Source organism: Pandoraea faecigallinarum (assembly GCF_001029105.3).
Lineage (GTDB): Bacteria > Pseudomonadota > Gammaproteobacteria > Burkholderiales > Burkholderiaceae > Pandoraea > Pandoraea faecigallinarum.
Genome location: NZ_CP011807.3, coordinates 115,344 through 576,716 on the forward strand (window position 1 = coordinate 115,344; position 461,373 = coordinate 576,716).

Below are 461,373 nucleotides of genomic sequence, written 5' to 3' on the forward strand. Positions count from 1 at the left end.
TGGCGTGCGCCGCGCGTCGATGGGAAGCGAGCGCAATGGTGTCCTGCTCGTCGCGTCCGATGTCGAACGATGTTGCGATTCCCTCGCCCAGCTCGCCCATATGCACGCCGGTCATCGGATCGGTGAGCCCGCCCATGAGCATGTCGGTCGCAACCAGGTCACCGGGACGCGAGCCGAAACGATTCGCGGGCAGGAGGTAGGGCGCCAGACTCATGGTTTCGGCGCCGCCGCCAATGGCGGTCTCGGCTTCTCCCGCATCGACGAACTGGGCCGCGAGTAGCACCGCTTCGAGTCCGGAGCCGCACAGCCGGTTGACGGTGAGCGCGGCCGCTTGCGGCGCGATGCCACCGCCGATCGCCACGCAGCGGGCGAGGTACATATCGCTTGCCGACGCCTGATGGACGTTCCCGAAGACGATCTGCTGGACGCCGTCGCCCGTGACGCCGGTGCGATCGAGCAGCGCCTGTACGACGGTACTTCCAAGATAGGCGGGCGGCTTCTCGCGCAGCGTTCCGCCAAATTCGCCGATGGCCGTGCGAACGGCGTCGACGATGACGACGTCGGTATGCATGGCGAAGTCCTCCGACCTTTGCACGCCGTTGGGCCGAAGGACCGACACCGCGTTGTGCGCCGCAGTCGGCCTGCGCGGCCAGATGCCTTAGCTTAGGTCGCCATGTCGCGTCGCGCACCTGACAATGTTGACAGGTGTCACACCGTGCAAAGCCTGCCACGCGCTCACGTTAGCGCCGTCATTTCCCGAACGTCACGTCCCGGTCGAGCGGATACACCGGCCGGTTCACGCGCGAGAAGGGAAACAGCGCGTAGTTCGAGCTTGTCACGCCGTCGCTGTCGCATTCCACCAGCCCGGCCGAGATCGGCTCGAAGACCGGGCGGCAGTACATGCGGGACTTGAGCAGCAGGAAACGCTCGCTGCGCGGATCGAGCCCCACACAGGTGAATACACCGTGGTCCCACGGCTCGTGGGTGCGCTCGGTCACGACGATGCGTGCCGGACCGATGTCGAACAGGACCGTACGTCCCATGTAACAACGCTGTCCCGTGTACGTCGGCCCCGTCACCACGTATTCGCCATCGCTGACCTTGCGCACGATGCCCGTGAGCACCGGCGGCGTCTTGACGATGCCCAACTGCGTGAGCGCCCGCTTGTTGCCGAGCGCCAGTGTGACCTCGGCGCCCTCGCCCGCGGCAATCAGCGTCGCCACGGCCTGCGGGTCGCACAGCGGGCCGACGCCGATGCCGGTGAGGCCGCCGGCAAGCGCAGCCTCCAGCACGTCCATCGTGTCGCACGTGCCACCCGACATGCAGTTGTCACTGTGATCGAGCAGCAGCACCGGCTTGTCGGCGCCCTCACTCAACCGCTTCGCTTCGGCAATCGACTCGGCGAGCGGCGCGCTGCGATAGACGAAGCCGTCGCGCTCGTCCCATGCCTGCGCGGCGATGCGATCGGCCACCGCCTGCGCCCGAGCGACACCGTCCGGAGTGTCGTCGGCCGTCACCACTACGCTGATGCACGGCGCGGGAATGTCCGCGAGCGAGAAGCCCGAGAATACGGAAACCGCCGGGATGCCCTCCTCGGCTTCGGCGCGTCGCGCGGCGTCCAGCGCCCGCTTCATCGCGCCGCCATGGCTCGTGCTGCGCAGCGAATGCACCATCAGCGGCGGTTGCTGCCACACCACCGTCGGGTGACGTTTGCCGGCCAGCATTTCGAACAACAGACGCCCGGCATGCTCGCCCGTCTCGTACATGTCGACGTGCGGATATGTCTTGAACCCGACGACGATGTCGGCGTTGCGCACGATCTTCTGCGTGACGTTCGCATGCAGGTCGAGCGCCACGGCGATGGGGGTGTCCGGTGCAGCGGCACGCACGCGTTCGAGCAGATCGCCCTCGCCGTCGTCGCTGTTTTGCGCAACCATCGCGCCGTGCAGGTCGAGCAAAATCGCATCGACGCCGCTCGCCGCCGCCACGATGCGATCGCACAGCGCGTCATACGCGCTCGCCGCCACCGGACCGCTCGGATTCGCACTGGCGGAGACCGGTGTCACCATTTGTGCGCCGGCGGCCTGCGCCAGGTCAATGAACGCGGACATCGCCGTGCGCATGCCCTTGTTGTCGCGGTACGCGTCGGCGTCGTAGGTCGGACCCTGGTTGCCGAAGGCTTCGAGTGGCGTGGGCACCGGCGAGAACGTGTTCGTCTCGTGATTCATTCGCGCGATCATCACTTTCATGCGGCACCTCCCGCGCGTTGCAGCATGGCCTGCAACAGCACATTGCATCCGGCTTCGAGATGCGCCGGCTCGGCGTCTTCGATTTCGTTGTGGCTGATGCCGTCCTTGCACGGCACGAAGATCATTGCCGTGGGCGCAACGCGTGCCAGATATACCGCGTCGTGACCTGCCCCGCTGATCGCGTCCATCGACGAATAGCCTAGCGTTTGCGCACCGGTGCGGATCGCGTCGACGAGTTCGGGAGCGAACGGCTGCGGCGGGAAGTACACGACCTGCTCGATGGCGACGTCGATGCCCTTCGTGCTCAGTGCGCCGCACTCGGCACGCAGCTTGGCGTTCAGGGCGTCGAGCGTGGTGTCGTCGGCGGCCCGCAGGTCGACGGACAGCTTCACGCGTCCCGGAATGACGTTGCGCGAGTTGGGATAGTTGTCGACCCAGCCGACGGTGCCGCGCGCATGCGGCGCGTGCTCGCAGGCGATACGGTTCACGGACTGAATCAATTGTGCGGCGGCGAGCAGCGCGTCGCGGCGCAATTCCATCGGCGTGGGGCCGGCGTGGGCCTCCATGCCGGTGATTGTCACGTCGTACCAACGCTGGCCGAGGGCGCCCTGCACTACGCCGATGGTCTTCCCGTGGGCTTCGAGCACCGGCCCTTGTTCGATATGGGCCTCGAAGTAGGCGCCCACCGCGCCCGGGGCGCCGAGCGCCGGCTCCGGACCTGCATAGCCGATGCTGTCCAGCGCTTCGGCTACGCTTACCCCGTCGTGGTCCCTCTGCGCGAGCGCATGATCGAGCGTGAAGGCGCCCGCGTACACGCCCGAGCCCATCATCACCGGGACGAAACGCGAGCCCTCTTCGTTCGTCCACACGGCGACTTCGAGCGGCGCTTCCGTCACGATCCGGTTGTCGTTGAGCGTGCGCAGCACTTCGAGCCCGGCGAGTACGCCGTAATTGCCGTCGAACTTGCCGCCGGTCGGTTGCGTGTCGATGTGGCTGCCGGTCATGACCGGCGGCAGCGCGTCGTTGCGCCCGGCCCGGCGCGCGAAGATGTTACCGATGGCGTCGATACGCACCGTGCAGCCGATCTCCTTCGCCCACGCGACGAACAGGTCGCGGCCCTGGCGGTCGAGGTCCGTCAGGGCAAGACGGCAGACGCCGCCCTTGTCCGTCGCACCGATTCGCGCGAGTTGCATGAGACTGTCCCACAGACGCGCACCGTCGATGCGCACTGCGGCGGCCCGTTGATCGAGACGTTCCATGTTCTACCCATCCTTGAGAGTTGCGGGCATCGGCGAATTCGGCAACTACGCCACGCCGACCCCGAGATAACGGTCCTTGACGACGTCGTCGGCGAGAAACGCAGCGTTGTCCGCGCCGTACACGATCACGCCCTGCTCGACGATGTAATGCCGGTCGGCCAACTGCGTGCACACTTCCAGATTCTGTTCGACGAGCAGGATCGCCACGCCCGCCTGCTTGATGAGTCTCAACTGCGCCACGATCTCCTCGACGATCACCGGCGCGAGGCCTTCGACCGGTTCGTCGAGCATGAGCAGACGCGGATGGTTCAGCAGCGCGCGTCCGATGGCGAGCATCTGCTGTTCGCCGCCGGACAATTGCGCGCCACCGTTCTTGCGACGCTCCTGCAAGCGCGGAAAGATGCGATAGATGTCGTTCAGTTGCCATGGCGAATCGCGTCGCGCGCCCAGCTTCAGGTTCTCTTCCACGGTGAGCAGCTTGAAGATGCCGCGATGCTCGGGCACGAAGCACACGCCTCGCGCAGCGATGCGATGTGCGGCCATGCCGGTGATCGGCTTGCCCATGAACGCAATGCTGCCCGCCTTGGGTATCACCACCCCGGCGATGGTCTTGAGCGTGGTCGACTTTCCCGCGCCGTTACGGCCGAGCAGCGTGACGAGTTCGCCGTCGCCGATGGTGAGCGACACGCCCTGGAGAATATGGCTTTTGCCGTAATAGCTGTGAATACCTGCAACATCGAGAATCATGCACGGCCTCCGGTGATCATGTTGCCGAGGTATGCGGCGCGCACGCGTTCGTCGGCACGGATCGCGTCTGGCTTGCCTTCGACGAGTACCCGGCCTTGCTGCATGACGGTGATCGTGTCGGAGATGTCCATCACGATATTCATGTTGTGCTCGATGAGCACGACGGTATGGTCCTCGCGCAGGCCGCGAATGAGCTGTTTCATGTCGTCGAGATCGTCGATGCCCATGCCGGACGTCGGTTCGTCCAGAAAAATCGCCTTGGGCCGCGCGGCGAGCGCCATGCCGACTTCGAGGCGTCGCTGCTGGCCGTGCGAGAGCGATCCCGCCGCCGTGTTCGCGTGACGTGTCAGCGCCAGACGTGCGAGGACATCGTCGACGATGGAGGCACAGGCGCGCGGGCCGTCCGCCTTGCGCCAGCACGACAGTGCGCGGCGCGGCGTGACGCCGAGCGCGGCGAGCCGCAGGTTCTCGCGCACGGACAGGTTCTGGAACAGCGCCGTGACCTGAAACGAGCGCGCGATGCCGCGTTGCACACGACGATAGTCCGCCTCGGTGGTGACGTCGTGGCCGTCGAACACGATGCGTCCGCCGGAGACCGGCACGGTGCCGGTGAGCATGTGAAACAGCGTGGTCTTGCCCGCGCCGTTCGGGCCGATGACGGAGTGCACCGTGCGCGGCGCCACTCGCAGATCGACGCCATGCAGCGCAGTGAACTTGCCGTAACGTTTGACGATGCCCGAAGCTTCGATGAGTGCGTCGCTCATGTCGGGTCTCCCTGTGTGTCCAGTTTGCCGCGAGGCGTGTTGCGTTTTCCGGTCATGCGGTACCACAGCGTCTCGCCCACGCCCCACAGACCGCGATGCATGAACAGACTCACGGCGATGAGCAGCAGTCCGAGCAGCAGCAGCCAGCGCGGCCAGAGCGTGGAGAGCCAGTCGGCGGCAAGTACGTAAAACGCCGCGCCCAGCACCGAAGCGAACAGATTTCCCGTACCGCCGATCACCGTCATCACGAGGATCATTTCGCTGGTGTGGTACTCGATGTTGGACAGCGGCGCGATCCCCGTCATCAATGCATGCAGCGCGCCAGCCAGCGCCGTGACTGCCCCGGAAATCGCGAACGCCACGAGCTTGAAGGTCTTCACGTGATAGCCGATCGCCGCCGCCCGCGTTTCGTTGTCGCGTATCGCGAGCAGGGTGCGGCCGAAGACCGAATCGGCCACACGCAGCAGCAACGCAAAGACGACGAGGAACACGATGGCGACGAAGGTGTAGTACTGCCAGGGTGTCTCCAGCGCAACGACGGTCTTGCCGCCCAGCGTCAGCGATTTGCGCGGAATGTCGAGCAGTCCGTTGTCGCCGCCGGTCCAGTCGGTCGCGGTGTATGCGAAGAAGTAGAACATCTGTGCGCACGCGAGCGTGAGCATCACGAAGTAAGTGCCCTTCTGACGGATCGCGAACCTGCCGACGATGGCGGCGATCGCCGCGCCCAGCACGATCGAGGCGACGATGGCCACGGGCATGGGCAGCGACCAGCGCGTGAGCATGATGCCCAGCGTGTAACTGCCCAAACCGAAGAAGATGCCCTGTCCGAACGACAGCAGGCCGGTATAGCCCAGCAACAGGTTGCAGCCGAGTACGGCGAGCGCGTAGACCAGCACTTCGGTGGCGAGCGTGCCCGACGAAAGCGTCACCGGCAGGATCAGTGTGACGGCCGCGGCGAGCAGCCAAAAGCGATAACGTACCAGCATCATCCCCTCCCCAGCAGGCCGTGCGGACGCATGAGCAGCACCGCCGCCATCGCCACATAAATCATCAACCGTGCGCCTTCCGGCCAGATCGTACTCATCAGACTCTGCACGATGCCGATCACGAGACCGCCCACGAGCGCTCCGGCAAAGCTGCCCATGCCGCCGATGACGACCACCACGAACGCAATGCCGAGCGCTTCGATGCCCATGAACGGCTCGACGCCGCGCACGGGCGCTGCCAGCACGCCAGCCAGTGCGGCCGTGCCCGCGCCCAGCGCGAATGCGAAACTGAACACGCGAAACACGTTGATACCGAGGAGCGAGACCATCTCCGACGATTCGCTGCCCGCGCGAACGGCACTGCCCAGACGCGTGCCTTCGAGCAGCCACCAGAGCACCGCGGCGAAGATCGCGGTAAAGCCGATGAGGAACAGGCGGTACTTTGGATAGATGAAACTGCCCCACATCACCACGCCGTCGAGCACTTCGGGCACCGCGACGTTATCGCCCAGCGGTCCCCAGACGATGATGACGATCTCCTGCACCACGAGAGCGAGGCCGACGGTAACGAGGATGTGGAATTCGTGCGCTTTTTCGTAGATGTGCGAGAGCAGCACTTTCTCGGCGATCCACGCGAGCGCGCCCACGACCAGGGGGCACACGACGAGCGCAAGCCAGAACGACAGGCCCCATTGCAGCGCCTGATAGCAGAAGTACGCGCCCAGTAGATAGAAGGCGCCGTGCGCGAAGTTGACGAAGCGCAGCAGGCCGAAGATGATCGATAAGCCGACGGCGAGCAGGAAGTACAACATCCCGATCCCGACGCCGTTGATGATTTGCAGCAAATAGACGTTCATGCGCGTCCCGGAGAGCTTTGGTGCAGACGTGGAACACCTTGCACCGCCCTGCTCTCGCAGCGCGGCACAGACGGCACGTGCGGGGACCATGACGTGTGTCCCCGCGAGCGGCAGACTTCAGGCGGCCCTCAGGCCATCATGCGGGGAGGACGAACGTGCGTCGTGTCGCATGACGGCCAATGACGGCATCAGGCCATCTTGCACTCGGTCTTGTCGAGCGGCAGGAACGATTTCCCGGCGCTCACGATATCGGCGTAGTCGTCGGCATTCTTCATCTTCGACTTCGCCTTGCCCTTGAGCAGGTAGTAGTTTTTGAGTACCTGATGGTCGCCCTTGCGAATCTCTTCCGGACCGGTGAGACCGTCGTACTTCATGCCTTCCATCGCGGCGACGACCGCCTTCGGATCGGCGCTGCCCGCCTTGACCATGCCGTCGAGCATGAGCTTGGTGCAGATATACGAGCCGGCGAGGCTGTAGTTCGGGTTCTGCCTGAAACGGTCCTGCGTGCGCTTGACCAGATCGAGATTCAGCGGCGAGGCCACGGCATGCCAGTACTGCGCGCCGAAGTACACGCCGTCGCACAGATCGGCGCCGAGCGTCTCGAATTGTTCCAGACCCGACGCCCATGCCATGAGGATCGTGCAGTTCTTCTTCATGCCGAAGCTCACCGCCTGACGCAGGGTGTCGGACGATTGCGAGCCGAAGTTCAGAATCAGCAGCACGTCCGGCTTTGCCGCGGCCGCATTGGTCAGATAGCCCGAGAATTCCTTTTCCGTCAGCGAGTGATAGCTGTTGCCAACGTGCTCGATGCCCTTCTCCTTGAAGATGTTCTTCGCGGCGGTGAGCAGTCCTTCGCCGAAGACGTATTGCGGCGTGATCGTATACCAGCGCCTGGCCTTGGGCATCGATTCGATGAGCGGGCGCACCGTCTGTTCGATGGCCCCGAACGTCGGCACCGACCAGCGGAACGTGGCAGGGTTGCAATCCTTGCCCGTGATTTCATCGGCGCCGGCCGTGGTGATGAAAATACCGCCGGCCTTCTCCGCCTCCTTGCCCAAGGCCAGCGCTTCGGACGACAGAATGCCGCCGGCGAAGAAGCGCGCGCCCTTTTGCTGCGCGATTTCCTGCACGCGGCGGATAGCGGTTGCAGGTCTACCCTCGGTGTCGAGCGTGGTGTAGGCGAGCGGGCGGCCGAGCACCTTGCCATATTGCTCGACGATGAGCTTCATGCCGAGATCCGCGAACTTCCCGTTCGCGGCGAACGGCCCCGACATCGGCACCGGACAGGCCAGCTGGATTGCCCCCGTGCCTTGCGCGAACACGTCGCGAGCGGTGAATAGGGAGCCAGGCACAGACGCCGCGGCGGCGAGCTTCAACAGTTCACGACGATTCAATTTGGTCTCCATGCGGGGGAGCAATCGTTCATGGGGTGCAAACGTGCAACGCGTTACCCAATTGCGCACCGATGGTCAGTGACCTGAAGAAGCGACCAGAGGCAGTGAGCTTGCAGCAACGACTTGCAACGTCCGGGGCCTTATCCCTATCCGCCATATTTATTATGATAAATAGGATGGATTTGATCGTAGGTATAATGCTTTTTCGTGTCAATCGGAAAAAATTCCCGGCGGGCACGCGCCGGGATGATCGGGTGGGCGAGCAATGACGAGCAATTTCGGGCGATTCGTGCGTGAACAGACTCCTGAGGCACCACATGGCATTGGATGCACAAACGGGGCGAGAGCCGTTGGAAATCAAACAACAAAAACGCGGCGATCTGGTCGCCGAAGCCATCAAACGCCTGATTACCGAAGGCAATCTATTGCCGGGCGATCGCCTGCCGCGCGAAGTCGAATTGCAGCAGATGTTCGGCGTGTCGAAGAGCACCATTCGCGAGGCGCTCAAGTCGCTCGAAGTGCAGGGGCTCATCAAGGTAAGCACGGGGCCGTCCGGCGGCGGCATGGTCGTGGAGGTGCCGCTCGAGCGCACGTTCCAGCTCATGCAGAACTATCTCTTCTTCAAGGAAGTCAGCATCGACGACATCTATACGGTGCGTCAGTTGCTGGAGCCCGAACTTGCCGCCGGTGCCGTGCCGCATCTGACCGAAGCGGACTTCGCGGCGCTGGAGAACAACATGACATGTTGCAGCCCGGCGTCGCACGATCGCCGCGAGTTGCTGCGCCAGCGTCAGGCCGACGTCGACTTTCACGACATCCTCGCAGCCGCCAATCCCAATAGCTTTCTGCGTTTCACTTGCGAACTCGTCAACGAAATGATTCGCCAGCTGATCGTGTTCGGTAACGAGACACCGCGTCGCGAGCATGAGAAATTCGGCACGGCCAACGTCAACATCCATCGGCAGATCACGGACGCGGCACGCGCTGGCGACGCCGGGCGCGTGCGCGAGTTGATGCACTTTCACATGCAGGAGGCGCGCACCTATATCAAGCGGATGAACGGCAAGCTGCGCGGCCGTCTGATTCTCGATTCGGACATCGCCGACATGCAGCAGCGTGTGCGCTCGCAGCTGGGAGCGAATGCGGCACCGGTCTCGCGCCGCAAGGCGAGCGCTGCCGAGGAGGGCGCGACGCCGAAGCGCGTGGCGCGAAAGGTGTCAGGTGAAGACGGCGTGAAATCCCCGCGCAAACGGCGCACGACGGCGAAATGACGTGTTACGGCAGCACGCAGGCCGGTTGCTGTTGCGTGCAGCAGTGAATGCCACCGCCGCGTTTCGCGATGGCGCACAGCGGCAGCTGCACGATGCGCCGTGCGGGAAACGCCTGTTGCACGACGGCGCGCGCGTGCGCATCGGCCGTGGCGTCGCCGAACGACGCCATCACCACCGCGCCATTCGGCAGATAGAAATTCACATATTCGGGCGCAAAGTCGGGGTCGTCGGCAAGGACGGCGGGCAGGGCGTCGAAGTCGGGCGCACGCAACAGGCCGATGTCGAAGTGACGTCCTTTGGCGTCGCGCGCAAGAAGCAGGGCGCGCAGGTTCTCACGGGCTTCGCGCGCCCACTCGTGATCGCCATCGGCGCCCGTCGCGAGTAACGCCCCGGGCCGCACGAAACTCGCGATGCCGTCGACGTGTCCGTCGGTGATGGCGTCCAGCGTCGATCCCGGCAACCACACGATCTGCGTCACCCCCAGCCAGTGGCGGAAGACCGCTTCCGCTTCACGACGCGTGAGCCCCGGATTGCGATTCTCGTTGAGGATCGACGTTTCCGTCGCGATCAGCGTGCCTTCGCCGTCGACGAGCAGCGAGCCGCCTTCGGCCACGAGAGCGGCGTGCGAGCAGCCGATGGGGGTGTCGACGGCGATCGCGCGCGCGACACGGGCCGCGACGTGGACGTCGGCGTCGATGGCCTGAAGCGCGGGCTTTCCCCATCCGTTGAAATTCCAGCACAGCGCGTGCGGCGTGAGGGCATCGTCAAGCAGGAAAGTCGGTCCGGTGTCGCGCATCCAGTGATCGTTCACGGGAATGGGATGCAGTGTGGCATTGGCGGGCAGGGCGCGATGCGCTTCGTCCAGATGCTCCGGATCGACGGCTACACGCAGCGGTTCGAACAGCGCAATGGCATGGGCGATGCGCGCCAGGTCGTCGAGTACCTGCCGCCGTTTCGTGCCATCGATCACTGTGTTGCCCGGCCACGCCATCCAGCACGCCGCGTGAGGATGCCACTCCGGCGGCATGTGCCAGTGGCCGATGGCGTTCGTGGCGGACGTACTCGTCGCGAGAGGCTTTCGTGAAAGTGCCGTCATGGGTCGCGCTGCCGTGAGAAAAATGCCGCCAGTGTAGGCGGCGTACGGCAGTCACGGACGGTCTTGGCGCCCTGACGGTTCTGCTAGGTGGACGCTCAGCCGCTTGAGCGCACGCACCTGACGCAGCGCTACCCTGAGGTCGCACGTCGAAATTAGGCCGATGCCTCCTTCGTCGTCCGTGAGCGGTTGTCCGTCGCGCTCGTAGACCACCAGCGCGCCGACGCCGATGGGCGTGTTGTACAACTCATGCCACGAGAACATGACGGTATAGCCGTCCGCGCCCTGCGCCAGCACGTACGCGCGCGTGAAGTCGCGCGCATGCGGCAGGCGCAACTGCGCGACGTCGAGCAGTGCGCTCAGGCGCACACCCTTGTACTCGCTCGCGCTGCGCACCTTGCGTCCGGACAGGCAGACCACGTCGAGCAGGCCTGTGAGCTGCGTCGGCAAACGCATGAGCGCGCAGAGATCGAAGGAATGATGGCGTTTGACGGCGCCCGTGACCACGACCTCATGCGACGTGAGCGGCGCAGGTGAAGGCGGGGTGGGGCTGACAGGTTTGAGCGGCGTGGGAGGAGCGGCCGGCGCACGCAAGGAGTCGATGGGCATGTCGGGTTCGGTGTATCGGCCTGGGGGAGCCGGTCGCTCGACTATAGCGGGCGGGCTTCCGGCGGACATACGGCGTGTCTGATAGCCGCTATTCACCACGGTGGCTCACGCGACGACTGGCGCGGCTTGCCGGTATCGACGGATGACCGGCAAGCCTTCGTGCGCGACGCCACGGACCGGCGTCGCGGATCGACGTCAGCTCCCGTAACGTGCCGTTTGCGCGTTGCGGGCCGCCGCCTCGGCGAGCGTGGCGCGCGCTTCCTGAACGTCCGCGAGCGTTTCGCCACCTTGCAGGGCGTCGAGGGCGTTGCGCAGAACGGCCATGCACTCGGCATCGGCCGGGGCGCCGGGTGCGTTGCCGCTCCCGAGCCGCAGCAGGCTGTGGGCCGCGCGAAGCGTGAGCATCGGCGACGCCTGCGCACGTGCGACCTGCAACGCGTGTTCGAGCCAGGGACGCACGGCGTCGTCGGGATGGTGTCCGGCCCGGAGGAAGTCGCCCTTCTGACGCAGGAATTCGGCTTGCCAGTGGCCGTCGTTGCGCCGCGCCGACAAATGCGCGCCACGCTCGGCGGCGTGCAGACCGAGCGCGATGTCGCCGGTGCCCGCGCAGGCTTCGACGAGCAGACCGAAGAACATCCCCTCGACCCCGCCCATGATTTCGCGCAGTCGCCCGACACTGTCCGTAATGCGTTCGAGACCGTTCACGTCGCCGCGTGAGGCGAGTGCCCAGCCCCGGATCGTCTGTCCGGCCAAAGCCCAGAGCGCCACACCGGTTTCCGAGGCCACTTCCGTCGCTTCGCTCGCCAGCGCTTCGGCGGGCGCGACTTCGCGGCGCAGGCGTCGCAGCATCGCGGCGAACACGAGCGCGAACGCAAAGGAGTACCGGCGGCCTTGCCGACGTCCCATTGCGAGGGCTTCCTCGCTCGCGGCGAGCGAGGCGTCGTGACGTCCCGTGAACCAGTACGCCCAGGACAGGAACGACAGGCCGGTGATGCGGGCATCTTCGCCGAGGCCGGTGTCCGCATGCTCGGAACGGTAGTGTGCAAGACCGGTCTCCAGCGCGGCGACCGCCCCGCCGAAGTCACCGTGGCAGCACAGGCTGTTGCCGAGCGCGTAGTATGCATGCGCGAGCAGCGGCGGCGAGCCGGCTTGTTCGGCAATGAGAATGAGCTTGCGCGCCAGATCGATGCTGCGCTCGAAATCGCTCCACGAACTGGAGCCGAGCCACAGTCCCCAGTAGACCGGGAACAGGGTGATGTCGTCGCCCATGGGCTGGGCGAGCGCCAGGGCCGTCTCGAAGTTGTGACGCGCAGGCTCCGAGCCGTAACCGTGCAGCGACACGAGCGGCACGCCCATCGCCATGCGCAGTTGCAGTTCGCGCGGCGCGGTCTGGGCGCTGGTGCCGGTTTGCCGCAGCACGTCGAGCGCACTCTGGTAATGGGCGCAGGCTTCGCGAAATGCCTGACGTCCCGTCGCATATTCGCCTGCGAGACGATAGTGCTCGATGGCTGCGTCCGGTTCGTCGGCCTGACGAAAGTGCCACGCGAGAACTTCGGGCTCGGTCTTGAACGATTCGTGATCGCGCATCGCCAGCGCGATACGGCGATGTGCATCCTGGCGGCGCTCCTGCGGCTGTGCATCGTAAGCGGCCTTGTGCAGCAGCGCGTGGCGGAAGACGTAGCGTCCCAGGTCCTGACGTTGCACGAGCGCGCAGGCGACGAGCGTGTCGAGCGCGCGCTCGACGAGCGCCATCGACCGGCCGCTGGCCGCCGCGAGCAACTCGGCATGAAATTCGTGGCCGAGGCACGACGCGAAGTGCACTACCGGTTTGGCGGTACCGGCTGCATCGATGCGCGCCATCATCAATTCCTGGAGGCTGGCGGGCATCGGCATGGAGGCAACGGCGTTGCGTGCGCCCTGTTGTGTTGCCGTGGCGCGCGCCAGCTCCTGGAGGAACAGCGGCACGCCCTCGGCCAGATGCACGATGCGCTCGCGCGTCGCCGCCGGAAGCGCCACGCGTGGCGTTGCCGCGCGCACGATGGACGCGGCGGCGCCCGCGTCGAGCGGCGCGAGATCGATGCGTCGCAAACCGACGGTGTGTCGCCACGGCATCTCGAATTCCGGGCGTGCCCCCACGATCAGGAGACGGCCGCCCGGCGCATTCTCCGCCATCACGGCCAGCAATTCCTGCGTGGAGGGGTCGGCCCAATGCGCGTCGTCCAGCGTAATGACGCCACCGTCCGGCAACAGCGACGCGAGCAGCGCCGGGGCTTCATCGAGAACCGCCTGCTTCCAGGCGTGCGGCACGTTGCCGTCGGCGTGCATGTCGAACAGCGCATGCAGACGTCGATGGGCGAGCAGCGCCGGTTGCGGAAGCTGGAACGCCTCGAGCGTCGATTGCGTGCGCAGCCAGCGCGCGATCGGATGAAATGGGGTGCCGGCGCCGTCCTGTGTGCATGCAAGGTCAATGGAGCGCAAGCCGCCCGCCTCGACGAAATGACGCATCAGCGCCGTCTTGCCAATTCCCGCTTCGCCGATCACAAGGGCAAGCACGCCATGGCCGGTGCTCGCGTCGCGCATCGCCGAGTGGGCGGCAGCGAGTTCGGCCAGGGCGGCGTCGCGGCCGAAGAGCATCGCGGCGCGGCGGCGCGAGCGTCGCTCGGGCGTCGGGTCGGGGTTGACGCGAAAGACCGGGATCTCGCGATTGCCGTGACGCTCGCGCACGCTGCCGTGTGGCGTCGTGGCAATGGCAACGCCGATGAGGCGCTGTGTCGCATCGCAGATGACGACCTCGCCGGGCAGCGCCATATCGGCCAACTGCGTGGCGGACCGTGAGACACGGCCGCCCGTGTCGGGGCTGTCGTCGGCAGCCGAGCTGATGACGAGCCCGGTGTGAACGCCCACACCGATCCCCACGCGCACGGTGCTGGTCTGCGCGCAGCGCATGGCCGCTTCCACGGCGTGACGCCCGGCGCCTTCGAGCGCGGTGGGGTAGCCGAAGTAACCGAGCAAGCCGCCGGTCGGCGTGCGCAGGGTGTAGCCCCACGATTGCCGCAGAATCGTTTCGCACTGCACGAGAGGCGGGCGCATCATCGCGACGAGCTGGTCGGGATCGTCGACACCGGTCGGTGCCAGTTCGATCGCCACGACGGTGAGCTGGCGGCGCTCCGGGCCGGTCGCGCGCTGTTCCATGCGTGCGGGCGGCGTCTCCAGCAACTGCGTGAGTGCTTCGCCGGGCAACTCGCCCAGTTCGTCGTGAAGGATCTCGCTCAGGCGACGGTATTCGGTCTCGGCTTCGTCGCGGCGTCCGGCGCGCAACAGCAGCGCGAGCAGACAGTGCCAGCCGGTTTCGTCGAACGGGGCAAGGGTGGCGAGCTGGCGCGCATGCGCGAGCGCCTGATCGAGGTCGCCCAGGCGCGCGTATCCATCCGCAAGCAAGCGCTCGCCGAAGACACGGCGGCGCTGATACTCGTCGCGTTGCAGTTCGATCCATTGTTCGAGGTCCGGCGTGTCGCGCACGGACAGGCCGTGCAGGAACGGGCCCTGATAAAGCGCGACGGCGTCGGCCAGATGTTGCAGATGCGCGGCCAGATCCAGACCTGTGACGGCATCGAGCGTGCGGCTGGCCTGCTCGATCATGCTGGCAAAGACGTGCGCGTCGATCCACAAACCGGTTTCGGGACGCAGGCGCACGACCTGACGGTCGGATTCGAAGAGTTCGTCGCCGAGGGTGTCGCGCAGGTGGAACAGCATGCGCTTGAGCTTGTCGCGACCACCCTGGCCGTCTTCATCGGGCCAGAACAGGTCGGCCAGTGCGCCGCGCGTGTGATAGCCCGGTTGCAGGGCGAGATAGGCGAGCAAGCCGCGCGCTTTCGTGTACTTCACGGCGCAGGCCTTTTTGCCTTGTTCGACCCGCATCGGTCCGAGCAGGTAGAGCGATCTGTTGGCTTGCATTGTCCCAGGACGGCAAATAAGCAAAACCGGCGAGCCCGAGAGGGCGTTCGCCGGTGCTGCGAATTTCATGATGTCATCGCGTCAGACCGACGCATCCGGAGCGCCCGCGCGACAGTCGAGGCTGTCGCCGGGCCGGACCTGGGCCAAGCTGACGAGACGCCAAGGCCGTTCCGGGGGGGCTCCGGCCGAATGCTTCAGGTATGACAGACCGAAGTATAAACAGGAGTCTGAAATTCGTCGGAAATACCTTCAAAAATCATTCGCGATTACCCGCGGGAAAATGCGGATCCGGCATCAGGCCGGTGCTTGCCAGAGCGTGACATCGGCGGCGTCGACACGCTTTGGCAACAATCCTGCCTGCGTGAAGACGTCGGCAATGCGCTGCTGCTCGGCGATGGCTTCGCGCACGACCGGTTGCACGTCGTAGCTGCGGCGCCTGTTCGCCGCTTCGACGGTCGCGGTGTCCAGCCCCCACACCGGCGAGAGTTGCGCTGCGGCTTCACGCGGGGTGGCACGTACCCACTGACCGGTCTCGCGCAGCACACGGTAAACCTCGCGCAGCACGGCGTCGTGGTCACGCGCGAACGCGGGAGTGGCAAGGTAGTAGCGTTGATAGCCCGCGAGCCCGCGCGCGGTAGTCAGCGTGCGAACTTTGTCCTGACGCTCCACGCTGGCCACGAACGGATCCCATGTGACCCATGCGTCGACGTTGCCGCTCGCGAACGCAGCGCGCCCGTCAGCGGGCGTGAGGTAGGCGGGCTGCACGTCGGTGATTCGCAATCCGACGCTTTGCAACGCCGCGATGAGCAAGTAATGAACGCCCGCTCCCTTCGTGACGGCGATGCGTTTGCCTTTCAGGTCCGCAAGCGTCCTGAGCGGCGAATGCTCAGGGACGAGAATCGCTTCGGCGTCGGGGGAAGGGGTCTCGCGCGCGACGTAGGCGATGCGGGCGCCCGCCGCCTGGGCGAACACGGGCACGGTATCCGCGACGTCCGCCGAGAAGTCGATGCTGCCCACGTTCAGCGCTTCGAGCAGCGGCAGTCCGCTCGTGAATTCATGCCATGCAAGCGAGACGTTGAGCGGGGCGAGCGCTTGCGCCAGCGTGCCGCGTGTCTTGGCGAGCACCGTCAATGTCGACGACTTCTGGTAGCCGATGCGCAGTGTCAGCGGCGTGTTGGCCGCGCGGGCGTTGCCGCTGTGTGTCAGCCCCCCCGCCACGCCGAGCGCGTTGACCAGACCGCCCGCGAGCATTGCGGTGCCGGCGCCGCGCAGGAAGCGACGGCGCGCCGGGTGCTGCGCGACGAAGTCGTCGGCGTTGGTGTGGGCGGCTGACGGGGCGTGGGCGGAGTCGGGTGGGCGGCGGATCATGGTGAAGTCGTGACGTGGCAGAAGGGGTAGAAAGAAGCGTTCGAGGTGTCGGCGCGTTGCGCCGTCTCGACTTTTATCGCGATGCCCTGCGCTCACGCCAATAAGCAATCCGACTTTGAATAGCGATGGCGACGTCATATCGATATTCGCCGAGCGCCCGCTTCGGTCGACCTGGCCTATAGGGATCGATCGGGCCGATATGCAAGCTATGCGCGCCATCCAAGACACGCCCCGTCCATGCGCCGGAACCCGCCCGCCCGACGCGTCAACGAAGATTCATCTTGTCTGATGAAACCAGCGAAGGCCGTAAAAAGCGGCCAATTCGACGAAAAGCCGCGCGACCGTTGCGTCGTCTTTCCTAGGGAAAACCCGCGGATTCGGGTGCGGAATGCGGCGAAAAGCGAGTCACTGTCGATGAAATAATCCAAGTGCTTTCATTGTCTTACTGCGCACCTGCACCGTCTTGGTGCTGGGATGTTACGGCGTATTACCGAAGGACTTGGCGCTTCAGCGAGATACCGCTGTGAGTGCGTCTTGAAATGAAAATCATTCTTATTTATATTTGCGCCCCAGATCGCGTCCCGCGCATTTCCGGTCCATCGCTCACTCGCACACCACTCCACTCGCTCACACGGTTCACGCCGCACCCAAACCATCATGATGCAACGCAAGCCGCTGGCCCTGGCGATGATGGCGCTCTTCGCAGCGCCGCTCGCCGTCACGTACGCTACGCCCGCCATGGCGCAAACTCCCGCGCCCAATGCCGACACCGCCACGAGCGCCACGCCCGCCACGACCGCGGCGCCCGCCGCCGCGTTGCCGCAGACCGAAGTGTCGGGGGCGTCGATTCGCGAGGAGTATCAGCGCGACGTGTCCACCGTCGGCGGCAAGATACCCACGGCGATCCGCGACATCCCGCAATCGGTGACGGTCATCGACAAGGCGGTCATGCAGGCACAGGGCGCGACGTCGTTCGCCGACGCGCTGCGCAATTCGCCCGCCATTACGCTTGGTGGCGCGGAAGGCGGCCAGATCGGCAACAACATCAACCTGCGCGGGTTTTCCGCGCGTACCGACATCTATCTCGACGGTTTCCGCGATCGCGGTCAGTATTACCGCGACACCTTCAATCTCGACGCCATCGAAGTGCTCGAAGGGCCGTCGTCGATGTTGTTCGGCCGGGGATCGACCGGTGGTGTCATCAATCAGGTGAGCAAGCAGGCGAACCTCAAGCCGCTCAACGAAGTGTCGGGCACGATCGGCACTAACGACCGGTACCGCGCCTCGTTCGACCTCAATCGTCCGCTCTCGGATACCGCCGCGTTTCGCATCAATGGTTTCGGCCAGGACATTCACACGACGCGCGACGTGATGTTCAACCAGGACTGGGGCGTTGCGCCGACGCTCAAGCTGGGCATCGGCACGCCCACGCAAATCACGCTCTCCGCGCTGATCGAACACAATCGCGACATGCCCGACTACGGCACCGTCGGATATAACGGCAGCCCGCTGCCGATCTCGAAGCGCCAGTTCTATGGGCTGACGACCGACCGTACGGTGCAGGACATCATGAGCTTCACGGCCAAAATCGAACACAAGGTCGACGACAGCCTGAAGATTACGAACCAGACGAACTACAGCCGCTACGTTACCGACGCCATCGAGACCTCATCGCATGCGGTCGGCATCTCCAACGGGAAAGGCGGCTTCACGACCCTGCCGGTGGCGCCCACGGCGGGCATTCCGTCGTACTCGCTCGACCAGCTCTTCGTGCAGTTGCAAAGCCATGACCGGCAGATCACCGACACAGCGCTGTTCAACCAGACCGACGTAGTGAAGACGTTCGAGACCGGGCCGTTCAGGCACACGCTCATCGCCGGTGCCGAGTTCGGGCGCGACACCTATGAGAACCAAACGTATCTGCGCACGGGCGCCGGGCAGTCGTCGGGCTTCCTCGGCTGGATTCCGGCCAGCAGTACGGCGTATTACGCAAGTCTGCCGAACGTCACGACGTCCACCGGGAACTTCGCTCAGGGCTCGGCCGAGACGGTGGCCTTCTATGCAAACGACACGCTCGAACTCACCAGACAATGGAAGATCGTGGGCGGTTTGCGCTGGGATCGCTACAAGGCGCAACTCTCGAACAGCCTTAGCTCGCCGGGTTATGCCACGCAGACGGTCAACTACACGAGCGTTCGCACGGGACTGATCTACCAGCCGAGCGAGGCGCAGTCCTACTACTTCTCGTATGGCACGTCCTTCAACCCGTCGCTCGAAGCGCTGACCGTCACCAACAATACGCAGGCATTGCCGCCAGAGACGAACGAGTCGTTCGAAGTCGGCAGCAAGTGGAATCTGTTCGACGACAACCTGTCAATCAACGCCGCGCTGTTCCAGGTCACGAAGAACAACGCGCGCACGCAGACCGGCACGACGGGCGAATTCACCAACGCGGGCAAGGTTCGTATTCGCGGTGCGGAAGTGAGTGCGACCGGACACATCACGTCGAACTGGCAGGTGATGGGCGGCTACATGTTCCTGAACTCGCAGGTCGTTCAGGCGAACGACGGCACGCAAGGCAACGTGCTCGCTAACACGCCGCGCCACTCGCTCACCCTGTGGTCGACGTACACGTTGGGCCACTGGGAAGTCGGCGGCGGCATGAACTACATGTCGATGCGCTACGCGGCGAACACGAATCTGATTCGCGTGGGCGGCTACACGCGCTGGGACGCCACCGTGGCCTACCATCGACCCAGGTATGATATTCGCCTGAACCTGCTCAATGTTTTCAACAAGACGTATTGGGACGGGCTGGTCCAGTCCGATGGCGGGCGCGCCACTCCGGGTATCGGTCGCACGGCGCTGCTCACCGGTACGTACCGGTTTTGAGCGACTCATGCATCTCTTGGAAGGACGCCGCGCATGCTGCTTCGAATCCCGAATGTCCTGAGCGCCGACCAGGTGCGCTGGGTCCGCGCAAAGCTCGACAACGCGGGCGATGCCTGGGTCGACGGACTCGCCACGGCGGGTTATCAGGGCGCACCCGTCAAACAGAACCAGCAGATCGACGAACACTCGTCGGTCGCGCGCGAATTGGGCGATGTGGTTCTCGGCGCACTTGAGCGTCATCCGCGTTTCATCAGTGCGGCGTTGCCGAACAAGGTCTATGCGCCGATGTTCAACCGCTACGGCGAAGGGATGCACTTCGGCGATCACGTGGACGGCGCGATCCGGCTCCAGCCGGGCAGCGGCATGCGCATCCGCACCGACATCTCCGCGACACTGTTTCTCGCATCACCGCACGAGTACGACGGTGGCGAACTGGTCATCGAAGACCAGTACGGTGCGCATCTGGTCAAGCTGGCCGCGGGCGACATGGTGCTGTATCCGGCCACAAGTCTGCATCGCGTGAATCCGATCACGCGCGGCGTGCGCGTCGGCTGTTTCTTCTGGGTGCAGAGTCTCGTGCGTGACGACACACAGCGAACGTTGCTGTTCGACATGGACAACGCGATTCAGCGCCTGAATTCGACGAACGCCGACGAGACCGCGCGCCGTACGCTCGTGGGCTGTTACCACAACTTGTTGCGGGTCTGGAGCGAGACCTGATGCAAAAAACGCCCGTCCCCGCTAACTGCACGAAGGGACGGGCGTTCCACAACATGCCAGGCAGTCGTGCCTGGCGGCGCTGGCCTCGCGCTTATTGTGCCTGGCCGGCAGGGGCCGGAGACGGTGCCGGTGCGGGGGCGCCGTTGTGCGTCTGGCCGCGACGCTGCATCGCCTTTTCGTGCCACGCCTTCATCTTGGTCCAGCGTGCCTTGATGGCATTGCTCACGATCGTCTTCTGGTCGTTGTTCAGGCCGTTGTATACGTTCAACCAGGCGTCTTCGGTCTGGCTGCGAAGCTGGCGGTTCTGATCGAACACCTTCTCGCGGGCGGCACGCAGGCCGGCCAGATCGAGGACTTGCTGGTCCTTCGTCTGCGCGATCATCTGACGGAACTGCTCGCCGTTTTTGCGCATGGCCTCGCGATTGCGCTTCGAGGTTGCGACGGCCTGCTGCCAGGCTTGCTCCTGCTGCGCGTTGAGCTTGAGCTGATCGTGCAGCTTGCTGATGTTACCCAGGCCCCAGGGGCCGTGGTCGCCGCGCATGTGGTGCATGGCGGCGTGCGGTCCGGTGGCCGGCGCAGCGGTGTCGGCGGCATGGGCGACGCCGAACATCGCGGTGGCGGCAACGATGGCCGACGCGGCGGCGATCTTCAGTTTGCGCATGGTATTGACTCCTATCGATACTGCCGGAATTGGCAGCTTCAGAGTAAGTCATCCGTCGGCCCAACAAGTTGCAAAGTGCAACGGCTGTATTACCCAGCGTTACGAGCGCCCGCATTCGCAACATTCCGAAACGACTCGGCCCGCCTTTGAACGACCTTGCGAAGGCATCGTCGAAAGGCGGGCCGGCATGACGTCGACGTGACAAGGTGCGTGACGGTCAGTTCCCGTTTAGAGGGCTTCGTCGATCAGTCCCAGGCGCCGCGGCCGCCCGACACGCTGTACCGGCCGGCGCCGAAGAGCATCACGCACAGGCCCATGAACAGATAGAAGCCTTGAAGCTCCAGCGCCCAGCCGCCGGTCTTCGACAGATCGCCCAACTGGCTGAGGTGAACCAGCCCGAACGCGACGATCATGTTGCCCACGACCAGCAGCCCGCCCAGACGCGTGAGCACCCCGAGGATCAGCAGGACCGGGGCGAGCACTTCGCCAAGATAGGCGCCATAGGCAAGAAACGACGGCAGACCGTGCGACGTGACCATGCCCTCGATGAAGCCGACACCGTTGATGACTTTGTTGACGCCGTGAAACAGCAGCAGGATACCGAGGGTAAGACGCAGGATCAGTTTGCCGAGATCGTCTCTGGTGCTCTGCATGATGAAGGCTCCTTCTTGACTCGCTTGTTCGCGTAAGGGGGCTGACAGTAACGGAGTGGCACGCTTCCGGATCCGGATAGCAGCAGACGGGAGGGCGTGCCGGCCAAATGGGCACCACTGTATCAAATCGTTACGGCGCTGTCTGCGGGTGTCCCAACGATTCCATGGGCACAGCGCCGCATGAGGGCGACGCCCGGATTACAAGCCGTTACTTTTCGGACTGCCGCGTGTCACGAAGCGCGCCGGCGCGCTGCGCGAGCGCATAAGCGTTCGGCGTTCGGTACCGCGTTGTGACCCCCAGTCGCCGCCCTCCACCCGGATGGCGCCGTTGTTTTGCGGCTATCATCGGCGTCACGATAACGACAGTGGCGATGGAGGATGGTCAGGATGGAACTGGTGCAAGCGCAGAAGATGCTCGAAGAACTCGTCTCGCCGTGGGTGCGGCAACTGAATTTGCAGATCGAGGCGGTGGGGCCGGAGCAAAGCGAGTTGCGGATGCCGTTCGATGCGGCGTTCAGGCACAGCGGTGGTGTGATTTGCGGGCAGACGTTCATGGCCGTGGCCGATACCGCAATGGTGGTGGCGCTGTCCGCGGCGCTGGGCGGTTTCCAGCCCATGACGACGGTCACGCTCAATACGCAGTTCATGCGGCCAGTGACTGACGGCGATCTGCGCGTGATCGCGCGGATCTTGCGTCGAGGCAAGAATCTGGTGTTCGGCGAGATCGAGATCTTCGACGCATCGGGCAGGATGGCCGTGCACGCAACGACAACTTACGCGCTGCTGTGACGGCGCAACAGCACACCGGGGGGCCACGTGTTCGATCAGATCGTCTTTGCCGGCGGCGGGAATCGCTGCTGGTGGCAAGCGGGATTCTGGGAGCGCGTCACGCGTGAGATGCCGCTGCGTCCCCGCGTCATTGCCGGGATTTCCGCAGGCGCGGCCACGGCGTGCATGTTGCACATGCGGGCGCCCGACTGGGTGATGGATTACTACCGGCGGGCGCTCGCGCACAATCGCAAGAACGCCTATTGGGGCAACCTGCTGCGGCGTGAGCGTGTGTTTCCGCACTACGCCATCTATCGTCAGGCGCTGCTCGACATCTACGACGGTCAGCTCGACAAGCTCGCCGCGGGACCGGAGATTCGCGTGGGCGTGTCGCACATCCCGCGCTGGCTCGGACCGCGCACGGCGACAGCAGCCGGTCTGGTCGCGTACAACATCGACAAACACTGGCGGCGAACGCTGCATCCGACGCTCGCGCGCAGTCTCGGCTTTCGCCCCGAATTCCTGCGGGCGCAGGACTGCCGCACGACCGACGAACTGGCCGACCTGATGCTGCAATCGTCATGCACGCCCCCGTTCACGCCGATTCTGCGGCGCAATGGCCGTGCCGTGCTCGATGGCGGCATGGTCGATAACGTGCCCGTTGACGCGCTCGACGCCACACCGGGGCAGGTGCTGGTACTGGTCACGCGCCGCTACCCGCGTCCGCAGATCTTCACGCGGCATCACGCAGGGCAGGACCGGCTGTATGTGCAGCCATCGGCGCCGGTGCCGATTTCAAGTTGGGATTACACGCGGCCCGAAGCGATGGGGCCGGCGTATGCGCTGGGCGCCAAGGACGGCGAGACGTTTCTGCGACACCTGGATTCGATGCGGTAGGCGCCTCGCCGGCCCTGCGCCGGCGCCACGGTCGCGGCATGCGCGATGCGTGACGGCGCCTGAAGATTCGTTGGCTGCGGCCTAGCGTCCGAAGCCGAGCAGGGCGGCCGGGTTCGCAACGTGCGAGCGGTCGCCGTTCAGGAAGTTGACGATGTTCTCGAACGCCACGCGGAAGTACAGTTCATAACTCTCGCGCTCAACGTAACCGATGTGCGGCGTGCAAACGCAATTCTCGAGACGCAGCAACGGATTGCCTTGCAGGATCGGCTCGCTTTCAAATACGTCGATGGCCGCCATGCCGGGACGCCCCCGATTGAGCGCCGTGATGAGCGCATTCTCTTCCAGCAGTTCAGCGCGGCTCGTGTTCACGAACAGTGCGGTCGGCTTCATTTGCAGCAGGTCTTCGAGTTTGACGAGATGCCGTGTCTCGTCGTTCAGACGCAGGTGAAGCGACAGCACGTCGCTTTGCGTGAACAGTTCCTCCTTGCTGTTGGCGACGCGCAGGCCGTCGGCCGCGGCGGCTTCGCGCGAACCCTCCCGTCCCCACACCATCACTTCCATGCCGAACGCCTTGCCGTAGCCGGCGATCAGACGACCGATCTTGCCGTAGCCCCACAGGCCGAGCGTCTGACCGCGCAGCACCTGCCCCAGCCCGAAGTTCGGCGGCATGCTCGACGACTTCAGGCCGGATTGCTGCCAGGCGCCGTGCTTGAGGCTGGAGACGTACTGCGGAATGCGGCGTTGGGCGGCCATGATCAGCGCCCAGGTGAGTTCGGCCGGTGCGACGGGAGAGCCGACGCCTTCGAGCACGGCCACGCCGCGCGCGGTGCAGGCGTCGATGTCGATGTGATTGCCGGCACGACCGGTCTGGCTGATGACACGCAGACGCGGCAGTTTGTCGATGAGCTGGGCGGTGATGGCGGTGCGCTCACGCACCAGAACCAGCACTTCGGCTTCGCCGACGCGCGCGGCAAGCTGTCCGACGCCTTTTACCGTGTTGTTGAAGACCTTGACGTCATGACCGGCGAGAAGTGAGAAGCAATCGAGCTTGCGAACGGCGTCCTGATAGTCGTCGAGAATGGCAATTTTCATGGCAAAACGTAATCGAATCGGCGCAGAACCGGTGTTCTGCGCCGACGGAATCATTGTCGGAGGCCGCCGCGGCGGGCGGGCGTACTGGTCGTTGACATGGACGGCACCCCAAGGCACGCACCGGAGCAATCCCGCGGGCAGACCCTTCGCCGACCTTGTTGCGACGCAGCACCGGCGCAATTTGCGCGGTGGTATGCTGACGCCTCGTTTTGCATAGTATGGCAGGTGTCCTGGCAACCATGGCGAAACCGCCTCAACACGATGGCAAAAAATCGAACCCACCCCACAAAAGCAAGTCGGATCTGGTGAGCGAGACGCTTGATGCGCACGTATCGGTGCGCGTGTTGCCTTCTGCCTTTCCGCGTGTGCCGCCGTGCGCGTTCGATGAGCCGTATGGCATGCACCACGCTCCGTATTTCCCGCGGCCCGGGACGGCGTGCGCATTCGTGACGTCGACGACATGCGCCGTCGGTATCCACCGGGGCAGTGACGCTCGTCCGGTATCCCCAACCGGATGGACGATCCGGCAACGCAAGGCGTCCGGCAAGACGCCTTGCACGACGTCTCGCATGATGTCCCGCATGACGCCCGCACGGTGCCCGCATCACAGGACGGCCGGTGTTCGCACTCACCGGCGACGCAACGTCCGCTTCGATTTATCGACTCTGCATGGAGACAACCCCCATGACCCAAGCTAGTCTGAGCGCCACCGCGCTCAATGCCTCTTCCTCGTCCAATGTTGCCACGCGTGAGCTGCCCGGCTGGGTGCGACACCGCAAGCTGATCGACTGGGTCTCGCATATCGCGTCGATCACCCAGCCGGAGCGTGTCGTCTGGTGCGATGGTTCGCAGCAGGAGTACGACCGTCTGTGCGAGCAGATGGTCGCCGCCGGAACGATGAAGCGGCTCAACCCCGCCAAGCGCCCGAACTCGTTCCTCGCGCTGTCCGATCCGTCGGACGTCGCGCGCGTGGAAGACCGCACGTTCATTTGCAGCGAAAAGCGTGAAGACGCCGGCCCGACCAATCACTGGATCGATCCGGCCGAGATGCGTACGACGCTCGACGGGCTGTTCCAGGGCTGCATGCGCGGGCGCACGATGTATGTGGTGCCATTCTCGATGGGGCCGCTGGGTTCACCGATCGCTCACATCGGTGTGGAGCTGTCCGATACGCCGTACGTGGCGGTGAACATGCGCATCATGACGCGCATGGGCCGCGCCGTATACGACGTGCTGGGCGACGACGGCGAGTTCGTTCCCTGCGTGCACACCGTCGGCAAGCCGCTCGCGGCAGGCGAGAAGGACGTCGCGTGGCCGTGCAACAGCACGAAGTACATCGTTCACTTTCCGGAAACGCGTGAGATCTGGAGCTACGGCTCGGGCTACGGAGGCAATGCTCTGCTGGGCAAGAAGTGCTTCGCGCTGCGCATTGCATCGACGATGGGTCGCGACGAAGGCTGGCTCGCCGAGCACATGCTGATCCTCGGCGTGACCTCGCCGCAGGGCAAGAAGTATCACGTGGCCGCGGCGTTCCCGTCCGCGTGCGGCAAGACCAATTTCGCGATGCTGATTCCGCCGAAGGGCTTCGAAGGCTGGAAGGTCGAGACCATCGGCGACGACATTGCGTGGATCAAACCGGGCAAGGACGGCCGTCTGTATGCCATCAACCCGGAAGCCGGCTTCTTCGGCGTGGCGCCGGGGACGAGCCAGAAGACGAACCCGAACGCGCTGGCGACGCTCGGCGAGAACGTGATCTTCACGAACGTCGCGCTCACGGACGACGGCGACGTGTGGTGGGAAGGGCTGACCGACACGCCGCCCGCGCATCTGATCGACTGGCAGGGCAAGGACTGGACGCCGGAGAGCGCGAAGGAAACGGGCCGCAAGGCAGCGCATCCGAACTCGCGTTTCACGGCGCCTGCATCGCAGTGCCCGTCTATCGACGCCGACTGGGAAAATCCCGCCGGGGTGGCGATCGATGCGTTCATCTTCGGTGGCCGTCGCTCGACTACGGTGCCGCTGGTCACGGAAGCCCGCGACTGGACGGAAGGGGTGTACATGGCCGCGACGATGGGCTCCGAGACGACCGCCGCGGCCGCCGGTCAGCAGGGTGTGGTGCGTCGCGATCCGTTCGCGATGCTGCCGTTCTGCGGCTACAACATGGCCGACTACTTCCAGCACTGGCTCGATACCGGGGCGCGTCTGGGCAAGACCGGCGCCACGCTGCCGAAGATCTACTGTGTGAACTGGTTCCGCAAGGGGGCCGACGGCAAGTTCGTGTGGCCGGGCTTCGGCGAGAACATGCGCGTGCTGGCGTGGATGCTCGGCCGCATCGACGGCATGGCACAAGGCGTGGAAAACGCGTTCGGCATCACGCCGCGCTACGAAGATCTGAACTGGAACGGGTTGTCGTTCACACCGGCGCAGTTCGAAGACGTGACGTCGATGGACGCCGCCGCATGGCGCGAAGAGCTGAAGCTTCACGCCGAACTGTTCGACACACTCAAGCATCGTCTGCCGCAGGCGCTGCTCGATACGAAGGCCGATATCGAGCGTCGCCTGAAGTCGTGATGGCGACGTGATCCGGACGTGATTTGTCCGAAGTGCACGGGGTGACGCGCTGGATCGCGCGTCGGCCCGGATGTACGGCACGATCCCGCCGGGCGCAAACCCGGCGGGATTTTTTTCGTCTTGTGAACCTTCCGAAAGGCATGCGGGGCAAGGCGTTTGCCGGTTTTCGAAAGTCGTCCGGTGCTAGCATTTCTCACGCCGTTCGAGTGTTCGTTTCGAACCTCGATTGTGGTTTCTGCACGGAAGGAGATGCCTGATGCACATGATGTTGATCGAAGGAATCGACGAGCAATTGATGCGGTCGATCGAGTCGCGCGCGGCGCAAGGCGGGCGAACGCCGGAAGAGGAGGTGCTGCAAATACTGGACAGGGTCGCGCGCGTTCCGCGGTTTCGCACCTTGGGAGAAGCACTCCGGGCGATGCCGAATGTCGGTCTGGATAGCGACTTCGAACGAATCAATTAAGTTGATTGAATCCCAATGTATCTGCTCGATACCAATGTGATCAGCGAGAGCCGCAAGGGCGGCGGTGGCGATGAGGGCGTTCAGCGCTTCATGAGAATGACGGATCGGCATCATGCGCAACGCTTCTTGTCCGTCATCACGATGGGCGAGTTGCAGCGAGGCGTGAGATTGCTTCGGCACCGGAACGATGCTCGACAAGCGTCGCTGGTCGAGTCCTGGCTGGAGCAACTCCATATCGAATATGCCGAGGACATCCTGCCAATCGATTTGGCGATCTGCAACGTTTGGGCGCGCATGCGCGTACCCGACCCGCATCATCCCATCGATAAGCTGATCGCCGCCACGGCGCTGGTGCACAAGCTCGTCGTGGTCACGCGCAACGTGAAAGATTTCACCAACGTGGGGGTCGAAGTTTACAACCCCTTCCTGCAGTAGGGCCATGGGCGGTTACAGCGAAAAGCGGACCGCCTTCGTCCTACAGCCGGTTCTCCACCGCGAACTTGATCAGCTCCGCTTGCCCTTCGATGCCGAGTTTGCGTTTGATATTGAGTCGATGGGTTTCCACGGTTCGGACGGAGAGGTCCATTTCGGTCGCGATCTGCTTGTTCGCCAGACCGTGCGCGATACGGGTGAGAATTTCACGCTCGCGCGGCGTGAGCGAATCGATCGGGGCATGCAAAGTCGACGCCTGCACCACGCGTGCCGCGATGGCCGCGCTGTAATAGGCCTCCCCGCGAGCAACGCGTTCGATGGCCGTCACGATTTCGTGGGCGGGAGCGTCCTTGAGCACGTAACCGCGCGCGCCGGCCCGCACTGCCTGACGCACGTATTCCGCGTTGTCGTGCATCGAGAGAATGAGCACGGCGATGTGTGGAAACTGATCGCGAAACTGTGCCGTGAGTTCGATGCCGTTTGTGCCGCGCATGCTGATGTCCATCAAGGCGAGATCGGGCGACGAGGTCTTGGCCCGCGCGAGTGCCTCCTGTGCGTTGCCCGCTTCGCCCACGACCTGAAGGTTGGGTGAGGCGTCGAACCGGGCGCGCAGGCCGTCGCGCACGAGCGGATGATCGTCGATCAGCAGGAGTCGGATGGAAGGTGTGTGCATCATTTGCGGGAGGTTGCGCGAAGCGCCGCTTTCACGGCAGCAGGCGTGAGTGGCACCCACGCGCTGATGGTGGTCAGGCCCGGCCACGACTGAATGCCGAGTGCACCGCCGGCCGCATCGAGACGCTCGCGCATGTTGCGCAAGCCGATGCCGTGGCGCGGGTCGTGGTGCACGTCGGTCACGTCGAAACCGCGTCCGTCGTCGGCAATCGACAGATGAATGCCGTCGGGTTTGAAGATGAGCAGAATCGAAACGCGCGACGCCTGTGCATGGCGTTCGATGTTCGTCAATGCCTCCTGCGCGATGCGATAGAGCATTGTCTTGATGTTGTCGTCGAGGGCAGGCGCCTCGCCTTCGACGTTCATCTCGACAGGCAGCCCCGCGTGTGAACCGAATTCGCGCGCGAGCTGGTCGATGGCCGCCGCGAGACCCAGATCGTCGAGCATGGCCGGGCGCAGCGCCTGGGAGATTCGCCGGACTTCGCCGAGCGTGCCGTTCAGGCGGTCGATGGCGACCCCGAGCGTTGTGCTGGCGGCGGCGGGCGACCCCGGCAGGCGCATCGACGCGGATTCGAGCAGGAGTTTGACGGACACCAGCAACTGGCTGATGCCATCGTGCAATTCGCGCGAGATGCGCGAGCGCTCCAGTTCCTGCGACTCCACGACCTGGCGGGCGAGCTGGCGCAGTTTTGCGTCCGCAGTCTTGAGTTCGGTGATGTTCACGACCAGACCGCACAGACCGACGATGGCAAGGCATGACGAAGCGATAAGCGTGATCCAGATCAGCGTGCGATCGATGTTTGACTGGGCGCGTTCGTCCGACGCACGCAAGGTGGCCTGCACGTCGTCGAGATAAATGCCGGTGCCGATCATCCAGTTCCAGCGTGGCAGCGCGATCACGTAGCCCAGCTTCGGCGTCATCTGCTGGCGCGACGGTTTTTCCCAGGCGTACTGGACGTAGCCGCCGCCACCGCGGGCGGCCGCGATCAGACGCTGGATGGTGGGCGCGCCGGATTCGTCCTTGAGCGACCACAGGTTGTGGCCGACGAGTTCGGGCTGGCGGGGATGCATGAGGCTGCGGCCGTCGAGGTCGTAGACGAAGAAGTAGCCGTCCTTGCCGAACTCCATGCGTGCCAGGGTGGCGAGCGCAGCTTCGCGGGCGGCGGGCGTGTCTGGGCCGTTGTAAAGCGGTTCGATGGCGTTGCGCGCGAGACCGACGTAATGCAGCAGCTCGGCCCGCTTGTTGGCCAGCGATGTGGTTTCCACGGCTTCGTGCTGCGCGCGCGAGAGCTCGTTACCCTGGTGCCGCACGGCGAGCGCGATGGCAATCATCGCCAACGCGACCGGCAGTAGCGACAGGACGAAAAATTTCTGTCGGAGATTCATGGCGTTCGAACACCCCGCAATGCCGCGTTTCGCTAGTTTCTGGCCCTCGCACTACGTAATAGCACGTAGTGAACCTGCGTAGTTCCGCGCTTGTGGCATGGCGGGCAAACGCCAATACTACACGCCGAATCGTGGCTGGGGCTGCCGAGTGTAACGCCTTGGCCGTGTGCCGGTGTCGTCACCACGTCCGCGAAGTGCGCATGCCCGCATGCCGCTCCCGGAGATGACCTCACCGGTGCGCGCCGCCGTCGTTCCCCGAAAGTGGGAACGCGCATAGCGAGCCGGGACAGTAGGCTGCGATTCGGGACGGACCCAAAACGAAGCCGGCGCACATGCATCGCGAGCATGCAACGGACGTGCAAGGACACACGACGGGTCCACGACGCTCACACGGCGTCACACCAAGAGGCGGGACAGCGCCGCAACGGCACCGTCCCGGGTTGCTGCCTTAAGCAGGCAGTTCCGAGGAGAGACAATGAATCGCATCTGGCAACAACTGCCCTGGGCAGCGGTGGCCGTCGTCGGCGCGTGCGCGCTCGGCACGGTGGCTCTATCGCGCGGCGAAACCGTCAGCGCACTCTGGATCGTGATCGCAGCCATCTGCGTTTATCTGATCGCGTATCGCTTCTACAGCAAGTTCATCGCCACGCGCGTGGCGCAACTCGACGGCACCCGCATGACGCCGGCATGGCGCCATAACGACGGTCTGGATTACGTCCCGACCAATCGCTACGTGCTGTTCGGCCACCACTTTGCCGCGATTGCCGGTGCCGGACCGCTGGTCGGTCCGGTGCTCGCCGCGCAAATGGGCTATCTGCCGGGCATGCTGTGGATTCTCGCGGGCGTGGTTTTCGCGGGCGCGGTGCAGGATTTCATGGTGCTGTTCATCTCCACGCGGCGCGATGGCCGTTCGCTGGGCGATCTCGTGAAGGCCGAACTCGGCATGATTCCCGGTGTGATCGCACTGTTCGGCGCGTTCCTCATCATGATCATCATTCTCGCCGTGCTGGCGCTGATCGTGGTCAAGGCGCTCACCGGCTCGCCGTGGGGCACGTTCACTGTCGGGTTGACGATTCCGATCGCACTTTTCATGGGCGTGTACACGCGCTTCATACGTCCGGGTCGTATCGGCGAAGTGTCGATCATCGGCTTTGTCATGCTCATGGCCGCCATCTATTTCGGCCAAAGCGTGCACGACAGCGCTGCCCTCGCGCCACTGTTCACGTTCGACGGCAAGCAACTCACCTGGATGCTGATCGGATACGGTTTCGTCGCCTCGGTGTTGCCCGTTTGGCTGCTACTCGCACCGCGCGACTACCTGTCGACGTTCCTGAAGATCGGCACGATCCTCGCGCTCGCCATCGGCATTCTGGTCGTTGCCCCCGAACTGAAGATGCCCGCGCTGACACAATTCGTCGACGGCAGCGGTCCGGTCTGGTCGGGCAAGCTGTTCCCGTTCCTCTTCATTACGATCGCTTGCGGCGCCGTCTCCGGCTTCCACGCCCTGATCTCGTCGGGCACCACGCCGAAGTTGCTGGACAACGAGGTCAACGCGCGCTTCATCGGTTATGGCGGCATGCTGATGGAATCGTTCGTGGCCATCATGGCGCTGGTGGCCGCATCGGTGATCGATCCGGGCGTCTACTTCGCGATGAACAGCCCGGCCGCCGTGATCGGCACGACGCCGGAAGCCGTGGCGCAGGTCGTCTCGGGCTGGGGTTTCACGATCACGCCGGACGTGCTCACTGCCACGGCGCGCGCCGTCGGCGAAAATACGATCATTTCGCGCGCCGGTGGCGCCCCGACGCTTGCTGTCGGCATGGCGCACATCCTGCACCAGGTCGTGGGTGGCGAGGCGATGATGGCGTTCTGGTATCACTTCGCCATTCTGTTCGAAGCCCTGTTCATCCTGACCGCTGTCGATGCAGGCACGCGTGCCGGGCGCTTCATGCTGCAGGACCTGTTGGGCACGTTCGTGCCGTCGCTCAAGCGTACGGAGTCGCTGCCGGCCAACCTGATCGCTACCGCATTGTGCGTGGCTGCGTGGGGCTACTTCCTGTATCAGGGCGTGGTCGATCCGCTGGGCGGCATCAACACCCTGTGGCCGCTGTTCGGTATCTCCAACCAGATGCTCGCCGCCATCGCGCTGATTCTGGCGACCTGCGTGCTCTTCAAACTCAAGCGCGAACGCTTCGCCTGGGTGACGATTCTGCCCACGCTGTGGTTGCTTGCCTGCACGCTCACGGCGGGTTGGCAGAAGATGTTCGATCCGGATCCGAAGGTCGGCTTCCTCGCCCACGCAGCGAAGTATCAGACGGCATTGGCGGACGGCAAGTTGCTCGCCCCGGCCAAGACGGTGGCGCAGATGCAGCAGATCGTGTTCAACGACTACGTGGATGCCACGCTCGCCGGTGTGTTCATGTTCGTGGTGGTCGCGGTCGCGGTGTTCGGTTTGCGTACGATCCTCGTGGCACGCCGCAATCACAAACCGACGGCCAAGGAAACACCGTTCGAGCCGATGCCCGCCGGTCAGCGCGTCTGAGACGCCGCGCGCCGCACACGAACACAGGAGTCGCCATGCTTGATGAAGTCGGCAAGGTCGGACGGTATCTGGGGCAGGCCATGCGTCTGATGGTCGGTCTGCCCGATTACGACACGTATGTGGCGCACATGCAGGCCACACACCCGGATCGGCCGGTCATGAGCTACGAGGCGTTCTTCCGCGAGAGACAGGAAGCCCGTTACGGCGGCAAGAGCGGTGGCCGTTGCTGTTGAAGGACATTCGGCGATGTTACCGTTTATCCCTCGATGACGTCGCGAATGAAAAACACCCGGTGGAGATCCCACCGGGTGTCTTGTTTTCGCGACGTCGTTCGCCTTTGACCTTTGCCGGCCGGGTGCGCACGGCGTATGGCAGCCGACGCGACGCCGTCGTCACATCACCTTCGCACAGCGTTCGTGGGCCGCACTGCGACGGTAGCCGTCGAAGACCTGCGCGACCACGCGTACCAGCAAGCGACCCGCCGGCAGGACGCGCAGCCCGTGGGCGTCGATGGCAACGAGGCCGTCGGCGGCCAGATCGGCCAGTTCACCCAACTCGTTCGCGAAGTACGACACGAAGTCAACGCTGTGTGTCTGTTCGATGGTGCCGAAATCGAGCGCCATGTGACACATCAGACGCGAAATGACGTCACGCCGGATGTGGTCGTCCGCATCGAGCCGCACGCCCCGCGCGATGGCCAGTCCCCCGGCATCAATGGCGTCGTAATACGTTTTCAACGTCTTGGCGTTCTGCGCGTAGCTGTCGCCGATATGGCCGATGGCCGACATGCCCACACCGATGAGATCGCAATCGGCACGCGTGCTATATCCCTGGAAGTTGCGATGCAGGGTGCCCGCCGCCTGCGCGAGCGCGAGTTCGTCGTCGGGGCGGGCGAAGTGATCCATGCCGATGTAGACGTAACCGGCCGCGGTCAGGCGGGTAACGATGGTTTGCAGCAGCGCGAGCTTTTCCGGTCCGTCCGGCAGCGTATCCGGCAGGCAGCGCTGCATCTTGAACTGGCCGGGCAGATGCGCGTAGCTGAACACCGACAGTCGCTCGGGAGCCATCTCGATTACCGCGTCGAGCGTATTCGAAAACGACTCGGTCGTTTGATGCGGCAGGCCATAGATCAGATCGAAATTCACCGACTTGAAGCCGCAACCGCGCGCCGCGTCCAGTGTCGCTTCGACGAGCGCGCGTGGTTGCACGCGATGAATCGCTTCCTGAACGCGCGGGTCGAAGTCCTGCACGCCGATGGACAGACGATTAAAGCCGAGGGCACGCAGCGCGCGGATCGATGCCGGCCCCGCGCTGCGAGGATCGATCTCGATGGCGTACTCGGCGCTGTCGTCGTGCCCCATGACGAAGTGGCGCCCGATCGCATCGATGAGCGAGGCGATCTGTTCGAGCGACAGGAACGTCGGGGTGCCGCCACCCCAATGCATCTGGGCGAGCGCGCGCCCGGCGCCGAGCAGCGACGCCTGCCGCGCGATCTCGGCGTGCAGGCGTTCCACGTAGGCATCCGCATGCGCGCGATTGTTCGTGACGATCTTGGTGCACGCGCAGTAGAAGCACACCGTGTCGCAGAAGGGCACATGCGAATACAGGGAGACCGGCTTGCCGGTGCGCTTGGACTGGGCCGCGGCGCGCGCGTAATCGCTGGCGCTGAAATCGTCTCGGAACTGGAGCGCCGTGGGATATGACGTGTAACGCGGGCCGTTGACGTCGTAACGGCCGAGAAGGCGTGCGTCGAAGTGAAGTGGCGTGGTGTGCGCTGTGTGGGCCGTGGCGGTCTTGTGGTCGCCGGGCGCGTTGGCGCAAGGCGTCGACAAAATGGGAGTGGGGTTCATGACGAGGCCTGTAACAGTCGGTGGAGTCGGTGCAGCCGGTGACATTCGACTGTAGTGCCGCCGCGAGCGGCGTGTCGTGACCTGCGTCAAACACCCGGCGCGCGGCATGCATGCCGCGTGCGAACGGTGTCATGTGTTGTGCCATTGCGCAAAACTCGGCATCGGCGGCGCATTTGTGCGTTGACGTGCGCATGGGGCACGGCCGTCGTGCGTCAAAATCATTGCCGCGGCAGGCAAATTTTTGTCGCGTACGGTAAGCTAGCGCCTAATTGAAGTCCCCCGCCGTGTCGACAGCCCTGGCGGCACGCGCGAGGCTCGCCCCGGAACCGCCGGGGCGGCGGTCCGACCGGTGCCCGCGGGTATCCGCAGTGCCGGTACTTAGCCGGTCCGCCCATACTCGTTTTTGCCGGAACGACGCGGCATATCACGATCGGAAACAACATGGACCGTCTGCAATCGATGCGCGTTTTCGTCAAAGTGGCCGACAACGGGAGTTTCGCCCGTACGGCTGCCCAGATGGATCTGTCCGCCGCTGTCGTCACCCGGCACGTCGCAGAACTCGAATCGCACCTCGGCGTTCGCTTGCTCAATCGCACCACCCGCAGCCTGTCGCTCACCGGTGCCGGGCAGGTGTATCTCGAACGTTGCCGGCAGATCATCGACGAAGTCGACGAAGCCGATGCGCTGATTTCGAGCGCCTCTCGCGATCCCAAAGGCACATTGAAGGTCGTAGCGCCTGTCTCGTTCGGGGTGCGCAACCTCGCACCGCTCCTCAAGAAGTATCAGGAACTGCACCCGAAGGTGGTCGTGGATCTCACGCTGACCGACCGCGCGGTCGATCTGGTGGAAGAAGGTTACGACTGCGGCATTCTGCTCACACGCATGATCAACAGCGAAAGCCTGATCTCGCGCGTTCTGGCTGAAACGCGCGTGATGCTCTGCGCATCGCCGGCCTACATCGCCGAGCACGGCGAGCCGGTAACCCCGCAGGAGTTGGGCGAGCATGGGGTGCTGGGCCTGCCCAGCGAATTCTGGAGCGACGACCGCGTGTTCGCCGGGCCGGACGGCGAAGTTCGCGTGCGGGTGCAGAACAAGCTCATTTGCAACAACACGGCGCTGCTGCGTCAGTCGGTGCTGCTGGGACACGGCATTGCGTTTCTGCCGTCGTACCTCGTCGGCAACGATGTGCGCGACGGCGATCTCGTCGCGTTGATGCGCAACTATTCGCAAACGCCCATCGACGTCTCGCTCGTCTACCCGAGCCGTAAGTACCTCTCGGCGAAAACGCGCGGTTTCATCGATCTGACGGTCGAATACTTTCGCCAGAACGAGAGCATTTCGGCCGCCGAGCGCTGGGTGCCGCCGAAACTGTCCACTTCCGCCACACCTTCGACGCCGAATACCGAAATGCCCGTGTGACGCGGTTTGCATCCCAGGACGCAAAACGGCCACTCCCGCAAGGGAACCGGCCCCCAAGAGTTGGATTCATGTCCAAAACTATTGGGGGGCAGTTCAAAGGGAAGTGGCCGTTTTTTTATTGCCCCGGCGACACGGGGCAATGGCGACAAGGTGTGACAACCCCGGTAGAGCGGGTCAGAACGGTGCGTCGTCCTCGTCGAAGGCGGCATCGTCCGACTTGCCGGCCGTGGCCGACTTGGTCGCCGGCCTGGCCTTCGCGGCCGTCTTCTTGGCAGCGGCCTTCCTGGCCGGTGCCTTGGCCGCTGCGGTCTTCGTCGCCGTCTTGCGCGCCGGGGCGGCCTTCTCTTCGCCCTCGTCCGTTTCCGTGCCTGGCTTGGCTGCCGTCTTCTTCGGGGCCTTCGCTTCGAACTCGAAGCCGATCTTGCCGTCCTTCTGCTTGGCCAGATAGGCCTTGAACGTGCGGCCGGTGCGCGACGACTTGAAGTTCGTCAGCAGATCCGTCTTGCCCTCGGTGAGCAACTTGTGAATCTGTTCGCGCGAGATTTCCTGCTGGAGGATCACCTTGCCCGACGTGAAATCGCAGGTCTTCGGATTGGCCACGGCGTTCTCGCAGACGTAACGCATACCGTGCTCGAACACGCGTGCGTTGCACTTCGGGCAATGGCCGACCGGTTCCTGACCCGAGAAGTCCGGAGCTTCGCCGTCCTCGTCGCCGTTGTCCTGACCGAAGTCGAATTCGAGCTTGTAGCCCATTTCGTCATCGGGCGAGAGTTTGATGATGGCCGAGAACGGACGCCCCATCTTGCTGCGAAAGCCTGACAGCGGACCGATCGTCTTGTTCTTCAGAAGTTCTTCGACTTCCGGAATTTCGAACTGGCGTCCGCCCGGAATCTTCGAGATCGAGAAGTTGCACTTCGTACAGGCGAAACGACGGTAGTTCTCCTTGACCACGCCACCGCAATGCGGGCACGGCGTGCTAAGCGTTGCGTAATCGCCGGGAATGGTGTCCGAGTCGTATTCCTTCGCGCGCTTGACGATGGTCTGCGTCATCTGCGCGATTTCGTGCATGAACTCGTCGCGCTTGAGACCGCCACGCTCGATCTGCGAGAGCTTGGCTTCCCATTCGCCCGTGAGTTCGGGCAACGTGAGTTCGTCCACGCCGAGACCGCGCAGCAGCGTCATCAACTGGAAGGCCTTGGCCGTGGGATGCAACTCGCGGCCTTCGCGCACGAGGTACTTTTCTGTGAGCAGACCTTCGATGATCGCCGCGCGCGTGGCCGGGGTGCCGAGCCCCTTGCCCGCCATCGCTTCGCGTAGTTCGCCGTCTTCGACGAGCTTGCCCGCGCCTTCCATGGCGGAGAGCAGCGTGGCTTCGCTGTAGCGTGCGGGCGGCTTGGTTTGCAGGCCGATGGCGGCGACCTTGTCCACACCGACCTTCTCGTCCCTGGCGACCGGCACCAGGTTCGGCTGGTCTTCCTTGCTGTCTTTGGCGTCCTTGCCGTCGTCGGCGCCTTCCTTGCCGTAAATGGCAAGCCAGCCGGCCTGCACGAGCACCTTGCCTTCCGTCTTGAAGTGATGACCGACCACTTCCGTGATACGGGTCGTCACCTGATATTCGGCCGCGGGGAAGAACACCGCGAGGAAACGCTTGACCACGAGGTCGTACAGCTTCTGTTCCGGCTCGGACAGGTTCTTCGGCGCTTGCAGCGTCGGGATGATGGCGAAGTGATCGCTGATCTTGCTGTTGTCGAAGATCCGCTTGTTCGGCTTGACCCAGTCCTTGTTCAGGATCTGGCTGGCGAACTGGTGATAGTTGTTGCTCTCTTTGAGCACGGCCATCGTCTCCTTGACGGTGGCCAGATAGTCTTCCGGCAGGGCACGGGCGTCGGTACGCGGGTACGTCAGCACCTTGTGCTTTTCGTACAGGGCCTGCGCCAGACCGAGCGTGTTCTTCGCAGAGAAACCGAAACGGCTGTTGGCTTCGCGTTGCAGGCTCGTCAGATCGAACAGCAGCGGCGAGAGCTGGCTCGACGGCTTCGATTCTTCCGTGACGGTCCCGTGCTTGCCGCGCACGGCGGCCACGACCGACTCGGCGGCCGCCACGCTCCACAGACGCGAATCGCGCTGCTCGGGATCGAATTCGTTGCGCTTGAAGTTCGGGTCGAACCAACGGCCTTCATAGAAGCCGGCGGCTGCGACGAACTCCGCCTTGACTTCCCAGTAGTCGCGCGAGACGAACTTGCGGATCTTCTCTTCGCGCTCGACCACGATCGACAGCGTCGGTGTCTGCACGCGACCCACCGTCGTAAGGAAGAAGCCGCCGCCCTTGCTGTTGAAGGCGGTCATGGCACGCGTGCCGTTGATGCCGACGAGCCAGTCGGCTTCGGCGCGGCTGCGTGCGGCATCGGCCAGCGGCAGCATGTCGTCGTCCGTGCGCAGACGCTTGAAGCCGTCGCGGATCGATTGCGGCGTCATCGACTGAAGCCACAGGCGCTTGATCGGCTGCTTCGCCTTTGCGTGCTGGGCGATCAGGCGGAAAATCAGTTCCCCCTCGCGTCCCGCGTCACAGGCGTTGATCAGGACATCCACGTCCTTGCGCTTGATGAGCCGGGTGAGCACCTTCAGGCGCGACTCGCTCTTGGCAATCGGCTTGAGGTCGAAGTGGGGGGGAATCACGGGAAGGTTGGCGAAGCTCCACTTGCCGCGTTTGACTTCATAGTCTTCCGGCGCGCCGATTTCGACGAGGTGGCCAACCGCCGACGAGACGACGTAATCGTCGTTCTCGAAGTACTCGTCATGCTTGGTAAAGCCGCCCAGCGCCCGCGCGATGTCATTCGCGACAGACGGTTTCTCGGCAATGATCAGAGCTTTTGACATGACGTTAAGTAATATTGAGGGGGTGTCGCCAGGCGACATTCGTTGGCTTTATAACATATAGCCAACCCGGCGTTGCCGTCGGATCGGGCACAAGGCGTGCCTGAAAGCGGCACATCATAAGCGCGTCGCAAGCCGGCGGCAAGGGTGGGGACGGCGGGGCGCGCCCGCGCCCGTCCGGCGCCGTTCGGGCATTGCGCGGCGGGACTTCCGGGGATCAGCCGGCGAGCAGATGTTCGCGCAGCGCCGGGGCGACAACCGTGGCGTTACTCAGCACGCCCGCGTCGAGCATACGTTCCAAAATGCCGATCGCCGGCAGCACCGGACCGAAGAAACGGGCTTGTCCGGCGGACTGGGAGGTGTCCTGCACCAGCAGGGTCGGGAAATTCTCGATGTCGTGGTCGTCGAGCCAGTCGGCGTGCGTCTCGATATCCACCCAGACGAAACATAGCTCGGGATGCTTCGCCGCCAACTGCTCGAACGTCTGCGCGTATTCGCGGCACGTGCCGCACCACGCCGCGCACAGGCAGGCCACAAGGCGTGTGTTGCCATCGGCCAGCGCAGCAGCAAGCGCGGAACGGTCGGCGACGGGATCGAAAACGGGCATGGTGTCGTGATGTCGGTATCGGGATGTGGGGGCGGGCAGGGCACTCGCCGCTAGCGGGCCGGCCGGGGGCAGATCTGCACGAACCGGCCGCCCGGCAGGCGGGCCACGCGGCCATGGAGTTCGAGCACACCGAGTTGCGACAGGACGGTGGCAATGCCCAGACCGGAGCGCTCGCAGAGGGTGTCCGCGTTGACCGGATCATACCCCAGCGCCTCCAGGATCGCTGCCGTGCCCGCCGGCGGTGCGGCGGCGGAGTCGCCAACGGGTGGTTCGGGTGGTTCGGGCGTCATGCCGGCGTGGACCGCCGCGACGGTCCCCGCGTTCCCATTGCCAGCGGCGCGAAGGCGTTGTTCCCCATTGCGGGGCGCGGTCGAATTAGGCGGCCGATGCCGCACGGCGGTACGCCGCGGCCTGCCCTCTTTGGCGGCAAGGCTCGACGCGTCGGCCGGACACGCCATGCCCATCGCTTCGAGGATGTCTTCAGGGCACGCTGCCAGGGTTGCGCCGTCCCGTATCAGCACATGGCAGCCTTGACTCTGCGGGGCGTGGATCGAACCGGGCACGGCCAGCACGTCGCGCCCAAGTTCCCCCGCCAGACGCGCAGTGATGAGCGATCCCGAATGCGTCGTCGCTTCGATGACGGCAGTGCATCGTGCGAGCGCGGCGATGAGCCGGTTGCGTTGCGGAAAATGTTCCGGCCGGGGCGGGGTGCCGATGGGAAACGCCGAGAGCAGCAGGCCCCGCTCGGCAATTCGCTCTGCGAGGGCGCGATGGCGAAACGGGTAGACGATGTCCGCACCGGTGCCGATGATCGCGCACGTGCTGCCGACCGTGTCCAGTGCGCCTTCGTGCGCGGCTGCGTCAATACCGGCGGCAAGTCCCGATACGACCAGGACGCCCGCGTCGCCCAGTACCCGGGCGAAGTGACGTGCGTTGTCGCGTCCCTGCGGGGTCGCGCGTCGGCTGCCGACGAGCGCTGCCGCCATCCCTCCGGGCGCACCGGTGGCGTCGGCGCGGTTCGCCAGGCACACGTCGCCCCGGCAGTAGAGTATGGGCGGGGCATCGCCCAGGGCGAGAAGTGCACGCGGGTAGACCGCCTCGGACAGGGTGACGACGGTGCATCCCGGGTGCGACGCCCATGCCAGCGTGCCGGCGATCAGTTCGGCGAGATCGGCGCACGTGCGGGCGAGCAGACGCGAGGCGACGTCGTGCGGCACGATCTCCGTCAATACGGCGCGTGGCGTCTGGAAAACGACGCCGGGCGGCCCGAGTGCCGCCAGCAGACGCCGTGCCGCGGCGGGCGGCACGCCGGGCGTATGGCACAACCGCAGCCAGTCTGCGATTTCGTCCGGGGAAGCCCCGGCCTGCCTGTTTGGGACAGGGGGCGCCGGCGGGAGCGCTATGCTAAAATTTTTCATCATCCGGTAAGCATTGACCGGGGGGCCAGAGCAGGCAGCGCGCGCGGCGACTCGTCGCGGCGCTCATCAGCCATCGCACGATTGTGCGTTGGCAGGCGCCCACGGGGCAATGCGGCGAATTCCCGTTTTCATCATGGCATTGCTACCCATTCTTCAGTACCCCGATCCGCGTCTGCACAAGGTGGCCAAACCGGTTGCCGAAGTCGACGACCGGATCCGTCAACTCGTCAGGGACATGGCCGAGACCATGTACGACGCCCCCGGCATCGGCCTCGCAGCCACGCAGGTCGACGTTCACGAACAGGTCATCGTGATGGACCTCTCGGAGACGCGCGACGAATTGCGCGTGTTCATCAATCCGAAGATCGTCTGGCGCAGCGACGAGCAGAAGGTCTACGAAGAGGGTTGTCTCTCCGTGCCCGGCATTTACGACGAAGTCGAGCGTGCCGACCGCGTGCGCGTGGAAGCGCTGAATGAAAACGGCGAGAAGTTCACGATCGACGCCGACGACCTGCTCGCCGTGTGCATCCAGCATGAAATGGATCACCTCAAGGGCCGCGTGTTCGTGGAGTACCTCTCGCCGCTCAAGCGCAACCGCATCAAGGCGAAGATGAAGAAGCAGGCCGTACGCGCCTGATTCCCCGCGGCGACGCCCATGGTTGGGCGCGCACGGTAAAGTCCTCTATACTTGCAGCGCTCGCGGGCCATGGGTCCGCCTTCTGCCGCTGCGACGGGGCGTCCCGAACGTCTGCCGCCGGGCCAAATTCCCGACTGTCCGCCGAGATGTCCATCGTCACCACTTCGCCGCCCTCCTTGCCCCCCTCGCCCCCCGCGCCCGCTTCGTATTCGGCACGCTCCCGCACGGTCTTCTGGCTGAGTGCCGCACTGCTGTTCGCCTTCCTGCTCGCCGGCCTGTTCGACCGCGATCCCTGGAAAGCCGATGAGCCGTATTCCGTCGGTATGGTGCTCAACTTCTTCCGGGGCCACGATCTGATCGTGCCGCGCGTGGCCGCCGATCCCTTCGTCGAGAAGCCGCCCGTCATGTACTGGACGGGGGCGATGTTGGCGAGAGCGACCTCCGGTGTGCTGCCGGTGTTCCAGGGCGCGCAGCTCGCCGTGCTGGCGTGGCTCGTGCTCGCCGTGTTCTGCGTCGGGCGTCTCGCGCAACGGTTATACGGTTCGGACAACTTCCACTGGCTCGCGCCGATGCTCATGGTCGGCAGCTTCGGCGCCATCGAGAACATCCATAAATTGACGGCGGATGTCCCCCAACTCGCGGGGGCGGCGCTGGCGTTGGCTGCGTTGGCACGTCTGGCCAGATCCGAAAGTTGCGCGCGCCGGTGGGGCCTGTTGTTCGGCACGGGCGCGGGTATCGCATTCCTTAGCAAGGGGCTGCTCGTGCCCGGCGTGCTCGGGCTCACGGCGCTGGCCGTGCTCGTGCTGCCGGCTTATCGCACGCGCCGTTATGCCGCGGCGCTCGGCTGGGCGGTGCTGGCGTCGCTGCCGTGGCTGATCGTCTGGCCGGTGCTGTTCTGGCGTGCGTCCGAGCCGCTGTTCATCGAATGGTTCTGGGACAACAACTTCGGCCGGTTCTTCGGTTTCGTGCATCTGGGCGGCGAGCGCAAGTCTTATTGGAACGACGTGACGAGTCTGCTCGGGCTGACGTTCCCGGCGGGCTGGCTCGCGCTGGGCGCATGGATCGCGCAATGTCGGCAAACCGGCTTGCGGCGCTTCGCCGCCGAACGCCCCGAGCTCGCCATGCTGTGGCTTTACGTCGTGCTGTTCGTGTTGACGCTGGTGGTCTCGTCGGCGATCCGCGACATCTATATGTTGTCGCTCTTCCCGGCCATCGCGGTGCTCGGCGCGGGCGTTCGCCTGCCTTCATGGCTCGAGAAGACATGGTCGGGCGTGGCGCTCGTGCTCATGAGCGTGCTGGGCGTGTTCCTGTGGGTTCGCTGGGGGCTGCAACTGACCGGCAATGGCCATGTTGCGGCCGGGCCGATCGGCAAGTGGCTGCCGCTCGATTACGTGCTGCCGTTTTCGCCGGGGCTCGTGTTGGCAGCGGTCGTTGTTGCGGGCTTGTGGGTGAGCGCCATCGTGCATCGCCGCGCCCTTGGCGCGCTCGTCTTCGGTTTTGCCGGACTGACGTTCGTATGGGGAACGCTCTCGACGTTGCTGCTCCCGTGGGTCAACGAAGCGCGAAGCTATCGCACGCCGTTCGCCTCGCTCAAAGCGGCGCTCGCGAAGGTGCCGCATACCGGTACATCCGAAGCGAGCACTTGCGTCGGATCGTTCAACGTCGGCGAATCGGAGCGCGGCATGCTTGACTATTTCATCGATGTTCGCCCGGTACAGTTGCCGGGGCTGGCCGACGCCTCGCGTTGCGGCGTGCTGCTCGTGCTCGACAAGGCCAGCTCACGGATCACCGTGCCCGAGGGCTGGCAGATGATCTGGCAGGGCGGTCGCGCAGGCGACACGAACGAGCGTTTCCGTGCGTTCGTCCCGTCTGCCGTCAAATAAATGAAGGCACGCCAGAGCGTGCCAGGCAGCGTTCAGCAGGAGGAAGTTCGTCATGACGCTTCGCATCGTTTTCGCCGGTACGCCGGAATTCGCCCAAACCGCGCTCGCCGCCATCGATGCCGCCGGCTTTTCTGTGGAGTTGGTGCTCACTCAGCCGGATCGTCCTGCCGGACGGGGCATGAAGTTGCAGGCCAGTCCGGTCAAGCGCTACGCCCAGGCACATGGCATGCCGATCGCGCAGCCACCCTCGCTGCGACGCCACGGCAAGTATCCGGAGGAAGCCACGGCGGCTATCGAGCAACTGCGCGCGCTTGCGCCGGACGTCATGGTCGTGGCGGCATACGGCCTGATCCTGCCGCAGGAAGTGCTCGATTTGCCGCGTTACGGCTGTCTTAACATCCATGGCTCGTTGCTGCCGCGTTGGCGGGGGGCCGCACCGATTCACCGCGCCATCGAGTCGGGCGACGCCGAGACCGGCATCACCATCATGCAGATGGACGCAGGGCTCGACACGGGCGCGATGATCCTGCGCGAGGTCGAACCCATTGGCCCGGAGGACACCACGTCGACGCTGCACGACCGCATGGCGGCGCTGGGCGGCAAGCTTATCGTCGACGCGCTGCGTCAACTGGCGCGCGACGGCCACCTGCCGTCCGTGGCGCAACCCGACGCCGGTGTGACCTATGCCGAGAAGATCGCCAAGCACGAAGCGGTACTCGACTGGCGCCGACCGGCGCAAGCGCTCGCACGGCAGGTCCGGGCGTTCGACCCGTTTCCCGGTGCACTGGGCACCGTGCACGCCACGCCCGTGAAACTGTGGCGTGCGAGCGCGGTCTCCGGACAAACGGGTGCGTCGCCGGGCACGGTGCTCGAAGTGAGCGCCGACGCCATCGTGATCGCCTGCGGCGAAGGGGCACTGCGCGTGACCGAGTGTCAAAAGCCGGGCGGCAGGCGTTTGCCGGTGCGCGAGTTTCTCGCGGGCTTCACCGTCGCGGCGGGCGACGTTTTTGCGTCCGGCGTTCCGGACGCCAAGCCGGACTGAGAGGTGGTGTTGGGAAACGTCGTTCCGATCAATAAAACAGAACGAAAATGTCGTAAAACGTCTTCGAAGTCGCAGGGAATCCCGGGGAACGTCGGAAAAATGTTCGAATCGGCGGCCGCAGACGTTGAATTTTCCCCATGCGGCGCCATCTAACGCCCGAGGACACGCAAAGTGCGTGATTCCCTCAAGTCATCAAGAATTTGCAGAGGAGAACACCATGTTCAATTGGATGAAGACCACCCTGCTGATGGCGGCCATCACCGCGTTGTTCATGGTGGTGGGCGGCATGATCGGCGGCAGGCAGGGCATGATGCTCGCGCTGGCGTTCGCGCTCGCGATGAATTTCTTTTCGTACTGGTTCTCGGACAAGATGGTGCTGCGCATGTACAACGCGCAGCAGGTCGACGAGACCAGCGCGCCGCAGTTCTACAACATGGTGCGCGACCTGTCGCAGCGTGCCGGACTGCCGATGCCGAAGGTGTATCTCATCAACGAGGACGCCCCGAACGCATTCGCCACCGGCCGCAACCCGGATAACGCCGCCGTGGCGGCGACGACCGGCATTCTGCGCGTGCTCTCCGAGCGCGAACTGCGCGGTGTGATGGCGCACGAACTGGCGCACGTGAAACACCGCGACATTCTGATTTCGACGATTTCCGCCACGATGGCCGGTGCGATTTCCGCGCTCGCCAATTTCGCCATGTTCTTCGGCGGACGCGACGAGAACGGCCGTCCCGCCAACCCGATCGCCAGCATTGCGGTGGCGATTCTCGCGCCGCTGGCCGCTTCGTTGATCCAGATGGCGATCTCGCGTGCCCGCGAGTTCGAGGCGGACCGCGGCGGTGCGCAGATCTCAGGCGATCCGCAGGCTCTCGCCTCGGCGCTCGACAAGATTCATCGCTATGCGCAGGGCATTCCGTTCGACACGGCCGAGCAGCATCCGGCCACCGCGCAGATGATGATCATGAACCCGCTGCGCGCAGGCGGATTGCAGAACCTCTTCAGCACGCACCCGGCGACCGAGGAGCGCATCGCCCGGCTCATGGAAATGGCGCGCACGGGGCGTTTCGAATAATCCGTCGCCACGAATCGGCCTCGTCGGTCTGCTATTCTGTTGCCCGACACCGTCCGATAGCCCTCCCATGCCCGCCGTCGAGCGGGCATGTTTGTTTGTAGAAGCCCATGCCGCAACCGAGTCTGCCCACCGAATCCCTGGCCTATGCGCTTCAGCGCGCTGCGCAGGCCCTCGAATCCGTCCAGAAGGGCACCGCATTGCCGCAGGCACTCGCGCAGGCCACCATCCAGTGCCCGCCGGCCGCCCGGGCCGCTTCGCAAGATCTCGCATACCGCGCGGTGCGGCGTCTGGGCAGCAGCCGGGCGTTGCTCGATCTGCTCGTCAAGTCGGCCCTGCAAGCCCGCGTGCGCGACATCCTGCTGTGCGCGCTGGCGTTGCTGCGAGACCCTCCCGAAGGCGCGGCATATACCGAATTTACCGTCGTCGATCAGGCTGTCGAAGCGATTGCCGCGCAACGGCGCACGGCGGCCGCAAAGGGGCTCGCCAACGCCGTGCTGCGCCGGTTTCTGCGCGAGCGCAACGCCTTGACGGCGCAAATCGCCGAACATCCCGAAGCGCGGTGGAATTACCCGCTGTGGTGGATCGACACCGTGCGAGAGGCGTACCCCGACCGATGGGAGATGCTGCTGGCCGCCGGCGACAGCCGGGGACCGATGACGTTGCGCGTGAACACGCGCCGCATCAGTGTGGCGCAGATGCAGGCGAATCTGGCCCAGGCCGGCATGCAAGCCGAAGTGATCGGCCCGGTGGCGCTGCGCCTCGCGCAGGCGGTGCCGGTGGAGCGGTTGCCCGGCTTCGCAAACGGTTGGGTCTCGGTGCAGGATGCCGGTGCGCAACTCGCCGCGCCGCTGGTGCTGGGCGAACAGCCGCACGCAGGTCTGCGCGTGCTGGATGCCTGCGCGGCGCCCGGCGGCAAGACGGGGCACCTGCTCGAAATGGCGGACGTGCACGTCACGGCGCTGGAGTCCGACCGCACGCGCGTGCCGCGCATCTACGAAAATCTGGAACGTCTCGGGCTGCAAGCCGACGTGCGCATCGGCGACGCCGGCAATCCGTCGAAGTGGTCGGGCGGCGGTTGGGACGGCGTGCCGTTCGACCGGATTCTGGCGGACGTACCGTGCTCGGCGGCGGGCATCGTGCGCCGTCACCCCGACATTCGGTGGCTGCGCCGGGCATCCGACATCGCGGCGCTGGTGGACGAGCAGCGCCGCATTCTGCTTGCGCTGTGGGACACGCTGGCCGTGGGCGGCGAACTGATCTATGCGACGTGTTCCATCTTCCCCGCGGAAAACGAACGGCAAGCGCAATGGTTTGAACGTGTTCGCTCAGATGCGGTACGATTGGACGCTCCCGGGCAATTGCTAATGACCCCTGGCGGCGCCCATGACGGCTTCTACTACGCTCGCTTCCAGAAACGGTGACCTTCTCCCAACGGCTACTGGCCTGCCTGCTGCCGCTGCTGTGCGTTCTTGCGCTCGGCTACGCGGCGAGCGCGCGCGCCGACAACGAAATTCAGGTGCGCGAAGTCCGGCTCGAACCGTCCGAGGGCGGCTGGTCGCTCGACGCGCGCTTCGCCTTCGAGCTCAATAGCAGTCTCGAAGACGCCGTCAATCGTGGCGTCTCCCTCTATTTCACGACCGACTTCGAACTCACGCGCTCGCGCTGGTACTGGTTCGACGAGAAGGTCGTCAACACGTCTCAGAGCGTGCGGTTGTGGTTTCAGCCGCTCACGCGTCAATACCGCGTCTCCAGCAATAACGGCAACAGCAACAGCGGTGGCCTGCAACTCGGCTTCGGCTCGTTGCGCGAGGCACTCGCGCTCGTGCGCAACGTCAGTGGCTGGCGGGTGATCGAGAAGGGCGTGGTCAAGCCGGGCACGCAGTATCAGGCGTCAGTGCGCATGCGTCTCGATAACGCGCTCATGCCCAAGCCGTTTCAGATCGACGCCGTGAACAACCGCGACTGGAACCTGAGCTCCGACTGGGCGCGCTTCCTGTTCTCGCCGTCTCCGCCGCCTGCGGCGGCGAGTCTGCCGACGGCTCCGGTCAATGCTGCGGCGACGCCCGGCCCGGGGACTTCCGCCTCGGGCGCCGGGTCGCCGACGACGCCGGCGCCGACCGGCACGTCGTCGGGCATCGGATCGACGGGGCTCACCGTGGCGGCCCCGGCAGCGCCGGAGGCATCGGATGGCGGCAATGGCAGGAATGGCGCGCCGGTCGCCGCGGCTCGACTGACGGGCAAGCTGCCGCTCGCCTTCAACGCGGCGGTGCCGCCCGGAGCTGCCCGTGTCAAATAACGGCGGCGGCCTGCTCAAGCACATCGTCATTCGCACGCTGATCGTCACGATGGCGCTGGTCGCCATCGGCCTGTTCGGCCTGCTGGCGCTCGCCTCGGCCAATACCGAATTTTTCGACCGCTACTATTCGCTGCTCTACACGGCGAACATTGCCGTTGCGATCATCTTCGTCTTCATCGTCGGCGCGCTCGTGTGGATCATCCTGGTCCGGTTGCGCCAGCGGCGCTTCGGCACGCGACTGCTGGCGAAGCTCGCCATCTTCTTTGCGCTGGTCGGCGTGCTGCCGGGCGGCATCATTTACCTCGTGTCATTGCAATTCGTCTCGCGCAGCATCGAATCGTGGTTCGACGTGCGCGTGGAAACCGCGTTGGACTCCGGCCTGGAACTCGGTCGCGCGATTCTGAACAACGGCCTGTCCGATCTGAGCGCCAAGGCGCAACTGGTGGCCGATAACCTCGCGTCGAGCGGCGACAAGGGCGGCACGCTCACGCTGCTTCGCATGCGCGATCAGTTCGGTTTGCAGGACGCGACCATCGTCGACGGCAACGGCCGTGTGCTGGCGTCCGCGTCGGGCAACTTCAATGCGCTGGTGCCCGATCTGCCCACGCCATTGATGTTGCGCCAGGCACGTGTGCAGTCGCGCGGCTACACCGCAATCGAGGGCGGCAGCGAAGGCTACGACAAGCACGAAGGACACGACCAGTTGCGGTGGCGGGTCGTGATACGGATTCCGTCGAGCTATACCTCGTCGTTGCAGGACGACGAGCGCTTCCTGCAAGTCACGCAGTTCGTGCCGGCCAACCTGGCGCAGAACGCCGAGGCTGTGCAGAACGCCTATCGCGAATATCAGGAAAAGGCGCTCGGGCGCACCGGCCTGCGCAAGATGTATATCGGCACGCTGACGCTGTCGCTGTTCCTCGCGACCTTCGTGGCGATGATGCTCGCGCTGGCGCTCGGCAGCCAGCTCGCGCGGCCGCTGTTCCTGCTCGCACGCGGCACGCAGGAAGTGGCGGCGGGCGACTTGTCGCCGAAGGGCGAAGTTCGCACCAACGACGAACTCGGCTTCCTTACGCAGGCATTCAATGCGATGACGCGTCAGTTGTCCGACGCGCGCGCCACCGTCGAGCGCAACCGGCTGGCACTGGAGAGTTCGAAGGCCCACCTGGAAAGTATTCTGTCGAGTCTCACGGCCGGGGTCTTCGTGTTCGACCGCGACTTCAGGCTCACGACCGCCAACGCGGGCGCAGAGCGCATCTTCAAGCAGAGTTTTCAGGGGGAGCTCAACCGTTCGCCCGCCCATATTCCGGCACTGGTAGAGTTCGGGGAAACGTTGCGGCGCGCGTTTGCGGATCGCGATGCCAATGCCGACCTCGGCCCGGGCGGACACTGGCAACAGCAGATCGGTCTGACGCTGCCTGGCGAAACCGATGGCGTGACGTTGCTGGTGCGCGGCTCGCATCTACCCGAACCCATGGTCGCGGTGGATGGTGTGCCGACACGCGCGGGCGGCGGTTATGTGGTGGTGTTCGACGACATCAGCGACGTGATCTCCGCGCAGCGTTCGGTGGCGTGGGCCGAAGTGGCGCGGCGTCTCGCGCACGAGATCAAGAATCCGCTCACGCCGATTCAGCTCTCGGCGGAGCGCTTGCAGATGAAGCTGTCCGACAAGCTGCCGCCGGCCGACGCCGAAGTGCTGCGAAAGGGCGCGACGACCATCGTCAATCAGGTCGCGGCGATGAAACGCATGGTCGACGACTTCCGCGATTACGCGCGTCTGCCGCCGGCGATCATGCACCCGTTGCAACTCAACGATCTGATTGGCGAGGTGCTGACGTTATACGGGGTGGATGAAGGGCGTGGCGCGATTCGGCCGTATCTCGATGCCGAACTGCCGGAGATTCGTGGAGACTCGACGCAATTGCGGCAGGTTATCCATAATCTGCTCCAGAATGCTCAAGATGCCGTCGGCGGAACCGAAAACCCTCTTATCACGGTGGAAACGAAGACAGTAGAATACGCAGGAACGGATGTGCATCCTGGTGAACCGAAGCGCACGGCAGTGCGTCTGACGATCACGGATAACGGGCCGGGTTTCCCGGCGCGCATTCTGACCCGCGCCTTCGAACCGTACGTGACGACCAAGTCGAAGGGCACCGGACTCGGATTGGCGATGGTCAAGAAGATCATCGACGAGCATCAGGCGCGCATTGATATTCGTAATCGGTCCTTACCCGAGGGCGAAGGCAGTGCAGGTGCACAGATTTCGATCTTGTTTACTCAATTGGCTGACGACCAGGAACTGCCGCGCAACAAGCCGGCAGAACACACGAAGGTAGCGTAAATGGCAACCATTTTGGTGGTGGATGACGAAATGGGGATCCGGGAGCTGCTCTCGGAGATTCTGAGCGACGAAGGACACGTCGTGGAGGTGGCGGAGAACGCGCAGGAAGCGCGTGCGTTCCGTGCCGCCCACACGCCCGACCTCGTGCTGCTCGATATCTGGATGCCCGATACCGACGGCGTGACTTTGCTCAAGGAATGGGCGGCGCAGCAACTGCTGACCATGCCCGTGATCATGATGTCGGGACACGCCACGATCGATACGGCAGTGGAAGCCACGAAGATCGGTGCGCTCAATTTCCTGGAAAAGCCCATCGCACTGCAAAAGTTGTTGCAGGCGGTGGAGCAGGGACTGGCACGTGGCAAGCGCGAAGTCTCCGGCGGTGCGACCGGTGCCTTCGACGGCGACGACGAATCGCTCGACACCGGTGTGTTCGGTGAGAGCGAAACGCGCCATGCGGGCAACGGGCTGAACGGCGTGGCGTCGCATCATGCGCCGCTCGGCGGGAGCGATGCCGAAGGCGCGAGCGGCGTGGCTGGCTCGGGCATGTCGGCGGACATCTCCTTCGACGTGCCGCTGCGCGAGGCGCGCGACGCTTTCGAGCGCGCCTACTTCGCCTACCATCTGGCCAAAGAACACGGCAGCATGACCCGCGTGGCGGAAAAAACGGGACTGGAGCGTACGCATCTGTATCGCAAGCTCAAGCAACTGGGCGTGGAACTGTCCAAGAGCAAGACCTGACGGCGTGGCAGGGTGAGGTGGCGTGCGGCGTCGTCATGCCGCACGAATATCGTGGCCAATGCAGATTTTTTCGATGAAGGGCTTGCGCAAAGCGCATTCAGTCTCTATAATCGCTTCTCTCTTGGCCCGGTAGCTCAGTTGGTAGAGCAGCGGATTGAAAATCCGCGTGTCGTTGGTTCGATTCCGACCCAGGCCACCAAATTCGAAGGGCTTGCGCATATCGCAAGCCCTTTTTGCGTTTTGAACGAAAACGCTGCCCGATGATGGGTATAACGGCCCGGCGATAGCGACGCGGGGCAACGCGGTTCAAAATCGCGTGACATATCCCGCACGCGGGCTGCCCCGGAGGGTCCGACATGGCCCGATCGCTTGGTATCCGACGGCAGCCGCAAGCGCGTGCCCCGGCCCTTGTTGTCTCGATGATGCGATGTCCTGACGGCAATGGCGATACTGCTAGCGCACGATCATGACGACAAGCACCGATTCCGCTCTGGTTCTGTTCTCCGGTGGACAGGATTCCACCACCTGTCTTGCATGGGCACTCTCGCGTTACGCGCGCGTCGAGACGCTGGGTTTCGATTACGGCCAGCGCCACAGCGTGGAGCTGGAGTGCCGTACCGACGTGCTGGCCAAGCTGCGCGAACGTTTTGCGCAGTGGGCGCCGCGTCTGGGCGACGATCACATGATCGATCTGTCGATTCTTGGGCAGATCAGCGAGACGTCGCTCACGCGCGAGACCACGATTGCGATGGCGGCCAACAATCTGCCGAACACCTTCGTGCCGGGCCGGAATCTGCTGTTTCTGACGATTGGTGCGACCATTGCGTATCGACGCGGTCTGCGCGTGCTGGTCGGCGGCATGTGCGAGACGGACTTTTCGGGCTACCCCGATTGCCGCGACGACACGATGAAGGCGCTTCAGGTCGCGCTCAATCTGGGCATGGACCAGCGTTTCATCGTCGAGACGCCGCTCATGTGGATCGACAAGGCCGACACTTGGCAGATGGCGCAGGATCTGGGCGGCGACCTGCTCGTCGAGACGGTGCGCGAAGACACGCACACCTGCTATCTGGGCGAGCGCAGCGTGTTGCACGCGTGGGGTTACGGATGCGGCGAATGCCCCGCGTGTCAGTTGCGTCAGCGCGGCTACGAGCAGTGGCGGGCGCGCAGCGACGGCAGTGCTGCCTGACGCGTGCGCCGGGTATCCGGTCGAAATCGCCTATCGAAAGCACGGATCGAACGCATACATCGAACGCATCAACGAGAGAGTCAAGTCGAGAACATCATGACGTACGCGGTAAAGGAAATCTTCTACACATTGCAGGGCGAGGGCGCGAACGCCGGACGCCCGGCCGTGTTCTGCCGGTTTGCAGGCTGCAATCTGTGGACGGGCCGCGAAGAAGACCGTGCCGAGGCGGTATGCCAGTTCTGCGACACGGATTTCGTGGGCACCGACGGCGAGAACGGCGGCAAGTACCGCACGCCGGCCGACCTGGTCGCGCAGATCGTGGCCCTGTGGCCGCAAGGCGATCGCGCGCACCGCTTCGTCGTATGCACGGGCGGCGAGCCGCTGCTTCAGCTCGACGCGCCGCTCATCGATGCGCTGCATGCCGAGGGTTTCCGCATTGCGGTCGAAACCAATGGCACGCAGGCGATCCCCGACGGTATCGACTGGGTGTGCGTGAGTCCGAAGGCGGATGCCGAGATGGTCGTCACGCGTGGCGACGAACTGAAAGTCGTGGTGCCGCAGGATCGTCAGCGTCTGGCCGATTACGAAGCCCTCGACTTCACGCACTTCTATCTCCAGCCGATGGATGGCCCGCTGCGTGACACCAACACGCGGCTGGCGATCGAGTACTGCAAGTCGCATCCGCGCTGGTCGCTGTCGATGCAGACGCACAAATATCTGAATATTCCCTGAGCCGTTGCCGTGATTACGATTACCCGGAAACTCGAATTCGATGCGGGCCACCGCATTCCCGACCACCGCAGCCAGTGCCGCAACCTGCACGGGCATCGCTACGTGCTCGAAATCACTCTCGCGGGCGAGGTGAGTCGCGAGAGCGGCGCGTCCGACAACGGCATGGTCATGGACTTCGCCGACGTGAAGGCGCTCGCCAACGAGCATCTCGTCTCCGTGTGGGATCACGCGTTCCTCGTCTATGAAGGCGATACGGCCGTGCGTAATTTCCTCGAGACGATGCCCGGCCACAAGACCGTGGTGTTCGATCGTGTGCCCACGGTCGAGAATCTGGCGGCCGCGGCATTCGACAAGCTTAGCCACGTGTTCGACGCGCACTATGGCCGCGACCTGCGTCTCGTGCGTTTGCGCCTGTACGAAACGCCGAACTGCTGGTCGGAAGTCACCGCCTGAGCCCGAAGGCTTCGATGGTGCCTTCGCGAAACCGTGTTTCCGTTTTGGGATGACGCCCGACGCGAGCCGGATCCGATAGTTCGCCCGCAAACGCGACGGCGCCCGGTGCCCGGATGACCGAAATTGCAACCCGCCGGATCATGAGTCCGGCGGGTTTTTATTTTTCGGAGAAGCCATGACACAAATTTCAGCGTCCGCGGTAGTGGCACACGACACGCCGACGGGCGTCCGGCTGCGTTCCATTCGCCGCATCGGTTCGCAACAGAATCTGCTTTCGCTGGACCATGTTGCCAACCGGTGCGCGGCGCCTGCCGTCGACCCCGGAGCCCCGCGACGTCCGCGCGCCGGCTTTGACGAATTTCGCGAAGATGCGACGGGCGCCCGGTCGCAATCCCGGGGCGGTGCCGGTGCGAGAACGATGGCCGTGGCGCCAAGTGCGCCGCTCGCGCTCATGCCGTCCGGCGATGCCCAGACATTCGCCGCTCACCCCTGGGACGACCCGCCGCCGCCATATGCCCCGCGAGGCCGGGAGCCGGAGGTCTTGCCGCCATGCGCCCCGCCGCCGTACGGCGCATCGGACGCCCTCCAGGTCAGCGCTTCGCCGTGGGTATCCGCGTCTGCGCTGCCGCCACCGCCACCCTACGCTCCGCCATCCATAGACGCGTATTTGCGCGCCGGCTTCCCTCACTCCGATGTCTGACGCGATGTGCTACGAAGCCTCGCGGCAAACGTAGCGTTCGGGACCGGCGGATTCGACATCGCCCGGTCCCGATGCGAGAACCGCACCTCCCGGTCCGGCGCCCCTCTCTAAAGGACCTCATCGGGGTCGAAGGCCGCGCAAAGGCACCCGACGTGGAATGTCGCGCTATGATGCGGCTGGCATACCTCAATCCGATACGAAACCCGAAATAACGAAAGGGGACTCCGATATGAAGACGTTGCTGCGCGGCCTGCTGACCGCCTTCCTGTTCACCGTTTTTGCCGTGCCGGCGACATCGGCATTCGCCGAAGACAAGGTCGTGTATCACATCAACGATGCCGAGCATCAGGCGCTTGCCGGCCTGCGTAACATCCGCAACCAGCTCGATACGGTGCCCGAGTCGAAAATCGTCGTCGTCGCGCATTCGCAGGGCGTCGATTTCCTGATGGAAAGCTATAAGGACGCGGCCACCGTGGGCCCGCTGATCTCTGCCCTGCATGCGCGAGGCGTTAAATTCGAAGTGTGCGAAATCACGCTCAAGCAGCGCAATCTGAAGAAGGACCAGTTCGTGCTCGATGCCGATTTCACACCGTCGGGCGTGGTCGAACTCACGCGCTTGCAGCAAAAGGGCTACGCCTACATCAAGCCGTAAGTGTGTGCTGCGTCGCAACGCGAAGCCCCGGCCTGCGCCGGGGCTTCGCGTTTGTGCCGGGGGAGCGTTGCAGGACACGACCGTCGTCGTCCGGGCACGCTTCCGGCAACGGCTTTTCGTTTGGCGCACAATAGGCACACGCCCGCTCCCGGAGGTGCCCCATGAGCCATGTCGTCCCGACGTCTTCCGCCTCGCGCCGGTGGCTCGCCAGCGCCGTGCTCGCGCTCACCGGTGTCGCGTGCGCGCCGATTCCCTACGCCGTGGCAGCCGCGCAGGCGCCCGCCCAGGCGCTGACCGACGAGGCCGTGCACTACTACGAGACGGGCCAGCAGACGCAGGCACGCGAAGCGTTCCGGCGTGCTGCCGAGCAGGGTAACCGTCTTGCGCAATTCGATTACGCGATGATGTTGCTCAACGGCGAGGGCGCCGACGCCGATCCCAGCGGCGCCGTGCATTGGCTCGAGCGTGCCGCGAACGCCGGCATGACGCAGGCGCAATACGTCTACGCCAGGATGTTCGACGATGGCTATGTCGTCGGCAAATCGATTCCTCAGGCCAACCTCTGGTACGAGAAGGCGGCGCGCCAGGGGCACGTGCAGGCGCAGGCTGCCATCGCCAACGAGTACTTCATCGGACGAGGTGTCCCCAAGGACTACAAGACTGCGTTCACCTGGTACGAGAAAGCCGCGCGGGGCGGCGACCTGCCGTCGCAATACATCGTGGCCAGCTATTACGAGCGCGGCTATGGCGTCGTGACGCCTGACCCCGAACGCGCGCGACTGTGGTACGCAAAGGCCGCGGCCCAGGGCGACGTGGCGGCGCAAGGCAAGCTCGACGCCATGAACCGCGAACGCGCACAGCAGGGCGCGCTGGCGCCCGGCGCCAACACGGCCAAATAGCGCATCGCCCTTGGCAAATCTTGATCGCTCTTAATTCCGCTGCGAAGAATCCCATCATGAATCGCTGATCGACGGTCGGTATTCTCAACCTCAACGAATTCATTGTTGAGGAGCGCGAACGACCCTTGCCGGAATCCGATGTCCGACCGGCCGCGCACGCTCGCGAAGAGATGATGGAATCAGACACCCGACCCGCAGAGATCGACAGCCATCCGCCCGGTGCCGTATTACGCCTGTTGACCGGACCGATGCGCGGTTGCGAATTCTCCCTCTCGCCAGGGGTGACGCTGTTCGTCGTCGGTCCGAGCGATCCCGCCATCGACCGGGGCTGGCAAACGGAAATGCCGCCCAATGCCATCTATGTGCCGATGGACGGCGAGGGCGGCGACAACTTCGAAGTGCTCGTGGACGAGGCGGGGCGCGAGGGACTTTTCATCCGCATTCTGGGCGAAGCGTCCGGAGCCGAAGTGGCCATCGACGCGTCGCAGATCGTCCGGATGGGCGACGTGCGTGTCGGCGTGAAGCGTGTGGACGAGGCATGGTCCGACGACGTGCAGCGCAGTCTGTGCGCCGACGCGCGACTCGACGACGTCGCACGCCCTGCCTCCCTGCAACGACGCTGGACGCGAACGGTCGTGTCGTGCGCCGCCGTGATGCTCCTCGCGGCGGGCCTCTATGTCTACTGGCAGGCCGAGCCGCAACGACAGGCGCAAAGCGTCGCCGACTATCTCGAATCGCTCGGCGGGCGCGCCACGGTGCTGCCGGGAAGCGATGGACGTATCTATGTCCTCACCGGAGACCGGGACGAACGCAATGCGCTCGCGCGCGCACTGGGTGCCGACGTGGTCAGGCGTGAGCGGCTGGTGCTCATGGCGCTCGATGAGGAAAACGCGCGTATCACGCAGTGGATCGACGCGTCGCGCGTCGATGTCCTGTATTTCAAGCTCTCCCTCGAAGACCCTGCCGCGCCGGAGCTATGGATCAACCGAAGGAAGAACAGCCTTTCCGAAGCGGAGCTGGTGCGCTTTCGCGAAGCGTTGCTGGAAAAGATCCCGTACGCCAGACGCGTGAGCATCACGCTGCACGACGAAGGCGAAGCGAGCGGCGAGGCCGAAGACGCGCTCAGGCGGCAGATGGTGCCGTTCCTGCGCACCGACACGCCCGAAGGCGTGACGTTTCACATCAGCACCGAACTCGACGACGTTCAGTTGCGTCGTCTCTATGGATTCATGCAAACATTCGAAAAGCGCTGGGGCAAACGCCTGGTGCGTTTCAACATCGATCTGCGTGACGACTGGACCGCACAGCAATCGTACGCGTACGGTGCGGCCGCGTATGTGAAAGACGGGCCGCATCAGTGGCGCTTCCTCGATCGACAGTAAGTTAGGAGACCATATTAAATGGCCGACATCATTCCGCGCGTGAACGCCCCCGGCGATCTGACGCTTCTCGAGAAGATATCCAACGACTTCAACGGGCCGGTGGATGACCTGAAGACACGAATGGAAAAGGCGCTGGACGCCGTCAAGAATGATCCAACGGATTCGTCGTCGATGGCGACCTTCCAGGCCGCCATGGCGGCGTACACCTCGCTGCGCGCGGGACAGTCGGGCACCATCAAGTCGCTCAAAGACGCCGTACAGGGCGTCATCTCCAAGTTCTGACGACGTAGTCGTCATCGTCTGCCACGACACGTTAAACGTTACCGAGCGAGGCCGCCATGTCATTTGATCCTTCGTTGTCATCGATCTCGGCGTTGCACAAGTCCGCGGAACCGGTCCTTGCGGCCGATCCGGGCGCCGGGCAATCGCTGGAGTCGCGCGTCATGACTGCGCTGTCGAACATGTCCGCGGGGTTCGAGGCGCAACGCGCCGACATCGCGAATGCCGCGGCGAATTTCGACGTCACCGATGCGGCCAGCGCGGTGGAGTTGCAGACCCGTCTCGCGGACTACGGAATTGGTGTGCAATACGTGGCCACCGTGGCACGCAAGATGGTCGGCGCCGTGGAGGCGTTGCTGCGGTGATGTCGCGCTACGTCGTCCCTCTCGTCGCCGTACTGCTGCTGACCGGCTGTCGCAAGGCCGAGACGTTGCTGAGCGCGCTCGACCAGCAGCAGGCCAACGAAGTGGCGGCGGTCCTGCTGCGTCATAACATCGCGGCGGAGAAGATCGACGGCGGGAAGGCGGGCTACACGATTACCGTCGATGCGGCGGATTTTCCGCAGGCCGTCGACTGGCTCAAGACATACGATCTCCCGCCGCGCCCGCGCATGGAAATCGCGCAGATGTTTCCACCCGATTCGCTCGTCGCCTCCCCCCGGGCCGAGCGCGCGCGGCTGTATTCCGCCATCGAGCAGCGTCTGGAGCAGTCCGTGCGTCTGATGCAGGGCGTGCTCGCGGCGCGCGTGCATGTGAGCTACGACGTCGACGGGCAGAACGGCGAACCGTCGAAGGGCAGTCCGCACATCTCCGCGGTGGTCGTCTATCAGAAGGGCGTGGACGGCAGCGAGTTGATCAACGACATCCGGCGATTTCTGAAGAACAGTGTCGACGATTTGCGCTACGAGAACATCTCCGTCGTGCTCTCGCAGCAACCGGCCCTGCTCGGCGCGAAGACGCCGATACCGCTGGCCAAACCGAACGATGGCGAGCGCCCGCTCTGGCCGTTCGCGCCGGTCGCGGGACTCGTCCTTCTGGTGGCGGTCATCGGGGTGGGACTGAGGTTGGGTAGGCGCGCGCGCGCCGGATGGGGCGGGCGCACCGGCACGCCGGACACGAAGGAGGGTTGACGATGTCGCCGGCACTGCTTCCCGGACTGCACGAGTCGCAAAGCGCCATCGCCGTGGGCTGGCGCACGATGATGTTCGACCCGGCGTCGTACATCCATGCGGCGCGTTTCGTGTACCCGGCGCAGTTCACGTCGCCGCGTCAGCGTGCGCTCATCAACGAGATGCTCATCGAAGGATTCCGGCTCGACAGCCATTGGCCGGTCGATCAGGTCGGCATCGCCGAGCGGCCATGGGTGCTGAACTGGCGGTTGCTGCCGCAAGTGGCTTATCTGATGGGATGCCAGGCCCGCAAGGCCAGTCTGTGCCGTCGCGCCGCGTTGCTCCGGCTACCCGAATGGGCGTATGCCTACACTAAGCTGCCGGTGCTCGACGCGATGCCGTCGGGCGCCGAAGCGCCACCATCGCACGAGGACCTGCTCGCAGAAGGATTCGTACGCCTCATGGCACTGGGGGCATCGCTGCGCGAACCGCTTCGTCAGCGTCTTCCTCTGCTGTTTCCACCCATCGATTCGTACGCCGCGGACGTGCCCGACGCGCTCGACGTCCGCCTGTTCGTGACGGCACTGCAATATGCCAAGAAGCATCCCCATTCCCCCCCAGACACCCATCATTGACGGGGTGATCGTGCCGCGAGAGCAGTTGGTTCGCGGTGTGATGCGCACACGTGTCGATGACGACATTCGTCATTGGGCGAAGCGCCGGGTCGTCGCGTCGCAACACGCGATCGACACGCAGCGTCGACAGGCGATGTGCAAGGGGTACCGGGACGGCATGGCGGCCGCGCTCGAAGATGTCGTGGCGCACTGGATGCGCACGGAGCACCTATGCGAGCAGTGGCGAAGCGAAATGATCGGGCAGGTGCGCGAGCTGCTGGGTTCCGCGTCGAGGCATCCGCAGGCGCTGCTCGCGGCGCTCGACGACGCAATGACCGCGCTCGCGGGCGGGCAGAGCGACGCGCCGCTGGTGATCGTGCTGCCGCTGCGGCTCAAACCGCGTCGCGACGAGATCCGTGCGCGCGTGCAAGCCGTGAGCGACGCGCCGTTGACGCTCGAATTTCGCGCGACCGACGAGCGCATCCTGGTGATGCGCGGCAGCGCCGTCGTCGAATACGACCCGCACGATTACGCGAAGCGGGCCGAGGCCGCGCTCGACCTCGACCCGCGCGTGCCGGAGCAAGACCTGCATGCGCTGCTCGCCGCGTGCCTGACGGCGCTCGCCGGACGGGTGGACGAACTGAGCGGGGCGCGCCAGGCCCAGTCGCCGGACACGCAGGTATCGCAAGTGATGCCATTCACCATGGAGAGAGAAGATGACGACCGCTATTGACGCCACGCCGATGGTTCTGCCCGTCGCGCACGGCGACGGGATTCGCCCGATTCGCACGATGACGCTTGCACAGCGGGTGCAGGCGATGCAGCCGAGCGAGACGCCGGCATCCGGCATCGGGCCGCTCGCGCATCCGCCCGGGCCGCTGCCGCCGTCCACGTCGCTGGCTGCGGCGCCTTCGCCACTGTCGGGCGCGGGCCGAAGAGGGGGCGATGACGCGCCGATGGAATGGGATGCGTTTTTCAACAAGATCCTTACGCTGGAGTGGTTCGACGGCTGGCTCGATCGCGTTGAGGAGACGGTCGATAACGGCGAGCGATGAGTGATGCGTGACGAGCGGTGGCCGATGTTCGAGCGTCGGCGCCGCCACGGCACAACCGGGAACGAAGAAGCAAGGAAGCGCAAGGAAGGGCAACGAAGGCGTGACGACGATCGACCTCGGCAGGGCCGATGCCGGTTGCGCCGAGGGTGGGCGCCACAGGGTGGCCAAGCGTAGGACGCGAACGAAAACTGAAGAAACTGACCAGCCGTCGGGTACCGGCGGAAAGCGAGGTGGGCGATGAGAAGTATGAAAATCATGGAAGACGCGCAGATGCTGGGCGCGAGCCAGTCGATCGCGTTGGCATGCGACGGCGTCTGGTTCGTTCGCTCTGCGGCGTGCGCACGCAGTTTGCTGCTCGAACTGCAACCGGCCGGCAACGCCGGCGCAACGCGGCTGGAACTGCCGCCGGGATATTGCGGCCTGTTGATGGTCAGCAAGGGCAGTCTGCTGGTCAGGGGCGGCACGCTGCACTATCACCGCATTCATTGCGATGTGCTGGTCAAGCTGCTGGCGTTCATGGACGAAGCCAACGCGACGGGTACCGACACGCACGACAACTACCGCCGCACCGCAGTACCCGCATTGCATCGCGTGCCGGTCGTCGAACCGTGGGCGGACCGCCGGCAGTGCGAGCTGTGGTTTCTCGATCAGATCGCGACGCCGGGCGAAGGCTTTCGGACGATGCTCGACATGCTGCGCCGCTGCGAATCCTACGAGCTGATTCGCTTCCTGCTCACGCGCGCACCTACCGGCGGCACGTTGCGCCACATGTGCGCGAAGTACGGCGTGTCATATTCGCACTTCCGGCGGTTATGCCGGGGCGCACTCGGAGAATCCGCGAAAATCGCCCTGCGCGACTGGCGCATGGCGCGCTCGATGCTCGAAGTCGCGCAGGGCAACGACAGCTTTACGGAGATCGCCCTGCGCAACGGGTACGCCTCGTCGTCGCATTTCTCGACCGAGATCAAGGAATTGATCGGCATGTCGCCGACCAGTGCCGCAGGTGCGTTGCGAACGCTGGCTCGATGAGGAGGACGCATTACTTCGCCTGCGCATTGATGGTCGGGGCCGCGTCGAACGTCGCTGTCGCGTCATGGGCGGTGGCCTTGTCCTCGGCGGGTTCGCTCGAAGGTCGCTCGGCGGACACCGCGTCCGTGAGCACGGGGACGGAAGTGTCCGCCCCGCAAGCCACCTCGCCGGGGGCCGCGCAGCCGGGAACGCAGGGCGCCGCGCAGATACCGGTGCAGATGCCGGTGCAGATGCCGGCCAGGGCGCCTGCGGCCGCGGCAGGCGCCGCAACACCGTCGGGCGAAGCGGGGCGCGGTGGCTACGTGGCGCGCAACGACAATCTGCGGGAGTTCTTCGCGGCACTGTCGCCCTATCTCGGCCGGCCGGTGATCGTGAGCAGTCTCGCAGCGAAAAAGCAGGTCTCGGGAGACTTCGATATGTCGAACGCCCGCGCGCTGCTCGAATCGATGGCCTCGCGGCTGGGACTGATCTGGTATCACGACGGACAATCGATCTTCGTGTACGACGCCTCGGAGGTCCGCAACGCGACCATCTCGATGCGCGACGCCTCACTGGGCGACCTGGAGTCGTATCTGCGCAAAGCCGGACTGTATGACCGGCGCTACCCGATTCGCGGCGAGCGGGGCAGCAAGGTGTTCTACGTGTCCGGGCCGCCGGTGTTCGTCGATCTGGTGCTCGCGGCGTCGCGCTCCATCGATCGCGTCATGGTCAGCGACATTCCGGCGGCAGGTCCCGATCGGATTGGCGTGGTGCGCATGGACAATGCGTTCGTGTCCGATCGTACGTATCAGATGCGCGACGAAAAGATCGTCATCCCCGGCATGGCGTCGGTGATTACGCAACTGGTGCAGTCCTCGCGCGCGGGTGTCGGCAGCATCACGCCGCCTTCGACGCAACTCCCGCTCTCGGGAGCAGACGCGCGCAGCGGCAGCGGTCCCGGCCCGCTGCCACCGCCCATTCCCGGTTCGGGCGCGCCCGCGGCGCTCAATCCTTCGGTACCGCCGGGGGTGCCTGGCGCACTCGGCGGGTCCGGCGAGCGCGCCCCGGGGCACGGGCAGATCATCGTGCAGCCGTATACGGCGGGCAACAGCCTGCTCGTGCGCGGCACGGCAGAGCAGGTCGAGCGCGTCGAGCGGCTGGTGTCGCGACTCGATGCGCCGCGTCGTCATATCGAGTTGTCGCTGTGGATCATCGACGTGCGCAAGGAAGCGCTCGATTCGCTGGGGGTGGACTGGTCGGGCGGCATCGGGATCGGCTCGAAGTTCGGCGTACTGCTCAATGCGACCGCGCCCGTCAGCACGCTCGACGGGGTGCGCTTTCTCGCAAACATTCGTGCGATGGCCTCGACCGGACAGGCAAGCGTGGTGTCGCGGCCGGTGATCCTTACGCAGGAAAACATTCCGGCGCTCTTCGACGGCAGCCAGACGTTCTACGTGCCGCTCGAAGGCGAGCGCACCACCGATCTGCGCAGCGTGACGTACGGCACGATGATCAGCGTGTGGCCCCGTTTTGCCGGCCGGGGCGAGATCGAGATGACGCTCAACATCGAAGACGGCACGACCGCGCCGGGCAAGGACGGTGACGGCGACAGCAAGTACACGGTATTGCCCACGGTCTCGCGCACGCGCATCAGCACCATCGCGCGCGTGCCGCAGGGCAAGAGCCTGCTCATTGGCGGATACACGCGAGATAGCGGAGACACGGTCGAGAAGAAAGTGCCGCTGCTTGGCGACATTCCCTGGCTGGGGCGCATCTTTCGCTACAACAGCACCTCGCAGAACAACAACGTTCGCGTGTTTCTCATCCAGCCGCGCGAAATCGACGGCCCCATGGTGCGTGACGCCAGCGACATCGCCGCGGACACTGTGGCGACGCTGCCTTATCCGGTGCAGGACGTGCCGGACGATCTGCGCCGCACGACCGGGCTTCAGACACACGGGGGCGTGCCTGCTGGCGACGCGGGTCGATCGGGCGGACAGGCACCGCCGCCCTCGGCGATCCCGGCGTCTCCGGTGTTTCCGGCGCCCCCGGCAATCTCGACGATGCCAGCGGCCTCCGTCATGCCGGCGTCACCGTCGCATGCGCCTGTCGAGACGCATTCCCCACCGCCGCCGGCGGGCGCGGACGCCGCGGTGCGAGCGTCCGGCGATTTCCCTCTTTCCAACACGGGAGTGGACCGTGCCAGATCTTAATGTCAATCGGCCATCGCCGTCGTCATATTCGGACGCCTCCGCCAAAACGTACTCCGGCCGGGGGCGCGCGGCGAAAACGGCGGACGACGACGGTCCCCACCGTCTGCTCGGCGGCGGGCCTGTCGCGGATATCCGGCGCGCGTCGGAATCGAGCGACGAAATGTCGTCCGCCATGGCCCAGTTCCGCCTGCGGGCGAACCGTCAGGAAGAGAACCGGGGCATGGCGCAGAGCTACGACTATCTGCTCGAAGAGGACGCGCCGAACAAGATCCGCGCCATTCTGGGCGCGGCGTGGGTGTCGCCCGAGGAACTGATGCGTCTGCTGCACAAGGCATTCGACGATGTGAGCGACCGGTGGCTCGCCCTGCAGGCGCTCCACGCGCAGCGTCACACGCTCGGCGCGGCGCAGCAACTGGCCATCGAGACGGCGCTCACGCAGGCGGAGGCCGCACCGCCGGACGAGATCCGCGCTCGCAAGGCGGGCGTGCATTGCGCGGTCAAGGCGCGGTTGTACGGGCACGCCATGACGCTGCCGTTCGCGCCGAAACTGTTGCGGGCCGCGTATCGGAGTTTTCTCACCACCGAGGCGCCGGACATCGAAATCTACCAGACGTGGATCGCCGGTTTCGGTGCCGAGCGCCGCGAACAGGTGCTTGACTTCATGGAAGGGGCCATCGTCGACGACATGCGCGCGGGCGACCCCAGCAGCACGCCGGGACAGTTCACGTCGTCGCTCGGACGCCTCACGACGCTGCGTGGCCTGCGTACCTGCGAGCACAGCTTCGTGCGGCTCGTGAGCGAAAGCGCGTTGGCCGCCCCGTTCAATTCGAGTGAAAAGGACTGGCTGCATTTCCTGCTCGTCATTCTGACGGACCCGGCAGCGCTCGACGAATCGCTGCGATACACCATGGGCGTGAGCGCAATCGTGCGCGAGATGCGCGACCACAGCCGCTTTCTCAACCTGTTGCTGTTCGCGTGCCAGCGGTTGCCCGGCGAGCCGTTGCTGACGCCGGGCGCGCGCGACATCATTCTCACCGGGTTGCGCGAGCTGGGCGGCGCGGCCTACGCGCGCGAAAGCAGCGCCGGCGCGGCCGATCCGGTCTCGCGACATCGCCGGAGCGTGTAATGCCCGTCGCGTTGCTCAACGACCTGCGCGGCCGTCCCGAGATCGTCATTCTGATCCTGATGTCCTGCGTGATCGCCATGCTGGTGATCCCGCTGCCGACGTATCTGGTCGACTTTCTCATCGGCATCAACATCGCGATTTCCGTGCTGCTGTTTCTGGGGGCGTTCCACATCGAAAGGATTCTGAACTTTTCGTCGTTCCCGTCGATGTTGCTGATCACCACACTGTTCCGGCTGGCATTGTCGATCAGCACGACGCGCCTCATCCTCATCGATGCCGATGCAGGCAAGATCATCGATTCGTTCGGGCAGTTCGTCATCGGCGACAGTCTGGCGGTCGGCTTCGTGGTGTTCGCCATCGTCACGATCGTGCAATTCATCGTGATCGCCAAGGGGTCGGAGCGCGTCGCCGAAGTCGCGGCGCGCTTTTCGCTCGACGGCATGCCGGGCAAGCAGATGAGCATCGACGCCGACGTGAAGGCAGGCACGCTCGATAACGACGGCGCGCGCGAGCGACGCAGCGTGCTGGAGCGCGAGAGTCAGCTGTACGGGTCGTTCGACGGCGCGATGAAGTTCGTCAAGGGCGACGCCATCGCCGGCATCGTCATCATCTTCGTCAACCTGATCGGCGGCATCATTGTCGGCATGACGCAGCGGGGCATGGAACTCGGCGGCGCCCTCACGACGTACACGACACTCACCATCGGCGATGGCCTCGTCGCCCAGATTCCGGCGCTGCTGATCTCGGTCGCGGCAGGCTTCGTCGTCACGCGCGTGAACGGCGAGGCGGACAACATGGGACGCACGATCATCAGCCAGTTGATGGGCAACCGCTTCGTGCTCGGTGCGACGGCACTGCTCACGCTGATTATCGGCACATTGCCGGGTTTCCCGTTCGTCACGTTCGCGTTGCTGTCCTGCTTGCTGGCGCTCGCCTGCTACTTCGCCAGACCGACGCCTTCGGCCCAGGGCAGGACCGGCAAGGCCGGCGCGGCAGCCGACGCGGCGGGAAAAGCCTCCAAAAGCGCGGGCGGTGCGCAGGCCGCGAGTTCGCTCGCGTCGATCGACGATCTCGACAACGTTGCGCCGGCGACCGCGCCGCTGGCCGTCGTGATTCCCTCGCCGCAGGTGCCGGCGTTCGAGGCCGCGACGTTCGCGCAGCGCGTGCGCAGCCAGTTCTTCACGGACTTCGGCGTCCATCTGCCCGAACTTCTGTTGCGAGGCTCGCCGACGATCCACGAGTCTCGGGCCGCCGTGTACATCAACGAAGTTCGCGCCGACGAGTTCGTGATCTTCTACGACCGTGTGCGTGTCGACGCGTATACCGCCGAAATCGCCGCGCTCGGCTTCGAGCCCGTCTTCTCCGGCCCGGAGCGCGGCCGGTGCGCGTGGGTCACCCCCGACCAGGGGGAAACACTCGCCGCGATGCATCACCTCACGCATCCGCCGGCCGACGAGCTGTACCAGAGCCTTGCCGTGCTGCTGACGCGCCACGTCAATGAGTTTTTCGGGATTCAGGAGACGAAGAAGCTGCTCGATCTGGTGGAGCAGCATTACCCCGATCTGGTCAAGGAAGTGCTGCGCCACGTGGCGTTGCAGCGCGTGGCGGAAATCCTCCAGCGTCTGGTCATGGAGCGGATTTCCGTGCGCAACATGAAACTCGTCATGGAAGTGCTCGCCATGTGGGCACCGCGCGAGAAGGACGTGCTCAACCTCGTCGAACATGTGCGCGGTGCGCTCGGGCGTTACATCTGCAACAAGTTTCTGCGCAACGGCGAGTTGCGTGTCGTCATGCTATCCGCCGAAATTGAGGAGAGCGTGCGTCGCTCGATTCGGCAGACGGCTGGCGGCGCGTTCGTGAACATGGACCCCAAGGACGCCGAGTCGCTGTTGGACCGTGTCGCGCTGGCGCTCGACGGCTCGGGGCGTCCGCACAAGGATATCGTGCTGCTCGCCTCGGTGGACGTGCGCCGATTCGTGAAGAAGCTGGCCGAGACCCGGTTCCGGGATCTGGAGGTGCTGTCGTTCGGCGAGCTGGTCGACGGTGTGTCCGTCAACGTCATTAGCACGATCTGAGCGAAGCGAGGGACCGGGATGCGAAGAAGCGGCGAAACGGACATGCCATTCAAGGAGTGCGGACCATGGCGTCGTTGACATCGCGGCCGTTGTTTGTGCGGCGCCTTTCGCTCGTTTCGCGCATCACCGGGCATACGGCGGAGGCGCACATGCCGGGCGTGACGATCGGTGAGATCTGCGACATACGCCGCGCATGGCGCGATGCGCACGTCGTCGGGCAGGCGCAGGTCATCGCCGTGTACGACGACCGGGCGATCCTCAGCCTGTTTGCCGCGACGCAGGGATTGTCCTGCGATTCCGCGCTCATGCCCACGGGCCGCCAGGCGACGTGCCGCGTGCACGACGCATGGCGCGGCGCGGTGCTCGATGCCGCGGGCAGCGTAGTGGACCGCATCGACGGCAAGCCGCTGGCGCCGCTGCGCCCTTCGGCCCCGGAGCGGCCGCTGCTCGCCCCGGCGCTGCCGTATGAAGACCGCATCGGCGTCGATGTCGGTCTGCACACCGGCCTGCGCGCCATTGATTCCCTGATGCCCTGCGGCATCGGTCAGCGCGTGGGTATTTTTGCCCCCGCGGGGTGCGGCAAGACGTCGTTTCTGAATGCGCTGATGGCCGGGGTCGAGGTGGAGACGACCGTCATTGCCCTGATCGGCGAGCGTGGACGCGAAGTGGTGGAAATCGTTGACGAGCTGCGTGCGTCGCCCGGTGCGCAACGCTGCGTCGTGATTTTCGCGACGTCCGATGCACCGGCCGTCACGCGCCGCAATGCGGCATTGCTCGCGACCACGGTGGCCGAGCACTTCCGCGATCGGGGGCACCGTGTGGCGCTCTTCGTCGACTCTCTTACGCGCTATGTGCGAGCGTGCCGCGATCTGGCGCTGGCTACCGGCGAGTTGCCGATGCGCGCGGGTGTGCCGGCCTCCGTCTACACCAGTCTGCCGCAACTGCTGGAGCGCGCCGGTGCGTCCAAAAGGGGGAGCATCACGGCGTTCTACACGGTGTTGATGGAAGACGAAGAGATGCCCGATCCGATGGTCGAGGAAATTCGCTCGATTCTCGATGGACACATTCATCTGAGCGCGCAACTCGCGCACCGCAACCACTATCCCGCCATCGATGTCCTGCGCAGCGTGAGCCGGGTGGCAACGCGCGTCGCCGACAGCGAGCATCTGCGCGCCGCGGGTGCGTTGCGCACATGGCTGGCGCGCCTCGAATCGTTGCAGACGCTCGTGGATCTGGGCGAATACCGGCCTGGTGCGAACGCGCTGGACGACAAGGCGATGGAAGCGAAGCCGCAGATCGAGGCGTTCTTGCAGCAGGGCAAGGGCGAATGGTCGTCGCCCGAACAAACGCTGGAGAGGTTGCATGACATCGTGGGTTGAGGCGCGTCGTCTGTGCCGGGGCGCGTTGCAGATGAAGCAGTTGCAGGAGCGGGAGCTACAGAGCCTCTCGACGCAGGACACGCGTCTTGCCGAGCAGTACGCCGCGCTGGCCGCGCAGCGTGACGCAATCCTCGCGTTGATCGCTTCTTCGAAGCCTTCACAACTCGGATCGGATATCACGGGATTGCGCGGCGGCATGCGCGCCACGTCGATGTTGCGCCAACAGGCGCGCGACATCGACGTGACGCTCACGACGCTTGCGGAATCGAGAGAGCAACTCGCGACGGATCGCGAATTGACGGAACACGAGTGGCGCCGCTGGTGGAGGAAGGAGACGAAGTACAGCCGTCTGGCGAAGACGCTGCGCAGCGACGCACGCAAACGTCAGGCACACGTTGAGCGCGGAGAACTTGAGGAGCGTCAGTCATGGGGACCCTGAGTGGAGCAATCACGGCCGGAGCATCGGAGAACCCGGCGGGCACGGATTTGCAGGCATCCGGCGAAAAAACGATCCGGGAGCGTGTCGACGAGGAAATGCGCAAACGCCGGACCGAGCGGCGCGAGCGCGAGACCCCGCTCGACATCGCGCTCGCGTGGCTGACGCAGATGCCTGCGGATCGCGGGCCGCCGGTTTCGCTCGACAACCGGCGTGCGCTGTCGGGACCGGAGCGCGATAGCGAGACGTCGGAGCGCAAGCGGGCCGCGGAGGATGGCGAGCGTGCCGGGCGCCGTCTTCGCGAGGCGGCGGACGACGCAACAGCACGGCGCACCGCAAAGGCGCATGCGCCGGCCGAGCCGCAGCAGCCACGGGACCCGGCCACGACGACGGCGCTTTCCGCCAGGCCGGCAGACGCCGGCGCCGCAGGCACGTCGTCTGCCGGTGTGCCGTTGGCGTCGGCCCCGTCGGGCGAGCACAACGCACCGCGCGACGGGGCGCGCGCGACCGGCCCGGCAACCGCCGCCCCGGTCGCCGACGTCGCCGGCGTCACCGACGTCGTGAAGGCCCCCGATGCGAACCGGGGCCGCGATTCGCACCGGCGCGCGCGGGGCGATGGCGCGTCCGCAGGCACGATGGAAGCCCCGGCGCTGGCACTGGTGAACGGGCATGCCGGGGCATGGCAGCGTGCGGCGCAGGGCGCGCCCGCGCGGGTGCCGCGCGGCGCCTATGCGCAGGCCCGCCCGCCGGCCCACCCTCAGGTCGCCGGCAAAGGCGCCGGTGTTCGCGCCGTGCCCCTCGGCGACGGCCTGCGCTACGCGTTCGGCACGTGGGGCAACGGGCACTTCGTCACCGTGAACGTGGTGCAGACCGACGGCGGCCGGCGCTTCGTGCTGGGTGCGTCCGACCCGATCGTTCAGCGACGCCTGTCGGCCGCGCTGCCGGGCACGGCGGAGGGTCTCGCACCGCGCGGGGCCGGTGGCATCGGCCTGCATGCCGTGAAGGCGATTGCGCAAATGGACGACACCTCGGATGAGGTGTCCTGATGCTGACACTTCGCCGTATCGATGAGCGGATGACGCGCCTGAACGCGGCGGCCCGTGCATGGCGTGCGCGCGGCTGGCAGGCGTCGCTCGAACATATGCCGCGCATGGGGTCGTGGATGCAGGTGCAGGACTGCGCGCATACCTGGCAGGGGTGGGTCGAGCCGGGCATGTGGCTCGAAGGCGTTGCGCACGAACTTGCCTCACTCGCATGCAGCGCCGAGTCGGAACAGCTGGCGGCGCGTCTGTTCGCCGTGAGCGCCAACCCGCTGCACCTGCCGATGCCCGAATTGCGATACGACGGACTCGACGTCGGCGCGCCCGTCGAAGGCGCCGCGTTACCCGAGGCGATGCTGCTCAAGGTACACGCCGCGGAATGCCCCGTATGGCTCGCGCGGGTGCCGGACGTGAAGTGCAACGTGCCGCTGGACCTGCGCGGCGTACCGTTCCGGATCGATGTGGAACTTGGGCGCAGCCGTGCGCGGCTGGCGACGTTGCGCGGGGTGCGGCGCGGCGACGTTCTGATCGTGCGCGACGTGCAACGCCGGCTGAGTTGCGCGGGCAAGGTCATCGGCACTTATCAACGGGAAGAAGGGAACGCGATGCTGGAAACCTATCTGCATGACGACATCGACGACAGCGACGACATCGACGACATGACGCCGGACGACGAACCGGCGTACGACGCGGACGAACGTGGCGAGGGCATGGCCGGCATGGCCGGTATGGCACCGCACGAAGGTCGCGACCGGCAGCCTTCGTCTGCGGCGACGTTGCCCTTCGAGCAACTGCCGGTGGAACTCGTCTTCGTGCTGCAACGCGAGCGCATGACGCTTGCCGAATTGCAGCGGCTCGGCGACACGCGGGTGATGGCGTTGCACGCCGGTGCGGAGCAACGCGTGGAAGTGCGCGTGAACGACACCTTGCTCGCGCGGGGCGAACTCGTGCAGCTCGACGGCCGGCTCGGTGTCGAAGTGTCCGAATGGCTAATGGAGTCGAAGGGCGAGCGGGGACCGAGAGGGCCGGATCATGTGGACTGACATGCCGGTCATCGGTGTCCTGAGCTTCTTCACGTTGTTGCCTTTTCTGGTCGCCTCGGGGACCTGTTTCGTCAAATTTTCCATCGTGTTCGTGATGGTGCGCAACGCGCTCGGCCTGCAACAGGTGCCAAGCAACATGACGCTCAACGGCGCCGCGTTGCTGCTTTCGGTCTTCGTGATGCTGCCGGTCGCCACCGCGGTGCTCGACGCCTATCACGCCAACGCCGTGAATTTCGCCGACCCGAATTCGGTGCGACGCTTTCTCGACGACGGGCTTTCGCCCTACCGCGACTATCTGGTGAAGTACGCCGACCCTCAGCTCACGCAGTTCTTCGCACGTCAGGAGATGAGCCGCGACGGCGCGGACGTGCCCGTCGACGCCACGGCGCCGTCGATCTTCGCCCTGTTGCCGGCCTACGCGCTGACCGAGATCAAGAATGCGTTCACGATCGGCTTCTACCTCTACCTGCCGTTCGTCGTCGTGGATCTGGTCGTCTCCAGCGTGCTGCTCTCGCTGGGCATGATGATGATGAGTCCGGTGACGATCTCGGTGCCGATCAAGTTGATTCTTTTCGTGGCGATGGACGGGTGGTCGCTGCTGTCGCAGGGACTGGTTCGCCAGTATCTGCCGTGAGGACCTCGCGTGCTGGATAACCTGATCTTCGCGGGTAATCGCGCGCTTTACCTCGTGCTGATTCTCTCGGCCGGGCCTGTCGCGGTCGCGACGCTCGTGGGCGTGGCCATCGGTTTGCTTCAGACCGTGACGCAGGTGCAGGAGCAGACGCTGCCGTTCGGCCTGAAGTTGCTTGCCGTGTCGTTGAGCCTGTTCCTGCTGGCCGACTGGTACGGGGAGACGCTGGTGGCGTTCGGCGCGTCGATGATGCAACTCGCCATGGCGGGCAAAGCCTGAGATGGATCTGTCGCTGGTCTTCGCGCATCACGAAGGCATCATGGCGAGCGCAATCGCCTACGCCCGCGTCGCGCCATCGGTGTTCCTCCTGCCGATTCTCAACGGCAACGTGCTCGCCGGCGTGGTGCGTACGGTCGTCTCCATGTGGATCGCGGCCGGTGTCTGGCCGTACCCCTACGGCGCGCCGCTCGCGCTCGACGCGCCCATCGCGGTCGTGTTGCTGCGCGAGGCCGCCATCGGATTGCTGATCGCCATTGCCGTCGCCTTTCCCTTCTGGGTGTTTCACGCGTTGGGCGCTTACATCGACAACCAGCGCGGCGCCACGCTCAGCAGCGTGATCGACCCGGCGAACGGCGTCGATACCTCCGAATTGGCGGGCTTCTTTCAGTGGTTCGGTGCGGTGATTTATCTGCATCTGGGCGGCATGACGCTGTTGCTCGAACTGCTTGCCAGAAGCTATCGCGTCTGCGGGCCATTCGGGGCATGCACGCTGTCGGTCGCGCGCGTACACGCGTTTCTCGATGCCCTCGTCGGGCATGCCATTGTGCTTTCGGCGCCGGTCGTCGGCGCGCTGTTCCTGTCCGAAATCCTGCTCGGGCTGCTCTCGCGCTTCGCGCCACAGGTCAACGCGTTCGCGCTTTCGCTCACCATCAAGAGCGTGATCGGATTCACGATCTTGCTGATCTATTTCGCCGCGACGCTGCCCGAGGCGATCGTGCCGCTTTTCACGCGACCGGAGGATGTCGTGCGCTGGCTTTCGCCGTCCGCGGCCGGAACGGCGGGGACTTCAGGGAACTCGGGCGCATAGGGGACACAGGGGAACATAGGGGACATAGGGGCGAGAGCCATGGGCGAGAAGACGGAGAAGCCGACACAAAAACGGTTGCGCGATGCCGCGAAGAAGGGGCAGTCGTTCAAGAGCAAGGAACTGACGATGGTGACGCTCGTTTTCGTCGGCCTGCTCTTCGTGCTCTCGTCCGATCCCTTGCTCTGGCTGATGCAGGAATACCGGCAGGTACTGGCCGACGCAAAGTTCGCCAATCCGCAGGCGTTTGCGGTGAGGCTGTTCCGGCATGGACTCGAAGCGTTCATGCCGGTGTTGCTCGTGTGTATCGCCGCAGCGGTACTGCCCTCGTTGCTTCAGACGGGATTTCTCTGGGCAAGTCAGGCGCTCAAGCTCAATCTCGGGGCGATCAGTCCGTTGCACGGCGCCAAGCGCATCTTCAGCCTGAGAACGCTCAAGGACGCGCTCAAGTCGATTCTCTACCTGCTGAGTTTCGGTGCGATCGCCGCCGCGCTGTGGAGCCACGGCAAGGGCCTGCTGTTCGCACAGATCTACATGAGCCCCGCGGGCGTGGCCGCCGCCTGGGTCGCACTGGTGACGAAACTGGTATGGATCGCGCTGGTGTGCGTGGTCCCGATCGCCATTCTCGATGCGATGGTCGAGTTCTGGCTGTTCATGCGCGAGCAACGCATGGAGCGCCACGAAGTCAAACGCGAGCAGAAGGACGCCGACGGCAACCCGGAGATCAAGCAGCGCCGTCGTGCCATGCATACCGAACTGCTTTCCGAAGCCGTGAAGGCAGATATTCGCGAGTCGCGGCTCATCATCGCCAACCCGACCCACATCGCCGTCGGCATCTACTTTCGTCCCGACATTGTCGCAATGCCGTTCATCTCGGTCATGGAGACCAATGCGCGGGCCCTCGCGGTGCGGCGGTATGCCGAGTCGCAGGGCGTGCCGGTCGTCGGGGACGTGGCGCTTGCGCGCCGGCTGTACGCGACACATCGCCGCTACACCTTCGTTTCCATCGAATCCATCGACGCCATCATGCGCCTGCTCGTCTGGCTGGAGGACGTCGAAAGAGCGGGCATGCACGAGATCGACGACGCAAATGAGGGTGTGCCGGGCGACGCCGAAAGCCATGACATCGACAGGGCGAAGGACGAGGAAATGCCTGATTTGGCGCACGACGTGACGTCCGAGTCCGAAGGCGGCGCCGAAACCCCGCCGCATGAACCCCGGCGTGTGGCGCCACCCCGTCAGGAATCGCAGGGGGAGGCGCGTACAAAACCCGGTATTGGTGAGCACATTCGATAGAACGCTTTTTGGAAGTCTCCCAAAGGACGCGTTGCTTAAATGTTAATTATCGGGATGCCGGCAACGACGACGAGCGACACGGCGCAGGTCCCGCTTTCACGAGACCCCGGGAGGAACGATGGAATGTCAGGACATGCGCCATCTCTGGCGGTTGTGCAACGGCGGCACGCTCGCGTATTCGATGCAGACCGGCGGTGGCGAGCCGGCACCGTCGTGTCTGCGTGTCATGGCGCGCGAGATATACGCCGAGCTTGCGGCGACCTCGGCCAATGAAGGGATCGCACTGCCGCCCGAGCGCGCGTTGTTCCCCGAGACGTCGCTGCGCGGCTTGGCGGCCGTGGTGTCGACGGGGACACCGGAGCAGGCCGCCCGTGCCAACGCCCGGGTGCGTCTGAGCGACGCCGCGCGCGTGGCGGTCGCCGCGCATGCGCGCGCGCGGGCGGCGTTCGAGCGCAGTCAGGTGCGGGCGATGCAGGCCGACGTCGTGCTCGCCGAGATTGAGGTGGTGCTCGACATCCTCTCTCCGAACGATCCGCAATACGTCAGAGCGAGCCGCAAGCGTCGTGCCGCGCTTGTCGAGGCGCACGCGGCGGCTGCACAGGCCGACCATGGGTATCGGTCGATGCGCGACAGGAGTATCGAGCCATGGATCCGGTATCTGGCGCGATTGCCCGACGCGTCGCAGCTACCGGCGACGTCGCCGGGCGGGTACCGGCCCGGCTATGTGCTCCCCGGCGAGCGCCGTGCCTTCTGGGGACGTCCGGCAAACGGCTGCCGCCGCTCGGCGGTGTCCCGGCTCGCATTCATTCCAGTCACCCGGCTGGCAAACAGAAGATTGACCCGTTTTCGGGTATCGGAAGGAGGTAATTCGATGACACAAGCGGCAACGCCATCAGACACGGACGGGGGGCGCGTGACAAACGCGATCTGGAATGCCGTCATCGCGGGCGCCAGTCTCAAGGACATTCATGGCATTCCGAGCGAAACCATGGACGGCCTTTACGCGCACGCCTACGAGTTCTACACCAACGGTCAGTTGACGCAGGCCGAAGCGTTCTTCCGCTTCCTGTGCATCTACGATTTCTACAACCCCGAATACATCGTCGGACTCGCGGCGGTGTACCAGCTCAAGGAGGAATACCAGAAGGCCGTCGATCTGTACGCGATGGCGTTCGCGGTCGGCAAGAACGACTATCGCCCGGTCTTTTACGCAGGCCAATGTCAGATGATGATGCGCAATCTGTCGTTGGCCCGCGAGTGCTTCGCACTGGTGTGCGAGAGCAGCTGCGATGCGGACCTGCGTACGAAAGCCCGCGCGTATCTCGATGCGATCGGCGCGGAAACGGGCACGGAAGACAGCGCGCGCAAGACGCCGGCACCGGCGGGTTCCTCCGGTGCGCCCGATGACAAGGAGGCAGCATGATCAGCACGACAACGTTACAACCGAATGCCTTGCCGGCCCTCACCATGTTCGACGGCGAAGACACGGCGTCCGGTGCCGAGGCGGGCGGCAAGACGGCACAAAGCCTGAAGTTCGATATCGGGTCGACGATCAGGGCGATCGTCGAGAACATGGCGCGTAACGACGATGGGCCGTCCGGCGCACGGGGCGACGCCCCCGAGCTGAAGCCGCCGTCGGGTGATTCGCCGATGAGCCTGACGTATCTGCTCAGCCGTCTCACCGGGTTGTTCAGCGAGTCGTCGCTGGCCGACCTTCAGACACGTCTCGCACAGTCGCAGGCCGAAGCGGCCGCCCGGCAGGCGCTCGCCGAGCAGAGCCGGAAGGCGTTCGACGAAGCGCTCGCCGCGGCCAACGACGCGCTTGCCGCATATGAAGCCGCCAACCGGGAACTGGAAAGCGCGAAGCAGGCAATGGACCGCGCCAGTGAAAAACTGGCGGCTGCCAAAGCCGCGCTCGACGCGAGCACGCCGGGAACGCCGGCGTATGAAGCGGCCCGCAAGGCCTACGCCGACGCACGGTCCGCCTTCGATGCCGCAAAGGACAAATTCGACAGCGCGAAGGCCATCGCGCTCAACGCCAACGACGCCGCGAAGGAAGCGGTGAAGAAAGCCGACGATCTGCTTGGCAGGTTTCTGAGCGAGCAACCGTTCAGCCAGACCAGCGCCGCATCCAACAAGGATCAACTGGACAACTCGTCGGAGCTGATTTTCCTGATGGCGCAACTCGCGAAGCTGCTCGGCGATAGCGCGAACGACGCGATCCAGGAAGACATGAAGTTCTTCGAGAAGATCCGCCGGGCGCGCGAGAACGATCTGATCAAAAAGAACGAGGAGTATCAGGAGCAGGTCAGGAAGGCCGAGAAGATGAGCAAGATTTTCGGCATCTTCGGCAAGATACTCGGGGCGGTGCTGGCGGTCGTCGGCGTCGTGGGCGCGGTATTCACCGGAGGTGCGAGTACCACACTGACGGTGATCGGTGTCGGGTTGCTGGCCGATTCCGTCATGGGGGCGGCCACGGGATTCTCCCTCGTCGGCGAAGCGATCAAGCCCGTGATGACGCAGGTCGTCCAACCGCTGGCCGAGAAGATCGGCAGTTTCGTCGGCTCGATGCTCGAAGAACTCGGCGTGGCCAAAGAGACGGCGGAACTGGTCGGCAACATCGTCGGGGTCGTGGCCGCGGCGGTCGTTCTGGTCGCGACCGTCGCCGTCACGGTGGTCGCGGGTGGCGCGGCGGCGGCGAGCAACCTGGGCAAGATGCTCGGCACGATGGTTGGCGACGTCGTGAAGAAAATCGTTCCCGACCTGCTGCGCGAAGCCGGTAAGGCAGGCGGGAGGATGCTCACGCAGAGCCTCACCTCCGCCGCCTCGCGAATGGGCATCAAGGAAGGCAACGCCCAGATGTTCGCCAACACGCTGCGCCAGATCGTGACGGCCGGCGAAATCGTGAATACCACGGTGCAGGCCACGGGCAGCACCGTCAACGGCGTCTACGCCAGCCAGGCGTCGGACACGCTGGCCGACATGATGGTGTCCCAGGATTCGCTGGACAAGATCAACGACTCGGTCCGTCAGTCCGCGGACAAGTTCGCGGCGACGCAGAAAGTCGTCACGGACCTTGTGACCCAGATGTCCGATGCAGGCAGGGTCAAGCAGGAAGCGCAACGCTTCGTGATGAACAACGTGCGCGCTTGAGTTTAAGGAACCCCCCATGAACATTCTCGACGTTAGCCAAACCCCTGTCGTACTGACGCCCGACGCGCCGGGTCGACCGAAGGATGCGCCGCCGCCCGGCATCCTCTACAACACTTTCACGCCCCCGCTCGACGACGACGGAGAGGACGACCCGCTGCGGCCGATGCTCCAAAGCCCGCCGCCGGACGCCAGCAAGAAAGATGCGCTCGACTGGCTAAAGGCGCAGCAGCCGCAGGAAAAGGACGGCAACATGCCGGGCAAGCGCGACGACGACCCGGGCTATGGCAGTCCGCTGTCCGACGACGCCGTGCTCATCGGCAAATTCTTCGACTACTTTCAGAAGGCGTTCCAGAACGGCCTCGAGATACGCAACAAGATGGCGCAGGTGAATTTCCAGTCGGTGGTCGCGGCGGGAGAGGCGACCAAAGAGGCAGGCAAGGCCTACATGTGGGGCGGGATTTCCTCGGGACTCGCGCAAGGCATGTTGGGGGGCATGGGGGCATTCAAGAGCCTGTCCGGGATTTCGAAGGAGCGTAATGCGCTGAAGATGCGGGCGCCGAAGCCGGAGGCCCCCGTGGCGGCACCGCAAGGCGCGCAGGTGAGCGGCGCGCCGCCAACGGCAAATGCGCCGGACGGCCGGTTGTCCGGCGCGCAAGTGCCGGGTGTCGACCCGGACGGAACGCTCGATGCGGCGCCGCCGCGCCCGAACGCGCCCGACGATGCCCCTGACGTGACGCCGCCGCCGGTGGCGGCCGACCCGTCGCCCGCGCCGGTACCGGACGGTCCGAGCGCCGAGGCATTGAACCTGAGTGCGCGAGGCGACGGCGCGCAGGGCGCGGCGTTCTCGATGATGGCGGCCCCCGCCGCGGGCATGCTCAACGGCGCCTCCCAGTATTCCGCCGCGCTCGAAAATCAGCAGCAGAAGCTGGCCGACAGCGGCGCGCAACTGAGCCGGGACGGCACCACCAACGCGCAGGATCAGGCGAACAAGGACCTCGGTCTCGTCACCGAAATGCTCAAGGCGATCGACGCCGTCTCGCAAGCCAAGGCGGGTGCGGCTTCGGCCATTGCGGGCAATTTGCGCGGATAAGCGCCCGTATTTCCGAGAGGAGGGATAGATGATGGAAAGCGTGAACGAACGCAGCGCGCCCTGGCTCATGTTTCGGGACGTAGGCGCCTCGGACGTGAAGGCCGAAGGCGTCAAGGAAAACCGTGTGCCGGGCCGGCAACCGGGCGACGATCTGTCGCCGGCCTCGGTGTTGCTCGCCGGTGCCGTGCAGGGCGCAGACAAGCTGCGCGGAGCGCTGCGAAGCATCGACGACAGGATGCTCGACGTCCAATCGGGCAAGGCGTCTGTCGATGCGCTTGACGAAACGCTGGACGATGCACGTCTTGCGGCACTCGATCTCGGCGCGCGTCTGAAGGGCCTCGCGAGCAGCGACGTGCCGATACCGGGCGCGCTTCGCGAGCAAATCGCCGAGTTCCTGCGGGAGTCTCCCGAGCGCAAGCCCGGTGCGTTACCTGACGACCCCGGCATCCGCCAGATGGATGACGCGCCGAAGGTAGATGCCGGCAATCCCGACGCAGCGCCGCAGACCGATACCGGCAAGGAGGGCGATGACAAGGTGCCCACCGACGGAGAGATATGGGACAAGCTCATCGCGGTCATCGGTCACATGAAGGAGTTTTTCCTCAAGATATTTTCGGAAGCCGCCAAGAAGTATCTAGAGTTCAGCAAGGCGCTCGCCGACATCATGTCGAAGTTATCGGGCTGGATCGAGAACCAGAATGACGGCAAGGAAGTCGATCTGGATGTCGGCAAACTGAAGGAAGCGCTTCAGCCACTGTTAAACAAATACAAGCTGCCGGGCAAGGAAGGTGTGTTGTGGCCGACACAAACGCCGGGCGACGGCCCCATCGAAGGGGGCGCCAAGGAAGACGCCGAAAAATGGGCGAAGGAACTCGGCCTTCCCGAGGGCAGCGTGAAGGAGCAACCCGAGGGAAGCGGCAAGTTCGTCGTGGTCGTCGACCTCAGCACCATCGAGACGATGATCAACACGCTGCCTCAGGGCGACGGTAACGGGAAGAAGCGGATGACCACACAGGAACTGGAAATCTGGCGCACCGGTTTCACGGGGCAGGAGAGTGTCGTCAAGACGCAGGTGCAGGGGTTGTCCCAGCGTTACGCCACGGCGAACGCGACCAACGAGAATTTGGTGAAGTTGCTCAGTGGCGCCATTCTCGCGATGAGCGAATCGAACAAAGGATTTTTCCGGTAATGCGCACGGAAGGCATTCTTTACCTCGCTGCGCGCTCGCGCGCGGCGCCCCGTCTGACGCCGGACATGTTGCCCTGCGCGCGTTTTCGCCCCGGACCGCTGCGCAATCTGCCGTCGCAGGCGTATCTGTCCGCGCTGCTGTCGACGGGCGATGCGCGGGCACTCGGGGTGGCGTTGCTCATGGTGTTGCGCGACGCCTTCGATCCGTCCGCACTCCAGGACATCGCGCTGCGACGCCAGTGCAATGCGGTGCGCGATGCCATCTTGCCGCGCGACGCCATGCGCCAGCGGGCGATTCTGGAGCGCTTCGCCACCGGACAGGCGAAGCCGCTGGGCGATGCGCTGGGGTTGCTCATCACGTTATTGGCCGATCATCCGCAACGCGAGGCGCTGCGCCGATTCGCCTCGCAGCTATTCCTGCGCGACTTCCCGCCAGCGCACGAAATACGTCGAAACCCGTTGGTCGCCGCGATGCTCGCGGGACTCGGCCTGTTCTCGCGAACGCAGCCTCCCGCATCGTCCGTTCTGCAATAACGCCCACATCCGGACTTCGTGCCCCGCCAGATCAGGCGGGGTTTTTTTTGAGGCGCTCAAATGGAGAACAACACTTCCAGACGCGGATCGTGACGATACAGCCGCTGCCACGGATACCAGTCGGAGCGCATGCGCCGCCAGGCGTCGCGTGCCGCGCAGATGCCGTGCGTATGCAGAATCAGCGGCAGCAGACCGGCGCGCACCTGACGGCAGTCGATCTCCGCGAGCAATTGTTCGGCCGCACGCCGGGCGGGCATGCCGCCGCGCGCGAGTTCCACGTAATGACGGTTGACCCGCAACAGACCGGCATCGTCACCCGTCTCGCGTACGGCGCGCACGAGGGCTTCGGCTTGCTCATGACGACATTGATACGACAGCATGATCGCCAACGCGCTGGTGAGTACGGGATGATGCTGGCCGAGCCGTTGCAGGTTCTCGCGTGCCACGGCGATGGCCTCGTCGGTACGGCGGTCGTGGAAGATCGCCCACGTCTTGAGAATGGCCGCCGCGATGAAGCTCGGATCGTGTTCCAGCGCAATATCGAGCGCCATCTCGGCCGCCTTGGCTTCGCCTTTGAGAATGCAGTGCCAGGCGTGGTGATAGCGCACGTAGGGGTTGGACGGCGCCGACCAGAGCGCCCGGTCGAAGAGGATGTTCGCCACGCTGGATTCGAACTTCATGCTGTGCAGAATCGCCAGCAGACTCACGGCATGCGGGTCGCGCGGTGCGAGTGCAAGGGCGGCCTCGACGGCGGCGCGTGCGCCGTGCAACGCCGCTTTCTGATCGAACAGGCCGAGGTGCGCGAGTGCCAGATAGCATTCGGCCTGACCGCAATATGGCGCGGTACGCGATGCCCCTTCGCCCGCGCATTGGTGAAACAGTTGCAACGACTGCCGCAGACTCGACGGCGTGTGCTGCTGAAGTTTGAAGCGTGCGTGCAGGAACGTGGTGGCGGAGTCGAAAGAGTCGAACGAATGCGAGAGATGCACGGACGCCGTGAGTCCCGGCACATGCTTTGTGACGATGTCGGTGATGCGGATCTCGATCGGCAGCGTGTTGTCGGTATCGCTCAGGACAAAGTCCTCGCTGAAGATCAACTGGTGACCTTCCGAGCTGACCAGTTCGATGCGCAGCCGGTCGGGTTCGATGGCGTGGCCCGTCACGTAGAAGTCGGGCGCGAAACGTTCGACGAAGGTGGCAATGTCGTGGCATTCGAGCACGGTGCGGGTGATCGACGCCGGCAGCACGCGCAGCCCGTAAGCGGTGTATTCGAAGAATCGCGTCACCAGCCGGTCGTGCAGCATGAGCGTTTGCGCTGCACTCGGCAGGCGAAACGGCATGATCGCGAGCGTACATAACGCCGCCGCGCGCGCGGCCCCCGACACGATGGCCACCGAGCGGCGAATCCGGTAGCCGGTGCCGTACACCGTCTCCACGATGCGGTCGGACTTCTTTTCCCGCAGCACGCGCCGTATCGCATAGATGCACCGCGTGAGGGATTCTTCGCTCACATCCTGATGCGGCCACACAAGCGAGAGCAGCTTGTCCTTGCTGACGTTCTCACCCGCCGCTTCGAGCAACGTGCGCAATACCGCCACTTCCTTCGGCGGCAGACTGATCTGCCGGTCTCCCTGCTTGAGTACCCCGTTCGCGTCCAACGAAAAATCGTCGAACAGATAGATTTTTCCGTTCTGCGGCGAGCTGATCTGATTCACGTGCCGAGTCTCCTGCCAGCAAGCCCTGCTCGACGCGAGCGACGACGACTGCCGGCTTGCCCCGTCGCAAGCGGAAGACGTGTGAGACATACGTGCGCTGAATCATCGCCGCGGGGGCACCGGCGAAATCATGTTCCTCAAAGCGAGGAGACTATGCGAGGAACTAACGTTTCCGGGGGGATGAACATAAACAATTGGGCCGATTCCCTGTGAATTTGGGCCGGTGCCTCCCATCGCTATCCCGTACGTGGGCGAAAGATGAAATGCACTCGCGGGCCAAGACCGGGATGATGGCCGCAAGCAAGACATGTTCCTGAACGCCCACAACCTATAAGAAATCATGGACGGAGCCCCCGAATGTGGCAGGTCGATTTCGTCGTCAGCGCTTCGCAGACACGCGGCTTCGCGCCCGTTGGCCGGCGCGGCGCACGCGGCGCCGGCGCAGACATCGCTAGCACGGATTTGCGCGGCGATGCGCGAGCGTTGGGAAATCGACGCAACGCTGCGTCGCGAAATGGTCTTCTTCGAAGCGCGCGACCTGGACACATGCGTAATCCGTCAGACGGTGGGCACCCATATCGAGCGCCGCATGGCCGATGCCGGCGAGGACGCCGCCGCTCGCGCCCTGGCGATGAATCTCTCGCTTTGCCGGCAGGGATTCGCGTTCGGTGTGCGGCGCGGCGTGCTGGTGCTGCATCGCTACGTCGCGCCGTGGGAGTCCTTCGAGGCGTGCATGACGGCGGTGAGGGATTTTCTCGTCGTCTCGGAGCGCATCAAGCGGGCGGTGATACCGTCATGAGCCACGCCATCCTCGACCTGCTCGGCGCGGCGCTTCCCCGGACGGTGGGCGCGTTCGTGCAGGCGCGCTGCGCACCGGGGTCCGTCCCGTTCTGGCTGCTCGAATACTCGGATGGCCATCTGACGTTCATCGTCTCGAGCGCCGGTGCGATGCTGGCCGACGTGCATTTCGGCGAACGAACGCCGGTGTGCGAATTCTGGATGTGCAGTCCGGCACTGTTCGAATCGCGACGGGTGTTGCTGATGTACGGAAGCGCCGTGCGGGGCACGCGCGGCGACATCGTGGCCTGTGTGGAAATGTTCCTGCATCACGCAGGCAGTGGCGTATTGCCGAAAATCTAATGGGGGAGAAAATCCTATGGCAGAAGTGACTCAGTTGGGGCCTGGCGTACAGAACACGCGCGCGATGGCTGCATCGACGCCGGTCGATATTTCGCAAAACGAACGCGATGCGCGCATCGGCAACGACGACAGCCTGTTTCAGGGCAACTGCGACAGCGACGACCTGAGCGCCACGCGAACCCGGCGCGACGCCGTCATCCCGCCGCTGTCGCAACGCGATACGCGCACGGCCGTGGCCGCGTTGTGGAACGTCTTTCAGGAAAGCCGCACGGCGTTGGGGCTGCCCGACAAGGGGAGGAAGTACAACGATCTGAAACGGGACGTCGAGCGCTTTCTGGAGCGGCCCGGCCGCACCGTGACGGGCCGCGACGACCTGATGCAGGCGAAAAACCTGTTCGGCAAGCTGGCGCGGGGATTGAAGCATCACGAAAGGAAGGACGGTGAGAACGTCAAGAATTTCCGGCGTGCCGTGGACACGGCACTCGGTCTGGAGTGGCAGTTCAAGGCCAGCGCCGACGAATGTATCAAGCGCAAACTCGATCGCGCGCTCTCGGACCGGCTGGCGGACATGAAGCCGGGGGCGACGACCGCGTTCAGGGTCAAAGGCGGCGCGGGCGTCGACGTGGTCCCCGGCGTGGGGGTGAACGCCAGTGTGACGCACGATTCGAATTTGTCGATCACGCCGACCGAATGGCTGGTCGATGCCACGGGAAAGAAACTCACCCTGTCTGCCGGGGCGGATGTCATCGACTTCATCGAGACGGAGTTGTCGCTCAGTGCATCGTCTTCGCGCGCCGAGATCTACGGTTCGCTTTCGGACTACGTGGCCAGCGAGAGTCACAAATACAGGACGTGGATTCGGCACGGGCCTGTCGCGCTCATTGCCAGGATCCGGCATCTGTTCATGATCTCGTCGTCTTACGAGTCCGGTCGTGCCCGCGCCGATTTCAGCCGCGATTGCCTCGAAGATCACCTGGTCGAACTCTGCGGCATGAGCATCGATATTCAGCGGCACGGGCCGACGACGCGACCGGTCGAGCGGCACGACACGCTGGCCGGCGAAGTGAAGGGCAAGGCCGCCGCAGACTTCGGCGTGACGGCCGGCGTCAGCGCTGCCGGGCGCAGGATGGTCACGGTCAAGCGCGCGCGTCACGACATTCTGACGATCGCCGATATGCGTCCGGCGTGGGCGCGGCAGTTGCTCGCCGACAAGCCGCTCGTGTGCAGCCCGCTCACCCTTCTGGAGGCGATACGCTCGCACCTCAAGACGTCGAGCGCCGAAATCACGGCCGAACTGATGGCGAAGAAGCGGGGTAACGCGCTCAGGGATATGGAAGAACGCGCCCAGTTTCTGCTCGAACAGTTCGCGCTGCTCAAACTCGACGGCGATCTGCATCCCGAGATCGAAGCGGTCCTGATGGACCTCTTTCGCGATCGCGAACGCATTCTTCGTCCTCAATCGCTCGCCACGCACGAACTGAGTTGCCGTCAGACCAAATGGGAGGCGGAACTTGCCGCGGTCGCCGGGGTGCCGCTGGTGTTTCCGAACGGCGTCAATGCCACGGTGACCTACGAACACGTGACGGAAGACGAAGATCCGTACTACCGTGGCCATTTTCTTAACGTGGAGGTCGCCGGCATTGTCGCGGTGGCCGGTGCGGTGGCGGGTGCGCTCGACGCCGTGGGCGTCTCGGCCGGCGGCCAATGGGGTGTCGCTGAGATTCGGACGGCGCTCGCGGCGCTCGGTTTCGACTACAGCGCGGGGGTGATGACGTCGATGCGCTTCAAACTCAAGGAAGACGGCGTGGCGCTGATGCACTCGGTCCGTGGTATCACGACGAGTACGCTGGGATTTGATCGCAAGTTGCCCACGCCGGTGTCGGTGCTCGCCGGGCTGGCGTGGAACAGCAACACGGCGGACAAGCTGACCATCGGCAGCGAGTGTCTCGATTTGCTGGCACCCATGATGCGCATGCGCTACGCCAATCCTCAGTTTGGCGGTGAAGACTGGTGGAGGGAGTTTTCGACGCTGCACAAGGCGGAACTCGACGAGATGTATTTCCGCATCGCCGACGCCGTGCCGCACAGCACGCTGGAAGCCGACCTCGAACGCGTGGTGCGCGAGGTGCCCGCCACCCGGCCGCTATTGAATGCACTCCGGAATGCGGCGGCGCAGTTCTCGGACGAGACGACGCCCCGTAATCGCGCGGCGACGAACGACGCGATGGCGGCGTTCATGCTGGCGTACGTCGAAGGCGGCTACGGGGACGAGGTCGGCGCCAAATGGCAACCGACGGTGGGCGCAAAGCGCAGCGCGCAGCCGGCGCCTTCCGGCCCCCCCGCAGCCCCCGCAGCCCCCGCTCCTCCCGTCGAGGAAGCGTTGGCGGCCTGATCCATCCGGAGCGAAACGCGAAGGCGCGCAACGTGACCGCGCCTTCGCGTTTGCCTCACTTGTTCCCTGTGCCATCGTCCGGCTCGGGCTTTGGCGGCTTGGGAGGAATCAGAATCGGCGGAATACCGATCGTGGATTTTGCGTTGGATGTTCTCACGGCATTGGGCAGCGGATTCAGGTGTTGGGGCGCTCGGCGCGCGTGGCGGTGTTGGCGGCATCGCGCGCGGGCGCGCCCATGTGGGCGTGCGCCGGCGACGAGGCCGGGCCGGCAGCCGGTCGGTTTGCCGCTACGCGCGCGTTGATCGCCATGATTTTCGCTCTGGCCAGATCGATCGCCGCATCGGTCACATGGGCCGGTTCGAAGCGGAACGACGCCAGATACGCGATGCTCGCCGGCGTCGGGCTTCCGGGGGACGCGCCACGTTCGGCATGCGGGCCCCGGTTGGATTCGGGATCCCTGCGCACTGTCCGGATCAAGCGGGACAATTGCACGCTCGCGAGCGTGGCACGAACGTGGGCGACGAACTTATCCCATGGTTTGAGTCTGCGCGGCGAGGGGCTGTCGTCCGCGCGAACGAATTGCTGAACCCTCGCGCCGTCCACCGGCACGAGCGTGATGCTCTGGCCGCCGTACGAGACGCGCTCGTTGGGCTTCGCCTGCGCGATATTGGTGTGTTCTGAATAATTCATGTGATGGGTCGGAGGCGCCGCCACCGTATTCGTAAAAATTGCCTTGGACATTGAAATCCCTGCTGCACCGTAACGCGGTCCTAGTTTGCGGACGGCAACGCCTGCGCGACGTCGAGCAATTCGCCGAAGGCGTCGGCGAGCGTGGCGCGATCCTGCCCCGCGAGAGGCATCTTCATCCAGCAGTTGAGCGTTCCGTTGTCGTTGAGTGAGAACACCGGCTGACGGAAGTTCGCGCGCAGACGGTTGGCCGACAGCGCGGCCATCAGCGAGTCGGTCGACGGCGTTTCGTTGAACTCGGCCAGCATGAACCATGAGGCGTGGTCGATCGCGCCGAAGTGCACTGACATGCGCTCCTCGACGTCCAGACTCACGACCTCCTGATCCGGCGCCGGGTCGAACGCGAAAAATCCGATGTGGTGCAGCAACTCACCGACAACGTTGTGAAAAGTGTGCAGATCTTGCATCGTGGAAGGTCCTCGATAGAGAAGGGGAGGCGATCTCGCTGTCGTGAGCGTCGAGCGGACCGGACGCCGGCGAGGGCTCGGGCGCATCGAGCGCATCGGGGTTTTCGGCCGAGCGAGCGACCGGACGGCGATTGCGCGCGCGTGCGAGGCGAGCAAGCTCCTGATGTTGACGAAAGGTCGGGTCGAATTTCGTCGACCCGATACGAATGTCGCGCAGCACTTTCTCGAGCGTCGTGCTGCCACGCTCAAGCAAGGCGGTGGCTGCGAGCCACATGCCGAGCCGCGCGATGCGGTGTGTCGATTGCACGACGGTCGGATGCGGTGGCGGGCACAGCATTTCTGTTTGGTAAAAATCCTGACGTCGCAAAGACTGCACAGGCGACGTGGCTTTCAGGCGTTCCGCGGCATGATGCAGATGCGAGAGAGCGTCGGCACGAACGATGGTCTCGCCGTCGTCCGCCCATGCCTGAAGTGCCGGAAAGGTCACGACAGTGGCCCCCTGAGTGATCGAGACGATGCAGGTGCGCAGATGTGTGCCGCGATAGCCGCACTCGCTCTGTGTCAGTACGTAAGCGGTAAAGCCGATGTCGCCGAAGCGACGGCCCTGTGACGACAGCAATGGATATGCCGCGTTTCGGGCAAGCAGCTCGTCGTCCGACGCCAGTGTGACGAGTACGGCCGGCGGCGCGCTCAACCAGCGTCGCAAATAGCGTTCGATGTCGGGCGCGCGCGGCGGCTCGCGGCGCACGGCCAGCGTGCGGTTCGCGTGCGAGAGCGTTTGCGAATCGCGTGGCGACTTCTCGTCCGGCATCGCGATGGTCCCGACGTCGCATTCCTGAGCGGCATCGTGGGTTTGCATGGCACGGGTGACTCGCTTGTAGCGCCGGGATGCCAGCGTCGTGGCGCGTCCGAAGGCAGGCGTCACATTGACTGGGGACGACATGGCAAATCTCCTATATGCGATTGCGTCGTGTGTTGGGGAATGGGCGAGCGGGTGACGTCATGGCGAACGCGTCCCGCCCGAAAAACGGCTAGCGGTGCATCAGCAACGGCTTTCGCAGGTCGTCTGCGAACGCGCCGATGACGTCGAGCTGGTGATTGGTGCCAACGAGTTGCGGGGCGCCGCTTAACCGGATGTCAGTGACGATTTCCTCCACGCTGAGATGTTCGTGGTTGCCGTGCGACATGGCGAGCGCCGTAACCAGTACCCCTGCGATGCCTTCCGGGTCGTCGAAGACGATGACCGGGCATCCGGCAGGCGGCATGCCCGCACCGCTCGCGCCGTTTGTGTTGCCGGTGCTCCCCACGCCGCCCACGCCGCCCACGCCGCCCGGATCGTCCGGCAGGGGCATCTGCCGCAACGCGTTCTCGATGAACTGCAACGTCTGCGTCACGTACAGCCGGTCGGACGAGATGTCCGGCGCCTGCCGGTAAGGCGCATGCAGCACCGAGAAAGTGACCTCGGTCTGCGCCGAGCGAAGCGACGTGCAGTACATGCTGAAGTCGGTCACGAAGGTCGCGGCCGTACTGGTCGTGACGTGACGCCGGCGCAGACGGATGGCGCCATCGTGCCGCTCGGCGCCGTGCGGCTCGCACTGAGGCGTGACGTGCACGACCACCGCAGGGCGTAGCCGCATCAGCAGCGCGAGGAAGGCTTCGATGGCACCGTCTTGCGGTGTCTGGCAGAGCACCGCGAGCGGTTGCCGGTCGACGAGAATGACGCTTGCAGGAAGCAGCGCGCCGTCGTGCCCGCGCAAGGCCGTCTGGCGTGCGACCCAGAGCTTGGACTCGCGGCTCGTCGGCAATTCGCGGTGGTAGTGATCGCGGTACGACGCATTGCGCTCCGTGATCAGCTTGTAATGTCCGACGACGTTCTGCGCGGAACCCATGCGTTGTTTGAGTTCGCACAGCGCGTCTTGCGGCCGGCTGCGCTCGAAGAGGTCGATGACGCACGCCTCCGGGTTGCCGCGCCAGTCGAGTTGACGCCGGATGCCTTGCAGGACCCGGTGCCTGACGTCTGCCGACGCGTTACGCAGCAACCAGACGATGACGAAGGGCTGGTCGAGCCGCATGGAGCGAACCCCCGGGCGCGACGATTCCGGCCCTCGGGCCGGTGAGGCCGGATGCGACGCGAGCGCCATGTCACGCGCGCGGCGCCACAAATGCGGGTGCCGGAAGGCACTCCATCCGATGAGCAGAACGAGATAGCCGTCGCGGGTGACACCGACTGTCGCGCGGGCCGGATCGACGGCGTGCTGGCAGATCAGACGATGGAGCTGTTCGGCTTCCTGATTGGTCATGGTGGCGGCGTTGATCTGGGTATGGATCGATGCCATGCGTTGAAATGCCTCCCGAATCCGGAACGTTCGAGAGGCAATGGTCAGGTCCGGGGCAGGAAGCCGCTTGCAGGTTTGGCTCATCGTATACGCCGGGTGCCCCACGGGACGCTGCCGCCGGCGCCGGGCAATGGGCGAAGGCCCTTCGGCGCCCCGGCGCTCCCGGCGCTCCCGGCGCGCCGATGCGACGCTGCCAACGCGCATAGGCGTACAGGCGTACAGGCGCACAGGCGTACAGGCGTACGAACCGAAGGCGCGAGCGGCCACGCGCCATACGCGCGGCCGTCGACGCGGGACCTAACGGTCCCGATTGGTCAGCAGGGTACGAATCAACGCAGACGTGCCGGGGCCGGCACGCGTCAGATCATCGATGAACGCCGGATGCGCGCGGGTGCGGGGCGCCGCTTGCGGGGCGCCCGACGCGAATGTGCGGGGCGGTTTCGGCGGCGGCACGGTTCGCGGTTTCGGTATCGGCGCTGGCTGCACCACGGCGTCGGGCATTGGGTCCGGTCCGCCTTGCGCGTGTCCGAAATCGCCATGGATGCCCGAGTCCGTGTCGGAGTCGGGCGTTGGCGCGACGTTCGCGGCCTCAGCGCCCGCGCTGCCGGGCCGCAACCTTACCAGTTCGGCGATCTCCATGGGTGGCCGCGTTGTCATCGGTACGGGCGGCTGCGAAGCCGGCGACGACAATCCCAATTTCGTTCGCGCCTTTGCGATGACGCTCCTGTACGGCGAACCCGATGAACGCTCCGCCGCAGGCCGGCCGGCGACGTCTGCCAATGTGTTCGACGTCCGCATTCGCTTGATGAGCGTGTCGACGGCCTGCGTGCCCATTCGGAGATCCTTGAATTTGAGCGTCGAGAGAAGCGACGGTCTGGCCCCGGAAGACAAGCCGTTGGCCTTCATGAACTTGTCGGCGCGGTGGCATTGCCGCAGGTGCAAGAGGAATTCCTTTCCCTTGAAGACGACGAGCTGACCGCGATCGTTGATGCCGATACGGCCCTTCTCGATGTAGGCGCCGCTCTCCGGCGTGTGCAACCTGTCGAGTGTCGCGAACGAATTTTGCGCCACTGATTGCAATGAAATACTCATGGTCATAGCGATGATTCTCCTTCCATTGACTCCGTCGGACCCGATGCGCCTCGTCCTTCGGCATCGAGGTCAACCGCTGGAGCAACGCCGTCCGGGTGAGCGCAGGTGCTCATCGCGAAGCGTCTTCCCCGGTGTCGTGCATCACGCCTGCCGGACTACGTCTCGCGCGCGAGGCCACAAACTCGGCGTATGCACACGGGTTTCGATCAAGCCTCGTTTGTATCGGATCGAGACTAGGCAGAATCCTATGTTTCGCTCATGGAAATCGAGGAGTACCTCGTCTGAATGCAAAAACGGCAGGGCGATGGCCCTGCCGTTATGCTGGCGTTGCGTGCGCAAAGCGGTGTGTTCGGCGGCTAACTCTGCATCAGCCGCTTCTCGCGCGCCACGCTCATCAGAATGCCGACGCCGAGGCCGAGCGTCACCAGTGCGGTGCCCCCGTAGCTCATGAACGGTAGCGGCACGCCGACCACCGGCAAAATACCGCTCACCATGCCCATGTTCACGAAGGCGTAAGTGAAGAAGATCATCGTGACGGCGCCCGCAAGCAACCGGCCGAACAGCGTCGCACCGCTTGCGGCGATCATCAGCCCGCGTGCGACGAGCAGCAGATACAGCACGATCAGCACGCCCTCGCCGATCAGACCGAATTCTTCCGCGAACACGGCGAAGATGAAGTCGGTGTGCTTTTCCGGAATGAATTCGAGGTGAGCCTGCGTGCCCTTGAGCCACCCCTTGCCGGTCGTGCCGCCCGAGCCGATGGCGATGACCGACTGGATCGTGTGGAAGCCCTTGCCGAGCGGGTCGGACGTGGGGTCGAGCAGCGTGCATACACGGTGCTTCTGGTAGTCGTGCAGGATGTGCCATTCGACATCCGGCTGACAGATCTTGTCTTCGAGTGCGAGGATCGTGCCGATGCCGACCACCCCGGCGATCAGTACCGGAAGAATCAGCTTCCACGACAAGCCGGCCAGATAGATGACGTAGAGACCGGCAGCGGCCACGAGCAGGCCTGTGCCCAGATCGGGCTGCTTCGCGATCAGACCGACGGGTACGCCGAGCAGGGCGAGGGCGGCCAGATAGTCGAACCAGCGAATGTTGCCTTCGCGCTTCTGGAAGTACCACGCGAGCATGAGCGGCATGGCGATCTTCATGATTTCGGACGGCTGGATCACCATGCCGACGTTAAGCCACCGCTTCGCCCCCTTCTTCGTCAGGCCGAACATCGCCACCGCAATGAGCAGCGCGACGCCCGCCGTATAGAGCGGGACCGCGAACTTCATCAGGGTCTGTGTCGGCAACATGGCCAGCACCCACATCAGGACGAACGTGAGCACGATGTTGCGAATCTGGTCTTCCACGCGTCCCGGCACGTCGATGCTGGCGCTGTAGAGCGTGACCAGCCCCACGCACAGCAGCAGGAACACGATCAGCGCGAGCGGCTTGTCGAAGGCGGCGAACAGGCGCTTGACCTGTTCTTTCCACGTATGTTTGTCGAGCGCCATCATGGCGTTTCTCCTTGCGCGCCCTTCGCCTTGTGCGTGCTCTGCTCCTGAGCACGGATGGCGGCGCGATGGCGGGCTTCGTCGGCGACGGTCGGGCTGATGATGGCCGGTTTGTTCGGGGGCGGCGCCGGCTTCTGTGTTTCCGGCGCGGTGGCAGCGGACGCCTTGCCGTTCGGCGAACGTGCAGCGCCCGTCACAGCCGTGGCCGCCGATGCCCCGGGAGCCACGCGGGAGACCGCCATCGTGGCCGTGGTGGCCGTCGCCAGGCGGTCCAGTTCGGCGGCGCTGGCAGGCGGCGCATCCGGCGCAGCAGAGACCGCCGCCGCGCTCGCCCCCGAAGCCGCAGCCTGCAATGCCGCCGCTTCGGCGGCGCGCTCCTTCGGCTCGGTGATGAGGTAATAATCGAGCAGGCTGCGCGCGACCGGGCCGGCCTGCGCGCCCCCCCAACCGGCGTTCTCGACGATCAGCGCAAGCGCGATCTTCGGATCGTCGGCCGGCGCGAAGGCGATGAACAGCGCGTGGTCGCGCTTGAACTCGGGAATCGCGTTGTGGTTGTACTTTTCGTTCTTGCCGAGCGAGTACACCTGCGCCGTGCCGGTCTTGCCGCCTGCTTCATACGGGGCCCCGGCGAACGCCTGACGCCCCGTCCCTTCCTTGATGACGCCGACCATCGCGCGTTTCACGAAGTCGATGTCCGCCTGCTTGTACGGCAGACGCGCGCTCTCGTGCGGCACGGTGAGCTGGCGCGAGTGCGAGACCGGGTCTTCGACAGCCTTCACCAGGTGTGGCTTCATCACCACGCCGTTGTTGGCCAGCGTGGCCGTTGCGTGCGCGAGTTGCAGGATCGTGAACGAGTTGTAGCCCTGACCGATCCCCAGGCTGATCGTCTCGCCGTCGTACCACTTCTGCTGCGCCGGCTTCTTGTAGGCTTTGCGCTTCCATTCGGTCGACGGCAGAATGCCGCGCGCCTCGCCTTCGATGTCGATGCCCGTCAACTGACCGAAACCGAGCGGCGCCATGAAATCGTGGATGGCGTTCACGCCGAGGTCGTGCGCGAGCATGTAGTAATACGTGTCGTTCGAAACCACGATCGAGCGGTACATGTCGATCCAGCCCTGACCGTTACGCACGTCGTTGCGGAAGGTATGGTTGCCCAGCGTAAACGAGCCCGTATCCTGGAAACCCCAGTTCGTCGTGCGCTTGCCGAGTTCGAGGGCGGCGAGCGCCATGAACGGCTTGTACGTCGAGCCGATCGGGTAAGTGCCGCGCAGAGGGCGATTGAGCAGCGGCCGGTCGGGCGAGTTGTTCAGGGCGTCCCAGTTCTGCTGGTCGATGCCTTCGACGAACAGGTTCGGGTCGAAACTCGGCGCGGACACGAAGGCCAGGACGTCGCCCGTTTTCGGTTCGATGGCGACGACCGCGCCACGGCGTCCCGCAAAGGCTTGCTCGGCCACCTGCTGGAGCTTGATGTCGATGGACAACACCAAATTGTCGCCCGGCGTCGCCGGCGTGCGCGAGATCGTGCGCACCGGACGCCCCCCGGCCGTCACTTCGATTTCCTCGAAACCGGTGATGCCGTGGAGCTGCGTCTCGTAACTCTGCTCCACGCCGATCTTGCCAATGTAGTCGGTGCCTTTGTAGTTGTTCACATCGCGGCGGATGTCGTACTTCGCGCTGTCGCTGTCGTTTTCTTCGCTCATCGCGTCGATTCGCTGACGGTCGCGTTGCGAAATCCGGCCAATGTAGCCGATCACATGCGCCGCCGTCTCGCCGAGCGGGTATTGCCGGAACAGACGCGCGTGCACGTCCACGCCAGGGAAGCGGAATCGTTGCGCGGTGAAGCGGGCGACTTCCTCGTCGGTCAGCCGGGTGCGGATCGGCAGGCTCTCGAAGCTCTTGCTGTCGTCCATCAGCTTCTTGAAGCGGGCGCGGTCGCGCGGCGTGATTTCGATCACGTCTGACAGGTCGGTGACAAGGTCTTCGAGCGGACGACCGATCTTCGACGGCGTGATTTCCAGCGTGTAAGCGGAATAATTGCGTGCCAGCACCACGCCGTTGCGGTCCATGATGACGCCACGGTTGGGCACGATCGGCGCCAGCGACACGCGGTTCTCGTCGGCTTGCAGGGCGTACTGGTTATGACGGAAGACTTGCAGATAGACGAAACGCACCGCGAGCAGGCTGAAGCAGATCAGCACGAAAAGCGCGGCCGCCGTTACCCGCAGGTGGAACGTCTGTAGTTGTTGCTGGGGATTCTTGAACTCGGTCATGCTTGGCGGGGCTCGTGGGTGCGAACTGGCGGGCAGGGCCCGTCAGATCGGACGCGTATCGTCGCGGTCGACGGCGCGTTTCTGGGGCGCCAGCAGCAGGATACTGATCACCGGCCAGAGCAACGCTTCCACGAAGCTCGCGGCGAGCGGCCACCAGCCCGGAAAGGCGGCGCCGGTCGCCAGACGAATGATGAACGGCACCACGTGCGCGAGCAGCAGCAATGGCAGCACCGTGAGCGCCTGACCGAGCAGCGTGAAGAACAATACGCGGCGATGGATCATGATCGCACCATACGACAACAGCGTATAGGCGAGGGCGTGCTCGCCCAGCAGTCCGGCGTTGTGCACGTCCATGAGCAACCCGACGAGAAACGCTACGCCCATGCCGACCTTGCGTGGCTGGTGGATGTTCCAGAACATGAGCACCAGTGCGACGAAGTCGGGCATGGCGGGCGCATGGCCCCACGGCATCAGGTTCACCAGAAACGCCACCACGAGGCTGAGCGCGATGAAGTACGGATTGACCGGCAGCAGAATGTATTGCGGTCGTGACATGTGAATTCCTCAATGACCCTTGCGGGCGCCCGGCGCGAGTTTCGGATCCGCGCGCGTGCCGCCTTTCGGTGCGGGCTTGCCGCCGCTGGCCGCCGGATCGGAGGCGCGTGCGAGATCGGCGGCGGCGTCCGGATGCAGCGCCAGCGGTGTGGTGTATTGCAGCACCAGCACCTGACGCTGGCTGCGCAGGTTGGCCACCGGCTGACACAGAATGCGCGCGAACGCGGTGTCCGACACCCGGTCGACCTTGGTAATGCGTGCGACCGGCAGGCCGGCGGGGTAGACGCCGTCCAGACCGCTGGTGGCGATCTCGTCGCCGACCTTGACGTCTGCGGACAGCGGGATGAAGCGCAGGTCGAGCACGTCGCCTCGCAGTCCGCCGTAGATGACGCTGTGCACGCCGCTGCGGATCACTTGTACCGGCACGGCCTGTTCCTTGTCGGTGAGCAGCGTCACTTCGCTTTGCAGCAGGAACACGCGCGAAACCTGCCCGAGCAACCCTTGCTCGGTGACGACGGGGGCGCCGAGTTTGACACCGTGTTTCGTGCCGCGATCGATGACCACGCGCTGCGTGAACGGATCGCGCGTATCGTATTCGATTTCCGCGGGAATGCTCGGCACCGGCATGCGCTCGCGCAGGGCGAGCAACTGGCGCAGATGTTCGTTCTCGGCGACGAGCTGGTTGTTGCGCTGAGCCTGGACGGACAGTTCGAGATTACGCTCGCGCAGCGTGCCGTTTTCGGTCGTGAGTTGCGATTCGGTCGAGAAGAATCTCGCCACGCCGAGAATGGCGTCGCGAGGCAACAGCATCATGCGCTGCACGGGATAGAGGGCGGTGCCGACGACGGCTCGCACCCGCTCCAGCGTGTTGTAGTGCGAGTCGACCACGAGCAGGCCGATGGCGAGCGCGACGAAACAGATCAGCCGGGCCAACGCCGACGGTCCCTGTTTGAACAGTGGCGGCGGACTGTACTGCATGGTGGGCCCTTCAGGGAAGCACGCGCAGCGAGATGCTGCGGTGCGCGAGTCGTGTCAGTCGGGCGCGACGAAGCGGCGTCATGCCTGTCTCCGTGCGCGAGATCGTGCTGCGCGGCCCGCCGTGCCGGGCGAGGTGTGCAAGGGATTGCCCCACCGCGCCGGACGACGAACCACGCACGTTGGCTTACTCGTAGGAGAAGATGCTGCCGAGCTTGTCCATGCGCTCGAGCGCCATGCCCGAGCCACGCACCACGCAGGTGAGCGGGTCTTCGGCGACGAGCACGGGCAGGCCGGTTTCTTCGGCGAGCAGACGGTCCAGATCGCGCAACAGTGCGCCACCGCCCGTGAGCATCATGCCGCGCTCGGCGATGTCGGCGCCCAGTTCCGGCGGCGTCTGTTCCAGCGCGATCTTCACCGACGATACGATCTGGTTGAGCGGATCGGTCAGGGCTTCGAGGATTTCATTGCTGGAAATGGTGAAGGCGCGCGGAATCCCTTCCGAGAGGTTGCGGCCCTTGACTTCCATTTCCTTGACTTCCGAGCCCGGGAACGCCGAGCCGATTTCCTTCTTGATGGCTTCGGCGGTCTGTTCGCCGATCAGCATGCCGTAGTTGCGGCGGATGTAGTTGACGATGGCCTCGTCGAACTTGTCGCCGCCCACGCGCACCGAACCTTTATAGACGATGCCGCCCAGCGAGATCACGCCGACTTCGGTCGTGCCGCCGCCGATGTCGACGACCATCGAGCCGGTGGCTTCCGAGACCGGCAGGCCTGCACCGATGGCCGCGGCCATCGGCTCTTCGATCAGGTACACCTGCGAGGCGCCGGCACCGTGGGCCGCTTCCTTGATGGCGCGGCGCTCGACCTGGGTCGAACCGCACGGCACGCAGATGATGATGCGCGGCGACGGCGAGAACAGACGCGACTCGTGCGCCATCTTGATGAACTGCTTGATCATCTGCTCGGTCACGGTGAAGTCGGCGATCACGCCGTCTTTCATCGGACGAATGGCTTCGATGTTGCCCGGCACCTTGCCGAGCATCTGTTTGGCTTCCTTACCGACGGCCTGAATCGTTTTCTTGCCGCTCGGGCCACCTTCCTGACGGATGGCGACGACCGAAGGTTCGTCGAGAACGACGCCCTTGCCGCGCATATAGATCAGGGTGTTGGCCGTGCCCAGGTCGATGGCCAGGTCGTTGGAGAAGTAGCTGCGAAGAAAACCGAACATGCAAAATCCTGTGTTTGCGTGAGGCCGCCCAATGAACTTGACTGGGACGGCTGCCTGTCGTCTGGGTTCCGGCTGTTCGCAAAAAAAACGCCAGGCGCCACGCGGCGGCTCGCGAATCGTGCGGACAAACCGAGGAATGCTGTACCGGGCAGGAGGCGGGGCTGCCGTAAAAAATCCGTCGCGTCAGGGTCTACCGATGGACTGCGCGATCGTCTGTCGCGCCCCTCGGACTGGCCGTGGCCCACCTGCGCGACAGCGGCGGAGGGTGCAAAAACACGCTCCGACGCAAATTTAATGCGCAATGATACCTTATAATTTCGCAGGTTTTGCAGGAAAAACGAGCACGTTGACGCCACATTCGACCCCCGCGGCAGTTTCGCCCGGACCCTTGCGGCACGGTGTGTCAGGCCTCCTGCGCAGCGCGGTGCACGGAGTAAAACGGCGCCCGGGCCCCTCCCGGATCGCAGCTTCTCCGCATTCTGTCCCTAATTTTGGCGTCAGACATGCATTCGGCTGCTCTCCAATGCGCATTTTTTCGGGATTTCTTCATGGCTTTGAATCACTCAGACGTCAAACGCATCGCCCATCTCGCGCGTCTCGAGCTGGCCGATGACGAGGCGGCTCACATGGAAAAGGAGCTCAACGGCTTCTTCGCGCTCGTCGAACAGATGCAGTCGGTCGACACGACGGGCGTTGCCCCGCTCGCGCACCCCATCGAACAAATTCAGGAGGTCGCGCAGCGTCTGCGCACCGACGCCGTGACCGAGCTGGTCGACCGCGATGCGAATCAGCGTCCGGCGCCCGCCGTGCAGGATGGCCTCTATCTGGTGCCGAAGGTCATCGAGTGAGTCCGGCCGTCGTCGCGGGCGGCGCCCCGGGCGCCATCTGCCGCGACGCCATGTGATGGCGAGATCGCGCGCCGCGCGCATCCCGCACCTTACGCTACCGCTTTCATGCGCCACCCAGCACAGCAGCCATCATGGAACAAGATCTGATTCATTTGCAGGATTTGCGTGCCGCGCTCGACGCCAGGCGCGTCTCGAGCGTCGAGCTCACGCAGCACTATCTGACGCGCATCGCCGCGGCGGCCGATCTGAACGCCTTCGTGCACGTCGACGCCGAAGCCAGCCTCACGCAAGCGCGCGCCGCGGATGCGCGCATCGCCGCCGGTGACGGCGCGAACCAGCCCCTGCTGGGAATCCCCGTCGCGCACAAGGACGTTTTCGTTACGCGCAACTGGCACAGCACGGCAGGCTCGCGCATGCTCAAGGGCTACCAGAGCCCGTTCGACGCCGCTGTCGTCGAGCGTCTGTCAGACGCCGGCATGGTCACGTTGGGCAAGACCAACATGGACGAGTTCGCCATGGGCTCGTCCAACGAAAACTCGTACTACGGCCCGGTCAAGAACCCGTGGGACAAGCTGGCCGTGCCGGGCGGCTCGTCCGGCGGCTCGGCCGCTGCCGTGGCCGCGCGCCTGGCGCCGGTCGCCACCGGAACCGATACCGGCGGCTCGATCCGCCAACCAGCTGCATTCTGCGGCGTGACCGGCATCAAGCCGACGTATGGCCGCGTGTCGCGTTACGGCATGATCGCTTTCGCCTCGTCGCTCGATCAAGGCGGTCCGTTCGGTCATAGCGCCGCAGATTGCGCTTGGCTGCTCAACGGCATGGCCGGGTTCGACCCTCGCGATTCGACCAGCCTGGAGCGTGCCGACGAAGACTTCGCACGCGGTCTGGGCAAGCCGCTCGACGGGGCGACGGCCGACAAGCCGCTGGCGGGTCTGCGCATCGGGCTGCCTGCCGAATACTTCGGAGAAGGACTCGACGCCGACGTGCGCGAATCCATCGACAACGCGCTTGCCGAGTTCGAGAAGCTCGGCGCCGTGCGCGTGCCGGTGTCGCTGCCGAAGACGGAACTGTCGATCCCTGTGTACTACGTGCTGGCGCCGGCGGAAGCGTCGTCGAACCTGTCGCGCTTCGACGGCGTGCGCTTCGGCCATCGTGCCGCCGAGTACCGCGACCTGCTCGACATGTACAAGAAGTCGCGTGCCGAAGGCTTCGGCACCGAGGTCAAGCGTCGCATCCTGGTGGGCACCTACGTGCTCTCGCACGGCTATTACGACGCCTACTATCTGCAAGCCCAGAAGATCCGCCGTCTGATCGCGCAGGATTTCCAGAACGCGTTCGCGCAGTGCGACGTCATCATGGGGCCGGTTGCCCCGTCGGTGGCCTGGAACCTCGGCGAGAAGAGCGCCGATCCGGTGCAGATGTATCTGGCCGACGTCTACACGCTGTCGGTGAGCCTCGCGGGCCTGCCGGGCATGAGCCTGCCGGTCGGCCCGGGACGCAATGCGCGTCCGGTCGGCCTGCAAATGATCGGCAACTATTTCGACGAAGCCCGCCTGCTGCAAGTGGCCGACGCGTTCCAGCGCGCGACCGACTGGCACAAGCGTGCGCCCACGGGTGTCTGACGATGAGCCGCCAGCGCATGCAGCACCACGCCATGACGTCTCCCGCAACGGCCGGTTCGGGCATCGGTTCGGCCATCGCCCCCGATGCCGCCCGTGCCGCCGCACCCGCCGCCCGCCGGCTGATTTCCCGCGCGCTGGTGCTCACCGGCATGGTGCTCACGCTCGCGTCGTGCTCGCTGCCGTTCTCGCGCCCGACGCCGATCGCTTACCGTGAAATCAATCTGTCGGGTTACTGCTCGCAGACCGACGAAGACGGCTTTCGCGAACAGGCGATGCTCAAGGTCCAGGGCAATCAGGTGCAGGCGCTGGACTGGCGTCTGTGGGTGGGCAACCGCGGCAGCTGCCACTTCAATCTGGCGGATTTTCACCAGACGCAATGGCGCCCGAGCATCGAACTGCGCGCCAATCGGGGCAGTTGCAAGCTGCTTATCTGGCAGGACCCGGGCAACGTGACCATCGGACACGCGAACTGCGAGGCGTATTGCACGCCGGGCATCTACGAGACCGCGTGGCCCGTGAGTTTCGATCCGCAGTCGGGCATTTGCGCACGCGATACGCGCCGGTAAGCATCGACGAACAGGAACGGGCCGGGTGTCCACCGGGGCGAGGAGTCCCACGGACGGCTGGCCGCAAAGGCAAGGCGACATGCCCTGCCGACAAGTTGAGACAAGGGTGAACCTTATGCAATGGGAAGTCGTTATTGGTCTGGAGACGCACGCACAGCTCTCCACCGCTTCCAAGATTTTCTCGGGCGCATCGACGCAGTTCGGCGCCGCCCCCAACACGCAGGCGTGCCCCGTGGATCTGGCCCTGCCGGGCGTGCTGCCCGTGCTCAATCGCGGCGCTGTCGAGCGCGCGATCGAGTTCGGTCTGGCCATCGGGGCGACGATTGCACCGCGCAGCATCTTCGCGCGCAAGAATTACTTCTATCCGGACCTGCCCAAGGGTTATCAGATCAGTCAGTACGAGATCCCGGTGGTGCAGGGCGGCTCGCTGAAGATTCAGGTCGAAGCCGACGCGCGCACCGGCCGTGACGCGTACGAGAAGGTCGTCACGCTCACGCGGGCGCACCTCGAAGAAGACGCGGGCAAGTCGTTGCACGAAGACTTTGCCGGCATGACCGGCATCGACCTGAACCGCGCCGGCACGCCGCTGCTGGAAATCGTGACGGAGCCCGAGATGCGCAGCGCGGCCGAAGCCGTGGCGTACGCGAAGGCCCTGCACGGTCTGGTCGTATGGCTCGGTATCTGCGACGGCAACATGCAGGAAGGCTCCTTCCGGTGCGACGCCAATGTGTCCGTGCGTCCGGCCGGTCAGAAGGAATTCGGCACGCGCGCCGAAATCAAGAACCTGAACTCGTTCCGCTTCCTCGAAGAGGCGATTCAGTACGAAGTGCGCCGTCAGATCGAACTGATCGAAGACGGCGGCACGGTGGTGCAGGAAACGCGGCTGTACGATCCGGACAAGAAGGAAACGCGCTCGATGCGCAGCAAGGAAGACGCGCACGACTACCGCTACTTCCCGGACCCCGACCTGATGCCGCTGGTGATCGACAGCGAATGGATCGAGCGCGTGCGCGCCGCACTGCCGGAACTGCCGGCAGGCATGCAGGCACGCTTCGTCGAGTCGTACGGCCTGTCGGACTACGACGCGGCCGTACTCACGCAGTCGAAGGCGCAGGCCGCCTACTTCGAGGCCGTGGTCGCGAAGGCGGGCCTGGCGAACGCCAAGCCTGGCGCCAACTGGATCATGGGTGAACTGTCGTCGCTGCTCAACCGCGAAGACATCACCATCGACCGGAGCCCGGTGTCGAGCGCACAGCTCGCCGGCTTGCTTGCCCGCATTGCCGACAACACGATCTCGAACAAGATCGCCAAGGAAGTCTTCCAGCTGATGTGGGAAGAACGTGCCACCGACGACGGTGCCGCCGACCGTATCATCGAAGCGAAGGGGCTGAAGCAGATCACCGACACGGGCGCGATCGAGAAGATCATCGACGAAGTGCTGGCCGCCAACGCCAAGTCCGTCGAGGAGTTCCGCGCAGGCAAGGAGAAAGCGTTCAACGCGCTGGTCGGTCAGGCGATGAAGGCCACCAAGGGCAAGGCCAACCCGGCGCAGGTCAACGAGTTGCTCAAGAAGAAGCTCGGTGCCTGATGAGGGCCGACGGCCGCTGACCCGGCCCGACGAACGCTGACGGCATGGCGCCGGCGGCGCTGCCGTGGCGCGGGACGGTTCGAAGGAAAGGCGCGGTTGCCGTCATTCGGCGCCGCGCCTTTTGTCATGGCCGGGGGCGGTCGGCGCCGCGAATGCCTTATCGCACAACGCGCTGCGCTTATTGCCGCGCGTTTTTTTGGGCCCTGCGCAAATTGCGCCATACTCCCGACTAACTACCACGGCAGGAGTTGGCGATGTTCGAGAAATACCGCGTACCGCTTGGCAAGAAGCTGGATCTGTCCGCCTTCGATCCCGCCGACAAACCGTTTTCCGGCGATAACAAGGAAGACGACAGGATACGTCTGGCCGAACTGGCGCTCAAACTCGACGAGTTGCAGACGATTCTGCATGCCAACAGCCGGCATCGCGTGTTGCTCGTGCTCCAGGGCATGGACACCAGCGGCAAGGACGGCACGATTCGCGCGGTGTTCCAGAATGTCGACCCACTGGGTATTCGCGTGGCCAACTTCAAATCGCCCACGCCGATCGAACTGTCGCACGACTTTCTCTGGCGTGTGCACATGGCCGTGCCCGCCGCCGGCGAGCTGACGATCTTCAACCGCAGCCATTACGAAGACGTGCTCATCACGCGCGTGCACGACTGGATCGATGCCGACGAGTGCGAGCGCCGTTACACGCATATCAATAACTTCGAGCAACTGCTCGTCGAGAACAACACGCACATCGTCAAGTGCTTCCTGCACATTTCGTCGGAGGAGCAGCGCAAGCGTCTGCAAGAGCGCATCGACGATCCCAACAAGCATTGGAAATTTGAGCTGGGCGACCTCAAGGAACGCAGCTTCTGGCCGCAATACACAAAGGCCTACGAAGCGGCGTTATCGGCGACGTCGACGCAACACGCGCCGTGGTATATCGTGCCTTCCGACTCGAAACGCCACCGTAATCTGATGGTGGCAGAGTTGCTGGTGCACGCGCTGACCGAGCTGAACCTGTCCTATCCGCCTGCCCGCCGCGAGTTGACGGGCATGAAAGTGGAATGACGCGGCGCAGCACCCGGGGCGGCCGGCATCGCGTAAGACAACAGCAATGACGTGAGCGGCCGTGGATATCCGCGGCCGGTTTATCAGTGGAAACAGACGCAGCCGGGGCAAGCGGGGGCTTGGCCGGCGAATCGGCGTCGCATGGGGAAAACGGGGAAGAAGATGAGTGACGAGAACGCCCGCCGGCCGTTGCCGGGGGACGCGGCCGACCATGGGCAGGAGGGGGTGGCCGGGCGAGGCAAACCGGGTTCGCGCCGATGGGCGGCAGGCCTGCTCGCCATCGTGATGGTTGCCGGCGGCGCCGCGTGGCTGCACTCGCGCGGCGCGCAGAGGCCGGTCAAGGCCGCTGCTGCCCCGTCGGTCACGGTCGCCACGGTAGCAGTACGCGACGTGCCGGTCCGGCTGATCGCCAACGGCACGGTCACTGCGCGTCGGACCATCGACGTTCGCCCGCAGATCTCCAGCACGATCCGTCAGGTACATATCAAGGAAGGCGACTTCGTCAAAGCCGGACAGTTGCTGTTCTCGCTCGACGCCCGCATGGACGAGGCGAACCTCAAGAAGGTACAGGCGCAACTCGCGAAGGACGAGGCGGATCTCGCCAACGCCCGCCGCTCGCTCGCCCGTACGCGGCAACTGATCGCCGAGCACTTTGTCTCGCAAAGCGCGCTCGACACGGCGCAAAGCAGCGTGGACAGCCTCACCGCGCAGGTCGCCGCCGACCGCGCCGCGATTGCCGCCAGTCAGGTCGCGGTCGACTACAACCAGATACGGGCGGGCATCGACGGCCGCACCGGCGCGATCAACGTGCATCCGGGCAGCCTCGTGACGCCGGGCGGTGCGGCGCTCGTGAGCATCACGCAGCTCGATCCCATCGATATCAGCTTCACGCTGCCCGAGGGCGCGCTGGCCGAGTTGCAGGCGGCCCGCGCCGGCGGCCCCTTGCCGGTCACGGCCACGCTCGGCACCACCGGCGTGAATGTCACGGGGCAGCTCAGCTTCGTCGATAACGCCGTGGATTCGCAAACGGGCACCATCCGCCTCAAGGCGGCCTACGACAATCGCGACGCGAAGCTCTGGCCCGGCATGTATCTGAACGTCGCGGTGATCGGCCGTGTGCTCAGGCAGGCGAGCGTGGTGCCGCCGCAAGCCGTTCAGACCGGCCCGGACGGCAAGTTCGTCTACGTGATCGGCGAGGACGGCAAAGTCAGCGTCAGGCCGGTGAAGGTCGGCTACGTCGAGGCGAAGCTCGCCGTGATCGACGGTGTGCCCGGCGGCACGAAGGTCGTGCAGGAAGGCGCTGAGAACCTGCGTCCGGGTAATACGGTGACGGTCGTCGCGTCGCGCGAGGGTGCCGCGCCAGCGGCAGGGGCTGCGGCAGGGAAGGCGCCATGAATCTCTCGGAGCTCTGTATTCGCCGGCCGGTCATGACGATCCTGCTGTGCGTGGCGGCCGTCGTAGCGGGGTTGATCGCGTATGGCCAGATACCGATTTCGGCCCTGCCCAGCTACAACTCGCCTGTGATTCAGGTCACCGCCACGCTCCCCGGGGCCAGTCCGGAGACGATGGCCGCCTCGGTGGCCGCGCCGATGGAGAAGCAGTTCTCGACGATTGCCGGGGTGGCGGTCATCAGTTCGACCAACACCCAGGGCACGACCTCGATGGTCATCGAGTTCGACAGCGACCGCGATATCGACGCGGCGGCCGTCGACGTGCAGGCGGCGTTGTTCCGTGCGCAGCGCAAGCTGCCGGTCGAGATGACCACGCCGCCGTCGTACCGCAAGGTCAACCCGGCCGACGCGCCGATTCTGTTCCTCGCGATGAACTCGCCGTCGATGTCGCTCGCCGAACTCGACGATTACGCGGAGAACCTCGTTTCGCCCACGTTATCCACGCTGCCTGGTGTTGCGCAGGTGCTGATTTTCGGCCAGAAGCGCTTCGCGGTGCGTGTGAAGGCACGCCCCGACGCCCTGGCTGCGCGCAAGCTCACCCTCGACGACGTGGCGCGCGCGCTCGCCTCGGCCAACGCCAACAGTCCCGTGGGCACGCTCGACGGCAGCCGTCAGACGCTGACCATCGAGGCCAATCGTCAGATGACGAAGGCCGACCAGTTCGCGAATCTCATCATCGCCAGCGTCAACGGCAACCCCGTGTATCTGCGCGACGTGGCCGACGTGCAGGACAGCGTCGAGTCGGTCAAGACAGGCAGCTGGGTGAACGGCGAGCGCTCGATCGTGCTGGCCGTGTTGCGCCAGCCGAACGCGAACACAGTGGCGACCGTCGATCAGGTGAAGGCAGCGTTGCCGCGACTGGCGGAGCAGATGCCGCAGTCCATTCAGGTCAAACTGCTCAACGACCGTTCGGTGTCGATCCGCGAGTCCATCGACGACGTGCAGTTCACGCTCGCGCTCACGGTGATCCTCGTCACGCTGGTGATCTTCCTGTTCCTGCGCCGGCTGGCCGCCACGCTCATTCCCGTGATGTCGCTGCCGGTCTCGCTCATCGGCACCGTCGCGTTGATGAAGGGCATGGGGTACTCCATCGACAATATCTCGCTGCTGGGGATCACGCTGGCCGTGGGGCTGGTCGTTGACGACGCGATCGTGATGCTCGAGAACATCGTGCGTCACATCGAGAACGGTGTGCCGCCGCTGCGCGCAGCCCTCGTCGGCTCGCGCGAGATGGGCTTCACGATTCTCTCAATCTCGATTTCGCTGGTCGCCGTGTTCATCCCGATCTTCTTCATGCCGGGAGTGATCGGGTTGATGTTCCATGAGTTCGCGGTGGTGGTGTCGCTGGCGATTCTGGTCTCCGCGGCCGTGTCGCTGACGCTCATTCCGATGCTGTGCAGCCGCTATCTCAAACACGAGCAGGACGAAGGACTCGGATTGCGCGCCACGCAGTGGTTCGAAGACGGTTTCGTGTGGGTGCAGGACGCCTACGTACGCAGCGTCGACTGGTGTCTCGCACATCGGAAATGGGTGATAGGAGTGGCTGGCGCGACATTCATTGCGACGGGTGTGCTCTTCGTCACGATACCGAAGGGTTTCTTCCCGAGCGAGGACATCGGGCAGGTGCAGGTGACGGCCGAAGGGGCGCAGGACATCTCATTTACGGCAATGTCGGCGCTGCTGCGCCAGGCGGGTGACATCATCCGCGCGAATCCGGCGGTCGAGACGGTGATCGTGTCGGCCAACGACAGCAATCAGGGCCGCATGTTCGTCAACCTCAAGCCGCATGGGGCGCGCCCGCATATGAGCGAGGTGCTCGAAACGTTGCGGCGCGAGGTCAGGCAGGTGCCGGGTCTGAACGTCTACTTCAACCCGGTGCAAAACCTGCAACTGGGCGGCAAGCAGAGCAAGAGCCGATACCAGTATGTCATGCAGAGCGTGAAGCCCGGCGAGATGCAGATGTGGTCCGACCGGCTGATGAATCTGATGCGCGCCGATCCGGTTTTCCGCGACGTGACGACCGACGCGCAGATGAAGGGCCTGCAAGCGCAGCTGAGCATCGACCGCGACAAGGCGAACACGCTGGGCGTGGCGATTGGCGATATTCGCAGCGCACTCTATAGCGCGTTCGGGGAGCGCCAGGTCTCGACGATCTACACGCCGAGCGATAGCTATCAGGTGATTCTGCAGGCGGACGACGACGACCGCCGTGACGAAAGCGCGTTCGACAAGATCTACGTGCGCGGCAAGGGCGGCGCGCTGGTGCCGCTCTCGGCGGTGGCGAGCGTCGAGCGAAAGATGGGGCCGGTGTCGGTGAACCATCAAGGGCAGTTGCAGGCCGTGACGCTATCGTTCAACCTCGCGCCGGGCGCCGCACTGGGCGACGCGTCGCAGAAGATCGTGGGCTTCCAGCAGCAACTCGGCTTCCCGCCGAGCATCATCACGAGCTGGGGCGGCGACGCGGCGGCGTTCCAGAAGTCGCAGTCGAGTCAGGTCGTGCTGCTCGTGGGAGCGTTGCTCGTGATCTATGTGCTGCTGGGCGTGCTGTACGAGAGCTACATCCATCCGCTTACGATTCTGGCGGGTCTGCCGTCGGCGGCCGTCGGCGCGCTGATTACCCTGCGGCTGTTCGGGATGGATCTGTCGCTGATCGCGGTGATCGGCATTCTGATGCTGATCGGTATCGTGAAGAAGAACGCCATCATGATGATCGACTTCGCACTCGACGCGCAACGCAACGGCGGCATGACGCCCGCGCAGGCGATTCGTCAGGCATGCGCGCTGCGCTTCCGTCCGATCATGATGACAACGCTCGCCGCGCTCATGGGGGCCTTGCCGATCGCGCTGGGACTCGGCGCGGGCGCCGAGTTGCGTCAACCGCTCGGGCTGGCCGTGGTCGGCGGCCTGCTGTTCTCGCAGGTCATCACGTTGTACATCACGCCGGTCATCTACCTCTATCTCGATCGCTTCGCCGGTAACGGTCCGCTGGTGCTGCCCGGCGACAATGCGGCTAACGAGCAAAAAGCCATGCAATGTGGCTTGTGAATCGGCTGATTTCTGAGCTTTACGCGGTCCGTTGAAGGCCCTGGGTTTGCGTTTAGTCGCATTCCTATTTTCGAGTTGATGTAGCGGTCGGCGTCCTGCCGACCGCTTTCCAGACCCCATCTTGATTTGCCCTGCATTTCGCGACTGTTTTCGCGACTGTCGAGCCGTGTCCCGAGGTATCGGAAATGGCGCACCAATGGGCGATTTCTTGCTTGCATCGAATGTCAATTTGCGAAAGACGCGTGCTGCACGCGACAACGCGACGGCGCGCGATCGGGCATAAATCGCCCCTGTCGTCACGTGCAGGTCTCCCGGATCGTGACGCCGTTTCTTTCTATTCCCTCAAAAAATCGGACCCAAAGATGAATGTACGTACAGACGCGAGTGCCGTCGCGCAAATCGACAACAAGAAGACCCAATGCCTGAACAAGCGCCGGCAGCGGGGCGTGACGCTGGTGGAGCTGTCGGTCGCCGTGGCGGTGATGGGGTTGATCATGGCCGGGGCCATGGTCGGTGTGCCACGCCTGATGAACAGTGTGAAGCTGTCGCAGGAAATGAAGGACTGGCAGATGTCGGCGCTGGCGGTGCAGAACGCCGTGGCTTCCGGTGCGTTGCCGGTGACCACCACGAAGGACCAGATTCTGAATCTGGCGATTGCCGAGCCGTTCAATCGCTCCGCACCTGACCAGTTGCTGAATCGATTCGGCGGAGCGATCACCATCGAAGCGGTCGACGGCAAGAATTTTCCGTCGAGCGGCGTGAAGGTCAAGTCGCTCGGCTATCCGAGCGCCCAGTGCCAGGAGTTCGCCAACAAGATGCAAGGCCTCTTCGCCACGCTGACGATCAACGGCACGACGATCAAGGACAGGACCAAAGCGCTGGATATGGCCGAAATCCCCAAGGCATGCACCCAGACGGCCGGGGCCAATGGTCAGACGGACGCAGCGTCGCAGGCCGATCTGGAATTCACCCTCGCCGGATGAGAGGCATTTACGGGGAACTGACTTGAAGGCGGACAAAACATGACTCATTCAGGTATGCGTGTTGCGTTGGTCGCTTGGCTCTTCGTGGGGGCGATACCTGCGGCTCATGCGCTCGACACGGCATCTCGATCCGACGTGACGTGGATGTTCGCGAGCCACAAGCCCCTGATGCAGTCGGTCGGCAGCCGTGCCGGCGCGGGGCTCGTGCCCGACACGGAGCCGGCCGGCGGCGCACACCGGCAGGCGCCGGACGGCGCGCAACGATACGTGCAGGAGGTAACTGCGCCCGCGCCCGCCGCGCCTGCGCCATCCCCGCTGCCGCAAGCGGCGTACGAGCTTGCCATGCAACCGTCGGACGGCCGCGTCTCGCAGGCTGTCCGGCGTTACGCCGAACGTCACGGCTGGCAACTGGCATGGGAGATCGACCGCGATTTTCCCATCGAGTATCCGGCCACGTTTCGCGGCGATTTCCTCGGCGTCGTCGAGCAGATCGTGCGTTCGCTCCAGAACACCGACGCGCCGATACGCGTGAAGGTCTACGAGGCCAATCGGGTGTTGCGCGTCGTTCACGCCACACAATAATTCGCGCCGTGCCCCGCGCACGGCGAACCACATCGGAAGCGGTAACCCATGAGAAAGCGACTCGGCGTGTTGTGCGCCATCACGTTACTGACAGCGTGCGGCACGCCGGGCATGCTGTCGAAAACCGACGAGAACGTCACTCGCGCGCATGAGCAGGCGCGTGCTGCCGTCGACACTCACACGGCACCCCCGATCCGCGCCATCGAGCATGTCGATGGCGCGTGGCTTTCGCGAAAGTCGGTCGCCGTCAACGCGACCGCGGCGTTGCCGGATTTCTTCAAACGCGAAGTGCGCTTTTCGACCGGTGCTTCGCTTCCCATGTCCGTTCTGCTCGCGCAGGTGGCGCGCAGTAACGGGCTGACGATACGCGTGGCGTCCGACGTCGCCTGCGACGCCGGTGCCAGCGGTGCAAGCGGTGCGCCGGGCGGACGCGGCGGCGGTCCCACCAAGCTGTTTCAGGTCAACTGCACCGACAGCGGCGAGCCTGCCGTGCCGCTGCAATATCGTGGCCCTCTCGCCGGACTGCTCGATACCATCGCCCATCGCTCGGGGACCCATTGGACGTATCGCGACGGCGTCGTGCAGTTCGCGCGCTACGTCACCCGCACCTTCCAGATCAAGATGATGCCGGGCAGTTCGAGCTACACCGCATCGGTCGGCAAGGCCTCCAAGATGAAAGCGGAGCGCGGTCCGTCGGGCGGCGGCAGTAATGCGGGGTCGGGCGGCGTCGATCTGAGTTTCAATGCGGACGCCAACGTTACCGTCGAGTCGGAACTCGACTATTGGACGGACCTCGTGAAGACCGTCAACGACATGCTGTCGCCCGGTGGGCGCGCCACGCCGTCCGTCGTGACCAGTTCGCTGGTCGTGACCGACACGGCGGACGTGATCTCGCGTGTGGCGCAGTACATCGATGCCGAAAACGCGGTGCTCGGCCGTCAGGTCAAGCTGCGTGTGCAGGTGTACTCCGTCAGCCTCGAAGAGAACTCGGCGGCGGGCATCGACTGGTCGCTCGTGTATCGCTCCGCGAGCGGCTTCGCGGCGAGTCTTGGCGGCCCCGCTGCGAGCGGTCTGCTGATGGCGCGCCAAGGGGGGCTGAACGTCAGCAAGATTCCCAATGGCCGGTTGGCGGGGTCCACCGCATTCCTTCGGGCGCTCAGTCAGCAGGGCCGCGTGAGCACGGTGATCGATACGACCGTGGTCACGCTGAACAATCAGCCGGCGCCAGTGGCCGTCACCGAGAATCAGGGCTTTGTCGCGCAAACCAAGATGACGCCCGGCAACTATGGCGGACAGGCGGTCGTGACCGCGGAGCAATCGGTGCTCACCACCGGCTTCGTGATGAACCTGTTGCCCACGCTCATGGATAACCGTAGCGTGATGCTGCAAGTGCAGATCGACATGTCCGATCTGAAAAAGCTGGAGAAGATCAATCTGCGCACGGGCAAGGAGTCCGCCAGCGGCAGCGATGCGGGCAACGGCGGCGGCACGCAGGTGCAGGCCCGCGTTGGCGGCGGCAAGGCCGGCGATGGCGCGAGCGTGACGATCGGGGGCAAGGACGACGAACGCGGGCGGGGCGACGATGGACTCGGCGTCGGCACGTTCATGCAGTTGCCGCTCACGGCGTCGGTGCAGACGATGCAGCGCGCCTCGCTCAAATCGGGCGACACGCTGGTGCTGAGCGGCTTTCGCCGCAAGGACGATTCCACGGATCGCGATGGCATCTATCACTACGAAGGTGGCACGAAGGAAGCGCGTGCGCGGGTCAACGAGGTCGTGATTCTGATCTCGCCGGAACTGACCGAGGGCGTGTGAGATGGCGCGCGTACTCTCCCGTCATCTCGTTGTCGGCGTGCAGTGGGAAACGCTGATCGGTCTCGAGAAGGAGATGACCGAAATTCGCAGCCTCGCGCGCAGCCGCGACGCGTCTCACTTCGCCGTGACCGACGACGGCGCCGGCACGCGCACCGTCGGACTGGTGTCGTTGCCGGACGGACCGCAGGCGGATGCCGCCGCCCAGGTGTATGCGTTGGGGGCCGTGCTCGGGGCGCTGGTGGACGGGCCGAACGTCGCGTTCGTCCACCCCGATCCCGACGATCCTGCAAAGGCCGTGTTCGTGACGCTGCGCGATCGCCGCCCGGAACTCGATCTCGTGATTCCGACGTCCGAGCTCAGGCAGCGTCTCACGCAGTGGTCCACGGACGTCGAGGGGCCGGTGAAGGTAGCGGGTGTGATGTGCGTGAACCTGCCACATGCGGACGTGGTGCTCACGTTGGACGATGTCGCCGCCGCGGCCGTTCGCGATGCGCCGGCCGAGGCGCGCTGCAAGCCCGTGCGCAAAGCGCTGCCTGCGCGTCAGATGAAAATCGTCGCTGCGCTGATGGCGGTGCTGGCGGTCCTGGGCGGTGGGGCGTACTGGGGATGGACGTGGTACGAGCAGGCCCAGCGCGAAAAACTCGCTGCCGCCAATCGCGTCGATCCCGTGGATGCCTACAAGGCGGCGCTCACGCGCGCGCTCGCCGCGCAGCCGTTCTCGACCGGTGCGTCCTACGCGCGGCATTTGCAGCGCACGATCGAGCGGCTGCCGGCGAACGCCGGGGGATGGCGGCCCGCCACCATTGATTGCAAGGCACGGGATTGCGCCATCGATTGGCAACGGCAGGAGGGCGGTACCTTCGATCTGCTCCTCTCGCACAGGCCCAACGCACAGATCGTCGATCTCGATCACGCCAGAGAGGTTGTCACGGTGCCCGGCGAGGACACCCCTTCGGCGCACAGGGGCGCGGCATCGCACGAAGCGCGGGACGCACCGGAGGGCGGAGACGACGAGAGCGACGCGCGTGTGACTCCGGTGCCCCGCAATCAGTTTCTGCGCACGGCAGGGGCGCGTCTGCAAGCGCTGGGCGATTACGGCATGGACATCGCGCTGACGATGCCGGTCCCGCTGGTGCCCGTGCCCCCCGGCGTCGCCGCACGTCGCGACGTGCCGCCGCCGATCTCCAGGGGCGAATGGAAGATGGCCGGACACCTGGCGTTCTTCGACTCCGTGGCCGGGCTGATGATGCGCGCGGGCAACATGTCGCTCGGCGAGTTGAAGATCGTGATCGACGATGGCAAGCCTGTCTTCTCCGCACAAGGAACCTACTATGTCCACTAAGTTTTTTCGCGGCGCCGCGTTGACGATGGCGGCGATGGCGGCGATGGCGACAGTCCTGCCGGCGGGCGCACACGCCGAGGAGACCATCGACGCCTTTGCCCGTGCCCATCTCAAAGCGTCTCAGCAGGCGCAGGACGCCAGACAGGCACAGGCCCGCACGAACGGCGCGAGCGCGGGCAATCCGCAGGCGCATGCGCCCGAGAAGCCGGCACGCGCCGACGTTCCGCCCGAACTGCTGTTCATCTATGGCGTGGAGAACGCTGTCGTCGCCTATCTGCGCGTGGATGGCCGCTTCGGCCGCAATGTGGTCAAAGGCGACAAGGTCGGCGAGTGGCAGGTCGTGAACATCGGCGACGATTACGTCGACCTGCGGCACGGGGCGCGTGCACAGCGGTTGCTGTTGCCCAACGCGTTCGGTGACGGGCCGTCGCCCGCCATGCAAACCAGTCACCGCGCACCGGGGCGCCTGCATGGCGACGATTCTTGAACGAATGCGCGCCGCGCTGGCGCGCTTCGGACCCCGCGCCAGAACGCGTGCCGTGGCGCACCCCATAGCGGACCTGCGCGAATCCGACATTCAGACGCTCGGTTGGCGCCAGGACCTCGGCATCACGCTCGCCGGCGCGGAGCACGGCTCGCTGGTGCTCGTGGCGATGAAGCCCCGCCTCTATCTCGTGCTGCTCGAACACAACACGTTCGTTCGCATGCAAGGCTCGGACCTGCTCGAACGCTTCGATCGCGCCGTGCGCACGAAGCATCGTCTCGATCTGGAGGGCATTTACGTCGGCACCACGGAAGAAATTCTGCTGACGCAGTCGCGTTTGCAACAGCAGGGCGACGATAGCGCTCAGACCGGCGAGCAGCGCACCGGCGCGTATCGCAATTTCGATCTCGTCATCGAACGCGCGGTCGACGCGGGAGCTTCGGACATCCATTTCGAATTTCGCGAAGGGCGTCAGGTGACCGTGCGGATGCGCATTCACGGCAAGCTGCGTGTGGCGGCGGAAAACGACCGCCTCGCACGCGACTATCACGCGATGCTCGACGCGGTGTCGGCCGCTTACAACTCGCGCGCCGACCCGGGCAGCCGCAGCCACAACCACTTCGACGAGGCGCAGCACCAGAGTTGCTCGATTCCGCTCACCATCCGTCAGCGCAAGTACCAGCTTCGGTTCCAGAGCGTGAAGGAGAATCGCGGTGTCGATGTGGTGCTGCGTCTGCTCGTCAACGAGGCGACCGATGGCGACGTGCTCACACTGTCGCAACTGGGATATTCCGCCGATCAGATCGAGATTCTCGAAGATGCCGTGCACCGCAGCCCGGGGCTCACCATCATTGCCGGCGAGACAGGCTCGGGCAAGTCGACGACATTGCGTACATTGATGACCTACGAGCGCGACTCCGGAAAGAAGTTCTTCTCCATCGAAGACCCGGTCGAGTACATCCAGCCGCACGTGACGCAGATTCCGATTCAGCGCCGCGCGGAAGACACCCCGGAGGACTCGCCGTTCGGTGCGGCCGCGAAGGTGCTGTTGCGGGGCGATCCGGACAAGCTGATGCCGGGCGAGATTCGCGACGTCGAGACCGGCTCGTTCGCCAAGTCCATGACCGAGACGGGGCATCAGGTGCTGTCGACGGTGCATGCGTCGAGCGCGTTCGGCATCGTCACGCGGCTCGTCAGCGACGAGATCGGCATGCCGCTCGGCGCGGTGACGTCGCCGAATTTCCTCACGGCCATCGTCTATCAGAAGCTGATTCCGGTGCTGTGCGCGTATTGCAAGCGCCCGGCATCGGAAGCGCTCGACGCCGCCACGCTGGCGGTGATCGGCGCGCTCGGGATCGATACGTCGAAGGTGTGTGTCGAAGGGCCGGGCTGCGAGCGTTGCGATGGGCGCGGCACCGGTGGGCAGACCGTCGTGGCCGAGGTGTGCGAATTGAACGACGAGCTGCTCGGTCTGCTGCGCGACGGGCATTACTGGGACGCGGAGCGTCACTGGCGCGGATGCCACGACGGCGACCTCACCAGCGCGCGCATGACCGGCAAGTCCGCGATGGAGCACGCCATATACAAGATGTCGCAGGGGATGGTCGATCCGCGCGATGTCGAAGCCGCTTTCTGCAAACTCAAGAAATTTCAGTTTCGTCAGCCCGCGCCGCCCGGTGCGCCGTCACCGAGGCGTCTTGCCAGTGTTTGACGCGACCTCGCCGTTCGTCTGATGTCCAGCCTCTTGCGCCATGATCGAAGCCGCCAACCGTCTGCTCGCCAAACTCACCCCCGCTCGCGATCCCTACCCCGGATTGACGAAAGCCAAGCGGCAATTCCGCAAAACCCGCGCCAAGTTCTACAGCGATTTCGCCGACGCCATCGAGGACGGCGCGAACCCGTTCGAACTGTTCTCCCGTCGTTACGCGCGCGCGAAGGAGCGTCGCAATCCGATGGCGCCGCTATACGCTGTGTGGCGCGACCGGGCAAGCTCGAAGAATCTGCAAAAGTCCTGGGCCGGCACGATTCCCGAGGAGGACCTCGTGGTGATCGCTGCCGGCGAAAAAGGGGACCTGCCCGGCACGCTGCGCTTTCTCGCGCGCGTGGTAACGCTGCAACAGCAAACCCGCGCCGCTATCGCGGGCGCCGTGGCGCTGCCGATTTTCATGTCGGTGCTGCTCGCGGCCATTCAATTGGGCGTGGCCTACGGCATGATGCCGATCATGACGGAGATCATGCCGCCGGAGAAATTCCCGCTCGTCGGCGTGGGACTCTACATGATGTCGGGCTTCGTCGCGAAATGGTGGCCGTTTCTGTATGGGGTGCCCATCGTGCTCGTGGTGCTGATGTCGCTGTCGTTCAGCCGATGGACGGGGCCGGTGCGGCGGCGCTTCGACAGCTTCGGTCCGTACGCCGTGTATCGCGACGTTCGCGCCGGTGAGTTTCTGGTTGCGCTGGCGGCCCTCACGAGCGCCAGGACGTCGGTGTTCGACGCGGTCTCGCTGCTGCTCGCGCGTGCGTCGCCGTGGCTGCGGTGGCATCTGCTGCGCATGCGTGCGTCGCTCAAGAGCGAGCGCAGCATGATAAAGGCGATGGACACAGGCATCTTCAACGAAGAGGTGTTCGACCGGCTCGTCGAGTATTCGGGGCGCACCAACTTCGATGCCGGCATTCGCAAGATCGGGCTGATGACCATCGAAGAGGTGGCGGAGCGCATCAAGGCGCGCTCGGCGACACTGCGCTCGGTGCTGCTCGCACTGGTCGGCCTGACGATCATCTTCACCGTCGGCGGCATGCTGCAAATCGGCCACGCGGCGGGCGAGTACGCCCAGTCGACGTTCTGATGGCCGGTCTGCTCGATTTCCTTTGGCGCGAATTCCGGCTATTGCCGCGCGAAGCCGTGGTGCCGGCGATGGCGCTGCTCGGGCTGCTCGTGGGGAGCTTTCTGAACGTCGTCGTGTACCGTCTGCCGCGCATGCTGGAGACGCAATGGGCGAACGAAGTCGCGGCATGGTCGGGACAGGTCCCGCCGGTCAGGCCCGTCTTCAATCTTGCGTGGCCGCCGTCGCGCTGCCCCCATTGCGAGACGCCCATTGCGGTGCATCACAATCTGCCGCTCGTCGGCTATCTCTGGCTGGGCGGCCGGTGTGCGGCTTGTGGCGCGGGCATCTCCGCACGTTATCCGCTCGTCGAACTGTCGGTCGGCGTATTGTTCGCCGTCGTTGCCTGGACGTTCGTGCCGACGAAGCAATACGCCGCCATGCTCGCATGGTGCGGGTTCGGGGCGGCCGTCGTCGCATTGGCCCTCATCGATCTGGATACGCAGTTGTTGCCGGATTCGCTCACGCTGCCGTTGCTGTGGGCCGGTTTGCTGTGCGGCACGGCAGGCGTGACCTTGCCTCTTGACGAAGCCGTACTCGGGGCGGCGCTGGGGTATGTCGTGATGTGGGGGATCGGTGCGATCTACCGCGCGCTGACGCATCACGACGGCCTTGGCGGCGGCGATGCGAAACTCGTCGCCGCTTGCGGGGCGTGGCTGGGGTGGACCGGTGTGCCGTTGATGCTGGCGTTCGGTGCCGTTGCCGCGACGCTTGCCTTCGCTGTCTTCGGGCTGGTGCGCGGCCGCGCGCTGCGCGAGCCGCTGCCGTTCGGACCGTGGCTGGTGCTGGGCGCGGCCGCGAGTGCGCTATGGGGCGAGCGGTTCCTGAACCTGTGGCTGCAAACGTCCCCCTGACGGACCGCTACCGGGACAACGGAAGCGGCTCGCGCAGCGATGCCACCAGCGATTCGTCGAGGGTTGCCGCGGGTTCGCCGGGCGCCGCCGGCGTTGCCGGCACGATGGCGCGTTGTGCGGCCGCGCTGGCCAGCATGAGATCGGCGGCCTTCTCACCGATCATCATCGACGGTGCGTTCGTGTTGCCGCCGATGAGCGTCGGCATGATCGACGCGTCCACCACGCGCAGGCCATCGACCCCACGCACGCGCAGTTGCGTATCGACCACCGACTGCGCGTCGCTCCCCATCCGGCATGTGCCGACCGGGTGATAGATCGTGTCGGCACGCGCGCGGATCAGCGCGGTGAGCGCTTCGTCGGATTCCACCCCCCGGCTGTGCAACTCCTCGCCGCCGAATCTCGCAAGCGAGGGCGCCGCCAGAATGCGCCGGATCACGCGTGCGCCCCGCAGCAGCGTATCGACATCTTCCTGCGCACTCAGGAACGCGGGGTCGATCAATGGCGCATCGCGCATGTCGGCCGACGCGAGCGTGACGCGCCCGCGGCTCTTCGGCCGTAGCACGCAGGCATGCAGCGACAGCCCGCGGCGCAAGTGCACACGCCGATTGTGGTTGTCGCAAATGCCTACGAGAAAGTGCATCTGTAGATCGGGGCGCGCGAGTGCCGGATCGCTCTTCAGAAACCCGCCCGCTTCGGCGACATTGCTGGCGAACAGGCCGCGCCGCTCGCGCAGGTATTGCATCCCCTCTTTGAGCAAGTGCCACAAGCCCGCCGGTGTGTAGCCGACGAGGTCCCGATGCGCCACGTACTTGTTGATAATGAAGTCGACGTGATCCTGCAAGTTCTCGCCGACGCCCGGGGCGTCGACGCGCACTTCCAGTCCATGCGCACGAAGCTGCGCGGCAGGACCGATGCCGGAGCACATCAGCAACTGCGGCGAGTTGAAGGCGCCGGCGCTCAGCACGACTTCGGCATGCGCGCGCAGCGTCTGAACACTGCCCTGGCGTTGCAGCCTGACGCCTGTCGCCCGCCTGACTTCGAAGACGATGCGTTGCACTAGGGCGCCGGTGATGACGTGCAGATTCTTGCGTGAGGCGCCATGCAGATAGGCACGTGCGGCGTTCCATCGTTGCCCGTCTTTTTGCGTCACCTGATAGATGCCTGCGCCTTCGTATTGCTCACCGTTGAAGTCGTCGGTAACGGGAAAGCCGGCTTCGCGCGCGGCATCGACATAGTGTCGCGAAAACGGATTGACCGTGCGAAGATCGGCGACGTTGAGCGGGCCGCCGCTCCCGTGCCACGCGTTCGCCCCGCGCTCGTTATTCTCGTTGCGACGGAAGTAGGGCAGCACGTCCTCCCATCCCCATCCCTCGCAGCCCGCCCGCGCCCAGTCGTTGTAGTCGTCGGGGTGTCCGCGCGTGTAAATCATCGCGTTGATCGAACTGGAGCCGCCAAGGCCGCGTCCTCGCGGCTGATAGCCCCGGCGTCCCGCGAGTCCCGCCTGCGGTGTTGTGCGATAGCCGTAGTTGCGCCGCGACGCGAACGGCACGAGCGCAGCGAGACCGAGGGGCAGGCGTACGAGAAAACTGTCGTCGGGCGGGCCGGCTTCCACCAGTGCAATGGTGCTGCCCGGCAAACCGTCCGCCAGCCGCGCCGCCAGCGCGCAACCGGCCGAGCCGCCGCCGACGATGACGTAGTCGTAGTCCATGCTGTCATCCTCCCTTGGATGGCACTGCTTCAACTGTGGTGTTGAATGCAATCGCTGCTTTCGACCTCTTCTACTGCGCGATGCCGCTGATCCTTTTTTTGCGGCGACGATGTCGTCGTTCGTCACTTTGCGGCGGCACTCATTGTAGGCAGACATTGCATGCGCCCGGGGGGGAAGTGAAGCATTCCTCTAATTTGAGCGACCTCGGGGACGCGGGCGCTATGATGAAATGATCGACTTCAAGTGACCGTCCCATGCATCGCATTCGGGGCGGCGTGAAAGGGAGACACGGATGACAGACCCCTGGCAGACGCACGACGTCACGAATCAGGTGCCGCCGCTCACGGACTACAACCTCTATGCCACCGACGCCGCGCTGCAAGCGGCCGTCGCCGCGTTCGACGCCGGCTGGCATGCGAAGGAACTGCATCGTCAGGGCGCGCGTCTCGGTGAGGCGGACGTGCAGCAATGGGCGCAGGACGCCAATCGCCACACGCCGGAACTGGAATCCTTCGATTCGCGAGGCAATCGTGTCGATCGCCTCGAATTTCATCCGGCGTGGCATTCGCTCATGGGGCTTTTGCGCGGCGCACAACTGCAATCGCTGCCGTGGGCACACCCCCGCGGCGGCGCGATGGCGGCACGCACGGCTTCGTATTTCCTGCACGCGCAGAACGAAGCCGGTTCGCTGTGTCCCACGACGATGACGTTCGCGAGCATTCCCGTGCTGGCCAAAGAGGCTGCGCTGTTTGCGACGCTCCGTGACAAATTGCTGGCGTACCAGCACGATCCGCGCGACGTGCCGCTTGCCCAGAAGCACGCCATCCTCATCGGCATGGGCATGACGGAAAAGCAGGGCGGCTCGGACGTGCGAACGAATACCACCACCGCGACCGGCCGGGGCGACGGCACGTTCTCGCTCGTCGGACACAAGTGGTTCTTCTCCGCGCCGCAGTGCGACGCGCATCTCGTGCTCGCGCGCGACAGCGATACCGACGCGCCGCCGGGTTCGCTGTCGTGTTTCTTCGTGCCGCGTTACGCGCCGGACGGCCGCAGGAACGCCGTGCGGATCCAACGTCTCAAAGACAAGCTGGGGAACCGCTCGAACGCAAGCAGCGAAGTCGAATTTCAGGGCGCATACGGCACGCGCGTGGGCGCGCCGGGGCGCGGCGTTCCCACGATCATCGAGATGGCGACGTACACGCGGCTCGATTGCGTGATCGGCAGCGCGGCGATGCTGCGCACGGGAGTCGTGCAGGCGATTCATCACGCGCGGCATCGCGCGGCGTTCGGCGCAAAGCTCATCGATCAGGATCTGATGACGACGGTGCTCGCGGACCTCGCGCTGGAATCCGAGGCGGCGACGTGGTTGGCGATGCGCCTCGCGCAGGCGTTCGATGCGAGCGCTGCCGGCGACGATTCGCCGGTCCAGCGCGCCTGGCGACGCATCGTGTTGCCGGCGGCCAAATTCTGGGTGTGCAAACGCGCGCTCGAATTCGCCGGTGAATGCATGGAAGTGTGGGGCGGCAACGGCTACGTGGAGACAGGGCCGCTCGCGCGGCTGTATCGGGAGGCGCCCGTCAATTCGATCTGGGAAGGGTCGGGCAACGTGATGTGTCTCGACGTGCTGCGCGCGATGAGCCGCGAACCCGATGTGGTGCAAAGCTGGTTCGAATGGCTTGCCTCGCGTGCCGGGTCGCACGCGACGTTGCGTGCGGCGCTGGCGCAGCTGCACGGCTGGCTGGCCGCCGACCCGGCGACACATGGGGTACGCGCGCGCGCCATTGCGCAACAGATCGTGCTGCTCGCGCAGGCGGCGCTGTTGCTCGAGCATGCGCCGTCCGAATTCGCGCACGGTTTCATCGAAAGCCGGTTTGCGAATGCCGGTGGACGTGTGTACGGCGTGATGCCGGACACACTTGCCGCCGGCGTGCAGCGCGCATGGCTGGACCGGGCATTTCCCGCATGACGCAAACGCTGCGAAGGTTGCGAGGGCCCCGAAAGGCTCGACGCTCGCGTTGAGCCCATCGCCGCTTCACATCACGGCAACACATCGATAACGGTCGCCGGCGGATTTGCGCGTAGCCAATGCGCACGGTCCGCACCGGCAGCCACAGGGAGGAAACGCATGGGACACAAGGACGAACCGGGCGGTGCGGCAAGCGGGCTCCGTCCGGCGGCGGCGTTGCACGCCTCGGCTGACGACGACATCGCGCGGGCGCTATTGCTGCCGCGCTTCGATGCAATGCGTCGCGCGCACGATGCTTCGCGGCAAGTCGATTGGCCCACGCGCAAGCGTCACCTGATGGCGTTGCAGACAATGCTGCACAGGTATCGCGCGCCGTTCGCCTCGGCCATCGATGCGGATTTCAACGGGCGCTCGGCGCAGGAGACCGACATGCTCGAACTGTTTCCGTCGCTGGGCAATCTGAAGCACGCGTTGTCGCATACCCGTCGCTGGATGCGCGGCTCGCAAGGGTGGGCGAATCTGTGGCTGCTGCCTGCGCGGCGCGCCGTGGTGCCGCAGCCGCTGGGTGTCGTCGGCGTGATCGTGCCGTGGAATTACCCGCTGTTTCTCGCCGTCGGCCCGCTCACGGACGCACTGGCGGCGGGCAACCGCGTGATGATCAAGGTCTCGGAAGTCACGCCACGCTTCGCCGAAGTCTTCGCGTCGGCGATCGCCGAAACGTTCCCGCCGGAATGGGTGACGGTCGTGACCGGCGACGCCCAGGTCGCCCGCGCGTTTTCGACGTTGCCGTTCGATCATCTGCTGTTCACCGGTGCGACGTCCATCGGGCATCACGTGATGCGCGCCGCGAGCGAACATCTCACGCCGGTCACGCTGGAGCTGGGCGGCAAGTCGCCCGCCATCATCGGCCCGGGCGCGCGTTGGGAACATGCGGTGGAGCGCATCATGCTCGGCAAGCTGCTCAACGCCGGGCAGACGTGCGTGGCGCCCGACTACGTGCTGGTGCCACGCGAGAGGCTCGATACCTTCGTGGCCACGGCGCGGCGGGTGGCCGCGCGGATGTACCCCGACGCCGTGAACAACCCGCAGTACACGAGCATTGTGTCGGCGCGTCACTTCGAACGTCTGACAGGGCTGGTGGATGAGGCGGCGGCGCAGGGCGCGGCATTGCATGCGCTTTTCGATGCACCGGCGCAGGCCGCTCGCCGGCGCCTGCCGCCGATGGTGTTCACGGGCGTGCACGACGGCATGCGACTCATGCGCGAGGAGATCTTTGGCCCACTGCTGCCGGTCGTACCGTATGACGATCTGGACGCCGCCATCGCCTATGTGAACGATCGGCCGCGTCCGCTCGCCCTGTACGTCTTCGATACCGATAGCGCGCGCATCGAACGAGTAGTGAGCGGCACCATTTCCGGGGGCGTGACAGTCAACGACACGCTGCTGCACGTCGCGGAACATTCGCTGCCATTCGGCGGCGTAGGGCCTTCCGGCATGGGGGGGTATCACGGCGAAGCGGGCTTTCGGACGTTCTCAAAGGAGAAGCCGATCTTCCGTCAGGCGCGCTGGAACGGCGCGGGATTGCTCAATCCGCCGTACGGCAAGGTGTTTGCCGCGATGATCCGGCAGTTGATTCGCTGAGGTCGCCCCTCGCGAGGCGTTGGACCGACTTTAAGGTGTTTTCCCAAAACAAGACCCCCGCCGGGGCGACCCGGGCGGGGGTTTGGCTTGTGCCGATGCCGGTTCGCACCGGCATCGACCGTCTCACACTTTGCCGAATCAGGCGACCGCGCGCAGACCGGCGTCGGCCAGCAGCGCGTCGGCGCGGTCGGTGGCTTCCCACGAGAATTCCGGCTCTTCGCGGCCGAAGTGGCCATAAGCGGCGGTTTTCTCGTAGATCGGACGCAGCAGATCGAGCATCTGGATGATGCCCTTCGGGCGCAGGTCGAAGTGCTTCTCGACCAGCTCGGCGATGCGCTGATCGCTGATCTTGCCCGTGCCGAACGTGTTGACCATGACCGACGTCGGACGTGCGACACCAATGGCGTACGAGACCTGAATCACGCATTTCGAAGCCAGACCGGCGGCCACGATGTTCTTTGCGACATAACGGCCGGCGTAGGCTGCCGAGCGGTCGACCTTCGACGGGTCCTTGCCCGAGAAGGCGCCGCCGCCGTGCGGCGCCGCGCCGCCGTACGTGTCGACGATGATCTTGCGGCCCGTGAGCCCGGCGTCGCCCTGCGGGCCGCCGATCACGAAACGGCCGGTCGGGTTCACCAGGAACTTCACTTCGCCCTTGATCAGCTCGGCCGGCAGCACCGGCTTGATGACTTCCTCGATGACGGCTTCACGCAGTGCTTCCAGACCGATGTCCGGGTGGTGCTGCGTGGAGAGCACGACGGTGTCGATGCTGTGCGGGCGGCCGTTTTCGTACTTGATCGTGACTTGCGACTTGGCGTCCGGACGCAGCCAGGGCAGACGACCGTCGCGGCGTACCTGCGACTGGCGCTCGACCAGACGGTGCGACAGATAGATCGGCAGTGGCATGAGTTCCGGCGTTTCATCGCAGGCATAGCCGAACATCAGGCCCTGGTCACCGGCGCCCTGGTCGAGGTTGTCGTCGTGGGCACGGTCGACGCCCTGGGCGATGTCGGGCGACTGGCGGTCGTAGGCGACCAGCACGGCGCAGCCCTTGTAATCGATACCGTAGTCGGTGTTGTCGTAACCGATACGGCGAATCGTTTCGCGTGCGACCTGCTGGTAGTCGACCGTGGCGGTCGTGGTGATTTCACCTGCGAGCACGACGAGACCGGTGTTGCAAAGCGTTTCCGCAGCGACACGCGCGTACTTGTCTTGCGTCAGGATGGCATCGAGAACGGCATCCGAGATCTGGTCGGCGACCTTGTCCGGGTGGCCTTCGGAAACGGATTCGGAGGTAAAGAGATAGTCGTTCGCCACTTCTGGCTCCTCTAACGTATTTGGCGACTCACGTTGCCGTCATCGGAGTGGAAGCGGCGACGCTTTAGCGGAAAATTGGTCGAATGCGCTGCCTGGAGAGGGTGGCACATCCGAATCGCCCCGCAAGTTGTCAGTTAACTCGGCGATGTCGCTTATTATACGCCCCTGAAGAAATCCTGCTTGCGACATGTCAACCACTCCCAAGAAATCCCTCGGGTATTACCTCAGCGTGGGTCTGCTGCGTGGACTCAACCTGCTGCCCTATAGCTGGGTCGCGCGCTTTGGCGCGGGTATCGGGCATGTGCTGTATTTGATTCCCAGCTCCCGCAAGCGCGTCGTCCATACCAATTTGCGCCTGTGTTTCCCTCATTGGGACGAGGCGACCCGCGAGCGTGTGGCCAAGGCCTCCTTCGTCCATGCGATCCGCAGCTATGCCGAGCGCAGCGTGCAGTGGTTCGGCAGTGCCAGGAAGCTGGAGCGGCTCGTCGAAGTCGATTCGGCGGTGGACCTGCGGGCGCCGGACATGCCGCCGACGATCCTGCTCGGGTTCCATTTCGTGGGAATCGAGGCGGCGTCCGTGTTCGTCAATTACGCCCTGCGCCGGCCCTGCGCCTCACTCTACACGCCGATGTCGAACCCGGCGTTCGACGCCATGGCCCGCGAGCAGCGCGGCCGCTTCGACGCCGAGATGATCCCGCGCGGCGACAGCGCCCGCGACGTGCTGCGCATGTTGCGCAAGAAAAAGCCGGTCATGCTGGCCGCCGATATGGACTACGGTGCGCGCAACTCCACCTTCGTGCCGTTTTTTGGGATGGAAGCCTGTACCCTGACGTCGGTTTCGCGGCTGGCGGAAGTGGGAAGGGCGCAGGTTCTGCCGTTCATTGGCGAAGTGCTGCCGAATTTCAAGGGTTACCGTCTCAAGGTGTTCCCCGTTTGGGAAAATTACCCGAGCGGCGATCCGGATGCCGATGCGCGCCGCATGAACGCCTTCCTCGAAGAGCAGATTCTCAAGATGCCGGAGCAGTATTACTGGGTGCACAAGCGCTTCAAGACCCGCCCCGAGGGGCAGCCGGGCGTCTATTGACTGGCGCCGGATGGGCGTCGACCTTCTCCACTACAATAGCGGTATGAAGCTCAAATTCACCAAGATGCAGGGCGCCGGGAACGACTTCATCGTGATCGACGGCATCTCGCAGACCATCGACTTCACGCCCGAACAGTGGCGCGCGCTTGCCGACCGCCATTTCGGCGTCGGCGCGGATCAGCTTCTGCTCGTCGAGCGCTCGGCGCTGCCGGGCGTGGATTTTCGCTATCGCATCTTCAACGCCGATGGCGGTGAAGTCGAGCATTGCGGCAACGGGGCGCGCTGCTTCGTCAAATTCGTGCGCGACACGGGCCTGACGGACAAGCAGACGGTGCGTGTCGAGGTGCAGCAGGGCGTGATCACGCTCACGATGCGCGAAGACGGTCAGGTCAGCGTGGATATGGGGGCGCCGGTTCTGACCCCGTCCGACGTGCCGTTCGACGCCAGCGGGCTCGAAGGCCGCCGCGAGGGCGACGATACGCTCTGGCCGCTCGACGTGGGCGGCGGGACGACGTGGGTTTCCGTGGTCTCGATGGGCAATCCGCATGCCGTGCAGGTGGTCGACGACGTCGACACCGCGCCGGTCGGCACCCACGGGCCGCTGGTCGAGCGCCACCCCCGCTTCCCGCGCCGCGTGAATGCCGGTTTCCTGCAGGTGGTGACGCCGCACGAGGCCCGTTTGCGCGTGTACGAGCGCGGCGCCGGCGAAACGCTGGCCTGCGGCACCGGCGCCTGTGCGGCGGCGGTGGCGGGTATCCGGCGCGGCTTGCTCAAGTCCCCCGTCGCCATCGAAACGCACGGCGGCACGCTCACCATCGACTGGGACGGCACGAGCGGGCCGGTCGTCATGACGGGACCGGCTGCCACGGTCTTCGAAGGCACCATCGAGATTTGAGGCGGCAAGACCGGCGTAGTAGGTGCGGCCCACGCGGTAAAGTCACTGGTTTCAGACGGATTCTGATTTAGCGACCCTGGCAGCCGCAGGCTCGCCTTGTGTGCGAAGGCACGCGGCGGCAGGCGGCAGTTGACGAACAGCAGACGGACATTCATGAACGACCGAGATATTGCGGAATACCTGATCGCGCATCCCGACTTCTTCGAGCGCCATGCCGAATTGCTCGCCGGCGTGCGGCTCACCAGCCCGCACGGCCAGCGCGCCGTGTCGTTGCAGGAGCGCCAGATCGAGATGCAGCGCGAGAAGACCAAGCAGATCGAGCGACGCCTCGCCGAACTGATGCGCTACGGCCACGAAAACGACGACATCTCGGGCAAATTGCACCGCTGGACGCTTGGCCTGCTCGGCGAGCGCGACCCGCACGCCCTGCCCGAGGCCATTGCGCGCGGCCTGCGCGACGTCTTCAGCGTGCCGTTCGCCGCGGTGCGTCTGTGGAACGTGGCGGCACCTTATCAGCCGGCCGAATTCGCGCGCAGCGTGAGCGAGGAAGTGAAGATCTTCGCGTCGAGCCTCGCCACGCCGTATTGCGGCGCCAACACCGGTTTCGAAGCGGTGACCTGGCTTGGAGCGCCGAGCGATCCCGCCTCCGTCGCGCTACTCGCCCTGCGCGATCCGCAAGTGATCGACGGTCCCGTTTTCGGCCTGCTCGTCATGGGCTCGGACGATGCCCGCCGTTTCCACGAAGGGATGGCGACCGACTTCCTGACGCAGATCGGCGAATTGGCCGGCGCTGCGCTCGGCAAGCTGCGCGCCGACGACTGACATGTCGTCCGGACCTGCGATGCGCGACGACACGTCCGGCCAGCCGCCGCTCGCGCCGGGCATCCAGGCCTACCTCGCGTCGCTGGCCAGCGAGCGAAAGCTCGCGGCACTCACGCTGGAAAACTACACGCGAGACCTGCGCCAGTTGCAGCGTCTTGCGAACGGCCGTGCCCTCGAATCGCTGCAACACGGCGACATTCGCCGCTTCGTCATGAAGATGCACGGCGAGGGGCTCGTTGGGCGCTCGATTGCCCGCAAGCTGTCCGCCTGGCGCGGCTACTTCGCCTGGCTGGCGCAGCGTACGTCGCTCGCCGCCAACCCTGTCGACGGCGTGCGCGCGCCGAAGCAGCCCAAACCGTTGCCCAAGGCACTCTCGCCGGATCAGGCGTCGGCGCTCGTCGAATTCGCCTCGGGCACATCGGCCGAAGCCGTGCGCAATCGCGCGATGTTCGAACTGCTCTACTCGTCGGGTCTGCGGTTGTCGGAGTTGACGGGGCTGGACCATCGCTACGTCGAAGCGGACGGTTACCGCTCCGCGAGCTGGCTGGATCTGGCCGAGCGCGAAGTCGTGGTGACGGGCAAGGGGAGCAAGCGGCGTCGCGTGCCGGTGGGCGAGAAGGCGGCGCAGGCGCTCGTCGAATGGCTGGCGATGCGCGCGCCGCTGGCCACTGCCGAGCCGCATGCACTGTTCCTCTCGGCGCGCGGCAAACGCATCGGCGCGCGCGCGGTGCAGCAGGGGCTGGAGCGTCATGCGGTCGCCGCCGGGCTGCCTACGCACGTCCATCCCCACATGCTGCGGCACTCCTTCGCCACGCATGTGCTGCAATCGTCCGGCGATTTGCGGGCGGTGCAGGAGATGCTCGGTCATAGCAATATCTCGACGACGCAGATCTACACCAAGCTCGACTTCCAGCATCTCGCCAAGGTCTACGATCAGGCGCACCCGCGCTCGCGCAAGAAGACCTGAGCAAGGGCGAACGGCGGACCGCGCGAGTCGGTGTAGAATCGCGTCCTTCCCGTCAAGTCCCGCACCTCGTGCATCGCACGCATCGCGTTTGTCGCGCTTTATTGTGCCCATCGCACTTATTGCGCCCGTCGATGCCGCCCGTGTGCCGCGGCGCAGGTGCCTTGCGCATTGCGCACGCCGCAGCGCGACTTGCCGTTATCCCGAATGCAACCGTTGGTCCGTCCCGCATGAATACCTTGACCCTCAAGCCCGGCAAAGAAAAGTCCTTGCTGCGCCGTCACCCCTGGATCTACGCCACCGCCGTGGCGCGTGTGGACGGCAACCCGGCATCCGGCGCAACGGTCGTGGTGCGTGCCGCCGACGGCCGCTTCCTCGCGCGCGCAGCGTTCAGCCCGGTCTCGGCCATTCGTGCCCGCGTGTGGACGTTCAACGAAAACGAGCCGGTCGATCATGCGTTCTTCAAGCGCCGTGTGTCGGCGGCGCTCGCCTATCGCGAGGAAATGGTGAGCGACACGGGCGCGACGCGTCTGATCTTCGGCGAGGCCGACGGTCTGCCGGGCCTGATCGTGGACCGCTACCAGTCGGCACCGGGCGCTGCGGTGACCGATCAGCTCGTCTGCCAGTTCATGGCGGCGGGTGTGGACGCGTGGAAGGACGCCATTACGAAGGCGCTCGTCGGCGCGACCGGCTGCCCGAACGTCTACGAACGCTCGGACGCCGCCGTGCGCGAGCGCGAAGGCCTGCCGAGTCTCACTGGCGTGCTGGCGGGCGCGGCGCCGCCCGAAGCGCCCGAGGCGCTCACGACGCATGAAAACGGCGTGAAGTATTACGTCGATGTACGCAACGGCCACAAGACCGGCTTCTACGTCGATCAGCGCGACAACCGTCTGCTCGTCCAGCAACAGGCCAGAGGCCGCGACGTGCTGAACTGTTTTTGCTACACCGGGGGCTTCTCGTTGGCGGCGCTCGCGGGCGGGGCGCAAAGCGTGCTGTCGATCGATTCGTCGGGCGAGGCGCTGGCGATCGGGGCGCGCAACGTCGAGCTGAACGGTTTCGACGCCGCCCGTGCCGAATGGCGCGATGCCGACGTCTTCAAGACGCTGCGCACACTGCGCGAAGAGGGCCGCACGTTCGACATGATCGTGCTCGATCCGCCGAAGTTCGCGCCGTCCGCGCATCATGTCGAGCGCGCCGCGCGAGCCTACAAGGACATCAACATGGCGGGCTTCAGGCTGCTGCGCCCGGGCGGCCAGCTACTAACCTACTCGTGCTCGGGGGCCATCGACGCGGATCTGTTCCAGAAGATCGTGGCCGGCGCCGCCGTCGATGCCGGGGTCGACGCCCGTATCCTGCGCCGCCTGTCGGCGGGCATGGATCATCCGATGCTCACGCAATTCCCCGAGGGCGAATACCTCAAGGGGTTGTGGTTGCAGCGTATGTAAGTGTTTGCTTCTGCGGAGGAGGGTGAAAATCAACCCAGCGTCAGACCGGCGACCCCCAGCGCGATCAGCACGGCACCGCCCACCCGGCGGTGTATCTCGCCTTCTCCGAGCACGCGCACGCCCAGCAGCGCGGCGACCATCATCGACATCTCGCGTGCCGGGGCAACGTGCGACACCGGTGCGTATCTGAGCGCTGTCAGGATCAGGAAGTAGGAGATCGGCGAGATCGTCGAAATCAACGAGATCTTGCGCCAGTTGGCCTGCCACAGCACCTTGATGCGGGCCGGCCGTGAGAAGGCGGCAGGCGCCGAGAGTACGACCCGAAGCACATTCTCCAGGTAGTAATACACGAGCGGCGCGAGCATGAGTGTGCGAATGGCATAGGCATCCGCGAGCGTATATGCCGCGATGAACCCGCCGGTGAGTACGCCCCAGCCGGCCCCCGCGTGCATGCTGCCGCGCCGAAACAGACGTTCGCCGCCCGCAATCACCAGTACACCGCCGACGACCAGGCCGATGCCGGCGATCGCCAGCCAGCCGGGCCGCTCGCCGAGCAGCACGATCGCACCCAGCGACGACAGCAACGGACCGGTACCGCGCGCGAGCGGATAGACGACCGACAGGTCGCCCACGCGGTAGCCTCGCTGCAAGACCAGCGTGTAGCCGTAATGCAGCAGGGCACTGACGGCGATCACGGCCCAGCCGGGCAGAGACGGCCAGGCGGCCCGCGTGCCGGTCAGAACGTACAGGGCGAGCGGCGTGTAAACAACGACCGTGACCAGCGCGTAAAGGAAGACGAGCTGCGGGCCGCCGCCTTCTCGCGTGTCGATCCGTTTGGCAACGAAGTTCCAGGTGGCGTGCAGGAAAGCGGCGGTGACGACAAGGGCGAGGGCGGTGAGCGACATGACGAAGGGTTTTTTGTGTCAATTGTATGACGCATTGCCCGTGGCTTGCGGCCGCCTGGCAGGCAAATTCGCACAAATTCGCACAAATGAACCCGAATGGCTTGCTAACATCCCCGGTCGTACGCCAAAACCATGTCTTTATCCTCACTTTTGCAACTCGGTTGCAGGGCTTGCGGGGCTGTGCTTAAATCGATTCATGAGCCTTACTCAACTACAACCCTATCTGGAAGCTGCCCGCGCGAGCTTGCAGGAGCAATCGGGCCGTGTGACGTCGGGGCGTGTACGTGTGCTGGCACTGCTGCTCAAAGCCGGCCGGCCGCTCACTCATCAGGAAGTGCTGGCCGATCTGGCTACCGACGCCGATCCGCTCGACCGCGTGACGGCGTATCGCGTTCTCGACTGGCTGGTCGCGCAAGGCTGGGCGATCAAGCAGGCCGGCGACGACCGCATTTTCCGCTTCGTCATGGCCGAGCACGTCGACCCCGAACGCGCCAACGCGCCGCGTCCGCACACGCAGCATGGTCATTTCCGCTGCGTACGCTGCCACCGAACCTTCTGTCTTGACGATTGGCCGCAGCATCCCCAATTGAGTGAGCGCGAACTCAAGCGCCTGCCCAAGGGCTTCGTCGGCGAACAGGTCGAGCTTCTGATTCACGGCACCTGCGCCCAGTGCGCCGGTGCGACCAACTGACGCGACACCCTCGCGCAGTTCCACCACAGGACATTGCATCCATGACTCCCGTCACCATCCTGACCGGCTTTCTCGGCAGCGGTAAGACCACGCTGCTCAAGCGCATCCTGACCGAATCGCACGGCATGAAGATTGCCGTCATCGAAAATGAATTCGGCGAAGAGAACATCGACAACGACATCCTCGTGCAGGACAACGCCGAGCAGATCGTCCAGATGAGCAACGGCTGCATCTGCTGCACGATACGCGGCGATCTGGTGCAGGCGCTCTCCGATCTGAACACGCAGCGCGACGAAGGCAAGATTCAGTTCGACCGGGTGGTCATCGAGACGACCGGCCTGGCGAATCCGGGTCCGGTGGCGCAAACGTTCTTCATCGACGATGAAGTCGCCGACACTTACCGGCTGGACGCCATCATCACGCTGGTCGACGCCAAGCACGGCCAGCAACAACTCGATCAGCACGAGGTGGTGCAGCGTCAGGTCGGTTTCGCCGACCGTCTTTTCATCACCAAGGCCGATCTCGTCACGCCGCACGCGCTGGACGATCTGAAGCACCGCCTCGCGCACATGAATCCGCGCGCGCCCCAGCTGGTGGTCGACTTCGGTCGGGCGGACCTGAAGCAGATCTTCGACATTCACGGCTTCAACCTGAACGACAAGCTCGACATCGATCCGGACTTCCTCGCCGCCGACGAGCATTCGCACGGCCACGGTCATGACCACGGCCACGATCATTCGCATTGCGATCACGACCATGGCAAGTGCGATCACGAAGGTCACGGCCACGGGCATCACCATCACCATCACCATCACGCCCACCACGACGACGCCATCAAGTCGTTCGTCTTCCGCAGCGACAAGGCGTTCGATCCGGCCAGGCTGGAGGATTTCCTCGGGAGCATCCTACAGGTGTACGGCGAACGCTTATTGCGTTATAAAGGCGTATTAAACATGCGCGGCATCGACCGCCGGGTCGTGTTCCAGGGCGTTCACCAGATGATGGGGAGCGATGTGGGCGCGAAGTGGCAACCCGGGGAGACACCGAACACCAAGATGGTGTTCATTGGCGCGGAACTACCGAAAGACATCATCCTGCAAGGGCTGGAACGCTGTCTGGTCTGAGCGGAATTGCCGAATCCGGTGACGGGGGAAGCCCTTAATCGGGACTGTCGAACGATTCGGTTACAATACCTGCCCACTGGGGCTGCCGCCAGCGAATCGACGCGGCGCTCCGGGGGGTAGGCAGGGAGCACTGTCATGGCCACCGCCTCTCGCAAGACTGCCACCGCACGCCCCACGCGCCGGTCCGAACCGGTGCAGGAAGCGGGCGCCAAGCGTGCTCCAGCGGGCAAATCGAAGACGGGCGACGAGGCCGCCGCCAAGAAGGGGCCGCCCAAATCGTCCGGCAGGAAAGTAACCCAAGAAGCCGCCCGCGGCATTGCCGGTAAGCAAGACGTGCCACCCGCTACAGGGGCATCGCCGGATCATCCGAAAGAGACGCCACAGAAACCCATGAGCAAGCAACGACTTTTGACCGAAGCCGAAATTCTGAAGATGTCCGACAAGGACTATATGAATCAGGCTCAACTCGACTTCTTCAAGAATCGTCTCGAAGAGCTGCAAGCCGAAATTCTGCGTAACGCCGGCCAGACGACCGAAAATCTGCGGGAAACCATCCTCGTTCCGGACCCGGCCGACCGCGCCACGATCGAAGAGGAGCACGCACTGGAGTTGCGCACCCGCGATCGCGAACGCAAGCTGCTCAAGAAGGTGCAGCAGTCGCTCGCCCGCATCGAGTCTGGCGAGTACGGCTGGTGCGAGGAAACCGGTGAGCCGATCGGCGTGCCGCGTCTTCTTGCCCGCCCGACGGCAACGCTCTCCCTGGAAGCGCAGGAGCGCCGCGAGTTGCGCCAGAAGCTGTTCGGCGACTGATCGCACACATCGGCGCATGAGCCGACCCGTTCCCGCGCTGTGGCGGTGGACGGGAACCTCGCCGCAAAGCAGGCATGTCTTCACGACATGCCTTTTTTGTTGCTTTCTTGACGCCAACCGGCCGGCCAGGCGTCTGCGCCGTGGCGTTGCATCGCGGACTGTCGTCTGCGCACAACGGCACGCCGGACTCGCTACCGGCACCGCTTTTATGGCAGAATTGCAACTCAGTTGCAATTCTGCCTTTCCATGCCTTCCATCGATTCCGCCTCTTGCTTACGGCGTGCGCGTTTGCGTACGTCGCTCGGGCGTGGGCGCAGCGCCTGGATCGTCTGGCTGATCGCTGCATGGCTTTGCGTGCAGATGTGGGGATTGCAGCACGAGATCGTGCACGCCCGCGAGTTGTCCGGCGCATGGCATATCGGCGCACCGCACGGCACGCACCGCGGCGCGAAGGCCGCGAACGTTCCCGACGATGTCGTCAAGGACGCCGCCGACGACCCCGGCAACGCCGCTGCAAAGCCGGTACGGGCGTTGCAGGCGGGCTTCGGCACGCAACATCACCACTGCCATCTCTTCGAAGGCGCGACGCTTGCCGCCGGGATGGCCGTGGCCATGCTTCAGTGGGCGGGGGATGCCGACAAGGCCGACGCGCCGTTGCGCGTCGACGGGCGCAGTCATGCGAGCGCCGTGCTCCTGCCGTTCGACTCCCGCGCCCCGCCGGTTGCGGTCTGAACCTTCGACGTCTCCGACGTTTTCAACGAATCTCCGCCTGCATCCGCGCTGACGCGCGCAGCCTTCCGGTCTGCGGCGCGAGCCGGTTGCTGCGCGCGCTCGTGCCGATTTTCGGGAGTCCCGCGGCACCGTACGACGCGCCAGGCGCTCGCTGACTCAGACCGATCAGAAACAAGACCGATATGGCAACTTCTTCTTCCAGTGCCGCGCGCCGACGTGCGGCGCGTGCGCTCGCCCTCGATTCCGTGCTACCCGATTCCGCGATGACCCGCCGTGGCGCGCGGCCCATGCCCGCTCCGTTGCCGTTGGCCGCAGCGCTTACATTCGGCGCTTTCGCGGTAACCACCCTCTCGGCGCATGCGGCCGAGGTTTCGCCGGCGCCGGGCGCTGCGTCGGCCGTCGCTCCGGCTGCGGTGCCCGAAGCGGCGTTGCCCGCCACGTTCGTGACCGGCAACCCGCTCGGACGCGCTGCCGCGGAACTTGCCGCCCCCATCACCGAACTGGACGGCAAGGCCCTGGCGCTGCGCCGTGCCACCACGCTGGGCGAAACGCTCGATGGCCTGCCGGGCGTGTCGGCCACATCGTATGGTCCGAACGTCAGCCGTCCGATCATTCGCGGCCTCGACGGCGACCGCATCCGCGTATTGCAAAACGGCACGGCGTCGCTCGATGCCTCGTCGCTCTCCTACGACCACGCCGTGGCGCAAGACCCGCTGAGCATCGAGCGGGTCGAAATCGTGCGCGGCCCGGCGGCGCTGCTCTACGGCGGCAATGCCGTGGGCGGCGTGGTCAACACCATCGACAACCGCATTCCGCGCGAGGCGCTCAACGGTATCTCCGGTGCCACGGACTTCAGCTACGGCGGCGCGAACCGCGAGCGCGCCGGGGCGGCGCAGCTCGAATTCGGCAACGGCCAGTTCGCGTTCCATGTGGACGGTTTCGCACGCAAGAGCGCCGATCTGCGCATTCCCGGCTTCGCCCGCTCGGCACAGCAGCGCGCCCGCGACGATGAAGATGTGGCGCAGCCGTCGGGCAAGTTGCCCAACAGCGACGGACAGACGAGCGGCGCGGCAGCCGGCGCATCGTGGACGTGGGCCGACGGCTACGCCGGCCTCTCGTATTCCGGTTACGACAGTGATTACGGGACTGTCGCTGAAGAAAACACGCGCATTCGTCTGCGCCAGCAGCGTCTCGCGCTGGCCAGCGAGGTGCGCAACCTCAGCGGCCCGTTCACGGCGTTCAAGTTCGACTTCGGCTACACCGATTACGAACACAAGGAAGTCGAGAACGGCGAGACGGGCACGACCTTCAAGAACCACGGTTACGAAGGTCGCATCGAAGCGCGCCACGCGAAGATCGGACCGCTCGAAGGCGCGGTGGGCGTGCAGTTCTCGCAGAACACGTTCTCGGCGCTCGGCGAGGAAGCGTTCGTGCCGAAGAGCGACACGACCAACGTGGCGCTCTTCGCGCTCGAAGAATGGGCCGTCAATCAGGCGGTCAAGCTCTCGTTCGGTGCACGCATCGAGCACTCCAGCGTGAAGCCCAGCGCCGGGGGCAACGATCGCTTCGACAATCTGCCGTCACGTAACTTCACGCCGGGCAGTGTGTCCGCGGGCGCGGTGTTCGCGCTGACACCGGCATGGTCGGTGGCGCTGAACACGGCGTACACCGAACGCGCGCCGACCTTTTACGAGCTGTACGCGAACGGGCCGCATCTGGCGACCGGGGTGTTCGAGATCGGGGACCCGCAGGCAAAGCTCGAAAAGGCGTTCTCGACGGACCTCTCGCTGCGTTACGAAAACGGCCCGAACAAGGGCAGCGTGGGTGTGTTCTACAGCCGCTTTACCAACTTCATCGCGTTGAACAACACCGGACTGACAGTCGACGGCGCAGAGAACCCGCTACCCGTCTATCAGTACGCCGGAGTGCCCGCCGACCTCTACGGTTTCGAAGCCGAAGGCCGGGCACGCGTATGGCAAGGCTACGGCAATCTCGACGTCGAACTGCGTGGCGACTACACCATCGGCCGCAATCGCGACACCGGCGAGCCGCTGCCGCGTATCGCACCGTTGCGTCTGACGGCGGCGCTGGTCTACGGCCTGGGGCGCTGGGGGGGCCGTCTGGAAGTGGTCCACGCGAGCAACCAGGGACGTGTGCCCGCAAACGATCTGACCACGAGCGGCTACACCACGCTGGGCGCAGCGCTCACGTACCAGTTCAAGGCGGGCGGCGCACAGTGGCTGGCGTATCTGAAAGGCGAGAACCTGACCAATCAGGAAGTGCGCCTGGCCAGTTCGGTGCTGCGCGACATTGCACCGCAGGGCGGCCGTGCGGTGCGCGTAGGCTTGCGCACAACGTTCTAAGCGGAATCTCACCGCAAAAACGAAGGAATTTCCGAGAAATTCGTTCGTGTGCGCCAAATCGCGCGGTGCAACGCCGCGCGAATGTCACGATCCATGCCGCTTTCGGTGGCATCGGCTGGGGTCGACGGCTCGTCTCGCATGATGCCGTCGACGCCTCTTGATATTCTTTCGATTGCCCTAAACTACAGTCACGTCTCGCCCGGCAGGGCGCGTCGTCACCGTCGTCGGACGTGATGTGCGCGGCCTTCGGGCCAATCGTTACGGGGCGCAGGTCGCCCCCCGAAAAGGAACAGGCATGGAGCAATATCACGGCACCACCATCGTCTCCGTTCGGCGCGGCGATCAGGTCGCGCTGGGCGGTGACGGACAGGTCACGCTCGGCAACATCGTGATGAAGGGAACGGCGCGCAAGGTCCGCACCATTTATGACGGCAAGGTCATGGTCGGGTTTGCGGGTGCTACGGCAGACGCCTTCTCGCTGCTCGATCGCTTCGAGGCGAAGCTTCAGAAGCATCAGGGGCATCTCACGCGCTCGGCCGTCGAACTCGCCAAGGATTGGCGCACGGATCGCATGTTGCGTCGTCTGGAAGCGATGATGATCGTCGCCGACGCCGAGACCACGCTGGTTATTACCGGTAACGGCGACGTGCTCGATCCGGAGGGCGGCGTGGCGGCCATCGGCTCGGGCGGATCGTACGCACAGGCGGCGGCGCGCGCGCTGGTCGAGAACACCGACCTCACGCCGGCCGAGATCGTCAAGAAGGCACTGACGATCGCGGGCGAAATGTGCATCTACACGAACGACAATCACATCATCGAATCGCTGCCGCCGAAGGCAGCGAAGTAACGTCGGACGACGCGCGCGCCGCAGCAGGTGGACTCCTGCGGCGCGACTTGCCGGCCGGTGGCAGATCGACGGACGACCGGACGATTGCCGCCTGGCCGGGCGTCACCTGCTTTGCGAACCCCTAATCTGGCGAACGTCATGACCCATATGACCCCCTCCGAGATCGTTTCCGAACTCGACAAACACATCATCGGCCAGCACAAGGCCAAGAAGGCTGTCGCGGTGGCGTTGCGCAACCGCTGGCGCCGTCAGCAGGTGGCCGAGCCCCTGCGTCAGGAAATCACGCCGAAGAACATTCTGATGATCGGCCCGACCGGTGTCGGCAAGACCGAAATCGCGCGCCGTCTGGCCAAACTGGCCGACGCGCCGTTCATCAAGGTCGAGGCGACCAAGTTCACGGAAGTCGGCTATGTGGGCCGCGACGTGGACAGCATCGTGCGCGATCTCGCGGAAATCGCGATCAAGCAAACGCGCGAAGCCGAAATGAAGAAAGTGCGCACCAAGGCCGAGGACCGCGCCGAGGATCGCATTCTCGATCTGCTGCTGCCGACCGGGCGCGAATCGTCGCGCGACATCCGTTTCGGTTCGGCCGCGCACGAAGCGGAGCCCAGCAGCGAAGACAACGCAACGCGTCAGACCTTCCGCAAGCGTCTGCGCGAAGGTGCGCTCGACGACAAGGAAATCGAACTCGAAGTCGAGATCCCGGCACAGGGCATGGAAATCATGGGTCCGCCGGGAATGGAAGAGATGACCGAGCAGATCAAGGGCATGTTCGCGAATCTGGGCAACCAGAAAAAGAAGCGACAGAAGCTCAAGATCAAGGATGCGCTCAAGATTCTCACGGACGAAGAAGCGTCGAAGATGCTCAACGACGAAGAAGTCAAGCAACTGGCCTTGCGTAACGTCGAGCAGAACGGCATTGTGTTCCTGGACGAAATCGACAAGATCGCCACGCGCAGCGAAGTGGGCGGCGGCGACGTGTCACGACAGGGCGTGCAGCGCGATCTGCTGCCGCTGGTCGAAGGCACGACCGTGAGCACGAAGTTCGGCATGATCAAGACGGACCACATTCTGTTCATTGCGAGCGGGGCGTTCCATCTGGCCAAGCCGAGCGATCTGATTCCGGAACTGCAAGGCCGCTTCCCGATTCGCGTCGAACTCGAATCGCTGTCGGTCGGCGACTTCGAAGCCATTCTCACGCAGACGGACGCAAGCCTCGTGAAGCAGTATCAGGCATTGCTGGCAACCGAAGAGGTGACGCTCGAATTTGCCCCGGACGGCATCAAGCGTCTCGCGGAAATCGCGTTCTCGGTCAACGAGAAGACGGAAAACATCGGCGCACGCCGTCTGTACACGGTCATCGAAAAGTTGCTCGAAGACATTTCGTACAGCGCAGGCAAGCAGTCCAACGAAGTGGTCACGATCAATACGGAATACGTGAACCGCTTCCTGGAAGACGTGGCGCAGAACGAAGATCTGTCGCGCTACGTGCTGTGATGGTGTGACGCTTCGCAAAAGAACGAAAAGGCCCCTCGGGGCCTTTTCTTCATTTTGCGGCGGGGTTTAGCGGCTGGGGGTAACCGCTGCCGCTGGACGACTGTCGCGGCGTCGCCGCGCTCACTGCTTGACCGGACGCTTGAGCAACTTGCGTTGCAGCGTGCGGCGATGCATGTTCAACGCGCGGGCCGTGGCGGAGATGTTGCCGTTGTGTTCGGCGAGCACGCGTTGAATATGCTCCCACTCCAGTCGCGCGACCGACAGCGGCGACGGGTTTTCGATGGCTTCGTCCGCCTGCGTTTCGCTGGCGTCGCTGCGCAGCGAGGCGAGGATGGTATCCGCATTGGCCGGTTTGGCCAGATAGTTGTCGGCACCGTCCTTGACGGCCTGCACGGCGGTGGCAATGCTCGCGTATCCGGTGAGCACCAGCATGCGCGCTTTCGGTTGCAAGGCGCGCAGCGGCGCAATGAGCGGCAGCCCCGAGTCGTGCCCCAGGTGCAGGTCGACCGAAATCAGGTCGAACTGCCGCGTGCGCGCGGCGAGCAATGCCGCGGCGCTATCGGCGGCGATCTGTACGTCGTAGCCGCGACGCGTCAGTGCGCGTGCGAGCGTTTCGGCGAACACGACGTCATCGTCGATGAGAAGAAAGTGGGAGGCGTTCATGTCTGACTCCGCGAACCGAAGAAGAAGGTTGCCAGCGGCAGGCGCAATTCGGCGCGCGTGCCTTGCGGCGTGTTGGGGGTAAGGGCAATGTCGCCGCCAAGGCGTTGAGCGCTGGCGAAAGCGAGGTACAGCCCCATGCCGTGGCCACCGTGCGTGCTCATGACGGGAGAGTTGCCGAGCCGGGTACGAAGCTCGGCTGTCATGCCGGGGCCTTCGTCGCAAACGGTGAAGCACACGTCGTCGGCGGCTACGGCCACGTCGAGCGTGACCGACGACGGGCTGAAGTACGCCGCGTTATCGAGCAGGATCGTCAGGATCTGCCCCACCTGAACCGTGTCTTCGATGCGCGCCGTCAACCCGGGCGGCACGTTCAACTGAAACTGCACCTGCGGATGACGCAGCCGCCATTGCGTGGCGAATGCGGGCAACCATTCGGCCAGCGGCTGACGCACGGGAGCAGCCGCGCGCATTTGCACATGACCGATGGCGCTCTTGCATAGCGCGATCTGCTGCTCCAGCGTCTGGAGGTCCGGCTCGAACGGTTTCAACGCGCTGTTGCCGGCACTCTCGCTGCGCAGTTCGCCGACGACCACGGCCATCGTGGAGAGCGGGGTACCCAGTTCATGCGCGACGCTCGCCGCTTGCGCGCCGAGCGCGGCCATCCGTTCGTCGCGCAACAGTCGCTGCTCGGCCCGGGCAAGTTGCGCGTCGCGGGCGCGAAGGGCGCGCGACATGCGCGAGACGAACCACGCAATCACCAGCACACTGACCACGAAATTCACCCACATCCCCGCAAGATGCAGACGCAGCAGATTGCCCGGGTCGGCAAGATCGAGCGGCACGTACTGGAAATTCAGCGCGCCGTAGGCGACGAGCGAGAGCAGCGCCAGTTGCGACGCGTTGCGCCAGGGCAGCACGGCCGCGGCAATCGCCAGCCCCGGCAGGAAGAGAGACACGAAAGGATTGGTCGCGCCGCCCGAGAAGAACAACAACGCGGTGAGTGCGGCCAGATCGACGAGCAACTGGCTCATCAGATCGAGATCGGTGCGGCGCTTGGCGCGCTCGACGCCAGCGACGCCGCCTCGTGCCCTTACCCACGTGAGCACATTGAACAGCACTTCGAGCGCGACGATGGTGAGCATGGGCTCCAGCGGCAAGCGCACGCCCAGCCAGAGTTGGGCCACGCCAATGGTCGCCAGCTGGCCGACGATGGCCAGACAGCGCAACCAGAAGAGCTGGACGACGTTGGTCCGCTCAATGGGAAAATGAGTCATACGACAAGTGTACCAAGTCCGCGTCCCGGGCCATCGGGCACAGCAAGCCGCTGCGACACTCTGCCGCATCGCTCCAAGCCCCCGTCTCGCATTACCCGCGCGCGCATTCGGCGACGCGCGACTACAATGGGTGTTCCCGCTTTGCGCAGCGCTGCGTCGCGCAATGTCGCACGACGCTCGCTCGCATGGAGACAGCCGGCGCGGCGCGACCACAGTCAGCCCGTCGACAATAAATAGGAGTTTGCATGAAGCACAAGCTTTTGGTGGCGGTCGCATTGAGTCTCGGCATGACATCGGCCTCTGTCTTCGCCCAAAACGCGCAAGTGGATGTGTCGAATGCCTGGGCGCGCAGTACTGTGCCCGGTCAAACCTCCTCGGCGGTGTACATGACGCTGCAAGCGCATCAGCCGAGCACGCTGCTCAGCGTGAGCACGCCCGCGGCGGCCAATGCCGAAGTCCACGAAATGAAGCTCGAAGGCACGCTCATGAAAATGCGCGCGCTGCCCAACGGCTTGCCGCTCGATGCGAACAAGCCGGTGGAGCTAAAGCCGGGCAGCTACCACATCATGCTCACGGATCTGAAGGCGCCGCTCAAGAAGGGCGAGACGGTGCCGCTCACCCTGAAGTTCGAAACCGCCGATCACAAGACGACCGAGCAACAGGTGCAGGCCACCGTGCGCGACCTGACGGCCGCCGCACCGGCAGATAGTGGTATGGCGGGCATGGCGCACGGCGCGCACAAGTGACGTCGGGGGCGCGGCGCTCGCCCGGCTGAGCGCGTGACTGTCAGCTGGCGCGTTCGCTGGCCGGGCTGACCGCCGGAGCTGCCTGGGCTCCGGTGTCGCTCACATCGGCGGCGCTGTCCTCGGGAGTCGCGCCGACGGCGAGCAACGCGGCGCGCAGGCAGGCCGGACACAGGCAGGCTTCGGCATCCAGCCGTGCCTGAGCGGGCAGTTGCGGCCAGTCGAAACACCAGCATTGCCCGGCGCGCGCGCCGCAGGCCACCTCGGTCCCGCATCGCGGGCAGCGCCCCGGCCCGGGCGCATCGCTGATCGCCGGTTTTCGCGGCATTAGCTCACCTCACTTCACCTGATTCACGTCCCCCACGGATTTCCGTCTCGTGAGAGACGCCTCCCGTTCCCGTCCCGAGTTGCACAACTGCAACATTACCCCGGCAGCCTTCCGCTGTGCACGTTTGGGGGATGGGAGAGGACACCCCGCACGTCAAGGCTTCTTGGCTGTACAATTCGCCCTGTTTCCTGGTCCACCTGCTTCACCTTCCGAACCTTCCCGCCATGTCCGATCAGCAACTGAACTCCATCGACGACATCGCACCCGCTCTCAAAGCCGAAATTCTGGCCGAGGCGATGCCGTACATCCGCAAGTATCACGGCAAGACCGTGGTGATCAAATACGGCGGCAACGCCATGACCGAAGAGCGATTGAAGCGTGGCTTCGCGCGCGATGTCATCTTGCTCAAGCTCGTCGGCATCAACCCGGTGGTCGTACACGGCGGCGGCCCGCAGATCGATCAGGCACTCAAGAAGATCGGCAAGCAGGGCACGTTCATCCAGGGCATGCGCGTGACGGACGAAGAGACGATGGAAGTGGTCGAGTGGGTGCTCGGCGGCGAAGTCCAGCAGGACATCGTCATGCTGATCAACCAGTACGGCGGTCAGGCGGTCGGCCTCACCGGCAAGGACGGCGGCCTCATCAACGCCCGCAAGATGATGATGCCGGATCGCGAGAACGCCGGTCAGTTCCTCGACATCGGTTTCGTCGGTGAAGTGGACTCGATCAACCCGGCCGTGGTGCGCGCCCTTCAGGACGACGCCTTCATTCCGGTGATCTCGCCGATCGGTGTGGGCGAAGACGGTCAGGCGTACAACATCAACGCCGACCTCGTGGCTGGCAAACTGGCGACGGTACTCGGCGCCGAGAAGCTGGTGATGATGACGAACATCCCGGGCGTGATGGACAAGGACGGCAATCTGCTGACCGATCTGTCGGCGCGCGAGATCGACGACCTTTTCGCCGACGGCACGATCTCGGGCGGCATGCTGCCCAAGATTTCGTCGGCGCTCGACGCCGCGAAGAGCGGCGTGAAGTCGGTGCACATCGTCGACGGCCGTATCGAACATTCGGTGCTGCTGGAGATTCTGACCGAGCAGCCGTTCGGCACGATGATCCGCTCGCACTGAGCACACTGTGCGCATTGTGCGCACGTCGCTCACATTCGCGCCGCAATAGCGGCCAGATTCGTAGCGGCCGGGCTCGGCAAGGCCGTCGTGAGTGAGAACGGACCCTTCGTGGACCCTTCGCGGACCCTTCGGGGTCCGTTTTGCATTGGGGGCGACGAATGCCGACAAACCGGCAACCGGCGCCGCTCACCCCGGCGCCGTGAGCAGGCGCAACTCGTCAAGCAGTTTTGCGGCGGGACTGGGCAGAATTCCCTGACGCCGCCGGAAGGCCGTGAGCGTGCGCGTCGCCCGCACGGTGGCAATCGGCAGCGTATCCATCACGCGCGCGGCGGCCTCCACGTCGTACATCGGCTCGGGCATCCACGTCAGAAAGCCGCATCGCGCGACCATGCTCTTGAGTACCGGCACCGAACGCGTTTCCACGACAATGTTCGGCAGCCCCAGCCCGTGCGCCGCGAACACGCCCTGCATGTGCGCATACGGCGCCGTGCCGCGCGGTGGAATCGCCCAACGTTCGTCGAGCGTGTCGGCCAGCGTAATCGTCTTGCGCCGGCGCAGCGGATGGTCGCACCGGGCCACCACATAGCTGTCGTCTTCCCAGTGGCAGTCGTTGATGGCGACGATGTCGTCCGTGTCCGGTGCAACGGTCGAGAGCGCCAGATCGATCTCGTGACGCATTAACCCTTGCGCGAGCCGGTCCCACACGCCTTCGATGATCTCCACCCGAAGATTCGGCCAGCGCGTGAGCACGCGCTCGACGGCGAGCGGCAGCACGTGACTGGCGATGGCCCCCACGGCGCCGACCTTGATCGTGCCCTTCGCAAGACCGCGCAGCGCGTCGATTTCCTCGCGCGCGTGATCGGCTTCACGCTCCAGCAGCATCGCGTGCGGCAGCAGCGCCTGACCGAAGGCCGTCAATTCCATGCCCTTGCTGTGACGCTCGAACAACGGCGCGCCCAGATCCGACTCCAGACGCTTGATCGTGCGGCTCAGTGCGGGCTGCGTGAGATGGAGTTCGGCGGCGGCACGCCCCAGGCTGCCGGTGGCGACGATGGTCGTGAAGGCGCGCAGTTGCTGGAGATTGAGACTCATGGCGGACGACGGAACGGAAGATGAGCGGGACCGCACTCACTGATGATGCCGAGGCCGGAGCGCGTCGAAAAGTCATGCAAAAGCGTAATGACTTCGGTACGTAAAAGCAATTCCGGTGCATATATCGGCTGCCTATACTTGTCCCCATCGCGCACTCATCCCTTGGCGCACCGCCCGCCCCAGCCGTCCGCTGGGCCACGGCAGGCGCAACGCAGTCGCGCTTCGCCCGCCGGCGGCAAGAGATAAATGCGGACACCGCAGACCATTGCAACGACAACGCCCCCATGAAAGACAGCCGAGAACTGCGTGCCGGACGAAGCGCCGGCACTTCCCAAGCCCTCACCGTGCGTGAGGTGGTCATCGATCTGATGCGGCGCCACGGCATGACGAAGGTGTTCGCGAATCCCGGCTCCACGGAGTTGCCCCTGTTTCGCGATTTCCCTGAGGACTTTGCGTATGTGCTGGGGTTGCAGGAGGCCGTCGTCGTCGGCATGGCGGACGGCTACGCGCAGGCCACCGGCAATGCGGCGTTCGTCAATCTGCATTCGGCTGCCGGTGTCGGCAACGCCATGGGCAACCTCTTCACGGCATACAAGAATCAGACACCGCTTATCGTGACGGCCGGTCAGCAGGCGCGCTCCATCCTCCCGTTCGATCCGTTCCTCGCGTCCGTGCGCGCCACCGAGCTGCCGCAGCCCTACGTCAAGTTCAGTCTCGAACCCGCACGCGCGGAGGACGTGCCCCTCGCCCTGGCCCGCGCGTATCACATCGCCATGCAGGAGCCGAAAGGGCCTGTCTTCGTGTCGATTCCGGTGGACGACTGGGATCGTCCCGCCGAGCCGGTGCCGCCACGTCAGGTGAGCACACGCGTGCAGGCTGATCCCGCGGCGCTCGCCTCACTGGCGGCCGCGCTCGACGCGTGCGAGCGTCCCGCGTTCGTCGTCGGGTCCTCGATCGACCGGGCAGGCGCTTTCGACGCGGTGATCGCACTGGCCGAGCGCCACAACGCGCGTGTCTTCACCGCACCGATGTGCGCCCGCTGTGCGTTCCCGGAAGACCATCGCCTGTTCGCAGGCTTTCTGCCGCCGATGCGCGAGAAGATCGTCGGCCTGCTTGGCGGACACGATCTGATCCTCGTGCTCGGCGCGCCCGCTTTCACGTATCACGTGGAAGGCGCCGGGCCGCACGTGCCCGAAGGCGCATCGCTGTTTCAACTGGTCGAGGACCCGGGTGTCGCGGCATGGACTCCGGGCGGCGCCTCGGTCGTCGGTAATGTGCGCCTCGGTGTCGAGGCATTGCTCGCGCGCGAGGTGCCGAACGAGCGCGATGCGCCGCCGTCGCGCACCGCGCCGCCGGTGGCGGCACCCAACGCGCCGGGCGAGCCGATGACGACGGCGTTCGCCCTGCAAACGCTGGCCGAGGTGCGCGACGCGCACGACATCGTCGTGGAAGAGGCGCCGAGCGCGCGCCCGGTCATGCAGCAATACCTGCCGTTCACGCAAGCCGGCACGTTCTACACGATGAACAGCGGCGGACTGGGCTATTCGATGCCCGCGGCCGTCGGTGTTGCGATGGCCAATCCGGGGCGCCGCGTTATCGGCCTGATCGGCGACGGTTCCGCGATGTATTCGATTCAGGCGTTGTGGAGCGCCGCGCAGGCCCGTTTGCCGATAACGTTCGTAATCCTGAACAACCGCCGTTACGCCGCCTTGCAGGATTTCGCGCCGTCGTTCGGGTTCGGGCCTAAAGATCCGGTGCAGGGCACCGATCTGCCCGATCTGGATTTCGTGCGCATGGCCCAGGGGATGGGCGTGAAAGCGCAGCGTATCGAGCAGGGCAGCGCGTTGCGCGACGCTTTGTCGCAAGCCATTGCCAGCGGCGAGACGCGTCTCGTCGAACTCGTGGTGGCATGATGCCCGGCGCACCTCGCGCGTGCATGCCGTTGCGAGCCGCACCATCGAACAAGGAGACGTAAACCGATGTCAGTCCAACAAGATCCCCGGGCCCTCACCATGCTCATCGCGGGTAAGCGTGTCGGCGCAACCGGCGGCGGCACTTTCGAACGACGCAATCCGCTTGACGGCGAAGTGGCCTCCCGCGCACCCGCTGCGAGCGCCGACGATGCGCGCGCTGCCGTGCGCGCGGCATGGAACGCCTTCCCGGCATGGTCGAATACCGGACCGGGCGAGCGTCGTGCGCTGTTGATGACCGCCGCCGACCGGCTGGAAGCCAGGGGCGGGCAGTTTCAGGCCGCGATGGCTGCGGAGACGGGCGCGTCCGGCCAGTGGGCCGGCTTCAACGTTCATCTGGCCGCGCAGGGCCTGCGCGAAGCCGCCGCGATGACGACGCAGATCGCCGGTGAAGTCATTCCCTCGGACGTGCCCGGCAGCCTTGCGATGGGAGTGCGTCAGGCCGCCGGCGTCGTGCTCGGCATTGCGCCGTGGAACGCCCCGGTCATTCTCGGCGTGCGGGCGCTGGCGTTGCCGCTGGCATGCGGCAACACGGTCGTTTTCAAAGGCTCGGAGTTGTGTCCCGCCACGCACGGCCTGATCGCCGACGCACTGGAGGAAGCCGGCCTGCCGCCAGGCGTCGTGAACTTCATCACTAACGCCCCTGAGGACGCCGGGGCCATCGTCGCAGCGCTGATTGCCGAACCGGCGGTGCGCCGCGTGAACTTCACCGGCTCCACGCGCGTTGGCCAGATCATCGCTGGCCTGTGCGCGGAGCATCTCAAACCGGCCGTGCTGGAATTGGGCGGCAAAGCGCCCTGCCTCGTGCTGGACGACGCCGATCTCGACGACGCCGTGAACGGCGTGGCGTTCGGCGCCTTCGCCAACTCGGGCCAGATCTGCATGTCCACCGAGCGCATCGTCGTGGCCGAATCGATTGCCGATGCATTCGTCGAGAAGCTCGCCGCCAAGGCACGCGCGCTGCCCCTGGGCGATCCGCGCAACGGGCCCGTCGTGCTCGGTTCGGTCATCGACATGTCGACGGTCGAGCGCTGCAATGCCCTGATCGACGACGCGCTCGCCAAAGGCGCGACGCTGCTGTGCGGCGGCCGTGCCGAGACCACGCTGATGCCTGCGACGCTGCTCGATCACGTCACGCCCGCGATGAAGATCTACACGGAGGAGTCGTTCGGTCCGGTCAAGGGCATCGTGCGCGTGAGGGACGACGAGGCCGCCATCGCGTGCGCCAACGACAACGCTTACGGCCTGTCGTGCGCGGTGTTCAGCCGCGACCTTGCACGGGCAATGGGCGTGGCCAGACGCATCGAGTCGGGCATCTGCCACATCAACGGCCCCACCGTGCACGACGAGGCACAGATGCCGTTCGGCGGCGTGAAGTCGAGCGGTTGGGGGCGTTTCGGCGGCAAGGCCGGCGTTCACGAATTCACCGATCTGCGCTGGGTGACGGTGCAGACCAGTGTGCGGCATTACCCGTTCTGAGTTCCTAATCCACCCAACCGCCGCAGCCGGATCCGAATGGACGCCGGAATAGACGGCCGGAGGAGACAATCGTGTCACAACAGTTCGAAACCGCCCCTGCGGGGGCGCGTGCTGCAACGTCGGGCGTACCCGGCACCTCATCCAACGCGACCGGCGCGCCGGCGGCGGGCGCACCGAACTTCGGTCGCGTCGTTGCCGCCAGTTGCTTCGGCACCGCCATCGAGTGGTACGACTTTTTCGTCTACGGCTTTCTCGCGCCCATCGTGTTCGACCGGCTGTTCTTCCCGCAACTCGACGCGATGACCGGCATGATCGCCGTGTTCGCGACGTTCGCCGTGGGCTTCGTCGCGCGTCCCGTCGGCGGCATCGTCTTCGGTCACTTCGGCGACCGCATCGGCCGCAAGTCGATTCTGTTGTTCACCCTGATCCTCATGGGCGTGGCGACCACACTCATCGGCCTGTTACCGACGTACGCCATGGTCGGCATGTGGGCGCCGACCATGCTCGTGACGCTGCGCTTCATTCAGGGTTTCGCCCTCGGCGGCGAGTCCGTCGGTGGCCTGCTGATGACGGTCGAAGGCGCGCCTGCGCACCTGCGCGGCCTGTTCGGCGGGTTGATTCAGGCGGCGGGTCCGACTTCCATCGTCGGCGCGTCGCTCGCCATCGCGCTGATTACGCGCCTGCCGGAAGACGACCTGTTGACGTGGGGCTGGCGTCTGCCGTTTCTCGTGAGCCTGCTGCTCGTGGCGCTGGGGACTTACGTGCGCCTGAAGGTGGAGGAGTCGCCGAGCTTCAAGGCGGCGGAGCAGCATCGCGACATCGCCAAGGTACCGGTGGCCGAAGTGCTTACGCATTACTGGCGCCCGACGCTCGTCACCTTCTTCATCTGCCTGGCCGAGACGAGCTTCTTCTATCTGGTGGCGATCTTCTCGCTCTCGTACGGCACGAAGACGCTCGGCCTGCCGCGCAACGTGATGGCCGACGGCGTGCTGTACGCCAACCTTCTGGCCATGCTCACGATTCCGGCGTTCGGTATGCTCTCCGACAAGCTGGGACGCCGGCCGATGTTCCTCATGGGGCTTGCGGCCACGGCGCTGTTCATCTATCCGTTCTTCCTCATGATGGGCAGCCGGGAGACGGCGTTCGTCGTGCTCGCCATCGTGATCGGCGCGGGCGTGATTCATCCGATGATGTTCGGTCCGGAAGGCAGCTTCTTCTCGGAGTTGTTCGACACGCGGGTGCGCTTCTCGGGCGTGTCGCTGGGCAAGCAGATCGGCACCGTGATGGGCGGGGGGCTCGCGCCGATGATCGCCGCGAGCCTGCTGGCATGGAGTCACGGCCGGATCTGGCCGGTGATCGTCTACTTCCTCGTGCTCGCGGCGATGGCGCTGATCTCGACGGTGCTGGTGCGCGAGACGCGCCATCGGGCGATGTAACGGGCACGCCGGACGTCGATGCAAACGAACAGCCCCGCTCGCGATGCGATGCGGGGCTGTTGGCTTGGGGTGCCGCTGCCGGTGCCGCCGGCGTTCATGCGGCCACGACGTCGGTCAGAGATCGAGCACCAGCATGGGCGACTTGCTGCGCGAGCAGCAGGGCAGGATCTGGTCGTTGGCGGCACGCTCGTCGTCGGTGAGGTAGACGTCGCGGTGATCCGGCGTGCCGTCCACGACGCGTGTGAGACAGGTGCCGCACACGCCCTGTTCGCACGACATCTGCACTTCGACCCCCTGTGCCGCCAATGCCGCAACGATGGTCTCGCCTGCCTTCACGTCGATCACGCGTCCGCTCGAATGCAGCTTCACCTGAAACGGCCTGTCGCCGTCGCCTTCGGCATTCGCCTGCGCGGGCGCGGCGAAGTACTCGCGATGCACATTGCCTTCGGGCCATTGCGCGGCGTTCGCACGTGCAAGCACGGCTTCGATGAACCCGGCCGGACCGCAGACGTACAGATGCCTGCCGCCGGACGGCTGCGCGAGGATGGCGTCCAGATCGGCACGCGGGCCTTCGCTGTCGTAGTACAGACGTGTCTTCGCGGCGATGTCCTCGCGGGCGAAGCGATCACGGAATGCGGTGCGCGCCGGTTCGCGCGTGCAGTAATGCACTTCGAACGACGCGCCGCCCGCCGCCAGCGCCTCGGCCATGCAAAGGATCGGGGTGACGCCGATGCCGCCCGCGAGCAGGATGCTGTGCGTCGCCTGCGCCGCGAGCGGGAAGTGATTGCGCGGTGCGCTGATCTCGATCTCGGCGCCGAGCGCGAGCGCATGCATGCCTGCGGAGCCGCCACGCGATTGCGGGTCGCGCAGCACGCCCAGGCAGTAGCGATGCGTCTCGCCCGGGGCGTTGCACAGCGAATATTGCCGGACGAGACCGTCGGCCACGTGCACGTCGATGTGGGCGCCGGCGGTGAAGGCGGGCAGCGCGCTGCCGTCGACACTCACCAGTTCGAATTCGCAGATGTCGGTGGCGACATTGCGCTTGCTCGCCAGCCGGACTTTCATGCCGCGTTCTCCACACCGCCCGTTACCGCGCCCGCGCGCTCCGCGTCGATCAGACGGTCGAGCACCTTGCGCGACTGCACCCCGCCCGCGTCGATATTGAGTTTCAGGATCTTCTTGTCCGGGTATGCCGAAAGGTTGCGTTGCTGCGCTTCGAGCACCTCCTGGTCCTCGGCGAAAATGCCGCCCTGGCCGCGCTTGATCGCGGCGGTCAGCTCGGCATCCTGCGGCTTGAAGTTGCGTGCCATGCCCCAGAAGTACCAGATCGATTCGTCGGTTTCCGGCGTGATGAAGTCGACCACGATGCTGCCGGCCTTCTTGTCCGCGGGGGCGTCGTAACCACCATGCCCCGCGTGTGCGACGCCCACTTCGATCATCACATGGCTCGGCGGCGTGAAACGGCAGATCTGCCAACGATCGCACGGCACCTGATCGTCCAGACCGTTCGCGCGCAGCGCGCTCGCCCAGAACGGCGGTGCCTTGATGTTCTCCATGTGGCGTGCCGTGATGACCATGTCGCCTTCGACGATTGTCTTCGGCGGCGCCTCTTCGATCTCCTCCTGACCGATGCTGGTGGCGTGCACGTAGGTCTCGTGCGTGAGGTCCATGAGGTTATCGATCATCAGGCGATAGTCGCATTTGATGTGATACAGCCCGCCGCCGTACGCCCACTTGTCGCTGACCGCCCATTCCAGATGCGGGATCTCGTCGGGGTTCGCGAGGGCGGCGTCGCCCGGCCAGACCCAGACGAAGCCGTAGCGCTCGACGCACGGGAACGCGCGCGTCTTCGGGAAGCCGCCCACACGCTGGCCGACCATCTTCGTGCACTTGCCGCCGCCGTCCACGGTCAGGCCGTGGTAACCGCACACGAGGTGGCCGTCCTTCACGAAGCCGAGCGAGAGTGCGGCGCCGCGATGCGGGCAGAAGTCTTCGAGCGCGGCGGCGTTGCCGTTGCCGTCGCGGAAGAACACCATCGCTTCGTTGCAAATCTTGCGGCCCAACGGCTTCTCGGCGAACTCGTCCGGCGTGCAGGCGACGTACCAGGTATTTTTGAGGAACATGATCGTTTGTCTCCTTGGCGCACCTCGACAGGGGTATGGCGCGCTCTTGTTTCGGTGAAAATGGGGTTTCGTGAATGCCGGACGCGCACCTCAGAGCAGTTGCGCGCCCATGCTGTGTTCCTGCGTGACGATGTGCTCGCGGCACATGAATTCGGCGCGATCCGGCTGCCGTGCCGCAATCGCCTCGACAATCGCGTGATGCTGCCGATGCGCGTAGGCGATGATGTCCGCGTACTGGCGCCGGTCCTCGTGGCCGAATGCGACCGTGCGCGGGGCGACGAAAGGCACCAGATTGCAGCGCGCGATGAAGCCTTCGAGCAGCGGATTGCGCGCGCCGGTGACGAGCAGATCGTGAAAACGCGCATTGAGCGAGGCGTAACCGATCTGCACTTCGGGTGTCATGGTGTGATCGACGAGCAGGGCGTCGCCCTCGGCCAGCAATTCGCGCAGTTGTGCGAGCAGCTCGGCACTCGCTCCCTTTTCGGCGAGAAGCCGGGCGGCATACCCTTCGAGCGCGCCGCGCAGGTGCAGCGCTTCGACGCTCTCCTCACGCGTGTGCGCCCGTACCGCATAGCCGCGCTGTCCGGCGCGCACCACGAGTCCTTCCTCCGCGAGTACCGGCAACGCCTGACGCACGGGCATGCGGGACACGCCCAGCTGTTCCGCCAGCTTGGCTTCGGCCAGCCGCTCGCCGGGCGCGAGTTCGCCCTTCAGGATCATTTCGCGCAGTTGGACCGTGGTCGGGGTGGGATGCAGCATGCGTCTCCTTTCGTTTCCTTTCATGCGCGTCGCGCAAGCGGGGCTTGGCGACATCGGCTTTTTTTATTATGGGATCCCATAATTCGTAAACGCATTGGTAAATACCCTTGTTTATGCCGATATGGGATCCCGGATAGACTCGGCGCTGCATAAATGCGGGCTGGTTCATTCGACGGCCCGGGCATGACAAGACAAGAGAAGGAGACTTTCAGCGTGGCAAAGATCATTGGCGGGATCGGCACATCGCATGTGCCGACCATCGGTGTGGCGTACGACAAGGGCAAGCAACAGGATCCCGCGTGGGCGCCGCTGTTCCAGGGCTACGAGCCCGTTGCGAAGTGGCTCGCCGAGAAGCAGGCCGACGTGCTGGTGTTCTTCTACAACGACCATGCGACCACGTTCTTCTTCGACATGTATCCGACGTTCGCTCTCGGTGTGGGCGAGTCGTTCCCGATTGCCGACGAAGGGGCGGGACTGCGTCCGCTGCCGCCGATTCGCGGCGACGTCGCCTTGCAGGCGCACATCGCCGAGTCGCTGGTGAACGACGAGTTCGACATCACCGTCTTCCAGGACAAACCGATCGATCACGGGTGTGCGTCGCCGCTGCCGCTGCTCTGGCCGCACAAGCCGGACTGGCCGGGCACGGTGGTGCCGATTGCCATCAACGTGCTGCAATATCCGCTGCCGACCGGGCGCCGTTGCTATCGCCTCGGACAAGCGGTGCGTCGTGCGATCGAGTCGTATCCGGAAGATCTGCGCGTCGTCGTGGTGGGCACGGGGGGGCTGTCGCACCAGATTCACGGCGAGCGTGCGGGCTACAACGACGAAGCCTGGGATCGCGAGTTCCTGGAATTGCTTGAGCACGCGCCGGAGAAGCTGGCCGAACTCAGGCACGTGGATTATGTGGCGCGCGGCGGTGCCGAGAGCGTCGAACAAATCATGTGGCTGTCGATGCGCGGTGCAATGGGGCCGCGCATCAAGCGTCTGCATCTGAACTACTACCTCGCGACGACGACCGCCATGACCGTCGCGCTTTACGAGGAGGACGCCGCATGAATCCGCAACTCGACGGCATCGAAGCGATCACCGGCACTTACGCGTTCGATCTGCGCGTGAGCAACCGTACCCTCAAGCTCAACCGCTTTTTCTGGCACATGATCCGCGCCGAGAATCGCGAGACGTTTCTGAACGACCCCGTCGCCGCGATGACGGCCGCGGGGCTCACCGTCGACGAGCAGGCGATGGTGCAGGCGCAGGACTGGCTTGGCCTCGTGCGCCACGGCGTGAACTTCTTCGTGCTGGAGAAGTTTGCACGTGTCGTGCGCAAGACCAACCTCGAAGTCTATGCCCTGATGCGCGGCGAGACGCTCGACGAGTTCATGGCCACGCGCCGCGTGCCGACCATGCGCTGACATGGCAATCGACACCGCCGTCAGCCTGACCAACGCGCCGGCAGCGCCCCGGCTCGCATGCCACGAGCGTGGCACGTGGAGCCGCTCGCCGCAGAGCAACGACGCAACACTGCTGGTGCGCAAGCTCCGCGGGTTGCGCGCGATGGTGGCCGTGCTGGAGTGCGACTCGGTCGCACGCGCGGCGCGCATGCTGCATCTTTCGCAATCCGCTGTCGCGCGCTCGATTTCGGACATCGAAGCCGAGCTGGGCTTTCCGCTGTTCCACCGCAGTGCCCGCGGGCTGATACCGAACGCTGCGGGGCAGCGACTTGGCGTGCGCGCCACGCGGGCGCTGGCCGAACTGGCGAACGGCTATCGCGAAGCGTTCGCCGCGACGGCGTCGCAGGCCGATGGCGGGGCGCGTGCCGCCAGCCGCTTTGCCGCCGTCGTCGCGCCGCAGCAACTCACCAGCTTCATCGCCGTGGCGGAGCTGGGCAGCGGACCGCTTGCGGCCAGTCGCCTGCAATGCTCGCAGCCAACGATTCAACGCAATCTCGATCAGCTCGAAGACCTGATCGGCATCAAGCTGTTCCGGCGCACACCGCGCGGCACGCGTCTGACGGACGAAGCGCTCGCGTTGCTCGGCCCCGTCAAGCGTGCGCTGGCCGAACTGGCGATTGCCGAGGACGAACTCGCGCCGTTCGGCGGGCGCCAGCAAGGCACGGTCATCGTCGCTGCGCTGCCGCTCTCGAGCGGTTTCCTGTTGCCCAAGGCCATCGACAGCCTGCTTCACAAATCGCCTTATCTCACCGTCACGGTGGTCGACGGCACGTACGAAGCGCTGGTGCGTCAGTTGCGTCAGGCGGACGTGGACATGATCGTCGGTGCGCTGCGCGCAAACGACGTGCCGCCAGACATTCGTCAGGAAGCGCTCTTCGAAGATCATCTATCGGTCGTCGTGCGCGCGGACCATCCGTGCCTGAGGTCGGGCAGGACTCCCACGCTTGCCGAACTCGCCGAATACGGCTGGGTAAGCCCGCTGCCCTGCACGCCCGCGCGTGGCGTGTTCGAGCGCGTGTTTCACGCCGAGGGACTCGCGCTGCCGCGCACGCAGGTGCACGCGAGCAGCTCGCCGGTGGTGCGCGGGCTCCTGTCGTCGAGCGATCGGCTGGCGTTGCTCTCGCCGGTGCAGATCACCTCCGAGTTGCGCACGGGCGAGCTGGCGGTCGTGCCGGTGACCTTGCAACACGCGCGCCGGTCCATCGGCGTGGCCACGCGTCGTGACGGTTTGCTCTCGCCCGCCGCGGAGCAGTTGCTCGACGAGCTGCGCGTGCTCGCACCCACCATGCAGCATCCGACGTGAAGGACGTGAAGGACATAAAGGACATAAAGGACGTAAAAGGCCCGGAGAATGCGCGAACGACGTTCGCCATACCCGCGTCGAGCGCGGCGAAAATCGCCGAATTCGCCAAGACTTGCATGTCTCGCCTCAATCGCTCCCGCACGCTTTTTGCCGCACGCACCGCCGCCTGACGACTGCCCGCCGCGCCTTATGCGGCGGGCGTTCCATCCGCGGAACGCCCGGCGTAGCGCTGCGCGAAATTCCCTGCGGAAAAACCTTCCCGAAACCTAGGGGAAATCTCGGGGATATACGAAAAACGCAACGCTCGACGCGAGAAGGTCGTTCGACGTTCGCATTTCGTCTGCCTAAGCTGTTCCGGACACATAGAAAAGGCGCGCCGTCCATCGGCGCGGCCTCATCGGAAAACAGCTCGGTGCCACGACACCGACGAGGAGACGACACCATGATGAAGCGCCATCTCTGGCTCGCAGTAGCGCTTGCGAGCGTTTGCCAATTCACCGCCGTTTCGGCCGCCCGCGCCGAGGAAATCAAGATCGGCGTGCTGGGCCTGTTCTCCGGATCGGCCTCGTGGTGGGGCACGGAATACCGTCGCGGTATCAACCTGTGGCTCGAACAGAACAAGAACAAGGTCGGCGACGACACGCTCGTGATCCTGGAGCGCGACGAAGGCGGCGTGAACCCGCAGCGCACGCGTCAGCTCGCGCAGGAACTCGTGGTGCGCGATCAGGTGCAGTACCTGTTCGGCGGCTCGTTCACGCCGAACGTGCTGGCCATGGCCGACGTCGTGAATCAGACCAAGACGCCGCTCGTCATCGGCAACTCGGGCACGTCGAGCGTGACGCTCAAGTCGCCGTACTTCGTGCGTACCGGCTTCACGCAGTGGACCGTGAGCGTGCCGCTCGTCGAGTACGCCGCGAAGAAGGGCGTGAAGAATGCGGCGATCGTGGTGGCCGACTTCGCCACCGGTTACGACGCCATCGACGCCTACAGCGAGACGTTCAAGAAGGCGGGCGGAAAGGTCGCCGTCGAAGTGAAGGTGCCGCTGGGCACGACGGACTTCTCCAGTTACCTGCAACGCGTGCGCGATGCCAAGCCGGACGCCGTCTTCATGTTCATGCCGGTCGGTCCGATGTCGGCAGGTTTCGTGAAGGCATTCAAGGAGCGCGAACTCGACAAGGCCGGTATCCAGCTCTTCGCCACGACCGAGACGATGGAGTCGGACCTGCCCGCCATCGGCGACAGCGCGCTGGGCACCATCACCGCGCTGCATTACTCGCCGTTCCTCACGACCCCGGAGAACACCGCGTTCGTGAAGGCCTACAAAGCGAAGTACGGCCCGGGTGCGTTGCCGTCGATTGCATCGGTGTCGGCCTACGACTCGATGACGCTCATCGCGCAGATGATCAAGGCGACCAAGGGCAAGAAAGACGCGGAGAAAGCCATTGCTGCCGTGAAGGGCTACTCGTGGGTGAGCGCGCGCGGTCCGGTGTCGATCGATCCGAAGACGCGTGAGATCGTGCAGAACGTGTACATCCGTCGCGTGGAAACCATCGACGGCAAGCTGGGTAACAAGCCGATCGACACGTACAAGTCGGTGGTCGAGCCGTGGCACGTCGGCCACCCGCAAGTGGCCGCGAAGTAACGCAGGCGACGACCCCCCAAAGTTCGCTCTGATCGTTAGGTTCCGGTACTTCGTCATGACGCAATCGCTTGCCACTTTCCTGTCGTTGTCGATCGACGGTGTGGCCTACGGGATGCTGCTGTTTCTCATCTCCGTGGGCCTCACGGTCACGCTCGGCGTAATGCGCGTGGTCAATCTCGCACACTCCGCCTTCGCCATGATCGGCGGTTATTTCACCTTGTGGGCCATGCAGCGCGCCGGGCTCGATTTCTTCGTCGCGCTGCTCGTCGGCGTGATCGGCACGATGGTGCTCGGCGCCGTGCTGGAGCGCACGCTGTATCGCTGGGTCTACACGGCCAACGGTCTGGGGCAGTTGCTCATGACGATCGGCCTCGCATTCATCATCTGCGCGATCGCCAAGCACCTTGCCGGCACGGAATTGCAAACGATTCCGGTGCCGCAGGGCCTGCGCGGCACGTGGGACTTCGGGGCGTTCTCGGTGTCCGTGTATCGCATCTTCGCGCTGGTGTGCAGTGCGGTCGTCGCCTTCGGTATCTGGCTCGGCCTGGAGCGCACGCCGTTCGGGGCGAAGCTGCGCGCCGCCGTCGACAACCCGCGCATGGCGCGTTGCGTCGGCATCAATGTGCCGGTGGTGTTCTCGATCACATTCGCCATCGGTTGCGGGCTGTCCGGCCTGGGCGGGGCGCTGTCGAGCCAGATTCTGCCGCTGGAGCCGTACTACGGCCTGAAGTATCTGGTGCTCGTGCTGATCGTCGTGGCCGCCGGAGGGCTCGGCAGCCTGCGCGGTTCGCTGTACGCCGGGCTGCTGCTCGGGCTCATCGACACGCTCGGCCGCTACTACGTGCCTGCGCTCGGCGCGTTCATGATCTATCTGGCCGTGCTGGCCATTCTGCTGATCCGCCCGCAAGGGCTGGTCGGCCGTGCCTGAGCGGAGGGTCACGATGTCTCACACGAATCCTTCGCCGTCGGCAAGCGGTATGAAGCAAGTGGCTCCGGCACTGCGCCGCAAGCGCCTGGGCATGCTCGACGCGCTGCTGCTGCTCGGCGCCGTCGCTACGTATTTCTTCGCCGATCTGTATCTGGCGCTCGCCACGAGCGTGCTGATCATGATCGTCTTCGCGCTCTCGCTCGATCTCGTGCAGGGCTACTGCGGCATCGAGACACTGGGGCATGCGGCGTTCTTCGGCAGCGGCGCATATGCGGCAGGCCTCTTCGCACTGCATGTCTCTCCGAACCCGCTGCTGGGCCTCGTGGCCGGTGCGCTGGTCGCGGGTGTCGTGGGACTGATCACGGGTGTGGTCGTGCTGCGCGTGAGCGGCCTCACGCAGATCATGCTCACGCTCGCTTGCGCCACGCTGCTCTATGAAGCGGGCAACATCGCCAAGTCGATCACGATGGGCGACGACGGCCTGACCGGCTACACGATCGCGCCGGTACTCGGCATGTTCGAGTTCGATATCTACGGCCATACGGCGTATCTCTACGCGTTCGCCGTGTTGCTCGCTGTCTACCTGTTCACGCAGTTCCTCGTGAATTCGCCTTTCGGTCTGACGGTGCAGGGCATTCGCGAGAACGCCATGCGCATGTCGCTGCTCGGCGTTCGCGTGGGGCTGCGCCGTCTGATGCTGTACACCATTGCCGCCGCACTGGCCGGCGTGGCGGGCGCGCTCTCGGCGCAGGTCAACAACATCGTTGCCCTCGACACGCTGTCGTTCACGCTGTCCGCAAACGTACTCGTGATGCTCGCGCTCGGCGGCACCGGGCGCCTTTACGGCGCGGTGCTCGGCGCGGTTGTCTTCATGGTGCTGTCCGATCGCATCGCGGCTATCGATCCGACGAACTGGCTCGCGGCGCTCGGCGTGCTGCTGATCGTCGTGGTGCGCTTCGCGCCGGACGGCCTGATCGGTGTGGTGGATCGCTTCACGGCGCGCACGCGCCGTCCGGCCCCGGCAGTGACGACAACGCAGGCAGGCGCCCCGCAGGCAACGAGCACGGACAAGGAGGTGACGCCGTGAGCGCTGCACTCGAAATTCAGGGACTGTCCAAGCGCTTCGGCCAACTGGATGTCACGCGCAACGTGAGTCTCTCGCTGCCGGCCGGCGCGCGTCATGCGCTGATCGGGCCGAACGGCGCAGGCAAGAGCACGCTGATGAACCTGCTCACGGGCGTGCTCAAGCCGAACGCGGGCGTGGTGCGCGTGGGGGGCACCGATGTAACGTCGATGCCGTCGCACAAGCGCGTGAAGCTCGGGCTGGCGCGTACGTTCCAGTTGAACACGCTGTTCGACACCCTCACGGTCGCGGAAAACGTGGCGCTTGCGCTCACGTCGCGGCGGGGCCTCGACGCACGCATCGGCAAGCCGCTGGCAAGTCGCCCTGCGGTGGTGGAAGAGGCGGCGGAGCGTTTGCGCGAACTCGGCATGCTCGAACTCGCCGGCAAGCGCATCAACGAACTCGCGTACGGTCAGCGTCGTCAGGTGGAGATCGCGCTGGGCCTCGCGCTCGATCCGAAAGTGCTGCTGCTCGACGAACCCGTCGCGGGTGTGCCGTCCGGGCAGGGGCGCAAGCTGTTCGAACTGCTCGAACGTTTGCCCGAGGACGTGGCGGTGATGGTTATCGAACACGACATGGATCTTGTCTTCCGCTTCGCGCGCCGTATCACGGTGCTGGTCGAGGGCGCGGTGCTCATGGAAGGCGAGAAGGACGAAGTGCGCAGCGATCCGCGCGTGCGCGATATCTATCTGGGGCGTCGCCATCATGACTGACATCCTGCTCGAGGCCGGTGGACTCAGTGCCGGGTATGGCGAAACCGTTGTGCTCGAAGATCTGAGTTTGCATGTTGCCGCAGGCGAAGCCGTCGCCATTCTCGGACGTAACGGCGTGGGCAAGAGTACGTTGCTGCTCAGCTTGCTGGGGTTGACCACGCGCCATGGCGGTGTGCTGCGCTATCGCGGCGACGACATCACGTCGTGGCCCGCGTTCCGGCGCGCCCGTGCCGGGCTGGCGCTCGTGCCGCAGGAGCGCGAGATATTCAAGTCGCTCTCGGTCGAAGAAAACCTGCAAGTCTCGGCAATGAACGAGGGCGCCGACGCCGCGGCCGGCAACACATGGACGCTGGCGCGCGTGTACGACCTGTTCCCGCGCCTGAAGGAGCGTCGTCGCAACCTCGGCAATCAACTCTCGGGCGGCGAGCAGCAGATGCTCGCCATCGGCCGCGCCTTGATCGGCAACCCCCGCGTCGTGCTGTTCGACGAGCCGTTCGAAGGACTCGCGCCGGTGATCGTCGATCAACTGGTCGACGCCTTCTGGAAACTGCGCGCCGATGGCGGCATGGGCGTGGTGCTCGTCGAGCAGCACGCGGAACTGGGCCTGGAGCTCACGGACCGGGCGCTGGTGCTCGACCGGGGCCGCCAGGTCTGGGCGGGACGCAGCGCCGATCTGGCGGCGTCGCCGGAATTGCTCGGCACGCTCGTCGGTCTGGAGAGCGCCTGAGCGGGGCATCGCGCAGCTAGCGCAACACGTATCAGAGTCAAACACATGAGCACAACACAGCACACCAACACTGCGGGCCTTGCGGGCCTCGTCGTCAGCGCCCACTCGGCAGACTTCGTCTGGCGCGCGGCGGGCACGATCGCGACCCACGTGGCGCAGGGATATCGCATGAAGATCGTCTGCCTGTCGTTCGGCGAGCGCGGCGAGTCGGCCAAGCTCTGGCGCAAGGGCGCAGAGATGACGGAGGCGAAGGTCAAGGCCGCACGCCGCGAAGAAGCGCAGCGCGCCGCGGACATTCTCGGCGCGGAGATCGAGTTTCTCGACATCGGCGATTACCCGATGCGCGTGTCGGACGAAACGCTGTTCAGGCTCGTCGACATCTACCGGGAATTGCAGCCGTCGTTCGTCCTCAGCCATTCGGAGAAGGACCCGTACAACTTCGATCACCCGCTCGCGATGCACGTCACGCAGGAGGCGCGCGTGATTGCGCAGGCCGAGGGTCACAAGCCGGGCGAGAAGATCATCGGCGCACCGGCGGTGCTGGCGTTCGAGCCGCATCAGACCGAACAGTGCGAGTGGATTCCGAACACCTTCGTGGACATTACCCCGGTGTGGGACAAGAAGCGCGCCGCCATCGAATGCATGGCCGGTCAGGAACACCTCTGGGATTACTACACGCGCGTGGCGCTGCAACGCGGCGTGCAAGCCAAACGCAACATCGGTATCACGGCCGCGCGCGACATCAAGTATGCGGAGGGGCTGATGCGCCTCACGCCGGTGGTTGCCGAGCAACTCTCGTAAACGATGGAGCAACTGTCATGATTCGCGGTGTCGTCGTTCGTCAAATTCCCCGTGTCGATGCCGCTACGCTCGACATTCTGCGCAGCGCCGGCAGCGCGACCGTCCACGAGGCGCAAAGCCGCCTCGGTCTGATGGCGACCTATCTGCGTCCGATCTACGCGGGGGCGTGTGTGGCGGGTAGCGCGGTGACCGTGCTCGCACCGCCGTCCGATAACTGGATGCTGCACGTCGCGGTGGAGCAGGCGCAGCCGGGCGACGTTGTCGTGGTCGGCGTGACCTCGCCGTGCGACGACGGCTACTTCGGCGATTTGCTCGCGACGTCGATGAAGGCGCGCGGCGTAGCCGGCCTCGTCATCGATGCCGGCTGCCGCGACATCGGCACACTGACCGAAATGCAATTCCCGGTGTGGTCGAAGGCCATCTCGTCGCAGGGCACCGTCAAGGAAACACTCGGCTCGGTCAACGTGCCGGTGGTCTGCGCCAACCAGATCGTGAACCCGGGCGACGTGATCGTCGCGGACGACGACGGTGTGGTCGTGGTGCCGTACGCCACGGCGCAAGCCGTTGCCAGGGCGGCAGCGGCGCGCGGCGCGGACGAAGCGTACAAGCGCGGTGTGCTCGCCGGCGGCACGCTGGGGCTCGACTATTACAAGATGCGCGAGCGTCTGGCCGAGAAAGGCCTGCGCTACGTCGATTCGCTCGACGAACTGCAAGGGAAATGACGAGCGCGACATGACGCATTCCCAAACGCGAATTCGCGCCGCCGTCATGCGGGGAGGCACCTCCAAGGGGCTGTACTTCCTCGCAGAGGACCTGCCGGCGAACGCCGCCACGCGCGACGCCGTGCTGCTCGCGGCGATGGGCTCGCCCGACGCTCGCCAGATCGACGGCATGGGCGGCGCGAACCCGCTCACGAGCAAGGTCGCCATCGTCTCGCGCGCGACGCGCCCGGACGCCGATGTCGACTATCTCTTCGCACAGGTGGTGGTCGACGAAGCACGCGTCGATTACGGACAAAACTGCGGCAATCTGCTGGCAGGCGTGGGGCCATTCGCCATCGAACGCGGGCTGGTAGCCGCGACGGGCGATGTGACCGACGTCGGCATTCATATGGTCAACACCGGACAAGTGGCGGTCGCCACGGTGCAGACCCCAGGGGGCCTGGTGAAGTACGACGGCGACGTGGCCATCGACGGCGTGCCGGGCACCGCTGCGCCGATTCCGCTGATGTTCCGCGATACCGCAGGGTCGTCGTGCGGCGCCCTGTTTCCGACCGGACAGCGTCAGGACGTCGTGTCGGGCGTCACGGTGACGTGCATCGACAACGGCATGCCGCTCGTCATCATGCGCGCAGCCGATCTCGGATGCACCGGCACGGAATCCTGCGACGCACTCGAATCCGGGGCCCAGTTCGGCGCAATGCGAGAGACCATCGAAGCGATTCGTCTGGCCGTGGGTCCGCGCATGAATCTGGGAGACGTGCGCTCGCGCACCGTGCCGAAGATGTGTCTCGTCGCGCCACCGCAGGCCGGCGGCGCGCTCGCCACGCGCTGCTTCATTCCGCATCGCTGCCATTCGTCCATCGGGGTGCTGGCAGCCGTGAGTGTGGCGACGGCGGCGGCACTGCCGGGCACCGTCTGTCATGAGATGGCAGTGGTGCCGCACGGCGATGCGCCGTTGCTTGCCATCGAACATCCGACCGGCGAGTTCACCGTGCGGCTCGCGCTCGGTGTCGACGGGCAGGGAGCGACGGAGGTCGCCGGCGCGGGTCTGCTGCGCACCGCGCGCTGGCTGTTCGACGGCGATGTCTGCATTCCCCGGCGTGTCTGGGCGCAGGGAGAAATGGCATGAGCACCGAACGTTCTCCTTTGCTCCTGCTCCCGGGCCTGCTCTGCGATCAGGTCGCATGGGCGCCGACCGCTGCACTGCTCTCCGAGTTCGATTGCCGGGTTCCCGCATGGGGTTCGCTCGACACCATCGAGGCGATGGCCGATCACGTGCTCGCCACGACTCCGGAGCGGCGTTTCGCGCTCGCGGGCCATTCGATGGGCGGGCGCGTGGCGCTCGAAGTGCTGCGCCGCGCACCGCATCGCGTGAGTCATCTCGCGTTGCTCGATACGGGCTACCAGGCATTGCCGGACGGCGAGGCGGCCGACAAGGAGCGCGGCGGCCGCGCCGCGTTGCTCGCGCGTTCGCGGGCGCACGGCATGCGTGCCATGGGGCAGGTCTGGGCGACCGGTATGGTGCATCCGGACCGGATCGGCACGCCGTGCTTCGACGCGATTCTCGACATGATCGAGCGCAGCAACCCCGATCAGTTCGCGGCGCAGATTCATGCGCTGCTGGGCCGTCCCGATGCCACTGCGCTGTTGAGCGACGTGCGTTGTCCGACCCTCGTGTTGTGTGGCCGTCAGGACACATGGAGTCCGCTTTCCCGCCACGAAGTCATGGCTGCACGGATTTCCGGCGCGGTACTGAGCGTCATTGAAGACAGCGGTCACATGAGTCCGATGGAACGTCCCGAAGCCGTGGCCGCCGCCATGCGCGCGTGGCTGGCGCGACCGGCCGTCGATGTGCCCGCACCGGAGGTGTCGTCATGACGCCGGGGGCTGCGCAGGAGGGCGCTCAGGGGAACGGCGAGGAGATCGTCGATCGGCAGAGTCTCGACGCCTTGCGCGCGAAGCAGGCCTGCCATGACCTCGTGATGCGATTCGTGCTGTGCAACGACCGTCGCGATCCGCAGGGGCTCGCGGCGCTATTTGCCGATAACGGCGTGCTGGTGCGTCCGAACGGCGAGACGCTCGTCGGTCGGGCGGCGATTGCGGCAGCGTATGCGGCTCGTCCGGCGGACCGGCTCACGAAGCATCTCGTGGGCAATGTGCTGATCGACGTGACGTCGGCCACGAGTGCGATCGGCAGCAGCGCGGTACTGCTCTGGAGCGCTTCGGCGCAGGACACCCCGGGGCCGTTCGGGCGTCCGGCACAAGGCCGTCAGGTCATGGGCGAATTCGAAGACACGTTCGTGCGCACGGTGCACGGCTGGCGTATTGCGCGGCGCGAGGCGCGTTTCACTTTCGTACGCGAGGCGTGAGGCAAAAACAGCACCTCACGTCATGCAAAAAAAAACGGGGACCGATGCCGGAAGGCAGTCCAGGAGGCGGCATCGGTCACCCGCCATGAGCAAGAAAGGCAGTACCGGAGGCGGCCGTAGTGCCGTCCCAAAAAAGGCTGGGCCGATGGCGACGCCAGGGGTTCGGAGATTGGGTTTGAAGTAGCTGTGTATTCAAAAACAAGGGGACAGAAGTGAAAGTGAAATACGCATTGGCCGCTGGCCTGCTGCTGGGTGCAGGCCTGGCGCACGCGCAAAGCAACGTGCAGGTGTACGGGATCATCGATACCGGCATCGCCTATTACAACAACGCTGCCAATGGCGGCAGCTTCATCGGCGAACCGACCCTCACGGGCAAGGTACCGTCGCGCTTCGGCTTCAAGGGGGTCGAAGATCTGGGCGGCGGACTCAAGGCCGTTTTCACGTTGGAAAACGGCTTCCAGCCGGGCACCGGCGGCCTGAACTACGGCGGGCGTCTGTTCGGCCGTCAGGCGAACGTCGGTCTGTCGGGTTCGTGGGGCACGTTGCTCATCGGTCGCCAGAACAACATGACGTTCTACGTGACGGGCAACGCCGACGTGATCGGACCGTCGATCTTCTCGCTCGCGAGTATCGACCCCTACATCGCCAACGCGCGCAGCGACAGCGCCATCGGCTACATGGGCAAGTTCTCCGGTGTGACCCTCGGTGCGACGTACAGCTTCGGCCGTGACGCATCCGCTGCCGGCGGCCCGTCGGCCACGAACTGCGCGGGCAACGTCGCAGGCAACTATCAGGCGTGCAAGCAGTTCACCGGCCTGATCGGCTACGACTACGAGAACTTCGGCATTTCGGCGTCGTACGACCAGATGCGCGGCAACACCGGGGCTGCCGCACCGTTGACCAGCTCGAATTACACCGATTCGCACTCGGTCGTCAACGCGTACTACAAGTGGTCGACGGGACGTGTGGGCGGCGGCTGGATTCATCGCAACGTGAGCGCCGACGCCGCATCGCTGCGCTCGGACATGTACTTCATCGGCTTCACGTATCTGCCGACGATCACCTGGGCGTTCGACGCACAGGCCATCCGTTATCAGTTGAAGAGCCGTGCCAACGCCACGATGCTCATCGGCCGCGCCACGTATTCGCTCTCGAAGCGCACGTCGGTGTACGGCATGGCAGGCTGGGTGGCGAACAGCCAGAACGGCGCCGTGGCGATTGCCGCAGGCGGCTCGGTCGTCACCGGCGGCAATCAGTTCGGCACGATGCTGGGCATTCAGCACACGTTCTGATCTGGCTCCGCCAGCAAGCGTGGCACCGTGTAGCGAGCACGTGCGAAGCGTCCGGGGGGGCGAGTCGCACGTGACGCGGTGCCGCGTCACTCCCTGTTGCGCGGCCCACGTCGTGGTGGCGTGCCGCGCTGCACGCGCGAGTGATCCGGCAGACGTCGTGCGGCGTGGCCGTGTGCAGCCGAACATTCCCCGAGCTGCACCATTGCGCACGACCTTCCTGCCCGGCCCGGGCTACGATGCCAACTCAGGCACTGGCTAGCGAGAAGCGACCCCCGGGCCGTGATTTTTTCGAGATGTCCGTTGTATGAAGCCATCGATGACACCCTGCGCACCGCTCGCCGAGGGACTGGCCGCGAGCGCCCGCCGCATCGCCGTACCGTCCATCCTGCTGGGTACGTTCCTCGGCAACCTCGACGCGTCCATCGCCAACGTTGCACTGCCCACCATCGCGCGAGATCTCGTCGCCGATCCGGCCGCGACCGTATGGGTCGTCAACGCTTATCAACTGATTTTCGCGATGGCCGTGCTGCCCCTCGCCGCGCTGGGCGAGAAGCTTGGCTATCGACGGGTATTCCTCTTTGGCGTTGCAGGTTTCACGCTGGCGTCGTTCGGCTGCGCGCTGGCGCCGACGCTGTCGTGGCTCGTGGCGGCGCGCGTCGTACAGGGTCTGTGCGGCGCCTGCATGTCGACCATCGTTCCGGCATTGCTGCGCATGGTCTTTCCGCCGCATATGGGCGGGCGCGCCATTTCGTTGCTTGCCCTGACCGTCGCCTTGTCGACGGCCGCAGGCCCGAGCGTGGCCGCCGCCATCCTGTCGCTGGGCGACTGGCGCTGGCTGTTCGCCATCAACCTGCCGATCGGGCTCGCGGCGTTTGCGGCGTCGGCGCGATTTCTGCCGGGCACTCCCGGCGCCGAGCGGCGTATCGACGTGCCCGGCGCGTTGCTCAATGCCGTCACGCTCGCGCTCATCATCATCGGATTGGGGCATGTGGGGGAGGCCGGGCATCACGGTGTGGCCGCGTTGCAGATCGGGCTGGGACTGATCGCCGCGGTCGTGCTGGTGCGCCATCAGCGCAGCCGCGAGACACCGTTGCTGCCGCTCGATCTGATGCGCGTGCCGGTGCTGGCGTTGTCGTCGCTCACGTCGGTGGCTTGTTACATGGCGCAGACGCTCGCGTATGTCGGCATGCCCTTTCTGTTGCAGCACGCTTTTGCGCGCGGCGAGGCGGCGACGGGTTTGCTGATGACGCCATGGCCGCTGGTGATCGTGTTCGTCGCACCCCTCGCCGGACGTCTGTCCGATCGCTTCGACAGTGCGCGCATGAGCGCACTCGGGCTCGGCGTGTTCGCCGTAGGACTGGCGCTGCTCGCATGGTTGCCGGCGAACGTGAGCGACTGGGGCATCGCCTGGCGCATGGTGGTCTGCGGTGTAGGCTTCGGCTTTTTCCAGACACCGAACAATCGCATCATCATGATGGGCGCGCCGCGCGAGCGCAGCGGCGCGGCAAGCGGCCTGATGACGATGGCGCGCACCGTCGGCATGACGCTCGGCGCGGCAGTCGTGGCACTGCTGTTCGATGTCCATGGCGACGACGGTGCGCGCGCGGCAATGATCGCGGCGACAGCACTGGCCGCGCTCGGCGGCGGGGTGAGTCTGCTGCGGGTGAGGGCAAAGGCGCGGGCCGGGTGAGCGGCGCGCGATTTGTCAAAGCGGGCATCGCGCGATAGCATCTTGCCTTGCTGTGACCGCGCCGCGTCCTCGGATCCGACGGACGACTTTTCGGGCGATGTCGGTCATGTTCACGTATCTCCTCGCAAGAATCTGCTATCTCCGTGCCTTCTTCTCACGTTCTGAGCCGGCGACGCCGGGCGCGCCGCGCCCGTAGCGAGCACGGCACGCGCGGTCCGGTCTGGCTGTTCGATCTGGACAACACGCTGCACCGCGCGTCTCACGCGATCTTCCCGCGCATCAACCACGCGATGACCGCCTATATCGTCGAGAGGCTGGGACTGGCGCAGGACGAGGCGAATCTGCTGCGCTCGACTTATACGGAGCGCTACGGCGCCGTGCTGCTCGGGCTGATCCGGCATCACGCCATCGATCCCCACGAATTTCTCGCGCAGGTCCACGTATTGCCGCCGCTGGCCGAGGTACTGCGCGCCGAGCGCGGCATCGCCCGGCTGGTTGCCGGGCTGCCGGGGCGCAAGATCCTGCTCACGAACGCGCCCGCGAATTACGCAATGCCCATCGTCGAGGCGCTGGGCATCCGTCGCCATTTCGAGCGCTGCGTGAGCATCGAGGACATGGCGGACCGCCGTGGATGGCGGGCCAAACCCGACGCGACGATGTTGCGCCGCCTGCTCGTGCGCGAAGGGCTGGCGCCGGCGCGAACGTGGCTCGTCGAAGACACGCGCTCGCATCTGAAGCACTTGCGCCACTTCGGCATCAAAACGGTCTGGATCACGGGGCACTTGCCGATCAGAAACAGTCTTGGCAAGGTTATGCCGCGAAGTGGCCGCCCACACTACGTGGATATCAAAGTACAATCTCTGCGCGAGTTACGGGCGAGCCTGGCGACCGGGGAAGGCGCAAAACGCGTGGCCCGGGCCACCCGATCCCGACAATTGAATCCCAACTGATAACGACCAGACAATGCAGCAGGAAAATTCTTCGAACGGCGCCGGGTACGGCACCGCCGATGCGCTGGAGGCCGCGCCAGCGCCGGTGAAGACCACCCGCCCCAAGCCGGGCGAGCGCCGCGTGCAGGTATTGCAGACCCTTGCCGCCATGCTTGAGACGCCCAAGGGCGAGAAGATCACCACGGCCGCGCTCGCCGCGCGTCTCGATGTCTCCGAAGCGGCGCTCTATCGTCACTTCGCGAGCAAGGCCCAGATGTTCGAAGGCCTGATCGAATTCATCGAACAGACCATCTTCGGTCTGATCAACCAGATCTCCGCACAGGATCAGGACGGCGTGTCGCAAGCGCGCGCCATTGTGCTGATGCTGCTCGGTTTCGCCGAGAAGAACCCCGGCATGACGCGCGTGCTGACCGGCGAAGCGCTGGTCGGCGAACACGAACGTTTGCAAGAGCGCATGAACCAGTTGCTCGACCGCATCGAGGCGTCGCTGCGCCAGGTGCTGCGTCTGGCCGCCGCGCAGGGCACGCTGCCCGAGACGTTCGACGCCAACTCGCGCGCGAACCTGCTCGTGTCTTACGTTCTGGGCCGCTGGCACCGTTTTGCCAAGAGCGGCTTCAAGCGCTCGCCGGCCGAAGGCGCCGAGCCGCAAGTCGCGGCCCTGCTGCGCTGAGGCAGTGGTCTGCGCCCCGTGCGCGGATTACGTTATACTTTCGCAACCCGCGATAGGGCCGACCCATCTGACGTTGGCCTTGTCGCGATGATTGGCGCGCCGATTTGGTGACTCGCTTGCGGGCGCGCGAATGACTCTGCCGGAGATGCTCCGGCGTGGGACATTCACTAAAAATGCGGCTAAAGAGGTCGTTCGCGCACCCCGCCGTTTTTCCGTCGACCCCTTTTCCCGCACAGAACGCTTCAGGACATCGTCCGTCGATGGTTGTCGATGACGACGTTGGCCCCGGCATGTTTCGGACAGGGATTTATGGAATCTTCAATCGGAATCGTCACGCCGCAGCGGATGCATTTCGCTGAGCCGCTGGCACTGCAAAACGGCAGCACCCTCGCCGGTTACGATCTCATGGTCGAGACCTATGGCGAGTTGAATGCTGACCGGAGCAACGCCGTGCTCGTATGTCACGCGCTCAATGCCTCGCATCACGTGGCGGGCATCGCCGCCGACAACCCAAAGGACATCGGCTGGTGGGACAACATGGTCGGGCCAGGCAAGCCGCTCGACACCCATCGCTTCTTCGTCATCGGTGTGAACAATCTCGGCTCGTGCTTCGGCTCGACGGGGCCGATGAGTCTCGACGAGACGACCGGCACGCCGTACGGCGCGCGCTTTCCTGTCGTGACGGTCGAAGACTGGGTCAATGCACAGGCGCGCGTGGCGGACGCTTTCGGCATTCGCAAATTCGCCGCCGTGATGGGCGGCAGCCTCGGCGGCATGCAGGCGCTCGCGTGGAGCATCATGTACCCGGAGCGCGTGGGACACTGTCTGGTGATCGCGTCCACACCGAAGCTCTCTGCCCAGAACATTGCATTCAACGAAGTGGCGCGCTCGGCGATCCTCTCCGACCCGGACTTCCACGGCGGCGACTACTACGCGCACGGTGTCGTGCCGCGTCGCGGCCTGCGCGTGGCGCGCATGATCGGCCATATCACGTATCTGTCCGATGAGGACATGGCGACCAAGTTCGGCCGCGCGTTGCGTCGCGCCGAGGCACTGGCCGACGGCGTGAAGTCCGGCACCGGCAACGGAAACGCTCAGGACGACGGCTATCGGTTCAGCTTCGACGTGGAGTTCGAAGTCGAGTCGTATCTGCGCTATCAGGGCGACAAGTTCGCCGAGTACTTCGACGCGAACACCTACCTGCTGATCACGCGTGCGCTCGATTACTTCGATCCGGCACGCACCGTCGGCGGCGATCTGGCGAAGGCGTTGTCGCACACGTCGGCCAAGTACCTGATCGTGTCGTTCACGACCGACTGGCGGTTCGCACCAACGCGCTCGCGGGAGATCGTCAAGGCGTTGCTCGATACGCGTCGCACCGTGAGTTACGCCGAGATCGACGCGCCTCACGGCCACGACGCCTTTCTGCTAACCGATGCGCGCTATCACAATCTGGTGCGCGCTTACTACGAACGTATCGCCCAGGAGGTCGGGGTATGAGCCAGTTCACCCACCCATCCGGCAGCCCGTCCACCAGCGCGCAGGCGGCACAACTGGCGGCGTCGCGCCATCGCATTTCGGCGTCGCTCGCGGATCGCCCGGATTTCCGTGTCATTGCGCGATGGATCGAACCGTCGTCGCAGGTGCTGGATCTGGGGTGTAGCGACGGCTCCTTGCTGCGTCTGCTCACCGACGAGCTTGACGTGAGCGGTTACGGCATCGAGATCGACGATGCCGGTGTGCTCGCCTCCGCGCAGCGCGGCATCAATGTCATTCAGCAGAATATGGAAGACGGGCTGAAGCTCTTCGAAGACCAGAGCTTCGACACCGTCATCCTGTCGCAAACGTTGCAGACGATCCATCGTACGGCGGACATTTTGCGCGAGACGGTGCGCGTCGGGCGTGAAGCCATCGTCTCGTTCCCAAATTTCGGTTACTGGCCGCATCGCCTGTCGGTGTTGCAGGGGCGCATGCCGGTGTCGAAGAGCCTGCCGTTCCAGTGGCACAACACGCCGAACGTGCGCGTGCTGACGATCAAGGATTTCGAGGCGCTGGCGCCGGACGTCGGCGTGAAGATTCTGGATCGCGCGGTGTTGCATAACGGACGACTCGTGTCGGTGGGCGCGAACTGGCGTGGTAGTCTTGCGGTCTATCGCGTCAAGCGTTCCTGAACCGACGGCAGCTTGCGGGGCAGCGTAGCGCCGGGTCCCCCTTGGAAGACGCTATCGGGGGCCGGGTGCCGCGCACTGCGGGCGGCTGGCCCCAACTGTCTTTTCCATGACCGATTTGCTGCGGCCCGACGACGGGCGCGTCTTTCACCCCACGCGGATGCTCATCTGCGTGATTCTCGGTTTCACCTCGGGTCTGCCGCTATTCATCCTGCTCAATCTCGTGCAGGCATGGTTGCGCAGCGAGCACGTCGATCTCAAGTCGATCGGCCTGTTCGCCCTGATCCAGTTTCCCTATACATGGAAGTTCCTGTGGGCGCCGCTCATGGATCGCTTCGCCCCCAACTTGCTGGGCTGGAAGCCGGGGCGCCGTCGCGGCTGGATGTTCGTGACCCAGTTGCTGGTCGCCGGCGCGGTGGCCGTCATGGGGACGTACTCGCCGCAGCGCGACCTGATGACGATTGCCGCGCTGGCAGCGGCGCTCGCGTTCTTCAGTGCGAGTCTCGATATTTGTCTGGATGCCTATCGGCGTGAATTGCTGTCCGACCGCGAGCAGGGCCTGGGCACGGCGATGCACGTGAACGCCTACAAGGTGGCGGGACTGGTGCCGGGCTCGCTCGCACTCATCCTGGCCGATCACCTGCCATGGTCGCAAGTGTTCTTCGCGACCGCGGCGTTCATGCTGCCCGGTATCGTGATGACGCTGGTGGTGAAGGAGCCGGAGATTCGCGGCACGCCGCCGAAGACGCTGCGCGAGGCGGTGGTCGAGCCATTCCACGAGTTCGTGACGCGCGGGGGCTGGTCGCAGGCGATGCTGGTGCTGGCGTTCATCTTTCTGTACAAGCTGGGCGATTCGATGGCGACATCGCTCGCCACGTCGTTCTATCTGGATCTCGGATTTACGAAGACGCAGATCGGCGTGGTGGCAAAGGCGACGAGCCTGTGGGCGAGCGTGGCGGGCGGGATCATCGGCGGCATCTGGCTGATAAAGCTGGGCATCAACCGCGGATTGTGGGTGTTCGGCGTACTGCAACTGGTGTCGGTGCTGGGCTTCGCCTGGCTGGCGGAAGCCGGGCCGGTGGTCGCGGGCCTCGGCGCGGTAATCGCGTTCGAGGCGTTCACGGCGGGGCTGGGTACGGCGGCGTTCACGGCGTACATTGCGCGCACTACGGACCCGCGCTACACGGCGACCCAGTTCGCGTTGTTCACGAGTCTGGCGTCGGTGCCGCGCACGTTCGCGAATGCGGGCACGGGCTACATCGTGGACGGCGTCGGCTGGCTGATGTTCTTTCTGATTTGTACGGCGCTTGCGGTGCCCGGCATGCTGCTTCTGCCCAAAGTCGCGCCGTGGGGTGCAGACGACGGCGGCGGCGACGGCGTGCCTGCGGCGGGCGGCGCACGCTGACCCGTTCGTGCTTGCGGCCTGGCCGGCCTGCGCCGCGGCCAGGCTGATTCCGCAAACGGAAACGCCGATCCTTTCGAGACCGGCGCTTCCGTTTTTCGCGAACCGCAGTCTTTACAGCGTGTGGTCGTAGTCCACCGTCAGCGGCGCGTGATCGCTGAACTTGATGTCGCGGAATACCGAGGTTGTCTTTGCCTTGCCCGCGATGCCCGGCGTGGCGATCTGGTAGTCGATGCGCCACCCGACGTTCTTCGCATACGCCTGACCGCGATTGCTCCACCATGTGTACTGTTCCGGGCGCTGATCCAGCGTGCGGAAAACGTCCACATAGCCGTGGTCGTCGAACAGTTGCGTGAGCCACGCGCGCTCTTCCGGCAGGAAGCCCGAGTTCTTCAGGTTGCCCTTCCAGTTCTTGATGTCGATTTCCTTGTGCGCGATGTTCACGTCGCCGCACAGTACGACCTCGCGCCCTGCGGCCTTGAGCGCCAGCAGATGCGGCATGAAGTCCGCCATGAAGCGGAACTTCGCCGCCTGACGTTCCTCGCCGCTCGACCCCGACGGGATGTACACCGAGATCACCGACAGGTTGCCGTAACGCACTTCGACGTAGCGACCTTCGGCGTCGAATTCGGCATTGTTCCAGCCGATGACGATGTCGTCCGGCTCGCGGCGCACATATACGCCCGCGCCGCTGTAGCCCTTCTTCTGCGCGTAGTGGAAATAGCCCTGATAGTCGTGCGGCTTGAGGAAGTCCGGCGTCATGTCGGGCAACTGGGCCTTGATCTCCTGTACGCACAGGATGTCGGCGTCCTGATTGCCGAACCACTCGAAGAAGCCCTTCTTGGCGGCCGATCGCACGCCGTTCAGATTCGCGGTAATGATGCGCATGAGTTCGATGTGTCGCGCCGGTTCGAAGTGTCATTCGAAGCGTCATTCGAAGCGTCGCGACGGCAGAGGGGAAAATTGTCAGCGGCAAGGATACCGCAATCGCCGGTGAGTGTCGGGCGACGGATCAGGTTCTGCGCGCCCCGCCCGCAATGGCTGCCTTCGCCTCGCCATCGCCGCCGGGGCCGAGGATGTCGCGCGCGAGCGCGAGCCAGCGTCGCGCTGCGTGCGACAAATAGGAGTCGCGCCGCCAGGCCATTGCCAGATCCCACGGAATCTCCGGGTCGCGCACGTCCGTGATGACGAAACGCTTCGGATCGAGCCGCGCGCAGAACGGCTCGGGCAGCAGCGCGATGCCCACGCCGTTGTCCACCATCGACGCAATGAAGTCCCACTGGCTCGAGCGTCCGGCGATCTTGGGCGTGAAACCCGCGCGCCGACAGGCGGCAATCACGAACTCCGACAACGCAAACCCTTCCCCGTAGAAGACGAAAGGCTCGTCGCGCAATTCGCCAAGACCGACGGACGCGCGGCCCTCCCAGCGGGAGTCCCGCGGGGCGATCAGACGCAGCTGGTAATGGCACACCGGCAGCACGTCGAGCACCGTCGGGTCGACCGGCAGCAACACCGCGCCCAGCTCGATCTCGCCGGCGAGCAACGCCTGCTGAATGGCGCGCGAGCCGGTCTCGAACAGCTTCATCTCGATGTCCGGATAGTGCTGGTGGAACGCGCCGATCACCGGGATGAACAGATCGCCGCCCAACGGCGGAATGCCGATCGACAATTCGCCGCGCGAGACAGTCTCCAGATCCGCCAGCTCCTGCTGCAAGCGGGCGTGCGCCGCAAGCACGTCCTGCCCGCGCTCGAAGACAACGCGTCCGGCATCGGTCAACTGAAGCCGCCGGCCCATGCCGCGTTCCTCGCGCAACATCAGCGGTGTGCCCAGCTCGTCTTCCAGCGCCTTGACCATCTTGCTGACGGTCGGCTGCGTGACGAACAGCGCTTCGGCCGCCGCCGTGAAGCTCTGCTGCCGCACCACTTCCACAAATCCTCGCAACGCACGCAGTTCCATAGGGGGTCTCTCGATTGCACCTTGATGGTGCGGTTTCGCGGAAAGCCCCGTCGGACAGGGCTTCCCCATGCACTATAAGGGTTAATACTTAAAACATTCCTGTTTGGAATCGATTTAATACGATTAATTCATTATATTTATGTTGCGGCGCTTCCTATACTTCACTTCGTATTCGTGAAAACCCTTACAGAGTTCGCCATGACCCAGATGATCGCCAGCCGTGTCTATCGCCGCAGCAAGGCCATTCTCGGCGTGCTTTGGCAGATTGCGCTCCTCACCGGGATTTATCTGGCAGCCGATGCTGCGTCGCGTCATTTTCATCTGCCCCTGCCGGGCGGCGTTCTCGGCCTGCTCGTCGTCGTGGCGCTGCTCATGAGCGGCGTGCTGAAGACGGAGAAAATCAAGCGCGGCGCCGACTGGTTCCTGGCGGAGATGATTCTCTTCTTCGTGCCGCTGGTTGCCGCGGTCATGCAATACAGCGACCTGCTGCGCAAGGAAGGCTTGCAACTGCTCGCCGTGATCGGCGTGGGTACCGCGCTCGTCATGATCTCGACGGCGCTGGCTGTCGACTTCGCCTGCCGCACGGAGCGTCGTCTCAAGCGCGCGCTGGTTCGCATTCCGGCCCGTCGCGCGCATGGGCACGATGCCCGCTGATGTCCCTGATGCCTTGTTCGATCGGCATCTCCTTTCACCCGAATAGCGCCCGCGGGGTCCAGTCATGAATCATACGGCGCTCCTGCTGCTCGTTCTCACCGTCTTCTTCTACTACGTGTCCAAGCGCCTGTACGCGCGCTTCGGCAAGGTGTGGCTCGGTCCGGCGATTCTCGCGCCGGTCCTGGTCATCGGCGTGATGATCGGCGGCGACATTTCCTATACGACGTACATCGCCGACTCGCGCTGGCTCGTGTGGCTGCTCGGTCCGACGACGATCGCCTTCGCGGTGCCGATTTACGAGCATCGCGACATCATCCGGCGCCACGCTTTCGCACTGACGTTCGGTGTGCTGGTGGCGATGGTCGTGGCCGTAGGCAGTTCGTACGTGCTCGCCCGCCTGTTCGAACTGCCGCCGGAGATGGCACGCAGCCTGCTCGCGCGTTCCATCTCGACGCCGTTCGCGCTGGCCGTCTCCGACCAGCTTGGCGGCTCGCGCGACCTGGTGGGACTCTTCGTCATCATTACGGGCCTGATCGGCATGCTGCTCGGCGAGGCGTTGCTGTCGTGGCTGCCGCTGCGCACCCGCATGGCGCGCGGCGCACCGTTCGGCGCGGGCGCCCATGGTTTCGGCACGGCCAAGGCGCGCCAGATCGGAGGCGAGGAGGGCGTGGTGGCCAGCCTTGTCATGATGATCAACGGCGTGCTCATGGTGCTCGCCGCCCCGTTGATCGCGCATCTGCCGATCTGACATCCGGCGCTCGCCGCTGCCGCGTCATCGCCGGCGGGGATCGGCGTCCACAGCGCGTCCCCATTTTCATGCGCACTCAAACAGCAAAAAAATAACCGTTCGGGCGTGGCCCCGACGCAACGTCGCGCATCAGTTTTGTTACAATGCCGGGGTCTTGAGGAGCGTTGCGACAGCCGAAGGGCTGCCAGGCTCAAGATCCTTCCTATTGGCCCCGCCGGCCGCCGGACTTACCCCCGGATCGTTGGCGAGTGGGCCCGAGAACGGCGCTCACGTCCCAACTATCTAGACTTTAGAGAAAGGAGGCGTGATGAACGCCGTAGTCGATTCGAAATTCTCCGATTTCCACGTTGCCGATATCAAGCTGGCCGACTGGGGCCGCAAAGAGCTGACCATCGCCGAGCGCGAAATGCCGGGTCTGATGGCCACGCGCGCCGAGTTCAGCGCCAGCCAGCCGCTCAAGGGCGCTCGCATCGCCGGTTCGCTGCACATGACCATTCAGACGGGCGTGCTCATCGAAACGCTGGTCGCGCTGGGCGCCGAAGTGCGCTGGGCCTCGTGCAACATTTTCTCGACGCAGGACCACGCCGCCGCCGCGATTGCCGCCGCGGGCATTCCGGTGTTCGCCTTCAAGGGCGAGTCGCTCGACGAGTACTGGGAATACAGCCACCGCATCTTCGAATGGCCGAACGGCCAGTTCGCCAACATGATTCTCGACGATGGCGGCGATGCCACGCTGCTGCTGATTCTCGGCAGCAAGGCCGAGAAGGACATCTCGGTCGTGGGCAACCCGACCAACGAAGAAGAAGTCGCGCTGTACGCTTCGATCAAGCGCCACCTCGAAGTCGACCCGCAGTGGTACAGCAAGCGCCTGTCGCAAATCAAGGGTGTGACCGAAGAGACCACCACCGGCGTGCACCGTCTGTATCAGATGGAAAAGGACGGCACGCTGCCGTTCCCGGCCATCAACGTGAACGATTCGGTGACCAAGTCGAAGTTCGACAACCTGTACGGCTGCCGCGAATCGCTGGTCGACGGTATCAAGCGCGCGACCGATGTGATGATCGCCGGCAAGATCGCGCTCGTGGCCGGTTACGGTGACGTGGGCAAGGGCTGCGCGCAAAGCCTGCGCGGTCTCGGTGCGACGGTGTGGGTCACGGAAATCGATCCGATCTGCGCACTGCAAGCCGCCATGGAAGGTTACCGTGTCGTGACGATGGAATACGCGGCCGACAAGGCCGACATCTTCGTGACGGCCACCGGCAACTTCCACGTGATCGATCACGACCACATGGCCGCGATGAAGCATCAGGCCATCGTGTGCAACATCGGTCACTTCGACTCGGAAATCAATGTGGCGTCCACCCGCAAGTACCAGTGGGAAAACATCAAGCCGCAGGTCGATCACATCATCTTCCCGGACGGCAAGCGCATCATCCTGCTGGCGGAAGGCCGTCTCGTGAACCTGGGCTGCGCCACGGGCCACCCGTCGTTCGTGATGAGCAACTCGTTCACCAACCAGACGCTCGCACAGATCGAACTGTTCGTGCACGGCGCCAAGTACAAGAACAGCGTGTACGTGCTGCCGAAGCACCTGGACGAGAAGGTGGCGCGTCTGCATCTGGGCCGTATCGGTGCCGAACTGACCGTGCTGACCGACGATCAGGCGAAGTACATCAGCGTGGACAAGAACGGTCCGTTCAAGCCGGCGCACTACCGTTATTGATGGTTTGATTCGACGCCTGCCGCCCGAACGCCAAGCGGTTGTCAGCGGGTTGCCGGTACGTCGCACGCTGGGGCGCGACGTACCGGTGCAAGGCACTCCGGGAGAGGGCGTCGGGACGGCGCGGCGGCATCGGTCGCCGTCGCGCACGCTTTACCGTGCTTGTATTTCCCACCGCCGGTGCCGGTACGACTATCGGCGCCGGCACGTTCTCCGGAGCTTGCCATGCGTCTGCTGCTGATTTGGCTCATCAATGCCATCGCGCTTCTCGTTTTGCCGTACATCGTGTCGGGCGTTCAGCTCAAGGGCATCGGCACGGCACTGATCGTCGCAGTCGTGCTTGGCCTGATCAACGCGTTCCTGCGTCCGCTGCTCGTCGTGCTGACGTTGCCTGTGACGGTGGTGACGCTGGGGCTGTTCATTTTCGTCATCAACGCGTTGTTGTTCTGGCTGGCCTCGCATGTCGTCAAGGGCTTCGAAGTCTCCGGCTTCTGGGCGGCGCTGTTCGGCTCGCTGCTGTACAGCCTGATCTCGTGGATTCTGTCGGCGCTGGTGTTCGGCGAACGCGCCACCAACGTTTAAGCGTCGACGCCGTCGCGCCGGCGGCTCTTTGCAGGAAACCCGCAAGTCATGTCGCAAGTTCTTCGCGCCGATCAGGCCCTCGTCTCCCGGGGGCTGGCCGCATCGCGCACCGTCGCTCAACGTCTGATCGATGCAGGGCGCGTGTATTACGCCGGCACCGAAACGGCACTCAAAAAAGCCAGCCAGCCGGTGGCGGGCGATGAGGATCTGGAGGTGCGGGCGGCGGCCGACGGCCTGCCGGGCGAAGACCGTTATGTCTCGCGCGGCGGGCTGAAGCTGGCCGGTGCACTCGCGCAGACGGGACTCGACGTGACCGGGCGTGCGGCGCTCGACGTCGGCCTGTCGACCGGTGGCTTCGCGGACTGTCTCTTGCAGGCTGGCGCGGCGCGGGTCGTCGGGGTGGACGTGGGGCATGGGCAGTTGCACCAGCGGCTGATGGGCGAGCCGCGGCTCATATCCCTCGAAGGCATCAACGCGCGGCATCTGTCGCGGCAGATGCTTGACGAACGTCTGGCCGAAGTGGCGCGGGACGGTTCGCCATGTGCCGTGCCGGCGGCCGGTTTCGATCTGATCGTCGGCGATGTGTCGTTCATCTCGCTCACGCTGATCCTGCCGGCCCTCGCTCCGCTGCTGGGGGCGAGCGGCGATCTGCTGATGCTCGTGAAGCCGCAATTCGAAGTGGGACGGGAGCACATCGCACGCGGTGGCCTCGTGAAAGATACGGCGCAGTATGCGCAGGTAGAGACAAAGATCCGCACCGCCTGCGAGACGCTTGGACTGACGGTCGCCGCATGGCTCGACAGTCCGATCGCCGGCGGTGACGGCAACCGGGAGTTCTTCGTGCACGCCAGGCGCGCGGCATGAGCGGCTCTCTCGATAACAAGACGATCATGACGCAACCTTCCTTCAGTTTCGAATTCTTCCCGCCCAAGACGGCCGACGGCGCGGAGAAGCTGCGCGCGACGCGTCAGCAGCTGTTCCCGCTCGGGCCGAAGTTCGTTTCGGTGACGTTCGGTGCCGGCGGCTCCACGCAGCGGGGCACGCTCGACACGGTCATCGAAATCCAGCGCGAAGGCGTGGACGCCGCGCCGCACCTCTCATGCGTGGGCTCGACCCGCGAGAACATCCGCGACATTCTCGGGACATACCGTGACCACGGCATCCGTCACATCGTGGCGCTGCGTGGCGATCTGCCCTCGGGCATGGGCGAAATCGGCGAGTTCCGCTATGCGTCGGAACTGGTCGAATTCATTCGCGCGGAGACGGGCGACTGGTTCCACATCGAAGTGGCGGCCTACCCCGAATATCACCCGCAGGCGAAGTCGCCGCGCCTCGATCTGGAGCATTTCGCCAACAAGGTGAAGGCGGGCGCCAATGCGGCCATCACCCAGTACTTCTTCAACGCGGACGCCTATTTCCGTTTCGTCGACGACGTTTCCCGTCTGGGCGTGAACGTGCCGATCGTGCCGGGCATCATGCCGATCACGAATTACTCGCAGATGATGCGTTTCTCGGAGATGTGCGGCGCCGAAGTGCCGCGCTGGATCGCCAAGCGTCTCGAAGGGTTCGGCGACGACCGCGAGTCGATCCGTGCCTTCGGGCTCGATGTGGTCTCGGCGCTGTGCGAACGCTTGCTCAGGGAAGGCGCGCCGGGGCTGCATTTCTATACGCTCAACGCGGCTTCGGCGACCAAGGCGATGTGGCAACGCCTCGGGCTGTAACCGCCGCCGCGACGATCACGGGCGGCAGGTCGGCAGAGTGGCGCGCAATCGTTCGCTATCCGGCGGAAGGTTGGAAGTCAATCTCGATCACAATTAAGCAATTTCCTAATCAAAAACACCACAAATAGGCGGTTTGCTAGGGATTTGGCGTGTTGTTCCTCGGGTGAAGCTTCAGTAATATCCCTCGTGGGCTCGGCGGCGGATCGCCGCCGGGCGTCTACTCAAAACCCGAGGAGCCTATGAAACAGACCCACACCCTGCGTTTGCTTTTGGCTGCAACCGTGCTTGCCGGCGCGGCAGTGATCCCGCCCGCGGCAGCCGTCGAGCTCCCGAACAACACCCTCGTGTACTGCTCCGAGGGCAGCCCTGCCGGTTTCGATCCGGGGCAACTCACCACCGGCACCGACTTCGATCCCGCCGACGCCATCTATAACCGTCTCATCGCATTTGTGCCGGGCGAGACCGGCGTCATGCCGTCGCTGGCCGAGAAGTGGGAGATCTCGCCGGACAACAAGATCTATACCTTCCACCTGCGCAAGGGTGTGAAGTTCCACACGACCGAATACTTCAAGCCCACCCGTGATTTCAACGCCGAAGACGTGAAGTTTACGTTCGAGCGCATGGGCGATCGCGAAATGCCGTTCCGCAAGGCTTACCCGGCGGAATTCCCGTACTACGTGGACATGGGCCTGCAAGCCGACATCGAGCGAATCGAAATCGTCGATCCGTACACCGTACGCTTCGTGCTGAAGAAGGTCGACGCGCCGTTCATCCAGAACCTCGCCATGTCGTTCGCGTCGATTCTCTCGAAGGAATACGCGGACAAGCTGCTCGCGGCGAACAACCCGCGCGACATCGCGCTCAAGCCGGTCGGCACCGGGCCGTTCGTCTTCCGCAGCTACACGAAAGACGCCACGCTGCGCCTGGACGGTAATAAGGAGTACTGGAATACGAGCCTGCCGCCGAAGGTGGGCAAGCTGGTGTTCGCCATCACCACGGACGCCAATGTGCGTATTCAGAAGCTCAAGCGAAACGAATGTCAGGTCATGACGTATCCGCGTCCGGCGGATGTCGACGCGCTCAAGGCCGACATTCAGGCGCAGGGCAAGACATCGAAGCTGAAGATGCCGGACCAGGTCGGCTTCAACCTCGGCTACGTGGCGTACAACGTCAAGAAAGCGCCGCTCGATCGCACGGAAGTGCGTCAGGCGCTCGACATGGCAATCAACAAGAAGGCGATCCTTCAGTCGGTGTACGGCTCGGCAGGTCAACTGTCGAACGGTGCGCCGATGCCGCCGACGCAATGGTCCTACGACAAGAACATCAAGTCGGCGGGCTACGATCCCGAGAAGGCCAAGGCGCTGCTCGACAAGGCGGGCGTGAAGGGTGTCGAAATCACGCTGTGGGCCATGCCGGTGCAACGTCCGTACAACCCGAACGGCAAGCTCATGGCGGAAATGATTCAGGCCGACTGGGCGAAGATCGGCGTGAAGGCGAATATCGTTACCTACGAATGGGGCGAGTACATCAAGCGCGCGAAAGCGGGCGAGCATGACGCCATGCTCATCGGCTGGACCGGCGACAATGGCGATCCGGACAACTGGCTCGGCGTGCTGCTCGGCTGCGATTCGATGAACGGCAACAACTTCTCGAAGTGGTGCGACAAGCCGTTCGACGACCTGATCAAGCAGGCGCGTCAGACCACGGACGTGAAGGAGCGCACCAGGCTCTACACGAAGGCGCAGGAGATCTTCGCGCAGCAACTGCCGTTCTCGCCGATTGCGCACTCCACGCAATATAAGCCGATGGCAACGAACGTGAAGGGTTTCAAGCTCAGCCCGTTCAGCCGTAACAGCTTCGCCGGCGTGTCGCTGGATTAAGCCGGGCAAGCGGGACAAGCGGTACCACACCGGATCGATGCGTACCGAACCGGTGGCAACAAGAGGAAAGCGACTGGCCCGGCCGCCGCGCCCGGGCCAGTTCGCAGCAATGGGTCGGCACGCTGTTCACGACCGGCCGGATCGACTAACGCGGCAAAGCGCTGCGCGTCCCTGCCGGGGGCGTGCGGCGCGCGAAGCCCCCACGGAACCTTCCTATGCTGAGATTCGTCCTGAGACGACTGGGCATGGTGATCCCGACGTTCATCGGCATCACTATCCTCGCATTCGCGCTCATTCACCTTATTCCCGGCGATCCGATCGAAGTGCTGGTGGGCGAGCGAAATCTCGATCCCGTCATGCACGCCGAAGCGATGAAGCGGCTGGGACTCGATCAGCCGCTCACCACGCAGTATTTCGTCTACCTCAAGCACGCGGCGCAGGGTGACCTCGGGCGCTCCATCGTGACCAACGAAGGCGTGCTCCATGAGTTTTTCGCCCGCTTTCCCGCCACGCTCGAACTTGCCCTTTGCGCGATGATCTTCGCGCTGATCGTCGGCTTGCCGGCAGGGGTGGCGGCGGCGTTGCGGCGCGGACGGGCGCTCGACCACACCACCATGGGCGCCGCGCTCACCGGCTACTCCATGCCGATTTTCTGGTGGGGGCTGCTGCTCATCATGCTGTTCTCCGTCGACCTGCAATGGACGCCCGTGTCAGGGCGCATCGGCGTGGAGTACGACGTGCCGAACGTCACGGGTTTCATGCTTGTCGACACGCTGCTCTCGGGTGACGAAGGGGCATTCGCGTCGGCTGTGAGCCACCTGATTCTGCCGACCATCGTGCTTGGCACGGTGCCGCTCGCGGTGATTGCGCGCATGACGCGCTCGGCCATGCTCGAAGTGCTGCGCGAGGACTACATTCGCACGGCGCGCGCAAAAGGCCTGTCGCCGTGGCGCGTGATCGTCGTGCATGCTCTGCGCAACGCGATGATCCCCGTCATCACGGTCATCGGGCTGCAAGTCGGCACGCTGCTCGCTGGCGCCGTGCTGACCGAAAACGTATTCTCCTGGCCTGGCATCGGCAAATGGCTGATCGATGCCATTTTGCGACGCGACTATCCGGTGGTGCAGGGCGGCATTCTGCTCATTGCGACGGGCGTGATTCTGGTCAACCTGCTGGTCGACGTGCTCTATGGCGTCGTCAATCCGCGCATCCGGCACTGAGGAGGTCAATGATGAGTCACATGCCTGCCACGCTGCCACCTCCCGCCGCTGTGACGGCGACGCCTGGTGGGCGTCTGATCCGGGAGTTCCTGCGCAGCTTCACCGCCAACCGCGGCGCCACCGCGGCGGCCATCGTCCTGCTGCTGATGTTCGCGACGGCGATTTTCGCGCCGCTGATCGCGCCGCACAGTCCCATCGAGCAATATCGCGATTTCGTGAAGATTCCGCCCGCGTGGTTCGACGGCGGCAATGCCAGGTTCCTGCTCGGTACCGACGAGGCCGGGCGCGACATTCTCTCGCGGCTGATCTACGGGGCGCGTTTGTCGTTCTGGATCGGCCTGTCGTCGGTGGTGCTTTCGCTGATTCCGGGCATTCTGCTCGGACTGCTCGCCGCATTTTTCCCCCGTTGGCTCGACACGCCGATCATGCGCCTGATGGACATGATGATGGCGCTGCCGTCGCTGTTGCTGGCAGTGGCCGTGGTGGCCGTGATCGGCCCGGGTCTGGCGAACACGACCATCGCCATCGCGATCGTGACCTTGCCCGCGTATGTGCGCCTCACGCGTGCGGCCGCCATCGGCGAGTTGCAGCGCGAGTACGTCGTTGCCTCGCGCATGGCAGGGGCCGGTACGCTGCGACTGATGTTCTCGACGGTGCTGCCGAACTGTGCGGCGCCGCTCATCGTGCAGGCCACGTTGAGTTTCTCGGTGGCCATTCTCGACGCGGCGGCGCTGGGGTTTCTCGGCCTCGGCGTGCAGCCGCCGCTCGCGGAGTGGGGCTCGATGCTCGCGTCCGCGCGCGACTACATGGAAAGTGCCTGGTGGATCGTGACGCTGCCGGGACTTGCGATCGTCATCTCGGTTCTTGCCATCAATCTGGTCGGCGATGGCCTGCGCGATGCTCTGGACCCCAAACTGAAACGAATCGCATGAGTCTGCTCTCCATTCGAAATCTATCGGTCGATTTCGACGGCGCACGCGCTGTCGACGCCATCGACCTCGACGTCGGCCAGGGCGAGATTCTCGGCGTGGTCGGCGAATCCGGCTCCGGCAAGAGCGTGACGATGCTCGCGCTCATGGGGCTCATCGATGCACCCGGTCGCGTGACGGCCGATGAAGTCCGCTTCGACGGCCGGGACCTCCTGAACGCCTCGAAGCGCGAGCGCCGCAACATCGTCGGTCGCGACGTCTCGATGATATTTCAGGACGCCCTCACCAGCCTGAACCCGAGTTACACCATCGGCTATCAGATCGGCGAGGTGTTGCGACGCCACATGGGCTTGCGTGGACGTGCGCTGCGCGATCGCATCGTCGAGTTGCTGGAGCAGGTCGAGATTCCCGATGCCGCGAACCGTCTGGGCGCCTATCCGCATCAGCTCTCGGGCGGGATGAATCAGCGCGTGATGATCGCGATGGCGATTGCCTGCCGCCCCAAGCTGCTGATTGCGGATGAGCCGACCACGGCGCTCGACGTCACCATTCAGGCACAGATCATGGCGCTGCTGCTGCAACTGCAAAAGGACTACGGCATGTCGCTCGTGCTGATTTCCCACGATCTCGCGGTCGTGGCCGAAGTCGCGCACAAGGTCGCCGTGATGTACGCGGGGCAGGTGATCGAAGTCCAGCAGGTGCCGGCGCTGTTCGACGCGCCGCATCATCCCTACACCGAAGCTCTGCTTTCCGCGATTCCGGAACATAACCGCGGCGTACGCCGACTGCGTACTCTGCCGGGCGTGGTGCCTGGGCGTGACGACCGTCCGGCGGGCTGTCTGCTTTCGCCGCGCTGTCCTTATGCCGACGACCATTGCCGGGCGGTGCAGCCCGCGCTGACCCCCTATGCCGGGCCGGGCGCCGTGGGTTCGCCCCGGGTACGGTGTTTCAAGCCGCTGCCGCATGACGCGGCGGCGGCCGTGTCGCCGGGCGGACAGTCGATGGGAGGTGCGCAATGAGTGAAATGGTTTTCGCGACGCCTCCGGCGACCCCGCAGGCGAGCGCTTCCGAGGGGCGTGTGGTCTTGTCCGCCCAGGCGCTGACGCGTTTTTATACGGTCAATCGGGGGTTGCTGCGGGGGCAGGCGAGTGTCAAGGCGCTAAACGGCGTGTCGTTCGAGCTGAAGGCTGGGCGAACGCTGGCGGTGGTGGGCGAGTCGGGGTGCGGCAAATCGACGCTGGCGCGGGTGCTGACGTTGATCGAGGCGCCGACGTCCGGCAGACTCTTCGTCGACGCGACCGAGACCACGGCGGCGTCGGCGGGCGAGCTGGCGCCGCTGCGTACGCGTATCCAGATGGTGTTCCAGAACCCGTACGCGTCGCTCAACCCGCGCAAGACCGTGGGACAGGCGCTGGACGAGCCGCTGGCCATCAACACGCCGCTCGGCCGGGCCGAGCGGGGCGAGAAGATCGCTGACATGATGCGCACGGTCGGGCTGCGTCCCGAACATGTGGCGCGGTATCCGCACATGTTCTCCGGCGGGCAGCGCCAGCGGGTGGCGATTGCCCGGGCGATGATCCTGTCGCCGGCCATCGTCGTGGCGGACGAGCCGGTTTCGGCCCTGGATGTCTCAATTCAGGCACAGATCCTGAATCTTTTCATGGATTTGCAGGACCGGTACGCGACGAGTTACGTATTCGTGTCGCATAATCTCGCGGTGGTCGAGCATGTGGCCGACGACGTCATGGTGATGTATCTCGGCCGCGCGGTCGAACACGGTCCCAAGGCCGCCGTGTTCGGCAAGCCGCTGCACCCGTACACCAGGGCGTTGATGTCGGCGACGCCGGCGATCAAGGCGTCCGAGCGGCGCGTGAAGATTGCGCTGATCGGCGAGTTGCCTTCGCCGCTGCGTCCGCCGCCCGGGTGTGCGTTTGCGCCGCGCTGCCCGTATGCCGTCGACCGTTGCCGTGGGGAAGTGCCGCAATTGCGCGAGATCGAGGGACGTCTGGTGGCGTGCCATCGGGTCGAAGACATAGAGGGATAACGAGATTGGGTGGACCACCACGCGCGACGCATGTTCGCCGGGGCGTTGCTTTGACCGGCTGGCTGCTGGGCTGCTTGCTGATGACGCTTGCCATCACGCTGGACGCGGCGACGACTGCCGCCCCGCGCGCGGTGGCGCCGCGAACATTCCCGCTGGTGGTACCGGAGCCGGGCGAACCGCCGCCTGGCGCCAATCTCCCGTTCTACGAAGCCCGCAAGGGCGACATGACCATCTACGTGATGGGTACCCTGCACGTCGGCAAGCCCGACGACTATCCGTTCCGTAAAGTCGTGGTCGATGCGTTGCGCGTGTCGAAGGTGGTGGCATTCGAGTTGTCGCCCGACGATCTGACCATGTCGCAGGACGACGTGCAGAAGTACGGCATGTGCACTCGCGCGTGTCTGCCGAGGCTGATTCCCGCGCCGCTGTGGCGCAAGTTGCGCGACCGTCTCAAGGGCAATCCGGCGATGCTCTCGGAGATCCGCCATATGCGGCCGTGGCTGGCGGCGCTGCTCGTCGAGACACTGGACTCGATGGGCGCCGACCTGCAAACGGAGTACGGTACGGAAAATCAGTTGGAGAACATCTATCGCGGGCGCATCGTCGGTCTCGAATCGCTCGCCGAGCAGATGGACGCGTTCACCGGCCTGACGGGCGCGCAGCAAAACGAATTGCTCGCGCAGGAACTGGTGCTCACGCCGAAGAAGGCAACGGCGCAGGTCGAAGAATTGCACCGCTTGTGGCGTGCGGGCGATGCCGATCTGGTGTTCGACTGGTCGCAGGCCAAGGCGGCACAGGTGCGTCGTAACGTGGCACTGGCAGACGCCATCGACGAGCGCATTCTTTATTCGCGCAACCGCCGTTTCCTGGCGCGCATGCTGTTCCTGGCAGACCCGGGCAAACCGGTCTTCGTTGCCGTCGGCACTCTGCACCTCGGTGGCCCGCACGGGATACTGCAACTGCTGCGGGAACACGGGTTTTCGGTCACGCAGCGCTGACGTGGTGCGATCGCGGCATGGCGGGGCGCCGGCGGCCCCGCATGACCTCATGCCAACATGCCGCGCGCTTCGATGAAGCCGATGATTTCCTGCAGGCCTTTGCCTTCCTTCATGTTCCCCATCACGAACGGACGCATGCCGCGCATTTTCTGCGTGTCGGAGCGCATGATGTCGAGCGATGCGCCGACATAAGGCGCGAGATCGGTCTTGTTGATCACGAGCAGGTCCGACTTGGTGATGCCCGGGCCGCCCTTGCGCGGGATTTTCTCTCCGCCGGCGACATCGATCACGTAAATCGTCAGATCGGACAGCTCGGGACTGAACGTGGCCGCCAGGTTGTCGCCGCCCGACTCGATGAAGACCACGTCCGCATCCGGGAATCGATCCAGCATACGTTCCACGGCTTCGAGGTTGATCGACGCGTCTTCGCGAATCGCCGTGTGCGGACAGCCGCCCGTCTCGACCCCGAGAATGCGTTCCGGCGCCAGTGCGCCGGCCACCGTGAGCAGGCGCTGGTCTTCCTTCGTGTAGATGTCGTTGGTAATGACGACGAGGTCGTAACGCTCGCGCATGGCCTTGCAGAGCATCTCGGTCAGCGTGGTCTTGCCGGAGCCGACCGGGCCTCCGATACCGACACGCAGCGGGGGAGTCTTCTTGGTACGTCGGGCGTTGGCAGATGTCGTCATGGTGAATGTCGTGGTGACGGTGAACTGGCGATAAGAAGAAGCGAACAGACGCGAAGCCAGACGCCTCAAGAACGGAACAGCCGTGAGTACTGAGTCTCGTGACGCGACGCCAGGATGGCGAGCGCCGGGGAAAAGGTGTTGATCTGCGTGTCCGGCAAAGAGGCCGCGCGATGGGCGGCGTCGACCACGCGAGGCCGCAGCGCGACGATCACGCGTTGCGCCGCCAGCTGTCCTAACGGCACCGCCTTGAGCGCACCGGCGACCTGATTCTCCAGCCAGCTGAATGCGTAGGCGACGAGTGTATCGACCAGCGGCGCGCCATGTGCGAGCGCTGCGAACGCGAAGGCCGTCGGCAAGGCAATGGGCCTGATCGCCGAGAGATGCTCGCGCTGCCCTGCGTCGCCCCATTCGAGCGACATCGCCAGTTGCGTGAGCGACCATCCCATCTGTTCGGTTTCGGCGCGAAGCTCCGCGGCCTCGCGTGTTGCGAGCAACCAGTCGTTGACTTGCCTGAGCGACGCCATGTCCCGCGCCTGCCAGTGACGCCACTGGCGTGCCAGCAACGCCATCTCGCCTGTCGTGAACACGCCGTCGAGTTGGCTGGCGATCCATTGCCCGGCGCTGGGGGCGTCGTGAATCATCCCGTGCTCGACAGCGGCTTCGAGCCCCTGCGAATAACTGAACGCGCCGATGGGCAGTGCGGGCGACGCAAGGTGCAACAGCGCCGCGAGCGACTGCAACGAGGCCGCAGCAACCGGCTCAGTGAGAGGGCTGGCCAGACTTGCCGTCATCGGGCGGACTCACGAAAGTGGATTCGGCGTCGGGAGCAGGGTCGTGCGCGCAGCCGGGTGCATGCACGTGAGCGCCCTCATCACCGTGCGGACGGCCGTGTCCGTGATCGTGACCGCAGCCCGGGCCGTGCACGTGAGCGCTACCGTGAGCGTGGCCGTGGCCGCATCCCGGGCCGTGCACGTGCCCGGGCTCATGATCGTGATCGTGCGCATGCCCGTGATGCTCATGAAACACCTGCTGCGCGAGGGCGAAGTCTTCGGCGAACGTCGCATCGTGGCCGTGCTTATGGCCGCCGCCATAGGCGCCGGCTTCCGGCTCGAAGGGCATCAGCGCCTCGGCGACATCGACATCCAGACGCAACAACATGTCGCGCAGCACCGGGTCGTATTCGAGCTTCAGATAACCGTCGCCCACTTCCACCGGCGTATGACGATTACCAAGGTGGTACGCCGCGCGCATGAGCGCGAGCGCGGTGCCCGCGGTGACGAGCAGCACCGTCTGCGCCGCCGCCTCGACGCGGATGAAACCCCCGTCGTCCGCGACCAGCACGTCACCACCGCGCAGCACCGTGCCGCGTGGCAGAAACAGGGCGACGTCCTCGCCGGTTTCCAGCGTCGCGCGAAGCCGGCTCTTGCTGCGGGCGTCGAACGGCAGCACGAGCGCCGGGGCGCGGCGGGCGAGCGAGGCGGCGATGCGTCCCGCTTCGAAGCGCTTCTCGACGCGGCGCAGGGCGGCTGCCGAGGTTGCGGTCGATGAGGCGCCCGGCCGGATATCCGCCTGAGCGGGCGAGTCGGAGTCTTGTGACATGGTCAGAAAAGAAAATAGCGTTGCGCCATCGGCAGCACGGTCGCCGGCTCGCACGTCAGCAGTTGACCGTCTGCGATGACCTGATAGGTCTCGGGATCGACGCTGATCTGCGGCAGCCAGTCGTTGTGGATCATGTTGGCTTTGGTCACCTGCCGGATATTGCGCACCGGCACGATGCGCTTGGACAGCCCGAAACGGCCGGCCACGTCGCCATCGTACGCCGCTTGCGATACGAACGTCAGCGAGGTGCGTGCCAGCGCCCCGGCACGCGCGCCGAACATCTCGCGGTAGTGCACCGGTTGCGGCGTCGGGATCGACGCGTTCGGGTCGCCCATCAGTGCCGACGTAATCATGCCGCCCTTGAGAATCAGGGAGGGCTTCACACCAAAGAATGCAGGCTCCCACAGCACCAGATCCGCCCACTTGCCCACTTCGACCGAGCCGACCTCATGCGCCATGCCATGCGTGATCGCCGGGTTGATCGTGTACTTCGCCACGTAACGCCTGACGCGGAAATTGTCCGACTGCGACGAATCGATACCGAGCGCGCCGCGCTGCACCTTCATCTTGTGCGCTGTCTGCCACGTGCGCATGATCACCTCGCCCACGCGCCCCATCGCCTGTGAATCCGACGAAATCATCGAAAGCGCACCGAGGTCGTGCAGAATGTCCTCGGCGGCAATCGTCTCGCGGCGTATGCGCGATTCGGCGAACGCGATGTCTTCCGCGATGGCCGGATCGAGGTGATGGCAGACCATCAGCATGTCGAGGTGTTCGTCGAGCGTGTTGATGGTGTAGGGGCGTGTCGGATTGGTGGACGACGGCAGTACATTCGGCTCGCCGCACACTTTGAGGATGTCCGGCGCGTGACCGCCGCCGGCGCCCTCTGTGTGATACGTGTGAATCGTGCGGCCCTTGATCGCGGCAACCGTCGCTTCGACGAAGCCGCCTTCGTTGAGCGTGTCCGTGTGAATCGCGACCTGTGTGTCGGTGGCATCGGCGACGGACAGGCAGGCGTCGATTGCCGCCGGTGTCGAGCCCCAGTCCTCATGCAGCTTCAACCCGATGGCGCCAGCGTCGATCTGCTCCATCAACGGTGCGGGCTGGCTGACGTTGCCTTTGCCGAGGAACCCGAGATTGATGGGCCAGCCGTCGGCAGCCTGGAGCATGCGCTCCATGTGCCACGGCCCCGGCGTGCAGGTCGTCGCATTGGTGCCGGTGGCCGGACCCGTACCACCGCCGAGCAATGTCGTGACGCCGGACGACAGCGCCTCCTCGATTTGCTGCGGGCAGATGAAATGGATGTGCGAATCGATGCCGCCTGCCGTGACGATCATGCCCTCACCGGCGATGACCTCCGTCGCACCGCCCAGCGGAATCGTCACGCCGGGCTGGATGTCCGGATTGCCCGCCTTGCCGATACCCCAGATGCGGCCGTCTTTCAATCCGATGTCCGCTTTGACGATGCCCCAGTGATCGATGATGACGGCGTTCGTGATGACGGTGTCGACCACGTCGGCGCGCGTGCGTTGCGACTGCCCCATGCCGTCGCGAATCACCTTGCCGCCGCCGAACTTCACTTCCTCGCCATAGATCGTGTAATCGCGTTCGATCTCGACGATGAGTTCCGTATCGGCCAGACGCAGCCGGTCGCCCGTGGTCGGGCCGAACATTTCCGCATACGCGCGGCGAGATATTTTCATAGCGCCCCCATGACGCGACCGGCGAAACCATAGACGCGGCGCTCGCCCGCGAGCGCCACCAGCTCGACCGTGCGTTGCTGCCCCGGTTCGAAGCGAACGGCAGTCCCGGCCGCAATGTTCAGGCGGAAGCCGCGCGTGGCTTCGCGGTCGAATTGCAGTGCATCGTTGACTTCATGGAAGTGGAAATGCGAGCCGACCTGAATCGGACGGTCGCCGGTATTCGCGACTGTCACACTGAGGGTTTCGCGCCCCTCGTTGAGCGTGAGGTCGCCATCGGCGGGCAACAGTTCTCCGGGAATCATGGCCGTCTCCGGGATGTGAGGGTGTCGGGAACCGGGGCGCGACGGGATCAGGCCGCCGCAGCGAGCAACGTCGCACCGTAAGCCAGCACACCGGCGCCAAGCAGGCGCGGCATCCAGACGGTGCGGTGGCGCAGCGCCACGCCCGCCGCGATGCCGAGGCAATGCAGCATGCCGGTCGCGACCAGGAAGCCGAGCATGTAGTGCATGGCGCTCGCCTCGCCGGGCAACTCTGCGCCGTGCGCGAACCCGTGGAATACGGCAAATGCCCCGACGGTCACGGCACCGGCCCAGGCGGGCAACCGCGCGCGCGTGGCGAGCATCAGGCCGAGCACCAGAAGCGAGACGGCGATCATGGGCTCCACGCCCGGCAGCGCGACCCAATGCGTCATGCCGAGCAGACCGCCAGCGGCGAGCATCGCCACGAAGGCGAGCGGCGCGGCCCACACGCGCTTCGAAGTCAGCGAACTCCACAGCCCCACGACGATCATCGCGCACAGATGGTCCGCGCCGCTTAGCGGGTGCAGCAAACCCGCGGCGAAGCTGCTGGCTGCGTCGTGCCCCGGATGTCCCGGGTGCGCGAGCGCCGCGCCCGACAACGCAAGCAAGGCGAGACCGGTCGCCACGCGCACCGCGCGCCGGTGCGCCACGCACGCCGTGACGGAAGCGGAAGGGGACGTGGAAACAGGAACGGCAGTCGTGTCGCGCAAATCGTGAAAGTGTTCGGGGCGGGGCATGGGGGGCATCCTCAATCGGTTACTGGGTGATGACGGTTTCGTTGTCGTCGAATCGCACGGGGCGGCGAGATCGGGAGAGATCGGGCCACGGCATGACATTCAGGGAATCGGGTGATGCACCGTGACGAGCTTGGTGCCGTCCGGGAAGGTGGCTTCGACCTGAATGTCCGGGATCATTTCGGGCACGCCATCCATCACGTCGTCACGCGTGAGCAGCGTCGTGCCGTAGTGCATCAGCTCGGCAACGGTACGCCCGTCGCGCGCCGCCTCCATGAGCGCGGCGCTGATGAAGGCCACGGCTTCCGGATAGTTCAGTTTCAGTCCGCGCGCGCGACGCCGTTCGGCGAGCAGGGCGGCGGTGAAGATGAGCAACTTGTCTTTTTCGCGCGGAGTGAGCTTCATCGTGACGGTCGAGTTTTCTATGCCAAAGGTTCATGGGCAGCAAGTCGCTACCGTAGATCATAAGCACGGTGCCAACGCCACGCCACTGCGATTTATACAAGTGGCGTGCTGCGCACCAAAAAGCATGCGTAAATGCCGGAATGCCGGTTTTCGCCGGATGATCATGGCATTTCGACAGGCGAAACATTGCGGCCGGGCGTCGCCATCGGGCGCCTTTCACTGACAGATGAAGCGCTGCAATTCCGGTGTTGACGGTTGCGTGAAAAGCCGTTCCGGCTCACCGGATTCCCAGATCCTCCCCTCGTGCATGAAGACCACGCGATCCGACACATGGCGTGCAAAACGCATCTCGTGCGTGACGAGAATGAGCGTCATGCCCTCGGCGGCGAGATCTTCGAGTACCTTGAGGACTTCCGCCACCAGTTCGGGGTCGAGCGCGGATGTAATCTCGTCGCATAGCAGCACCGCCGGGTGCATCGCCAGCGAGCGGGCAATCGCCACACGCTGCTGCTGGCCGCCGGAGAGTTGCGACGGGTAGCTGTCGAACTTGTCGGCCAGACCGACCTTGGCGAGCATTGTGCGGGCGACGTCGCGCGCGTCGGCCCTGGATGCCTTTTTCACGACCTTCTGCGCGAGCATCACGTTCTCGCCGGCCGTCAGGTGCGGAAACAGGTTGTATTGCTGGAACACCATGCCGACCTTCAGCCGCAGGGCGCGCAGATCGGTGTCGCGTGCGCCGACGAGCACGCCATCCACGTCCACGCTACCGGCATCGAAACGCTCGAGACCGTTCAGAGTGCGAAGCAGCGTACTTTTTCCCGACCCGCTCTTGCCGATGATCGACACGACCTGACCTCGCTCGACTTCCATGTCGATGCCTCGCAGTACGGGGTTGTCGCCGAAGCGCTTTTGCATGCCCCTGACCTTAATTAGCGACATGGAGTTTCCTTTCGAGATGGCGCGCCCACAGCGAAAGCGGATAGCAGGCGGCGAAGTAGAGCAGGGCGACGAGACCGTAGACGGTGAAGGGCTGGAACGTCGCGTTGGTCAGCATGGTGCCGGTCTTGGTGAGTTCGTCGAAGCCGATGATCGACGCGAGCGCCGTGCTCTTGACGACCTGCACCGAGAATCCGACCGTCGGCGCGATTGCGATGCGCAGCGCCTGCGGCAAGATCACGTGGCGCAGTTGTTCGACGTAGCCCATGGCGAGGCTCGACGAGGCCTCCCATTGACCATGCGGAATGGCGTCGACGCAGCCGCGCCAGATCTCCGTCAGGTAGGCGCTCGTATAGAGCGTGAGACACACGGCGGCGGCGACCCATGGCGACACTTCGAGGCCGAGCAACGGCAGTCCAAAAAACACCAGGAACAACTGCATGAGCAGCGGCGTGCCCTGAAAGATCTCGATGTACAGCGCGACGGCGCGCGCCGCCCATCGCACCCGCCCGACCCGGATCACCAGCAGCACGAGCGCGACGAGCCCACCGCACACGAAGGCGATGAGCGAGAGGACGAGCGTCCAGCGACCGGCGAGCACCAGGCCGCGCAGCATGTCCCACAGTGAGAACTCCGTCACCGCGCACCTCCCCGGACCTTTGCCACGCCTCGAAACAGACGCTGGGCACAACGCATCAGCACGCGGCGCAGCGCAATGGCGAGTAACAGATACAGCGCGGTGACGATCAAATAGCTTTCAAAGGCGCGGAACGTGCGGGACTGCACGAAGTTGGCGGCATACGAGAGATCCGGCACGGAAATTTGCGAGACGACGGCCGAACCGAGCATCACGATCACGATCTGGCTGGCAAGTGCGGGAAACACCTTGGCGAACGCCTGCGGCAGGACCACGTGGCGCAGGATTTGCGCGCGCGTCATGGCGAGCGACAGCCCGGCTTCCGATAAACCGCGCGGCACCGCGCGCATACCGGCGCGCACGATTTCCGTTGCATACGCGCCGAGGTTCAGACTCATGGCGATGAGGGCGGCGCTCGTCTCGCCGATATGAATGCCGAGACTGGGCAGGCCGAAGAAGATGAAAAACAGCTGGACGATGAACGGCGTGTTGCGGATCCACTCGACGTAGAGTCCGGCAAACAGCCGGAACCCGTTTGAACCCGCTTCGCGCGCAATGGCGCACAGCGCACCGATGACGACGCCGATGACCGTGGACGCGGCCGTGAGCGCGATCGTCAGCGCGGCGCCGCGCACGAACAGCATGAAGTATTGCCGCAGATCGGCAAAGTCGAGGGCGTAATGCATGAGGTGGACAGTGATGCGTTTGGCGTTTCAGACGCAGGGAGAGAAACGGAGGCCGGATGTCACAGATCGGCCGGCAGCGGCATGCCCAGCCACTTCTGGGAGACCTTGCCGAGCGAGCCGTCGTGTTTCGCCGCGGCAAGGATCGCGTTGACCTTGGCAAGCAACCGTGGCTCGTTTTTGTTCAGGCCGACGAAGCACGGCGAGTTCTTGATGAGGAACTTCGGCTCGGGCAGCTTGGGCGGATGCCTGGCGAGAATCGCGGCCGCCACGACGTTGCCGGTCGCAACGAGTTGCACCTGACCCGAGAGGAAGGCCGAGATCGTGCCGTTGTTGTCCTCGAAGCGTTTGATCGTGGCGTCTGCCGGGGCGATCTTCGAGAGTTCGAGGTCTTCGACCGCGCCGCGCGTCACGCCGACGGTCTTGCCCGACAGGTCGGCGGGCTTTGACACGGCGATGTCTTTCGGGCCGAACACACCGTTGTAAAACGGCGCGTAGGCATCGGAGAAGTCGATGACCTTTTCGCGTTCGGCGTTTTTGCCCAGGCTGGAGATCACCAGATCGGCCTTGTTCGTCGTGAGATAGGGCACGCGATTGGCGCTGGTCACGGGGACGAGTTCGAGCTTCACGCCCATGCCCCTGGCCAGCAGTACGGCCGTGTCGATGTCGTATCCGGCGGGTTTCATGTCCGGGCCGATGGAGCCGAACGGCGGAAAGTCCTGCGGCACGGCGACACGCAATGTGCCGCGCTTGACGATGTCGTCGAGGCCGTCGGCATGGGCGATGCGCGGCGTCGCCATGGCGAGCGCGGCGATTACGCTCGCAGCGAGCATCAAGCCGGCAAAAACGCGACGGGCGCGCGCGCGCGCGCCGAGCGTGGCGGCAACGGCTTGGCGTGAGACGGCGGTGCGGGGAAACGGCAGCATGGCGGCAACCTCGAAAGCGGGGTGGGGAACGAAGCGATTTCGATGTCCGGTATCTGGTCAGACCGGTCGATACTGTGAGGTAGCACGAACCGTGCCCGGCACCGTCGTTGTGCGCTTTCCCCCGGTACGACGCGCCTGGCGCCGGATATCGACGTGTCAAGCGCGCCGTGCGAGCCGTCGCATTGCCCTGAAGTGGTGCGAAATTCGCCGAAGGCGGGTGACGTCGGCGAACGCATCCCCAAAGTTGTGCAACGAAGCAGCGCGCGCCGCTGCGTGCCGAGAACGACGCCGGCCCCCGTGGTTCATTTTCCGATGACACATGTTTTGGCCGAAATACGGAGGAGGCGCAGGGCCGGTCGTGGTATTTGTTGGCATCGCTCATGCTCGCGGCAGGATCTTCCCTATGGGGCTCACTCACTCCACGGCTACCCGCTACCAGCTTGTCGCCCCCGCGCCCCGAAGTCATCAGATCGACGTCGTGGATGCGGCTGAGATCGACGTCACTAACGATCAGGCCGCCCTGGCAGCCCATGAGGCGATTGCCAACACGCCAGAGTTGAGGCAATTCTGCGATCTGGTCTTTGACGGCGTCGATACAGCGGCGTGCCGGAAAGCGCTGGCCACCCTGGTCCTTTGCAAGCGTGCCGACGCGCAGCATCAGGGTACCGGCTCGATTCCGGGCAACCGCGAGGGCGCACTGGTGCTGCTGGCCGAACGTCTCTCGCCCGCCGGGAAAGAAGCGCTGCAGCGGCTCCTTGGCGGAACCGCTGGAAACAACGGCTTTGCAAAATACCTCTCTGAACCAGACGGGCTGTGTCTGGCCGGCCATGCGTGCTGGAGGCAAGGCAAGGACAATGTCCTCGCAGGGGCCCGCGCGAAGGCCGCAGAAGACTACGAGACGGCCGGTGATGTCTACAAGCTGGCCGGCCGGGCCAGTTGGGCTGCAGACGCCTACCGTCAGGCCGCAGAGATCCACATGCAGGCAGCACGGTATGAACTGGCGGCGGAAATCTACAAGATGGCTGCGGGCGTCTACACGCACGCGAAGCGGTTGCCGCAAGCCGCAGAAGCCTACGGCATGGCCTCCCGGGCTCACTGGTGCGCGGGCCAGCCCGAGTTGGCCGCCGAAACCGGCCTGATGTCCGGCGAGGTCTGCATGATGGGCGCCGAAACCCTCGCAGCGGACGATCGAAACGAAGCCTGTCTGATGGCGACATTCGCCTTCAGCATGGCCGCGCAAATCTACGCGGAGAATCATCTGCCCGAGAAGAGCGTGGAAGCCGGCACGAAAGCCATACAAGCCATCCTGGGGATCGATCCGCAGGAAGGCGGGGCAGACGCGTATACGAGCATCGCCCACGCCTATAAGGCGGTCGCAAAGGCCTATGCGAGGGCCGGCCTGAACGAGAAGGCCGCGGAAGTTGAATTGTGTGCCGCAAAAAACTACTGGAACGCTGCAGACGCCCATAGGCAGGCGGGACAGTACGAGAAGGCTGCGAAAGCCCAGAGGCAGGCCGCGGGCGCTTACAAGGCGGCTGGAATGTCGTACAAACAGGCGGACCGGCATAACGAGGCCGTAGAATCCTTCCTTATGGCCGCACAAGCCCACCTTCGCGCCGCGGAAACTTATGGGAGGAATGCACAAATAGCAAAAAGCTACCTGGCGGCCGCGGCGCTTTACGCGGAAGCAGGGAATGGTGAGCGGGCCGCAGCAACCTACATGTTGGCCGCGGCGGCCAGTGAGCAGGCAGGCTGGTTCAGTACAGCTGCAAAAGCCTTCAGCAGTGCCGCAAAGTTCTATAGGTGCCTGAATCGGCACGACCGCGCCGAAGACGCCTACCGGATGGCGGCAAAAAACTACATGGCGGTTGCGAAAGCCAGCACGGATGCGGGGTGGCGCTTGCAGGCTGCAGACGCCCGCCTGCAGGCGGCGAAAGCTTACGCGCAGGCGAGTCTGCCCAAGGAGGCCGCAGCAGCCTGCCGCGAGGCCGAAACCGCCTACATCAAGGCGGGCCGGCCCGAGCGGGCCGCACAAGCCTCCGCGCAGGCCAGCCGGTTCGACATCAGAGCCTCCGGACCGCAGTTGAGCCGGGCAGAGGTGATCAAAGCCATCAATGAAGCCATAGCATCGCGTCAAGAAGGCCTTAAGAAGGGCATGCGGTCAGGCGAGATTACCCTTCGCATGGAAGAGTGCCGGGATATCTTCTCGTTTGTCGATTTCGACGCGGGCGCGGACGTGGAGTGGTGTCTGGTGAGCAGAGGCGGCGAGAAAAACATCTATGACTTCGTCACCGCGTCGACCGCGATTTCAATGCAAAATGTCCATCCAATCCTGCGACGCGAGCTGCGAGAAGGGGACGTGCTTCAGGGGCATGACGTTCTGGCCCCTCTGTTGACGGCGTCACCCGTTGAACCCGAAGGTTTGGAGGCTGCGATGGACGAGCCAATCGCAGCGCCGGAAGACACTGCAAATTCGTCGACCAACGTGCCGTCTCAGAAATGACTTTGCCTGGTGAGCGGATCACGTCGACCAGATCCGCAGCGGCTCGGCCGGCGCGCCGTGAACGAGCGGGCGCAGCTTGAGCCAGTGCGCGATGAGCAGTTGCCGCGCGGCCTCCATGTCGTGACTCAGCACGCGGAGCACGAGCACGTTGCCCGGCAGGCACGTCACGCCCGCGCGGATCCGGTCGTCGAACGGCAGGCCTTCGGCCAGCGACTCGGCCAACGCGCGCGTGCATGCCGGAGCCACCGCCCAAAGCGCCGCGAAGACGGAAAACCCGGCCAGTCCTGTCGCGCCGGCGCGTTGGGCGTCGTCGGCGCCGAGCACCGCCTGCTCGGCCCATAGCAGCCGTTCCTGTGCGTCGCGCAGTTCGAAGTTCGAGCGCCAGCGCCCCTGCGTCCATTGCTCGCCCGACGCCTGGCGGCCGAGCAATGTGGCATCCCAGCCGATGGCGGTCGCGTTTTCGCCGAGTCGCACGGTAATGCGCTGGCGCGCGTCCGCATGCTCGAACACGATGTTCTCCAATGGCAGCCAGTCGAGTTTCGCACCGTCGCGAACCGCGAGGGTGATGTCCTGTGTGCCGAAGCGGCCTTGCGACTTGTACCACTTGGTCGCGCCGGGCGTCGTGAGCACCGCATGGGCGTTTGCGCCGACCTCGACATCGATGGTCAACGCGTCGCCGCCCGCTATGCCGCCGGGCGGATGTACCACCACCGCATGGCAGATGCCGGGCCCTTCCGGATGCAGCGACTTCTGCACGACGAGCGGCCCCGTGTGGCGTCGCGTGGCAAGCACGGTGCGCGTGTCATGGCGAACGAAGCCGAGCGTCAGTCCGGCATGCCAGCCGGTGTCTGCCGATGCAGACGTCGCAGCAGACGCAGGGGACGACGACGGGGACGACGACGGGGACGACGCGTCATCGGATGTGTCGATGGCAGATGGGGCGTGCGAAGCGTTCATGCAATCCGGTATTGGTCAGGAAGGGACAGACGCCAGCTTACACCGCCACCATGTGCCGCACGCCATCGGCCTCCATGTCCTTGCCGAGTCCGCTTGCGACAATCGCGCCACGACTCATCACGCGATAGTGATCGGCAAGTTCGAGAGCGAAGTCGTAATACTGTTCGACGAGCAGCACGGTCATGCCGCGCTCGTCGACGAGGCGTCGCAACGTCCGTCCGATATCCTTGATGCTCGACGGCTGAATACCTTCGGTCGGTTCGTCGAGAATCAGAAGTTGCGGCTCGCTCATGAGGGCGCGTCCGATGGCGAGCTGCTGCTGCTGGCCGCCGGACAGATCGCCGCCGCGCCGCTGCTTCATGTCGCGCAGCACCGGAAACAATTCGTAGATGTCGTCGGGCACGCCGCGTTTCGCGTCGCGCGCCGGTCGGCTCGCGGCACCGATCAGCAGGTTCTCTTCGACACTCAGACGCGGAAAGATCTCGCGCCCCTGCGGCACGTACGCCAGCCCGTCCGACACGCGGGCATACGACGGCGCGCCCGTGATCGTCCTGCCGCGCCATGCGATGCTGCCCGACTTCACCGGCACCACGCCCATGAGGCATTTGAGCAACGTTGTCTTGCCGACGCCGTTGCGACCGAGCAGCACGGTAAGTTGCGCATCGGGCACCGTGAATTCCACATTGCGCAGGATGTGGCTGCCGCTGTAGTACTGATTGAGTGCGTGAATTTCCAGCATGCTCAGCGTCCCAGATACGATTCGATCACGCGCTCGTCGCGCTGCACCACGTCGAGGGTGCCCTCGGCGAGCACGCGGCCTTCGGCCATGACGGTCACCACGCCCGAGTCCGCGGCAAGCGCGGCGACGAACGCCATGTCGTGCTCGACCACCATCATCGAGCAATGCCCGCGCAGACGATTGAGCAACTCGGCCAGTTGCGCCGTCTCCTCGTCGGTCATGCCGGCGGCGGGCTCGTCGAGCAACAGCAGTTGCGGCTGCTGCATGAGCAGCATGCCGATCTCGAGCCGCTGTTTTTGCCCGTGCGACAACTGCCCCGCGCACACATGCGCCTGATGCTCCAGATGCGTGAGCGCAAGCACTTCCTCGATGCGGCGACGCATTGTCGGCGTGAGCATCGCCCAGAGCGCACGGAACCAGCGCTTGTCGCCTGCACATGCGAGTTCGAGGTTTTCCCACACGCTGTGATGCTCGAAGACGGTCGGCTTCTGAAACTTGCGGCCCACGCCCGCCTGCGCGATGGCCGGTTCGTCCAGCCTCGAGAGGTCGAGTGTCTGTCCGAGGAAGGCGCGGCCCGAATCGGCCCGCGTCTTGCCGGTGATGACGTCCATCATCGTCGTTTTGCCAGCGCCGTTCGGACCGATGATGCAACGCAGTTCGTTGGTCCTGATCGACAGCGACAGATCGTTGAGTGCGCGAAAACCGTCGAACGAGACCGAAATGTTCTCCAGATAGAGGATGAGGCCGTGCGAGGTATCGATCTCGCCCGGCACCACGAGGTGCGACATGCCGGTGGTGTCGCCGCTGACGGTGACGGATGCTTCCGGAGCATCGGCCTGTTGCCAACGGATGTCGTAATCGGGTCTCATGCGCGATCTCCGGAAACCGGGTGGGGTACGTCGCTCACCGCCTCGGAGCAGGCGTGCCGTGCACGCTTGCGTGAGAGCTGCGCGACAAGGCCGATGACGCCCTGCGGCAGTAGCAGCGGCACCAGCACGAACATCGCGCCGAGGAAGAACAGCCAGTATTCGGCGAAGTACGCCGTGAAGAAGCTCTTGGCGCCATTGACGATGAACGCCCCGGCAATCGGGCCGACGAGCGAGCCGCGTCCGCCGATGGCAACCCAGATCGCCATTTCGATGGAATTGACCGGGGCCATCTCGCTCGGGTTGATGATGCCGACCTGCGGCACGTACAACGCGCCCGCGATACCGCACAGCATCGCGGACAACGTCCACACGAACAACTTGTAGCTCAGCGGGCGATAGCCGAGGAACATGGCGCGCGACTCGCCGTCGCGAATGGCGGTGACCACACGGCCGAACTTCGAGACGACCAGTGCGCGACACAGCAGGAACGCCCCGACGAGCACGGCGAACGTCACCAGAAACAGCACGGTGCGCGTGTTCGCCGAGGTGATCGAGTAGCCGAGAATGCGCTTGAAGTCCGTAAAGCCGTTGTTGCCGCCGAATCCAGTTTCGTTGCGATAGAACAGCAGCATGGCGGCGAACGTGAGCGCCTGCGTGATGATCGACAGGTACACGCCCTTCACGCGCGAGCGGAAGGCCAGATACCCGAAGAGCCATGCCACGGCACCGGGCAGCGCCACGACAAGGAACATCGCCCATGCGAAATGCTCCGTGCCGCTCCAGTACCACGGCAATGCCTTCCAGTCGAGGAACACCATGAAGTCCGGCAGGTCGCTGTGATACACGCCGTCGCGCCCGATGCCGCGCATGAGATACATTCCCATCGCGTAGCCGCCCAGCGCAAAGAACAGGCCGTGGCCGAGGCTCAGAATGCCGCAATAGCCCCACACCAGATCGAGCGCCAGTGCCGCAATGGCATAGCACATGATCTTGCCCACGAGGGTCATGGCGTACGCCGAGAGATGCAGCGGATGACTGGCGGGCAGCGCCAGCGCGCATACCGGCACGATGACCATCACGGCCACCACGAATGCCAGCAGGAACGGGGCGACGTGCTTCGGCAGCAGGCGCGCGCGCGCCGGGACATCCAGCGTCATCGCGGGCACGACGCCGTCCGGGAGAAAGTTCGGCGTCTGCATTCAGGCCTCCGCGCTGCGCCCTTTGAGCGCGAACATGCCCTGCGGGCGTTTCTGGATGAACAGCACAATGAGAATCAGCACGGCGATCTTGGCGAGCACGGCCCCCCATACCGGTTCGAGCAACTTGTTGGCGATGCCCAGACCGAACGCGCCGACGATCGTGCCCGCAAGCTGACCCACGCCGCCGAGCACCACGGCCATGAACGAATCGATGATGTAGCTCTGCCCAAGGTCCGGGCCGACGTTCCCGATCTGCGAGAGCGCGCAACCGCCCAGACCGGCGATGCCGGCACCGAAGGCAAAGGCGTAGCTGTCGACGCGTCCCGTCTTCACGCCCACGCACGCCGCCATCGAACGGTTCTGCGTCACGGCGCGAATGAACAGGCCCAGCCGTGTGAGATTGAGGACCGACCATGTGAGCGCGACGACCACGAGCGCGAACAGCAGGATCACGATGCGGTTGTACGGCAGCATCAGATTCGGCAGCACGGCGATGCCGCCGCTCATCCACGACGGGTTGATGACCTCGACGTTCTGTGCACCGAACAGCGTGCGCACCGCCTGGATCAGGAGCAGGCTGATACCGAAGGTCGTGAGCAGCGTCTCCAGCGGACGTCCGTACAAATGCTTGATGACGGTACGCTCCAGCACGAAGCCGACGGCGGCAGCCACGAGGAACGCGGCCGGCACCGCGGCGGCGAGATAGCAGTCGAACGCGCCGGGCGCAAAGCGCTGGAACAGCGTCTGCACGGCATAGGTGGCGTACGCGCCGATCATCAGAAACTCGCCGTGCGCCATGTTGATGACGCCGATCAGCCCGTAGGTAATCGCAAGCCCGAGCGCAGCGAGCAGCAACACGCTGCCGAGCGACAGACCGGCGAACAGCGTGCCGAAGAACTCGCTGCGCCGTTGCGCGGATGCCAGCTGTGTCAGCGCGATGTCGGCGGCGCTGCGCACCGTGGCGTCCGGCTCGGCGTAAGTGCCGTCTGCCTGTTTGGCGACGATGGGCAGCAGCAGATCCCGCATTTGCGGATCGCCGGCGGCCGCGATCAGGTCGATGGCCTCGCGGCGCTTCGTCGGATCGGCGTCATGCAGGGCCGATTGCGCCCAGAGTTGATCGAGGCGCTTGCGCAGCGCCGGGTCCGTCTCCTTCCGGCGCGCCTGTTCGATCAGCGTCTTGAAGGCAGGCGACGGATTTTGCAGCATCGTGTCGATGGCTTGCGCGCGTGCGTCGTGCTCCGGCGAGAGCAGCGCGCCTGCCGCGGCGGCCGTGGCGACCTTCGCGCGCAGCACATTGTTGAGCGTGAGCGAGCCGGCGTCGTCGGCTTTCACCTGCGCGCCGGTGATCGGGTCGACGTACCTGTCGTCCTTCTGGAGGGCGAGGCGCTCGCCTACGATCACCACGGTGTCGTCGGCGAGCGCCTTGAGCAACGCAGCGGCTTGCGGCGAACCGTCGGCGGCGAGGTGATCGATGGCTTGCGCCTTGGCGTCGAAGTCATCGCCCGCGAGGGCGGCCAGATCGGCCTGGGCGATACCCGCCGGGGCGGCCATTGCCGGGGAGGAGTTCGTCAGCGCAGCGCCCAGTGAGAGCAGGACAAGGGCGGCAGCGGTCCAGCGTCTTATCGTTATCATGCGAAACCTCTGCATGCGCCGAAGCCTGTCGGTGCGGCTCCGGCGCAAGGAATGGAAGGAAAATCAAACCTTGTCGGGCTTGCCTTCGTTGCCTGCGATGAACGGACTCCACGGCTGGGCACGCACAGGGGCCTTGGTCTTCCACACGACATTGAACTGACCGTCAGGACGGATTTCGCCGATCATGACCGGCTTGTGCAGGTGGTGGTTGCCGTCCATGACCATGTCGAAGCCGTCGGGCGACTTGAAGGACTGGCCGATCATTGCCGTGCGGACCTTGTCGACGTCTGTGCTCGCTGCCTTCTCGACCGCCTGCTTCCACATGTGCATGCCGACGTACGTCGCTTCCATCGGGTCGTTCGTCACGCGCTTGTCGCCGCCGGGCAGTCCCTTGGCCTTCACGTAGGCGAACCATTCCTTCTTGAATGCATCGTTGGTCGGGTTCTTGACCGACATGAAGTAATTCCAGGCCGCAAGGTGCCCCACGAGCGGCCGGGTGTCGATGCCGCGCAACTCTTCTTCGCCCACGGAGAACGCCACGACCGGTACGTCCGTCGCCTTCAGCCCCTGGTTGCCGAGTTCCTTGTAGAACGGCACGTTCGAGTCGCCGTTGATGGTCGAGATGACCGTGGTCTTGCCGCCTTGCGCGAACTGTTTGATGTTGGCAACGATGGTCTGATAGTCGCTGTGACCGAACGGCGTGTAGACCTCCTGAATATCCTTGTCGGCCACGCCCTTCGAATGCAGGAAAGCGCGCAGAATCTTGTTGGTCGTGCGCGGATAAACGTAGTCCGTACCCAGCAGGAAGAAGCGCTTGGCGCTGCCGCCTTCCTTGCCCATCAGATATTCCACGGCGGGAATCGCCTGCTGATTCGGCGCGGCGCCCGTGTAGAAGACGTTCTTCGACATCTCTTCGCCTTCGTACTGCACCGGGTAATAGAGCAGACCGTTGAGTTCCTCGAAGACGGGCAGCACCGATTTACGCGACACCGAGGTCCAGCAGCCGAACACGGCGGCGACCTTGTCCTTGGTAAGCAACTGACGCGCCTTCTCGGCGAACAGCGGCCAGTTCGACGCAGGATCGACGACCACGGCTTCGAGCGGGCGGCCCATCACGCCGCCCTTGGCGTTGATGTCGGCGATGGTCATGAGCGCGACGTCCTTGAGCGACGTCTCCGAGATGGCCATCGTGCCCGAGAGCGAATGCAGGATACCGACCTTGATGGGCTGCTTGCTCTGCGCGAACAAATTGGGCGCCATGCCGGTAAGCGATGCGGCGCCCGAGAGGGCCGCCATCTGGAGTAGCGTGCGTCGTTTCATGGTACGTCTTCCCCTTTCCTGGTTAGACCGGTAGATCCGGTGTCGGAAGACTTACGCAAGGGACGTGCCAGGAGGGCCAAGGCATGGCGCGCGAGGAGGACGGTGGCGGCGCGCCGCGCGGAAACCGCCTGCGAGAAGGACGTAAGAAGAACACGGCACGCATGCGGGGAGCACGATGGTGCGACGGTGCGCTGTGTTGGTGCGCACCGAATTGGCGCGACCGGCATGGCGTGGATCGTCGTTGTGCATCGGGCGTGCCGCGCCCACGCGTACCCACCGGCGTGTTGCGTCCAACTGCATGCGGGTGCGTTCGCCGCCGGTGGCATTTTTTGATGCATGATTGGCATTCGTGCCAAACCGGCCGGCGGCAAGATGAGGGCTCCCGAAGATGGGCTCCCGAAGACTACCGACTTGTTGGATACCCGCATATGACCGATACCGTTGCCGGGCGCCGTGCGCCGCCCACCGACCCTGTGCCGCAGCAACGCCGGCGGCTTGGCCGGCGCTATGCCGCCGTGCTCGCCGCCTGTCAGGCGCTTTACACGGCGGCGTTGTCCGTCGACCTGACACTGACCGGCCTGGTCGGCTACATGCTCGCGTCCGACAAGGGATACGCCACGCTGCCGTTTTCACTGATTACGGTGGCTTCGGCCATCACGACGATCGTTGCGTCGATGCTGATCCAGCGCTTCGGCCAGCGGTTCGGCTTCGCGCTGGGGGCTTTGTTCGGCACCGTCGGCGGGCTGGTGTCGGTCATGGCGATCTACGAGCGCCACTTCGCGATGTTCTGTGCGGGCACGGCGTGCGTGGGCGTGTTCCAGGCATTTGCGCGTTACTACCGTCTGGCCGCGGCGGACGTCGTGCCCGTCGAGGACAAGCCGCGCGCCATCTCGGTCGTACTCACGGGCGGCGTGCTGGCTGCCGTGATCGGACCGGCGCTGGCGGCGGGCAGCAAGGACTGGCTCGCGCCGGTGACGTTCGCCGGATCGTATCTCGTCGTCACGATCCTCTCGGGGGTGTCGCTTGTTCTGCTCGCGGGGTTTCTGCGCGACTTGCCGGTCCATGCGGCGCCCGGCAGTGCGGGGGATGCGGCGGCGCTACCCGCACGTTCACTGGGCGAGATCATGCGACAGCCGATTTACGTGGCGGCCCTGGCGAACAATCTGATCGGCTTCATGGTGATGATGTTCGTCATGACGGCGACGCCGATTGCCGCCGTGGCATGCGGTCATAGCATCGACGACGGTGCGCACATCATCGAGTGGCACCTGGTAGGCATGTATGCGCCGTCGTTCTTCTCGGGGCATCTCGTGAAGCGTTGGGGCGTGGTGCCGGTGCTGCTGCTCGGCATTGCGATGTCGGCGCTGTGCGGTGTGCTGGCACTGATGTCAACGAGCCTGGCGTACTTCTACGCGGCGCTGGCGTTCCTGGGCGTGGGCTGGAACTTCATGTTCGTGGGGGGCACGACGTTGCTCACGATGTCCTACCGTCCGGCCGAGCGCGCGCGTGCGCAGGCGGCCAACGAGTTCATCACGTTTGCGGGAACGGCGCTCGCGAGTCTGTTTGCCGGCCAACTGCTCGCACGCTTCGGCTGGTCGACGATCAATCAGGCGACGTTCCCCTTGCTGCTGATCGCCGCGCTTGCCACGGTTTGGTATGCGCTCGATGCAAAGCGGCGCCCCGCACAAGTGGCTGCATAGATCACGTATCGATACCACCATGAGTCAACCTCGTCTCATCGCATTTCTCATCGTGCCGCCATTCGTGCTGCTGGATCTGGCGGGGCCGCTCGACGCGTTTCACGCCGTCATTCGCAACTTCACGGAACAGGGGCTGGGCGCGCCCTACGAGACCGTGGTGGTCTCCGAGCATGGCGGGCCGGTGGAGACGGGCTCGGGCATCACGTTGCACACGGAGCCGATGCACACGCTGGACGATCGGCTCGTCGATACGCTGGTCGCGGTGGGTGGCGCGCTCGCCCATCGGCCGGCGGTGCCGGGGCCGGTCGGCGACTGGTTGCGTGGCTATGCGCCGAAGGTCAGACGCGTGTGTTCGGTGTGCGTGGGGGCATTCATTCTCGGCTCGGCGGGGTTGTTGAACGGCCGTCGCGCAACGACACACTGGCTCGACACGGCCATGTTGCAGGCCTGCTTTCCGGAGGCGATGGTCGAGTCCGACCCGATCTACGTGCGTCAGGACCCGGTGTGGACGTCGGCCGGAATCACGGCGGGCATCGATCTGGGACTGGCGCTGATCGAGGACGATTGCGGCGTCGACGTGGCGCTACAGGCGGCGCGCCGGCTCGTGGTGTTTCTCAAGCGCGCGGGCGGTCAGTCGCAATTCAGTCCGCCGTTGCGGGAACAGGTCGCGGCGGGCGCGGCGTTCGGCGATCTGCATGCGTGGATGGCGCAGCGTCTGGACGGGGACTTGTCGGTGACGCGGCTGGCGGAGCAGGCGAACATGAGTCCCCGGACGTTTGCCCGCAGCTACCTCGCCCGCACTGGCTCGACACCGGCCAAGGCGGTGGAGCGGATGCGTCTTGAGGCGGCGAGATTCGCGTTGCTCGACTCGGACGCGCCCCTCAAGCGCATTGCCGCCCGCGTCGGCTTCGGCGACGAACAAAACCTGCGCCGCGCGTTTCAGCGTCAGTATGGCGTGACGCCGATGGCGTACCGGGAACGGTTCGGCGTTCGGGTGCCGGCATAGCGTGCGCTAGACATGGCTTGCCAGATAAGCGTCCTCGTCCAACGCGCCGCGGCGTGCCCGGGTGATAAACGGAATCAGCGTTTCCGGGTCGTGCGACAGTGCAGCCGCCACGCGCGTTTCGCCACGCGGCAGTTGCAGCAGCTTGTTTTCCAGATAGACCTTCAGCCCGCGCTGCGTGGCGGGGCTGGCCACGTCGCGAATCTTCAGCCCATGAGTCACCAGATCGATCAGCAGGCCCACGTTGCGCTGTTCGGATGAGAGCGGGCGAGGGCCCGATGCCGTCAGGCAGAAGACCGGCGAGACATCGAGGTCAATGGTGGACAGGTCGTGATCGATGCGCCAGGGCGTCTCGGCCCAACCGCTGCGCCTGCCGATCGACGGACTCCGGGCCGTGAGCCGTATCTGCCATTCCACGCGGGGCTCGACGACGGCCCGAAGGCTGAAGAATGCGCGAAAAAGATGACTGGACATGAGACGCTGAAACGTGCTGCGCAGCTCTTCGGTGACGCCGAGGCGATTGTCCAGCGCCGAGCCGACGAACTCGACGGAAGCCGATTGAGGATAGTCCGCCAGGTCGAGCACGCTGGCGAATCGTTTGACGTCCTTTACGGTAACCCGGTCAGTGACCCGTTCTCCGTCCACGAAGCTGTTTGCCGTGACGCCGAATTCCTCGCGCGCATACCGGTCGAGCAACGCGTCCTCGTCGTACATCCAGTGCGTTGCCTCGGTACGGCGCTGCAGCACGGCTTCCGGGGAAAGCTCGCCGTTGGGCCCGAATGCGCGATATGAAATGCGTTCTGCCCAGTCCCGGCCAGCCTGATGCCCGATCCGGTCGGTCAGGTAGACGATCGGGCCGCGATGCCCGGTGGCGGAGGCGTCGGCGAGCCCCGTCAGGGCATGCAGGAATTCGTGCAACGCCGCCTGTTCGAGCGTGAAGCATTGCTTTCCGGCGGGCGATTCGTATTGGTAGCGTGACGTGAGTTGCGGCGCCGGTGGCAATATCAGCGCGTCCATTCCCGGGGCGAAGCGCGGCGGCTCGCCGTCGACAATGCGAATGTCCCAGGGCCCACGCTCGGCCTCCATTGCGCGCTCGACCAGCGTCTGGAGAATATGCGAGCGGCTGCGCAGATCTTCGAGCGCATCGACGACCGCGTTGCTCTCGACGCAAGTCGGGTTCAGTATCGATCGCACCGACACGGCCGCGCTCCCGTCAGCCGGCATTGCGCAGCTCAATGCCTGCCCGACGCCCTGCAGCACGTTCGTCAACGAACCACGGCGTCTGTCGGGCAGAAACCGCTTCATGTCGACGACGGTTTCCCGACGTCGCAACAGCGCACTTCGCGCGGCCGTCATGCCGGACGACGTCAGGAGATCGTCGGCCGCTTGCATTGCCGGCGGGCTGGCAATGCCGGAGCGCTGGATCAACTCGAACTGCTCGTCGGAGAACATCTCCATGGAACGTGTGCGGTCGATGCGACGGGGCAGGGGCATATCCCGGTAGGGCTCCGGCACGGCGGCGTCATCGGTGAGCACGTCGTAGGGGTCGAGCCGAACATGGTCATGTTGCACGGCATTGAGCGCCTGCATCTCGAACGCTTCGAACTCAGGCCCGATCTGCGAGAGCGTGGCCGATGCCGCACGCTCGAAAGGCGGCATGCGCAGTCGTTCCACCGTCAACCGGATCGACGTTTGCAGTGAGCGCTCGGCGACACCGGCCAGCCAGAAAAACAAGGCGTCCACTCCAAAACGAATCGCGCCATTGACGACTCTCGTGCGGTTGCCGGTGCGCAGGCCTTCCTCGATCTCGTAAGCCGGCATGACGAAGGGCACCATGTCGAGCACCGCCCGCGCGTCCCCGCGGGCTGCGGCATGGACGACATGCGCAATGGGGCGGCTGATAAGTATCGCCTCCAGCATCTCCTGCATGACGTCCAGCGTTTCCGGCGTGGGCGCACTCTGTGCCGCGTTCGAGGCGCTCAGTTGCTCCCATGTGTCACGCAGCGCCGCGGCCAGCTCGTGCGTTGCAGTGTCGTTGGGAGGGACCCGGTACAGGCGCATCAATTCCTCTGCCTTGATGAGCGCTGCGGCATTGGAACCGTCTCCTGCGGCATCGGGCGAAACGAACGCGCGCGACGTGTCTCGCAAACCGTCGCGCCAGATTCGAATGGCCAGATTCCCGTGCCCGATGAATGCCGAGCGTCGACCTTCCGTCTGGAGCGGGGCTGCGTTTTCCGGTGCGTCGACCGCTTCTCGCGATGCCGCCGGTCGCCAGGGTACGTAGGCCATCAATCGCCGGGCAAAGGCGATTTCGTCGGGGACATTGTTCGCGCGCACCGGGCGAGCCGGTGCCGGAGACATTTTCGCCGGACCGCTGGCCCGATCGAGATGCGAGGCCGCGACACGCAGCGGATCGACAGGAAAGCGCGGGGCGGCAAGCCAGGCCCGGCGAAGCGCGACAAACGCCTGCAGCACCTGCGCCGGCGTGTCCATCGGACCCGGCGTCAGTCCATGATAGGCGCCCAGTCTGAGTACGGTGGTCGCGGCCGATTGCAGGGGCGTACCGAACCGGAACGCACTGCTTTCCGCCAACTCGGCAAAATATGCGCGCAATACCATTTCGACGTCGAGCTGTGACAAGGCGGCGCTCGACGCCGTTGCGCGTCGCCCCAGCGGCATGAGCGGTCTTCCAGGACACGCCATGCCGTTATCGACGGCGGGCAGCGCAAGGGCCGGAATGTCGTGAACGCGTGAGTGTAATGCGGCGGCGACGGTGTCGAGCGACATGCCGGCAGCGCCGCGCACTGCCATGCCGTCGAACCAGATGCCGTAGGCGCCGCCGTCCGGCGCGTGTGGCGGTATCAGGCGGGCGCCGAGCTGCAGATGCGCCAGTTCGTCGCCAAGCAGGCGTTCGTAGCAGGCCGCGATGTTATCGAAATCCGCGTCGTCGGTCTGGGCGTACCGATGCGGCGCGCTCAGCCGATGGATGGCAGCCGCCTCCTCGAACGAACTGACGGACAGCCGGCCGCGCCACTCATAGCCGGGGCCGACGACCGCATCGAGCGAGCGGCCTCGCCGATATTGCACGACACGCAGAATATGGAGCGGAGAAGCCTCCTGTTCGATGAGACGCGTCACGTTCACAGGCGCAGCGGCACCTTCCTTGTCCAGATCGAACTTCGAGAGTATGTCGTGCAGCGTGGGCGGTTGCAGCAGCGCAATGCGCGCCCAATGCTCGGCGGCGGAGCAACTGTCGGCCACCGGCAAGCGCCCGTCGGCGACGTGCGATACAAGGCGTTGCGCGAGCCGGCATACGCCTTCGCCGCGATCGAGCGCGCCGGACGCGATCAGACCGCGCATCAAACGCAGCCGGGCCTGTTCGCGGCAGACGCTGGTATTCGACAGGGCGGCGAAGGCCGCGGCCATGTTGTCGATCGAAGGGGGGCGAGAGGCAGGATAGTGCGTGGCGTTCGGCTGCACGGGCAAGGCGCGCAGCGCCGTGGCGCGCGTGGCCGCGTCATATCGGTTCCACGGGGCAACGACTTGGGTGCACGCTGCCGGCCGGGGGCAAATTCGAGCGCCGGGCGTGGCCGCCGCCTCAAACGCGAGCACGGTCTGAACGCCAAGCAACGTGAGCAGAAACAGGGCGCGCTTGTCGCGGGCGCCGGTCTCGTTGCCGCTGCGGCGTGTCGACCTCCGTCGCGGGCACGCGTCTGCTGCCGGCAGGGAGGCGGTGCGCTGGCAATTGCGCAACCGGGCGACGTCGCGAGCTATCGCGGCCCTGCGGCACCGCGCCTGCCGCGCCGGCTCGGCGGAAAACTTCGGTGTGGCCGTGGGCCGCCGGGTCTCACAGCGGTAGCGATATGGCACGAAGGTCCTCCCGGTTGGCGCTACGGTTCGGCGCCATGGCGCCGCGTTACGGGGGGACGTAGCCGCGGTTGCAGCGATGGTCAGTGCGGTAGATGCAGCCACGAATGTAGCGGTTGGCGGCGCGGCATTCAAACGCGTACAAGTCGCGGTGCCATTTGTGATGCCGTTCGCGATGCCGTTCGCGACGCCACTCGCGGCGACGTCACGCCGCGAGCTTCCCCGACGCTGCCTTGTCCAGAAACCGGAACAGACGGGCATCGTCGGAATAGGCGACATTGAACCGGAACCAGCGGCAGGGTTCGTTGTGGGCGAGGAAGAATTCGCCGGGCGCGAGCATGATGCTCTCCAGTAACGCGGCTTCCGCGAGTTCCCGGGCGGACTGCGCCGCGCCGGGCAGGCTGCCGCACACGAACATGCCTCCTTCCGGCTGCGCGAGCAGCGCCACGCCGTGCGAGCGCAACTGCGTAACGAGCCGTGCACGCGAGCGTGTCAAACGGTCGGACAGGCGCTCGATGTGTTTGCGATGGCGCCCTTCGGTCAGAATTGCGTGCACGATACGCTCGTTGATCTCCGACGACGTGAGTCCCGCCACCATCTTGCTGCGCGCAATCTCGTGCGCCATGTCGCGCGAACACGCCAGATAGCCCACGCGCACCGACGGCGAGATCGTCTTCGAAAAACTCGATACGTAGATCACTCGCGACAGGCCGTCCATCGCGGCCAGCGACGGCGTGCCGGCCGGCGCAAGCTCGCGGTAGATGTCGTCTTCCACGACCCAGAACCCATGCCGCTCGGCACATTGCAAAATCCGGTGCGCCGACGCTGGTGTGAGCGAGGTGCCTAGCGGATTCTGCAACGCCGGGTTCACGAACAGTGCACGCACGCGGTGCGTCTGCGCGGCCTGCTCCAGTGCCGCAAGGTCCAGTCCGGCCTCGGTGCGGGGAATGCCGACCACATTCAGGCCAGCAAGACGCAATACCGCCAGCAGGTTGCAATACGCCGGCGCTTCGACGAGCACCGTGTCGCCCGGCTTGAGCAACGTTCGCACGATCAGATCGAGCGCCTGCGTCGCGCCCTGCGTGAGCACGATGCGCTCCGGCGGCGCCTCGATGGACAACTCGCCCAGACGCCGCGTGAGCCACTGACGCAACGGTCCATACCCGTGGGGATGACCGTAGTGCGCGAAGTGCGCCCCCGGTCCCTTCGATAGCGAACGCAATGCGCCATGCAGGCCGTCTTCGTCGAGCCAGCTGTCGGGCAGCCAGCCACAGCCGCTTTTCACCGCGATGGAGTCGTCCGCGAAGATCTCCGAGAGCAGCCATGCATTCGTGACTTCGCTCGCTGCCGGCCCCACTTCGGGCGTGCCGCCGCGCTGGGGCGCGCCGGCGTCGCGCCCGGGTGCCGCACCGGCCACGAAGAAGCCCGCGCCGCGCCGCGCGACCAGCGTGCCGCGTGCAACGAGCCTGTCGTAAGCCTCCACTACCGTGAACGTGCTGATGCCGTGCGCTTTCGCTAGAGAACGGATCGACGGCATGCGTGTGCCCGCGTGCAGTGTTCGACCCGCAAGGGCGCGCTCCACCTCACGCACGATCTGATCGACGAGCGCTTCGGGCTGGGCCCGGTTCAGGGAAAAAACGAATGGCTGGACCATGGTGTAGGGGGACGGTGCTGGTAACCCCGGGCGACCCGGCAAACCTCACGGTCGGTGCGCAGTGTACGGGTAGGTCCCGAGGAGCCGCCATAGGACTCCACACAGGCTACCGCCCCACGCGATGCGGGATTGCCGGGTGGCCGCCGCATCGGCTGTTGCCAATACAGTCGATGCGATTGACCGATACAGAATAACCATTTTCCGGGTCACTGTACATGTCTGTACCGGTCAGGCTCTCGTAGGATCGTTCCATCCACCCATGGGGCGACGTCCGCCTTCGGGACACCTTGATCGAGCCAAGCCTGCGGAGACGCGCGATGAACATGATGCAAGAACTGAATCTCGACATGACGGCGTTCTGGATGCCGTTTACCAACAACCGCCAGTTCAAGCGTTCGCCCCGCCTGCTGACGCGGGCCGAGGGCATGTACTACACGTCGTCGGACAATCGCCGGATTCTCGACGGCACCGCCGGTCTTTGGTGCGTGAACGCCGGTCACTGCCGCACGGAGATCGTCGAGGCGATCCGGCAGCAAGCTGGTGAAATGGACTTTGCGCCGACGTTCCAGATGGGGCACCCCAAGGCGTTCGAGGCGGCAGCCAAGATCGCCGGAATCACCCCGGAAGGGCTCGATCGCATCTTCTTCACGAACTCGGGGTCGGAATCGGTCGACACTGCGCTGAAAATCGCGCTCGCCTACCATCGCGCGCGCGGCGAAGGTCAGCGCACGCGCCTCATCGGCCGCGAGCGCGGGTATCACGGCGTGGGCTTCGGCGGCATCTCCGTGGGCGGCATCTCACCGAACCGCAAGGCCTATTCGGGCCAATTGCTGCCCGCTGTCGATCACCTGCCGCACACGTTCAACCTCAAGGAAGCCGCGTTCACCAAAGGACAGCCGGCGTGGGGCGCACATCTGGCCGACGAACTCGAACGTCTGGTCACGCTGCACGACGCATCGACCATCGCCGCCGTGATCGTCGAGCCGCTTGCCGGCTCCACCGGCGTGCTCGTGCCGCCGCAAGGCTATCTGCAAAGGCTGCGCGAAATTTGCGACAGGCACGGCATTCTGCTGATCTTCGACGAAGTGATTACGGGCCTCGGCCGTCTGGGCAAGCCGTTTGCGGCGCAGTACTTCAACGTGACGCCGGACATCATCACGATGGCCAAGGGCGTCAACAACGCGGCCGTGCCGATGGGGGCCGTCGCCGTGAAGACAGGCGTGCACGACACCATCGTCGATGCCGGCAACACGGGCGCCATCGAGTTCTTCCACGGTTATACGTACTCCGGTCACCCGCTGGCGGCCGCGGCGGCATGCGCCGCGCTGGACGTCTACAGGAACGACGGTCTGTTCGAGCGCGCCGCGAAGCTCGCGCCGCACTTCGAGAAGACAATCCACGGCCTGCGCGATCTGCCGAACGTCCTCGACATTCGCAATTTGGGAATGGTCGGCGGCATCGAGCTCGCCACGCGCGACGGCAAACCGGGCGCGCGTGCGCACGAGATCTTCGTGAAGTGTTTCGAGAAAGGCGCGCTGGTACGCTACACGGGCGACATACTGGCGTTCTCGCCGCCGCTCATCATCAACGAGGCGCAGATCGACGAACTGTTCGGCATCGTGGCCGAAGCGATTCGCGAGACGGCATAAGCGCCTGCCGTCGCAGCGAAATTTCAGCGCACCGGCGCGATTTCGATGCCTTCGTTGAGCAGAAAGCCGCGAATACGCTCGGCGAATGCCAGGGCGTGTTCGCCGTCACCGTGCAGGCACACGGTTTGTGCCCGAATGGGCACGAATGTGCCGTCGATGGCGCGCACGCGTTGTTCCTTGACCATCATCAGCGTCTGCGCGAGGGCATCCTCTTCTCGCTCGATCAGCGCGCCGGGTGTGCCGCGCCTGACCAGCGAGCCATCCGGGTTGTAGCCCCGGTCGGCAAAGACCTCTTCCACGGCCGTCATGCCCGCCGCGCGCGCCGCCTTCACCATTTCGCCCCCGGCCAGACCGAAGATCGCCAGATCGGTGTCGAAGGCGCGAATCGCCTCGACCAGCGTTTCGGCCAGCGCCGGATCGCGCGCCGCCTGGTTGTACAGTGCCCCGTGCGGCTTGACGTGCGTGAGCCAACCGCCCTGCGCGCGCACCACCGCAGCAAGTGCGCCGATCTGATACAGCATGCCCGCACGGATTTCGTCGAGCGGGAGCTGCATTTCGGTGCGTCCGAAATTCTCGCGGTCGGGGAAACTCGGGTGCGCGCCGATGGCCACGCCGTTCTCGAGCGCCCAGCGCACGACCTGCTGCATCGTACCCGCGTCACCCGCATGCCAGCCGCAGGCCACGTTGGCGGAACTCACGAGCGCGAGCAGCGCTTCGTCGTAATCGCAACCTTCCCCGAGGTCCACGTTCAGATCGATCTTTGTCATGCATTCTCCTGCTGCGGGGGGGGGGGCGCCGGGGCGCACCGGCGTCTCGCCCTTTTTGCTCTCTCAACCCTGCCGCCCCCGGAAGTTCCGGTCTTTCACGCGCGCAGGCGTGAGATGGCGGTCAGCTTCGGCGCGCGCAATATGCCGCGATCGTGCCAGGCGAGCGCGCGCTCGACCTGTTCAAGATAACGCAGTTGTTCGCGCAGCGCTTCGCGCGCTTCGGCCGCCGTGCATTCCGAGAAATAGAGCGTGCTTCCCAGCCGTGCCTGCCCGAGCCGCCAAAGATCCGCCGTGATCACCGTGCCGATCTTCGGGTAGCCGCCGGTCGTTTGCGCGTCGGCAAGCAGAATGATCGGCTGCCCCGAGGGTGGAATCTGGATCACGCCCGGCACCACGCCGTGGGAGAGCAAATCGTGCAAGCGGTTCTTCTTGCGTGCGAGCGGCTCCGGCCCGGACAGCCGATAACCCATGCGATTGCTGTTGGGCGTGACCTGCCATGGGTCCTCCCAGAAGCGCTTGTGCGTTGCCGCCGTGAAGTCGTCGTACTCGGGGCCGGGCAGCACGCGCACGCGATGCGCCAGTGGATCGGACAGCCACAGCGGCGGGCGCACGCCCAGTGGCTGCACGTTGCGCGCGGCGCTCCCGGGGTGGCCGATCGGAATGCGGTCGCCGTCATGCAGCGCGCGTCCCTCGAAGCCGCCGAAGCCCGCTGTGAGGTCGGTGCTGCGCGATCCCAGCGTTTCGGGCACGTCGATCCCGCCCGCCACCGCCAGATACGTGCGCATGCCAAAGCGCGCCGGACGCAGTGTCAGTGTCTGGCCGCGGGCAACGGGAAAGCGCCACCACGACCACACGGCCTTGCCGTCCAGATCGGCGTGGCAGTCGGCGCCGGTTAGCGAGACGAGCGTGGCCGACGTGAAGCGCAGCACGCATGAGCCCATCGTGATTTCGAGGGTGGCGGCGCTCAGGTCGTTGCCCACCAGGCGGTTGGCAACGACACAGGCGAGCGGGTCGAGGGCGCCGCCGCTGGCGACACCGAACTCACGCTGACGGGTTCGGCCCAGATCCTGAACGGTCGTGAGCAGGCCGGCACGCTGGATATCGATCACAGGTCGAGACTCGCGATGGTGAAACGCACGCGGTCGCCCGGCGCCAACAAAGCGGGCGGGCTCGCGGCGGGGTCGAACAGAACGCTCGCGGCGTGGCCGATGATCTGCCAGCCGCCGGGCGAATCAAGCGGGTAGATACCGGTCTGCTTACCGCCGATGCCCACCGAGCCGGCCGGTACGGCGAGCCGCGGCTCCGCGCGGCGGGGCGTGGCGATCGATTCGTCCAGACCGCCCAGGTAGGCGAAGCCCGGCTGGAAACCCAGAAAGTAGACGATGTACTCCGGCGCGGCATGACGTTGCACGACGGTCTTCGGTTGCAGACGGGCATGCCTGGCGACCTCCGCCAGATCCGGACCGTGCTCGCCGCCGTAATGCACCGGGATCTCGATGTCGCGTCCGACTTCGCCGGCGGCGGGTGGCGTCTGCCAGGCGTCGCGCAAGCGCTCGGCCAGCATCTCGATATCGGTGGCGAGCGGGTCGAACAGCAGCGTGAGGTTGTTCATGCCGGGCACGACTTCGCGCACGTCGGGCCAGTTGCGGGCGAGAGCCGCCAGGTGCCAGACACGGCGCTGTGTGGCGAGCGTGGCGGACGTGGCGCTGGCGCCGCCTTCGCACACGAGCGCACTTTCGCCGAGCGGCAGAATCTTGAGCGTAGTCATGAACGGGAGGGAAGGGCCGACGCCGCCGAAGCGGGGCGCACGAACGTGGCGGATTCCGTCACGACGGCGTCGAGCGCCAGATCGTGTGCTTCGGCGCGAAGTTGTGCGATTTCCAGCGCGTCGTAGGCGATGCCGAGAGTTCGCGGCGCGGGGGACATCGCATGCAGCGTGCGGTCGTAGAAGCCTCCGCCGTAGCCGAGCCGCAAACCGTCGCGGGTAAAGCCGACGCATGGCACGAGCAGCAGGTCGGGCGCCAGCACATCGGTGTCGCGCGGCACGGGAATACGATAGCGGCCTTCCACCATGGGAGTGCCCGGTGTCCAGCGGTGGAAGACGAGCGGTGCGTCCGGTGCGGTGACCACGGGCAGGGCGGCGGACCGGGTGGCGCCTGCCGGGGCTTGCGCGAGCCATGCGGCAACGACGTCACGCGCATCGAACTCGCCCTGGATGGGCCAGTAGAACCCGATGCACCGCGGGGCGCGCCGGACAAGCTCGCCGGACAGTCGCGCAGCGAGCGCGGCGTCGCGCGCGGCGCGGTCTTCCAGCGTGCGTCGAGCGTCGAGCAGTGCCTTGCGCAACCGGGCCTTCGCGGCCGGTGCTTCCACCTCTGCCCTCGCCCCTTGATTTGCCCCGTTTCCCGACGTCTGAGCCGCCGTTTCGGCGGGGTCCCGTGCTATGCTTGGATTCACTTTTTACCCGACGCTCCCGAAGATGTCCGAACGTTTGACCCGAGTATATCGCGCCGCCGCGCTTGCCCTGACCGCTGCCGCGCTGGTGGCATGCAGCACGACCCAGGCGACCGGCCGTCCCAAGGCGCATACGGCGGTGAGCCGCTCGGCAACGTCTGCCGATGCGCTCTCCCAGCGCTCGCCGGACGACATCTTCGTCCAGCTGCGCGACGCTGCGCGCAGCAACGACACGCCGCGCGTGATGGCGCTCGCCGCGATGCTCACCGACTACGACGTGCCGTCGTACGTTCAGTATTTCCAGATCAAGTCGCGCATGTTCGATCGCTCGGGCAAGGCGCTCATCGATACGCCAGACGACGAAATTCGCGCCTTCCTGCGCGCGTACGACGGTCAGGCCATCGCCGATCGCATGCGCAACGACTGGCTGCTCGTGCTCGGCAAGCGGCACGACTGGCGGACCTTCGACGCGGAATACCCGAAATTCGTGCTCGATGACGATACGCAGGTCAAGTGCTATTCGCTGATGTCGCGGGCGTCGCGCGGCGAGAGCGTCACGCAGGCGGCCACCGATTTGCTGACCACGCCCAGGTATTACGGCGAGGGTTGCGTCGACATGATCAATACGCTGGCCGCGAGCGGCCAGTTGCCGCGCAAGGAAGTCTGGCACCAGATACGTCTGGCTTACGAGGAGAACTACACCTCGCTGGGCAAGCAGATCGCCGATGCGCTGGGCGCCGCGCGTCCGGACGACAGCCTGCTCGATATGGCGGCATCGCGGCCGGCGCAGATTCTCGCGCGCGGGGTGGATGGCTCCGAGGCATCGCGTCAGCTGGCATTGCTCGCGACCGTTCGCATGGCCCGCTCGGACGCCATGCTCGCCGCCAGCAGCTTCGGCGGCATTGCCGGCGGCCTGTCGCAGGAGGAGCGCGCCATCGGCTGGGGCGCGATCGGCATGCGCGGCGCGCTCGCGCAGAACCCGATGGCGATCAACTGGTACCGTCAGGCGGGCAACGCCAGGCTCTCGAACACGGCGCAGGAATGGAAGATCCGTGCGGCCTTGCGCGCAGGTGACTGGAACCTCGTGCGCATGGGCATCGAGGCGATGCCGGCGGCGCTGCGCGACGATGGCGTCTGGACTTACTGGTACGGTCGCGCGCTGCGTGAAGCCGGCCAGGCCGACGCCGCGCGTGCGCAGTTCCAGAAGATCGCCTCGCAGCCGAATTTCTATGGCCAGTTGGCGAACGAGGAACTCGGCAACAAGACGATGCTGCCGCCGCGCACCATCGTCACGCAGGCCGAGATCGACGCCAACCGCTCCAACCCCGGCTTTCTGCGTGCGGCCAAGTTCTACGATCTGGGCCTGCGTTTCGAAGGCAATCGCGAGTGGAACTGGGAATTGCGCGGCATGACGGACCGTCAGCTGATCGCCGCAGCGCAATACGCCAATGGCATCGAGCTGTTCGACCGAGCCGTGAACACGGCGGATCGCACGAAAGTCGAGCACGATTTCACGCTGCGCTATCTCATGCCGTTTCGCGACAAGGTCGATCGCTTCTCCAGGAGTGTCGATCTGGACGAAGCGTGGGCGTATGGCCTGATTCGCCAGGAGTCGCGTTTCATCATCAATGCCCGCTCGTCCGCGGGCGCCGGTGGTCTGATGCAGGTCATGCCCGCCACGGCCAAGATGGTCGCCAGGCAGATCGGCATGGATTACAGCCCGGGCATGATGCACGACATCGATACCAATATCCGTCTGGGTACCAGCTATCTGTCGGGAATCTACAATCAGTTCGACGGATCGGCCGTGCTGGCGTCTGCCGGTTACAACGCAGGCCCGGGGCGTCCGCGCACGTGGCGCTCCACGCTCGAACGTCCGGTCGAGGGCGCGATCTTCGCGGAGACGATCCCGTTCAACGAGACGCGTCAGTATGTCGAGAACGTATTGTCGAATACGACGTATTACTCGGCCATCATCACGGGCCGTCCGCAATCGCTCAAGGAGCGGCTCGGCGTAATCCTGCCCCAGTGACCGGGCAGCGGCCGGCGCCGCGTACCCACAGTCATACCGCGGAGGTGACGCATGCGCTATAACGTTTGTGTCGTCGGGGGCACCGGCTTCATCGGTAGCCATCTGGTAGCGAGACTGGTGACGATGGGACACGTCGTGCGCCTGCCGACGCGACGTGCCGAAGCCGCCAAGGCCCTCGCCGTGCTGCCCGGCGTGGAACTCGTGGAATGCGACGTGCACGACCCCCGCGCGCTGGAGCGTGTCATCGCCGGCAGCGACGCCGTCATCAATCTCGTCGGTATTCTGCACGGCGAGCGCGGCACGCCTTACGGCCGGGCATTTGCGCGGGCGCACGTCGAGCTGCCCCGCAAGATCGCGCAGGCCTGCTCGGATCGCGGCATTGCGCGCCTGCTTCACATGAGCGCGCTGGGCGCCGATTCGAACGGCCCGAGCATGTACCAGCGTTCGAAAGGCGACGGCGAGGTGGCGATTCGCGAGACGGGCATTGCCGCCACGATCTTCCGTCCCTCGGTGGTGTTCGGCCCCGGCGACCATTTTCTGAATACGTTCGCCAGGCTGCAACGCCGTTTGCCCATCGTGCCGCTCGCGGGCGCGAAGGCGCGGTTTCAGCCGGTCTATGTGATGGACGTTGCGCAGGCGTTCGCCAACGCGCTCGACAACGACGTTACCGTGGGCAAGACGTACGAGCTTGGCGGCCCGGACGTCTACACGCTGGAGGAACTGGTGCGCTTTGCCGGTGCGGCGTGCGGGTGCGGGCGTCCGATCCTGCCGTTGCCGGACAGCACGGCGCGGCTCCAGGCGGCGATCTTCGAAAAACTCCCGGGCGAGCCGATCCTCACACGCGATAATCTCGACTCGATGACGGTCGACAACGTCATGACAGGCCCGTTGGCGCCGGAACTGGGGGTGGTGCCGAACGGGCTGGAGATCGCCGTCGATTATCTCAACGGCGGCCACTGGGAAAAGCGCATGTCGGACTATCGGCGTTTCGCCGGCCGCTAACGTTCCGCCACGTTCCGCCACGCTTCGCCCGCCCCCCATCCTTATCGTTTCGCGCCATGCAACTTATCATCGCCAACAAAAAATACTCTTCGTGGTCGATGCGCCCGTGGGTGCTGCTCAAGCACTTCGGCATCGACTTCGAAGAGAAGAACGTATGGCTCGCGCAGCCCGACTCGCGCGAGCAGATTCTGCGGTATTCGCCCACGGGGAAAGTGCCGTGTCTGATCGATAACGGCATCACCGTGTGGGACTCGCTCGCGATCTGCGAATATCTGGCCGACGCCTATCCGCATCTGCCGCTGTGGCCGGCATCGCTCGGCGCCCGCGCCCACGCCCGCAGCATCTGCGCCGAGATGCACAGCGGCTTCACGGCGCTGCGCACGAACATGTGGATGAACGTCGCCGCCCATTGGCCGGGCGCGGGCGCGACGCCCGAGGTCCTGGCCGACGTGCAGCGCGTCGAAGCCATTTGGGAAGACTGTCTCGCGCGTTACGAGGGGCCGTTCCTGTTCGGCGATTTCTCGATTGCCGACGCGTTCTACGCGCCTGTCGTGATGCGTTTCGCGACGTTTGAGCCAGCGTTGTCGGTGCATGCGAAAGCCTATGCCGAGCGCATTCGTGAAGTGCCGACGGTGCAGTCGTGGGTGGCCGGTGGACGCGCCGAGACGCAAAGCATCCCTTTCTACGACGTGCGCCCATGAAGATTTACGCTGTGGGCGGGGCCATCCGTGACGAGATGCTGGGCCTGCCCGTCAAGGATCGCGACTATGTCGTGGTCGGCGCGACGCCCGCGGAAATGGTCGCGCAAGGCTTTCGTCCCGTTGGCCGCGACTTCCCCGTGTTCCTCCACCCGAAGACCCAGGCCGAGTACGCCCTCGCCCGGACCGAGCGCAAGACGGCGCGCGGCTATCACGGCTTTGCGTTCTACTTCGCACCGGAAGTCACACTTGAAGAGGATCTGATCCGGCGCGACTTCACGATCAACGCGATGGCGCGCGAAGTCTTGCCGGACGGCAGCCTGTCCGAGGTGCTCGTCGATCCTTATGGCGGCAAGCGCGATCTGGAGGCACGGCTGTTCCGGCATGTCGGCGAGGCGTTTGCCGAAGATCCGGTGCGGATTCTGCGATGCGCCCGATTCGCGGCGCGTTTCACCGACTTCTCCGTGGCCGGGGAAACGCTCGCGCTCATGCAGCGGATGACGGCGAGTGGCGAAGTGGACGCGCTCGTGGCAGAGCGCGTCTGGCAGGAAATCTCGCGCGGATTGATGGAGCGCCGGCCGTCGCGCATGTTCGATGTCTTGCGTGCGGCCGGCGCGCTGGAGCGCATTGCGCCGGAGGTGGCGCAACTGTGGGGCGTGCCGCAACGTGCCGACTACCATCCGGAAGTGGACACCGGCGTGCACGTGATGATGGTGCTCGACTACGCCGCGGCGCGGGGCTTTTCACTGCCGGTGCGCTTCGCCGCGCTCACGCACGATCTCGGCAAGGGAACGACACCGGAAGACGTGCTGCCGCGCCACATCGGCCACGAAGGGCGCAGCGTCGGATTGCTCGGGCCGTTATGCGCGCGCCTGCGCGTGCCGGTCGATTGCCGTGAACTGGCGGAGGTCGTCGCGCGCGAGCACGGCAATATCCATGCGAGCCGGAAGTTCGGCGCGGGAGCGCTCGTGCGGTTGCTGCAGAGGTGCGACGCATTACGCAAACCTGAGCGCTTCGTCGAGGTGCTGCAAGCCTGTGAAGCGGATGCACGCGGGCGCGGCGGCGACTTCGCCACCGCGCCGTATCCTCAACGCGAGCGTCTGATGGCGGCGCTCGCGGCGGCGCGCAGCATCGACGCGGGTGCGGTTGCGCGCCGGTACGCCGGTCAGCCCGAGAAGATTCGCGAGGCGGTGCAAGCCGCGCGAATCGATGCCGTCGAAGCTGCCGGTCTGCGTGGCGAGGACGGCTGAATGTCTTATTCGAACGCCTTGTCGTTCGGATTGGCGTAAAGCTGCTTGAGTTGATCGCTCATCGGGAAGTTGAAGCTGATGTTCTTCGGCGGCACCGGCGTTTCGAACCACTTCTTGTACATCGCATTGATCTCGCCGCTCTTCATCACGCCGGCCAGGGTGTCGTCCACCAGCTTTTTGAATTCGGCGTCGCCGTGTTTCATCATGAAGCCATAGGCTTCGAACGATTGCGGCGAGCCGGTCACGACCCAGTCGTCGGGATTGCGGCCCATGGTGCGTGCGCCGGCAAGCAGCACGTCGTCCATCATGAACGCCTGCACACGGCCGCCTTGCAGCATCGTGAACGACTCGCCGTAATCCTTGCCCGAGATCACGTTCATGTTCATCTTCTTCTCGTTGTTCATCTTGTTCAGGATGCGCTCCGAGGTCGTGCCCGCATTCGTGACCACCGACTTGCCCGCCAGATCCGGGAAGTCCTTCACGCCGGAATTCCTGTTCGTGAGCAGACGCGTGCCGGCCACGAAGAACGTGTTCGAAAAGTTGACCTGCGCCTGACGCGCCTTGAGGTTCGTCGTCACGCCGCACTCGATGTCGACCGTGCCGTTCTGCACGAGGGCGATGCGGTTCTGCGAGGTGACGGGAATGAACCGCACTTGCAGATCGGGCTTCTTCAGCCGGGTCTTCACGGCGTCGACCACCTTGTTGCACAGGTCCTGCGAATAGCCGATGACCTTCTGATTGTTGTCGTAATACGAGAACGGGATCGACGACTCCCGATGGCCGATCGAGATCACGCCGCTGCTTTCGATCTTTTGCAACGTCTCCGATGCGCCCTGGGCCACGGCCGCTCCTGCCGTCAAAGTCATCGCTACGCCCAGTATCCCTCGCATCACCCCGGTCAATCGCGTCTTGATCATGTCCTGCTCCTGAAATGGTCGTCGCATGTGATTCACGTCTGAATCATTTGTTTCATGGTAATTTTTTTGCAACAAATGATCAAATCATTGTTAACCCTGAACCTCGGGACGGACCGGAACAGATGGGGTGGGCCTGCAGACGTGAGACGTGCGATGGCAACGGGAGGAAGCGGGCGCCGCCTTGCGCGAGCCGTTGGAAAGGACGGTGCCGGCGAGCGATGGTCGCGGACGAAGGCAGCTGTCGGGGGCAGCGGATATGCGGTGCAACAGGTGTTGCGAGGCGGCGGGCGAAGTCACGCCGGGATGCCAACGGCGGTGGGTGCCGCCGGCGGGATAAGCGCGGGCGTTACAGCAATCGAATCAACAGATTGAAGACGAGCGAGAGCAGGACGGTCGAGGCGAACGGGAAGACCATTTCCTTGCCACGCCAACGCAGGCGTACGTCGCCGGGCAGGCGGCCGATGCCGAGCTTGGCGAGCCACGGCGCGGCCGCCGAGAGAACGCAGATCGCGAAGAAGATCGTGAACATCCAGCGAAACATCGGCGGCTCCCCGGTCGGTGGTGTGCTCAGAGGGCGTGGCTGCGCTCGCCGGTGGCGAAGCCGTTCAGACCGGCCCATTCGTCCATGCCCCGCCCGAAGGCGATGACCTTGAACAGTTCGCCCATTTCGGCTTCCGACAGCAGCTTCTGCGCGGCGGAGGCGGCGGGCAGGAACGTCTTCGGATCGGTGGGATCGAGGGCGCTCATCAATTCGACGATGCCCGCATTCATCAGGAAACGCGCCTGCGACGTGAAGCCGAGCAGATCGAGGCCGGCTTCGACGCCGGCGTCGGCAATGCCGGAAAATTCCACGTGCGCGGTGATGTCCTGCAAGCCCGGGTAATAGAACGGATCGTCGTGAGCGTGATGGCGGTAGTGGCACATGAGCGTGCCGCCCGAGCGTTGCGCGTGGTAGTACTCGCGCGCCGGGAAACCATAGTCGATCAGCAGCAGCACACCGCGCGCAAGCAGTGGCGCCACGCTGCGCACGAATGCCGCGGCCGCCTCGTGGGTCTCGGTGAGGTATTCCTGCGTTGGCGGCAGATCGGCCAGCCTGTCGAGCGCTTCCGGCAGCGGGCCGGCAGGGCGGCGTTCCTCCCAGGCGAAACCGTCCGGCGTGAGCACCACGCCGCGCTCGAACCAGTGCGGTTCACGATTTTCGTCGGGACGTCTCGCCCACAGGCGTACGGGCATGGCATCGAGGACTTCGTTGCCGAGCATCACGCCATGGAAGGCGTCGGGTAACCGGTCGAGCCACGTCACGCGACCGAGAAGATGCGGCGCGGCCTTCTCGATGGTCGCACGCTGGCGCGCACGCAACTCGCCCGAGAGCTCCATGATCGCGTACTGCTCGCACGGCACACCGTCGGCGTCGAGCGCGAGCAGAAGGTCGGCGGCAAGGCGTCCGGAACCGGCGCCGAACTCCAGCACGCGTGCGTCGCCCGTCTGCTCGAAGATCTCGGCGAGTTGGCGGGCCAGCGTCCGCGCGAAGAATGGCGTGAGTTCGGGGGCCGTGACGAAGTCACTGCCATCGGCGGCCAGCCGTCCGAACTTGGCCGCGCCGGCGGCGTAATAGCCCAGGCCGGGGGCGTACAACGCCAGTTCCATAAAGCGGTCGAACGGTAGCCAGCCGTCGCTTGCAGCGATGGCGTCGGCGAGATGAACCGTGAGGCGGCGCGAGTGTTCGAGCGCGTCCGTCTCCGGAACGGGTAAACTATGGGGTTTCGGTGCGGCCTGATTCATGCGGGCATTGTAACGGAGACGGTGCGGGCTGGCTGCTATCGTTGGGATAAGCGCGTCCGTGGGCATATTCGGTGATTTTTGCACCGGGTTTTGCCGGTTTTCGATGATTTTCGCGAGTATTTCGCCATTTCCCGCAATGCTCGCCGTCCGCATGCGGACGCGGGAGGCGGCGGCGGCCGGATGCGTTGCGCTGTCCGTGTGGCTCCGGGCCGCCCGAAGTTCGTCTCTCTATCTGCCCAGTGACAGGCATTCGACAGGAATTCGCCGCATGACCGTTGCATCGACGCCACGCCCCGCATCTGCCGCCAGCGGCCTCGCCGGCACGCCCGACGTGCCGCGCGTCGCGCTCGTGACAGGCGGCGCGCGCCGCATCGGCCGGGCCATTGCGTTGCAGCTGGCGGGCACGGGTTGGGACGTCGCGGTGCACTACGAGCGTTCGCACGACGAGGCGCTCGACACTGTCGCTGCCATCGAGGCGATGGGCCGCCGCGCGGTGGCGTTGCAGGCGTCGCTGGCCGACGAGGCCGCCACGGCCGGCCTGATCGGCCGTTGTCGCGAGACGCTGGGCGTGCCGCGCTGTCTGGTGAACAATGCTTCGCGCTTCGAGTATGACAGTGCCGACGACTTCGGCTATCAGGCGCTGGAGCGTCACATGCGGGTGAATGCGGGCGCGCCGCTCGTGCTCGCGCGCGAGATGCATGCGGCACTTGGCGAGACGGGGCGCGGCGTGGTCGTCAATCTTCTCGATCAGAAGCTGGCGAATCCGAACCCCGATTACCTGTCTTACACGTTGTCCAAGGCGGCGCTCGACGTGGCGACGACCCTGCTGGCGCAGGCTTTCGCGCCGCGTTTGCGTGTCGTCGGCGTGGCGCCGGGCGTCACGCTGCTGTCCGCCGACCAGACGCCGGAGGGTTTCGCCGCCGCCCATGCGTCGACCCCGCTGGGCGCATCGTCGACGCCGGAGGACATCGCTCAGGCGGTGGCTTATCTGGCCGACGCGCCCGCCGTCACCGGCACGGTGCTGTATGTCGATGGCGGCCAGCATCTCGCGAGTTCGTCGCGCGACGTGAAATTCCTGACCGAGCCGGCCGATGCCGACCGGTCTCGTTGATTGTCATTACGAGTCTTCAAAATGCATAGCGCTCTTTCCCACCCTCGCCTGATGGACTGCCGTCGCATGTTCCTGCGCGACTACGAGGTGTTCATCAATATCGGCGTGCACGATCATGAAAAGCGTGGCGAGCAGCGCGTGCTGATCAACGTGCAGTTGTTCGTGCCGCTGGCCGACAGCACGCCCACGGAAGACAAGCTCGACGAAGTCGTCGACTACGACTTCATGCGCGAGACCATCGCCAGGCGGGTGGGGCAGGGCCATATTCACTTGCAGGAAACCCTGTGCGACGACGTCGCGCGTGCGTTGCTGGCGCATCCGCGCGTGCGTGCCGTGGGGGTGTCGACCGAGAAGCCCGACGTTTATCCCGATTGCCACTCGGTGGGCATCGAAGTGTTTCAGATGAAGGATGCCTGACATGAGTGCCGTCATGCCCGAGACCGGCGCGCCGTTGGCGGCGACCGGCAATGCCGCCGCCGATAGCGTGAAGAAAGCGCAGAAGCTGGCGTTCGAAAACAACAAGCTCGAAAAGCGTCTGTTCCGTCTGACGGGGCAGGCCATCGGCGACTACAACATGATCGAGCAGGGCGATCGCGTGATGGTGTGCATGTCCGGCGGCAAGGACAGCTACGCCATGCTCGACATCCTGCTCAAACTGCGCGAGCGCGCACCGATCGATTTCTCCATCGTCGCGGTGAACCTCGACCAGAAGCAGCCGGGCTTTCCCGAGCATGTCCTGCCGGACTACTTCCGCGCCATCGGTGTGGATTTCCACATCGAGAATCAGGACACGTACTCCATCGTCAAGCGCGTGGTGCCCGAGGGCAAAACCACGTGTTCGCTGTGTTCGCGCCTGCGTCGCGGCATTCTGTACCGCGTGGCGGGCGAACTCGGTGCGACGAAGATCGCGCTGGGGCACCATCGCGACGACATCATCGAGACGTTGTTCCTGAACCTCTTCTATGGTGGCAAGCTCAAGGGCATGCCGCCGAAGCTGCAATCGGACGACGGCAAGAACGTGGTGATTCGCCCACTCGCCTATGTGCGCGAGCCGGATCTGGAGCGTTACGCCGAGTACAAGCAGTTCCCCATCATTCCGTGCACACTGTGCGGCAGTCAGCCGAACCTCAAGCGCGCAGAGATGAAGTCGCTCATCCGCCTGTGGGAGAAGCAGCATCCGGGGCGCATCAAGTCGATTTTCAGCGCGCTGTCGAATGTGGTGCCGTCGCACCTCATGGACACGAATCTGCACGACTTCAAAAATCTGCGCGCGACCGGACAACCCGACCCGCTCGGTGACATTGCGTTCGACGAGGCGCCCTGCGGCGATGAGAACGATGCGGGCATCATCCGTATCACTCAATTCGACGACTGAGCGCCATCGGAACCGTTTGTCAGCCGTCTTCCCGATGCGTCCCGGCCATTGACCGGCGGGACGCGGGAACCTGAATCCAGCCATCCTATTTTCGAATCGTTTGACGCCATGAATATTGTGATTCTCGCCGCCGGCATGGGTAAGCGCATGCGCTCGAAGTTGCCCAAAGTGTTGCAACCGCTGGCCGGCCGCCCGCTGCTCTCGCACGTGATCGCGACGGCGCGCAAACTGGCGCCGGGCAAGCTTATCGTGGTGATCGGGCACGGCGGCGACGCCGTGCGCGAAGCCGTTGCCGCAGAGGGCGTACTCTTCGCCGAACAGACCCAGCAACTGGGGACGGGGCACGCCGTGCAGCAAGCCGTCTCATTGCTCGACGAATCGGCACCGACGCTCGTACTCTACGGGGATGTGCCGCTCACTCGCGCCGAGACGTTGCAGGGCCTGGTCGACGCGGCCGGCAGCGACAAGCTGGGCGTGCTCACGGTCGATCTGGACGACCCGAGCGGCTATGGCCGTATCGTGCGCGACGCCTCGGGTAACGTGCAGCGCATCGTCGAGCAAAAGGATGCCAACGAAGCCGAACTGGCGATTCGCGAAATCAACACCGGCATTCTGGTCGCGCCGACGTGTGCGCTCAAGGGCTGGCTCGGCGGCCTGAAGAACCAGAATGCGCAGGGCGAGTACTATCTGACCGACGTGATCGCGTGCGCCGTCGCCGACGGGGTGAGCGTCGTGACTACGCAGCCGGCCTTCGCATGGGAGCCGAGCGGGGTGAACGACAAGGCGCAGCTCGCCGGACTGGAGCGCGACTATCAGCGCAATGCGGCGGGGGCGCTGCTCGCGGCCGGCGTCACGCTGATCGATCCGGCGCGATTCGACGTCCGTGGCGAGATCGAATGCGGCACCGATGTGTCCATCGATGTGAACTGCGTATTCGAAGGCAAGGTGACGATCGGCAATGGCGCGTCCATCGGTGCTAACTGTGTCATCCGCAACAGCACGATCGGTGCCGGCACGCGTATCGAGGCGTTCAGCCATCTGGACGGTGCGACGGTCGGAGCGGACGCGCATATCGGACCGTATGCGCGGCTGCGCCCTGGCGCCGATCTGGCAGACGACGTGCATATCGGCAACTTCGTGGAAGTGAAGAACGCGTCGATGGCGAAGGGCGCCAAGGCCAACCATCTGGCGTATGTCGGCGATTCGACCGTGGGCGCGCGCGTGAACATCGGCGCGGGCACGATCACGTGCAACTACGACGGCGCGAACAAGCACCGCACGATCATCGAGGACGACGTCTTCATCGGTTCGGACACGCAACTCGTCGCCCCCGTTACGGTGCGCCGGGGCACGACCATCGCCGCGGGCACGACCGTGTGGAAGGACACGCCGGAAGATTCGCTGGTGCTAAACGGCAAGACGCAGGAAGCGAAGGCGGGTTATGTCCGTCCGCGCAAGCAGAAGCAGTAAAATCGGCAGTTATGTGCCGGTGAACCGCGGGAACACGTATACGCGGGCGCCGGCGGATTGAAGCGGATCTCATCCGATCGAACGAGCCGGAATTTCCGGCATTCAAGGAAGCGAATATGTGCGGCATTGTCGGCGCGGTAGCGCGACGTAATGTAGTACCGGTGTTGGTCGAAGGGCTGCGCCGTCTGGAGTATCGCGGCTACGACTCATGCGGCGTGGCCGTATTGAAGGACGGCGTACCGCAGCGTGCGCGCAGTGTGTCGCGCGTGGCCGACCTCGACGAGCAGCTCACACAGACGCAATTGGCCGGCGAGACGGGCATTGCTCACACGCGCTGGGCGACGCACGGCGCACCGGTCACGAATAACGCGCACCCGATCTTCTCGCGCGATGAAGTGGCGCTGGTGCATAACGGCATCATCGAAAACCACGAGAGCCTGCGCGACGAATTGCGCGGCCTGGGTTACGAGTTCGTGTCGCAGACCGACACCGAAGTCATCGCGCATCTGATTCATCACATGCTGTCCAATGGTGCGGCCGGCGACCTGTATAAGGCGGTGCGTCTGGCGACGCGCCGTTTGCACGGGGCATATGCCATCGCCGTCTTTCGCAAGCAGGAGCCGCACCGTGTCGTGGGTGCGCGTGCGGGCTCGCCGCTGGTGGTCGGCGTGGGCGAAGGCGAAAACTTCCTCGCTTCCGACGCGCTGGCGCTCGCGGGTACGACCGATCAGTTCATCTATCTGGAAGAGGGCGATGTCGTCGAGCTCTCGCTCGATGGCGTGAAGATCGTCGATCGCAACGATAACGCCGTCGAGCGCGAAGTGCGCACGGTGCAGGCCTATACGGGCGCAGTGGAGTTGGGGCCGTATCGCCACTACATGCAGAAGGAAATCTTCGAGCAGCCGCGCGCCATCGGCGACACGATGGAAGGCGTGGAAGGCATCTCGCCGACGCTTTTCGGCGAGAACGCCGAGGCGACACTCGGCAGCGTGGACTCGATTCTGATTCTGGCTTGCGGCACGAGCTACTACTCGGGCATGACGGCGAAGTACTGGCTGGAGTCGCTGGCGCAGATCCCGACGCAGGTCGAAGTGGCGAGCGAATATCGCTATCGCGACAGCGTGCCGAACCCGAAAACGCTGGTGGTGACGATCTCCCAGTCGGGCGAGACGGCCGATACGATGGCGGCGCTGCAACACGCACAGTCGCTGGGCATGACGAACACGCTGGCGATCTGCAATGTGGGCACGAGTGCGATGGTGCGCCAGACGGCGCTGCACTACCTTACGCGCGCGGGCACGGAAATCGGTGTGGCGTCGACGAAGGCATTCACGACCCAGCTCACGGCCTTGTTCCTGCTCACGTTGACGATTGCGAAGTTGCGCGGTCGCCTCTCGACGGCGCAGGAAGCGGAATATCTGACGCAACTGCGTCATCTGCCGGCGGCGCTCAACAGTGTGCTGACGCTGGAGCCGCAGATCATCGCGTGGGCGGAAGAGTTTGCGCGGCGCGAAAATGCGTTGTTCCTCGGGCGCGGCCTGCACTATCCGATCGCTCTGGAAGGTGCGCTCAAGCTCAAGGAAATCTCGTACATCCACGCTGAGGCTTACCCGGCGGGCGAACTGAAGCATGGCCCGCTGGCATTGGTGACGGAACAGATGCCGGTGGTGACGGTCGCGCCGCGCGATGCGCTGGTGGAAAAGCTGAAGTCGAACATGCAGGAAGTGCGGGCGCGCGGCGGCCAGTTGTATGTCTTCGCCGACTCGGACACCGAGATCGCGAACGCCGAAGGCTTGCACGTGATCCGCATGCCGGAGCACTACGGCCAGCTTTCTCCGATCCTGCATGTCGTGCCGCTGCAACTGCTCGCGTACCACACGGCGTGCGCACGCGGTACCGACGTCGACAAGCCGCGCAACCTCGCCAAATCGGTAACGGTGGAGTAAGCGCCGGCCTTACGCTTGTGGCGTGGCCGACCACACGGCGAGTTCGTAGCCGTCCGGGTCGAGAAAGTGGAACCGGCGACCGCCGGGAAACGAAAATACCGGGCGGCTGATCCTGGCGCCGGCCGCTTCGATGCGTCGTTGCGTTTCCGAAAGGTCGTCGGCGTACAGAATGACCAGTGGCCCGCCGGGACGGACGGCTTCGCCTGTCGTGAAGCCTCCCGTCAGACGGCCATCCGTGAATTCCGTATACGTCGGGCCGTAGTCGGTAAACGTCCAGTCGAACACGCTGCCGTAAAAGGCCTTGCTGCGCGCGATGTCGCTGACGTTGAACTCGATATTGTCGATCTGGCGATCGGTGCCTCGGTGGCTCATTCGTGGTCTCCGTGGGATGGCTGCGCGTCCGGCAGCGCGTAGCAAAAATGGTAGGCGTGCTTGCCGTCGGTAATGTCGATGACCAGGCTGCCTGTCAAACCGGCGAGCGCCTCGGTGCCGGAATCGGGCACGACGGTAATCGATTGCGTGGGGACACCGCGCGTCATCGTGCAACTGTGCTGCAACACGAATGTGCCGCTACGCCCGTGAAGCGTGCCGCGTACCGTCTCCATCGCAACGTACCCGGCGGAGCCCGGCGTATCGCTGCGAAACGACAGCATTTCGCCCTTGCCGGTGGCGCTCAAATCGCCGTGATACGTCTTGTCGAGGGAGAGACGTCCGAGCGCCGTATCTTCCGCGACCGTGCTTAGCGGTTGCGGCGCGAGTTGAACGTCGAACGGCCCCTTCGCCGAGACGTTCACATTTGCCATGTTCGTCACGTCTGCACTCCTTACCTGAGTACTGTGTTTTTGTACAGTGTACCCGAACGCGAACAAGATGCAAGGCCGGCGGTGCAGGTTTCGGCTAGCCCGGCCCAGCGCCCCAACAAAAAAGGGAGTCCCGCCAGGGACTCCCCAAAAAAGCCGGGAGCACTCAAATCAACTACAAAAACATCTCGCGAAGACGTTGGCTCAGAACTTGTGGCGCAGGCCCGAGATCACGGCCGTCTGCGACTTCGTGCTCGACGCACCGCCAGCACCGTTGATCGATGCCGCCGTCGCGTCGCCCGCTGCCTTCTGATAGATGCCGACCAGATACACGTCGGTACGCTTCGAGAGCAGGTAGTCCACCGCGGCGTTGACCTGGTGGTACTTCGGGCTCAGGTTGGCGAGCGTGGCGCTACGCGTGCTGGCGTCCGTGTACGTGTACGACAGGCCGAGCAGCAGCGCCGGCGTAAGGTTGTACGTGCCGTTCAGTTCATAGTTCGACACACGTGCGCCCGTGCCGCCGACATAACGCAACTGCGTGTTGCTGTACACGAAGCCGACGTTGGCCGGACCGAACTTGTAGCTGCCGCCGGTGGCGAATACGCGCTGCTTGTCCACGCCCACCGTTGCCGTGCCGACCTTCGCCGAATAGAAATCGCCACTGTAGTCGCCGACCACCGCACCGCTGGTGTTGCCGCCGTTCGGCGTACCGACTTCCAGGTAACCGATGCCGAACCTGAACGGACCGTTCGCGTAGCTCGCGCCCAGACTCCATGCACGATTGTTAGCGAAACCGTTGCCCGGCGTGCTGCTGCTCGGCTGGTTCGAGAAGCCATACAGGCCCCCGAACGAGAAGCCGGCGTAGTTCGCGCTCGTGTATTTGATCGAGTTGTTGATGCGGAACGAGTTATACAGGTTGTCGACGTCGCCGACGTGGGCGCCGAGCTTCGTGGCAAACTGTTTGGCAGACGTGAGGCCGCTCACGAAGTCCACCACGGAGTCATATTGGCGGCCGATGGTCAGGCTACCGAACGTCTTGTTCGACAGACCGACGAATGCCTGACGGCCGAACTCGCGGCTGCCCTGACCCAGTGCGCCGTTCGTGATGTTGAAGCCGTTCTCCAGCGTGAAAATGGCCGACGTGCCGCCGCCCAGATCTTCCGAACCCTTCAGGCCCCAGCGGTTGCCCGATTGCAGGCCGTCGGCCGTCGTGAAGTTCTTGCTGCCGCCGACATTGCTCACATAGGCCAGACCGCCGTCGAGAATGCCGTACAGCGAGACGTTGCTCTGTGCGTGTGCAGCACCGGCAGCGGTGGCTGCGATAACGCCACACAGTGCGGCGGCCAATTGCGTCTTTTTCATCGGTCGATTCCTCTATCGATAACTTGGTAATCAATTCGAACCCTTCGCCCGCGAACGGACGCCCCGTGGGTTCGGGCCGAACTATATCGAACGGAACCGCGATTCCATAGGTGTATTAACGAAAACGCACGCGAGATGTCTTGCCGTTGCAACGTATCGGATGCCCGGCGGACGAATGTCAGAAATTTCATTGTCATGACACATGCTGGCCGTATAAACGGAATGGGCGCAAAGTGAAGTGGTCGCACGGACACTTCGGCGTGCGAATCTTGTCAACGCGTCGACTTCACCGCATCCATGCATGCGACGGTGTCGTCGTACGCGGCGCACGCGGACTGCGCCATGCGTCGCGTGCGCTCCGCAACCAGCACGGCATACCGCCTGCGCACCTTGTCGGCGTAGCGTCGGCGCAGCGTCGCGCGCGCGTCGCCCGTCCCCGCGTTGTAGGCGCCGACAGCCTCCCATCCATAGCCATACTGGCGCACGAACCCCGCGAGTATCCACGCGCCCGCGGTGATCGACGCGCAGGCGTCGTCGCGCAGACGTCGCTCCGTGACGCCGTACCGTGAGAGCTTCGGCAAATGGATGCTGTTGATCTGCATGAGTCCGATGTCGTACGTGCCGTTGCGATTCGTGTTGCGCGCCGTCATGTCGAGATTCGATTCGACTTGCGCTATGGCATAGAGCAGCAACGGGTCGAGGCGATAGCGCTCGGCAGCCACATCCCAGCAATCGGCATAGGCGCGCGGGGCGTGCAGCGCCGAGGCGGCCGATAGGGCAACGAACATGACGACCGCGACTTTGCGCACGCGGAGGTGTGTCGGGTTCATCGGGCAATGTCCGGTATCGGCAAGGGGGCGTTTCCCGCGTATGTGCACTCTGGGAAATTATCGCCGTGCCCGCGCAACGCCGACTTTCAAAATGCGCTCCGGCGCGCGCGATGTGCAGGATCCGGCGAGGCGCGCCGAACCGATCCGCCGCCATCCGTGAAGGGACTTCGTCGCATGGAATGACGAAATGACATGAATAACGACTGTTTCGTCACGAAAAATATATTTATCGACGAAATGACGCTACATTTCATCGTCGCGTCTCCCTAGAATTGAAGCACTGGCGCGCCGGCGGCATGAACCGCGCGGCGCATCGACCGGCGTTCGTGAAATGGGGGACAACATGAAGAAGATCGCCTTGCTGGGTGCGGGACACATCGGTCAGACCATCGCACGCTTGTTGCACGACAGCGGCGATTACCAGGTGACGGTATTCGACCGGAATGCGAAGTCCCATGCCGTCGTGCGCGACCATGCGCATGCCTTCGTCGAACTGTCGCATCACGACACCGGGTCGCTCCAGCGCGCCGTCGCTGGTTTCGACGCCGTGGTCAACGCGTTGCCGTACACCATGGCGACAAGTGCCGCGACCGCGGCCGTGGCGGCCGGGTGCCACTATTTCGATCTGACGGAGGACGTGGCCGCCACGCACGCAATCGCGCAACTCGCGCAGGGCGCTTCGACGGTGCTCATGCCGCAATGCGGATTGGCGCCCGGGTTCATTGCCATCGCCGCGCACCATCTCGCTGCGGCGTTCGATCAGGTCGATTCGGTGAAGATGCGTGTCGGTGCGCTACCGGCGTTCCCGACCAACTCACTGAAGTACAACCTCACCTGGAGCGTCGACGGTCTCATCAACGAGTACTGCCAGCCCTGCGAAGCCATACGCGACGGCGTCCGGCTTAGCGTGCAGCCGCTGGAAGACCTGGAGCATTTCTCGCTCGACGGCGTGGAATACGAGGCATTCAACACGTCGGGAGGACTGGGAACGCTGTGTGAAACGTTGGCCGGGCACGTGCGCGACCTCGACTACAAGTCGGTGCGTTATCCGGGCCACGGCGCCTTGATGAAAGTGCTGCTCAACGAGTTGCGGCTGAAGGACGATCAGGAAACGATCAAGACGATTCTCAAACGGGCGATTCCCAGCACGTTGCAGGACGTGGTGCTGATCTTTGTGGTCGTGAACGGATTGCGCGCTGGCGTGCTTACGCAAGAAGTCTTCGCGCGCAAGATCTTTGCGGAGCGCAACAACGGGCATAGCGCCAGTGCCATTCAGATCACGACGGCATCGGCCGTCTGTGCCGCCGTCGACATGTTCTTTGCGAAACAACTGCCGCAGCGGGGCTTCGTGCGGCAAGAGCAGATCGCGCTGCCGGACTTTCTGGCCAATCGCTTCGGCCAGGTCTACGCGCACTCCACCCACATCGAATCGCTTTCCTGAGCGCGGCACGGCGCCCCAAAAGAATGGCGGCCTGCCAAGCGGCGCCCCCGCGCCGCCGGGCCGTCGTCAAGGAAAACATGTCGACAGTGCCTGGCGAAGGCGTAGCCGCCACGGGGAGACAGCACCGTACGTTTTGACATCGCATATCGCGCGCGAGGCGGGATGAGCGCCGGATCGGCGGTGTAGCTCGCGCCCTTGACGAATTGGGGGGGATAAATTTCCTGAAATTGATATTTTTAGGAAAAATTTACCTAGTGCGCTGTCCCAAAAATAACTTTATGTAACATATCCTTGCCTTATGATCGAGTTATGGTGGACTGGAGGTGATCATGGGGCGCAAAGGAATCGAGATTGTGATGTCGGAACTGGAGCGAGAACAATTGTTATCGATGAGCCGCTCTCGTTCGCTGCCTCATTCCCTGGTCCGTCGGGCAAAGATCGTCTTGATGGCCGCTGACGGTCATACGAACCAGGAAATCGCAATGCGGTGCGAAGTGACGTCACCGGCGATCACGCACTGGAAGAAACGGTTTGTCGCGCATGGCCTTGCCGGTCTGCATGATGAAGCCCGCCCGGGCCGACCGCGCGCACATGACGACGAAGCAGTGGCCGAGTTGTTGGCGAAGGTTCTGCATGAGAAGCCGGCTGGCGCAACGCACTGGAGTGTGCGCTGCGCTGCCGCGCAAACGGGTATTTCGAAGAGTTCGGTGGCCCGGTATCTGTCGTTGTTTGGCGTGCAGCCTCATCGTTCGAAGAGCTTCAAGCTTTCTACTGATCCGTACTTTGTCGAGAAGGTGCGCGATATTGTGGGTCTGTACCTGAGTCCGCCGACCAATGCCCTCGTGCTGTGTGTCGACGAAAAGAGCCAATGTCAGGCGCTCGAGCGTACGCAGCCGATGTTGCCGATGGGGCTGGGCTATCTCGAAGGAGTGACGCATGACTACGTTCGGCATGGCACCACGACCTTGTTCGCGGCGCTCAATGCAGCAACGGGCGAAGTCATCGCGCAATGCAAGCCGCGCCACCGGCACCAAGAATTCCTCGCGTTCCTCAAACATATCGACCAAGCGGTTCCGGCTGATCTCGATGTGCATTTGATCGTCGACAACTATGCGACACACAAGCATCCAAAGATCAAAGCGTGGTTGGCCAAGCATACGCGCTACCACATGCACTTCACGCCGACCTACTCGAGTTGGCTCAATCAGGTTGAACGCTGGTTTGGTCTGATTACGCAGCAGGCGATACGCCGAGGCTCGTTCAGAAACGTACGCCAACTCATTACCGACATCGAGCGCTATATCGATCAGTACAACCAGCACAAGCGGCCGTTCGTATGGACCGCGACAGCCGATTCCATACTTCAGAAAGTGGCCCGCTTATGCAAAGTTATTTCTGGGACAGCACACTAGAAACACGATTTTGACGGGTGAATCCGCAAGCCTTTTCTCAGTTCTGGCGCGTACGATCGACGCACTCTTTTTTGGCGGGGGCCGATCATGCGCGAGAACGACACACTTCATTACTTCGATTACGCGGCGACGACACCGGCGGACGCCGCCGTCATTGCGGCCATGGCCGACTGTCTCGGCGCAGACGGTGTGTTCGGCAATCCGGCATCCAGTTCGCACGCTGCCGGGGCGAGTGCGCGCCGCCTCGTGGAGCGCTCACGCGCGCAGGTTGCCGCCCTGATCGGTGCGGATGCGGCGGAAATCGTGTGGACGTCCGGCGCGACCGAATCCAACAACCTTGCCCTCAAGGGTTATGCCGAACTCGGGCAGGCGCGTGCGCATCTCGTCACCAGCGTTCTGGAACACAAAGCAATTCTCGACACAATGGCGTATCTGGAAAAGCGCGGTGCGCCCGTCACTTATGTGAAGCCGTCGGCCACGGGGGAGATAACGGCCGACGCAGTGGCGGCAGCCTTGCGTCCCGATACCGGACTGGTGTCGGTCATGCTGGTAAATAACGAGTTGGGTACGCTGACGGACGTGGCCGCCATCGCCGAAGCCGTGCATGCGGCCGGGGCACTGCTGCATGTCGACGCCGCACAGGCACTGGGCAAGACGCCCGTCGATGTGAAGGCCATGGGCATCGACATGCTGTCGATGTCGGCGCACAAGGTCTATGGTCCGAAGGGCATCGGTGCGTTGTACGTCAGCAAGGACGCGATGGCGCGCATTGCTCCGCAGATGCATGGCGGCGGTCATGAACGAGGTCTGCGTTCGGGGACGCTGGCGACGCATCAGATCGTGGGCATGGGCACGGCTTGCGAACTGGCAAGGCAACATATGACGGCCGATAACGAACGCATCGCCCGATTGAGCCGTCGCCTGCTGGACGGCGTGCTGGGGCTCGATGGCGTGGTACACAACGCAGCCCATGCATCGCGCATCGCGCATACGTTGAGCCTGACCATCAAGCATCCGGGTTTCTTCACGTTCATGCTCGACGGCAATCTGGCCGTGTCGTCGACCTCTGCCTGCAATTCGGCTTCCGGACAACCGTCGCATGTACTGAGCGCCATCGGGCTCGACAGCGAGGCGGCAAGCCGCACGGTGCGTCTGAGTCTCGGACGTTTTACTTCGGAGGCGTCCGTCGACTTTGCGATTGCCTGCTTCGAGCGCGTGGTGCGGCAGTGTCGCGCGTTGGCGGCGTAACGGTCGTTTTGCATCGGGGCGAAGCGAGACGCGACAAGAAGCGCGACAAGAAGAGCGACAAGAAGCGCGACGAGAGGGCGGAGCGGGAAGGGAAGCGGGAGACGGCAAGACGGGCCGTGATTCTGGCTGTCGCAAGTTGACGAATATTCAACGCGCCGGATTGCCGGTGGGTGGTTTTCGTCGACTTGTATTATGCTTTGAACCACTTGCGATATCGCCAACTCCCTATTCTCTCCCTCCCCCCACCCACCTTCTTGTCGGAGGTATGTATGAGCAAAGAGAAAGAACGTTCGGGAACCGGTTCGACGACCGGCGCCGGTGCGCCGGCGGCAAGTGACCGGAACACGCTATCGGTCGGCGCGGACGGCCCGCTTCTGCTGCACGATGTTCACTTCCTCGAACAGATGGCGCACTTCAACCGGGAGAAGGTCCCCGAGCGTCAGCCGCATGCCAAGGGTGCGGGCGCCTTCGGCATTTTCGAAACCACCGAAGACGTGAGCCGGTACACGAAGGCCTCGCTGTTCAGGAAGGGCGCAAAGGTCGACCTGCTCGCACGTTTTTCCACCGTCGCGGGCGAAGCCGGTAGTCCCGACACATGGCGCGACGTGCGCGGCTTCTCACTCAAGTTCTACACCGACGAAGGCAACTACGATCTCGTCGGCAACAACACCCCGATCTTCTTCGTGCGCGACCCAATGAAGTTTCCGCACTTCATCCGCAGTCAGAAACGGCTGCCAGATTCGGGCTTGCGCGACAATCATATGCAATGGGACTTCTGGACGAACAATCCGGAGTCGGCGCATCAGGTGACCTACCTGATGGGCGATCGAGGACTGCCGCGTACCTGGCGGCATATGAATGGCTATGGTTCGCACACCTACATGTGGGTGAACGCGCAGGGCGAGAAATTCTGGGTCAAGTATCACTTCCATACGCAGCAGGGCATGGAGTTTTTCTCCAATGCCGAAGCGGCCAGGATGTCCGGGCAGGACGCCGACTTCCACCGCCGGGACCTGTTCGACGCCATCGTGCGCGGCGATTACCCGAGCTGGATCCTGTCGGTGCAGGTCATGCCGTATGCCGACGCGAAGGCGTATCGCTTCAATCCGTTTGATCTGACCAAGACGTGGTCGCAGAAGGACTATCCGCTGATCAAGGTCGGCAAGATGACGCTCAATCGCAATCCGGAGAACTTCTTTGCGCAGATCGAGCAGGCGGCATTCTCGCCGGGCAACACCGTGCCCGGTATCGGTCTGTCGCCGGACAAGATGCTGCTCGGCCGCGCTTTCGCTTACAACGACGCGCAGCGCAATCGCATCGGCACGAACTTCCATCAGTTGCCCGTGAACCGTCCGAAGGTACCGGTGAACACGTATATGTTCGATGGCCACATGGCGTTCGAGCACACCGGCAACGCGCCGGTGTACGTGCCCAACAGCGGTGGTCGTCCGTATGCCGATCAGACCGGTCCGGCGGAAGACGGCTGGGAATCGGACGGCGACATGGTCCGCAGTGCCTACACGCTGCACAAGGACGACGACGACTTTTCGCAACCGGGCGACCTCGTTCGCAACGTGTTCGACGACGCGTCGCGTGCACGTCTGGTCGAAACCGTCTCGGGCGCTTTGCTTGGCGGCGTGCGCAGCCCCGTGCTGGAACGCGCGTTCGATTACTGGAAGCAGATCGATCCGGATATCGGTGCGCGTATCGAGAAGGCGGTGAAGGACGCCAAGCAGTAGCGCAACGGTCCGGCGCGACAGGCGGCTGCGCCGTTATCGGCGCGCTAATCCCAGTGGCGTAATGGCGGCGGGCGACGATGCACGGCATAGTCCCCGCCGTTTTCGTTGGTGAACGGCTTGGCGTCGAGCGTGGCGATGCCCTCGAGAATTCTCTTCGCGGTGGGCGTGCTTCTCAACCGTTCATTTGCGTTTGAGTCCCACCGCGAAATCCCGCTGCTCAAGGCAATACTCGATGTCGTTTCCCGTCCAGCAAAGGATGGTGGCGGGCTTGATCGAGTTGACCAGACTCTGCGCGGTGTCCGAGTAGCTGCCGCTGACGAACAGACACCCGATCAGCGAGGAGGGGCGGCGCATCAGATGCGCGAGCAACGTCGCGATGGGTTCCTTGCTCGCCGTGCGCTTGGTGCGGGTCGATGGTCTCGAATAGTCCTTGCATTCGACGATGGCTGCGATACCGCCGGAATAGATCATGCCGTCGATCTGCTCGATGATCTTCCTGTCGTCGTGACGCACCCGGAACGGCCACCTCACCTTCGCGCCGCTAAGCTCGAAACCCTTGAGCACGAGATACTCCAGCGCCTTGCCTGCATCCCAGCCCGGTGTCGAACATTGCTTGACGTCGCGCCACAATCCTTCGACGTCCGTCCATCCGTAGCGCCTCACCCGTTCGATGTATTCCCTGTCTGCGACCATGCAGTCCTCCGTGAATCCGAGGTCGATTCTAGGGGCGCCGTCGAGGGAAAAACGACAACCGGCCGATTTATCGGAATCTGCCGATGGGGTTGGGATTTTCGTCCGAACGCGCAGGAAAAAACGTCACGCGCCTTCGTCTCTCTTCGCGTTTACGCAGATCGTCGACGTCGTTGCTACCGTCCGAGGCGCGCCAGTTCGGCCAGCGCGCGTTGAAACGCCGAGGCGTTCTTCATACCCTGATCTTCATGATTGGTATTGAACAGCACATGCGTGTCGTCGACGCGTGCGGCAATCCGTTCGACGCGCGCTGAGATGTCGATCAGCTCGCTCGCACTGTACTCGTAGACGAAGCGCCCCGACGAAGCCGACGAAGCCGACGAAGCCGACGAAGCCGACGAAGCCGACAAAGCGGCAGAAGCGGCAGAAGCGGCAATGCCGCGACGGTTCCACACCGCACCGTTGCGACCGTGCAGCCGGACGACACAAAGATCGTCGCGCGTCGTGGCCCAGACCGCGGGCACCGTGTTGTCGAAGCCCGACGGGCTGTCGACGATGGTGTGCGCGGCCCCTGTCTCGCGCAACATCGCAAGAGTGGCGGCTTCGCGTGAGGGGGTGTCGAACCAGCTACGGTGACGAAACTCGACGGCGTGCCGCTCGCCCGCGACTCGACGGGCCGTCTCGAACACGAGGGCGCGCCCGGCGCGGTCGTTTTGCACGCGTGGCGAAAACTGAAAATGGATGGCCGTCAGCTGGCCGCTCTGACGCAGCGGTTCGATCGCTTCGAGGTAGCGGCGCCAGAGTTCGTCGCGCAATTCGGCAGGGATGTCGCCCGGTGCGATTTGGGTCGCTCGTCTTGACAGCGGATCGTTCGGCGAGCCCATGGCCCGGGCGATGTCCGGAGGGAGCGCATCGAGCGGTGTCGTGTGGCCGGTGAACGCGCGAAACGCCTTGATGTGAAAACGAAACGATGGGGGCGTGCGTTGCGTCCATCGCCAGGCGACCGTGGCATCCGGCAGCCGATAGTAGCTGCTGTCGACCTCGACCACCTCGAACTTCGACGCGTAGTGACGCAGGCGTGCCTCCGGGGTGGCGACACCTGGCGGATAAAAGCGCCCGCACGCGATGAGCGTTGGGTCGGTCCAGGACGATGTGCCAGTGCGGATCGTCATCGGGGTGAGGGGGCAGGCAAGGGGATGCGTCTTAAATTCGCGAGAAGCTCGATGGGCGCCGAACCCATCGTTATAATGTATGAATATACAGTACTCGTAGAGCGTACCCGCCGCAAATTCGCATGTCAGAACAGCCGTCCGCCCCCGCCCGCGATCCATGGGCCGAACTCAACGACCGCCAGCGCGAAGCGGTCGACTATGGCGTGGGCGACGACGGCGCGCCAGGCGGCCCGCTGCTCGTGATCGCCGGGGCGGGGTCGGGCAAGACGAGCACGCTCGCGCACCGGGTCGCCAACCTGATCGTGCGCGGGGCCGATCCCAACCGTATCCTGCTGCTGACGTTCTCACGGCGCGCCGCCGGGGAAATGGAACGACGTGTGGGGGCGGTGTTGCAAAAAGTGTTGGGGCTCGCGTCGGCGCAACCGCCATCGCTCCCCTGGGCGGGCACGTTTCACGCGATTGGCGCCCGCCTGTTGCGTGAGTTCGCACCGCGCATCGGTCTGTCGGAGGCATTCACCATCCACGACCGCAGCGATGCCGAAGATCTGCTCGGGCTGGTGCGCCACGATCTCGGTTTCTCGGCCACGCAATCGCGTTTTCCCCTGAAGGGCACGTGTCTGTCGATCTACTCGCGCGTGGTGAACAGTCAGGCGCCGCTTGCCGAAGTGCTCGCCAGACACTTCCCGTGGTGTGCGCAATGGGAAGCGCAGCTCAAGCAACTCTTCGGCGGATATGTCGACGCCAAACAGTCGCAGCATGTCCTCGACTACGACGATCTGCTGCTGTATTGGGCGGAGACGATGGGGGCGCCGGAACTCGCGCGCGAACTCGACGCCCGCTTCGATCATGTCCTCGTCGACGAGTATCAGGACACGAACCGCCTTCAGGCACAGATTCTGCTGTCGATGAAGCCCAACGGGCGAGGCCTGACGGTCGTGGGCGACGACGCGCAATCGATCTACGCCTTTCGTGCGGCCACGATCCGCAACATTCTCGACTTTCCGGGGCAGTTCGCCGAGCCGGCGCACGTGGTCACGCTGGAGCGCAACTATCGTTCGACGCAGCCGATTCTCGATGCGTCCAATGCCGTGATTGCCGAGTCGAACGAGCGCTACGCCAAGGCGTTGTGGACGGACCGGCAGTCGGCTCGGCTACCGCAACTCGTGAACGTGAGCGACGAGTCGGGGCAGGCGCGCTGGGTCGCCGACCAGGTGCTCGCGCAACGCGAGACCGGTACGCGGCTCACGCAGCAAGCGGTCTTGTTCCGCACCGGCAGCCATAGCGCCGCGCTCGAATTGGAACTGACGCGCCGCAACATTCCGTTCGTGAAATTCGGCGGATTGAAGTTTCTCGAAGCGGCGCACGTGAAGGACATGCTGTCGATCTTGCGGTGGGCGCACAACCCGGCGAGCCGCCTGTCCGGGTTTCGTGTCGCGCAGTTGATTCCCGGCATCGGCCCGGTGAGTGCCACGCGACTGCTCGACGCGATGTCCGCGTCCACAACGCCGGCGCGGGAACTGGCGGCGTTCAAGCCACCGGCCGCGGCGGCCACCGAATGGCAGGCGTTCGTCGAAGTGTTCATGGTGCTGCACGACACGCGCCTCGCGTGGCCGGCGGACGTCGATCTCGCGCTGCGCTGGTATTCGCCACGACTCACCCAACGGTTCGACGACGCTGCCGTGCGCCAGGCCGATCTCGAACAACTCGCGCGCATTGCCAACACGTACGGTTCTCGCGAACAGTTCCTGACCGAGTTGACACTCGATCCTCCCGACGCCACCAGCGCCCAGTCCGGCCCGCCATTGCTCGACGAGGATTATCTGATCCTGTCGACGATCCACAGCGCGAAGGGGCAGGAGTGGCATTCGGTGTATGTGCTCAACGTGGTGGACGGCTGCATTCCGTCGGATATGAGCACGGGGGACGACGAAGATATCGAGGAGGAACGGCGGTTGCTCTACGTTGCCATGACGCGTGCAAAGGAGTCGTTGCAACTGGTCGTGCCGCAGCGGTTCTACGTCCATCAGCAAACGGGCATGGGCGATCGCCACGTGTACGGCACCCGTAGCCGCTTCGTCCCGGACAGGATGCTGCCGCTGTACGATATCTTCCCCAAGCCGCGAGAGGACGACGCGCCGCGCGGGCCGGTGGGAGATGTCACGGTGCATATCGATGTGGCCCGGAGGCTTCGCAATGCGTGGTCCTGAGATCGTGCTGCGCGACGCGCGTGCATCGGACGTCGACGCGCTGACACAACTTCTGATGCAGACCTATCACACGACGTGGGAGCCCATGCTGCGCCCGGAAGTCGCAGCGACGTTCGCAACGGGCGAGCGCACATGCGCGTACGTGCGGGCGCACTGGCATGAAGTGACGGTCGCCGTGCTGCATAACGTGGACCCGAACGCAGATGGCGATGTCGCCGGTATGGTGCACGTGATCGGCGATTTCGTCGACGCCTTGCATGTAGCGCCATCGCGCCAGCGACTCGGCATCGGGGCGCGCTTGCTCGCGCATGCCGAAGCGCAGATGCGCGCACGCGGTCACCGTCTCGCGCGCCTTGAAACCGATACGTTCAACGTGCAAAGCCGCGCTTTCTACGTCCGCAATGGCTACACCGAAGTTGCGACGTACCCCGACGAAGCGTGGGACAGCGGCCTCACCACGGTGCTGCTCACCAAACCGCTCTGAGACCGTCCGGTCATCGGGGTCTTTCGTCACGTTTGCGTTGTCAGGGGCGGAAATTTTCCAAAGTTGCCGTCTTTCGTGCATCGGGTATAGTCGCCGCATCGGCGGCGAGGCATGGCATATGTGGCGTCGCGACGACAGCCAAAGCGAACCGGGAGAGACGCGAATGCAGGGGTTGGTGGATCGGATGACGTTGTTGCCTACGGGCGTACTGCTCGTCGGCATGGCGATCGGAACGGCGGCGTTCGCCGTTTTCGTCGCCTGGCTGGCGCGCATCTGGCTGTTCGACCGGCTGGCGGACCCCAGCGAGGTGCGCGGCACCGTTGCCGACGTGGTCCACGGCAGCCTGCTCGCGTTCATCGTCTTCGTGCTGGCGCATGTGCTCACGGACGTGCGCGCCAACCTCGGTCATGCCGACGATCAGGCGCTGCATGAGGCGTCGGTGGTTCGACGGCTCGACCGCGAACTGAAAGCCGTCGGCGATGCCGATGCGCAGTCCGCACGCGTGCTGCTGCGCAACTATGTGAGTTCGGCCGTCACGGACGAGTGGAAGACGCTGAGCACCGCCGATCCCGATCTGTCGCCGAATACCGAAGCGGCGCTCACGGCGTTCGTCAGTGCGACGCGGCACGTGGTGGCGCGTCACGAAGACAGCGCCAGTTCGATCCGCACGCTGCTCGACCGGCTGGAGGAATCGCGGCAAGGACGCTTCGAGAATGCCACGAAGACGGTGCCCGCGGTGTTCTGGTGGGTCATCTCGCTGTTCATGCTGGCCGCCATGGCGATGAATGGCCGATACCCGGGCACGTGGAAAAGCAGCTTCATCATCGCCATTCACATGGGAGCGATCGGTATGGTGATCGCGCTGATCATCAATCTGGACGAACCCTTTCGGGGCGTATCGGGCATCTCGCCCGCGCCACTGGCGAAGTCGGTAGGCCTTGTTGTCCCGCACTGACGCGTGTGAACGACCGCCTCACCGGGTCCGCTGATTTTCCGACACTCATCCCTTCTCAGGACGCTCCCAATGACTACGTTTTCCCGGATGAGCCGCGCGAGCGTCGTCACCACGCACGCCTGCCGCCTTGCGACGACCGATGAACATGCGTCGCGCGAATCTCGTGTGCCGGAGCCGGCCGGACACGGTCGCCGGCCGGTGTCGCGACCCGCGCCGCGCAATTGGCGCCGCTGGTGGGCACTGTTCGCGATATTGCCGTTCGTGACGTGCGTTGGGGGATGTGGATTGCTCGCTGCGCCGTGCCGCGTGACATCGGCAGGCCTGAAGATCATTCCGGGGGTCGGGGGCGCGCTGGCGGTGCCGACGGACGCCTGCGCCGCGGCCATCGACTGACCGCACAAAAAAAGAAAGCCCGCGCGTTGCGGGCTTAATCCATATCAGGAGGAGACATGGAGGAGACGAGTTCAGTATAGGACGGCGTGTTGCGTTGCACCATATGTATATTTACGTAAGTGCCCGCATGTTGCGTTCCTGCAACGAAGGATTAAGTGTTTTTAAATCAAAGGCTTAAATGTCTTCGGCGCGTTCGTTATCACTGACGACCCCATCCATGTCCTGAATCATCCCTCTAATCATTGTGCGCGTGCACCCTTTTTCGACGACATCAGGTGAAGCACGAACGGCACCGAGTCACGCAGTGACGAATTGACCGTCGCGTCGTGGTCCAGCCCGGGGTAGACGCGCACCAGTGTCTTTGTCCCCGCCTTGGTAACGTCTTGTGCGAACGCCTTCTGCATGACGAGCGGCACGTCGATGTCCTCCGACCCCATGCCGATGAACACCGGGTGTTTGATGTGCAGCGTTGGATAGCGCAGCCATGGCATCTGGCTGTCGAGCAGTTTCTGAATGTCGGGCTGAACGCTGTTACCCGCATTGAGTCCGGCGGCAGTGGAGTGATCGGTCAACGTATCGATGCAGAGCGTGCGCGCCTCGTTGAGCACGGGCAGTGCCTGGGGGGAGAAATACTTTGCCGGATTCAGCGACGGATCGCGGTCGGCCGCCGACAGGAAGAGGTACATGACGTACGGAATCTTCGGGTCCGGCGCACCCGGATCGGGCTGACTCGCGAACAGCGTGCCGGCCGACGTACGGGCGTTGAAATACGGCGTTCCGGTCAGTACGGTCGCGACGACCTTGACGTCCGGCGCGTATTGGGGCTGGTAGCCTGCCGCGGCAAAAGCCGCGTGCGCTCCTTGCGACTGACCGACGAGAACGACGCGGTTCTGCAATGGGAATACGCTGCGTGCGGCCAGCAGGCTGTCGAGCACGCTATACGCCTGTGCACGGGCGTTCAGATAGTGATGTAACCCTGGCGAGCCGAGGCCCGCGTAGTCGGGGGCGACCACGGCGAAACCGAGCGAGAGCCAGGTGTCGAGATACTGGATGTCGCGCGGGCTGCGCACATTGAGCGATGGCGCGCATGCACTGGCGATGCCGACCGTGCCATGTGCCCATACGACGACCGGCCAGCCGCCGGGCGGGGTTGGCCCCCTGGGCAGGAACACGGCACCCGTGTCTTCACGCGCTTCGATGCCGCCCACACCGTCGATGGAACTGTACCGGATGCGGAATTGCTCGCCCGCTTCCGCGAGCCCGTAGTCGGCCTTCAAAGGCTGGCGCTCGACGATGGCGCCGTGGGGAATGGTGACAGGAGCGGTTTCGGGCGTGATCGCGTGGGCGGCGCGGCCAATGACCAGACTGGCGAACAGGGCGGCGCTGACGTAACGCCACAGGCGGTTGAACATGTTGGACTGTCCTCGTATTGGGTGATGCTTTTGAAGCTCGGGCGAGCAGCGCTTGCGCGCTGCCCCGGTTGCCTGCTGCTGTGGCCGGGCCAATACGGGTGACGTTACAGCGTCGCCCTGTGAAGGTCTCAAGCGTACCGAATCGATGCGTCCTCCGGCGTTGCTACCGTGGCTCGATCCGACTCATGCGACCCTCAACCGTGCGATGCCTGATTACCCTGCGCCTGCGAGGCGGCGGCCTGTTCGGCTTCGCGCCACGCCCGGCGCGAGCGACGCATGCGACGCAGGGCGAGCGACGACATCGTGATCCAGCCGAACGGGCGAGGGTCGACCAGCATGCTCACGGCCCGCGCGTAATCGAGCACCAGACCGGGGGTCCACGCCATCGTCTTGGCACGCTTGCGCAGTTGCGCCGCGACCCAAAGCTCGGGGGTCAGCCACAAACGCACGAACGTCCACCAGCCGGCGTCCGCGCCGTTTTGCAGTTGTCCCACACGCCCTTCGATCGCGGCCTCCAGCGCTTTGGCCACACTGCTTGAGCAATTGCGGTGCGTGAGGTTATACGTGGTGTCCTGCCGATACGTCTGCCAAAAAGCGGCCAATTGCTCGGGACTGTAGTTGCGAATGCGCACTTTGACCGTGGACGGACACCACGCCTTCGATTCCGTCGCGTAGTCCGGCTGGAACGTGCCGGGCACGTCGTTCTCGCGTGTGGCGCGCAGGAGTTGTCCGAATTGGTCGGGCGACCGGTCGATTTCCTTGGCGGGGTACAGGCTGACGTAGATGCCTTCGTGGCTTTCGAGCGCGGCATGGCCGGTAGAGATCACGCCGTTCTTATCGACGGCGGCGATGTAGCGATCGATGACCGGGTGGCGCCGTGCAGGCGCCTTGGCCGAGCCAGACGGTGTCCAGACGTGCACCGTGAGGGCCGGTTCCGCGTCGGTGGGCGGGCCGTCCCAGCGAGGCGCGCGGGGACGCTCGCGCCACAGCCGTCGCTTGTCTTCGGGGCTTCCCAGAATCTGTTCGACGCGGAAATCGCCACGCATGCGACGCGCGCGCATGGCCAACACCAGCACGTTCCATCCGGTGAAGAGGAGCCCGAGCCCGATGGCATAAGGCAGCGTGCCCTTGTAATGCGTGGGATACGGCTGATAGAAGAAGATGGCGACGCCGATCTCCAGCATGCCGGCGGCCATCGCCCAGGCCCAGCGCGGGTATCGCACCACGTACGCGGCCACGCATTGCAACAGGCCGTCGGCGAGGAACAGCGTGCCGAACAGCATCGACAGCCAGAAGTTGCCGTTGTGCTGATCGAACAGCAGGACGAGGACTGCCGCAACGGCGAACGTGCTGCCCTTGAGTCCGCGCACGAGTCGCTGGCCGCCGACGCCAATCGTGGCAATGACCAGCGTCGCCAGCCCCTCGATCAGCAGCAGCCACGCGAAGACCTTGAGGGGGAAGTGCACCACGCCATCGAGTGCATCGATGACCAGCGCAAGGCCGAAGGCGAAGAAAATCGCACCGATCCAGATCAGCGCGCGCGCCCGGCGACGCAGGTAATTAACGCCAAGCAACAATAGAATCAGACGTACCAACGCAGGATCTCCATCGCATGCGTGCGCCCCCCGCAATCCGGGGACGACACGCACCCCGAATGCGGGAGGGTGTGGATTAATTTGGGATGCAGCCTATTCGTGCCGCTATCTTAGCGCGTCAACCGTGACAGGCCAAAAACAAAGGCGGCGCGCTCCTTTCGGGGCGCGCCGCCAGGTGCAGCGCACAGCACAGCCGCATCGCCTCTTCGTCAAGGCACGATGCGGCGGACGACCGGCTTAGTCCTTCTTGCCTTCGAGCTGCGGCAGGGCGTCGTCGCTCGTCGACGTCAGCAAACCGGCCTTGGCGTACGTCATCAGCTTCTCGCGCGTGTCGACGATGTCGAGCGTGCGCATCGTGAGCTGGCCGATGCGATCGAGCGGCGTGAAGACCGAGTCGCCCTTTTCCATCGTCAGGCGCTCCGGCTTGTACGTGAGGTTCGGCGAGGTCGTATTGAGCAGCGAGTAATCGTTGCCGCGACGCAACTCGATGGTCACTTCGCCGGTCACGGCGCGCGCCACCCAGCGTTGCGCCGTCTCGCGCAGCATGATCGCCTGCGGGTCGAACCAGCGGCCCTGATACAGCAGACGGCCGAGGCGGCGGCCGTTTTCGCGGTACTGCTCGATGGTGTCTTCGTTGTGGATGCCGGTCACGAGACGCTCGTAAGCGATGAACAGCAGCGCGAGGCCCGGGGCCTCATAGATGCCGCGGCTCTTGGCTTCGATGATGCGGTTCTCGATCTGGTCGCTCATGCCCAGACCGTGGCGGCCGCCGATGCGGTTGGCTTCCTCGAACAGTTCGACGGCGTTGGCAAACGTCTTGCCGTTGAGTGCCACCGGCTGGCCTTCTTCGAAGCGGACCGTGACCTCCTCGGCCTTGATCGCGCAGTCGTCGCGCCAGAACGGCACGCCCATGATCGGCTGAACGATCTTGATACCCGAATTCAGATGTTCGAGATCCTTGGCTTCGTGGGTCGCGCCCAGCATGTTCGAGTCCGTCGAATACGCCTTCTCGACCGACATCTTGTAATCGAAACCGTTGGCGATCAGGAATTCCGACATTTCCTTGCGGCCGCCGAGTTCGTCGATGAACGTCTGATCCAGCCACGGCTTGTAGATTTGCAGACCCGGATTGGTCAAGAGACCGTAGCGATAGAAGCGCTCGATGTCGTTGCCCTTGTACGTGCTGCCATCGCCCCAGATATTGACGCCATCTTCCTTCATCGCGGCCACAAGCATCGTGCCGGTCACGGCACGGCCGATCGGGGTGGTGTTGAAGTACGTGACGCCCGCGGTCGAAATGTGGAACGCGCCCGATTGTAGGGCGGCGATGCCTTCGGCCACGAGTTGCGCGCGGCAGTCGATCAGGCGGGCGTTTTCCGCACCATAACCCATCGCGCGGCGCGGGATTGCTTCGTAGTCAGGTTCGTCCGGCTGACCCAGATTGGCCGTATAAGCGTAGGGAATCGCGCCTTTTTGGCGCATCCAAAGCAGCGCAGCGCTGGTGTCGAGACCGCCCGAAAAGGCGATGCCGACCCGTTGTCCCGTGGGGATATGTTGCAGAATCGTGGTCATCGGCGTGGAAAAGCTGGGTTTTTAACCTGTCAAGTATCCCCGTCCAGACTATGGATGGTCAAGTCTGACGGCCGATGGCTTTACGATCCGGCCGCCGGTTTACCGCAAATTTCCCTTGATTGCGCGGTATTTCCCGGCGCTCGGGAAGACCTTCCCGCGTTGTCATCCCCACCTCGCTACCACTGGGTGCCGGCCACGCTGCACGCCGAGGCCAGGAAGTCCGAGAACGCCCGAATCACGAGCGATGCCTGACGATGCTGGGGGTAGACGACATATATCGACGACGGTGCGGATTCGAAGTCGTCGAGTACCGTCACCAGACGCCCGCCCAGCAAGGCGGGCGCCACGATGAACACCGGCAGCCACGTCACACCCAGCCCGGCCGCGGCCGCGTCGCGCGCGAGTTCGCCGTTGTTCACGCGAAGACGGCCGGAGACGGGGATCTCCATGGGCTGCCCGTCGCGCGCGTAGTGCCAGATCACCCGTTGGCTATGGCCGTATGGCAGCAGCGCGTGATCGCGCAGGTCGTGCGGTGTCTCGGGGGTGCCGTGCGCTTCCAGGTAGCGCGGGCTGGCGCAAGTGACCATCCGCATGGGCGCAACGCTCCGGGCGATCAGCGACGAATCGGCAAGCGCGCCGATGCGCACGGCCACGTCATACCCCTCACCGATGATGTCGACCGTGCGGTCGTTCAACTCCAGTTCGATGGTGACGTCCGGATAAGTCGTGAGAAACGACGGGATCACCGAGCCGAGAAACATCGTGCCGAACGACATCGGCGCCGACACCCGAAGGTTGCCACGCGGGCGCTCTGCCTGACTGCTCACCGCCAGATTCGCGGCTTCGACGTCTTCGAGAATGCGTCTGGCCCGTTCGTAATAGATTCGCCCGAGGTCCGTCACCGACAGCCGCCGGGTGGTGCGCAGGAGCAACCGCACCCCCAGGGACTGCTCCAGCGACGAGATGCGACGGCTGACGAACTGTTTCGACAGCCCCAACTTCGCCGCCGCGCCGGTAAAGCTCATGGTGTCAACGGCCGTGACGAAGATGCGCATGTCGTCGAGCAGATCCATCGGCAAGATTTCCCGTCTTCAGAGAGTGAGGGGGGACAACGAGCCGACTTGCGCCGGTATTGTCACCCGAGGCCGACAATCTTATCCGACCTACGGCATCCTTTCGCCGGACGCCTGCTTCGGTACGACACGCCAACTGGCTAACGCAACGCCAGCCGCAGCCCCAGCAAAATCGCCGCCGTCCCCGCAACCGCCAGCGCCGTGGGTCGATGACCGAAGATGGCCCAGTCGAGCAGTGCGGTCACCACGGGCACCAGATAAAACAGACTGGTGACGGTCACGAGATTGCCCGTCGCGATCATGCGATAGAGCAGCAGGGTCGCACCAACGGAAATCACGAGTCCCATATAGAGCATCGGGAGCCAGAACCCTACCGTGCCGTCGAAGTGCAGCGGCTGCATCGGCGCGATCAGCAAGGCCAACGCCAGACCGACGGCGTACTGCAAGGGCAATACGTCGAGCGGCGTCTGGCGTGAGCCCTTTTGCGCGAGGGTGCCGAGCGTCATGCAGGCGAGCGCGCTCAGTGCCCATATCGAGCCCGCTGCGGAGAGCCTTGCCGACATCAGACTTTGTGCGACGACGAGTGCCAACCCGGCCAGTGCGACGGTAAGCCCCGCCAGACGCCGCGCGCCATGACGCCGTTCCAGCGCCACGAGCGTGAGAATCGGCTGAACACCGAGCACGGTCGCCAAGGCGCCGGGAGTGATGCCGTTCGCAAGCGCCAGCAGATACGCCGCCTGATACCCCCCGACGAGCAGCACCCCGGTGCCGACCACCTGCCACCGCGTGCCCGGCACCGGCCACCACTGTCGCCTCGTGAGCGCAATCAGCGTGAGGGCCGCGAGCGCGACGCCGAGGCGGATGACCAGAAACGCAAACGCCGACGCGTGCGCCAGCCCCCATTTGGCGGCCAGTGCGCCACCGCTCCAAAGCAGAACGAACAAAAGCGTCGCGCCATGCCGGCGCCACGCGAAACCGTCAACTTGCATCGATTTTCCCCTGTGCGGTTCGTCCCGTGGGCCGGATGGCACGCCGGCGCTATCGCGCCGCGCGCGAGCGGCTGGCGACGCGTAGCCGCACCAGTCCGGGCCGCGCAACGCGTGAAGACGAACGGAACGAAACTGAAATTCGGAATGAAAAAGCCGTGTGGTCGCGTGCCGGGTGACGATCACCCGGCCCGGACGTCGCCTCAGGCGGCGACGGCCACGCTTGCCACGACGTCGGCGACGACGTGTGCGACCACCATGGAGGGCGGTGCCACGCCGCACGGCGGGGGAGGCGCCGCGACGGCCACGACGGCTAAACGTCCGCGCAGCCGAGCGCCGGCACCGCGTTGCGGCGGCGAGACAGCGAGTCGGAGGGACGATTTGGCAGTCATGGATCGATGTAGAGATTCAGGCACGCTTGTCACTCGACAAGCGCTGACACACTGTACACGGCGCTTCGATGGCCAGCAAGCGGTGCGCCACACTTCGCCGAGGTTCAGGCCGCCGGCCACTCGCCGGTGCGCTCCACGCTCGGCGAGGCTTCGCCATCGCGCCAGACCTCGGGTAACGCCCCACGCACGCGCCGGACTTCCCGCACGCGCAGGCGGACCAGCCGCAGCGCACCTTCGAAGCCGCTTTGCGCGTCATCGTGCCAGAGCACTTCGGCATCGCCGGCGATATGCAGGAAGCCGCCCGACGCGAAGTCGACGAATACCATGCCCGCGCGCGGATTGACGTGCAGGTTGCCGAGTGTGTTGTAGAACGAGTTGCCGCGAAAGTCGGGCCACACCAGGGTGGTGGCATTTTCGACACGCACGAACCCCGGTTTGCCGCCGCGATGCGAGACATCCGTGCCGGCACTGCGTTCGGTCGCGCCATCGCCGGCGTAATGTGTGGCGATGAAGAACGTGTCCGCGCTCGCGATTTGCCGTTGCGCGTCGTCGTCGAGCGACGATTGCGACGGCTCGGCCACCGGCGGCGCTTCGTGCGCCTGCGATGTGCTCTCGCGCATGCGAATGTACTGCGGGCAGTTGCCGAAGCTCTGGGCAACACGCAGGGTGAAACCTTGTGTGTCCACGGCCTCGATGGTGCCGTTCACGCGATTGCGTCGCCGCGTCGACGGTTCGATGCCGAGCAGTCCGAGCGGCGCACCCGGTCGCAGCGCCCCATGCAGCGGGTCGGTCGGCGGCACAAAGGCGTTCACGCGCAACAATGCAGGATCGGGTGAGTAGGCAAAGCCGGGCGCGCCGCTGAGCAGCGTGGCCCACGGCTGCGCTTGGGCATCGAGCGCGCCCACGACGAGAAACGGCAGTTGCGCGAAGAACTGACGATGCTGATCGGGCATCGCGAGCCGGATGACCCGGGCGCCGACCTCCGCCATCGCATCGCGCGAACCGGCGAGCGTCTGCACATAGATTTCGCCGGCGTGAAACGGCGACTCGCGTTGAAGCGGCGACGGTGTGGGGGCGTTCATGGACGTAAGTGACCTAAGTGACCTAAGTGACGTAAGCGATGCGGCCCTCATGCCGCGACGGCGTTCAAACCGCACGGCGACGCGGGCATGGGCACGAAGCGTGGCAGCGCTTCGATGCGTGCCAGCCAGGCCCGCACGGCGGGATACGGCTGGAGCGATACGTTGCCTTCCGGGGCATGCGCGAGATACGTGTACAGCGCGACGTCAGCAATCGTTGGAATGGCGGCCGCGACGAAGGGCGTGGCGTTGGGTGCCGTGAGATGCGCTTCCAGACGCGAGAGCAGCAGCACACCGCGCTCGACCATTGCACTCGTATCGACGTCGCGATTGAACAGGACGGCCACACGCGCCGCGGCTGCGCCGAACGCCAGATCGCCGGCCGCTACCGACAGCCAGCGTTGCACGTGTGCGGCGGCCACGGCATCGCGCGGCAGCCATGTGCGTTGCGTGTCGTACCGGTTCGCGAGATAGACGAGGATGGCGTTCGAGTCCGCAAGCACCACGCCGTTGTCGTCGATGGCCGGTACCTGACCGAACGGATTGATGGCGAGGTATGCCGGTTGCTTGTGTTCTCCCGCACCGAGGTCGATGTCGACGGTCTCATACGGCAGATCCAGCAGATTGAGCATCAGTTCGATGCGGTGACAGTGGCCCGAGAGTATGAGTCGATACAGCTTGATCGGGCGATCCGGGCGGGCGGGAGCGTCGGTGTGGGCAGTGGCGGGCTGGGTCATGGGGCATCTCCGGGTTACGGGTGAGAACGTAGGCTCTGAAGCTCGGAGCCGTCACGCGATACCTCCATTGTCCATAACGCCGATTTCCGGATAAATGGTCTCAATATGATTTGACTACTCCGGAAATCGGAGTAATCATGCGCCGCATGGACAAACTTCGTGCAATGCAGACGTTCGTCGCCATTGTGGATCAGGGCAGCCTGAGCGCAGCGGCGCGAAGTCTCGACGCCTCCCTTCCGGCGGTGGTGCGCACGCTGGCGGCGCTGGAAACGTCGCTCGACGTGCGCCTGCTCAATCGCACCACGCGACGCATCGCGCTCACCGAGGAGGGGCGAGCCTATCTCGACACCTGCCGCCAGATCCTGAGCGAATTGCATGAGGCCGAGGCGCGCCTGGCTGCGCGCCACGAAGCGCCGTCCGGCACGCTTGTCGTCACCGCGCCGGTGCTGTTCGGGCAACTGCACGTCGCGCCGGCACTGTACCGGTTCCTGCGCGCTTATCCCGCCGTCAAATGCCGTCTCCTGCTCAACGACCGCGTCGTGAATCTGTGGGAGGAGGGGATCGACGTCGGTATCCGTATCTCGCCGCTCGACGACTCCACGCTCGTTGCACAAGCCATCGGTGCGATCCGGCGTGTGGTGGTGGCGAGTCCCGCATGTATCGCCGAGCAGGGCGAGGTGAAGCACCCGCGCGATCTGATCGGCAAGAATTGCATTCGCTCGCACGGCGGCGGCTATGGACAGTGGCGATTCTGGGAGAACGGTCGAGAGTCGGTCGTCGCGGTCGATGGCAATCTCGAAGTCAGCCACGGTATGACGGCCGTCGAGGCCTGCGTCGATGGTGTGGGCTACGGATGCTTCCTGTCGTATCAGGTGGCGGGGGCGCTGGCCGATGGGCGGCTCGTGCGTGTGCTGAAGGATTTCGAAGGACCCGCCCGGCCGGTGAGCATCGTCTATCCGCATGCGCGCTTGTTGCCGTCGCGCACGCGGGCATTCGTCGACTGGATGAAGCGGGAGCTGCACACCGTGGTGATGACGTAGGCGGCGTCATGCCCGGAGCGCCAGACAAAAGAACGCGGAAAGCGACGGAGCCGCTTCCCGCTTAAAAAGCCCGCCGACGCCAACCGGCGGGCCGCTTCGTTCTTTCACCGGTCAGGCGGTGGCCATGTGCCGTGTGACCGGACGCGCGTTATCCGTTCTCGACTGCCGGCTTACCAGCCACGGTGCCAGCCGCGGTCATGCCGCTCTTCCCAGCGACGATGTTCCCAGCGGCGCTCGCGCCAGTCGTCCCAGCGATCGCGACCGTAGTACACGACCGGTTGCGGCGCGCGGTACACCGGGCGCGGTTCCACATACACCGGCTGCGGTGCGACGTAGACGGGCGCCGGCGCGACGACCGGCGCCGGAACGCCGAGATAGAGGCCGACGTCCACATGGGCCGATGCGGCGGTCGATGCAACAGCGGCGGCAGCGCCGAGGGCAGCGATGATGAGAATGCGTTTCATGGTGTCCTCCATGAGCGCGCGCAGCGTTTTGCGGGATGCCGTCGACTGCGTGCGCGTGGGCAATGAGCCTGTGAGCCGGGATCGGTGACGCGGGAGCCGGGGACCTTGCTTTCCGGACGGGGCTTTCGTCGAACCGTTGATGCCAGTCTAGCGATGGCCTCGCGTAGCAGGTGCTACGAGGGTGTTCGGGATGTGTCGTTTTGTAACGCGTGTGGACGTCGCGCGAATCGCCCGGCGCCGCCGCCGTATGGTGCGATGACGCCGGCGTGCGAGCGGGAGGAACGGGGGGAGTGGGAGGGGAAGCGATCGCCGAAAAAACAAAAGGCGTCGCGCGAAAACGCGGACGCCTTGTGTTTTTTGTTCGTTGGTAGGCTCGATTGGATTCGAACCAACGACCCCCACCATGTCAAGGTGGTGCTCTAACCAACTGAGCTACGAGCCTGGAAAGACCGCGAGTATATGGGGAATTTCGGAGGCTGGCAAGCGTTTCGCAAAGGTTTCGCAAAAAAAGCTGAAAAAGTCGATGCGATCGATGCATGAACATTCGTGCGGCTTACTCGCTGCGTCTGGTCCGGGGTGAAGGCGGTGCCGCCGACGCCCCGCGCCTGGGCTTCATGCGAACCCAGATACCCTTGTTGCCGCCGCTGCCAGCGCGCTGCTCCACATCGAACAGACCGATGGTCGCCACCAGGTCGCTCAGCTTTCCGAAACCATAGTTGCGCGCGTCGAAGTCGGGGGCCTGCTTCGCGATATGGCTGCCCATCGCGCCGAGGGAGGCCCATCCGTCTTCGTCCGACACGCCCGTGACGGCGTTGCGCAGCAGTCGCACCAGACGGGTGTCGCGCTTGAGTTCCGACGCGCTGCGACGCTTGCGCGGTGTGGGGGCCTCGTCGTCGTCGGGCTCGTCATCCTGGCGCAGCAGTTCGGTGTAGATGAATTTGTCGCACGCCGTGACGAAGGGCTGTGGCGTTTTGCGTTCGCCGAAGCCATACACGATCAGTCCCTGCTCGCGAATGCGCGACGCGAGCCGCGTGAAGTCGCTGTCGCTGGAGACGAGGCAGAAGCCGTCGAAGCGCCCGGTGTAGAGCAGATCCATCGCGTCGATGATCATGGCGCTGTCGGTGGCGTTCTTGCCGACGGTGTACCGGAACTGCTGAATCGGTTGAATCGAATATTCGAGCAGGCACTTCTTCCAGCCGTCGAGATTCGGTTTCGTCCAGTCGCCATAGATGCGCTTCACGCTCGCCACACCATACTTGGCGACCTCGGTGAGCAATCCTTCAACGATGGCAGGCGCGGCGTTATCGGCGTCGATGAGCACGACGAGCGTGGGGCCCTGAGCGGCCACTGGCGTTGCGACTGGCATGGCGGAGTTCCTTTGACGTGAGCGCTGGCGCGTTGCGATGCGCCCCGACCTGTCAAACGTGTCGGGAGGCTCGCATGACGTTCGTGACGTTCGCATTATGGCCCGGAACCGTGACCGCCATGCCTCGGACGGTTCCGATTTTTCCGCGCGACGAACTTCCCGGCGTCCGCGTCACCGCGTCGGTCCACGCTCGAACCGATATTGCCCGGGGCATTGACGACCGCCAGCCCGAGCGTGCACACGTCCTTGCGCGCTATTGCGCACTGTTCGCGGCCTGCCCGATGAGTTCGATCACCCGCTTGGGATCGCGCACTTCGTTGGCGAGCAGCAGCACGACTTTGGCGAGCAACAGCTCGCGGCTGTCTTGCGGTGCGGCGTCGATGGCCAATGCCAGCGTGTCGTAAATGTCTTCGAGGCCGGCAATGGCGGATGGTTGGGCGGTCATGATGAATTCCTCGGTTATCGTCGACACCGCCGTTCAGCGGCGCGCCGTCGCTTGCGCGAGCGCGTCGGCCAGGCGCGAAGCGTCCAGGCGCTGCCACCGCGCGCAGATGTGGTGGTCGGGGCGCACGAGATACGATGTACCCGCTTGTGCGCCGTACTTTGCCGCGGCACGGCCGTTCGCATCGGCCAGTGTGAGATCGGCGCCGCCAACGTCGTGTTGCGACGTCGCGAAGGCGATCACGCGCAGCGCCACACCACGCTCGCGCCATGTCTCGATTTCCTCGCGCAGCGCGCCGGGCAGCGGGCTATCGCCGAACGTCACCAGATGAAACGCGGCCCCGAGGTGGTCGTAGAAATAGTCGTTCTCGCCGAGCTTCACATTGGGTGCCGGTGCGCCAACGCCAGGCCCTGCGCGCATGGCCGCGTTGTCGTCGCTCGGGCTGTTGAGCGGCGAGTCGCGATAGTCGTGGGCGCGCGACGTGCGCCAATGGAACAGCGGACGAACGAATTCATGATCGAGCGAGAGATCGAGCACGGCGTCGCGCAGCACACGAAAACCATGCGACGGCGGCGTCATGAAACGGGTGCTCTTGCCCGCCTCGGCGATGATCTCGCGCGCGGCGCCCACGCGGTCGTGCGTATAAGACGCGAGCAGCGGCGCCGGTGCCGAACCTTTCACGACCGCCGCGAGTTTCCACGACAGATCGATGGCGTCCTGGAAGCCGGTGTTCGCGCCGCGCACGCCGAAGATCGGCAGCAGGTGCGCGGCGTCGCCCGCGAAGAGAATGCGTCTGTGCACATAGTCGGGCAGCGTCAGCGCGCGAGCCGAATACACCGAGCACCAGTCGAGTTCCCAGGGCTTGCCGCCCAGTCCCATCATGTCGAGCTGCGCGTCGATGCGTTGGCGAATCGTGTCGGGTTGCAGCGCGTGTTCGGACGTCTCCTCGACCGGCAATTGATAGTCAACGCGCCAGATGCCGCCCGGTTCGCGGTGCATCAACACCGTGTTGCCGGGATTCCAGTCGGGTGCGAAGTAGGCAAGCCGCTCGGTCGGCAAGTCGAGATCGATGCGAATGTCCGCGATGACGAAACGCCCCTCGTAGCTTGCGCCTTCGAAGCGCAGGCCGAGCGCGGTGCGCACCGTGGAGCGGGCGCCGTCGGCGGCCACCAGCCAGCCGGTGCGCTGCGTGTACTCGCCTTGCGGCGTGTCGATCTGCAACGTAACGCCGTCGTCGTCCTGCGTCATGCCAATGAGCTTGTTGCCCCAGCGAATCTCGACGAGCGGCTCGCGCGCGATGGCCTCCACGAGATAGCTCTCCAGCACGTTCTGCTGCAAGTTGATGAGCGGCGCGAAGCGATCGTCTTCGTCGACCGGCGATTCCATGCGGAACACGCGCTGGCCACGATAGTACGAATTGCCGCTCGTCCATGGCAGGCCATTGGCGACCACGGCGTCCGACACGCCGACGGCTTGCAGAATTTCCTGCGAGCGACGCGTGAAGACGATGGCACGGCTGCCTTCCGAGACCTGCTGCTCGGCCTGCAACACGACACAGCGCACGCCGTGGCGCGCGAGGGCGAGCGCCGTGACCATGCCGATGGGGCCGCCGCCCACGACGGTGACGGGCGCGTCCGGCGCGCTGCTGTGCGGTGCGGGCTGCGGATGGTAATGCGCGTAGACGCGATACGCGTGGTAGAGCGATGCGCGCGGAGTGGTCTCTGGTTTGTGCATGGCGATGCGGCACCCGAAAGGCGGCTCGGCGCGCGTGCAGCGGGTCTCGTGTCTGCGGCGAGACGGCGCATGCACCACGCGCGAATGACGCGAGACGTCATCGAGCATTTAGTTGCTAACGCAACAATTCTAGTGTGCTAATGTTGCGTTCGCAACAAAATATCGACCCATTTCGTCTAGGGGAAAACACTGAAATGCGGCCATCCCACAAATCGCTCGACCAGTTCCTGACGTACAAGATGCACCGCCTGATGAAGCAGCACGACAGGCGCATCTCTCAGTCGTACGCGCATGGCGCGCAACTGAGTCTGGCGGAGTCGCGTGTGCTGGCGGCCGTCGGCACGGCCGGGGCATTGTCGAATTCGGAGCTGGCACGCCGCGCGAATCTGGACAAGAGTCAGGCGAGCCGCGGGGCGGACGGGCTGGTCTCGCGCGGGCTGGTGCGCCGCGCGCCGGACGAGCACGACGGCCGCGCGGTAAAAGTGACCCTCACCGCCGAGGGCGAGCGCGTGTGGCGTGTGGTGATCGAGGCAGCCCGCACGCACTACGAGCGGCTGTTCGAAGCGCTGTCGGACGACGAAATGCGCGTGTACGAACGTTTGCTCGACAAGTTGTTGCTGCGCTCGGACGAACTCGACGAGCAGGCCTGAGCCGCTCACGACACGGCGCAACACCCAAGGCGTCGAGAACGAAACAGCGCACCCAAGGGCACCCGGGAGTGCCCTTGATTTTCAGAACGTCAGCGTTTTGGTCAGGTCGCCCGGCGGGTTTGCGCCGCGTGCGGCGAAGGCGGCGTTGCGGTAGGCAATGCCTTCGAGCGTGGGCAGATCGTGCAGACGCGTAACGAAACGCAGGATCGACGTGGTGTCGTAGAACGTGTGATCGACATTGCCGCGTTTGGCGAACGGCGAGACCACGAGCGCCGGAATGCGCGAACCCGGCCCCCAGCGATCCCCCTTCGGCGGGGCGACGTGATCCCACCAGCCGCCATTCTCGTCATACGTGATGATGACAACCATGTTGTTCCACTGCGGTGACTTCATCAGATGCGCCAGCACGTTCGCGACGTGCTGGTCCCCCGACTCCACGTCCGAATAACCGGCGTGCTGATTCAGATTGCCCTGCGGCTTGTAGAAAGTGACGGCGGGCAGCTTGCCCGCGATTGCATCGCCGATGAATTTGTTCGAGATCGGGCTATCGCCTTCGCCTGCGTCGCGCAGATGCGTTTCGCGTGCCGCCGTGCCCGGTGCGAACTGGGCGAAGTAATTGAACGGTTGATGGTGATACTGGAAGTTCGGCTTGTCGGCCCCCCCCTTGTGATCGAGCGCGGACTGCCACGCCCCCGCATACCACGCCCATGACACGCCCTTGTCCGAGAGCAGGTCGCCGATGGTCGCGTAGTTTTGCGGTGGCAGCGTCATCGGATTCATGGGATCGGCCATTCGCTTGTCGCCCGAGGCGGCGGGTTTGACCGGTGACGGCTGATAGGCCGGCATCATCGTGTTCACGGCGTAGTTGTCCGGCGTGATCGCGCCGTCCCGCACGAATTTCGGTTTGCCGTCGGCGGCCGAGGCGGGCGACTCCGGCGAGATCGCCAGACGCACGCCTTGCGGGCCGTCGGCCAGCACGGCGATCTTGTCCTTGGCCGGGCTCTGTGCGGCGTTCGGATACATCGGCGGGCGCGCCGTCACGAGGAACTGATGGTTCAGGAACGAACCGCCGAAGGCCGCCATGAAGAAGTTGTCGCACATCGTGTACTGCTGGGCGATCTTGTACATGTCGAGCGTTTTGGCGGTCTCACCGTAATAGCCCATGACCAGACCGCCCGAGTCGGCCCATGCGGCGAACTGGTTGTTCGCACCGTCGTTGATCTGCATCTGGTTCTGCCAGAACAGATGCCACAGATCGCGCGTGATGACCGATGTCGGCAGCAGCTTGCCCTCGGCGTCCTTGAGCATGAAAGGCGCGTTCGGCTGGCGAGCGATGTCTTTCTCCGCGATGTGGTACTTCTTGCCGCCGATCGTCTGAGCGCGCGGCACCAGACCGTCGAAGACCGGGGGCAGCAGCGACATCGGCGTCTTGCCGTCGCGGTCGAGCTGCGTGTAGGCCGACGCGGGTACCTTCGACAGCGGCTTTTCCAGTCCCGGGAAGTCGGCGAACAGGTTGTTGAAGCTGCGGTTCTCGAGATAGATCACGACGACCGTTTTGACGTTCGCCTTGAGCTGTGCATCGAATGTGCCCCCCGTCGCGACCGCCGTCGGTGCGCCTGCGCCGCCTTCGGTCGCACAACCGCTCAGCGCGGCCCCGGTGGCGCCGGCCGCGCCGATGGCGGCCAGTCCCTGAAGAATGCGGCGACGCGACGGGTTCGCCGGATCGTCGTCGTGCGAGAGCTCAGGGTCGAGTGCCGGATCTTGCGGCTGGGGCGTGGTGTCGTGCGTCATGATGTCCTTGGTTGACGTGTCGGGCAGTGGGGCGCGCGTGAGCGCCCGCGACCGTGTCGGCAAGGCGTGACGCAAGGGGGTGCCGTGCAACAAGTACGGCGCGACTTCGTCAGCTTGCCCGGGCGGGCGAGGCAAGCGACGTTTTTACGCGGGGAATGTGACATTTCGGTGACATCTCCCGGACGCCCCGCAGCGCGAAACGCGGCGAGATTCGGTGGAGCTTGCGTGATGGCGGCGGGTGGAGGCGGGCGGAGGCGGGTGGAGGCGGGAGCGCCAGGCCGCCGTGGACTTGCGATGTCGTCCGCTCAGGCCAAGGGCGCCGCACCGCGTCCCGGATAGCCGGTGTCTTCGAACAGTCCCGTGCGGAATTGCAGCACGAGATCGTCGATCAGCGCGCGCAGGGCGCTTGGCATTTGTTTGCGGGAAATGTAGACGCCGTAGACGGTCATCTCGCGCGGCACGTAGTCGGGCAGCAGCGCACGCAGCGTGCCGTCGCGCAGATGCGGCAGCGCCGAGTAGACCGGCTGCATCGAGATGCCCGCGCCAGCGAGCGTCGCCGCGAACACGACGTTCACTTCGTTGGCCGACAGATTGCCCCCGACCGGCACGCCGAGCGGCACACCGTTATGTGTGAATTGCCAGAGGCTCTTGCCGAAATACGTGTACGTCAGGCAGTTGTGAAGCGCAAGGTCTTCGGCGCGCTCCGGCGTGCCATGGCGCTGAAGATAGGACGGCGCGGCACAGACCACCGAATGACATGTGGCGAGCTTACGGGCGATGAGGCCCGGTGAAGGTTCCGTCGTCACGCGAATCGCCAGATCGATGCGCTCGTCGACCAGATCGACCGTGCGATCCGCGACCACCAGGTCGATCGCCACGCCCGGATGCCGCACGATGAAGCGCGTGACGGCCGCAGCGAGAAACGCCTGCCCGAGCGAGGTGCTGCACGCCACGCGCAACAGGCCTCGCGGTGTGCTGCCCGCGTTCGAGGCGCTGGCCAGATCGTCGGCGATGCCGAGCATTTCGCGACAGCGCGGCAGGGCGTCGTTGCCGGCGTCGGTGAGGCTGACGGCCCGTGTGGTGCGATGCAGCAAGCGCGTGCCGAGCCACGCTTCGAGTTCCGCCAGATAGCGCGAGACCATCGCGCGCGACATATCGAGACGCTGTGCCGCGGCCGTGAGCGAGCCGCGTTCGGCCACTTCCGCAAAGACACGCATTGCCGTCAGACGGTCCATGATTTGCTCGATCGATGCAACAAAGTGATCGTCATTATGGGCTTTTTTTGCGCGAGTGGCGTGACTACGATGACGTTCATGGACAGCGCGCGCCGCGTCGTGCGAGCGCGCCGCAATACCCCCGGGACACTGAGATGACGCAAGCCACCCTGCATTACATTGCCGACCCGCTTTGCGGTTGGTGCTACGCCGCGGCGCCGCTCGTGCGTGCCGCACGCGACGTGGCGGGCCTGGAGGTCGCGTTTCACGGCGGCGGCATGATGGCCGGCCCGAACGTGCAGCCCGTCACGCCGCAATTGCGCAGCTACGTCATGCCGCACGATCACCGGATTGCCGAGCTGACCGGCCAGCCGTTCGGCGATGCCTATTTCGACGGGCTGCTGCGCGACGATACCGCCGTGTTCGACTCCGCGCCCCCGACCGCCGCCGTGCTGGCCGCCGAAGCGCTCGCAGGGCGCGGCCTCGACATGTTCGCCGCCGTGCAGCGCGCGCATTACGTCGACGGCAAGCGGGTGGCGGATCGCGACGTGCTCGTTGACCTTGCGGTGGCCCTCGGCCTCGATCGCGACGCCTTCGCAACGGCGTTCGATGCGCAGGATGCCGCGGCGCTCATGCAGCACTTCCGCGATAGTCGCGCGTGGCTGGCTCGTGTGGGCGGCAGCGGCTTCCCGACGTTCGTGCTGGAGATCGACGGCCAACGCGAGCGGCTCGAACCGGGCCGCTACCTTGGCCAGCCCGATGCATGGCGTGACGCGCTGCGCGAACGTCTGCTCAAGTATTCCCCCTCACTCCCAGGAGCCTCCCGATGAAAGTCGCCTTGATTGGTATTACCGGTCGCGTGGGTACACGCGTTGCCGAAGAACTGCTGCAACGCGGTCACACCGTGACGGGTATTGCACGGAATCCCGAACGTGTTGAAGCCGGGCCGGGCCTCACGGTCCTCAAGGGCGACGCCTCCGACCCGTCGTCGCTGACCCCGCTGCTGACCGGTCACGACGCTGTCATCAGCGCCGGCCGCTTCATGACGATGGACGCCGCCAAATTGATCGATGCCGTGAAACGCGCCGGGGTGCCGCGTCTGCTGGTCGTGGGCGGCGCGGGAAGTCTGGAAATTGCGCCAGGCAAGGCGCTGATCGACACGCCGGAATTCCCCGCCGCCTACAAGCCCGAAGCGAGCGCCGGACGGGTGTTCCTGGACGTGCTGCGCACCGAGCCAAAGGACGCTGCGCTGAACTGGACCTTCCTGTCGCCGTCGGCACTATTCGAGCCGGGCGTGCGCACGGGCAAGTTCCGCATCGGTGGCGACGAGCTGCTCGTCGACGCGGGCGGCAAGAGCTGGATCTCGATGGAAGACTACGCCATCGCGCTGGTCGACGAACTGGAAAAAAACCAGCACCCGCGCACACGTTTCACGGTCGGCTACTGAGCGCGGCGGCGCGCCGATGCACGGTGCGCTCAGCGCGCCTGTCGGAACGTCAGGTTGTAGCGCACGGCCTGAGCGTCGAAGCTGCCTTCGACGCTCGCGATGCCGTGATAGGCCAGTCGTGACGGGCCGCCCCACACGACGACGTCGCCCGGCTCCAGTCGCACACGGCGCGTTCGGTCGCCCCGTTGCAGACCGCCCCACAGAAAGATCGCGGGCAGTCCGAGCGAGACCGACACGATAGGCGCGCCCAGTTCCCGTTCGTCGCGATCCTGATGCAACGTCAAACGCGCATCGAGCGTGTAACGGTTGATGAGACAGGCGTCCGGTCGAAAGTCGCGATAACCGGTGGCTTCGGCGGCATTGTGCGCGAGTTCGGCGAACGACGCCGGCATCGCGGGCCACCGCTGCTTCGAGAGCGGATCGTGCGTGCCGTAGCGATAGCCCACCCTGTCGCTGATCCACCCCACTTCCCCGCAGTTGGTCATCGCGACCGACATGCGCTTTCCGCCCGGTGTCAGCCAGTGGCGCAATGGCGCTTGCGCAACGACCCCGTCGATGTCCGCCTGCAACGTTTCGAGACGGGAGCGCGCGAAGCCGCGCAGCACGAACGCGCCGGGGCCAAGTGCATCGGCATGGGGTGGGTTCGGCGTGTCGCCGGTGGCGTCGTGGCCGAAGAGGTCGAGCGTCATGGGTTGCGAATGAGTGTGCCGGGATCAGGTCGCGTCGTGCAGGATCACGCCCAGCGTGTACCGATGACCGCTGCGCACGCGGCTCACGCCGTGCCGCATGTTCACGCGATACACGCCGCGCGTGCCGTTCACCGGGCGATGGTGTACGGCGAACACCACGGCGTCGCCGCGCGTGAGCGGCACGACCTCGGCGCGCGATTGCATGCGCGGACGTTGCTCGGTCAGCACGAACTCGCCGCCGGTGAAGTCCTCGCCCGGCTGCGACAGTAGAATCGCGACCTGCAACGGGAAGACGAGATCCCCGTAGAGATCCTGATGCAGGCAATTGTAGTCGCCCGCTTCGTAGCGCAACAGCAGCGGCGTGGGGCGGCGCTGGCCGGCATCGTGGCACTGCGCGAGGTAGGCGTGGTGTGTCGACGGGTATCGCGTGTCGATGCCCATCGCCTTGTACCAGCGGTGCGCGATGTCACGCAACGGCGCGTAGAACGCCTCGCGCAGTTCGGCGACGAGCGTGGGCAGCGGATATGCGAAGTACTGATATTCGCCCTGCCCGAAGCCGTGACGCGCCATCACGATCCGGCTGCGAAAGCGCTCGGACGTCGGCTGGGCGCCCGGGCGTGCGTGGGTCTGGCCGTACATGTCGCAAAGCGCGGCGCACTCGCCGGCATTGAGCAAATGCGGGATGCGTGCCGCGCCGAAAGCGTTGAGTTCGTCTTCGAGTGCGGCCCAGTCGAGCGACGCAACGCGTGTGCTCACCGCGTCACCCGTGACGCCGCGTGGCCTGCCAAACCGGATGCCTCGCGCCCATCACGCCCATCACGCTCACCACGCTCACCACGCTCACCACGTTCGTGAGCGAGCAAGGCACGCTTGCGCTCGACTCCCCACCGATAGCCCGAAAGGGCGCCGTCATGGCGCACGATCCGGTGACACGGAATCGCCACGGCCAGCGTGTTCGACGCACAGGCTTGCGCAACCGCCCGCACGGCCCGCGGCGAGCCGATGCGCTCGGCGATTTGCGCGTAGCTCGCCGTCTCGCCTGCAGGCACGTCGCGCAGCGCCTGCCACACGCGTTGCTGGAACGCGGTGCCGCGTACGTCGAGTGGTAGCGACAGACCGATGTGCGGCGACTCGACGAAGCCGATCACCTGCGCAACCCAGCGCTCGAATTCGGCGTCTGCCCCGGCGAGTTCGGCGTGCGGGAAGCGGTCCTGCAATTCCCGTACGAGTGCTTCCGGGTCGTCGCCCAGCGAAATCGCGCACAGGCCGCGCGACGTCGCCGCCACCAGCAAGGCCCCGAGCGAGCATTGCGCCACGGCGAAGCGGATGAACTCGGCCTTGCCGCCTCCGCGGAACGCGGCGGGCTTCATGCCGAGCAGCGCGTCGGCCTTGGCATAGAAACGGCCATTGGAGTTGAAGCCGGCGTCGTAGTAGGCGGATGTGACGCTCTGCGCGCCCGGCAGGGCGTCGCGCACGCGTCTGGCGCGGCGGGCATTCGCGTAGGCGCGCGGCGTCACCCCCGTGACCGAGCGAAACAGGCGATGGAAATAATGCGGACTCAGGCCCGCTTGTGCGGCGAGCGCGTCGAGCGTTGGCGGCACGTCGGCCGCCTCGATATGACGACAGGCTGCGGTGATCAGCGCCGCATGACGCGCGTCGAGCGCGCCCTGATCGGGTCTGCACCGCTTGCACGGACGAAAACCCGCGCGCTCGGCGGCGGCCCCGTCCGTATGGAAGGCGACGTTCTCGCGCCGCGCGAGCCGCGCACCGCACGAGGGGCGGCAATACACGCCGGTCGTGCGTACCGAGTAGAAGAAGTGGCCGTCCGCCTGCTTGTCGCGCGCAACGACGGCTGCCCATTTGGCTTCGTCGGTGGCGTAACGCGCGTCGGGCGAGAACGCCTGCGGCGCGCCGGCATCGCTACGGTGTGGTGACAGACGTTTGGCGGTCATGGTGTGGGAATGCATCACGAAGGTCTCCCGGTGGCTGATGACTGGCTTTCAGTCTAGGGAGAGCGCCGCGAAGCTGCGCTCCGTTTCTTGCTGTTGAATTCGAAACGTCCGGCGCGCCCGGCGTGCGTGCTCAGACGCCCGGCGGCATGGTCGTGCCGAGCTTTGCCGCCAGACTCATGACCATCACCAGCACGAGCGCCTCGATGGCGACCACGCGGGCGAACGCTGACGTATCGAGGGGCGTCTCGCCGGTATCGAGCGCCAGTCGCGGCAGGAAATGCCAACGGTTCCACGCACCGAGCAACGCGGCACAGGCCACGAGGACGAGTTTCGTCACGAGCCACGCCAGATAGGGAGCATTTTGCGCCGAAAACCACAGCGATGCGTTTTCACCCAGCGTGCGCCATGCGTTGAATGCGCCGGTCACGAGAGCCACGGCCATGGCCAGCGTGGCGACGGACGACAGCCGCTCGCCGTACGCCGCGCGGGCGCCCACCGGCCAGTGACGCCAGCCCGGAATCGCGCATCCGGCGACCAGCAGTGCCCCCGTCCACGCCGCCGCCGCCGCGACGTGAAGCGTGTGCACGCCGATGGCGAGCCCCGGCAGGGAAGCATCGGCCGCGTGACCGGTACTTGCCCGTCCCAGTGCAAGGACAACGGCGCCGGCCGCATAGACCCGGCGTGCGCAACGTTCCTGACGATGCTCGCGGCGGTGGTGCCGGTCGCGAGGATCGTCGGCAATGGGCATGACGGCCCGCAGGCGCTGCCGCGCGTCATACCAGGCCCATGCGCCCGCGCACAGCAGCGCGGCGCCCAGACCCGCGACCCACTGCGCGCGGCCGTAACGCGTTTGCGTGAGCACCAGCCAGACGTCGCCGGCCATTGCCGACGAGGTTTCCCAATCGCCGCCGGTCATGGCTTCGGTGCTGGCCAGCACGTAGGCGAGCCATGCGAGCACGGCCAGCCCTGCCGCAAAGGCAGGCAGCACGCGCAACGTCAGGCCGCGCCGCACGGCATACGGACTGCGCAGCAGCAACACGCCGAGGGCGAGCGCCAGGGCGAGATCCAGCAATCCCGCCGTTGCGGGCTGCCATGTCCCGGCCGCCAGATCGGCCGGCATCACTTCACGGTGAACTTGAAGCTGCCTTGCGTGCGGTGGCCATCGCTGGCCACGGCCACCCAGTTCGCCTGGTAAGCCCCGGCCGTGAGGGCCGGCAGGCTCAACGTGAGCGTCTTGCGTGCGGCGTCGAGTTCCGGCTTGGCGTTGGTGACGGCCTTGCCCTGCGCGTCGACGACGGTGAGTTTCGACAGTGCCCCTTCGAGCGCCGAGTCAAACGTCACACGTACGACTTTCGGCGCTTCGACGGTGGCTTGTGCGGCCGGTTCGCTCGACGCAATGTGCGCGTGCGCCCAGACGCCTTGCGACAGGCTCGTCATGCCGACGGCCAGCGCCGCGGCGAGGCCCCGCGTTGCGCGACGCAGCCGAGCGCGGGTACGCGAGGCGTGAGCATCGTGGGAAGCGATCTTGGAAGTGCGCATATCGGATTGGACTGAGAAAACTGGGAAATCGGTAGGGCGCCATTGGGGCGACGCCGGGAACGAACCATTGCGACCGGCGCATGCAGACAAGTCATCCGCACGTTCGACCGTCGGGAACGGGAGACGTCCGTCGACGCCCCGGTCACGTGAGTCGCGCCGCTCGCCCAGTATCGCAGACCTTGCAGACCGGTGCAGCGGCGCGCGGGTTCCCAGGGCAGGGGCGTTGCGCGGCAAAGTGTCGCGGGTTGGGGCAAGGGATCGCCGCAAGGAAGGGAGGACGGAGGGAAACGGAGGAGACGGAGAAACGGAAGGGAGGTGCACGCAAGGGTGGACATCGAAGGAAAATCGCCGGAAATATGCAACTGAGTTGCAAAATAAGAGGGCGCAACGTATCATCGCACATTATTGCAACTCTGTTGCATTAATTCGCTGTGCCGGTCGCCCGGGCTCCGATGCAGCGAGGCCCGTCCGTGCAGAGGCGACGTCCGCGCGCATCCTTCGGGCGAACGCATGCCTTCCGAACACAGGACCTTGCTGTCATGACCCATCCGCTTTCCCGATCTGCCACCGATCGCCGCCTGCCTGTCACCGTCCTTTCCGGCTTTCTCGGTGCCGGCAAAACCACGCTGCTCAATCACGTGCTGCGCAATCGCGACGGCCTGCGCGTCGCCGTTCTCGTCAACGATATGAGCGAGGTGAACATCGACGCTTCGTTCGTCGAGCGCGGAGCCATCAATGCCGGCGCGGCGCTCTCGCGCACCGAGGAGCGTCTCGTCGAGATGAGCAACGGCTGCATTTGCTGCACGTTGCGCGAAGACTTGCTGATCGCCGTGCGCGAACTCGCACAGGACGGTCGTTTCGACTATCTGCTCATCGAGTCGACAGGGATTGCCGAGCCGATGCCCGTGGCGGCGACGTTCGAATTCCGCGACGAGACCGGCCGGTCGCTCGCCGATGTCGCGCGACTGGACACGATGGTGACGGTCGTCGATGCGTTACACGTACTTCGGGATTTCAACGGGCTCGATACGCTCGCTCAACGCGGCGAAGTCGCGGGCGAGGAAGATGAGCGCCGTCTGGCCGAATTGCTCACCGAACAGATCGAATTTGCGGATGTGGTCGTCGTGAGCAAGGTGGATTGTGTCGACGCGCAGCAACTCGACGCTGTCAAAGCCCTGATTGCCGGTCTCAATCCGTCGGCCAAAATCGTGCTCGGTGAACGCGGACAAGTGCCGCTGAACGAAGTCCTGGGCACCGGCCGTTTCGATCCGGACCGCGCCGGGCAGACGGCTGGCTGGGCACAGGCGCTCGCGGGCGAACACGATTCGGAGGCCGACACCTATGGCGTGACGAGCTTTGTGCTGCGACAGCGCGAGCCGATGCATCCGGCTCGCTTCGCATCGTTCATGTCGATGCCGTTCGACGGGCTGATCCGCGCGAAGGGCTACGTCTGGGCGGCGAATCGTCCGGCGTGGGCGCTGGCTTACTCTCGCGCGGGCAATACGGCAACGCTCGAAGCGGTTGGGCAGTGGTGGGCTGCCGTCGACCCCGATCAATGGCCCCCCGCCGGCGACCCGCAGCGCACGGCCATCGAAGCGAACTGGGAAGCGCCGTGGGGCGACCGCATCAACGAGGTGGTGTTCATCGGGCGCGCGCTGGATCGTCACGCCATCGAAACGGCATTTCAGGCGTGCCGGCTAAGTGTTGTCGAGTTGGCACAGGGGGACGCCGCATGGCGTGACAGCGAGGATGCCTTGCCTCTGGCAATGGACGGCGAGGTCGATGAGGCGGGCGTCGGTGCATGAGCGGGGCGCTTCGGCAAAAGACCGGCGTCATGTGTGACGTGCATTACGTGCGTTACGTGCGTTACGTGCATTATGTGCGTGGTGCGTAAGGCCTCGCGAACCGCAAAAAAAGGCGCGGCCGGCGCCGTGAGGCACCGGCCGCGTGGACACCGGGGTACGGTGGTGTCCGAGGAGCGGCGCACGGCGGGAAGCTGTCCGTACGCCGCGCCCGCCGTTTGCGCTTCGGCTCGCCTTAGAAGTCGGGCGTTTCCACCGGGCGCAGATCGAACACGAGCACTTCGGCGTTGTTGCCGTTGGCGATCGTAAGCGCCGTTTCGTCGCGCACCCGCACACCGTCCCCTTCGCCGAGGGCTACACCGTTCACACTGACGCTGCCGCGGGCGACATGCACGTAAGCGTAGCGGTTCGGCGCGAGCGTCAACGTAGCCGACTCGTCCTTATCGAACAGTCCGGCATACACGCGCGCATCCTGATGAATGCGCAGCGAGTTGTCGCTGCCGTCCGGCGAGATGATCTTGCGCAACTGGCCGCGCTTTTCCTCCGGCGTGAAATGCTGTTGCTGATACTCCGGGGCGATGCCTGCCTGATTCGGCACGATCCAGATTTGCAGGAAGTGCACCGGCGAAGTCTTCGAGTGATTGAATTCACTGTGTGCCACACCGCGCCCGGCGCTCATCAACTGCACGTCGCCCGGTTCGATCACCGATCCCGTACCCATCGTGTCCTTGTGTTCGAGCGCGCCTTCCAGCACGTACGAAAAGATCTCCATGTCGCGGTGCGGGTGCTTGCCGAAGCCCTGTGCCGGTGCCACGCGGTCGTCATTGATCACCAGCAGATCGGAGAAGCCGACTTGCTTCGGATCGTAGTAATTCGCGAACGAGAACGTATGGCGCGAACTCAGCCAGCCATGGTCCGCAATGCCTCGGTCGGTAGCTTTTCTGATGTCCAGCATGATGGGCTCCTGTGTCTTCATCGTTTCGTCAAGAGGCTGGGTTGGCCTCGATGAATGACATTTTAGAGTCCCCACGCAGAACTACAATCCATCTGATATGAGAATAATTGTCTCGTATCAGGTGACAATTGTGGCCCTGCCGTTCCGAGCGATTTCCCAGAGTGCGACGGACAATTCTTAGGTTACGGGGTACAAATTGCCGAAAGCGGCAGCCGCGCCGCCCGTGGCGTGGTGCGATGTGCGAGACTACGAGCCTTCATCGAAAGGCCAGCCGGCCGGCCGCCGCAGGGCGGGCAAGACTGGCTGACCGGCGGTCGTTCGCGCTCATGAGGCGCGGGCGCCAATCCTCGTCCTGATCACCCGCTACTGGAGCATCGTCATGAGCCGCAGTTACGCTTTCCGTATCGTCAATGTCTTCGCCGAATCCACTTTCGGCGGCAATCCGTTGTGCGTGTTCGAGGACGCGCGCGGCATGAGCGACGACGAGATGCGATCGCTGGCGCGTCAGTTCAACCTGTCCGAGACGACCTTCATTTTGCCGTCGGAGACCGCCGACGCCCACGTGCGGATCTTCACACCCGGCTACGAAATGCGTTTCGCCGGCCATCCGACGCTCGGCACGGCCCACGTGCTGCGCGCCATGCGCAAGCTTGGCGACCATGTCACGTTGCAGTTCGCCGCCGGCCTGGTGCCCGTCGAGGCGAAGGGCGATCACTGGACGCTCACGGCGCCCTCGTCGGGCGAACCGAAAATTGAGAAGGCGAGCGAGGCGGACGCGGACATTGCGGCGCTCGTGCGCCTGAACCGCGACGATCTGGCGCAGTCGCCGCAGTGGGTCGATACGGGGGCCGATCAGTTGCTCATTCCTGTGCGTAACGCCGAGGCTGTCGCCCGCGCGCAACCGGACAGCGCCATGCTGGAGCGCTGGCCGCTATCGAGTCTGGAGCGCAAGACCGGTTACGTGTTTTCCATCGATGCACAGACGGGCAAAGAATTGCAGGTCACCGCGCGCTACTTCTTCACGACGCAGGGCGGTGGCGTGAGCGAGGACCCGGGCACCGGCTCCGCATGCGCCAATCTGGGCGGCTGGCTGATCGGGCAGGATTACCCGTTGCCGGTGCGTGCGCGAGTGTCGCAGGGCGACGCCATCGAGCGTCCGTGCCGCCTGACGCTTGAAGTGACCGGGAACCGAGAAATTCGCGTGGGCGGAAATGTGATCGAGATCGCGCGCGGCGAGGTGAGCCTGTAAGGCTTGCGCAAACGTTTCAGGACGACAGTCGTATGTATGCACTGGCAGCACCGGTCGAAACCGAACTGGATATCAGGAAGAGCCGGTTTATCGGCATTGTCATGCCCGTGGTGTCGCGCGAGGCGGCCATGCGCGAACTCGACGCACTTCGGGTGCGTTATCCGAACGCCACGCATTACTGCTGGGTGCTGTTGTGCGAGGGGGCGTCGGGGTTCGACGACGACGGCGAGCCGGGAGGCACCGCCGCAAAGCCGATGTACAACGTACTCATGCACAAGGGGCTGGCCAATGTGTTCGCGGTGGTGGTGCGCTACTACGGCGGCATCAAGCTCGGTGCCGGCGGGCTGACGCGCGCCTACGGACAGGCCGTGAGCGAAGCGTTGAAACTTGCTACGCTCACGGCCATCGAGCCGACGGTCGAGCTACGGTATCGCTGCACGTTCGCCCATGAGGCGACGCTGCGCCGGCTGGCACAGCGCCATGCCGCAGAGATGCTCGACGCCGCCTACGACGACGGCGTCGTCCTGCGTCTGCGGTTAAAGGCACGCGACGTGCAGGCGTTCGAAGCCGACGCAACGCAAGCGCTCAGCGGCGGCCTCGAACGATGTGACGGCTGAGACGTTCGGGGCGCGCTGCCCGCTCAGCGCACGTTGATCACGCCACGCATGCCGGCTTCGAAGTGCCCCGGTTCCAGGCAGGCGAAGTCCACCGTACCGGCCTGCGTGAAATGCCACACGAGCGTTTTCGTCTGGCCGGGTTCCACCGTTACCGCATTGGCTTCGGTATGCGTCATGCCGGGCATCTGCTGCATCATTTTCGCGTGCTCCGCGAGCGAGGCCGCCGTGCCCAGCGTCAGCTCGTGACGGATCTTGCCGTTGTTCGTCACCACGAAGCGCACCGTGTCGCCGCGCCTGACTGTGAGCGTGGCGGGCGAGAAGCGCATGGTGTCGCGCATGTCGACGTCGATCGTACGCGTGGCCTTGGCGTCGTCACCCGGCTCGCCGATGGCAGCCGCTTCGCTGCCATGGCCGTGTTGCATATGCATCGCGTGCCGGTCGTCGGCGAAGGCCGGCGCGGCCAGCGCGAGCGCGGCGAGGCACAGCAACGGTGCGGCCACAGCGCGGCCCCGTAGCGGCGCGTGAGCGTTGCGGGGTGAGGACATGGGCGAGGTGTAGCGCGAACGACTCATGATTTGACTCCGGTTTTGCCTGCGCTGGCGGGCTGGCGATGGGTTGAAGGTAATGCCGAAGTGCTGCCCTGCCACGGACTGGCGACAGTGCCGCGCGGCGCGCGATACCAGCCCGGATCGCGATAGCTGTCGCGGGGAAGATCGTGCCGCACTTTGAGCGTGGTGAACATGCCGCCCATTTCGATGGGGCCGTGCGGGCCGGTCCCCGTCATCATCGGCAGTGTGTTTTCCGGCAAGGGCATTTCCATGCCGTTCATCGATGCGCCGGTCTCGCCCATGGCCATGTAGTCGGGAATGATGCGCGCAATCTTCGTGGCGATCTCGCGCTGATTCACGCCGAGCATGGTTGGCACGTCGTGACCCATCGGGTTCATCGTATGGTGCGACTTGTGACAGTGGAAGGCCCAGTCACCGGGCTCGGTGGCGTCGAATTCGATGGCGCGCATCTGCCCCACGGCGACGTCGGTCGTCACTTCCGGCCATTGGGCCGCGGGCGGTATCCAGCCGCCATCGGTGCCGGTCACCTTGAACTCGTGTCCGTGCAGGTGGATCGGGTGGTTCGTCATCGTGAGATTGCCGATGCGAATGCGCACGCGCTCGCCTTGACGTGCCACCAGCGGGTCGATGCCGGGGAAGGCGCGGCTGTTCCACGTCCACAGATTGAAGTCCGTCATCTCGTTCACGCGCGGTGTGCGCGAGCCGGGATCGATGGCGTAGGCGTTGATGAGAAACACGTAGTCGCGCTCGACCGGCATGAACGACGGGTCTTTCGGGTGCGTGACCCAGAAGCCCATCAGGCCCATCGCCATTTGCATCATTTCGTCGGCATGCGGGTGGTACATGAACGTGCCGGGGCGCTTCGCTTCGAACTCGTAGACGTATGTCCGGCCAGGGGCAATGGCGCGCTGGTTGAGGCCTGCCACACCATCCATGCCGTTGGGCAGGCGCTGGCCGTGCCAATGCACGCTCGTCGCTTCGGGCAACCTGTTCGTCACGTACAGACGGACGCGGTCGCCTTCGACGACTTCGATGGTCGGCCCCGGACTCTGACCGTTATAGCCCCAGAGGTTCGCCTTCATGCCCGGCGCGATTTCCCGGACGACCGGCTCCGCGACGAGATGGAATTCCTTGACGCCGTTGCGCATGCGCCAGGGCAGCGTCCAGCCGTTGAGCGTAACGACGGGGCGATAGGGCCGGCCGTTGGGCGGGGCGAGAGGCCTGGCGGTGCTGGCGTCGTTGCGCGTGGCAGCGTCCGGCAGCGCAGCGAGGCTGGTGCGTTCGACGGCAGCCGCGCCCATCACGGCGAGGCTGGCGTCACGCAGGAATCGTCGGCGCGAAGTCATGCGCCACCTCCGTGTTGGTGAGGGTTGGTGGGTGCCGCTGTGGCCGATGCCTCAACGCCCTCCGGTTCGCCGCCGCCGAGGCTCTCGCGAAACGCGGCGTCGGCGAGCCAGTAGCCGGCAGTCGCATCGATGTAGCCGAGCACGGCGTCGCGTTGCTCGCGAGCGTCGCCGAGCAGATCGAAGACACTGGCGAGCATGCCGTTGTAGCGCAGCAGCCACTCGTCCGAGACGCGTTGCCGCATCGGCAGGATCGTCGTGCGGTAATGCTCCGCGATATCCCACGCGGCGAGCGTCTGGGCGCGCCGCGTGCGCGCGTCGGCCCTGGCGGCAACGGCGGTATCGGCCAGACGGTCGACGCTTTGGCGGTAGCGTGCTTCGGCTCCGGCAACACGTGTCGAGCCCCAGTCGAATAGCGGGATCTCCAGCGAGATTTCGTAGCCGTGCTCGCTGGGCCTGCCCGTTTCGCTGTTGTTGCGGTACGCCGCGTCGAGCACGTTGACGAAGCGCGTCACGCGCGTCAGGCCGAGATCGCTCGTGGTGGCGTCCAGCGCGGCGCGTGCGGCGCGAACGTCGGCGCGCTCGCGAATGGCTTGCGCTTCGGCTCCGGGCCACGCGGGGCGCTTACGCGGCAGGTCGGGTAGCCGCGCGGGCAGCGTGAAGCTCAACTGCTGTCCCCACAGGCCCATCTGGCGCGCCAGTTGTTCGCGGGTGGAAGTTGCCTGCTCGCGTGCACGTGCGAGACGCGCTGCCGTGTCGGCGTAGACGAGATTTTCCTGCGTGCGTCGCATCGCACTGAAGTTGCCCGCACGTGCCATGCCGTCTGCGAGTTCGCTGGCGGCCTGTGTGGCGAGCGTCGTCTGCTCGAGAATCTGTACCCGCTGCTGGGCGGCGACGGCTTCGATCCAGGCGCGTCGCGTTTGTGTGGCCTGTTCGACGACGGCTTGTGTCACCTGTGCCTGCACCTGCGCGAAGCGGCGGGCTTCGATGCGCGATGCGAGGGGCATGGTAAGCACGCGAACGAAGTCGATGCCCCACGTGCGCTCGATACCGGTATCGCCGCCGCCTTGTACGCGTTGGAACGAGAAGCGCGGGTTAGGTAGACGACCTGCCTGCACGAGCGATGCCTCCGCGATGCCGAGTTCCGCGTAGGTCGCTTGCAGGCCGCGATGGTTCAGCAGCGTGAGGCGAATGGCGGTGTCGAGGTCGAGCGGGCGTGTCAGGAGATCGTCGCGTTCTTTCGCGAGTGCCTGTGCGGTGGCGTCGTCACGCGCCCAGACGGCAGGTTGGCCGAGGCGCTTTTGCGCCGCTTCTGCCACCGGGGCAAAACCGCCGTCGTCGCTGAAGGTGGCACAGCCCGAGAGCACGAGGGCGGCGAGCGCAGCGATCGCAAGCGGCGCGCGGCGACCCGCCTGGCCGTGCGGTGAGGCGAAGGGTGGCGCCGCGGCCGTTTGGCGCGGGGACATCCGCGCGGGGAAAAGGGTGTTCGTCATTGGGCCCCTCTGTGCGTGCTGTGTCCCGCGTGCGGACCGGCTGCCGGTGCCGTGGGCGCCGTATGCCCTATCGCTGCGCGGTCCATTGGTGTGGGCGAGGTTCGCTCCGAGGCGGGTGGTGTCGGTGCACTGTGTCCCGCATGTCCGCCGTTATGGCCCGGCGGGGCTTTCGTGTGCGCGGGCCCGCCATGGTTCGCCATGTCGTGCGCCGCCCCGGACATGCCGCTCATGTTGGACACGCCGGCGTTGACCATCCGCCAGTCGCTCGTCGCGACAGACGGCGCCGGTGGGGTGAAGCCGTGCAGCACGCCGACAGGAAGCGGGCCGATGGGCGCGTCGGGAGACGCCGAGTCGCTGGACGCGACCGGCGATGGCGCGCTCCCGGCGCCGACAGCCGGTGCGGATCCGGCAGCCCACAGCGATAGCGCGAGCGGCACGCACCATGCGCGCCGTCGTAAGGCAAGAAACGTCATTGAAAGACTCGTCGATCAGGCGACACCGAGGCGTTGCGCGAGGTGCAAACCCACGTTGTGCGCATCGCCCGGCGTCGCACGTTCATCTGGCAGACGGACTCACGAGGGCAGACGACAGGCGAACGTGTGCCAGTCGCGAAGCAGCGCGTAAGTCAGTCCGGCGCGGAACGGAGACGGCGCGTATCCGGTCGCGTATCCGCTGCGTACGTGCGTGGCATCAGGTGCCGCAGCAGCGTTCGACGCGATCCGGTGCCGTCAGGCGACGAGGGGTTTCGGAGGACGATCGGGAACCGCAACGAAGGCGCTGGCGGCCGACGTGCGAAGGAACGGGATGGCGGTGGAAGGTTGAGCGTCCGGCAGTCGCAGCGCCACGCTGGGCGGAAGCGCCGTGCAAACGACGCACGCGGCGCAAGCCGAACAACTGGCGTGCTGACCGAGCGGCTCCTGCGAACCCGGCGAACCGTGCGTTTGGTGCAACGTGTGCGCGTTGTCCGAATCGGCAGTGCGGGCCGAATCGGAAGCGGGGGACATTGTCGCGTGATGCCTCGCTGTCATGGCCGCAGCGTCACGCGTTGCAGCGCTGGCCAATGGCGCCGGAGTCGCGGGCATTCCCTGCACTCCCGGGGCTCCCGGTGCGCAATGCGTGCGCAGCGCGGCCATAGCCTGCAACGGCAGGGTCACGCACACGAGCAACAGCACGAGGAATTTGCGCCAGCGATTCATGCCGTGCAGTCTAGCATCGCACGCGCGTCACTCGCAAATCGACGTGCGGCATACCATCGTGCACGGGCGGCAGTTAATCCGGCAGTTAATCCGGCAGTTAATCCGGCAGTTAATCCGGCAGATAACCCGGCGGGAAAGGCAGCCCTCAATGCTCGAACAGATGGAACGTCTCGAAGTGGGTGCGCCGTCTGGACAATGCCACGAGATTGACGATGCACACGGCAGCTACCAGCACGAACAACGGGACAGACACTTCGACCGTGTCGCGCGCCAGCAAGGAGAAAACGGTCAGCATCACCATGAGTGTGAGCAGCACGCGATGCAGCCATGCCGCCAGACGCAGATGGCGCTCGGACTGCGCGACGAGTACCACGAGCGAGACATAGAACGGCGCCGCGAGCACGGCAAGTACACATAGGGCGAGCAGCACGCCCAGCACGTTGGCGAGCCATTCGTGCCCGTCGGCGGCGCTCGACTGCACGCCGGCGACGGTCGCCGCCGCGAGATAGAGCAGCATCAGACCATCGAGAACGATCGCGAGTCGGTTCATGACATCTCTCCGGCGAAAAAGGTGCGGAGTGGATAGCGCCCTGTGCAAGGCGACAGGGACTGGTGCAGATCAATCATCGGAGCACAGGCACCGCGATCGCGGTCGACCGTGTCCCGCCAGCGGCAGGCCAGACTAGCCGCGTCACGCGATATTTCTGTGACAGCGGCCGGCACGCGGAGTGCTGCCGTCAGCGTGGCGGCGATGGCGTTGCGGATGGCAATGGACGTCCGTCGGCTTCCGCCGTGTCGGACAGGCCCGACATGCCCGACACGCCCGACACGCCCGACATGCCCGACATGCCTGACATGCCTGACATGCCTGACATGCCTGACATGCCCGACACGCCTGACATGCCTGACACGCATGACATGCGGTCGAGACTTGCTCTGTCCGGCGCGCCCGCGCCATTGGACAGCAGCGCGAGCCCGAGCCAGACGGCGGCCGCGTGCACGCTGGCGGGGTTCGACACCGCCTGCACGCGGTAGAGGGCGACGTTGCCGCAGTCGTCCGAGCAGAACAGATCGCGCTCCAGATCGGCCACCACATCGAGCCGTTGCTGAACGCGATAAAAACCCAGGGGAGTGAGATCCTCAACGAGCGCGGCGAGCGTCTCGGGATAGAGAAAGACGCGGGATGGCCAATGGCCATGCCGGAGCCGGAATTTACCGAGCGCACCAAGCACATGCGCCAACGTGCCGCCATGACCGCGAACGAAGCCGATCAGGTGCGACGTGCCGTACCCGTTGGTATACACAAACGCTCCGTTGACTTCCCGAAGGTGAGTGCCCGGTAAATATTGATCTTGTGATTCGATAGTTGCAGACGGGGGACGTGGGCGAAATCCGAACTTTCGCCTAGTCCGTCGGCATGAGTGCCGGCGGCGCACAAATGGAAACCGGCGGACTAAGCCGCCGGTTGAGGCCCCATCGGGGCATCGCCAGCCGCGTGTACCGGCGCGGCATGGTATGGGCCAAGGAGACTTGGCACCGAGGGGTATTGCCGTGATGCATTCGAACCCCCATGGGGTTCCCGGCCATGCCCATGCAGCTTCGCTGCGATTTGAGTATAGGACGCGCGCGTCGCCCGGCAATCGGTTTTTCGGATGAGCGCGGCGCACATCCCCCAAGAGAACTATCACAACGGTACACACTCGAATTGACGCACGATTTCCCTCGTGACTGTGGTTTCGTCTGCGCACACTTTGCGTTCTAATGGCACCATTCCAGACGATGCGCAAAGCGGCGCAGCGCATGGCGCTCACGCTGCGCGCCGCCGCACTTCAGTCAACATTCCAATAATGTCAACGAAATCTCTACAACGATGGGCCTTGCTGGCTTGCCTTTGCGCGGCGCACACGGCGTTCGCCGCCGACCAGTGCGAGGGCATCCTGATGCTGGCCAAAAGCGCGCAAACCGGCTTTGAGGACATCACCGGCCCGCTTGCAGCCAAGAACGAACGGGGCGAAAGCTATCAGGCCACTTACTCGGTGCCGGGCGGCGACTGCAAGGTGTTCCGCGCCACGGGCCTCGCGCCGACCTACGAGTGCATCTGGGATTACCAGAAGATCACGCCGATGGACCTGCGCAATCAGGCGCAGAAGTTCGCGACCGACGTGTCGCGCTGCACCCGTGGCGTGACCACCATGCGCACGACCACGACGAACCCGGCCGGTCTGCCCGCGGAGTGGCAGAGCGCGAGCCGGAAGTTCGCGCGTGAGGTGAATTTCACCATCACGGCGCAGGACCTCGTGACCCCCCGCGGCGAGCGCTTGCGCGAAATCTCGCTGTCGGTCGAGAAACAGGTCGGCAAGTCTGTCGACCGGTAAGGCGCGCGACCTTCCCGGCGCAGGCAGGCGGGGCGTGATCAGCCCCGTCCCGCAGGGTTTCGTCGTCTGACGAAGGATCGGCGAACGCCGGTTTTCGTCACGCCGCCGAACCGGTTACAAACGGTTGCAGACGGCCCGGCGCATTAACATCTTTTCAGTCGACGCTCGTTCGGCTGACCCGGTACAGTCATTCTTGAGGCGTATGGCGCACATGCAATCCGCAAGTGCCGGCGACGCCTCGTGCCCACCGGCCCCACGTTCGTGGCCGGAATATGTGGCTGAATCGAAATGAGTGCCCGACTGCGTTGCTGCTTCCTGTTATTGCTGGTGTGTGCCTACCCTGCCTGGGCCGATGGCGGGCGTGGGCGCGACATGCTGGACCTCAACAAGGCGTCGCTGCGCGAAGACATTAGCCGTTTCAATGCCGATCGCGGGCGCGGTCAGGCAGCGTATCCGAACTGGGCCGCACCGGCGGAACCCCGCGAACGCCAGTACACGCCGCAAGGCGAACCGCGCGGCCAGCGCGGCGGCGAGGGCGGTCGACGCAACCGCTGAACACCCTTGCGCTGCTGCCGCGCGGCGCAACACCTCAGGGGAGTTCCGGGGGACGGCACAATCTGCCGCGTGTCCCAATGCCGCCGCCGTTGCCGCGCCGTTGCCCGTTACCCCCGCATCACGCTCCCCGCTCGCCCGCCGCAAGGCAAATGCCGTCGCCGCCGGCGGAATCGTTTTTCCTCCCGTCCTTCCGATGCACCGAATGTTGCACATGTGCAACATTGAATGCGGCCATCCCGCGCCAAAATCATCCGCCAGTCGCCCTTGGCCACGGTCCAGCAGTCGCCAAGTTCACCGCGAATGTGAGTGTTCGCTAACTCGTTGATGTGCGAGTTATATCGATCTCGTTATACCGGGATTAATTGTGGCGCGTATGGTCGTCCGATTTTTGTCTACCCACCATTTCCCGGCCACTTCATGTGGTGCATTTTTCCGGACGGTTTCGGCCTTTCTGCGCAGGGTGGGGCTATGCGAGAATCACGGCCGTTTATCAGGGAGGCGCTTCTCGAATGGGCGCCGGCAGGTTCCGCGCATGGCGGGAACAGGCACACAAAATACATAAACCAAGGAGAAGTCAATGAAGCGCAGTATGGCCAAGGGCATTGGCGGGGCACTCGTTCTGGGCGCATGCGCCGGCGCGATCAGCACGCCGGCATTCGCACAATCGAACGTCACGCTGTACGGTCAGGTGGACGCCTGGGTGGGCGCCGTCAAGAACCCGGGCAGCGACCGGGCATGGACGCAGGGCGGCGGCGGCATGTCGACGTCGTACTGGGGCATGAAGGGCAATGAGGATCTCGGCGGCGGCCTGAAGGCGGTGTTCGTGCTCGAAGACTTCTTCCGCCCGCAGAACGGTCAGTACGGCCGCTTCCAGGGCGACTCGATGTTCTCGCGCAACGCCTACGTCGGTTTGCAATCGGATACGGCCGGTACGGTCACGATGGGCCGGCTGACGACGTCTTACTTCGTTTCGACGATTCTGTTCAACCCGTTCGTCGACTCTTACACCTTCAGCCCGATGGTGTTCCACACCTTCATCGGCCAGGCTGGTCAGGGCATCGTTGGCGACTCCGGCTGGAGCAACGCCGTGATGTACACCACGCCGAACTTCAAGGGCCTCTCGGGCAGCGTGTCGTATGCCTTCGGTAACAAGGCGGGCGAGACCGGCCAGAATAAGTGGAGCGCCTCGGCGCTGTACTTCAACGGTCCGTTTGCCGCGACGCTCGCTTACCAGCAGGTCAAGTTCGACGCCGTGCCGGACGACCTCGCCGGCATGGCCGGCTTCCGCAGCCAGCAGGCCGTGCAACTGGGGGCGACCTACGACCTTCAGGTCGTGAAGTTCTTCGGCCAGTACCAGTACATCCGCAACAACATTACCGGCGGCGGCGTGTCGGAGAACGGCGGCCAGCTCGGCGTGTCGGTGCCCCTGGGTAACGGCAAGGTGCTCGCCTCGTACGCGTACACGAAGAGTTCGGGCGCGAGCAACGTGAACCGCAAGACGTGGGCGCTCGGCTACGACTACAACCTGTCCAAGCGTACCGACATTTACGCGGCGTACATGAACGACAAGGTCAGCACGCTCTCGGGTGGCGACACCTTCGGTGGCGGCGTTCGCATGAAGTTCTGACGGGATAGCACACGCGCCAGGTCGCGCGTGCCGGTTGGCGTTGCCGAAAGGGCGGACGGAGGGCAGACGGTGTCGTCTGCCCTTTTTCGTTGTGCTGCGGCACGTTTCGCACAGCGGTTTCGCGCGTCGCCGATCCGACGTGTCCGCGATATGATTTGTGCACCGCGCAAGACGGTACCCCGCCACCTTTCAGCACAAACGGAGCAGAGACGACATGACGATTCAACACGTAGGCATCATTGGCGCAGGCACGATGGGTAACGGCATCGCGCAGGCCTGTGCGGTGGCCGGACTGCCGGTGACGATGATCGACATCAGCGACGCGGCGGTGCAAAAGGGTCTGGCGACGATTGCCGGCAGCCTCGATCGCCTCATCAAGAAAGACAAGCTGAGTGCCGCCGACAAGGATGCCGCGCTGGCACGCATCACGACGTCGACCGAGTACGCCGCGCTTGCCGGGGCCGACATCGTGATCGAAGCCGCCACCGAGAACTTCGATCTGAAGGTGAAGATCCTCAAGCAACTCGAAGACGTGGCGAAGGAGGGCGCCATTCTGGCGTCGAACACGTCGTCGATTTCGATCACGAAGCTCGCGGCGGTCGTCTCGAAGCCCGAGCGATTCATCGGCATGCACTTCTTCAATCCGGTGCCGCTCATGGCGCTCGTGGAGATCATTCGCGGCCTGCAAACGAGCGACGAGACGCATAGCCGTGTCGATGCGCTCGCGCGCACGCTCGGCAAGTCGCCGATTACGGTGAAGAATGCACCGGGCTTCGTCGTGAACCGGATTCTGGTGCCCATGATCAACGAAGCCTTCTTCGTGCTGGCGGAGAATCTGGCGTCGCCCGAAGAGATCGACGAAGGCATGAAGCTCGGCTGCAACCATCCGATCGGACCGCTGGCGCTTGCCGACATGATCGGTCTGGACGTCTGCCTGTCGGTGATGAACGTCTATTACGAGGAGTTCGCCGACTCGAAGTATCGTCCATGCCCGCTGCTCAAGGAGATGGTCGCTGCCGGTTATCTCGGCCGCAAGACGGGACGTGGCGTCTACACGTACTGACGCGAGTGCCACCGGCGCGCGTCAGGCGCGCCGGTGGCGAAGCATCGACATCGCCCCCGTAGCGGGCATGACGCTCAGGCACCGTTCGCCCGCTGCGCGCCGTTGACCGGCGGGAGCCCCGCCGGGCTCGCCGAATCCGGCGAACTCGATGACCCGTAACCGCTGGACTCTCCCGCGCCGCCGGTTCCGCTCGACGACTCCGCCGTCGATTCGCCCGTGGAACCTCGCGTCGATCCCCGTGCGCTCATCGTACTCGACGCCGTCCCCGCACTGCCCATGCTGCCCCGGCTGCCGAATCGCCGCAGGCTGCCGCGCCGCGGCCCCAGGGGGCGCGTGAGCGACACGGTGTATGACTCGCCGGGCCTGTGGCCGATGTCGGCAAAGGCCGCGTCGAGTACGTGCCCTGTCTCCTGCGGGTCCTTCGACATGGCAAATCCCACCGCCTTGACGCGACTCCACGGGTCGAGCAGCACGGTCGTGTCCCGTGCGCCCATGACCAGACCGGCGAAGTGGGTGCCGGTGATGCCGTCCGCACTCGTACCGTCGTATTCGACGGGCGTGGCAAGCTCCAGTGCGTCGATCAGCTCATCGGACTCCGTATAAAGTACGAGCGCATGCGGCGCACGATATTTCGGTCGCACCGTGATCATGCGAAGGCAGTCGCCAGGGATGCCGCCTTCGATCAGAAAGTGAAAAAGAATCTCGGCGTTCTCCTGACAAAACGCCTCGGTGCCCGGGTTGAGCCGGTAATGGCTCGCCGTGAGGAACGCGGCGAGCCGTTGTTGCTCGAACAGCGACGCGTTGGGCGGCACTTGTTCGAGCGCGGCGCGAATGGCGTCGCGATTGCGAATGATCGAGTTGTCGCGAAATTTCCGGAGATCCGGCCGGTTCGTGCGCATGAGCTTCATTCGGGACACTTCGGCATAAGCGCCGAGAATCGCGTTTTGCACATCGTCGTCGCGCAAGTGACTGAGTACGGCGTCGACGTCGTGACGATTGAGCGCGATGCTGTCGGGTGTCGTCACCCGACTATTGCCGCAACCGCCGCCACACACTCGCAGCGGCGCATGGGCTTCCCAGCGGCCGCTGTGCGGGTCGTATGTCACCGGCACCTGCGCCAGCGTTCGCCGTACCGAGTCGATGAGCCAATGGTCTGCGCCTGGCGCGCGCGTTGCGAGGTAATACCCGGCCTCGCCCCGCAAATACCGCTGCCCGTCGATAACCACGAGCCTTGCATCGCCGCTCGGGGGCAAGCGCTCCGGCGCAATCTGTTGCGCATATCCTTCGAGATACCGGTCCTCTCCGGCGATGTACATCGGGGGGAGGTCGTCGGACACGCCGGGGCGGAGTTCCGCTTTCGCGCCGTCGTCCATGTCCGCATGCTCGATGGCGAATTCGAGCGCACCGGAGGCCACCTTTCTCTCCACGCCCTCGAAGGTCTTGGCCGGGCTGTGCTCGATCGTGCGCATGACCGGGCGCGATCCCGCATCCGGATCGGCATCGGCAAGCAAGCCCTGCGCCATTCGCCTGCCGCCCGCGCCCGGGCGCAGCGCGCTGCCGAGCGGGCGCGCCAGCACACGCGGATCCGCGCTTTGCAAAATCGCGATGACGCGCTCGGCCGACACCGGTTTGCCGTCCCGCTCGTCGGCGACGACCTCCATCACTTCCGAGGGCAGTCGCAGCATGGCCACCTCGGGGATCAGGCCGGTCGCCACGTCCACCATATGGGTGCGTTGTTGGATGGCTTCGCGTGTCCGGTCGTCGATGGCGTGGCCGGTGAGCAACGCGTACACGTCTGCCGCCGAATCGCCGAAGTGCCTGAACGGCTCGCTTCCCCTGCCGAGCGAGCGCAGCACGTCCTGGAGCGAGTACTCGCGCTTGATCGTCATCTGCGGCGAGACCGGCTGCGCGACGACATCCACGGACGCTGCGATGGCGTCGGGCTGCGGCGAGACGGCGGCATCGCAATCGTTCCGGCCACCGGTTCCATCCACATCGTCCGTCTGCGCGCATTGCCGTGACGTTTTCGGTATCGCGCCTGTAGCGGGCGACACGAGGTTCGCCACGAGCATGAGCGCGAGCGCCGCAGGCCAGGCGGTGGTGACGCGTGAGCGGACGGCGCCCTCGGACGCCTGGCTGGGCGTTGCGGGGCGTATGCGCATGGCGGGCGACGCCGGTGCGAGTTGCGCTCGCGCAAATGCATCGCGAAACCGTGTATCTGTTGGCTTGCGCGCACGTGTGGCGATTCGGTGCTGTGCGGCCCGATGCTGTCGGGAGCGAGACAGCGAGTCGGTCGGAACGAAGGGGACGGCGGAGGTAGCACGGCGATATGTGGCATAAGGCATGGCAACGTCTCCGGGCAAAAGTGAAGGTGCGAGCGAGGCGTCAGTTCTCCGGCTCGGGCGGGGCCATCGGCGGCGTGTGGCGTCTGCCTGGGGCGCTCGCGGCAGGATTGCCAGATAACGCCACGACGGAGTCCGGGGCCGGCTTCGCATAGAAGGCCGGGAGGGACAGCGCGGAGGGGTCCGACGTTCCTGATGCGCCTCCCGACGTTCCCCCCGAACTCGCCGTGCTGGCGACGCTGCCCAGACTCGTCTGGCTGCTCAGCGTGCCGCGGCGCCCGGCGAGCGGCCGCGTGACCGACACGGTGTAGGGATAACCGCTCCGATGGCCGATGTCCGAGAGCGCGGCGTCCAGAATGTCGACCACGTCATGCGGGCCATCGGCTCGTGCGAACGAGATCGCCTTGTTGCGGCTCCACGGATCGAGCAACAGTGTCGTATCGCGGGTCATGTAGACCGCCCACGCGAACTGCGCCGACGAAACACCATCCTGATGCAGGCTCAGGCGGGGTTGTGGCGTCGAGATGTCGAGCATTTCGATGAACAGCGGCGATTCCGTGTAGAGCACCATGACGTGCGGCGGCCTGTTTTTCGGCTGCACCGTAATCATGCGAAGCTGGCTGACGTCGATGCCGTCCTGAAGCAGAAAGCGAAACAGAATCTCGGCGTTCTCCTGACAAAACGCTTCGGCAAAGGGGTGGTCGTAGTAGTACCGTGCGGTCACCTCGGCGGCCTGGCGTTGCTGCTTGACCAGCGGCGACTGACGGTCGATGTCCTTCATCAGCGTTCGCAGCGAGACACGATGATCGATGATCGAGTTGTCGCGCATCGTGCGCAGGTCGGGACGGTTCGAGCGGATCAGATGCAGGCGGGCGAGGTCGGCGAACGAATTCTGAATCGCCTCCTGCGCCGATTCGTCGGGCAGGTGCCGGGTCGCCGCGAAGATGTCCTCGAAGCTTCCCGCGATGCTGTCCGGTGTCAGGGGGCGGCTGGAGCCGCAGCCGCCGCCACACAGGCGCAAGGGCTCATGCGCCTGCCACCGGTCAGTCGACGGATCGTACGTGACGGGCACCTGGGCGCGGTTGCGGCGCGGGGCGTCGACGAGCCAATGATCGGCGCTCATTCCCGGCGTGGCCCGGTAGTATCCCGCCTCGCCGCGCAGATAATGACGGCCGTTCACGATCACGAGACGTGTGGCCTCCCGTGTCGGCAATTCCGCTTCCGAGAACGTCTGTTCGTAACCGTCGAGATGGTCGAATTCCCCCTGAATCGCGAAGCGGCTCGTGGGCGCACGACGCTCGGAAAGATTGTCAGGCACGCCGGCGAAGCGCACGGATTGGTCGTCGGGCGTCCGGCGGGGCGCCCAGGCCTGTCGGGAATCCGCTTGGCGAATGACGTCAGGTGCGGCGGCCACGGCGCTCGCAGCGGTCGCTTCGCGGGGTCTTGCCGATATTGCGCCGCCGCGAGGCGACCCGAACTGCACCAGATCAATGAGGCGGTCGATGGATGGCCGCTTGCCTTCGAGGCCATCGACCGTCGCTTCCGAGATTTCGGCGGGCAGTCGCAGCAGTTGCACTTCCGGAATGAGGCCCGTCGTGATGTCCACGGCACTCGTCCAGCCTCGCATCGTCCTGCGCGTCTCGGGGGAGACTTCTTGCCCGGTCATGAGCGTGTAGGCATCGGTCATCGATTCGCCGGCACTGGTAAATGGCGCGCGTGCTGCGGCCAGCGCTCTGAGCGCGTCGACGACGTCGTAATCGGTCTTGATCCCCGAAGTCTGCACGGGCTCGACGATCACCGTATCCGGTACGATGGCTGGCGGCGGCAGATGGGCCTCGCCGTCGAATCGATGTACGGCTCCGGCGCCTTCGGGCACTACGGACGGGTCGCGCGGGCGGCGCGGTAACGATGCCGTCGCACCGGCGGCGAAATTCGCGACGAGCATGACCGCGAGCGCCGCGGGCCAGATGCCGTTGCCACGCTCACCGCGTTCGACATGTCTGCCATGCCGGCGCGCCGGTGACGAACAACGTGCGGCGCGGAGCGACGCGCACTCGGAGCGAGCGCCGCGAAATGCGCCCGCGAAACCTGCGGCGCGTCGCTTGCGCGGCGCGCCGTGCGGTGCGCCATAGCAGGCGGGCGCGCGGTGAGCGAGAGGGTGAGCCGTCAAAGCCATGATGAAGCCTCCGAGGCAAGCGCCGGGTTACTCAACGTCGCTGCTGACGCTTCCGAACAGACTCGATCTGCCGGACGTCGCACCGCTTCCGCTTCTGCTTCCGTTTCCACTATTACCGCTATTGCCTCCACTGCCTGCACTCGCCAGACTGCTGACGCTTGCCCGGCGGCTGTCGAGCGGACGCGTGATCGACACGCGATACCCGTGTCCCGGGCGATGGCCGATGTCGGCGAATGCGGCGTCGAGCGCATCGACCATTTCCACTGCATGATTGGTGCGCACGAACGATGTGGCTCGCGAATGGCTCCATGGATCGAGCAGGATGGTGGAGTCGCGCGATTCGTACACTTCGCGCGCGAACACCGTGTCGGTAATGCCATCCGGACGGGCGTTCGACGGCGGTTGAGGTGTCGCCGCTTCGAGCAGCGCGACGAGACGTTCCGACTCGGTGTACAGCACGAGCACGTGCGGTGGCCGGTTTCTGGGCTGCACGGTAATCATGCGCAGGCGTTCGGCGGGAATGCCATTCGCCAGCAGATAGTGAAAGAGGATCTCCGAGTTCTCCTGACAGAACGCCTCGGTGTACCGATTCCAGTAGTAGTACAGCGTCGTAATCATCGATGCCTCTTCCTGCTGCCGGATCAGTGGGAGATTGCGCTTGATGTGTTTCATCGACGCTCGCAATGCCGCGCGGTGGTTGACGATCGAGTTGTCGCGCATCATGTTCAGATCCGGCCGGTTGCTGCGTGTCAGATGCAGCAGGCTGAGATCGTCGAACGCATGACGAATCCCGTCTCGCGTGTGCTCGTCGCGAAGGTGCGCGGTGGCCTCCAGAATTTTCTCCTCATCGTGAACAATGCTGTCGGGCGTCGCTGCCCGGCTCGGGGCGCAGCCGCCGCCGCAAAGGCGCAGCGGCGCCTCGGCGCGCCACCGGCCCGTGGGCGCGTCGTAGTGGACGGGCACTTGCGCCACATGTCCGCTTCCCCGTGGGGCGACGACGAGCCAGTGGTCCGTGCTCAATCCGCGCGTCGCATGGTAAAAGCCGGCGTCGCCGCGCAAGTAGTGTTTCCCGTCGACCAGCAGAAGCCGGCGATCCTCGCCCGCGGGCAGACGGTCGTACGGCAGCGACTGCGCGTAGCCCTGCAAGTGCTCCTGTTCTCCTTCAATCGTCCAGCCATGCCTGGATTGCGCGAACGGCGACGGTACGTCACGCGCCACTTCGCTGGCATGGGCCGGCGCAATGTCGGGGCCGTCCTGCCGGAGTGCGACAAGTTGGCGGCGGGCGTCGAGTTGCCGCTGTCTGAACACACTGGCGAAATTCGGGCGTGCACGCACGATGCCTGCGCTGGCGCCGCCGCGCACATCCGCCGATTGCATCCATTGGACGATGCGTTCGGTCTGCGGCGCACGTCCTTCCATGGCGTCGGCAGCCATGGCGGCGGCATCGCCCGGCATTCGCGTCAACCGGATGTCGGGGATCAGGCCGGTGGCGAAATCCAGTGCCTGTGCCCACTCGCCGATGGTTCTGCGGGTGTCCGGCGCCACGGAATGGCCGGTGAGCGATGCGTACATCTGGACGAGCGAATCGCCGGTATGCCGGAACGGATGAGCGGATGCGGCGATGACGTCGAGGAATTCCGCGAGCGTATAGTCCGATTTGATCGCCGGGGCTTCCAGGGGGCGGATCGAGATGACGCCGGAGGGCGCGGGGGAATGACCCGTTTCAATGCACGGGGACCTCGGGGGAACGGTTCCCACCTCGGCACAGTCGACGGCGCGGATCGTACCGCGCGGGAGCGTGCGCGCGGAGGTCGGCGACGCCAGATTGGCGACCAGCAACACAGCGAACGCCGCCGGCCAGACAGCGTCGCCCGGGGACGGCGCGGAGGCGGCGTGCACGCGGCGCGTGCCCCGGCTTGCCTGCGTTGTATTGCACGAACGCGAACGCGTGACATGGGTAGCATCCGCCGTACACGCGCGGCGCAATGCGTGTGACAGGTGGGCTGGCGGCGCGCGATGCCTCGCCGGTGACAGGCCATAGTGCGGCGTGAGCTGGCGGGGGCTGTGATGCGGGACGTGCGGCATGGCGATCTCTCCCGAGATAAGGGCCACCGCACACGCCGCATGATGATGGATGTGCCGACGTTTCGGTAGCCCGGGAGGAGAAGACTGCCATTGCGCCACGGCAGCGGGCTTGCGTATCGGTCAGGACAACTATCGATTTGCGCGCGGACGTTCACGCAACCACACGAATGCTGGCATCAAACGTGTGGTTCGAAGCTCTTGTCGGATCAGCTCGCGAGCCGTTTGCGTGTGTCGTCGTATTCCTGTTTCAGACGCGCGATGATTTCGGCGGCCGGACGCACGTCGTCCATCAGGCCCACGCCCTGCCCGGCGCCCCAGATATCCTTCCACGCCTTTGCTTTGGAGAAGTTCATTGCGGACTTGTCGGCCGTGGGAAGATTATCGGGATCGAGGCCCGCATTCAGAATGCTCTGGCGAATGTAATTGCCCGACACGCCGGTGAAGAGGTTGGTGTAGACGATGTCGTTGGCGCTCGCATCGACGATGGCTTGCTTGTAAGCGTCGCTCGCGTTCGCTTCTGACGACGCGATGAAGCGCGTGCCGATGTAGGCAAGGTCGGCCCCCATCGCCTGCGCCGCGAGAATCGATCCGCCGTTGGCGATCGAGCCGGAAAGCACGATGGGGCCGTCGAAGATCTTGCGCACTTCGCCCACCAGCGCGAACGGCGAGAGCATGCCCGCATGACCGCCCGCGCCGGCTGCGACGAGAATCAGACCGTCCACACCCGCTTCGAGCGCCTTGTTGGCGTGACGCAGGTTGATCACGTCGTGCAGCACGATGCCGCCGTAGCTGTGCACCGCATCGAGCACTTCCCTGGGCGGTGCGCGCAGGCTCGTGATGAAGATCGGCACGCGATGCTCGACGCATACGCGCACGTCGTGTTCGAGACGCTGGTTCGATTGATGCACGATCTGATTCACGGCGAGCGGGCCGACGAGCGCATCGGGATTCGCCGCCTTGTACGCGGCCAGTTCTTCGGTAATACGCGAGAGCCAGTCTTCGAGAATCTGCGGCTCGCGTGCGTTCAGGGCGGGGAAGGCGCCGACGATGCCCGCCTTGCATTGGGCGAGCACCAGCTCCGGGTAACTCACGATGAACATCGGCGATGCCACCACGGGCAGCGCCAGGTTTTGCAGAATCTTGGGAAGGGCCATGGAGTCTCCTGAGGCGGGACGGCCGGCGCACGGCGTGCGCGGCGTCGGTACGTGGTGGCGTGTCGCGACGGGACGCGTGCAACGACTTCTGTTCGCGAACGGTCGTTCGATTATAGGGGGATTCATGGGTTGCCCGGCGAGCGTTCACTCGAAGAAAGCTTCAGTTCGCACGGTTCGATTTCCCTGGTATCAGGGAAAGTCCTCTTGGGGGATGCCAGCTGAGCTGACTACGATGAAGACGCGTGCCAGGGACATCGGCATCACCGTGTCGCAGGACGGACGCCGCGTTAGCGACCGCAGCGTTCGTCCGGCACGTCACGTCCTCAAACGCCGCTTGCCGGGACCCGGCGTGCGGCGTTATTTTTTTGCCCGGCTCAGACCGCGTGCAGCGTGTCGGCCTCGCTGTCGTACCGCAGTGCCCCCGCTTTGGCGAGTTCCGCAACCAGTGTGTCGAGCAGCGCGGGCCAGCCCGACGGCGGAGCGAGCATCGCCGCCGCGTTGCGCCACGCGCGCGCGGTGTCGAGCGTCGCCTTGAGCGATGCGCCCGTCATCGTCACTTCGGCCATGAGACGAAAAACGATCAACACCTTGAGTGCGTTGCGCGCGTTGCGTGCGGGATCGCCTTGCAGGTAGTCGAGGCGCGAGCGCGCGGCGGCCAGTGCGCCGTCGATGTCCTCGAACGGCTTGCCGTGGCCCGGAATGACCAGCGAGACGTCGATCTGCTCAATGAGGTCGAGCACAGCGGCCTGCTCCGCGAATCCCGACTCGCCGTCGAGTTCCGGGAAGATCACACCGAAGCCGCGTTCCCACAGGGCGTCGCCGGAAATCAGGATGCCGTCGGTGGCGTTGTAGAGCATGAGCGCGTGCGGATCGTGGCCCGGTGCGCCGAGCACCAGCCATTCGCGATCGCCGAGCGGCACCGTGTCGCCGGGCGAGAGCGTGTCGTCGAACGTGAAGCGCGCGCACTGCTGGCCGGTCGCCTCGAACGACAGGCGTTTCTCGTCCCAGTGACGCACCGGATCGGCTTGCGCCGCGGGCACCCACGTGCGGCAGCCGTAACGCGCCTGCAACGCGGCGTTACCGCCACAGTGATCGGAGTGAAGATGGGTGTTGACGAGGCGCGCGAGCGGCTGGCCTTCGGGCAGGGCATGCGCGACGAGGGCGAGCGTTTGGGCCGAATGGCTGACGTAACCGCTGTCGACGAGCGTCGGCGCTTCACCGAGGAACAGCACGTTGTTCGATGAGAGCCAGCCGCGCTCGAACACGCGCAGCCCGGCAGGCAGGGCAAGCGAGGTCATTGGGCGTATCTCATGGCGTGTCGGAAGGGGATTGGCACGGAGACCACCTTACGCCGGTCTGGCGCACACGAGGATCTTGGCCGTGGCGACGATGACGGTCTCGCCACGCTGGTTGACGGCTTCGCCGTCGAGCGAAACGATGTCGCCCGCGAGCTTGTCCTTCCACACGCTGTCCGTGACGGTCCAGCGCACAGTGATGTCGTCGCCCGCATGCACGGCGCGGCGCAGCTTCATGTCGAACTCCAGCCCGAGTGGCTGCGCCGTCTTCGAATAGTGCGTGGCGAGCAGCGCGGCGAGGTAGGACATTTGCTGCGTGCCCGACGAAATCAGCCCGCCGAAACGTGGATCGGCGGCGGCATAGTCGGCGTCGAGATGCAGCGGATTGAAGTCGTGCGCGAGTGTGGAAAATTCGCGGATCGATTCAGGTGAGAAATGGTGACTGGCGGAGAACGTCTCGCCAACGGCAACGATTTTTCCCATATGCGATGACAATTAGGTGAGCAATGCGGGCGCTGGCAGCCCGCCTTCGGTCTCAGGTGCCGTCCTTGTCCGGGGTCCCCCGGCTTCGGGCCACCACACGGCGATGCGGCAAGGGCGGCTCTTCGTGCTCGGCACGCCGCGCGGGCAGGCGCGACCAGACGAGGCGCTTGGCGTCCTCCGCCATCGTCGACCATGACGCGATCTCGTCGAGCGTGCGCCAGCATCCCGAGCACCAGCCCGTTGCCGGATTCATGCGGCAGATATTGGTGCACGGCGACGGCACGGGCGACGCGATCGATGCGATTGATGTGGGCGGTTCGGTGGGATGCATGGTGGCGCGCGATGTCGTCAGACGGACATGCCGAGTCTGGCCGTCTTCCCGTGCGACTTATCCTGACAGCGCGCCTGATCGGCGATCACGCGCTCGTGCTTGTCGGCGATACCGCGCACAAGTTGGGGACTCGGCATGGCAGGTCTCCTCGATGTTCCTGTCCGGCGGCTCAGCTACGAAGCGCAACGTCGACCACCGGCGCGCCCGTCATGGCCACCAACTGTTGCGGCGTGAGGTTGAACACGGCGTGCGGGTGCCCTGCGGCGGCCCACAGGCTCGCGAGTTTGAGCAGGTCCTCGTCGATCAGCGTGACCGGCGAGACAACGTGTCCGATCGGACTCACGCCGCCAATCGAGTAACCCGTCTTTTCCTTGACGAAGCGTGCGTCGGCGCGCGCCAGTTCACCGACTTGTGCGGCTACTTTCTTCTCGTCGACCCGATTGACGCCGCTGGCAATGACCAGCACCGGCGTGTCGTCCGCCGCGCGGCGGAAGATGATCGACTTGGCAATCTGCGCGACTTCGCAGCCAAGGCCGGCGGCGGCTTCCGCCGACGTCTTGCCAGTGGCCGGCAGCAGCACGATCGGCTGGTCGTGTCCCATGCCGGCAAGCAGGCGCGCGACGTGGCGCGCACCCTCGGGGAGATCCTGCTCGTTGGCCGTTTCGGGGATCTGTGGCGTTTCGCTCATGGTCGGGTCCGTGGAATCTGTGACGTGGCGTTGCCGGTCGTGGCCGGGGCAACGCCCGTCGGGAAGGGCAAGGGCTTCAATGGCTTCAGGCACTTCAAGCGCCTGGCCTTCACCGGGAATCAGGCGGCGGTGGCGGCGTCTTTCATTTTCGCGAGCATCGCGCGACCCACGCGCGAGGCGTTCGGGCGGCCGATGGCCTGCGAGATGTAGTCGCCGGTGCGCACCACGGCATCGAGGTCGACGCCTGTCTCGATGCCGAGTCCCTGGAGCAGGTACAGCACGTCCTCCGTGGCGACGTTGCCCGTGGCGCCCTTGGCGTACGGACAGCCGCCGAGACCGGCGACGGACGAATGGAAGATCGAGATGCCCGAGAGCAGCGCAGCGTAAATATTGGCGGTCGCCTGCCCGTAGGTGTCGTGGAAGTGGCCCGAGAGGCGCTCGATGGGGAACACCTTGGCGCAGGCTTCCATGACCTCGCGCGTGCGCGCGGGCGTGCCCACGCCAATGGTGTCGGCGATGTCGATTTCGTCGCAACCGAGGGCAGCGAGCCGCTTGACGACGTCGACCACGCTCGCGACCGGCACTTCTCCCTGATACGGGCAGCCGAGGGCGCACGAAATGCTGCCGCGCAGGCGCAGACCGGCGTCCTTCGCGGCGCGCGCGACCGGCTCGAAGCGCGTGATGCTCTCCTCGATGGAGCAGTTGATGTTGCGCTGCGAGAAGGCTTCGCTTGCTGCGCAGAAGATCACCACTTCGTCCGCTTTGGCGGCAACGGCGCCTTCGAAACCGCGCATGTTCGGGGTGAGGACCGAATATACGGTGCCCGGGCGGCGCGTGATGCCCGCCATGACCTCGGCCCCGTCGGCCATCTGCGGCACCCACTTGGGCGAGACGAACGACGTTGCTTCGACGTTCGCGAAGCCGGCGGCCGACAGACGGTCGACCAGTGCGATCTTGACGTCGGTGGGCACGGGCTGCTTTTCGTTTTGCAGACCGTCGCGCGGGCCGACTTCGACCACTTTCACACGTTGCGGAAGATGGGATGCGGACATGGGGATCGGTCTCCTCTGGTTCGTCTGATGCGTGTCATTCGTCTGATTGGGGCGTCGGCGATAGGCACTGCGGTGCGACGCTGCTCAGTAGCCGCGCGCGAGGTCGACGATACCGGTGATCGCCTCGCCACGCGCCAGTGCTGCGATCTTGCCTGCGATCTGGGCGACCGTCTCGTCTCGCAACGTCAGCGCGGAGATGTGCGGTGTGATGCTCACGCGCGGCGCACGCCAGAACGGATGATCGGGGGGCAGCGGCTCGGTGCGAAACACGTCGAGTGTGGCCCCGGCGATTTGCCCGCTGTCCAGCGCGGTCAGCAAGTCGGCCTCGACGAGATGCGCGCCGCGCGCGACGTTGATCAGGAACGCGCCGTGCGCGAGCCTGGCGAACAGGTTCGCGTCGAGTATGTCCACCGTTTGGGGCGTGAGCGGCAGCAGGTTCACGAGAACGCGGGCGCCGCTCACGCAGGCGTCGAAGCCCGCTTCGCCGTGATGCAGCGCGATGCCGCTGTCATCGTGGCGCTCGCTGCGACTCCACGCGCGCACCGCAAAGCCGAACGTCTTCAGTGCGCGAGCGACATGCGCGCCGAGCGTGCCGTAGCCGAGCACCGCGACAGGGAAATCCGCGAGGCGGTTCGGCTTCTGAAACTTCCACTGGCGTTGCGCCTGCTGCGCTTCGAACTCGTCGAGACGGCGAAAGTAGCGCAGCGTGGCGGCGCTCACATATTGCGCCATCTGATCGGCCATGCCGGCGTCCTCAAGCCGCACCAGCGGCACGCCGGCGGGCAGGCGTTGCACGCCGTCTCCGTGCGGGCCGAGCACGCCGTCCACCCCTGCGCCAAGATTGAAGATCGCCTTCAGACCCTCACGCGGTTGCAGCACCTCGGCATTCGGCTTCCACAGCACCAGATAGTCGGCCGGCGCGGTGTCGCCCGGCTGCCAGCCACGAATGTTGGCCTGCGGCAGATGCTCGGCAAGACCGGTTTCGTAAGCGGCAGTCTTGCCGTCCGGGGAATAGATCAGGATGTCCATGAAATGCGCATGCCGTCGGCGCGGCCGGGTTCACTCGATTTACGTTAACGTCAAGTGTAACGCAGCTTGCCGGACGTCGCGTATTGGGGCGACGCCCGAGCGAGGGGGGGTAGGCCGGGGCGGGCGGATTGGCCGGAAGGGGGAGTACTTGGCGAGGCAGGGCCGCAGGCCCCGGCCTTCGCCGCGAACTCGGCGCGTGTTCAGTCGATGACGGCCGCGCGCAGCGTATCGAGCTTGACGGCGAAGTTATGGCTGTCGTCCGCCACCCACACTTCACCGTCCTGAATCGTGCATTGCAGACGCATCGTGCGCGATGCGAGCGCAGTGAGCGCTTCGGCCGATTCGTCATCCAGCATTCGTACGGTCAGGTTCGACAGGCGGTTCACGTCCTTTTCCGCCGTTTGCCACCAGACAGCCGCGGGCTTGCCGCCGTACGCGATGACGTCGACGTGTTCCGCACGGCCGGCGGCCTTGACGAGGCGGCGGGCGTCGGGCTGGCCGACGTCGATCCAGCGCACGATATCGCCGCCGAAGTCGTGCTCCCAGAGGTCCGGCTCGTCAGCCGTCGAGATACCCTTGCCGAACGAGAGGCGCTCTCCCGCGTACAACATGAACGCGAGCACGCGCACCATCATGCGTTCGTCGGTTTCCGACGGATGACGGGCGATCGTGAGGTTGTGGGACGCGTAGTAGTGGCGGTCGAGGTCGGTGATCTGCACCTCGGCCTTGTAAATGGTGGCTTTGAGTGCCATACCGGAGAACCGCGGGAATGAAGAAAGTGGCAAGCATACACCAGCGTGCGGTGGCGACCCGGCAAGCTCGGTATACTGGCGGCTTCGTCTTACCTGAAGCATCCCCATGCCGGTTCCCGTACCGCAAACGATCGACGTCAACGGTTACCCGATGGCGTACGTCGAAACCCCCGCACCCGCCGACGCCGTTGGCGCACCGCTAGTGCTGGTTCACGGCTCGCTTTGCGACTACCGTTACTTCAAACCGAACATGGCCCCGCTGGGGCAACGCCGACGTGTCATTTCGGTCAGTCTGCGTCACTACTTCCCGGAGGCCTGGAACGGCCACGATGGCGAATTCTCCGGCGAGCAGCACGCGGAGGATCTCGCCGCGTTCATTACGGCGCTCGACGTCGGCCCGGTCCATGTGCTGGGCCACTCGCGCGGCGGCTATGTGGCGTTGCGTACCGCACTGCTCGCACCCGACACCGTCCGTTCGCTGATTCTGGCCGATCCGGGAGTGGAAATCAGCGGTGGCCCGATACAGATTCCGCTCGACAGCGAACGCGGCAACTTCCGCGAGAAGGCGTTGAACGCCATCGAGGCCGGAGATATCGACGGCGGACTGGCCATCTTCATCGATACGGTCAGCGGTCCCGATACATGGCGTCGCATGGTGCCGTGGTTCAAGCAGATGGTGCGCGACAACGCACGCACGCTGATTGGGCAGGTCGCCGAACCGCGCACACCGTTGCCTATCGACGCACTGGGCGCGCTGCATGCTCCGGTGCTGCTCATGGGAGGCGCCGAAAGCCCCGCCCCCTATCCGGACGTGCTCAATGCCCTCGCATACGCCATGCCGGAAGCCCGTCGCATGGTGATTCAGGACGCATCGCACGGCATGAACCTCGCCAATCCGATTGCGTTCCATCTCGCCGTGGACGCCTTCCTCGGGAACGATTGACCCGAGCGGCCCGCCCGCCCCGGGCCGTGGATGGCGAGAACGCGATGCCGCCCGCGCCGTCCCGAACCGTCGCGTCATCGTCATTCGTCGCGCACCAGGCCGTGGCCCAGACGCAGACTCAACGTTCGCACCAGATCGGCCATCCATGCCTGATCGCGGTCCGAGAGCTTTTGCATCGCACGGTTGAGCGACGGATACGGATCGCACGGTGCCGTCACCCCGGAATCGGCCGCCATGCCGTTGGACGCGTCGAACGCCAGCAACTCATGCGGCGGCAGCCCCAGCGTGTCCGCCAGAATGCAGATGTTGCGCAACGAGATATTGCGTTTGCCGCGCTCGACACCACTCAGATAGGAACGTGCGAGACCACTCTCCAGCGCGAGCTTGTCCTGCGCCCAGTTGTACTTCTTGCGCAAACCGGCGAGGTGTCTGCCGAATCGAAATAAATTGGTGTCCATAAAAAAGTTTCCTTGTTAGGGACGAGAAGATTGGAACAAAAATCCGGCATCGGGGACGGTGCCTCGGGTGTCCTTCGTTTGTGAGGCACGAACTATCGGGTGCGCCCCGCAGATTTTTTGTGGACTTTCGGAGAAGGCACAACGAATGCTGTCGTCCTGACGGTAGTGGTGACGCTATTTCGCGTACTGCGCTAACGCGCCGTGATGCACCCGAGGCGTCCGATGCCGCTTGCCGCACTGCCGCCAACCTGCGCCGCGCAGTGTGACACTGGTCTGACCGGATGAAGTAGAGCGGGGATTCTGAAAGGTTCCGCGTTGGGATGTCACTCGATGTCGACGGGGCGGGCCGGACATTGTGTCGGGGCGTGGGGAATTGCGTTAGACGCCGACGCGCTGTCGTTCCTGTCGTTATTGACGTGCGCGCACTTGCGCGCCGTCGCTATACATCCGTCGCGCAAAAGTGCGGCGTGCACCGAAGGGATTATTTTTAATAGGTTAAGCAGTTACTTTTACGAGACGAATCGTCGCGCAATACCCCCGGCAGACGCGGGGGACTTTGCGCGATGTCCTAAGCATCCGTCGCCGTGCCGTCACCGGCGTTGGCGGACCCATCTGCCACAAAAGCCGCTGCGGGCACTGCCTCGATCGGTCGACCGGCGCATCGACGGTTGATTCGCTGGTGAAAGCATCGATGGAATCGTCGGCATTCGCCTCGGCAGACTGACCGGTTCATTCGTCGTCGTTCGCGTGCCACCGGCGCGCCGCATCGCGTACGGCGTCGTCGGGCGCGCGAGGGCGGGCTGTCGCCATCGGTACGCCGCTCTCGCGTACGGGATCGCCGATAGCAGGGGGAGGCTGGTGTGCAGCGCCGGGCACGTCGACATCCTCGGCATCCCGGGACCCATTCAGGCACCGCGGGCTGCGGCCGTCGTATGCCTCGCAAACGCTCTCGTCGCGCACCTCGTCGCGTATTTCGTCGCGTGTTTCGCGGGCCCCGTCACGCCCATCGGCTCCCTCGTCCCCATCGGCGCCGCCCCCGTCTTCGAGAAGGGCCGCGGCATGTGTGCTCGTCGACGCGCAGGCGCCGCCCGTGCCCGGCGGCGCGGCGTGACTCAAACGGGAACTGAGACTGCGAATGATTTCCGCGAGCCAGACCTGATCGCGATTTTCGAGCTTGCACAGCGAGCGGCTGATCTGCGGCAGCGGGGTGCGTGCCGAGGGCGCGGCGGCGTCTTCCGCGCCCGCCGCGTTTGGCGCGAAACGCAACATTTCCGACGTTGGCACGCCCAGCGTATCGGCGAGCACACAGATATTGACCAGCGCAACGTTGCGTCGACCGCGTTCGATGCCGCTGACATACGAGCGTGCCAGACCGCTCTCGAGCGCAAGCTTCTCCTGCGACCAGCCGCGGGCCTTACGCAAGCGGGCCAGGTGGTCTCCGAACAGCGCGAGTGGATTCGTTTGCATGGCGGAACTCCGTTGACGAGTCACACAGCGTAATCAATCCCCCCGCGCCCTGCGACGTTATATCGCTCTCCTTCCCATGCGTCACAGGCGGCCCTCTATAAAGAGTCGTCGACGCTTATAGCGCAAAATTTATCGGACGCTTCCCAATTTATCCGTCACGGGCGGGCTCGGTTCACGCGCTTTGCGAATCGGCAGATGCCAGTTTTCGCCGAGTGCGACCCCCATCAGAATCAACGTGCCGCCCACGAGGTGATAGACCGCGAGATGCTCGCCCAGACCGAAGGCAGCAATCAGTGCGGTGAAGATCGGCACGAGATTGATGACGACGGTGGCGCGGCGCGGTCCGATGCGGGCAACGCCAATCATCCAGATGAACGGTGCGACGATCGAGACGGGAATGGCGGCAAAGGCCAACTCCGGCAGGTTGTCCAGCGAGACGCCCGCTTTTTCCGAAATCAGATAGAACGGCAGCAGCGCGATAACGGCGAACATGATTTGCGCATAGAGCGAGGGCAACGGCGCGAGCGACAGGCGCCATTTGCGCAGCAGCACGCAGTAAAGCGCGTACGCAAGCATGGCGACGACCATCATCGCGTCGCCCACGCCAATGCCCTGATCGGCGAGATGCAGCCACGAGCCGTGACTCACGACGAGCAACACCCCGCCGATGGACAGCAAACCGCCGGCGAGCGCACCGGCGCTCAGTGCATCGCCCAGCAGCATGACGGCCAGTCCCAGCGTGGTGAGCGGCAGCAATGCCAGAATGATCCCCATGTTGGTCGCGCTGGTGTAATGCGCTGCCGAATAGGCAATGCCCTGATAGAGCGCCATGCCGAGCACACCGAGTGTGGCGTATTGCGCCATGTGAGGGACGAAGTCGCGACGTGCGCGCCACAGCTTGGGCAACGCGAACGGCGTGAGAATCAGCCCGGCCGCGAACCAGCGCAGGAAGGCGATTTCCGCAGGAAAGATGTGACCGACGGCGAGCTTGTTGACGATCACGTTGGCCGACCAGATGAGCACTGCGGCCAGCGGCAGAATGAAATTGACCATGATGAGGGGCAATATGCCGGCCGGATGGCCGGCCAAGAGGCGGATTGGCGCAAATTGTCGCCTGAACCTTGTCCGTCGCATAGCGAATTTCAGACAAAAGATCATGGATTTCAGACGCGATGTCCGAATCGATCTATCGCCCTTGCCTGACGCAATGAAAAAGGCGGCCGGCATTCCGGTCGATGCGTCACTGTCTCGTGTGTTGCATGGCCGAGGCCCGACGGGCGTGCGGCGATGGTTCGCGCACCGTCCTGACCGGCAGGTGGAATGACCCCTCAGGGCCTTGTCCGCATCCAGCGTTCTCGCTGAGTTGACGGCTGAGCGACATGGCTCCGGCCCTCAACTCTCGCTCGCGGAGAGGCGCGGAGAGGCGCGGAGAGGCGCGGAGAGGCGTGGAGAGGTGTTACCGTACCGGCTCAGCGCACACACAGCCGCGTGAGCGCTGAGCGCAGTGCGGCCGGCAATGCGGCGGCGAAGCTGAACGGGCGGGCCAACGTGGCGAGCCCTTCGCCGTTGAGCACGCGCGCGCCTTCCAGATGCGTAGCCAGTACGCAGAAATCTTCGCGGCGCATCCCAACACGCTGGCACGCGTGATCGAGTTGCTTGAGGTCGTTCGGATGCAGCGAGAGGGTGAGAGTGACGCGCTCTAAGTCGGTGTTCATGTTGTTCAATTTTCTCTTTTTCAAAACATCGGGCATGCCGCATGGGTAAAGCGCATGCCAAACGCCCACGCGATAACGCGGGCGGGGCCGGATCCGACTGCGCTGGATCGGCCGTTACGGCGGACATCGCGGATACGCCGAGGGAACGCACCCCGGCATCACAGCGACGTGACGGCGAATGCGATTCCGACGAAGCACGCAATGTGTGATCGTGGCGTCGGGTTGTCTGATGCAACACGTGGGCAATACGAGGCTGTGGGCGCGCAATCCGCCGCCCGAGTACGGCATGGGCGGCGGTACGGCACTGGCGCGTGAGAGCGATGCCTCGTAATAACGGGGAGGGATGACTCTCCATCCGGCCATGAGACGAGCGCCGGAATACAGCATGAGTACTGCGAACTACAACTGCGGGTATTGCTAAAGATCACTACAACGATTGCCGCCATCGTTCGGCGACGATGCTGCGGGATATTGCGGGTACTGCGGTGATGCGAGACCTTCCAACGACAGGACTGCGGATGATGCGTGTACAGCGATGCAGACCTCGAACTTCCGATACTGCGACTTGCTGAACTGCGACTGCGGGTGAGACAGGATGGCGCTGGCTTACGCGGCGTCCTTGAACTGAATGCGAGGGCATGGCGTGGTGCGATGACTACGGCGATACCGGAGCACGCGTTCGACATGCGCCGCAGCGGCGGTGCGCATCGAACGACGATGCAGTTGCTTCACGCGCGCTGCCGAAATCGAAACGGCGCATGCCGCGATCAACAACCAACTCACGAAAACCACAACATTTCTCCCCGGGATTTGCCGCACCGCGCAAACCGGCACGCATCGAATTCGCAGGGAAATCAAAAAGCACGGCGCTCGCGGTGGCAACTGCATGTCACTTCAATGGAGTGAATTCTAAATAGATTCCCGAATAGGGTAAACCCTTAAAAACAGAAACATTGTATTTTTTAGACGAATAATTCAGATATTCCAAACGTTCGTTTTAATACGGGCGATGCGAAGACGTTTCCAGCTTCATGGAATAACCGGCCCGAACCCGCATGAAACAACGCGTTCGGGCCGATATCGCATAGCGTCTACGGTGTCAGAAGCTGTGCTTCAGTCCCATGCCGACGAGCAACTGGGTGCGTGCACCGGCGTCAATGCCATACGAACCCACGGACGCGCTGGCTTCCACGGCACGGCCTTGGCTCAGGGTTGTGCCGACAGCCTGCTGATAACCCCCGATGACGTAAGTGGACGTGCGCTTGGACAGGGCGTAAGTCACCCCCGCATTGAACTGGTTGTAATGTGCACCGATGGCGCCGTTCGATCGTAAGCGCGTATAGCTGTAGCCGATACCGGTATTGATGGCTGGGGTGAGCGCGTAGGTCGCGAAGGCGTTGACAGTGTCGAACTTCGCCGTGCCGCTGAACAGCGACATTGCATCGCTGGTGTATTGGGCGTTCGAATACGACAGACCGAGAATCGCAGGGCCCACTGCGTACTTGCCGCCGATGCGCGCAATGTGCACCTTGCTTGCCGTACGGAACCCGGCGTTGATGGGCGAGTTGAACAGCGAACCGGCGCTACTGGTCCATTGGCGATACGGCCAGTCCCCATTCATGCCGGGGCGGCCGCGGTTGCTGCCGCCATCGGCGAAGTAGTAGCCTGCCGCGAGGGCGACCGGCCCATTGCTGTAAGCACCCGCGAGGCCGTAGGAACGCCCCGCGCCAGTCTTTCCCGCGACGTTGCCCGTCGCGTACATGCCCTCGAATTGCAGACCGCCGAAGTTCGGTGTGGCGTAACGGACCGAGTTGTTGATCCGCGCGCCGTTGTCGTAATTGTCGACGTCGCCCGGCGTGGCGAAGAAACCGCCGAAATAGCCGTCCGCGGTCAGGCCCTGCACGAGGTTGACGACCGGATCGTATTGACGGCCGATCGTGACCTCGCCCCATTGCGCGCCCTTCAGGCCGACGATGGCCTTGCGGCCGAATGCCAGGCCCCCGTTGCCCAGGCTGCCGTTGACCGCGTTGAAGCCGCTTTCGACCTGGAACAGCGCGGTGAGGCCGCGACCGAGCGACTCGGTGCCGCGCAGACCCCAACGGCTGCCGCCGATGATGTTGCTCGTGATGCCGGAAAACGACTCGGGGCCGCCGGATTGCGCGGTGTGGTTGGCGTGCACGAAACCGGAGTCGATCGTGCCGTAGAGAGAGACGTTGCTTGCCCTGACGCTTGCAGGCAGTGCAAGCAACGTGAGCGTTGCGGCGAGCGCGAGCGTGCGCAGGCCGGTGGTCGAGTGTGGACGTTGGTTCATGGTGTCGGGCGCTTGTGGCGCGCAGGGTTGAAATCGACACCGAGAATATTTCTGAACACCTATTCGGATTCCTTATGAAAATTCCGAAACGGTGCAAATCCGCATGGCAGCGACCATCGTCATTGGTCGCCACCGAATTTTCTAGGAACCCTCCTTAAGGAACGCTCCCGAGCCCCGCGATAAGCGGCCTCGTGACGCGAAACGCCGAGGCGGTGATCTACCGCCGCGTATACCTCGATGCGTCGAGGCTCTGGAAGCAGGTCGCGCGGTGAAGTCGATCGCGGTCGACCTCGGTTACGCAACCCCCTCGGTTTTCATCGAAATTTTCGCCCGCCAGTCGGGCCCGACGCCGGTGCGGTTCCGGCGTCAGGGGACCTTCAGTGCGATGGCGCATGACTCCGCGTGATGCCGAAGCCGCGCTGGACCGAGCGGCGCCGCGCGACGGCATTACCGTTTGAAGGCCAGTAACTGCGCGCCTTCCGGCACCTGATCGCCCACGGCGTACAACACTTCCTCGATTTCGCCGTCTGCCGGTGCGCTGATAGTGTGCTCCATCTTCATGGCTTCCATCACGAGTAGCGGCGCGCCTTTCTCGACTTTCGTACCGGCGGCGGCGAGCACGGCAATGACCTTGCCGGGCATCGGTGCGGTCAGGCGACCTTCGCCGCCTTCCTGTGCACCGGCCTGCGCGAGCGGATCGTGCCAACGCAGCGTCCATGACTGACCGTCGGCGAACACGTGCGCCGTCTCGTGTTCGAAGTCGACGTGCCCCTGAATGCGGCGCTCGCCGAGCGTCACGCGGTACACCCCGGCATCGTGGGTATAGCGGTAGGGATAGGTCTGATTGTCGATGGTCAGCGTACTGGCCTGTGCGCCGCTCGTCAGTACGACGTCCAGACGCGTCTCTCCGTGATCGAAAGACATCGTGCGCCGGTAGTCGCCGTTCAGTCGCCAGCCGGTGGCGAGTTGCCATGGCGAATCACGGTCGATGCTGTCCTGATACTTGCGCAAGCCGACGACAGTCTCGCGCGAGAGCTGCGCGGCGACCGCCAGCGCCAGTGTCGTGGCGGGCACCGGCGCCGCGGCCGGGAACAGTGTGTCGCGATGGCGTTCGATCAGGCCCGTATCGAGGTCCGCGCCCGAGAACGGTTCGCTGGCGACGAGGCGTCCGAGAAACGCGATGTTGGTCTGCACGCCGACCACGCGGTATTGACCAAGCGCACGACGCATGCGGGCGAGCGCTTCGTCGCGATCCTGTCCCCAGACGATCAGCTTGGCGATCATGGGGTCGTAGAACGGCGAGATGGTATCGCCTTCGCGCACGCCCGAATCGATACGCACCGCCGCCGGCGATGTCGCACTGCCGATGTCGAACTGCACCGCGGCGGGCGGACGCAGCGTGGAGAGTGTGCCCGTCGACGGCAGGAAGTTGTTATCCGGATTCTCGGCATAGATACGCGCTTCGAGGGCATGGCCGTGAATGCGCAGTTCGTCTTGCCTGCGCGGCAGCACTTCGTCGGCGGCCACGCGCAGTTGCCATTCGACCAGATCGAGACCGGTGATCATCTCCGTGACCGGGTGCTCCACCTGAAGACGCGTATTCATCTCCATGAAGTAGAACGAACCGTCCTGATTGGCGATGAACTCGACCGTGCCCGCCCCCACGTAACCGACGGCACGCGCGGCGTTGCACGCGGCTTCGCCCATGGCACGGCGGCGCTCGTCGGTCATGCCCGGCGCGGGGGCTTCTTCCAGCACTTTCTGGTGGCGGCGCTGCACCGAGCAGTCGCGCTCGAACAGATAGACGCAATTGCCGTGCGTGTCGGCGAACACCTGAATCTCGATGTGGCGCGGACGCGTCAGATACTTTTCCACCAGCACGCGTTCGTCGCCGAAGCTGCTGGCGGCCTCGCGCTGGCAAGAGGCCAGCGCGGCGCGGAAGGCGTCGCTGTGCTCGACCACGCGCATGCCTTTGCCGCCGCCGCCGGCGCTCGCCTTGAGCAGCACCGGGTAGCCGATCTCGTCGGCGCGCGCGTGCAGGAATGCGGGGTCCTGATTGTCGCCGTGGTAGCCCGGCACCAATGGCACGGCCGCCCCTTCCATGAGTGTCTTGGCCGCGCTCTTGCTGCCCATGGCGTGAATGGCGCCGACCGGCGGGCCGATGAAGACGATGCCCGCGTCGTGACACGCGGCGGCGAACGCCTCGTTCTCGGACAGGAAGCCGTAGCCCGGATGGATGGCCTGCGCGCCGGTGGCCCTGGCGGCCGCGATGATCGCGTCGACGCGCAGGTAGCTCTCGCGTGCGGCGGCGCCGCCCACGTGCACGGCTTCGTCGCACACGGCGACGTGCTTGGCATGCGCATCGGCATCGGAGTAGACGGCCACCGTGCGGATGCCCAGACGTGCGGCTGTCGCGGCCACACGGCAGGCGATTTCGCCGCGGTTGGCGATGAGGATCTTGTCGAACATGTTGCCTCCGGAAAATGATCGATTTGGGCGGCGCTTGCACGCAGCGATTCCGCTTGTGGCGGAAGACCGGCGTACCCGCACCATTCTCTTTGCTATCCAGCTTTGCCGCCACCGCGAATCGTCTCGCGCGATTTGCTCGCAGGAGCGGCTTTCAATCCTTCAACGCCAGCGCGGCTTCGTCCGCACTCAGTGCGCGGCACACGCCCCAGCGTCGTCGCCTTCACCGGCAGCACCGGCGCTTTCCACGCCGAGTTTTTCCTCGGTCGACGTGCGCATGCCGAGCCGTGCAAGCAGTGCGCGGTCATGCTCGGCCTGCGGGTTTTGCGTGACGAGCAGCTTCTCGCCGTAGAACATCGAGTTCGCACCGGCGAGAAAGCACAGCGATTGCAGCGCATCGTCCATCATCTCGCGTCCGGCCGAGAGCCGGACCATCGCGCGCGGCATGGTGATGCGCGCCACGGCGATCATGCGCACGAAGTCGAACGGATCGACGCTCTCGTTGTTCTCCAGCGGCGTGCCTTCGACTTTCATCAGGTTGTTGATGGGCACCGACTCCGGATAGGGCGACAGGTTCGCCAGCTGTGCGATCAGGCCGGCGCGCTCGCGGCGTGTCTCGCCCAGACCGACGATGCCGCCGCAGCAAACCTTCAGCCCGGCGTCGCGCACGCGCGCGAGCGTGTCGAGACGATCCTGATACGTGCGCGTCGTGATGATCTGACCATAGAACTCGGGCGACGTATCGAGGTTGTGATTGTAGTAATCGAGACCGGCGTCACGCAGTTGCTGCGCCTGACCGTCGCGCAGCATGCCGAGCGTTACGCACGTCTCCAGACCGAGGGCCTTCACCCTGCTAACCATTTCGCCGACGGCATCGACCTGATGCGGCTTCGGGCTGCGCCATGCGGCGCCCATGCAGAAGCGTGTCGCACCGGCGTCTTTCGCCCGCTGTGCGGCGGCCACCACTTCGTCGATGGGCATGAGCTTCTCGGCTTCCACCCCGGTGTCGTACTTTGCCGACTGCGGGCAATAGGCGCAGTCTTCCGGGCAGCCGCCCGTCTTGATCGACAGCAGCGTGGAGAGCTGCACGGCGTTGGCGTCGAAATGTTCGCGATGCACCTGCTGTGCGCGGAAAACCAGATCGTTGAACGGCAGGGCGAACAGGGCTTCGATCTGCGCGACGGTCCAGGGCGTTTCGTTGCGGCGCAGCGCTTCGTCGTGTCCGTGAGCGGCGGTGTGAGCGTGAACTTGCATGGCGTGATTCCTTGAATTCCGTATAGGTTCGATGGCGCGATGACGGCGGTTCGTTCCGCCTCGTCAGGGCGTCGAATGCGCACGCGCGGCGAGCGATGGCGTCGCGCCGTGCGGCGTGCTCGCGACAAGCGGCGCGATGTCGAGGTAACCGGAGGCTGTGGCCGCGTCGGGGTGCGGCAGATGCGGCACGCGTCCGAGCAGCGGGGCGTCCAGTCGCGCGGCGATCGCGTCGACGTTGGCGTCCACGTGGCGCATGTCCGGATCGATGTGATTCGCCACCCAGCCGGCGAGCGCCAGGCCGCGCGAGGCGATCGCTTCGGCCGTCAGTAGCGCGTGGCTGATGCAGCCGAGCCGCAGACCGACGACGAGGACGACCGGCAGCCCGAGCTGGCGCGCGAGATCGGCGGTGTCGGGCGCATTGGCCTGCGGCCCGAGCGGCACGCGAAAGCCGCCGACGCCTTCGACGATCACCAGATCGGCCCGCGCTGCCACACGTGCATAGCCGGCCCGGATCACGCTGCAATCGAGCGCGACGCCTTCGGCGGCTGCCGCGATGTGCGGTGCCGTGGCGTCCTTGAGCACGTACGGGCAATACCAGTCGTGCGGCAGCTTCAGATTGCTCGCCCGGTACAGTTGCTCGACGTCCTCGTTGACGAAGCGGCCATTGTGTTCCGACGCACCGGCCGCGACCGACTTCAATCCGGCGCATACCAGCCCGCGGCGCGCGGCCGCGTGAAGCAGTGCCGACGAGACGAGCGTCTTGCCGATTTCGGTGTCCGTGCCGGTGACGAAGAACGCGTGACGGGCGGGCGTGGCCCGCTCGGCCGGTGTATCGATGGTGAGCGTGGGGTGCCGGTCAGCCATGCGGGTTCTCCGTCCAGTCGTGGTCGAGTCGATTGATGGCGCGCGCAAGGCGTGCGACGTCGTCGGCCGTATGCGCGGCGCTCAACGTCAGCCGCAGGCGCGACGTGCCCGGCGCCACCGTCGGCGGCCGAATGGCCGGCACCCACAGCCCGGCTTCGGCCAGGCCCGCCTGCGCATGCAGGGCGGCGGCGTTCTCGCCGAGGACGATCGGCTGCACCCCCGTGGGCGAGACCATGTGATGCCAGTGCCGCAGCGTGAGCGAATCGCGCAGTTGCGCGATGCGCGCTTGCAGCGTGGCCCGTCGTTCACGGCCTTCGTCCCCGGCGATGATCTCCAGGCTCGCGAGCAGGGCGTGCGCTTGCGAAGGTGCGGCGGCCGTGGTGAAAATGTACGGGCGTGCCCGGTTGACGAGCCATTCGACGACGCGGCGGTTGGCCGCCACGAATGCACCGCCGACCCCGGCGGCCTTGCCCAGCGTGCCGATGATGACGAGGTTGGGCGAGCGCATGTCGAAGTGCTCGAACACGCCGCGTCCGTTCGCGCCCATGACCCCGAAGCCATGGGCGTCGTCCACGATCAGCCAGGCGTGGTGGCGTTCGGCGAGCGCGAGCAATTGCGGCAGCGGCGCCATGTCGCCGTCCATCGAGAACACGCCGTCGGTGACGATCAGTTTCGTCTCGGCCGTGCTCGCATCGAGCAGCGCGGCGAGCGCATCGACGTCGCCATGCGGGTAGACGTGCGTCTTCGCACGCGACAGGCGCGCACCGTCGATCAGCGAGGCGTGATTGAGCGCTTCGGAGAAGATCTCGGCGTCCTTGCCGGCCAGCGCGGAGATCGTCGCCAGATTGGCCATGTACCCCGTGCAGAAATACAACGCACGAGCGTCGACCAGATGCGGCGACATGAACGCGGCCAGCGCGTCTTCGAGCGCCGCATGCGCCTGCGAATGACCGCTGATGAGGTGCGATGCGCCGCTGCCCGCGCCGTAACGCCGTGCCCCTTCGATCAGGGCTTCGACGACCTTCGGATGCGCGGCCAGACCGAGATAGTCGTTGCTGGCGAATGCGAGGACGTCGCGGCCGTCGGCGCGCACGTGGGGCTGACAGGGCGTGGACACCACCCGATGGCGCCGGCGCAGATGCTGGCGATCGAGTTCCGCCAGACCGGCATCGAGACGCTGGAGCAGGAGGGGCGTGGTCATGCGCTCACCTCCGCGCAGGCCATGGTGGCGTCGAAGGCGGCCAGCGTTTGTGCGGCGAGCCAGTCGATGGTGCCTTCGTCCAGCACGTACGGCGGCATCAGATACACCGTCGCACCGAGAGGGCGCACCAGCACGCCGCGGGCGCGGGCTTCGGTGTAGAAGCGTTTCGCAAAGTCGCCGGCGGCCCCCGGTGTGTCCGGCAGCACGGCGTCGAATGCCCAGATCATGCCGCGCTGGCGGAAGTGCCGCGCACGCGGATCGTGCGCGAGCGGCGAGAGCGCCCGCGTGAGGCGCTCGGCACGGATCGCATTGCGAACGAGCACATCGTCGTCGGCAAAAATGTCGAGCGTGGCGAGCGCCGCACGGCACGCCAGCGGATTGCCGGTGTACGAATGCGAGTGCAGAAAGCCGCGGGCGGTGTCGTCGTCGTAAAAGGCGTCGTATATCGCGTCGCGCGAGAGGACCAGCGAGAGCGGCAGGTAGCCGCCGCTGATGCCCTTGGAGAGCGTGAGCAGATCGGGCCAGATGCCCGCCTGTTCGCTCGCGAAGAACGTGCCGGTGCGTCCGCAGCCGACAGCGATTTCGTCCGCGATCATGTGAGCGCCGTGCTCGTCGCACAGCGCGCGCACGAGGCGCAGGTATTCGGGATCGTGCATCGCCATGCCCGCCGCGCATTGCACGAGCGGCTCGACGATGACCGCGGCGACGCGCCCTTCGCGCTGTGCGAGCAAGGTGTCGAGTTCGGCGGCGGCGCGACGCGCCACATCGACCGCCGTTTCGCCATCGCGTGCGCGACGCGCGTCGGGCGACGCCACGACGTGTGCATGGCGCAGCAGCGGATCGTAGGCATCACGGAACAAGGCGACGTCCGTCACGGCAAGCGCGCCGAGCGTCTCGCCGTGATAGCCATTGCGTACGCACACGAATTCGCGCTTGTCGCTGTGGCCCCGGTTGCGCCACGCGTGAAAACTCATCTTGAGCGCGATCTCGACGGCCGATGCGCCATCGGACGCAAAGAACGCATGGCCGAGCACGCCGCCGGTCAATGCCGACAGCCGCTCGGCCAGCGAGACGACCGGCTCGTGCGTGAAACCGGCGAGCATGGCGTGTTCGAGGCGGCCGAGCTGATCGACGAGCGCCGCGTTGATGCGCGGATTCGCATGGCCGAACAGATTGACCCACCACGAACTGATCGCATTGAGGTAGCGCTCGCCGCCGGTATCGACGAGCCATGGACCTTCGCCGTGAGACAGGGCGACGAGCGGCAGCTTTGCCTGTTGCTTCATCTGCGTGCAAGGGTGCCAGACCTGTCGCAGGCTGCGCGCGGCGAGATCACCGGGACCGGTGGGGGGGCGCGGGGAGGCGTCCATCTTCGACTCCTTGGAGGGCTGTGCCGGACGACGATCGTCATGACGCGCGTCGTCGGTACGGCTGGCCGGTGCCGGGCAGGAGACTGCCCGTTGCTGCACGTGGCCGGAGGTGGGGGATGGGCGCATGGTAGGCAAAGCGATTTGGCAGGGCAATAGGCGGAATTGGCGCAAAAATTCGCTGTTTTGTGAGCCGTAAAAAGACGTTATCGGCAATTTCGTAAATCTCGCCGTCAACATTGCGGCATCTCCGCCCTCGCCTCTCCCAAAAAAAATTTGTAACCGCGATGGGGACGCTCAGGAAGCGTTGCGCCACGATGGCGATCGCTTCTCAAGGAACGAACGCACGCCTTCGCGACCATCACCGGACGCGCGGATCGTTGCGATGCGATCCGCCGTGTCGGCGATGGCGGCGTCATCGATGGCACGGCCCGCGAAGTCCTGTACCAGACGCTTGCATTCCTTCACGGCGTTCGGACTGTTGTCCACGAGCGCCCGGGTCAGGGCGCTCACGGTGCCGTCGAGAGCTTCGGCGCTCACGACTTCGTGCACCAGGCCGAGACGCTGTGCCGTCGCCGCCGTGAAGCGTTCGGCCGTCACGAAGTAACGGCGCGACGCCTGCTCGCCCAGCGCCCGGATGACGTAAGGGCCGATGGTGGCGGGAATCAGGCCGAGTTTCGCTTCGGACAGGCAGAAGTGCGCAGTGTCGACGGCCACCACGATGTCGGCCACCGCTGCGAGGCCGACGCCGCCCGCATACGTATCGCCCTGCACGCGCGCAATCACCGGCTTGGGGCAGCGGTAGATGGTGCTGAGCATGACCGCGAGCGTCATCGCATCGGCGCGGTTCTCGGTGTCCGAGTAGCCGGCCATCTTCTTCATCCAGTTCAGGTCGGCGCCGGCGCAGAACGCGACGCCTTCGGCGGCCAGCACGATGGCGCGCACGTCATCGTTCGTGGCGAGGGCCCGGAAGGTGCCGGTCAGTTCTTCAATGACAGTTTCGTTGAACGCGTTACGCACGTCCGGGCGGTTGAGCGTGACGGTGGCGACGTGCGCGTCGACACGGAGTTTGAGTGTGGCGAGATTCATGTCGGGATTCCTGGTTGATCCGAAGGCGCGGGCACGGGGGCTGGCGATTACATGCGGAACAGGCCGAAGCGCGTTTCCGGAATCGGGGCGTTGAGCGCGGCGGACAGGCCCAGACCGAGCACGGTGCGCGTGTCGGCGGGATCGATCACGCCGTCGTCCCACAAGCGCGCGCTTGCATAGAACGGATGGCCCTGACGCTCGTACTGGTCGCGGATCGGCTGCTTGAAGGCCTCTTCCTCCCCGGCGCTCCACTGGCCGCCCTTGGCTTCGATGCCGTCGCGCTTGACGGTGGCGAGCACCGAAGCGGCCTGCTCGCCGCCCATCACCGAGATACGCGCATTCGGCCACATCCACAGAAAGCGCGGCGAATAGGCGCGCCCGCACATGCCGTAGTTACCGGCACCGAACGAGCCGCCGATGATGACGGTGAACTTCGGCACGTTGGCCGTGGCGACTGCCGTCACCATCTTTGCGCCGTGCTTGGCGATCCCTTCGTTCTCGTACTTGCGCCCGACCATGAAGCCGGTGATGTTTTGCAGGAAGATCAGCGGAATCTTGCGCTGGCAGCACAACTCGATGAAGTGCGCGCCCTTTTGCGCCGACTCCGAGAACAGGATGCCGTTGTTCGCCACGATGCCGACCGGGTAGCCCCACAGATGCGCGAAGCCGCACACGAGGGTGGTGCCGTAACGGGCCTTGAATTCGTCGAACTCGGAGCCGTCGACCAGACGCGCGATCACCTCGCGCACGTCGAACGGCTTTTTCGTATCGGCGGGGATCACGCCATAGAGTTCGCGCGCGTCGTACTTCGGCTCGACCGGCGCCCTGACGGCCACGGTGGCCGGCTTGCGACGGTTCAGGTTCGCCACGATGCTGCGCGCAATGGACAGGGCGTGCGCGTCGTTCTGCGCGAAGTGATCGGCGACCCCCGACAGACGCGTGTGAACGTCTGCACCGCCGAGGTCTTCGGCGCTCACTTCCTCGCCCGTGGCAGCTTTCACCAGCGGCGGGCCGCCAAGGAAAATCGTGCCCTGTTCCTTGACGATGACCGACTCGTCGCTCATGGCGGGCACATAGGCGCCACCGGCCGTGCACGAACCCATTACCACGGCGATCTGCGGGATGCCCTGCGCGGACATTTGCGCCTGGTTGTAGAAAATGCGTCCGAAGTGGTCGCGATCCGGAAAGACATCGTCCTGATTCGGCAGGTTCGCGCCGCCCGAGTCGACCAGATAGATGCACGGCAGATGGTTCTGCTCGGCGATCTCCTGCGCGCGCAGGTGCTTCTTGACCGTCATCGGGTAGTAGGTGCCGCCTTTGACCGTGGCATCGTTGCACACGATCACACATTCCTGGCCCGATACGCGGCCGATGCCGGTAATGATGCCGGCGCCCGGCGCATCGTCGTGATACATGCCGGTGGCGGCGAGTTGCGAGAGTTCGAGAAATGGTGAACCCGGATCGAGCAGTTGCTGCACGCGATCGCGTGGCAGCAGCTTGCCGCGGCCGACGTGCTTCTTGCGCGCCGCCTCACCGCCGCCACCGGCCAGTTGCGCGATACGGGCGCGCAGTTCGTCGACGACGGTCTGCATGGCGGATGCGTTGCGTGCAAAGTCTTCGCCGCGCGGGTTGAGTTTGCTTTCGAGAATCGGCATGTGACGAAATCCGGTGGAGTGTGAGTTGTTGTCGTTACGTGCTTGTCTGGGCTTGCGAGCGGTATGCGGCCGGTCGCCGGGCGCGCCGCCGTCAGTCGAACAGATCGCCGTCGATATAGCGCCAGCGGCCGTCGCCGGTTCGCTCGAAACGGCTGCGTTCGTGCAAGCGGTGTGCGCGGCCGCCGACCTTGTATCGGGCGACGAATTCGACCTCGGCGTGCGTGTCGTCGCGTTGCAGATGCGCCTTGACCTGAAGGCCGAGCCATTGCGGTGCGTCGTCGAAGTCGAGCGTGGGCGGGCGCGTGCGCGCCGCCCAGGTGTCGAGCAGATAAGGGGCGTTGTGCCGCACGAAGGCGGTGTAGCGCGAGCGCATCAGCGCTTCGGCGGTGGGCGGGATCTCGCCGCGGTCGATATAACGGGCGCAGCAATCGTCGAACGAGATGCCACCGCAGGGGCAGGCTTCGCGTTCGTTGTCCTGCGACGATTGGGGGCGTGCCATGGTGTCTTGCCTTGTTGTCAGATTCGGCCCTGCTTCATGCAGGCCTCGACTTGCGGGAGGCGGTCGAACCCCCAGAACGGTTCGCCGTCGACGATCACGAACGGCGAGCCGAACACGCCGCGCGCGATCGCCAGATCGATCTCCGCCTTGAGGTGGTCCTTGGCGGCCGGCGAGTGCATGCCGGTGTCCAGTGCCGCGCCGTCGATGCCGAGCGCCTCGCCCAGCCGCACCAGCTCGGCGGGGTCGCCGATGTTCACGTCGTCGACGTACAGCGCGCGGAAGATCGATTTCGCGAACTCGGCCGACAGGTCGCCGCCGCGATGATCCTGCACCCACAGCACGGCGCGCTCGGCTGCCTGCGTGGGGATCGGGAAATGCGTCGGCCGTTTGTAGTCGATGCCATGAAAGCGCGCGGTGCGCTCCACGTCGTGCCGCAGATACTCCGTCTTGATCGGATGCTGCACCGGTGCCCCCGTGCCGTTCACCTTGTAGACGATGTCGAGCAGGATCGGATGCCACGCGACACCGCGCCCGTTGCGAGACGCGATGTCGTCGATGCAGGTGCTCGAAAAATACCCGTAGGGCGATGCGAAGTCGAAATAAAAGTCGATGGCGGACGTCATGTTGGCTCCGTTCCGAGTGACGTTTCTGGCCCGCGAATCAAAAGATATGGCGGTACGGCGATAGCTTGTTATGGACTGCGCGATGCGTCTATTCGTTGTTCGACCGAGTGCCTGGGAGTGCCGCTCACCAGGGCAGAGCGTTGCCGTCGTAATTGTAGAAACCACCATTGTGTGTCTCACGCGCGGCCGGTGCACGCGCGAGCACGCCGCGCATGCCCGCCACGCTGGTCTGCACGTCGATGTCGGCGTTCTCCCCGCCCATGTCGGTACGTACCCAGCCCGGATGCAGGGCGACGCAGGTGGCGCGTTGCGCTTCGAGCGACACTGCCTTGACCACTGAGTTCACGGCGGCCTTGCTCGCGCGGTACAGCCAGCTGCCGTTCGACTCCATCAGGGCAACGCTTCCCATGCGGCTCGACAGGAAACCGAACGTGCCGCCCGCGGCGTCGACGAAAGGCAAGACGAGCGGTGCGACCTGCATGGCCCCGAGCACGTTGGTGTGGAACACGCGGTCGAATTCCGGCTGCGTGACCGGCGCAAGGCCGGTCGTGCGCTCGGAATTCACCCCGGCGTTGTACACGGCTACGTCCAGTTCCACGCCGTCCAGTTGCCACGACAGTCCGGAGAGCGATTCCACGCGGGTGACGTCCAGCTTCAGGCCTTCCGCTCCCAGTTCGCGCAGCGCGGCCAGACCGTCCTCGCTGCGCGCGCTTGCGAAGACTCGCCAGCCGTCGTCTCGATACTGTCGTACGAACTCCATGCCGATGCCGCGCGAGGCACCGATGATGAGCGCTGTTTTCATGACGTAGGTTTCCTGTGATCCGGGGCCGGTGCCGTCAGGCGCCGGGACGAAACTATCAGACGAGTTCGATGGCCATGGCGGTCGCTTCGCCGCCGCCGATACACAGGCTCGCGACGCCGCACTTGCCCCCGGTCTTGCGCAACGCGCCGATCAGCGTGACGAGAATGCGCGCGCCGGACGCCCCGATCGGGTGACCGAGCGCACACGCGCCACCGTGAATGTTCACCTTCTCGTGAGGCAGACCGAACTCATGCATCGCGGCCATCGTGACGACGGCGAACGCTTCGTTGATTTCGTAGAGATCGACTTCCTGCGTGGACCAGCCGGTCTTCTCGAACAGCTTGCGCATCGCTCCGACGGGCGCCGTGGTGAACAGGCCCGGCTGCTGGGCGAAGGTGCTGTGTCCGGCGATGCGCGCCAGCGGCGTGAGACCCAGACGGCCGGCGGTCGATTCGCGCATGAGCACCAGGGCGGCCGCACCGTCGGAGATCGAGGACGAGTTCGCCGCGGTCACCGTGCCGTCCTTACGGAACGCGCCCTTGAGCGTGGGGATCTTTTCGGGGTTCGCCTTGAACGGCTGTTCGTCCTGCTCGACGACGGTGTCGCCCTTGCGGCCCGGAACCGTCACCGGTGTGATTTCCCAGGCGAACGAGCCGTCCTGGGCGGCGTGCTGCGCGCGTTCGAGCGAGGCGATGGCGAAGGCGTCCTGCGCTTCGCGGGTGAAGGCATAGCGCTCGGCGCATTCCTCTGCGAACGTGCCCATCAGGCGGCCTTTTTCGTAGGCGTCTTCGAGACCGTCGAAGAACATGTGGTCGATGACCTGACCGTGGCCCATGCGCATACCGGCGCGCGCCTTGGGCAGCAGATACGGGGCGTTGCTCATGCTTTCCATGCCGCCCGCAACGATCACGTCGGCACTGCCCGCGACGAGCATGTCATGGGCGAACATCGCGGCGCGCATGCCCGAGCCGCACATCTTGTTGACGGTCGTGGCGCCCGCGGCAAGCGGCAAGCCGGCGCCGAGCGCGGCCTGGCGAGCCGGTGCCTGTCCCTGACCCGCGGGCAGCACGCAGCCCATCACGACCTCGTCGACCTGTTCCGGTTTCAGACCGGCGCGTTCGACGGCGGCGCGAATCGCGGCTGCACCCAGTTGCGGTGCGGCGACATCGCCGAATACCCCTTGCAGGCCGCCCATCGCGGTGCGGGCTGCGGAAACGATGACGATCGGGTCTTGTTGCATGGCAGTCTCCTGTCATTGGTTAAGGCGCCGGCGCTGCCCTGCTTGCGGGCTAGGCGCGTGGATGACGTAATTCGGCCATCGCTTCCACGCACCGGTGATAGATCCGCGGCAGGGATTCGAGGCTGTTCACCGACATGCGCAGGTCGCGCACCAGACCGTCTCGCAGGCCGTACACCCAGCCATGCACCGTGACCGGCTGGTTGCGGGCCCAGGCGTCGCGCAAGACCGTCGTGTGACAAATATTCACAACCTGTTCGATGGCGTTCAACTCGCACAGACGATCGTGGCGGGCGTTGCGCGAGGGCAGCGCGTCGATCTGGTCGATGTGCCGTTCGTAGACGTCGCGCACGTGGCGCAGCCAGTTGTCGACAAGGCCCATCTTCGCGCCGTCGAGTGCCGCGCCCACGCCGCCGCAGCCGTAGTGACCGACCACCATGATGTGACGCACCTTCAGCACTTCGATGGCGAACTGCAACACCGACAGGCAGTTCAGATCGCTGTGCACCACCACGTTCGCGATGTTGCGGTGGACGAACACCTCACCCGGCGCCAGCCCCGTGATCTGGTTGGCCGGCACGCGCGAGTCCGAGCATCCGATCCAGAGGTATTCCGGGGCCTGTTGCTTGGCCAGCCGCTCGAAAAACGCGGGATCTTCCGCGTTCACGCTGGCGACCCAGGCGCGGTTGTTATCGAGCAGATGGATGAGAGGTTGGTCTTTGTCTTCGGTCATGATCGTGTCATCCGGCGGGCGAGTCGTTGGCTGGGTGTCGTCGCAAATGTCCTGAGCGCCGAGGGCTCAGGACGCTGCCGCGCGCGGCGGCGCGCCTGGGGCGCCGGCATGGCTGCCGGCACCGTAGCGATTGACGAAACGCAGCGCGACATCGTACGGATAGAAGTCGGGCATCTGTCCGGCTCGCACCCGATCCTGAAAGCCTTGCCACAGGTCGGGGTCGAAAAAATCCGGATGATGCTGGCTCAGATAGCGCCGCACGCGTGCATCTCCCGTCAGAAACGTCTCGAACGTCTGCGGAAACACGTCGTGCGGGCCTACACGGTACCAGACTTCCCCCGACATCGCCTCTTCTTCGTTACGCGGTTCCGGCACCCGCCGGATGTGGCAATCCGTCAGATATTCCAGTTCGTCATAATCGTAGAAGACCACCCGGCCGTGACGCGTCACGCCGAAATTCTTGTACAGCAAGTCGCCCGGAAACACGTTTGCGGCCATCAGCTCCTTGACCGCGTTGCCGTACTCGCGCATCGCGTGTTCCACCTGCGCGTCGGACGCCGTTTGCAGCCACAGATTGAGCGGTGTCATGCGGCGCTCGATATAGCAGTGGCGGATCACCAGCGCGTCGCCGTCGACTTCGAGCAGCGAGGGCACCTTGGCCTGTAGTTGGGCGAGCAGGGCGTCGTCGAAACGGGCGCGCGGGAAGGCTACGCTGGAGAACTCCAGCGTGTCGGCCATGCGCCCTACGCGATCATGCTGCTTGACCATCAGGTACTTCGCTTTCACCTGCTCGCGCGTCGTCTCCTTGGGCGGCGCAAAGCGCTCGCGGATCAGCTTGAAGACGTACGGATACGAAGGCAGCGTGAACACCAGCATCACCAGGCCCGGAATGCCGGGGGCGCTCACGAACTTGTCGCTCGAATGCTTCAGGTGATGGAGGAAATCGCGGTAGAACAGATTCTTGCCGTGCTTCTGCAATCCGACCGACGTATAGATCTCGGCCTTCGGTTTGCCCGGCATGATCGTGCGCAGAAAGTGCACGTAGGCCGACGGCACTTCCATGTCGACCATGAAATACGCATGCGCGAAGCTGAACATCACGCGCAGTTGCTCGCCGCGCAGCAGGGCCGCGTCGAGGGCGAGATGGCCATTGCCGTCGTGCATGATCGGAATGGCGAACGGCGTCGTGGTGTCGCCGTTTACGATGCGCCCCACGATGTACGCCGCCTTGTTGCGAAAGAACAGCGAGGCAAGCACGTGGATCTGGAAATTCGGTGCGGCTTCGAATGCACCGGACGCCTCTTCGATGGCGCGCATCACGTAGCCCACGTCGCGCGACAGGTCCGCGAACGGGCGCTGCAACTGAAAATTCGTGACGATGCGCGCGAGCGTGGCGGCCATGCCGTCTTGCAACGGATAGTAGACGCGGTATGTCGGTCTGGCTGCCGGCGCGTCGTTCTCGATGTACTCGGTCGCCACGGCGGGGCGCACGAAGATGAAGCGATTGTTGAAGTACGAACGATGCAGTATCTTGCAGCACACCGAGTTGAAGAACGTCTCGGCCAGTTCCGGCTGGCGGTGTTCCGTGAGCAGCCCGATGTAGTGCAGTTTCACCTGTTGCCAGACATCGTCGTCGAGCGATTGCGCGTCGAACTCGTCTTCCAGCGTGACGATGCACTCGCGCACGCGCTCGTCGTAATAGGCGATGCGCTCACGCTGGAGTTTCTGAATGCCCATGAAATCCCCTGCCTCGAAACATGCCCGCGCCGCGACGCACACTTCGCGGAAGATGCGGTAATGCTTGTCGAAGCCGTCCAGCAAGGTGCGGGCGACGTCGAAAGCAAGCTGCGACGACAGGAGTTTCGGGAAGCGGTTCATACCGGGCCGGTCATGCGCGAATCACATCGTCTCGGCGAACAGTTCGCGGCCGATCAGCATGCGGCGGATCTCCGACGTGCCCGCGCCGATTTCGTACAGCTTTGCGTCGCGCCATAGACGTCCCACCGGATATTCGTTGATGTAGCCGTTGCCACCCAGAATCTGGATTGCCTCACCGGCCATCCACGTCGCCTTTTCCGCCGTGTAAAGAATCACGCCCGCGCAGTCCTTGCGCACCTGACGCACGTGATCGCTGCCCAGCGAATCCAGTTGACGGCCCACCGCGTACAGATACGAGCGGCTCGCTTGCAGGATCGTGTACATGTCCGCGACCTTGCCCTGAATGAGCTGGAACTCGCCGATCGACTGGCCGAACTGCTTGCGGTCGTGAATGTACGGCACGACCGAGTCCATTGCGGCCTGCATGATGCCCAACGGGCCGCCGGCGAGCACGGCGCGCTCATAGTCGAGGCCGCTCATCAGCACCTTTACGCCGCCGCCGACCTGACCGAGCACGTTTTCCTGCGGCACTTCCACGTTCTCGAACACCAGTTCGCCCGTATGCGAGCCGCGCATGCCGAGCTTGTCGAGCTTTTGCGCGACCGAGAAGCCTTTCATGCCCTTCTCGACGATGAACGCCGTCATGCCGCGCGCGCCCGCTTCAATGTCCGTCTTGCCGTAGACGACCAGCGTGTCGCAGTCCGGGCCGTTCGTGATCCACATCTTCGTGCCGTTGAGCACGTAGTGATCGCCGCGTTTCTCGGCGCGCAGTTTCATGCTCACCACGTCGGAACCCGCGTTCGGCTCGCTCATTGCCAGCGCGCCCACATGTTCGCCCGACACCAGCTTCGGCAGATATTTCGCCTTTTGCGCAGGCGTGCCGTTGCGGTGGATCTGGTTCACGCAAAGGTTCGAGTGTGCGCCGTACGACAGGCCGACCGAGGCCGACGCGCGGGAGATCTCTTCCATCGCGATCATATGGGCCAGATAGCCCATGTTCGCGCCGCCGTACTCCTCCGAGACCGTCATGCCCAGCACGCCGAGATTGCCCATCTTGCGCCACAGGTCCATCGGAAACTGATCCGTGCGATCCACTTCGGCAGCACGAGGGGCGATTTCCTTCGATGCGAAGTTCGCGACCGATTCGCGCAGCATGTCCAGGTCTTCGCCGAGCATGAAATTGAGGCCAGGCAACGTCGTCATGACACAGTCTCCAGAGAGTAGCGCGTGGCGGCTTGCCCGCGCGCATGTTCGGTGGTGTATTGGGCTTCGAAAACGATGTTGATTCGATGTCTTGCGATGTCGTGCAATGTCGTGCAATAGCGTTGCCGCGAAGCGATCAGCGCACCGTGCCTGCCGCCGTGGCGGAGTTCACGGGCAGCACGAAGAGCGTTTGCTGCATGAGGGCGCAGAGCGTCCACTTGCCGTCATCGACAACGAAAAGTTCGGCCGTGGCGACGATGAGCGTGCGTCCCGCTTTGACGACCTGACCGCGTCCGACCAGTGTATCGCCCTTGCCGGGCGCGAGAATGTTCAGTTTGTATTCGGCGGTGACCAGTTCCTGGCTGGGCGAGATGCGGGTGTAGCCGGCATAGCCGCCTGCCGAGTCGGCGATGGCGCCGATGACGCCGCCATGGAAATAGCCGAGTTGCTGATTGACCTTGCCGGAGAATGGCAGCGAAATTTCGCAGAAACCCTCGGCAAGATGCGTGAGTTGTGCGCCCCAGTGTGTCATCACGCCCTGCTTATCGAAGCTGGCGCGGATTTTCGCGGCGACGACGTCGTCGAGCGGAGCGGCATGAGGAACAGGGTCGTTGGCCATGGTCGTGATGGGCGCGGAGGCTGATGAAAGCCGGGTCCAGCGATACTACTTTACGTTTACGTAAACGTAAAGTAAGGATTTTCCAGAGGGGACTCGGCAGAAGTGGGGGGGGGCGGGAGTGGGAGGGTTTCGGGGCGTTTGAACGGCGGGGATTGGTGCTGCCCTGACGGAGAGACTTTCAGGTGGAACGCAGTCAGGGCGGTGCCGATCCCAGCCCGTTAGAGCGAGACGGCGGTTTTCGTCCGCCGGGCAGCGGGCGGCACAGTTTCACCCGCGGCTTCGAGCAGCGAGAGGCACTGGGCTTCGTGCTGGGAGACTTCATCGAGTGTCGCGTGGAGGTCTTCGAGTTGCTGCTCCAGTACCTGGCGATGTTGGGCGAGCGTTTCGAGGAACACCTTGAGTTGCGGCACGGTGTCCTTGGGGGACTCGTACAGGTCGAGAATCGTCTTGATCTCGGAGAGTGTGAGTCCGAGGCGTTTGCCGCGCAGCGTGAGTTTCAGGCGCGTGCGGTCCTGACCGGTGTAGACGCGATGGCGTCCGCCAGGGCCTTCACGGGCTGGCGTGAGCAGGCCCTGATCCTCGTAGAAGCGGATCGCGCGGGGGGTGATGTCGAACTCGCGGGCGAGGTCGGTGATCGTGTATGTGAGCATCGGATCGGGTTATGCGAGGTGAAGCACAGGCCAGGCGGTTAAGCGAATGCTTACCATTGCAGATAGAATTGCCGTTTACGTTAGCGTCAACTTGCATCGTATGCAATCGGTGATGGCGTCAACCCGACAACGAGAGAACAAGCCCATCTGGAGCGTGGCCCCCGTGAATGCCCTCGAACAACAACTGAACTATCCTCTTGGCGATTTCCTGCCCGACGGCGGGACCGTGCACGAAGTGGTGCCCGGCGTTTTCTGGGTACGCATGCCGCTGCCGTTCGTGCTCGACCACATCAATCTGTGGCTGCTGCGCGACGAAGTCGACGGTGTCAAAGGATGGACCATTGTCGATTGCGGCATTACCCATCCGCAGATCAAGGCGTATTGGGAGCAAGTGTTCGAGAGCGCGCTGGGCGGTGAGCCGGTGCTGCGCGTCGTCGTCACGCATTGCCATCCCGACCACCTCGGTCTTGCGCACTGGATTTGCAAGGGCGGCGACAAGCAGCGCTGGGAGGCGCGTCTTGCCATGTCGCTCGGCGACTATGCGTGGGGGCGGCTCATGTCGGAAGGCGACAATAACAACGCCGCCAATGCCGGGGGCGAATTTGCCGTCGCGCATTTCCTCGCGCATGGACTTGCCGACGAAGCCATGATCGAGCCGATCCGCAATCGCAAGTCGTACTTCAGCGATCTCGTGCCCGAAGTGCCGTCGCGGTATTTCCGTTTGAAGGACGGCGACTCATTGCGCATCGGCGGCAGCGACTGGCGTCTGATCGCCGGTTACGGTCACTCGCCCGAACACATGGCGCTGTATTCGGAACAGCACAACGTGCTCATCTCCGGCGACATGGTGTTGCCGCGTATTTCCACCAACGTCAGCGTGTTCGACATCGAACCCGAAGCCAACTCGCTGCAACTGTTCCTCGACTCGCTGGGCGTGTATCTCGATCTTCCGCCCGACTGCCTCGTGTTGCCCTCGCACGGCCGGCCGTTCACCGGCCTGCACACGCGGATTCGTCAGCTTCGCGATCACCACGCGGCGCGTCTGCAGGAAGTGCGTGAGGCGTGTGCGAAGTCGCCGCAAAGCGCGGGCGACATCGTACCTATCATGTTCCATCGCAAGCTCGACGCCCATCAGACCACCTTCGCCATGGGCGAGGCGCTCGCGCATCTGCACATGCTCTGGCATGCAGGCGAACTCAAACGCGAGCGCGATGCGAAAGGCGTCTGGCGTTTCTCGGCCGTCCTCTCGCCGGTCCTGCCCGTCTGATCCAAGTCAGCGCGCAATCGTGAAAAAAGCCCCGGAGACCGACATCTCCGGGGCTTTTTTCATCGCGTCGCCGGCATCGTGAGCATGCCGGCGGCCTCGTCAGGCGTGTTGCGTCGACGCCGGCACATGGCGGCCTTCGCGACCCAGCAAACCATAGGTCGTCAGGCTGATCGCCACCGTCAGCAGAATGTACCAGGCGGGCGCGAGCGGGTTCGCCGTGAGTTTGATGAGAGACGTGATCCAGAACGGCGCGAGACCGCCGAAGAGCATCACCGAAACGTTGTACAGAATCGAGACGCCCGTCGAGCGCACGCCGACCGGGAACACCTCCGTGACGGCCGTCGGGAACGCGCCCCAGACAAAGCCCATGCAGATCGCCGGGAGAATCTGGGCCAGCAGCAGGTTGCCCATGGACGGCGCACCGTGCAGGCGCGTGAACATCCAGAACGACGTCAGTCCGTAGAGCAGCACGAACAGCAGGATCAGCGGCTTGCGACCGACGCGGTCCGAAATCCAGCCCGTCAGCGGACAGAGCAAGGCGATCAGCATGGCAGCGAGGAACGTCGACAGACTCGCCACGCCTTGCGTCAGGCCGAGTTGCTTGACGGCGTAGATCGGCGTGTAGATCAGCGTGACGTAGAACGACGTCGTGGCGGCGACCGTCAGGCCGAAGCCGGCGATCAACGAGCGATAGTGCTTCGAGAAGACGTCGGCAAGCGGCGTGCGGCGTGTCGGTTCACGCGCCGCGGCGTAAGCCAGAAATTCCGGCGATTCCGTCATGCGGCGGCGAATGTAGAAGCCCACCGGCCCGATCAGAATGCCGAACAGGAACGGCAGCCGCCAACCCCACGATTCCAGCGCTTCTTTCGTCAGGCCGGTGTTGAGCGCATACGCGCACAGCCCTGCGAGCGCCACGGCGAGTGCCTGCGAACACATCTGAAAGCTGCCGTAAAAACCGCGCAGATTCGGCGGCGAGAATTCGATGAGCATGGCCGTCGAGCCCCCGAACTCGCCTCCCGCCGAGAAGCCCTGAATCACACGGGCGAGCAGGATGAGCAACGGCGCTGCGAAGCCGATGGTCGCGTACGTCGGCGCAATACCGATCAGCCCCGTGCCGAGCGCCATCAACAGCACCATGACTGACAGTGCGGACTTGCGGCCCGCACGGTCCGCGTAGAGACCGAACGCCAGCCCGCCGATCGGACGGAAGAAGAACGCCACGCCGAGCGAGGCCACGCTCGCGAGCAGCGATGTCGTGTCGTTATCGGCAGGAAAGAAGAGTTTCGCGATGACCACCGCGAACAGGCCGTAGACGGTGAAGTCGAACCACTCGAACGCATTGCCCAGCGTGGAGCCGATCACCGCTTTGCGTCGCAGTGCCGGATCGATGACCGGCGTACCGGTAGGGGTTGTCTGCATGTGCCTCTCCTGCTTGGTTGGGAGTGCCGCAGGCGGATCGGTAGCCGACAGATCGGTCGTCGACACGCGTCCGCTCTATGGCGGCAGGTCCGGATTGACGTCGTGTTTACCTCTGTTCAAGTTACACGGACACTCTAACGCAGGTTTGGAATGCACCACAATGGGTCAAAAATACGACGGAATCTTGCGCGAGACGGAAGGTTTCGCGCATGAAATGCGAGGGGGCGAACCGTCCGGCAGGCTTCACCGATGCCGGCGATGCCCGCGACGTCCCTTCCAGCGGTAGTCCGTCTGACTCACCCAGTCCCAGGTGCCGGTGTATGGATCGAATTCGTACCCCTGATGAGATTCGGCCGTATAGCAGCCCCCCTTTTCCAGATAGCAGCGTTCTCGCAGAAAATGCGCGGCGTCGCGCGCGCTGCCGGGGCGTGAGGGGGCGACGACGACCGGCGGGCGAGGACCCACGATGACGGGGGACGGTGTAACGATGACCGGTGCCGGAGCCACGATGGCCGGCGCTGGCGGCACGATAACCGGTGCGGGGGCGGGGGCAGGCACGACAATCATCGGCGCGGGGCGCACGTAGGACGACGGCGGCCCGAAGACCTGCCAGTTGCCGGGGTCCATGGCGGCGCATCCGGTCAGCACGGCAGCGGCGGGAAGGACTGCGAACACGCAAAGATGACGACGAAGGACACTGCCGCGAGAGGAGCAAGCGGAGCAGGCCGGGCAAGCGCGAGGCTCGGCTTGCGAAAACAAGGCGCTCATGGGACACCGCAGGTTTGGGAATGCGGGGCACTGTAACGCGCCGGATTGCGCATTCCGCGGCTTCGTCCTGCGTTTTGGGGGATGTCCGAGCCGCAGCCCCCGCGAGCGATCACATCGTGAAGCGCTCTCGCGTCGTGGCGTAGTAGCCTGCGCCGAGGCGTCCGACAGGGGCGTATTCGTCCAGCCGGATGCGGCACGTCTCACGATCGACCAGGCCGTCGCGCGCGTGCAGGCGCAGCACGCGACCGATGAAGATCTCGCGACTGTCCGAGCGCAGCGTCTCCCAGACCGTGCACTCGAACGCTACGGGAGCCTCGGCGATGCGCGGTGGCGCGATGTCGACGCTCGCTGCCGTGGTCAAGCCTGCTTCAATCAGTTCGCTGACGTTCGGCGGCAGCCGTGCGCTACACCGATGCATCCGGGCGGCGATGACCTCGTCACAGAGATGCACCACGAATTCGCCGCTGCGCGCGATATTGACAGCAGTGTCCTTGAGCGCCCCATCCTCGTGCCGGTTGATGCTCACCATCACGATGGGCGGATCTTCCCCCAGCATGTTGAACATCGAGAACGGCGCGGCATTGACGGTGCCGTCGTCGCTCAATGTCGTGATCAACGCAATCGGGCGGGGGACGATCAGGCTGCTCATCAGCTTGTACCGTTCGTAGGGCGTGAGTTCTCCAAAGTCGATTTCCACGCGTTCTCCAGTGACCGAAACGACAAGGCGGGCCCGTCGGCCCGACGCCCGGGCGGCCCGCCGTATCGGGATTACTCCAGCTCCACGCCCTTCAGTTCGGGGATGAGGAACACCGTCGCAAGAATGTCGATGACGTAAATGCCCGCCAACGCCGCAATCGCGATTTCGAACGAGTAGTGCGCCGCGATCACGCCGATGGCAAGCGGACTCAGGCCACCGAAGCCCCGTCCGATGCTCCACAGCACGTTCTGCGCAGTCCCGCGGGCATGCGTGGGATAGAGTTCGGCGAGCAGCGCACCGTAGCCGCCCATCATGCCGTTGACGAAGACCCCCATGACGATGCCGCCAATGAGCAGCGCTTCCGGTGTGGTCAGTCGCGAGTACACGAACACCATGACCAGCGCCCCGATCTGATAACCGATGAAGGTCGGACGACGGCCGATTCGATCGGCCAGCTGACCGAAGATCCAGATGCCCACGAGCATGCCGATGATCGACGCACCGGTCCACACCGCCGACTTCGCGAGGCTGTAGCCGAAGATCTTCGACAGATACGCCGGCATCCACACGATGAGCCCGTAGTAGCCGAAGTTCTGTACCGAACACAGGATGATGACGCCGAGGCTGCGTTTGGTGGTCTGCGCGTCGCGAAACAGCGTCTTGATCGGGAATTCGCGTTTCTTGCGCGTCGACTTCAGGAAGATCTCCGACTCGCCGATCACCTTGCGAATGATGAACGACCCGAGCGCAGGAATCACGCCCACGATGAACATACCGCGCCAGCCGATATGCGGCAGCAGCAGCGGCGTGAGCACCGCAGCGAGCAGCACGCCGAGTTGCCAGCCCATGCCGACGTAAGACGACACGCGGCCGCGCTTCTCGGCCGGCCATGCCTCGATGGCCAACGCCATGCCGATGCCGAATTCGCCGCCCAGGCCCAGACCCGCAAGGAAGCGATAGATCAGCAGATCCCAGTAGCCTGTGGCGAACGCGCACAGACCGGTGAACAGCGCGAACACGAGGATCGTGTAAGTCAGCACGCGCACGCGACCGTGGTAGTCGCTCAGAATCCCGAAGCCGATCCCGCCGAAGATGCCGCCGATGAGCGTTGCCGTCACCAGCGAGCCGCCCTCGGTCGCGCTCAGACCAAGATCCACGCTGACCACGCTCATCATGAAGCCCAGAATGAGGAGGTCGAAGCCGTCCATGGCATAGCCGGACACGGCCGCGATCAGCGCGCGCATCGGGCTGTTGGCAGGCTGGCCCGCCGGGGTTCCCGGTCGGTCTTGAGCCCCTTGTGCCGGACTCAGGCTGTTTGTTTCATAGCCACTCATGATGTCTCCTTCGTGCGGTTTGCACGAGCGATGGACGGGTATCTCAGAAGTCTTGCTGCGGCAACGGGGCACCGGCGCCCGTGCGTTCCACGATCAGACGGTAGTGCTCCGGACGGCGGTGCTTCGCGAAGTTGAAGACGTGATTCCGGAAGCCTTCGGTGACCGCGAGGTCGACCGACGCGACGATGACTTCGTCTTCTTCGGTGACGGCCTGCGCCACGATCTCGGCCGTCGGCGCCACGATGACCGACCCGCCGATCATGTGATGACCGTCTTCGCTGCCGCATTTGGCGGCGGCGGCGATGAACATCGCGTTCTGGTAAGCAGCGGCCTGTAGCGACACGAGGTGCGTGTGCATGCGCAGATGCACCGGCTCGTTCCAATGAATGTTGATCGACGGCGTGTTGTAGCCCACCAGTCCGATCTCGGCGCTTTGCAGCGACATGACGCGCCACGTCTCGGGCCAGCGGCGATCGTTGCAAAGGCACATGCCTACGCGCGTGCCGAACGATTCGATCACCGGAATGCCGGAGTTGCCGACTTCGAAGAACTTCTTCTCCAGATGCTGGAACGGCGCTTCGGTCTTGTGATCCGAGTGACCCGGCAAATGGATCTTGCGGTACTTGCCCAGGAGGTTGCCGTCGGTGCCGACCAGCACGCACGTGTTGAAGCGCCGGCCGTCCGGGGTGAGTTCGGCGTAGCCGAGATAGAAGCCCACCCCAAGCTGCTTCGCGGTGTCGAACAACGGCTGCACGTCGGCATTGGGCATCGATGTCTCGAAAAAGCGCTCGACGGCTTCTTCTTCGCTCATCCAGTAGCGGGGGAAGAACGTCGTGAGCGCCATTTCCGGGAAGACCACGAGTTTCGCGCCGCGTCCGGCCGCTTCACGCAGCATCTCGACCAGACGCGCCACGACGCGGCGACGGTCGTCCGCCAGATTCACCGCGCCCATCTGTGCGACGGCCAGCCCCAGTTTTCTGCTCTTGCTCATATCCACTCTCTTGAAATAACAGATGCAATCGGTAATCCGGAAAATCAGTAATTCTTCTGCTTCTCCCGGGTGAGGGCCAGCGTCCGGAAGAAGGTGGCGCGCGGGGAGACCTCGCGCTCGACCGTGTGCGGCTCGGGCACGCCGCGCGCGATGAAGCGCCCGCTGCCGGGGGCCGCATCGAGACGGCCGTCGCTCACGATCACGCGCCCTGCGCTGATGACGATTTCGGGCCATCCCCGGACCGTGCGCCCTTCGTAGGGTGTGTAGCCGACCTGATCGTGCAGCGTGGCGGTGGTGAGCGTGACTTCGCGCTCCGGATTCCAGATGGCGATGTCGGCGTCGGCGCCCAGCGCGATATGGCCTTTACGCGGGAAAATGCCGTACATCTTTGCGTGATTGGTTGCGCTCAGCGCCACGAACTGCTGCAACGACAGACGGCCGCCGCCGACGCCTTCGGAGAACAGCAGCGGCAGACGCGCTTCGAGGCCGGGCATGCCGTTCGCCATCTGCTTGAAGGTGGTCTTGTCGCCGTATGGGATCTTTCCGCTTTCGTCGTAGCGATAGGGCGCGTGATCGGAGGACAGCGTTTGCAGCGTGCCGTTGGCGAGGCCCTCCCAGAGGCTTTCCTGCGCCTGGGCGTCGCGCAGCGGCGGACTGCAACAGTACTTGGCCCCCTCGGTGCCGGGCAGGTCCATGTCATCCTCGGTGAGCAAGAGGTAGTGCGGACACGTTTCGCCATAGACCTGTGCGCCGATCTTGCGCGCTGCCTGAATGGTCGAGAGCGCCTCGACGGCGGACACGTGCACGATCATCACCGGCACATCGAAAAGCCGCGAGAGCTGTATTACGCGATGGGTGGCCTCGGCCTCGGCGAGCGCCACGTGACTCGTGCCGTGGAATTTGGGGGCCGTGTAGCCGCGCTCCAGCAGACGTTGCGAGACCCAGCGAATGACGTCGTTGTTCTCCGCGTGGACCATCACCAGGGCTCGCTCGCGTGCGGCGACGGCGAGTACGTCGAGCAACTGGTAGTCGTCGATTTTCAACTGGTCGTACGTCATGTAGACCTTGAACGACGTGATCCCGCTGCGGATCAGTTCGGGCAGATCGGTGTGCAGGGTCTGCGGGTCGGTTTCCGAGAGGATCAGGTGGTAGCTGTAGTCGATGACGGACTTGCGCCGCGCCAGCTCGGCGTAGTCGTCGGCGACCTTGCGCAGCGAATTGCCGCGATGCTGCGCGGCGAAGGGCACGATCATCGTCGTGCCGCCGAAGGCCGCCGACACGCTCGCGGAGTACCAGTCGTCTGCGCCCATCCTGCCCATGCCGGACAGTTGTTCGACGTGGCAGTGCGTGTCGATGCCGCCGGGCATCACGAGACGGCCGGTCGCGTCGATGACGCGTGCCGCGCTGCCGGCCAGGTGCGCGCCGATGGCGACGATCTTGTCGCCACGTATTGCCACATCGGCCACATCGGCCACATCGGCCTCGCACGTTTGTGTGGCGTTGACGACGGTGCCGCCGCGGATGATCAGATCAAAGTCGCTCATGATGAAAAGCTCTCGCTCCTGAGTTGCTCTGCCTTCGACCGGCTCCACCATGCAATGCAGGCTGCCGCCAGCAAGTGGGTGGTGTCGAAGAGGGGGACGTCGGACGACTGGCCGTCAAGGGCCAGAGGAAGCTCCGTGCATCCGAGGATGACGCCTTGCGCACCGTCGTCGACTAGCTGCGCCGCGGCGAGCCGCAACAGTGAGGTCGCGGCGGCGAGGTCGCCGGCCTTGACGGCCGCAATGCCCGCCATGACGCGTTCGGTCTGGTGTTGCGCCGGCGGGACGATGACGTCGACCCCCGCCGCGCACAGTGCGTCGTGATAAATACGTCCCTGGATCGTTGCGGACGTCGCCAGCAGGCCCACGCGGGTAAGCCTTGCCGGATGCGACGTGACGGCCTCGGACGTTGCGCTGCCGATGTGCAGCACTTCGAGGTCCGTGGCCGCCGCCAGACGCGCGTGCCAGAGATGCGCGGTGTTGCAGGGAATCGCAATGGCGCCGGCCCCTGCCGCTTCCAGAATGCGCAGTCCCGACAGCAGGAACGGCCAGGGCGCGTCGGAGCCGGCGAGGAACGATTCGCTGCGGTCGGGGATCTGCGGCACGCTGTGGACGAACACCGGCATGTGATCCTGATCCCTTGCGGCCGGGGTGCTCTGCACGAGCTTGCGCATGAAGTCGGCCGTGGCGAGCGGTCCCATGCCGCCGAGCACGCCCAGTACCGGGGCGGCGGCGCTCACCGGACGGCTCCCGTGAGAACGTTGGACGCCAGCGCGATAGCCGTCATGCACGGCTCGACGACGGGAACGCCGAGCGCGTCTTCGATGCGCGCGCGTAACGCGGTCATGCCGGCGCAGCCGAGTACGACAACGTCGGCACCGTCCTGTTCGATGAGCGCGCGTGCGGTATCGACAATACGCGGCACCGCAAGCGCCTCGTCGCCCGATTCCGCCACGCTCAGATCGATGGCGCGCTCGCCGACGACCTTCTGCGCGAAGCCGTGGGCGCGATAGGCGCGCCAGTGCCGGGCGATGCTCCCGGATGTAATCGCCACGACGCCGATGCGCTCGCCAAGGGCAGCGGCCGCACCCAATGCCGCCTGCCCGATGCCGATGATCGGCTTGCGCGTGATTTCCCGCGCGGCCGCGAGGCCGGGGTCGCTGTAGCAGGCGAGAACGAAGGCGTCGGCGGCGTCGGTGCTTTGCAGGTTGCGCTCGATGGCGTTGGCGACGAGCACGGCGGCGCGCTCGGCATCGCGCTGTGTCGCGATACCCGCCGGAGCATCGGCCAGCGTTGCGAACGTGAGCCGCACGGCGCTGTCGCGGAACTGGACACTTGCTGTCGCCGCGATGCTCTGCGTTACGCGGTCAAGCGAATTAGGGTTGAGGACGAGCAGGGTAGGTGGCATGCGTGAGATCCGTTTTCACGGCAAATGTGACGGATTCACGATAGCAACCGCGTGGACAGGGGGTCCAATAGAACGATTTTCGGACCTTATAGCCTCAATGCATGGGTTCGCACCACCGGGGTGCCTGAGGTAAGCTTTTGCACCATCGAGACCCCTTCAGACAGGTGCAGACGTGGTATCCGACGCCCCCATACAGCGCCCGCTGGCGATGAGCCTGCGCCAGATCGAGACTTTTCGTGCCGTCATGATGACCGGTTCGATCACCGAGGCGGCGAAGATGCTCTTCATCACGCAGCCGTCGGCAAGCCGAATTCTTGCCGCGGCGGAGAGCCGTCTCGGGTTCGCATTGTTCGAGCGCTCGAAGGGGCGCCTCTTTCCCACGCCCGAAGCCCGCCGCATCTATAGCGAAGTGGAGACGGCGTATGCCGGTGTGCTGCGGGTCGACGACCTGGTGCGCGCGATCATCGAAGGCAAGAGCGGGAAGCTGAACATCGTGTGCAGTCCGAGCCTTGGCGCAGAACTGGTGCCGCGCGCGATCGCCCTGTTCAATCAACGGTATCCGGCGTTGCAGATTCACTTCGAACCGCTCACGCACAACAACCTGATTCCCCGCGTGTTGCTGGGCAAGGACTACCTGGGGGTGTCGATGTTCGCGGTGAATTCGAACAACCTGAAGATGGAGGCGCTGGCGGACGGGCCGATGATGTGCATCAGCCCGCCCGGCTGGCTCGCCCCGGGTGGCATCGTGAAAGTGGACGATCTTAGCTCGCATCCGTGGATCGATTACGGGCATGACACGCCGCTCGGCGCGATGGTCGGTGACATCTTCGGCAGGCACCGCCGGCCGTCCCCCATCGTGGAGGTGCGCTCGGCGATCAGTGCGCGGGTGCTGGTCAAGGAGCGCGTCGGTGTTGCGATCGTCGATCCGTTTTGCATCGATGCGTCGACGTTCCAGCGCATCGACGTCCACGAAATCCGCCCGGCAAGGAAACTGCGCGTGCATGCCGTGTACTCGCAGGCCGAGCCGCTATCTCACGCCGGACGCGCCTTCATTCGCCTGCTTCAGTCAGTCCTCGAAGATCATCTTCGCGCGATCGACGGGTTGCGCCGCTCAGTCGCGTAGGGTCTCGTCGCCGGGCTTGCCAGTGCCGGAGGGTGCCGCCCGGGCCATGTCACTTGCCTGCCTTTGCGCCACGGTCGGTTTGCGCGGCGCGCGGGCGAACAACGCGTCGTACAACCAGCGTGGCAGGCAGCGCATCGCGAAGGCGACGATGCCCATCGGCCACGGCAGCACGACGAAGCGTTTGCGACGCGCAATCGCCGCGGCCGCCTTGCGGGCGAACTTGTCCGCATCCATCAGGAAGGGCATGGGGAACGGATTGCCGTCGGTCATCGGCGTGCGAATGTAGCCCGGCGCAATCGTCACGACAGCCACCCGGTCGGCGCGCAACTCGACGCGCAGGCTCTCCAGATACGTCATGGCGGCCGCTTTCGACGCACTGTATGCCCCATGCCCCGGCAGACCGCGCACGCCCGCCACGCTGCCGATGCCCACGAGCGTGCCACGTTTGCGCTCGCGCATCGGGCCGGCGAACGGGCTGAACGTGGCGACCATCGCCATCCAGTTCGTCTCCATGACGGAGGCAAAGTGCGGCAAATCCGCGGCGTCTTCCGTATTCACGCCGTGACTGATGCCCGCATTGGCAATCACGATGTCCGGCACTCCGTGGCGTGCCATGAAGTCGCCGGCTGCCGCACGCAGGGCCAGCGCGTCGCGTACGTCGAGCGCATAGCAGTGCACGGCATGCGGATGCGGCAGCGTGGCGGCCAGATCGGTGAGCTTGTCGCCGCGGCGGCCGACGAGTCCGAGGATGGCGCCCTGCGCGGCGTAATGACGTGCCAGCGCCTGCCCGAGCCCGCTGGACGCGCCGGTAATGAAAACCTTGGGTGATGTCGTATGGGTAGCCATATAACGCAAAAGCCCGGCCGGGGCCGGGCTTTGTGAGCGGCGAAGCTTACATCTTCTTCGCGCGGATCTGGTGGATGATCGAGTCGGCCGTCTTGAGCGCCGCGTCGAACGTTTGCTGCTCGGTCGTGGCCGGCTTGCCCTGCTTTTGCAGCGCGTCGCCCGAAGTGGCCGGCGAGACGAGGTATTTGCCGTTGATCGCAATCGTCGGCACGCCGTCGATCTTGTAGTCCTGCCACGTCTTGTTGGCAACCTTCACGCCGTTGTCGACCCCGAAGCTCTTGTACGTATCGAGGTACTTCCGCTTGTCGACGCCCAGCGTTGCCAGGAAATCCGCCTGCTGGTCGGCCGTGAGCAGATAGTTATGCTTGACGTGGATTTCGTTGAAGACCTTCGGCATGAGTTCTGCATCCTTACCCATGGCGGCCAGTGCGAGATACATGCGCGTGTGCGGTTCGAAACGGCTCTGGAACGCCACCGGCACGCGCTTGAACACCACGTCCTTGGGCAGTGTCTTGACCCACTTCTCCAGCGACGGCTCCAGCGCATTGCAATGCGGGCAGCCATACCAGAAGAATTCGGTCACTTCGATCTTGCCCGGCCCCGCACTGGTTGGCTGCGGCGCGATGGTCAGATAATCGGTCCCCGCGACCGGCACTTCCGGTGAGGCCGAGGCCGCACCCGAGAGGAAACCCAAAGAAATCAGAACGGCACCAAGAAGTTTTTTCATGATCGTTGTTTAGGAGTGAGGCAGGCGCGCCGGTTAGCGGTGGTCGGATGCGCGGCGCGCCAGCAAAACCATATCCCGGATTCAGGCAAATTAGCCAGTGCGTATGACCGGCGACGCGCCGCCGGGTTCAACGCGCACGCTGTCGCTGGCGGAAACAAAAGGCGTTGCCCGTGCGGTGCAACGCCTTTCGCGTTCATTGCTTCGTGAAACGGATGACTGCCGTGTCGTAACCGCCATCCTGCAAGCGCTGACGCACGTGGTTCATCTCGTCGAGCTTGCCGTACGGGCCGAGACGCACGCGAAAGAGCGTCAGACCGTTGGCGTCGCGCTGCGTGACCTTTGCTTCGAAGCCCGAGAGGGCCAGCTTGGCGCGCAGTTGCTCCGCATCGCTTTGCGACTTGAAAGCGCCGACTTGCAGGTAGTAACCCGTGCTCGCGTTGTCCGTCGCGCTTGCCGGAGGCGTGGTCGGCGGGGCAACCGGCACCGTCGACTTGCCGTTGAGAATGTCGGCGGGCGAGGGCTTCTGCGCGGGCTGCGCCGGCGCGCTCGGTGCCGATGCCACCGGCGGGGCGACCGGTGCGCCCGGCACCAGCGGCGACGCGTCGGCGGCCGACGCGGCATCCGGCGTGGCAGGCGACGACGCACCCGGCAGCGGGGGGCGCGGCTGGAGCGACTTGTTCGGGTCCGGTGCCTGCGCGGCCGGCGAATTGTCGGCGGGGCGCGGCGGCGTCTTTTCGACGAACGGCGTCGGCGTCTTGGTGATGTAGAGCGCAACGACGACGGCAACGGCCAGCCCAACGATCAGGCCGAGCACGATGCCCAGAAAAGTACCGCCCCGTTGGCGGGGTGGTCGACGTGTGTATGCCATCGAGTCGATTCCGTCCTTACAGAGTTCCGATGCGATTTGCCGTTCGGAGTGGTTGGAAAACTTACATCTTGGCCGGGGCCGACACGCCCAGCACGGCAAGCCCGTTGCGCAGCACCTGACGCGTGGCCGCGAGCAACGCGAGACGCGCATGCTTCACGGTCTCGTCGTCGACCAGCACGCGATCCGAGTTGTAGAAGGAGTGAAACGCGCCGGCCAGATCCCGCAGATAGAAGGCCACCGCGTGCGGCGCAAGCTCCTCTGCGGCACGCGTGAGCATGTCCGGGTATTCGGCGAGCAGTTGCAGCAGCGCGAGCGCGCGTTCGCTGTCGAGCGGCGCAAGATCGGCATTGGCGAGCGCGGCGTCGTCGCCGCCCCATTGCGTGAGGATCGAGCAGATACGCGCGTGGGCGTATTGCACGTAGTACACGGGGTTCTCGTCGTTCTGTTTGAGGGCGAGATCCACGTCGAACACGAATTCGGTATCCGCCTTGCGCGAAATTAGGAAGAAACGCACGGCATCGCGGCCGCGGCGCAGGGCGTCTTCACGCTCGGCGGGGTCCGTCACCGGCGTTTCCGCCGTAATGCCGCCGGACCATTCGATCAGGTCGCGCACCGTCACGTAGCTGCCCGCGCGCTTGGAGATCTTCACCTCTTCGCCGTTGCGCATGACCGTGACCATCTTGTGGAGCACGTAGTCGGGGTAGCCCTTCGGAATGCCGATGCCCAGCGCTTGCAGGCCGGCGCGCACGCGGGCGATGGTGCCGTGGTGGTCCGAGCCCTGCACGTTGATGACCTGATGGAAGCCGCGATCCCACTTGCGCGTGTGATAGGCGACGTCCGGCACGAAGTATGTGTACGTGCCGTCGGACTTGCGCATCACGCGATCCTTGTCGTCGCCATAATCGGTCGTGCGCAGCCACAGCGCGCCTTCCTGTTCGTACGTGACGCCGGCATCGATGAGCGCCTGCACCGTGCGCTCGACGCTGCCATCCGCATACAGGGAGGATTCGAGGTAGTACTGGTCGAAGATGACGCCGAACGTTTGCAGATCGATGTCCTGCTCGCGGCGCAGATACGCCACGGCGAAGGCGCGGATCGAGTCGATGTCTTCGATGTTGCCGCTGCCGGTCACCGGTGCGCCGTCGGAGGCCTGCACGGTCTTGCCGGCGAGGAAGTCCTGCGCGATGTCGCCGATGTAGTCGCCGTTATAGGCCGATTCCGGCCATTGGGCGTCGCCCGGCTTGAACCCGCGCGCGCGTGCCTGTACCGACGTGGCGAGCGTCTGGATCTGCACGCCGGCGTCGTTGTAATAGAACTCGCGGTGGACCGGACGTCCCTGCGTGCCCAGCAGCGCCGAGATCGTGTCGCCGAGTGCGGCTTGCCGGCCATGGCCGACGTGCAGCGGGCCGGTCGGGTTGGCCGAGACGAACTCGACCAGCACCGGGGCGGCTTCGTTGCTGGCGGCACGGCGGCCGAAGGCGGCGCCTTCGGTGAGGATCGCGCGGGCAACCGACTGCTTGGCGGCGTTGGCCAGACGCAGGTTGATGAAGCCGGGGCCGGCGATTTCCACGGCGTCGACGAGGCCCCTGGCACGCGCGTCGGAGAGAATCGCGTCGGCGATCTTCTGCGCCAGCTCGCGCGGATTGGCGCGCAACGGCTTGGCGAGCTGCATTGCCACGTTACAGGCCAGATCGCCATGCGCGGCGACTTTCGGGCGTTCGAGCAGGATGACGGGCGCGGCGGGCGCGGTGCCGTGCGCAGGCATCAAACCGGCGACGACGTCGCCGATCAGCGCGACGAGAGCATTCTTTTGTGCGGGTAGCATTGGCGGGTGTTTCGGGTGCGTCCGGACACGTCCGGACAGGCAATTGAATCGTCAGCACCGGATTTTAACAGGTGTATGATGAAGCCACGGTACCCCTCCTTGCGTAACGGTTCGGCCATGGATCCGTCGTCGCTCAGGGAGGGTGGTGGTGATAACTCGAATAGGGAGCCAACCATGCTGGTAACGTTCAAAGCGCACGCGTCGCCAACGATCACCATGCTCGAGAATCTCGCGCAACTGCTGCTCGGCATCGTCGGCAAGAAGCTAGGCGAGCGCGGTGCGATCGGGGCGGACGAAACAGAGGCCGCGATTGCCAAGCTCAAAGCGGCGATTGCCGAGGACAAGGCGGCGGCGGACAAGGAGAACGAGGGCAAGAAGCCCGACGAGCGCGACGAGGACAGTTTGCGTCTCTCGCAGCGGGCTTATCCGCTGTTGGATATGCTCGAGAAAGCCTACGCCGAAAAGGGCGCCGTGATGTGGGAAGTCAACCGGTGAACTGGCGCGGGCGTGCTGCCCGCCCCATCGCGCATCGCATGGATGCCGAACCGGACCAACGAAAAAGCAGGCCGCGAATGCGAGCCTGCTTTTTTTGTATCGATGGAAAGCGGGGTGTGCGTGCCGTAGGCGGCGTCAGGAATCCGGGCCGCCCCCGGCGAGGGACTTGCGCTCAGAAACGAAGCATGAACAGTGGCGGCACCGGATCCCGCACGGATGCCGGAATGTCCGGCGATCCGCCCCGGCCGCAGCAAGGCACAAACCTTGCCGGAAATTACTGTGCCTTGCCCGGCGCGTTATCCGGCGCGTTGGTCGCACCGTTGCCGGTATTGCCGTTGCCCGGCGTCTTCTTGGTGCTGTGGCGCGGCTTCTGGGTCTTCGAACCCGGATGCGGGTCCGCCGGGGTCATCGTTTGAGCGCTCGGCGTCGGGGCCTGACGCGAATCCGGCGACGCCTGGCTCGGCATGGGAGTGGACGGATCAGTCGTCGTGCCGCCGCCAGGGCCCGCTGCGCCGCCGCCTGCCGAACCTTGAGCGAAACTCAGTGCCGAGGCACCGGCGAGGGTCAGGGCTGCAACCGAAATAATCAGCTTCTTCATCAGATGGACTCCTTTGCTTTGCGCTGCACACCGAAGGAACGTCTTTCGTGCAGGCATCACTTGCGTTAGTGAGATTCCAGTCTAAGAAGCCGTAGCGCGCGATGCTGTAAGGGTTTGTAATCGAATGTAATTCGGCTTTTTCCTGGGAAATTTCCCGCATCGACCGAATTCTCACCGTCCTGCGCGCGCCATCCGGGCCGCCAATGATTAGTCGTCCGAACGGCTCGACCAGAACACCTGATTGACGCCGGGCAGCGTTTCCAGATGGTCCGTGAGAGCGTCGAGTTCGCCGGCCTTGACGGCAGTCGGCAGCAGTAATGCTTCGATTTCCACTTCGGCTTCGCCAAACGGATGAATGTCGAGTGCACGCACCGGATAGTTCGACGCTTCGAGCCAGGCTTCCACCTTGTCGAGCACGTCGCGTTGCGTCGTTCGGGCGCAGATGACGGACAACGCATACGTGGCTTCCGACGTCGCCTCGTTGATCGGCGCACGGTTGATGCGGTTCACGACCGGGCGCAACAGCGTGTTGGCCGCGAGCACGAAGAATGCCACGACCACCGCTTCGACGATCAGGCTCGCACCGGCGGCCGCGCCGACGGCAGCCGAGCCCCACAGCGTTGCGGCGGTGTTCAGGCCACGCACCGACGCGCCGTCCTTCATGATCGCGCCCGCCCCAAGGAAGCCGACGCCCGACACCACGTACGCGATCACCCGCGTATCGTCCGGCATGAGCCGCATCGACAGATCGACGAATGCCGCAGCGCCCACGGCCACGAGCACGTTGGTGCGCAGGCCCGCGGTACGCTGGCGAACCTGCCGTTCCACCCCGATGATCGTGCCGAGAACGAAGGCGACGGCCAGCGAAATGAGCGTGTTGAGCAGCGGGAGAAGATGGAAGTTCTGGATGCTGTGCAGTGCTTGCATGGGACGTCCCGACGTAATCCGGCAATGTTGCGCCGCCGCATTATGGCATCTGCCGCCGTCGGGCGGAAGGCACGCCGGGATGAGTGCCCGGCGGTCCGAATGTGACGGTGTTATGACAGCTGGGGCGCGAGCAGGCGGCGTGCCGTGGCCTCGTCGACGCCGGCACGCTCCATGAAGTCCTCGACCTGATCGGGTCCGATCTTGCCGACGCTGAAGTACGTGCTGTCCGGATGCGACAGATAGAAGCCCGAGACGCTGGCGGCCGGCAGCATGGCGAGCGATTCCGTCACGCTCATGCCGATTTCGTGCGCCTGCAGATACTTGAACATCGGTCCCTTGACCGAGTGCTCCGGGCAGGCCGGATAGCCCGGCGCCGGACGGATACCGGCGTACTGCTCCTTGATGAGCGCATCGTTGTCGAGTCGTTCGTCGGCGGCGTAGCCCCAGAAATCGCGGCGCACACGCGCGTGCATGCATTCGGCAAAGGCCTCGGCCAGACGATCGGCCAGCGCCTTGAGCATGATGGCGCTGTAGTCGTCGTGCGTGGCGAGGAAACCGGCCTCCTTCTCGTCGACCCCAAGGCCTGCGGTCACGGCGAACAGGCCGATGTAGTCGGCCACACCACTGTCCCTGGGGGCGATGAAGTCGGCGAGCGAGCGGTTCGGGCGGCGCACGCCGTCCACCACCGGGCGCTCGCTTTGCTGGCGCAGGTTATGCCACGTGAAGGCGACTTCCGAGCGCGATTCGTCCGTGTAGATTTCGATGTCGTCGTCGTTCACCACGTTCGCGGGCAGCAGCGCGATCACGCCGTTGGCGTTCAGCCAGCGGCCCTTGATCAGACGGTCGAGCATGGCCTTGCCGTCTTCGAAGACACGCTGAGCCGATTCGCCCACGATCTCGTCCTTGAGAATCGCGGGGTAGGGGCCGGCGAGGTCCCACGTCTGGAAGAACGGACCCCAATCGATGAATTCGGCGAGTTCGGCCAGATCGTAATTCCTGAATACGCGCCGGCCGACGAACTTCGGCCTGGGCGGCACGTACGTCGACCAGTCGACCCTGAACTTGTTTTCGCGGGCGCTCGCGAGCGAGACCATCGGCGTGGCCTTGCGGTTCGCGTGTTGCGCGCGCACGCGGTCGTAGTCCGTCTTCACTTCTTCGAGATAGCGCCCGGCCGCCTCGTCGGAGAGCAGATTGGATGCGACGGACACGGAACGCGAGGCGTCCGGCACGTAGATCACCGGACCTTCGTAGTTCGGCGCGATCTTCACGGCCGTGTGCACGCGCGAGGTCGTCGCGCCGCCGATGAGCAGCGGAATGTTGCGCAGACGGAAGTAGTCGTCGCGCTGCATTTCCGAGGCGACGTAGGCCATCTCTTCGAGGCTCGGCGTAATGAGGCCCGACAGACCGATGATGTCCGCGCCTTCTTCCTTCGCCTTGGCGAGGATCTCGGCGCACGGCACCATCACCCCCATGTTGACGACTTCGAAGTTATTGCACTGAAGCACCACGGTAACGATGTTCTTGCCGATGTCGTGCACGTCGCCCTTGACGGTGGCGATCACGATCTTGCCCTTGGAGCGCACGTCTTCGCCGGCGGCGGCCATGCGCGCCTTTTCTTCCTCGATGAACGGCACCAGATGCGCGACCGCCTGCTTCATCACGCGCGCGCTCTTGACGACCTGCGGCAGGAACATCTTGCCCGCGCCGAACAGATCGCCCACGACGTTCATGCCGTCCATGAGCGGGCCTTCGATCACCTGAATCGGGCGCCCGCCGGCATCGGCGATCTTCCGCCGCACTTCCTCGGTGTCTTCGACGATGAACGTGGTGATGCCGTGCACCAGCGCGTGCGTGAGACGCGCTTCGACCGGCTGATTGCGCCACTCCAGATTCTCTTCGCGCCGGGCCGCGCCGCCCTTGAACCGATCGGCGATTTCCAGCAGACGCTCGGTGCTGTCCTCGCGCCGGTTGAGCACGACGTCCTCCACCCGCTCGCGCAACTCCGGATCGAGGTTTTCGTACACGCCGAGCTGACCGGCGTTGACGATGCCCATGTCCATGCCCGCCTGAATCGCGTGATACAGGAACACCGTATGGATCGCTTCGCGCACGAGATCGTTGCCGCGGAACGAGAACGAGACGTTCGACACGCCGCCGCTGATCTTCGCGCCGGGCAGGTGCGTCTTGATCCAGCGGGTGGCGTTGATGAAATCGACGGCGTAATTGTTGTGTTCCTCGATCCCGGTGGCAACCGCGAAGATATTCGGATCGAAGATGATGTCCTCCGGCGGGAAGCCCACTTCGTCGACCAGCACGCGATAGCTGCGCTCGCAGATTTCGATCTTGCGCTCATAGGTGTCGGCCTGGCCCTGCTCGTCGAACGCCATGACCACGGCGGCGGCGCCGTAGCGGCGAATGCGCCTGGCGTGGTGGACAAAAGCTTCCTTGCCTTCCTTGAGCGAGATCGAGTTGACGATGGCCTTGCCCTGCACGCACTTCAGACCCGCCTCGATCACTTCCCACTTCGACGAATCGATCATGATCGGCACGCGCGCGATGTCCGGCTCCGAGGCGATCAGGTTCATGAAGCGGACCATCGCGGCCTTCGAGTCGAGCATGGCTTCGTCCATGTTGACGTCGATGACCTGGGCGCCATTTTCGACCTGCTGGCGGGCGACCGCGAGCGCTTCGTCGAACTGGCCGTTCAGGATCATGCGCGCGAACGCTTTCGAGCCGGTGACGTTGGTACGCTCACCGACGTTGACGAAAAGCGTGCCCGCACCGATGTTGAACGGCTCGAGGCCGGACAGGCGCATCGGCTGGACTGGCGTTGCGGAAGGCGTTTGGCTCATGGGGCAATCCGTTTAATTGTTGGTGCGGTACTGCGACGGCCAGCGGCGCGGCTTCACTTCCGACAGGGCTTTGGCGATCTCGGCAATGTGCTCCGGCGTGGTGCCGCAGCAGCCGCCGGCCAGATTCACCAGACCGGCCCGTGCAAATTCCTTGAGCAGGCCGGACGTCACGTCGGGCGTCTCGTCGAAGCCCGTGTCGCTCATCGGGTTGGGCAGGCCGGCGTTCGGGTAGACGGATACGTAGGTGTTGCACAGCTTGGCCAGCTCGGCGATATACGGACGCATCAGCGTCGCCCCCAGCGCGCAGTTCAGGCCGAACGTGAGCGGCCGCGCGTGACGCAGCGAGTTCCAGAAGGCCTCGACGGTCTGGCCGGACAGAATGCGCCCGGAGGCGTCCGTGACCGTGCCGGAGATCATGATCGGCAGAAGCTCGCCGGTGTCCTCGAACAGTTCGTCGATGGCGAAAAGCGCGGCCTTGGCATTGAGCGTGTCGAAAATGGTCTCGACCAGGAACAGGTCCACGCCGCCTTCCATGAGCGACTTTGCCTGTGCGTAGTACGCGTCGCGCAACTGATCGAAGTCGACGTTACGGGCGCCCGGGTCGTTCACGTCCGGGCTGATGCTGGCGGTCTTGGGCGTCGGGCCGATGGCGCCGGCGGCGAAACGGGGCTTATCGGGCGTGCCGAACGCGTCGCAGGCCTCGCGCGCGAGACGCGCCGACGCGCGGTTCATCTCGTCGGCCAGGTCTTCCATGTGGTAGTCGCTCTGCGCGATCGTCGTCGCCCCGAAGGTGTTCGTCTCGATGATGTCGGCGCCGGCGGCCAGGTACTGGCGATGGATCTCGCTGATGACGTCCGGGCGGGTGAGCGACAGCAGTTCGTTGTTGCCCTTCACGTCGTGCGCGAAGTCGGCGAACCGCGCACCGCGGTACTGCGCTTCGTCGAGTTTGTACCGCTGGATCATCGTCCCCATCGCGCCGTCGAGAATCAGGATGCGCTGCTCGAGCAACGCGGGCAGTGCCTGACCGCGCGTGTATTGCAAAGCGGGGGGCAGAGTGTTCGCGGCGGGTGGGGTTGCGGTTGTCATGACGGACGTCGCCTTGGAGTGGCCGGAAAACCTATAATTGTAATGGTTTTCGCGGTTCGCGCCCGCGTCTCGACGCCTGATCGGGGACGCATCCCCAAGCCCGCTGCGCGGCGCCGCCCAACTTTCCCGAAGTTTTGCCGACGACACCGAAAAAATGGAATTCCTGCTCCCCAGCGCCGCACACAAGTTTCTGCAAGCCAATGCCAGCGCGCTTTTCGTCGATTGCCGCAGCGAAATGGAACATCTGTTCGTGGGACACCCCGTCGGCGCGATCCACGTCGCGTGGAACGACGGTCCGGACTGGGAGATCAACCCGCACTTCGTGCAAAGCGTGCGCAAACTGGCAGGCGCCGGAGGCGAGCGGCCCGTCATGCTGATCTGCCGCAGCGGCAATCGCAGCGCGGCCGCCGGCGAGGCGCTCGAAGCGGCGGGCTTTCTCAACGTCTATGGCGTGCTGCACGGTTTCGAAGGCGATCTGGACGCCACGCACCACCGCAACGCCGTGAACGGATGGCGTTTCGACGGGCTGCCGTGGCAGCAGTGCTGAGGCGGCGCCGGCCAGTCGCGTTGCAGGCCTGACACGACGTCAGGCGCACTGAATGCCCACGCCATGAAAAAACCCTCGCCGAGGCGAGGGTTTTGTGGGTGACGGCACCGCGTGGGTGTTGGCGTCAATGGAGCACGACCGGGTTCGTCATGAAGTTATCGAACTGACCGAGGAATTCGTCGACTTCGTCCTCCGACGGTTCGCTGGCTATCAACTTCTGCACTTCTTCACGGAATTGCCGGGCAAGCGAGCCATCGAGGAAAATCTCGCGGCCTGCGGTTTTGTCCACGATTTCATAGCCACCGGCGGACAGCGCGTGATTGCCGTTATCGGCGGCAAACTCAACGACACAGTAATTCGGGCTGTTGTAAATCATGAGCATGGCAACTCTCCTGGTGTTCCTGCATGGTCCTTGGTAACCCACATAGGGGCGACGCGGCGCGATTTCAAGGGGCAACGCCCCACGATTCGCTTATCGGCACACCGGCTGACGAATTCAATGGTTTTGGCCCTCCATTTATCAAAGGTTCCGCAACAAGGCCCGCAAGTCCATCATTTCTCACCGATTTTGCAGGATTCAGATGTTAGAGGCGGCCCCTTGCAAAAATGTTGCAAGGGCATTCGTTACGAACTGTTTCTGTTCGACGATCGAGAGGTGCGCCGCATCGGGCACGATTTCCAACTGCGCGCCCACGATCCCGCTGGCGATACACCGGGCCACTGCCGGCGGGGTAGAGGGGTCGTTTTCCCCGACGAGCACCAGCGTCGGCGCGTCGATTTCAGACAGCCGTGTTCGCACATCGAACGCGGCAAGCGCTTCACAAGCGGCCGCAAATCCTTCCGGGTCGGCATGGGCGACGAGGCCGCGAATGCGCTCCGCCGTCTCCGGGTGGTGTTTTCGGAAGCGTTCTCCCAACCAGCGTTCGAGCGTGCCGGCGGCGAGGTCCTTCATTCCGTGGGAACGTGCCGTGGCCGCGCGCTGGAGAAACAGCTTCGCGTCGGCGTCGTCGTAGCCGGCGGTCGTATCGATCAGCGTGAGGCTCGCAATGCGCTCGGGGGCATCCAGCGCGAGCTGCTGGGCGACCGCGCCACCCATCGAAACTCCCGCGAAATGGGTGCGGGGGATCTCCAGCGAACTGAGCAGGGCGGTCGCGTCGGCGGCCAGTTGCGCCACGGAGTAGGGGCCGCGCGTCACATCGCTCTTGCCGTGACCGCGGCTGTCGTATCGGAGTACCCGGAAATGCGCCGCCAATTCGGGGACAAGGTCGTCCCAGACGGTGAGGTCCGCACCCAACGGATGCGCGAGCGTCAGCCACGGGCCATGGCCATCCACCGCGTAATGAATCGATGCGCCGTTGGCACTGACTTTCATGTGCGGCCCCCTTGGTTCGTCGCTGCGTGGCGAGGTGGTGTCGATGGGCGTCGATGCAGTGGGATGTTTCCGATTATGTCAGGAACATCGGACTTGTGCTGATGGTTTCGTCGTAGTTGGGCAACACTACGGCGCGCACCCGCATGGGGCCTGCATCGCTCGAAATTCTAAGGATTCCTGCGCCACTTTTCGATGCGGAAAACCCTGTGTGCCGTGTGGACTCATGCGCGAGGGGGGAGCGGCAGCCGGGAATGCCGTCAGGGCGCCGACTTCTGCGTGAAGATCAGTTCGAATTCAGTGCCCGACGGCTCGGTCTGCTTCACCCGCACCGGCAGCCAGTCGAGCGACGGCGCGAGCCAGATGTCCACGCGCCGTTCGTCGCCTGCCTTGCGCGGCAGGCGCGTGAAGTGACGCGTCTCGACATAACCCTGCGGCGTCGTCATCGTCTCGCTGCCGACGTACTGCACCGGCCACACCTCGCTGCTGTCTGTGTCCGCTACCGTGAACTCGTGCGTCACGCCGACCTGCGTGTAGCGCTCGGGATTGCCTCTGGCATAACCGGCCAACTGCATCATCACGCTGAAGCGGTCCTGCGCGCCGGGAGCCAGCGGGACGGACTGTCCGGAGCGCGAGAAGTGCAGCGCGGGCGTTGCGTCGCGCCGGAATTCCGTGACGTATTCGGCGCGTCGACCGCGCTTTTCCACATAACGGGACGGTGCGATGCCGTTGGCGTCGTAGCCGCCTTCACTGACGAACTCGAACGTGCCGAAAAAGATGATCGGCACCGAGATGCGCAACTGGTAGTGCCCGTTCTCGTTGACCCAGTGCAGTTGGCCGGTCTGATTGCGCACGCCGTTCATGAGCGCGTCGTACGTGAGCGTGACGGACGGCGGTGGATCGAACTTGTCGCCGTTGGCCGCCGCCGCCGTGAGCGGCACGCTCGCCGGGGCGGCCGCTTCCGATGCCGTTGCACCGGAGGCGTCGCTGCTGCCCGCGACCGTCTCCGATGCAGCCTGCGGTCCCGGTGTGTCGGTGGTCGCCGGCGCGGCAAGCGTGTCGGGCGGCGGCTGCACCGCGGGCGCGGGCCTGGGAGGCGCCGGTACGGGCTTGGGCGGTGGCGGCGCAAGCGGTGGCGGTGGCGGGGCGACCGGCTTGAGCGGGATCAGCGTAATCGGAATGCTCGGGACCGGCTTGTCGTCGAGCGTCGTGCGATGGCCGGCCACCCACAGTGCGAGGAACAGGTGGGCGACGAATACCGCCACGAGCACGCTCGCCCGGAGCCGCCAGGCTTTTCCGCGTCCCTCGCTCCGCCCCTTGAGCGCCGGTGAACGCGCGGTCGGGGCAGAGGGCGGCTGCGCAGAAGCCGCCGAAGGCCCGGGGGCCGACGGCGTGTCGGAGGCGTCGTGGCGCGTGTGGCGCGTGTGGCGCGTGTGGCCGGAAGGAGAGGAGGGGCGCGAAGGCACGGAAGTCGGTCGGGGGCGTCGGAGCGTCGGGGTGTCGGAGCGTCAGGATCGCACATCGGGACGACTTCGGTTCGACAACCCGCGCCCTGCGCCGTTCAGTGCCCGTTGGTCCGCGTTCCCCGGCGGCGTTCAGCGTCTGACTCCCGGTGCGTGCGCGTGACCCAGATCGGCGGAGAGGTTTTGGGCAAGCGCGCGCAGCGGCGTGTCGATGGGGCCGCCCCAACTTGCATCGAAGCGGCTCTCCGGGCCGAGCGCCATGAGGCCCATCACGAGTTGTCCCGTCGCGTCGAACACCGGCATGCAGAACGCGTTGACGGACGGCAGCACAGTCCCCTCGACGCGCGCCGCGCGGTGCGCCCGCACGTCGTCGAGCACCGCTTCGTACTCGGCGCGCGTGGCGGGCAGATGGTGGCGCGACGAGTGTTGCAGCGCGGCCAGGGCGGCGTCGATGAGCGGTGCGGTCTGGCGCTCCGGCAAATAGGCCGCGAACAGGCGCCCGGCAGCCGATTCGAGCATCGGCATGACGTCGCCCAGCCGCAGCGGCACGCGCATCGGAAAGGTCGAATCGAGCCAATGCACGACGGTCGGTCCCTGATTGCCCCATACGGCCAGGCCCACGGTCTGGTCGATGGCGTCGCGCAACTCGGACATGGCGAAGCGCGCGGCCTTGAACGCGTCGATGCGCGCGAGATGGGCGAGCCCCATGCGCAGCGTGAAAGGACCGAGGTCGTAGCGTCCGCTCACCGGGTCCTGCACGATGAGTCCGAGCCGCTGAAAGCTCACGAGATAGCGATGCGCCTTGGCGGGATTCATGCCGGCGGCATGGGCGAGGTCGCGCAGCATCATCGCATTCGACGCTTCGGTGAGCACTTCGATCAGCCGGAAGCCCACCTCGATGGACTGAATGCCAGAGCGGGTTTTCTCCTCGTCCGGCGCGGCGGCGTTGCCGTCGCTGTCTTGACCGGTATCGTTGTCGTGTTCAGGCGCTGTCATGTGTCTCTTTCGTTGTTGTCGTGGCCGTGCGATGCCTGAGCGGCGTTCGCATGCGTGCGCCATGCCCTCAGGTAAAATCTCCGGCTTCAAGCGCCATTCTATCGGGCCTGACGTTCCGGTCCGAATCCTGGCTCCCGGCACCCCCGGCTCCCGGCGCCCGAATTCCAAACCCGCTCGCAGACTTCATTGCCATGAAACTCGCTACCCGTAAGGACGGCACGCGCGACGGTCAGCTGATCGTCGTCTCACGCGACCTGTCGACCGCCTGCATTGCCGACGCCATCGCTCCCACGCTGCAACGCGTACTCGACGACTGGACGTTCTACGCGCCGCAACTGCATTTGCTGTACACCGAGCTCAATCACGGCCGCGCGCGCAACGCTTTCGCGTTCGATGCGTCGGAGTGCATGGCGCCGTTGCCGCGCGCCTACCAGTGGGCCGACGGTTCCGCGTATGTGAACCATGTCGAGCTGGTGCGCCGCGCGCGCGGGGCCGAAATGCCTCCGGAGTTCTGGACCGATCCGCTGATGTATCAGGGGGGTAGCGACGACTTCATCGGCCCCACGGACGACATCGTTTGCGCGTCGGAAGACTTCGGCATCGATTTCGAAGCCGAAGTGGCGGTGGTGACATCGGACGTGCCCATGGGCGCCAGCCCAGCGCGTGCGCTCGAAGCGGTGCGTCTGGTGATGCTGGTGAACGACGTGAGCCTGCGCAACCTGATTCCGGCGGAACTGGCCAAGGGTTTCGGTTTTTTCCAGAGCAAGCCGGCCACGGCGTTCTCGCCGGTAGCCGTCACTCCCGACGAACTGGGCGACGCGTGGCGCGAGGGCCGCGTGCACCGTCCGCTCACGGTGAAGTGGAACGACAGGAAGTTCGGCGCACCGGAGTGCGGCGAAGACATGGTGTTCGACTTCGGGCAGCTGGTCGCGCACGTGTGCAAGACGCGTAACGCCCGCGCGGGGACCATCGTCGGTTCGGGCACGATCTCGAACAAGGACCGCAGCCGCGGCAGCGCCTGCATCGCCGAGAAGCGCATGCTGGAGACCCTCGAGAAGGGCGCGCCGGAAACGGCGTTCATGCGATACGGCGACCGTGTGCGCATCGAGATGTTCGATGCCCAGGGCAAGTCGATTTTCGGCGCCATCGATCAGGCGGTCGCGCCGCTTGACGAGTAAGCGGGCCTGCGTTCGTCACGCTTTCGTCATGTATTCGTCGCCGCCGCGCATCGGCGAGGCCGACGCCCGACCGCCCGGACGGGAAAATGAACCGGGCCGAACGCCATGCCCCGCAAGGCTTCGCGGGGTGCCGGGCGGCACCTCCATAGGGTGAACCCGGATATGGCGGGGAATTCCGGCTCCGCTATTCTTTGTCTCCTTGAGTCGGTGCGTCTGCCTCGCAGGTTCGCGCACCGGCCCTAACTTTCGCCGGCGCGGCGCGAGGTATCCGTCCCGGGATGCCCGCGTACAGAAAAACACAGCGCGGGCCAGACCAGGAGATTTTTCATGCGAAACCCCGTGCGCACTGCCCTGCTGGGTGCGATGTTGCTGGCGCTGGCCGGCGGCGCTGCCGCTCAGGTCAAGATTGGTGTGAGCATCTCGCTCACCGGCCCCGCCGCTTCGCTCGGCCTTCCCGCGCGCGACACGATCAGCATGCTGCCCAAGGAAATCGGCGGCGAGAAGGTCGACTACATCGTGCTGGACGACGCGTCGGACACCACGACCGCCGTTCAGAACACCAAGAAGCTCATCTCCGAGAACCACGTCGACGCCATTATCGGCTCGTCGATCACGCCGAACACGCTGGCGATGCTCGACGTCATCGCTGCCGGCACCACGCCGACGATCTCTCTCGCCTCGTCCGCCCGCATCATCGAACCGGTGGACGCCAAACGTTACTGGATGTTCAAGACACCGCAGACCGACGCCCAGATGGCCTCCGCCATTGCCGAACATGCGAGCAAGCATGGCGTGAAGACGATGGCCTTCATCGGGCAGGGCGACGCGCTGGGCGAAGCCTTCTATGAAGAAGTCGCCAAGTTTGCCGGGCTTCACAAGATCAAGATGGTCGCCAGCGAGCGCTTTGCCCGTACGGACCCGAGCGTGACCGGTCAGATCCTGAAGATCATGGGCGCGAACCCCGACGCCGTCGTCGTTGGCGCGGCCGGCACCCCGGCCGCCCTGCCGCCGAAGGCGCTGGCGGAGCGCGGCTACAAGGGCCTCGTGTATCACAACCACGGCGTGGGCAATAACGACTTCCTGCGCGTTTGCGGCAAGGACTGCAACAACACGTACCTGCCGGCCAGCCCGGTGCTCGTGGCGTCGCAATTGCCGAACGATCACCCGGCCAAGGCCGTGGCGCTCGACTACATCAAGAAGTTCGACGCCAAGTACGGCGCGGGCAAGGTGGCCGCCTTCGGCTCGTACGCGTGGGACGCCGGTATCCTGCTGCAACGCGCGATCCCCATCGCTCTGAAGAGCGCCAAGCCGGGCACGCCGGAATTCCGCAAGGCGCTGCGCGATGCGCTGGAGTCGAGCAAGGACGTGCACGTGTCGAACGGCGTGACGAACATGAGCCCGACCGATCACCTTGGTCTCGATCAGCGCGCACGCGTGATGGTCAAGATCGACAACGGCAAGTGGGTGATTGCGCCGTAACCGCCGCCGCGATTGGACAATTGCGCGAATGCGAGGGGCGACAGACGTCTCGCATCGAAACTGTTGACCGTCGGCGGCGCTGGCTTTTGTCCGGTGCCGCTGTTCCATCCCCGCCTGTGCGGGGATATTTTTTTCCGGAGCGGTAAGCCATGTCGCAAGACCCGTATCAACACTACCAGTCGCTGCAATTCAAGCGGCATCCGAACGGCGTGCTCGAACTCATCATGGGCGCGGGGGCAAACAAAAGCGGCCTGTCGACGGCCGACCATCGCATGCACCAGGAACTGGCCGACGTGTGGCGCGATATCGATCGCGACGCGCAGACGCGCGCCGTTGTGATTCGCGGCGAAGGCAAGGGATTCTCCGGCGGCGGCGACCTGTCGCTCGTGGAAGACATGGCCGACGATTTCGCCGTGCGCGCGCGCGTGTGGCGGGAAGCCCGCGACCTCGTCTACAACGTCATCAATTGCAGCAAGCCCATCGTCTCGGCCATGCACGGCCCGGCTGTCGGCGCGGGACTCGTTGCGGGTCTGCTTGCGGACATTTCGATTGCCGCGAAGACGGCGCGCATCATCGACGGTCACACGCGGCTCGGCGTGGCGGCCGGTGACCATGCTGCCATCGTCTGGCCGCTGTTGTGCGGCATGGCCAAAGCGAAGTATTACCTGCTGCTGTGCGAACCCGTCACGGGCGAGGAAGCCGAGCGCATCGGCCTCGTCTCGCTCACGGTCGACGAAGCGGACCTGCTGCCCAAGGCGTTCGAAGTGGCCGACAAACTCGCGCGCGGTTCGAGCACGGCGATTCGTTGGACGAAATACACGCTCAACAACTGGCTGCGCAGCGCCGGTCCGGCCTTCGATGCGTCGCTGGCGCTTGAATTCATGGGGTTTTCGGGGCCGGATGTGCGCGAAGGCATCGCGTCGCTGCGCGAGCGTCGCGCACCGGACTTCGGCGGGGATGCGCCGTTCTGAGTTCCGGCGCCTCGGGGTTTACGACGGACGCGGCCTGTTTTGACACACCATCGGCGCATGCTCGGCGTATGATCGATAGCCATACGCCCTGTGCGCCTGGCTTGGCTGGCGCCGTCCGTCCCCGACCGTGACTGGAGATCGTAATGAGCGATTCGACGAGTGCCATGCCTAACGGCTTCGACATTCTCAAGAAGATGTGGGAGGCGTTCAGTCCACCCGCGACGTTCACCTCACCGCTGACGCAGTTGATGCAAAGCGCCGCGCCGCTGCTCGATCCCGGCGAAATCGAGAATCGCATTGCCGAAATGCGCGCTGTGGAACAGTGGCTCACCCTCAATCTGAACGTGCTGCGCTCGACCATTCAGGCGTTCGAGGTGCAGCGCGCCACGTATGCCACGCTGCGCGCGTTCGGCACGGGAAGCTTCGGCGCCGCTGCGTCCGGTGCGCCGGCTGCCGGTGACCCGGGCAGTCCCGACGACGCTGGCGCCGCCAGCCTCTGGCGCTCGCCGTTCTCCACGCAGACGCCGCAGGATGTCGAACCCGAACCGCAGGCTGCTGCTGCCGAGGCCGAATCCGAACCGGCACCGGAAGCGGCAGCCGAGGACGAGGTGTCGGCGGGCGGGGCGGGTGGGGCGGCGTCGCCGTTCGCGCAGGCGAGCAGTGCCTATGGTGCGCTGGACCCCTCGGTGTGGTTCAACGCCATGCGCGCGCAGTTCGATCAGATCGCTGCCGCGGCGCAGGCCGCTGGCGTGTCCGCGGCGCAGATGACCGAAGCCGCTGCGGCACAAATGTCGGAAGCGGCAGCCAAGGCGACGCATGCGACGCACGCAACGGCTGGCGCGGGCAGGGCTTCCGCCGGGAAGGCGCCGGGTAGTGTGGGCAAGGCGAGCAAGGCGGGCAAGGCGGGCGCGGTGACAAAGAAGGCGGCAGCGAAGACCGGGGCCCGGCGTGCGCCCGCGAGCAAGAAGACGCCGGCGAAGTCCGCTGCGGCGAAGACGTCTGCAAAGGCTACGACCAAGACGTCGGCGAAAGCGCCGTCGAAAGCACCGTCGAAAGCGGCAACCGGCACGCCTGCGAAGGCGGCGGGAAGCGCCTCGGGTCGGTCGGGGGAGTCGGTGGCGTCGGTGGCGTCGGTGGATAAGGCGCCAGGGACCCCAGGAAAAACGTCGGGTGTGACGGGCAAGCAGGCTGCCTGGAAGTGGTAGCGCGTGTGGTCTCGCGCACGGGCGTAAGCGCTTTCGACGGGTTTGACGGGACCTGAAGTGGTCCGAGGTGGCCAGAAGTGGCGTAAAACGGCGAGGAACGGCGAAGGAAGCTCGCGCAACCCTCGGCCGCCAGCGGGTGACGGAACGAAGGCCGCGCACAACAGCACGCGACAGCCGCGAACAACGACAGCGAAAGCAGGAGGAGGCCCCCCATGATCTCGGGCGAACGTACCGGTCTCGTCCTGATGGGCGGTGGCGCACGCGCCGCGTATCAGGTCGGCGTGCTCGCGGCGATTGCCGCGATTCAACGCGAGGTCCTGCCAACGCGGCGGGCGATCCCGTTTCCCATCGTCTGCGGCACGTCGGCCGGCGCAATCAATGCCGCAGCGCTCGCCTCGCACGCCGACGATTTCCAGCACGGTGTCATGAAGCTCGACGCCGTCTGGCGTCAGTTCCACGCCGGTCAGGTGTTCCGCGCCGACTCGCTGGGCATGGCGGGCACCGGCGCTCGCTGGCTCGCCGCCATCTCTCTGGGCTGGGCGTTGCGACGCTCGCCGCGATCCCTGTTCGACTGGTCGCCGCTGGCCGGCATGCTGCGTCAGGCGATTCGTCTCGATCGCCTGCCGGAAGTCTTCGCATCCGGGGCACTTGAAGCCCTGTCCGTGACGGCGCTCTCGTATTCGTCCGGCAAACACGTCACGTTTTACCAAAGCGCCGAGCCGATTCAGGCATGGAAGCGTTCGTTGCGGCTCGCGCGGGCGGTGCCGTTGACGGTGGAGCACCTGCTGGCGTCGAGCGCGATCCCGTTTCTGTTTCCCGCCATCGAACTCGATCTCGACGGACAGTCCGAGTACTTCGGTGACGGCTCGATGCGTCAGATCGCGCCGCTCAGCCCGCCGATCCATCTCGGTGCGACGCGCGTGCTCATCATCGGCGCCTCGCACGGACAGTACGGGCTCGATAGCAGCGGCGAGCGTATCGGCGGGTATCCGAGCCTCGCGCAGATTGGCGGACAGGCGCTTGCGAGCGTGTTCATCGACGGATTGTCGGCGGATCTGGAGCGCCTGCAACACATCAACAACGTGCTGCGCCATGTGCCAGAGGCGCAGCGCGAGTCGAGCGGGTGGCGTCCCATCGAGACGCTGCTGATTTCGCCGAGTCAGCGCCTCGAACCGATTGCGGCGCGGCATCTGAAGCAATTGCCCCGCGCCGTGCGAACGATGCTCGGCGCGATCGGCGCCGATGCCGAGCGCGGGGCGGCTTTCGCCAGTTATCTGCTGTTCGAATCGGCGTACACTCAGGAGTTGATTGCGCTGGGCGAAGCCGACGCTTATGCGCAGCGCGACGCGATTGCCGCATGGCTCGTCGCCGAGGCGGACGGCACGAGCCCGCTCGACGGCGTCGAGGCCGGCGCTGTCGGTGGCGCCGCGCCACCGGCAAACTCGCCGCTGTCCGCCGATCCGGCCGCCGCGGTGGCCGACACCGGCAAACCTGCCGCTTGACGGCGCGCGGGCCACCCGTGCGCTTCCATGGACCCAACGAATGACCGTCGCTTCCCCATCACGCACCGATCATCTGCCCTGCCCCTATCCGTCGACATTCTGGCGCGATCCGGCCCTTCCGTTTCTCGAAGCCCGCGAGGTGCTCGACGGCCGACGGGTCTGCTACGCGCGGCACAGCCACGAGACGTTTTCCATCGGCGCGGTGACGGGCGGACGCAGCACCTATCTCAATGGGGGCGCGCGGGAGACGGTCGGGCGCGGCAGTGTCGTCGTGATGAACCCGGATGCCGTGCACGCCTGCAACCCCATCGGCGGCGACGCATGGGCGTATCGCATGCTGTTCGTCGACACGGCGTGGCTCGGGAGCCTGCAACGCGAGCTGGGGTTTGGGGACGGGCAGGATCTGCATCTGTTCGATCCGTTGTCGTCGACCGATGCGACGCTGTACGAAGGCCTCAATCGGTTGTACGACGTTTGCACCGATGCGTCGCGCGAGGTGTTGGAGCGAGAGAGTGTCGTGCAGCAGTTCTTCATCGACGTGCACGAGCGCCTCAATCCCGCGCCCAGGCCAATGCGCGACGACTCGCACAAACTGCACCGCGCGGCGGATTTCATTCGTGCACACTGCTGCGAGGCGCTGACGCTCGCGCAGATTTGTGACGCTGCGGGGCTGTCGGCGTCGTATCTTACACGGGCGTTTCGTGCACGGTTCGGCCTCACGCCGCATGCGTTTCTGATGAATCGGCGAATTCAGTATGCGCGCTCGCGCCTGCGTCGCGGCCATGCGATTGCGGAGGTCGCGCTCGATGCCGGCTTCGCCGACCAGGCGCACTTCCAGCGGACCTTCAAGCAACTGCTTGCGGCCACGCCGGGGCATTATCGCGAGGCGCGCGCGGCCTGAGCCGATTCAGCGGACTTCAGTGGACGCTAGTGGACCTTAGCGGACTCAGCGTCGCCTACTGCGCGAATCGCGTGAGCTGCCATCCGGCGTCGTACGGCGGCGAGCAAGCGCCCTACGCGGCATGCCGCACGAATCGGTTATCCCCCCACCACCAGATACACCGCGCTACCCGCCAACAGCGCGGCCATCCCACGATTCAGATACCGCACGCGCGCCGGGTTGCCCAGATGCTGCCGCAACATCGCGCCCGCGGCGGCCCAGCATCCGACCGATAACCAGCACACGGCGAAGTAGATCGCCGCGAATTGCCAGATGCGCGCCGGGTCGCCGCCGGTGTATGCGCCCATGCCCGCCAGTGCGGCGAGCCAAGCCTTGGGGTTAAGCCATTGCATCACCGCCCCATGCAACATCGTGGGGCCGCGTTGCGAGCCGGGACTAGCCATGTCCCGGGGATATCCGGCCGTGCCAAGTTCGCCGTCGTCGACGGCCAGCCTGTACGCCATGTACAGCAGAAACGCCACGCCGAACCACTGAATTAGCTGCATCAGCACGGGCATGCGTTGCAGCAGCTCGTAGACACCGAAGCCCACGGCGACGAGCAAGACGACGAAGCCGATCGTCGCTCCTGTCACGTGGCGCAGGCTCGGCACGAGGCCATAGCGGGCGCCGGAGCCGAGCGCCACGACGTTGACCGGGCCGGGGGTGATGGAAGCGGCCAGCGCGAATGCGGCCATCGAGTAAAAAATCGTCATCGGAATCCTCGTTGCGGGCACCGCGGCAGCGTTGCCACGAGTGCGAGGTTCCGACTTTAGGTGAGCGGGTGGACCGCGTATTGAAGAAAACTGCCCTCGCGCGATGCCGCCGGAGTCGTCCGGCCCTAGAGGAACAGTCGATGGCGCAGCCAACGTATCAAGCGTCCCAGAAACGGCACCTTCAGATAGAGGTCTTCGGTGGCGTCCCAATAGTCGCGTTGATACGCGATGCGCCCATCCACGGCAAGACGCAGGTGCGACGCGCCATGAATGACCTGCTCGTCGTCGAGCCAGCGCTTCGTGTGGAAGTAGAGATTCCAGACGAGTAACGCCTGATTGTGCTGCAACAGTTGAGCGGTCACTTCGATGCGCGGTACTTCGAGACGCTCGAACAGCCGCGTGAGCAGCCCGGCGACTTCGGCGGCGCTGCGCACTTCGTGAAGCGGCGTCTTCACATAGACGTTCGGCGTGTAGAACTCCCCGAGATTGCCGATGCTCTGGCGCGTCAGGGTCTCGAAGTAGTACGTGAGGCGCGTTATTGCAGCCGTGTGGTCGATGTCCATAGGTCCATGGGCACGCGAGTCCATGTGCGGGTCAGTGCGCGTCGCTGATCAGTTCTGCGCGCAGGTCGGGGGCACTTGTGCGCGGGTCCAGCCAGATGGCGAAGAAGGCTCGACCGAAGGCGTCGCCTGCGATCTGACCGATGAGCTTGCCGTCCGAGAAGAAGCGTGTGCCGTCGCCCGGTCGGAAGACGCCCGTCAGGTGCTGTCCCGCCGAGACGTCAGGCAGGATCCGGGCGAGTTCGTCGGCCCAGCGCTGCCGCTCGGCGTCGGTCCCCACTTGCAGTTTGCTCATTTCGATCAGACTGCGCTGCACGAGCGTGCGCGATTTGAAGCTGCGCGCGTAACGCACGTCGAGAACGAGGGGGTGGGTGCTCCAGTTCGCGCCGACGCGATCGGCGCCGGAAAAGAGCGCTGCGTCATAAAGGTGAAAGCCCAAACGCGAGAACGATCCGTGACCGACCAGATGGACGGCGGGGGCCTCCTGCGAGGCCAGTTGGCCGGCGTCGAACGCCTGTACGCCGGGGGCCGTCGCCACCGCCATCAAAAAACAGGCGGCGCGCAGCCATAGGGCAAAGGCGGGACGAAATGCCTGGTGTGCGCGGCACGCCCGATTTGTCTGATTCGTCCGGTTTGTCCGGTTTGCCCGATGTGCTCGAAGTGCCATGCTCGGCTCCTTATCTCTCAAGGATCCAGTCGAGTCGGTAGGCCCATTGGCGGCGTTCGGCCCGTTCTGCCGAGACGTCTGCCCGTCATACATGTTGCGTAATTGCGACTGAGAACTATCCTCAAAGCGGTGGCACCCCACCGTCTGGGCTGTCGCGAGGCCGGAACGATTGTTTTCAGCGTAGACCATCGGCGCGGCACGTGCACGCCCATGGAACAAGGACATACCCTGACACGCCGGCGTCACATGCCCGTCGCATCGTCTTGCGCGACGAACCATCGGCAGGGGCGGGCACTCTCCACGGTGCGAATGCTCAACCTCTGCCGCCCCTTGAGCTTAGGCGCTTTGCGTGACAATTTGATGGGGGTCAAAATTACGACGCATTACCGTCACGCGAGTGTCAAACGTAACGGTAATGAAGGAGAATTATGTTATGATTCAAGAGTTTGCCCATATTTTAGTAGGGTCGCTCTAAGCCATATCGCCAGGATGCGGCCAGATCACAGGCGTGAAATCGCCGTCCTCATGCGACGGCAGGGTTCAAGACGTGGAACCGGAACGGCGGGGGCCGACCGTGACACGCTCACCGTTTTGTCTGTCGAAATTCGGCGTAAACTTTCACAATACTATCTTGAGTCCTGGTGTAAGGTCTCGCGACCTTGGGGGTAATTGAAATGACCGAAATGCTGTATCCCGAACTGTACAAGTCGCTGGAGGCAGTGCGTTGGAACATGGAGAAGGACATTCCGTGGGACAAGTTCGACGCGAGCCAACTCACCGACGATCAGGCGCGCACCATCAAGATGAATGCCATCACGGAATGGGCGGCACTGCCGGCCACCGAGATGTTCCTGCGCGATAACCGTGACGACAGCGATTTCTCCGCTTTCATGAGCGTCTGGTTCTTCGAAGAACAGAAGCATTCGCTGGTGCTCATGGAGTACCTGCGCCGCTTCCGCCCGGATCTCGTGCCGACCGAGGCAGAACTCCACGCCGTGCGCTTCCCGTTCGACCCGGCCCCGCCGCTCGAGACGCTGATGCTGCACTTCTGCGGCGAAATTCGCCTGAACCACTGGTATCGCCGTGCTGCCGAGTGGCACACGGAGCCGGTCATCAAGCACATCTACGAAGTGATTTCGCGCGACGAAGCCCGTCACGGCGGGGCTTACCTGCGTTACATGAAGAAGGCGCTGACGAACTTCGGCGATAACGCACGTGCGGCGTTTGCGAAGATCGGCGTATTGATGGCTGCGGCGCGTCGTACCGAAAAGCCGCTGCACCCGACGAATCTGCACGTGAATAAGGAACTGTTCCCGAACGACACGGTGCAGTCGCGTCTTCCGGAGCCGGAATGGCTCGAACACTGGCTCGACGAGCAGATCAAGTTCGACGACAGTTGGGAGAAGAAGGTTGTCGAGCGCATTCTGCACAACATGTCGCTGCTGTTCGAGCGCACGTTCGCCACGGCGCAGGATCTGAACCGCTATCGCAAGGAAATCACCGTGCGTCTGGCCGCGGTGGCGGCACCGGCATCGGCCGTTGCTGCCTCGGCGTAAGCCGGGACGCCACGAGGTCGGCATAGGCTGGCCCGACCGGCGTAGGCCGACGTGGGCAGAAGGTGCGGTATCCGAGAAAGGGGGCTTCGGCCCTCTTTTTCGTTGCCGGAACAAAAACGCGCATGCCTTCCGCCAGTGTGCGCCGGACGTCCGGGAGACTGCGCACCTTTTGACGGACCGCGGCACCGCGCGATGGCGAGCGCCCTGTCGCACGTTGCGACGGCTTGACGGCCATGCCCGCGTTGCCAAAGAGTCGGCGGCCCCGATTTTCGCCAGCATTCCCAGAAACGGTGATGCCGGGATCGCGAGGCGTTAGCCGCGTCGTGTGACAATAGCGGCCATTAGCGCGCCGGAACCGAACTGCGCGTTCACTTCGATCGATTGCCATGTCATCTTCCCAAGTCATTCCTCAGGCCGATTTCGAGGCCAAGATTCTTTCTCGCGAGGCGCTGGCCGCACTGGCACCGAGCCTGCCTCGCCCGCTGGTGTTCACCAACGGCGTGTTCGACATTCTGCATCGAGGTCACGTCACCTATCTGGCGCAGGCGCGCGCACTGGGCGCGTGCCTGGTCGTCGGTGTGAACACCGACGCGTCGGTTCGCACGCTCGGTAAGGGCGACGACCGTCCCATCAACAACGAGAACGATCGTGCGGCACTGCTCGCCGCGCTGCAAAGCGTCGATTACGTCGTCACATTCGGTGAGACGACACCCGAGGCGCTGATCGCTGCCGTACGTCCGGATATTCTCGTCAAGGGCGGCGACTACGACATGGACAAGCTCCCGGAGTCTGCGCTGGTGCGTGGCTGGGGCGGCAAGGCGCTGGCGATCCCGTTCGAACATCAACGCTCGACGACGTCGCTGCTCAAAAGGTACGGGCCCAATCATGACGCATGTGCCTCTCGTTGAAGTCACGCGCGGCGCGAACGGTGTCGATACGGTTGAGTGCGTGCATTACGGTTCGGTCGCGGTCGTCGACGCGCAAGGGCGCCTCCGATACGCCGCGGGCGATCCTTCGTTCCTCACGTTCTCGCGCTCCACGCTCAAACCGTTCCAGGCGCTGCCGTTCGTCGAAGGCGACGGCGTTGCCCACTTCGGCCTGACGCAATCGGAACTGGCGCTGTTGTGCGCCAGCCACTCCGGCGAGTCGTTTCATGTCGACGGTGTCAAGCGTCTACTGAGCAAAGCGGGTTGCGACGAACACCATTTGCAGTGCGGTTGCCACGTGCCGACGTTCTACTCCGCGACCGGCAAGCGTGCCCCAGCCGACCTGAAGCCGACGCCGTTGCACCATAATTGTTCGGGCAAGCATGCGGGCTTTCTCGCGTATTGTGTGCAGCATGGTTTGCCCCTCGACAGCTATCTCGATCCGGATCACCCGTTGCAGCGGAGGATTCGTGCGCGTGTGGGCGATGTCGTGGGCGTTGATGGCGACACATTGCCGCTCGGTATCGACGGTTGCTCCGCACCGAACTATGCGCTGCCGCTCGATAAACTCGCTGCGGCGTACGCCCGCCTGGCCGCGAGCGACAATGGGGCCTTCTCGACGCTGTTCGCTGCCATGACGCAACAGCCTGAGATGGTTTCCGGCACCGCGCGCAACGATCTGGCGTTCATGCGCATGGCGCCGGGCGACTGGGTAGCGAAGATCGGCGCCGACGGTGTGCAAACCATCGGCGTGCGCTGCGCAGGACTCGGCATCGCGATCAAGGTCGTTGACGGCAACATGCGTGCGCTGTACACGGCGGCAGTGGCGGTACTCAAAGCGCTGGGACTCGTGGATTCGCCCGAAGACACCGGTCTGGCACCGTGGGCCGCGCCGGTGGTGAAAAACGCGCGTGGCACGCGAACTGGCGTGGTGCGGCCCGTGGTGGAACTGAAGCGGGTTGCCTGATTGGCATTGAGCGGGAATTGCTGATGTGGCATCTCGCCGCTTTCATCCAGAAAGATGGCGACTTGCGACAGATGCGCCGGCCGCACCCGTGCCGGACGCCCGAACTTGCTGTGACCGGCGGCCGGAAACACGGTGTGGGGCTGCGCGATGATGGCTTCGGCCACTTCCTGATGCCCGCCATCAACGCCCATCATCAACGCCCGCCACCAACCCAAGCCACCAACCAAGCCGCCAACGCACGCGGTCGACGCACCTCGCTAATGCGCGCCGACCGGCGGGCTACCCGCCGGTGCCGGGCACGCCTTCACCAGTTGCACCGACCATTGCTGCGTGACGACGCCGCGTACCTGCGTCGCCGCATTCGCGTTGATCCCCGCGATGCGATAGACGATTCGGCTCCTGGCGTTCGGCCTCTCGCTCAACTGTGGTGTGAGACCTTTCTTTTGCGCTGCCGCCATCAGACGCGTGGCACGGTCCTTGTCGTTGAACAGTCCCAGCGACACGACCAGCGTCGAGCCTTCGTCGTTGACGAGGAAGTATTCCGTTACACCAGCCGAGCGCAACTGCGCCACTTGCTTGTCCGCGGCTGCTTTGTTCGGCACCGGGTCGAGGTGCACCCAATACCGCTTGTCCACCGAGATCGACTGTATATCGCCCTGTCCGGCGGGAAGGGCGGCGAGCAGCAGACCACGTGCCTGCTGCGCGTCGGCGGCGGCAAACGGTCCGACGTCGAGGCACGTGGATGCCGCAACGGCGGCAGCCGCCTGCGACGCTCCGGCTTCGCCCGACACCGCAGCCGGTGCTGTCGCGGCCATGGCCTGACTTGCCGCCGCTACCGCTGACGCCGCAGCCGGTGCCGTCGATGCTGTCGATGCCGTCGCATCGCTGTCGCTTGCACTACGTGATGCCTCGGCAGCAGTTGCCGCCGCACTGGCCGGTAACTGGGTACCGATCTCCGCGCCAGTGAGGCGAACATGCGCCGGGTCGAGCTGTGCCGTGATGCGTGCCGGTTCACGGCCGGTTTCGGGCAACACGTCACGCCATTTCAGCCAGCCGAGCTGTACTGCCGCCAGCGCCGCGTTTGCCGCGAGAAACATGACGAGCAACAACGCACGCAACATCTCAGATCCCTCCGCCTGCATGTCCGGCACGGCGCGACGCGCTTACCGGGATATCGGTCGCAGCGGCATCGGGCGACGCGGGCTCGGTGGGACGCAGCGATTCGGTGGCTCGCAGCGCGACCTCGTAAAGACCCGCCGGTACAAGCTGGTCGTGTTCGGTAAAGGGCAGCGAAAGCGCATGTGCGAGCGCGTGACGCGCGCCGCCCGACAGCACGCACCGGACCGCCGCCCCAAGCTGGGCTTCCAGTTGCGCGTGACTGCGCTCGACGAGGCCCGCCTGTGATGCGGCGCAGCCGCGAAGAATCGCTTCGGTCGTGCTGCGTGCAAAAGCCTGTCCACCGGAGGGCATGGCGGCATCGAGCGCCGGCAACTGAGCCGTGCCCTGAGCGAGCGATTGGAGCATCAGTGCCGGGCCGGGGGCGATCAGCCCGCCGAGATATTCGCCGTCGCCACGCAACGCTTCCACGGTCGTTGCCGTGCCGAGCGTTACGATCAGTAGATGTTCGCCTGGCCAGGCCGCGTGCGCGCCGATCAGGCTCGCCCATCGGTCGCTACCGAGTTGCGCCGGTTCCCGGTAGCCGTTGCGCACTCCTGCCCGCGACTCGCTCGCGCGCAGTACCTGAAGCCAGTCGGCGGAGGCCATGCCCCACAGCGTCTGTAACGTCATTCGCACCGCTTGTTCGGCGGCGTCTCCGGCGACGTTGGTGAGCCACACGCCAGCCGGTTCGGGACAAATGAATCCATCGTCGCGCCCGGCCTGCCCAAGCGCCAAAGGCACGGTGTTGGGCGCGAAGTGTCTGCTGCCGTCGCCGGCGGTCACATCGGCGGCGCTGTGGCCTGCGGATGCCCGCGGTGCTTCGCCACGGCCGGAACTCTCAGAACCCTCGGTCCCAGCCGGCCCGGCCGCCTCAGCCGCCTCAGCTGCCTCAGTGGCCTCAGTGGCCTTAGCGGCCTCAGCCGAACTGAGTGCGGACCATCCGGCGCGAATCTGCGTGGCGAGCGTGCGCCACTGCGCATGATCCACCGCGCCGCTGGCGAGGAACGACGGCGAGGCGGCGCGCCAGTGGGCAGGGCGCCTCGCCGGTGCCAGCGCCCACTTGATCCGGCTATTCCCGGCATCGATAAGCAGCCACGGGGCGGCGTTCGCGCCCGTTTCCCCGCCGGTAGCCGTCGCGCCGGTCAATGTGGGCGACGTCGGTGATGTTCGCCGTGGGGCGGTCATCGGCGATCCTCCCGGGCTCCGGACGTGCCCGCTGCTGAGGACGTATCGAGCAGGCGTACCGACACTTCGCCGCTGGCAATCGTGCGTTCGCCTTCGTTCGTCGCTACCCGCAGGCAACCTTGTGCGTCGACGCCCAGGGCCACGCCGTGCAATATGTCGCGCCCATGCTCGATCACGCGAATCGGTGCCCCGGCGTATGCATGCATCGCTTCCCAGTCTTCACGGAATGCGGCGAACCGGTGATGGGCGAAGCGATCGAGCATTGTCGACAAGCGTTGCACCAGCGCGACGAGTACCGACGACATATCCGGATCAGCCAGCACCGATTCCAGGGCCGCGGGCGGTGTGACCGGAATGGCCGGATTGGGCGGTGCAGCGGACGCCGCGGACATAGCCGATGCGCCCCGTGTGCTCGACGCGCTTGTCGCTGCGGTGGCGTTGTCGATGCGCGTGGCCACATCCGCGGCATGCCGAAGGTTGACGCCGATGCCGATGACGACGCCGATGCGCCCCTGTCCGGCGGGCACCGTCTCGATCAGAATGCCCGCGAGTTTGCCGCCGCGCAGCAGTACGTCATTGGGCCATTTGAGACCCAGCGCCTGAGGTGCCGCCAGCGGCAAGTCCGATAGTCCTTCGACCACGGCAACGCCTGTGGCCAACGACAATCCGGCCAGTTCGGCCGGCCCGCACGGCATGACATATGCAAGCGAGAACGTGAGGCTGTCACCCGGCAGGCTTTGCCACGCCCGGCCGCGCTGTCCGCGCCCCGCCGTCTGTTGCATGGCGGCGCGCACGATGGGCGCATGCGAGGCGTCTTCGCGAAGGCGGGCGAGAAGGTCGAGATTCGTGGAGCCGGTGGCATCGACCACTTCGATCTGCCAGCCCCGGCACGCGGCGCTCAGACACGAGCGGATGCGCTCGCCATCGAGATGCCGGGCGGGCGAGCCGGTCGTCGACACGGCAGCCTCGCCGGACGGACGTTCCGGGGAATCGGAAGGCGTCGTGGCAGGGGCGGCGTCGGGCGGGAAAAGTGCGGCGTTATTCATGGCTGCTATTGTAGCGGCGCGGCAGGCGCCGCGCCCGGCTGTGCTGTGTCTGGCCTTGTATTTCGGCATTATCCGAGGCACGCGTCGGACGATTCCGGCAGGTTTTCAGCGCGCGCCGGGTTGCCATCGACAGGTCGCGCCTGTACCGTACAATGACCGCGTTTTGCTGGATTCACGCCGGATTCCGGCCAGTTTGCCGTCAGGAGATCCCCCGTTTTGAACCTCGATGCCGTACCCACTCTGGAACTGGCTACCTCGCCACAGGGCCCTGTGGTGATGTTGCGCGGCCTGTGGACGGCGCTGGCGCTCTCGCAGCGCAAGAAAACGCTGCTGCGCCTGGTCCATGCCCTGCCGCGCGGCGACCTGGCGTGGGACCTTACGTGCGTCGAACGTCTCGACCACGTGGGCGCGCAGGCGCTATGGCGCTACTGGCAACGTAAGTACCCCGAACGCATCGCGCTCACGCCGACACAGCGCGCGCTGTTCGATCACCTGGCCGAGTTCGACCGAACGCGCCAGAGTCCGGTGCCCACGCGCCGCGTCGATCCGATCAGCCGCCTGGGTTATTCGTTGTTCACACTCGGCGAACATTTGCGCGATGGCATCACGATGTTCGGCCGTTTCGTAATCGACCTCGGCCGAGTCGTACGTCATCCGGTACGCGCGCCGTGGCTCGAAATGTCAGCGAACATTTACAGCGCGGGCACCCGGGCGCTCGGAATCACGGCGATGGTCGCATTTCTCATCGGCATCGTCCTGTCCTACCTGTCTGCGCAGCAGCTGAAGTTGTATGGCGCGAGCACGTTCATCGTGAACATTCTCGGCCTCTCAGTGATCCGCGAACTCGGGCCGGTGCTTTCCGCGATTCTCGTGGCGGGGCGCTCCGGCTCTGCGATTACGGCACAACTGGGTGTCATGCGCGTGACCGAGGAACTCGACGCGATGCGCGTGATGGACATCCCGCATGGGCTGCGCCTGGTGTTGCCCAAGGTCATCGCATTGGCGATCGCGATGCCGCTACTCGTCATGTGGACGAATATCGTCGCGCTGCTGGGCGGTGCGCTCGCGGCCAAGTATGAGCTTGGCATCGGGCTGCATTACTTCTTCACCACACTGCCCAATGCAGTTCGCATCGCGAACTTGTGGATCGGTCTGGGCAAAGGGGTCGTGTTCGGCATGTTGATTGCGCTCGTGGCCTGCCACTTCGGCATGCGTGTGAAACCCAATACGCAGAGCCTCGGCGAAGGTACGACACAGTCGGTCGTCACGTCGATCACCGTGGTGATTCTGGCGGATGCCGTCTTTGCGATTCTCTTTCGCAATGTGGGGATCGGCTGATGAGCGATTCCATCGTGCGCGATCCGTCCAAATCACGTGCGGCGCCGGAGCATTCGCAGGGCGGCGACGTGCGCCTTGGCGCCTCGGCCGGGTGTCCGCCGGTCTCGTCCACGTTGCCGGGCGAAGCCCAGCCTGTCATCGAAGTGCGCGACCTCACCAAGCGCTACGGCACTCACACGATTCACGAACATCTGGATCTCACGGTGCGTCAGAGCGAGATCATTGCGCTGGTTGGCGGTTCGGGTTCCGGCAAGACTACGCTGATCCGTCAGATCATTGGGCTGGAAGCGCCCACGAGCGGGCACATCAGCATCTTCGGTCACGACATTACGATGATCGACCGGCGTACCGCGCACTTGCTGCGTCGCCGCTCAGGCATGCTGTTCCAGCGTGGTGCCCTGTTCTCCGCGATGACGGTGTTCGACAACATTGCCCAGCCATTGCGTGAGTTGCACACGTTGTCCGAAGATCTGATCCGCGATGTCGTGATGTACAAGCTCGAGATGGTGGGGTTGTCGGGACGGATGGCGAACCGCATGCCGTCCGAGTTGTCGGGCGGCATGATAAAGCGTGTCGGTATCGCGCGCGCGATTGCGCTGGAGCCGGAATTGCTGTTCCTCGACGAGCCGACCGCGGGACTCGACCCGCAGGCGTCCGACGAATTCGTGGACATGATTCGCGGGCTGCACCGCTCGCTCGGACTGACCGTCGTCATGGTCACCCACGATCTGGATACCGTGATGATGCTCGCCACGCGCGTGGCAGTGCTGGCCGAACGCAAAGTACTCGTCAACGAGCCTGTCGAAGACGTGGTCTGTGTCGACCACCCGTTCATCCACAGCTTCTTCCTCGGTGAGCGAGGCAGACGCGCGCTGCTGGCTTTGCCCGCAGCACGGCGTGCCAAGATTTCGGAGTTACTCGACGATGGAAAATAAATCGCACGCTTTCATGGCGGGCCTCTTCACGCTGGTGCTGCTTGCCGCGGTCGCCGCGGCGGTGTACTGGTTCAATCGCGACAACCGCGTGCGTGTGCCCTACGATCTGGTTGCCACCACCAATGTGACCGGCCTCAATCCCGAATCGGCGGTGCGCTATCGCGGCCTGGGCGTCGGCAAAGTGGAGTCCATCAAGTTCGATCCGCGCAAGCCGGGGCAGATTCTGATTCGTATCCTCGTGAACGAGGGCACGCCGATGACCAAATCGACGTTCGCCACGTTGAGCTATCAGGGCGTGACGGGACTGGCGTTCGTGCAACTGGACGACGACGGACATGACCGTACGTTATTGACATCCTCGCAGACCCAGGTCGCGCAATTGCGTCTGCGCCCGAGCTTCGTCGACGAACTTCAGCGGCGCGGGAACAATCTCGTGCATCAGTTGGAAGAGGCAACGTCCTCCGTCAACAAGCTGCTCGCCCCTGAAAACCGGCAGGCAATTCTCGATTCGATCAACAGTGTGAAGACTGCCGCGCAGGGCGTGAACCGGGTGGCGACACAGCTCGAACCTGTCACGAAGCAACTGCCGGAGACGGTGCGCGAGTTGAACGGCACGCTGGCGGGCGCGCATCGCCTGACGAATCAATTGACGGATCCCCAAGGGCCGCTCGTGCGCAATCTGGACAGCGTCGGACGCGCGGCCGATCAGGCGGCGTCGAGTCTGGCGGCATTCCAGGGCACGATGCAGACGTTCGAAGGTTCGCTGCAACAGGAAGCGCTGCCGCGCCTGAACCGGCTCTCCGACGACCTGCGCTTCACGTCGCAGGCAGTGGGTCAGGCGGCAGAGACGATCAACCGCAATCCGCGCGCGCTGCTGTTCGGCACGACACCGCCGCCGCCGGGGCCGGGCGAGGCCGGCTTCGCGTGGCCGAGCGGCACGGGCGGGGCAGGGCAATGAGCTGCGACACCGTTATCACCGTCATACAAGAGGATACCGAGATGACTGAGCCGACTGGATCGATCGAGACGAGCAAGGCGAGGCTCCTCGGTGCGAATCGCCAAGGCCGCTTCGCCGTGTGGCGATACTGTGCGTGGCGCGCGGTTGCCGGCACGTGCGTTCGCGGTGCTGCAAAACGGATGGCGGCCGCGCTTGGTGTCGCGTTCGGTACGGCGGTGCTGGTGGCGGGCTGTGCGGCACCGTCGCCGTCGGCCTCACTGGCACGGTTCGACCTCGGGCCGCCCACAATGCCTGCGTCGGCCCTTGCCGCATCGGACACGCAAAACCATGCGAGCGGCGTGAATGCCCCGGCCTCGGAAGTCGTTGCCGCCGGTGCCCCGAGCCTGTCGCCGCTGAAGGTCGTGGTCAACGCGCCCAGTTGGCTCGACTCCGACATGATCTATTACCGTCTGCCCGTCAGCGAAGGCGATCAGGCGCGCGTGTACGCGAACAGCCGTTGGTTGTCCTCGCCGGTACGGCTGTTCGGCGATCGCCTGCGGGCCGCGTTGTCCGTCGACCGCGTGGTACTGGCGGCCGGTGACCCGGCCGCGGCACCCGCGCTGCGGGTGGAAATCGAGGAGTTCGCGCAATACTTCGACAGCACCTCGGCAAGCCACGGTGTCGTTCAGGTGCGCGCGACGCTGTTCGACGGGCCGAAGCTGCTCGCCCAGACGACGCTGCGCGGGCAGGCGCCTGCCGCCACAGCCGATGCGGCGGGCGGTGCAAAAGCGCTTGCGACCGCCAGCGATACCGTGCAACGGCAACTGATTCAGTGGCTCGCCGGGCGCGTGCCCATGCCGTCGGCCACGACTCGTGCGCCTGCGCAAACGCGCGCATTGCCCGCCTTGTCCTCGCCGGGTGCAGCGGCGCCTTCGCGATAGCGGATTGTCTCGCCGATGGCTGAGCAGGACATCAAACCCTGGCAACGACGCGCTTCTCCGCTAACGCGTCAGGCATTGTTGTGCCTGATTCTGCTGATCGCCTACGCAAGTCTTTACCCGTTCGAATTTCAACGCGCCGCGGTCGGCCCGTTCGACTATCTGTTCGCGCCCCTGCCTCGCTGGATGACGATGTTCGACGTCGTCACCAACGTGCTGGGGTACATGCCGCTGGGCACGTTGACGGTGCTTGCATTGCACCCGGCATGGCGCGGCACACGTGCAGTACTCGCGGCATTCCTGCTCGGCGCAATGCTCTCGTGCGGCATGGAGGCGTTGCAGACGTATCTGCCCACGCGTGTCGCGTCGAACGTGGATCTCGCGACGAACGCCCTCGGTGCGCTCATCGGCGGCGCGGTGGCCGTGCCGCTCACGAGCCCGCTGCTCGACCGTGGCTGGCTCAGGCATCTGCGCTTCGCGTGGTTCGAGCGCCATGCGAGTCTTCTGCTCGTGCTGCTGGCGCTGTGGCCATGGGCGCAGGCGTATCCGCAGCAATTTCTCTTCGGTGACGGCGATCTCGTGCGTCAGATCTGGCTCTGGCAGGATCCGGACGTCACCGATCTGGTGCTCGACTGGGTTCCCAGGCTCGGTCAGTTACAGGACTATCTGTCCGAGCTCGATGCCGTGGCCAGTCACGCGTTATGGGAGACGGTCGTGACCGCCAGTGGCACGGTACTGGCCGGGCTGCTCGCCACGCTGGCGATGCGACGCTCTGCCCCGCGCGTGCCGTTGCTGTGCGCGATGTTCATCAGCGCATTCGCGATCAAGGCAATCGCTTCGGCGTGGCAATTCTCGCCCTCGCAGGCGTTCGACTGGGTGACGGCCGGGGCGATCTACGGACTGGTCATCGGCACCCTCGTGCTCATGCTGGCAGGGCGCGGGCCACGTGCGCTGCGCGGCGCAATGGCGCTCGCGGCGCTCGTGGTGCTGCTGGTCTTCGTCAACCTGCTGCCCGCGAACCCGTATTACGAGGCGGCGCTTCAATCGTGGCGCCAGGGTCAGTATGTCCACTTCAACGTGCTGGCGCGTTGGCTCGCCTGGACGTGGCCCTATCTTGTACTGATCTATCTGCTCGCGATGTTCGATCCGAGTCATCGCGGCCCCGCGCGCAGCGTCGGAAAACAGCGCTGAACCGTTCCGGGCGGGACGCTGAAATTCCGCTATGGCATGTTTTCCTCCGGAATGCCCGTCAGACGGCCGTCCGCGCCACATTGCCGGTTCCGATTGTTTCCAATTCGGAAATAGCGTATTGGCCGACAACCCATTGGTGAGATGGCGCGCGAATCCTAAACTCTCATGTAAGGCATGCTGATACTTGATGTGCCATGACCGCCCGGCATCCACAGGCAGATCCCGGGCGGTTTTCATTGGGAGGGAAGATGAGCACCTGGGGATTGGCGTTTGCGCACAAAACACGGCAACGTGTGCTGATGGCCGTGATCGCGGCTGCGACGGGCATCGAAATGCTGGAGAACGGCATGTTCGTGTTCGCGTCGTCGCACATCGCGGGCGGTGTCGGCGCGGCGCCCGAAGAGTACGCCTTCGTCTCCACTCTCTACGCGGTTGCGGGCATTCTCGTCATTCTCAAGCAACGGTGGCTCGCGTCGCGTCTCGGCTATCGTACATTCCTCACCGGTGCGCTCACGCTCATGGCCTTCGGCGCATGGCTGTGCGGCATGGCCCACAACCCCACGCAACTCGCCGTCGCGCGTTTCGTCCTCGGGCTCGGTGCCGGCTCGCTGTTCACGGCAAGCCGCATCCTTATCAATCTGTGCTTCGCGCCAGAGCAGCGCCTGCGCGCATTGCTCTTCTTCACGTACGGCTTCTTCGGCGGACAGATTTCCGCGCCATTGCTCGCGAGCTATCTCGTCGATCACTTCCTGTGGTCGTCGGTGTTTCTTGTGGTGGTGCCGATTGCGCTCGCCGGGGCCTTCGCCTCGTGGCTGTTCATTCCCGACTTCCGTGAGCGCTTGCGCGACGAGGGCGAATTCGAGATGCGCGGCATCGTATTCTTCGCGGCAGGCGTGCTGTTCGTCGAGGTGATGATGCAGCGCTCGCGCTTCGATTTCTTCTCCAATCCGCTGCATCTGCTCGAACTGTGTCTCGTTGGCGCCGTCTGCGCAATCGGCTACATGTGGCATCAGTACTCGCATCACAAGCCGCTCATCGACTTTCGCGTGCTGGTGCGCAACCCCGTCTACGTGCTCGGATTGGGCGGGTACGCCGTGTATTACTTCTTCTCGTATTCGACGTCGTATCTGTTCCCGATCTACATGCAGCAGGGGCTGAACTGGAGCGTGGAGCACACGGGGTACCTGCAGGCCGTCGCCTCCGTGACCAGTCTGGTCGTGGCGGTGCTGTACACGCTGGCGCGCCCGAAGTTCGTGCAGCTCAAGCCGTTCGTGCTGCTCGGCTACCTGTGTCTGTTGGGATACGCCTTTCTGCTGTCGCAGAGTTATCAGGGCGTGTCGAGCGCGTGGCTGATTCTGCCGATGGTCCTGAGCGGGCTCGGCGGGGTGTTCGCCATGATTCCCATTGCCGAGTTGACGTTTCGCGGTATGGACGAATACGTTTTCCAGCACGGCTATCAGACGAAGAATATCGTGCGTCAACTGGTCAGCTCGATGTCGGTGTCCATGATGGCCGTGTTGATGCAGGACCGTCAGGCTGTCTTCATGCATCAGCTCACCCCCGCGATGACGCCGCTCAACCCCGCCTACAACGCGGCCGTCTCACAGGCACAGCAGACGTTCGCGGCAAGTGTCGATCCGGCCACCGCCGCGCACATGGCGTCCGCGTGGGTGGGCAGCCTCGCCTCGCAGCAGGCGCTGGTGCTCTCGTGCGTGAACGTCTTCTTCGGATTCGCGTGTCTGGCGGCGTTCTGCGCCCTGTTCATGGCGGTGCAGCGCCGTCTTGGGTGATTAGCCGGGCGCTCGCGCCGCGGCGCTCCCCGTGAGGGGCGAACGTCCCGGAATCCGCATTTGCGTATCCCTTTCGCATGACGCCCCGCGCCTGCCTGCCGGGCGTGCCCGCAATGCCGGGGCAGGTCGGTTAGAATGGCCCGCAACCCGTCGGCAGCACGCGCGCAGCGTGTTGTTCAGTCGCCCATTTCCCCCACGGAACCGACATGACAACCCTCTCGCAGTACTACAAGCATCACGTGTTTTTCTGCCTCAATCAGCGTGAAGCGGGCGCCGATCGTCCGTCGTGCGCGAACTGCAATGCGCAGTCGATGCAGGAATACGCCAAGAAAAAGGTCAAGCAGCTCGGGCTCGCCGGTCCCGGCCAGGTGCGCGTGAACAAGGCCGGGTGCCTGGATCGCTGCGAACAGGGTCCGGTCGTGGTGATCTATCCCGAAGGGACCTGGTACACGTACATCGACGAAACCGACATCGACGAGATCGTCGAGAAGCATCTGGCGCAAGGCGAAATCGTCGAGCGTCTGCTGATCGACTGATCCGGCAGCTCCGCACTTCAGTCCAACAATCGCTCATGAACGCTCAGACCGAACGCTTCACCATCGACGGCCCCGTCGGTGCCATCGAAATCGCCATCGACCGCCCGGCCGGAGCGCCGGACAGTCTGCGCGGCATCACCCTTGTGGCGCACCCGCATCCGCTGTTCGGCGGCACGCTCGACAACAAGGTCGCGCAGACGCTGGCGCGTGCCTTCGTGCAACTCGGCTACGCCGTGGTGCGCCCGAACTTCCGCGGCGTGGGCAAATCGGCGGGCGAGCACGACAAGGGAATCGGCGAGCGCGACGATCTGCTCGCCGTCATCGCATGGATGCGCCGGCAACCCGGCTGGGAGACGCTCCCGCTTGCGCTCGCGGGATTCTCGTTCGGCACGTTCGTCCTCTCGCACGTGGCCAAAACGCTGGAAGATGCGGGCACGCCCGCGCAACGTCTGGTGTTCGTCGGCACGGCCGCGAGCAACTGGGACGTGGCCACGGTGCCGGCCGACACTCTCGTCATCCACGGCGAGAAGGACGACACGGTGCCGCTGCAATCGGTGCTCGACTGGGCGCGGCCGCAGACCTTGCCCGTCGTGGTAATCCCCGGCGGCGAGCATTTCTTCCACGGCTTGTTGCCCCTGCTGAAACAGATCGTGGTCGACGCGTGGCGTCATTGATACATCCCGCACGAATTTTTCGCAATTTCGACAGCCAGCGCTCGCTTCGCCGGAGACGTCATATCGCGACGGGTATAATTCGCGTCTGAACCATGTCGTGCCGTGAAGGGTCTATGTCCCCGACAGGTATGGCTCCGGCGCTCCGGTGCCGCCGTCTTCTTCGCCGTGCCGCGCTCGCCAAAGCGTTGGTTGCGCGGCGTTCCTTCAAGTGCAGATGCCCCTGAGTCTTACATCGCTCACTTCGTTTTCCTCATCGCCAATGAAATTCAACGCTTCGCTGTCCCGTGCCGCCGTCGCCGCGGCGATTGTCGCTTGTGGCTCGCTTGCTACGCTTCCCGCCCGTGCTCAACAGATCCCGCCGCCGCCGATGACGGCCAAGGCGTGGGCCATCGTCGACGTGACCAGCGGCCAGGTGCTCGCCGCCGGCGATCCGGACGCCCGCGTTGAGCCGGCGTCGCTCACGAAGATCATGACGACGTATCTGGTCTTCGAAGCCCTTCGCGACAAACGTATCTCGTGGGAACAGACCGTCATTCCGGGCGAATCGGTTCGCAAGGTGGGGCGCGACGAATCGCGCACCTTCATCGAGGCTGGCAAGCCGGTCTCGGTGCACGACCTGGTGTACGGCATGATCGTCCAGTCGGGTAACGACGCGTCCATCGCGCTGGCCGAGCTCGTCGGCGGCTCACAGCCGGGATTCGTGGAACTGATGAACCGTGCGGCGCAGCGCATGGGCCTGAAGAACACCCACTACACGAACGTCGACGGTCTGACCGACCCGCAGCACTACACGACCGTGGCGGATATCGCCACGCTGTCGACGCGCATGATTCAGGACTTCCCCGAGTACTACAAGGTCTATTCGGAGAAGAGCTTCACGTACAACAACATCCGCCAGCCCAACCGTAACCGCCTGCTGTATCTCGATCCGACGGTCGATGGTCTGAAGACCGGCCACACGAAGGAAGCCGGGTACTGCCTCGTGTCGACGGCGTCGCGCCCGCTGCCCGGCGCCCCGGGCGTGAACCGCCGCGTGCTCTCGGTGGTCGTGGGCGAGCCGACTGAACGCGCGCGCGTGCAGGACAGCCTCTCGGCCTTGAACTACGCGTATCAGAACTTCGACACGCTGCGCGTGTACGGCGCCAATCAGGTCGTGGCCACGCCCAAAGTGTGGAAGGGCAAGGACAGCGAGCTGAAGATCGGCGTGAAGAAGGACACCTTCATCACCGTGCCGAAGGGCGTGGCCGACAAGATCAAGCCGCAGCTCGAACTGCGTGAGCCCCTGATCGCCCCGATCGCGAACGGCGCACAGGTCGGCACCGTCAAGGTCATGGCGGACGGCAAGCAACTTGCGGAATTTCCGGTCGTGGCGTTGAACGACGTGGCGCAAGCCAGCTTCATCGGCCGTGCATGGGACGCCCTGCGTCTGATGTTCGTGAAGAAGTGATACGGAAGACGTCCGCACCATGAATAACCCCACCGTCTGGCTCAATGGCGAGTTGATTCCGCTCTCCGACGCGAAGATTTCGGTCCTCGACCGAGGTTTCCTCTTCGGCGACGGCATCTACGAAGTCGTGCCGGTCTATCACGGCAAGCCGTTCCGTCTCGCACAGCACCTCGACCGCCTTGAGCGCAGTCTCGCGGAGATTCGCATCGCCAATCCGTACACGCGTGCCGAATGGGAAGCGCTGTTCGCACGCCTGTCCGCCACGTGCGCAGCCGATCCGCACAGTGTCTACGTGCAGGTCACGCGTGGTGTCGCGCCCCGTCAGCATACGTTCCCGAAGGACGTGACGCCGACGGTGTTCGGTATCGCCACGCCGCTTGCGCTGCCCAGCCGCGAGAAGGTGGAGCAGGGCGTCGGGGCGGTCACGCATGAAGACCGCCGCTGGCTGAACTGTCACATCAAGTCGACGTCGCTGCTGGGTAACGTACTGATGGCGCAATACGCGGCCGATCACGACGTGCAGGAAACGATCCAGTTCCGCGACGCGATGCTGACCGAGGCGTCGTCGAGCAACGTGTGGGTCGTCAAGCACGGTGCAATGGCCGCCCCGCAGCGCGATAATCGAATTCTCGAAGGCATTCGGTACGGTGCGCTCGAAGCGCTGGCGCGGGAGTGCGGTATCCCGTTCGAGGAGCGTGCGGTGAGCGAAGCGGAAGTGCGCGACGCCGACGAACTGCTCATCACGTCGGCCACGAAGGAAGTGCTGGCGGTGGTCACGCTCGACGGCAAGCCGGTGGGCGACGGCAAGCCGGGCCCCGTCTTCCGTGCGCTTTATGCGGCGTATCAACGCGCCAAGGAGGCACTATGACGACGGAAGAGAAGAAGAGCCTGATCGACTTTCCGTGCGTCTTTCCGATCAAGGTAATGGGCCATGCGCAGGACGGTTTTGCGCAGGCCATCGTGGAACTGCTGCGTGAGTTCGACGCGCAGTTCGACGCCGCCAAGGTGGAGATGCGGCCGTCGAGTTCCGGCAAGTACCTCGGCCTGACCGTCACGGTGCGCGCGCACTCCCAAGCGCACCTCGACGATATCTATCGCAAGCTGACCAGCCACCCGATGGTCAAGGTGGTGCTGTAGGCGCGGCGACGGCGCGAGGGCGTGTCGATGCGAGCTCATGCATGCGTTGGCGCGCCATCGTCGGCCGGCGCACCGGGGTCCAGGCCCAGTTGTGCGTGCGTCGTCATCTCCCCGGCCGTTGCAGCCATGCCTGCGGCGAGCGCTGCACGGCTCGGCTGGGCGGGGCGCCGCCGGGTATCCTTCACCAGGTCGAACGCCGCGACTTCCTCCAGAAACCATGTTCTGAACGCCTGAACGCGCTGCGTCTCCAGCACCGCGGGCGGACACACGAAGAAGTAATCCCAGCCGCATGGCGTATCGACGTCCGACAGGCGCACCAGACGCCCTGCCATGATGTCGCCGACCGCCAGCGAACGTCTGACTAGCGCCACGCCCTGACCGACGATGGCCGCCTGAGAAAGCATCCCCGAATCTTCATACATCATGCCCTGCATCGGCTCGGGCAGATCGAAGCCCGCACTCGCGAACCAGGGCGCCCACGGTTCGTCTTGCGAGCGCAGCAGGGTGCATGCGCGGAAGTCGTCGGCCGTTTGCGGCAACTTGCCATCGTTGTAGGTCGGGCTGCATGCGGGGAAGAACACGTCGTCGAGCACTTTTTCGATATGAAGCCCCGGCCAGTTTCCCTTACCCATGCGCAACGCGACGTCGACGTCGTCGCGCTCGAAATCGGTCAGTTGCGCGCTGCATCGCAGTTCCACCTCCAGTTCCGGATGGCGGTCGATGAACCGGCCGATGCGAGGCGTGAGCCAACGGCTCGCGAACGATGGCATGGTGGTGAGCACCAGACGCCGCTCGCTGCGCGTGCCCGCTTGCAGCTTGCGGGTCGCCTGCGCAATGTCCGTGAGCGCGGCACGGATCGCGGTGGCGTACTGGCGTCCCGCCGGCGTGATGCTGATGCGCTTGCCGTTGCGGGCGAAGAGCGTAGTGCCCAGCTCCTGCTCCAGCGAGCGAATCTGATGGCTGATGGCGCCATGCGTGACGAATAATTCCTCGGCCGCACGTGAAAAGCTTTCGAGGCGGGCTGCCGCTTCAAACGCGCGCAAGGCACTCAGGTTGGGAAGTCTCCGAAGATCCATGTGAGCTTTATTTGCAAGGCCGTGAAAATATGTCGTTTGGTGCGGCGCCTGCCAGTCCCTATGATTCAGTCATTGTCTCGCACTGAGTGGGGGTCGTAAAATGCAAAACAATTTGACAAAGGTTCAGTACTTCTACGGTCTTCGCCCGGGCGAAGTGATCACGCTCGATCTGCATCATGAGCATACGCTGGTCGCGCGCGGCGCGTCGGTCTGGGTGACGCGGGCGGGCGATCCGCGCGATTACTGGCTCGCACCGGGCCAGCGCCTTGCCGTCGAGCCGGGACGCCGCTACTGGGTGTCTTCGGAGGAAGCCGCCGAAGCGGAGCTGGAACGCGAAGTGGCCCACCGTTTCCCGCTGCTACGTGTGCTTCGCAAGTGGCTGGCCGGTCGTCGCGCCGCCCGGGAAGCCAACTCCTGCACGGCGGCCGCCTGACGTAAGTTGAGGACTGCAAGGTATTGGCCCGTTGCCGATCACGCGCTCTTTGGCGAGCTACGCCGGGGGGCGCGTGTTTCGTTTCGGGCGACCAATGCCGGATACTGCGAATGTGTTAATCGAATTCACAACAAGGTGCGCAATAATCAGGGGGAATCCAGGTCGATAACCCCGATGGCGCGTCGAAATAAGAGCTGCCGTTTCTCGATGAGACAAGTTTTGCCCCCCGCCACACTGCCGTCTTCCCCTGTGCCGAATCCGCAAGCCGAGGAGCGCCTCGGGCGTTTTCTGATGATCGCCGCCATGGTGATCTCGGGAACGATCGGCTACTTCGTGCTGATGTCTGGACAGCCTGCCCTGAACGTGGTGTTTTTTCGCTGCCTGATCGGCGCGCTCAGTCTGTGCGTGTGGTGCGCGTATCGCGGCTACTGGCGCGGCTTTCGCATGGCGCGCTGGCAGGTCGTCAACGTCGCTCTCGGGGCGATCACGCTGGTCTCGAACTGGTATTTCCTGTTCACCGCCTACAAGTTGACGTCGGTGGGCATTACGACCGTCGTCTATAACGTGCAGCCGTTCTTGCTGGTCCTCGCGAGCGTCGTCGTCACGCGTGAGCGGCCGTCGCTTGCCACGATGGGATGCCTTGGCGCGGCGTTTGCCGGACTGGTGATTCTGGCCGAGCCCGGTGGCGCGCATGGTGCCGGGTACCTGCTTGGCGTGGCGAGCGCGCTGGCGGCCGCATCGCTTTACGCCGCCACGACGCTCTTCACCAAGAAGCTCGCCGGCACGATCCGTCCCGAGATCATCGCCGCGCTGCATATGGTGATCGGCGCGGTCGTTTTCGTCTGGATGGCGGATTTCGGGCATTTGCCGTCGGCGCCGCGCGAAGTCGGCGCTATCGTGACACTGGGCCTTTTCCACACGACCTTCATGTACCTGTTGCTGTACGGCGCGTTTCAGAAGGCGTCGACGTCGAGCCTTGCCGTATTCGGCTTCGTCTATCCGGTCGTCGCCGTCGCTGTCGACTTTCTCGCGTTCGGCATCGTGTTGCATCCCACGCAGTGGCTCGGCGGTGTGATGATTCTGCTGGCGGCGGGATGGTATGCGCGCGGGCTGGGCGCCGCGCCCGTAAAGCCGACGCGTTGAGCATTGTGCGTTGCGGCGCGGCAACACTGCCTGTGGCGAGCCTTGCCGGGCGGTGCCGCGAGCAAGACCGGCCCGGTTTCGCTAAAATTGCGTCCATGACCTCCCCGATCGAAGTTTGCTGGCGCGGCACGGAAGACTACGCCACATCGTTCGACGCCATGCGCGCGTACACCGACACGCGTGGCCCGAATGGCCCCGACCAGCTTTGGATCGTCCAGCATCCGCCCGTCTACACGCTCGGACTCGCCGGCGATCCCGCTCACCTGCTCGTTGCCAACACCGGAATTCCGCTCGTCAAGGTCGACCGCGGCGGGCAGATCACCTATCACGGGCCCGGCCAGGTGGTGGTTTACCTGCTCGTGGACCTGCGCCGCCGCAAGCTGGGCGTGCGCGAAATGGTGCGCCTGATCGAGCAGGCGGTGATCGATACCCTTGGAGCGTATAATCTCGACGTTGAGCGCCGGGCCGGCGCGCCGGGCATCTACGTGAGCCAGGGCAACGGCACCGCAGCGCACGCCGGCGCGAAGATCGCTGCGCTCGGATTGAAAATCCGCAACGGATGCAGTTATCACGGCGTGTCCCTGAACGTCGCGATGGATCTGCGACCGTTCGACTGGATCAACCCGTGCGGTTACGCCGGTTTGCAAACCGTAGACATGGCCACGCTCGGCGTGGCTCCCCGCTGGGATGAAGTGGCCGCGCGACTGGCGCGGCAACTCGGTCAACACCTCGAACAGCACCCCGCGACGACCGATGTCGCGCCGCAGGCCGGTAACGATCCGGCCGCAAGCGCAAACGCCGCCGCCTGATTGGACGTCTGGAAAGCCCCCATCATGACCACCGTGACTCAGAACGACAGCACGAACAAGGAAGTTCGCACGATCGACGGCGAATACGACGCCACCGCGAAGCAGAAGTCGCAAGCCAAAACGGCGCGCATCCCGATCAAGGTCGTGCCGATCGAGCGTTTGAAGAAGCCGGACTGGATTCGCGTGAAGGCGGCCACTCATACGTCCCGCTTCTACGAAATCAAGCAGATTCTGCGCGAGCACAACCTGCATACCGTGTGCGAGGAAGCGAGCTGCCCGAACATTGGGGAGTGCTTCGGCAAGGGCACGGCAACGTTCATGATCATGGGCGACAAGTGCACGCGCCGCTGCCCGTTCTGCGACGTCGGCCACGGTCGTCCCGACCCGCTCGACGTGGACGAGCCGCTCAACCTCGCCAAGACCATCGCCGCGATGCGTCTGAAATATGTGGTGATCACCAGCGTCGACCGCGACGATCTGCGCGATGGCGGCGCCCAGCATTTCGTCGATTGCATCCGTCACGTGCGCGAGCTCTCGCCGCAAACCCGCATCGAGATCCTGACGCCGGACTTCCGTGCGCGTCTTGACCGCGCGCTGGGTATTCTCAATGCCGCGCCGCCCGATGTCATGAACCACAACCTGGAAACGGTGCCGCGTCTGTACAAGGAAGCGCGCCCGGGGTCGGACTACCAGCACTCGTTGAACCTGCTCAAGGAATTCAAGGCCGCACACCCCGACGTGTCGACGAAGTCCGGTCTGATGGTCGGACTGGGTGAAACGGATGAAGAAATTCTCGAAGTGATGCGCGACATGCGTGCGCACAACGTCGACATGCTCACGATCGGTCAGTATCTGCAACCGTCGGAACACCACCTGCCGGTGCGCCGCTATGTCACGCCGGACACGTTCAAGATGTTCGAGGAAGAAGCCTACAAGATGGGCTTCACCCACGCGGCGGTCGGTGCGATGGTGCGATCGAGCTACCACGCCGACGTGCAGGCGCACGAGGCCGGCGTGGCGGATGCTATCTGAGTCTCGTCGCTCGCACCGCGCGCGGCGTTACATGGCGTCGGCGTCAAGCTTGCGGACGTCGGCCTTCGTGAAATCGCGCGTTTCCCCGTTCCAGGTTCGCAGGTCAAGATAAGTCAGGCCGGCGGGCAGGCGTCCGAAGTCGGGATGATCGACGTAAGCGCCGCTTCCGTTCGTGTAAAGCAGCGTTTCCTTGCCCGGCGCCGAAAGGCCAACGCCCTGATGCATCAAGATGTACTGGCGACTGTGGACTGCGTTTATCAGGTCCTGCAGATCGGTGTCTGCGACCTTCGGGACAAATGCCCAGGACGGTTTGATTTCCGGCTGGCGTGACCGAATGACCGCATTAAAGGGGATCATCTCCATGTACGGTCCCAAGTCGACGAAATACAGGCTCAACCAGATGGAGTTGATGAAGTATTCCAGCAAATCCGGGTCGTTGAGCATCCTGTCGACATTAATGCCCAGCACATCGATGTACAGGCGCTCGTAGACGAAGGTCAACCTGTAATTGTTGGGATCGACGATGTAATCCGGGTGCGCAGCCAGCACTTTTTTGGCGGTGGCGATGATCTTGTCGAGGCTGGCGGCCAGCATCGTCGTCTCTACGATCGCTTGCGGGGTATCGATTGTCGAAGGAACGCAGCGGATCGAGCCGGCTGTGAATTGCGCAGCGAGCATCGGCTCGTTAATCAGTTTTGCGTTTCGACGTTCGCTTGTTCGGCCGTCGCGACCCTTGCGAAGCCAGTCGAGGGTCACGCTGGCTTCCGCCAGCAGTTGTTCCTTACTCATGGCGTTTCTCCCAGTTGGCAGCACACCGGTCGGTGCACACGATCCGGGTCCAATCTATGTGGAGGACGTTGCCCCGGACAACTGTCAACGTTGACAGGACGCAATCGCGATAGTCAGTAAAGTCGAACCCGCCACGTTGCCCCCGGGCTTAGCGCACATCTCCTCCGAAATATGTTGTGACAGGCGTCACCTCGCCGGCGTTGTTTCAGTACCGGCAACCGTCGGAGCACCATCTGCCGGTGCGCCGCTACGTGACGCCGGTTACGTGAAAGATGTTCGAGGAGGAGGCCCCTCTGAGTCTTGTCGCTCGCCTCGTGCGCGGCGTTACATGGCGTCAACCTTGCGGACGTCGGCCTTCGTGAAATCGCGCGTTTCGCCATTCCAGCTTCGCAGGTCGACGTAGGTCAGGCCTCCGGGAATATGTCCGAATTCCGGGTGATTGATGTAATAGTCTCCCCCCGAGGTGTGGAGCTTCATCTTCAGGCCGGGGGCCATGACCCCGATCGCCTGATGCATCAGGATATATTGACGTGACCGGACTGCCTCGATCATGTCCTGTTCGCTCGCGCCTTCTTGCACCTGCATGAATGACCAATGCGGTGTGGCCTCGTTGTCGAATGTCTCCAGAATGGCTTTGGTGGACGCCATCTGGTAGTAATAACCAAGGCCAACGCGATATTCATTCCACAAGAAGTTGATATTGTCCAGGAAAGCGCCCGGTGAGGAGAACATCTGATCGAGATTCACTCCATTGACCGGCAGCCCCATGCGCTCGTAGACGAACGTCATGAAGAAGTCCGGATGGTTCGCATAATCCGGATATTGCTCGCGAAGCGACTGCGCGACAGCAATGGTTTTCTCCGCGCGAGCCACCAACATTTCCATGCGGACGTCTGCGAATATCAGATCGTTAGGTGTCCGACGCGTGCTGATGGCCCCGTCGATGAACGAACCTGCGAGCCGGGGGTCGTTGATCAATTCGGCTTCGTCATCCTCTTTTTCGCCGCTTTCGTGGCGAAGCCAGTACTTCGTCGTTACCGCTTCTCTGCCGTTCATTGCGCGTTCTCCCGGACTCCCGCACACCGACGAGTGCGCGCGGACGAGAGTCCAATTTAGGCAGAGGGCGGTGCCCGGACAACTGTATACGTTGACAGGGGCAGCGCGGCGCAACGGTCGACCAGTCCGGCGCGGGGCAGTCCGGGCAGCCGTGACGTGTCGGAGCGAAGGCGGCGGTACTTCAACCATCGTTTACATCGCATCACACGACGTGCCCGGTTCGATAGCCGATACGCTTCGCAGACATCGGCAGATGTCGATCTACGCGTTCGATAGCACCGCCATCTGCACCGAACATCGTCGAATCGGCGACGTCCGCCCGCAGCCTGGCGGCGTTCGTCTCCGAAATATGTTGTAACACGCGTCACCTTGCTGCGTTTCCGGCGTTGTTTCAGAATATTCGAACTTTGTTTTGCGTGGCAAAACAATGCGCCCGGCATGGTTATTCCCGGGTGGATGTTCCGGATGCAAGCCAGGAGCCAGCATGTCCCGTCAGGTCACCGAGGGCCGATTCTATGTGGAAGCACCGTATGGCGGCACCAGTGGCCGCAGCGGGCGCTTGCCTCTGGTCCTCGACGCGCCTCGCAGCGGCCACGTCCTTCCCCCGGATTTCGACACCATCGCCTCCACGGCGGCGATCCTCGCCTGCGGCGACGTGCGCGTCGACGAACTGTGGTCGGTGGCCACGCGTCACGGCGCAACACTGGTCGCCGCCCTTTTTCCGTGCGCCTACATCGATCCCGATCGCGCCGAGTCGGACATCGATCCCGAGTTGCTCGCCAGCCTGTGGCCGCACGACGCGCGCCCGCAGGCGTTCAGCGAGCGTGGTGTGGGCCTGCTGCACCGGTTCGCCGCACCCAATGTGCCGCTCTATGACCGTCGTCTGACGGTGCCTGAAGTGGAGCGCCGTATCCATGACTACTACCGCCCGTATCGCCATGTGCTGCGCGACGCAATCGAGGCCGCGTGGCAGCGTCACGGTGTGGTCTGGCATCTCGACTGCCATTCGATGCGCCCGCGTGGTGGCGCGCTCGACCCCGACGCGGGCATGACGCGCCCGGATGTCCTCGTGAGCGACGGCGACGGCACCACGGCCGAACCCGCGTTCTCGCGCTGGGTGATCGCGGAATTCACGCGTCTGGGTTTTCGCGCCGCTTACAACGCGCCCGGTCGCTGCGGCGATCTCGTGCGTCACTTCGGGCGCCCGTCCGAAGGACGTCACAGCGTGCAGATCGAGTTGAACGAGGCGCTGTACCTGAATGAATCGAGCGGCGAAAAGCACGTGCGGCATGACGGTTTTTCGACGCTGCAATCGCAACTTGGCCAATTTGCGGCGGCGCTCGCCGCGTATGCCGAACAACATAGCGAGGAAGTTTGATGGACTACACAGTCGCTTCGGTCGACACGGCGCTTTCGCTGTTGTCGCTGGTCGGGGAATGCCCCGGCCTGGGTGTGACGGAACTGGCGCAGCGCGCTGGCTTAAACAAGTCGCGGGCGTTTCGTCTGCTGGCGACGCTCGAACAGCACCGCTGGGTGGTCCGTGAGGGCAGCCCGGTCACGTACGTACTCGGCGCGCAGGCGCTGGTGCTGGGCGTGGCGGGGCATGAGCAGGTCAACCTCGTGAAAGTCGCGCACCGCCATCTCCAGTCGCTCAATCGTGCACTTAACGAGAACATCCAGCTTCGTGTGCGCGACGGTCTCGAATCGCTGTGCGTCGCGCGTGTGGAATCCACGCACGAACTGCGCGTGCATGGTGTCGTGGGCAACCGCCGCCCGTTGTACGTGGGCGCGTCGGGCCGTGTGCTGCTGGCCTTCGCCTCCGACGACGTACGCGCCCAGGTGCTTGGCCGCCCGCGCAAGCGCTTCACGGCGGGCACGCTCATCGAGCGTGACGAACTGGCCGCCGAACTGCTGAACGTGCGCCGTCAGGATTGCGCGGTGAGCTTCGGGGAACTCGCGCCGGAAGCCGTCTCGGTCGCCGTGCCGGTGCGCGACGCGTCGGGCGAGGTGACCGCATCGCTGTCGGCGTCGGGCCCGTCTTCGCGCATGACGCGCGCCCTGCTGCCCGATATTTCGTCGCGGCTGTCGGCGTGCGCCGCGGAAATCTCCGCCGCGCTCGGTTATCAGGCGCCCGTGCCGGAAACGCTGTCGGCCTGACATGGGGCACGGCCCCGCCACCGCGCGCCAACGTGTCCGGGCATGACGGCGGCGCGCCGGCACATTGTGCCTGGCCGGAGAATTTCACCGAACCCCGCGTTTTTCTGGAAAACCAGAATGCTACTGCATTGATTTTCTGGTTTTCCATATAACCGAACATCGGGTTTTCCACAGCTTCCCACAATTAAATCAAAGATTTAACGCGATGGCATAAGAATTGCTTTCTAACGCGCGTGCTGCCTGAAAGGACGGAATCCCATCCGGAATCCGGAAAACCAGAGCGAGCCGTTCTAATAAGAGAGGAGACCTTATGTTCAAGCAATGTCTTGCCGCTGCTGCGCTGTGTGCGGCTTCGCTACACGCTTTTGCCGAGGATCTGGTGCGGTTGGGGAACCTGAAATTCGCCCACTACGGCGCCGTGTCGTACATGAAAAAAATCGGCCCGAAGTACGGCCTGAAGATCGAAGAACACATGTTTGCCAAGGGCGTGGACATCATGCCCGCAATTCTGGCGGGCGATATCGACGTTTCGGCAAGCGCGCTCGATGCTGCTATCGCCGGTCGTGCGCAGCGTGCGCCGATCTACGCGGTGGCCGGATTCGCTAAAGGTGGCGTGCGTCTCGTAGCGAAGAAGGGATTGCCGATCACCAAGGTGGCCGATCTCAAGGGCAAGAGGGTGGGCGTGGCCCGTGGCGGCGCCCAGGAACTGATTCTGTATGCGGAACTGGCCAAGGCCGGCCTGACATGGTCGGATCAGCCGGGCAAGGACGTGCAGATCATGTTCATGGCCTTCGCCGATCTGAATCAGGCGCTCGCCGCCGGTAGCATCGACGCGATGTGCCAGTCCGAGCCGCAAGCTTCGCAATCCATCAACAAGGGCTTCGGTGTCGAAGTGCTCAAGCCGTACGACACGCCGATCGGCGAGCCTGTGCGCGCGCTCGTCATCACCGAGAAGCTCTACAAGGAGAAGCCGGACGTGGCGCAACGCCTGATGTACGCGTTCGTCGAAGCAACCGACTACTTCATCAAGCATCCGAAAGCGGCCGAAAAATTCGTTCGCGAGGACATGTTCAAGAACCAGATCACCGAGCAGGACTTCACGGACGCCATCGGCAATTCGCCGTACAGCTACGACCTGAGCCTCTCGCATGTCCAGCTCACGACCGACCTCATGAAGAAGTACGGCGTGGGCAAGTTGCAGGATCCGGTGCCGAAGGCTGAAGACTGGGTCAAACTCGACCTGCTCGCCAAGGCCAAAACCAAGCTGAACATCAAGTAAGGCGAGGCGAACGGATGTCTGCCGTACTTCCCAAGCCGACCGCCTCGGGCGCATCGGGCACTTCACGCACCGCGCGCATGCTGCGCGGTGTGCTGATTCCGGTCGCCGTCGTGGTGATCTGGCAGGTCGTCACCGGCCTGGGCTGGATCAACCCGATCATTCTCCCGTCGCCGCTTGCCGTCGTGGCCAAGTGGTGGCAATACCTCAAGCCGACCGTGGCCATGGCCGACGGCTTCAACGCGTGGCTGCAATCGAGCGAACTGCTCATGGATGCCACGCACAGCCTGTACCGCGTGGTGATGGGCTTTCTCGTCGGTGCAGGCATCGCGCTGCCGCTGGGCCTGCTCATGGGCACGAGCACGCGCGTCTACGGTCTGTTCAATCCGCTGGTGCAGGTGGTGCGTCCGATTCCCCCGATCGCGTACATTCCGCTTGCCATCCTTTGGTTCGGTCTGGGTAATCCCCCCGCGTTCTTCCTGATCGCGCTGGGAGCGTTCTTTCCGGTGCTGATGAATACGATCGCCGGCGTGCGGCATGTCGACGGCATTTATCTGCGTGCCGCGCGCAATCTCGGCGCGGGCCAGCTGACCATCTTCCGCCGCGTGATTCTGCCGGCGGCGACGCCCTACATTCTGTCCGGTGTACGTATCGGCATCGGCACGGCGTTCATCGTCGTGATCGTGGCCGAGATGATCGCCGTGAACAACGGCCTGGGCTACCGCATTCTGGAAGCGCGCGAGTACATGTGGTCCGACAAGATCATCGCCGGCATGCTGACCATCGGCCTGCTCGGTCTGGTGATCGACCTTGGCATGGACCGTCTCAACAACCACCTGCTCAAGTGGCACCGTGGTCTGGAAACCAAGTGAGGCGATCAACATGCTGATTCAAATCGATCACGTCAACAAACAGTTCCCCGTTCCCGGCGGTGTCGTCGATGCGCTCAAGGACATCGATCTGAACATCGACGCGGGCGAGTTCGTCTGCCTGCTCGGGCCGTCGGGCTGCGGCAAGTCGACGCTGCTCAACGCGCTGGCCGGTTTCGTGCAGCCGACCTCGGGTTCGATCCGCATCGACGGTCGTGCCGGCGCTGCCGCACAGCCGGGGCCGGATCGCGGCATGGTGTTTCAGGAGTACGCGCTGTTTCCGTGGATGACGGTGGCGCAGAACATCGCTTTCGGACTGGAAATCAAGGGCATGAAACGCGCCGACATCAATGAGCGCGTGGGCCTGCTGCTCGGCAAGCTCAATCTGCGCGAGTTTCGCGATCGCTTTCCGCGCGATCTGTCGGGCGGCATGCGTCAACGCGTGGCCATTGCGCGGGTGCTTGCCCTCGACAGCCCGATCATGCTCATGGACGAGCCGTTCGGCGCACTCGACGCGCTTACCCGTCGCACGTTGCAGGACGAACTGCTGCGCATCTGGGAGGAATTCAAGAAGACGATCATATTCGTCACACACAGCATCGAGGAGTCGATCTATCTGGCCGACCGGGTCGTCGTCATGACGTACCGGCCGGGCACGGTCAAGCGGGACATGGTCATCGACCTGCCCCGTGCGCGCGACACGGCAGGCAGCGAATTCAACGAACTGAAGAAGGCGCTGGCCCAGATGGTGATGGAGGAGCAAATGCGCTTTGCGCAAAGCGAGATTCGCGGCGTCGCCGCGGATTGATAACAAGGGTGGTGGCTTGCCCCGCTGCCTGAAGAGGAAACAACATGCAAACTCAGACCAAGAAACCTTTTTACCGCATTCTGTACGTACAGGTGCTGTTTGCCATCGTCGTCGGCATTCTGCTCGGCCATTTCAGGCCCGATCTGGCCGTCGAGATGAAGCCGCTCGGCGACGCGTTCATCAAGCTTATCAAGATGATCATCGGCCCGGTGATCTTCTGTACTGTCGTGACCGGTATCGCCGGCATGGAAGACATGAAGAAGGTCGGCCGCGTTGGCGGCAAGGCGCTGATCTACTTTGAAGTGGTCTCGACGCTGGCGCTGGTGATCGGTCTGATCGCCACGCACGTTCTGAAGCCGGGCGCGGGCTTTAACGTCGACATCCACTCGCTCGACCCGAAGGCCATCGCCGGCTACGCCGAGAAGGCAGCCCACGGCGACACGTTCACCGACTTTCTGCTTCACCTGATTCCGAACACGATTACCGATGCGTTCGCCAAGGGTGAAATTCTCCAGATCCTCGTGATCGCCATTCTGTTCGGCGCGGCGCTGGGCGCCATCGGCGAGCGTGGCCGTGTGGTGACGAACTGGATCGACAGCGTGTCGGGCGTGCTTTTTCGCGTGGTGCACATCATCACCAAGGTTGCACCGCTGGGCGCGTTCGGCGCCATGGCCTTCACCATCGGCAAGTACGGCATCGCCTCGCTGGTGCCGCTGGCCAAGCTGATGGGGACGTTCTATCTGACGTCGTTCCTGTTCGTGATCGTTGTGCTGGGTCTGATCGCCAGGTTCACCGGCTTCTCGATCTTCCGCTTCCTCGCCTATATCAAGGAAGAGCTGCTGATCGTGCTGGGGACGAGCTCGTCGGAAGCCGCGCTGCCGCACCTGATGGAAAAGATGGAAAAGGCCGGTTGCTCGAAGTCGGTGGTGGGTCTCGTGATCCCGACCGGCTACTCGTTCAACCTCGACGGCACCAACATCTACATGACGATGGCTGTGCTGTTCATCGCGCAGGCAACCAACATCGACCTAACCTGGGGCCAGCAACTCACGCTGCTCGCCGTGGCGATGCTGACCTCGAAGGGCGCTTCGGGCGTGACCGGCGCAGGCTTCATCACGCTGGCGGCAACGCTTGCCGTCATCCCCACGATCCCGGTTGCCGGTATGGTGCTGATCCTCGGTATCGACCGCTTCATGAGCGAATGCCGTGCGCTGACGAACATCTGCGGCAACGGCGTGGCCACCATCGTGGTGTCGGCCTGGGAGAAGGAACTGGACCGTAAGAAGCTGGCCGAAGCGATGTCCGGCAAGCAGGGGCCGGAACTGGCATAACGGCCGGCAATGGCTGCCGGCAGCCGCACGCCGTTGCTTCGCGTGAGTCGTCTTGCGCGATCCGCACGTGCGCTGCCAACTCCGCGTCAACATGACGTTCGCCACCGGGCGGTGCGGCACAGGCACAATAGCGCCTGAGCTTCGCCGCCCGGCGGTCTTTTCAGCACTCTGTGCCCCAATGGCCACCCCGCACGAGAACACGATCCGCCCCCGCAGCCGCGCCGCACGCCGAAGTGCCGCCGCGTCTGCGCATGCCGCGGACCGCCGGCGCGACGAAGTCCCCATCGATCTCGAGAGGACTGTCCCGATGCGCCGTTGGTCATGGATCGTCGTCATGCTGCTGGCGAGTGTCCTGTTCTGCTGGTTGACGTACGCCCTGAGCTGGCAGCGCGGCGTGGCCGATCTGCGCGTGAATGCGGGCGCGCGCGTGGAGCGCTATGCAGGCAGTCTGCGCAGCACCGTCGACCGCTACGAATTTCTGCCGTATCTGCTCTCGTTGCACCCGTACGTGCACGATCTGCTGCTCGACCCGAAAAACAAGACGGTCGTGCAGCGGGCCAACGATTATCTTTTCGACGTGAACCAGCGCGCCAAGGCGTCGGCGGCGTACGTGATCGACGCCAACGGTCTCGCGCTCGCCGCCAGCAACTGGCGCGAGAAGGCCACGTTCGTCGGGCAGGAATATCGCTTTCGTCCGTATTTCATCGATGCCATCAAAGGGGCCTTCGGCCGTTTCTACGGCGTGGGGACGACTTCGGGTGAGCCGGGCTACTTCGTCTCCCAGCCCATTCTGGTCGACGGCCAGATCCATGGCGTGGTCGTGGTGAAACTGAATCTGGAATGGTTTCAGCGTGCCGGGGCCGACGCCGCCGAGCCGGTCGTCGTGGCAGACGATCATGGCGTGATCTTCCTGTCGTCCGAGCCGCGCTGGCAATACCGTTCGCTCACCCCACTCGCGCCCGACGTGAAGGCGGCGCTCGACAGCACGCGTCAGTATTACAACCAGCATGTCACGCCGCTCGCGTGGAGCGAGGACGAACGGCTGGACACGGACGGCGAGGTCGTCACCGTACGCGATGCCGGCGGTGGGCGAGGCACGGGCAAGACCCGCCGCTTCCTTGCTGTGCAACGCAAGCTGGGCGAGCCGGACTGGACGCTCATGTACTTCGCGCCGCTCGATCAGGTGATCGCCAATGCACGGATCGCGGCGGTGGCCGCCGCGTGTCTTGCGGCGTTCACTTGTCTGCTGGGCGTGGCGTGGAATCAACGGCGCCAGCGCGTGCGCGACATGCTCAAGAGCCGTGAGTTGTTGCAGTCGGCGTATGCCGAACTCGGTGAGCGCGTGGCCGAGCGCACGGCCGATCTGCAAGCGGCGAACGAGCGTCTGCAAACCGAAGTGCAGGAACGCGCGCGAACCGAACACGAATTGCGCGAGGCACAGAGCGAACTCGTGCAGGCGTCCAAACTCGTGGCACTGGGGCAGATGGCCGCCGGTATCACGCACGAACTCAATCAACCGCTCTCGGCGTTGCGCAGTTTTTCGGACAACACGCGCGTGCTGATCGAGCGTCGCGAGTACGACGCCGCGCAGGAGAACCTCGCGGCCATTGCGTCGCTCACCGACCGCATGGGCAAGATCACGGGGCAATTGCGACTCTTTGCCGGGCGCGCCCGGCGCGGCGACATGGAAGCCTCGGTGCGCCGCGCACTCGAGAACACACTGATGCTGCTGCGTGGGCGTCTGGCCGGCATCCACGTGACGACGACCTTCGCCAACGGGCTGGAAGACGTGCAGGTCGTGTGCGAGGGCCTGCGTCTCGAGCAGGTGTTGATCAACCTGGTAAGCAATGCCATCGACGCCGTGACGGGGGCGCCCGGCCAGCAGGCCTCGCCGTCGATCTGGATCGATGTGGACGCGCACGACCTGTGGGTGCGCATCTACGTGCGCGATAACGGACCGGGGATTTCGGAGGCACATATGCCGCGTCTGTTCGAGCCGTTTTTCAGTACCAAGGAGGGCGGTCAGGGCATGGGGCTCGGACTCGCAATTTCGTCGTCCATCGCACAAGAGAACGGCGGCCAGTTGGTCGCACGCAACGTTCCGGGCGGTGGCGCAGAATTTCTCGTGACGCTGCGCCGTGGGCAACCCGCCGGCGCGACCAACGCATGATGTACAAGAACCTCCAGATCCTATTCGTCGAAGACGACGAACTCGTGCGGCGTGCCACGCTGCAAAGCCTGCAACTCGCCGGGCTCGATGCCTTCGGGCTCGCCTCGGCCGAAGCCGCGCGCGAGCGCATTACGCCTGACTTCGCCGGCATCGTCGTGTCCGACATCCGGCTGATCGGCATGAGCGGGCTCGAACTGCTCGCGCATCTGCGTCAGCACGCACCGGAAGTGCCGGTGATTCTCGTGACCGGTCACGGCGATATTTCCATGGCCGTGCAGGCCATTCGCGACGGGGCTTACGACTTCATCGAGAAGCCGTTTGCGCCGGACCGTCTGATCGAGTCGGCCAAGCGCGCGCTCGAAACCCGCAAGCTGATGCTGGAGAACCAGGCGTTGCGGCGCGAACTCGCGGAGCAGGGCGGACGCGCCTCGCGCATCATCGGACGCAGCCCGTCGATGGAGACGTTGCGCACGCTCATCGCCAACGTCGCCATGACGGATGCCCCCGTGCTCATCAATGGCGATACCGGCACCGGCAAGGAACTGGTCGCGCGCAGCCTGCACGAGTTGTCGCGCCGCCGCGATGCGCCGTTCGTCGCCCTGAATTGCGGCGCATTGCCCGAGGCGATTTTCGAAAGCGAGATGTTCGGTCACGAGGTCGGCGCGTTTACCGGGGCGGCGAAGCGCCGGATCGGCAAACTGGAACACGCGTCCGGGGGCACGTTGTTCCTCGACGAGATCGAGAGCATGCCCGCCGCGTTGCAGGTCAAGCTGCTGCGCGTGCTACAGGACGGTGTGCTCGAGCGCCTCGGCTCGAATCAGTCGATACGTGTGGACTGTCGTGTGGTCGCGGCCGCCAAGGGCGACATGGAAGCGCTCGTGCGGGAGGGGACTTTCCGTCGCGATCTGTACTACCGCCTGAACGTGGTGACGCTGGCGTTGCCACCGCTGCGCGAGCGCCGCGAAGATATCCTGCCGCTGTTCGAACACTTCATGCTCGATGCCGCTGTGCGCTATGGACGCCCGGCGCCGGTGGTCTCGGATCGGATGCGTCAGGAGTTGTTGCAGTCGGACTGGCCGGGCAACGTGCGCGAATTGCGTAACGCGGCGGACCGGCTGGTGCTGGGTGTGGCGAGTGCCCCCGAAAGCGGGTCGCTCGCGCCGTTGCCGCTCAAGGAGCAGGTGGAGCGTTTCGAGCGTGCCGTGCTGCAAGAGGCGCTCGAACACAGCAAGGGCAACGTGGCGGCGACGGCCGAAGCGCTGCATGTGCCGAAGGCCACGTTGTACGAGAAAATCAAACGCTACGGGCTGCCTACGCGCGGACATGGCGACGGCGGCGACGGTCGTTGAGCGTGGCGTTTTTTCCGCAGGTTACCGTCGAGCACGCGATGCGGGCTTCGGGCCGGGGCGTTACGCCTGTTTGGCGAGTGCCGTTTCGATGAGTTTGTCGAGCTCGGCATATTCGGGCTCGCCGACGTACTGCTTGAGTACCTTGCCGTTGCGATCCACGACGAAGGTCGTCGGCGTGAGTTGAACGTTGCCGTATTGTTTGGCGACGCTGCCATCCGAATCCATGGCGACCTTGAACGGCAACTGACGCGTCTGCGCGTAATTCATCACGTACATTGGTGGATCGTAGCTCATGGCGACCGCAACGAATTCGAGTCCCTGGCCCTTGTACTTCTCGTACGTCTTCACCATCGTCGGCATTTCCTTCATGCACGTGACGCAACTCGTGGCCCAGAAGTTCACGAGATAGACCTTGCCCTTGAGTTGCTCGGGGCCGAGTTTCTGACCGGAGAGCAGGGTGAAGGTGGCCTCCGGCGCACGCTTCTGACCGGCGAATGTGAAATAGGCGGCGATAGCCACGGCAACGACGATCGCAATGGCGACGATCTTGCCGAGAGGGGACTTGCGGGAGGTCGTAGCGCTCATGACACAGCCGTGTGGAGATTGGGGGGGACGATTCGACGTCGATTCTACTCCGAATCTCAGCGTGCCGTGGCCCCGCCGCCGGGGTGCAAACGCGTGCGGCCACGGGCGATGGCCTCGTCAAGATAGGCGCCGTAGAAGTCGGGCAGTCCGGCACCGATCAATGGGGCGGCGACGGGGTAGCCACGCGTATCGAGAAACAAAACTGTCGGCGAAACCTTCACGCCATGGGCGCGCGCCCAGGCCACGCCGGTGGTCGTGGTGCCGTCGAAGTCGCGCACGGGCGTGGTGCTGTCCATGCCGATCTCCCGCACTTCGTATTTGCCGCCGCGTACCAGCGGCGCGAGTTCGCGTTGACGGATGGGGCCGCAATAGACGCAGTCGCGTAGCGAGACCAGGACGATCAGCGGGACGTCGAGAGACGCCGCACGCCGGGCGTGGGCTTCGAAGTCGGTGGCCAGCGGCACAGCGGCCTGCTGCCGGACAGCGGTCTTGCCGTTGAGCGGTGGGCTTGCGGCGCCTTCGTGCGGGTACGTGACGCCGGCCGCCTGCGCGAGTTCGCCCCCGGCCTGAGCTGTGCCGATGAAGTTCGTGGCGCTTGTGGCGTTCGTGATGTTGGCGGCGCTCGTGATGGGCGAGGCAATTGCCGTGCCCATGGCGGCGGCGCCGATCAGTGCCATGAGGCCCGCGTGTCCCGTAAGACTCAAGAGCGTTCTGCGATCCGTTTGATCGGTGCGATCACCGCGATTAGTGCGATGCGTTTGCCAACCCGGGGACCTCATATGTCCGATGTGACCCGTGCGACCCGTGCGACCCGTGCGACCCGTGCGACCCGTGCGACCCGTGCGACCCGTGCGACCCGTGTGACCCGTGTGACCCGTGTGACCCGCGAGACCCGCGAGACCCGCGAGACCCGCGAGACCCGCGAGACCCGTGAGACCCGTGCGTCCGAGAGTCCGGACGAGCACCGTCGAGGTATTGCGGGCAAGGCGGGCAAGCCGGGCAAGGTCGGCAAGGTCGGCAAGGCCGGCACGGGAACGAAGGCGGTTGGTTGTCATGCCGACGATCATACCGGGAACGGGCGCCCGCCGTTTTTCCGGTGGCAACGCATGGCGGATAATGGTGGCTTCCCTGTCCCCGGCCCCTCGATTTCCCTTATGTCCATGAATCGCGTTGTCCATGTTTGCGCAATGCTTGCCGCGACGGCGGTGCTCGCTGCCTGCTCTCCCCGTTACGATTGGCGCGAGGTCCATGACAAGGAGGGGGCATACGCCGTGACCTATCCCGCCAAGCCGACGCAAGACGCGCGCGAAGTGAGGTTCGCTTCGGGGCCGTTGCCGATGCGCATGCAGGCCGCGCGCGTCGATGCTGCGCTGTTCGCAGTGGGCGTGGTCACGCTGCCCAACGACGATGCCACGCTGCGTCAGACCGTTGTCGACGAGTTGCAGCACGGGCTGCTTGCCAACGTGAACGAGAGTACGGCGGCGCCCACCCAGGTGATGGTGCGTCAGGCGGGCGATGCGCCCCCGCTTCCCGGGCTGGCTGTCTCGGCGCAGGGCGTCGCGAGCGACAAGGTCGAGCGCTACGTGTCCGCACGCTTTGTCGGCCGTGGCAATCACGTCTATCAGGTCGTCGTCATGGCGACAAAGGCGCCGGGCAAGGAGCAGGTTGAACAGTTTCTCGATTCGTTCACGCTGGAGTGACGTACCGACGTACCGACGCCGAGACACCAAGACACCAAGACACCAGGACACCAGGACACCAGGACACCAGGACACCAGGACGCCAGGACGCCGAGACGCTGGACAGGCTCATGAAATCGTTATCTCTCGATACTGGACTGCCTCGGTAATCTGCGGAACGCCAATGGCATCGTGCCCCGCGAGATCGGCAATGGTGCGCGCCACACGCAGTACCCGGTGATAGGTGCGTGCCGACCAATGATGCTGGGCCACCGCGCGATGCAGCACCTCCTTCGCTTCCGGCGCGAGCGGACATTGCGTTTCGAGCGCACGGCTCGACAGACCGCAATTTAGCCGTCCCTGACGCGAAAGCTGCCGCGCCTGCGCGCGTCCGACACGTGCCGCGACGTCGGCGCTGCGCTCGCCCGAGGCCGGTGCGGCGAACGTCTGCGCATCCAGCGCGGGCACCTCGACATGCAAGTCGATGCGATCGAGCAACGGCCCGGAAAGACGGTTGCGATAGCGCGCCACGGCCTCGCCGGTACAGCGACAGTTTCGTGAAGGGTGCCCGAAATCGCCACAGGGGCAGGGGTTCATCGCGGCGACCAATTGGAAAGCAGCCGGAAACGTTGCGTGTGAGCCAGCGCGTGAAATCGTCACATGTCCGAGTTCCAGCGGTTCGCGCAGCACTTCGAGTACCCTGCGTTGAAACTCCGGCAACTCATCAAGAAAGAGCACGCCCCGGTGCGCGAGACTGATCTCGCCCGGGCGCGGCGTACTCCCGCCGCCCACCAACGCTGCCGCCGACGCCGTGTGATGCGGCGCGCGGAATGGGCGACGTCCCCAATGCCGCATGTCGAAGCCTTGCGTGCTGAGACTCGCGAGCGTTGCCGTCTCGACAGCCTGCGCCTTGCTCAACGACGGCAGCAGTCCTGGCAGCCGCATGGCGAGCATCGACCTGCCAGTGCCCGGAGGTCCGTGCAAGAGGATGTGATGTCCGCCGGCCGCCGCTACCTCAAGCGCACGCTTGGCGTGCGACTGCCCCCTGATGTCGATCATGTCGGCAATGTCCGCCGTTTGTTCGACGGCCGATGCCGTTTCGCATCCCAGCGCGCGCGGCACGGCTGCGCGCGGCAACGGTGTGGCGACGTCCGGCTCGGCAAGGTGAGCGCAGACATCGAGCAGCGTGCATGCGCCGTAGACCGTCGCTTCTTCCACCAGCGCGGCTTCATGCGCGCTGCCCGTTGGCAGTACTAGCGCTCGTGCCGACGGCTCCGCCGCGATGGCACTTGCCATGGCCAGTCCGCCGCGTATCGGGCGCAGTTCGCCGGTAAGCGACAACTCTCCCGCGAACTCGTGCGTACGCAGCCCGGCCTCAGGCAACTGACCGCTCGCGGCCAGAATGCCGAGCGCAATCGGCAGATCGAAGCAGCCCGACGCCTTCGGCAAATCCGCCGGGGCCAGATTGATGGTGATGCGCCGGGCCGGAAATTCGAAGCGGCTGTTCTGTAAGGCCGAGCGCACGCGCTCCCGGCTTTCCTTGACTTCCGTATCGGGCAGACCGACCAGCGACAAGCCGGGCAAGCCGTTCGCCAGATGCACTTCCACCGTGACCGGACGCGCCGCCATCCCGGTAATCGCCCGGCTGCTGACAACTGCCAATGACATGACTTCTCTCCCCCTATCTCGCAACGTGCATGACGTGTTCTGTCGACGGGAATGATCGTCGCGCCAACCCCCGGCGTTGCGCAACGCCCGGTGGCACAAATGCAGCGTGTTGGAGCGGTTTTCGGATCGGTAGCGATGCCGCGCCGGAAAGCGCTGTGTGCCGGATAGGATGATTCCGATAGCGAGTCGGAAATCTGTGAGATATGACGACGACCGAAGCGGGGAGGGAGGAGATGCGAGGCCGGAGGTAAGGGGCGAAACGAAGGAGAGGAAGCGGGAGGGCGTGAGAGGCGTGAGAGGCGTGAGGGGCGTGAGGGACGCGAGAGGCGTGAGAGGCGTGAGAGGCGTGAGCGGCGCGAGAGGCGTGAGGGGCGCGAGGGGCGTGAGAGGGCGCCGCAGATGTAACAAGGGGCGCTTTCGCGCCCCTGGGAGTCGTCAGTCCTGCGCTTCGCTGCGCAGGCTTTCGAGTTCGGCCACCCGTTTCTCGAGTGCTTCGAGCTTCTCGCGCGTACGTGCGAGTACCTGAGCCTGCACGTCGAATTCCTCGCGCGTCACCAGATCGAGTTTGGTGAAGCCCTGATTGAGCAGGCTTTTGACATTGCGCTCGATATCCTTCGCGGGCGATTGCTTGAGCATCTCGCTCACCTTGGCTTGCATGTCTTGCAGGATCTCGTTCGGTTTCATAAGCCTTCCTTTCATCAAATCTCTGCACCGATGTGGTGCCTGCACCGTCAATGTGCTTTGCCGTGCCGATCGGACCGGTGCATGGTGGTGCATCCAATCTCGACCTCAACGGTTGGCGCAACTCTAACACCGTTTTTTACGCCCAGCCAGCCAAGCGGTCCGCCCGACGGCTCTCCGATGCGCTTTTTGACTCCCGTTGCCGGGCTTCGTTGTTCTCTGTGTGTCGCCGGCCCACGTCGCCCCCCTCGGAATTTTGCCAATTTTTTATCCCGAAATTCGTATCTTGCGCGTCGCAGCGAGCGCGGTCGAAGGACCTGGCACGGGAGTTGCTCTACTCGTTCGGAACCTGCCGCACGCTGTACCAAGACGTTGAATGATCAACTTAGGGGAAAGTGATGAATAAAGTGTCAACAGCGGTGTCGACCGCAATGGCTGGTGTTGTGTTCTTCGGTGCAATGACGGTGTCGGCGGGCGCATTCGCGCAGGCGGGCGCGGAGGGCGCTGCACCGGCAGCCGCTGCGGCTGCCGCGGCCGAGCCGCTGACCATTACCGCAAACATCGGCCTGTTCTCCGATTACCGCTTCCGCGGTATTTCGCAAACGGGCAAGCGTCCGGCGGTGCAGGGCGGTTTCGACATCGCGCACGAGTCCGGTCTGTATGCCGGCGTCTGGGCGTCGAACATCAGCTGGATCTCGGATGGGAATTCGGCAGTGAGCGCGCCCATCGAGATGGATTTCTACGGCGGCTGGAAGAAGGAGATCATTCCCGACTGGACCGTCGATTTCGGCGGATTGCAGTACTACTACCCGGGCACCTATCCGTCCGGGCAGTTCTATCCGCGGCCGCATACGTTCGAGCTGTATGCCGCCGTGGGCTGGAAAACCGTAACGCTGAAGTACTCGCACGCATTGACCCGTCTGTTCGGTCTTGTGAGCCCGGACGGCCAGGATACGTCCAACAGCGGCTATCTCGATCTGACGGGCACTTACGATATCGGCTTCTGGGGGCTGTCGGCCGTGGGGCACGTGGGCCATCAGTGGGTGCATAACTTCAGCGCAGCAAGTTACACCGACTGGAAGATCGGGCTGACGAAGGACCTGGGCAAGAACTTCAGCGTGTCGGTCTCCTACGTCGATACGAACGCAGACGAGAAGTACTACACCGCCGCGAATTCCGGCAAGGTGCTCTCGAAGGCGACGGTCGTCGTAGGGCTGTCGAAGACATTCTAAGGAGCGACTCATCATGAAGCTGATTACCGCAATTGTGAAACCCTTCAAGCTCGACGAGGTGCGCGAAGCCCTCTCGAACATCGGCGTGGCCGGTATTACGGTAACCGAAGTCAAGGGTTTCGGCCGTCAGAAAGGCCATACCGAGCTGTACCGCGGCGCAGAATATGTCGTCGACTTTCTGCCGAAGGTGAAGATCGAGGCGGTAATCGGCGACGCCATGCTCGATCAGGCAATCGACGCCATCGAGCAGGCCGCTCGCACCGGCAAGATCGGCGACGGCAAGATTTTCGTGTCCAACGTCGAACACGTGGTCCGTATCCGTACTGGAGAGACCGGCGAAGACGCGCTGTAACGGTCCTACATAAGAGACAACAATCATGAAAAAACTGCTTGCCAAACTTTTGCTCGCCGTCGCCTTTACGGGTGCCGTGGGCCTCGGCTCGACCGCCGCGCTCGCGCAGGACGCTTCCGCGCCCGTCGCCGCTTCCGAGGCGAGCGCGCCCGCACCGGCCGCCGCGACGGCAACGCCTGCGGCCGCACCGGCAGCTCAGGCCGCAGCGCCTGCCGCCGCCGCACCCGTTCCGCCGAACAAGGGCGATACGGCGTGGCTGCTCACCTGCACCGCGTTCGTCATTCTCATGACGCTGCCCGGCCTGGGCCTGTTCTACGGCGGTCTGGTCCGCTCGAAGAACATGCTCTCGGTGCTGATGCAGTGCTTCATCATCTTCTCGCTCGTGGTCGTGCTGTGGGCGATCTATGGCTACAGCATCGCCTTCACGGAGGGCGGCGCGTTCTTCGGCGGCTTCGACCGTCTGTTCCTGAAGGGGATGACGCCGGACTCGGTCGCCGCGACCTTCAGCAAGGGCGTGAATGTGCCTGAGTATGCGTACATGGCGTTCCAGGCCGCGTTTGCCGCGATTACCTGTGCGCTGATCGTCGGCGCGTTCGCCGAGCGTGCCAGGTTCTCGGCCGTGCTGCTCTTTACCGTGATCTGGTTCACGTTCTCGTACCTGCCGATGGCTCACATGGTGTGGTTCTGGCCGGGGCCGGACGCGTATACCGACGCCGCTGCCGCCGACGCCGCCAATGCACACGCCGGCTGGCTGTTCCAGAAGGGCGCGCTCGACTACGCGGGCGGTACGGTGGTGCACATCAACGCGGCCATCGCCGGCCTGGTGGGCTCGTACATGGTCGGCAAGCGCGTGGGTTTCGGCAAGGAAGCGTTCAAGCCGCACTCGCTCACCATGACCATGATCGGTGCCTCGCTGCTCTGGTTCGGCTGGTTCGGTTTCAATGCCGGGTCGGGGCTGGAAGCCAACGGCGGCGCGGCACTTGCGTTCGTCAACACGCTGCTCGCTACCGCCGCGGCCACGCTGTCGTGGACGGCCGGTGAGTGGATCGGCAAGGGAAAGCCGTCGATGCTCGGTGGCGCCTCGGGAGCGGTGGCCGGTCTGGTGGCCGTGACGCCGGCTGCCGGTTTCGTCGGGCCGATGGGCTCGATCGTGCTCGGCCTGCTGGCCGGCCTGATCTGCCTGTGGGGCGTGAACGGTCTGAAGCGCCTGCTCAAGGCCGACGACGCGCTCGACGTGTTCGGCGTGCACGGCGTGGGCGGCATGCTCGGCGCCATTCTGACGGGCGTGTTCGCTGCACCGTCGCTCGGCGGTACGGGCATCTACGACTACGTGGCCAATGCCGTCTCGAAGGACTATTCGATTGCCGGTCAGGTCTGGATTCAGTTTCAGGGCGTGCTGACCACGCTCGTGTGGTCGGGTGTGGTCGCCTTCATCGCCTTCAAGATCGCCGACATCCTGCTGGGGCTGCGCGTGCCGGAAGACGAAGAGCGCGAAGGTCTGGACATCACCTCGCACGGCGAATCGGCTTACCACAACTGATTTGCGCGGACCCAGGCAAGAAATTGCCCGGCGCTGGCCGGGCCGACGAAAGGAGTCGCTGGTGGCCGGACGGACAGCCGGCACCGGCATTGCGCGGGCACCCGTTCGGGTGCCCGTTTTTTTGCCTTGCGATTCCCTGTTTCGTCCCCATGTCCTCTCACCGCAGCGTTGCGCCGCGGTTTCCCGGCCGGAGCCCCTTCGCGGGGCATGGCAAACGGCGGGACGGCCGGGCGGATGCTCTACAATCGATATTCCATCTGGATATGAGAGAAGCATGGTTCCGCATCTCGTCACGGCCCTGAAAGGCCCTCTGCTCGACCTGGAAAAGAAGATTCTCGATGCGACGCCCGCCATCGAGCGCTGGTTCCGGCTCGAGTGGCAGGAACATACGCCGCCGTTCTACTGTTCGGTCGACTTGCGAAATGCCGGTTTCAAGCTCGCTCCCGTCGACACCAATCTCTTTCCCGGCGGCTTCAACAATCTGGCGCCCGAGGTACTGCCGCTGGCCGTGCAGGCCGCGATGGCAGCCATCGAGAAGATTTGCCCCGACGCCAAGAACCTGCTGCTGATTCCCGAACGTCATACGCGTAACTCGTTCTACTTGCAGAACATCGCTCGGCTGTCGACGATCATGCGTCATGCCGGCCTGAATGTGCGCCTGGGCAGTCTGTCGGACGACATCGCCGAGCCGACGACCATCGAACTGCCCGACGGGCAGCATGTGGTCATCGAACCGCTGGAGCGCACGCCGCGACGTCTGGGGCTCAAGAACTTCGACCCCTGTTCGATCCTGCTCAATAACGATCTGTCCGCCGGTATTCCGCCGATCCTCGAAGGACTGCACGAGCAGTACCTGCTGCCGCCGCTGCATGCCGGCTGGGCCATGCGTCGCAAGAGTCAGCATTTTTCGGCGTACGACGATATCGTCAAGAAGTTCGCGAAGATGATCGACGTCGATCAATGGATGCTCAACCCGTACTTCGCGAAGTGCGAGGGCATCGACTTCGACGAGCGTGTGGGCGAGGAGAAACTCGCCGACACGGTCGACGCGGTACTCAAGAAGATCAACAAGAAATACCGCGAATACGGCATCACGGAGAAGCCGTTCGTCGTCATCAAGGCCGATGCGGGAACCTACGGCATGGGCGTGATGATGGTGCGCGACGCCGCCGAGATCAAGAACCTCAATCGCCGCGAGCGCACGAAGATGAGCGTGGTGAAGGAGGGGCTCGAAGTCCACGACGTGATCGTGCAGGAAGGTGTCTACACATTCGAGCGTATCAACGAAGCCGTGGCCGAGCCCGTCGTCTACATGATCGATCGCTACGTCGTGGGGGGCTTCTATCGCGTACATACCGGACGCGGCACCGACGAGAATCTGAACGCCCCGGGCATGCATTTTGTGCCGCTTGCGTTCGAACACACCGCGCTGCCCGACGTTCATGCCAAACCGGGCGCGGCACCCCCCAATCGCTTCTACATGTACGGCGTGGTGGCGCGTCTGGCGCTGCTGGCGGCATCGGTCGAACTCGAACGCACCGATCCGGACCCGGAAACGTATTGAGGCGTGTCCGCCGTAGGCACCGACCGTGGCGCGGAGTGACGGTATGCCGCGTACTTTCGGTTTCGGCGATGCTTTGAGAAGTTTCTGATTTTGAAGTGGGACCGTGTCCGTGTGGCGGTGGTCTCGCGCGCTTCCCGCCCTGAGAAGCGAAAAGAAAAAGACGCCCGGCTGGCCCCCCGACTAGCCGGGCGTCACATTTACCGGCCGCCTCATGCAACGGCCGGAAATCGGGGCGTTCCTGAGTGGTCCCCCCCGCAAACTGGTTTCCTGCGCATTCCCTTCGTCCGACGGATCGGTGTACTGTGCCGATCCGTCGTCGGGTTCGCGTCAGCCATGAAGCGATGATGAGGCGGTTTGACGCGTCCAACATCCCCCGAATGGGGGATGCCCGTTGGTATTCAAGTGGAATAAGAAATTTCCTCGGCGATCCCCGAAGTCGCCGTGGAGGGGGAGAGACATGCGGATGCAGGGCGATTTGCGCACATGCCTTCGTCAACTCCATCAGTTGCCGGGCTCGATACTCGGTTATCTGCCGCTCTGGCTGGAGACGCTGCGGCGCTGGCTGGATGCGGACGGCGTGGCGGCGCTCTGGTGTCACCTGCCGGGCGAGATGGGCGACGCAGGTGAGGCGGGCGGCCCGGTCGCCGACGCCGGAACGACAGGCGCCACCTGCTGGTATGCGCCCCAGGCGCCCGTCTTCGCCTGCGAGCGTCTCGCCGCGTGCGGCTGGACGATGCCGTCGATGACCGAGTTGCAACAGTCGCTGGCCGGCGCCCGGGTGCTGCGCGGACATGCGCGGCGGGGGGGCCATCGTCCCGATGTGGCAATGCTTCGCCGTCCCCCGGCGCTTGACGCCTGCCTGCCGGGCAGCGAGGTGCTCGACGTCTGTGTGCTGCCGATGGCGCGGACCGCCGACGTGTCCGGTGCTTGCCACGATGGCACCGCGGCGGGCACGGCCCCTATTGGCGCCTTGCGTTTGCTGGTGTCGCGAGGTGACGGACGGCCCGCCTTCACGTCGCGCGAAATCGATGCCTTCGAAATGGCGGCCGGAGAGTTCGGCACGGCGCCCGAACGCTCGCCCCTCCCCGATCTTGCATCTTTCCCGTCGCTCCCGTTTTTCCCACCGTTGGCGCTCACCGTGCCGGCAACGGCGGGCCATGTGCCTGACGCCAGCGGTGGTGCGAATGCCATCGATAGCGTGAGTGCGATCTGCGGCGACATCTCAGGCATGCTCGTGTGGCATCGTCGCCAACCGGAGTGGGCCGACCCCGCGGCGCTGGCGCTCATGCGCCGTGTCTGGCAGCCGGTGCCTGGACAGGCATGGACGGACGCCTGTGTCGTGGTGCGGGCGTGCCAGCGTCTTGCGGACGAACTGACACGCCATCCGGGTTCTCATCCGCCGCAAGGCGCCCAGGTCGGCGCGCGCGTGCCGGTGCCGGGCGGCACGCTGCATCTTCACGCCACCCATCTATGCGGCATGGGGGGAAGCGCCACGGAGCGCGTGCGCGTCGCGCTGCACCTCGCCGTGCCGCCCGCCGTCCGGCTGTTGCAGCGTTTGTGGAGGACGGCGCTTACGCCCGTGCAGCGGGAGATTGCAATGCGTTTGCTCGCTGGTCAGTCACGCGCACAGACGCGCGAAGCGTGTGCGATCGGCGCCCAGACGCTCAAGACGCATTTGTCGCTCATGCGCGCGCGCCTGGATCCGGTGCGCGATGCGCCGCTGTTGCTCGGTCTTGGCGGCGGCGCGATGGGCGCAAACGCACACCCACGCTGATTTTCCGCCTTCAGCGCAGCCCCGGCACTCGCCGACGCGGTGCGCAGCGGCAAAACGATGCCTCGGCTAGAATAGATGCCTGTCGCCGCAGCTTGCGGTGTGTGCATCCGAACCCCCAAGACTCCCGCCGATCGATGCAGATTCTCTTTATCGCCGACCCGCTCGACCAATTCAAGATTTACAAGGACACCACGTTTTCGATGATGCGTGAAGGCGCGCGTCGCGGGCATCGCATCTTCGCGTGCGAGCCGCACGAGATGGCGTGGCAAGGCGCGACGGTCGATGCGCGCGTGAAGGAAATTCGTCTGACCGGCGATGCCGGCGTCTGGTACGAAGTCGTGGATACGCGTGTGGTCGCGCTTACCGAGTTCGACGCGGTACTCATGCGCAAGGACCCGCCGTTCGACATGGAGTACATCAACGCCACCTGGCTGCTCGAAATTGCGGAGCGTGCCGGGGCGCGAGTCTTCAACAAGCCGAGCGCGATTCGTGACCATTCCGAAAAACTGGCCATTGCCGAATTTGGGCAGTTCGTGGCGCCGACGCTCGTCACGCGCGATGCGGCGCGTCTGCGCGCTTTCCATGCGGAACACGGCGACGTGATTTACAAGCCGCTCGACGGCATGGGCGGCACGGGCGTGTTCCGTATTGGCCCGGACGGCCGCAACCTCGGGTCGGTCATCGAAATGCTGGGAGAGAACGGCGCGCGCTCGGTGATGGCGCAACGCTTCATCCCCGACATCAAGCTGGGCGACAAGCGCGTGCTCGTGATCGGCGGCAAAGTGGTGCCGCACTCGCTCGCGCGCATTCCGCAGGGTAACGAAGTGCGCGGCAACCTCGCGGCGGGCGGTCTCGGCGAAGCGCGCGACCTGTCCGCGCGGGATCGGCAGATTGCGCAGGCGCTGGGCCCGATTCTTTGGGAACGCGGCCTGCTGCTCGTTGGCCTCGACGTCATCGGCGATTACCTGACGGAAGTCAACGTCACAAGTCCGACGTGCTTCCAGGAAATCACCGAGCAGACGGGTTTCGACGTACCGAAGATGTTTATCGACGCGCTGGAACTGGCTGTCTGACACCGGCGATCTGAGGGCCAGCCTGCCGGCAATGCTGTTTGGGATAGATCCTAACCCGATGAAATTTCAGGATTAATTCGGGATTTTGGCGCGCCTGCTAAAATAAGAATCCCAAAATCGACAGGTTCGCGTTCGCCGTTGTGTTTGTATCCCGAACACCCGCGGCGCCCGGCGTACCTAGCATCATGGCTGGAATTCTGATCATTGCCCACGCACCGCTGGCCTCGGCCCTTCGCGAGTGCGTTTCGCATATCTACGGCGGGTGTCCGTCGCGCATCGGCGCGATCGACGTCGTTCCCGACCAGGACACGGCGGCGCTCGTAGACGTCGCAAAAGAACGCCTTGCGCAACTTCGCGAAGAGAACGGCGTGCTGGTGCTCACCGATCTGTTCGGGGCGACGCCGTCGAACGTGGCGGCGCAACTGGTGGGGCCGACAGTGCGCGTGCTCGCGGGGGTGAATCTGTCGATGCTCATCAAAGCGGTGTGCTATCGCTCGGTGCCGCTCGACACGCTGGCGGAGAAGGTGCTCGCGGGTGGATCTAAAGGTATTCTGGAAGTCGGCGCGGGTGCGCCGGCCACACACACTACGTCACACTGAAACATGCTTCGACAAGAAACGACGATCGTAAATAAATTGGGCTTGCATGCCCGGGCATCTGCAAAGCTGACGCAACTGGCGGCGAAATTTCAGAGTGAGGTCTGGCTGACCCGCAACGGTCGGCGCATCAATGCAAAAAGCATTATGGGCGTCATGATGCTGGCAGCGGGGATCGGATCGAAGGTCGAAGTCGAAACCGAAGGCTCGGACGAAGCGCAGGCGATGCAGGAAATTCTCGACCTCATTGCGAACAAGTTCGGCGAGGGGGAATAACACACGGCTGTGGCGATGCGGCCTCGGCAGGCGCGCCGTGTCATGCCGGCCGTGCTTTCACCGCACCGCCGCTCCCTGTCCGCAACGACAGCAAACACACAGATTACGGTTGAATCACCGCCTCTGAACTGGGGAGACTCCCTTGTCTTTCACCCTGCACGGCATTCCCGTTTCCCGCGGCATCGCGATCGGACGCGCTTATCTGCTTGCGCCCGCCACGCTCGATGTGCCCCACTATCTGCTCGATCCCAGCCAGATCGATGACGAGATCGCGCGCTTCGAAAGCGCTCAGGCGACTGTCCAGCAAGAACTCGACACGCTCAAGGAAGAACTGCCGGACGATGCGCCCGGCGAGATGGGCGCGTTTCTCGATGTCCACTCGCTGATCCTCAACGACGCGCTGCTCGTCGATGCGGTGGTCAAGCTCATTCGCGAGCGTCGCTATAACGCGGAGTGGGCGCTGACCACACAGCTCGAAGTGCTTGTCGCGCGCTTCGAAGACATCGAAGACGAATATCTGCGCGAGCGGCGTGCCGACATCGAACAGGTGACCGAGCGTGTGCTCAAGGCGCTCGCGGGCGCCCCCGGCATGCGCCACGTGGCGGCCGAGACGCCGCGCGACGACATGATCGTCGTGGCCCGCGACATCGCTCCGGCCGACATGCTGCAATTCAAGTCGCAGACGTTCAAGGGCTTCGTGACGGACCTTGGCGGGAAGACGTCGCACACGGCCATCGTCGCGCGCAGTCTCGGCATTCCCGCGGCGGTCGGCGTGGCGCAGGCGAGTCTGCTCATCAAGCAGGACGACGTCATCATCATCGACGGCGATCATGGCATCGTCATCGTCGATCCGGCACCGATCGTGCTGGAAGAGTACAGCTACCGGCAAAGCGAGCGCGCGCTCGAAGAGCGGCGCTTGCAGCGGCTCAAGCATTCGCCGGCGCAGACCATCGACGGCACGCACATCGAGTTGCTCGCCAATATCGAATTGCCGGAAGACGCCAGGACGGCGGTCGAAGCCGGCGCGGTGGGGGTCGGGCTGTTCCGCACGGAATTTCTCTTCATGAACGAGGAGGAAGCGCCGGAGGAAGAGGCGCAGTTCGAGGCGTACAAGCGCGCCGTCGAAGCGATGCAGGGGCTGCCGCTCACGATCCGGACCATCGACGTGGGGGCCGACAAGCCGCTCGACAGCCACGAGACGTACGAAACCGCGCCGAACCCGGCGCTCGGGCTGCGTGCGATTCGCTGGAGCCTGTCGGAGCCGCGGATGTTCCTCACCCAGCTGCGCGCCATTTTGCGTGCTTCGGCGTTCGGCAAGGTGCAGATTCTGTTCCCGATGCTCGCCCACGCCCAGGAAATCGATCAGACGCTCGAACTCGTGCGCGAAGCCAAGTCGCAGTTGGACACGGCAGGCCTGCTGTACGACCCGAACGTCAAACTCGGCGCGATGATCGAGGTGCCGGCAGCCGCGCTCACGGTGCCGATGTTCCTCAAGCGTCTCGACTTCCTGTCCATCGGCACGAACGACCTGATTCAGTACACGCTGGCCATCGACCGGGCGGACAATGCCGTCGCCCATCTGTACGATCCGCTGCATCCGGCCGTCCTGCGTTTGATCGCCATGACGATTCGCGAAGCCCACGCGTTCGGCGTGCCGGTCGCGGTGTGCGGCGAGATGGCAGGGGATCCGACGGCGACACGGTTGCTGCTCGGCATGGGGCTGCGGGAGTTTTCGATGCACCCGAGCCAGTTGCTTCAGGTCAAGCAGGAAATCCTGCGGGCGCATTTGCCCGATCTCGAACGCCCGGTCCAGGAACTGCTCGCGGCGACCGAGCCGGAGGAAATGCAGGCGGCGTTGGCACGCCTTGCCGTGGCCTGAGAGGGGGATATTGCTGCAGACGAAAAAGCGGACGTCCCCTTGAGGGGCGTCCGCTTTTTTGCGCTTGTTTTTGGGATGGCGCCGAGCTCTTCATCGGGCATTACCCATTTGTTCAGCGGCGCTGTCCGCAGACTTTGCACTCCGGGTTGCGGGCGCAATGCATGGTATGCCAACTCATCTTGCGGCCGTCGAGCATCTGGAGACGGCCCACGAGCGGCGTACCGATGCCGGTGATCAGTTTGATGGCCTCGGCGGCCTGCATGCTGCCGATGATGCCCACGAGCGGCGCGAGCACGCCCATCGTCGCGCAGGCCTGTTCGGGGAACGGTTCGTCCGCGGGGAAGATGCACTCGTAGCAGGGCGACGCATCGTTACGCACGTCGAACACGCTGATTTGCCCGTCGAAGCGCAACGCGGCGCCGGATACGAGCGGCACGCCCGCTGCGACGCACGCCCGGTTGACGGCGTGGCGCGTCGCGAAATTGTCCGAACCGTCCAGCACTACGGTGGCGGTGCGCGCGAGCGCACTCAGCCGCGCTTCGTCCACACGCTCGTTGACGACGTCGACGATCACGCCAGGGTTGATCTGCGCGATGCGAGCGCGCCCCGATTCGACCTTCGGCTGCCCGACGCTCTGCGTGTCGTGCAGGATCTGGCGTTGCAGGTTGGTGAGATCGACCACATCGTCGTCGATCAGCGTGATGCGCCCGACACCGGCTGCCGCCAGATAGAGCGCAGCCGGTGAGCCGAGACCACCCGCGCCGACGATAACGGCGTGAGCGGCCAGCAGACGCTCCTGACCTTCGATGCCGAGTTCGTCTAGCAGGATATGGCGGGAGTAACGCAGCAGCTGATCGTCGTTCATCGCAAAACGGGAAGGGATAAAAAAACCGTGCCGGCTTTCGCGGGCACGGTTTGTAGTGTAAAGCCGATGCTTACTTCTTGTCCGCCGGCTTGGCCGGGACGACGGTGTCCGTTTTCGGGTCCGTCTTGGCGCCAGCCGCCGGCGCGGCTGCCTTTGCAGCGTCCTTCGGCAGCGGGCCGGCGTTGGCTTCCAGACGCGACTTCGTGCGCTGGACCGGCTCGCCCTTGATCTGGCGAACAGCCTGCTGGAGCATGAAGTCGTCGGCGCTGCCCAGATCCGGCAGACGTTCTTCGCGCTCCTTCTTGCGCTCTTCCGGCGTCTTCTTCGCGTTCTCTTCTTCGAGGCGGCGCAGTTCTTCCAGACGGCGCGCTTCGCGGGCGTCGATTTCCTTTTGTTCGTCAGGCGTCTGCGTGTTGTGCAGATGGTTCTGGTAATCGATTTCGCGCGTGACGAGCACGTCGTCCGGGTCACCCTTCGGGTTCTGGTCGACCGGCACGTCCGGCTTGATGCCGATGGACTGGATCGAGCGGCCGCTCGGCGTGTAGTAGTAAGCCGTGGTCAGGCGCAGCGCGGTGTCCGGGCCCATCTGGCGCACGGTCTGGACCGAACCCTTGCCGAACGTCGTCTTGCCCATGATGATGGCGCGCTTCGAATCCTGGAGCGCACCCGCCACGATTTCCGAGGCCGATGCCGAGTAGGCATTCACCAGCACGACCATCGGGACCGTCTTCCAGATCGGCGCTTCGCCCTTGAGCGGGTCTTCCGGGCTGTCCGACAGGCGGTAGTTGTCGAACGTCGCCTGATAGACCTGCTTGGCGTCCTTGATCTGGCCGTTGGTCGAGACGACCGTGGCGCCTTCCTTCAGGAACGCCGCGGACACGCCGACCGCCGACTGGAGGATGCCGCCGCCGTTGTTGCGCAGGTCGAGGATCAGGCCCTTGAGCGGCTGATCCTTCGCCAGTTCCTGGAGCTTCCTGGCCAGGTCCGGCACGGTGCGTTCCTGGAAGCTGGTGATGCGCACGTAGCCGATACCCGGCTCAAGCAGCTTGCCCTTGATGCTCTGGACGCGGATCTCGGCGCGAACGATGGAGACCGGGAACGTGCGTTCTTCCGACTTGCGGAAGATCGTCAGCGTGACCTTGCTGCCCGGTGCACCGCGCATACGTTTGACTGCCTGATCGAGTGTCATGCCGCGTACGGGCTTGTCGTCGATACGCGTGATCAGATCGCCGGGTTTGAGGCCTGCCTTGAATGCCGGGCTGTCTTCAATCGGCGAGATCACCTTCACGAGGCCGTCTTCCTGCGAGATCTCGATACCGAGACCTGCGAAACGACCGCGTGTCTGTTCCTGCAATTCCTTGTATTCGTCCTTGTCGAGGTACGACGAGTGCGGATCGAGGCTCGACACCATGCCCTTGATGGCTGCGTTCAGCAGCTTCTTGTCATCGACCGGCTGCACGTACTCGCGCTTGATCTGACCGAACACTTCCGCGAGCAAGCGAAGCTGTTCGAGCGGCAGTGGTGTGGTAGCGCTTTGTGCGGAAGCCTGCGAGAACGCGAGGGTGGCAGCCGCACCGGTCGCGAGGCCCAGCACGATCAGGCCGATGTGTTTGAGGGTTTGGCGCATATAGGCGTGGAATTTCCCGGAATTTTGGGGCGCACGCCAATGGGCGCGCGCACTTTGGCGAAGTATAACCGTTTGCCCGCAGGGGGGACATTGCCCATTCGACAGGGAGTTTTCCGGAGTGGTTCTACGAAAAGTTCCATTCGATGCGAAGTCGCCTGGCGAATTTCGGCGAACGTCGACCCACAGTGCGCTGCTTTCGGCGGCGGAACGTCATCTGGCGAGTGCCGGTGGGCGCCGTGCCACTGCCGCTCGATGTCCCGGCAACGTGTTACCGCCTGTTACGGACCCGGCGCCGGGCGTAGGGATTTCCCCGGAGATGTGGAGCGGCAGCGGCGCGAAGGGGCGAAGGAAAGGCGAAGGAAAGGCGAAGGGAGGGCGGTGAGATCGCGGCGAATGGCGTGAATATGGCGCAAATATGGCGCGAATGACGGGGACGTGGCGTGCGATGCCGGAGAAGAATGCCATCTGCGAGAACCCGGCACCGGGCCGGGTCCGCGCAGACGTCAGCCGACGCTTACTTCGACTTGCCTTGTGCGGCCACGGCGGCCAGCGCACCGGCGATCTTGTCCTGATCGCCCAGATAGTAGTGGCGGATCGGCTTGAGCTCGGCGTCCAGTTCATACACGAGCGGCGTGCCGTTCGGAATGTTCAGACCGGCGATGTCGTCGTCCGAAATATTGTCGAGGTGCTTGATGAGCGCGCGCAACGAGTTGCCGTGCGCGGCGATGAGTACGTGCTTGCCGGCACGCACGGCCGGGGCGATCGACTCGTTCCACAGCGGCAGCACGCGCGCGACCGTGTCCTTCAGGCACTCGGTGAGCGGGATCTCTTCGCGCTTGAGCTTGGCGTAGCGCGGGTCGTTGAATGAGCTGCGCTCGTCGTCGGCGGCCAGCGGCGGCGGCGGCGTGTCGTAGCTGCGGCGCCATACGTGCACCTGGTCGTCGCCGTACCTGGCCGCCGTCTCGGCCTTGTTCAGGCCCGCGAGCGCGCCGTAATGACGTTCGTTGAGGCGCCAGCTGTGCACCACGGGGATCCACATCTGGTCCATGGCGTCCTGCACGTGCCACAGCGTGCGGATCGCGCGCTTGAGTACCGACGTGTAGGCGAGATCGAACCTGAAGCCGGCTTCGGCGAGCAGCTTGCCGGCCTGTCCGGCTTCGGCGACACCCTTCTCGGTCAGGTCGACGTCGACCCAGCCCGTGAAGCGATTTTCCTTGTTCCACGTCGATTCGCCGTGGCGGATGAGAACGAGCTTGTACATGAGCAAACTTCAATCAGAGTAGGAAAGCGGGGGCAGCCGGGGGAGCGAGCGATTCGTTGCAGGCGGCGCAGCCAGGCCCGGTAAGGGTTTGACGCGGAATTCCGGGCAGATTCGGGGCGCCGGGAACGGGCCTGCCTACGTCTGTCGCAACGATTGGCAACGTCACCCGTCGGCGCAATCACGGAATATTTTATAATGATCGGATTCTTTTGATTATTTTCAGGTGGTTTGTGAAGTTCTTTGCCGATTACACCAACCTTGCGCTGATCGCGATCGCCCTCGTTTCGGGCGGCATGCTGGCCTGGCCGGTATTCAAGCGCGGCGGTCGCGGTCTGTCGACCATGGAAGCGACCCAGCTCATCAATCGTAAGGGCGCCGTCGTCCTCGATGTCCGCACGGCAGAGGAATTTGCCACGGGTCACCTGCCTTCCGCACGCAATGTGCCGCTCGACGACGTCGAACAAAAGGTCGCGGGCGTCATCAAGAACAAGGCTGCGCCGGTCCTCATCGTCTGCAAGAGCGGTCAACGCTCGGCGCGCGCTCAGACGCTCCTTCGCAATCTTGGTTATGCTGAGGCATTCAGCCTCCAGGGCGGTGTGTCCGCCTGGCAGGAAGCCGGCCTTCCGGTAGTCAAGTAATCCAGGAGTTGTCATGCCGAAGATCGTGATGTACAGCACGCAAGTGTGCCCGTATTGCCAGATGGCGGAGCGTCTGCTGCGCCAGCGCGGTGTTCAGGAGATCGAAAAGATTCTGATCGACAAGGAACCCGCCCGCCGTGAGGAAATGATGACGCGCACGGGGCGTCGCACCGTACCGCAAATCTACATCGACGAGCGTCATATTGGCGGCTACGACGATCTTTCGGCACTCGATCGTGCCGGTGGTCTCGCCCCGCTCTTGCAAGCGGCTTGATCCCGCCTGCAAAATAGACGTCCAGCCGCGTCACTGCGCGGCTGTCTTCATTCCAAGGAAACGAAATGTCCGACCAGAATCAGCCGTTTTTCAGCATCCAGCGCGCCTACCTGAAAGATCTGTCGCTCGAGCAGCCGAATTCGCCCGCGATCTTCCTCGAGCAGGAGATGCCGACCGTGGAAGTGCAGCTGGACGTGGCAGCAGAACGCCTGGCCGAAGAAATCTTCGAAGTCGCCGTGATCGCCACCGTGACGGCCAAGATCAAGGACAAGGTCGCGTTCCTGGTCGAAGGCAAGCAAGCCGGTATCTTCGAAATCCGCAACGTGCCGGTCGAGCAACTCGATCCGCTCATCGGTATTGCCTGCCCGACGATCGTCTACCCGTACCTACGTGCGAACGTGGCCGATGCCATCAGTCGCGCAGGCTTCCAGCCGATTCATCTGGCGGAAGTGAATTTCCAGGCGCTGTATGAGCAACGCCTGGCGCAACTGGCCGAGCAGCAGGCAGCCAACGGCGAGACGCCGGCCCCGGGCATCGTGATGCCCGACGGCTCGTCCGCCCAGACCCACTAAGCGCTTGCGCTTCATCGACGCCATGGCCCGCCTGTGCCGGTGATGGCGTCGAGGTCTCCCTCATGAAGATTGCCGTATTCGGTGCAGGTGCCTGGGGCACCGCGATGGCGAGTCACATGGCAGCACGCCATGACGTCGTTCTGTGGGCGCGCGACGCCGCGCTGATGACACAGTTGACCGCCACCCACGAGAATTCCGCTTATCTCCCCGGCTCCCCGCTGTCCCCCCGTTTGCGGTTCGAGTCCGATTTTGCGACGGCGATGGCGCATGGCACGGGCGAACGCGCCTTGTGCGTTGCCGCCGTACCCGTGGCGGGTCTGCGTACGCTTGCCGGCCATCTGGCGCGGGCCGGCGATGTGCCGCAGAACCTGGTCTGGCTGTGCAAGGGTTTCGAGGCCGATACCGGCCTGTTGCCGCATCAGATCGTCGCCGAGGTTTTCCCGTCGGTCGCCGGCGGGTCGCTGTCCGGCCCGAGCTTCGCGCGCGAAGTCGCGCAAGGGCTGCCCGCCGCGCTGACGATTGCGAGTGCGGCCCCGACCCTGTGTGAACTGACGATCGCAGCGTGCCATTTTGGCGCCCTGCGTATCTATTCGAGCAACGATCTCGTTGGTGTCGAAGTTGGCGGCGCCGTGAAGAACGTGCTTGCGATTGCGACTGGCGTAAGCGATGGCCTCGGACTTGGTCTGAACGCGCGCGCCGCATTGGTTACGCGCGGTCTGGCCGAAATGACGCGACTGGGCGTGGCACTGGGCGGCAAACCCGAGACGTTCATGGGACTTGCCGGCATGGGCGACCTGATCCTGACGGCAACCGGCGATCTTTCGCGCAATCGCACGGTCGGATTGCAGCTCGCGTCGGGCAAGTCGCTGGACGAAGTCCTCGCATCGCTGGGGCACGTGGCGGAAGGCGTACGATGTGCGCGTGCGGTCCGTGATCTGGCACGCGCGCATGGGGTCGAAATGCCGATTACCGACGCCGTGTGTGCAACCTTGTTCGATGGGCTGCCCGCTCGTGCGGCGGTCGAAGCGCTGCTGCGGCGCGACGCCCGCGCAGAACGCGAAGACGACGGCCAGCCGGGCTGACCTGTTGGCACCGGCGTCCCGCCGGTCCGCGCATTCCCCCGGCGGCGATCCCGTCGTCGATACACGCACAACGGAGTCAGGCCCATGTCGCAAGGTTTCCCGTCTCACGTTCGTCTTCACGCCTCCCGGGGCGACATCACACAATCCACGCTCGACGCTATCGTCAACGCCGCGAACGAGTCGCTGCTGGGTGGCGGCGGCGTCGATGGTGCAATCCATCGCGCCGCGGGACCAGCGCTTCTCGAAGCCTGCCGCAAGCTGCATGGCTGCCCGACAGGGCAGGCGAAGCTCACGCCTGGATTCCGCCTGAAGGCGAAGTTCGTGATTCATGCCGTCGGCCCCGTCTGGCATGGCGGGGCCAACGACGAGCCCGCACAGCTTGCAAGTTGCTATCGCGAAAGCCTGCGTCTGGCAGCCGGGCAGGGGTGCCGCAGCGTCGCGTTCCCAGCCATCAGTTGCGGAGTCTATGGGTACCCGGCGGAACTCGCCGTGCCGCTGGCGGTGTTCACGGTGCGCGATGCGCTACCGCACTACCCGGGTATCGAACATGTCGAGTTTGTGTGCTTCGACGACGCGATGCTTGCTGCCTACCAGCGCGAACTCGCGAGTCAGGATCCGCCAGCGTAATCCTGCTGACGCCACGCCTCGAACACTACGACCGCGACCGTATTCGACAGATTGAGACTGCGATTGCCCGGGCGCATGGGCAGACGCACCCGTTGCGTTGTCGCGAACGTGTCGAGCAGTTGCGGGTCGAGGCCGCGTGTCTCGGACCCGAAAACGAACCAGTCGCGGGGCGAGAACGCAAGCTCTCCGAATGGGCGGGAACCGCGTGTGGTCAGCGCGAACATGCGTGAAGGGTCGGGCGCTTCCGATGCCAGAAACGCCGCCCAGTCCCGATGCACTTTCATCTCCGCATACTCGTGATAGTCGAGCCCGGCACGCCGCATGCGCGCATCGTCGAGTGGAAAACCGAGCGGTTCGATCAGATGCAGTCGTGCGCCCGTGTTGGCGCAAAGGCGAATCACGTTGCCGGTATTCGGTGGGATTTCGGGAGAGACGAGAACGACGTTGAACATAAGATCTGGACAGAGTGAATAGGGCAGTCAATGAGCCGGTGAATGGGACGGCAAACCAGGTGGTCAGGATGACGTGCGATCCGGCGGGGCGGCGTTGGCCGCCGTTCGGTTGTGGTTTGGCGGCGTACGCAACACGACGGCGGCAAGCACATGGGCAGCACCGGCCCGTTTAAGTGCGGCAGCGGCTGCGTCGCAGGTCGCGCCCGTGGTCATCACGTCGTCGATCAATACGATGTGGCGACCTTTCGCGCGCTCGCCGGCCACGAAGACACCGCGTAAATTCCGTCGACGCTCGTCGCGGGAAAGGCGTCGCTGCGCGGCCGTGGTCCGTTCTCGATGCAGGACGTCCGCGCTGGACGGCAGACGCGCCCGGCGCGAGGCGACACGCGTCAGCTCCCATGCCTGATTGAAACCGCGCGACGCCAGCCGCGAGGCCGCTAGCGGCACGGGCACCAACAGCGGCGTTTCGTGATCGCGGAAGCGGTCCGCGAGCGCCTCTCCGAGGCGTTCGCCGAATTCTCGCGTGAGCGGCAATGCACCATGGTATTTCAGACGAATCATCAATGTATCCAGCGGCGCGACGTAATCTGCGAGCGTCAGGGCCGCGTCGAATGCCGGACGGTACGTCAAGCACTGTCCGCACAGCGTTGAGGTTGGGGTGCGGCAAATTGTCGCACTCGTTCCGTCCTCCGCCAACGTCTGCCGCGGCAACGCGATCGCGCACTGTACACATCGCGCAGGCATGACGGCATGCGACGCATCGAAGCCGGCCGCGCACGCTTCGCATATCTGCCGCGACGCGCGCCGGCGGCAGACGGCGCAATGATCGGGCAACGCCATGCGCAGCAGTCTGCCCGCGAGCCGGGCCGGTGTGAGGAGAGGGAAGGGAAGCAGGGGCACGGCGTTGGATGTGAGCGAAGGTGGAAGAGGGCTGAAGAAGGCTGAAGAAGGCGGAACAGTGCCATCGGCGAGCTGGCAGCCGCGGCGATCCGAACGCACATTCACCTTGGTCGCGCCGGTGACTGGATATACCCGGGCGGCTGGCCGGTGCCCGATGCGCTCCGACCGCAACGAGTATACTGCCGACTCGTCTTTTCGCCTGTCCCATGAAGCCCTCCGACGCTCCCCAAACCCAGTCCTCCGCGTTCCCTGCACGCTTCTTGCGCTCGGCTTTCGACCGTCGCGCGCCGAACTGGCACGACGCCGATTTCCTGATGCGGGAGGTGGCGTCGCGGCTGGCGAGCCGGCTCGACTACATCAAGCTCAAACCGAAACGCGTGCTCGACGCCGGTTGTGGCACGGGCGGCGATCTGCTGAGTTTCGGCGAGCGCTATCCCGACGCGTATTGCGTGGGACTCGACGCGTCCTTCGCGATGGCCAGGGCGGCTGCGGCAGCGCGTGCACCCACGGGCTGGCGTCGTTTGCTGCGAAGCGCGCCCCCCTACGGTGTGGTGCAGGCCGATTTTGCGGCGCTGCCGTTTGCGCCGCGTTCGTTCGATCTCGTCTGGTCGAACCTCGCGCTTCACTGGTATCGCGAGCCGCACCGCGTGATCCCCGAATGGCATCGTGTGCTGACGACCGACGGCCTGCTGATGTTTTCGGCGTATGGCCCGGATACGTTGCGCGAATTGCGTGCCGCGTGGGCGCAAGTCGATAGCCTGCCGCACGCGCTGGAGCCGACGGACATGCACGATCTGGGCGACATGATGGTGGCGAGCGGATTCGACACGCCCGTGACCGACATGGAGCGGCTCACGCTGACGTTTGAATCGCCCGATACGTTATTGCGCGACGTGCGCCTGCTCGGCGTGAACCCGTTGCCGGAGCGTCGTCAGGGGCTCACGGGGCGGGCGCGGCTGGCGGCGTTGCGTGCGGCGCTGGAGCGTCAGCGTGGTAGCGACGGCACCATCGCCCTGACGTTCGAACTCGTCTACGGTCACGCCTGGAAGGTCCCCGAAAAGACCGATGCCGCCGGCAATGCCGTCGTGCGTATTCAGGACATCGGACGTGGCGGCCGGCCCCGCTGAGACGAGGTAAGGGCGGTCGATCGCCTGTCGCGAACGTTTTCTTCGCGCGCTCGCCTGCCTTGTCTTTGACGTTCGCACCCTCGGCGGAAATGCCCGCCGGCTGCCTTTCCTCGTTTCCTCCCAATTTCTGCGCCGCATCGCGTGAATGACGTCACGCGTCGATGCTCGCGCTCGACTCGACTTGCCTCGCCGCAGCCTGCGTCCTACACGACCATGCAGGTGTTCTGCGCTCGCCGGCTTCGCTTAAATGGTGATTCACGGCGTGCATCGGCGCAGAAGGTTTTCGAGGGCCAGCATCTCGATTTCGGCGCGCTTTCCACGCCTTCGCGTCGCCAGAAGGCGAACTTCCGGGAGGTGGGCAGTGAGTTATCAGCACGATACGTGGGCGGTGCCGCAGCGGGGCGAACCTGCGCGATGCGACCGGTCTCGCGGGGCGCCGATGCTTCGCGTCGACGGCGAGTTCCTGCGTCCCACCGTTCCCGTGTTCACGGCCATCGACGGCCTGTGTCCGGCGACGGTCCATCTCAAGCTCGAAGGACTGAATGCCGCGGGATCGATCAAGCTGAAGACGGCGCTGCAATTGATCGACGACCTGGAAGCGACGCATCGGATTCACGCGAACACGCAGATCGTGGAATCGTCATCCGGAAATCTCGGGGTAGCGCTGGCGATGGTGTGTGCCAATCGCGGGTACCGGTTCACCTGCGTGACAGACCCCAATACGTCGCGGCAGGCGGTGAAAGCCATGCAGGCGGCGGGTGCCCGTGTGGTGAAGGTCGAGCGGCGTGATGCACAGGGCGGATATCTCGCAACACGGATCGCGTGGATTCGCGAACAGGTGGCCCGCGATCCACGTTGTCTGTGGGTCAACCAATACGCGAGTCCAGGCAACTGGCGCGCCCATTTTCGCTGGACGGCTCCCGAGATTTTCTCGGCGCATCCCGACGTCGACCATCTCTTCGTGGGTGCGGGAACGACAGGCACATTGATGGGGTGTCTGCATTATGTGCGCGCGCATCGTTTGCCGACACGCGTCGTGGCCGTCGATGCCATCGGGTCCGTCACGTTCGGTGGCCCTCCGGGGTCACGCCGGATTCCGGGGCTTGGCACGAGTTGCCGGCCACCGCTATGCGATTCGCCGGATGCGGAGCCGCCCGATGCCATCGTCCACGTTGCCGAGCAAGACACCCTTCGTATGTGCCACATGCTGGCAACGCGAGGCCTCGTTGCCGGCGGCTCGACGGGAAGTGTACTGAGGGCCATTCAGATGTCTGCGGCGAACATCGCGGCCAGCGACACGGTGGTCGCCATTGCCCCTGACATGGGCGAGAAGTATCTCGACACGATTTACGACGCCGAGTGGGTAGCGAGGGAATATTCCGGCAGCCCGGACAATGCATCGTTCGGCACCTCGGGCACGGCCGCAACGTCCGATTCCATAGAAGTCGTCTCCCCGTCCCTGTCATGAACCGACTCCCGAATCCGCAGTTTCGCGTGTTCACCGGCGAGCAGATCGGCGCCGCGGTGCGCGATGGAAAACGCGACGTACTCGACACGGTCGAAGCCGCTTATCGCGCGCACCACGCTGGCCGAACGGTCAATCCGCAAAGTCAGTTTCTCCGCTTTCCCGATGCACAGCGCAATCGCATCATCGCGTTGCCAGCGCATATTTGCGACGACGCCAGCGCAGGTGTCACCGGCATCAAATGGATTTCGAGCTTTCCGGAGAACATCGAGCGCGGTGTGCCGCGCGCCTCTGCCGTGCTTATCCTGAACGATGCCGAAAGCGGGTATCCGATGGCCTGCATGGAGGCGAGCATCATCAGTGCCGCACGGACGGCAGCCAGCGCCATCAGCGCGCTGCGGTGTCTGACACGCGGCGATACGTTGCGGCGCCGCCGCGTGGCGTTCATCGGGGCGGGCGTCATCGCGCGGCATGTGCTCGAGAGTCTGCCGCTTGCGGCGCTGCCCGTGGGCGATATCGTGGTTCACGACCTGAACATCGGCTACGCCGAGTCGCTCGCTGCCCGAGCCAGAACACACATGGGCTTCGATAGTCGTACCGAAGCCTCGCTGGAGCGCGCGGTGCGCGAATCCGACGTGATCGTATTCGCAACGACGGCGGCTTCGCCTCATTTACGGGACCCCGACTGGTTTTCGCACTGCCCGGTGGTGTTGCACCTGTCGCTGCGCGATCTTGCACCGCCCATCGTGCTGGCCTCATACAACGTGGTTGACGACATCGATCACTGCCTGCGGGCGATGACGTCGTTGCACCTCACGGAGGTGGCAACCGGGCACCGTCGTTTCGTCACGACGTCGTTGCCACACTTGCTGTGCGGCGGCGAGCTTCCCGCAAGAGATCGCCCCATTCTCTTTTCACCCTTCGGGCTCGGCATTCTCGACATAGCCGTCGGGCACTGGCTCTACCAACGCCTGGCTGCCAGGCAAGCCCCTGTTCCCCGCTTCTTCTTCGATATGCAACGCGCATGACCACAGCTTCCCACTGCCCCTCATTTCCCTCGCACGACAACGTTTCGCCACTTGCCGAAGGATTCGCCGACGTGCTCGTCGGTTTGCAATATGGTGACGAAGGCAAGGCCAAGATCATCGACGCTCTCGCGCCGGAGTACGACGTGATTGCCCGCTTCAACGGCGGTGCAAACGCCGGTCACACCATCGATACACCCCAAGGCAGGATCGCGCTCAAGCAATTGCCGTCCGGTGTTTTTCACCCGCATGCCGCGCTCTATATCGGATCGGGTTGTGCCATCAATCCCTGGAAACTGGCCCACGAAATCGAGCAGGTGCGCAAGATGGGCATCTCGCTTGAAGGACGTCTTCATATCAGCGCGCGTGCGGCATTGGTGCAGCCGCATCACATCGTCATGGACAGGCGCGGGAGCGACGCGATCGGCACGACGGGCAACGGCATTGGTCCTTGTTATGCGGACCGCGCGCTGCGTGTCCGTAACGACACGCGCGTCAATTTGATGCTCGGCGACCTACTGGACAACGAGACGGACACCGTCGTTTCGATGCGAGACATTTTCACGCGCATGATTAACGCGGATGGCGGCACTTCGCCATGGGTGGCAGAAATGTCCGATCTGCTATTGGGCCTGCCGCGTGCGGCTCAGGTGCTGCGTGCCTACATCGAACCGGATCGCGGATGGCTCACGAGTCGCGTCAAGGCGGGCGCGAAGGTGCTGTTCGAAGGCGCCCAGTCGGTTCTGCTCGATGTCGTCGACGGCAGCCAGCCGTACGTCACGTCGAGCCATACGGTGCCGGCCTACGCGTACGTGGGCGGCGACCTTTCCCCGAAGTATCACCGGCGGACCATCGGCGTGGCCAAAGCCATCATGTCCCGTGTCGGGCGCGGGCCATTTCCTTCGGAGTTGGGCGGCGAACGTTCGGCGCAGTACTGCCACGACGCCTCTCTGTCGAAGGTCGGCAAGGACGAGGAGCAATCACGTTTTTCCGCGGAAAAATTGCTGCGTTCGAGCGACCCGTTCGACATCGGTACCGCACTTCGCATGCTTACGGGCGAGTACGGCACGGGCACCGGTCGACCGCGCCGCATTGGCATGCTCGATCTCGCGCAGTTGCGCGAAGTCATCAAGACGCATGGTGTGGACTGCGTCTACCTCAACAAGGTTGATTGTCTGGCCCACTACGCGAATTCGTCTTATCAGGGGGTGCCGGTGCGAGTACATCGCGGCTCGGTCTCCGGAGACGGCATGCCCAATGTCCTGATCTACCACGGTCTGACGGAGCAATCGCTGACGCTCGGACGCGAGGGGACACTCGACGCTGTCATGAACGGCTTCATCGACTTCGTGGAACGGCATATCGGCGCGCCGCTGACCGGCCTTGGCCTCGGCCCCGAGCGTGCCAGTCTTGTGTCGCTCGACGCGCATTCGCCCGCGCCCGTAGCGGCGGCCTTGCCGCATGTCTGATGCCGGAGACGAAATGAGCGAAACGAGAATCGTGGATTCGTCGCGTGCATCGTGGCCGGAGGTCGCGGCGGTCACACGCAGCGAAACCGAAGCGCCGTTCCCGCCGCTGTTGCCTGGACATCTGTTCTTCAATGTGTCGCTGATGCCCTATGCATTGCATCCGCTGGTGTGCGACCTTGGACAGGTGGCGCGACAGCGGCTGAGCGCATTACGGCTTGAGGACTATCTGAACAAGACCGAGCGCGTCGAACTTTACATCGTCAATCGGGCGATCGAAACGATGTTGGACATTCCGGGGATCACGTCCGTCAGCCGTGACGACCTGCTGGCGATCTACACGGACGAAGGGTTTCATACGTGGATGATGGAGCGGTTCCGACGGAAATTCCAACGTGTGACGGGGTACTGTCTGAGGCAGCGGCCATCCCCGAGCATGTCGCGGGTGCTCGCCATATGCGATCGGACATCGGTGCGGCATCGCGATGTGGCTGTCGTGGCGGCGGCGTCGGTGACGGAGACGTTGATTACGGGCACGTTGCGTCAGGCGGGCGCGGGCGACGACATCTACCCGCCGGTACGTACGCTGCTCGCGGAACATGGCGCGGACGAAATGCGACATCAGGCGGCGTTCGTCCGATTCGCCGGTGATTGGGTGCCGGCGTTGTCGCACGAGGAAAGAGAACTCCTCGACGCGCTCTTGCCCGAACTCATGGTGGCCTTTCTGTCGCCGGAATTGCCAATGTGGCGCGATCACCTGCTCGCGGTCGGGCTGAATGCAACGCAGGCGGATCAAGTGCTTCGCGAAAGCATCGAACCGCTGGACGTCGGCGTCCAAATGATGGAGGCGGCGCTGGTACCCCGGCGCCTCTTCGAGCGCCTGGGGTTATCGTGCGCCGAACGCTTTGCGCGGCATGCGAGCCGATGGCGGCCGCCTTGAAGAATCACCGACACGCGAACGACACGCCAACGAGACATCAACGAGACGCCAACGAGACATCAACGAGACGCCAACGAGACATCAACGAGGCACCAACGAGGCACCAACGAGGCACCAACGAGGCACCAACGAGGCACCAACGAGGTACCAACGAGACACCAACGAGACACCACGAGACACCACGAGACACCACGAGACACCACGAGACACCACGAGACACCACGAGACACCAACGAGGCAACAACGAGGCAACAACGAGGCACCAACGAGGCACCAACGAGGCAACAACGAGGCAACAACGAGGCAACAACGAGGCAACAACGAGACGCCAACGGGACATCAACGAGGCATCAACGAAGCATCAACGGAGCATCAGTGAATTGCTGATGAAGTGTGATTCTGGGAGGATGTGTGACCTGTCATTGGCTCGCCCCCGATTTGACGATGAGTGCGCCGGACTACCGGGCGCTGCTCGACGCCGCGCTGTCGTTCAAGCGTCGCTACCCTTTGCACACCGAGGGCGCCCTTCGGAACAGAACGATCTACTTTCTGTTCTACAACCCTTCGCTGCGCACGCGAAGCAGTTTTCTGTCAGGGTTGGCGCGATTGGGAGGCAACGCCATTGTGCTCGATCCGCACAACGGGATTTACACACCCGCGCTGCCCGATGCGGAGATCCCTTATTCGACGGAGCGGATTTCGGACGTGGCGCGCGTACTGTCGTCCTACGGCGACGGGATCGCCATCCGCATGTACGGAGCGCCGGCAGGGTGGGTCTATGGTGCAGCGCATCGGCACCTCGAAGCGTTCGCCGAGTCGAGCCGGGCGGCGGTCATCAATATGGAATGCGACCGCTTTCATCCGTGTCAGGCGCTCGCAGACATGATGACCTTGCGTGAGCGGCTGGGGGAATTGGCGGGGCGTCGGCTTTGTATCAGTTGGGCATACTCGGGAAGCTGGCACAAGCCTGTCGCTGTGCCGCAAAGTCTGTTGCTCGCGGCAGTCAAATCCGGAATGGACGTCACGCTGGCTCACCCCGCGCCGTTCGCCCTCGATCCCGAGGTGATGGAGGCCGCCAGACAGTTCGCACATCGAGCAGGCGCCCAGCTCCGGGTGACCGAAGACCTGCGCGATGGCGTGGCCGGGGCGCACGCCGTCTATGCGAAGTCATGGTGCAGTCTCGACCATTTGCCGCAGCGCTGCGGAGAACCGGTCGACGAAACGGCGATGCGCGATGTCTTCGAGCGGCATCGCGACTGGTGTATCGATGCCAATCTCATGCGCCTCGCGGCACCGCAGGCCGGATACCTCCATTGTTTGCCGGCAGACCGCGCACAGGAGGTGAGCGACAGCGTGATCGAAGGTCCGTCGTCCTGGGTTTTTCAGCAAGCCGAGAACCGGCTTCACGCGCAAAACGCCGTGATGACGCATCTGCTCAATCCGGGGGCGCTGTCGTGATTCCATCCTTCTCGTACCGCTACGCATGTGTGCGCTGTGCGACGCCACAGGCATGGGGCGCCATCCGGTATCGCTGCCACGTCTGCGGCCAGAATCTGCGCGTCGAGCGAAAGGCGGGGGCGGACTCGCCATCGGCGGTCGATATCCTGAACGCATTTCACCGGAGCGAAATGCATGGCATGTGGCGATACGCCGCGCTGCTGCCCGTGGAAGCCCATTGGGGGAGTCGATTGCGCGTTGGCGGAACGCCGATGATCGATTGTGGCGACGATGGCGGTGTGCATCTTTGGGTCAAGGACGACGCACGCAACCCGAGCGGCTCGCTCAAGGATCGTGCGACCGAGTTGGTGATTGCCGTCGCGCGGCGGGCCGGGTGCGCGCATGCGGTGACGGCATCGACCGGGAATGCGGGGGCATCGCTGGCATGCATCGCCGCGTCGCAGGGAATGAGGGCCACGGTCGTCGTTCCGGCGAGCACGCCGTTTGTCAAACTGGCGCAGATCCGCGCCTACGGCGCGACGATTCACAAAATCGATGGAAGCTATGACGATGCCTTCGAGATGGCACAGCGCATGGCAGACGACACGCGCGTGTGCTGCAGAAACACGGGCAGCAATCCCTTCACGCGCGAAGGAAAGAAAACATGTGCGTTCGAAATCGCGGAGGCGTTCGACTGGCGTGTGCCCGACTGGGTCATCGTGCCAACGGGCGATGGCAACATCCTGTCAGGCATTGCGGCGGGATTTCTCGATCTCTTCGCCTTGGGGGTGACATCGGCGGTACCGCGCCTGCTGGCCGCGCAGGCGGTCGGTTCGGATAGCATTTCGCGGGACTGGCGAGCGTACGACGACGAGACGAGGGCGTTGCCGGAGTCACCTACCGCCGTCATGCCGGACACGGTGGCCGATAGCCTCTCGGTGGGCCGGCCGCGAGACCACTTCGCCGCCTTGCACGCGCTTCGCGCGACACGGGGCGCCTGCGCCGCGCTGGACGACAGGCATATCGTGGATGCGTCGCGCTCGCTCGCACAGCGCTTTGGATTGTGGTTCGAACCCTCCACGGCGGCGGGCTACGCGGCGCTCCGCGCATGTCGTGCCTCGGGGAAAATCCGGCCGGGCGAAAGCGTTGTGTTGCTCGGCACCGGCAGCGGACTGAAATCGCCGGAGCGTTTCGACAGTGCGTTACCGGCAGCCCGGCCGACGAGTGCGGGCGCGCCGCCGTGGTCTGTCCATGACGATCGAAAGGCTCTCGATGCGGGCAACGCCGGAGGGCAAGCATGACCGGCCGACGTGTCATCGTGCTCGGTGCCGGTGTGAGCGGCCTGACGACCGCCGTCGCCATGTCGCTTGCCGGGTGCCGCGTCGTCATCCACTCGGCGGAGGCGCCCGCGCAGACGACGTCGGCGCTGGCCGCGGCGATCTGGCATCCGTTTTATCAGGCCCCGGATCTCGTGTACCTCGCGCGAGCGCGGCAAACATACGCGACGTTGCATCGGCTGTCCGCGGACGCGACGTCCGGTGTCAGCATGCGAACGTTGACCGAGTACTTCCGCCACGATGCCGGCATGCCGTGGTGGGCCGAATGTGCCGATGGGCTCGCACGCGTGCCGGCGACCGACGTACCGTCGCGCTTCGCCAGCGCCTATCGTATGGACGTGCCGGTCGCCGATACGGGGACTTACTTGCGATACCTGATGAACATGTTCCTTGACCTTGGCGGATCGTATGTTCAGCGCCGGGTCGAGGATCCCGCAGGATTGCTCGACGAGACCGACGTCGTCGTGAGTTGCTGCGGCTATGGCAGCCGCGAGTTCGGCGACGACGGTCTGTCGCTCTCGCGTGCGGTCGTGCTGCGCGCCAACCGCGACGACGCCGTGCGCGGGTGCTACATCGACGACTCGGATCCCGCGGCACCCACGTACATCGTCGAGCGCAATGACGACATCGTTCTGGGGGGCACGGCCGACCCCGGCCTGACGTCGACGATGATCGGAGAGCAGCAGATCGCCGATATCGTGCATCGCTGTGCCCGGCTTTGCGAGGCCGTGGCGGCGTTGCAAATCGTCGACGCCCGCGTGGGGTTTCGCCCCGTACGTCGTGCCCCACGCGTCGCGCAAGACGAGCGGCATTCACGCTTGTTTCACAACTACGGTCACGGCGGCGGTGGATTCACGTTGTCATGGGGGTGTGCCAACGAGGTCCTTCGGCTCGCGGGCGTTGGCACCGCCCGGGTTTGATCGCGTCTGCACGGCAGCCGTCGCGAAGTCGGGTCGATGCATGCGTCGGCGTGGAAGGACGACGGTCCTCGCTTCGCCAGCACGTGGTTGAGGACGGACGTGAGACACGGAACGAGGGGCGACCCGCGCGGCGAGCCCTGCGCTACAGCGAGTCAACGAGGCATGAGGAGGCACGATGGAACTGGACCCATCGACACTGGATGAGACGAGTATCTACAACTTCATGATGAGCACGATCCTGCCGCGCCCGATTGCCTGGGTAAGCACCGTCGACGCCGGGGGGCGGACGAATCTGGCGCCGTTTGCGTATTTCATGGGGGTGTGTTGTGTGCCGATGACGGTGCTGTTCTGTCCGGTCGTGCCGCCGTATCCCCGGCGCAAGAAGGACACCTTATGCAACATCGAAGCCGTGCCGGAGTTCGTCGTTAACGTGGCCAGCGCTGCCTGCATCGATGCCGTGAATCTTTCGGCGGCACCACTGCCACCCGGAGAATCGGAGTTCGATCTCACCGGCATGACGCCCGTGCCGTCCTCACGTGTGCGCCCGCCGCGCGTGAGCGAGGCTGCCGTTGCGTACGAATGCCGGGTGCGCGACATCATCGAAATCAGCGCGGCGCCTGGCGGCGGATGGGTCGTGCTGGGGACCGTGCTTGCCGCGCACGTCGACGATGCGTTGCTCGACCCCGCGACATGTCACGTCGATTTGCACGGTCTGCGTCCGGTCGGGCGTCTCGGCGGCGGGGCATTCGTAAATGCGGCCAGCGATACGTTTACGTTGACACGCTACAAGACACTCGCCGATCTGGCGACGCGCAGGTGATGCCCGGTGACGTTGGGCGGCGCGGCGTTGTCGAGCAGGCCGTAATCGCCCGCGAGCTTCGCGGCGCGATGACGGCTCGATACGTCGAACTTTCGCATGGCCGAGCGCAGATGGAAGACCACCCCGTGCTCCGAGATCGTCAGAATGCGTCCGATCTCCCACGACGTCTTGCCACGCGCCACCCATGCCAGGCACTCGCGCTCGCGCGGGGTCAGTGCCGGTGCGGCGCGACGTGCCGCGTCGCGTAGCACGATGCGCCAAACGGCGTCATGCACGTGCGTGGCCAGCACCGCCCCTGCATGCTGCCGCCACGGTGAGTGGCCGAAATTCGGCGTCCCCGGCATCCCCGGCATCCCCGTCATCCGGGGAAATTTCGGCATTCGCGGGATTGCGGGTACATGGCACAGACGGCGCATGGGTGCGTGCGATGGCGATGTGGGGAACGAGGACGAACAGGGAAACGACCGCCGGGGCGACGACAGGCACAGCGTGCCCGACGCCCCGGATGGCGCGAAGACTGGATACGTCACGCCGAAGCGCAATCCCGCCGCACGCTGCTCGTCGAGCAGACGCCGGGCGTCGGGCGACGTGTACAACCCCGCCGTCCATTCGACGGGCGTGAGTTGATGCGCCGCCAGCGATAGCGCGGGATCGATGTCCTCGTAGTGCTGCGCGTCGTACCGTTGTTGCCAGTCGCGCGGCCAGTTGCCGAGGCGTGGCGCCGCCAATGTGCCGTCGGGCAACGGGAAATGCCCGCGATAACGGAAGAAGCGCTGCCCGAGCGCGGCACAGAGCGGCGGCAGCCATGCCCGCAGGACGTCGAAATCGGTGGCGGCGCGCAAGGCGCCCAGGCCATCGGCAAACGGGCGGTAGGTGAAGCGATGCGTGGCTCGCATGGCATGACGATGTAGGGAACATGTTTCGCTTGTAGCATGTGTCCGGTACGCGTGCGCATCGCGTGCCGTTGAGCTGTCGTGAGGGGAATGCGGGGAAGGCGCCCGAACATCGCGACGTCCACACCGCCGAAGGGCGGTAGCGTTATGGCAACGCGGACAGTCGTGGACGCGATGCCGAAACGCGGGGCGCGACATAACGTCGCATGCGAAATCGGCTGCACCGTCTACTGTTGATGGATATCGGACGAATCCCGCATCGCAGCGACGAGTTTTTGCGGGGGGCGCGAGCGTGTGGCGAGTTCGATGCGGGTCATGAAGTGACGCGAAAAAGACGCGATGCACCGATCGCGCGTCTTGTCGATCAGGGTATTCAGGACACCGCAACGAGTCGCATCGTGTTGCAATGTGTCAAACCGGCGACGCATAGGGAGTATCCCGTAGTTGCCCGGCGGCTGGAATTTTTCGCTAGGGGAATTACCGGATTTCCCTTTTGCATCAATGAGTTCAGGAGGATGCTATGGCGCGCCAAATACTCGGTATCAATGTTGTCGCCTGGAGAATGCGCGTTCTATAATGCGGCAGTTTGTCGCGGCCCGGACGCAACTGGTTCCCGGCCGTCGGACATGAAAGACCCAAAATGCCCCACGGGTGACGGCGATGCTCGCAGCCTCCTCTTCCGATGCCGGACCGGTGACGAAGGAATGGACGCACAAGCGCAACTGCGCGATATCGCCGCGCCAGTTTGTCCTGTTCTACCTGTCGTTGGCCGCCGTGTCACTGGGTGTTGCCTTGATTGCGGCGTGGCGCGGTGGGTGGTTGGTCTTGCCGTTCACAGGCCTGGACTTGTTCGTGGTGGGCGTTGCGTTCGTCATTCATGCCCGGCATGCCACAGATTACGAGGTCATTCGGTTGTCGCCCGTGAGCCTTGTGGTCGAGCAACGTTCAGCACAGAGGTTGACGCAGTTCGAGTTCAATCCCCGCTGGGTACGCATCGACATCGAGAAGCCGCCGCGCACGCGCATCGTTTTGCGCTCGGGTAGCCGCTCGGTCACCGTCGGTGCCTATCTTGCGCCGCATCGCCGCGAAACGTTTGCGCGCGAGCTGCGCCGTTGTCTTGCCCAACAGGCCTGAGAGATGGAGACGATCTCGGGCGACCGCCAGGGAGGATTTGGATGGTAATTTTGGGTAAGGAAGCTATGAAAAAAACGAAACACGCCTTGGCGGCTTTCCTTGCGGGCGCCTCACTGCTCGCCGGCGCTCCGGCACTGGCGGCCGTCTCCGATATGCCGGGGGGGCCGGCCGTCAACGAACTCAACTTCCAGCCGCCGGTCACGAAACTCGCGCAAGAGCTTCACAGCCTTCACACCATGATGCTGATCATCTGCCTGGTGATCTTCATCGCGGTGTTTGGCGTGATGTTCTACTCGATCATCAAGCACCGCAAATCCAAGGGCCATCAGCCCGCGAATTTTCATGAAAGCACCACAGTCGAGGTGATCTGGACGGTCGTGCCGTTCATCATCGTGATTCTCATGGCGTTGCCCGCCACGAAGACCGTCGTCGCCATGAAGGACACCACCAACGCCGACATCACCATCAAGGTGACGGGCTATCAGTGGAAGTGGGGCTACGACTACCTCAAGGGCGAAGGCGAGGGCATCAGGTTCCTCTCCACGCTCACTACGCCGCGCAGCCAGATCGACGGCGCCGAGCCCAAGAGCAATACGTACCTGCAGGAAGTCGACAACCCGATGGTCGTGCCGGTCAACAAGAAGGTGCGGCTGATCACGACGGCCAACGACGTCATCCACTCGTTCTACGTGCCCGCCTTCGGCATCAAGCAGGACGCCATTCCGGGCTTCGTGCGCGACACGTGGTTCAAGGCGGAGAAGGTCGGCGAATATCGCGGCTTCTGTACCGAACTGTGCGGCAAGGAACATGCGTTCATGCCGGTGGTCGTGAAGGTCGTTTCCGAAGACGACTACAACAAGTGGGTCGACACGCAGAAGAAGCAGATGGCGGCGTCGGCCGACGATCCGAACAAGACCTACACCGTGCAGGAACTGATGGAGCGCGGCCAGAAGGTCTACGCGTCGAATTGCGCGGTGTGCCACCAGCCCAACGGCAAGGGCGGCGGTGCGTTCCCGGCGCTCGATGGCGGCAAGATCGTGACCGGTCCCGTGGCCGATCACGTCAGTATCGTGCTGCACGGCAAGAATGCGATGCCGACTTGGTCGCATCTGAACGACGTGGAGCTTGCGGCCGTCATTACATACGAGCGCAATTCGTGGAGCAACAAGACCGGCGACGTCGTTCAGCCGGCGCAGGTGCGCGAAGCGCGCGGCAACAAGTCGGCCAACGCGGCCGGCGCCGCGGCAGACGCAGCGAAGAACAGTTAAGTCGTTCGACCAGTTCGAAGCAAGGAGATTGGGTATGAGTTCCATCGCTCACGATCACGTGGCGGGTCACGACGATCACGCGCACGACCATCCGCACGGATGGCGTCGCTGGCTGTTCGCGACGAATCACAAGGACATCGGCACGATGTACATGATCTTCTCGTTCGTCATGCTGCTCTCGGGCGGCGTGATGGCCTTGATGATCCGTGCGGAATTGTTCGAGCCGGGCTTGCAGTTCATTCGTCCGGAGTTCTTCAACCAGCTCACCACCATGCACGGGCTGGTCATGATTTTCGGCGCGATCATGCCGGCGTTCGTCGGCTTTGCGAACTGGATGATCCCGCTGCAGATCGGCGCGTCCGACATGGCTTTCGCGCGCATGAACAACTTCAGCTTCTGGCTGCTGCCGGTCGGCGGTCTGCTGCTGATCTCGTCGTTCCTCGTGCCGGGCGGCGCGACCGCGGCGGGCTGGACGATGTATGCGCCGCTGTCGGTGCAGATGGGGCCGGGCCAGGATCTGGCGATTTTCGGTGCGCACATTCTCGGCGCGTCGTCGATCATGGGCGCAATCAACATCATCGTCACGATTCTGAATATGCGCGCACCGGGCATGACGCTCATGAAGATGCCGATGTTCGTGTGGACGTGGCTGATTACCGCCTATCTGCTCATTGCCGTGATGCCGGTGCTCGCGGGCGCGATCACGATGCTGCTCACGGATCGCCATTTCGGGACGTCGTTCTTCAACGCCGCGGGCGGCGGCGACCCGGTCATGTATCAGCACATCTTCTGGTTCTTCGGACACCCGGAGGTGTACATCATGATTCTGCCGGCGTTCGGGATCGTGTCGCAGGTGATTCCGGCATTCTCGCGCAAGCCGCTGTTCGGCTATAGCTCGATGGTGTACGCCACGGCATCGATCGCGATTCTGTCGTTCATGGTGTGGGCGCACCACATGTTCGTGACCGGAATGCCGGTGACCGGCCAGCTGTTCTTCATGTACGCCACGATGCTGATCTCCGTGCCCACGGGCGTGAAGGTCTTCAACTGGGTCGCGACGATGTGGAAGGGCGCCCTCACGTTCGAGACGCCGATGCTCTTCGCCGTGGGCTTCCTGTTCGTGTTCACGATGGGCGGCTTCACGGGCCTGATGCTCTCGCTCGCCCCGCTCGATATCCAGATGCACGGCACTTACTACGTGGTGGCGCACTTCCACTACGTGCTGGTGGCGGGGTCACTCTTCGCGTTGTTCTCGGGGTTCTATTACTGGGTACCGAAGTGGACAGGCCACATGTATAACGAGTGGCGCGGCAAGTTCCACTTCTGGGGCTCGCTCATCACGTTCAACGTGACGTTCTTCCCGATGCACTTCCTGGGGCTGGCCGGCATGCCGCGTCGCTACGCCGACTACCCGGCGCAGTTCACCGACTTCAACCAGTTGGCGACCATCGGTGCGTTCGGCTTCGGCCTGATGCAGGTGTACTTCCTGTTCTGGGTGGCGCTGCCGGCATGGCGCGGCGGCAAGGCCGCGGAAGCCAAGCCGTGGGATGGTGCGCAAGGGCTGGAGTGGACCGTGCCGAGCCCGGCGCCGTTCCACACGTTCGAGACGCCGCCGAAGGTGCATTGAGCATGGCACTCAGTCGCGAACAGCGCGCGAAGAACCTGCGCACCGGCCTGATTCTCGGTTCGGTCGTGCTGGCCTTCTTCGTGGGCGTGATGATCAAGACCAAGCTGTTGGGCGGGCTGTAGATGACTGGCCCGCGACGCATCAACGTGCGCACCTTCAGCAAGTTGTTGCTGCTGGTCGCGGTGATGTTCGGTTTCGGCTACGCGATGGTGCCGTTCTACCGTGCGTTCTGCGACCTCGTGGGCATCAACCAGCTGGGCGATCGCACGACCGGGATCAGCGCGCGCAATTCGCAGATCGACGAGAGCCGCACGATCACGGTCGAGTTCGACGCCAACGCGCAGGGACCGTTGCGCTTCAAGCCGGCGAAAAGCAGTCTGACGGTGCATCCGGGGCAGATCGCGACCATCGAGTACGAAGTGGCGAATCAGCAACCACACGAAGTCCGCGCACAGGCGATCCCGAGCTACGCACCGGCACAGGCGGCGAGCTACTTCAAGAAGATCGAGTGCTTCTGCTTCACGCAGCAAACGCTCAAGGCCGGTGAGGCCAAGGAGTTTCCGGTGGTGTTCGTGGTCGACACGAAGCTGCCCAAAGATGTGAATACGATCACGCTGTCCTATACTTTTTTCGATCTCGGCAAGAACGACGCCAATCAACGCGCGGATGCCCCGGCGGGCACGCAGGTTGGCGAGGTGAGCGCAGGAGCGGCAGGAGGAGGCAGGGGCGGCAATGGATGACCTGAAGGAGGCGACCCAGCGCAAACTGTCATTCTTCCAGACCATCGGTGCGGTGTTCTGGTCGTTTTTCGGTGTGCGCAAGGGGCGTGATCACGACCGCGACATGGCGCAGCTCAACCCTGTGCATCTGATCGTGGCGGGATTGATCGGGGGCATCCTGTTCGTCGTGGCGCTGGTGTTTCTGGCGAAGCTCGCCATCCGGCTCGCGACGTGATTGGCATAGACAAAGAGAACCAAGCCTGGAGAGATAAGAATGAGTGGTCAACACCAAACGGCGCCTTACTATTTCGTGCCGGCCCCCTCGCGTCACCCGGTGAGTTGCAGCGCCGGCCTGCTGGTGCTGCTCGGTTCGGCCGCCGCGTGGGTCAATGGACTTTCGTGGGCGCCGTGGACGGCGCTGCTCGGCCTGCTGTGGGTGCTTTGGGTGCTGCGCGGCTGGTTCGGTGATTCCATCGCGGAGTCCGAGGGCGGGCTGTACGGCAAGCGCATCGACGTGTCCTATCGCTGGGGCATGAGCTGGTTCATCTTCTCCGAGGTGATGTTCTTCGCGGCATTCTTCGGTGCGTTGTTCTACGCGCGCACGCTGGCCATGCCGTGGCTGGGCGACCTCGATAACAAGCTGCTGTGGCCCGACTTCACTGCCGTGTGGCCGAACACCGGCCCGGCAGGCGTCGTCGACGCCTTCGAGACGATGGGCCCTTGGCCGATCCCGACGCTGAACACGGCCTTGCTGTTGACCTCGGGTGTCACGCTCACGATTTCGCACCACGCGCTGCGTGCGAACCATCGCGGCAGCGCCATCTTCTGGCTGTTCGCCACTGTCGTGCTGGGCTTCGTGTTTCTCGGCTTCCAGGCCTACGAATATCACCACGCTTACACCGAACTGAACCTGAAGCTGACCTCGGGCGTGTACGGCTCGACGTTCTTCCTGCTGACGGGCTTCCACGGCTTTCACGTGATGCTCGGCGCGATCATGCTCTCCGTGATGCTGGTGCGCCTGATGAAGGGGCATTTCACGCCGAATCATCACTTCGGCTTCGAAGGAGCCGCCTGGTACTGGCACTTTGTGGACGTGGTCTGGCTCGGGCTGTACGTGGTGGTTTACTGGCTCTGACACCGCTCGCGTCGTCGATACGGTCGCAAGGCTCTGGGACGCCGCCGGATTCCGGCGGCGTTTCCATTTGCGGCCGCCGCCACGCACGGCATTGCCGGATAGGAAGGGAGGGGGTTTCGAGCCCAACGAGCGGCTGAGCGAGACCGAATGCGGCCTTATGTCGCAGCGCAGTCATCCGGGCGGCAACGGGGCGGTGTTGCGATGACCGGAGGCGTCGTCGGACGCGATTCGGCGTGAAGTGTCGATGTAAAGCAGGCAGCGGGGGTGGGTGCGGCGATTTGCCGCGGGATGGCGGTGCGGGACTCAGTATCGTATGCCCGTGCTGTGAATCCACCCCATCCAGTTGGCGAACAGGATGAGCAGAAACAGCGTCACCGACAGGCCGACGCGCACGGCAAGCGATTGCACGGTGCGGTTCGAACGGCCTTTGTCCCGCATCATGAAAAACAATGCGGACGCCAGACTGCCGAGAATCAGGACGAAGGCGATGGCAACGATGATGCGCATGATCGGTCCGATGACGGGAATTCGCCATTATCGGCCAACGCCTGCGCGCTGGCACGCTGCAATGCAGTGTAGCCGGCGTGTGTCGCAAGCCATCGAACGACAGTCGGACAAGGACCGTACGTGTTGAAAACCCTATTGCGCGGCATGCGGCCGGTTCCGGCGCTGCTGATTTTGCTTGGCGTAACGCTCACGGCGGCGCTCGGCGTGTGGCAGTATCAGCGCGCGCAGCTGCGTCTGGCGCGTCAGGCGCAGATCGAACGGGCAGAGCGGGCACCGGTGATTGCTCTTGGGGCGCAGACCTATTCGCCGGCCGATGTCACGCATCGCCGCGTGCGCGTAACGGGGCGCTTTTTGCGCAACCGCGTGGTGTACCTGGACAATCGCCCACACAACGAACTACCCGGTTTCTACGTGGTGATGGCGTTGCAGGTGTCGCCGGATCACGTAGTGCTGGTCAATCGCGGCTGGTTGCCGCGCGATCTGCGCGATCGCGAATCGATCGTGCCTTACGCGACGCCGGCGGGGGACGTCACCGTGGAAGGCATCGCCGCGCCGGACCCGTCACGCGCGTTCGAGCTGGGGCACGGCGGCTCGGCCGCAGGTTTGGTGATCCGTCAGAATCTGGACGTGGCGGATTATGCGCGCGAGACCTCGCTGCCGCTGCAACCGTTCGTCATCATGCAGACCAACGACACGGGCGATCACCTGTTGCGCGATTGGCCTGCGCCGGCCAACGGCGCGGATCGCAACTATGGTTATATGGCGCAGTGGTTCGGCATGTCGCTGATTCTGGCGCTGCTCGGGCTGCGCCTGGCGTATCGGCGTGGACGCCGGCTGGCGCCGGCCGTCGACGATTCGACGTGCCCCTGACCCGGCCGCGGCCGGCATGATCGGGCATGAAGAGCTTACGGGCATAACACGCATAACACGCATAAGGGCAAAGGTGAACATGAGTGCAGATGTGAGGACCGCCGCAAGCGCCGGGCACACCGGCGAGCCGGCCGTCGACCCCGTGCAGCGACGCCGGGCGAGACGCATGCTCGTGCTGCTGTTCGCGGTGTGCGCAGCGCCGGCCGTTGCGGCATACCTGATGTATTACGTCTTCAAGCCGCAGGGCGGCACGTCTGCCTACGGCACGCTGATCGAGCCGCAGCGGCCACTGCCCGCATTGGTCGTGCGCGACGACGAAACGGGCGAGAGCCTGCCCCTGTCGTCGCTCAAGGGCAAATGGCTGATGATCAGCGCGGATACCGCCACGTGCGACGAGAATTGTGTGAGCAAGCTTTTCTACATGCGGCAAATCCGCGTCCTGCAGGGCAACGAACGCACGCGCGTGGAAACGTTGTGGCTCGTCACGGATGCTTCCGCAGTCTCGAAGCCCATTGACGAAGCCTACGCCGATACGCGACGCCTGCGCGCCGATCCGGTGGCCCTTGCGTCGTGGCTACCCACGCAGGAGGGCACCGGCCTGCGCGACCATATCTATCTGGTCGATCCGCTGGGCAATCTGATGATGGCGTTTCCGAAGAACGCCGATCCGGGCAAGATCAAGAGTGACCTGTCGCGGCTGCTCAAATGGTCCGGGACCGGTTGAGACCAAAAGTGAGCGAACCCTCACCAACCGGCAGTGCCGGCGCAGTCAGGACCTGAAACCCGTGCCGTGCGTGGCATCGCGTCGCGCCGGACATGACGAGAAACCGACGTAAAACCAATGCTTTACCTTCTGGAACTGGGCTTCATCGGCCTGTGTATCGCGGTGCTGCCGCTCGGCTGGGTGCTGTTGCGCCGTGACGCCAACAAGTACCGCAAACTGGCCTGGGTGACGACCTTTCTCACGCTCGACCTGATCATGTTCGGCGGCTTCACCCGTCTGACGGACTCGGGGCTGGGCTGCCCCGACTGGCCGGGCTGCTACGGCACCTCGTCGCCGTTCGCGGCCCATGCCGACATCCACGCCGCGCAATTGCTGCTTCCCACGGGGCCGGTGACCTTCGTCAAGGCGTGGATCGAGATGATCCACCGTTACTTCGCCATGGCCGTGGGCGTACTCATCATCACATTGATGGTGATGGCATGGGCCAAGCGCCGCGAACTCAAACAATCGCCGTGGCTCGCCACGTGGCTGCTCGTGCTGGTATGTGTCCAGGGAGCCTTCGGCGCGTGGACCGTCACGATGAAGCTGCAACCGGTGATCGTCTCGATTCACCTGATGCTGGCGCTGACGTTGCTGGGGTCGCTGGCGTGGCTGGCGTCGCGCCAGATGCCGCTTGCCAGCGTGGCCGCCGATGCCGGAGCGTTGCGCTGGCGCTGGGCGGCGCTTCTCGGTCTGGCGCTGCTCGTCTTCCAGATTGCCCTTGGCGGATGGGTAAGTACCAACTACGCTGTATTGGCATGTACCGACTTCCCCACGTGTCAGGGTCAGTGGATACCGCCCATGGATTTCCATAACGGCTTCAAACTGTGGCGTGAGCTGGGCAAGACGGCGGGCGGCGAGGTGATCCCGATGGAGGCGCTCGTGGCCATCCATTGGGTGCACCGGACGTTTGCCGTGGTCGTGGTGTTGTATCTGGCGTGGCTGGCGAGCCGCCTGCGACGTCATGCCGCGCTCGGAAAGCTCTCGGTTCTGGTATTGATGCTGGTGCTCGTGCAATTTGCCACGGGATTGTCGAACATCGTTTTCCAGTGGCCGCTGCTCAATGCCATTGCGCATAACGGGGGGGCGGCGGTCCTGCTGCTTTTGCTCGTCATGTTAAACTACCGCATTCGCGCCGCCCGGCTCGTTCAGGAACTTGAAGCGGCGCCTGTTGCGTCCGGCCTGATGGATCAGGCAGACCTTTCGGCCCGCCAGAAGCCTCTCTCCACCGCGGAGCCGGCTGCCGCACCGCTCGGCGCCCCCACCGGCCCGGCGTAGCGCATTGCCTTCAGATATGAAAAGCACGACCCTTCCCCATCCGCCGGCCAGCCGTATCGCGCAGTATTGGGCGTTGACCAAGCCCCGCGTGACGCAGCTCGCCGTCTTCTGTGCCGTGATCGGCATGTTCCTGTCCACGCGTGGCATGGTGCCGTGGCAGGTGCTGATCGGCGGCACCATCGGTATCTGGCTGCTCGCCGGGTCCGCATTCGCCGTGAACTGCCTGATCGAGCAGCGGGTTGACGCGCTCATGCGCCGCACCGCGTGGCGTCCGTCCGCGCGCGGCGAAATCGCCCCGTGGCAGATCATCGTCTTCTCGACGATTCTGGGCGGCGCCGGCATGGTGGTGCTCTACACGTTCACCAACGCCCTGACGATGTGGCTCACCCTCGGCACGTTCGTTGGCTACGCGCTCATCTACACCATCATCCTCAAACCCTCCACGCCGCAGAACATCGTAATCGGCGGCGCCGCCGGGGCCATGCCGCCCGCACTGGGCTGGGCCGCAGTCACGGGCGCCGTGCCAGCCGACGCATGGATTCTGGTGCTCATCATCTTCGTCTGGACGCCGCCGCATTTCTGGGCGCTCGCGCTCTATCGCCGCCAAGACTACGTGAATTCCGGCCTGCCGATGTTGCCGATCACGCACGGCGAGAAGTACACGCGCCTGCAAATCCTGCTCTACAGTGTGGTGCTGTTTGCGGTGTCGCTGCTGCCGTTCGCACATCGCATGAGCGGTTATCTGTATCTCGGTTCGGCAGTGGTGCTCTCGGGCATCTTCCTCGGGTATGCCGTCAAGCTGTGGCGCAAGTATTCCGACGAGCTCTCGCGCTCGATGTTCCGCTATTCGATCGTCTACCTGTCGCTGCTGTTTGCCGCGCTGCTGGTCGATCACTACGTGCAGATCTATCTGCTGGGCTGACGCTTCGGCATACATTCGTTCGCCGCAGGCGGGATCACGACGACGGGCGCGTTACGGTATTCCTGGCCGGCGCGCCTGTTGTATTTTCGGAAGACGATTTTTCCATACGTTCTGGGGTCATGCGTTCATGAAACTTGCTGTCATCTGGTTGCGCCGCGCGATGTGGCTCATGGGACTTGCCGTGCTTCTCGCCGCATGCGGCAAGGAAGGCCCGACCTTCACGAGTCTCGACATCACCGGCAACAAGGAATTCGCGCAGGACTTCTCGTTGCAGGATCCGCAGGGCAAGACGCGCACGCTCGCCGACTACAAGGGCAAGGCCGTGGTGATGTTCTTCGGCTATACGCATTGCCCGGACGTCTGCCCGACCACGATGGCAGAGCTCAACCAGGTCATGCAGCAACTCGGCCCCGATGACGCGCAGCGCGTGCAGGTGCTGTTCGTCACCGTGGATCCTCAGCGCGATACGGCAGAACTCATGGGCCAGTACGTGCCGGCGTTCAACCCGGCGTTCGTTGGCCTGCGACCGGCTGACGATGCGGCCCTCAAGGCCGTTACCAAGGCGTTCCGTGTCGTTGTGAACAAGGTCGAAGGCTCGACACCGAACAACTACACCATCGATCACACCGCGGGCATCTATGTGTTCGATCCGAATGGCCAGTTGCGCCTGTTCATGCGTCCGGACGAGCCGGTCGACGCCATGGCCAAGGACTTGAAGACGTTGTTGAGCTGAATCGATCGCTGGCATTGTCCTCAAAAAACCGCGCCCCTGGAGGCGCGATTTTCTTTGCCGACGAGGATCGGTGCTGCCGGGATCAGCTGCCTTCCTGACTGCGGCGTTCCAGGTCGTCATGCGCTTCGAACCACATCACGTTGATGATGCCGAACGCGAGCGCGAGGCCGAGGCCGAGCATCCAAGAGAAGTACCACATGTCGCGACTCCTTGATCAGTACATCGTATGCGGGTTGTCGTTGACCGTCTCGATCGTCACGCGCCCACGGATCACGCGGTACACCCAGCCGGTGTAGAGCAGGACGATGGGCAGGAAGACGATCACGGCGATCAGCATGATTTGCAGCGTGAGCTGGCTCGACGTGGCATCCCAGACCGTGAGGCTGCTGCCCGGCGCAGTGGCCGAGGGCATCACGAACGGGAACATCGAGAAGCCGGCAGTGAGGATGATGCCGGCCATCATCAGACCGGTCACCACGAACGTCCACGCATAGGTGCGGCTCGTGGCGAGCAGTGCGGCAAGCAGCGCGCACAGACACGCGACGATCGGTGCGACCATCATCCACGGGTACGTTTGATAGTTCGTGAGCCAGAGGCCCGGGCCGGTGGTGACCTGCTTCATGAGCGGGTTGGCCGGTGCGTCGGTCGCGCCCATCCGGGTGATGGCGAAGCCGTCGACGTGGGTGGCGATCAGTCCACCCGCCACGAGGAACAACAGCAGCGTGCCCAGGGCGGTGAGGCGCATGATGCGTCCGGCACGCTCGGCCACGACCGGGTCGGCCTTCATGCGCAGGTGTGCCGCACCGTGGGTGAGCAGCATGAGCAGGCTCACCAGCCCGCACAGCAGCGCGAACGGATTGAGCAATGCCCAGAACGAGCCGGTGTACGTCGAGCGCAGGGTGTTGTCGAATGAGAACGGCAGGCCGAGCAGCAGGTTGCCGAAGGCCACGCCGAACACGAGCGAGGGCACGGTGCTGCCGACGAACAGCGCCCAGTCCCATGAGTTCCGCCAGCGAGCACTCGGCAGCTTGTTGCGATAGTCGAAACCGACCGGCCGCAGAAACAGCGCGAACAGCACGAGCAGCAACGCCCAGTACAGCCCTGAGAAGGCCGCGGCATAGACGAGCGGCCACGCGGCGAACATCGCGCCGCCCGCCGTCACGAACCACACCTGATTGCCCTCCCACGTGGGGGCGACGGTGTTGATGATGACGCGTCGCTCCGCGTCGGTCTTGCCCAGAAAGGGCAGCAGCGTGCCGGTGCCCATGTCGAAGCCGTCGAAGAAAGCGAAGCCGATCAGCAGCACGCCGACGAGCACCCACCAGATCAGCTTGAGTACGGTGTAATCGATCATCATGATGTCGTGTCTCCCTGACGATCAGACCGAAGCGGCCGGACGATCGCTGCCGATGGCAGTGCCGTGCGTACCATGCGTGCCTTGCACGCCTTCGGTCTCGAAGTGGTAGCGGCCGGTGTGCAGCGACGACGGGCCGAGCTTGACGTACTTCACCATCAGGAACATTTCGATGACGAGCAGCGCGGTGTAGAAGACGATGAAGCCCGCGAGGCTCATGTACAGATCGCTGGCAGCGAGCGACGACGTCGAGAGATGGGTCGGCAGAATGCCCGCGATGGTCCACGGCTGACGCCCTACTTCGGCCACGATCCAGCCGAATTCGGCAGCGAGCCACGGCAGCGGAATCGCCCACACGCACCAGCGCAGGAACCACGCCGCACGCGGCTTGAGCAGACGGCGGCGCGCACACAGCCAGAAGGCCCAAAGGAATGTGAACAGGAACAGGAAGCCGAGGCCGACCATGATGCGGAACGACCAGAACACGGGCGCGACCGGCGGGATCGTGTCGTTGGCCGCCATGTGGATCTGCTCCGGCGTGGCGTCGACGACGTTCGGCGTGTATTTCTTGAGCAACAGGCCGTAACCGAGGTCGTCCTTGTACTTTTCGAACTCGGCGCGCACGGCCGGCGACGTATCGCCGCCACGCAGCTTCTCAAGCGCCGCGAAGGCGAGCATGCCGCGCTTGATGTTGTCCTTGTGCTCGTCGCGCAGTTGCGTAAGACCGATCACCGGCGTATCGACCGAGCGCGTGGCAATCAGCCCCATTGCCCAGGGAATCTTCACGGCATAATCGGTGCGCTCTTCCTTCTGGTTCGGCAAGCCGAACAGCGTGAACGACGCGGGCGGCCTGGCCGTCTCCCATTCCGCTTCAATGGCCGCGAGCTTTACCTTCTGCACTTCGCCGGTGGTGTAACCGGATTCGTCGCCGAGCACGATCACGGAGAGGGTGGACGCCAGACCGAAGCCCGCTGCGACCGCGAACGAGCGCAAGGCGAACGGCACGTCGCGCCGCTTGAGCAGGTACCACGCGGAAATGCCGAGCACGAACATGGCGGCGGTCACGTAGCCGGCGGAGAGCGTATGCACGAACTTCACCTGCGCCACCGGGTTGAAGACCACTTCCCAGATGCTGTTGAGCTCCATGCGCATGGTCTCGTAGTTGAAGTGCGCACCGACCGGATTGTTCATCCAGCCGTTCGCCACCAGAATCCACAACGCCGAGAGATTGGAGCCGAGCGCCACGGCGAACGTCGTCGCGAGGTGGCCGATGCGCGAGAGCTTGTTCCATCCGAAGAAGAACAGACCCACGAACGTCGCTTCGAGGAAGAACGCCATCAGCCCCTCGATGGCCAGCGGCACCCCGAAGATGTCGCCGACGTAATGAGAGTAGTAGGCCCAGTTGGTGCCGAACTGGAATTCGAGCGTGAGACCGGTGGTCACGCCCATGGCGAAGTTGATCAGAAAGAGCTTGCCCCAGAACTGGGTCATGTCTTTGTAGATCTGCTTGCCGGTCATCGCATAGACCGATTCCATGATGACGAGCAGCCACGACAGGCCCAATGTGAGCGGGACGAACAGAAAGTGATACAGCGCCGTTATGGCGAACTGCAAGCGCGAGAGGTCGACGACTTCGCTACTGATCATGGCGGACACCTTGATTTTTGGTGGGGGACTGCGCTTCGACGGCCTGCGGCCCGATCAGGGCGCGGGCCACGACGTCCGGCGGCAACTGCATATGCTTTGCCATCGGGGCGCCAAAGAACGCGTGCTTCAGGATAAACAGGAGTACTACCTTGATCGCGAGCACGATCAGGATTTCGAGGGCGAAACGGGAAGGCCGGGTGCGCCAGCGCCGAACCATCCAGGCGAGTACGCCGGCGGCGGGCGTGTTTGCCGGGGGCGCGGCGGCGCGTGCGGCCGTGGCGAGTGGCTTAGGACTGCTAGGAGAGTGGGTGTCCATCCGTGACGGCTCCTGGCGTCGAAAGTCGTGTGTCGGAAACAGCGTCGACTTTCGGCGCATTTTGCCTTATCGCTTGAAAATGTCAAACCGCAGCGCGCGGGGGCGGATGACACGCAGATGACGCTGGTTCGATGCGGATCCGCCGCTGGCGATGCCGGCGGATGAGAAGCGGATTCGAGACGAGGTTTCGGCGCGGCGAACGGCCCCCGGGCCGTCCTTCGCACGTAGCATGGCCACGTACGAGCCGATTCTATCGGCCGCGCTTTCGGGCGACCTTGCGATGCATCAAGTGTCGCGCAGATGGGGCGTGAACTTTCGACACCCAATAAAAAAGCCCCGTGAAGCGCACGGGGCTTGGTTGCCGGCAATGTTAGACCGGCACGGACCGGGGGGCCGTGTGGCAATTTGTCGCGTGTCGCAAACGAGTCCCGCAAGCGGGCCGTGCGACGCCGGCATGCCCGACGGTGTTCCCGGCCGGGAGTTACGCGAACGCTTGCAGGGCGCCTTTCATCTTCTTCATCGCCGCGACTTCGATCTGACGAATACGCTCGGCGGATACGCCGAACTCATCGGCCAGTTCGTGCAGCGTGGCACCACCGCTGCCGTCGTCGGCCACCGACAGCCAGCGCGCCTCGATGATGCGGCGGCTGCGCGGATCGAGCCGGGCGAGGGCGGTTTGCAGACCGTCGCTTTGCAGATGGTCACGCTCACGTGCGGCGATCACGGCGGTCGGCTCCTGGTGGGAGTCGGCCAGATAGGCGATCGGGGCGAAGCTCGCACTCTCGCCGTCGTCGCTGTGACCTTCGAGGGCGATATCGCCACCCGACATGCGCGTTTCCATCTCGACGACATCTTCACGCTTGACGTTCAGGTCGCGGGCGACCTGATCGATCTCTTCCTGCGTGAAGGCCTGCAAGCCCTGCTTCTGGCTGCGCAGGTTGAAAAACAGCTTGCGCTGAGCCTTGGTCGTGGCGACCTTGACCGTGCGCCAGTTCTTCAACACGTACTCGTGGATTTCGGCCTTGATCCAATGCATGGCATACGACACCAGACGCACACCCTGCGCCGGGTCGAAACGCTTCACAGCCTTCATCAGACCGATATTGCCTTCCTGAATCAGGTCGGCGTGGGGCAGACCGTAGCCAAGGTAGTTACGCGCGATCGATACCACCAGACGCAGGTGCGAGAGCACGAGCTGGCGGGCGGCTTCGAGGTCGTCGTTTTCACGCAGACGCTTGGCGAGCGACTGCTCTTCCTCGGCGGAAAGCATGGGAATGCGATGGACAGCCTGAATGTAGCTGTCGATATTGCCCAGACTGCCCGGCAGCATCAAAGCCGACGGGGCGAGAGCTAGGGCACGCGAAGTCGGCGCCGTGCCGGTGGCCGGCGTCGTCGGATGCTTGTTGGCGGCAGTACTCAAGTGGTGGACTCCTGGTTAGCCTCTGGGAAAGCATTTTAGCACTCTCTTTTGATGAGTGCTAAAGACGTTAGAACCCTTACCGGACGGGAAGTTTCCGGCGTCTCGGGGTTTTCCAGCACCCCCCGTCAAACGGGAGAAGTCACTGGCGCAAACGTGACTCGGATGGTGTAAATTGCAACCCAAGCCGCGTGCGCATATGGATGGCGAAGACGGGAGGTCAGCATGGCTGGGAAGCACATTGACGAGGTGCGGCGACGCGAGTCGGAGCGCTTCGAGGCGATGATCGAGTGCGACGTTGACAAGTTGAGCACGCTGCTCGCCGATGGACTCCATTACGTCCATTCGAACGGAAAACGCGAATCGAAAACCGAATTCCTCAATGCGCTCAGCTCTGGTCGCCGCAAATACGCCGCCATCGACGTGACCGGGCAGGAATTGCGCCAATTCGGCGACACCGTCGTGGTGACCGGCAAGCTCGATGTCGAACTGGAAACGGCAACCGGCTCGCTGAATTCCCTGATGATGTACACCGCGGTCCATGTGCTTGAAGCCGGGGTCTGGCATCTGATCTCATGGCAGGCGACCCGTATGGCGTCGCCGGAATGACATGCCGGTGACGCTTCCTTCGTCAGCGGCGGCCTCGCCCGTTACGCTTCGGGCGTCCTCTCCAAAACAAAAGCTTTGACGCATTTCGGGACGAATTGTTCCGGAAAAAGTCGATTATTATCATCGTCTTTCGGAATTGCATCGAAATTCGCACGAGTTGACCGGTGTTGTGCGGATATTTCGACGTAAAGGCTGACAAGACGACGGCACGCCCATTGCCGCCGCCCCACCCCGTTCGTCACCCGGCAACTCCAATCGCCCGACGGATCACTTCCACCTGACGCGCGATGGGCGCGGGTATCGGGAGGTCGCCCGCCAGCACGGCCTCGATCCAACGGGCGGTCGCCGGAGCGTCGGCGGCGGGCAGCGGCGGCGGCACGCCGGTGGCGCCTTCCTCCGCCGCCTGCCACAGGCGGTAAGTCCCGTCCGAGTACCCTTCGATGGCGGTTTGACGACGGGCGTCCGCTACCGGTTCGCCCTCCGTGCCCCGCGCCAGCAAAACGCCCGGGCCGGGGCTGTTTTCGGCAACGGCGAACATTTCGCCAAGCGTCTCCCGATATTCCGGATGCGTATAGTTCACCAGCCGAAGCGCAGGTCCCGCGAACGGCTGCAGAAGTTTGACGACGGTATGCCCCGAGTTGCGCACGCCCAATGGTGCGCGCATTTCGAGCAGACGTTCCAGCGCGGGCGATAGCGAGGCGAGCGGCAGATAGGCGACACGCCGGGTGCACAAGGCCTCCTGCGCGTTGGCGGCCGAGCCGCTGGCGGGGTAACCGAGTTCCGAAAAGATCGCCTGTGTGCCGGTGCGATTTGCGCCGCTGTGATGCTGGCCGTGCACCAGTACCGGAATGCCGTCGCGCGCGAGCAGCAAGGCGAGCAGCGGCGTGAGATTCGGCTGCTTGCGCGCGCCGTTGTAGCTGGGCAGCAGCACGGGCGGAGGCGCGTCGGCGGGCGCGGTGAGCGGCGTGAACGTGGCGTGCGCGGCGTCGAGCATGGCGCGCAGCTCGACCGGGGTCTCGCCCTTGATCCGGTAAGCGATCAGCACGCCGCCCAATTCGGCGGGCGACACGCGATCGGCGAGGATGGCGTCGAACAGCGTGCGGGTTTCGTCGGCGCTCAGTGCACGGGCGCCTTTGGCCCCCCGGGCGATGATCTTGAGCAGCGGGGCGCAGGCAAATGAGGCGGTGGCGGTCATGACGCTTCCATCGTCGTTGAGTGGGGCGCCAGCGCAGCGGCGGCAGGAATGGCCAGCGGTCCGCCCGGCGGTGTCTTTCCATCATACGCAATCAAATGTCATCGCGGCCAGTGCTTGCAGTACCATCTCGGGTTCGGACGCGACGCCCGGCACCCCCGTATGGCGGTCGTGGCTGGCGCGTTCGCCGCATTTCACCCCCAATTTCCGCTTTCGAGGTCTGCCATGTCCACGCTGTACAGCTATTTCCGCAGTTCCGCCGCGTATCGTGTGCGTATCGCTCTGAATCTGAAAGGGCTCGATTACGACATCGTGCCGGTGCATCTGGTGCGCGATGGCGGAGAGCAGCTCAAACCGGCGTACCGCGCGCTCAATGTGAACGGGCTGGTGCCCACGTTCGTCGACGGCGACGTGAACATCCATCAGTCGCTGGCCATCATCGAGTATCTCGAAGAGGTGCATCCGGCGCCGGCGCTTCTGCCAGCCGATCCCGTGGCGCGTGCGCAGGTCCGTGCGCTGGCGCTGGACATCGCGGCAGACATCCACCCGATCGACAATCTGCGCGTGCTGCGCTTTCTCAAACACGACATGGGCGTGACGGAGGAGCAGAAGAACGCCTGGTACGTGCACTGGATCGTGGAAGGTTTCAAGGCGCTGGAAGCGCGTCTGGCAGCGCAGGCCTCGCCGGGCAAGTTCGTCGTCGGCGATACGCCGACGCTGGCGGACTGCTGCCTGATCCCGCAGATCTACAACGCCATGCGTTTCAAGGTGGACATGACGCCCTTCCCGCGCCTTGCGGCCATCGACGCGCATTGCAGCACGCTCGACGCCTTCCGTCGCGCTGCACCGGAGGCGCAACCCGACGCCGAGTCCGCCAAATGATCGATCCCGCATTCTGGCGGGGCATGGCGCTTGGCGCCAGCCTCATCATGGCCATCGGCGCGCAAAACGCGTTCGTGTTGCGCCAGGGCATTCTGAAGCGCCACGTCGGAATCGTCGTGACGGTTTGCGCGGTCTGCGACATGGTGCTGATCGCGGCCGGCGTGGCCGGTATGGGGGGACTGATCGCCGCTTATCCGGCCTTCATCACCATCGTGACATGGGGTGGGGCGGCGTTCCTGTTCCTCTACGGTTTGCGCGCGTGGCGCGCGGCGTTTCGTGGCGCGGGCGTGTTGCAGGCGGACGGCAGCCGGGCCGCGACGCAGGAGATGTCGTGGCAGCGCGCGGCTGTGCTTGTGCTGATGCTCTCGATACTCAACCCGCACGTCTATCTCGACACGGTGATCCTGCTCGGTGGTATCGGGGCGCGTGAGGCCGCGCCTGGCAACGTGTGGTTCGCAGGCGGCGCGATGATGGCCTCGGTGCTGTGGTTCGCCGCGCTGGGCTATGGCGCACGATTGCTCGCACCGCTCTTTTCGCGCGCGCGCGCGTGGCAAATTCTCGACGGTATCGTCGGTCTGATGATGTGGGGACTTTGCGCCGGACTCGTCGCCCAGCAGGTGTGACGGTAACGGCGTTACCGGCGGCCGAAAAGCCAACGGCCCGCCACGAATGTGTGCGGGCCGGTCGCGTGCGGCGTCTCGGTGCGGGGTGCGTGGTACGTATTGCGTGGTAGGTATTGCGTGGTGCGACCCGCTGCGAAGTGCGCGCCGGGTCAGCCCAGAAGCGCGTCGGCGAATTCGCGTGCCGAGAACGGTTGCAGATCTTCGACCTTTTCGCCCACGCCGATGAAATACACGGGCACCGGCCGCTGACGGGCAATCGCCGCGAGGATTCCGCCCTTGGCGGTGCCGTCGAGCTTTGTCACGATAAGGCCGGTAAGTTTGAGCGCGTCGTCGAACGCCTTGACCTGCGCGAGCGCGTTCTGGCCGGTGTTGGCGTCGATGACCAGCAGAACTTCGTGCGGCGCACCGTCGGCGGCCTTGCCCAGCACGCGCTTGATCTTCTTGAGTTCTTCCATCAGATGCAACTGCGTGGGCAGACGGCCTGCCGTGTCTGCCATCACGATGTCGATCTTGCGGGCGCGAGCGGCGCTCACGGCGTCGAACACGACAGCGGCCGGATCGCCGCTTTCCTGCGCAACGACGGCAACGTTGTTACGTTCGCCCCAGATGGCCAGCTGCTCGCGGGCGGCCGCGCGGAACGTGTCGCCGGCGGCGAGCAGCACGGATTGCCCGTAGTGCTGGAAGTGCTTGGCGAGCTTGCCGATGCTGGTTGTCTTCCCGGCACCGTTCACGCCTGCGATCATCACGACCAGCGGCGCTTCGCGCCCGAGCACGAGGCTTTGCTCCAGCGGTTGCAGCAACTCGACCAGCAGGTCGTGCAGTGCGCGCTTGACCTGCGCGCCCTCCGTCAGCCGTTCGGCCTTGACCTTCTTGCGCAGTGCGTCGAGCAGATAGGTGGTGGCTTCCACACCGGCGTCGCTCATCAGCAGCGCGCCTTCGAGTTCTTCGAACAGATTCTCATCGACCCTCACGCCGACGAAAATGCCCGTGAGACCTGCGCTCGTCTTCGACAGACCGGCCTTCAGGCGGGTGAGCCACGAACGCTTGGCCGCCGGTGCCGGTGCAGGGGCGGAAACGATCTCGCCGATAACTTCGCCATCCGAGTCCTTGACGACGACGGGAGCCGGGGGCGGCGCGACGGGTTCTGGCGCCTGCGCCGGTTCGACGGCTTCGATGGTTTCGACAGCTTCGACGGCTTCGACGGCTTCGACGGCTTCGACGGCTTCGACGGGGGCAACGGCCTGGCCCGACGTGGCGGACGTGAGGTCCACCGGCGCGGGCGTTACTTGCGGCGCCGGGGCGGACGTAATCGGTGCTCCTGGCGCTCCCGGCGCTTCCCGCATTGGGATTTCGGCTTGAGCGGATTCGGACTGTGCCTTATTTTCGACGGTGCGCGGCGCGGATTCGACCGGTCCTGCGGCCGGGGCCGGGGTCGATGGCGTGGATTGCGGTGCCGGTGCGGCGTGTGCCGGCTGGACCGGTTCGATCGGTGCGGCCTGCGGCGACTGCGATTGTGAGGGCGCCTGCTGGCTTTGCGTCGACGGGACCGGCGCGTTCGCGTCGGGCAATTCCGGCGATCCGGTCGGTGCGGGGCCAGTCTCGGCGGCCTTGTTACCGCCTGACTTGAAGCGCTTGAAGAAACTAAACATGGGGTGAAGAACTCAACGTGGGGGCGCGCGATCGGCGTGCGGCTATGATTTGTCGTGCCATTCGCGCCGCACAAAACGCCCTACAATGGGCGGGTCGTTGTTTCCGACGCGGGAAATGCGACGTATTTTATCAGACGCGAATCGACGTCCATGAAGGGCGAAAGGGGATCCATGACGGGAACCATGCGCTGGCGATACGCCTTTGCCGGATTGGCTCTGGCAGGGGTGATGAGCCTGAGCCATGCTGCCGACGCCGTTGGCAACGGCGGCAGCAAGACGGCGGATAACACTTCGGAATTCACGCTGGAGAACGGCCTGCGGCTGATCGTGCGCGAAGACCACCGGGCACCGACGGTGGCTCACGTGGTCTGGTACCGCGCCGGGTCGCTCGACGAATTCAATGGCACCACGGGCGTCGCCCATGCGCTCGAACACATGATGTTCAAGGGCACCAAAACGGTCGGACCGGGCCAGTTTTCACGTCAGGTCGCCGCGCTCGGCGGCCGGGAGAACGCTTTCACCAGCAAGGACTACACCGGCTATTTCGAGCAGACAGAGAAGTCGCGTCTGCCGGAGATGATGCGTCTCGAGGCCGACCGCATGGCGAACCTGTCGCTCTCGGCCGACGAATTTGCCAAAGAGATTCAGGTCGTGATGGAGGAGCGCCGTCTTCGCACGGACGACCAGCCACGCGCACTGCTCTACGAACAACTGATGGCGACCGCACTCGTTGCCAATCCGTACCGTCGCCCGATCGTTGGCTGGATGGACGATCTTCAGCACATGACCGTGCAGGACGCGCGCGACTGGTACGAGCGTTGGTACGCGCCGAACAACGCCGTGGTGGTCGTGAGCGGCGACGTGGATCCCGCACAGGTGAAAGCGCTGGCGCAACAGTACTACGGGCCGCTCAAGCCGCATACGTTGCCGGAGCGCCGTCCGCAGAACGAACCGGCGCAGCTTGGCGTGCGCCGGGTATTCGTGAAAGCGCCCGCCGAGAATCCGAACGTGATGCTCGCCTGGCGCGCCCCGCGTCTGACCGATGTGGAGAAGGACGACGACGTCTATGCCCTGCAAGTGCTCGCAGCGGTGCTCGACGGGTATGGCAATGCGCGACTGACGAGCCGTCTGGTGCGCGAGCAGCGCATCGCGAACGATGTCGGCGCGAGTTATGACGGTGTCGGCCGCGGCCCGCAGTTCTTCATCATGGACGCCACGCCGGCGCAGGGCAAAACGCCCGAGCAGATCGAGAAGGCGTTGCGTGCGCAGGTCGCCGACATCGCCGCGCACGGCGTAACGCAGGACGAACTCAAGCGCGTGAAGGCGCAGGTCGTCGCTTCGCAGATCTACAAGCGCGACTCGGTGTTCGGGCAGGCGATGGAAATCGGCCTGAACGAAATGTCGGGGATTTCGTGGCGTCAGATCGATCGCATGCTCGAAAAGGTGAAGGCCGTCACGCCTGCCCAGGTGCAGGCGGTGGCCGGCAAATACTTCGGCGACACCTCCTTGACGGTGGCGACGCTGCTGCCGCAGCCGATCGACGAAGCGACACGCAAGCGCCGCGCCCAAGGGGCGGAAGATCTGAAGAACATGCGCTGAGAGGGCCACACGAATGATGAAAATATCCGCACTGCTGCGTGCGTTCTCGCCTGCGCGCATGGGACTGCTGGCTTCGGCTGCCGTTGGCGCGTTGATGACGTCGATGCCGCTCGCCGCGAATGCCGCGTTGCCGATTCAGAGCTGGATCGCTCCGTCGGGCGCCAAGGTGATGCTCGTGGAGAGCCGCTCCATTCCGATGATCGATCTGAATATCGATTTCGATGCGGGCAGCCGCTACGATCCGCCCGGCAAGTCCGGGCTGGCCTTGCTGACAGCGGGCCTGCTCGATGCCGGCGCGTCGGCCGCGGGCGGGCGCGCGGCACTGAGCGAAGCGCAGATTGCCGACCGCTTTGCCGACGTCGGCGCGATGGAGGCGACCAGCGCCGGGTGCGATGCCGCAACCGTCACCCTGCGCACGTTGTCCTCGGCTGCCGAGCGCGATGCTGCCGTCAATACGCTTGCGCAGTTTCTGCAACATCCCACGTTCCCCGAAGCGGTGCTCAAGCGCGAGACGGCGCGTCTGTCGTCGGCGATTGCCGAGGAGGACACGAAGCCCGAGGCGATTGCCGAGAAGGCGTTCCGCAGCGCGATCTACGGCAGCCATCCCTATGGCGTGACGCCCACGGTCGCCAGCGTGAACGCCGTCAAACGCGACGATCTGGTGCGCTTTTATCGCGACATGTACAGCCCGAAGCGAGCGGTCGTCTCCATCGTCGGCGACATCGATCGTGCGCAGGCGGAAAAGCTGGTCGCACAGTTGACCGACGCGATGCCTGCGGGCATTGCGCCGCCGGCGTTGCCGCCGGTGGCGGCGCTGCGCAGTGCGGTGCAGATCGATCTGCCGCACCCGGCCGAGCAGGCGCATATCGCGACCGGACAGGCGTCGATGGCGCGCAGCGATCCCGACTACTTCCCGTTGCTCGTGGGCAACTACGTGCTGGGTGGTGGCGGCTTCGTATCGCGTCTGACGGCGGAAGTGCGGGAGAAGCGCGGTCTGACGTACGGTGTGTCGAGCGGGTTCATGCCGCAGTTGCAGGAAGGGCCGTTCGAGATCAACTTGCAAACGCGTCGCGAGCAAGCGCCCGAAGCACTGAAGGTCGTGCGGGAAACGCTTGCGAAGTTCGTGCAGAACGGGCCGACGGATGAGGAAATGAAGGCCGCGAAGGACAATCTGACGAACGGCTTCCCGCTGCGGCTCGACAGCAATCGCAAGCTGCTGGCCAATGTGGCCGCCATCGGCTTCTACAATTTGCCGCTGGACTATCTCGATACGTGGACGGCCCGGGTTGAAGCGGTCACCGCCGCGCAGGTGAAGGACGCCTTTGCACGTCACGTGCAACCGGACCGTCTGGCGACTGTCGTCGTCGGCCCCAGCAACGTCTTCGGTGCGGCCAGCGCCGGTGCCGCGGCCCCGAGTGCGACACCTGCGCCACCGACCCGCATGCGGACACAGTGAGCCGGGGCATGCCGTTGCCGGCGTGGCGGGGCTACTTGCCCCATGCGCCATGCCCTACGCCTTGCCTCGATCGGGCGCGTTATCGAAGAATTCGCCGTCGCAGCAACACCAGTGCGGCACCAAAGCCGGCGAGCGTGTAAATCGCGAGTGCGCCGGCGTGAAGCCACGGCAACTCGACGGCGCGCCCCAGCATGGCGGGACGAATCAACGCCACCGCATGCGCCAGCGGCAGCCACTCGGTGATATGCCGCGCTGCCGCGGGCAGTTGCGACAGCGGGAAGAACACACCGGAGAGCAGCAGCATCGGGGTCATCACGAGCGTCTGGTAGAACATAAAGAAGTCGTAGCTCGGGGCGAGCGCCGTCATGACCATGGCGAGACTGGCGAACGCCAGGCCGGCGAGCAGGATGGCCACGCCTGAGAGCACTGCCTTGCTCGCGGCCCAGACGACTTCGCCCAGTACGACATCCCCCAGCGTGAGCGGCGTATGCATGAGCGCTTCCCATGTGCGTTGCACGTGCATACGCGAAAAGCCGGAATACATCGACTCGAAGCTCGCGGAGAACATTACGCTCGAACCGACGGTGCCCGCAGCCAGAAAGGCGATGTAGGACGTGCCGTCGACGTCGCCGACCATCATGCCGAGACCGAACCCCAGGCCGAAGAGATAGATCATGGGATCAGCCAGATTGCCGAACATCGATGCGACGGCGAGCTTGCGCCAGACGAGAAAGTTGCGTCGCCACACGCCCATCCACGGAGTGACGCCCGGCAGATAGCGTGGCGCGTCGGGGGGGTGAGAGGCGGGCGGGGTGTCATCGATGCCCGGAGGCGATGTTCTTGTCGGGGGCGCGATAGGCATGTGATATGAGGAATGCGTCGTGGAACGGGGCTTGGAGTGCGCTGTGGAGGGAGAGGCGCTTGCGGTGTCCCGCGTGTCGCGTCGATCCTGTTCAGTCATCGCGCATCTCCCGGCCGGTGAGCTTGAGAAAGACATCTTCCAGATTGGCGGGCCGGTGCAGATACCGCACGCCGGGCATGTCTTGCAGGGCATGGACGATGGGGGCAGCGTCGCGCACGTAGCAGAAATGCGTCTCGCCGCTGGTTTCGATGCGTTCGGCGCGCGGTGCCAGGCTGGCGAGCAACCCCGGCGGTACATCGCCAAAGACTTCGACGACATCGCAGCCGATCTCCCGCGCGACCAGTTCGGGCGGCGTGCCTTCGGCGATCTTGCAACCCGCATCGATAACGCACAGGCGGTGACACAGGCGCTCGGCTTCTTCCATGAAGTGTGTCGTCAGCAAGATCGTCTTGCCTTCGTTCATCAACGATTTCAGACGCTCCCAGATCAGATGCCGTGCCTGCGGGTCGAGGCCGGTGGTCGGCTCGTCGAGTATCAGCACGTCGGGATTATTGATGAGCGCGCGGGCCAGGGTGAGGCGGCGCTTCATGCCGCCCGAGAGCTGGCTCACGCGCGCGTCGGCCTTCGACTCCAGTCGCGCGAAACCCAGTAACGCGGGTACGCGCTCCTTGATGTCGGTCGAGGAGAGTCCGAAATAGCGGCCGAAGACGGCGAGGTTCTCGCGTACGGTGAAGTCGGGGTCCAGATTGTCGAACTGCGGCACGACGCCGACGCGACGTCGCGCTTGCGGCGCCAGGCGCGGCACCGACATGCCGCCGAGACGGATCTCGCCGGTGTCGGGCGTGACCAGCCCGAGCAACATGCGCAATGTCGTGGTTTTGCCGGCCCCGTTGGGGCCCAGCAGGCCGAAACACTCCCCCGGCGCAACGCGCAGCGACAGGTGATCGACCACGGGGCGGCCGTCATAGGCCTTGCATAGCTCGGTTACCTCGATGGCGGCATCGGTCATGGCGAATCCGGCGGTCTCCTGTTTATCGTTGTTGAGGGGCAGGACAGACACAGGGGGGCTGGGCTGTCTCGGGTCCCTTCGATACCTGGCGGTGCAAGGCGTACGGCTTTCGGCGTACGGCATACGGCGTGCGATGACGGCACCGGCTGTCCATGATGGGACATCGATGCCGTCGCGGACGTTCACCGCCCGCCAATGAACGCGCGCTCGCAGGCGTCGCAAATCCTTGTGGGGCATGGGATGCGGGCGATGTGGTATGTTTCGCCTCAACAATGTAGCGTGAATTGTCATGATTTTGGATCCCAGGCGTGCCCAACGGCACGCGCAACCCCACGTTTGCACCGTCGACGGTGTGCTCGGCCAAACCCTATTGCGGAGGGCGGCGGTATGAAGTCCGGCACGGGTAACGTGGCGCGCGGCGCGCCGCAGCAGGTGCGCATCATCGGCGGCCAATGGAAGCGCACGCCGCTGCCGGTGCCGCCGGGCGACGGTCTGCGTCCCACGCCCGATCGCGTGCGCGAAACGCTGTTCAACTGGCTCGGACAGGACCTGACCGGCATGCAATGCCTCGACGCGTTCGCCGGTAGCGGCGCGCTCGGTTTCGAGGCCGCCTCGCGCGGGGCGCAGCGGGTGCTGATGATCGAATCGGCGGCGCCCGCCGTTCGCCAGCTACGCGCCAATCAGGCCAAACTCGGCGCCGATCAGATCGAGATCGTACAGGCCGATGCGAAACGCCTGATAACCACACTTTCGGGCGGGGTTTTCGACGTGGTATTTCTCGATCCCCCATTTGCGAGCGGCTGGTTGAACGACTTGCTGGTACCTGCCGCGCGGCTGCTGGCCCCGGGAGGGGTAATCTACGCAGAATCCGACGTCCCACTGGAAGACGACGCGCTCGCCGCGTGCGGCCTCTCGTGCCTGCGCCGCGCGAAAGCTGGAGCGGTGCATTATCATTTGCTTGAATCGATTCCGAAAACCTAGAGACCACAATGAACAAGTACGCAGTATCGGTCCCCAGCCGCGAGGAGACGTTGGCATGGTAGTGGCGATCTATCCGGGGACGTTCGACCCGTTGACCCGAGGGCACGAGGATCTGGTCCGCCGCGCGGCGGGCATTTTCGACAAACTCGTGGTCGGGGTGGCCGATAGCCGAAACAAGAAGCCGTTCTTCACGCTGGAGGAACGGATCGACATCGCGCGCGAAGTGCTGGGCCACTATCCGAACGTGAGCGTCGAGGGCTTCTCCGGTCTGCTCAAGGACTTCGTGCGCAAGCATCAGGCGCGTGTGATCGTGCGTGGTCTGCGTGCCGTGTCCGACTTCGAATATGAGTTCCAGATGGCCGGGATGAACCGCTATCTGCTGCCCGACGTCGAGACCATGTTCATGACGCCATCGGACCAATACCAGTTCATTTCGGGCACGATCGTGCGCGAGATTGCGCAACTCGGTGGCGATGTCAGCAAATTCGTGTTTCCGTCCGTCGAAAAATGGCTGGTCACGAAAGTCGGCGAGACGCCGCCCAAGGCCTGAGCCTACTGGCCGAAAGATCGGCGACGAGCGAAAACCCCGCAGCGTATCAGCACTCTGCGGGGTTTTTTGTTGCGCGCATGTCCAGGCGCGTTCACCTGGGTTCGATGACTCGGGTTCGACGACTTACGCTACGACGCCGGTCTTGGCGACCGTACGAGGAACCTGGCCGGGAGCGGCGTTTGCCTCGATTTGCCGGGCATCGCGTTCAAACGGCCGTCGGCCTTCGCTTTGTCGATGATGGCGTTGAGTTTTGCGACCTTGGCCGTTTCCCATCTGCGGACGAAGCGGTGCATGTGAACGGCGGGCATGCCCGTGGCCGTTGCGGCGGGTTTCGGTCGACATCCCCTAACTTTCGTATAATCGAGACATTGTTCCGGGAACCGTAACGGCCGCCGTTCGCGGAGGTTCACGTGAGTTTTGGAACGGCCAGAGGAAAGTGAGTCGACAGTGGCGCTGATGATTACCGACGAATGCATCAATTGCGACGTATGCGAGCCCGAGTGCCCGAACGACGCAATTTCGATGGGGGTCGAGATCTATGAGATCGATCCGAACAAGTGCACGGAGTGTGTCGGTCACTTCGACGAACCGCAGTGCGTGCAGGTGTGCCCGGTCGAGTGCATTCCCATCAATCCCGAGCACGTCGAGACGCCCGCGCAACTGCTCGAAAAATACACCCATCTCCAGGCGGCCAAATCGGCCTGACGTCCGTCGTGATGTGAGGGCATAGCGTGAGCGGCGTGCATGCCGCTCGTGGCGTTCGTGTCCTGTTCCGGGCGTTCGAACCGCTTACTTCCCCGGCGCTGCGTGCAAGCGCATCATCGCCTTTTCCATATCGCCCTTGATTACCAGATCGACGATGTCGAGCGACCGCGACATGGCGTCGTCGATCTCGGCCTGCTCTTCCCTGCGCGGTGGCTTGAGCACGAAGTCGGCGACCTGTTGCTGACTACCGGCCGGTTGCAGCGTGCGCGGGTGGCCGATGCCAAGGCGCAGACGCCAGAATTCCGGCGTGCTCAGGTGCGCGGCAATGTCCTTCAGGCCGTTGTGGCCACCGGTGCCCCCGCCGCGTTTGAGTCTGACGGTGCCGGGCAACAGATCGAGTTCATCGTGGACGACGAGAATTTCGTCCGGCAGGATCTTGTAGAAGCGCGCGAGCGCAACGACCGATTGGCCCGAACGGTTCATGAAGGTCTGTGGTTCGAGCAGCCAAACTTCCTGTCCGGCAATGCGCGCCCGCGCGGCGAAGCCGTGAAAGTTCTTTTGGCTGCTGAGCGAGGCGCCGCATTGCTGCGCCAGCGCGTCAACGAACCAGAAGCCCGCATTGTGACGCGTCGCTGTATATTCGGCGCCCGGATTGCCGAGCCCTACGATCAGCTTGATCATTTCGGTATCAGGATTTGGGTACACGCCATGGTGGCATGCGCACCGCCATAAAAAAACCCGCCGGACATGACGTCGCGGCGGGTCTTGCGTCCAGCGTCGCCGCTGAATGCTGCGAACGAGGCTTAGGCAGCCGGCGTTTCGCCTTCAGCCGAAGCAGCCGCTTCGTCAGCAGCGGCACCAGCCGGTTGCACGGCTTGTGCGACGACCGGGTTTTCTTGCTCGACGTGCAGCGTCAGGGTCACGCCGGCGGGCAGCTTGACGTCCTTGGCATGAACCGTCTTGCCGGCTTCCAGCTTCGACAGGTCGACTTCCAGGAATTCCGGCAGCTTGCCCGGCAGGCAACTGACGTCCAGTTCGTTGAGCGTGTGGCTGATCACGTTCGAAGCCAGCTTCACGGCCGGGGCGTTATCCGCGCCCAGGAAGTGCAGGGGCACCTTGACGTGGATCGGCTTGTTCGGATCGACGCGTTGGAAGTCCACGTGCAGAACCAGTTGCTTGAACGGGTGGTACTGCACATCGCGCAGCAGCACTTGTTCGGACTTGCCAGCGATTTCCAGGTCGAGGATCGACGAGTGGAAGGCTTCCTTGCGGAGGGCGTGCCACAGTGCGTTGTGATCGAGTTCGATCAGTTTCGGATCGACGTTACCACCGTACACGATGCCCGTGGTCTTACCGGCATTGCGCAGGCGGCGGCTCGCACCCGTACCTTGCAGATTGCGCTCAAAAGCGACGACTTTCATAACAACTCCTTGGACTGCCCGCGACCAGGCAGCGATTTCTTCCCGAAAATCCCGCGAAAAAATGCAGGTCTCAGGAACGACAAAGGCGGGGACAGGCCCCCGCCGACATAACAACGGCGCCACACAGGCGCCGTCGCAAAAACTATACCGAACGCTTATTCCGCGAACAGCGACATCACCGAGTCGCCACGACGGATACGCGAGAACGTCTCGGCCAGCAGGTTCGCGCAGCTCAGTTGACGAATCTTGCCGCCCTTCGAATCGTCGCGCAGCGGAATCGTGTCGGTCACGACCACTTCGTCGAGTTCCGACGCGTTGATGCGGGCTGCGGCACCCCCCGAGAGCACCGGGTGCGTACAGTAGGCATACACCTTCTTCGCGCCACGTTCCTTCAGCACCTGTGCAGCCTTGCACAGCGTGCCGGCGGTGTCGACCATGTCGTCCATGATGACGCAGGTACGGCCTTCGACTTCACCGATGATGTTCATCACTTCCGCGACGTTGGCCTTCGGACGACGCTTGTCGATGATGGCCAGATCGCAGTGCAGCTGCTTGGCGAGGGCACGGGCACGAACCACACCCCCGACGTCCGGCGACACCACCAGCAGGTTTTCGTGATTCTGCGCGCGCACGTCTTGCAGCAGCAGCGGCGAAGCGTAGATGTTGTCGACCGGGATATCGAAGAAGCCCTGAATCTGGTCGGCGTGCAGGTCCATCGTGATGATGCGTTCGACGCCCGCGATTTGCAGCATGTTGGCCACGACCTTCGCCGAGATCGCCACGCGCGCCGAGCGGGGGCGGCGATCCTGACGGGCATAGCCGAAATACGGGATGGCGGCGGTGATCCGGCCGGCAGACGCGCGCTTGAGCGCATCGACCATGATCATCAGTTCCATCAGATTGTCGTTCGTCGGGGCACACGTCGACTGGAGGACGAAAACATCCTTGCCGCGCACGTTTTCCTGGATTTCGACCTGAATCTCACCATCCGAGAACCGGCTGGCCATGGCTTTGCCAAGCGGGATACCGAGAGTGTCGACGACCGCTTGGGCCAGGGCGGGATTGGCGTTCCCGGTGAATACCATCAGGTTATCACTACTCATCTGGCTACCTGCGGGACGTGTGGATGCTGAGACTTTACGACAGAGAAATTGGCAGGGGAGGAAGGACTCGAACCCTCGTATGCCGGAATCAAAATCCGGTGCCTTAACCAACTTGGCGACTCCCCTACACTAACCGATGCCTTCGCTGCGTCGTAGGAAACGCAACAAAGTAAAACTTTTCTACGCGAAGGCGAACATTGGATGTTCGGCCAGGCTAGTGGTCACTTGACCGATCCAGCGCTCTGGCAATCGCTTGCATGCCGCTTCCGCTTCAGCCTTCGCGTCGAATACCGCAAAGACGCTGGCGCCGGATCCCGTCATACGCGCAGTGGTGAAGGTTCTGAACCAGTCAATCACAGCAGCGACTTCCGCGTATTCTCGAGTGACAACCGCCTGCATGTCGTTACGGAAGATTCCATCCGTTTCGAACACGTTTTTGCTGGCGTGCTCAAGAAAGAACGCCATTGTGACGATCTTCGAATCCCTTGTCAACAGGGGATCGCTAAATATTTTATTGGTGGCGACGTGCGTGCGCGGATTCACGACAAGAAAGTGTCGCTGGGGCAAATCGATGGCCTGCAAGTCTTCCCCGAGGCCCTGCGCGAACGCATTGCGGCCGAAGACAAAAAACGGCACGTCCGCGCCCAGTTGCAGCGCTAGCGTCTGAAGCGTTTCGCGCGGCAGATCGAGCTGCCACATACGGTTGAGCGCCAGCAGGGTAGTGGCCGCGTCGGAACTGCCGCCGCCGATGCCGCCGCCGGCCGGCAATCGCTTCTCGATGCCGATATCCACACCGAAGCGCACGCCGCAGTGGGCTTGCAGCAGTTGCGCGGCGCGCACGGTCAGGTCCGTCTCCGGCGGCACGCCCGGCAGCGGGTTCGTGTGCACGATCCGGCCGTCGTCGCGACGTTCGAAATGCAGTGTGTCGGCCCAGTCGATCAACTGGAAGACGGTTTGCAGTTCGTGATAGCCGTTGGGCCGACGTCCCACGATATGCAGGAACAGGTTCAGCTTGGCCGGGGCCGGGCAGTCACGCAGGATTTCGTACATGGCGAGGTAAAAGCGGAGGGAAGGAGTTCGGAGACGCGAGCCGCGGGGGCAGACGTTTGCCCGAGGCGGCATTTTACTCGCAGTGGGCGCCGTGCACGATCGGCGAGTCGAGGCTCGCCCGGTGTCGCGATCAAGCGGTGTCCCAGTGTCCCGTCGATTACTCGTCGATCACGAGTCGCACGGCGAGCGGCGACCCGTCGAGATCGCGCGAGAGATCGACGCGCTTGACCCGCAGCGGTGTCCCGTCGAAATACGCCTGATAGTCGATAGTCCAGCCGTCCTGTTTGAGACGGATGGGACGTTGCGTTTGCGGATCGCGCTCGATGCTCGCCTGCGACCCCGGTGCGCCCTGCATATGCAGCCAGTAACGCAGGCCGTCCACCGGCAATGCAAAGCCGAGCGCGTCGCGCATGACGTCTTCGAGGCGAGGGCCGCTTAGCGGTGCCTTGCCGGGCAACTCGAGCGAGGCGCGTCTCGGGCTTTCGCGCACAATGGCCTGGGTCTGACCCAGCGGGTCGAGCAACTGAACGGTCGCGTTCTCCCCGTTCTGCTGCCAGTCGAAATTGCCGTACGTGTTGCGTGCTTCGCCGTTCTGTTCGTAGCGCACGGAAAAGCGTCCGCGATAATGTTCGACGCTCACACCCGCGATCGGCTCGACGGGCGCGGGCGGCGTCAGACTTGCACAGCCCGTCACCAGCACGGCGGCCGAACAGGCAATCGCAAGAACGGTTGTACGCGCGGCCATTTGCCAGGTGATGCGACGCGGCGCTCGCGCCAAAAAACCTTGGGACTTCACCATCGAGCGTTTCGTCATGCGCATTACGGAGCGACGTTGTAACGCTTCATGGTCGAGCGCAGCGTGTCGTCGTCGCCATCGAGCTTGAGGGCTTCACGCCAGGTCTTGCGCGCTTCGTCCTGCTGGCCCGACTCCCAGAGCACCTCACCGAGGTGCGCACCGATTTCGGCCTGTGCCTGAATGCCGTAGGCGCGGCGCAGCAGTTCGAGCGCTTGCGGCTTGTCGCCCAGACGGTACTTCACCCACGCGAGACTATCCATGATGTACGGATCGTCGGGCGAGAGCGCCCACGCCTTTTGCAGCAGCTTGAGCGCTTCGGGCAGACGCGTATTGCGCTCCGTGAGCGAGTAGCCCAGTGCGTTGTACGCCTGCGCGTTTTCCGGCTGCGACGTCATGATTCGACGCATCGCCTTTTCCATCGTGTCGTAGTGCTTGTTCAGCTCGGCCACCATGCCGTACTGGTAGAGCAGATCCATGTCGTCCGGATGGTTCTTGACCTCGACGGCGAGCAGCTTCTCGGCGTCGTCATAGCGCTTGGATTTGACGAGCAGATCCGACTCGGCGCGCTTGAGGGCGAGTTGCTCGCGCGGCTCGCTCGACTTGATGCCATGCAGCAGCGCACGCCCTTCTTCGAGCTTGCCCTGATCGGCAAGCAACTGTGCCCGACCGATTTGTGCCGGGAGATAGGCGTTGCTGTCCTCGCGAATCTTCGAGAGCCACTTGTCGGCGGCCGGGTAGTCCTTGCGGTCCTGCGCGATCTGCGCGAGGTAGACGTAGGCCTGCGCGCCGTCGGTGTTCTGCTGTTCGGCTTCCGTCGCGTACTTCTGCAAATACTGCTCGGCCTGCTTCGGATGATTGGCATGCAGGTTCAGCAGCGCCAGCGCCATGAGCGTCGACAGTTCGTGCGGGTAGCGCTTTTCCAGCGTTTCGAACTGCTTTTGCGCGGCGTCGAGCTGATTGTCGGCAAGCAGCAGCTTGGCGTAGGCGAAGCGCGCTTCCTTGGCGTCCGGATTGCGGTCCAGGAATGTTTTCAACGCGGCGATCGCGCTGGTGCGCTCGGATGGTCCCATCTGTCCGTACAGCAAGGCCGCGGCTTCGTAATCCGGTTTGAGCCTGAGCGCGGTTTCGAGCGATGCACGCGCGCCGGCGGTGTCACCGGCGTCGAGCTGCGAACGCGCGATGGCCAGCTGCGCTTCGGGACGCTGCATGTCGTTTGCCAGCATGCGCTTGAGCGAATCGACGCCCGTCGCGCGTTCCGGGCCGCGGGCGATCATCTGCTGCAATTCGAGAACGGCCTGGCCGCGCCGCGCCTCCGGTACCTTGTTGAGTTCGTCGACCAGCAGCGGTTCGGCTTCGGCCAGATGGCCGGTGCCGACCTCAAGGCTCGCGAGCAGTTGCGTGGCCGGACGCCAGGACGGATCGAGCTGATGCCACAGCTTGGCGGCCACGAGTGCGTCGCCGAGCTGGCGAGCGCCCAGTGCGATCTCGACCGAGCGACGCGCCATGCGCGGATCCTTCGTTCGGTTGGCCAGGGCAATGTACGTATTGAAGGCGGGGGCGAGGTTGCCCCGTTGCAGGCTCAACTCGGCGGCAAGCACTTCGAAGACGATCTCGCTCGTGAGCGCGACGTTCGGAAGCTTTTCACGGGGAATGTTCGCGTTCGGCGCAACGTCTTCGCTATCGATGTCCGCCCCGGGGGCGCTCGCCTTGGCGGGAGCGGCCGGCGCCGCCGAGGGCACGCTCGCCGGACCGGCCGGTGCCTTTTGCACCGTCTGGGCAAAGACGTTGGAAGATGGCAGAAATGCCATGATGGCGCTGGCGCAGGTGACACCGAGCGCCGTGGCGCCGGCCCACGCCCCGCGAGCCAGTGCGCCGCGCAGGCGCAAAACCGCAGGTGCCACGGTTACCGCGGTCAGGTCGGCGGCGGGAATGGACTGGAATCGGGTGTTCGGCATAGGGATCCACGGCAGGTTTCGAGCGATTGTAGCGCGCCCGATACAATAGAGTCTAAATCCTCAGCAAACGTTCGCAGGCATGCCTGAACTCCCGGAAGTCGAAGTCACCCGCCGCGGTATTGCGCCGCACGTGGCGGGCACGCGTATTGCCCGTATCGACGTGCGTAACGGCGCGTTGCGCTGGCCGGTGCCCGACGGGCTCGATACCCTGCTGCGCGGCGAAACGCTCATCGGTGTGACCCGTCGCGGCAAGTATCTGCTGCTCGAATACGCGCCCGGGTGGCTGCTGGTGCACCTGGGCATGACCGGGACGCTGCGCGTCATGCCGGAACCGGAGTCGCTGCCCGCCGCGGGCGTTCACGACCATATCGATCTGGTGTTCGAACGCTGCGCGTTGCGCTACCGCGACCCGCGGCGCTTCGGCGCAGTGCTGTTCCACCCTCGCTCGGCGGGCGACGTGCTTGCGCATCCGCTGCTCGCCAGCCTCGGAGTCGAACCGCTGACGGACGACTTCGACGCCGCGTGGCTTTACGCCGGCACGCGCGGGCGCACCGTCTCCATCAAGCAGGCATTGCTCGCAGGCAACATCGTCGTGGGGGTGGGCAACATCTACGCGTCGGAAAGCCTTTTTCGCGCCGGCATTCATCCACGCATGGCGGCGGGAAAACTGTCGCGGCCGCGCGCCGGGAAGTTGGCGCAGGCCGTCAAGGTTGTGCTTGCCGCGGCCATCGAAAAGGGCGGAAGCACGTTGCGCGACTTCGTTGGCAGCGATGGCCGGAGCGGCTATTTCCAGCAGGAGTATTTCGTCTACGATCGCGCCGGTCAGCCGTGCCGGGTGTGCGGCACGACGATCCGGCAGATCGTGCAGGGACAACGGTCCACTTTTTTCTGTCCGCATTGCCAGAAATGACCGTCAGACATTACGCAGACGTCCACGGCAGGTTGCGTTCCCGGCCGATGGCCTCATCTGCAACCGGCAGGACGCTGCAAACGAAGCCCCCCAAAACGCTATGAAAGCATCTTCCAACGACACGACGAGCGGCGCGCTCGCGCACACGTTCGCCGAGCGGCTGATCGCCTGGCAGGCCGAGCACGGGCGTCACGACCTGCCGTGGCAGAACACGCGCGACGCTTATCGCATCTGGCTGTCCGAGATCATGTTGCAGCAAACGCAGGTCGCCACGGTGATTCCCTACTACGGGCGATTCCTGGAGCGCTTTCCCGACGTCGCGGCGCTCGCACGCGCGCCGCAGGACGATGTCATGGCGCTCTGGAGCGGCCTCGGCTACTACTCGCGTGCCCGCAATTTACACCGGTGCGCACAGGTCGTCGTCGCCGAGCATGGCGGGCGCTTTCCCGCCGACCCCGAAACCCTCGCGACGCTGCCCGGCATCGGCCGGTCGACCGCCGCGGCCATTGCCGCCTTCGCCTACGACGCGCACGCCGCCATTCTCGACGGCAACGTCAAGCGAGTGCTGGCGCGTGTGTTCGGCATCGAAGGATTCCCGGGCGCGCCGAAGGTCGAGCGCGAGATGTGGGCGTTGGCGGAGTCGCTGCTGCCGCAGCGCGATTTGCCCGCTTACACGCAGGGGATGATGGATCTGGGCGCGACGCTATGCGGGCGCGGCAAGCCGCGTTGCGGCGAATGCCCATTCGACGGCGATTGCGTCGCCCATGCGACGGGACGCGAGCGAACGTTGCCCACGTCCAAACCGAAGAAAACCCAGCCCGAGCGATATGTCGACGTTCTGGTGATTCGCGCCGGGGAACGCGTGCTGTTCGAGCGCCGGCCTGACAGCGGCATCTGGGGCGGCCTGTGGAGCCTGCCCGAACTCACGCCGCCAACCGATGCGCGCGACCCGGACGATGCGTTGCTGCGGGCGCGCCTGACGGAGCATGCCGCGGCGCTGGGCGCGAAGCTCGGTGCGGTGCAGTCGGTACTGCCGCTGCATGGCCTCACGCACGTCTTCACGCACTTCAAACTGCACTTGCGCCCGTGGCTGGTGACGCTGTCGCTCACCGGGGCGCCGACGTCCGCGAACGACGACAACCACGCGTGGCTGGATGGGGCGGGTGTGGCGGCGGCGGGCTTACCGTCGCCGATCCGGAAGATCGCCGACGCCCTGTCGCTTCATCCCTCGGGCACGGCTCAACTGTCGTTGCCGACCTGACGGGGACGAACGCATACCGTCGATCCGATGGGGCGACCCGATGGGAGGAGTCCGACGGAGCCGAACCGGCGCAGCCAACCTGACGCAAGCCCAACGGCAGTCGCGATGCGCACGGGCCTGCTCGCCCGTCAGGGTCACGGTGTCTCGGCAGGCGCCAGTTCGCGATGGCGCACGAGCACGGCGGCCTCGTTGCGAAAGCGCGCGCCCAGCGTCTCGGAGATGAACACCGAGCGGTGCTGCCCGCCGGTGCAGCCGATGGCGACCGTCAGATAACTGCGGTTATCGCGCATGTAGCTCGGCAGCCACTTCTGCAAGTAGGCGCCGATGTCGTTGATCATCTCGTCGACCTCGGGAATTGCCGACAGAAAATCGATCACCGGCTGATCGCGCCCGGTAAGCGGGCGCAACTGCACGTCGTAATACGGATTGGGCAGGGAGCGGACGTCGAACACCAGATCGGCGTCCAGCGGCACGCCGTGTTTGAAGCCGAACGACTCGAACATCAGCGTGAGTCCCGTCTGGTCGTGCTGAACGAACTCGCGAATCCAGCGTCGCAGCGCACTCGCGCGCAAGTTGCTGGTGTCGATCTGGTGACCGAGTTCGGTCACGCTACTGAGCATCTCGCGCTCTTTTTCGATGGCTTCCACGAGCGAGCCGGTCGCCGAGAGGATATCGTCGCCGGTCACGGAGAGCGGATGGCGGCGGCGTGTCTCGGAAAAACGTTGCACCAGTGTCTGCGTGGTGGCGTTCAGGAAAAGCACGCGAACGTCATGGCCAAAACGGCGCAGGCCGCCAATGATCGGCGGCAATTCGGCGAGCGAGCCGCCGCTGCGCGCGTCGATGGCGACCGCGAGGCGTGTGTAATTTTGCGTGCCGAGGTAGACGGCGAGTTCAGGCAGAAAGCGCGACGGCAGATTGTCGACGCAGTAGTATCCCGCATCCTCGAGGACGTTCAGAGCGAGCGATTTGCCCGATCCGGAGACGCCGGTAATCAGTACGATCTTCATGACATTTCCCGAATACAACCATCATGGTAAGCGATTGTGTCGTACGGGTGTCGAACGGCAAGAAACGGGAATGTTCAGCGCGTATTCGCCGCATTTGCGCGAAATCACGGGCTTCAAACGAAAACGGCGCCCAAAAAGGGCGCCGTCGTGTGAATGCCGCGAGAGTGGCCTCAGGCAGCGGGCTGGTTCGACAGACACTGCTTCATGAATGCCTTGCGGTCGTCTCCCTTCTTGCCGGAGGCTTGCGTGTTGCAGGTCTTCATCTTTTCCTGCTGCGTCTGCTTGGCCGCGGGGGCGCCGCCTGCCGACAGGCATTGCTTCATGAACGCCTTGCGGTCGTCGCCCTTCTTGCCGGCCGCTTGCGCGTTGCAAGCCTTCATCTTGTCCTGTTGCGAGTTGGTTGCCTTGGGCGCGGATGCCGGTGCGGCGGCCGTCTGGGCAAACACGGGCGATGCGAGCAGCGGGGATACCAGGAGCAATGCAGCAAGTGCTTTTTTCATGATCGTCTCTCCATAAGGTCGTCACGCACGGGCACGGGGTGGACCGCGTAGCGATTACAACATGATAGAAAACGCGCCGCAATCGGGCGGCGTTGACAGAAAAACGCAAAACTTGCGGTATACCCGGAGGGTTCGGGCGCTACGGACCGTCGCACGGCCCGGTGGTGTTTCAGAGCAGCTTGCCCTGCATGCCGTCCGGATCCTGCATGGCCTGACGCTGGCGTTCCATGAAGTCCTTGAGCGTATCGATGCCGCGCAACTGCAAGATCGTGTTGCGCACGGCGGCCTCCACCAGCACGGCCAAATTTCGCCCGGCTGCCACTTGCAGAATCACCTTGTTGATGGGCAGCCCCAGCACGTCCACCGTCTGCGCTTCGAGCGGCAAACGCTGGAATTCGCCGTCGGGACGGCGCACCAGTTGCACGATGAGCTTGAGCTTCATCTTCCGGCGGACCGCGGTTTCACCGAAGATGGTCTTGATGTCGAGCAGGCCCAGGCCGCGCACTTCCAGCAGGTTTTGCAGCAACGGCGGGCAGCGGCCTTCGACGAAATCGGGACCCAGACGCACGAAATCGACCGCATCGTCGGCGACCAGTCCGTGTCCACGGCTGATGAGTTCGAGGCCGAGTTCGCTCTTGCCCAGCCCGGAATCGCCGGTCAGCAATACGCCCATGCCCAGAATGTCGATGAAAACGCCGTGCATCGTGCAGCGCGGCGCGAACACGCGCGAGATATACAGGCGCAGGCTGTCGATGACGGATGCCGTCGACATCGGTGTGGTGAACAGCGGGGTCGAGGAGCGGGTACAGCGCAACACCAGGTCGGGCGGCGCTTCGAGGCCGTCGGCGACCACGAGGAAGGGCGGTTCCAGCGCGATGACTTCGCCCATGTGGCGCTTGCGGTTTTCGTCCGTGAGACGCTGGTAGTAACGCAGTTCCGCTTCGCCGAGGACCTGAATCCGGTTCGGGTGGATGAGGTTCAGGTGGCCCACGAGGTCGGCACTGGACGTGGCGGTCGCCACGCTCTCGGGCGTAAAGCCGCGTTCCCACCCCTCGTGGCCAGTGAGCCACGACAGACGCAGCGTTGCGGCGTTGTCGTCGAAAATGCTTTGCGCGTTGATGCCGGTCAGTTCCACCGCGTCGCCTCGTTCGGTTGGATGTGAGAGCTACAGGTTCGTCTATGTTCGCGGTGACTCGTGCCGGATGGCGGCCGCATCAGGGCTGCCAGTTCTCGAGTGCGATGGAAATATCCCTGGCGCTGGGCGCGTTGACCAGCGTCTCGCGCATGGTGCGATCCGAGAGCAGCTGCGCAATTTCGGAAAGGATCTCGAGATGTTGCTGTGTGGCCTGTTCGGGCACCAGCAGGAAAAACAGCAGGGAAACCGGCTGGCCGTCGGGCGCTTCGAAGGGAATCGCCTCTGCGAGACGAATGAATGCCGCCATCGGGTGCTTCAGGCCCTTGATGCGGCCGTGCGGAATCGCCACCCCTTCGCCGAGCCCGGTCGAACCCAGACGCTCGCGTGCGAACAGGTTGTCGGTGACCGTAGCGCGGGCAAGCGCGGCTTTGTTCTCGAAGAGAAGGCCGGCTTGCTCGAAGACGCGCTTCTTGCTGGTGACGGACAGTCCAAGCAGGATGTTGGACTCAGGTAAGAGTTTGAATAAACGGTTCATCTTGTAATGCGGGCGAACGCCTGGTCGCCCTCCAACCCCCGATTGACCTCGCATTATAGACCACCCGCCGCCGTGCTCGCGGCGAGCCACGGAACCGGGCCGAGCCATACAAAAGGGGCCGTTCAACGGCCCCGCGGTGGGTGATGCCAGACTTACGAAAGACGGATCTGCACTCGGGTGGTTCCTTACGGCTTTTCGTCAGTGTCTGTCATTGCGACTACCACGCCGGAACAGCGTTATTGCAGCGGTTCCGCCTCGGGAGGAGGCTGGTGGTGCTTGATGGCCTCGCGACCGTGATCCTGAACCTTGTCCTTGTACTGCATTACCTTGCGGTCGAGCATGTCGATCAGCTTGTCGATGGCGGCATACATATTCTCGTCACACTTCTCGACGAAAATCTCCTTGCCCTTGAGATTGACCGTGACGCTCGCGTTCTGGCGTCCCGCTTTCTCCTTGGACTTGTCGACAGAAAGAATCACCTCGACGCTGATGACCTGATCGAAATGGCGCAACACGCGTTCGAGCTTGTTGACGACATATTCTTTCAGTGATGCGGTGACTTCGAGATGATGTCCACTGATCTGAAGATTCATAGCTGCTCTCCTTGCTGAAATGCCGAAGTGCAGG

Annotated in this window: 423 protein-coding genes, 3 tRNA genes, 5 pseudogenes and 1 riboswitch (1 of these 432 cut by a window edge); of the genes and pseudogenes, 236 read left to right on the forward strand and 195 right to left on the reverse strand. The window is 64.6% G+C overall.

Annotated elements, in window-relative coordinates; translation table 11 throughout:
* From AB870_RS00475 to AB870_RS00510, 8 genes are all read right to left on the reverse strand, one after another.
* On the reverse strand, positions 1-571 hold the 5' portion of the coding sequence (locus tag AB870_RS00475; protein ID WP_047906507.1) for an acetyl-CoA C-acyltransferase. 614 nt of this gene lie to the left of the window's left edge; the window shows 571 of its 1,185 coding nt (coding positions 1-571); the start codon lies at positions 569-571; its stop codon lies beyond the left edge, outside the window.
* A 178-nt stretch (positions 572-749) separates the two neighbouring features.
* Entirely contained in the window at positions 750-2,249 is a 1,500-nt protein-coding gene (locus AB870_RS00480; RefSeq protein WP_047906508.1) for a M81 family metallopeptidase, read from the reverse strand.
* Positions 2,246-3,508: a Zn-dependent hydrolase gene (locus tag AB870_RS00485; RefSeq protein WP_047906509.1), complete on the reverse strand. Its 1,263-nt coding sequence runs from the start codon at positions 3,506-3,508 to the stop codon at positions 2,246-2,248. The genes AB870_RS00480 and AB870_RS00485 overlap by 4 nt, the downstream gene beginning before the upstream one ends.
* A 45-nt stretch (positions 3,509-3,553) precedes the next feature.
* Positions 3,554-4,255, reverse strand: a complete 702-nt coding sequence (locus tag AB870_RS00490; RefSeq protein ID WP_047906510.1) for an ABC transporter ATP-binding protein — start codon at positions 4,253-4,255, stop codon at positions 3,554-3,556.
* Positions 4,252-5,019, reverse strand: coding sequence for an ABC transporter ATP-binding protein (locus AB870_RS00495; protein ID WP_047906511.1), 768 nt, complete (start codon positions 5,017-5,019; stop codon positions 4,252-4,254). Before AB870_RS00495 ends, AB870_RS00490 begins: the two co-directional genes overlap by 4 nt.
* Entirely contained in the window at positions 5,016-6,005 is a 990-nt protein-coding gene (locus AB870_RS00500) for a branched-chain amino acid ABC transporter permease (RefSeq protein WP_174554733.1), read from the reverse strand. Before AB870_RS00500 ends, AB870_RS00495 begins: the two co-directional genes overlap by 4 nt.
* Positions 6,005-6,862 (reverse strand): branched-chain amino acid ABC transporter permease, encoded by an 858-nt coding sequence (locus tag AB870_RS00505; RefSeq protein WP_047906513.1) that lies wholly within the window; start codon positions 6,860-6,862, stop codon positions 6,005-6,007. The genes AB870_RS00500 and AB870_RS00505 overlap by 1 nt, the downstream gene beginning before the upstream one ends.
* Positions 6,863-7,050: 188 nt before the next feature.
* Positions 7,051-8,256, reverse strand: coding sequence for an ABC transporter substrate-binding protein (locus tag AB870_RS00510; RefSeq protein WP_047908620.1), 1,206 nt, complete (start codon positions 8,254-8,256; stop codon positions 7,051-7,053).
* A 317-nt stretch (positions 8,257-8,573) separates the two neighbouring features.
* On the opposite strand from AB870_RS00510, the gene AB870_RS00515 reads away from it, so the two are divergent.
* A complete protein-coding gene (locus tag AB870_RS00515) occupies positions 8,574-9,527 on the forward strand; it encodes a FadR/GntR family transcriptional regulator (protein ID WP_237170017.1) in 954 nt (317 codons plus the stop codon).
* Between the two features lie 4 nt (positions 9,528-9,531).
* Here AB870_RS00515 and AB870_RS00520 read toward each other — a convergent pair whose 3' ends face one another.
* From AB870_RS00520 to AB870_RS00535, 4 genes are all read right to left on the reverse strand, one after another.
* Entirely contained in the window at positions 9,532-10,623 is a 1,092-nt protein-coding gene (locus AB870_RS00520; protein WP_053059508.1) for an agmatine deiminase family protein, read from the reverse strand.
* 51 nt (positions 10,624-10,674) lie between these two features.
* A complete protein-coding gene (locus AB870_RS00525) occupies positions 10,675-11,229 on the reverse strand; it encodes a molybdopterin-dependent oxidoreductase (protein WP_047906515.1) in 555 nt (184 codons plus the stop codon).
* A gap of 195 nt (positions 11,230-11,424) precedes the next feature.
* A complete protein-coding gene (locus tag AB870_RS00530) occupies positions 11,425-15,183 on the reverse strand; it encodes an AAA family ATPase (RefSeq protein WP_047906516.1) in 3,759 nt (1,252 codons plus the stop codon).
* Between the two features lie 294 nt (positions 15,184-15,477).
* The gene (locus AB870_RS00535) at positions 15,478-16,434 is read right to left on the reverse strand and encodes an aliphatic sulfonate ABC transporter substrate-binding protein (RefSeq protein WP_053059731.1); all 957 of its coding nucleotides are present in this window, start codon (positions 16,432-16,434) and stop codon (positions 15,478-15,480) included.
* A gap of 774 nt (positions 16,435-17,208) precedes the next feature.
* Between AB870_RS00535 and AB870_RS00540 the strand changes: the two genes are divergently transcribed.
* Together AB870_RS00540 and AB870_RS00545 are read left to right on the forward strand one after the other, a co-directional pair.
* Entirely contained in the window at positions 17,209-19,443 is a 2,235-nt protein-coding gene (locus AB870_RS00540; RefSeq protein WP_047906517.1) for a TonB-dependent receptor, read from the forward strand.
* 33 nt (positions 19,444-19,476) lie between these two features.
* A complete protein-coding gene (locus AB870_RS00545) occupies positions 19,477-20,163 on the forward strand; it encodes a Fe2+-dependent dioxygenase (protein ID WP_047906518.1) in 687 nt (228 codons plus the stop codon).
* A gap of 91 nt (positions 20,164-20,254) precedes the next feature.
* On the opposite strand, the gene AB870_RS00550 is transcribed toward AB870_RS00545, so the two are convergent.
* A complete protein-coding gene (locus AB870_RS00550; RefSeq protein ID WP_047906519.1) occupies positions 20,255-20,824 on the reverse strand; it encodes a Spy/CpxP family protein refolding chaperone in 570 nt (189 codons plus the stop codon).
* A gap of 245 nt (positions 20,825-21,069) precedes the next feature.
* Positions 21,070-21,477: a DoxX family protein gene (locus AB870_RS00555; protein ID WP_047906520.1), complete on the reverse strand. Its 408-nt coding sequence runs from the start codon at positions 21,475-21,477 to the stop codon at positions 21,070-21,072.
* 387 nt (positions 21,478-21,864) lie between these two features.
* Here AB870_RS00555 and AB870_RS00560 point away from each other — a divergent pair, with 387 nt between their 5' ends.
* Positions 21,865-22,266 carry a PaaI family thioesterase gene (locus tag AB870_RS00560; protein ID WP_047906521.1) on the forward strand — a complete coding sequence of 134 codons (402 nt, stop codon included), beginning with the start codon at positions 21,865-21,867 and terminating at the stop codon, positions 22,264-22,266.
* A gap of 27 nt (positions 22,267-22,293) precedes the next feature.
* On the forward strand, positions 22,294-23,142 hold the full coding sequence (locus AB870_RS00565; RefSeq protein WP_047906522.1) for a patatin-like phospholipase family protein: 849 nt from the start codon (positions 22,294-22,296) through the stop codon (positions 23,140-23,142).
* A gap of 81 nt (positions 23,143-23,223) precedes the next feature.
* Here the strand turns inward: AB870_RS00565 and AB870_RS00570 are convergent, their stop codons facing one another.
* Positions 23,224-24,234: a D-2-hydroxyacid dehydrogenase family protein gene (locus AB870_RS00570; RefSeq protein WP_047908624.1), complete on the reverse strand. Its 1,011-nt coding sequence runs from the start codon at positions 24,232-24,234 to the stop codon at positions 23,224-23,226.
* Positions 24,235-24,918: 684 nt separating this feature from the next.
* Here AB870_RS00570 and AB870_RS00575 point away from each other — a divergent pair.
* The 3 genes from AB870_RS00575 (at position 24,919) to AB870_RS00585 (ending at position 27,703) form a co-directional block, all read left to right on the forward strand.
* Positions 24,919-26,805, forward strand: coding sequence for a phosphoenolpyruvate carboxykinase (GTP) (locus tag AB870_RS00575; RefSeq protein WP_047906523.1), 1,887 nt, complete (start codon positions 24,919-24,921; stop codon positions 26,803-26,805).
* 262 nt (positions 26,806-27,067) lie between these two features.
* The gene (locus AB870_RS00580) at positions 27,068-27,268 is read left to right on the forward strand and encodes a FitA-like ribbon-helix-helix domain-containing protein (protein WP_157112188.1); all 201 of its coding nucleotides are present in this window, start codon (positions 27,068-27,070) and stop codon (positions 27,266-27,268) included.
* A 15-nt stretch (positions 27,269-27,283) separates the two neighbouring features.
* On the forward strand, positions 27,284-27,703 hold the full coding sequence (locus AB870_RS00585) for a type II toxin-antitoxin system VapC family toxin (RefSeq protein WP_047906525.1): 420 nt from the start codon (positions 27,284-27,286) through the stop codon (positions 27,701-27,703).
* Positions 27,704-27,743: 40 nt separating this feature from the next.
* On the opposite strand, the gene AB870_RS00590 is transcribed toward AB870_RS00585, so the two are convergent.
* The gene (locus tag AB870_RS00590; protein ID WP_047908625.1) at positions 27,744-28,373 is read right to left on the reverse strand and encodes a response regulator transcription factor; all 630 of its coding nucleotides are present in this window, start codon (positions 28,371-28,373) and stop codon (positions 27,744-27,746) included.
* Positions 28,373-29,758 (reverse strand): cache domain-containing protein, encoded by a 1,386-nt coding sequence (locus AB870_RS00595; protein ID WP_047906526.1) that lies wholly within the window; start codon positions 29,756-29,758, stop codon positions 28,373-28,375. Before AB870_RS00595 ends, AB870_RS00590 begins: the two co-directional genes overlap by 1 nt.
* 475 nt (positions 29,759-30,233) lie before the next feature.
* Here AB870_RS00595 and AB870_RS00600 point away from each other — a divergent pair, with 475 nt between their 5' ends.
* Together AB870_RS00600 and AB870_RS00605 are read left to right on the forward strand one after the other, a co-directional pair.
* On the forward strand, positions 30,234-32,300 hold the full coding sequence (locus AB870_RS00600; protein WP_047906527.1) for a carbon starvation CstA family protein: 2,067 nt from the start codon (positions 30,234-30,236) through the stop codon (positions 32,298-32,300).
* 35 nt (positions 32,301-32,335) lie between these two features.
* Positions 32,336-32,533 carry a YbdD/YjiX family protein gene (locus tag AB870_RS00605; protein WP_039394580.1) on the forward strand — a complete coding sequence of 66 codons (198 nt, stop codon included), beginning with the start codon at positions 32,336-32,338 and terminating at the stop codon, positions 32,531-32,533.
* 159 nt (positions 32,534-32,692) lie between these two features.
* Here AB870_RS00605 and hemN read toward each other — a convergent pair whose 3' ends face one another.
* Complete coding sequence (hemN, locus tag AB870_RS00610) at positions 32,693-34,150, reverse strand: oxygen-independent coproporphyrinogen III oxidase (protein ID WP_084663186.1); 1,458 nt, start codon at positions 34,148-34,150, stop codon at positions 32,693-32,695.
* A 441-nt stretch (positions 34,151-34,591) separates the two neighbouring features.
* Between hemN and AB870_RS00615 the strand changes: the two genes are divergently transcribed.
* Entirely contained in the window at positions 34,592-35,569 is a 978-nt protein-coding gene (locus tag AB870_RS00615) for a LysR family transcriptional regulator (protein WP_047906528.1), read from the forward strand.
* Between the two features lie 174 nt (positions 35,570-35,743).
* Here the strand turns inward: AB870_RS00615 and AB870_RS00620 are convergent, their stop codons facing one another.
* The 3 genes from AB870_RS00620 to dprA all read right to left on the reverse strand — a co-directional run bounded on the left by AB870_RS00620 (position 35,744) and on the right by dprA (position 40,375).
* The gene (locus AB870_RS00620; protein WP_047906529.1) at positions 35,744-38,446 is read right to left on the reverse strand and encodes a DNA topoisomerase III; all 2,703 of its coding nucleotides are present in this window, start codon (positions 38,444-38,446) and stop codon (positions 35,744-35,746) included.
* Between the two features lie 214 nt (positions 38,447-38,660).
* The gene (locus AB870_RS00625; RefSeq protein WP_047906530.1) at positions 38,661-39,050 is read right to left on the reverse strand and encodes a thioredoxin family protein; all 390 of its coding nucleotides are present in this window, start codon (positions 39,048-39,050) and stop codon (positions 38,661-38,663) included.
* Positions 39,051-39,100: 50 nt separating this feature from the next.
* Positions 39,101-40,375, reverse strand: coding sequence for a DNA-processing protein DprA (gene dprA, locus AB870_RS00630; protein ID WP_053059510.1), 1,275 nt, complete (start codon positions 40,373-40,375; stop codon positions 39,101-39,103).
* A gap of 226 nt (positions 40,376-40,601) precedes the next feature.
* Between dprA and def the strand changes: the two genes are divergently transcribed.
* From def to AB870_RS00825, 39 genes and pseudogenes are all read left to right on the forward strand, one after another.
* Positions 40,602-41,105, forward strand: coding sequence for a peptide deformylase (gene def, locus AB870_RS00635; protein ID WP_047908627.1), 504 nt, complete (start codon positions 40,602-40,604; stop codon positions 41,103-41,105).
* 146 nt (positions 41,106-41,251) lie between these two features.
* Complete coding sequence (locus AB870_RS00640; RefSeq protein WP_053059511.1) at positions 41,252-42,988, forward strand: ArnT family glycosyltransferase; 1,737 nt, start codon at positions 41,252-41,254, stop codon at positions 42,986-42,988.
* A gap of 52 nt (positions 42,989-43,040) precedes the next feature.
* Complete coding sequence (gene fmt, locus AB870_RS00645) at positions 43,041-44,030, forward strand: methionyl-tRNA formyltransferase (protein ID WP_047906532.1); 990 nt, start codon at positions 43,041-43,043, stop codon at positions 44,028-44,030.
* A gap of 217 nt (positions 44,031-44,247) precedes the next feature.
* Complete coding sequence (gene htpX, locus AB870_RS00650; protein WP_047906533.1) at positions 44,248-45,105, forward strand: zinc metalloprotease HtpX; 858 nt, start codon at positions 44,248-44,250, stop codon at positions 45,103-45,105.
* 107 nt (positions 45,106-45,212) lie between these two features.
* A complete protein-coding gene (gene rsmB, locus AB870_RS00655) occupies positions 45,213-46,526 on the forward strand; it encodes a 16S rRNA (cytosine(967)-C(5))-methyltransferase RsmB (protein WP_047906534.1) in 1,314 nt (437 codons plus the stop codon).
* Positions 46,523-47,107, forward strand: a pseudogene (locus AB870_RS27000) (DUF4390 domain-containing protein); the annotation flags it as partial. The gene rsmB and the pseudogene AB870_RS27000, both read left to right, overlap by 4 nt.
* 343 nt (positions 47,108-47,450) lie before the next feature.
* Positions 47,451-49,742, forward strand: a complete 2,292-nt coding sequence (locus AB870_RS00665; protein WP_269466249.1) for a sensor histidine kinase — start codon at positions 47,451-47,453, stop codon at positions 49,740-49,742.
* Positions 49,743-50,483, forward strand: coding sequence for a response regulator (locus AB870_RS00670; protein WP_047906536.1), 741 nt, complete (start codon positions 49,743-49,745; stop codon positions 50,481-50,483). It begins immediately after the preceding gene.
* A 123-nt stretch (positions 50,484-50,606) separates the two neighbouring features.
* Positions 50,607-50,682, forward strand: a tRNA-Phe gene (locus tag AB870_RS00675).
* A gap of 267 nt (positions 50,683-50,949) precedes the next feature.
* Entirely contained in the window at positions 50,950-51,672 is a 723-nt protein-coding gene (gene queC / locus AB870_RS00680) for a 7-cyano-7-deazaguanine synthase QueC (RefSeq protein WP_047906537.1), read from the forward strand.
* A 96-nt stretch (positions 51,673-51,768) separates the two neighbouring features.
* Positions 51,769-52,404, forward strand: coding sequence for a 7-carboxy-7-deazaguanine synthase (gene queE, locus AB870_RS00685; protein WP_047906538.1), 636 nt, complete (start codon positions 51,769-51,771; stop codon positions 52,402-52,404).
* A gap of 12 nt (positions 52,405-52,416) precedes the next feature.
* Positions 52,417-52,857, forward strand: a complete 441-nt coding sequence (gene queD, locus AB870_RS00690) for a 6-carboxytetrahydropterin synthase QueD (RefSeq protein WP_418304016.1) — start codon at positions 52,417-52,419, stop codon at positions 52,855-52,857.
* A gap of 175 nt (positions 52,858-53,032) precedes the next feature.
* Complete coding sequence (locus AB870_RS00695; RefSeq protein WP_071386815.1) at positions 53,033-53,557, forward strand: hypothetical protein; 525 nt, start codon at positions 53,033-53,035, stop codon at positions 53,555-53,557.
* A gap of 229 nt (positions 53,558-53,786) precedes the next feature.
* A complete protein-coding gene (locus AB870_RS00700) occupies positions 53,787-54,209 on the forward strand; it encodes a DsrE family protein (RefSeq protein ID WP_047906541.1) in 423 nt (140 codons plus the stop codon).
* A 161-nt stretch (positions 54,210-54,370) separates the two neighbouring features.
* Positions 54,371-55,108, forward strand: coding sequence for a tetratricopeptide repeat protein (locus tag AB870_RS00705; protein WP_047906542.1), 738 nt, complete (start codon positions 54,371-54,373; stop codon positions 55,106-55,108).
* Positions 55,109-55,278: 170 nt separating this feature from the next.
* The gene (locus AB870_RS00710; protein WP_071386816.1) at positions 55,279-56,490 is read left to right on the forward strand and encodes a PrgH/EprH family type III secretion apparatus protein; all 1,212 of its coding nucleotides are present in this window, start codon (positions 55,279-55,281) and stop codon (positions 56,488-56,490) included.
* Positions 56,491-56,508: 18 nt separating this feature from the next.
* The gene (sctF, locus tag AB870_RS00715) at positions 56,509-56,772 is read left to right on the forward strand and encodes a type III secretion system needle filament subunit SctF (protein WP_053059512.1); all 264 of its coding nucleotides are present in this window, start codon (positions 56,509-56,511) and stop codon (positions 56,770-56,772) included.
* 56 nt (positions 56,773-56,828) lie between these two features.
* Complete coding sequence (gene sctI, locus AB870_RS00720; protein ID WP_047906544.1) at positions 56,829-57,134, forward strand: type III secretion system inner rod subunit SctI; 306 nt, start codon at positions 56,829-56,831, stop codon at positions 57,132-57,134.
* Positions 57,134-57,898 carry an EscJ/YscJ/HrcJ family type III secretion inner membrane ring protein gene (locus AB870_RS00725; RefSeq protein ID WP_053059513.1) on the forward strand — a complete coding sequence of 255 codons (765 nt, stop codon included), beginning with the start codon at positions 57,134-57,136 and terminating at the stop codon, positions 57,896-57,898. Before sctI ends, AB870_RS00725 begins: the two co-directional genes overlap by 1 nt.
* Before the next feature lie 2 nt (positions 57,899-57,900).
* Entirely contained in the window at positions 57,901-58,512 is a 612-nt protein-coding gene (locus AB870_RS00730; RefSeq protein WP_047906546.1) for a type III secretion apparatus protein OrgA/MxiK, read from the forward strand.
* Positions 58,469-59,224: a hypothetical protein gene (locus tag AB870_RS00735; protein ID WP_157112189.1), complete on the forward strand. Its 756-nt coding sequence runs from the start codon at positions 58,469-58,471 to the stop codon at positions 59,222-59,224. The genes AB870_RS00730 and AB870_RS00735 overlap by 44 nt, the downstream gene beginning before the upstream one ends.
* Positions 59,208-59,546 carry a hypothetical protein gene (locus AB870_RS00740; RefSeq protein ID WP_047906548.1) on the forward strand — a complete coding sequence of 113 codons (339 nt, stop codon included), beginning with the start codon at positions 59,208-59,210 and terminating at the stop codon, positions 59,544-59,546. The genes AB870_RS00735 and AB870_RS00740 overlap by 17 nt, the downstream gene beginning before the upstream one ends.
* 237 nt (positions 59,547-59,783) lie before the next feature.
* Positions 59,784-60,575, forward strand: a complete 792-nt coding sequence (locus tag AB870_RS26965; RefSeq protein ID WP_197683852.1) for a helix-turn-helix domain-containing protein — start codon at positions 59,784-59,786, stop codon at positions 60,573-60,575.
* Positions 60,572-62,767 carry a type III secretion system outer membrane ring subunit SctC gene (gene sctC / locus AB870_RS00750; RefSeq protein ID WP_157112190.1) on the forward strand — a complete coding sequence of 732 codons (2,196 nt, stop codon included), beginning with the start codon at positions 60,572-60,574 and terminating at the stop codon, positions 62,765-62,767. The genes AB870_RS26965 and sctC overlap by 4 nt, the downstream gene beginning before the upstream one ends.
* The gene (gene sctW, locus AB870_RS00755; RefSeq protein WP_053059516.1) at positions 62,754-63,893 is read left to right on the forward strand and encodes a type III secretion system gatekeeper subunit SctW; all 1,140 of its coding nucleotides are present in this window, start codon (positions 62,754-62,756) and stop codon (positions 63,891-63,893) included. Before sctC ends, sctW begins: the two co-directional genes overlap by 14 nt.
* Positions 63,893-65,968: an EscV/YscV/HrcV family type III secretion system export apparatus protein gene (locus AB870_RS00760; RefSeq protein WP_047906549.1), complete on the forward strand. Its 2,076-nt coding sequence runs from the start codon at positions 63,893-63,895 to the stop codon at positions 65,966-65,968. Before sctW ends, AB870_RS00760 begins: the two co-directional genes overlap by 1 nt.
* Before the next feature lie 65 nt (positions 65,969-66,033).
* Entirely contained in the window at positions 66,034-67,347 is a 1,314-nt protein-coding gene (locus tag AB870_RS00765) for a FliI/YscN family ATPase (protein WP_047906550.1), read from the forward strand.
* Positions 67,331-67,786: a hypothetical protein gene (locus AB870_RS00770; RefSeq protein ID WP_071386818.1), complete on the forward strand. Its 456-nt coding sequence runs from the start codon at positions 67,331-67,333 to the stop codon at positions 67,784-67,786. The genes AB870_RS00765 and AB870_RS00770 overlap by 17 nt, the downstream gene beginning before the upstream one ends.
* On the forward strand, positions 67,774-68,829 hold the full coding sequence (locus tag AB870_RS00775; protein WP_047906552.1) for a SpaN/EivJ family type III secretion system needle length determinant: 1,056 nt from the start codon (positions 67,774-67,776) through the stop codon (positions 68,827-68,829). Before AB870_RS00770 ends, AB870_RS00775 begins: the two co-directional genes overlap by 13 nt.
* Positions 68,829-69,866, forward strand: coding sequence for a type III secretion system cytoplasmic ring protein SctQ (gene sctQ, locus AB870_RS00780; RefSeq protein ID WP_064674742.1), 1,038 nt, complete (start codon positions 68,829-68,831; stop codon positions 69,864-69,866). The genes AB870_RS00775 and sctQ overlap by 1 nt, the downstream gene beginning before the upstream one ends.
* Positions 69,856-70,500, forward strand: coding sequence for an EscR/YscR/HrcR family type III secretion system export apparatus protein (locus AB870_RS00785; protein WP_047906554.1), 645 nt, complete (start codon positions 69,856-69,858; stop codon positions 70,498-70,500). The genes sctQ and AB870_RS00785 overlap by 11 nt, the downstream gene beginning before the upstream one ends.
* A gap of 9 nt (positions 70,501-70,509) precedes the next feature.
* Positions 70,510-70,776, forward strand: a complete 267-nt coding sequence (locus AB870_RS00790) for an EscS/YscS/HrcS family type III secretion system export apparatus protein (RefSeq protein ID WP_269466244.1) — start codon at positions 70,510-70,512, stop codon at positions 70,774-70,776.
* A 1-nt stretch (position 70,777) separates the two neighbouring features.
* Complete coding sequence (gene sctT, locus AB870_RS00795; RefSeq protein WP_047906555.1) at positions 70,778-71,584, forward strand: type III secretion system export apparatus subunit SctT; 807 nt, start codon at positions 70,778-70,780, stop codon at positions 71,582-71,584.
* Between the two features lie 39 nt (positions 71,585-71,623).
* On the forward strand, positions 71,624-72,877 hold the full coding sequence (locus tag AB870_RS00800; RefSeq protein ID WP_064674743.1) for an EscU/YscU/HrcU family type III secretion system export apparatus switch protein: 1,254 nt from the start codon (positions 71,624-71,626) through the stop codon (positions 72,875-72,877).
* A gap of 118 nt (positions 72,878-72,995) precedes the next feature.
* Positions 72,996-74,300: a type III secretion system translocator chaperone SicA gene (gene sicA / locus AB870_RS27405; RefSeq protein WP_269466245.1), complete on the forward strand. Its 1,305-nt coding sequence runs from the start codon at positions 72,996-72,998 to the stop codon at positions 74,298-74,300.
* The gene (sctE, locus tag AB870_RS00810) at positions 74,297-76,030 is read left to right on the forward strand and encodes a type III secretion system translocon subunit SseC family protein (protein ID WP_047906556.1); all 1,734 of its coding nucleotides are present in this window, start codon (positions 74,297-74,299) and stop codon (positions 76,028-76,030) included. The genes sicA and sctE overlap by 4 nt, the downstream gene beginning before the upstream one ends.
* Before the next feature lie 16 nt (positions 76,031-76,046).
* A complete protein-coding gene (locus tag AB870_RS00815) occupies positions 76,047-77,120 on the forward strand; it encodes an IpaC/SipC family type III secretion system effector (RefSeq protein WP_047906557.1) in 1,074 nt (357 codons plus the stop codon).
* A gap of 28 nt (positions 77,121-77,148) precedes the next feature.
* On the forward strand, positions 77,149-78,309 hold the full coding sequence (locus AB870_RS00820) for an IpaD/SipD/SspD family type III secretion system needle tip protein (protein ID WP_047906558.1): 1,161 nt from the start codon (positions 77,149-77,151) through the stop codon (positions 78,307-78,309).
* Entirely contained in the window at positions 78,309-78,842 is a 534-nt protein-coding gene (locus AB870_RS00825; protein ID WP_047906559.1) for a hypothetical protein, read from the forward strand. Before AB870_RS00820 ends, AB870_RS00825 begins: the two co-directional genes overlap by 1 nt.
* Before the next feature lie 56 nt (positions 78,843-78,898).
* Here AB870_RS00825 and AB870_RS00830 read toward each other — a convergent pair whose 3' ends face one another.
* Positions 78,899-80,557: a winged helix-turn-helix domain-containing protein gene (locus AB870_RS00830; RefSeq protein ID WP_053059517.1), complete on the reverse strand. Its 1,659-nt coding sequence runs from the start codon at positions 80,555-80,557 to the stop codon at positions 78,899-78,901.
* A gap of 472 nt (positions 80,558-81,029) precedes the next feature.
* Here AB870_RS00830 and AB870_RS00835 point away from each other — a divergent pair, with 472 nt between their 5' ends.
* Genes AB870_RS00835 through AB870_RS00845 form a run of 3 tightly spaced genes read left to right on the forward strand, consistent with a single transcriptional unit; the run spans position 81,030 to position 84,089 of the window.
* On the forward strand, positions 81,030-81,356 hold the full coding sequence (locus AB870_RS00835; protein ID WP_071386819.1) for a hypothetical protein: 327 nt from the start codon (positions 81,030-81,032) through the stop codon (positions 81,354-81,356).
* On the forward strand, positions 81,353-81,697 hold the full coding sequence (locus AB870_RS00840) for a hypothetical protein (RefSeq protein WP_047906561.1): 345 nt from the start codon (positions 81,353-81,355) through the stop codon (positions 81,695-81,697). Before AB870_RS00835 ends, AB870_RS00840 begins: the two co-directional genes overlap by 4 nt.
* A 16-nt stretch (positions 81,698-81,713) precedes the next feature.
* Positions 81,714-84,089 (forward strand): hypothetical protein, encoded by a 2,376-nt coding sequence (locus AB870_RS00845; protein ID WP_047906562.1) that lies wholly within the window; start codon positions 81,714-81,716, stop codon positions 84,087-84,089.
* 174 nt (positions 84,090-84,263) lie between these two features.
* Here the strand turns inward: AB870_RS00845 and AB870_RS00850 are convergent, their stop codons facing one another.
* The 10 genes from AB870_RS00850 to AB870_RS00895 all read right to left on the reverse strand — a co-directional run bounded on the left by AB870_RS00850 (position 84,264) and on the right by AB870_RS00895 (position 95,207).
* Positions 84,264-84,779, reverse strand: a complete 516-nt coding sequence (locus AB870_RS00850) for a hypothetical protein (RefSeq protein ID WP_071386820.1) — start codon at positions 84,777-84,779, stop codon at positions 84,264-84,266.
* 80 nt (positions 84,780-84,859) lie between these two features.
* Positions 84,860-85,243 (reverse strand): CesT family type III secretion system chaperone, encoded by a 384-nt coding sequence (locus AB870_RS00855; protein WP_167362663.1) that lies wholly within the window; start codon positions 85,241-85,243, stop codon positions 84,860-84,862.
* Positions 85,206-86,186 carry a hypothetical protein gene (locus AB870_RS26720; RefSeq protein ID WP_047906565.1) on the reverse strand — a complete coding sequence of 327 codons (981 nt, stop codon included), beginning with the start codon at positions 86,184-86,186 and terminating at the stop codon, positions 85,206-85,208. Before AB870_RS26720 ends, AB870_RS00855 begins: the two co-directional genes overlap by 38 nt.
* Before the next feature lie 88 nt (positions 86,187-86,274).
* The gene (locus AB870_RS00865) at positions 86,275-87,579 is read right to left on the reverse strand and encodes a protein-tyrosine phosphatase family protein (protein ID WP_047906566.1); all 1,305 of its coding nucleotides are present in this window, start codon (positions 87,577-87,579) and stop codon (positions 86,275-86,277) included.
* Positions 87,580-87,876: 297 nt separating this feature from the next.
* Positions 87,877-88,677 carry a hypothetical protein gene (locus AB870_RS00870; protein ID WP_071386821.1) on the reverse strand — a complete coding sequence of 267 codons (801 nt, stop codon included), beginning with the start codon at positions 88,675-88,677 and terminating at the stop codon, positions 87,877-87,879.
* A gap of 350 nt (positions 88,678-89,027) precedes the next feature.
* Positions 89,028-90,176, reverse strand: coding sequence for a rod shape-determining protein RodA (gene rodA / locus AB870_RS00875; RefSeq protein WP_047908638.1), 1,149 nt, complete (start codon positions 90,174-90,176; stop codon positions 89,028-89,030).
* Entirely contained in the window at positions 90,176-92,446 is a 2,271-nt protein-coding gene (mrdA, locus tag AB870_RS00880) for a penicillin-binding protein 2 (RefSeq protein WP_084663196.1), read from the reverse strand. Before mrdA ends, rodA begins: the two co-directional genes overlap by 1 nt.
* Positions 92,447-92,488: 42 nt before the next feature.
* Entirely contained in the window at positions 92,489-93,001 is a 513-nt protein-coding gene (mreD, locus tag AB870_RS00885; RefSeq protein WP_010805639.1) for a rod shape-determining protein MreD, read from the reverse strand.
* Between the two features lie 9 nt (positions 93,002-93,010).
* Positions 93,011-93,979, reverse strand: a complete 969-nt coding sequence (mreC, locus tag AB870_RS00890; RefSeq protein ID WP_047906568.1) for a rod shape-determining protein MreC — start codon at positions 93,977-93,979, stop codon at positions 93,011-93,013.
* 184 nt (positions 93,980-94,163) lie between these two features.
* Positions 94,164-95,207 carry a rod shape-determining protein gene (locus AB870_RS00895; protein WP_010805637.1) on the reverse strand — a complete coding sequence of 348 codons (1,044 nt, stop codon included), beginning with the start codon at positions 95,205-95,207 and terminating at the stop codon, positions 94,164-94,166.
* Between the two features lie 548 nt (positions 95,208-95,755).
* Here AB870_RS00895 and gatC point away from each other — a divergent pair.
* From gatC to AB870_RS00970, 15 genes are all read left to right on the forward strand, one after another.
* Complete coding sequence (gatC, locus tag AB870_RS00900) at positions 95,756-96,055, forward strand: Asp-tRNA(Asn)/Glu-tRNA(Gln) amidotransferase subunit GatC (protein ID WP_047906569.1); 300 nt, start codon at positions 95,756-95,758, stop codon at positions 96,053-96,055.
* A 131-nt stretch (positions 96,056-96,186) separates the two neighbouring features.
* Positions 96,187-97,677 carry an Asp-tRNA(Asn)/Glu-tRNA(Gln) amidotransferase subunit GatA gene (gatA, locus tag AB870_RS00905; protein WP_157112191.1) on the forward strand — a complete coding sequence of 497 codons (1,491 nt, stop codon included), beginning with the start codon at positions 96,187-96,189 and terminating at the stop codon, positions 97,675-97,677.
* 149 nt (positions 97,678-97,826) lie between these two features.
* Positions 97,827-98,243, forward strand: a complete 417-nt coding sequence (locus AB870_RS00910) for a hypothetical protein (protein WP_047908641.1) — start codon at positions 97,827-97,829, stop codon at positions 98,241-98,243.
* A 115-nt stretch (positions 98,244-98,358) separates the two neighbouring features.
* Positions 98,359-99,831 carry an Asp-tRNA(Asn)/Glu-tRNA(Gln) amidotransferase subunit GatB gene (gene gatB, locus AB870_RS00915; protein WP_047906570.1) on the forward strand — a complete coding sequence of 491 codons (1,473 nt, stop codon included), beginning with the start codon at positions 98,359-98,361 and terminating at the stop codon, positions 99,829-99,831.
* A gap of 254 nt (positions 99,832-100,085) precedes the next feature.
* On the forward strand, positions 100,086-100,892 hold the full coding sequence (locus AB870_RS00920) for a polyphosphate kinase 2 family protein (RefSeq protein ID WP_047908642.1): 807 nt from the start codon (positions 100,086-100,088) through the stop codon (positions 100,890-100,892).
* A 162-nt stretch (positions 100,893-101,054) separates the two neighbouring features.
* A complete protein-coding gene (locus AB870_RS00925; RefSeq protein WP_084664041.1) occupies positions 101,055-102,287 on the forward strand; it encodes an efflux RND transporter periplasmic adaptor subunit in 1,233 nt (410 codons plus the stop codon).
* A complete protein-coding gene (locus AB870_RS00930) occupies positions 102,284-105,388 on the forward strand; it encodes an efflux RND transporter permease subunit (RefSeq protein ID WP_047906571.1) in 3,105 nt (1,034 codons plus the stop codon). The genes AB870_RS00925 and AB870_RS00930 overlap by 4 nt, the downstream gene beginning before the upstream one ends.
* Positions 105,389-105,750: 362 nt before the next feature.
* Positions 105,751-106,371: a type 4 pilus major pilin gene (locus AB870_RS00935; RefSeq protein ID WP_047906572.1), complete on the forward strand. Its 621-nt coding sequence runs from the start codon at positions 105,751-105,753 to the stop codon at positions 106,369-106,371.
* Between the two features lie 39 nt (positions 106,372-106,410).
* Positions 106,411-106,953, forward strand: coding sequence for a toxin co-regulated pilus biosynthesis Q family protein (locus tag AB870_RS00940; protein WP_084663200.1), 543 nt, complete (start codon positions 106,411-106,413; stop codon positions 106,951-106,953).
* Between the two features lie 48 nt (positions 106,954-107,001).
* Positions 107,002-108,768, forward strand: coding sequence for a secretin N-terminal domain-containing protein (locus AB870_RS00945; RefSeq protein WP_053059518.1), 1,767 nt, complete (start codon positions 107,002-107,004; stop codon positions 108,766-108,768).
* Position 108,769: 1 nt separating this feature from the next.
* A complete protein-coding gene (pilO2, locus tag AB870_RS00950; RefSeq protein WP_047906574.1) occupies positions 108,770-110,110 on the forward strand; it encodes a type 4b pilus protein PilO2 in 1,341 nt (446 codons plus the stop codon).
* Positions 110,100-110,597, forward strand: a complete 498-nt coding sequence (locus AB870_RS00955; protein ID WP_047906575.1) for a hypothetical protein — start codon at positions 110,100-110,102, stop codon at positions 110,595-110,597. The genes pilO2 and AB870_RS00955 overlap by 11 nt, the downstream gene beginning before the upstream one ends.
* Positions 110,581-112,305 (forward strand): GspE/PulE family protein, encoded by a 1,725-nt coding sequence (locus tag AB870_RS00960; protein WP_084663201.1) that lies wholly within the window; start codon positions 110,581-110,583, stop codon positions 112,303-112,305. The genes AB870_RS00955 and AB870_RS00960 overlap by 17 nt, the downstream gene beginning before the upstream one ends.
* Before the next feature lie 40 nt (positions 112,306-112,345).
* Positions 112,346-113,437: a type II secretion system F family protein gene (locus tag AB870_RS00965; RefSeq protein ID WP_047906577.1), complete on the forward strand. Its 1,092-nt coding sequence runs from the start codon at positions 112,346-112,348 to the stop codon at positions 113,435-113,437.
* Entirely contained in the window at positions 113,437-114,327 is an 891-nt protein-coding gene (locus tag AB870_RS00970; RefSeq protein WP_053059519.1) for a prepilin peptidase, read from the forward strand. The genes AB870_RS00965 and AB870_RS00970 overlap by 1 nt, the downstream gene beginning before the upstream one ends.
* 7 nt (positions 114,328-114,334) lie before the next feature.
* Here AB870_RS00970 and AB870_RS00975 read toward each other — a convergent pair whose 3' ends face one another.
* Positions 114,335-116,035 carry a GMC family oxidoreductase gene (locus tag AB870_RS00975; RefSeq protein ID WP_047906578.1) on the reverse strand — a complete coding sequence of 567 codons (1,701 nt, stop codon included), beginning with the start codon at positions 116,033-116,035 and terminating at the stop codon, positions 114,335-114,337.
* 292 nt (positions 116,036-116,327) lie between these two features.
* On the opposite strand from AB870_RS00975, the gene AB870_RS00980 reads away from it, so the two are divergent.
* Both AB870_RS00980 and AB870_RS00985 read left to right on the forward strand, forming a co-directional pair.
* Positions 116,328-118,004 (forward strand): isovaleryl-CoA dehydrogenase, encoded by a 1,677-nt coding sequence (locus AB870_RS00980; RefSeq protein ID WP_047906579.1) that lies wholly within the window; start codon positions 116,328-116,330, stop codon positions 118,002-118,004.
* A 276-nt stretch (positions 118,005-118,280) separates the two neighbouring features.
* Entirely contained in the window at positions 118,281-119,645 is a 1,365-nt protein-coding gene (locus AB870_RS00985; RefSeq protein ID WP_047908646.1) for a coniferyl aldehyde dehydrogenase, read from the forward strand.
* Positions 119,646-119,783: 138 nt separating this feature from the next.
* On the opposite strand, the gene metK is transcribed toward AB870_RS00985, so the two are convergent.
* Positions 119,784-120,962, reverse strand: a complete 1,179-nt coding sequence (metK, locus tag AB870_RS00990; protein ID WP_047906580.1) for a methionine adenosyltransferase — start codon at positions 120,960-120,962, stop codon at positions 119,784-119,786.
* 187 nt (positions 120,963-121,149) lie between these two features.
* On the opposite strand from metK, the gene AB870_RS00995 reads away from it, so the two are divergent.
* The 5 genes from AB870_RS00995 (at position 121,150) to AB870_RS01015 (ending at position 126,172) form a co-directional block, all read left to right on the forward strand.
* Entirely contained in the window at positions 121,150-122,046 is an 897-nt protein-coding gene (locus AB870_RS00995) for a lipid A biosynthesis lauroyl acyltransferase (protein ID WP_047906581.1), read from the forward strand.
* A gap of 43 nt (positions 122,047-122,089) precedes the next feature.
* Positions 122,090-122,941 carry a diaminopimelate epimerase gene (gene dapF, locus AB870_RS01000; protein WP_047908647.1) on the forward strand — a complete coding sequence of 284 codons (852 nt, stop codon included), beginning with the start codon at positions 122,090-122,092 and terminating at the stop codon, positions 122,939-122,941.
* A 153-nt stretch (positions 122,942-123,094) separates the two neighbouring features.
* The gene (locus AB870_RS01005; protein ID WP_047906582.1) at positions 123,095-123,763 is read left to right on the forward strand and encodes a DUF484 family protein; all 669 of its coding nucleotides are present in this window, start codon (positions 123,095-123,097) and stop codon (positions 123,761-123,763) included.
* 1 nt (position 123,764) lies between these two features.
* Positions 123,765-124,730 carry a tyrosine recombinase XerC gene (xerC, locus tag AB870_RS01010; RefSeq protein ID WP_157112193.1) on the forward strand — a complete coding sequence of 322 codons (966 nt, stop codon included), beginning with the start codon at positions 123,765-123,767 and terminating at the stop codon, positions 124,728-124,730.
* 227 nt (positions 124,731-124,957) lie between these two features.
* Complete coding sequence (locus AB870_RS01015) at positions 124,958-126,172, forward strand: class I SAM-dependent rRNA methyltransferase (RefSeq protein ID WP_047908648.1); 1,215 nt, start codon at positions 124,958-124,960, stop codon at positions 126,170-126,172.
* Between the two features lie 29 nt (positions 126,173-126,201).
* On the opposite strand, the gene AB870_RS01020 is transcribed toward AB870_RS01015, so the two are convergent.
* Positions 126,202-127,077 (reverse strand): DMT family transporter, encoded by an 876-nt coding sequence (locus tag AB870_RS01020; protein WP_047906584.1) that lies wholly within the window; start codon positions 127,075-127,077, stop codon positions 126,202-126,204.
* Between the two features lie 196 nt (positions 127,078-127,273).
* On the opposite strand from AB870_RS01020, the gene AB870_RS01025 reads away from it, so the two are divergent.
* From AB870_RS01025 to hslU, 7 genes are all read left to right on the forward strand, one after another.
* Complete coding sequence (locus tag AB870_RS01025) at positions 127,274-127,768, forward strand: Fur family transcriptional regulator (protein ID WP_044453350.1); 495 nt, start codon at positions 127,274-127,276, stop codon at positions 127,766-127,768.
* A 41-nt stretch (positions 127,769-127,809) separates the two neighbouring features.
* On the forward strand, positions 127,810-128,892 hold the full coding sequence (locus AB870_RS01030) for a CobW family GTP-binding protein (protein ID WP_047906585.1): 1,083 nt from the start codon (positions 127,810-127,812) through the stop codon (positions 128,890-128,892).
* A gap of 390 nt (positions 128,893-129,282) precedes the next feature.
* Positions 129,283-129,702, forward strand: a complete 420-nt coding sequence (gene dksA, locus AB870_RS01035; RefSeq protein ID WP_044457598.1) for an RNA polymerase-binding protein DksA — start codon at positions 129,283-129,285, stop codon at positions 129,700-129,702.
* 288 nt (positions 129,703-129,990) lie between these two features.
* Positions 129,991-130,434, forward strand: coding sequence for a hypothetical protein (locus tag AB870_RS01040; protein ID WP_047906586.1), 444 nt, complete (start codon positions 129,991-129,993; stop codon positions 130,432-130,434).
* Between the two features lie 287 nt (positions 130,435-130,721).
* Positions 130,722-132,797 carry a TonB-dependent receptor gene (locus AB870_RS01050; RefSeq protein ID WP_084664043.1) on the forward strand — a complete coding sequence of 692 codons (2,076 nt, stop codon included), beginning with the start codon at positions 130,722-130,724 and terminating at the stop codon, positions 132,795-132,797.
* 295 nt (positions 132,798-133,092) lie between these two features.
* Positions 133,093-133,644 (forward strand): ATP-dependent protease subunit HslV, encoded by a 552-nt coding sequence (gene hslV, locus AB870_RS01055; RefSeq protein WP_039394773.1) that lies wholly within the window; start codon positions 133,093-133,095, stop codon positions 133,642-133,644.
* A 138-nt stretch (positions 133,645-133,782) separates the two neighbouring features.
* Positions 133,783-135,141 carry an ATP-dependent protease ATPase subunit HslU gene (gene hslU / locus AB870_RS01060; RefSeq protein WP_047906588.1) on the forward strand — a complete coding sequence of 453 codons (1,359 nt, stop codon included), beginning with the start codon at positions 133,783-133,785 and terminating at the stop codon, positions 135,139-135,141.
* A gap of 120 nt (positions 135,142-135,261) precedes the next feature.
* Here the strand turns inward: hslU and AB870_RS01065 are convergent, their stop codons facing one another.
* Both AB870_RS01065 and AB870_RS01070 read right to left on the reverse strand, forming a co-directional pair.
* On the reverse strand, positions 135,262-135,804 hold the full coding sequence (locus tag AB870_RS01065; RefSeq protein WP_039394779.1) for a response regulator transcription factor: 543 nt from the start codon (positions 135,802-135,804) through the stop codon (positions 135,262-135,264).
* On the reverse strand, positions 135,801-137,078 hold the full coding sequence (locus AB870_RS01070) for an ATP-binding protein (protein WP_047906589.1): 1,278 nt from the start codon (positions 137,076-137,078) through the stop codon (positions 135,801-135,803). The genes AB870_RS01065 and AB870_RS01070 overlap by 4 nt, the downstream gene beginning before the upstream one ends.
* A gap of 245 nt (positions 137,079-137,323) precedes the next feature.
* Between AB870_RS01070 and AB870_RS01075 the strand changes: the two genes are divergently transcribed.
* Complete coding sequence (locus tag AB870_RS01075) at positions 137,324-137,824, forward strand: copper chaperone PCu(A)C (RefSeq protein WP_047906590.1); 501 nt, start codon at positions 137,324-137,326, stop codon at positions 137,822-137,824.
* A gap of 40 nt (positions 137,825-137,864) precedes the next feature.
* Here the strand turns inward: AB870_RS01075 and AB870_RS01080 are convergent, their stop codons facing one another.
* The gene (locus AB870_RS01080; protein ID WP_053059521.1) at positions 137,865-138,149 is read right to left on the reverse strand and encodes a cysteine-rich CWC family protein; all 285 of its coding nucleotides are present in this window, start codon (positions 138,147-138,149) and stop codon (positions 137,865-137,867) included.
* A 224-nt stretch (positions 138,150-138,373) separates the two neighbouring features.
* On the opposite strand from AB870_RS01080, the gene argB reads away from it, so the two are divergent.
* The gene (argB, locus tag AB870_RS01085) at positions 138,374-139,279 is read left to right on the forward strand and encodes an acetylglutamate kinase (protein ID WP_047906591.1); all 906 of its coding nucleotides are present in this window, start codon (positions 138,374-138,376) and stop codon (positions 139,277-139,279) included.
* 186 nt (positions 139,280-139,465) lie between these two features.
* On the opposite strand, the gene AB870_RS01090 is transcribed toward argB, so the two are convergent.
* Positions 139,466-140,371 carry a LysR family transcriptional regulator gene (locus AB870_RS01090; protein ID WP_047906592.1) on the reverse strand — a complete coding sequence of 302 codons (906 nt, stop codon included), beginning with the start codon at positions 140,369-140,371 and terminating at the stop codon, positions 139,466-139,468.
* A 284-nt stretch (positions 140,372-140,655) separates the two neighbouring features.
* Here AB870_RS01090 and mdlC point away from each other — a divergent pair, with 284 nt between their 5' ends.
* The 3 genes from mdlC to AB870_RS01105 all read left to right on the forward strand — a co-directional run bounded on the left by mdlC (position 140,656) and on the right by AB870_RS01105 (position 145,256).
* The gene (mdlC, locus tag AB870_RS01095) at positions 140,656-142,284 is read left to right on the forward strand and encodes a benzoylformate decarboxylase (RefSeq protein ID WP_047906593.1); all 1,629 of its coding nucleotides are present in this window, start codon (positions 140,656-140,658) and stop codon (positions 142,282-142,284) included.
* Positions 142,285-142,350: 66 nt separating this feature from the next.
* Positions 142,351-143,820: an aldehyde dehydrogenase gene (locus AB870_RS01100; protein ID WP_047906594.1), complete on the forward strand. Its 1,470-nt coding sequence runs from the start codon at positions 142,351-142,353 to the stop codon at positions 143,818-143,820.
* 71 nt (positions 143,821-143,891) lie between these two features.
* Entirely contained in the window at positions 143,892-145,256 is a 1,365-nt protein-coding gene (locus AB870_RS01105; protein WP_047906595.1) for an MFS transporter, read from the forward strand.
* A gap of 114 nt (positions 145,257-145,370) precedes the next feature.
* Here AB870_RS01105 and AB870_RS01110 read toward each other — a convergent pair whose 3' ends face one another.
* The 3 genes from AB870_RS01110 to AB870_RS01120 all read right to left on the reverse strand — a co-directional run bounded on the left by AB870_RS01110 (position 145,371) and on the right by AB870_RS01120 (position 148,138).
* The gene (locus AB870_RS01110; protein WP_047906596.1) at positions 145,371-146,321 is read right to left on the reverse strand and encodes a PDR/VanB family oxidoreductase; all 951 of its coding nucleotides are present in this window, start codon (positions 146,319-146,321) and stop codon (positions 145,371-145,373) included.
* On the reverse strand, positions 146,318-147,379 hold the full coding sequence (locus tag AB870_RS01115) for an aromatic ring-hydroxylating dioxygenase subunit alpha (RefSeq protein ID WP_047906597.1): 1,062 nt from the start codon (positions 147,377-147,379) through the stop codon (positions 146,318-146,320). Before AB870_RS01115 ends, AB870_RS01110 begins: the two co-directional genes overlap by 4 nt.
* Before the next feature lie 90 nt (positions 147,380-147,469).
* The gene (locus tag AB870_RS01120) at positions 147,470-148,138 is read right to left on the reverse strand and encodes a GntR family transcriptional regulator (protein ID WP_047906598.1); all 669 of its coding nucleotides are present in this window, start codon (positions 148,136-148,138) and stop codon (positions 147,470-147,472) included.
* A gap of 213 nt (positions 148,139-148,351) precedes the next feature.
* On the opposite strand from AB870_RS01120, the gene AB870_RS01125 reads away from it, so the two are divergent.
* The 21 genes from AB870_RS01125 to AB870_RS01220 all read left to right on the forward strand — a co-directional run bounded on the left by AB870_RS01125 (position 148,352) and on the right by AB870_RS01220 (position 168,092).
* On the forward strand, positions 148,352-149,194 hold the full coding sequence (locus AB870_RS01125; protein WP_047908651.1) for a gallate dioxygenase: 843 nt from the start codon (positions 148,352-148,354) through the stop codon (positions 149,192-149,194).
* Complete coding sequence (locus AB870_RS01130) at positions 149,191-149,550, forward strand: protocatechuate 3,4-dioxygenase (protein ID WP_047906599.1); 360 nt, start codon at positions 149,191-149,193, stop codon at positions 149,548-149,550. Before AB870_RS01125 ends, AB870_RS01130 begins: the two co-directional genes overlap by 4 nt.
* Position 149,551: 1 nt before the next feature.
* Complete coding sequence (locus AB870_RS01135) at positions 149,552-150,892, forward strand: LysR family transcriptional regulator (RefSeq protein ID WP_053059522.1); 1,341 nt, start codon at positions 149,552-149,554, stop codon at positions 150,890-150,892.
* The gene (locus tag AB870_RS26210) at positions 150,889-151,062 is read left to right on the forward strand and encodes a hypothetical protein (RefSeq protein ID WP_157112194.1); all 174 of its coding nucleotides are present in this window, start codon (positions 150,889-150,891) and stop codon (positions 151,060-151,062) included. The genes AB870_RS01135 and AB870_RS26210 overlap by 4 nt, the downstream gene beginning before the upstream one ends.
* Before the next feature lie 272 nt (positions 151,063-151,334).
* A complete protein-coding gene (locus tag AB870_RS01140) occupies positions 151,335-152,534 on the forward strand; it encodes an ABC transporter substrate-binding protein (protein WP_047906600.1) in 1,200 nt (399 codons plus the stop codon).
* Positions 152,535-152,589: 55 nt separating this feature from the next.
* Positions 152,590-153,462: a branched-chain amino acid ABC transporter permease gene (locus AB870_RS01145; protein WP_047906601.1), complete on the forward strand. Its 873-nt coding sequence runs from the start codon at positions 152,590-152,592 to the stop codon at positions 153,460-153,462.
* Between the two features lie 49 nt (positions 153,463-153,511).
* Entirely contained in the window at positions 153,512-154,549 is a 1,038-nt protein-coding gene (locus AB870_RS01150; protein WP_047906602.1) for a branched-chain amino acid ABC transporter permease, read from the forward strand.
* Positions 154,546-155,298: an ABC transporter ATP-binding protein gene (locus tag AB870_RS01155; RefSeq protein WP_047906603.1), complete on the forward strand. Its 753-nt coding sequence runs from the start codon at positions 154,546-154,548 to the stop codon at positions 155,296-155,298. The genes AB870_RS01150 and AB870_RS01155 overlap by 4 nt, the downstream gene beginning before the upstream one ends.
* Positions 155,291-156,025: an ABC transporter ATP-binding protein gene (locus AB870_RS01160; protein WP_047906604.1), complete on the forward strand. Its 735-nt coding sequence runs from the start codon at positions 155,291-155,293 to the stop codon at positions 156,023-156,025. Before AB870_RS01155 ends, AB870_RS01160 begins: the two co-directional genes overlap by 8 nt.
* 45 nt (positions 156,026-156,070) lie before the next feature.
* Positions 156,071-156,826 carry a PIG-L deacetylase family protein gene (locus tag AB870_RS01165; RefSeq protein WP_047906605.1) on the forward strand — a complete coding sequence of 252 codons (756 nt, stop codon included), beginning with the start codon at positions 156,071-156,073 and terminating at the stop codon, positions 156,824-156,826.
* Between the two features lie 17 nt (positions 156,827-156,843).
* Positions 156,844-157,548 carry a 4-carboxy-4-hydroxy-2-oxoadipate aldolase/oxaloacetate decarboxylase gene (locus AB870_RS01170; RefSeq protein ID WP_174554711.1) on the forward strand — a complete coding sequence of 235 codons (705 nt, stop codon included), beginning with the start codon at positions 156,844-156,846 and terminating at the stop codon, positions 157,546-157,548.
* Positions 157,549-157,558: 10 nt separating this feature from the next.
* Positions 157,559-158,677 (forward strand): 4-oxalomesaconate tautomerase, encoded by a 1,119-nt coding sequence (locus tag AB870_RS01175; protein ID WP_047906606.1) that lies wholly within the window; start codon positions 157,559-157,561, stop codon positions 158,675-158,677.
* Entirely contained in the window at positions 158,674-159,426 is a 753-nt protein-coding gene (locus AB870_RS01180; protein WP_047906607.1) for an alpha/beta fold hydrolase, read from the forward strand. The genes AB870_RS01175 and AB870_RS01180 overlap by 4 nt, the downstream gene beginning before the upstream one ends.
* Positions 159,423-159,917 carry a nuclear transport factor 2 family protein gene (locus AB870_RS01185; protein WP_084663202.1) on the forward strand — a complete coding sequence of 165 codons (495 nt, stop codon included), beginning with the start codon at positions 159,423-159,425 and terminating at the stop codon, positions 159,915-159,917. Before AB870_RS01180 ends, AB870_RS01185 begins: the two co-directional genes overlap by 4 nt.
* Before the next feature lie 218 nt (positions 159,918-160,135).
* Positions 160,136-161,209, forward strand: coding sequence for a porin (locus AB870_RS01190; RefSeq protein ID WP_418304017.1), 1,074 nt, complete (start codon positions 160,136-160,138; stop codon positions 161,207-161,209).
* 304 nt (positions 161,210-161,513) lie between these two features.
* Positions 161,514-162,899 carry an MFS transporter gene (locus AB870_RS01195; protein WP_237170020.1) on the forward strand — a complete coding sequence of 462 codons (1,386 nt, stop codon included), beginning with the start codon at positions 161,514-161,516 and terminating at the stop codon, positions 162,897-162,899.
* Positions 162,900-163,042: 143 nt separating this feature from the next.
* The gene (locus tag AB870_RS01200) at positions 163,043-163,849 is read left to right on the forward strand and encodes an HAD-IA family hydrolase (protein ID WP_084663203.1); all 807 of its coding nucleotides are present in this window, start codon (positions 163,043-163,045) and stop codon (positions 163,847-163,849) included.
* A 13-nt stretch (positions 163,850-163,862) separates the two neighbouring features.
* Positions 163,863-164,519, forward strand: a complete 657-nt coding sequence (slmA, locus tag AB870_RS01205) for a nucleoid occlusion factor SlmA (protein WP_063389806.1) — start codon at positions 163,863-163,865, stop codon at positions 164,517-164,519.
* A gap of 309 nt (positions 164,520-164,828) precedes the next feature.
* Positions 164,829-166,019: a homoserine O-succinyltransferase MetX gene (metX, locus tag AB870_RS01210; RefSeq protein ID WP_047908656.1), complete on the forward strand. Its 1,191-nt coding sequence runs from the start codon at positions 164,829-164,831 to the stop codon at positions 166,017-166,019.
* Positions 166,016-166,690: a methionine biosynthesis protein MetW gene (gene metW, locus AB870_RS01215; RefSeq protein ID WP_237170021.1), complete on the forward strand. Its 675-nt coding sequence runs from the start codon at positions 166,016-166,018 to the stop codon at positions 166,688-166,690. The genes metX and metW overlap by 4 nt, the downstream gene beginning before the upstream one ends.
* 106 nt (positions 166,691-166,796) lie before the next feature.
* Positions 166,797-168,092 carry an AmpG family muropeptide MFS transporter gene (locus AB870_RS01220; protein WP_047906610.1) on the forward strand — a complete coding sequence of 432 codons (1,296 nt, stop codon included), beginning with the start codon at positions 166,797-166,799 and terminating at the stop codon, positions 168,090-168,092.
* 111 nt (positions 168,093-168,203) lie between these two features.
* Here AB870_RS01220 and AB870_RS01225 read toward each other — a convergent pair whose 3' ends face one another.
* Both AB870_RS01225 and AB870_RS01230 read right to left on the reverse strand, forming a co-directional pair.
* On the reverse strand, positions 168,204-168,977 hold the full coding sequence (locus tag AB870_RS01225) for an exodeoxyribonuclease III (protein WP_047906611.1): 774 nt from the start codon (positions 168,975-168,977) through the stop codon (positions 168,204-168,206).
* Between the two features lie 124 nt (positions 168,978-169,101).
* On the reverse strand, positions 169,102-170,046 hold the full coding sequence (locus AB870_RS01230; protein ID WP_047906612.1) for a LysR family transcriptional regulator: 945 nt from the start codon (positions 170,044-170,046) through the stop codon (positions 169,102-169,104).
* A gap of 198 nt (positions 170,047-170,244) precedes the next feature.
* Here AB870_RS01230 and AB870_RS01235 point away from each other — a divergent pair, with 198 nt between their 5' ends.
* The 12 genes from AB870_RS01235 (at position 170,245) to AB870_RS01290 (ending at position 182,542) form a co-directional block, all read left to right on the forward strand.
* A complete protein-coding gene (locus AB870_RS01235) occupies positions 170,245-170,700 on the forward strand; it encodes a CidA/LrgA family protein (protein WP_047906613.1) in 456 nt (151 codons plus the stop codon).
* A 64-nt stretch (positions 170,701-170,764) separates the two neighbouring features.
* On the forward strand, positions 170,765-171,448 hold the full coding sequence (locus AB870_RS01240; protein ID WP_047906614.1) for an LrgB family protein: 684 nt from the start codon (positions 170,765-170,767) through the stop codon (positions 171,446-171,448).
* Positions 171,449-171,598: 150 nt separating this feature from the next.
* Positions 171,599-171,724, forward strand: a riboswitch (S-adenosyl-L-homocysteine riboswitch).
* 31 nt (positions 171,725-171,755) lie between these two features.
* Entirely contained in the window at positions 171,756-173,171 is a 1,416-nt protein-coding gene (gene ahcY, locus AB870_RS01245) for an adenosylhomocysteinase (RefSeq protein WP_047906615.1), read from the forward strand.
* A gap of 222 nt (positions 173,172-173,393) precedes the next feature.
* The gene (locus AB870_RS01250; RefSeq protein WP_047906616.1) at positions 173,394-173,750 is read left to right on the forward strand and encodes a phage holin family protein; all 357 of its coding nucleotides are present in this window, start codon (positions 173,394-173,396) and stop codon (positions 173,748-173,750) included.
* Positions 173,751-173,798: 48 nt separating this feature from the next.
* Positions 173,799-174,614 carry a TlyA family RNA methyltransferase gene (locus AB870_RS01255; protein WP_047906617.1) on the forward strand — a complete coding sequence of 272 codons (816 nt, stop codon included), beginning with the start codon at positions 173,799-173,801 and terminating at the stop codon, positions 174,612-174,614.
* A 26-nt stretch (positions 174,615-174,640) separates the two neighbouring features.
* Entirely contained in the window at positions 174,641-175,471 is an 831-nt protein-coding gene (metF, locus tag AB870_RS01260) for a methylenetetrahydrofolate reductase [NAD(P)H] (protein ID WP_047908658.1), read from the forward strand.
* A gap of 239 nt (positions 175,472-175,710) precedes the next feature.
* On the forward strand, positions 175,711-177,351 hold the full coding sequence (locus tag AB870_RS01265) for an ABC transporter substrate-binding protein (RefSeq protein ID WP_047906618.1): 1,641 nt from the start codon (positions 175,711-175,713) through the stop codon (positions 177,349-177,351).
* A 215-nt stretch (positions 177,352-177,566) separates the two neighbouring features.
* Complete coding sequence (locus AB870_RS01270) at positions 177,567-178,571, forward strand: ABC transporter permease subunit (protein ID WP_047906619.1); 1,005 nt, start codon at positions 177,567-177,569, stop codon at positions 178,569-178,571.
* A gap of 11 nt (positions 178,572-178,582) precedes the next feature.
* Positions 178,583-179,503 (forward strand): ABC transporter permease subunit, encoded by a 921-nt coding sequence (locus AB870_RS01275; RefSeq protein WP_047908659.1) that lies wholly within the window; start codon positions 178,583-178,585, stop codon positions 179,501-179,503.
* Positions 179,500-180,519, forward strand: a complete 1,020-nt coding sequence (locus tag AB870_RS01280; RefSeq protein WP_047906620.1) for an ABC transporter ATP-binding protein — start codon at positions 179,500-179,502, stop codon at positions 180,517-180,519. The genes AB870_RS01275 and AB870_RS01280 overlap by 4 nt, the downstream gene beginning before the upstream one ends.
* A 5-nt stretch (positions 180,520-180,524) precedes the next feature.
* Complete coding sequence (locus tag AB870_RS01285) at positions 180,525-181,544, forward strand: peptide ABC transporter ATP-binding protein (RefSeq protein WP_047906621.1); 1,020 nt, start codon at positions 180,525-180,527, stop codon at positions 181,542-181,544.
* A gap of 50 nt (positions 181,545-181,594) precedes the next feature.
* Positions 181,595-182,542, forward strand: a complete 948-nt coding sequence (locus AB870_RS01290; protein WP_335645726.1) for a TraB/GumN family protein — start codon at positions 181,595-181,597, stop codon at positions 182,540-182,542.
* Between the two features lie 47 nt (positions 182,543-182,589).
* On the opposite strand, the gene ureG is transcribed toward AB870_RS01290, so the two are convergent.
* The 11 genes and pseudogenes from ureG to AB870_RS01345 all read right to left on the reverse strand — a co-directional run bounded on the left by ureG (position 182,590) and on the right by AB870_RS01345 (position 191,057).
* Entirely contained in the window at positions 182,590-183,228 is a 639-nt protein-coding gene (gene ureG / locus AB870_RS01295) for an urease accessory protein UreG (RefSeq protein ID WP_047906622.1), read from the reverse strand.
* 65 nt (positions 183,229-183,293) lie between these two features.
* Complete coding sequence (locus tag AB870_RS01300; protein WP_047906623.1) at positions 183,294-184,019, reverse strand: urease accessory protein UreF; 726 nt, start codon at positions 184,017-184,019, stop codon at positions 183,294-183,296.
* A 133-nt stretch (positions 184,020-184,152) separates the two neighbouring features.
* A pseudogene (ureE, locus tag AB870_RS01305) lies at positions 184,153-184,749 on the reverse strand (urease accessory protein UreE); the annotation flags it as partial.
* 80 nt (positions 184,750-184,829) lie between these two features.
* On the reverse strand, positions 184,830-186,530 hold the full coding sequence (ureC, locus tag AB870_RS01310; protein WP_047906624.1) for an urease subunit alpha: 1,701 nt from the start codon (positions 186,528-186,530) through the stop codon (positions 184,830-184,832).
* Complete coding sequence (locus AB870_RS01315; RefSeq protein ID WP_047906625.1) at positions 186,527-186,832, reverse strand: urease subunit beta; 306 nt, start codon at positions 186,830-186,832, stop codon at positions 186,527-186,529. Before AB870_RS01315 ends, ureC begins: the two co-directional genes overlap by 4 nt.
* Positions 186,833-186,879: 47 nt before the next feature.
* Positions 186,880-187,479, reverse strand: coding sequence for a HupE/UreJ family protein (locus tag AB870_RS01320; RefSeq protein ID WP_047906626.1), 600 nt, complete (start codon positions 187,477-187,479; stop codon positions 186,880-186,882).
* A 186-nt stretch (positions 187,480-187,665) separates the two neighbouring features.
* Entirely contained in the window at positions 187,666-187,968 is a 303-nt protein-coding gene (gene ureA, locus AB870_RS01325) for an urease subunit gamma (RefSeq protein ID WP_047906627.1), read from the reverse strand.
* Positions 187,969-188,184: 216 nt separating this feature from the next.
* Entirely contained in the window at positions 188,185-188,907 is a 723-nt protein-coding gene (locus AB870_RS01330) for an amino acid ABC transporter ATP-binding protein (RefSeq protein ID WP_047906628.1), read from the reverse strand.
* The gene (locus tag AB870_RS01335) at positions 188,894-189,544 is read right to left on the reverse strand and encodes an amino acid ABC transporter permease (protein WP_047906629.1); all 651 of its coding nucleotides are present in this window, start codon (positions 189,542-189,544) and stop codon (positions 188,894-188,896) included. Before AB870_RS01335 ends, AB870_RS01330 begins: the two co-directional genes overlap by 14 nt.
* Complete coding sequence (locus AB870_RS01340) at positions 189,541-190,227, reverse strand: amino acid ABC transporter permease (protein ID WP_047906630.1); 687 nt, start codon at positions 190,225-190,227, stop codon at positions 189,541-189,543. Before AB870_RS01340 ends, AB870_RS01335 begins: the two co-directional genes overlap by 4 nt.
* 59 nt (positions 190,228-190,286) lie before the next feature.
* A complete protein-coding gene (locus tag AB870_RS01345; RefSeq protein ID WP_047908662.1) occupies positions 190,287-191,057 on the reverse strand; it encodes a transporter substrate-binding domain-containing protein in 771 nt (256 codons plus the stop codon).
* 496 nt (positions 191,058-191,553) lie between these two features.
* Here AB870_RS01345 and AB870_RS01350 point away from each other — a divergent pair, with 496 nt between their 5' ends.
* Positions 191,554-193,653: an ATP-binding protein gene (locus AB870_RS01350; RefSeq protein WP_047906631.1), complete on the forward strand. Its 2,100-nt coding sequence runs from the start codon at positions 191,554-191,556 to the stop codon at positions 193,651-193,653.
* 18 nt (positions 193,654-193,671) lie between these two features.
* Here AB870_RS01350 and AB870_RS01355 read toward each other — a convergent pair whose 3' ends face one another.
* The 6 genes from AB870_RS01355 to urtA all read right to left on the reverse strand — a co-directional run bounded on the left by AB870_RS01355 (position 193,672) and on the right by urtA (position 200,309).
* Complete coding sequence (locus AB870_RS01355; protein ID WP_084663205.1) at positions 193,672-194,610, reverse strand: urease accessory protein UreD; 939 nt, start codon at positions 194,608-194,610, stop codon at positions 193,672-193,674.
* Positions 194,611-194,647: 37 nt separating this feature from the next.
* On the reverse strand, positions 194,648-195,349 hold the full coding sequence (urtE, locus tag AB870_RS01360; protein ID WP_047906632.1) for an urea ABC transporter ATP-binding subunit UrtE: 702 nt from the start codon (positions 195,347-195,349) through the stop codon (positions 194,648-194,650).
* Between the two features lie 2 nt (positions 195,350-195,351).
* Positions 195,352-196,218 carry an urea ABC transporter ATP-binding protein UrtD gene (gene urtD / locus AB870_RS01365; RefSeq protein ID WP_047906633.1) on the reverse strand — a complete coding sequence of 289 codons (867 nt, stop codon included), beginning with the start codon at positions 196,216-196,218 and terminating at the stop codon, positions 195,352-195,354.
* Complete coding sequence (gene urtC, locus AB870_RS01370) at positions 196,215-197,417, reverse strand: urea ABC transporter permease subunit UrtC (protein WP_047906634.1); 1,203 nt, start codon at positions 197,415-197,417, stop codon at positions 196,215-196,217. Before urtC ends, urtD begins: the two co-directional genes overlap by 4 nt.
* Positions 197,418-199,049: an urea ABC transporter permease subunit UrtB gene (gene urtB, locus AB870_RS01375; protein ID WP_084664047.1), complete on the reverse strand. Its 1,632-nt coding sequence runs from the start codon at positions 199,047-199,049 to the stop codon at positions 197,418-197,420.
* A gap of 63 nt (positions 199,050-199,112) precedes the next feature.
* Complete coding sequence (gene urtA, locus AB870_RS01380; protein WP_418303989.1) at positions 199,113-200,309, reverse strand: urea ABC transporter substrate-binding protein; 1,197 nt, start codon at positions 200,307-200,309, stop codon at positions 199,113-199,115.
* A 488-nt stretch (positions 200,310-200,797) separates the two neighbouring features.
* Here urtA and AB870_RS01385 point away from each other — a divergent pair, with 488 nt between their 5' ends.
* Positions 200,798-202,069, forward strand: a complete 1,272-nt coding sequence (locus AB870_RS01385) for an MFS transporter (protein ID WP_084663206.1) — start codon at positions 200,798-200,800, stop codon at positions 202,067-202,069.
* 19 nt (positions 202,070-202,088) lie between these two features.
* Entirely contained in the window at positions 202,089-203,075 is a 987-nt protein-coding gene (locus AB870_RS01390) for a GlxA family transcriptional regulator (protein WP_047908665.1), read from the forward strand.
* Between the two features lie 6 nt (positions 203,076-203,081).
* Here the strand turns inward: AB870_RS01390 and AB870_RS01395 are convergent, their stop codons facing one another.
* Both AB870_RS01395 and AB870_RS01400 read right to left on the reverse strand, forming a co-directional pair.
* A complete protein-coding gene (locus AB870_RS01395; protein WP_157112196.1) occupies positions 203,082-206,942 on the reverse strand; it encodes a PipA/GogA/GtgA family type III secretion system effector in 3,861 nt (1,286 codons plus the stop codon).
* 202 nt (positions 206,943-207,144) lie between these two features.
* Complete coding sequence (locus AB870_RS01400; protein WP_047906638.1) at positions 207,145-208,593, reverse strand: aminotransferase-like domain-containing protein; 1,449 nt, start codon at positions 208,591-208,593, stop codon at positions 207,145-207,147.
* Positions 208,594-208,910: 317 nt separating this feature from the next.
* Here AB870_RS01400 and aptA point away from each other — a divergent pair, with 317 nt between their 5' ends.
* The gene (gene aptA, locus AB870_RS01405; protein WP_418303979.1) at positions 208,911-210,242 is read left to right on the forward strand and encodes an omega-aminotransferase AptA; all 1,332 of its coding nucleotides are present in this window, start codon (positions 208,911-208,913) and stop codon (positions 210,240-210,242) included.
* 23 nt (positions 210,243-210,265) lie between these two features.
* Here the strand turns inward: aptA and pxpA are convergent, their stop codons facing one another.
* The 4 genes from pxpA to AB870_RS01425 form a co-directional block, all read right to left on the reverse strand.
* Complete coding sequence (gene pxpA / locus AB870_RS01410) at positions 210,266-211,009, reverse strand: 5-oxoprolinase subunit PxpA (RefSeq protein ID WP_047906639.1); 744 nt, start codon at positions 211,007-211,009, stop codon at positions 210,266-210,268.
* Between the two features lie 95 nt (positions 211,010-211,104).
* Positions 211,105-212,118, reverse strand: coding sequence for a 5-oxoprolinase subunit C family protein (locus AB870_RS01415; RefSeq protein ID WP_047906640.1), 1,014 nt, complete (start codon positions 212,116-212,118; stop codon positions 211,105-211,107).
* A complete protein-coding gene (gene pxpB / locus AB870_RS01420; protein WP_047906641.1) occupies positions 212,115-212,777 on the reverse strand; it encodes a 5-oxoprolinase subunit PxpB in 663 nt (220 codons plus the stop codon). Before pxpB ends, AB870_RS01415 begins: the two co-directional genes overlap by 4 nt.
* Positions 212,774-213,382 carry a 5-formyltetrahydrofolate cyclo-ligase gene (locus tag AB870_RS01425; protein WP_047906642.1) on the reverse strand — a complete coding sequence of 203 codons (609 nt, stop codon included), beginning with the start codon at positions 213,380-213,382 and terminating at the stop codon, positions 212,774-212,776. The genes pxpB and AB870_RS01425 overlap by 4 nt, the downstream gene beginning before the upstream one ends.
* A 106-nt stretch (positions 213,383-213,488) precedes the next feature.
* On the opposite strand from AB870_RS01425, the gene AB870_RS01430 reads away from it, so the two are divergent.
* From AB870_RS01430 to AB870_RS01445, 4 genes are read left to right on the forward strand one after another with little or no spacing between them, the layout of a single operon-like run.
* Positions 213,489-215,495 (forward strand): lytic transglycosylase domain-containing protein, encoded by a 2,007-nt coding sequence (locus AB870_RS01430; RefSeq protein WP_047908667.1) that lies wholly within the window; start codon positions 213,489-213,491, stop codon positions 215,493-215,495.
* A 51-nt stretch (positions 215,496-215,546) separates the two neighbouring features.
* Positions 215,547-216,497, forward strand: coding sequence for a complex I NDUFA9 subunit family protein (locus tag AB870_RS01435; protein WP_047906643.1), 951 nt, complete (start codon positions 215,547-215,549; stop codon positions 216,495-216,497).
* A gap of 56 nt (positions 216,498-216,553) precedes the next feature.
* Complete coding sequence (locus tag AB870_RS01440; protein WP_047906644.1) at positions 216,554-217,198, forward strand: glutathione S-transferase family protein; 645 nt, start codon at positions 216,554-216,556, stop codon at positions 217,196-217,198.
* Positions 217,195-218,445 carry a multifunctional CCA addition/repair protein gene (locus tag AB870_RS01445; RefSeq protein WP_047906645.1) on the forward strand — a complete coding sequence of 417 codons (1,251 nt, stop codon included), beginning with the start codon at positions 217,195-217,197 and terminating at the stop codon, positions 218,443-218,445. The genes AB870_RS01440 and AB870_RS01445 overlap by 4 nt, the downstream gene beginning before the upstream one ends.
* A 5-nt stretch (positions 218,446-218,450) precedes the next feature.
* On the opposite strand, the gene AB870_RS01450 is transcribed toward AB870_RS01445, so the two are convergent.
* The 3 genes from AB870_RS01450 to AB870_RS01460 form a co-directional block, all read right to left on the reverse strand.
* Positions 218,451-219,335, reverse strand: coding sequence for a glutamate/aspartate ABC transporter substrate-binding protein (locus AB870_RS01450; protein WP_418303990.1), 885 nt, complete (start codon positions 219,333-219,335; stop codon positions 218,451-218,453).
* A gap of 373 nt (positions 219,336-219,708) precedes the next feature.
* Entirely contained in the window at positions 219,709-219,903 is a 195-nt protein-coding gene (locus AB870_RS01455; RefSeq protein ID WP_047906647.1) for a DUF2905 domain-containing protein, read from the reverse strand.
* A 26-nt stretch (positions 219,904-219,929) separates the two neighbouring features.
* On the reverse strand, positions 219,930-221,144 hold the full coding sequence (locus tag AB870_RS01460) for a class I SAM-dependent methyltransferase (protein WP_047906648.1): 1,215 nt from the start codon (positions 221,142-221,144) through the stop codon (positions 219,930-219,932).
* Positions 221,145-221,412: 268 nt separating this feature from the next.
* On the opposite strand from AB870_RS01460, the gene AB870_RS01465 reads away from it, so the two are divergent.
* From AB870_RS01465 to glmS, 5 genes are all read left to right on the forward strand, one after another.
* Positions 221,413-222,255 carry an SDR family oxidoreductase gene (locus AB870_RS01465; protein ID WP_237170022.1) on the forward strand — a complete coding sequence of 281 codons (843 nt, stop codon included), beginning with the start codon at positions 221,413-221,415 and terminating at the stop codon, positions 222,253-222,255.
* Positions 222,256-222,276: 21 nt separating this feature from the next.
* Entirely contained in the window at positions 222,277-222,672 is a 396-nt protein-coding gene (locus tag AB870_RS01470; RefSeq protein WP_047906649.1) for a dihydroneopterin aldolase, read from the forward strand.
* A 13-nt stretch (positions 222,673-222,685) separates the two neighbouring features.
* On the forward strand, positions 222,686-223,630 hold the full coding sequence (gene ttcA, locus AB870_RS01475) for a tRNA 2-thiocytidine(32) synthetase TtcA (protein WP_047908669.1): 945 nt from the start codon (positions 222,686-222,688) through the stop codon (positions 223,628-223,630).
* Between the two features lie 108 nt (positions 223,631-223,738).
* Positions 223,739-225,100, forward strand: coding sequence for a bifunctional UDP-N-acetylglucosamine diphosphorylase/glucosamine-1-phosphate N-acetyltransferase GlmU (gene glmU / locus AB870_RS01480; protein WP_047906650.1), 1,362 nt, complete (start codon positions 223,739-223,741; stop codon positions 225,098-225,100).
* Positions 225,101-225,216: 116 nt separating this feature from the next.
* Positions 225,217-227,046 carry a glutamine--fructose-6-phosphate transaminase (isomerizing) gene (gene glmS, locus AB870_RS01485; protein ID WP_047906651.1) on the forward strand — a complete coding sequence of 610 codons (1,830 nt, stop codon included), beginning with the start codon at positions 225,217-225,219 and terminating at the stop codon, positions 227,044-227,046.
* A 9-nt stretch (positions 227,047-227,055) separates the two neighbouring features.
* Here glmS and AB870_RS01490 read toward each other — a convergent pair whose 3' ends face one another.
* From AB870_RS01490 to AB870_RS01505, 4 genes are all read right to left on the reverse strand, one after another.
* Positions 227,056-227,418 (reverse strand): VOC family protein, encoded by a 363-nt coding sequence (locus AB870_RS01490; protein ID WP_047906652.1) that lies wholly within the window; start codon positions 227,416-227,418, stop codon positions 227,056-227,058.
* Positions 227,415-227,849: a DUF3224 domain-containing protein gene (locus tag AB870_RS01495; protein ID WP_418303991.1), complete on the reverse strand. Its 435-nt coding sequence runs from the start codon at positions 227,847-227,849 to the stop codon at positions 227,415-227,417. Before AB870_RS01495 ends, AB870_RS01490 begins: the two co-directional genes overlap by 4 nt.
* 201 nt (positions 227,850-228,050) lie before the next feature.
* The gene (locus AB870_RS01500; RefSeq protein WP_047906653.1) at positions 228,051-229,208 is read right to left on the reverse strand and encodes a porin; all 1,158 of its coding nucleotides are present in this window, start codon (positions 229,206-229,208) and stop codon (positions 228,051-228,053) included.
* 272 nt (positions 229,209-229,480) lie between these two features.
* Positions 229,481-230,038: a lytic transglycosylase domain-containing protein gene (locus AB870_RS01505; RefSeq protein ID WP_084663207.1), complete on the reverse strand. Its 558-nt coding sequence runs from the start codon at positions 230,036-230,038 to the stop codon at positions 229,481-229,483.
* Between the two features lie 343 nt (positions 230,039-230,381).
* Here AB870_RS01505 and AB870_RS01510 point away from each other — a divergent pair, with 343 nt between their 5' ends.
* The 4 genes and pseudogenes from AB870_RS01510 (at position 230,382) to AB870_RS01525 (ending at position 235,878) form a co-directional block, all read left to right on the forward strand.
* Complete coding sequence (locus AB870_RS01510) at positions 230,382-231,479, forward strand: saccharopine dehydrogenase family protein (protein WP_047908672.1); 1,098 nt, start codon at positions 230,382-230,384, stop codon at positions 231,477-231,479.
* A 329-nt stretch (positions 231,480-231,808) separates the two neighbouring features.
* A complete protein-coding gene (locus AB870_RS01515; protein ID WP_047906396.1) occupies positions 231,809-232,891 on the forward strand; it encodes an IS630 family transposase in 1,083 nt (360 codons plus the stop codon).
* Positions 232,892-232,978: 87 nt separating this feature from the next.
* A pseudogene (locus AB870_RS01520) lies at positions 232,979-234,136 on the forward strand (cysteine desulfurase family protein); the annotation flags it as partial.
* A 272-nt stretch (positions 234,137-234,408) separates the two neighbouring features.
* The gene (locus tag AB870_RS01525; RefSeq protein WP_047906655.1) at positions 234,409-235,878 is read left to right on the forward strand and encodes a catalase; all 1,470 of its coding nucleotides are present in this window, start codon (positions 234,409-234,411) and stop codon (positions 235,876-235,878) included.
* A gap of 180 nt (positions 235,879-236,058) precedes the next feature.
* Here the strand turns inward: AB870_RS01525 and AB870_RS01530 are convergent, their stop codons facing one another.
* Both AB870_RS01530 and AB870_RS01535 read right to left on the reverse strand, forming a co-directional pair.
* Entirely contained in the window at positions 236,059-236,571 is a 513-nt protein-coding gene (locus AB870_RS01530; protein WP_047906656.1) for a hypothetical protein, read from the reverse strand.
* 173 nt (positions 236,572-236,744) lie between these two features.
* The gene (locus AB870_RS01535; RefSeq protein WP_047906657.1) at positions 236,745-237,740 is read right to left on the reverse strand and encodes a DUF72 domain-containing protein; all 996 of its coding nucleotides are present in this window, start codon (positions 237,738-237,740) and stop codon (positions 236,745-236,747) included.
* A gap of 122 nt (positions 237,741-237,862) precedes the next feature.
* Between AB870_RS01535 and AB870_RS01540 the strand changes: the two genes are divergently transcribed.
* From AB870_RS01540 to AB870_RS27440, 4 genes are all read left to right on the forward strand, one after another.
* Complete coding sequence (locus AB870_RS01540) at positions 237,863-239,947, forward strand: ATP-dependent helicase (protein WP_047906658.1); 2,085 nt, start codon at positions 237,863-237,865, stop codon at positions 239,945-239,947.
* The gene (locus AB870_RS01545) at positions 239,934-240,431 is read left to right on the forward strand and encodes a GNAT family N-acetyltransferase (RefSeq protein ID WP_047906659.1); all 498 of its coding nucleotides are present in this window, start codon (positions 239,934-239,936) and stop codon (positions 240,429-240,431) included. The genes AB870_RS01540 and AB870_RS01545 overlap by 14 nt, the downstream gene beginning before the upstream one ends.
* Before the next feature lie 184 nt (positions 240,432-240,615).
* Positions 240,616-241,386: a bestrophin-like domain gene (locus AB870_RS01550; protein ID WP_167362664.1), complete on the forward strand. Its 771-nt coding sequence runs from the start codon at positions 240,616-240,618 to the stop codon at positions 241,384-241,386.
* A 240-nt stretch (positions 241,387-241,626) separates the two neighbouring features.
* Complete coding sequence (locus AB870_RS27440; RefSeq protein ID WP_335645732.1) at positions 241,627-241,779, forward strand: DUF6726 family protein; 153 nt, start codon at positions 241,627-241,629, stop codon at positions 241,777-241,779.
* Between the two features lie 239 nt (positions 241,780-242,018).
* Here the strand turns inward: AB870_RS27440 and AB870_RS01560 are convergent, their stop codons facing one another.
* The 7 genes from AB870_RS01560 to AB870_RS01595 form a co-directional block, all read right to left on the reverse strand.
* Positions 242,019-243,191 carry an alpha/beta fold hydrolase gene (locus AB870_RS01560; RefSeq protein WP_053059523.1) on the reverse strand — a complete coding sequence of 391 codons (1,173 nt, stop codon included), beginning with the start codon at positions 243,189-243,191 and terminating at the stop codon, positions 242,019-242,021.
* 194 nt (positions 243,192-243,385) lie between these two features.
* A complete protein-coding gene (locus AB870_RS01565) occupies positions 243,386-244,786 on the reverse strand; it encodes an HdeD family acid-resistance protein (protein WP_047906662.1) in 1,401 nt (466 codons plus the stop codon).
* 237 nt (positions 244,787-245,023) lie between these two features.
* The gene (argG, locus tag AB870_RS01570) at positions 245,024-246,358 is read right to left on the reverse strand and encodes an argininosuccinate synthase (protein ID WP_047906663.1); all 1,335 of its coding nucleotides are present in this window, start codon (positions 246,356-246,358) and stop codon (positions 245,024-245,026) included.
* A 176-nt stretch (positions 246,359-246,534) separates the two neighbouring features.
* The gene (locus tag AB870_RS01575; RefSeq protein WP_047906664.1) at positions 246,535-247,431 is read right to left on the reverse strand and encodes a LysR family transcriptional regulator; all 897 of its coding nucleotides are present in this window, start codon (positions 247,429-247,431) and stop codon (positions 246,535-246,537) included.
* 140 nt (positions 247,432-247,571) lie between these two features.
* Entirely contained in the window at positions 247,572-248,420 is an 849-nt protein-coding gene (locus AB870_RS01580) for a DMT family transporter (protein ID WP_047906665.1), read from the reverse strand.
* Positions 248,421-248,913: 493 nt separating this feature from the next.
* Positions 248,914-249,891, reverse strand: coding sequence for a pyridoxamine 5'-phosphate oxidase family protein (locus AB870_RS01590; protein WP_047906667.1), 978 nt, complete (start codon positions 249,889-249,891; stop codon positions 248,914-248,916).
* A gap of 47 nt (positions 249,892-249,938) precedes the next feature.
* Positions 249,939-250,625, reverse strand: coding sequence for a glutathione S-transferase family protein (locus AB870_RS01595; protein WP_047906668.1), 687 nt, complete (start codon positions 250,623-250,625; stop codon positions 249,939-249,941).
* Positions 250,626-250,771: 146 nt separating this feature from the next.
* Here AB870_RS01595 and AB870_RS01600 point away from each other — a divergent pair, with 146 nt between their 5' ends.
* Positions 250,772-251,665, forward strand: a complete 894-nt coding sequence (locus AB870_RS01600) for a LysR family transcriptional regulator (protein ID WP_047908674.1) — start codon at positions 250,772-250,774, stop codon at positions 251,663-251,665.
* Between the two features lie 170 nt (positions 251,666-251,835).
* Here the strand turns inward: AB870_RS01600 and AB870_RS01605 are convergent, their stop codons facing one another.
* The 5 genes from AB870_RS01605 to AB870_RS01625 form a co-directional block, all read right to left on the reverse strand.
* Positions 251,836-252,129 (reverse strand): hypothetical protein, encoded by a 294-nt coding sequence (locus AB870_RS01605; RefSeq protein ID WP_047908675.1) that lies wholly within the window; start codon positions 252,127-252,129, stop codon positions 251,836-251,838.
* A gap of 365 nt (positions 252,130-252,494) precedes the next feature.
* Positions 252,495-252,571 (reverse strand) — tRNA-Val (locus AB870_RS01610).
* A gap of 111 nt (positions 252,572-252,682) precedes the next feature.
* Positions 252,683-253,495 (reverse strand): NYN domain-containing protein, encoded by an 813-nt coding sequence (locus AB870_RS01615; protein ID WP_047906669.1) that lies wholly within the window; start codon positions 253,493-253,495, stop codon positions 252,683-252,685.
* A gap of 253 nt (positions 253,496-253,748) precedes the next feature.
* A complete protein-coding gene (locus AB870_RS01620) occupies positions 253,749-253,940 on the reverse strand; it encodes a hypothetical protein (RefSeq protein WP_047906670.1) in 192 nt (63 codons plus the stop codon).
* Positions 253,941-253,973: 33 nt separating this feature from the next.
* Positions 253,974-255,671, reverse strand: coding sequence for an FAD-dependent monooxygenase (locus AB870_RS01625; RefSeq protein WP_047908676.1), 1,698 nt, complete (start codon positions 255,669-255,671; stop codon positions 253,974-253,976).
* A gap of 194 nt (positions 255,672-255,865) precedes the next feature.
* Here AB870_RS01625 and AB870_RS01630 point away from each other — a divergent pair, with 194 nt between their 5' ends.
* Positions 255,866-256,321 carry a MarR family winged helix-turn-helix transcriptional regulator gene (locus tag AB870_RS01630; protein WP_047906671.1) on the forward strand — a complete coding sequence of 152 codons (456 nt, stop codon included), beginning with the start codon at positions 255,866-255,868 and terminating at the stop codon, positions 256,319-256,321.
* Positions 256,322-256,402: 81 nt separating this feature from the next.
* Here AB870_RS01630 and AB870_RS01635 read toward each other — a convergent pair whose 3' ends face one another.
* Together AB870_RS01635 and AB870_RS01640 are read right to left on the reverse strand one after the other, a co-directional pair.
* Complete coding sequence (locus AB870_RS01635) at positions 256,403-258,112, reverse strand: acid phosphatase (protein ID WP_047908677.1); 1,710 nt, start codon at positions 258,110-258,112, stop codon at positions 256,403-256,405.
* A gap of 305 nt (positions 258,113-258,417) precedes the next feature.
* Positions 258,418-259,347, reverse strand: a complete 930-nt coding sequence (locus AB870_RS01640) for a LysR family transcriptional regulator (protein WP_047906672.1) — start codon at positions 259,345-259,347, stop codon at positions 258,418-258,420.
* 134 nt (positions 259,348-259,481) lie between these two features.
* Between AB870_RS01640 and AB870_RS01645 the strand changes: the two genes are divergently transcribed.
* Both AB870_RS01645 and AB870_RS01650 read left to right on the forward strand, forming a co-directional pair.
* Positions 259,482-260,156: a DsbA family protein gene (locus AB870_RS01645; RefSeq protein ID WP_047908678.1), complete on the forward strand. Its 675-nt coding sequence runs from the start codon at positions 259,482-259,484 to the stop codon at positions 260,154-260,156.
* On the forward strand, positions 260,153-260,773 hold the full coding sequence (locus tag AB870_RS01650) for an NAD(P)-dependent oxidoreductase (RefSeq protein ID WP_047906673.1): 621 nt from the start codon (positions 260,153-260,155) through the stop codon (positions 260,771-260,773). The genes AB870_RS01645 and AB870_RS01650 overlap by 4 nt, the downstream gene beginning before the upstream one ends.
* Positions 260,774-260,802: 29 nt before the next feature.
* Here AB870_RS01650 and alkB read toward each other — a convergent pair whose 3' ends face one another.
* The 5 genes from alkB to AB870_RS01675 form a co-directional block, all read right to left on the reverse strand.
* Positions 260,803-261,462, reverse strand: a complete 660-nt coding sequence (gene alkB, locus AB870_RS01655) for a DNA oxidative demethylase AlkB (protein ID WP_047906674.1) — start codon at positions 261,460-261,462, stop codon at positions 260,803-260,805.
* A 24-nt stretch (positions 261,463-261,486) separates the two neighbouring features.
* Positions 261,487-262,218 carry a 2OG-Fe(II) oxygenase gene (locus AB870_RS01660; protein ID WP_084663215.1) on the reverse strand — a complete coding sequence of 244 codons (732 nt, stop codon included), beginning with the start codon at positions 262,216-262,218 and terminating at the stop codon, positions 261,487-261,489.
* Positions 262,215-263,414 (reverse strand): bifunctional DNA-binding transcriptional regulator/O6-methylguanine-DNA methyltransferase Ada, encoded by a 1,200-nt coding sequence (gene ada / locus AB870_RS01665; protein ID WP_084663217.1) that lies wholly within the window; start codon positions 263,412-263,414, stop codon positions 262,215-262,217. Before ada ends, AB870_RS01660 begins: the two co-directional genes overlap by 4 nt.
* A 130-nt stretch (positions 263,415-263,544) precedes the next feature.
* Positions 263,545-264,534: a copper resistance D family protein gene (locus AB870_RS01670; RefSeq protein ID WP_047906676.1), complete on the reverse strand. Its 990-nt coding sequence runs from the start codon at positions 264,532-264,534 to the stop codon at positions 263,545-263,547.
* Entirely contained in the window at positions 264,534-264,851 is a 318-nt protein-coding gene (locus AB870_RS01675; RefSeq protein WP_047908680.1) for a copper resistance protein CopC, read from the reverse strand. Before AB870_RS01675 ends, AB870_RS01670 begins: the two co-directional genes overlap by 1 nt.
* Positions 264,852-265,492: 641 nt before the next feature.
* Between AB870_RS01675 and AB870_RS01680 the strand changes: the two genes are divergently transcribed.
* Positions 265,493-266,758, forward strand: a complete 1,266-nt coding sequence (locus AB870_RS01680) for a GTP-binding protein (RefSeq protein WP_047906677.1) — start codon at positions 265,493-265,495, stop codon at positions 266,756-266,758.
* A gap of 232 nt (positions 266,759-266,990) precedes the next feature.
* Here the strand turns inward: AB870_RS01680 and AB870_RS01685 are convergent, their stop codons facing one another.
* A complete protein-coding gene (locus tag AB870_RS01685) occupies positions 266,991-267,710 on the reverse strand; it encodes a pirin family protein (RefSeq protein ID WP_047908681.1) in 720 nt (239 codons plus the stop codon).
* A gap of 379 nt (positions 267,711-268,089) precedes the next feature.
* Between AB870_RS01685 and AB870_RS01690 the strand changes: the two genes are divergently transcribed.
* Together AB870_RS01690 and AB870_RS01695 are read left to right on the forward strand one after the other, a co-directional pair.
* Entirely contained in the window at positions 268,090-268,959 is an 870-nt protein-coding gene (locus AB870_RS01690) for a PhzF family phenazine biosynthesis protein (RefSeq protein WP_047906678.1), read from the forward strand.
* Between the two features lie 32 nt (positions 268,960-268,991).
* The gene (locus AB870_RS01695) at positions 268,992-269,576 is read left to right on the forward strand and encodes an IMPACT family protein (protein WP_047906679.1); all 585 of its coding nucleotides are present in this window, start codon (positions 268,992-268,994) and stop codon (positions 269,574-269,576) included.
* 23 nt (positions 269,577-269,599) lie between these two features.
* Here the strand turns inward: AB870_RS01695 and AB870_RS01700 are convergent, their stop codons facing one another.
* The 6 genes from AB870_RS01700 to AB870_RS26925 all read right to left on the reverse strand — a co-directional run bounded on the left by AB870_RS01700 (position 269,600) and on the right by AB870_RS26925 (position 275,481).
* The gene (locus tag AB870_RS01700; protein ID WP_237170024.1) at positions 269,600-270,148 is read right to left on the reverse strand and encodes a cupredoxin domain-containing protein; all 549 of its coding nucleotides are present in this window, start codon (positions 270,146-270,148) and stop codon (positions 269,600-269,602) included.
* The gene (locus AB870_RS01705) at positions 270,145-271,491 is read right to left on the reverse strand and encodes a multicopper oxidase family protein (protein WP_047906681.1); all 1,347 of its coding nucleotides are present in this window, start codon (positions 271,489-271,491) and stop codon (positions 270,145-270,147) included. Before AB870_RS01705 ends, AB870_RS01700 begins: the two co-directional genes overlap by 4 nt.
* Entirely contained in the window at positions 271,488-272,981 is a 1,494-nt protein-coding gene (locus AB870_RS01710; RefSeq protein WP_237170025.1) for a TolC family protein, read from the reverse strand. The genes AB870_RS01705 and AB870_RS01710 overlap by 4 nt, the downstream gene beginning before the upstream one ends.
* On the reverse strand, positions 272,978-273,454 hold the full coding sequence (locus AB870_RS26215; RefSeq protein WP_157112199.1) for a hypothetical protein: 477 nt from the start codon (positions 273,452-273,454) through the stop codon (positions 272,978-272,980). Before AB870_RS26215 ends, AB870_RS01710 begins: the two co-directional genes overlap by 4 nt.
* Before the next feature lie 868 nt (positions 273,455-274,322).
* Positions 274,323-274,727: a hypothetical protein gene (locus tag AB870_RS01720; protein ID WP_047906683.1), complete on the reverse strand. Its 405-nt coding sequence runs from the start codon at positions 274,725-274,727 to the stop codon at positions 274,323-274,325.
* A gap of 187 nt (positions 274,728-274,914) precedes the next feature.
* Entirely contained in the window at positions 274,915-275,481 is a 567-nt protein-coding gene (locus AB870_RS26925) for a hypothetical protein (RefSeq protein ID WP_053059524.1), read from the reverse strand.
* A gap of 420 nt (positions 275,482-275,901) precedes the next feature.
* Here AB870_RS26925 and AB870_RS01730 point away from each other — a divergent pair, with 420 nt between their 5' ends.
* The 4 genes from AB870_RS01730 (at position 275,902) to AB870_RS01745 (ending at position 279,797) form a co-directional block, all read left to right on the forward strand.
* On the forward strand, positions 275,902-276,552 hold the full coding sequence (locus AB870_RS01730) for a hypothetical protein (protein ID WP_157112200.1): 651 nt from the start codon (positions 275,902-275,904) through the stop codon (positions 276,550-276,552).
* Between the two features lie 288 nt (positions 276,553-276,840).
* Positions 276,841-277,107 (forward strand): hypothetical protein, encoded by a 267-nt coding sequence (locus tag AB870_RS01735; RefSeq protein ID WP_047906685.1) that lies wholly within the window; start codon positions 276,841-276,843, stop codon positions 277,105-277,107.
* A gap of 577 nt (positions 277,108-277,684) precedes the next feature.
* On the forward strand, positions 277,685-278,734 hold the full coding sequence (locus tag AB870_RS01740) for a porin (protein ID WP_047906686.1): 1,050 nt from the start codon (positions 277,685-277,687) through the stop codon (positions 278,732-278,734).
* A gap of 214 nt (positions 278,735-278,948) precedes the next feature.
* Entirely contained in the window at positions 278,949-279,797 is an 849-nt protein-coding gene (locus AB870_RS01745) for a 3-hydroxybutyryl-CoA dehydrogenase (RefSeq protein WP_047906687.1), read from the forward strand.
* A 74-nt stretch (positions 279,798-279,871) separates the two neighbouring features.
* On the opposite strand, the gene AB870_RS01750 is transcribed toward AB870_RS01745, so the two are convergent.
* The 11 genes from AB870_RS01750 to AB870_RS01800 all read right to left on the reverse strand — a co-directional run bounded on the left by AB870_RS01750 (position 279,872) and on the right by AB870_RS01800 (position 293,184).
* Positions 279,872-281,959: a hypothetical protein gene (locus AB870_RS01750; protein WP_047906688.1), complete on the reverse strand. Its 2,088-nt coding sequence runs from the start codon at positions 281,957-281,959 to the stop codon at positions 279,872-279,874.
* 223 nt (positions 281,960-282,182) lie between these two features.
* Positions 282,183-284,315: a hypothetical protein gene (locus AB870_RS01755; protein WP_047906689.1), complete on the reverse strand. Its 2,133-nt coding sequence runs from the start codon at positions 284,313-284,315 to the stop codon at positions 282,183-282,185.
* 27 nt (positions 284,316-284,342) lie between these two features.
* A complete protein-coding gene (locus tag AB870_RS01760) occupies positions 284,343-286,400 on the reverse strand; it encodes a hypothetical protein (protein ID WP_157112201.1) in 2,058 nt (685 codons plus the stop codon).
* 206 nt (positions 286,401-286,606) lie between these two features.
* Complete coding sequence (locus AB870_RS01765) at positions 286,607-287,554, reverse strand: NAD(P)H-dependent flavin oxidoreductase (RefSeq protein WP_047906691.1); 948 nt, start codon at positions 287,552-287,554, stop codon at positions 286,607-286,609.
* 374 nt (positions 287,555-287,928) lie between these two features.
* Entirely contained in the window at positions 287,929-288,852 is a 924-nt protein-coding gene (locus AB870_RS01770; protein WP_047906692.1) for an MBL fold metallo-hydrolase, read from the reverse strand.
* A 48-nt stretch (positions 288,853-288,900) separates the two neighbouring features.
* Positions 288,901-289,332: a MaoC family dehydratase gene (locus AB870_RS01775; RefSeq protein ID WP_047906693.1), complete on the reverse strand. Its 432-nt coding sequence runs from the start codon at positions 289,330-289,332 to the stop codon at positions 288,901-288,903.
* A gap of 52 nt (positions 289,333-289,384) precedes the next feature.
* Positions 289,385-289,585 (reverse strand): DUF1289 domain-containing protein, encoded by a 201-nt coding sequence (locus AB870_RS01780; RefSeq protein WP_418303980.1) that lies wholly within the window; start codon positions 289,583-289,585, stop codon positions 289,385-289,387.
* A 247-nt stretch (positions 289,586-289,832) separates the two neighbouring features.
* Positions 289,833-290,351, reverse strand: a complete 519-nt coding sequence (locus tag AB870_RS01785) for a YbaK/EbsC family protein (RefSeq protein WP_047906695.1) — start codon at positions 290,349-290,351, stop codon at positions 289,833-289,835.
* A 119-nt stretch (positions 290,352-290,470) separates the two neighbouring features.
* Positions 290,471-291,403 (reverse strand): hydroxymethylglutaryl-CoA lyase, encoded by a 933-nt coding sequence (locus tag AB870_RS01790; RefSeq protein WP_047906696.1) that lies wholly within the window; start codon positions 291,401-291,403, stop codon positions 290,471-290,473.
* Positions 291,404-291,487: 84 nt separating this feature from the next.
* On the reverse strand, positions 291,488-292,432 hold the full coding sequence (locus AB870_RS01795) for a 2-hydroxyacid dehydrogenase (protein WP_047906697.1): 945 nt from the start codon (positions 292,430-292,432) through the stop codon (positions 291,488-291,490).
* Positions 292,433-292,632: 200 nt separating this feature from the next.
* A complete protein-coding gene (locus tag AB870_RS01800; protein WP_047906698.1) occupies positions 292,633-293,184 on the reverse strand; it encodes a YaeQ family protein in 552 nt (183 codons plus the stop codon).
* Between the two features lie 106 nt (positions 293,185-293,290).
* Here AB870_RS01800 and AB870_RS01805 point away from each other — a divergent pair, with 106 nt between their 5' ends.
* Complete coding sequence (locus AB870_RS01805) at positions 293,291-294,127, forward strand: alpha/beta fold hydrolase (protein ID WP_047906699.1); 837 nt, start codon at positions 293,291-293,293, stop codon at positions 294,125-294,127.
* A gap of 80 nt (positions 294,128-294,207) precedes the next feature.
* On the opposite strand, the gene AB870_RS01810 is transcribed toward AB870_RS01805, so the two are convergent.
* From AB870_RS01810 to AB870_RS01825, 4 genes are all read right to left on the reverse strand, one after another.
* Positions 294,208-294,585, reverse strand: coding sequence for a helix-turn-helix domain-containing protein (locus tag AB870_RS01810; RefSeq protein ID WP_047906700.1), 378 nt, complete (start codon positions 294,583-294,585; stop codon positions 294,208-294,210).
* A 729-nt stretch (positions 294,586-295,314) separates the two neighbouring features.
* Positions 295,315-296,052 carry a helix-turn-helix domain-containing protein gene (locus tag AB870_RS27445; RefSeq protein ID WP_084663221.1) on the reverse strand — a complete coding sequence of 246 codons (738 nt, stop codon included), beginning with the start codon at positions 296,050-296,052 and terminating at the stop codon, positions 295,315-295,317.
* 129 nt (positions 296,053-296,181) lie between these two features.
* Complete coding sequence (locus AB870_RS01820; protein WP_047908685.1) at positions 296,182-297,105, reverse strand: DMT family transporter; 924 nt, start codon at positions 297,103-297,105, stop codon at positions 296,182-296,184.
* A gap of 416 nt (positions 297,106-297,521) precedes the next feature.
* Positions 297,522-297,767 (reverse strand): hypothetical protein, encoded by a 246-nt coding sequence (locus AB870_RS01825; RefSeq protein ID WP_047906701.1) that lies wholly within the window; start codon positions 297,765-297,767, stop codon positions 297,522-297,524.
* Between the two features lie 178 nt (positions 297,768-297,945).
* Between AB870_RS01825 and AB870_RS26230 the strand changes: the two genes are divergently transcribed.
* Positions 297,946-298,098, forward strand: coding sequence for a hypothetical protein (locus AB870_RS26230; protein WP_157112202.1), 153 nt, complete (start codon positions 297,946-297,948; stop codon positions 298,096-298,098).
* A gap of 768 nt (positions 298,099-298,866) precedes the next feature.
* Here the strand turns inward: AB870_RS26230 and AB870_RS01835 are convergent.
* The 17 genes and pseudogenes from AB870_RS01835 to AB870_RS01915 all read right to left on the reverse strand — a co-directional run bounded on the left by AB870_RS01835 (position 298,867) and on the right by AB870_RS01915 (position 318,218).
* A complete protein-coding gene (locus AB870_RS01835; protein ID WP_084663222.1) occupies positions 298,867-300,078 on the reverse strand; it encodes a porin in 1,212 nt (403 codons plus the stop codon).
* A 447-nt stretch (positions 300,079-300,525) separates the two neighbouring features.
* Positions 300,526-302,547 carry an acetyl/propionyl/methylcrotonyl-CoA carboxylase subunit alpha gene (locus tag AB870_RS01840; RefSeq protein WP_047906703.1) on the reverse strand — a complete coding sequence of 674 codons (2,022 nt, stop codon included), beginning with the start codon at positions 302,545-302,547 and terminating at the stop codon, positions 300,526-300,528.
* Positions 302,548-302,733: 186 nt separating this feature from the next.
* Positions 302,734-303,732: pseudogene (gene bioB, locus AB870_RS01845) on the reverse strand (biotin synthase BioB); the annotation flags it as partial.
* Positions 303,733-303,861: 129 nt separating this feature from the next.
* Positions 303,862-304,662, reverse strand: coding sequence for a dethiobiotin synthase (gene bioD / locus AB870_RS01850; protein ID WP_053059525.1), 801 nt, complete (start codon positions 304,660-304,662; stop codon positions 303,862-303,864).
* The gene (bioF, locus tag AB870_RS01855; RefSeq protein WP_047906704.1) at positions 304,655-305,863 is read right to left on the reverse strand and encodes an 8-amino-7-oxononanoate synthase; all 1,209 of its coding nucleotides are present in this window, start codon (positions 305,861-305,863) and stop codon (positions 304,655-304,657) included. The genes bioD and bioF overlap by 8 nt, the downstream gene beginning before the upstream one ends.
* Positions 305,860-307,233: an adenosylmethionine--8-amino-7-oxononanoate transaminase gene (bioA, locus tag AB870_RS01860; RefSeq protein ID WP_047908689.1), complete on the reverse strand. Its 1,374-nt coding sequence runs from the start codon at positions 307,231-307,233 to the stop codon at positions 305,860-305,862. The genes bioF and bioA overlap by 4 nt, the downstream gene beginning before the upstream one ends.
* Before the next feature lie 294 nt (positions 307,234-307,527).
* On the reverse strand, positions 307,528-308,319 hold the full coding sequence (locus tag AB870_RS01865; protein ID WP_047906705.1) for an enoyl-CoA hydratase/isomerase family protein: 792 nt from the start codon (positions 308,317-308,319) through the stop codon (positions 307,528-307,530).
* A gap of 47 nt (positions 308,320-308,366) precedes the next feature.
* Complete coding sequence (locus AB870_RS01870; protein ID WP_047906706.1) at positions 308,367-309,974, reverse strand: carboxyl transferase domain-containing protein; 1,608 nt, start codon at positions 309,972-309,974, stop codon at positions 308,367-308,369.
* Positions 309,975-310,065: 91 nt separating this feature from the next.
* Positions 310,066-310,473 carry a YchJ family protein gene (locus AB870_RS01875; RefSeq protein ID WP_047906707.1) on the reverse strand — a complete coding sequence of 136 codons (408 nt, stop codon included), beginning with the start codon at positions 310,471-310,473 and terminating at the stop codon, positions 310,066-310,068.
* 17 nt (positions 310,474-310,490) lie between these two features.
* Entirely contained in the window at positions 310,491-311,096 is a 606-nt protein-coding gene (locus tag AB870_RS01880) for a 2-hydroxychromene-2-carboxylate isomerase (RefSeq protein ID WP_047906708.1), read from the reverse strand.
* Positions 311,097-311,220: 124 nt separating this feature from the next.
* Complete coding sequence (locus AB870_RS01885) at positions 311,221-311,898, reverse strand: SDR family oxidoreductase (RefSeq protein WP_047906709.1); 678 nt, start codon at positions 311,896-311,898, stop codon at positions 311,221-311,223.
* Between the two features lie 55 nt (positions 311,899-311,953).
* Positions 311,954-313,138 carry an acetyl-CoA C-acetyltransferase gene (locus AB870_RS01890; protein WP_047906710.1) on the reverse strand — a complete coding sequence of 395 codons (1,185 nt, stop codon included), beginning with the start codon at positions 313,136-313,138 and terminating at the stop codon, positions 311,954-311,956.
* 49 nt (positions 313,139-313,187) lie between these two features.
* A complete protein-coding gene (gene can, locus AB870_RS01895) occupies positions 313,188-313,868 on the reverse strand; it encodes a carbonate dehydratase (protein WP_047906711.1) in 681 nt (226 codons plus the stop codon).
* 66 nt (positions 313,869-313,934) lie between these two features.
* Positions 313,935-315,746, reverse strand: a complete 1,812-nt coding sequence (gene aceK, locus AB870_RS01900) for a bifunctional isocitrate dehydrogenase kinase/phosphatase (RefSeq protein ID WP_047906712.1) — start codon at positions 315,744-315,746, stop codon at positions 313,935-313,937.
* A 21-nt stretch (positions 315,747-315,767) separates the two neighbouring features.
* Complete coding sequence (locus AB870_RS01905) at positions 315,768-316,949, reverse strand: isovaleryl-CoA dehydrogenase (protein ID WP_047906713.1); 1,182 nt, start codon at positions 316,947-316,949, stop codon at positions 315,768-315,770.
* A 136-nt stretch (positions 316,950-317,085) separates the two neighbouring features.
* Positions 317,086-317,568: a PaaI family thioesterase gene (locus AB870_RS01910; RefSeq protein WP_047906714.1), complete on the reverse strand. Its 483-nt coding sequence runs from the start codon at positions 317,566-317,568 to the stop codon at positions 317,086-317,088.
* 218 nt (positions 317,569-317,786) lie between these two features.
* Complete coding sequence (locus AB870_RS01915; RefSeq protein ID WP_047906715.1) at positions 317,787-318,218, reverse strand: MerR family transcriptional regulator; 432 nt, start codon at positions 318,216-318,218, stop codon at positions 317,787-317,789.
* 163 nt (positions 318,219-318,381) lie between these two features.
* Here AB870_RS01915 and AB870_RS01920 point away from each other — a divergent pair, with 163 nt between their 5' ends.
* Positions 318,382-319,485 carry an MBL fold metallo-hydrolase gene (locus AB870_RS01920; protein WP_047908690.1) on the forward strand — a complete coding sequence of 368 codons (1,104 nt, stop codon included), beginning with the start codon at positions 318,382-318,384 and terminating at the stop codon, positions 319,483-319,485.
* Positions 319,486-319,584: 99 nt separating this feature from the next.
* On the opposite strand, the gene AB870_RS01925 is transcribed toward AB870_RS01920, so the two are convergent.
* The 8 genes from AB870_RS01925 to AB870_RS01960 form a co-directional block, all read right to left on the reverse strand.
* Positions 319,585-320,904, reverse strand: a complete 1,320-nt coding sequence (locus AB870_RS01925; RefSeq protein WP_047906716.1) for an MFS transporter — start codon at positions 320,902-320,904, stop codon at positions 319,585-319,587.
* A gap of 243 nt (positions 320,905-321,147) precedes the next feature.
* Positions 321,148-321,579 (reverse strand): hypothetical protein, encoded by a 432-nt coding sequence (locus AB870_RS01930; protein WP_047906717.1) that lies wholly within the window; start codon positions 321,577-321,579, stop codon positions 321,148-321,150.
* Positions 321,580-321,781: 202 nt separating this feature from the next.
* A complete protein-coding gene (locus AB870_RS01935; RefSeq protein ID WP_047906718.1) occupies positions 321,782-322,369 on the reverse strand; it encodes a flavin reductase family protein in 588 nt (195 codons plus the stop codon).
* 71 nt (positions 322,370-322,440) lie between these two features.
* Complete coding sequence (locus AB870_RS01940) at positions 322,441-323,703, reverse strand: MFS transporter (protein ID WP_047906719.1); 1,263 nt, start codon at positions 323,701-323,703, stop codon at positions 322,441-322,443.
* A gap of 43 nt (positions 323,704-323,746) precedes the next feature.
* A complete protein-coding gene (locus tag AB870_RS01945) occupies positions 323,747-324,694 on the reverse strand; it encodes an N-carbamoyl-D-amino-acid hydrolase (protein WP_047906720.1) in 948 nt (315 codons plus the stop codon).
* Between the two features lie 44 nt (positions 324,695-324,738).
* A complete protein-coding gene (gene hydA, locus AB870_RS01950) occupies positions 324,739-326,238 on the reverse strand; it encodes a dihydropyrimidinase (RefSeq protein WP_047906721.1) in 1,500 nt (499 codons plus the stop codon).
* Positions 326,235-326,975, reverse strand: coding sequence for a cysteate racemase (gene cuyB / locus AB870_RS01955; RefSeq protein WP_047906722.1), 741 nt, complete (start codon positions 326,973-326,975; stop codon positions 326,235-326,237). The genes hydA and cuyB overlap by 4 nt, the downstream gene beginning before the upstream one ends.
* On the reverse strand, positions 326,972-327,643 hold the full coding sequence (locus tag AB870_RS01960) for an aspartate/glutamate racemase family protein (protein WP_047906723.1): 672 nt from the start codon (positions 327,641-327,643) through the stop codon (positions 326,972-326,974). Before AB870_RS01960 ends, cuyB begins: the two co-directional genes overlap by 4 nt.
* Positions 327,644-327,815: 172 nt before the next feature.
* Here AB870_RS01960 and AB870_RS01965 point away from each other — a divergent pair, with 172 nt between their 5' ends.
* Entirely contained in the window at positions 327,816-328,766 is a 951-nt protein-coding gene (locus AB870_RS01965; protein WP_053059526.1) for a LysR family transcriptional regulator, read from the forward strand.
* On the opposite strand, the gene AB870_RS01970 is transcribed toward AB870_RS01965, so the two are convergent.
* The 4 genes from AB870_RS01970 to argS form a co-directional block, all read right to left on the reverse strand.
* Positions 328,755-329,612 (reverse strand): SDR family oxidoreductase, encoded by an 858-nt coding sequence (locus tag AB870_RS01970; RefSeq protein ID WP_084663224.1) that lies wholly within the window; start codon positions 329,610-329,612, stop codon positions 328,755-328,757. The two genes, AB870_RS01965 and AB870_RS01970, sit on opposite strands and share 12 nt — an antisense overlap.
* Before the next feature lie 46 nt (positions 329,613-329,658).
* Positions 329,659-330,339 (reverse strand): thiol:disulfide interchange protein DsbA/DsbL, encoded by a 681-nt coding sequence (locus tag AB870_RS01975; protein ID WP_047906724.1) that lies wholly within the window; start codon positions 330,337-330,339, stop codon positions 329,659-329,661.
* Between the two features lie 193 nt (positions 330,340-330,532).
* Positions 330,533-331,207, reverse strand: a complete 675-nt coding sequence (locus AB870_RS01980) for an SPOR domain-containing protein (protein WP_047906725.1) — start codon at positions 331,205-331,207, stop codon at positions 330,533-330,535.
* Between the two features lie 61 nt (positions 331,208-331,268).
* Positions 331,269-333,032: an arginine--tRNA ligase gene (gene argS / locus AB870_RS01985; RefSeq protein ID WP_047906726.1), complete on the reverse strand. Its 1,764-nt coding sequence runs from the start codon at positions 333,030-333,032 to the stop codon at positions 331,269-331,271.
* Between the two features lie 174 nt (positions 333,033-333,206).
* On the opposite strand from argS, the gene AB870_RS01990 reads away from it, so the two are divergent.
* Positions 333,207-333,527 (forward strand): DUF1840 family protein, encoded by a 321-nt coding sequence (locus AB870_RS01990; protein ID WP_047906727.1) that lies wholly within the window; start codon positions 333,207-333,209, stop codon positions 333,525-333,527.
* A 274-nt stretch (positions 333,528-333,801) separates the two neighbouring features.
* On the opposite strand, the gene AB870_RS01995 is transcribed toward AB870_RS01990, so the two are convergent.
* The 4 genes from AB870_RS01995 to AB870_RS02010 form a co-directional block, all read right to left on the reverse strand.
* A complete protein-coding gene (locus AB870_RS01995) occupies positions 333,802-334,125 on the reverse strand; it encodes a hypothetical protein (RefSeq protein WP_047906728.1) in 324 nt (107 codons plus the stop codon).
* A gap of 207 nt (positions 334,126-334,332) precedes the next feature.
* The gene (locus AB870_RS02000; protein ID WP_157112419.1) at positions 334,333-335,043 is read right to left on the reverse strand and encodes an MgtC/SapB family protein; all 711 of its coding nucleotides are present in this window, start codon (positions 335,041-335,043) and stop codon (positions 334,333-334,335) included.
* Positions 335,044-335,162: 119 nt separating this feature from the next.
* Entirely contained in the window at positions 335,163-337,904 is a 2,742-nt protein-coding gene (gene metH / locus AB870_RS02005; protein ID WP_084663226.1) for a methionine synthase, read from the reverse strand.
* Between the two features lie 12 nt (positions 337,905-337,916).
* Complete coding sequence (locus AB870_RS02010; RefSeq protein WP_047906731.1) at positions 337,917-338,990, reverse strand: homocysteine S-methyltransferase family protein; 1,074 nt, start codon at positions 338,988-338,990, stop codon at positions 337,917-337,919.
* Between the two features lie 154 nt (positions 338,991-339,144).
* Between AB870_RS02010 and AB870_RS02015 the strand changes: the two genes are divergently transcribed.
* Entirely contained in the window at positions 339,145-339,537 is a 393-nt protein-coding gene (locus tag AB870_RS02015; RefSeq protein WP_047906732.1) for a rhodanese-like domain-containing protein, read from the forward strand.
* A 124-nt stretch (positions 339,538-339,661) separates the two neighbouring features.
* Here AB870_RS02015 and AB870_RS02020 read toward each other — a convergent pair whose 3' ends face one another.
* From AB870_RS02020 to AB870_RS02040, 4 genes are all read right to left on the reverse strand, one after another.
* Positions 339,662-339,919, reverse strand: coding sequence for a BTH_I0359 family protein (locus AB870_RS02020; RefSeq protein ID WP_039407692.1), 258 nt, complete (start codon positions 339,917-339,919; stop codon positions 339,662-339,664).
* A 195-nt stretch (positions 339,920-340,114) separates the two neighbouring features.
* Positions 340,115-340,909, reverse strand: a complete 795-nt coding sequence (locus tag AB870_RS02025) for an alpha/beta fold hydrolase (protein WP_047906733.1) — start codon at positions 340,907-340,909, stop codon at positions 340,115-340,117.
* A gap of 257 nt (positions 340,910-341,166) precedes the next feature.
* Positions 341,167-342,171, reverse strand: coding sequence for a DUF3108 domain-containing protein (locus AB870_RS02030; protein WP_167362665.1), 1,005 nt, complete (start codon positions 342,169-342,171; stop codon positions 341,167-341,169).
* A 330-nt stretch (positions 342,172-342,501) separates the two neighbouring features.
* Entirely contained in the window at positions 342,502-343,365 is an 864-nt protein-coding gene (locus tag AB870_RS02040) for an IclR family transcriptional regulator (RefSeq protein WP_047906735.1), read from the reverse strand.
* A gap of 191 nt (positions 343,366-343,556) precedes the next feature.
* Between AB870_RS02040 and AB870_RS02045 the strand changes: the two genes are divergently transcribed.
* From AB870_RS02045 to AB870_RS02070, 6 genes are all read left to right on the forward strand, one after another.
* Entirely contained in the window at positions 343,557-344,543 is a 987-nt protein-coding gene (locus AB870_RS02045; protein ID WP_047906736.1) for a fumarylacetoacetate hydrolase family protein, read from the forward strand.
* Between the two features lie 327 nt (positions 344,544-344,870).
* Positions 344,871-346,022 (forward strand): ABC transporter substrate-binding protein, encoded by a 1,152-nt coding sequence (locus tag AB870_RS02050; protein WP_047906737.1) that lies wholly within the window; start codon positions 344,871-344,873, stop codon positions 346,020-346,022.
* 149 nt (positions 346,023-346,171) lie between these two features.
* On the forward strand, positions 346,172-346,993 hold the full coding sequence (locus tag AB870_RS02055; RefSeq protein WP_047906738.1) for an enoyl-CoA hydratase/isomerase family protein: 822 nt from the start codon (positions 346,172-346,174) through the stop codon (positions 346,991-346,993).
* Between the two features lie 143 nt (positions 346,994-347,136).
* Positions 347,137-348,198 (forward strand): PhaM family polyhydroxyalkanoate granule multifunctional regulatory protein, encoded by a 1,062-nt coding sequence (locus tag AB870_RS02060; protein ID WP_053059528.1) that lies wholly within the window; start codon positions 347,137-347,139, stop codon positions 348,196-348,198.
* 212 nt (positions 348,199-348,410) lie between these two features.
* Positions 348,411-349,700, forward strand: coding sequence for a patatin-like phospholipase family protein (locus AB870_RS02065; protein WP_047906739.1), 1,290 nt, complete (start codon positions 348,411-348,413; stop codon positions 349,698-349,700).
* A 40-nt stretch (positions 349,701-349,740) separates the two neighbouring features.
* Positions 349,741-350,601, forward strand: a complete 861-nt coding sequence (locus tag AB870_RS02070) for an AraC family transcriptional regulator (RefSeq protein ID WP_047906740.1) — start codon at positions 349,741-349,743, stop codon at positions 350,599-350,601.
* Between the two features lie 137 nt (positions 350,602-350,738).
* Here AB870_RS02070 and AB870_RS02075 read toward each other — a convergent pair whose 3' ends face one another.
* The 3 genes from AB870_RS02075 to AB870_RS26725 all read right to left on the reverse strand — a co-directional run bounded on the left by AB870_RS02075 (position 350,739) and on the right by AB870_RS26725 (position 352,457).
* Positions 350,739-351,353, reverse strand: a complete 615-nt coding sequence (locus AB870_RS02075; RefSeq protein WP_047906741.1) for a LysE family translocator — start codon at positions 351,351-351,353, stop codon at positions 350,739-350,741.
* A 125-nt stretch (positions 351,354-351,478) separates the two neighbouring features.
* Positions 351,479-351,916: a nuclear transport factor 2 family protein gene (locus AB870_RS02080; RefSeq protein ID WP_047906742.1), complete on the reverse strand. Its 438-nt coding sequence runs from the start codon at positions 351,914-351,916 to the stop codon at positions 351,479-351,481.
* 31 nt (positions 351,917-351,947) lie between these two features.
* The gene (locus AB870_RS26725; RefSeq protein ID WP_047906743.1) at positions 351,948-352,457 is read right to left on the reverse strand and encodes a chalcone isomerase family protein; all 510 of its coding nucleotides are present in this window, start codon (positions 352,455-352,457) and stop codon (positions 351,948-351,950) included.
* 806 nt (positions 352,458-353,263) lie between these two features.
* On the opposite strand from AB870_RS26725, the gene AB870_RS02090 reads away from it, so the two are divergent.
* From AB870_RS02090 to AB870_RS02100, 3 genes are all read left to right on the forward strand, one after another.
* Positions 353,264-354,136 (forward strand): ferritin family protein, encoded by an 873-nt coding sequence (locus AB870_RS02090; RefSeq protein WP_174554734.1) that lies wholly within the window; start codon positions 353,264-353,266, stop codon positions 354,134-354,136.
* A 386-nt stretch (positions 354,137-354,522) separates the two neighbouring features.
* The gene (rfaE2, locus tag AB870_RS02095; protein WP_047906745.1) at positions 354,523-355,044 is read left to right on the forward strand and encodes a D-glycero-beta-D-manno-heptose 1-phosphate adenylyltransferase; all 522 of its coding nucleotides are present in this window, start codon (positions 354,523-354,525) and stop codon (positions 355,042-355,044) included.
* Positions 355,022-356,029, forward strand: coding sequence for an asparaginase (locus AB870_RS02100; RefSeq protein ID WP_047906746.1), 1,008 nt, complete (start codon positions 355,022-355,024; stop codon positions 356,027-356,029). The genes rfaE2 and AB870_RS02100 overlap by 23 nt, the downstream gene beginning before the upstream one ends.
* Positions 356,030-356,286: 257 nt before the next feature.
* On the opposite strand, the gene AB870_RS02105 is transcribed toward AB870_RS02100, so the two are convergent.
* The 3 genes from AB870_RS02105 to AB870_RS02115 are packed head-to-tail and all read right to left on the reverse strand — an operon-like array spanning position 356,287 to position 359,418.
* On the reverse strand, positions 356,287-357,150 hold the full coding sequence (locus AB870_RS02105; RefSeq protein ID WP_047906747.1) for an SPOR domain-containing protein: 864 nt from the start codon (positions 357,148-357,150) through the stop codon (positions 356,287-356,289).
* Between the two features lies 1 nt (position 357,151).
* Complete coding sequence (locus AB870_RS02110) at positions 357,152-358,372, reverse strand: type III pantothenate kinase (protein ID WP_084663234.1); 1,221 nt, start codon at positions 358,370-358,372, stop codon at positions 357,152-357,154.
* A complete protein-coding gene (locus AB870_RS02115; protein WP_047906748.1) occupies positions 358,369-359,418 on the reverse strand; it encodes a biotin--[acetyl-CoA-carboxylase] ligase in 1,050 nt (349 codons plus the stop codon). The genes AB870_RS02110 and AB870_RS02115 overlap by 4 nt, the downstream gene beginning before the upstream one ends.
* 216 nt (positions 359,419-359,634) lie before the next feature.
* Between AB870_RS02115 and AB870_RS02120 the strand changes: the two genes are divergently transcribed.
* From AB870_RS02120 to AB870_RS02170, 11 genes are all read left to right on the forward strand, one after another.
* The gene (locus AB870_RS02120) at positions 359,635-360,756 is read left to right on the forward strand and encodes an MlaE family ABC transporter permease (protein WP_047906749.1); all 1,122 of its coding nucleotides are present in this window, start codon (positions 359,635-359,637) and stop codon (positions 360,754-360,756) included.
* Complete coding sequence (locus tag AB870_RS02125) at positions 360,756-361,691, forward strand: ABC transporter ATP-binding protein (RefSeq protein ID WP_237170026.1); 936 nt, start codon at positions 360,756-360,758, stop codon at positions 361,689-361,691. The genes AB870_RS02120 and AB870_RS02125 overlap by 1 nt, the downstream gene beginning before the upstream one ends.
* On the forward strand, positions 361,681-362,649 hold the full coding sequence (locus AB870_RS02130) for an MlaD family protein (protein ID WP_047906750.1): 969 nt from the start codon (positions 361,681-361,683) through the stop codon (positions 362,647-362,649). Before AB870_RS02125 ends, AB870_RS02130 begins: the two co-directional genes overlap by 11 nt.
* 41 nt (positions 362,650-362,690) lie before the next feature.
* Positions 362,691-363,569 carry an ABC-type transport auxiliary lipoprotein family protein gene (locus AB870_RS02135; protein ID WP_071386824.1) on the forward strand — a complete coding sequence of 293 codons (879 nt, stop codon included), beginning with the start codon at positions 362,691-362,693 and terminating at the stop codon, positions 363,567-363,569.
* A gap of 15 nt (positions 363,570-363,584) precedes the next feature.
* Positions 363,585-364,757 (forward strand): VanZ family protein, encoded by a 1,173-nt coding sequence (locus AB870_RS02140; RefSeq protein WP_047906751.1) that lies wholly within the window; start codon positions 363,585-363,587, stop codon positions 364,755-364,757.
* A 248-nt stretch (positions 364,758-365,005) separates the two neighbouring features.
* Positions 365,006-366,547 carry an MFS transporter gene (locus tag AB870_RS02145; RefSeq protein ID WP_047906752.1) on the forward strand — a complete coding sequence of 514 codons (1,542 nt, stop codon included), beginning with the start codon at positions 365,006-365,008 and terminating at the stop codon, positions 366,545-366,547.
* Positions 366,548-366,753: 206 nt separating this feature from the next.
* On the forward strand, positions 366,754-367,083 hold the full coding sequence (locus tag AB870_RS02150; protein WP_047906753.1) for a (2Fe-2S) ferredoxin domain-containing protein: 330 nt from the start codon (positions 366,754-366,756) through the stop codon (positions 367,081-367,083).
* Positions 367,084-367,118: 35 nt separating this feature from the next.
* A complete protein-coding gene (locus AB870_RS02155) occupies positions 367,119-367,757 on the forward strand; it encodes an alpha/beta hydrolase (protein ID WP_047906754.1) in 639 nt (212 codons plus the stop codon).
* Between the two features lie 259 nt (positions 367,758-368,016).
* On the forward strand, positions 368,017-369,204 hold the full coding sequence (locus tag AB870_RS02160) for a D-alanyl-D-alanine carboxypeptidase family protein (RefSeq protein WP_084663240.1): 1,188 nt from the start codon (positions 368,017-368,019) through the stop codon (positions 369,202-369,204).
* 19 nt (positions 369,205-369,223) lie between these two features.
* The gene (locus AB870_RS02165) at positions 369,224-370,072 is read left to right on the forward strand and encodes a D-amino acid aminotransferase (RefSeq protein WP_047906755.1); all 849 of its coding nucleotides are present in this window, start codon (positions 369,224-369,226) and stop codon (positions 370,070-370,072) included.
* The gene (locus tag AB870_RS02170) at positions 370,069-370,341 is read left to right on the forward strand and encodes an HP0495 family protein (protein ID WP_047906756.1); all 273 of its coding nucleotides are present in this window, start codon (positions 370,069-370,071) and stop codon (positions 370,339-370,341) included. The genes AB870_RS02165 and AB870_RS02170 overlap by 4 nt, the downstream gene beginning before the upstream one ends.
* Positions 370,342-370,376: 35 nt before the next feature.
* Here the strand turns inward: AB870_RS02170 and AB870_RS02175 are convergent, their stop codons facing one another.
* Complete coding sequence (locus AB870_RS02175; protein ID WP_047906757.1) at positions 370,377-371,417, reverse strand: transcriptional regulator GcvA; 1,041 nt, start codon at positions 371,415-371,417, stop codon at positions 370,377-370,379.
* A gap of 100 nt (positions 371,418-371,517) precedes the next feature.
* On the opposite strand from AB870_RS02175, the gene AB870_RS02180 reads away from it, so the two are divergent.
* The 4 genes from AB870_RS02180 (at position 371,518) to lipA (ending at position 374,834) form a co-directional block, all read left to right on the forward strand.
* A complete protein-coding gene (locus AB870_RS02180; RefSeq protein ID WP_047906758.1) occupies positions 371,518-371,850 on the forward strand; it encodes a DUF2917 domain-containing protein in 333 nt (110 codons plus the stop codon).
* Positions 371,851-372,057: 207 nt separating this feature from the next.
* Positions 372,058-372,993 (forward strand): DMT family transporter, encoded by a 936-nt coding sequence (locus AB870_RS02185; RefSeq protein ID WP_167362666.1) that lies wholly within the window; start codon positions 372,058-372,060, stop codon positions 372,991-372,993.
* Between the two features lie 95 nt (positions 372,994-373,088).
* Positions 373,089-373,802 carry a lipoyl(octanoyl) transferase LipB gene (gene lipB / locus AB870_RS02190; RefSeq protein WP_047906759.1) on the forward strand — a complete coding sequence of 238 codons (714 nt, stop codon included), beginning with the start codon at positions 373,089-373,091 and terminating at the stop codon, positions 373,800-373,802.
* A gap of 24 nt (positions 373,803-373,826) precedes the next feature.
* Positions 373,827-374,834: a lipoyl synthase gene (gene lipA / locus AB870_RS02195; protein WP_047908700.1), complete on the forward strand. Its 1,008-nt coding sequence runs from the start codon at positions 373,827-373,829 to the stop codon at positions 374,832-374,834.
* A gap of 27 nt (positions 374,835-374,861) precedes the next feature.
* On the opposite strand, the gene AB870_RS02200 is transcribed toward lipA, so the two are convergent.
* Both AB870_RS02200 and AB870_RS02205 read right to left on the reverse strand, forming a co-directional pair.
* Positions 374,862-375,623 carry a hypothetical protein gene (locus AB870_RS02200; RefSeq protein ID WP_047906760.1) on the reverse strand — a complete coding sequence of 254 codons (762 nt, stop codon included), beginning with the start codon at positions 375,621-375,623 and terminating at the stop codon, positions 374,862-374,864.
* Positions 375,624-375,947: 324 nt separating this feature from the next.
* Entirely contained in the window at positions 375,948-376,679 is a 732-nt protein-coding gene (locus tag AB870_RS02205) for a hypothetical protein (protein WP_047906761.1), read from the reverse strand.
* A gap of 484 nt (positions 376,680-377,163) precedes the next feature.
* Between AB870_RS02205 and AB870_RS02210 the strand changes: the two genes are divergently transcribed.
* The 8 genes from AB870_RS02210 to AB870_RS02245 all read left to right on the forward strand — a co-directional run bounded on the left by AB870_RS02210 (position 377,164) and on the right by AB870_RS02245 (position 386,639).
* Complete coding sequence (locus AB870_RS02210; protein ID WP_047906762.1) at positions 377,164-378,057, forward strand: N-formylglutamate amidohydrolase; 894 nt, start codon at positions 377,164-377,166, stop codon at positions 378,055-378,057.
* Entirely contained in the window at positions 378,057-378,836 is a 780-nt protein-coding gene (locus tag AB870_RS02215; protein WP_047906763.1) for an IclR family transcriptional regulator, read from the forward strand. Before AB870_RS02210 ends, AB870_RS02215 begins: the two co-directional genes overlap by 1 nt.
* Before the next feature lie 310 nt (positions 378,837-379,146).
* Positions 379,147-380,115 (forward strand): ABC transporter substrate-binding protein, encoded by a 969-nt coding sequence (locus AB870_RS02220; RefSeq protein WP_047906764.1) that lies wholly within the window; start codon positions 379,147-379,149, stop codon positions 380,113-380,115.
* Between the two features lie 77 nt (positions 380,116-380,192).
* Positions 380,193-380,984, forward strand: coding sequence for an ABC transporter permease (locus AB870_RS02225; RefSeq protein WP_047908701.1), 792 nt, complete (start codon positions 380,193-380,195; stop codon positions 380,982-380,984).
* A 10-nt stretch (positions 380,985-380,994) separates the two neighbouring features.
* Positions 380,995-381,789 (forward strand): ABC transporter ATP-binding protein, encoded by a 795-nt coding sequence (locus AB870_RS02230; protein ID WP_047906765.1) that lies wholly within the window; start codon positions 380,995-380,997, stop codon positions 381,787-381,789.
* 44 nt (positions 381,790-381,833) lie between these two features.
* A complete protein-coding gene (locus tag AB870_RS02235; RefSeq protein ID WP_047906766.1) occupies positions 381,834-383,120 on the forward strand; it encodes a dicarboxylate/amino acid:cation symporter in 1,287 nt (428 codons plus the stop codon).
* A 178-nt stretch (positions 383,121-383,298) separates the two neighbouring features.
* Positions 383,299-385,290 carry a sensor histidine kinase gene (locus AB870_RS02240; RefSeq protein WP_047906767.1) on the forward strand — a complete coding sequence of 664 codons (1,992 nt, stop codon included), beginning with the start codon at positions 383,299-383,301 and terminating at the stop codon, positions 385,288-385,290.
* On the forward strand, positions 385,287-386,639 hold the full coding sequence (locus AB870_RS02245; RefSeq protein WP_418303981.1) for a sigma-54-dependent transcriptional regulator: 1,353 nt from the start codon (positions 385,287-385,289) through the stop codon (positions 386,637-386,639). Before AB870_RS02240 ends, AB870_RS02245 begins: the two co-directional genes overlap by 4 nt.
* Positions 386,640-386,699: 60 nt before the next feature.
* Here AB870_RS02245 and AB870_RS02250 read toward each other — a convergent pair whose 3' ends face one another.
* A complete protein-coding gene (locus tag AB870_RS02250; protein WP_047906769.1) occupies positions 386,700-387,224 on the reverse strand; it encodes a TlpA disulfide reductase family protein in 525 nt (174 codons plus the stop codon).
* Positions 387,225-387,280: 56 nt separating this feature from the next.
* Positions 387,281-387,901 (reverse strand): thioredoxin domain-containing protein, encoded by a 621-nt coding sequence (locus AB870_RS27010; protein WP_157112205.1) that lies wholly within the window; start codon positions 387,899-387,901, stop codon positions 387,281-387,283.
* 102 nt (positions 387,902-388,003) lie between these two features.
* Here AB870_RS27010 and AB870_RS27015 point away from each other — a divergent pair, with 102 nt between their 5' ends.
* Complete coding sequence (locus AB870_RS27015) at positions 388,004-388,924, forward strand: hypothetical protein (protein WP_237170027.1); 921 nt, start codon at positions 388,004-388,006, stop codon at positions 388,922-388,924.
* Positions 388,925-389,032: 108 nt separating this feature from the next.
* Here the strand turns inward: AB870_RS27015 and AB870_RS02265 are convergent, their stop codons facing one another.
* Both AB870_RS02265 and AB870_RS02270 read right to left on the reverse strand, forming a co-directional pair.
* On the reverse strand, positions 389,033-390,571 hold the full coding sequence (locus AB870_RS02265) for a YifB family Mg chelatase-like AAA ATPase (RefSeq protein ID WP_047906770.1): 1,539 nt from the start codon (positions 390,569-390,571) through the stop codon (positions 389,033-389,035).
* A gap of 435 nt (positions 390,572-391,006) precedes the next feature.
* Positions 391,007-391,255 carry an accessory factor UbiK family protein gene (locus AB870_RS02270; protein WP_157112206.1) on the reverse strand — a complete coding sequence of 83 codons (249 nt, stop codon included), beginning with the start codon at positions 391,253-391,255 and terminating at the stop codon, positions 391,007-391,009.
* Between the two features lie 395 nt (positions 391,256-391,650).
* Here AB870_RS02270 and AB870_RS02275 point away from each other — a divergent pair, with 395 nt between their 5' ends.
* The 9 genes from AB870_RS02275 (at position 391,651) to ptsP (ending at position 401,538) form a co-directional block, all read left to right on the forward strand.
* Complete coding sequence (locus AB870_RS02275) at positions 391,651-392,484, forward strand: TorF family putative porin (RefSeq protein WP_047906772.1); 834 nt, start codon at positions 391,651-391,653, stop codon at positions 392,482-392,484.
* A 13-nt stretch (positions 392,485-392,497) separates the two neighbouring features.
* A complete protein-coding gene (locus AB870_RS02280; RefSeq protein WP_047906773.1) occupies positions 392,498-392,836 on the forward strand; it encodes a P-II family nitrogen regulator in 339 nt (112 codons plus the stop codon).
* A 25-nt stretch (positions 392,837-392,861) separates the two neighbouring features.
* Positions 392,862-394,376: an ammonium transporter gene (amt, locus tag AB870_RS02285; protein ID WP_047906774.1), complete on the forward strand. Its 1,515-nt coding sequence runs from the start codon at positions 392,862-392,864 to the stop codon at positions 394,374-394,376.
* 274 nt (positions 394,377-394,650) lie between these two features.
* On the forward strand, positions 394,651-395,940 hold the full coding sequence (gene gshA / locus AB870_RS02290) for a glutamate--cysteine ligase (protein ID WP_047906775.1): 1,290 nt from the start codon (positions 394,651-394,653) through the stop codon (positions 395,938-395,940).
* Between the two features lie 457 nt (positions 395,941-396,397).
* Entirely contained in the window at positions 396,398-397,714 is a 1,317-nt protein-coding gene (locus AB870_RS02295) for a helix-turn-helix transcriptional regulator (protein WP_157112207.1), read from the forward strand.
* Positions 397,715-397,848: 134 nt separating this feature from the next.
* Positions 397,849-398,787: a glutathione synthase gene (gene gshB / locus AB870_RS02300; RefSeq protein ID WP_047906777.1), complete on the forward strand. Its 939-nt coding sequence runs from the start codon at positions 397,849-397,851 to the stop codon at positions 398,785-398,787.
* Between the two features lie 185 nt (positions 398,788-398,972).
* Entirely contained in the window at positions 398,973-399,386 is a 414-nt protein-coding gene (locus AB870_RS02305) for a PTS sugar transporter subunit IIA (RefSeq protein WP_047906778.1), read from the forward strand.
* 3 nt (positions 399,387-399,389) lie between these two features.
* A complete protein-coding gene (locus tag AB870_RS02310; RefSeq protein ID WP_047906779.1) occupies positions 399,390-399,659 on the forward strand; it encodes an HPr family phosphocarrier protein in 270 nt (89 codons plus the stop codon).
* Between the two features lie 142 nt (positions 399,660-399,801).
* The gene (gene ptsP, locus AB870_RS02315) at positions 399,802-401,538 is read left to right on the forward strand and encodes a phosphoenolpyruvate--protein phosphotransferase (protein WP_047906780.1); all 1,737 of its coding nucleotides are present in this window, start codon (positions 399,802-399,804) and stop codon (positions 401,536-401,538) included.
* A 112-nt stretch (positions 401,539-401,650) separates the two neighbouring features.
* On the opposite strand, the gene AB870_RS02320 is transcribed toward ptsP, so the two are convergent.
* The 3 genes from AB870_RS02320 to gpmA all read right to left on the reverse strand — a co-directional run bounded on the left by AB870_RS02320 (position 401,651) and on the right by gpmA (position 405,291).
* Positions 401,651-402,403: a HesA/MoeB/ThiF family protein gene (locus AB870_RS02320; protein WP_047906781.1), complete on the reverse strand. Its 753-nt coding sequence runs from the start codon at positions 402,401-402,403 to the stop codon at positions 401,651-401,653.
* 70 nt (positions 402,404-402,473) lie between these two features.
* Positions 402,474-404,030, reverse strand: a complete 1,557-nt coding sequence (locus AB870_RS02325; protein ID WP_047906782.1) for a S41 family peptidase — start codon at positions 404,028-404,030, stop codon at positions 402,474-402,476.
* A 514-nt stretch (positions 404,031-404,544) separates the two neighbouring features.
* A complete protein-coding gene (gene gpmA, locus AB870_RS02330; RefSeq protein WP_047906783.1) occupies positions 404,545-405,291 on the reverse strand; it encodes a 2,3-diphosphoglycerate-dependent phosphoglycerate mutase in 747 nt (248 codons plus the stop codon).
* Positions 405,292-405,521: 230 nt separating this feature from the next.
* Here gpmA and AB870_RS02335 point away from each other — a divergent pair, with 230 nt between their 5' ends.
* The 5 genes from AB870_RS02335 (at position 405,522) to AB870_RS02355 (ending at position 408,484) form a co-directional block, all read left to right on the forward strand.
* Complete coding sequence (locus AB870_RS02335) at positions 405,522-405,929, forward strand: rhodanese-like domain-containing protein (protein WP_047906784.1); 408 nt, start codon at positions 405,522-405,524, stop codon at positions 405,927-405,929.
* A 13-nt stretch (positions 405,930-405,942) separates the two neighbouring features.
* Positions 405,943-406,203 (forward strand): glutaredoxin 3, encoded by a 261-nt coding sequence (grxC, locus tag AB870_RS02340; RefSeq protein ID WP_047906785.1) that lies wholly within the window; start codon positions 405,943-405,945, stop codon positions 406,201-406,203.
* Between the two features lie 65 nt (positions 406,204-406,268).
* Positions 406,269-406,775: a protein-export chaperone SecB gene (secB, locus tag AB870_RS02345; protein WP_010804753.1), complete on the forward strand. Its 507-nt coding sequence runs from the start codon at positions 406,269-406,271 to the stop codon at positions 406,773-406,775.
* A gap of 62 nt (positions 406,776-406,837) precedes the next feature.
* A complete protein-coding gene (locus tag AB870_RS02350) occupies positions 406,838-407,857 on the forward strand; it encodes an NAD(P)H-dependent glycerol-3-phosphate dehydrogenase (RefSeq protein ID WP_047906786.1) in 1,020 nt (339 codons plus the stop codon).
* Between the two features lie 84 nt (positions 407,858-407,941).
* Positions 407,942-408,484 carry an O-acetyl-ADP-ribose deacetylase gene (locus AB870_RS02355; RefSeq protein ID WP_047906787.1) on the forward strand — a complete coding sequence of 181 codons (543 nt, stop codon included), beginning with the start codon at positions 407,942-407,944 and terminating at the stop codon, positions 408,482-408,484.
* On the opposite strand, the gene trmL is transcribed toward AB870_RS02355, so the two are convergent.
* Both trmL and AB870_RS02365 read right to left on the reverse strand, forming a co-directional pair.
* On the reverse strand, positions 408,466-408,936 hold the full coding sequence (gene trmL, locus AB870_RS02360; RefSeq protein ID WP_047906788.1) for a tRNA (uridine(34)/cytosine(34)/5-carboxymethylaminomethyluridine(34)-2'-O)-methyltransferase TrmL: 471 nt from the start codon (positions 408,934-408,936) through the stop codon (positions 408,466-408,468). The two genes, AB870_RS02355 and trmL, sit on opposite strands and share 19 nt — an antisense overlap.
* A 63-nt stretch (positions 408,937-408,999) precedes the next feature.
* Positions 409,000-409,566, reverse strand: a complete 567-nt coding sequence (locus tag AB870_RS02365) for a ComF family protein (protein ID WP_053059533.1) — start codon at positions 409,564-409,566, stop codon at positions 409,000-409,002.
* A gap of 476 nt (positions 409,567-410,042) precedes the next feature.
* On the opposite strand from AB870_RS02365, the gene AB870_RS02370 reads away from it, so the two are divergent.
* From AB870_RS02370 to AB870_RS02410, 9 genes are all read left to right on the forward strand, one after another.
* Entirely contained in the window at positions 410,043-410,963 is a 921-nt protein-coding gene (locus tag AB870_RS02370; RefSeq protein ID WP_047906789.1) for a methyltransferase domain-containing protein, read from the forward strand.
* A gap of 361 nt (positions 410,964-411,324) precedes the next feature.
* Positions 411,325-412,431: a 2,3-diaminopropionate biosynthesis protein SbnA gene (sbnA, locus tag AB870_RS02375; protein ID WP_237170028.1), complete on the forward strand. Its 1,107-nt coding sequence runs from the start codon at positions 411,325-411,327 to the stop codon at positions 412,429-412,431.
* Complete coding sequence (sbnB, locus tag AB870_RS02380; protein ID WP_047906790.1) at positions 412,428-413,456, forward strand: 2,3-diaminopropionate biosynthesis protein SbnB; 1,029 nt, start codon at positions 412,428-412,430, stop codon at positions 413,454-413,456. Before sbnA ends, sbnB begins: the two co-directional genes overlap by 4 nt.
* Positions 413,453-414,922 carry an adenylosuccinate synthetase gene (locus AB870_RS02385; protein WP_084663246.1) on the forward strand — a complete coding sequence of 490 codons (1,470 nt, stop codon included), beginning with the start codon at positions 413,453-413,455 and terminating at the stop codon, positions 414,920-414,922. The genes sbnB and AB870_RS02385 overlap by 4 nt, the downstream gene beginning before the upstream one ends.
* A 13-nt stretch (positions 414,923-414,935) precedes the next feature.
* Positions 414,936-415,859 carry a diiron oxygenase gene (locus AB870_RS02390; RefSeq protein WP_071386825.1) on the forward strand — a complete coding sequence of 308 codons (924 nt, stop codon included), beginning with the start codon at positions 414,936-414,938 and terminating at the stop codon, positions 415,857-415,859.
* A 411-nt stretch (positions 415,860-416,270) separates the two neighbouring features.
* Positions 416,271-417,317 (forward strand): ornithine carbamoyltransferase, encoded by a 1,047-nt coding sequence (locus AB870_RS02395; RefSeq protein WP_157112208.1) that lies wholly within the window; start codon positions 416,271-416,273, stop codon positions 417,315-417,317.
* Positions 417,314-418,597 carry a threonine synthase gene (locus AB870_RS02400; protein WP_064674752.1) on the forward strand — a complete coding sequence of 428 codons (1,284 nt, stop codon included), beginning with the start codon at positions 417,314-417,316 and terminating at the stop codon, positions 418,595-418,597. Before AB870_RS02395 ends, AB870_RS02400 begins: the two co-directional genes overlap by 4 nt.
* Positions 418,594-419,553 carry an NAD(P)/FAD-dependent oxidoreductase gene (locus tag AB870_RS02405; protein ID WP_047906793.1) on the forward strand — a complete coding sequence of 320 codons (960 nt, stop codon included), beginning with the start codon at positions 418,594-418,596 and terminating at the stop codon, positions 419,551-419,553. The genes AB870_RS02400 and AB870_RS02405 overlap by 4 nt, the downstream gene beginning before the upstream one ends.
* Before the next feature lie 175 nt (positions 419,554-419,728).
* On the forward strand, positions 419,729-420,373 hold the full coding sequence (locus AB870_RS02410; RefSeq protein ID WP_047906794.1) for a flavin reductase family protein: 645 nt from the start codon (positions 419,729-419,731) through the stop codon (positions 420,371-420,373).
* On the opposite strand, the gene AB870_RS02415 is transcribed toward AB870_RS02410, so the two are convergent.
* Complete coding sequence (locus tag AB870_RS02415; RefSeq protein WP_053059535.1) at positions 420,337-421,269, reverse strand: autoinducer binding domain-containing protein; 933 nt, start codon at positions 421,267-421,269, stop codon at positions 420,337-420,339. The genes AB870_RS02410 and AB870_RS02415 overlap by 37 nt on opposite strands.
* A gap of 657 nt (positions 421,270-421,926) precedes the next feature.
* Between AB870_RS02415 and AB870_RS02425 the strand changes: the two genes are divergently transcribed.
* The 7 genes and pseudogenes from AB870_RS02425 to AB870_RS02450 all read left to right on the forward strand — a co-directional run bounded on the left by AB870_RS02425 (position 421,927) and on the right by AB870_RS02450 (position 427,149).
* A complete protein-coding gene (locus AB870_RS02425; protein ID WP_047906796.1) occupies positions 421,927-422,400 on the forward strand; it encodes a DUF2244 domain-containing protein in 474 nt (157 codons plus the stop codon).
* Positions 422,401-422,441: 41 nt separating this feature from the next.
* A pseudogene (gene coxB, locus AB870_RS02430) lies at positions 422,442-423,656 on the forward strand (cytochrome c oxidase subunit II); the annotation flags it as partial.
* A gap of 46 nt (positions 423,657-423,702) precedes the next feature.
* Positions 423,703-425,295 (forward strand): cytochrome c oxidase subunit I, encoded by a 1,593-nt coding sequence (ctaD, locus tag AB870_RS02435; RefSeq protein WP_047906798.1) that lies wholly within the window; start codon positions 423,703-423,705, stop codon positions 425,293-425,295.
* A gap of 2 nt (positions 425,296-425,297) precedes the next feature.
* Positions 425,298-425,417, forward strand: coding sequence for a cytochrome oxidase small assembly protein (locus AB870_RS27020; protein WP_237170029.1), 120 nt, complete (start codon positions 425,298-425,300; stop codon positions 425,415-425,417).
* Positions 425,418-426,035, forward strand: coding sequence for a cytochrome c oxidase assembly protein (locus AB870_RS02440; protein WP_047906799.1), 618 nt, complete (start codon positions 425,418-425,420; stop codon positions 426,033-426,035).
* A complete protein-coding gene (locus AB870_RS02445; RefSeq protein WP_044453744.1) occupies positions 426,028-426,249 on the forward strand; it encodes a DUF2970 domain-containing protein in 222 nt (73 codons plus the stop codon). Before AB870_RS02440 ends, AB870_RS02445 begins: the two co-directional genes overlap by 8 nt.
* 39 nt (positions 426,250-426,288) lie before the next feature.
* Positions 426,289-427,149, forward strand: a complete 861-nt coding sequence (locus tag AB870_RS02450; protein ID WP_047906800.1) for a cytochrome c oxidase subunit 3 — start codon at positions 426,289-426,291, stop codon at positions 427,147-427,149.
* A 303-nt stretch (positions 427,150-427,452) separates the two neighbouring features.
* Here AB870_RS02450 and AB870_RS02455 read toward each other — a convergent pair whose 3' ends face one another.
* Entirely contained in the window at positions 427,453-427,656 is a 204-nt protein-coding gene (locus AB870_RS02455) for a twin transmembrane helix small protein (protein ID WP_044453748.1), read from the reverse strand.
* A 144-nt stretch (positions 427,657-427,800) separates the two neighbouring features.
* On the opposite strand from AB870_RS02455, the gene AB870_RS02460 reads away from it, so the two are divergent.
* From AB870_RS02460 to AB870_RS02480, 5 genes are all read left to right on the forward strand, one after another.
* Positions 427,801-428,526 (forward strand): SURF1 family protein, encoded by a 726-nt coding sequence (locus AB870_RS02460; protein ID WP_047906801.1) that lies wholly within the window; start codon positions 427,801-427,803, stop codon positions 428,524-428,526.
* A gap of 79 nt (positions 428,527-428,605) precedes the next feature.
* Positions 428,606-429,250 (forward strand): SCO family protein, encoded by a 645-nt coding sequence (locus tag AB870_RS02465; RefSeq protein WP_047906802.1) that lies wholly within the window; start codon positions 428,606-428,608, stop codon positions 429,248-429,250.
* A 117-nt stretch (positions 429,251-429,367) separates the two neighbouring features.
* Positions 429,368-430,567, forward strand: coding sequence for a COX15/CtaA family protein (locus AB870_RS02470; protein ID WP_047906803.1), 1,200 nt, complete (start codon positions 429,368-429,370; stop codon positions 430,565-430,567).
* Positions 430,568-430,583: 16 nt separating this feature from the next.
* Positions 430,584-431,489, forward strand: a complete 906-nt coding sequence (gene cyoE, locus AB870_RS02475; protein ID WP_047906804.1) for a heme o synthase — start codon at positions 430,584-430,586, stop codon at positions 431,487-431,489.
* A gap of 127 nt (positions 431,490-431,616) precedes the next feature.
* Positions 431,617-432,222 carry an SCO family protein gene (locus tag AB870_RS02480; RefSeq protein WP_047906805.1) on the forward strand — a complete coding sequence of 202 codons (606 nt, stop codon included), beginning with the start codon at positions 431,617-431,619 and terminating at the stop codon, positions 432,220-432,222.
* An 82-nt stretch (positions 432,223-432,304) separates the two neighbouring features.
* On the opposite strand, the gene cydX is transcribed toward AB870_RS02480, so the two are convergent.
* The 5 genes from cydX to rpoH all read right to left on the reverse strand — a co-directional run bounded on the left by cydX (position 432,305) and on the right by rpoH (position 436,869).
* Entirely contained in the window at positions 432,305-432,421 is a 117-nt protein-coding gene (gene cydX / locus AB870_RS02485) for a cytochrome bd-I oxidase subunit CydX (RefSeq protein ID WP_047906806.1), read from the reverse strand.
* 15 nt (positions 432,422-432,436) lie between these two features.
* Positions 432,437-433,573 (reverse strand): cytochrome d ubiquinol oxidase subunit II, encoded by a 1,137-nt coding sequence (gene cydB, locus AB870_RS02490; protein ID WP_047908709.1) that lies wholly within the window; start codon positions 433,571-433,573, stop codon positions 432,437-432,439.
* A 27-nt stretch (positions 433,574-433,600) separates the two neighbouring features.
* Positions 433,601-435,223: a cytochrome ubiquinol oxidase subunit I gene (locus AB870_RS02495; protein WP_047906807.1), complete on the reverse strand. Its 1,623-nt coding sequence runs from the start codon at positions 435,221-435,223 to the stop codon at positions 433,601-433,603.
* Positions 435,213-435,539 carry a cytochrome oxidase putative small subunit CydP gene (cydP, locus tag AB870_RS26235; protein ID WP_064674753.1) on the reverse strand — a complete coding sequence of 109 codons (327 nt, stop codon included), beginning with the start codon at positions 435,537-435,539 and terminating at the stop codon, positions 435,213-435,215. The genes AB870_RS02495 and cydP overlap by 11 nt, the downstream gene beginning before the upstream one ends.
* Before the next feature lie 481 nt (positions 435,540-436,020).
* Positions 436,021-436,869 (reverse strand): RNA polymerase sigma factor RpoH, encoded by an 849-nt coding sequence (gene rpoH / locus AB870_RS02505; protein WP_237170105.1) that lies wholly within the window; start codon positions 436,867-436,869, stop codon positions 436,021-436,023.
* A gap of 312 nt (positions 436,870-437,181) precedes the next feature.
* On the opposite strand from rpoH, the gene AB870_RS02510 reads away from it, so the two are divergent.
* Positions 437,182-437,565 carry a nuclear transport factor 2 family protein gene (locus AB870_RS02510; protein ID WP_047906809.1) on the forward strand — a complete coding sequence of 128 codons (384 nt, stop codon included), beginning with the start codon at positions 437,182-437,184 and terminating at the stop codon, positions 437,563-437,565.
* 238 nt (positions 437,566-437,803) lie between these two features.
* On the opposite strand, the gene ybiB is transcribed toward AB870_RS02510, so the two are convergent.
* Positions 437,804-438,760, reverse strand: a complete 957-nt coding sequence (ybiB, locus tag AB870_RS02515) for a DNA-binding protein YbiB (RefSeq protein WP_047906810.1) — start codon at positions 438,758-438,760, stop codon at positions 437,804-437,806.
* 222 nt (positions 438,761-438,982) lie between these two features.
* Between ybiB and maiA the strand changes: the two genes are divergently transcribed.
* Entirely contained in the window at positions 438,983-439,639 is a 657-nt protein-coding gene (gene maiA / locus AB870_RS02520) for a maleylacetoacetate isomerase (RefSeq protein ID WP_047908711.1), read from the forward strand.
* Positions 439,636-440,262, forward strand: coding sequence for a LysE/ArgO family amino acid transporter (locus AB870_RS02525; RefSeq protein ID WP_047906811.1), 627 nt, complete (start codon positions 439,636-439,638; stop codon positions 440,260-440,262). Before maiA ends, AB870_RS02525 begins: the two co-directional genes overlap by 4 nt.
* A gap of 149 nt (positions 440,263-440,411) precedes the next feature.
* Here the strand turns inward: AB870_RS02525 and ftsY are convergent, their stop codons facing one another.
* On the reverse strand, positions 440,412-441,605 hold the full coding sequence (gene ftsY, locus AB870_RS02530) for a signal recognition particle-docking protein FtsY (RefSeq protein ID WP_157112423.1): 1,194 nt from the start codon (positions 441,603-441,605) through the stop codon (positions 440,412-440,414).
* A 477-nt stretch (positions 441,606-442,082) separates the two neighbouring features.
* On the opposite strand from ftsY, the gene AB870_RS02535 reads away from it, so the two are divergent.
* Positions 442,083-443,510 (forward strand): M16 family metallopeptidase, encoded by a 1,428-nt coding sequence (locus AB870_RS02535; RefSeq protein WP_418303982.1) that lies wholly within the window; start codon positions 442,083-442,085, stop codon positions 443,508-443,510.
* Positions 443,511-443,523: 13 nt separating this feature from the next.
* On the forward strand, positions 443,524-444,966 hold the full coding sequence (locus tag AB870_RS02540) for a M16 family metallopeptidase (RefSeq protein WP_053059536.1): 1,443 nt from the start codon (positions 443,524-443,526) through the stop codon (positions 444,964-444,966).
* A gap of 79 nt (positions 444,967-445,045) precedes the next feature.
* Here AB870_RS02540 and AB870_RS02545 read toward each other — a convergent pair whose 3' ends face one another.
* Positions 445,046-445,828: an ABC transporter permease gene (locus AB870_RS02545; protein ID WP_269466246.1), complete on the reverse strand. Its 783-nt coding sequence runs from the start codon at positions 445,826-445,828 to the stop codon at positions 445,046-445,048.
* Between the two features lie 91 nt (positions 445,829-445,919).
* Positions 445,920-446,837 (reverse strand): nodulation factor ABC transporter ATP-binding protein NodI, encoded by a 918-nt coding sequence (gene nodI, locus AB870_RS02550; RefSeq protein WP_047906813.1) that lies wholly within the window; start codon positions 446,835-446,837, stop codon positions 445,920-445,922.
* Positions 446,838-447,224: 387 nt separating this feature from the next.
* On the opposite strand from nodI, the gene rsmD reads away from it, so the two are divergent.
* From rsmD to AB870_RS02570, 3 genes are all read left to right on the forward strand, one after another.
* Positions 447,225-447,818: a 16S rRNA (guanine(966)-N(2))-methyltransferase RsmD gene (gene rsmD, locus AB870_RS02555; RefSeq protein ID WP_047906814.1), complete on the forward strand. Its 594-nt coding sequence runs from the start codon at positions 447,225-447,227 to the stop codon at positions 447,816-447,818.
* A gap of 55 nt (positions 447,819-447,873) precedes the next feature.
* Positions 447,874-448,368, forward strand: coding sequence for a pantetheine-phosphate adenylyltransferase (coaD, locus tag AB870_RS02560; RefSeq protein WP_047906815.1), 495 nt, complete (start codon positions 447,874-447,876; stop codon positions 448,366-448,368).
* A 447-nt stretch (positions 448,369-448,815) separates the two neighbouring features.
* Positions 448,816-449,073: a YfhL family 4Fe-4S dicluster ferredoxin gene (locus tag AB870_RS02570; protein WP_047906817.1), complete on the forward strand. Its 258-nt coding sequence runs from the start codon at positions 448,816-448,818 to the stop codon at positions 449,071-449,073.
* 84 nt (positions 449,074-449,157) lie between these two features.
* Here AB870_RS02570 and pth read toward each other — a convergent pair whose 3' ends face one another.
* From pth to AB870_RS02605, 7 genes are all read right to left on the reverse strand, one after another.
* Complete coding sequence (gene pth, locus AB870_RS02575; RefSeq protein WP_047906818.1) at positions 449,158-449,754, reverse strand: aminoacyl-tRNA hydrolase; 597 nt, start codon at positions 449,752-449,754, stop codon at positions 449,158-449,160.
* Between the two features lie 122 nt (positions 449,755-449,876).
* Positions 449,877-450,494 carry a 50S ribosomal protein L25/general stress protein Ctc gene (locus AB870_RS02580; protein WP_047906819.1) on the reverse strand — a complete coding sequence of 206 codons (618 nt, stop codon included), beginning with the start codon at positions 450,492-450,494 and terminating at the stop codon, positions 449,877-449,879.
* Between the two features lie 155 nt (positions 450,495-450,649).
* The gene (locus AB870_RS02585) at positions 450,650-451,597 is read right to left on the reverse strand and encodes a ribose-phosphate pyrophosphokinase (protein WP_039395490.1); all 948 of its coding nucleotides are present in this window, start codon (positions 451,595-451,597) and stop codon (positions 450,650-450,652) included.
* 49 nt (positions 451,598-451,646) lie between these two features.
* A tRNA-Gln gene (locus tag AB870_RS02590) sits at positions 451,647-451,723 on the reverse strand.
* Between the two features lie 54 nt (positions 451,724-451,777).
* Entirely contained in the window at positions 451,778-452,647 is an 870-nt protein-coding gene (gene ispE, locus AB870_RS02595) for a 4-(cytidine 5'-diphospho)-2-C-methyl-D-erythritol kinase (protein ID WP_047906820.1), read from the reverse strand.
* Between the two features lie 157 nt (positions 452,648-452,804).
* The gene (locus AB870_RS02600) at positions 452,805-453,446 is read right to left on the reverse strand and encodes an outer membrane lipoprotein LolB (RefSeq protein ID WP_084663250.1); all 642 of its coding nucleotides are present in this window, start codon (positions 453,444-453,446) and stop codon (positions 452,805-452,807) included.
* A gap of 20 nt (positions 453,447-453,466) precedes the next feature.
* A complete protein-coding gene (locus AB870_RS02605; protein ID WP_053059537.1) occupies positions 453,467-455,398 on the reverse strand; it encodes a tetratricopeptide repeat protein in 1,932 nt (643 codons plus the stop codon).
* Between the two features lie 79 nt (positions 455,399-455,477).
* On the opposite strand from AB870_RS02605, the gene mutM reads away from it, so the two are divergent.
* Both mutM and mutY read left to right on the forward strand, forming a co-directional pair.
* A complete protein-coding gene (mutM, locus tag AB870_RS02610) occupies positions 455,478-456,308 on the forward strand; it encodes a bifunctional DNA-formamidopyrimidine glycosylase/DNA-(apurinic or apyrimidinic site) lyase (protein WP_047906821.1) in 831 nt (276 codons plus the stop codon).
* A 100-nt stretch (positions 456,309-456,408) separates the two neighbouring features.
* On the forward strand, positions 456,409-457,569 hold the full coding sequence (mutY, locus tag AB870_RS02615) for an A/G-specific adenine glycosylase (RefSeq protein WP_047906822.1): 1,161 nt from the start codon (positions 456,409-456,411) through the stop codon (positions 457,567-457,569).
* Positions 457,570-457,703: 134 nt separating this feature from the next.
* Here mutY and rapZ read toward each other — a convergent pair whose 3' ends face one another.
* The 5 genes from rapZ to hpf form a co-directional block, all read right to left on the reverse strand.
* On the reverse strand, positions 457,704-458,576 hold the full coding sequence (gene rapZ, locus AB870_RS02620; RefSeq protein WP_047906823.1) for an RNase adapter RapZ: 873 nt from the start codon (positions 458,574-458,576) through the stop codon (positions 457,704-457,706).
* A 170-nt stretch (positions 458,577-458,746) separates the two neighbouring features.
* Positions 458,747-459,076 (reverse strand): PsiF family protein, encoded by a 330-nt coding sequence (locus AB870_RS02625; RefSeq protein ID WP_047906824.1) that lies wholly within the window; start codon positions 459,074-459,076, stop codon positions 458,747-458,749.
* Between the two features lie 169 nt (positions 459,077-459,245).
* On the reverse strand, positions 459,246-460,211 hold the full coding sequence (gene hprK / locus AB870_RS02630; protein WP_044453802.1) for an HPr(Ser) kinase/phosphatase: 966 nt from the start codon (positions 460,209-460,211) through the stop codon (positions 459,246-459,248).
* Between the two features lie 79 nt (positions 460,212-460,290).
* Positions 460,291-460,800: a PTS sugar transporter subunit IIA gene (locus AB870_RS02635; protein ID WP_047906825.1), complete on the reverse strand. Its 510-nt coding sequence runs from the start codon at positions 460,798-460,800 to the stop codon at positions 460,291-460,293.
* Positions 460,801-460,982: 182 nt separating this feature from the next.
* Complete coding sequence (hpf, locus tag AB870_RS02640; protein WP_044453807.1) at positions 460,983-461,339, reverse strand: ribosome hibernation-promoting factor, HPF/YfiA family; 357 nt, start codon at positions 461,337-461,339, stop codon at positions 460,983-460,985.
* Positions 461,340-461,373 lie beyond the last annotated feature (34 nt).

Coding starts and splice junctions, on each gene's coding strand:
- AB870_RS00480 (WP_047906508.1), bottom strand. CDS start 2,249: ATGAAAGTGATGATCGCGCGAATGAATCACGAGACGAACACGTTCTCG.
- AB870_RS00485 (WP_047906509.1), bottom strand. CDS start 3,508: ATGGAACGTCTCGATCAACGGGCCGCCGCAGTGCGCATCGACGGTGCG.
- AB870_RS00490 (WP_047906510.1), bottom strand. CDS start 4,255: ATGATTCTCGATGTTGCAGGTATTCACAGCTATTACGGCAAAAGCCAT.
- AB870_RS00495 (WP_047906511.1), bottom strand. CDS start 5,019: ATGAGCGACGCACTCATCGAAGCTTCGGGCATCGTCAAACGTTACGGC.
- AB870_RS00500 (WP_174554733.1), bottom strand. CDS start 6,005: ATGCTGGTACGTTATCGCTTTTGGCTGCTCGCCGCGGCCGTCACACTG.
- AB870_RS00505 (WP_047906513.1), bottom strand. CDS start 6,862: ATGAACGTCTATTTGCTGCAAATCATCAACGGCGTCGGGATCGGGATG.
- AB870_RS00515 (WP_237170017.1), top strand. CDS start 8,574: ATGGCATTGGATGCACAAACGGGGCGAGAGCCGTTGGAAATCAAACAA.
- AB870_RS00520 (WP_053059508.1), bottom strand. CDS start 10,623: ATGACGGCACTTTCACGAAAGCCTCTCGCGACGAGTACGTCCGCCACG.
- AB870_RS00525 (WP_047906515.1), bottom strand. CDS start 11,229: ATGCCCATCGACTCCTTGCGTGCGCCGGCCGCTCCTCCCACGCCGCTC.
- AB870_RS00530 (WP_047906516.1), bottom strand. CDS start 15,183: ATGCAAGCCAACAGATCGCTCTACCTGCTCGGACCGATGCGGGTCGAA.
- AB870_RS00535 (WP_053059731.1), bottom strand. CDS start 16,434: ATGCTCGCGGGCGGTCTGGTCAACGCGCTCGGCGTGGCGGGGGGGCTG.
- AB870_RS00540 (WP_047906517.1), top strand. CDS start 17,209: ATGATGCAACGCAAGCCGCTGGCCCTGGCGATGATGGCGCTCTTCGCA.
- AB870_RS00545 (WP_047906518.1), top strand. CDS start 19,477: ATGCTGCTTCGAATCCCGAATGTCCTGAGCGCCGACCAGGTGCGCTGG.
- AB870_RS00550 (WP_047906519.1), bottom strand. CDS start 20,824: ATGCGCAAACTGAAGATCGCCGCCGCGTCGGCCATCGTTGCCGCCACC.
- AB870_RS00555 (WP_047906520.1), bottom strand. CDS start 21,477: ATGCAGAGCACCAGAGACGATCTCGGCAAACTGATCCTGCGTCTTACC.
- AB870_RS00560 (WP_047906521.1), top strand. CDS start 21,865: ATGGAACTGGTGCAAGCGCAGAAGATGCTCGAAGAACTCGTCTCGCCG.
- AB870_RS00570 (WP_047908624.1), bottom strand. CDS start 24,234: ATGAAAATTGCCATTCTCGACGACTATCAGGACGCCGTTCGCAAGCTC.
- AB870_RS00575 (WP_047906523.1), top strand. CDS start 24,919: ATGACCCAAGCTAGTCTGAGCGCCACCGCGCTCAATGCCTCTTCCTCG.
- AB870_RS00580 (WP_157112188.1), top strand. CDS start 27,068: ATGATGTTGATCGAAGGAATCGACGAGCAATTGATGCGGTCGATCGAG.
- AB870_RS00585 (WP_047906525.1), top strand. CDS start 27,284: ATGTATCTGCTCGATACCAATGTGATCAGCGAGAGCCGCAAGGGCGGC.
- AB870_RS00590 (WP_047908625.1), bottom strand. CDS start 28,373: ATGCACACACCTTCCATCCGACTCCTGCTGATCGACGATCATCCGCTC.
- AB870_RS00595 (WP_047906526.1), bottom strand. CDS start 29,758: ATGAATCTCCGACAGAAATTTTTCGTCCTGTCGCTACTGCCGGTCGCG.
- AB870_RS00600 (WP_047906527.1), top strand. CDS start 30,234: ATGAATCGCATCTGGCAACAACTGCCCTGGGCAGCGGTGGCCGTCGTC.
- AB870_RS00605 (WP_039394580.1), top strand. CDS start 32,336: ATGCTTGATGAAGTCGGCAAGGTCGGACGGTATCTGGGGCAGGCCATG.
- hemN (WP_084663186.1), bottom strand. CDS start 34,150: ATGAACCCCACTCCCATTTTGTCGACGCCTTGCGCCAACGCGCCCGGC.
- AB870_RS00615 (WP_047906528.1), top strand. CDS start 34,592: ATGGACCGTCTGCAATCGATGCGCGTTTTCGTCAAAGTGGCCGACAAC.
- AB870_RS00620 (WP_047906529.1), bottom strand. CDS start 38,446: ATGTCAAAAGCTCTGATCATTGCCGAGAAACCGTCTGTCGCGAATGAC.
- AB870_RS00625 (WP_047906530.1), bottom strand. CDS start 39,050: ATGCCCGTTTTCGATCCCGTCGCCGACCGTTCCGCGCTTGCTGCTGCG.
- def (WP_047908627.1), top strand. CDS start 40,602: ATGGCATTGCTACCCATTCTTCAGTACCCCGATCCGCGTCTGCACAAG.
- AB870_RS00640 (WP_053059511.1), top strand. CDS start 41,252: ATGTCCATCGTCACCACTTCGCCGCCCTCCTTGCCCCCCTCGCCCCCC.
- fmt (WP_047906532.1), top strand. CDS start 43,041: ATGACGCTTCGCATCGTTTTCGCCGGTACGCCGGAATTCGCCCAAACC.
- htpX (WP_047906533.1), top strand. CDS start 44,248: ATGTTCAATTGGATGAAGACCACCCTGCTGATGGCGGCCATCACCGCG.
- rsmB (WP_047906534.1), top strand. CDS start 45,213: ATGCCGCAACCGAGTCTGCCCACCGAATCCCTGGCCTATGCGCTTCAG.
- AB870_RS00665 (WP_269466249.1), top strand. CDS start 47,451: ATGGCGCTGGTCGCCATCGGCCTGTTCGGCCTGCTGGCGCTCGCCTCG.
- AB870_RS00670 (WP_047906536.1), top strand. CDS start 49,743: ATGGCAACCATTTTGGTGGTGGATGACGAAATGGGGATCCGGGAGCTG.
- queC (WP_047906537.1), top strand. CDS start 50,950: ATGACGACAAGCACCGATTCCGCTCTGGTTCTGTTCTCCGGTGGACAG.
- queE (WP_047906538.1), top strand. CDS start 51,769: ATGACGTACGCGGTAAAGGAAATCTTCTACACATTGCAGGGCGAGGGC.
- AB870_RS00695 (WP_071386815.1), top strand. CDS start 53,033: ATGACACAAATTTCAGCGTCCGCGGTAGTGGCACACGACACGCCGACG.
- AB870_RS00700 (WP_047906541.1), top strand. CDS start 53,787: ATGAAGACGTTGCTGCGCGGCCTGCTGACCGCCTTCCTGTTCACCGTT.
- AB870_RS00705 (WP_047906542.1), top strand. CDS start 54,371: ATGAGCCATGTCGTCCCGACGTCTTCCGCCTCGCGCCGGTGGCTCGCC.
- AB870_RS00710 (WP_071386816.1), top strand. CDS start 55,279: ATGATGGAATCAGACACCCGACCCGCAGAGATCGACAGCCATCCGCCC.
- sctF (WP_053059512.1), top strand. CDS start 56,509: ATGGCCGACATCATTCCGCGCGTGAACGCCCCCGGCGATCTGACGCTT.
- sctI (WP_047906544.1), top strand. CDS start 56,829: ATGTCATTTGATCCTTCGTTGTCATCGATCTCGGCGTTGCACAAGTCC.
- AB870_RS00725 (WP_053059513.1), top strand. CDS start 57,134: ATGTCGCGCTACGTCGTCCCTCTCGTCGCCGTACTGCTGCTGACCGGC.
- AB870_RS00730 (WP_047906546.1), top strand. CDS start 57,901: ATGTCGCCGGCACTGCTTCCCGGACTGCACGAGTCGCAAAGCGCCATC.
- AB870_RS00735 (WP_157112189.1), top strand. CDS start 58,469: ATGCCAAGAAGCATCCCCATTCCCCCCCAGACACCCATCATTGACGGG.
- AB870_RS00740 (WP_047906548.1), top strand. CDS start 59,208: ATGACGACCGCTATTGACGCCACGCCGATGGTTCTGCCCGTCGCGCAC.
- AB870_RS26965 (WP_197683852.1), top strand. CDS start 59,784: ATGAGAAGTATGAAAATCATGGAAGACGCGCAGATGCTGGGCGCGAGC.
- sctC (WP_157112190.1), top strand. CDS start 60,572: ATGAGGAGGACGCATTACTTCGCCTGCGCATTGATGGTCGGGGCCGCG.
- AB870_RS00760 (WP_047906549.1), top strand. CDS start 63,893: ATGCCCGTCGCGTTGCTCAACGACCTGCGCGGCCGTCCCGAGATCGTC.
- AB870_RS00765 (WP_047906550.1), top strand. CDS start 66,034: ATGGCGTCGTTGACATCGCGGCCGTTGTTTGTGCGGCGCCTTTCGCTC.
- AB870_RS00770 (WP_071386818.1), top strand. CDS start 67,331: ATGACATCGTGGGTTGAGGCGCGTCGTCTGTGCCGGGGCGCGTTGCAG.
- AB870_RS00775 (WP_047906552.1), top strand. CDS start 67,774: ATGGGGACCCTGAGTGGAGCAATCACGGCCGGAGCATCGGAGAACCCG.
- sctQ (WP_064674742.1), top strand. CDS start 68,829: ATGCTGACACTTCGCCGTATCGATGAGCGGATGACGCGCCTGAACGCG.
- AB870_RS00785 (WP_047906554.1), top strand. CDS start 69,856: ATGTGGACTGACATGCCGGTCATCGGTGTCCTGAGCTTCTTCACGTTG.
- sctT (WP_047906555.1), top strand. CDS start 70,778: ATGGATCTGTCGCTGGTCTTCGCGCATCACGAAGGCATCATGGCGAGC.
- AB870_RS00800 (WP_064674743.1), top strand. CDS start 71,624: ATGGGCGAGAAGACGGAGAAGCCGACACAAAAACGGTTGCGCGATGCC.
- sicA (WP_269466245.1), top strand. CDS start 72,996: ATGGAATGTCAGGACATGCGCCATCTCTGGCGGTTGTGCAACGGCGGC.
- sctE (WP_047906556.1), top strand. CDS start 74,297: ATGATCAGCACGACAACGTTACAACCGAATGCCTTGCCGGCCCTCACC.
- AB870_RS00815 (WP_047906557.1), top strand. CDS start 76,047: ATGAACATTCTCGACGTTAGCCAAACCCCTGTCGTACTGACGCCCGAC.
- AB870_RS00820 (WP_047906558.1), top strand. CDS start 77,149: ATGATGGAAAGCGTGAACGAACGCAGCGCGCCCTGGCTCATGTTTCGG.
- AB870_RS00825 (WP_047906559.1), top strand. CDS start 78,309: ATGCGCACGGAAGGCATTCTTTACCTCGCTGCGCGCTCGCGCGCGGCG.
- AB870_RS00835 (WP_071386819.1), top strand. CDS start 81,030: ATGCGCGAGCGTTGGGAAATCGACGCAACGCTGCGTCGCGAAATGGTC.
- AB870_RS00840 (WP_047906561.1), top strand. CDS start 81,353: ATGAGCCACGCCATCCTCGACCTGCTCGGCGCGGCGCTTCCCCGGACG.
- AB870_RS00845 (WP_047906562.1), top strand. CDS start 81,714: ATGGCAGAAGTGACTCAGTTGGGGCCTGGCGTACAGAACACGCGCGCG.
- AB870_RS00850 (WP_071386820.1), bottom strand. CDS start 84,779: ATGAATTATTCAGAACACACCAATATCGCGCAGGCGAAGCCCAACGAG.
- AB870_RS00855 (WP_167362663.1), bottom strand. CDS start 85,243: ATGCAAGATCTGCACACTTTTCACAACGTTGTCGGTGAGTTGCTGCAC.
- AB870_RS26720 (WP_047906565.1), bottom strand. CDS start 86,186: ATGTCGTCCCCAGTCAATGTGACGCCTGCCTTCGGACGCGCCACGACG.
- AB870_RS00865 (WP_047906566.1), bottom strand. CDS start 87,579: ATGGCATCGATCCATACCCAGATCAACGCCGCCACCATGACCAATCAG.
- AB870_RS00870 (WP_071386821.1), bottom strand. CDS start 88,677: ATGACCATGAGTATTTCATTGCAATCAGTGGCGCAAAATTCGTTCGCG.
- rodA (WP_047908638.1), bottom strand. CDS start 90,176: ATGGCGCTCGACAAACATACGTGGAAAGAACAGGTCAAGCGCCTGTTC.
- mrdA (WP_084663196.1), bottom strand. CDS start 92,446: ATGACCGAGTTCAAGAATCCCCAGCAACAACTACAGACGTTCCACCTG.
- mreD (WP_010805639.1), bottom strand. CDS start 93,001: ATGTCACGACCGCAATACATTCTGCTGCCGGTCAATCCGTACTTCATC.
- mreC (WP_047906568.1), bottom strand. CDS start 93,979: ATGCAGTACAGTCCGCCGCCACTGTTCAAACAGGGACCGTCGGCGTTG.
- AB870_RS00895 (WP_010805637.1), bottom strand. CDS start 95,207: ATGTTCGGTTTTCTTCGCAGCTACTTCTCCAACGACCTGGCCATCGAC.
- gatC (WP_047906569.1), top strand. CDS start 95,756: ATGGCTTTGAATCACTCAGACGTCAAACGCATCGCCCATCTCGCGCGT.
- gatA (WP_157112191.1), top strand. CDS start 96,187: ATGGAACAAGATCTGATTCATTTGCAGGATTTGCGTGCCGCGCTCGAC.
- AB870_RS00910 (WP_047908641.1), top strand. CDS start 97,827: ATGGTGCTCACGCTCGCGTCGTGCTCGCTGCCGTTCTCGCGCCCGACG.
- gatB (WP_047906570.1), top strand. CDS start 98,359: ATGCAATGGGAAGTCGTTATTGGTCTGGAGACGCACGCACAGCTCTCC.
- AB870_RS00920 (WP_047908642.1), top strand. CDS start 100,086: ATGTTCGAGAAATACCGCGTACCGCTTGGCAAGAAGCTGGATCTGTCC.
- AB870_RS00925 (WP_084664041.1), top strand. CDS start 101,055: ATGAGTGACGAGAACGCCCGCCGGCCGTTGCCGGGGGACGCGGCCGAC.
- AB870_RS00930 (WP_047906571.1), top strand. CDS start 102,284: ATGAATCTCTCGGAGCTCTGTATTCGCCGGCCGGTCATGACGATCCTG.
- AB870_RS00935 (WP_047906572.1), top strand. CDS start 105,751: ATGAATGTACGTACAGACGCGAGTGCCGTCGCGCAAATCGACAACAAG.
- AB870_RS00940 (WP_084663200.1), top strand. CDS start 106,411: ATGACTCATTCAGGTATGCGTGTTGCGTTGGTCGCTTGGCTCTTCGTG.
- AB870_RS00945 (WP_053059518.1), top strand. CDS start 107,002: ATGAGAAAGCGACTCGGCGTGTTGTGCGCCATCACGTTACTGACAGCG.
- pilO2 (WP_047906574.1), top strand. CDS start 108,770: ATGGCGCGCGTACTCTCCCGTCATCTCGTTGTCGGCGTGCAGTGGGAA.
- AB870_RS00955 (WP_047906575.1), top strand. CDS start 110,100: ATGTCCACTAAGTTTTTTCGCGGCGCCGCGTTGACGATGGCGGCGATG.
- AB870_RS00960 (WP_084663201.1), top strand. CDS start 110,581: ATGGCGACGATTCTTGAACGAATGCGCGCCGCGCTGGCGCGCTTCGGA.
- AB870_RS00965 (WP_047906577.1), top strand. CDS start 112,346: ATGATCGAAGCCGCCAACCGTCTGCTCGCCAAACTCACCCCCGCTCGC.
- AB870_RS00970 (WP_053059519.1), top strand. CDS start 113,437: ATGGCCGGTCTGCTCGATTTCCTTTGGCGCGAATTCCGGCTATTGCCG.
- AB870_RS00975 (WP_047906578.1), bottom strand. CDS start 116,035: ATGGACTACGACTACGTCATCGTCGGCGGCGGCTCGGCCGGTTGCGCG.
- AB870_RS00980 (WP_047906579.1), top strand. CDS start 116,328: ATGACAGACCCCTGGCAGACGCACGACGTCACGAATCAGGTGCCGCCG.
- AB870_RS00985 (WP_047908646.1), top strand. CDS start 118,281: ATGCGTCGCGCGCACGATGCTTCGCGGCAAGTCGATTGGCCCACGCGC.
- AB870_RS00995 (WP_047906581.1), top strand. CDS start 121,150: ATGTCAACCACTCCCAAGAAATCCCTCGGGTATTACCTCAGCGTGGGT.
- dapF (WP_047908647.1), top strand. CDS start 122,090: ATGAAGCTCAAATTCACCAAGATGCAGGGCGCCGGGAACGACTTCATC.
- AB870_RS01005 (WP_047906582.1), top strand. CDS start 123,095: ATGAACGACCGAGATATTGCGGAATACCTGATCGCGCATCCCGACTTC.
- xerC (WP_157112193.1), top strand. CDS start 123,765: ATGTCGTCCGGACCTGCGATGCGCGACGACACGTCCGGCCAGCCGCCG.
- AB870_RS01015 (WP_047908648.1), top strand. CDS start 124,958: ATGAATACCTTGACCCTCAAGCCCGGCAAAGAAAAGTCCTTGCTGCGC.
- AB870_RS01020 (WP_047906584.1), bottom strand. CDS start 127,077: ATGTCGCTCACCGCCCTCGCCCTTGTCGTCACCGCCGCTTTCCTGCAC.
- AB870_RS01025 (WP_044453350.1), top strand. CDS start 127,274: ATGAGCCTTACTCAACTACAACCCTATCTGGAAGCTGCCCGCGCGAGC.
- AB870_RS01030 (WP_047906585.1), top strand. CDS start 127,810: ATGACTCCCGTCACCATCCTGACCGGCTTTCTCGGCAGCGGTAAGACC.
- dksA (WP_044457598.1), top strand. CDS start 129,283: ATGAGCAAGCAACGACTTTTGACCGAAGCCGAAATTCTGAAGATGTCC.
- AB870_RS01050 (WP_084664043.1), top strand. CDS start 130,722: ATGCCCGCTCCGTTGCCGTTGGCCGCAGCGCTTACATTCGGCGCTTTC.
- hslV (WP_039394773.1), top strand. CDS start 133,093: ATGGAGCAATATCACGGCACCACCATCGTCTCCGTTCGGCGCGGCGAT.
- hslU (WP_047906588.1), top strand. CDS start 133,783: ATGACCCATATGACCCCCTCCGAGATCGTTTCCGAACTCGACAAACAC.
- AB870_RS01065 (WP_039394779.1), bottom strand. CDS start 135,804: ATGAACGCCTCCCACTTTCTTCTCATCGACGATGACGTCGTGTTCGCC.
- AB870_RS01070 (WP_047906589.1), bottom strand. CDS start 137,078: ATGACTCATTTTCCCATTGAGCGGACCAACGTCGTCCAGCTCTTCTGG.
- AB870_RS01075 (WP_047906590.1), top strand. CDS start 137,324: ATGAAGCACAAGCTTTTGGTGGCGGTCGCATTGAGTCTCGGCATGACA.
- AB870_RS01080 (WP_053059521.1), bottom strand. CDS start 138,149: ATGCCGCGAAAACCGGCGATCAGCGATGCGCCCGGGCCGGGGCGCTGC.
- argB (WP_047906591.1), top strand. CDS start 138,374: ATGTCCGATCAGCAACTGAACTCCATCGACGACATCGCACCCGCTCTC.
- AB870_RS01090 (WP_047906592.1), bottom strand. CDS start 140,371: ATGAGTCTCAATCTCCAGCAACTGCGCGCCTTCACGACCATCGTCGCC.
- mdlC (WP_047906593.1), top strand. CDS start 140,656: ATGAAAGACAGCCGAGAACTGCGTGCCGGACGAAGCGCCGGCACTTCC.
- AB870_RS01100 (WP_047906594.1), top strand. CDS start 142,351: ATGTCAGTCCAACAAGATCCCCGGGCCCTCACCATGCTCATCGCGGGT.
- AB870_RS01110 (WP_047906596.1), bottom strand. CDS start 146,321: ATGAAAGTCCGGCTGGCGAGCAAGCGCAATGTCGCCACCGACATCTGC.
- AB870_RS01115 (WP_047906597.1), bottom strand. CDS start 147,379: ATGTTCCTCAAAAATACCTGGTACGTCGCCTGCACGCCGGACGAGTTC.
- AB870_RS01120 (WP_047906598.1), bottom strand. CDS start 148,138: ATGCTGCATCCCACCCCGACCACGGTCCAACTGCGCGAAATGATCCTG.
- AB870_RS01130 (WP_047906599.1), top strand. CDS start 149,191: ATGAATCCGCAACTCGACGGCATCGAAGCGATCACCGGCACTTACGCG.
- AB870_RS01135 (WP_053059522.1), top strand. CDS start 149,552: ATGGCAATCGACACCGCCGTCAGCCTGACCAACGCGCCGGCAGCGCCC.
- AB870_RS01140 (WP_047906600.1), top strand. CDS start 151,335: ATGATGAAGCGCCATCTCTGGCTCGCAGTAGCGCTTGCGAGCGTTTGC.
- AB870_RS01145 (WP_047906601.1), top strand. CDS start 152,590: ATGACGCAATCGCTTGCCACTTTCCTGTCGTTGTCGATCGACGGTGTG.
- AB870_RS01150 (WP_047906602.1), top strand. CDS start 153,512: ATGAAGCAAGTGGCTCCGGCACTGCGCCGCAAGCGCCTGGGCATGCTC.
- AB870_RS01160 (WP_047906604.1), top strand. CDS start 155,291: ATGACTGACATCCTGCTCGAGGCCGGTGGACTCAGTGCCGGGTATGGC.
- AB870_RS01165 (WP_047906605.1), top strand. CDS start 156,071: ATGAGCACAACACAGCACACCAACACTGCGGGCCTTGCGGGCCTCGTC.
- AB870_RS01170 (WP_174554711.1), top strand. CDS start 156,844: ATGATTCGCGGTGTCGTCGTTCGTCAAATTCCCCGTGTCGATGCCGCT.
- AB870_RS01175 (WP_047906606.1), top strand. CDS start 157,559: ATGACGCATTCCCAAACGCGAATTCGCGCCGCCGTCATGCGGGGAGGC.
- AB870_RS01180 (WP_047906607.1), top strand. CDS start 158,674: ATGAGCACCGAACGTTCTCCTTTGCTCCTGCTCCCGGGCCTGCTCTGC.
- AB870_RS01185 (WP_084663202.1), top strand. CDS start 159,423: ATGACGCCGGGGGCTGCGCAGGAGGGCGCTCAGGGGAACGGCGAGGAG.
- AB870_RS01195 (WP_237170020.1), top strand. CDS start 161,514: ATGAAGCCATCGATGACACCCTGCGCACCGCTCGCCGAGGGACTGGCC.
- slmA (WP_063389806.1), top strand. CDS start 163,863: ATGCAGCAGGAAAATTCTTCGAACGGCGCCGGGTACGGCACCGCCGAT.
- metX (WP_047908656.1), top strand. CDS start 164,829: ATGGAATCTTCAATCGGAATCGTCACGCCGCAGCGGATGCATTTCGCT.
- metW (WP_237170021.1), top strand. CDS start 166,016: ATGAGCCAGTTCACCCACCCATCCGGCAGCCCGTCCACCAGCGCGCAG.
- AB870_RS01220 (WP_047906610.1), top strand. CDS start 166,797: ATGACCGATTTGCTGCGGCCCGACGACGGGCGCGTCTTTCACCCCACG.
- AB870_RS01225 (WP_047906611.1), bottom strand. CDS start 168,977: ATGCGCATCATTACCGCGAATCTGAACGGCGTGCGATCGGCCGCCAAG.
- AB870_RS01230 (WP_047906612.1), bottom strand. CDS start 170,046: ATGGAACTGCGTGCGTTGCGAGGATTTGTGGAAGTGGTGCGGCAGCAG.
- AB870_RS01235 (WP_047906613.1), top strand. CDS start 170,245: ATGACCCAGATGATCGCCAGCCGTGTCTATCGCCGCAGCAAGGCCATT.
- AB870_RS01240 (WP_047906614.1), top strand. CDS start 170,765: ATGAATCATACGGCGCTCCTGCTGCTCGTTCTCACCGTCTTCTTCTAC.
- ahcY (WP_047906615.1), top strand. CDS start 171,756: ATGAACGCCGTAGTCGATTCGAAATTCTCCGATTTCCACGTTGCCGAT.
- AB870_RS01250 (WP_047906616.1), top strand. CDS start 173,394: ATGCGTCTGCTGCTGATTTGGCTCATCAATGCCATCGCGCTTCTCGTT.
- AB870_RS01255 (WP_047906617.1), top strand. CDS start 173,799: ATGTCGCAAGTTCTTCGCGCCGATCAGGCCCTCGTCTCCCGGGGGCTG.
- metF (WP_047908658.1), top strand. CDS start 174,641: ATGACGCAACCTTCCTTCAGTTTCGAATTCTTCCCGCCCAAGACGGCC.
- AB870_RS01265 (WP_047906618.1), top strand. CDS start 175,711: ATGAAACAGACCCACACCCTGCGTTTGCTTTTGGCTGCAACCGTGCTT.
- AB870_RS01270 (WP_047906619.1), top strand. CDS start 177,567: ATGCTGAGATTCGTCCTGAGACGACTGGGCATGGTGATCCCGACGTTC.
- AB870_RS01275 (WP_047908659.1), top strand. CDS start 178,583: ATGAGTCACATGCCTGCCACGCTGCCACCTCCCGCCGCTGTGACGGCG.
- AB870_RS01280 (WP_047906620.1), top strand. CDS start 179,500: ATGAGTCTGCTCTCCATTCGAAATCTATCGGTCGATTTCGACGGCGCA.
- AB870_RS01285 (WP_047906621.1), top strand. CDS start 180,525: ATGGTTTTCGCGACGCCTCCGGCGACCCCGCAGGCGAGCGCTTCCGAG.
- ureG (WP_047906622.1), bottom strand. CDS start 183,228: ATGACGACATCTGCCAACGCCCGACGTACCAAGAAGACTCCCCCGCTG.
- AB870_RS01300 (WP_047906623.1), bottom strand. CDS start 184,019: ATGACGGCAAGTCTGGCCAGCCCTCTCACTGAGCCGGTTGCTGCGGCC.
- ureC (WP_047906624.1), bottom strand. CDS start 186,530: ATGAAAATATCTCGCCGCGCGTATGCGGAAATGTTCGGCCCGACCACG.
- AB870_RS01315 (WP_047906625.1), bottom strand. CDS start 186,832: ATGATTCCCGGAGAACTGTTGCCCGCCGATGGCGACCTCACGCTCAAC.
- ureA (WP_047906627.1), bottom strand. CDS start 187,968: ATGAAGCTCACTCCGCGCGAAAAAGACAAGTTGCTCATCTTCACCGCC.
- AB870_RS01330 (WP_047906628.1), bottom strand. CDS start 188,907: ATGTCGCTAATTAAGGTCAGGGGCATGCAAAAGCGCTTCGGCGACAAC.
- AB870_RS01340 (WP_047906630.1), bottom strand. CDS start 190,227: ATGCATTACGCCCTCGACTTTGCCGATCTGCGGCAATACTTCATGCTG.
- AB870_RS01345 (WP_047908662.1), bottom strand. CDS start 191,057: ATGCTCGCTGCGAGCGTAATCGCCGCGCTCGCCATGGCGACGCCGCGC.
- AB870_RS01350 (WP_047906631.1), top strand. CDS start 191,554: ATGGGGCTCACTCACTCCACGGCTACCCGCTACCAGCTTGTCGCCCCC.
- AB870_RS01355 (WP_084663205.1), bottom strand. CDS start 194,610: ATGAACGCTTCGCACGCCCCATCTGCCATCGACACATCCGATGACGCG.
- urtE (WP_047906632.1), bottom strand. CDS start 195,349: ATGCTGGAAATTCACGCACTCAATCAGTACTACAGCGGCAGCCACATC.
- urtD (WP_047906633.1), bottom strand. CDS start 196,218: ATGAGACCCGATTACGACATCCGTTGGCAACAGGCCGATGCTCCGGAA.
- urtC (WP_047906634.1), bottom strand. CDS start 197,417: ATGCAGACGCCGAACTTTCTCCCGGACGGCGTCGTGCCCGCGATGACG.
- urtB (WP_084664047.1), bottom strand. CDS start 199,049: ATGATAACGATAAGACGCTGGACCGCTGCCGCCCTTGTCCTGCTCTCA.
- urtA (WP_418303989.1), bottom strand. CDS start 200,309: ATGGCGCCCAATTTGTTCGCGCAGAGCAAGCAGCCCATCAAGGTCGGT.
- AB870_RS01385 (WP_084663206.1), top strand. CDS start 200,798: ATGACCGATACCGTTGCCGGGCGCCGTGCGCCGCCCACCGACCCTGTG.
- AB870_RS01390 (WP_047908665.1), top strand. CDS start 202,089: ATGAGTCAACCTCGTCTCATCGCATTTCTCATCGTGCCGCCATTCGTG.
- AB870_RS01400 (WP_047906638.1), bottom strand. CDS start 208,593: ATGGTCCAGCCATTCGTTTTTTCCCTGAACCGGGCCCAGCCCGAAGCG.
- aptA (WP_418303979.1), top strand. CDS start 208,911: ATGAACATGATGCAAGAACTGAATCTCGACATGACGGCGTTCTGGATG.
- pxpA (WP_047906639.1), bottom strand. CDS start 211,009: ATGACAAAGATCGATCTGAACGTGGACCTCGGGGAAGGTTGCGATTAC.
- pxpB (WP_047906641.1), bottom strand. CDS start 212,777: ATGACTACGCTCAAGATTCTGCCGCTCGGCGAAAGTGCGCTCGTGTGC.
- AB870_RS01430 (WP_047908667.1), top strand. CDS start 213,489: ATGTCCGAACGTTTGACCCGAGTATATCGCGCCGCCGCGCTTGCCCTG.
- AB870_RS01435 (WP_047906643.1), top strand. CDS start 215,547: ATGCGCTATAACGTTTGTGTCGTCGGGGGCACCGGCTTCATCGGTAGC.
- AB870_RS01440 (WP_047906644.1), top strand. CDS start 216,554: ATGCAACTTATCATCGCCAACAAAAAATACTCTTCGTGGTCGATGCGC.
- AB870_RS01445 (WP_047906645.1), top strand. CDS start 217,195: ATGAAGATTTACGCTGTGGGCGGGGCCATCCGTGACGAGATGCTGGGC.
- AB870_RS01450 (WP_418303990.1), bottom strand. CDS start 219,335: ATGCGAGGGATACTGGGCGTAGCGATGACTTTGACGGCAGGAGCGGCC.
- AB870_RS01455 (WP_047906647.1), bottom strand. CDS start 219,903: ATGTTTCGCTGGATGTTCACGATCTTCTTCGCGATCTGCGTTCTCTCG.
- AB870_RS01460 (WP_047906648.1), bottom strand. CDS start 221,144: ATGAATCAGGCCGCACCGAAACCCCATAGTTTACCCGTTCCGGAGACG.
- AB870_RS01465 (WP_237170022.1), top strand. CDS start 221,413: ATGACCGTTGCATCGACGCCACGCCCCGCATCTGCCGCCAGCGGCCTC.
- AB870_RS01470 (WP_047906649.1), top strand. CDS start 222,277: ATGCATAGCGCTCTTTCCCACCCTCGCCTGATGGACTGCCGTCGCATG.
- ttcA (WP_047908669.1), top strand. CDS start 222,686: ATGCCCGAGACCGGCGCGCCGTTGGCGGCGACCGGCAATGCCGCCGCC.
- glmU (WP_047906650.1), top strand. CDS start 223,739: ATGAATATTGTGATTCTCGCCGCCGGCATGGGTAAGCGCATGCGCTCG.
- glmS (WP_047906651.1), top strand. CDS start 225,217: ATGTGCGGCATTGTCGGCGCGGTAGCGCGACGTAATGTAGTACCGGTG.
- AB870_RS01490 (WP_047906652.1), bottom strand. CDS start 227,418: ATGAGCCACCGAGGCACCGATCGCCAGATCGACAATATCGAGTTCAAC.
- AB870_RS01495 (WP_418303991.1), bottom strand. CDS start 227,849: ATGGCAAATGTGAACGTCTCGGCGAAGGGGCCGTTCGACGTTCAACTC.
- AB870_RS01500 (WP_047906653.1), bottom strand. CDS start 229,208: ATGAAAAAGACGCAATTGGCCGCCGCACTGTGTGGCGTTATCGCAGCC.
- AB870_RS01505 (WP_084663207.1), bottom strand. CDS start 230,038: ATGAACCCGACACACCTCCGCGTGCGCAAAGTCGCGGTCGTCATGTTC.
- AB870_RS01510 (WP_047908672.1), top strand. CDS start 230,382: ATGAAGAAGATCGCCTTGCTGGGTGCGGGACACATCGGTCAGACCATC.
- AB870_RS01515 (WP_047906396.1), top strand. CDS start 231,809: ATGGGGCGCAAAGGAATCGAGATTGTGATGTCGGAACTGGAGCGAGAA.
- AB870_RS01525 (WP_047906655.1), top strand. CDS start 234,409: ATGAGCAAAGAGAAAGAACGTTCGGGAACCGGTTCGACGACCGGCGCC.
- AB870_RS01530 (WP_047906656.1), bottom strand. CDS start 236,571: ATGGTCGCAGACAGGGAATACATCGAACGGGTGAGGCGCTACGGATGG.
- AB870_RS01535 (WP_047906657.1), bottom strand. CDS start 237,740: ATGACGATCCGCACTGGCACATCGTCCTGGACCGACCCAACGCTCATC.
- AB870_RS01540 (WP_047906658.1), top strand. CDS start 237,863: ATGTCAGAACAGCCGTCCGCCCCCGCCCGCGATCCATGGGCCGAACTC.
- AB870_RS01545 (WP_047906659.1), top strand. CDS start 239,934: ATGCGTGGTCCTGAGATCGTGCTGCGCGACGCGCGTGCATCGGACGTC.
- AB870_RS01550 (WP_167362664.1), top strand. CDS start 240,616: ATGACGTTGTTGCCTACGGGCGTACTGCTCGTCGGCATGGCGATCGGA.
- AB870_RS01560 (WP_053059523.1), bottom strand. CDS start 243,191: ATGTTCAACCGCCTGTGGCGTTACGTCAGCGCCGCCCTGTTCGCCAGT.
- argG (WP_047906663.1), bottom strand. CDS start 246,358: ATGACCACGATTCTGCAACATATCCCCACGGGACAACGGGTCGGCATC.
- AB870_RS01575 (WP_047906664.1), bottom strand. CDS start 247,431: ATGGATCTGCTCGACGACATGCGCATCTTCGTCACGGCCGTTGACACC.
- AB870_RS01580 (WP_047906665.1), bottom strand. CDS start 248,420: ATGCAAGTTGACGGTTTCGCGTGGCGCCGGCATGGCGCGACGCTTTTG.
- AB870_RS01590 (WP_047906667.1), bottom strand. CDS start 249,891: ATGAACGCCCCCACACCGTCGCCGCTTCAACGCGAGTCGCCGTTTCAC.
- AB870_RS01595 (WP_047906668.1), bottom strand. CDS start 250,625: ATGACCCAGCCCGCCACTGCCCACACCGACGCTCCCGCCCGCCCGGAT.
- AB870_RS01600 (WP_047908674.1), top strand. CDS start 250,772: ATGGACAAACTTCGTGCAATGCAGACGTTCGTCGCCATTGTGGATCAG.
- AB870_RS01605 (WP_047908675.1), bottom strand. CDS start 252,129: ATGAAACGCATTCTCATCATCGCTGCCCTCGGCGCTGCCGCCGCTGTT.
- AB870_RS01615 (WP_047906669.1), bottom strand. CDS start 253,495: ATGCCAGTCGCAACGCCAGTGGCCGCTCAGGGCCCCACGCTCGTCGTG.
- AB870_RS01620 (WP_047906670.1), bottom strand. CDS start 253,940: ATGACCGCCCAACCATCCGCCATTGCCGGCCTCGAAGACATTTACGAC.
- AB870_RS01625 (WP_047908676.1), bottom strand. CDS start 255,671: ATGCACAAACCAGAGACCACTCCGCGCGCATCGCTCTACCACGCGTAT.
- AB870_RS01630 (WP_047906671.1), top strand. CDS start 255,866: ATGCGGCCATCCCACAAATCGCTCGACCAGTTCCTGACGTACAAGATG.
- AB870_RS01635 (WP_047908677.1), bottom strand. CDS start 258,112: ATGACGCACGACACCACGCCCCAGCCGCAAGATCCGGCACTCGACCCT.
- AB870_RS01640 (WP_047906672.1), bottom strand. CDS start 259,347: ATGGACCGTCTGACGGCAATGCGTGTCTTTGCGGAAGTGGCCGAACGC.
- AB870_RS01645 (WP_047908678.1), top strand. CDS start 259,482: ATGACGCAAGCCACCCTGCATTACATTGCCGACCCGCTTTGCGGTTGG.
- AB870_RS01650 (WP_047906673.1), top strand. CDS start 260,153: ATGAAAGTCGCCTTGATTGGTATTACCGGTCGCGTGGGTACACGCGTT.
- alkB (WP_047906674.1), bottom strand. CDS start 261,462: ATGACGCTCGACCTCTTCGGCCACGACGCCACCGGCGACACGCCGAAC.
- ada (WP_084663217.1), bottom strand. CDS start 263,414: ATGACCGCCAAACGTCTGTCACCACACCGTAGCGATGCCGGCGCGCCG.
- AB870_RS01670 (WP_047906676.1), bottom strand. CDS start 264,534: ATGCCGGCCGATCTGGCGGCCGGGACATGGCAGCCCGCAACGGCGGGA.
- AB870_RS01675 (WP_047908680.1), bottom strand. CDS start 264,851: ATGACGAGCCTGTCGCAAGGCGTCTGGGCGCACGCGCACATTGCGTCG.
- AB870_RS01680 (WP_047906677.1), top strand. CDS start 265,493: ATGACCCATCCGCTTTCCCGATCTGCCACCGATCGCCGCCTGCCTGTC.
- AB870_RS01685 (WP_047908681.1), bottom strand. CDS start 267,710: ATGCTGGACATCAGAAAAGCTACCGACCGAGGCATTGCGGACCATGGC.
- AB870_RS01690 (WP_047906678.1), top strand. CDS start 268,090: ATGAGCCGCAGTTACGCTTTCCGTATCGTCAATGTCTTCGCCGAATCC.
- AB870_RS01695 (WP_047906679.1), top strand. CDS start 268,992: ATGTATGCACTGGCAGCACCGGTCGAAACCGAACTGGATATCAGGAAG.
- AB870_RS01700 (WP_237170024.1), bottom strand. CDS start 270,148: ATGAGTCGTTCGCGCTACACCTCGCCCATGTCCTCACCCCGCAACGCT.
- AB870_RS01705 (WP_047906681.1), bottom strand. CDS start 271,491: ATGACTTCGCGCCGACGATTCCTGCGTGACGCCAGCCTCGCCGTGATG.
- AB870_RS01710 (WP_237170025.1), bottom strand. CDS start 272,981: ATGACGAACACCCTTTTCCCCGCGCGGATGTCCCCGCGCCAAACGGCC.
- AB870_RS26215 (WP_157112199.1), bottom strand. CDS start 273,454: ATGACGTTTCTTGCCTTACGACGGCGCGCATGGTGCGTGCCGCTCGCG.
- AB870_RS01720 (WP_047906683.1), bottom strand. CDS start 274,727: ATGAACCGACTCGCGATCGTTCTCGATGGTCTGATGCTGCTCTATCTC.
- AB870_RS01735 (WP_047906685.1), top strand. CDS start 276,841: ATGAGTGCCCGACTGCGTTGCTGCTTCCTGTTATTGCTGGTGTGTGCC.
- AB870_RS01740 (WP_047906686.1), top strand. CDS start 277,685: ATGAAGCGCAGTATGGCCAAGGGCATTGGCGGGGCACTCGTTCTGGGC.
- AB870_RS01745 (WP_047906687.1), top strand. CDS start 278,949: ATGACGATTCAACACGTAGGCATCATTGGCGCAGGCACGATGGGTAAC.
- AB870_RS01750 (WP_047906688.1), bottom strand. CDS start 281,959: ATGCGCATACGCCCCGCAACGCCCAGCCAGGCGTCCGAGGGCGCCGTC.
- AB870_RS01755 (WP_047906689.1), bottom strand. CDS start 284,315: ATGGCTTTGACGGCTCACCCTCTCGCTCACCGCGCGCCCGCCTGCTAT.
- AB870_RS01760 (WP_157112201.1), bottom strand. CDS start 286,400: ATGCCGCACGTCCCGCATCACAGCCCCCGCCAGCTCACGCCGCACTAT.
- AB870_RS01765 (WP_047906691.1), bottom strand. CDS start 287,554: ATGGCCCTTCCCAAGATTCTGCAAAACCTGGCGCTGCCCGTGGTGGCA.
- AB870_RS01770 (WP_047906692.1), bottom strand. CDS start 288,852: ATGACCTCGCTTGCCCTGCCTGCCGGGCTGCGCGTGTTCGAGCGCGGC.
- AB870_RS01775 (WP_047906693.1), bottom strand. CDS start 289,332: ATGGGAAAAATCGTTGCCGTTGGCGAGACGTTCTCCGCCAGTCACCAT.
- AB870_RS01780 (WP_418303980.1), bottom strand. CDS start 289,585: ATGAATCCGGCAACGGGCTGGTGCTCGGGATGCTGGCGCACGCTCGAC.
- AB870_RS01785 (WP_047906695.1), bottom strand. CDS start 290,351: ATGAGCGAAACGCCACAGATCCCCGAAACGGCCAACGAGCAGGATCTC.
- AB870_RS01790 (WP_047906696.1), bottom strand. CDS start 291,403: ATGTCCGCATCCCATCTTCCGCAACGTGTGAAAGTGGTCGAAGTCGGC.
- AB870_RS01795 (WP_047906697.1), bottom strand. CDS start 292,432: ATGGACATCCTGATCTATTCCCCGGACGGCAAGACTGCCGCTTACGAA.
- AB870_RS01800 (WP_047906698.1), bottom strand. CDS start 293,184: ATGGCACTCAAAGCCACCATTTACAAGGCCGAGGTGCAGATCACCGAC.
- AB870_RS01805 (WP_047906699.1), top strand. CDS start 293,291: ATGCCGGTTCCCGTACCGCAAACGATCGACGTCAACGGTTACCCGATG.
- AB870_RS01810 (WP_047906700.1), bottom strand. CDS start 294,585: ATGGACACCAATTTATTTCGATTCGGCAGACACCTCGCCGGTTTGCGC.
- AB870_RS27445 (WP_084663221.1), bottom strand. CDS start 296,052: ATGCAAACGAATCCACTCGCGCTGTTCGGAGACCACCTGGCCCGCTTG.
- AB870_RS01820 (WP_047908685.1), bottom strand. CDS start 297,105: ATGGTCAATTTCATTCTGCCGCTGGCCGCAGTGCTCATCTGGTCGGCC.
- AB870_RS01825 (WP_047906701.1), bottom strand. CDS start 297,767: ATGAACACCGACTTAGAGCGCGTCACTCTCACCCTCTCGCTGCATCCG.
- AB870_RS26230 (WP_157112202.1), top strand. CDS start 297,946: ATGCGATTCCGACGAAGCACGCAATGTGTGATCGTGGCGTCGGGTTGT.
- AB870_RS01835 (WP_084663222.1), bottom strand. CDS start 300,078: ATGAACCAACGTCCACACTCGACCACCGGCCTGCGCACGCTCGCGCTC.
- AB870_RS01840 (WP_047906703.1), bottom strand. CDS start 302,547: ATGTTCGACAAGATCCTCATCGCCAACCGCGGCGAAATCGCCTGCCGT.
- bioD (WP_053059525.1), bottom strand. CDS start 304,662: ATGGCTGACCGGCACCCCACGCTCACCATCGATACACCGGCCGAGCGG.
- bioF (WP_047906704.1), bottom strand. CDS start 305,863: ATGACCACGCCCCTCCTGCTCCAGCGTCTCGATGCCGGTCTGGCGGAA.
- bioA (WP_047908689.1), bottom strand. CDS start 307,233: ATGGACGCCTCCCCGCGCCCCCCCACCGGTCCCGGTGATCTCGCCGCG.
- AB870_RS01865 (WP_047906705.1), bottom strand. CDS start 308,319: ATGAATCTCGCCACACTCAAACTCCGTGTCGACGCGCACGTCGCCACC.
- AB870_RS01870 (WP_047906706.1), bottom strand. CDS start 309,974: ATGCCGATTCTCGAAAGCAAACTCAACCCGCGCGGCGAAGACTTTGCA.
- AB870_RS01875 (WP_047906707.1), bottom strand. CDS start 310,473: ATGGCACGCCCCCAATCGTCGCAGGACAACGAACGCGAAGCCTGCCCC.
- AB870_RS01880 (WP_047906708.1), bottom strand. CDS start 311,096: ATGACGTCCGCCATCGACTTTTATTTCGACTTCGCATCGCCCTACGGG.
- AB870_RS01885 (WP_047906709.1), bottom strand. CDS start 311,898: ATGAAAACAGCGCTCATCATCGGTGCCTCGCGCGGCATCGGCATGGAG.
- AB870_RS01890 (WP_047906710.1), bottom strand. CDS start 313,138: ATGCAACAAGACCCGATCGTCATCGTTTCCGCAGCCCGCACCGCGATG.
- can (WP_047906711.1), bottom strand. CDS start 313,868: ATGACCGAAGACAAAGACCAACCTCTCATCCATCTGCTCGATAACAAC.
- aceK (WP_047906712.1), bottom strand. CDS start 315,746: ATGAACCGCTTCCCGAAACTCCTGTCGTCGCAGCTTGCTTTCGACGTC.
- AB870_RS01905 (WP_047906713.1), bottom strand. CDS start 316,949: ATGACGACGTTGCCTGGCCTCAATTTCATGCTCGGCGAAGACCTGGAC.
- AB870_RS01910 (WP_047906714.1), bottom strand. CDS start 317,568: ATGGCCAACGACCCTGTTCCTCATGCCGCTCCGCTCGACGACGTCGTC.
- AB870_RS01915 (WP_047906715.1), bottom strand. CDS start 318,218: ATGCTCACATACACGATCACCGACCTCGCCCGCGAGTTCGACATCACC.
- AB870_RS01925 (WP_047906716.1), bottom strand. CDS start 320,904: ATGCAGACAACCCCTACCGGTACGCCGGTCATCGATCCGGCACTGCGA.
- AB870_RS01940 (WP_047906719.1), bottom strand. CDS start 323,703: ATGAGTGGCTATGAAACAAACAGCCTGAGTCCGGCACAAGGGGCTCAA.
- AB870_RS01945 (WP_047906720.1), bottom strand. CDS start 324,694: ATGAGCAAGAGCAGAAAACTGGGGCTGGCCGTCGCACAGATGGGCGCG.
- hydA (WP_047906721.1), bottom strand. CDS start 326,238: ATGAGCGACTTTGATCTGATCATCCGCGGCGGCACCGTCGTCAACGCC.
- AB870_RS01960 (WP_047906723.1), bottom strand. CDS start 327,643: ATGCCACCTACCCTGCTCGTCCTCAACCCTAATTCGCTTGACCGCGTA.
- AB870_RS01970 (WP_084663224.1), bottom strand. CDS start 329,612: ATGGCTACCCATACGACATCACCCAAGGTTTTCATTACCGGCGCGTCC.
- AB870_RS01975 (WP_047906724.1), bottom strand. CDS start 330,339: ATGAAAAAACTTCTTGGTGCCGTTCTGATTTCTTTGGGTTTCCTCTCG.
- AB870_RS01980 (WP_047906725.1), bottom strand. CDS start 331,207: ATGGCATACACACGTCGACCACCCCGCCAACGGGGCGGTACTTTTCTG.
- argS (WP_047906726.1), bottom strand. CDS start 333,032: ATGCTACCCGCACAAAAGAATGCTCTCGTCGCGCTGATCGGCGACGTC.
- AB870_RS01990 (WP_047906727.1), top strand. CDS start 333,207: ATGCTGGTAACGTTCAAAGCGCACGCGTCGCCAACGATCACCATGCTC.
- AB870_RS01995 (WP_047906728.1), bottom strand. CDS start 334,125: ATGAAGAAGCTGATTATTTCGGTTGCAGCCCTGACCCTCGCCGGTGCC.
- metH (WP_084663226.1), bottom strand. CDS start 337,904: ATGAGCCAAACGCCTTCCGCAACGCCAGTCCAGCCGATGCGCCTGTCC.
- AB870_RS02010 (WP_047906731.1), bottom strand. CDS start 338,990: ATGACAACCGCAACCCCACCCGCCGCGAACACTCTGCCCCCCGCTTTG.
- AB870_RS02015 (WP_047906732.1), top strand. CDS start 339,145: ATGGAATTCCTGCTCCCCAGCGCCGCACACAAGTTTCTGCAAGCCAAT.
- AB870_RS02020 (WP_039407692.1), bottom strand. CDS start 339,919: ATGCTCATGATTTACAACAGCCCGAATTACTGTGTCGTTGAGTTTGCC.
- AB870_RS02025 (WP_047906733.1), bottom strand. CDS start 340,909: ATGAAAGTCAGTGCCAACGGCGCATCGATTCATTACGCGGTGGATGGC.
- AB870_RS02040 (WP_047906735.1), bottom strand. CDS start 343,365: ATGACAGCGCCTGAACACGACAACGATACCGGTCAAGACAGCGACGGC.
- AB870_RS02045 (WP_047906736.1), top strand. CDS start 343,557: ATGAAACTCGCTACCCGTAAGGACGGCACGCGCGACGGTCAGCTGATC.
- AB870_RS02050 (WP_047906737.1), top strand. CDS start 344,871: ATGCGAAACCCCGTGCGCACTGCCCTGCTGGGTGCGATGTTGCTGGCG.
- AB870_RS02055 (WP_047906738.1), top strand. CDS start 346,172: ATGTCGCAAGACCCGTATCAACACTACCAGTCGCTGCAATTCAAGCGG.
- AB870_RS02060 (WP_053059528.1), top strand. CDS start 347,137: ATGAGCGATTCGACGAGTGCCATGCCTAACGGCTTCGACATTCTCAAG.
- AB870_RS02065 (WP_047906739.1), top strand. CDS start 348,411: ATGATCTCGGGCGAACGTACCGGTCTCGTCCTGATGGGCGGTGGCGCA.
- AB870_RS02070 (WP_047906740.1), top strand. CDS start 349,741: ATGACCGTCGCTTCCCCATCACGCACCGATCATCTGCCCTGCCCCTAT.
- AB870_RS02075 (WP_047906741.1), bottom strand. CDS start 351,353: ATGACGATTTTTTACTCGATGGCCGCATTCGCGCTGGCCGCTTCCATC.
- AB870_RS02080 (WP_047906742.1), bottom strand. CDS start 351,916: ATGGACATCGACCACACGGCTGCAATAACGCGCCTCACGTACTACTTC.
- AB870_RS26725 (WP_047906743.1), bottom strand. CDS start 352,457: ATGGCGGTGGCGACGGCCCCCGGCGTACAGGCGTTCGACGCCGGCCAA.
- AB870_RS02090 (WP_174554734.1), top strand. CDS start 353,264: ATGCTGTATCCCGAACTGTACAAGTCGCTGGAGGCAGTGCGTTGGAAC.
- rfaE2 (WP_047906745.1), top strand. CDS start 354,523: ATGTCATCTTCCCAAGTCATTCCTCAGGCCGATTTCGAGGCCAAGATT.
- AB870_RS02100 (WP_047906746.1), top strand. CDS start 355,022: ATGACGCATGTGCCTCTCGTTGAAGTCACGCGCGGCGCGAACGGTGTC.
- AB870_RS02105 (WP_047906747.1), bottom strand. CDS start 357,150: ATGTTGCGTGCGTTGTTGCTCGTCATGTTTCTCGCGGCAAACGCGGCG.
- AB870_RS02110 (WP_084663234.1), bottom strand. CDS start 358,372: ATGACCGCCCCACGGCGAACATCACCGACGTCGCCCACATTGACCGGC.
- AB870_RS02115 (WP_047906748.1), bottom strand. CDS start 359,418: ATGAATAACGCCGCACTTTTCCCGCCCGACGCCGCCCCTGCCACGACG.
- AB870_RS02125 (WP_237170026.1), top strand. CDS start 360,756: ATGAGCGATTCCATCGTGCGCGATCCGTCCAAATCACGTGCGGCGCCG.
- AB870_RS02130 (WP_047906750.1), top strand. CDS start 361,681: ATGGAAAATAAATCGCACGCTTTCATGGCGGGCCTCTTCACGCTGGTG.
- AB870_RS02135 (WP_071386824.1), top strand. CDS start 362,691: ATGACTGAGCCGACTGGATCGATCGAGACGAGCAAGGCGAGGCTCCTC.
- AB870_RS02140 (WP_047906751.1), top strand. CDS start 363,585: ATGGCTGAGCAGGACATCAAACCCTGGCAACGACGCGCTTCTCCGCTA.
- AB870_RS02145 (WP_047906752.1), top strand. CDS start 365,006: ATGAGCACCTGGGGATTGGCGTTTGCGCACAAAACACGGCAACGTGTG.
- AB870_RS02150 (WP_047906753.1), top strand. CDS start 366,754: ATGACAACCCTCTCGCAGTACTACAAGCATCACGTGTTTTTCTGCCTC.
- AB870_RS02155 (WP_047906754.1), top strand. CDS start 367,119: ATGAACGCTCAGACCGAACGCTTCACCATCGACGGCCCCGTCGGTGCC.
- AB870_RS02160 (WP_084663240.1), top strand. CDS start 368,017: ATGAAATTCAACGCTTCGCTGTCCCGTGCCGCCGTCGCCGCGGCGATT.
- AB870_RS02165 (WP_047906755.1), top strand. CDS start 369,224: ATGAATAACCCCACCGTCTGGCTCAATGGCGAGTTGATTCCGCTCTCC.
- AB870_RS02170 (WP_047906756.1), top strand. CDS start 370,069: ATGACGACGGAAGAGAAGAAGAGCCTGATCGACTTTCCGTGCGTCTTT.
- AB870_RS02175 (WP_047906757.1), bottom strand. CDS start 371,417: ATGGATCTTCGGAGACTTCCCAACCTGAGTGCCTTGCGCGCGTTTGAA.
- AB870_RS02180 (WP_047906758.1), top strand. CDS start 371,518: ATGCAAAACAATTTGACAAAGGTTCAGTACTTCTACGGTCTTCGCCCG.
- AB870_RS02185 (WP_167362666.1), top strand. CDS start 372,058: ATGAGACAAGTTTTGCCCCCCGCCACACTGCCGTCTTCCCCTGTGCCG.
- lipB (WP_047906759.1), top strand. CDS start 373,089: ATGACCTCCCCGATCGAAGTTTGCTGGCGCGGCACGGAAGACTACGCC.
- lipA (WP_047908700.1), top strand. CDS start 373,827: ATGACCACCGTGACTCAGAACGACAGCACGAACAAGGAAGTTCGCACG.
- AB870_RS02200 (WP_047906760.1), bottom strand. CDS start 375,623: ATGAGTAAGGAACAACTGCTGGCGGAAGCCAGCGTGACCCTCGACTGG.
- AB870_RS02205 (WP_047906761.1), bottom strand. CDS start 376,679: ATGAACGGCAGAGAAGCGGTAACGACGAAGTACTGGCTTCGCCACGAA.
- AB870_RS02210 (WP_047906762.1), top strand. CDS start 377,164: ATGTCCCGTCAGGTCACCGAGGGCCGATTCTATGTGGAAGCACCGTAT.
- AB870_RS02215 (WP_047906763.1), top strand. CDS start 378,057: ATGGACTACACAGTCGCTTCGGTCGACACGGCGCTTTCGCTGTTGTCG.
- AB870_RS02220 (WP_047906764.1), top strand. CDS start 379,147: ATGTTCAAGCAATGTCTTGCCGCTGCTGCGCTGTGTGCGGCTTCGCTA.
- AB870_RS02225 (WP_047908701.1), top strand. CDS start 380,193: ATGCTGCGCGGTGTGCTGATTCCGGTCGCCGTCGTGGTGATCTGGCAG.
- AB870_RS02230 (WP_047906765.1), top strand. CDS start 380,995: ATGCTGATTCAAATCGATCACGTCAACAAACAGTTCCCCGTTCCCGGC.
- AB870_RS02235 (WP_047906766.1), top strand. CDS start 381,834: ATGCAAACTCAGACCAAGAAACCTTTTTACCGCATTCTGTACGTACAG.
- AB870_RS02240 (WP_047906767.1), top strand. CDS start 383,299: ATGGCCACCCCGCACGAGAACACGATCCGCCCCCGCAGCCGCGCCGCA.
- AB870_RS02245 (WP_418303981.1), top strand. CDS start 385,287: ATGATGTACAAGAACCTCCAGATCCTATTCGTCGAAGACGACGAACTC.
- AB870_RS02250 (WP_047906769.1), bottom strand. CDS start 387,224: ATGAGCGCTACGACCTCCCGCAAGTCCCCTCTCGGCAAGATCGTCGCC.
- AB870_RS27010 (WP_157112205.1), bottom strand. CDS start 387,901: ATGGCACTGATCGGCGCCGCCGCCATGGGCACGGCAATTGCCTCGCCC.
- AB870_RS27015 (WP_237170027.1), top strand. CDS start 388,004: ATGTCCGATGTGACCCGTGCGACCCGTGCGACCCGTGCGACCCGTGCG.
- AB870_RS02265 (WP_047906770.1), bottom strand. CDS start 390,571: ATGTCATTGGCAGTTGTCAGCAGCCGGGCGATTACCGGGATGGCGGCG.
- AB870_RS02270 (WP_157112206.1), bottom strand. CDS start 391,255: ATGAAACCGAACGAGATCCTGCAAGACATGCAAGCCAAGGTGAGCGAG.
- AB870_RS02275 (WP_047906772.1), top strand. CDS start 391,651: ATGAATAAAGTGTCAACAGCGGTGTCGACCGCAATGGCTGGTGTTGTG.
- AB870_RS02280 (WP_047906773.1), top strand. CDS start 392,498: ATGAAGCTGATTACCGCAATTGTGAAACCCTTCAAGCTCGACGAGGTG.
- amt (WP_047906774.1), top strand. CDS start 392,862: ATGAAAAAACTGCTTGCCAAACTTTTGCTCGCCGTCGCCTTTACGGGT.
- gshA (WP_047906775.1), top strand. CDS start 394,651: ATGGTTCCGCATCTCGTCACGGCCCTGAAAGGCCCTCTGCTCGACCTG.
- AB870_RS02295 (WP_157112207.1), top strand. CDS start 396,398: ATGCGGATGCAGGGCGATTTGCGCACATGCCTTCGTCAACTCCATCAG.
- gshB (WP_047906777.1), top strand. CDS start 397,849: ATGCAGATTCTCTTTATCGCCGACCCGCTCGACCAATTCAAGATTTAC.
- AB870_RS02305 (WP_047906778.1), top strand. CDS start 398,973: ATGGCTGGAATTCTGATCATTGCCCACGCACCGCTGGCCTCGGCCCTT.
- AB870_RS02310 (WP_047906779.1), top strand. CDS start 399,390: ATGCTTCGACAAGAAACGACGATCGTAAATAAATTGGGCTTGCATGCC.
- AB870_RS02320 (WP_047906781.1), bottom strand. CDS start 402,403: ATGAACGACGATCAGCTGCTGCGTTACTCCCGCCATATCCTGCTAGAC.
- AB870_RS02325 (WP_047906782.1), bottom strand. CDS start 404,030: ATGCGCCAAACCCTCAAACACATCGGCCTGATCGTGCTGGGCCTCGCG.
- gpmA (WP_047906783.1), bottom strand. CDS start 405,291: ATGTACAAGCTCGTTCTCATCCGCCACGGCGAATCGACGTGGAACAAG.
- grxC (WP_047906785.1), top strand. CDS start 405,943: ATGCCGAAGATCGTGATGTACAGCACGCAAGTGTGCCCGTATTGCCAG.
- secB (WP_010804753.1), top strand. CDS start 406,269: ATGTCCGACCAGAATCAGCCGTTTTTCAGCATCCAGCGCGCCTACCTG.
- AB870_RS02350 (WP_047906786.1), top strand. CDS start 406,838: ATGAAGATTGCCGTATTCGGTGCAGGTGCCTGGGGCACCGCGATGGCG.
- AB870_RS02355 (WP_047906787.1), top strand. CDS start 407,942: ATGTCGCAAGGTTTCCCGTCTCACGTTCGTCTTCACGCCTCCCGGGGC.
- trmL (WP_047906788.1), bottom strand. CDS start 408,936: ATGTTCAACGTCGTTCTCGTCTCTCCCGAAATCCCACCGAATACCGGC.
- AB870_RS02370 (WP_047906789.1), top strand. CDS start 410,043: ATGAAGCCCTCCGACGCTCCCCAAACCCAGTCCTCCGCGTTCCCTGCA.
- sbnB (WP_047906790.1), top strand. CDS start 412,428: ATGAACCGACTCCCGAATCCGCAGTTTCGCGTGTTCACCGGCGAGCAG.
- AB870_RS02385 (WP_084663246.1), top strand. CDS start 413,453: ATGACCACAGCTTCCCACTGCCCCTCATTTCCCTCGCACGACAACGTT.
- AB870_RS02390 (WP_071386825.1), top strand. CDS start 414,936: ATGAGCGAAACGAGAATCGTGGATTCGTCGCGTGCATCGTGGCCGGAG.
- AB870_RS02405 (WP_047906793.1), top strand. CDS start 418,594: ATGACCGGCCGACGTGTCATCGTGCTCGGTGCCGGTGTGAGCGGCCTG.
- AB870_RS02410 (WP_047906794.1), top strand. CDS start 419,729: ATGGAACTGGACCCATCGACACTGGATGAGACGAGTATCTACAACTTC.
- AB870_RS02415 (WP_053059535.1), bottom strand. CDS start 421,269: ATGCGAGCCACGCATCGCTTCACCTACCGCCCGTTTGCCGATGGCCTG.
- AB870_RS02425 (WP_047906796.1), top strand. CDS start 421,927: ATGCTCGCAGCCTCCTCTTCCGATGCCGGACCGGTGACGAAGGAATGG.
- ctaD (WP_047906798.1), top strand. CDS start 423,703: ATGAGTTCCATCGCTCACGATCACGTGGCGGGTCACGACGATCACGCG.
- AB870_RS27020 (WP_237170029.1), top strand. CDS start 425,298: ATGGCACTCAGTCGCGAACAGCGCGCGAAGAACCTGCGCACCGGCCTG.
- AB870_RS02440 (WP_047906799.1), top strand. CDS start 425,418: ATGACTGGCCCGCGACGCATCAACGTGCGCACCTTCAGCAAGTTGTTG.
- AB870_RS02445 (WP_044453744.1), top strand. CDS start 426,028: ATGGATGACCTGAAGGAGGCGACCCAGCGCAAACTGTCATTCTTCCAG.
- AB870_RS02450 (WP_047906800.1), top strand. CDS start 426,289: ATGAGTGGTCAACACCAAACGGCGCCTTACTATTTCGTGCCGGCCCCC.
- AB870_RS02455 (WP_044453748.1), bottom strand. CDS start 427,656: ATGCGCATCATCGTTGCCATCGCCTTCGTCCTGATTCTCGGCAGTCTG.
- AB870_RS02460 (WP_047906801.1), top strand. CDS start 427,801: ATGCGGCCGGTTCCGGCGCTGCTGATTTTGCTTGGCGTAACGCTCACG.
- AB870_RS02465 (WP_047906802.1), top strand. CDS start 428,606: ATGAGTGCAGATGTGAGGACCGCCGCAAGCGCCGGGCACACCGGCGAG.
- AB870_RS02470 (WP_047906803.1), top strand. CDS start 429,368: ATGCTTTACCTTCTGGAACTGGGCTTCATCGGCCTGTGTATCGCGGTG.
- cyoE (WP_047906804.1), top strand. CDS start 430,584: ATGAAAAGCACGACCCTTCCCCATCCGCCGGCCAGCCGTATCGCGCAG.
- AB870_RS02480 (WP_047906805.1), top strand. CDS start 431,617: ATGAAACTTGCTGTCATCTGGTTGCGCCGCGCGATGTGGCTCATGGGA.
- cydX (WP_047906806.1), bottom strand. CDS start 432,421: ATGTGGTACTTCTCTTGGATGCTCGGCCTCGGCCTCGCGCTCGCGTTC.
- AB870_RS02495 (WP_047906807.1), bottom strand. CDS start 435,223: ATGATCAGTAGCGAAGTCGTCGACCTCTCGCGCTTGCAGTTCGCCATA.
- cydP (WP_064674753.1), bottom strand. CDS start 435,539: ATGGACACCCACTCTCCTAGCAGTCCTAAGCCACTCGCCACGGCCGCA.
- rpoH (WP_237170105.1), bottom strand. CDS start 436,869: ATGCTGCCGGGCAGTCTGGGCAATATCGACAGCTACATTCAGGCTGTC.
- AB870_RS02510 (WP_047906809.1), top strand. CDS start 437,182: ATGGCTGGGAAGCACATTGACGAGGTGCGGCGACGCGAGTCGGAGCGC.
- ybiB (WP_047906810.1), bottom strand. CDS start 438,760: ATGACCGCCACCGCCTCATTTGCCTGCGCCCCGCTGCTCAAGATCATC.
- maiA (WP_047908711.1), top strand. CDS start 438,983: ATGTCCACGCTGTACAGCTATTTCCGCAGTTCCGCCGCGTATCGTGTG.
- AB870_RS02525 (WP_047906811.1), top strand. CDS start 439,636: ATGATCGATCCCGCATTCTGGCGGGGCATGGCGCTTGGCGCCAGCCTC.
- ftsY (WP_157112423.1), bottom strand. CDS start 441,605: ATGCGGGAAGCGCCGGGAGCGCCAGGAGCACCGATTACGTCCGCCCCG.
- AB870_RS02535 (WP_418303982.1), top strand. CDS start 442,083: ATGACGGGAACCATGCGCTGGCGATACGCCTTTGCCGGATTGGCTCTG.
- AB870_RS02540 (WP_053059536.1), top strand. CDS start 443,524: ATGATGAAAATATCCGCACTGCTGCGTGCGTTCTCGCCTGCGCGCATG.
- AB870_RS02545 (WP_269466246.1), bottom strand. CDS start 445,828: ATGCCTATCGCGCCCCCGACAAGAACATCGCCTCCGGGCATCGATGAC.
- nodI (WP_047906813.1), bottom strand. CDS start 446,837: ATGACCGATGCCGCCATCGAGGTAACCGAGCTATGCAAGGCCTATGAC.
- rsmD (WP_047906814.1), top strand. CDS start 447,225: ATGAAGTCCGGCACGGGTAACGTGGCGCGCGGCGCGCCGCAGCAGGTG.
- coaD (WP_047906815.1), top strand. CDS start 447,874: ATGGTAGTGGCGATCTATCCGGGGACGTTCGACCCGTTGACCCGAGGG.
- pth (WP_047906818.1), bottom strand. CDS start 449,754: ATGATCAAGCTGATCGTAGGGCTCGGCAATCCGGGCGCCGAATATACA.
- AB870_RS02580 (WP_047906819.1), bottom strand. CDS start 450,494: ATGAAAGTCGTCGCTTTTGAGCGCAATCTGCAAGGTACGGGTGCGAGC.
- AB870_RS02585 (WP_039395490.1), bottom strand. CDS start 451,597: ATGAGTAGTGATAACCTGATGGTATTCACCGGGAACGCCAATCCCGCC.
- ispE (WP_047906820.1), bottom strand. CDS start 452,647: ATGTACGAAATCCTGCGTGACTGCCCGGCCCCGGCCAAGCTGAACCTG.
- AB870_RS02600 (WP_084663250.1), bottom strand. CDS start 453,446: ATGGTGAAGTCCCAAGGTTTTTTGGCGCGAGCGCCGCGTCGCATCACC.
- AB870_RS02605 (WP_053059537.1), bottom strand. CDS start 455,398: ATGCCGAACACCCGATTCCAGTCCATTCCCGCCGCCGACCTGACCGCG.
- mutM (WP_047906821.1), top strand. CDS start 455,478: ATGCCTGAACTCCCGGAAGTCGAAGTCACCCGCCGCGGTATTGCGCCG.
- mutY (WP_047906822.1), top strand. CDS start 456,409: ATGAAAGCATCTTCCAACGACACGACGAGCGGCGCGCTCGCGCACACG.
- rapZ (WP_047906823.1), bottom strand. CDS start 458,576: ATGAAGATCGTACTGATTACCGGCGTCTCCGGATCGGGCAAATCGCTC.
- AB870_RS02625 (WP_047906824.1), bottom strand. CDS start 459,076: ATGAAAAAAGCACTTGCTGCATTGCTCCTGGTATCCCCGCTGCTCGCA.
- AB870_RS02635 (WP_047906825.1), bottom strand. CDS start 460,800: ATGCGAGGTCAATCGGGGGTTGGAGGGCGACCAGGCGTTCGCCCGCAT.
- hpf (WP_044453807.1), bottom strand. CDS start 461,339: ATGAATCTTCAGATCAGTGGACATCATCTCGAAGTCACCGCATCACTG.